General features: G+C 57.8%; 406 protein-coding genes, 2 tRNA genes, 1 pseudogene and 2 riboswitches (1 of these 411 cut by a window edge). Of the genes and pseudogenes, 249 read left to right on the top strand and 160 right to left on the bottom strand.

From position 1 onward, the window contains the following. The first annotated feature begins 100 nt into the window (after nt 1-100). The 16 genes from mraZ (at nt 101) to lpxC (ending at nt 17,826) form a co-directional block, all read left to right on the top strand. A complete protein-coding gene (gene mraZ / locus DT594_RS08890) occupies nt 101-556 on the top strand; it encodes a division/cell wall cluster transcriptional repressor MraZ (protein WP_149332351.1) in 456 nt (151 codons plus the stop codon). A gap of 2 nt (nt 557-558) precedes the next feature. Next, nucleotides 559-1,491 (top strand): 16S rRNA (cytosine(1402)-N(4))-methyltransferase RsmH, encoded by a 933-nt coding sequence (gene rsmH, locus DT594_RS08885; RefSeq protein WP_425460528.1) that lies wholly within the window; start codon nt 559-561, stop codon nt 1,489-1,491. Then, nucleotides 1,491-1,799: a cell division protein FtsL gene (gene ftsL / locus DT594_RS08880; protein ID WP_149332349.1), complete on the top strand. Its 309-nt coding sequence runs from the start codon at nt 1,491-1,493 to the stop codon at nt 1,797-1,799. Before rsmH ends, ftsL begins: the two co-directional genes overlap by 1 nt. Continuing rightward, on the top strand, nt 1,796-3,529 hold the full coding sequence (locus tag DT594_RS08875; protein ID WP_149332348.1) for a peptidoglycan D,D-transpeptidase FtsI family protein: 1,734 nt from the start codon (nt 1,796-1,798) through the stop codon (nt 3,527-3,529). The genes ftsL and DT594_RS08875 overlap by 4 nt, the downstream gene beginning before the upstream one ends. After that, nucleotides 3,526-4,980 (top strand): UDP-N-acetylmuramoyl-L-alanyl-D-glutamate--2,6-diaminopimelate ligase, encoded by a 1,455-nt coding sequence (locus tag DT594_RS08870; RefSeq protein WP_149332347.1) that lies wholly within the window; start codon nt 3,526-3,528, stop codon nt 4,978-4,980. Before DT594_RS08875 ends, DT594_RS08870 begins: the two co-directional genes overlap by 4 nt. Next, nucleotides 4,973-6,358: a UDP-N-acetylmuramoyl-tripeptide--D-alanyl-D-alanine ligase gene (locus tag DT594_RS08865; protein WP_149332346.1), complete on the top strand. Its 1,386-nt coding sequence runs from the start codon at nt 4,973-4,975 to the stop codon at nt 6,356-6,358. The genes DT594_RS08870 and DT594_RS08865 overlap by 8 nt, the downstream gene beginning before the upstream one ends. Before the next feature lies 1 nt (nt 6,359). After that, complete coding sequence (gene mraY / locus DT594_RS08860) at nt 6,360-7,442, top strand: phospho-N-acetylmuramoyl-pentapeptide-transferase (protein ID WP_096345177.1); 1,083 nt, start codon at nt 6,360-6,362, stop codon at nt 7,440-7,442. Nucleotides 7,443-7,452: 10 nt separating this feature from the next. Further along, nucleotides 7,453-8,802: a UDP-N-acetylmuramoyl-L-alanine--D-glutamate ligase gene (gene murD / locus DT594_RS08855; protein ID WP_149332345.1), complete on the top strand. Its 1,350-nt coding sequence runs from the start codon at nt 7,453-7,455 to the stop codon at nt 8,800-8,802. Next, nucleotides 8,799-9,974 (top strand): putative lipid II flippase FtsW, encoded by a 1,176-nt coding sequence (ftsW, locus tag DT594_RS08850; protein ID WP_149332344.1) that lies wholly within the window; start codon nt 8,799-8,801, stop codon nt 9,972-9,974. Before murD ends, ftsW begins: the two co-directional genes overlap by 4 nt. Further along, entirely contained in the window at nt 9,967-11,040 is a 1,074-nt protein-coding gene (gene murG / locus DT594_RS08845) for an undecaprenyldiphospho-muramoylpentapeptide beta-N-acetylglucosaminyltransferase (protein WP_149332343.1), read from the top strand. The genes ftsW and murG overlap by 8 nt, the downstream gene beginning before the upstream one ends. A 34-nt stretch (nt 11,041-11,074) precedes the next feature. After that, nucleotides 11,075-12,484 carry a UDP-N-acetylmuramate--L-alanine ligase gene (gene murC / locus DT594_RS08840; protein WP_096345280.1) on the top strand — a complete coding sequence of 470 codons (1,410 nt, stop codon included), beginning with the start codon at nt 11,075-11,077 and terminating at the stop codon, nt 12,482-12,484. Further along, a complete protein-coding gene (locus tag DT594_RS08835; RefSeq protein WP_149332342.1) occupies nt 12,481-13,401 on the top strand; it encodes a D-alanine--D-alanine ligase in 921 nt (306 codons plus the stop codon). Before murC ends, DT594_RS08835 begins: the two co-directional genes overlap by 4 nt. 9 nt (nt 13,402-13,410) lie before the next feature. Next, complete coding sequence (locus tag DT594_RS08830; RefSeq protein ID WP_149332341.1) at nt 13,411-14,277, top strand: cell division protein FtsQ/DivIB; 867 nt, start codon at nt 13,411-13,413, stop codon at nt 14,275-14,277. 9 nt (nt 14,278-14,286) lie between these two features. Next, complete coding sequence (gene ftsA, locus DT594_RS08825; protein ID WP_096345171.1) at nt 14,287-15,516, top strand: cell division protein FtsA; 1,230 nt, start codon at nt 14,287-14,289, stop codon at nt 15,514-15,516. Nucleotides 15,517-15,609: 93 nt separating this feature from the next. Next, nucleotides 15,610-16,791, top strand: coding sequence for a cell division protein FtsZ (gene ftsZ / locus DT594_RS08820; protein ID WP_149332340.1), 1,182 nt, complete (start codon nt 15,610-15,612; stop codon nt 16,789-16,791). A 123-nt stretch (nt 16,792-16,914) separates the two neighbouring features. After that, the gene (gene lpxC, locus DT594_RS08815) at nt 16,915-17,826 is read left to right on the top strand and encodes a UDP-3-O-acyl-N-acetylglucosamine deacetylase (RefSeq protein ID WP_096345279.1); all 912 of its coding nucleotides are present in this window, start codon (nt 16,915-16,917) and stop codon (nt 17,824-17,826) included. A 79-nt stretch (nt 17,827-17,905) separates the two neighbouring features. On the opposite strand, the gene DT594_RS08810 is transcribed toward lpxC, so the two are convergent. Next, a complete protein-coding gene (locus tag DT594_RS08810) occupies nt 17,906-18,358 on the bottom strand; it encodes a DUF721 domain-containing protein (RefSeq protein WP_149332339.1) in 453 nt (150 codons plus the stop codon). Nucleotides 18,359-18,449: 91 nt separating this feature from the next. On the opposite strand from DT594_RS08810, the gene DT594_RS08805 reads away from it, so the two are divergent. From DT594_RS08805 to DT594_RS08790, 4 genes are all read left to right on the top strand, one after another. Beyond that, a complete protein-coding gene (locus tag DT594_RS08805) occupies nt 18,450-19,370 on the top strand; it encodes a M23 family metallopeptidase (protein ID WP_149332338.1) in 921 nt (306 codons plus the stop codon). Nucleotides 19,371-19,641: 271 nt separating this feature from the next. After that, a complete protein-coding gene (secA, locus tag DT594_RS08800; protein WP_149332337.1) occupies nt 19,642-22,383 on the top strand; it encodes a preprotein translocase subunit SecA in 2,742 nt (913 codons plus the stop codon). Nucleotides 22,384-22,546: 163 nt separating this feature from the next. Beyond that, nucleotides 22,547-23,764, top strand: a complete 1,218-nt coding sequence (argJ, locus tag DT594_RS08795) for a bifunctional glutamate N-acetyltransferase/amino-acid acetyltransferase ArgJ (RefSeq protein WP_149332336.1) — start codon at nt 22,547-22,549, stop codon at nt 23,762-23,764. A gap of 290 nt (nt 23,765-24,054) precedes the next feature. After that, the gene (locus DT594_RS08790) at nt 24,055-25,290 is read left to right on the top strand and encodes an HD-GYP domain-containing protein (protein ID WP_149332335.1); all 1,236 of its coding nucleotides are present in this window, start codon (nt 24,055-24,057) and stop codon (nt 25,288-25,290) included. Between the two features lie 20 nt (nt 25,291-25,310). Here DT594_RS08790 and DT594_RS08785 read toward each other — a convergent pair whose 3' ends face one another. Further along, nucleotides 25,311-25,829 (bottom strand): GspH/FimT family pseudopilin, encoded by a 519-nt coding sequence (locus tag DT594_RS08785; protein ID WP_149332654.1) that lies wholly within the window; start codon nt 25,827-25,829, stop codon nt 25,311-25,313. Between the two features lie 158 nt (nt 25,830-25,987). Between DT594_RS08785 and DT594_RS19090 the strand changes: the two genes are divergently transcribed. From DT594_RS19090 to DT594_RS08755, 6 genes are read left to right on the top strand one after another with little or no spacing between them, the layout of a single operon-like run. Beyond that, on the top strand, nt 25,988-26,503 hold the full coding sequence (locus DT594_RS19090; RefSeq protein ID WP_149332334.1) for a GspH/FimT family pseudopilin: 516 nt from the start codon (nt 25,988-25,990) through the stop codon (nt 26,501-26,503). Further along, a complete protein-coding gene (gene pilV / locus DT594_RS08775; protein ID WP_149332333.1) occupies nt 26,500-26,952 on the top strand; it encodes a type IV pilus modification protein PilV in 453 nt (150 codons plus the stop codon). The genes DT594_RS19090 and pilV overlap by 4 nt, the downstream gene beginning before the upstream one ends. Beyond that, the gene (locus DT594_RS08770; protein ID WP_149332332.1) at nt 26,949-28,025 is read left to right on the top strand and encodes a hypothetical protein; all 1,077 of its coding nucleotides are present in this window, start codon (nt 26,949-26,951) and stop codon (nt 28,023-28,025) included. Before pilV ends, DT594_RS08770 begins: the two co-directional genes overlap by 4 nt. Beyond that, nucleotides 28,022-28,582, top strand: a complete 561-nt coding sequence (locus tag DT594_RS08765; RefSeq protein WP_149332331.1) for a pilus assembly PilX family protein — start codon at nt 28,022-28,024, stop codon at nt 28,580-28,582. Before DT594_RS08770 ends, DT594_RS08765 begins: the two co-directional genes overlap by 4 nt. A 23-nt stretch (nt 28,583-28,605) precedes the next feature. Next, nucleotides 28,606-32,322, top strand: coding sequence for a pilus assembly protein (locus DT594_RS08760; RefSeq protein ID WP_178091488.1), 3,717 nt, complete (start codon nt 28,606-28,608; stop codon nt 32,320-32,322). 1 nt (nt 32,323) lies between these two features. Further along, nucleotides 32,324-32,749, top strand: a complete 426-nt coding sequence (locus tag DT594_RS08755) for a type IV pilin protein (RefSeq protein ID WP_149332329.1) — start codon at nt 32,324-32,326, stop codon at nt 32,747-32,749. A gap of 59 nt (nt 32,750-32,808) precedes the next feature. Here the strand turns inward: DT594_RS08755 and DT594_RS08750 are convergent, their stop codons facing one another. The 4 genes from DT594_RS08750 to DT594_RS08735 form a co-directional block, all read right to left on the bottom strand. After that, the gene (locus DT594_RS08750; protein ID WP_149332328.1) at nt 32,809-35,214 is read right to left on the bottom strand and encodes a DUF6351 family protein; all 2,406 of its coding nucleotides are present in this window, start codon (nt 35,212-35,214) and stop codon (nt 32,809-32,811) included. 150 nt (nt 35,215-35,364) lie between these two features. Next, the gene (locus DT594_RS08745) at nt 35,365-36,783 is read right to left on the bottom strand and encodes an aminotransferase-like domain-containing protein (protein ID WP_149332327.1); all 1,419 of its coding nucleotides are present in this window, start codon (nt 36,781-36,783) and stop codon (nt 35,365-35,367) included. A gap of 174 nt (nt 36,784-36,957) precedes the next feature. Next, nucleotides 36,958-38,043 carry a tRNA (uridine(54)-C5)-methyltransferase TrmA gene (gene trmA / locus DT594_RS08740; RefSeq protein WP_149332326.1) on the bottom strand — a complete coding sequence of 362 codons (1,086 nt, stop codon included), beginning with the start codon at nt 38,041-38,043 and terminating at the stop codon, nt 36,958-36,960. After that, on the bottom strand, nt 38,043-39,335 hold the full coding sequence (locus DT594_RS08735; RefSeq protein WP_149332325.1) for an NCS2 family permease: 1,293 nt from the start codon (nt 39,333-39,335) through the stop codon (nt 38,043-38,045). Before DT594_RS08735 ends, trmA begins: the two co-directional genes overlap by 1 nt. Before the next feature lie 121 nt (nt 39,336-39,456). Between DT594_RS08735 and bamJ the strand changes: the two genes are divergently transcribed. Further along, nucleotides 39,457-40,071, top strand: a complete 615-nt coding sequence (gene bamJ, locus DT594_RS08730; RefSeq protein ID WP_096345157.1) for a BamJ family beta-barrel-assembly machinery protein — start codon at nt 39,457-39,459, stop codon at nt 40,069-40,071. Between the two features lie 103 nt (nt 40,072-40,174). Here bamJ and DT594_RS08725 read toward each other — a convergent pair whose 3' ends face one another. Next, nucleotides 40,175-41,143 (bottom strand): polyprenyl synthetase family protein, encoded by a 969-nt coding sequence (locus DT594_RS08725; RefSeq protein ID WP_149332324.1) that lies wholly within the window; start codon nt 41,141-41,143, stop codon nt 40,175-40,177. A 341-nt stretch (nt 41,144-41,484) separates the two neighbouring features. Between DT594_RS08725 and rplU the strand changes: the two genes are divergently transcribed. From rplU to proB, 4 genes are all read left to right on the top strand, one after another. Next, the gene (rplU, locus tag DT594_RS08720; protein WP_096345155.1) at nt 41,485-41,796 is read left to right on the top strand and encodes a 50S ribosomal protein L21; all 312 of its coding nucleotides are present in this window, start codon (nt 41,485-41,487) and stop codon (nt 41,794-41,796) included. Nucleotides 41,797-41,819: 23 nt separating this feature from the next. Next, nucleotides 41,820-42,077 (top strand): 50S ribosomal protein L27, encoded by a 258-nt coding sequence (gene rpmA / locus DT594_RS08715; protein ID WP_096345154.1) that lies wholly within the window; start codon nt 41,820-41,822, stop codon nt 42,075-42,077. 89 nt (nt 42,078-42,166) lie between these two features. Then, nucleotides 42,167-43,372, top strand: coding sequence for an Obg family GTPase CgtA (gene cgtA / locus DT594_RS08710; protein WP_149332323.1), 1,206 nt, complete (start codon nt 42,167-42,169; stop codon nt 43,370-43,372). 131 nt (nt 43,373-43,503) lie between these two features. Continuing rightward, complete coding sequence (gene proB, locus DT594_RS08705) at nt 43,504-44,622, top strand: glutamate 5-kinase (protein ID WP_149332322.1); 1,119 nt, start codon at nt 43,504-43,506, stop codon at nt 44,620-44,622. Nucleotides 44,623-45,196: 574 nt separating this feature from the next. Here the strand turns inward: proB and rpsT are convergent. Then, complete coding sequence (gene rpsT / locus DT594_RS08700) at nt 45,197-45,469, bottom strand: 30S ribosomal protein S20 (protein ID WP_022964853.1); 273 nt, start codon at nt 45,467-45,469, stop codon at nt 45,197-45,199. Nucleotides 45,470-45,709: 240 nt separating this feature from the next. Between rpsT and murJ the strand changes: the two genes are divergently transcribed. From murJ to ispH, 6 genes are all read left to right on the top strand, one after another. Further along, nucleotides 45,710-47,281, top strand: a complete 1,572-nt coding sequence (murJ, locus tag DT594_RS08695) for a murein biosynthesis integral membrane protein MurJ (RefSeq protein ID WP_149332321.1) — start codon at nt 45,710-45,712, stop codon at nt 47,279-47,281. 106 nt (nt 47,282-47,387) lie between these two features. After that, nucleotides 47,388-48,314 carry a bifunctional riboflavin kinase/FAD synthetase gene (ribF, locus tag DT594_RS08690; protein ID WP_149332320.1) on the top strand — a complete coding sequence of 309 codons (927 nt, stop codon included), beginning with the start codon at nt 47,388-47,390 and terminating at the stop codon, nt 48,312-48,314. Between the two features lie 27 nt (nt 48,315-48,341). Beyond that, the gene (ileS, locus tag DT594_RS08685) at nt 48,342-51,173 is read left to right on the top strand and encodes an isoleucine--tRNA ligase (protein WP_149332319.1); all 2,832 of its coding nucleotides are present in this window, start codon (nt 48,342-48,344) and stop codon (nt 51,171-51,173) included. Then, nucleotides 51,166-51,681 (top strand): signal peptidase II, encoded by a 516-nt coding sequence (gene lspA, locus DT594_RS08680; protein ID WP_149332318.1) that lies wholly within the window; start codon nt 51,166-51,168, stop codon nt 51,679-51,681. Before ileS ends, lspA begins: the two co-directional genes overlap by 8 nt. Before the next feature lie 69 nt (nt 51,682-51,750). After that, nucleotides 51,751-52,188: an FKBP-type peptidyl-prolyl cis-trans isomerase gene (gene fkpB, locus DT594_RS08675; protein WP_149332317.1), complete on the top strand. Its 438-nt coding sequence runs from the start codon at nt 51,751-51,753 to the stop codon at nt 52,186-52,188. 162 nt (nt 52,189-52,350) lie between these two features. Further along, on the top strand, nt 52,351-53,298 hold the full coding sequence (ispH, locus tag DT594_RS08670; protein WP_149332316.1) for a 4-hydroxy-3-methylbut-2-enyl diphosphate reductase: 948 nt from the start codon (nt 52,351-52,353) through the stop codon (nt 53,296-53,298). A gap of 18 nt (nt 53,299-53,316) precedes the next feature. On the opposite strand, the gene mutT is transcribed toward ispH, so the two are convergent. From mutT to pilB, 6 genes are read right to left on the bottom strand one after another with little or no spacing between them, the layout of a single operon-like run. Next, nucleotides 53,317-54,336 carry an 8-oxo-dGTP diphosphatase MutT gene (mutT, locus tag DT594_RS08665; protein ID WP_149332315.1) on the bottom strand — a complete coding sequence of 340 codons (1,020 nt, stop codon included), beginning with the start codon at nt 54,334-54,336 and terminating at the stop codon, nt 53,317-53,319. A gap of 12 nt (nt 54,337-54,348) precedes the next feature. Further along, a complete protein-coding gene (gene yacG / locus DT594_RS08660; RefSeq protein WP_096345142.1) occupies nt 54,349-54,537 on the bottom strand; it encodes a DNA gyrase inhibitor YacG in 189 nt (62 codons plus the stop codon). Beyond that, nucleotides 54,534-55,139, bottom strand: a complete 606-nt coding sequence (coaE, locus tag DT594_RS08655) for a dephospho-CoA kinase (RefSeq protein WP_149332314.1) — start codon at nt 55,137-55,139, stop codon at nt 54,534-54,536. The genes yacG and coaE overlap by 4 nt, the downstream gene beginning before the upstream one ends. A gap of 2 nt (nt 55,140-55,141) precedes the next feature. Then, nucleotides 55,142-56,014: a prepilin peptidase gene (locus DT594_RS08650; protein WP_149332313.1), complete on the bottom strand. Its 873-nt coding sequence runs from the start codon at nt 56,012-56,014 to the stop codon at nt 55,142-55,144. A 3-nt stretch (nt 56,015-56,017) separates the two neighbouring features. Then, nucleotides 56,018-57,286, bottom strand: a complete 1,269-nt coding sequence (locus DT594_RS08645; protein WP_149332312.1) for a type II secretion system F family protein — start codon at nt 57,284-57,286, stop codon at nt 56,018-56,020. Nucleotides 57,287-57,289: 3 nt separating this feature from the next. Further along, nucleotides 57,290-58,996: a type IV-A pilus assembly ATPase PilB gene (gene pilB, locus DT594_RS08640; protein ID WP_149332311.1), complete on the bottom strand. Its 1,707-nt coding sequence runs from the start codon at nt 58,994-58,996 to the stop codon at nt 57,290-57,292. Between the two features lie 275 nt (nt 58,997-59,271). On the opposite strand from pilB, the gene DT594_RS19140 reads away from it, so the two are divergent. The 7 genes from DT594_RS19140 (at nt 59,272) to DT594_RS08605 (ending at nt 69,930) form a co-directional block, all read left to right on the top strand. Beyond that, entirely contained in the window at nt 59,272-59,640 is a 369-nt protein-coding gene (locus DT594_RS19140; protein ID WP_149332310.1) for a prepilin-type N-terminal cleavage/methylation domain-containing protein, read from the top strand. Nucleotides 59,641-60,055: 415 nt separating this feature from the next. Then, nucleotides 60,056-61,420 (top strand): O-antigen ligase family protein, encoded by a 1,365-nt coding sequence (locus tag DT594_RS08630; RefSeq protein WP_149332309.1) that lies wholly within the window; start codon nt 60,056-60,058, stop codon nt 61,418-61,420. Nucleotides 61,421-61,604: 184 nt separating this feature from the next. Beyond that, on the top strand, nt 61,605-61,970 hold the full coding sequence (locus tag DT594_RS19135; RefSeq protein ID WP_149332308.1) for a pilin: 366 nt from the start codon (nt 61,605-61,607) through the stop codon (nt 61,968-61,970). A 245-nt stretch (nt 61,971-62,215) separates the two neighbouring features. Next, nucleotides 62,216-65,191: a transglycosylase domain-containing protein gene (locus tag DT594_RS08620; RefSeq protein WP_149332307.1), complete on the top strand. Its 2,976-nt coding sequence runs from the start codon at nt 62,216-62,218 to the stop codon at nt 65,189-65,191. 604 nt (nt 65,192-65,795) lie between these two features. Further along, nucleotides 65,796-68,042, top strand: coding sequence for a type VI secretion system Vgr family protein (locus DT594_RS08615; protein ID WP_149332306.1), 2,247 nt, complete (start codon nt 65,796-65,798; stop codon nt 68,040-68,042). After that, entirely contained in the window at nt 68,039-69,034 is a 996-nt protein-coding gene (locus DT594_RS08610; protein WP_149332305.1) for a DUF2515 family protein, read from the top strand. Before DT594_RS08615 ends, DT594_RS08610 begins: the two co-directional genes overlap by 4 nt. 83 nt (nt 69,035-69,117) lie before the next feature. Next, complete coding sequence (locus DT594_RS08605; RefSeq protein WP_149332304.1) at nt 69,118-69,930, top strand: hypothetical protein; 813 nt, start codon at nt 69,118-69,120, stop codon at nt 69,928-69,930. 88 nt (nt 69,931-70,018) lie between these two features. On the opposite strand, the gene DT594_RS08600 is transcribed toward DT594_RS08605, so the two are convergent. After that, a complete protein-coding gene (locus DT594_RS08600) occupies nt 70,019-71,122 on the bottom strand; it encodes a DUF2855 family protein (protein WP_149332303.1) in 1,104 nt (367 codons plus the stop codon). Nucleotides 71,123-71,356: 234 nt separating this feature from the next. On the opposite strand from DT594_RS08600, the gene DT594_RS08595 reads away from it, so the two are divergent. The 4 genes from DT594_RS08595 to DT594_RS08580 all read left to right on the top strand — a co-directional run bounded on the left by DT594_RS08595 (nt 71,357) and on the right by DT594_RS08580 (nt 76,962). After that, nucleotides 71,357-72,427, top strand: coding sequence for a calcium/sodium antiporter (locus DT594_RS08595; RefSeq protein ID WP_149332302.1), 1,071 nt, complete (start codon nt 71,357-71,359; stop codon nt 72,425-72,427). 420 nt (nt 72,428-72,847) lie between these two features. Beyond that, nucleotides 72,848-74,518, top strand: coding sequence for a wax ester/triacylglycerol synthase family O-acyltransferase (locus DT594_RS08590; protein WP_149332301.1), 1,671 nt, complete (start codon nt 72,848-72,850; stop codon nt 74,516-74,518). Between the two features lie 31 nt (nt 74,519-74,549). After that, on the top strand, nt 74,550-76,004 hold the full coding sequence (locus DT594_RS08585) for a DUF3336 domain-containing protein (RefSeq protein ID WP_096345125.1): 1,455 nt from the start codon (nt 74,550-74,552) through the stop codon (nt 76,002-76,004). Nucleotides 76,005-76,104: 100 nt separating this feature from the next. Then, nucleotides 76,105-76,962 (top strand): uroporphyrinogen-III synthase, encoded by an 858-nt coding sequence (locus DT594_RS08580; protein WP_149332300.1) that lies wholly within the window; start codon nt 76,105-76,107, stop codon nt 76,960-76,962. Nucleotides 76,963-77,016: 54 nt separating this feature from the next. Here DT594_RS08580 and DT594_RS08575 read toward each other — a convergent pair whose 3' ends face one another. After that, entirely contained in the window at nt 77,017-78,525 is a 1,509-nt protein-coding gene (locus tag DT594_RS08575; RefSeq protein WP_218574494.1) for an amidase, read from the bottom strand. Nucleotides 78,526-78,689: 164 nt separating this feature from the next. Here DT594_RS08575 and DT594_RS08570 point away from each other — a divergent pair, with 164 nt between their 5' ends. From DT594_RS08570 to DT594_RS08555, 4 genes are all read left to right on the top strand, one after another. Further along, nucleotides 78,690-81,128, top strand: coding sequence for a Lon protease family protein (locus DT594_RS08570; protein WP_425460527.1), 2,439 nt, complete (start codon nt 78,690-78,692; stop codon nt 81,126-81,128). Nucleotides 81,129-81,528: 400 nt separating this feature from the next. Beyond that, nucleotides 81,529-82,044 carry a TIGR00645 family protein gene (locus tag DT594_RS08565; protein ID WP_149332298.1) on the top strand — a complete coding sequence of 172 codons (516 nt, stop codon included), beginning with the start codon at nt 81,529-81,531 and terminating at the stop codon, nt 82,042-82,044. 151 nt (nt 82,045-82,195) lie between these two features. Next, nucleotides 82,196-83,740 (top strand): cryptochrome/photolyase family protein, encoded by a 1,545-nt coding sequence (locus DT594_RS08560; protein WP_149332297.1) that lies wholly within the window; start codon nt 82,196-82,198, stop codon nt 83,738-83,740. 13 nt (nt 83,741-83,753) lie between these two features. After that, a complete protein-coding gene (locus DT594_RS08555; protein ID WP_149332296.1) occupies nt 83,754-83,882 on the top strand; it encodes a DUF2256 domain-containing protein in 129 nt (42 codons plus the stop codon). A 46-nt stretch (nt 83,883-83,928) separates the two neighbouring features. Here DT594_RS08555 and DT594_RS08550 read toward each other — a convergent pair whose 3' ends face one another. The 4 genes from DT594_RS08550 to DT594_RS08535 all read right to left on the bottom strand — a co-directional run bounded on the left by DT594_RS08550 (nt 83,929) and on the right by DT594_RS08535 (nt 87,909). Continuing rightward, on the bottom strand, nt 83,929-85,062 hold the full coding sequence (locus tag DT594_RS08550; protein ID WP_149332295.1) for a methyltransferase: 1,134 nt from the start codon (nt 85,060-85,062) through the stop codon (nt 83,929-83,931). A 124-nt stretch (nt 85,063-85,186) separates the two neighbouring features. Continuing rightward, nucleotides 85,187-85,603, bottom strand: a complete 417-nt coding sequence (mscL, locus tag DT594_RS08545; RefSeq protein ID WP_096345118.1) for a large-conductance mechanosensitive channel protein MscL — start codon at nt 85,601-85,603, stop codon at nt 85,187-85,189. A 94-nt stretch (nt 85,604-85,697) separates the two neighbouring features. After that, entirely contained in the window at nt 85,698-87,155 is a 1,458-nt protein-coding gene (gene pap / locus DT594_RS08540) for a polyphosphate:AMP phosphotransferase (RefSeq protein ID WP_149332294.1), read from the bottom strand. Next, nucleotides 87,148-87,909, bottom strand: a complete 762-nt coding sequence (locus DT594_RS08535; protein ID WP_149332293.1) for an EAL domain-containing protein — start codon at nt 87,907-87,909, stop codon at nt 87,148-87,150. The genes pap and DT594_RS08535 overlap by 8 nt, the downstream gene beginning before the upstream one ends. Before the next feature lie 110 nt (nt 87,910-88,019). Between DT594_RS08535 and radA the strand changes: the two genes are divergently transcribed. Beyond that, nucleotides 88,020-89,399, top strand: a complete 1,380-nt coding sequence (radA, locus tag DT594_RS08530; RefSeq protein WP_096345115.1) for a DNA repair protein RadA — start codon at nt 88,020-88,022, stop codon at nt 89,397-89,399. Nucleotides 89,400-89,437: 38 nt separating this feature from the next. On the opposite strand, the gene DT594_RS08525 is transcribed toward radA, so the two are convergent. The 3 genes from DT594_RS08525 to ettA form a co-directional block, all read right to left on the bottom strand. Then, nucleotides 89,438-89,794 (bottom strand): PilZ domain-containing protein, encoded by a 357-nt coding sequence (locus tag DT594_RS08525; protein WP_149332292.1) that lies wholly within the window; start codon nt 89,792-89,794, stop codon nt 89,438-89,440. Nucleotides 89,795-89,849: 55 nt separating this feature from the next. Continuing rightward, entirely contained in the window at nt 89,850-91,190 is a 1,341-nt protein-coding gene (gene gdhA / locus DT594_RS08520) for an NADP-specific glutamate dehydrogenase (protein WP_149332291.1), read from the bottom strand. 168 nt (nt 91,191-91,358) lie between these two features. Then, the gene (gene ettA / locus DT594_RS08515; RefSeq protein WP_149332290.1) at nt 91,359-93,023 is read right to left on the bottom strand and encodes an energy-dependent translational throttle protein EttA; all 1,665 of its coding nucleotides are present in this window, start codon (nt 93,021-93,023) and stop codon (nt 91,359-91,361) included. A gap of 181 nt (nt 93,024-93,204) precedes the next feature. Between ettA and DT594_RS08510 the strand changes: the two genes are divergently transcribed. From DT594_RS08510 to DT594_RS08500, 3 genes are all read left to right on the top strand, one after another. Continuing rightward, a complete protein-coding gene (locus tag DT594_RS08510) occupies nt 93,205-97,098 on the top strand; it encodes a bifunctional diguanylate cyclase/phosphodiesterase (protein ID WP_246164597.1) in 3,894 nt (1,297 codons plus the stop codon). 121 nt (nt 97,099-97,219) lie between these two features. Further along, nucleotides 97,220-98,476, top strand: coding sequence for a serine hydroxymethyltransferase (gene glyA / locus DT594_RS08505; protein ID WP_149332288.1), 1,257 nt, complete (start codon nt 97,220-97,222; stop codon nt 98,474-98,476). A gap of 327 nt (nt 98,477-98,803) precedes the next feature. Continuing rightward, the gene (locus DT594_RS08500) at nt 98,804-99,496 is read left to right on the top strand and encodes a transporter substrate-binding domain-containing protein (RefSeq protein WP_178091487.1); all 693 of its coding nucleotides are present in this window, start codon (nt 98,804-98,806) and stop codon (nt 99,494-99,496) included. Nucleotides 99,497-99,530: 34 nt separating this feature from the next. Here DT594_RS08500 and mqo read toward each other — a convergent pair whose 3' ends face one another. Continuing rightward, on the bottom strand, nt 99,531-101,015 hold the full coding sequence (gene mqo / locus DT594_RS08495) for a malate dehydrogenase (quinone) (RefSeq protein WP_149332652.1): 1,485 nt from the start codon (nt 101,013-101,015) through the stop codon (nt 99,531-99,533). A gap of 215 nt (nt 101,016-101,230) precedes the next feature. Here mqo and thiO point away from each other — a divergent pair, with 215 nt between their 5' ends. Next, the gene (thiO, locus tag DT594_RS08490; RefSeq protein WP_246164596.1) at nt 101,231-102,334 is read left to right on the top strand and encodes a glycine oxidase ThiO; all 1,104 of its coding nucleotides are present in this window, start codon (nt 101,231-101,233) and stop codon (nt 102,332-102,334) included. On the opposite strand, the gene DT594_RS08485 is transcribed toward thiO, so the two are convergent. The 4 genes from DT594_RS08485 to DT594_RS08470 form a co-directional block, all read right to left on the bottom strand. Then, nucleotides 102,331-103,680 (bottom strand): sigma-54-dependent transcriptional regulator, encoded by a 1,350-nt coding sequence (locus DT594_RS08485; protein ID WP_149332286.1) that lies wholly within the window; start codon nt 103,678-103,680, stop codon nt 102,331-102,333. The genes thiO and DT594_RS08485 overlap by 4 nt on opposite strands. Nucleotides 103,681-103,751: 71 nt before the next feature. Further along, nucleotides 103,752-105,341 carry a two-component system sensor histidine kinase NtrB gene (locus tag DT594_RS08480; protein WP_149332650.1) on the bottom strand — a complete coding sequence of 530 codons (1,590 nt, stop codon included), beginning with the start codon at nt 105,339-105,341 and terminating at the stop codon, nt 103,752-103,754. Then, a complete protein-coding gene (locus tag DT594_RS08475; protein WP_149332285.1) occupies nt 105,322-105,558 on the bottom strand; it encodes a PP0621 family protein in 237 nt (78 codons plus the stop codon). Before DT594_RS08475 ends, DT594_RS08480 begins: the two co-directional genes overlap by 20 nt. A 258-nt stretch (nt 105,559-105,816) precedes the next feature. After that, entirely contained in the window at nt 105,817-106,809 is a 993-nt protein-coding gene (locus DT594_RS08470) for an outer membrane protein assembly factor BamD (protein ID WP_149332284.1), read from the bottom strand. A 191-nt stretch (nt 106,810-107,000) separates the two neighbouring features. Here DT594_RS08470 and rluD point away from each other — a divergent pair, with 191 nt between their 5' ends. The 3 genes from rluD (at nt 107,001) to clpB (ending at nt 111,428) form a co-directional block, all read left to right on the top strand. Next, complete coding sequence (rluD, locus tag DT594_RS08465) at nt 107,001-107,960, top strand: 23S rRNA pseudouridine(1911/1915/1917) synthase RluD (protein ID WP_149332283.1); 960 nt, start codon at nt 107,001-107,003, stop codon at nt 107,958-107,960. Further along, a complete protein-coding gene (gene pgeF, locus DT594_RS08460; RefSeq protein WP_149332282.1) occupies nt 107,957-108,691 on the top strand; it encodes a peptidoglycan editing factor PgeF in 735 nt (244 codons plus the stop codon). The genes rluD and pgeF overlap by 4 nt, the downstream gene beginning before the upstream one ends. A gap of 169 nt (nt 108,692-108,860) precedes the next feature. Further along, entirely contained in the window at nt 108,861-111,428 is a 2,568-nt protein-coding gene (gene clpB, locus DT594_RS08455; protein ID WP_149332281.1) for an ATP-dependent chaperone ClpB, read from the top strand. 66 nt (nt 111,429-111,494) lie between these two features. Here the strand turns inward: clpB and aceF are convergent, their stop codons facing one another. Both aceF and aceE read right to left on the bottom strand, forming a co-directional pair. Next, nucleotides 111,495-113,195 (bottom strand): dihydrolipoyllysine-residue acetyltransferase, encoded by a 1,701-nt coding sequence (gene aceF, locus DT594_RS08450; RefSeq protein WP_149332280.1) that lies wholly within the window; start codon nt 113,193-113,195, stop codon nt 111,495-111,497. A gap of 10 nt (nt 113,196-113,205) precedes the next feature. Beyond that, nucleotides 113,206-115,863 carry a pyruvate dehydrogenase (acetyl-transferring), homodimeric type gene (aceE, locus tag DT594_RS08445; RefSeq protein WP_149332279.1) on the bottom strand — a complete coding sequence of 886 codons (2,658 nt, stop codon included), beginning with the start codon at nt 115,861-115,863 and terminating at the stop codon, nt 113,206-113,208. 241 nt (nt 115,864-116,104) lie between these two features. Here aceE and glnE point away from each other — a divergent pair, with 241 nt between their 5' ends. The 10 genes from glnE (at nt 116,105) to DT594_RS08395 (ending at nt 128,263) form a co-directional block, all read left to right on the top strand. After that, on the top strand, nt 116,105-119,035 hold the full coding sequence (gene glnE / locus DT594_RS08440; RefSeq protein ID WP_149332278.1) for a bifunctional [glutamate--ammonia ligase]-adenylyl-L-tyrosine phosphorylase/[glutamate--ammonia-ligase] adenylyltransferase: 2,931 nt from the start codon (nt 116,105-116,107) through the stop codon (nt 119,033-119,035). A gap of 97 nt (nt 119,036-119,132) precedes the next feature. After that, nucleotides 119,133-120,056, top strand: a complete 924-nt coding sequence (locus DT594_RS08435; protein WP_149332277.1) for a branched-chain amino acid transaminase — start codon at nt 119,133-119,135, stop codon at nt 120,054-120,056. 86 nt (nt 120,057-120,142) lie between these two features. After that, complete coding sequence (gene waaF / locus DT594_RS08430) at nt 120,143-121,189, top strand: lipopolysaccharide heptosyltransferase II (protein WP_149332276.1); 1,047 nt, start codon at nt 120,143-120,145, stop codon at nt 121,187-121,189. 2 nt (nt 121,190-121,191) lie between these two features. Continuing rightward, a complete protein-coding gene (waaC, locus tag DT594_RS08425; protein WP_149332275.1) occupies nt 121,192-122,253 on the top strand; it encodes a lipopolysaccharide heptosyltransferase I in 1,062 nt (353 codons plus the stop codon). Next, entirely contained in the window at nt 122,253-123,374 is a 1,122-nt protein-coding gene (locus DT594_RS08420; RefSeq protein ID WP_149332274.1) for a glycosyltransferase family 4 protein, read from the top strand. Before waaC ends, DT594_RS08420 begins: the two co-directional genes overlap by 1 nt. Beyond that, nucleotides 123,371-124,186, top strand: a complete 816-nt coding sequence (gene rfaP, locus DT594_RS08415) for a lipopolysaccharide core heptose(I) kinase RfaP (RefSeq protein ID WP_149332273.1) — start codon at nt 123,371-123,373, stop codon at nt 124,184-124,186. The genes DT594_RS08420 and rfaP overlap by 4 nt, the downstream gene beginning before the upstream one ends. Continuing rightward, the gene (locus DT594_RS08410; protein WP_149332272.1) at nt 124,183-124,929 is read left to right on the top strand and encodes a lipopolysaccharide kinase InaA family protein; all 747 of its coding nucleotides are present in this window, start codon (nt 124,183-124,185) and stop codon (nt 124,927-124,929) included. The genes rfaP and DT594_RS08410 overlap by 4 nt, the downstream gene beginning before the upstream one ends. After that, nucleotides 124,926-125,705 (top strand): lipopolysaccharide kinase InaA family protein, encoded by a 780-nt coding sequence (locus DT594_RS08405; protein WP_149332271.1) that lies wholly within the window; start codon nt 124,926-124,928, stop codon nt 125,703-125,705. The genes DT594_RS08410 and DT594_RS08405 overlap by 4 nt, the downstream gene beginning before the upstream one ends. After that, entirely contained in the window at nt 125,699-127,117 is a 1,419-nt protein-coding gene (locus DT594_RS08400) for a lipopolysaccharide kinase InaA family protein (protein ID WP_149332270.1), read from the top strand. The genes DT594_RS08405 and DT594_RS08400 overlap by 7 nt, the downstream gene beginning before the upstream one ends. An 87-nt stretch (nt 127,118-127,204) precedes the next feature. Further along, nucleotides 127,205-128,263, top strand: coding sequence for a polysaccharide pyruvyl transferase family protein (locus DT594_RS08395; protein ID WP_149332269.1), 1,059 nt, complete (start codon nt 127,205-127,207; stop codon nt 128,261-128,263). Between the two features lie 7 nt (nt 128,264-128,270). Here the strand turns inward: DT594_RS08395 and DT594_RS08390 are convergent, their stop codons facing one another. Both DT594_RS08390 and DT594_RS08385 read right to left on the bottom strand, forming a co-directional pair. After that, nucleotides 128,271-129,329 (bottom strand): hypothetical protein, encoded by a 1,059-nt coding sequence (locus tag DT594_RS08390; protein ID WP_178091486.1) that lies wholly within the window; start codon nt 129,327-129,329, stop codon nt 128,271-128,273. A 236-nt stretch (nt 129,330-129,565) separates the two neighbouring features. Beyond that, a complete protein-coding gene (locus tag DT594_RS08385; protein WP_149332267.1) occupies nt 129,566-130,282 on the bottom strand; it encodes a hypothetical protein in 717 nt (238 codons plus the stop codon). Between the two features lie 334 nt (nt 130,283-130,616). On the opposite strand from DT594_RS08385, the gene DT594_RS08380 reads away from it, so the two are divergent. From DT594_RS08380 to DT594_RS08355, 6 genes are all read left to right on the top strand, one after another. After that, a complete protein-coding gene (locus DT594_RS08380; RefSeq protein ID WP_149332266.1) occupies nt 130,617-131,420 on the top strand; it encodes a lipopolysaccharide core biosynthesis protein in 804 nt (267 codons plus the stop codon). Between the two features lie 185 nt (nt 131,421-131,605). Continuing rightward, the gene (locus DT594_RS08375; RefSeq protein ID WP_149332265.1) at nt 131,606-133,336 is read left to right on the top strand and encodes a carbamoyltransferase family protein; all 1,731 of its coding nucleotides are present in this window, start codon (nt 131,606-131,608) and stop codon (nt 133,334-133,336) included. Between the two features lie 8 nt (nt 133,337-133,344). Then, nucleotides 133,345-134,466 carry a glycosyltransferase gene (locus DT594_RS08370; RefSeq protein WP_149332649.1) on the top strand — a complete coding sequence of 374 codons (1,122 nt, stop codon included), beginning with the start codon at nt 133,345-133,347 and terminating at the stop codon, nt 134,464-134,466. A gap of 10 nt (nt 134,467-134,476) precedes the next feature. Then, on the top strand, nt 134,477-135,361 hold the full coding sequence (locus DT594_RS08365) for a DUF6625 family protein (protein ID WP_246164594.1): 885 nt from the start codon (nt 134,477-134,479) through the stop codon (nt 135,359-135,361). Further along, complete coding sequence (locus DT594_RS08360) at nt 135,358-136,266, top strand: glycosyltransferase family 2 protein (protein WP_149332264.1); 909 nt, start codon at nt 135,358-135,360, stop codon at nt 136,264-136,266. The genes DT594_RS08365 and DT594_RS08360 overlap by 4 nt, the downstream gene beginning before the upstream one ends. 71 nt (nt 136,267-136,337) lie before the next feature. Beyond that, nucleotides 136,338-137,525: an O-antigen ligase family protein gene (locus DT594_RS08355; RefSeq protein WP_149332263.1), complete on the top strand. Its 1,188-nt coding sequence runs from the start codon at nt 136,338-136,340 to the stop codon at nt 137,523-137,525. Here DT594_RS08355 and DT594_RS08350 read toward each other — a convergent pair. Next, nucleotides 137,503-138,090: a BUD32 family EKC/KEOPS complex subunit gene (locus DT594_RS08350; RefSeq protein ID WP_149332262.1), complete on the bottom strand. Its 588-nt coding sequence runs from the start codon at nt 138,088-138,090 to the stop codon at nt 137,503-137,505. The two genes, DT594_RS08355 and DT594_RS08350, sit on opposite strands and share 23 nt — an antisense overlap. 108 nt (nt 138,091-138,198) lie before the next feature. Here DT594_RS08350 and msbA point away from each other — a divergent pair, with 108 nt between their 5' ends. Both msbA and hldE read left to right on the top strand, forming a co-directional pair. Continuing rightward, nucleotides 138,199-139,986, top strand: coding sequence for a lipid A export permease/ATP-binding protein MsbA (msbA, locus tag DT594_RS08345; protein ID WP_149332261.1), 1,788 nt, complete (start codon nt 138,199-138,201; stop codon nt 139,984-139,986). Between the two features lie 46 nt (nt 139,987-140,032). Further along, complete coding sequence (hldE, locus tag DT594_RS08340; protein WP_149332260.1) at nt 140,033-141,454, top strand: bifunctional D-glycero-beta-D-manno-heptose-7-phosphate kinase/D-glycero-beta-D-manno-heptose 1-phosphate adenylyltransferase HldE; 1,422 nt, start codon at nt 140,033-140,035, stop codon at nt 141,452-141,454. Between the two features lie 36 nt (nt 141,455-141,490). On the opposite strand, the gene DT594_RS08335 is transcribed toward hldE, so the two are convergent. From DT594_RS08335 to DT594_RS08325, 3 genes are read right to left on the bottom strand one after another with little or no spacing between them, the layout of a single operon-like run. Then, entirely contained in the window at nt 141,491-142,366 is an 876-nt protein-coding gene (locus tag DT594_RS08335; protein WP_149332259.1) for a metal ABC transporter ATPase, read from the bottom strand. 16 nt (nt 142,367-142,382) lie between these two features. Continuing rightward, the gene (locus tag DT594_RS08330; RefSeq protein WP_149332258.1) at nt 142,383-143,183 is read right to left on the bottom strand and encodes an aldo/keto reductase; all 801 of its coding nucleotides are present in this window, start codon (nt 143,181-143,183) and stop codon (nt 142,383-142,385) included. Continuing rightward, the gene (locus DT594_RS08325; RefSeq protein ID WP_149332257.1) at nt 143,180-144,355 is read right to left on the bottom strand and encodes an FAD-dependent oxidoreductase; all 1,176 of its coding nucleotides are present in this window, start codon (nt 144,353-144,355) and stop codon (nt 143,180-143,182) included. The genes DT594_RS08330 and DT594_RS08325 overlap by 4 nt, the downstream gene beginning before the upstream one ends. A 125-nt stretch (nt 144,356-144,480) precedes the next feature. Here DT594_RS08325 and waaA point away from each other — a divergent pair, with 125 nt between their 5' ends. Further along, nucleotides 144,481-145,740, top strand: coding sequence for a lipid IV(A) 3-deoxy-D-manno-octulosonic acid transferase (waaA, locus tag DT594_RS08320; protein WP_149332256.1), 1,260 nt, complete (start codon nt 144,481-144,483; stop codon nt 145,738-145,740). A gap of 122 nt (nt 145,741-145,862) precedes the next feature. Here the strand turns inward: waaA and DT594_RS08315 are convergent, their stop codons facing one another. Beyond that, on the bottom strand, nt 145,863-147,317 hold the full coding sequence (locus DT594_RS08315; protein WP_149332255.1) for a TolC family outer membrane protein: 1,455 nt from the start codon (nt 147,315-147,317) through the stop codon (nt 145,863-145,865). Between the two features lie 206 nt (nt 147,318-147,523). Further along, nucleotides 147,524-147,627, top strand: a riboswitch (TPP riboswitch). A gap of 74 nt (nt 147,628-147,701) precedes the next feature. On the opposite strand from DT594_RS08315, the gene thiC reads away from it, so the two are divergent. The 7 genes from thiC to parC all read left to right on the top strand — a co-directional run bounded on the left by thiC (nt 147,702) and on the right by parC (nt 156,624). Then, entirely contained in the window at nt 147,702-149,585 is a 1,884-nt protein-coding gene (gene thiC, locus DT594_RS08310; protein WP_149332254.1) for a phosphomethylpyrimidine synthase ThiC, read from the top strand. Nucleotides 149,586-149,675: 90 nt separating this feature from the next. Then, nucleotides 149,676-150,293 (top strand): NUDIX domain-containing protein, encoded by a 618-nt coding sequence (locus DT594_RS08305; RefSeq protein WP_149332253.1) that lies wholly within the window; start codon nt 149,676-149,678, stop codon nt 150,291-150,293. Continuing rightward, entirely contained in the window at nt 150,290-150,745 is a 456-nt protein-coding gene (locus DT594_RS08300) for a DUF1249 domain-containing protein (RefSeq protein ID WP_415054166.1), read from the top strand. Before DT594_RS08305 ends, DT594_RS08300 begins: the two co-directional genes overlap by 4 nt. A 110-nt stretch (nt 150,746-150,855) precedes the next feature. After that, nucleotides 150,856-151,668 carry a 3',5'-cyclic-AMP phosphodiesterase gene (gene cpdA, locus DT594_RS08295; RefSeq protein ID WP_149332252.1) on the top strand — a complete coding sequence of 271 codons (813 nt, stop codon included), beginning with the start codon at nt 150,856-150,858 and terminating at the stop codon, nt 151,666-151,668. A 177-nt stretch (nt 151,669-151,845) separates the two neighbouring features. Continuing rightward, nucleotides 151,846-153,741, top strand: a complete 1,896-nt coding sequence (parE, locus tag DT594_RS08290; RefSeq protein WP_149332251.1) for a DNA topoisomerase IV subunit B — start codon at nt 151,846-151,848, stop codon at nt 153,739-153,741. Between the two features lie 34 nt (nt 153,742-153,775). Continuing rightward, complete coding sequence (locus DT594_RS08285; RefSeq protein ID WP_149332250.1) at nt 153,776-154,294, top strand: retropepsin-like aspartic protease family protein; 519 nt, start codon at nt 153,776-153,778, stop codon at nt 154,292-154,294. Nucleotides 154,295-154,326: 32 nt separating this feature from the next. Next, a complete protein-coding gene (parC, locus tag DT594_RS08280; RefSeq protein WP_149332249.1) occupies nt 154,327-156,624 on the top strand; it encodes a DNA topoisomerase IV subunit A in 2,298 nt (765 codons plus the stop codon). Here the strand turns inward: parC and DT594_RS08275 are convergent. Continuing rightward, on the bottom strand, nt 156,593-158,251 hold the full coding sequence (locus tag DT594_RS08275) for a hypothetical protein (protein WP_149332248.1): 1,659 nt from the start codon (nt 158,249-158,251) through the stop codon (nt 156,593-156,595). The two genes, parC and DT594_RS08275, sit on opposite strands and share 32 nt — an antisense overlap. A 168-nt stretch (nt 158,252-158,419) precedes the next feature. Between DT594_RS08275 and serB the strand changes: the two genes are divergently transcribed. After that, nucleotides 158,420-159,631 (top strand): phosphoserine phosphatase SerB, encoded by a 1,212-nt coding sequence (gene serB, locus DT594_RS08270; RefSeq protein WP_096348438.1) that lies wholly within the window; start codon nt 158,420-158,422, stop codon nt 159,629-159,631. A gap of 52 nt (nt 159,632-159,683) precedes the next feature. Here serB and DT594_RS08265 read toward each other — a convergent pair whose 3' ends face one another. From DT594_RS08265 to epmB, 3 genes are all read right to left on the bottom strand, one after another. Next, complete coding sequence (locus DT594_RS08265; protein ID WP_149332247.1) at nt 159,684-161,753, bottom strand: GGDEF/EAL domain-containing response regulator; 2,070 nt, start codon at nt 161,751-161,753, stop codon at nt 159,684-159,686. 138 nt (nt 161,754-161,891) lie between these two features. Further along, complete coding sequence (locus tag DT594_RS08260) at nt 161,892-163,688, bottom strand: molecular chaperone (protein WP_149332246.1); 1,797 nt, start codon at nt 163,686-163,688, stop codon at nt 161,892-161,894. Between the two features lie 173 nt (nt 163,689-163,861). Then, nucleotides 163,862-164,884 carry an EF-P beta-lysylation protein EpmB gene (gene epmB, locus DT594_RS08255; RefSeq protein WP_149332245.1) on the bottom strand — a complete coding sequence of 341 codons (1,023 nt, stop codon included), beginning with the start codon at nt 164,882-164,884 and terminating at the stop codon, nt 163,862-163,864. A 141-nt stretch (nt 164,885-165,025) separates the two neighbouring features. Between epmB and efp the strand changes: the two genes are divergently transcribed. Both efp and epmA read left to right on the top strand, forming a co-directional pair. Further along, entirely contained in the window at nt 165,026-165,592 is a 567-nt protein-coding gene (gene efp / locus DT594_RS08250; RefSeq protein WP_149332244.1) for an elongation factor P, read from the top strand. A gap of 79 nt (nt 165,593-165,671) precedes the next feature. Continuing rightward, nucleotides 165,672-166,631: an EF-P lysine aminoacylase EpmA gene (epmA, locus tag DT594_RS08245; protein ID WP_178091485.1), complete on the top strand. Its 960-nt coding sequence runs from the start codon at nt 165,672-165,674 to the stop codon at nt 166,629-166,631. A 21-nt stretch (nt 166,632-166,652) separates the two neighbouring features. On the opposite strand, the gene asd is transcribed toward epmA, so the two are convergent. From asd to DT594_RS08230, 3 genes are read right to left on the bottom strand one after another with little or no spacing between them, the layout of a single operon-like run. Next, nucleotides 166,653-167,504, bottom strand: coding sequence for an archaetidylserine decarboxylase (asd, locus tag DT594_RS08240; protein ID WP_149332242.1), 852 nt, complete (start codon nt 167,502-167,504; stop codon nt 166,653-166,655). Between the two features lie 9 nt (nt 167,505-167,513). Further along, the gene (locus tag DT594_RS08235; RefSeq protein ID WP_149332241.1) at nt 167,514-168,335 is read right to left on the bottom strand and encodes a rhodanese-like domain-containing protein; all 822 of its coding nucleotides are present in this window, start codon (nt 168,333-168,335) and stop codon (nt 167,514-167,516) included. A 32-nt stretch (nt 168,336-168,367) separates the two neighbouring features. Further along, nucleotides 168,368-169,966 carry a hypothetical protein gene (locus tag DT594_RS08230; RefSeq protein ID WP_149332240.1) on the bottom strand — a complete coding sequence of 533 codons (1,599 nt, stop codon included), beginning with the start codon at nt 169,964-169,966 and terminating at the stop codon, nt 168,368-168,370. Nucleotides 169,967-170,099: 133 nt separating this feature from the next. Between DT594_RS08230 and motA the strand changes: the two genes are divergently transcribed. After that, on the top strand, nt 170,100-170,954 hold the full coding sequence (motA, locus tag DT594_RS08225; protein WP_149332239.1) for a flagellar motor stator protein MotA: 855 nt from the start codon (nt 170,100-170,102) through the stop codon (nt 170,952-170,954). A 3-nt stretch (nt 170,955-170,957) separates the two neighbouring features. Then, complete coding sequence (gene motB / locus DT594_RS08220; protein ID WP_149332238.1) at nt 170,958-172,046, top strand: flagellar motor protein MotB; 1,089 nt, start codon at nt 170,958-170,960, stop codon at nt 172,044-172,046. A gap of 6 nt (nt 172,047-172,052) precedes the next feature. Here motB and rsgA read toward each other — a convergent pair whose 3' ends face one another. Beyond that, nucleotides 172,053-173,084, bottom strand: coding sequence for a small ribosomal subunit biogenesis GTPase RsgA (gene rsgA / locus DT594_RS08215; protein ID WP_149332237.1), 1,032 nt, complete (start codon nt 173,082-173,084; stop codon nt 172,053-172,055). A gap of 89 nt (nt 173,085-173,173) precedes the next feature. On the opposite strand from rsgA, the gene orn reads away from it, so the two are divergent. Further along, the gene (gene orn / locus DT594_RS08210; protein WP_149332236.1) at nt 173,174-173,716 is read left to right on the top strand and encodes an oligoribonuclease; all 543 of its coding nucleotides are present in this window, start codon (nt 173,174-173,176) and stop codon (nt 173,714-173,716) included. Here orn and queG read toward each other — a convergent pair. Next, nucleotides 173,713-174,792 (bottom strand): tRNA epoxyqueuosine(34) reductase QueG, encoded by a 1,080-nt coding sequence (queG, locus tag DT594_RS08205; protein ID WP_149332235.1) that lies wholly within the window; start codon nt 174,790-174,792, stop codon nt 173,713-173,715. The genes orn and queG overlap by 4 nt on opposite strands. A gap of 91 nt (nt 174,793-174,883) precedes the next feature. Between queG and DT594_RS08200 the strand changes: the two genes are divergently transcribed. From DT594_RS08200 to DT594_RS08145, 12 genes are all read left to right on the top strand, one after another. Then, the gene (locus DT594_RS08200) at nt 174,884-176,383 is read left to right on the top strand and encodes an NAD(P)H-hydrate dehydratase (protein WP_246164592.1); all 1,500 of its coding nucleotides are present in this window, start codon (nt 174,884-174,886) and stop codon (nt 176,381-176,383) included. Beyond that, entirely contained in the window at nt 176,380-176,859 is a 480-nt protein-coding gene (gene tsaE / locus DT594_RS08195; protein WP_149332233.1) for a tRNA (adenosine(37)-N6)-threonylcarbamoyltransferase complex ATPase subunit type 1 TsaE, read from the top strand. The genes DT594_RS08200 and tsaE overlap by 4 nt, the downstream gene beginning before the upstream one ends. A gap of 23 nt (nt 176,860-176,882) precedes the next feature. After that, on the top strand, nt 176,883-178,277 hold the full coding sequence (locus DT594_RS08190; RefSeq protein ID WP_149332232.1) for an N-acetylmuramoyl-L-alanine amidase: 1,395 nt from the start codon (nt 176,883-176,885) through the stop codon (nt 178,275-178,277). Between the two features lies 1 nt (nt 178,278). Next, nucleotides 178,279-180,132, top strand: coding sequence for a DNA mismatch repair endonuclease MutL (gene mutL / locus DT594_RS08185; protein WP_149332231.1), 1,854 nt, complete (start codon nt 178,279-178,281; stop codon nt 180,130-180,132). A gap of 63 nt (nt 180,133-180,195) precedes the next feature. Continuing rightward, nucleotides 180,196-181,164, top strand: coding sequence for a tRNA (adenosine(37)-N6)-dimethylallyltransferase MiaA (miaA, locus tag DT594_RS08180; RefSeq protein ID WP_149332230.1), 969 nt, complete (start codon nt 180,196-180,198; stop codon nt 181,162-181,164). A 137-nt stretch (nt 181,165-181,301) separates the two neighbouring features. After that, nucleotides 181,302-181,556: an RNA chaperone Hfq gene (gene hfq / locus DT594_RS08175; protein WP_096348419.1), complete on the top strand. Its 255-nt coding sequence runs from the start codon at nt 181,302-181,304 to the stop codon at nt 181,554-181,556. Between the two features lie 17 nt (nt 181,557-181,573). Continuing rightward, nucleotides 181,574-182,875 (top strand): ribosome rescue GTPase HflX, encoded by a 1,302-nt coding sequence (gene hflX / locus DT594_RS08170; protein ID WP_149332229.1) that lies wholly within the window; start codon nt 181,574-181,576, stop codon nt 182,873-182,875. 114 nt (nt 182,876-182,989) lie between these two features. Continuing rightward, nucleotides 182,990-184,201, top strand: a complete 1,212-nt coding sequence (gene hflK / locus DT594_RS08165) for an FtsH protease activity modulator HflK (protein ID WP_149332228.1) — start codon at nt 182,990-182,992, stop codon at nt 184,199-184,201. After that, a complete protein-coding gene (gene hflC, locus DT594_RS08160; protein WP_149332227.1) occupies nt 184,201-185,073 on the top strand; it encodes a protease modulator HflC in 873 nt (290 codons plus the stop codon). The genes hflK and hflC overlap by 1 nt, the downstream gene beginning before the upstream one ends. Nucleotides 185,074-185,219: 146 nt before the next feature. Further along, nucleotides 185,220-185,405, top strand: coding sequence for a DUF2065 domain-containing protein (locus tag DT594_RS08155; RefSeq protein ID WP_149332226.1), 186 nt, complete (start codon nt 185,220-185,222; stop codon nt 185,403-185,405). Nucleotides 185,406-185,453: 48 nt separating this feature from the next. After that, nucleotides 185,454-186,644 (top strand): ATP phosphoribosyltransferase regulatory subunit, encoded by a 1,191-nt coding sequence (locus tag DT594_RS08150; RefSeq protein ID WP_149332225.1) that lies wholly within the window; start codon nt 185,454-185,456, stop codon nt 186,642-186,644. Between the two features lie 48 nt (nt 186,645-186,692). Further along, nucleotides 186,693-187,982, top strand: a complete 1,290-nt coding sequence (locus DT594_RS08145; protein WP_149332224.1) for an adenylosuccinate synthase — start codon at nt 186,693-186,695, stop codon at nt 187,980-187,982. A 196-nt stretch (nt 187,983-188,178) separates the two neighbouring features. Here DT594_RS08145 and DT594_RS08140 read toward each other — a convergent pair. Next, nucleotides 188,179-188,265 (bottom strand) — tRNA-Leu (locus DT594_RS08140). Nucleotides 188,266-188,443: 178 nt separating this feature from the next. Between DT594_RS08140 and rnr the strand changes: the two genes are divergently transcribed. The 9 genes from rnr (at nt 188,444) to DT594_RS18945 (ending at nt 198,337) form a co-directional block, all read left to right on the top strand. After that, entirely contained in the window at nt 188,444-191,011 is a 2,568-nt protein-coding gene (rnr, locus tag DT594_RS08135; protein ID WP_149332223.1) for a ribonuclease R, read from the top strand. A 9-nt stretch (nt 191,012-191,020) separates the two neighbouring features. Beyond that, nucleotides 191,021-191,767, top strand: a complete 747-nt coding sequence (gene rlmB, locus DT594_RS08130; RefSeq protein ID WP_149332222.1) for a 23S rRNA (guanosine(2251)-2'-O)-methyltransferase RlmB — start codon at nt 191,021-191,023, stop codon at nt 191,765-191,767. A gap of 295 nt (nt 191,768-192,062) precedes the next feature. Next, a complete protein-coding gene (rpsF, locus tag DT594_RS08125; protein ID WP_096348410.1) occupies nt 192,063-192,500 on the top strand; it encodes a 30S ribosomal protein S6 in 438 nt (145 codons plus the stop codon). Between the two features lie 42 nt (nt 192,501-192,542). Then, nucleotides 192,543-192,773, top strand: a complete 231-nt coding sequence (gene rpsR, locus DT594_RS08120; RefSeq protein ID WP_096348409.1) for a 30S ribosomal protein S18 — start codon at nt 192,543-192,545, stop codon at nt 192,771-192,773. Nucleotides 192,774-192,811: 38 nt separating this feature from the next. Next, a complete protein-coding gene (locus DT594_RS08115; RefSeq protein WP_149332221.1) occupies nt 192,812-193,711 on the top strand; it encodes a YybS family protein in 900 nt (299 codons plus the stop codon). Nucleotides 193,712-193,729: 18 nt separating this feature from the next. Continuing rightward, the gene (gene rplI, locus DT594_RS08110; RefSeq protein WP_149332220.1) at nt 193,730-194,176 is read left to right on the top strand and encodes a 50S ribosomal protein L9; all 447 of its coding nucleotides are present in this window, start codon (nt 193,730-193,732) and stop codon (nt 194,174-194,176) included. Nucleotides 194,177-194,336: 160 nt separating this feature from the next. Beyond that, nucleotides 194,337-195,740, top strand: coding sequence for a replicative DNA helicase (dnaB, locus tag DT594_RS08105; protein ID WP_096348406.1), 1,404 nt, complete (start codon nt 194,337-194,339; stop codon nt 195,738-195,740). A gap of 14 nt (nt 195,741-195,754) precedes the next feature. Continuing rightward, nucleotides 195,755-198,124: a YgiQ family radical SAM protein gene (locus tag DT594_RS08100; protein WP_149332646.1), complete on the top strand. Its 2,370-nt coding sequence runs from the start codon at nt 195,755-195,757 to the stop codon at nt 198,122-198,124. A 69-nt stretch (nt 198,125-198,193) separates the two neighbouring features. Then, entirely contained in the window at nt 198,194-198,337 is a 144-nt protein-coding gene (locus tag DT594_RS18945) for a hypothetical protein (protein WP_178091484.1), read from the top strand. Here DT594_RS18945 and DT594_RS08095 read toward each other — a convergent pair. The 11 genes from DT594_RS08095 to dsbD form a co-directional block, all read right to left on the bottom strand. After that, complete coding sequence (locus tag DT594_RS08095; protein WP_178091483.1) at nt 198,325-201,093, bottom strand: response regulator; 2,769 nt, start codon at nt 201,091-201,093, stop codon at nt 198,325-198,327. The two genes, DT594_RS18945 and DT594_RS08095, sit on opposite strands and share 13 nt — an antisense overlap. 133 nt (nt 201,094-201,226) lie before the next feature. Then, the gene (gene purD / locus DT594_RS08090) at nt 201,227-202,528 is read right to left on the bottom strand and encodes a phosphoribosylamine--glycine ligase (protein WP_149332218.1); all 1,302 of its coding nucleotides are present in this window, start codon (nt 202,526-202,528) and stop codon (nt 201,227-201,229) included. Between the two features lie 97 nt (nt 202,529-202,625). Continuing rightward, nucleotides 202,626-204,233 (bottom strand): bifunctional phosphoribosylaminoimidazolecarboxamide formyltransferase/IMP cyclohydrolase, encoded by a 1,608-nt coding sequence (gene purH / locus DT594_RS08085; RefSeq protein WP_149332217.1) that lies wholly within the window; start codon nt 204,231-204,233, stop codon nt 202,626-202,628. 81 nt (nt 204,234-204,314) lie between these two features. Continuing rightward, on the bottom strand, nt 204,315-204,641 hold the full coding sequence (fis, locus tag DT594_RS08080) for a DNA-binding transcriptional regulator Fis (RefSeq protein WP_231703237.1): 327 nt from the start codon (nt 204,639-204,641) through the stop codon (nt 204,315-204,317). Then, nucleotides 204,638-205,636 carry a tRNA dihydrouridine synthase DusB gene (gene dusB, locus DT594_RS08075; RefSeq protein ID WP_149332216.1) on the bottom strand — a complete coding sequence of 333 codons (999 nt, stop codon included), beginning with the start codon at nt 205,634-205,636 and terminating at the stop codon, nt 204,638-204,640. The genes fis and dusB overlap by 4 nt, the downstream gene beginning before the upstream one ends. A 160-nt stretch (nt 205,637-205,796) precedes the next feature. Beyond that, the gene (locus DT594_RS08070) at nt 205,797-207,419 is read right to left on the bottom strand and encodes a DUF3426 domain-containing protein (protein WP_149332215.1); all 1,623 of its coding nucleotides are present in this window, start codon (nt 207,417-207,419) and stop codon (nt 205,797-205,799) included. A 68-nt stretch (nt 207,420-207,487) separates the two neighbouring features. Continuing rightward, a complete protein-coding gene (gene prmA / locus DT594_RS08065) occupies nt 207,488-208,375 on the bottom strand; it encodes a 50S ribosomal protein L11 methyltransferase (RefSeq protein WP_149332214.1) in 888 nt (295 codons plus the stop codon). Nucleotides 208,376-208,531: 156 nt separating this feature from the next. Next, a complete protein-coding gene (accC, locus tag DT594_RS08060) occupies nt 208,532-209,872 on the bottom strand; it encodes an acetyl-CoA carboxylase biotin carboxylase subunit (RefSeq protein WP_149332213.1) in 1,341 nt (446 codons plus the stop codon). A gap of 19 nt (nt 209,873-209,891) precedes the next feature. Continuing rightward, nucleotides 209,892-210,347: an acetyl-CoA carboxylase biotin carboxyl carrier protein gene (gene accB / locus DT594_RS08055; RefSeq protein ID WP_149332212.1), complete on the bottom strand. Its 456-nt coding sequence runs from the start codon at nt 210,345-210,347 to the stop codon at nt 209,892-209,894. Nucleotides 210,348-210,370: 23 nt separating this feature from the next. Beyond that, on the bottom strand, nt 210,371-210,823 hold the full coding sequence (gene aroQ / locus DT594_RS08050) for a type II 3-dehydroquinate dehydratase (protein WP_149332211.1): 453 nt from the start codon (nt 210,821-210,823) through the stop codon (nt 210,371-210,373). 135 nt (nt 210,824-210,958) lie between these two features. Next, a complete protein-coding gene (dsbD, locus tag DT594_RS08045; protein WP_425460520.1) occupies nt 210,959-212,749 on the bottom strand; it encodes a protein-disulfide reductase DsbD in 1,791 nt (596 codons plus the stop codon). 288 nt (nt 212,750-213,037) lie between these two features. Between dsbD and DT594_RS08040 the strand changes: the two genes are divergently transcribed. From DT594_RS08040 to DT594_RS08025, 4 genes are all read left to right on the top strand, one after another. Beyond that, complete coding sequence (locus DT594_RS08040) at nt 213,038-214,039, top strand: DUF2333 family protein (RefSeq protein ID WP_149332209.1); 1,002 nt, start codon at nt 213,038-213,040, stop codon at nt 214,037-214,039. A gap of 6 nt (nt 214,040-214,045) precedes the next feature. Continuing rightward, complete coding sequence (gene yfcD / locus DT594_RS08035; protein ID WP_149332208.1) at nt 214,046-214,567, top strand: NUDIX hydrolase YfcD; 522 nt, start codon at nt 214,046-214,048, stop codon at nt 214,565-214,567. A gap of 15 nt (nt 214,568-214,582) precedes the next feature. After that, nucleotides 214,583-214,954 carry a translation initiation factor Sui1 gene (locus DT594_RS08030; RefSeq protein WP_149332207.1) on the top strand — a complete coding sequence of 124 codons (372 nt, stop codon included), beginning with the start codon at nt 214,583-214,585 and terminating at the stop codon, nt 214,952-214,954. An 85-nt stretch (nt 214,955-215,039) separates the two neighbouring features. Next, nucleotides 215,040-216,083, top strand: a complete 1,044-nt coding sequence (locus tag DT594_RS08025; RefSeq protein WP_149332206.1) for a GGDEF domain-containing protein — start codon at nt 215,040-215,042, stop codon at nt 216,081-216,083. On the opposite strand, the gene DT594_RS08020 is transcribed toward DT594_RS08025, so the two are convergent. Next, nucleotides 216,080-216,856, bottom strand: coding sequence for a methyltransferase domain-containing protein (locus tag DT594_RS08020; protein ID WP_149332205.1), 777 nt, complete (start codon nt 216,854-216,856; stop codon nt 216,080-216,082). The genes DT594_RS08025 and DT594_RS08020 overlap by 4 nt on opposite strands. A 185-nt stretch (nt 216,857-217,041) precedes the next feature. Here DT594_RS08020 and DT594_RS08015 point away from each other — a divergent pair, with 185 nt between their 5' ends. Beyond that, nucleotides 217,042-217,809 carry an outer membrane beta-barrel protein gene (locus DT594_RS08015; RefSeq protein WP_149332204.1) on the top strand — a complete coding sequence of 256 codons (768 nt, stop codon included), beginning with the start codon at nt 217,042-217,044 and terminating at the stop codon, nt 217,807-217,809. A 127-nt stretch (nt 217,810-217,936) separates the two neighbouring features. On the opposite strand, the gene ppa is transcribed toward DT594_RS08015, so the two are convergent. The 3 genes from ppa to DT594_RS08000 form a co-directional block, all read right to left on the bottom strand. Beyond that, nucleotides 217,937-218,464: an inorganic diphosphatase gene (gene ppa, locus DT594_RS08010; protein ID WP_096348390.1), complete on the bottom strand. Its 528-nt coding sequence runs from the start codon at nt 218,462-218,464 to the stop codon at nt 217,937-217,939. A gap of 182 nt (nt 218,465-218,646) precedes the next feature. Further along, complete coding sequence (locus DT594_RS08005) at nt 218,647-219,093, bottom strand: GNAT family N-acetyltransferase (protein WP_149332203.1); 447 nt, start codon at nt 219,091-219,093, stop codon at nt 218,647-218,649. A 140-nt stretch (nt 219,094-219,233) separates the two neighbouring features. Further along, a complete protein-coding gene (locus tag DT594_RS08000) occupies nt 219,234-220,493 on the bottom strand; it encodes a 6-phosphofructokinase (RefSeq protein ID WP_149332202.1) in 1,260 nt (419 codons plus the stop codon). Between the two features lie 173 nt (nt 220,494-220,666). On the opposite strand from DT594_RS08000, the gene mpl reads away from it, so the two are divergent. Beyond that, on the top strand, nt 220,667-222,031 hold the full coding sequence (gene mpl / locus DT594_RS07995) for a UDP-N-acetylmuramate:L-alanyl-gamma-D-glutamyl-meso-diaminopimelate ligase (RefSeq protein WP_149332201.1): 1,365 nt from the start codon (nt 220,667-220,669) through the stop codon (nt 222,029-222,031). Further along, nucleotides 222,021-222,647 (top strand): flavin prenyltransferase UbiX, encoded by a 627-nt coding sequence (locus DT594_RS07990; protein ID WP_281290891.1) that lies wholly within the window; start codon nt 222,021-222,023, stop codon nt 222,645-222,647. The genes mpl and DT594_RS07990 overlap by 11 nt, the downstream gene beginning before the upstream one ends. Before the next feature lie 31 nt (nt 222,648-222,678). Here the strand turns inward: DT594_RS07990 and DT594_RS07985 are convergent, their stop codons facing one another. After that, the gene (locus DT594_RS07985; protein WP_149332200.1) at nt 222,679-223,137 is read right to left on the bottom strand and encodes a MaoC family dehydratase; all 459 of its coding nucleotides are present in this window, start codon (nt 223,135-223,137) and stop codon (nt 222,679-222,681) included. Nucleotides 223,138-223,381: 244 nt separating this feature from the next. On the opposite strand from DT594_RS07985, the gene DT594_RS07980 reads away from it, so the two are divergent. After that, entirely contained in the window at nt 223,382-223,966 is a 585-nt protein-coding gene (locus DT594_RS07980; RefSeq protein WP_149332199.1) for an LON peptidase substrate-binding domain-containing protein, read from the top strand. Here the strand turns inward: DT594_RS07980 and DT594_RS07975 are convergent. Next, a complete protein-coding gene (locus DT594_RS07975) occupies nt 223,925-225,190 on the bottom strand; it encodes a DedA family protein (protein ID WP_149332198.1) in 1,266 nt (421 codons plus the stop codon). The two genes, DT594_RS07980 and DT594_RS07975, sit on opposite strands and share 42 nt — an antisense overlap. A gap of 221 nt (nt 225,191-225,411) precedes the next feature. Here DT594_RS07975 and DT594_RS07970 point away from each other — a divergent pair, with 221 nt between their 5' ends. The 11 genes and pseudogenes from DT594_RS07970 to lipB all read left to right on the top strand — a co-directional run bounded on the left by DT594_RS07970 (nt 225,412) and on the right by lipB (nt 235,390). Then, complete coding sequence (locus DT594_RS07970; protein WP_246164591.1) at nt 225,412-226,677, top strand: glutamate-5-semialdehyde dehydrogenase; 1,266 nt, start codon at nt 225,412-225,414, stop codon at nt 226,675-226,677. Further along, nucleotides 226,643-227,369: pseudogene (gene nadD / locus DT594_RS07965) on the top strand (nicotinate-nucleotide adenylyltransferase). Before DT594_RS07970 ends, nadD begins: the two are co-directional and overlap by 35 nt. Next, nucleotides 227,359-227,718, top strand: coding sequence for a ribosome silencing factor (rsfS, locus tag DT594_RS07960; protein WP_096348383.1), 360 nt, complete (start codon nt 227,359-227,361; stop codon nt 227,716-227,718). Before nadD ends, rsfS begins: the two are co-directional and overlap by 11 nt. Nucleotides 227,719-227,723: 5 nt before the next feature. After that, the gene (gene rlmH, locus DT594_RS07955; RefSeq protein WP_149332197.1) at nt 227,724-228,191 is read left to right on the top strand and encodes a 23S rRNA (pseudouridine(1915)-N(3))-methyltransferase RlmH; all 468 of its coding nucleotides are present in this window, start codon (nt 227,724-227,726) and stop codon (nt 228,189-228,191) included. A 3-nt stretch (nt 228,192-228,194) separates the two neighbouring features. After that, a complete protein-coding gene (mrdA, locus tag DT594_RS07950; RefSeq protein ID WP_149332196.1) occupies nt 228,195-230,063 on the top strand; it encodes a penicillin-binding protein 2 in 1,869 nt (622 codons plus the stop codon). Further along, complete coding sequence (gene rodA / locus DT594_RS07945; protein ID WP_149332195.1) at nt 230,060-231,217, top strand: rod shape-determining protein RodA; 1,158 nt, start codon at nt 230,060-230,062, stop codon at nt 231,215-231,217. Before mrdA ends, rodA begins: the two co-directional genes overlap by 4 nt. 51 nt (nt 231,218-231,268) lie before the next feature. Then, nucleotides 231,269-232,309 carry a lytic murein transglycosylase B gene (mltB, locus tag DT594_RS07940; protein WP_149332194.1) on the top strand — a complete coding sequence of 347 codons (1,041 nt, stop codon included), beginning with the start codon at nt 231,269-231,271 and terminating at the stop codon, nt 232,307-232,309. After that, the gene (locus tag DT594_RS07935) at nt 232,299-233,213 is read left to right on the top strand and encodes a septal ring lytic transglycosylase RlpA family protein (protein ID WP_246164590.1); all 915 of its coding nucleotides are present in this window, start codon (nt 232,299-232,301) and stop codon (nt 233,211-233,213) included. The genes mltB and DT594_RS07935 overlap by 11 nt, the downstream gene beginning before the upstream one ends. Before the next feature lie 86 nt (nt 233,214-233,299). Continuing rightward, nucleotides 233,300-234,460, top strand: coding sequence for a D-alanyl-D-alanine carboxypeptidase family protein (locus tag DT594_RS07930; RefSeq protein ID WP_218574506.1), 1,161 nt, complete (start codon nt 233,300-233,302; stop codon nt 234,458-234,460). A 16-nt stretch (nt 234,461-234,476) separates the two neighbouring features. Further along, on the top strand, nt 234,477-234,764 hold the full coding sequence (locus DT594_RS07925; protein ID WP_149332191.1) for a DUF493 family protein: 288 nt from the start codon (nt 234,477-234,479) through the stop codon (nt 234,762-234,764). Beyond that, nucleotides 234,764-235,390: a lipoyl(octanoyl) transferase LipB gene (lipB, locus tag DT594_RS07920; protein WP_149332190.1), complete on the top strand. Its 627-nt coding sequence runs from the start codon at nt 234,764-234,766 to the stop codon at nt 235,388-235,390. Before DT594_RS07925 ends, lipB begins: the two co-directional genes overlap by 1 nt. Nucleotides 235,391-235,405: 15 nt before the next feature. Here the strand turns inward: lipB and lipA are convergent, their stop codons facing one another. Together lipA and DT594_RS07910 are read right to left on the bottom strand one after the other, a co-directional pair. Next, nucleotides 235,406-236,455, bottom strand: coding sequence for a lipoyl synthase (gene lipA, locus DT594_RS07915; RefSeq protein ID WP_149332189.1), 1,050 nt, complete (start codon nt 236,453-236,455; stop codon nt 235,406-235,408). 193 nt (nt 236,456-236,648) lie between these two features. Next, entirely contained in the window at nt 236,649-237,935 is a 1,287-nt protein-coding gene (locus tag DT594_RS07910) for a lytic murein transglycosylase (protein ID WP_149332188.1), read from the bottom strand. 443 nt (nt 237,936-238,378) lie between these two features. On the opposite strand from DT594_RS07910, the gene DT594_RS07905 reads away from it, so the two are divergent. The 5 genes from DT594_RS07905 to pmrG all read left to right on the top strand — a co-directional run bounded on the left by DT594_RS07905 (nt 238,379) and on the right by pmrG (nt 243,763). Beyond that, on the top strand, nt 238,379-239,593 hold the full coding sequence (locus DT594_RS07905; protein WP_178091504.1) for a sialidase family protein: 1,215 nt from the start codon (nt 238,379-238,381) through the stop codon (nt 239,591-239,593). Further along, nucleotides 239,590-240,189 carry a hypothetical protein gene (locus tag DT594_RS07900; RefSeq protein WP_149332186.1) on the top strand — a complete coding sequence of 200 codons (600 nt, stop codon included), beginning with the start codon at nt 239,590-239,592 and terminating at the stop codon, nt 240,187-240,189. The genes DT594_RS07905 and DT594_RS07900 overlap by 4 nt, the downstream gene beginning before the upstream one ends. A 391-nt stretch (nt 240,190-240,580) precedes the next feature. Further along, on the top strand, nt 240,581-242,074 hold the full coding sequence (locus tag DT594_RS07895; protein WP_425460519.1) for a SulP family inorganic anion transporter: 1,494 nt from the start codon (nt 240,581-240,583) through the stop codon (nt 242,072-242,074). A gap of 38 nt (nt 242,075-242,112) precedes the next feature. Next, on the top strand, nt 242,113-242,952 hold the full coding sequence (locus tag DT594_RS07890) for a universal stress protein (RefSeq protein WP_246164611.1): 840 nt from the start codon (nt 242,113-242,115) through the stop codon (nt 242,950-242,952). Nucleotides 242,953-243,220: 268 nt separating this feature from the next. Then, nucleotides 243,221-243,763, top strand: coding sequence for a lipopolysaccharide core heptose(II)-phosphate phosphatase PmrG (gene pmrG / locus DT594_RS07885; RefSeq protein WP_149332184.1), 543 nt, complete (start codon nt 243,221-243,223; stop codon nt 243,761-243,763). A gap of 43 nt (nt 243,764-243,806) precedes the next feature. Here pmrG and holA read toward each other — a convergent pair whose 3' ends face one another. The 8 genes from holA to miaB form a co-directional block, all read right to left on the bottom strand. Continuing rightward, nucleotides 243,807-244,829 carry a DNA polymerase III subunit delta gene (gene holA, locus DT594_RS07880; RefSeq protein WP_149332183.1) on the bottom strand — a complete coding sequence of 341 codons (1,023 nt, stop codon included), beginning with the start codon at nt 244,827-244,829 and terminating at the stop codon, nt 243,807-243,809. Then, complete coding sequence (locus DT594_RS07875) at nt 244,826-245,383, bottom strand: LPS-assembly lipoprotein LptE (protein ID WP_178091481.1); 558 nt, start codon at nt 245,381-245,383, stop codon at nt 244,826-244,828. The genes holA and DT594_RS07875 overlap by 4 nt, the downstream gene beginning before the upstream one ends. A gap of 19 nt (nt 245,384-245,402) precedes the next feature. Next, nucleotides 245,403-248,009, bottom strand: coding sequence for a leucine--tRNA ligase (leuS, locus tag DT594_RS07870; protein ID WP_149332181.1), 2,607 nt, complete (start codon nt 248,007-248,009; stop codon nt 245,403-245,405). A gap of 531 nt (nt 248,010-248,540) precedes the next feature. Continuing rightward, nucleotides 248,541-250,067 carry an apolipoprotein N-acyltransferase gene (gene lnt, locus DT594_RS07865; protein WP_149332642.1) on the bottom strand — a complete coding sequence of 509 codons (1,527 nt, stop codon included), beginning with the start codon at nt 250,065-250,067 and terminating at the stop codon, nt 248,541-248,543. Between the two features lie 19 nt (nt 250,068-250,086). Then, nucleotides 250,087-250,926: a CorC family transporter gene (locus DT594_RS07860; RefSeq protein ID WP_096348365.1), complete on the bottom strand. Its 840-nt coding sequence runs from the start codon at nt 250,924-250,926 to the stop codon at nt 250,087-250,089. Further along, nucleotides 250,923-251,420, bottom strand: coding sequence for an rRNA maturation RNase YbeY (gene ybeY / locus DT594_RS07855; RefSeq protein ID WP_149332180.1), 498 nt, complete (start codon nt 251,418-251,420; stop codon nt 250,923-250,925). The genes DT594_RS07860 and ybeY overlap by 4 nt, the downstream gene beginning before the upstream one ends. Then, complete coding sequence (locus tag DT594_RS07850) at nt 251,410-252,444, bottom strand: PhoH family protein (RefSeq protein WP_096348363.1); 1,035 nt, start codon at nt 252,442-252,444, stop codon at nt 251,410-251,412. The genes ybeY and DT594_RS07850 overlap by 11 nt, the downstream gene beginning before the upstream one ends. Nucleotides 252,445-252,573: 129 nt before the next feature. Further along, nucleotides 252,574-253,914, bottom strand: a complete 1,341-nt coding sequence (gene miaB, locus DT594_RS07845) for a tRNA (N6-isopentenyl adenosine(37)-C2)-methylthiotransferase MiaB (protein WP_149332179.1) — start codon at nt 253,912-253,914, stop codon at nt 252,574-252,576. Nucleotides 253,915-254,052: 138 nt separating this feature from the next. Here miaB and DT594_RS07840 point away from each other — a divergent pair, with 138 nt between their 5' ends. Continuing rightward, complete coding sequence (locus DT594_RS07840; RefSeq protein WP_022961295.1) at nt 254,053-254,379, top strand: DUF1820 family protein; 327 nt, start codon at nt 254,053-254,055, stop codon at nt 254,377-254,379. 56 nt (nt 254,380-254,435) lie between these two features. On the opposite strand, the gene DT594_RS07835 is transcribed toward DT594_RS07840, so the two are convergent. The 5 genes from DT594_RS07835 to DT594_RS07815 are packed head-to-tail and all read right to left on the bottom strand — an operon-like array spanning nt 254,436 to nt 258,463. Next, the gene (locus tag DT594_RS07835; protein WP_149332178.1) at nt 254,436-255,077 is read right to left on the bottom strand and encodes a tetratricopeptide repeat protein; all 642 of its coding nucleotides are present in this window, start codon (nt 255,075-255,077) and stop codon (nt 254,436-254,438) included. Beyond that, nucleotides 255,074-255,742: a hypothetical protein gene (locus tag DT594_RS07830; protein WP_149332177.1), complete on the bottom strand. Its 669-nt coding sequence runs from the start codon at nt 255,740-255,742 to the stop codon at nt 255,074-255,076. The genes DT594_RS07835 and DT594_RS07830 overlap by 4 nt, the downstream gene beginning before the upstream one ends. Then, nucleotides 255,739-257,019 (bottom strand): glutamate-1-semialdehyde 2,1-aminomutase, encoded by a 1,281-nt coding sequence (gene hemL, locus DT594_RS07825; RefSeq protein ID WP_149332176.1) that lies wholly within the window; start codon nt 257,017-257,019, stop codon nt 255,739-255,741. The genes DT594_RS07830 and hemL overlap by 4 nt, the downstream gene beginning before the upstream one ends. 11 nt (nt 257,020-257,030) lie before the next feature. Next, nucleotides 257,031-257,663 (bottom strand): thiamine phosphate synthase, encoded by a 633-nt coding sequence (thiE, locus tag DT594_RS07820; RefSeq protein WP_149332641.1) that lies wholly within the window; start codon nt 257,661-257,663, stop codon nt 257,031-257,033. Then, entirely contained in the window at nt 257,663-258,463 is an 801-nt protein-coding gene (locus tag DT594_RS07815; protein ID WP_149332175.1) for a hydroxymethylpyrimidine/phosphomethylpyrimidine kinase, read from the bottom strand. Before DT594_RS07815 ends, thiE begins: the two co-directional genes overlap by 1 nt. A gap of 155 nt (nt 258,464-258,618) precedes the next feature. On the opposite strand from DT594_RS07815, the gene DT594_RS07810 reads away from it, so the two are divergent. Continuing rightward, nucleotides 258,619-259,041 (top strand): Mpo1 family 2-hydroxy fatty acid dioxygenase, encoded by a 423-nt coding sequence (locus tag DT594_RS07810; protein ID WP_149332174.1) that lies wholly within the window; start codon nt 258,619-258,621, stop codon nt 259,039-259,041. Nucleotides 259,042-259,044: 3 nt separating this feature from the next. On the opposite strand, the gene DT594_RS07805 is transcribed toward DT594_RS07810, so the two are convergent. From DT594_RS07805 to DT594_RS07775, 7 genes are all read right to left on the bottom strand, one after another. Then, nucleotides 259,045-259,674 carry a pseudouridine synthase gene (locus DT594_RS07805; protein WP_149332173.1) on the bottom strand — a complete coding sequence of 210 codons (630 nt, stop codon included), beginning with the start codon at nt 259,672-259,674 and terminating at the stop codon, nt 259,045-259,047. A gap of 135 nt (nt 259,675-259,809) precedes the next feature. Further along, nucleotides 259,810-261,456: an acyl-CoA dehydrogenase family protein gene (locus DT594_RS07800; protein ID WP_149332172.1), complete on the bottom strand. Its 1,647-nt coding sequence runs from the start codon at nt 261,454-261,456 to the stop codon at nt 259,810-259,812. Then, nucleotides 261,453-262,094, bottom strand: coding sequence for a TetR/AcrR family transcriptional regulator (locus DT594_RS07795; RefSeq protein WP_149332171.1), 642 nt, complete (start codon nt 262,092-262,094; stop codon nt 261,453-261,455). Before DT594_RS07795 ends, DT594_RS07800 begins: the two co-directional genes overlap by 4 nt. Nucleotides 262,095-262,182: 88 nt before the next feature. Next, complete coding sequence (locus DT594_RS07790) at nt 262,183-262,383, bottom strand: DUF2788 domain-containing protein (RefSeq protein ID WP_394241652.1); 201 nt, start codon at nt 262,381-262,383, stop codon at nt 262,183-262,185. 94 nt (nt 262,384-262,477) lie between these two features. Then, entirely contained in the window at nt 262,478-262,966 is a 489-nt protein-coding gene (locus DT594_RS07785) for an Lrp/AsnC family transcriptional regulator (protein ID WP_149332170.1), read from the bottom strand. 346 nt (nt 262,967-263,312) lie between these two features. Beyond that, complete coding sequence (locus tag DT594_RS07780) at nt 263,313-264,197, bottom strand: cation diffusion facilitator family transporter (RefSeq protein WP_149332169.1); 885 nt, start codon at nt 264,195-264,197, stop codon at nt 263,313-263,315. Beyond that, entirely contained in the window at nt 264,197-264,607 is a 411-nt protein-coding gene (locus tag DT594_RS07775) for a polyribonucleotide nucleotidyltransferase (protein ID WP_149332168.1), read from the bottom strand. Before DT594_RS07775 ends, DT594_RS07780 begins: the two co-directional genes overlap by 1 nt. Before the next feature lie 121 nt (nt 264,608-264,728). Here DT594_RS07775 and hrpB point away from each other — a divergent pair, with 121 nt between their 5' ends. The 7 genes from hrpB to chrA all read left to right on the top strand — a co-directional run bounded on the left by hrpB (nt 264,729) and on the right by chrA (nt 273,341). Then, entirely contained in the window at nt 264,729-267,263 is a 2,535-nt protein-coding gene (hrpB, locus tag DT594_RS07770; RefSeq protein ID WP_149332167.1) for an ATP-dependent helicase HrpB, read from the top strand. Between the two features lie 66 nt (nt 267,264-267,329). Then, on the top strand, nt 267,330-268,349 hold the full coding sequence (locus tag DT594_RS07765) for a methyltransferase (protein WP_149332166.1): 1,020 nt from the start codon (nt 267,330-267,332) through the stop codon (nt 268,347-268,349). A gap of 40 nt (nt 268,350-268,389) precedes the next feature. Continuing rightward, nucleotides 268,390-268,513: riboswitch (yybP-ykoY riboswitch) on the top strand. 88 nt (nt 268,514-268,601) lie between these two features. After that, nucleotides 268,602-269,186, top strand: coding sequence for a TMEM165/GDT1 family protein (locus DT594_RS07760; protein ID WP_246164589.1), 585 nt, complete (start codon nt 268,602-268,604; stop codon nt 269,184-269,186). Between the two features lie 101 nt (nt 269,187-269,287). Beyond that, nucleotides 269,288-270,085, top strand: coding sequence for a DODA-type extradiol aromatic ring-opening family dioxygenase (locus DT594_RS07755; RefSeq protein ID WP_149332164.1), 798 nt, complete (start codon nt 269,288-269,290; stop codon nt 270,083-270,085). 124 nt (nt 270,086-270,209) lie between these two features. After that, nucleotides 270,210-271,061: a glutathione-dependent disulfide-bond oxidoreductase gene (gene yghU, locus DT594_RS07750; protein WP_149332163.1), complete on the top strand. Its 852-nt coding sequence runs from the start codon at nt 270,210-270,212 to the stop codon at nt 271,059-271,061. Nucleotides 271,062-271,067: 6 nt separating this feature from the next. Continuing rightward, nucleotides 271,068-271,847, top strand: coding sequence for a class II glutamine amidotransferase (locus DT594_RS07745; protein WP_149332162.1), 780 nt, complete (start codon nt 271,068-271,070; stop codon nt 271,845-271,847). Nucleotides 271,848-271,979: 132 nt separating this feature from the next. Next, a complete protein-coding gene (gene chrA / locus DT594_RS07740; RefSeq protein WP_149332640.1) occupies nt 271,980-273,341 on the top strand; it encodes a chromate efflux transporter in 1,362 nt (453 codons plus the stop codon). Nucleotides 273,342-273,390: 49 nt separating this feature from the next. Here the strand turns inward: chrA and DT594_RS07735 are convergent, their stop codons facing one another. Further along, entirely contained in the window at nt 273,391-274,416 is a 1,026-nt protein-coding gene (locus DT594_RS07735) for a CNNM domain-containing protein (RefSeq protein ID WP_149332161.1), read from the bottom strand. 182 nt (nt 274,417-274,598) lie between these two features. On the opposite strand from DT594_RS07735, the gene DT594_RS07730 reads away from it, so the two are divergent. Then, nucleotides 274,599-276,359, top strand: coding sequence for a S8/S53 family peptidase (locus DT594_RS07730; RefSeq protein WP_149332160.1), 1,761 nt, complete (start codon nt 274,599-274,601; stop codon nt 276,357-276,359). 106 nt (nt 276,360-276,465) lie between these two features. Here DT594_RS07730 and DT594_RS07725 read toward each other — a convergent pair whose 3' ends face one another. Beyond that, complete coding sequence (locus DT594_RS07725; RefSeq protein ID WP_149332159.1) at nt 276,466-277,272, bottom strand: M48 family metallopeptidase; 807 nt, start codon at nt 277,270-277,272, stop codon at nt 276,466-276,468. A gap of 167 nt (nt 277,273-277,439) precedes the next feature. Between DT594_RS07725 and DT594_RS07720 the strand changes: the two genes are divergently transcribed. After that, entirely contained in the window at nt 277,440-279,575 is a 2,136-nt protein-coding gene (locus DT594_RS07720; RefSeq protein WP_149332158.1) for a methyl-accepting chemotaxis protein, read from the top strand. On the opposite strand, the gene DT594_RS07715 is transcribed toward DT594_RS07720, so the two are convergent. From DT594_RS07715 to DT594_RS07705, 3 genes are read right to left on the bottom strand one after another with little or no spacing between them, the layout of a single operon-like run. Next, nucleotides 279,576-280,226 (bottom strand): SOS response-associated peptidase, encoded by a 651-nt coding sequence (locus DT594_RS07715; RefSeq protein ID WP_149332157.1) that lies wholly within the window; start codon nt 280,224-280,226, stop codon nt 279,576-279,578. Next, the gene (locus DT594_RS07710) at nt 280,227-280,469 is read right to left on the bottom strand and encodes a putative signal transducing protein (RefSeq protein WP_149332156.1); all 243 of its coding nucleotides are present in this window, start codon (nt 280,467-280,469) and stop codon (nt 280,227-280,229) included. It lies immediately after the preceding gene. Continuing rightward, entirely contained in the window at nt 280,470-280,664 is a 195-nt protein-coding gene (locus DT594_RS07705; protein ID WP_149332155.1) for a CPXCG motif-containing cysteine-rich protein, read from the bottom strand. 115 nt (nt 280,665-280,779) lie between these two features. Between DT594_RS07705 and DT594_RS07700 the strand changes: the two genes are divergently transcribed. After that, nucleotides 280,780-281,952 carry a 1-acyl-sn-glycerol-3-phosphate acyltransferase gene (locus DT594_RS07700; RefSeq protein ID WP_149332154.1) on the top strand — a complete coding sequence of 391 codons (1,173 nt, stop codon included), beginning with the start codon at nt 280,780-280,782 and terminating at the stop codon, nt 281,950-281,952. Here the strand turns inward: DT594_RS07700 and DT594_RS07695 are convergent. Further along, the gene (locus DT594_RS07695; RefSeq protein ID WP_149332153.1) at nt 281,920-282,195 is read right to left on the bottom strand and encodes a hypothetical protein; all 276 of its coding nucleotides are present in this window, start codon (nt 282,193-282,195) and stop codon (nt 281,920-281,922) included. The genes DT594_RS07700 and DT594_RS07695 overlap by 33 nt on opposite strands. Before the next feature lie 279 nt (nt 282,196-282,474). On the opposite strand from DT594_RS07695, the gene DT594_RS07690 reads away from it, so the two are divergent. The 13 genes from DT594_RS07690 to DT594_RS07630 all read left to right on the top strand — a co-directional run bounded on the left by DT594_RS07690 (nt 282,475) and on the right by DT594_RS07630 (nt 295,006). Further along, nucleotides 282,475-282,936, top strand: a complete 462-nt coding sequence (locus DT594_RS07690; protein WP_096348335.1) for an outer membrane lipoprotein — start codon at nt 282,475-282,477, stop codon at nt 282,934-282,936. Nucleotides 282,937-283,233: 297 nt separating this feature from the next. Further along, entirely contained in the window at nt 283,234-285,957 is a 2,724-nt protein-coding gene (gene mbhE / locus DT594_RS07685) for a hydrogen gas-evolving membrane-bound hydrogenase subunit E (RefSeq protein WP_149332152.1), read from the top strand. Continuing rightward, nucleotides 285,957-286,358 (top strand): sodium:proton antiporter, encoded by a 402-nt coding sequence (locus tag DT594_RS07680; protein WP_149332151.1) that lies wholly within the window; start codon nt 285,957-285,959, stop codon nt 286,356-286,358. The genes mbhE and DT594_RS07680 overlap by 1 nt, the downstream gene beginning before the upstream one ends. Next, nucleotides 286,355-287,860, top strand: coding sequence for a proton-conducting transporter transmembrane domain-containing protein (locus DT594_RS07675; protein WP_149332150.1), 1,506 nt, complete (start codon nt 286,355-286,357; stop codon nt 287,858-287,860). The genes DT594_RS07680 and DT594_RS07675 overlap by 4 nt, the downstream gene beginning before the upstream one ends. After that, a complete protein-coding gene (locus DT594_RS07670; RefSeq protein WP_149332149.1) occupies nt 287,860-288,345 on the top strand; it encodes a Na+/H+ antiporter subunit E in 486 nt (161 codons plus the stop codon). Before DT594_RS07675 ends, DT594_RS07670 begins: the two co-directional genes overlap by 1 nt. Further along, nucleotides 288,342-288,713 (top strand): MrpF/PhaF family protein, encoded by a 372-nt coding sequence (locus DT594_RS07665; protein ID WP_149332148.1) that lies wholly within the window; start codon nt 288,342-288,344, stop codon nt 288,711-288,713. The genes DT594_RS07670 and DT594_RS07665 overlap by 4 nt, the downstream gene beginning before the upstream one ends. Then, nucleotides 288,710-289,087, top strand: coding sequence for a monovalent cation/H(+) antiporter subunit G (mnhG, locus tag DT594_RS07660; protein ID WP_149332147.1), 378 nt, complete (start codon nt 288,710-288,712; stop codon nt 289,085-289,087). Before DT594_RS07665 ends, mnhG begins: the two co-directional genes overlap by 4 nt. A 139-nt stretch (nt 289,088-289,226) precedes the next feature. Continuing rightward, a complete protein-coding gene (locus tag DT594_RS07655; protein WP_149332146.1) occupies nt 289,227-292,019 on the top strand; it encodes a monovalent cation/H+ antiporter subunit A in 2,793 nt (930 codons plus the stop codon). Further along, on the top strand, nt 292,019-292,348 hold the full coding sequence (locus DT594_RS07650) for a Na+/H+ antiporter subunit C (protein WP_096348327.1): 330 nt from the start codon (nt 292,019-292,021) through the stop codon (nt 292,346-292,348). The genes DT594_RS07655 and DT594_RS07650 overlap by 1 nt, the downstream gene beginning before the upstream one ends. Next, on the top strand, nt 292,345-293,868 hold the full coding sequence (locus tag DT594_RS07645) for a monovalent cation/H+ antiporter subunit D (protein ID WP_149332145.1): 1,524 nt from the start codon (nt 292,345-292,347) through the stop codon (nt 293,866-293,868). Before DT594_RS07650 ends, DT594_RS07645 begins: the two co-directional genes overlap by 4 nt. Then, nucleotides 293,865-294,371: a Na+/H+ antiporter subunit E gene (locus tag DT594_RS07640; RefSeq protein ID WP_149332144.1), complete on the top strand. Its 507-nt coding sequence runs from the start codon at nt 293,865-293,867 to the stop codon at nt 294,369-294,371. Before DT594_RS07645 ends, DT594_RS07640 begins: the two co-directional genes overlap by 4 nt. Beyond that, nucleotides 294,356-294,625, top strand: coding sequence for a K+/H+ antiporter subunit F (locus DT594_RS07635; RefSeq protein WP_149332143.1), 270 nt, complete (start codon nt 294,356-294,358; stop codon nt 294,623-294,625). Before DT594_RS07640 ends, DT594_RS07635 begins: the two co-directional genes overlap by 16 nt. Nucleotides 294,626-294,658: 33 nt before the next feature. Next, nucleotides 294,659-295,006 carry a Na+/H+ antiporter subunit G gene (locus DT594_RS07630; protein WP_149332142.1) on the top strand — a complete coding sequence of 116 codons (348 nt, stop codon included), beginning with the start codon at nt 294,659-294,661 and terminating at the stop codon, nt 295,004-295,006. A 25-nt stretch (nt 295,007-295,031) separates the two neighbouring features. Here the strand turns inward: DT594_RS07630 and DT594_RS07625 are convergent, their stop codons facing one another. Then, nucleotides 295,032-296,165, bottom strand: a complete 1,134-nt coding sequence (locus DT594_RS07625; RefSeq protein ID WP_246164587.1) for a glutathione S-transferase family protein — start codon at nt 296,163-296,165, stop codon at nt 295,032-295,034. A gap of 213 nt (nt 296,166-296,378) precedes the next feature. On the opposite strand from DT594_RS07625, the gene DT594_RS07620 reads away from it, so the two are divergent. Continuing rightward, on the top strand, nt 296,379-296,918 hold the full coding sequence (locus DT594_RS07620) for a DUF3087 domain-containing protein (protein ID WP_149332140.1): 540 nt from the start codon (nt 296,379-296,381) through the stop codon (nt 296,916-296,918). Between the two features lie 25 nt (nt 296,919-296,943). On the opposite strand, the gene DT594_RS07615 is transcribed toward DT594_RS07620, so the two are convergent. Next, nucleotides 296,944-298,437 (bottom strand): protein adenylyltransferase SelO, encoded by a 1,494-nt coding sequence (locus DT594_RS07615; RefSeq protein ID WP_149332139.1) that lies wholly within the window; start codon nt 298,435-298,437, stop codon nt 296,944-296,946. A 224-nt stretch (nt 298,438-298,661) separates the two neighbouring features. Between DT594_RS07615 and DT594_RS07610 the strand changes: the two genes are divergently transcribed. Both DT594_RS07610 and DT594_RS07605 read left to right on the top strand, forming a co-directional pair. Then, nucleotides 298,662-299,969 (top strand): short-chain fatty acid transporter, encoded by a 1,308-nt coding sequence (locus DT594_RS07610; RefSeq protein ID WP_149332138.1) that lies wholly within the window; start codon nt 298,662-298,664, stop codon nt 299,967-299,969. A 195-nt stretch (nt 299,970-300,164) separates the two neighbouring features. Then, on the top strand, nt 300,165-301,955 hold the full coding sequence (locus DT594_RS07605; RefSeq protein WP_149332137.1) for a bifunctional diguanylate cyclase/phosphodiesterase: 1,791 nt from the start codon (nt 300,165-300,167) through the stop codon (nt 301,953-301,955). Between the two features lie 99 nt (nt 301,956-302,054). Here DT594_RS07605 and DT594_RS07600 read toward each other — a convergent pair whose 3' ends face one another. Further along, on the bottom strand, nt 302,055-302,606 hold the full coding sequence (locus tag DT594_RS07600) for an OmpA family protein (protein ID WP_178091480.1): 552 nt from the start codon (nt 302,604-302,606) through the stop codon (nt 302,055-302,057). A gap of 132 nt (nt 302,607-302,738) precedes the next feature. Between DT594_RS07600 and DT594_RS07595 the strand changes: the two genes are divergently transcribed. Beyond that, a complete protein-coding gene (locus tag DT594_RS07595) occupies nt 302,739-303,389 on the top strand; it encodes a hypothetical protein (RefSeq protein WP_149332135.1) in 651 nt (216 codons plus the stop codon). Nucleotides 303,390-303,392: 3 nt separating this feature from the next. On the opposite strand, the gene DT594_RS07590 is transcribed toward DT594_RS07595, so the two are convergent. The 5 genes from DT594_RS07590 to DT594_RS07570 all read right to left on the bottom strand — a co-directional run bounded on the left by DT594_RS07590 (nt 303,393) and on the right by DT594_RS07570 (nt 308,286). Next, entirely contained in the window at nt 303,393-304,094 is a 702-nt protein-coding gene (locus DT594_RS07590) for an ABC transporter ATP-binding protein (protein ID WP_149332134.1), read from the bottom strand. A gap of 12 nt (nt 304,095-304,106) precedes the next feature. Then, nucleotides 304,107-304,871 carry a high-affinity branched-chain amino acid ABC transporter ATP-binding protein LivG gene (gene livG, locus DT594_RS07585; protein ID WP_149332639.1) on the bottom strand — a complete coding sequence of 255 codons (765 nt, stop codon included), beginning with the start codon at nt 304,869-304,871 and terminating at the stop codon, nt 304,107-304,109. Between the two features lie 5 nt (nt 304,872-304,876). Then, a complete protein-coding gene (locus tag DT594_RS07580) occupies nt 304,877-306,133 on the bottom strand; it encodes a high-affinity branched-chain amino acid ABC transporter permease LivM (RefSeq protein WP_149332638.1) in 1,257 nt (418 codons plus the stop codon). Beyond that, nucleotides 306,133-307,059, bottom strand: a complete 927-nt coding sequence (livH, locus tag DT594_RS07575; protein ID WP_149332133.1) for a high-affinity branched-chain amino acid ABC transporter permease LivH — start codon at nt 307,057-307,059, stop codon at nt 306,133-306,135. The genes DT594_RS07580 and livH overlap by 1 nt, the downstream gene beginning before the upstream one ends. Before the next feature lie 105 nt (nt 307,060-307,164). Then, entirely contained in the window at nt 307,165-308,286 is a 1,122-nt protein-coding gene (locus tag DT594_RS07570; RefSeq protein WP_425460539.1) for a branched-chain amino acid ABC transporter substrate-binding protein, read from the bottom strand. Between the two features lie 323 nt (nt 308,287-308,609). Between DT594_RS07570 and DT594_RS07565 the strand changes: the two genes are divergently transcribed. Beyond that, a complete protein-coding gene (locus tag DT594_RS07565; protein WP_149332131.1) occupies nt 308,610-308,918 on the top strand; it encodes a DUF2288 domain-containing protein in 309 nt (102 codons plus the stop codon). A gap of 260 nt (nt 308,919-309,178) precedes the next feature. On the opposite strand, the gene phnE is transcribed toward DT594_RS07565, so the two are convergent. The 6 genes from phnE to DT594_RS07535 all read right to left on the bottom strand — a co-directional run bounded on the left by phnE (nt 309,179) and on the right by DT594_RS07535 (nt 314,257). Beyond that, a complete protein-coding gene (phnE, locus tag DT594_RS07560; RefSeq protein ID WP_149332130.1) occupies nt 309,179-309,943 on the bottom strand; it encodes a phosphonate ABC transporter, permease protein PhnE in 765 nt (254 codons plus the stop codon). Next, nucleotides 309,940-310,779, bottom strand: a complete 840-nt coding sequence (locus tag DT594_RS07555) for a PhnE/PtxC family ABC transporter permease (RefSeq protein WP_149332129.1) — start codon at nt 310,777-310,779, stop codon at nt 309,940-309,942. The genes phnE and DT594_RS07555 overlap by 4 nt, the downstream gene beginning before the upstream one ends. Next, on the bottom strand, nt 310,770-311,591 hold the full coding sequence (locus DT594_RS07550; protein ID WP_149332128.1) for a phosphonate ABC transporter ATP-binding protein: 822 nt from the start codon (nt 311,589-311,591) through the stop codon (nt 310,770-310,772). Before DT594_RS07550 ends, DT594_RS07555 begins: the two co-directional genes overlap by 10 nt. A gap of 6 nt (nt 311,592-311,597) precedes the next feature. Beyond that, the gene (locus DT594_RS07545) at nt 311,598-312,461 is read right to left on the bottom strand and encodes a putative selenate ABC transporter substrate-binding protein (protein WP_149332637.1); all 864 of its coding nucleotides are present in this window, start codon (nt 312,459-312,461) and stop codon (nt 311,598-311,600) included. A 114-nt stretch (nt 312,462-312,575) separates the two neighbouring features. Beyond that, nucleotides 312,576-313,007 (bottom strand): PA0061/PA0062 family lipoprotein, encoded by a 432-nt coding sequence (locus tag DT594_RS07540; RefSeq protein WP_149332127.1) that lies wholly within the window; start codon nt 313,005-313,007, stop codon nt 312,576-312,578. Beyond that, nucleotides 313,007-314,257, bottom strand: coding sequence for a substrate-binding periplasmic protein (locus DT594_RS07535; RefSeq protein WP_149332126.1), 1,251 nt, complete (start codon nt 314,255-314,257; stop codon nt 313,007-313,009). Before DT594_RS07535 ends, DT594_RS07540 begins: the two co-directional genes overlap by 1 nt. 220 nt (nt 314,258-314,477) lie before the next feature. Here DT594_RS07535 and DT594_RS07530 point away from each other — a divergent pair, with 220 nt between their 5' ends. Next, entirely contained in the window at nt 314,478-315,326 is an 849-nt protein-coding gene (locus tag DT594_RS07530) for an SDR family NAD(P)-dependent oxidoreductase (protein ID WP_149332125.1), read from the top strand. Between the two features lie 59 nt (nt 315,327-315,385). On the opposite strand, the gene DT594_RS07525 is transcribed toward DT594_RS07530, so the two are convergent. Beyond that, a complete protein-coding gene (locus DT594_RS07525) occupies nt 315,386-316,252 on the bottom strand; it encodes an alpha/beta fold hydrolase (RefSeq protein ID WP_149332124.1) in 867 nt (288 codons plus the stop codon). A 440-nt stretch (nt 316,253-316,692) separates the two neighbouring features. Between DT594_RS07525 and DT594_RS07520 the strand changes: the two genes are divergently transcribed. From DT594_RS07520 to DT594_RS07385, 28 genes are all read left to right on the top strand, one after another. Continuing rightward, nucleotides 316,693-318,186: a flagellin gene (locus DT594_RS07520; RefSeq protein WP_149332123.1), complete on the top strand. Its 1,494-nt coding sequence runs from the start codon at nt 316,693-316,695 to the stop codon at nt 318,184-318,186. 73 nt (nt 318,187-318,259) lie between these two features. Next, a complete protein-coding gene (locus DT594_RS07515; protein WP_425460518.1) occupies nt 318,260-318,661 on the top strand; it encodes a flagellar protein FlaG in 402 nt (133 codons plus the stop codon). 100 nt (nt 318,662-318,761) lie between these two features. Continuing rightward, on the top strand, nt 318,762-320,237 hold the full coding sequence (gene fliD, locus DT594_RS07510) for a flagellar filament capping protein FliD (RefSeq protein ID WP_246164586.1): 1,476 nt from the start codon (nt 318,762-318,764) through the stop codon (nt 320,235-320,237). Further along, nucleotides 320,237-320,605 carry a flagellar export chaperone FliS gene (fliS, locus tag DT594_RS07505; RefSeq protein ID WP_149332122.1) on the top strand — a complete coding sequence of 123 codons (369 nt, stop codon included), beginning with the start codon at nt 320,237-320,239 and terminating at the stop codon, nt 320,603-320,605. Before fliD ends, fliS (DT594_RS07505) begins: the two co-directional genes overlap by 1 nt. A gap of 154 nt (nt 320,606-320,759) precedes the next feature. Beyond that, the gene (gene fliS, locus DT594_RS07500; RefSeq protein ID WP_149332121.1) at nt 320,760-321,143 is read left to right on the top strand and encodes a flagellar export chaperone FliS; all 384 of its coding nucleotides are present in this window, start codon (nt 320,760-320,762) and stop codon (nt 321,141-321,143) included. Between the two features lie 10 nt (nt 321,144-321,153). Beyond that, entirely contained in the window at nt 321,154-321,450 is a 297-nt protein-coding gene (gene fliT, locus DT594_RS07495; RefSeq protein WP_174958991.1) for a flagellar protein FliT, read from the top strand. A 211-nt stretch (nt 321,451-321,661) separates the two neighbouring features. Then, nucleotides 321,662-323,128 (top strand): sigma-54 dependent transcriptional regulator, encoded by a 1,467-nt coding sequence (locus DT594_RS07490; protein ID WP_149332119.1) that lies wholly within the window; start codon nt 321,662-321,664, stop codon nt 323,126-323,128. A 113-nt stretch (nt 323,129-323,241) separates the two neighbouring features. Continuing rightward, complete coding sequence (locus DT594_RS07485; protein ID WP_149332118.1) at nt 323,242-324,489, top strand: sensor histidine kinase; 1,248 nt, start codon at nt 323,242-323,244, stop codon at nt 324,487-324,489. Next, nucleotides 324,486-325,922, top strand: coding sequence for a sigma-54-dependent transcriptional regulator (locus tag DT594_RS07480; protein WP_149332117.1), 1,437 nt, complete (start codon nt 324,486-324,488; stop codon nt 325,920-325,922). The genes DT594_RS07485 and DT594_RS07480 overlap by 4 nt, the downstream gene beginning before the upstream one ends. 168 nt (nt 325,923-326,090) lie before the next feature. Next, on the top strand, nt 326,091-326,423 hold the full coding sequence (gene fliE, locus DT594_RS07475; protein ID WP_149332116.1) for a flagellar hook-basal body complex protein FliE: 333 nt from the start codon (nt 326,091-326,093) through the stop codon (nt 326,421-326,423). A gap of 41 nt (nt 326,424-326,464) precedes the next feature. After that, complete coding sequence (gene fliF, locus DT594_RS07470) at nt 326,465-328,192, top strand: flagellar basal-body MS-ring/collar protein FliF (RefSeq protein WP_149332115.1); 1,728 nt, start codon at nt 326,465-326,467, stop codon at nt 328,190-328,192. Continuing rightward, nucleotides 328,185-329,204, top strand: coding sequence for a flagellar motor switch protein FliG (fliG, locus tag DT594_RS07465; RefSeq protein WP_149332114.1), 1,020 nt, complete (start codon nt 328,185-328,187; stop codon nt 329,202-329,204). The genes fliF and fliG overlap by 8 nt, the downstream gene beginning before the upstream one ends. Next, nucleotides 329,204-330,055 (top strand): flagellar assembly protein FliH, encoded by an 852-nt coding sequence (gene fliH / locus DT594_RS07460; protein ID WP_149332113.1) that lies wholly within the window; start codon nt 329,204-329,206, stop codon nt 330,053-330,055. The genes fliG and fliH overlap by 1 nt, the downstream gene beginning before the upstream one ends. Beyond that, nucleotides 330,042-331,397 (top strand): flagellar protein export ATPase FliI, encoded by a 1,356-nt coding sequence (gene fliI, locus DT594_RS07455; RefSeq protein WP_096348292.1) that lies wholly within the window; start codon nt 330,042-330,044, stop codon nt 331,395-331,397. Before fliH ends, fliI begins: the two co-directional genes overlap by 14 nt. Continuing rightward, complete coding sequence (gene fliJ / locus DT594_RS07450; RefSeq protein ID WP_096348291.1) at nt 331,390-331,845, top strand: flagellar export protein FliJ; 456 nt, start codon at nt 331,390-331,392, stop codon at nt 331,843-331,845. Before fliI ends, fliJ begins: the two co-directional genes overlap by 8 nt. A gap of 77 nt (nt 331,846-331,922) precedes the next feature. Beyond that, complete coding sequence (locus tag DT594_RS07445) at nt 331,923-332,228, top strand: STAS domain-containing protein (RefSeq protein ID WP_096348290.1); 306 nt, start codon at nt 331,923-331,925, stop codon at nt 332,226-332,228. A 3-nt stretch (nt 332,229-332,231) separates the two neighbouring features. After that, nucleotides 332,232-334,025 carry an ATP-binding SpoIIE family protein phosphatase gene (locus DT594_RS07440; protein ID WP_149332112.1) on the top strand — a complete coding sequence of 598 codons (1,794 nt, stop codon included), beginning with the start codon at nt 332,232-332,234 and terminating at the stop codon, nt 334,023-334,025. Between the two features lie 39 nt (nt 334,026-334,064). Further along, nucleotides 334,065-334,403: an Hpt domain-containing protein gene (locus DT594_RS07435; RefSeq protein WP_178091478.1), complete on the top strand. Its 339-nt coding sequence runs from the start codon at nt 334,065-334,067 to the stop codon at nt 334,401-334,403. 131 nt (nt 334,404-334,534) lie between these two features. Continuing rightward, nucleotides 334,535-335,863, top strand: a complete 1,329-nt coding sequence (locus tag DT594_RS07430; protein ID WP_178091477.1) for a flagellar hook-length control protein FliK — start codon at nt 334,535-334,537, stop codon at nt 335,861-335,863. 288 nt (nt 335,864-336,151) lie between these two features. Beyond that, the gene (locus tag DT594_RS07425; RefSeq protein ID WP_149332109.1) at nt 336,152-336,664 is read left to right on the top strand and encodes a flagellar basal body-associated FliL family protein; all 513 of its coding nucleotides are present in this window, start codon (nt 336,152-336,154) and stop codon (nt 336,662-336,664) included. A gap of 9 nt (nt 336,665-336,673) precedes the next feature. Next, nucleotides 336,674-337,645: a flagellar motor switch protein FliM gene (fliM, locus tag DT594_RS07420; protein ID WP_149332108.1), complete on the top strand. Its 972-nt coding sequence runs from the start codon at nt 336,674-336,676 to the stop codon at nt 337,643-337,645. Between the two features lie 40 nt (nt 337,646-337,685). Continuing rightward, nucleotides 337,686-338,156 (top strand): flagellar motor switch protein FliN, encoded by a 471-nt coding sequence (fliN, locus tag DT594_RS07415; RefSeq protein WP_149332107.1) that lies wholly within the window; start codon nt 337,686-337,688, stop codon nt 338,154-338,156. Beyond that, complete coding sequence (gene fliO / locus DT594_RS07410; RefSeq protein WP_149332106.1) at nt 338,156-338,587, top strand: flagellar biosynthetic protein FliO; 432 nt, start codon at nt 338,156-338,158, stop codon at nt 338,585-338,587. Before fliN ends, fliO begins: the two co-directional genes overlap by 1 nt. Further along, entirely contained in the window at nt 338,584-339,336 is a 753-nt protein-coding gene (gene fliP / locus DT594_RS07405) for a flagellar type III secretion system pore protein FliP (protein ID WP_149332105.1), read from the top strand. Before fliO ends, fliP begins: the two co-directional genes overlap by 4 nt. Before the next feature lie 10 nt (nt 339,337-339,346). Next, on the top strand, nt 339,347-339,616 hold the full coding sequence (gene fliQ, locus DT594_RS07400) for a flagellar biosynthesis protein FliQ (RefSeq protein ID WP_096348281.1): 270 nt from the start codon (nt 339,347-339,349) through the stop codon (nt 339,614-339,616). Continuing rightward, on the top strand, nt 339,616-340,392 hold the full coding sequence (gene fliR, locus DT594_RS07395) for a flagellar biosynthetic protein FliR (protein ID WP_149332104.1): 777 nt from the start codon (nt 339,616-339,618) through the stop codon (nt 340,390-340,392). The genes fliQ and fliR overlap by 1 nt, the downstream gene beginning before the upstream one ends. Next, nucleotides 340,392-341,531, top strand: a complete 1,140-nt coding sequence (gene flhB, locus DT594_RS07390; RefSeq protein WP_149332103.1) for a flagellar biosynthesis protein FlhB — start codon at nt 340,392-340,394, stop codon at nt 341,529-341,531. The genes fliR and flhB overlap by 1 nt, the downstream gene beginning before the upstream one ends. An 83-nt stretch (nt 341,532-341,614) precedes the next feature. Further along, nucleotides 341,615-342,328 carry an SIMPL domain-containing protein gene (locus tag DT594_RS07385; protein WP_149332102.1) on the top strand — a complete coding sequence of 238 codons (714 nt, stop codon included), beginning with the start codon at nt 341,615-341,617 and terminating at the stop codon, nt 342,326-342,328. Here the strand turns inward: DT594_RS07385 and DT594_RS07380 are convergent. After that, nucleotides 342,325-342,705 carry a hypothetical protein gene (locus tag DT594_RS07380; protein WP_149332101.1) on the bottom strand — a complete coding sequence of 127 codons (381 nt, stop codon included), beginning with the start codon at nt 342,703-342,705 and terminating at the stop codon, nt 342,325-342,327. The two genes, DT594_RS07385 and DT594_RS07380, sit on opposite strands and share 4 nt — an antisense overlap. 143 nt (nt 342,706-342,848) lie before the next feature. Here DT594_RS07380 and zigA point away from each other — a divergent pair, with 143 nt between their 5' ends. The 3 genes from zigA to DT594_RS07365 all read left to right on the top strand — a co-directional run bounded on the left by zigA (nt 342,849) and on the right by DT594_RS07365 (nt 345,678). Beyond that, nucleotides 342,849-344,063: a zinc metallochaperone GTPase ZigA gene (zigA, locus tag DT594_RS07375; protein WP_425460517.1), complete on the top strand. Its 1,215-nt coding sequence runs from the start codon at nt 342,849-342,851 to the stop codon at nt 344,061-344,063. Then, complete coding sequence (locus DT594_RS07370; RefSeq protein ID WP_149332100.1) at nt 344,063-344,716, top strand: DUF1826 domain-containing protein; 654 nt, start codon at nt 344,063-344,065, stop codon at nt 344,714-344,716. Before zigA ends, DT594_RS07370 begins: the two co-directional genes overlap by 1 nt. Nucleotides 344,717-344,802: 86 nt before the next feature. Beyond that, nucleotides 344,803-345,678, top strand: coding sequence for an alpha/beta fold hydrolase (locus DT594_RS07365; protein WP_149332633.1), 876 nt, complete (start codon nt 344,803-344,805; stop codon nt 345,676-345,678). Nucleotides 345,679-345,760: 82 nt separating this feature from the next. Here the strand turns inward: DT594_RS07365 and DT594_RS07360 are convergent, their stop codons facing one another. From DT594_RS07360 to ectA, 4 genes are all read right to left on the bottom strand, one after another. Continuing rightward, nucleotides 345,761-347,191 carry an aspartate kinase gene (locus DT594_RS07360; protein WP_149332099.1) on the bottom strand — a complete coding sequence of 477 codons (1,431 nt, stop codon included), beginning with the start codon at nt 347,189-347,191 and terminating at the stop codon, nt 345,761-345,763. A 130-nt stretch (nt 347,192-347,321) separates the two neighbouring features. Further along, nucleotides 347,322-347,711: an ectoine synthase gene (locus DT594_RS07355; RefSeq protein ID WP_149332098.1), complete on the bottom strand. Its 390-nt coding sequence runs from the start codon at nt 347,709-347,711 to the stop codon at nt 347,322-347,324. A 12-nt stretch (nt 347,712-347,723) separates the two neighbouring features. Then, nucleotides 347,724-349,010, bottom strand: coding sequence for a diaminobutyrate--2-oxoglutarate transaminase (gene ectB / locus DT594_RS07350; RefSeq protein WP_096348272.1), 1,287 nt, complete (start codon nt 349,008-349,010; stop codon nt 347,724-347,726). A 20-nt stretch (nt 349,011-349,030) separates the two neighbouring features. Next, nucleotides 349,031-349,585, bottom strand: a complete 555-nt coding sequence (gene ectA / locus DT594_RS07345; protein WP_425460516.1) for a diaminobutyrate acetyltransferase — start codon at nt 349,583-349,585, stop codon at nt 349,031-349,033. 275 nt (nt 349,586-349,860) lie between these two features. On the opposite strand from ectA, the gene DT594_RS07340 reads away from it, so the two are divergent. Next, nucleotides 349,861-351,483, top strand: coding sequence for a GGDEF domain-containing protein (locus DT594_RS07340; RefSeq protein ID WP_149332097.1), 1,623 nt, complete (start codon nt 349,861-349,863; stop codon nt 351,481-351,483). A gap of 31 nt (nt 351,484-351,514) precedes the next feature. On the opposite strand, the gene DT594_RS07335 is transcribed toward DT594_RS07340, so the two are convergent. Further along, nucleotides 351,515-352,285, bottom strand: a complete 771-nt coding sequence (locus tag DT594_RS07335; RefSeq protein ID WP_149332096.1) for a RhlG family 3-oxoacyl-ACP reductase — start codon at nt 352,283-352,285, stop codon at nt 351,515-351,517. Nucleotides 352,286-352,467: 182 nt separating this feature from the next. Between DT594_RS07335 and speA the strand changes: the two genes are divergently transcribed. After that, nucleotides 352,468-354,387, top strand: a complete 1,920-nt coding sequence (speA, locus tag DT594_RS07330; RefSeq protein ID WP_096348268.1) for an arginine decarboxylase — start codon at nt 352,468-352,470, stop codon at nt 354,385-354,387. 23 nt (nt 354,388-354,410) lie between these two features. Here speA and DT594_RS07325 read toward each other — a convergent pair whose 3' ends face one another. The 13 genes from DT594_RS07325 to DT594_RS07265 form a co-directional block, all read right to left on the bottom strand. Continuing rightward, nucleotides 354,411-355,118, bottom strand: coding sequence for a hotdog fold domain-containing protein (locus DT594_RS07325; protein ID WP_149332095.1), 708 nt, complete (start codon nt 355,116-355,118; stop codon nt 354,411-354,413). Nucleotides 355,119-355,216: 98 nt separating this feature from the next. Further along, a complete protein-coding gene (locus DT594_RS07320; RefSeq protein ID WP_149332094.1) occupies nt 355,217-355,915 on the bottom strand; it encodes a GGDEF domain-containing protein in 699 nt (232 codons plus the stop codon). 166 nt (nt 355,916-356,081) lie between these two features. Then, complete coding sequence (locus DT594_RS07315; RefSeq protein WP_149332093.1) at nt 356,082-356,762, bottom strand: SDR family NAD(P)-dependent oxidoreductase; 681 nt, start codon at nt 356,760-356,762, stop codon at nt 356,082-356,084. Next, a complete protein-coding gene (locus DT594_RS07310; protein WP_149332092.1) occupies nt 356,759-357,739 on the bottom strand; it encodes an alpha/beta fold hydrolase in 981 nt (326 codons plus the stop codon). The genes DT594_RS07315 and DT594_RS07310 overlap by 4 nt, the downstream gene beginning before the upstream one ends. Before the next feature lie 139 nt (nt 357,740-357,878). Continuing rightward, nucleotides 357,879-358,493 (bottom strand): BLUF domain-containing protein, encoded by a 615-nt coding sequence (locus DT594_RS07305; protein WP_149332091.1) that lies wholly within the window; start codon nt 358,491-358,493, stop codon nt 357,879-357,881. 201 nt (nt 358,494-358,694) lie between these two features. Continuing rightward, nucleotides 358,695-359,132, bottom strand: coding sequence for a hypothetical protein (locus DT594_RS07300; RefSeq protein WP_149332090.1), 438 nt, complete (start codon nt 359,130-359,132; stop codon nt 358,695-358,697). 37 nt (nt 359,133-359,169) lie between these two features. Further along, nucleotides 359,170-360,582 carry an efflux transporter outer membrane subunit gene (locus DT594_RS07295; protein WP_149332089.1) on the bottom strand — a complete coding sequence of 471 codons (1,413 nt, stop codon included), beginning with the start codon at nt 360,580-360,582 and terminating at the stop codon, nt 359,170-359,172. Beyond that, on the bottom strand, nt 360,572-362,527 hold the full coding sequence (locus DT594_RS07290) for a MacB family efflux pump subunit (protein ID WP_149332088.1): 1,956 nt from the start codon (nt 362,525-362,527) through the stop codon (nt 360,572-360,574). The genes DT594_RS07295 and DT594_RS07290 overlap by 11 nt, the downstream gene beginning before the upstream one ends. Before the next feature lie 3 nt (nt 362,528-362,530). Continuing rightward, on the bottom strand, nt 362,531-363,718 hold the full coding sequence (locus DT594_RS07285) for an efflux RND transporter periplasmic adaptor subunit (RefSeq protein WP_149332087.1): 1,188 nt from the start codon (nt 363,716-363,718) through the stop codon (nt 362,531-362,533). A gap of 106 nt (nt 363,719-363,824) precedes the next feature. Beyond that, nucleotides 363,825-364,652, bottom strand: a complete 828-nt coding sequence (locus DT594_RS07280) for a substrate-binding periplasmic protein (RefSeq protein ID WP_149332086.1) — start codon at nt 364,650-364,652, stop codon at nt 363,825-363,827. A 93-nt stretch (nt 364,653-364,745) separates the two neighbouring features. Beyond that, on the bottom strand, nt 364,746-365,423 hold the full coding sequence (locus tag DT594_RS07275) for a VOC family protein (protein WP_149332085.1): 678 nt from the start codon (nt 365,421-365,423) through the stop codon (nt 364,746-364,748). Nucleotides 365,424-365,531: 108 nt separating this feature from the next. Further along, nucleotides 365,532-366,911, bottom strand: a complete 1,380-nt coding sequence (locus tag DT594_RS07270; protein ID WP_149332084.1) for a sigma-54-dependent transcriptional regulator — start codon at nt 366,909-366,911, stop codon at nt 365,532-365,534. After that, nucleotides 366,898-368,451 (bottom strand): sensor histidine kinase, encoded by a 1,554-nt coding sequence (locus DT594_RS07265; RefSeq protein WP_149332083.1) that lies wholly within the window; start codon nt 368,449-368,451, stop codon nt 366,898-366,900. Before DT594_RS07265 ends, DT594_RS07270 begins: the two co-directional genes overlap by 14 nt. 165 nt (nt 368,452-368,616) lie before the next feature. Here DT594_RS07265 and DT594_RS07260 point away from each other — a divergent pair, with 165 nt between their 5' ends. Then, nucleotides 368,617-368,991 (top strand): DUF4168 domain-containing protein, encoded by a 375-nt coding sequence (locus tag DT594_RS07260; RefSeq protein ID WP_149332082.1) that lies wholly within the window; start codon nt 368,617-368,619, stop codon nt 368,989-368,991. A gap of 144 nt (nt 368,992-369,135) precedes the next feature. Here the strand turns inward: DT594_RS07260 and DT594_RS07255 are convergent, their stop codons facing one another. After that, the gene (locus DT594_RS07255; RefSeq protein ID WP_149332081.1) at nt 369,136-370,032 is read right to left on the bottom strand and encodes a LysR substrate-binding domain-containing protein; all 897 of its coding nucleotides are present in this window, start codon (nt 370,030-370,032) and stop codon (nt 369,136-369,138) included. 143 nt (nt 370,033-370,175) lie between these two features. On the opposite strand from DT594_RS07255, the gene DT594_RS07250 reads away from it, so the two are divergent. The 9 genes from DT594_RS07250 (at nt 370,176) to rpoS (ending at nt 378,236) form a co-directional block, all read left to right on the top strand. Continuing rightward, on the top strand, nt 370,176-371,288 hold the full coding sequence (locus DT594_RS07250; RefSeq protein WP_149332080.1) for an S-(hydroxymethyl)glutathione dehydrogenase/class III alcohol dehydrogenase: 1,113 nt from the start codon (nt 370,176-370,178) through the stop codon (nt 371,286-371,288). A gap of 45 nt (nt 371,289-371,333) precedes the next feature. Beyond that, entirely contained in the window at nt 371,334-372,182 is an 849-nt protein-coding gene (fghA, locus tag DT594_RS07245; RefSeq protein WP_149332079.1) for an S-formylglutathione hydrolase, read from the top strand. A gap of 79 nt (nt 372,183-372,261) precedes the next feature. Further along, on the top strand, nt 372,262-372,735 hold the full coding sequence (gene ispF / locus DT594_RS07240; protein WP_149332078.1) for a 2-C-methyl-D-erythritol 2,4-cyclodiphosphate synthase: 474 nt from the start codon (nt 372,262-372,264) through the stop codon (nt 372,733-372,735). Further along, entirely contained in the window at nt 372,732-373,796 is a 1,065-nt protein-coding gene (gene truD, locus DT594_RS07235; RefSeq protein ID WP_149332077.1) for a tRNA pseudouridine(13) synthase TruD, read from the top strand. The genes ispF and truD overlap by 4 nt, the downstream gene beginning before the upstream one ends. Beyond that, a complete protein-coding gene (gene surE, locus DT594_RS07230) occupies nt 373,796-374,545 on the top strand; it encodes a 5'/3'-nucleotidase SurE (protein ID WP_149332076.1) in 750 nt (249 codons plus the stop codon). The genes truD and surE overlap by 1 nt, the downstream gene beginning before the upstream one ends. After that, nucleotides 374,546-375,220: a protein-L-isoaspartate(D-aspartate) O-methyltransferase gene (locus DT594_RS07225; protein ID WP_096348249.1), complete on the top strand. Its 675-nt coding sequence runs from the start codon at nt 374,546-374,548 to the stop codon at nt 375,218-375,220. Between the two features lie 10 nt (nt 375,221-375,230). Beyond that, on the top strand, nt 375,231-376,175 hold the full coding sequence (locus DT594_RS07220; RefSeq protein WP_484103618.1) for a polyprenyl-phosphate transporter: 945 nt from the start codon (nt 375,231-375,233) through the stop codon (nt 376,173-376,175). A gap of 76 nt (nt 376,176-376,251) precedes the next feature. Beyond that, entirely contained in the window at nt 376,252-377,082 is an 831-nt protein-coding gene (locus DT594_RS07215; protein ID WP_149332075.1) for a peptidoglycan DD-metalloendopeptidase family protein, read from the top strand. Between the two features lie 191 nt (nt 377,083-377,273). After that, nucleotides 377,274-378,236: an RNA polymerase sigma factor RpoS gene (gene rpoS / locus DT594_RS07210; RefSeq protein ID WP_425460538.1), complete on the top strand. Its 963-nt coding sequence runs from the start codon at nt 377,274-377,276 to the stop codon at nt 378,234-378,236. Nucleotides 378,237-378,274: 38 nt separating this feature from the next. Here rpoS and DT594_RS07205 read toward each other — a convergent pair whose 3' ends face one another. Both DT594_RS07205 and DT594_RS07200 read right to left on the bottom strand, forming a co-directional pair. After that, nucleotides 378,275-381,307, bottom strand: a complete 3,033-nt coding sequence (locus tag DT594_RS07205) for a multidrug efflux RND transporter permease subunit (RefSeq protein WP_149332073.1) — start codon at nt 381,305-381,307, stop codon at nt 378,275-378,277. A gap of 12 nt (nt 381,308-381,319) precedes the next feature. Next, a complete protein-coding gene (locus DT594_RS07200) occupies nt 381,320-382,432 on the bottom strand; it encodes an efflux RND transporter periplasmic adaptor subunit (RefSeq protein WP_149332072.1) in 1,113 nt (370 codons plus the stop codon). A 194-nt stretch (nt 382,433-382,626) separates the two neighbouring features. Between DT594_RS07200 and DT594_RS07195 the strand changes: the two genes are divergently transcribed. After that, on the top strand, nt 382,627-383,208 hold the full coding sequence (locus DT594_RS07195) for a LemA family protein (RefSeq protein WP_149332071.1): 582 nt from the start codon (nt 382,627-382,629) through the stop codon (nt 383,206-383,208). Further along, nucleotides 383,205-384,137: a GIDE domain-containing protein gene (locus DT594_RS07190; protein WP_149332070.1), complete on the top strand. Its 933-nt coding sequence runs from the start codon at nt 383,205-383,207 to the stop codon at nt 384,135-384,137. Before DT594_RS07195 ends, DT594_RS07190 begins: the two co-directional genes overlap by 4 nt. 3 nt (nt 384,138-384,140) lie before the next feature. Here DT594_RS07190 and DT594_RS07185 read toward each other — a convergent pair whose 3' ends face one another. The 3 genes from DT594_RS07185 to DT594_RS07175 form a co-directional block, all read right to left on the bottom strand. Next, nucleotides 384,141-386,210: a putative bifunctional diguanylate cyclase/phosphodiesterase gene (locus DT594_RS07185; protein ID WP_149332069.1), complete on the bottom strand. Its 2,070-nt coding sequence runs from the start codon at nt 386,208-386,210 to the stop codon at nt 384,141-384,143. A 204-nt stretch (nt 386,211-386,414) separates the two neighbouring features. Then, the gene (gene sodB / locus DT594_RS07180; RefSeq protein ID WP_149332068.1) at nt 386,415-386,996 is read right to left on the bottom strand and encodes a superoxide dismutase [Fe]; all 582 of its coding nucleotides are present in this window, start codon (nt 386,994-386,996) and stop codon (nt 386,415-386,417) included. A gap of 225 nt (nt 386,997-387,221) precedes the next feature. Beyond that, nucleotides 387,222-387,818: a LysE/ArgO family amino acid transporter gene (locus tag DT594_RS07175; protein WP_149332067.1), complete on the bottom strand. Its 597-nt coding sequence runs from the start codon at nt 387,816-387,818 to the stop codon at nt 387,222-387,224. Between the two features lie 95 nt (nt 387,819-387,913). Here DT594_RS07175 and DT594_RS07170 point away from each other — a divergent pair, with 95 nt between their 5' ends. Further along, nucleotides 387,914-388,825 (top strand): LysR family transcriptional regulator ArgP, encoded by a 912-nt coding sequence (locus DT594_RS07170; RefSeq protein WP_149332630.1) that lies wholly within the window; start codon nt 387,914-387,916, stop codon nt 388,823-388,825. Here the strand turns inward: DT594_RS07170 and DT594_RS07165 are convergent. Next, nucleotides 388,818-389,870 carry a saccharopine dehydrogenase family protein gene (locus DT594_RS07165; RefSeq protein ID WP_246164584.1) on the bottom strand — a complete coding sequence of 351 codons (1,053 nt, stop codon included), beginning with the start codon at nt 389,868-389,870 and terminating at the stop codon, nt 388,818-388,820. The two genes, DT594_RS07170 and DT594_RS07165, sit on opposite strands and share 8 nt — an antisense overlap. 139 nt (nt 389,871-390,009) lie before the next feature. Here DT594_RS07165 and DT594_RS07160 point away from each other — a divergent pair, with 139 nt between their 5' ends. Further along, complete coding sequence (locus DT594_RS07160; protein ID WP_149332628.1) at nt 390,010-391,041, top strand: NAD-dependent epimerase/dehydratase family protein; 1,032 nt, start codon at nt 390,010-390,012, stop codon at nt 391,039-391,041. Here the strand turns inward: DT594_RS07160 and DT594_RS07155 are convergent. Next, the gene (locus tag DT594_RS07155; RefSeq protein ID WP_149332066.1) at nt 391,000-391,359 is read right to left on the bottom strand and encodes a hypothetical protein; all 360 of its coding nucleotides are present in this window, start codon (nt 391,357-391,359) and stop codon (nt 391,000-391,002) included. The two genes, DT594_RS07160 and DT594_RS07155, sit on opposite strands and share 42 nt — an antisense overlap. A gap of 228 nt (nt 391,360-391,587) precedes the next feature. Here DT594_RS07155 and DT594_RS07150 point away from each other — a divergent pair, with 228 nt between their 5' ends. After that, the gene (locus tag DT594_RS07150; protein WP_149332065.1) at nt 391,588-392,511 is read left to right on the top strand and encodes a hypothetical protein; all 924 of its coding nucleotides are present in this window, start codon (nt 391,588-391,590) and stop codon (nt 392,509-392,511) included. Continuing rightward, complete coding sequence (locus tag DT594_RS07145; RefSeq protein ID WP_149332064.1) at nt 392,511-393,173, top strand: acyl carrier protein phosphodiesterase; 663 nt, start codon at nt 392,511-392,513, stop codon at nt 393,171-393,173. Before DT594_RS07150 ends, DT594_RS07145 begins: the two co-directional genes overlap by 1 nt. On the opposite strand, the gene DT594_RS07140 is transcribed toward DT594_RS07145, so the two are convergent. Both DT594_RS07140 and DT594_RS07135 read right to left on the bottom strand, forming a co-directional pair. Beyond that, entirely contained in the window at nt 393,080-393,913 is an 834-nt protein-coding gene (locus tag DT594_RS07140; protein WP_149332063.1) for a lysophospholipid acyltransferase family protein, read from the bottom strand. The genes DT594_RS07145 and DT594_RS07140 overlap by 94 nt on opposite strands. 8 nt (nt 393,914-393,921) lie before the next feature. Then, nucleotides 393,922-394,674 carry a GNAT family N-acetyltransferase gene (locus tag DT594_RS07135; RefSeq protein ID WP_149332062.1) on the bottom strand — a complete coding sequence of 251 codons (753 nt, stop codon included), beginning with the start codon at nt 394,672-394,674 and terminating at the stop codon, nt 393,922-393,924. 308 nt (nt 394,675-394,982) lie between these two features. Between DT594_RS07135 and DT594_RS07130 the strand changes: the two genes are divergently transcribed. Then, nucleotides 394,983-396,143: a phospholipase D-like domain-containing protein gene (locus tag DT594_RS07130; protein WP_149332061.1), complete on the top strand. Its 1,161-nt coding sequence runs from the start codon at nt 394,983-394,985 to the stop codon at nt 396,141-396,143. 186 nt (nt 396,144-396,329) lie between these two features. On the opposite strand, the gene DT594_RS07125 is transcribed toward DT594_RS07130, so the two are convergent. From DT594_RS07125 to DT594_RS07115, 3 genes are read right to left on the bottom strand one after another with little or no spacing between them, the layout of a single operon-like run. Beyond that, nucleotides 396,330-397,094 carry an enoyl-CoA hydratase gene (locus tag DT594_RS07125; RefSeq protein WP_149332060.1) on the bottom strand — a complete coding sequence of 255 codons (765 nt, stop codon included), beginning with the start codon at nt 397,092-397,094 and terminating at the stop codon, nt 396,330-396,332. A 41-nt stretch (nt 397,095-397,135) separates the two neighbouring features. Continuing rightward, entirely contained in the window at nt 397,136-398,113 is a 978-nt protein-coding gene (locus tag DT594_RS07120) for a 2Fe-2S iron-sulfur cluster-binding protein (RefSeq protein ID WP_149332059.1), read from the bottom strand. After that, nucleotides 398,106-399,230: a GGDEF domain-containing protein gene (locus DT594_RS07115; RefSeq protein ID WP_149332058.1), complete on the bottom strand. Its 1,125-nt coding sequence runs from the start codon at nt 399,228-399,230 to the stop codon at nt 398,106-398,108. The genes DT594_RS07120 and DT594_RS07115 overlap by 8 nt, the downstream gene beginning before the upstream one ends. A 289-nt stretch (nt 399,231-399,519) precedes the next feature. Between DT594_RS07115 and DT594_RS07110 the strand changes: the two genes are divergently transcribed. Continuing rightward, nucleotides 399,520-401,043 (top strand): fumarate hydratase, encoded by a 1,524-nt coding sequence (locus DT594_RS07110; RefSeq protein WP_149332057.1) that lies wholly within the window; start codon nt 399,520-399,522, stop codon nt 401,041-401,043. Nucleotides 401,044-401,126: 83 nt separating this feature from the next. On the opposite strand, the gene DT594_RS07105 is transcribed toward DT594_RS07110, so the two are convergent. The 5 genes from DT594_RS07105 to glcD are packed head-to-tail and all read right to left on the bottom strand — an operon-like array spanning nt 401,127 to nt 407,594. Continuing rightward, nucleotides 401,127-403,301, bottom strand: a complete 2,175-nt coding sequence (locus DT594_RS07105; protein WP_149332056.1) for a malate synthase G — start codon at nt 403,299-403,301, stop codon at nt 401,127-401,129. 30 nt (nt 403,302-403,331) lie between these two features. After that, nucleotides 403,332-403,733 carry a GlcG/HbpS family heme-binding protein gene (locus tag DT594_RS07100; protein ID WP_149332055.1) on the bottom strand — a complete coding sequence of 134 codons (402 nt, stop codon included), beginning with the start codon at nt 403,731-403,733 and terminating at the stop codon, nt 403,332-403,334. 16 nt (nt 403,734-403,749) lie between these two features. Further along, a complete protein-coding gene (glcF, locus tag DT594_RS07095) occupies nt 403,750-404,967 on the bottom strand; it encodes a glycolate oxidase subunit GlcF (protein WP_149332054.1) in 1,218 nt (405 codons plus the stop codon). Nucleotides 404,968-405,000: 33 nt separating this feature from the next. After that, complete coding sequence (gene glcE / locus DT594_RS07090) at nt 405,001-406,095, bottom strand: glycolate oxidase subunit GlcE (RefSeq protein ID WP_149332053.1); 1,095 nt, start codon at nt 406,093-406,095, stop codon at nt 405,001-405,003. Further along, entirely contained in the window at nt 406,095-407,594 is a 1,500-nt protein-coding gene (gene glcD, locus DT594_RS07085) for a glycolate oxidase subunit GlcD (protein ID WP_149332052.1), read from the bottom strand. The genes glcE and glcD overlap by 1 nt, the downstream gene beginning before the upstream one ends. Before the next feature lie 235 nt (nt 407,595-407,829). Between glcD and glcC the strand changes: the two genes are divergently transcribed. Next, nucleotides 407,830-408,600 carry a transcriptional regulator GlcC gene (glcC, locus tag DT594_RS07080; RefSeq protein WP_149332051.1) on the top strand — a complete coding sequence of 257 codons (771 nt, stop codon included), beginning with the start codon at nt 407,830-407,832 and terminating at the stop codon, nt 408,598-408,600. Between the two features lie 56 nt (nt 408,601-408,656). Here the strand turns inward: glcC and DT594_RS07075 are convergent, their stop codons facing one another. Both DT594_RS07075 and pyk read right to left on the bottom strand, forming a co-directional pair. After that, nucleotides 408,657-410,375: an L-lactate permease gene (locus DT594_RS07075; protein WP_149332050.1), complete on the bottom strand. Its 1,719-nt coding sequence runs from the start codon at nt 410,373-410,375 to the stop codon at nt 408,657-408,659. A gap of 376 nt (nt 410,376-410,751) precedes the next feature. Continuing rightward, a complete protein-coding gene (gene pyk / locus DT594_RS07070; protein ID WP_149332049.1) occupies nt 410,752-412,203 on the bottom strand; it encodes a pyruvate kinase in 1,452 nt (483 codons plus the stop codon). 187 nt (nt 412,204-412,390) lie between these two features. Here pyk and edd point away from each other — a divergent pair, with 187 nt between their 5' ends. Genes edd through DT594_RS07055 form a run of 3 tightly spaced genes read left to right on the top strand, consistent with a single transcriptional unit; the run spans nt 412,391 to nt 415,603 of the window. Continuing rightward, nucleotides 412,391-414,226, top strand: a complete 1,836-nt coding sequence (gene edd / locus DT594_RS07065) for a phosphogluconate dehydratase (protein ID WP_149332048.1) — start codon at nt 412,391-412,393, stop codon at nt 414,224-414,226. After that, the gene (pgl, locus tag DT594_RS07060; protein ID WP_149332047.1) at nt 414,223-414,942 is read left to right on the top strand and encodes a 6-phosphogluconolactonase; all 720 of its coding nucleotides are present in this window, start codon (nt 414,223-414,225) and stop codon (nt 414,940-414,942) included. Before edd ends, pgl begins: the two co-directional genes overlap by 4 nt. Nucleotides 414,943-414,952: 10 nt before the next feature. Further along, nucleotides 414,953-415,603, top strand: coding sequence for a bifunctional 4-hydroxy-2-oxoglutarate aldolase/2-dehydro-3-deoxy-phosphogluconate aldolase (locus DT594_RS07055; protein WP_149332046.1), 651 nt, complete (start codon nt 414,953-414,955; stop codon nt 415,601-415,603). A 14-nt stretch (nt 415,604-415,617) separates the two neighbouring features. Here the strand turns inward: DT594_RS07055 and DT594_RS07050 are convergent, their stop codons facing one another. Next, a complete protein-coding gene (locus tag DT594_RS07050; protein ID WP_149332045.1) occupies nt 415,618-416,550 on the bottom strand; it encodes a universal stress protein in 933 nt (310 codons plus the stop codon). Nucleotides 416,551-416,782: 232 nt separating this feature from the next. Between DT594_RS07050 and DT594_RS07045 the strand changes: the two genes are divergently transcribed. The 4 genes from DT594_RS07045 to sbcB all read left to right on the top strand — a co-directional run bounded on the left by DT594_RS07045 (nt 416,783) and on the right by sbcB (nt 419,566). Next, complete coding sequence (locus DT594_RS07045) at nt 416,783-417,121, top strand: tetratricopeptide repeat protein (RefSeq protein ID WP_425460537.1); 339 nt, start codon at nt 416,783-416,785, stop codon at nt 417,119-417,121. A 103-nt stretch (nt 417,122-417,224) separates the two neighbouring features. Then, nucleotides 417,225-417,650 carry a DUF4124 domain-containing protein gene (locus tag DT594_RS07040; protein WP_149332043.1) on the top strand — a complete coding sequence of 142 codons (426 nt, stop codon included), beginning with the start codon at nt 417,225-417,227 and terminating at the stop codon, nt 417,648-417,650. Nucleotide 417,651: 1 nt separating this feature from the next. After that, nucleotides 417,652-418,041 carry a PilZ domain-containing protein gene (locus DT594_RS07035; RefSeq protein WP_149332042.1) on the top strand — a complete coding sequence of 130 codons (390 nt, stop codon included), beginning with the start codon at nt 417,652-417,654 and terminating at the stop codon, nt 418,039-418,041. Between the two features lie 58 nt (nt 418,042-418,099). Continuing rightward, the gene (gene sbcB, locus DT594_RS07030) at nt 418,100-419,566 is read left to right on the top strand and encodes an exodeoxyribonuclease I (protein ID WP_149332041.1); all 1,467 of its coding nucleotides are present in this window, start codon (nt 418,100-418,102) and stop codon (nt 419,564-419,566) included. Nucleotides 419,567-419,637: 71 nt separating this feature from the next. On the opposite strand, the gene mvaT is transcribed toward sbcB, so the two are convergent. Further along, the gene (gene mvaT / locus DT594_RS07025) at nt 419,638-420,015 is read right to left on the bottom strand and encodes a histone-like nucleoid-structuring protein MvaT (RefSeq protein WP_096348215.1); all 378 of its coding nucleotides are present in this window, start codon (nt 420,013-420,015) and stop codon (nt 419,638-419,640) included. A gap of 262 nt (nt 420,016-420,277) precedes the next feature. Between mvaT and purU the strand changes: the two genes are divergently transcribed. From purU to DT594_RS07010, 3 genes are read left to right on the top strand one after another with little or no spacing between them, the layout of a single operon-like run. Then, on the top strand, nt 420,278-421,129 hold the full coding sequence (gene purU / locus DT594_RS07020) for a formyltetrahydrofolate deformylase (RefSeq protein WP_149332627.1): 852 nt from the start codon (nt 420,278-420,280) through the stop codon (nt 421,127-421,129). Nucleotides 421,130-421,172: 43 nt separating this feature from the next. Then, entirely contained in the window at nt 421,173-421,586 is a 414-nt protein-coding gene (locus tag DT594_RS07015) for a CBS domain-containing protein (RefSeq protein WP_149332040.1), read from the top strand. Then, nucleotides 421,583-421,768 (top strand): hypothetical protein, encoded by a 186-nt coding sequence (locus DT594_RS07010; RefSeq protein WP_149332039.1) that lies wholly within the window; start codon nt 421,583-421,585, stop codon nt 421,766-421,768. Before DT594_RS07015 ends, DT594_RS07010 begins: the two co-directional genes overlap by 4 nt. On the opposite strand, the gene DT594_RS07005 is transcribed toward DT594_RS07010, so the two are convergent. Further along, complete coding sequence (locus tag DT594_RS07005; RefSeq protein WP_149332038.1) at nt 421,769-423,640, bottom strand: methyl-accepting chemotaxis protein; 1,872 nt, start codon at nt 423,638-423,640, stop codon at nt 421,769-421,771. It lies immediately after the preceding gene. A 240-nt stretch (nt 423,641-423,880) separates the two neighbouring features. Here DT594_RS07005 and DT594_RS07000 point away from each other — a divergent pair, with 240 nt between their 5' ends. Next, on the top strand, nt 423,881-425,503 hold the full coding sequence (locus DT594_RS07000) for a methyl-accepting chemotaxis protein (RefSeq protein WP_149332037.1): 1,623 nt from the start codon (nt 423,881-423,883) through the stop codon (nt 425,501-425,503). 72 nt (nt 425,504-425,575) lie between these two features. Here the strand turns inward: DT594_RS07000 and ahpF are convergent, their stop codons facing one another. Both ahpF and ahpC read right to left on the bottom strand, forming a co-directional pair. Continuing rightward, nucleotides 425,576-427,189, bottom strand: a complete 1,614-nt coding sequence (ahpF, locus tag DT594_RS06995; protein ID WP_149332036.1) for an alkyl hydroperoxide reductase subunit F — start codon at nt 427,187-427,189, stop codon at nt 425,576-425,578. Between the two features lie 102 nt (nt 427,190-427,291). Then, on the bottom strand, nt 427,292-427,855 hold the full coding sequence (gene ahpC / locus DT594_RS06990) for an alkyl hydroperoxide reductase subunit C (RefSeq protein WP_149332035.1): 564 nt from the start codon (nt 427,853-427,855) through the stop codon (nt 427,292-427,294). A 389-nt stretch (nt 427,856-428,244) separates the two neighbouring features. Between ahpC and moaC the strand changes: the two genes are divergently transcribed. The 5 genes from moaC (at nt 428,245) to hemN (ending at nt 431,983) form a co-directional block, all read left to right on the top strand. Beyond that, nucleotides 428,245-428,721 (top strand): cyclic pyranopterin monophosphate synthase MoaC, encoded by a 477-nt coding sequence (moaC, locus tag DT594_RS06985; protein WP_149332034.1) that lies wholly within the window; start codon nt 428,245-428,247, stop codon nt 428,719-428,721. Then, complete coding sequence (gene moaD / locus DT594_RS06980) at nt 428,718-428,966, top strand: molybdopterin converting factor subunit 1 (RefSeq protein WP_149332033.1); 249 nt, start codon at nt 428,718-428,720, stop codon at nt 428,964-428,966. Before moaC ends, moaD begins: the two co-directional genes overlap by 4 nt. 1 nt (nt 428,967) lies before the next feature. Further along, complete coding sequence (gene moaE / locus DT594_RS06975; protein ID WP_149332032.1) at nt 428,968-429,426, top strand: molybdopterin synthase catalytic subunit MoaE; 459 nt, start codon at nt 428,968-428,970, stop codon at nt 429,424-429,426. A gap of 70 nt (nt 429,427-429,496) precedes the next feature. Next, nucleotides 429,497-430,510: a GTP 3',8-cyclase MoaA gene (gene moaA / locus DT594_RS06970; protein ID WP_149332031.1), complete on the top strand. Its 1,014-nt coding sequence runs from the start codon at nt 429,497-429,499 to the stop codon at nt 430,508-430,510. Between the two features lie 90 nt (nt 430,511-430,600). Then, nucleotides 430,601-431,983, top strand: coding sequence for an oxygen-independent coproporphyrinogen III oxidase (gene hemN / locus DT594_RS06965; RefSeq protein ID WP_149332030.1), 1,383 nt, complete (start codon nt 430,601-430,603; stop codon nt 431,981-431,983). A gap of 14 nt (nt 431,984-431,997) precedes the next feature. Here hemN and DT594_RS06960 read toward each other — a convergent pair whose 3' ends face one another. The 6 genes from DT594_RS06960 to DT594_RS06930 all read right to left on the bottom strand — a co-directional run bounded on the left by DT594_RS06960 (nt 431,998) and on the right by DT594_RS06930 (nt 437,887). Beyond that, a complete protein-coding gene (locus DT594_RS06960) occupies nt 431,998-432,672 on the bottom strand; it encodes a spermine/spermidine synthase domain-containing protein (protein ID WP_149332029.1) in 675 nt (224 codons plus the stop codon). Between the two features lie 85 nt (nt 432,673-432,757). Continuing rightward, on the bottom strand, nt 432,758-434,935 hold the full coding sequence (locus tag DT594_RS06955; RefSeq protein WP_178091476.1) for a GAF domain-containing protein: 2,178 nt from the start codon (nt 434,933-434,935) through the stop codon (nt 432,758-432,760). Continuing rightward, a complete protein-coding gene (locus DT594_RS06950; protein ID WP_246164583.1) occupies nt 434,932-435,555 on the bottom strand; it encodes a biliverdin-producing heme oxygenase in 624 nt (207 codons plus the stop codon). Before DT594_RS06950 ends, DT594_RS06955 begins: the two co-directional genes overlap by 4 nt. Before the next feature lie 313 nt (nt 435,556-435,868). Next, a complete protein-coding gene (locus tag DT594_RS06945) occupies nt 435,869-436,489 on the bottom strand; it encodes a glutathione S-transferase family protein (protein ID WP_149332028.1) in 621 nt (206 codons plus the stop codon). A 254-nt stretch (nt 436,490-436,743) separates the two neighbouring features. Next, nucleotides 436,744-436,817: transfer RNA gene (locus tag DT594_RS06935), tRNA-Gly, on the bottom strand. Nucleotides 436,818-436,876: 59 nt separating this feature from the next. After that, nucleotides 436,877-437,887 (bottom strand): LLM class flavin-dependent oxidoreductase, encoded by a 1,011-nt coding sequence (locus tag DT594_RS06930; protein ID WP_149332027.1) that lies wholly within the window; start codon nt 437,885-437,887, stop codon nt 436,877-436,879. A 131-nt stretch (nt 437,888-438,018) separates the two neighbouring features. Here DT594_RS06930 and DT594_RS06925 point away from each other — a divergent pair, with 131 nt between their 5' ends. From DT594_RS06925 to DT594_RS06910, 4 genes are read left to right on the top strand one after another with little or no spacing between them, the layout of a single operon-like run. Continuing rightward, complete coding sequence (locus DT594_RS06925) at nt 438,019-438,681, top strand: methylamine utilization protein (protein ID WP_246164582.1); 663 nt, start codon at nt 438,019-438,021, stop codon at nt 438,679-438,681. Then, nucleotides 438,671-440,980, top strand: a complete 2,310-nt coding sequence (locus DT594_RS06920; RefSeq protein ID WP_149332026.1) for a putative bifunctional diguanylate cyclase/phosphodiesterase — start codon at nt 438,671-438,673, stop codon at nt 440,978-440,980. The genes DT594_RS06925 and DT594_RS06920 overlap by 11 nt, the downstream gene beginning before the upstream one ends. After that, nucleotides 440,980-441,867, top strand: coding sequence for a DUF3034 family protein (locus tag DT594_RS06915; protein ID WP_149332025.1), 888 nt, complete (start codon nt 440,980-440,982; stop codon nt 441,865-441,867). Before DT594_RS06920 ends, DT594_RS06915 begins: the two co-directional genes overlap by 1 nt. Nucleotides 441,868-441,874: 7 nt before the next feature. Continuing rightward, entirely contained in the window at nt 441,875-442,312 is a 438-nt protein-coding gene (locus tag DT594_RS06910) for a group I truncated hemoglobin (protein ID WP_149332024.1), read from the top strand. A 50-nt stretch (nt 442,313-442,362) separates the two neighbouring features. Here DT594_RS06910 and DT594_RS06905 read toward each other — a convergent pair whose 3' ends face one another. From DT594_RS06905 to DT594_RS06895, 3 genes are all read right to left on the bottom strand, one after another. Next, nucleotides 442,363-444,717 carry an EAL domain-containing protein gene (locus DT594_RS06905; protein WP_178091475.1) on the bottom strand — a complete coding sequence of 785 codons (2,355 nt, stop codon included), beginning with the start codon at nt 444,715-444,717 and terminating at the stop codon, nt 442,363-442,365. 35 nt (nt 444,718-444,752) lie between these two features. Beyond that, on the bottom strand, nt 444,753-446,018 hold the full coding sequence (locus DT594_RS06900; RefSeq protein WP_149332022.1) for a tetratricopeptide repeat protein: 1,266 nt from the start codon (nt 446,016-446,018) through the stop codon (nt 444,753-444,755). 220 nt (nt 446,019-446,238) lie between these two features. Then, nucleotides 446,239-448,560, bottom strand: coding sequence for a bifunctional diguanylate cyclase/phosphodiesterase (locus DT594_RS06895; protein WP_149332021.1), 2,322 nt, complete (start codon nt 448,558-448,560; stop codon nt 446,239-446,241). Nucleotides 448,561-448,801: 241 nt separating this feature from the next. Between DT594_RS06895 and flhA the strand changes: the two genes are divergently transcribed. The 9 genes from flhA to DT594_RS06850 form a co-directional block, all read left to right on the top strand. Next, on the top strand, nt 448,802-450,928 hold the full coding sequence (flhA, locus tag DT594_RS06890) for a flagellar biosynthesis protein FlhA (protein WP_096348192.1): 2,127 nt from the start codon (nt 448,802-448,804) through the stop codon (nt 450,926-450,928). A gap of 131 nt (nt 450,929-451,059) precedes the next feature. Next, nucleotides 451,060-452,421 (top strand): flagellar biosynthesis GTPase FlhF, encoded by a 1,362-nt coding sequence (flhF, locus tag DT594_RS06885; protein WP_149332020.1) that lies wholly within the window; start codon nt 451,060-451,062, stop codon nt 452,419-452,421. Nucleotides 452,422-452,464: 43 nt separating this feature from the next. Then, nucleotides 452,465-453,292, top strand: coding sequence for a flagellar synthesis regulator FleN (fleN, locus tag DT594_RS06880; protein ID WP_149332019.1), 828 nt, complete (start codon nt 452,465-452,467; stop codon nt 453,290-453,292). Then, nucleotides 453,289-454,026: an RNA polymerase sigma factor FliA gene (locus DT594_RS06875; protein ID WP_174958961.1), complete on the top strand. Its 738-nt coding sequence runs from the start codon at nt 453,289-453,291 to the stop codon at nt 454,024-454,026. Before fleN ends, DT594_RS06875 begins: the two co-directional genes overlap by 4 nt. A 195-nt stretch (nt 454,027-454,221) precedes the next feature. Beyond that, a complete protein-coding gene (locus DT594_RS06870) occupies nt 454,222-454,599 on the top strand; it encodes a chemotaxis response regulator CheY (RefSeq protein WP_174958958.1) in 378 nt (125 codons plus the stop codon). Between the two features lie 21 nt (nt 454,600-454,620). After that, nucleotides 454,621-455,415, top strand: coding sequence for a protein phosphatase CheZ (locus tag DT594_RS06865; protein WP_149332018.1), 795 nt, complete (start codon nt 454,621-454,623; stop codon nt 455,413-455,415). A 26-nt stretch (nt 455,416-455,441) separates the two neighbouring features. Continuing rightward, nucleotides 455,442-457,703 carry a chemotaxis protein CheA gene (locus DT594_RS06860; RefSeq protein WP_149332017.1) on the top strand — a complete coding sequence of 754 codons (2,262 nt, stop codon included), beginning with the start codon at nt 455,442-455,444 and terminating at the stop codon, nt 457,701-457,703. 98 nt (nt 457,704-457,801) lie between these two features. Continuing rightward, a complete protein-coding gene (locus DT594_RS06855) occupies nt 457,802-458,911 on the top strand; it encodes a protein-glutamate methylesterase/protein-glutamine glutaminase (protein ID WP_149332016.1) in 1,110 nt (369 codons plus the stop codon). Further along, nucleotides 458,911-459,642: the 5' portion of a flagellar motor protein gene (locus tag DT594_RS06850; protein ID WP_149332015.1), read on the top strand. 9 nt of this gene lie beyond the right edge of the window; only the first 732 of its 741 coding nucleotides appear in the window; the start codon lies at nt 458,911-458,913; its stop codon lies off the right edge, out of view. Before DT594_RS06855 ends, DT594_RS06850 begins: the two co-directional genes overlap by 1 nt.

The following is a 459,642-nucleotide window of genomic DNA, read 5'->3' as shown; positions in this document are numbered from 1 at the left end:
GTTCCTATAGTGTGCCGAAGTGGTATGAAGTGGGTAAAAGTGGGTTGTTTTGGTAAAAGACGCCCGATAAGCAGCATCGTCATCAGGGGAAGCGATCAACGTGTTCCGAGGAGCCAACGCCATCAATCTGGACGCCAAAGGGCGACTGGCGATGCCTGCGCGTTATCGCGACCGGCTCCTGGGCGCTTGCGGTGGTCAATTGGTCGCGACCATTGCTCTGGAAGATCGCTGCCTGTGGATCTACCCCCAGGCTGAGTGGGATGAGATCGAAGAAACCCTCGGCAACCTGCCCAATATAAATCCTCAGGTAAAGCGCATGCAGCGCCTGTTGATCGGTAATGCCAATGATATCGAGCTGGACAGCAATGGCCGCTTCGTTGTGCCGCCGCTGTTGCGCGAATACGCCGGGTTGGAGAAGAAGGTCATGCTGGTTGGCCAAGTAAACAAGTTCGAGCTCTGGAGTGAAGATGCCTGGGAGGCTACCACCAGTGCCTACCTCAACGAAGTGCAGGACGTTGGCGCGATGCCGACCGAACTGCATACATTGAGGCTCTGATTATGGAAACGCTTTACGGACACGTCAGTGTACTGCTCGATGAGGCCCTTGATGGTCTCGCAGTACGCCCCGGCGGCCTTTATATAGACGGCACCTTCGGGCGCGGCGGACATAGCCGCGCGGTGCTGGCAAGGCTCTCCGAGGAGGGCCGGCTGATCGGCTTCGACAAGGATCCGGAGGCTATCCGGGTCGGTGAACAGCTGGCGGCCGAAGACGGCCGCTTTGTCGTTATACAACGCTCTTTTGCCGACATGGCCGAAGAGTTGCGCCAGCGCGGTTTGCATGGCCAGGTCGACGGCGTGCTGCTGGATCTGGGCGTGTCCTCGCCGCAGCTGGATGATGCCGAACGCGGCTTCAGCTTTATGCAGGACGGCCCGCTGGATATGCGCATGGATCCGACCAGCGGCCAGAGCGCGGCCGAGTGGATCAACAGTGCAGCGGAAGAAGACATCGCCACCGTGCTCAAGGAATACGGCGAAGAGCGCTTCTCTAAACGCATGGCGCGGGCGGTAGTGACGCGCCGCGCGCAACAGCCATTTTCCCGCACGGGCGATCTGGCTGAAGTGCTGAAGGAAGCCAATCCCGCCTGGGAAAAGCACAAGCATCCGGCTACCCGCGCGTTCCAAGGCATCCGCATCTTTATCAATCGCGAGCTGGATGATCTGGCGGATGGCCTGAAGGCCGCGCTGGACGTGCTGGCGCCGGGCGGGCGTTTGGCTGTAATCAGTTTCCACTCCCTTGAAGACCGCATGGTCAAGCTGTTCATGCGGCGTGAAGCCAAAGGCGCACCGTTGCCGCGCGATCTGCCGATCCGCGACGCCGATATTCAGGTCAGTATCAATCTGGTGGGTAAGGCGATCAAGCCCTCTGCCACCGAGGTCGCAGGCAACCCCCGAGCCCGTAGCGCGGTGCTACGCATCGCGGAGAAACGCTGATGAGCAGCCAACTGCCACTACTGGTCGAGCGTCATCGCCTGCCGCGTAGCAGCGGTTGGCTGGCAATCGTCTGGGTATTGGTCGTGGTCAGCGCGCTCGCCGTGGCCTACAGCGCCCACTGGAGTCGGGTCATGCTCAATGATCTGGCGGCGGAAATGTCCCAACGTGAGAAGGCTCAGGCAGAGTGGGGGCGCTTGATTCTCGAGCAAAGTACCTGGACCGCGCACAATCGTGTCGAAACGCTGGCCGCCAGCCAGTTGAATATGCGCGTGCCCGAGGCCGTTGAAGTGATTCTGGTGAAGCCATGATGAAGTTCAAGCCGAGCCTCACCCTGCCGCCGTGGCGCTTTCTGGTGGTTATCGGCGTATTGGCGATATGTTGCGTGGCGATCTCCTGGCGCATTGTCGAGCTGCATGTGCTTGATGATGGTTTTCTCAAAGGCGAAGGGGACAAACGCAGTGTCCGCCATACCGTTATTCCCGCGCATCGTGGCCTGATTACCGACCGGCATGGCGAACCCATGGCCGTCAGTACGCCCGTGCTGACGCTTTGGGCCAATCCGACCCAGTTGATCGGCCATGAGGCACGCTGGCCCGAGCTGGCGCGCGCACTGGGGACCGATCCTGCGACTTTCGCCGAACGCCTGAAAGCCAATGCCTCACGCGAATTCATCTATCTGCGCCGACACATGACGCCACAGGATGGCGAGAAGGTCGTGGCGCTCAAGATACCCGGCGTTTACAGCATTGAAGAATATCGGCGTTTCTATCCTACCGGCGAAGTGGCGGCGCATCTGGTGGGTTTCACCAACGTCGACGAAGCCGGTCAGGAAGGTCTGGAACTGACCTATAACGATTGGTTGCAAGGCGTACCCGGCAAGCGCCAGGTGTTGCAGGATCGTCGCGGCCGTCTGATCAAGGATGTGCAGGTCGTCAGCAATGCGCGGCCGGGCAATGATCTGGCGATGTCCCTGGACCTGCGTCTGCAATATATCGCTCATCGCGAGCTGCGCGAGGCGCTCAAACAGTTTGGCGCCAAAGCCGGGTCTGCCGTGCTGGTGGATATCCGCACTGGCGAAATTCTGGCTATGGCCAATCACCCCAGCTACAACCCGAATAATCGCTCCAATCTCAAGCCCGATATGATGCGTAACCGCGCGCTGATCGACGTGTTCGAGCCGGGCTCGCCGATCAAGTCGTTCACAGTAGCCGCAGGTCTGATGAGTGGTCGTTACCAACCGACCACGGTAATGGACACCCGCCCGGGCACCATGCGCGTGGCGACCATGACGGTTAGGGATTTCCGCAATTACGGCATGCTTGATCTGTCCGGTGTGATTCTGAAGTCGAGCAACGTCGGGGTGGTCAAGATCGCCTTGGATATTGGCGCGGAAAGTATCTACCAGTTGTTGCATCAGCTTGGATTCGGTGAATACACAGGTCTTGGCTTCCCCGGCGAAAGCACCGGCAGTTTACCTGCCCGCCGCCGTTGGCCGCCGGTCGAAACCGCTACGCTGTCCTATGGTTACGGTCTATCGGTAACGGCCACACAGTTGGCTCAAGCCTACGCTACCTTGGCGAATAATGGCCGTCGTCTGCCGCTATCGCTATTGAAAGTGGACCAACCGCAGATGGGCGAGCAGATTCTGCCCGAGGACGTCAGCAAGCAACTGCTGACTATGTTGCGTGGTGTTGTCGATGGTGAAGGCGGTACCGGTTCGCGCGCGCGGGTGCCGGGCTATCAGGTCGGGGGCAAGACCGGGACCGTGCACAAGTCCATCGCTGGCGGTTACGCTAAAGACCGTTATCGCTCGGTATTTGCCGGCATCGCGCCCATCAGTAACCCGCGCTTCGCCGCGGTGGTAGTGATCGATGAGCCCAGCAAGGGCGACTATTACGGCGGCCTGGTCGCGGCGCCGGTATTTGGCGAAATCATGTCTGGTGCATTGCGACTGATGAACGTGACGCCGGATGATTTGCCGGCGTTGCAGCAGGTCGAGTTGCCACCAGCCAAACCAGAGGAGGGGTCACGCGGATGATACCTCTCAAGCAGCTGTTTCCAGATTGGCACGGCGAGTCGGTGATGATCGACGGTCTGGCCCTGGACAGTCGTCAGGTCAAGCCAGGTGTGTTGTTTCTGGCTGTGCCCGGGTTGAAGCAAGACGGTCGCAAACATATTCCTCAGGCGCTGGCCTGTGGCGCGGCGGCGGTAGCCTACGAAGCTGGCGGCGCCAATGTACCTGCCGCGTCCGTACCGATGCTGCCGATCAGCGGCCTGGCAGCGCAATTGTCGGATATCGCCAGCCGTTTCCATCAGCAGCCCAGCAAACACCTGCGGGTGATCGGCGTGACCGGTACCAACGGCAAAACCAGCGTCAGTCAGATGTTGGCGCAGGCTTTGGGCTCGCTGGGTAAACGTTGTGGCGTTATCGGCACTTTGGGCAGCGGCATGCCGGGAGACCTGTCTGATCACGGCATGACCACGCCTGACGCGCTGCGCGTGCAAGAACAACTCGCCAGCCTGCAACAGCAGGGTGCGGGTTGGGTTGCCATGGAAGTGTCTTCCCATGCGCTGCAGCAGGACCGGGTTGCTGCAGTTGAATTTGATCTCGGCATATTTACCAATCTGAGTCGCGATCACCTGGATTACCACGGCGATATGGCCAGCTATGCTGCGGCCAAGGCGCGTTTGTTCGAGCGCCCCCTGCGCGCGGCTGTCATCAATCTGGATGATGCCTTTGGCGCCGACCTTATCGCTCGCTGCACCTGCAAGGTCACTACCTACAGCCTGGACAATACCCGTGCCGATATCCACTGCTCCGCTATTCAATATGGTCAGCAGGGCATGCAAGCGCTGGTGCATGTAGCAGGCCTGTCTGCGCCGCTGCACAGCCCGCTGCTCGGCGCGTTCAACCTGGCCAATTTGTTGGCCGTGCTGGGCGGTCTATTGGCAATGGACATCCCGTTGCCTTCTGCTGTAGCCGAGCTGGCCAAGCTGCAGGCGCCGGCTGGGCGTATGCAACGCCTTGGCGGTGATGGCAAGCCGTTGGTAGTCATTGATTACGCGCATACCCCGGATGCACTGGAGAAGGCTCTGGGTGCTTTGCGAGCGCATGCAGACGGCAAGCTGACCTGCGTGTTTGGCTGTGGCGGCGACCGGGATACTGGCAAGCGGGCTTTGATGGGCCAAGTGGCTGAGCAGTTGGCCGATCAGTTGGTGGTTACCGATGACAACCCGCGTAGCGAGGCGTCTGCCACCATTATTGCCCAGGTGCTGCAAGGTGTTGAACGGGCTGAGGCTGTGCGCGTCATAGCCAACCGTGCGCAAGCCATCAGTGACAGCATCACCCAGGCGCAGGCCGGTGATCTGATCCTGGTGGCCGGCAAAGGTCACGAAACTTATCAGGAGATTAACGGGGTGCGTCATCCTTTCAGTGATATCGAACAGGCCGAACGTGCCTTGCAGCAGTGGGAGCTAGCCCATGCTTGAAGCCATGCAGCTATCGCAACTGATCAAACCGCTGGGCGGCAGCCTGGTGAGCATTGATGCGCGCTTTGACAGTGTCAGCATCGATGCCCGCCGCATGCAACCTGGCGGGCTGTTTGTTGCGCTCTCAGGCGAGCGTGTAGACGGTCACGATTACGTGGCCCAGGCGCGTGCTGCGGGGGCTTCAGCTGCTCTGGTATCGCACAGCGTGAATGATCCGCTGCCGCAATTGCTGGTGCATGACTGCCGCTACGCCTTGGGTCAACTCAGTGCTCTGGCCCGTGAGGCATTTCAAGGGCCGGTAGTCGCCATCACCGGTTCCAGCGGCAAGACCACTGTTAAGGAAATGCTGGCGGCTATCTTGCGTGAACGCGGCCAGGTGTTGGCGACCCGCGGCAATCTGAATAACGAGCTCGGCGTACCGCTTACTTTGCTTGAGCTCGGTGCTGAGCATCAGTTTGCAGTGATTGAAATGGGCGCCGCTGCTTTAGGCGATATCAACTACAGCATGGGGTTGGCCAAACCTACGCTGAGCGTGTTGACCAACGCCGGTATGGCGCACGTTGGCCGTTTCGGTAGCCCAGAAGCCATCGCCCGAGCCAAGGGTGAAATCATTACCGCGCTGGGCCAGGAAGGGCAGGTGGTGATCAATCTGGATAGCCCCTGGTTTGAAGAGTGGTACCAGCAGCTTGGCAAACGTAAATCTCTAGCCTTCAGCCTGGATAACCCGACAGCCGAGCTGCGGGCTGAATCCGTTGAGCTGGACGAACGCGGCTGCCCGGGCTTTTTGCTCGTCACCCCGCAAGGCTCGATCACCGTACAGATGAATCTGCTCGGCCGGCACAATATTGCCAATGCACTGGCGGCGGCTGGTGCAGCGCAGCTGCTAGGCACTGACCTTGAGCTGATCCGCCGCGGGCTGGCACGCGTCAAGCCGGTGGCTGGCCGGGTAACACCGCTTGAAGGTAAGCAGGGTTCCTGGATCATAGATGACAGCTACAACGCCAACCCGGCATCGGTGAAGGCCGCTATCGACATTCTCGCTGATCTGCAAGGCACACGCATCCTGGTCCTTGGCGACATGGGCGAGCTGGGTGAGTGGGAAGAGCAAAGCCATCGCGAAATCGGCACCTATGCTCGCGAACAAGGCCTGGATGGTCTGTATGCCGTGGGCCGTCTTTGCGCGCTAGCTGTGGACAGTTTTGGCGCTGATGCGCGGTTGTTCGGCAGCCGTGCAGAACTGATCGAAGCGCTTGCACCTCAGCTTGATGCCAACACGCGAGTGTTGGTCAAAGGTTCGCGCAGTGCTGGTATGGAAGAAGTGGTCGCCGGTCTGCAGGCGACACATCAATCCGATAATAACAACGACAAGGCCCGCTGACATGTTGCTGCTGCTGACCCAATACCTGCAACAGTTCTACACCGGATTCTCAGTATTCCAGTACCTGACGCTGCGCGGCATTCTCGGCGTATTGACCGCATTGGGTTTAGCCCTGTTTCTTGGCCCTTGGATGATTCGTACGCTGAGTTTCCGCCAGATCGGCCAGTCGGTGCGCAATGATGGCCCCCAGTCACATCTGTCCAAGGCCGGTACCCCGACCATGGGCGGCGCACTGATCCTGATGGCCATTGGTGTCAGTACCCTGCTGTGGGCTGATCTGAGCAACCTGTATGTATGGGTTGTGCTAGGTGTGACCTTCGCATTTGGTGCGATAGGCTGGGTGGATGACTACCGCAAGGTGGTTGAGAAAAACTCCCGTGGCCTGCCCTCGCGCTGGAAGTATTTCTGGCAGTCGGTGTTTGGCCTGACTGCCGCGGTTATCCTGTATATGGCCGCCGACTCGCCAGTTGAAACCACCTTGATCGTGCCCTTTTTCAAGCAGATCGAATTCCAGCTGGGCGCACTGTTCATTCTGCTGACCTATTTTGTCATCGTCGGCTCCAGCAACGCGGTCAACCTGACTGACGGCCTGGATGGGCTGGCGATCATGCCTACGGTGATGGTTGGCGGCGCGCTGGGGATTTTCGCCTACCTGTCAGGTAACGCGCGCTTTGCCGAGTACCTGCTGATTCCATATGTTCCCGGCGCTGGGGAGCTGATTATCTTCTGTGGCGCGCTGGTTGGTGCCGGCCTTGGCTTTCTCTGGTTCAACACCTATCCCGCTCAGGTATTTATGGGCGACGTCGGTGCGCTGGCGCTGGGTGCGGCCCTCGGCGTGATTGCCGTAATCGTTCGGCAGGAAATCGTGCTGTTCATTATGGGTGGCATCTTTGTGGTGGAAACCTTGTCGGTGATCGTTCAGGTCGCCTCGTTCAAGTTGACCGGGCGCCGGGTCTTTCGCATGGCGCCGATTCATCACCATTTCGAACTGAAAGGCTGGCCGGAGCCGCGCGTCATCGTGCGTTTCTGGATCATTACCGTAATCCTGGTGTTGGTCGGTTTGGCCACACTGAAACTGCGTTGAGGAAATACTGGTGTCATTAATAACCACGGACAAACAACGGATCATCGTCGGCCTGGGTAAGACCGGGCTGTCGGTCGCCCGTTATTTGGCGGGCCGTGGTTTGCCCTTTGCCGTAGCCGACACCCGCGACAATCCTCCAGGCCTTGATCAGCTCAAGCGCTTTGCCCCTATGGCTGATCTGCATCTGGGTGAGCTGGATGCGGAAGTCTTGTCCAGGGCATCCGAACTGGTGGTCAGCCCCGGTATTGCGTTGTCCACGCCTGCGCTGGTCAAGGCAAAAGCGGCGGGTGTGAGCCTGGTTGGCGATGTCGAGCTGTTTGCCCGTGAGGCCAAAGCGCCGATCGTTGCGATCACCGGTTCCAACGCGAAAAGTACCGTGACCACGCTGGTGGGCGATATGGCCACAGCAGCCGGTAAGCGCGTGGCGGTGGGCGGCAATCTGGGCACACCGGCATTGGATCTGCTGGATGAGAATGCCGAACTGTATGTTCTGGAGTTATCCAGTTTCCAGCTGGAAACCACCGACAAGCTGAATGCCGAAGTGGCCACTGTTTTGAACGTCAGTGAAGACCACATGGATCGTTATCCGAGTCTGCTGGCCTACCACCAGGCCAAACATCGCATATTCCGCGGCGCCCGCCAGGTTGTGGTGAACCGCGATGACGATCTTTCACGCGCCCTGGTCGCTGACCAGTTGCCTTGCTGGACTTTCGGCCTCTCGCGTCCGGATTTCAAGGGTTTCGGTCTGATGGAAAGTGATGGGCAAACCTGTCTGGCGTTTCAGTTCGATGCGTTGATGCCGGTGACTGGATTGAAAATCAAGGGTGCGCACAACCAGGCCAACGCGTTGGCCGCTCTGGCGTTGGGACATGCGGTCGGATTGCCGATGCCGGCGATGCTGAACGCATTGCGTGAGTTTGCCGGGTTGCCACATCGTTGCCAGTGGGTGGGTCAAGCCGCTGGCGTGGATTACTACAACGATTCCAAAGCCACCAATGTCGGTGCCGCCTTGGCCGCGATTAACGGCTTTGCCGCCGAGATTACCGGCAAGCAGATACTGATTGCCGGTGGCGATGGCAAAGGCGCTGATTTTGCGCCGCTTAACGGCGCGGTGCAGCAACATTGCCGAGCGGTGGTGTTACTGGGCCGCGACGCGCCGCTGCTGGAACAAGCCCTGGCGGGCGAGGTTCCACTTATCCGCGTGACTAATCTGGAGGAGGCGGTCACCGCCGCTGCGCAGCAAGCCCAACCTGGCGATATGGTGCTGCTGTCTCCGGCTTGCGCCAGTCTGGATATGTTCCGCAACTTCGAAGAGCGCGGCGACGTGTTCGCCAAAGCCGTAGCGAGGTTGCCGGCATGATCGGGTTACCTACTCTCATGCAATCTGCCGCGCCGTTGGTAGGCCAGCGTCGGTTCGATATGGACATGCCGCTGCTGATCGCCGCCATCTGTTTGCTTGGGCTAGGCCTGGTGATGGTGTCGTCTGCTTCAATGGAAGTTGCCGCCGGCCAGCTGGGTAACCCGCTGTTCTACATGATCCGCCAGGTGGTTTATCTGGTGATCGGGCTTGGCGCGCTGGTCGTCGTGCTGTCGACGCCTATTCGGTTGTGGGAACAATTCCGCTTCCCCTTGCTGTTTCTTGGCTTTGCCTTGCTGATCGCGGTGCTGATTCCTGGCATCGGCAGGGAAGTAAACGGCAGCTGGCGCTGGATCGCCGTAGGGCCGATCAATATCCAGCCCTCGGAATTGGCCAAGCTGTTCGCCGTGGTCTTCCTCGCAGGCTATCTGGTGCATCGTCAGGAAGAGGTCAAGGAAAGCCTTTGGGGCTTCGTCAAACCCTTCATGGTGTTGTTCCCCATGGCCGGCCTGTTGATCGTCGAGCCGGACTTCGGTGCCACCGTGGTGCTCATGGGCGCCGCCATTGGCATGCTGTTCCTCGGCGGTGTTGGCCTGTTCCGCTTTATTACTCTCTTTGGTTCACTGGCTGCCGCCGGTGGGCTGTTGATCCTTAGCGCGCCTTATCGTCTGCAGCGCCTGACCGGCTTCCTGAATCCCTGGGAAGATCCCTTCGGTACCGGTTATCAGCTGACTCAAGCCCTGATTGCCTTTGGCCGCGGCCATTGGCTCGGCGTGGGCCTGGGCAACAGTGTTCAGAAGCAGTTCTACCTGCCGGAAGCACACACCGATTTCGTGTTTGCCGTGCTGGCCGAGGAACTCGGCTTGATTGGCGCTTTAGGTGCTTTTGCACTGTTGGTCTTTGTTGCCGTACGCGCGTTGTATATCGGCTTGTGGGCAGAGCGCGCCGGTCGGTTGTTCTCGGCCTATCTGGCTTACGGCCTGGCGATCATGTGGATTGGTCAGATACTGATCAACGTCGGCGTGAATGTCGGCCTGCTCCCCACCAAGGGCCTGACGCTGCCGTTTCTCAGTTACGGCGGCAGTTCGCTGGTGGTCTGCTGCATCAGTCTGGGTATCTTGCTGCGCATCGACTGGGAGCGCCGTCAGGCGCTGCGGGAGGCGGGCGATGAGTAAGAATATTCTGATCATGGCTGGCGGTACCGGTGGGCACGTGTTCCCAGCGCTGGCTTGCGCTCGGATGTTCGCTGACCAGGGTTATCAAGTCCACTGGCTGGGCACCCGCCGGGGCATAGAAGCGGAGCTGATTCCCGCTGCTGGCATCGCTATCCACTACATAGATGTGCAGGGTCTGCGTGGCAAGGGCAAGCTCGGTCTGCTCAAAGCGCCGTTGCAGCTCCTGCGCGCGCTGGGTCAGAGCCTGCGTCTGCTGGGCGAGCTCAAGCCGGTATGTGTATTGGGTGCCGGTGGTTATGTAACCGGGCCGGGCGGGCTGGCTGCGTGGATCAAGCGTATCCCGCTGGTGATCCACGAACAGAACGCAGTGGTCGGAACGGCCAATCGTTTGCTCGCGCACCTCGCTGTGCGCCGCTGTGAAGGTTTCCCTGGCAGTTTTGCGGATGACGACAAACGCCGCAGTACCGGCAACCCGGTGCGTGAAGAGATCGCCCGGGTAGCGCCAATGAATTGGACTGGCGAACGGCGGCCGCGTTTGCTGGTACTGGGTGGCAGCCTGGGCGCGCTTCCGCTGAACACGTTGCTGCCGGAAGCGGTCGCCATGTTGAGTGGAGAGCAGCGTCCGGAAGTCTGGCACCAGTGCGGCAAGCAGCATCTGGACATCAGCCGCGATGCCTACCAATCCGCTGGCGTGCATGCCCAGGTCGACGCCTTTATCGCCGATATGGCGGCGGCTTACACCTGGGCTGATCTGGTGGTTTGCCGCGCTGGCGCTTTGACCGTTTGCGAGCTGGCGGCTGCCGGCCGCCCCTCACTGCTGATTCCGTTGCCCCATGCGATTGATGATCACCAGACTGCCAACGCTCGGTATCTTGCGGACCGCCAAGCTGCGGTATTGCTAGCCCAGGCCAGCCTGACCAGCACGCTGCTGGCTGAGCAAATGAAAACTCTTTTTTCCCAACCGGAGACGCTGCAAGCGATGGCTCAGAACGCACGCCGCCAGGCCACACCCAACGCTACCGCCGACGTCGTTCGCGCTTGCATGGAGGTCGCCCGTGACCACTAAGACTCGCCAGAAAGCGACTTTCAGCCTGCCGGAAATGCGCCGTATTCGCCGCATCCACTTCGTTGGTATCGGTGGCGCCGGCATGTGCGGTATCGCCGAGGTGCTGTTGAATCTGGGTTATGAAGTCTCCGGGTCGGACCTTAAACGTTCGGCGGTGACTGATCGCCTGGAAAGCTTTGGCGCCCGGATTGATATCGGACATCGTCCGGAGAACCTGCAGAGCGCCGATGTCCTGGTGGTCTCCAGCGCCATCAATACCAGTAACCCGGAAGTGGCTGCGGCCATGGAAAAGCGGGTGCCGGTAGTGCCGCGTGCGGAGATGCTGGCCGAGTTGATGCGCTATCGCCACGGCATTGCCGTCGCCGGCACGCATGGCAAAACCACGACCACCAGCCTGATCGCCTCGGTCCTGGCGGCAGAAGGCATGAGCCCAACGTTCGTGATCGGTGGCCGGTTGACCAGCGCCGGTACCAACGCTCAGTTGGGTGAGAGCCGCTATCTGGTCGCCGAGGCGGACGAGAGCGACGCATCCTTCCTGCATCTGCAGCCGATGGTCGCCATCGTGACCAATATCGATGCCGATCACATGGCTACCTACGAGGGTGATTTCAACCGCCTCAAGCGTACCTTCGTCGAGTTCCTGCACAACCTGCCGTTCTACGGCCTGGCTGTGCTCTGTATCGACGACCCGGTGGTGCGCGAGATTCTGCCGCAGATCAATCGTCAGGTGATCACCTACGGTCAATCAGAAGATGCCGATGTACGTGCCATCAATATTCATCAGCAGGGCATGCAGACACATTTCACTGCGGTGCGCCACGGGCATGATGATCTGACGGTGTCCGTCAACATGCCAGGAGTGCATAACGTGCTGAATGCGCTGGCGACCATCGCCGTGGCGACCGATGAACTGGTCAGCGACGCCGCCATCATCAAAGGTCTGACCGGCTTTGAAGGGGTTGGCCGGCGTTTCCAGGTTTACGGCGATTATCCGCTGGGTGACGGCGAAGTCATGCTGGTCGACGACTACGGCCATCATCCGCGCGAAGTGGCGGCGGTGATCAAGGCCGTACGTGCCGGGTGGCCTGAAAGGCGTCTGGTCATGATCTATCAGCCGCACCGGTTCAGCCGCACTCATGACCTGTACGAAGATTTTGTGCAGGTGTTGGCCGAGACCAACGCACTGCTGCTGATGGAAGTTTATCCGGCCGGCGAAGAGCCGATTCCTGGCGCTGACAGCAAGCACCTGTGCCGCAGCATTCGCCAGCGGGGCCATCTGGATCCTATTTATGTCGAGCGTGATGCCGATGTGATGCCGCTGCTCGAAGCGGTATTGCAGCCAGGCGACATTCTGCTGACCCAGGGTGCCGGCGATATCGGCGGCTTGGCCGTGCAGTTGGCCGAAGCACTTCATCAGCTCAATGGCCGGGAGAACAAAGTATGACGATCGATGTGAAGGCCTTTGGCAAGGTGGCTGTGCTTTACGGTGGTCGGTCAGCCGAACGCGCGGTGTCGCTCAAGTCCGGCAATGCGGTGCTGGAAGCTCTGGTAGGCGCCGGTGTGGATGCTTACGGCATTGATGCCGGGGTGGATCTGGCTGAGCAGTTGATCAAGCAACGGCCCGACCGCGTGTTTATCGCATTACACGGTCGCGGTGGCGAAGATGGCAGCCTGCAAGGTCTGCTGGAAAGCCTGCAGCTTCCTTATACCGGTAGCGGCGTAATGGCTTCGGCACTGGGCATGGACAAGCTGCGCACCAAGCTGGTTTGGCAAAGCCTTGGCCTACCGACACCGGCCTATGGTGTGCTGCGCGACAAAAGCGACTGCCAGGCCATCGTTGACAATCTTGGCACGCCGCTGATCGTCAAACCGATCCACGAAGGGTCGAGCATTGGCATGGCCAAGGTCGAGAGCTTGACGCAGCTCGAAAATGCCTGGGCAGACGCGCAGCAGTACGACGACGTGGCGCTGGTAGAAAAGTGGATCACCGGTGCCGAGTTTACTGTCGGGATTCTGGATGGCAAGGCACTGCCGGCCATTCGTCTGCGCACGCCGCACACCTTCTATGACTACGAAGCCAAGTACCTGACCAATGACACACAGTACATCTGCCCGTGCGGATTGACTGAGGAGCGCGAAGCTGAGCTGGGCGAGCTGTGCTTGCAAGCCTTCAATGCGGTTGCCTGCCGTGGCTGGGGTCGGGTCGATGTCATGCAGGATGAAGCGGGCCAGTTCTATCTGCTGGAGGTCAACACCGTGCCCGGTATGACTGATCACAGCCTGGTGCCGATGGCCGCTGCGGCTGCGGGCATGACATTCACTGATCTGGTACTGGCGATTCTCGCCAGTGCCCGTTACTGAGGGCAGACCATGCTAGGGGCAATGATCAGAGATCCACGTGCCGGCAAGGCCACGACTCGACGCTCCGCGTCCAGTCGCGGTGCCGTGCGTGTGTCTCAACCAGCCCCGCGCACATGGCCGAGCCTGTCCTTGGGCAGCCTGTCGCTTGGAGGCGCCTTTGGCCGTGCGCAGCAGATTCTTTGGCCTGTGCTGTTGCTGGCGCTGGGTATTGGCTTGTACGAGTTGGGCAGCCGTCTCTGGCCACTGGCGGACCGGCCGATTGATCTGGTCAGTGTGCAGGGCGAACTGCAGTACATCGACCCGACGTCGGTACAGGCGGTCATTCAGCCATACCTGAACGAAAGTTTTCTGGGTATCGATCTAAGCGCCATGCGCAGCGATCTGGCCGCTATGCCCTGGGTTGCTGGCGTATCGGTAACCCGCGTCTGGCCGGATCAGCTGATTGTGCATCTGGACGAGCAGATGCCGGTCGCCCGCTGGGGCAGCGATGCGCTGCTGAACAATGAGGGCAAGGCATTCAGCCCGGAAGACATCAGCCGCTTTGCCGATCTGCCGCAGTTGTCCGGGCCGCAACGCGCCCAGCAGCGGGTAATGCAGTATTACCAGCAGTTCAATCGCTTGCTCCGGCCCTACGGTCTGGGCGTTGCCGAGCTTGAGTTGCGCGAGCGCGGCAGCTGGTTTCTGACCACCCAGGACGGCATGCACGTGCTGCTCGGGCGGGACAAATTGGTAGACAAGATGCAACGGTTTCTGACCATCGACCAGCACATGCTGTCCGAGTATCGGGAACAGATAGAGCGGGTTGACCTGCGCTACAGCAATGCAATGGCAGTGGCCTGGCGCGAGCCGGTCGCACAAGCATCAACGGGGGAGTAACGGGATCTTATGGCGAGCAAGCAGGGTAGCAGAATGATTGTTGGACTCGACATCGGCACATCCAAGGTCGTGGCACTGGTCGGCGAGATCGGCGCAGACGGCGAGCTGGAGATTGTCGGTATCGGTTCGCACCCTTCGCGCGGGCTGAAGAAGGGTGTGGTGGTCAACATCGAATCCACCGTGCAATCCATCCAGCGCGCCATCGAAGAGGCTGAGTTGATGGCCGGCTGCCAGATTCACTCGGTGTTTGCCGGTATTGCAGGTAATCACATTCGCAGCCTGAACTCCCACGGCATCGTTGCCATTCGCGACCGTGAAGTGGCGCAGGCGGATATCGAGCGCGTGCTGGATGCCGGTCAGGCGGTGGCCATTCCCGCGGACCAGAAAGTGCTGCACATCCTGCCGCAGGAATACGTGATCGATAACCAGGAAGGCGTCCGTGAGCCGCTTGGTATGTCCGGTGTGCGTCTTGAGGCCAAGGTGCATCTGGTGACCTGCGCACTGAATGCAGTGCAGAACATCGAGAAATGCATTCGCCGCTGCGGTCTGGAAGTCGAGGACGTGATCCTCGAACAACTCGCTTCCAGCTATGCGGTATTGACCGAAGACGAGAAAGAGCTCGGCGTGTGCATGGTGGATATCGGTGGCGGCACTACCGACATCGCGATCTTTACCGAAGGTGCGATTCGCCATACAGCGGTGATCCCGATTGCCGGTGACCAGGTGACCAACGACATCGCCATGGCCCTGCGTACGCCGACCCAGTACGCCGAAGAAATCAAGATTCGCTACGCCTGTGCGTTGGCCAAGCTGGCCGGCCCGGAAGAAACCATCAAGGTACCGAGCGTCGGCGAGCGGCCACCGCGTGATCTGTCACGGCAGGCGCTGGCTGAAGTGGTTGAGCCACGCTACGACGAATTGTTCACGCTGATTCAGGCCGAACTACGCCGTTCCGGGTTCGAAGACATGATTCCGGCGGGCATCGTCCTGACTGGCGGCACCTCGAAGATGGAAGGCGCGGTCGAACTGGCGGAAGAAATTTTTCACATGCCAGTTCGCCTGGGTATGCCACAGGAATTCAAAGGTTTGACCGACGTTGTGCGCAACCCGATCTACGCCACCAGCGTAGGTTTGCTGCATTACGGCAACCGCCATCACGCACTGGCGGCGAGCAGTTCAGAACAGAGCAAGGAGTCAGCGCTTATACGGGTCAAGCGCTGGTTCAAAGGTAATTTTTAATAGACCCGCTTTAAAGCGGGCAGGCCTCGCGCAAGCGAGCAAACAGCTGTAAACGAAACGAACGAAACGAGACAGTTCTCAAGGAGATGGGCCATGTTTGAATTAATTGATAACGTTCCGCAAAACGCGGTAATTAAAGTCGTCGGTGTGGGCGGTGGCGGTGGTAATGCCCTGCAGCACATGGTGGTCAATAACGTCGAAGGCGTTGAGTTCATCTGCGCCAATACCGATGCCCAGGCACTGAAAAACATCAGCGCCCGCACGGTACTGCAGCTGGGTCCGAATGTGACCAAGGGCCTTGGCGCTGGCGCTAACCCGCTGATCGGCCGTGAAGCGGCGATGGAAGATCGTGAGCGTATCGCCGAAGTGCTGCGCGGCGCCGACATGGTGTTCATCACCGCCGGCATGGGTGGTGGTACTGGTACTGGTGCTGCTCCGATCGTTGCTGAAGTAGCGCGCGAAATGGGCATCCTGACCGTCGCTGTGGTGACCAAGCCATTCCCTTTCGAAGGCCGCAAGCGTATGCAAATCGCTGAAGAAGGCATTCGCGAATTGAGCCAGCACGTTGACTCACTGATCACCATCCCGAATGAAAAGCTGCTGACCGTGCTGGGCAAAGACGCCAGCCTGCTGGCCGCCTTCAGCAAGGCTAACGATGTACTGCTTGGCGCAGTACAGGGTATTGCTGACCTGATCATGCGTCCGGGTATGATCAACGTCGACTTCGCTGACGTGAAAACCGTGATGAGCGAAATGGGTATGGCGATGATGGGTACTGGCCACGCCAGTGGTCCGAACCGTGCTCGTGAAGCGGCCGAAGCGGCGATCCGCAGCCCGCTGCTGGAAGACGTGAATCTGATGGGTGCGCGCGGTATTCTGGTCAACATTACTGCCGGCCCGGATCTGTCACTGGGTGAGTTCTCTGAAGTGGGTAACACCGTTGAAGAGTTCGCGTCCGATACCGCTACCGTGGTGGTGGGTACCGTTATCGATCCGGAACTGCGCGACGAATTGCGTGTGACCGTTGTTGCAACCGGCCTGGGCGCCAAGACCGACAAGCCAGTCAAGGTGATTGATAACACCACTGCGACTGCAGCGCCAAGCCGTCAGCAGCCTGCGGAAGGCACTGCGCCGAACTACCGCGATCTGGACCGTCCAACGGTTATGCGTAATACCGGGCAGGGCAACAGTGCAGCGGCAGCACGGCTGAATCAGCCCGCGGAAGACCTGGATTATCTTGATATTCCAGCCTTCCTGCGCCGTCAAGCTGACTGATCCTGATAGGGTCAGTCAATTGACTGGATAGGGCTGATTGGTATTCAACAGAGGCGTACTTTGCTATTATGCACGCCAATTTGTTGAAAATAATTCGCAACTAGAGCGGAAGCCATGTCAAGCATGATCAGACAACGCACACTGAAGAATATCATCCGGGCCACCGGTGTTGGCCTGCATTCGGGTGAGAAGGTCTACCTCACGCTGAAGCCGGCGCCGGTAGGTACGGGCATTGTGTTTGTGCGGGTAGATCTCGACCCTGTGGTCGAGATTCCTGCACGAGCCGAGTTCGTAGGTGAAACCACCATGTCGACGACCCTGGTTAACCAGGGCGCCAAGGTGGATACCGTCGAGCACCTTTTGTCCGCCATGGCGGGCCTGGGTATCGATAACGCCTATGTTGAGCTCAGTGCGCCAGAAGTGCCGATCATGGATGGCAGCGCCGGTCCATTTGTGTTCCTGATCCAGTCTGCTGGGATCCAGGAGCAGGATGCAGCCAAACAGTTCATTCGCATCAAACGTGAAGTCACCGTGGAAGAAGACGGCAAGACGGCCAGCTTTTTACCCTTTGAAGGGTTCAAGGTGTCCTTCGCCATCGATTTCGACCACCCGGTATTTCGCGGTCGTAGTCAGTTTGCCAGCGTGGATTTTTCCAGTACTTCCTTCGTCAAGGAAGTCAGTCGCGCACGGACCTTCGGGTTTATGCGTGATATTGAGCATCTGCGCTCACAGAATCTGGCGTTGGGCGGTAGCGTGGATAACGCGATCGTGGTGGACGAGTACCGTGTATTGAATGAAGACGGCCTGCGTTATGAGGACGAATTCGTCAAACACAAGATTCTCGATGCCATCGGCGATCTGTATTTGCTGGGCAAGAGCCTGGTGGGTGAGTTCCGCGGTAATAAATCTGGCCACGGCTTGAACAACAAGCTGTTGCGTGCCCTGCTTGCCAATAAGGAAGCCTGGGAAGTTGTGACCTTTGACGACGCTGGCACTGCGCCCATCTCCTTTATGCGCCCGGCAGCCGCCGTCTGATATAGGGTTTTGTGCTAAATAGTTTCGTTTCGATTTGAATGGTCACCTCGGTGGCCATTTTTTTTAACCAAAATTTCTTTTACTGGCCTTGATGATGCTTGGCCAGCCTCTCTAGCGCGGCCTTTAGCGTCGGATCCGTAATCTGTTCCGCGGTGGCGGCAAGGCTCTGCGCAGCCACTGTCGATTTCTTCATTTTGTGAACCGGTGGTGCTTTTTTGACCAACGGCGGTTGTACCTTGCAGTGTATTTTAGTTAAGGTTGCGAATTCGTTAAACGCCTGCAGCTGACGAATAAGGCGTTTTTGCTGGTAACGCATCCGCGTAGCCCAGTGACTGTCGGTCACAATAAGCTTGAGTACGCCTTCGCGTAGCGTAGCGATTCGGCAGTGTTCACGGGCAGCCGGCTCCAGTAGCGTATCCAGCAGAATTTGCAGGCGCTCCACAGCATTGGCTTTGGCATACAACCCCTTGAGGGTTGCATGGGTGCGTATCAGGTCGCCGGGGCGACGTGCATCCAGGGGATGAAAAGACATGGCGTATGCCGATTGACGTAATTAGATAGCGGTCATCCTATCAGAACCGCTTGTCTGGTTGCTTGGGGAATCGCAGTTTGGGGGCTTTCGTTTGAATATCATTATCTTAACCGACCGGCACGGTGCGGCTCGAGCGTTGACGCTGAGTTTGCCGGTACTGCTCGCCGCCGGTGCGGCATTAATAGCCGTGCCGGTCATGGTGGTTGTACTGACCTGGTCAGTACTCACTGACGCACCTCAACCGGTCCTTGCCACTGACGCAGACCTGGCTTGGCAGGAAACCTTGACTGATGTTGAAGTCGAAGACGCTGCCAGCAATGAGTCACAGGCCCAGTTGGAGCACATGACTCAGCAGCTAGCCCGTCTGCAGACGCGGCTGATGCGCCTTGACGCTCTGGGTGAACGATTGACCGAGCTGGCCGATATGTCAGACGGCGAGTTCGATTTCAGTAATGACCCTGGCGTAGGTGGTCCGGAGCTGTTGAATAATAGTCTTGAGCATGAAAGCCCCGATGTGCAATCGGTGCTGGATAAGATGGCTGACCGTATAGACAGTCGTACCCAGCAGCTCAAGCTGCTTGAAGAGCTGATGGTTAATCGCAGCGTTGACAGCAACGCGCTGCTCGACTTCAAGCCGGTACATCAGGGACATATCTCTTCCGGCTTCGGCCGCCGCAGTGATCCCATGACCGGGCGCATTGCGATGCATACGGGTCTGGATTTTGCCGCCCCGCGGGGCACGCCGATATTTGCTGTGGGGGCAGGGGTAGTTACCTTCGCAGGACGCAACGGCGCCTATGGCAATATGCTGGAAATTTCCCATGGTGATGGCTACAAAACCCGTTACGCCCACGCGCAGACGTTGGATATCAAGAAAGGTGACCTGGTCAGCAAAGGGCAACAAGTCGCTACAGTGGGTTCAACAGGCCGCTCTACCGGGCCGCACCTGCACCTTGAAGTGTTCCGTAATGGTATGGCGGTCAATCCTGCCCGCTATATTGCTCTCAAATAATATCCCCAGAGCGCAGGTTGTAGCCTGCGCTCGCTGAACAATTTGTCTGGCTGAAGGCCTGACTCCCTTCTTTTCACTTCCGCATTGCTGCACTACCTGACGCCAAGCGGGACTGTTTCCAACCCTTTGTTCAATAAGGTGCCTGCGCGCGCTATAAAAGTCCGCACGGTTTATTGTCTCGGCTGATTCAGAGTAGAATGCTTGTTTTGCGGTAATGGCCCGTTGACCACGGCCAGACCTGTCAACCCTCAAACGGATATCAAAGTCGACTATGTTTGCGCCTTTATTGAAGAAACTGTTTGGTAGCAAGAACGAGCGTGAGTTGAAGCGCATGGGCCGGATCGTTGGAACGATCAACTCCCACGAAGAGAAACTGAACGCGCTCAGCGACGAGCAGCTCAAGGCCAAAACAGCCGAATTCAAAGACCGGGTTGCCCAGGGCGAAAGCCTCGATGCCATTCTTCCCGAAGCCTTTGCGCTGGTGCGTGAAGCCAGTAAGCGGGTGATGGGCATGCGCCACTTTGACTCGCAGATGATTGGCGGCATGACCCTGCACGAAGGTCATATCGCGGAAATGAAAACCGGTGAAGGCAAGACGCTGGTAGCGACCTTGTCGGCATACCTGAATGCGCTGTCCGGCAAAGGCGTGCACGTGATCACGGTTAACGATTATCTCGCCCGTCGTGATGCTGGCTGGATGCGTCCGCTGTATGAATTTCTCGGTATGACTGTTGGGGTCGTAGTGCCATTTCAGGATCCCCAGGCCAAGCGTGACGCTTACCGTTGCGATATCACCTACGGTACCAATAACGAGTTCGGCTTTGACTACCTGCGCGACAACATGGCCTTCAGTATTGAAGACAAGTTTCAGCGTGAACTGAACTTCGCCATTATTGACGAAGTCGACTCGATTCTGATCGACGAGGCCCGTACGCCACTGATCATCTCCGGCCCATCCAACGACAGCTCGCAGCTCTATGAGGCGATCAACAAGTTGATTCCGCAGCTCAAGCGTGGCTACTTGCCCGAAGAGGGGCAGGAAGAGGTGGAAGGGCATTACTACATCGACGAGAAGACCCGTCAGGTTGAACTGAACGAGTCCGGTCACCAGTTCGTCGAAGGCTTGCTCAGCAAGGAAGGCCTGTTGCCGGAGGGCGACAGCCTTTACGCGGCACAAAACCTGAACCTGCTGCATCATGTGCATTCAGGTCTGCGTGCGCACGTTCTCTTCCATCGCAACGTCGAATATATCGTGCAGAACAACCAGGTGATTCTGGTTGATGAGCACACCGGCCGTACCATGCCGGGTCGTCGTCTTTCCGAGGGCCTGCACCAGGCCATTGAGGCGAAGGAAGGGCTGAAGATTCAGGCAGAGAGCCAGACGCTTGCCTCTACTACCTTCCAGAATTACTTCCGCTTGTACAACAAGCTATCCGGCATGACCGGTACGGCCGATACCGAGGCGTTCGAGTTCCGGCAGATTTATGGCCTGGATGTGGTGGTTATTCCGACCAACAAGCCGATGGCACGTAAGGACTATAACGATCTGGTCTACCTGACCATTGAAGAAAAGTTTGCCGCTATTACCGCTGACATCAAGCAGAGCATGGGTGAAGGCCGGCCTATCCTGGTGGGTACTGCTTCTATTGAATCCTCCGAGGCGGTTTCGCGGCTGCTGGATGCCGAGAAGATTCCGCACAAGGTTCTGAACGCCAAGCACCACGAAAAAGAAGCCGAGATCATTGCCCAGGCCGGCCGCCCGGGTGCAGTAACCATCGCCACCAACATGGCTGGCCGTGGTACCGACATCATCCTCGGCGGTAGCTGGGAGGCAGAAGTTGCCAGCCTCGAGAATCCAACTGAAGACCAGGTTGCGCTGATCAAAGCCGAATGGCAGCAGCGTCATCAGCAGGTGCTGGAAGCCGGTGGTTTGCATATTATTGCCTGCGAGCGCCATGAATCACGTCGTATCGACAACCAGCTGCGCGGTCGTGCGGGACGTCAGGGCGATCCGGGCTCCAGCCGCTTCTACCTGTCGCTGGAAGATAACCTCATGCGGATTTTTGCCTCTGACCGGGTGAAGAACTTCATGAAGGCGCTGGGGATGGAGAAGGGCGAAGCCATCGAGCACCGCATGGTCACCAACGCTATCGAAAAAGCCCAGCGCAAGGTTGAAGGCCGCAACTTCGACATCCGTAAGCAACTGCTGGAATACGATGACGTCGCCAACGAGCAACGTAAGGTGATTTACGGCCAGCGCAATTCGGTACTGGCTGCAGAGAATGTGGCCGAGACGATCCAGGCGATCCGTGAAGACGTAGTCGCAGACGCCATCAGCCAATACATTCCGCCGCAGAGTTTGCCTGAGCAGTGGGATATTCCCGGTCTGGAGCAGCACCTGAATGCTGAGTTGGCGCTCAAGGCGCCGGTGCAGGAATGGCTGGATGCTGACGACACCTTGCATGAAGAAGGTTTGCGTGCACGTATTCTGGAGGAATTGCTCAAGGCCTACGCCGAGAAGGAGGAGCTGACTGGTTCCGACGCTCTGCGTACATTCGAAAAGCAGATGCTGTTGCGGGTGCTCGACGATCTCTGGAAAGAACATTTGGCGACCATGGACCACCTGCGCCAGGGCATCCATCTGCGTGGTTACGCGCAGAAGAACCCCAAGCAGGAGTACAAGCGTGAAGCCTTCAACCTGTTCGAGGAAATGCTCGAATCGGTCAAGCGTGACACCATCCGTATTCTCAGTCATGTGCAGGTGCGCCGCGAAGACCCAGCCGAAGAAGAAGCGCGCATGCGGCGGCAGGCGCAGGAAATGGCCCAGCGTATGCAGTTCAAGCATGAGGAAGTAGCGCCGGTTGGCGCTGACGAGTCGGAAGAGCCGGAAGAGCAACCCGCTACCGCACCCGCTGCGCCGGTCACTCGCGAAGGCCCCAAGGTCGGTCGTAATGACCCGTGCCCTTGTGGGTCTGGCAAGAAATACAAGCAATGCCACGGTAAGCTCGACTGAGCTGCCGGGAAGGCCGAGGGTTCTCCTCGGCCTTCTCAATCAGTTAACTCCAACGCTTAGTTAAGTCGGGTCACGCTACCAATATAATGGCCTGCTTGACTCTGCGCGCGCTATAAACTGCTGCTACAATCGCCTGACTTTTTCCTTCTAGCGGAGATTCTCCATGCCCGTCGGTCTTGGCCCCTTGCCTGTATTGCACCCCGTTCCCGGCTTTCGTCTGGGCATTGCTTCCGCTGGTATCAAGCGAGCTGGCCGCAAGGACATTGTGGTGATGGAAGTGGCTGAAGGCGCGAGCATCGCAGGAGTATTTACGCTGAACGCTTTCTGCGCCGCACCCGTTACCTTGTGCCGTGAGCATATCCAGCACGCGCCACGTTACTTGCTGGTCAATACCGGCAATGCCAACGCCGGTACCGGCAAGCCCGGCATGCAGGCCGCGTTTCAGACCTGCGAGGCGCTAGCACAACTGACGCAAGTGCAGGCTCAGCAGGTGCTGCCGTTCAGTACCGGTGTGATCGGTGAGCTACTGCCTGCGACCAAGGTGATAGCTGCGCTACCCGCCGCCTTGGACAATCTGGATGCCAACCACTGGGCGCAGGCTGCGGAAGGCATCATGACCACCGACACCCTGCCCAAAGGTGCCAGCAGACAGGTCGATCTGGACGGCCAGACGATCACCATTACCGGTATCTCCAAAGGCGCCGGCATGATCAAACCCAATATGGCGACCATGCTCGGCTATATAGCCACTGACGCCAAAGTGGCGCAGCCGGTGTTGCAGGCACTGTTGCGGGAAGCCGCAGACCTGTCTTTCAATCGCATCACCATCGACGGCGACACCTCTACCAACGACTGCTGCATGCTGGTCGCGACTGGCCAGGCTGCGATGACTGAAATCAGCACTACAGATAACGCGGACTACCAGCAGCTGGCTAGCGCAATCAAATCCATCATGCTGGAACTGGCTCAAGCAATCGTGCGCGACGGCGAAGGCGCCACCAAGTTTGTCACCATCCAGGTCAATGGTGGAGGCAATCGTGATGAGTGCCTGGACGTAGGTTATGCGGTGGCGCACTCCCCGCTGATCAAGACCGCGCTCTTTGCCTCAGACCCCAACTGGGGGCGGATACTCGCCGCCGTCGGCCGTGCTGGCGTGCCGGATCTGGATGTGGAGCGCATAGACGTTTATCTGGACGACGTCTGTATTACCCGTAACGGCGGGCGTGCCGAAGAATACGTTGAAGAGCAAGGCGCGCGAATCATGGCGCAGGAAGAAATCACCATTTGTATTGATCTTGCGCGCGGGGATTTTCAGGAAACCCTGTGGACCACGGATCTGTCCCATGAGTATGTCAGAATCAATGCGGAATACCGCACCTGAGCAGCTGGGCCTGTTGACAAAAGTGAATGATTTAACCTGCCTGCGCAATTGACCTCTCCACTCACTCCCGCGAAAGCGGGAGTCCAATCGGTCCTTGCCATTCATCGCTAAGGCATATTTAGCCTACCTTTCGTCAATGGTGGCTATGTGCTTTTGTTGTTACATTGTTAGACTATACTGAATGCCGAAACTTTGACGCCTCTATATTGTCCATAGCGATACCATATTGAGACCTCAGAGGTGATAGGTCTGAGTGCCCAGTGGGTTTGTATAGGATCTAGTGTTCAAGAATGAAGCGACGTATAGGTACTACCAAAACCCTGCACCAGATTCAGGTCCCTGTTTCCCAGTTGAGACTGGGCATGTATGTCTGCTTGTTGGACCGTCCATGGCTGGAAACACCTTTTCTTTTCCAGGGCTTCCTCATTAATGAGGAAAAAGAGCTTCTGACCCTGCGCACTCTTTGCAATTATGTTTTTATCGATGTGCTGAAAACGCACGTCGATGTGAGCGACCTTTCGAATGCGCCGTTACAGCCCGAAAAGGCCCAATTCGCCTATCCCGTAGCGACTGATGTGCAGCTTGAGCTTGGAGCTGCCGCAGGGCATTACGGAAAGGCCTTTTACGAGATAAAAAACATTCTCGACGCGGTATCGCGTGGTGACAGTTTCTCCACTGCGGAGATGATCGAGGCGGTGCGTGACTGTCTTGATTCGGTAATACGTAATCCTTCTGCGTTGATGTGGCTAACGCGTATTAAACACGCGGATCAGTACACCGCAGAGCATTGTGTCAATGTGGGTATCCAGGCGATGACATTGGGGCGGCATCTGGGTCTTGGGCTCAAGCATCTTGAGTTGCTGGGGCTCTCTGGGATGCTGCACGACGTCGGCAAGATGGATATTGATCCCGATATCTTGAATAAACCTGACAGGCTCACCGCAGAAGAATTCGAGATTGTAAAAGAGCATGCGCTGTTTGGTTATCAGGAGTTGAGCAAAGACAAGGACTTGCCCGAAGAAGTCAAGAACGTTGCCTATAGCCATCATGAGCGACTGGATGGAAAAGGCTATCCACGCGGCTTGCCAGGGCATGCCCTGGATTTTTACACGCGAGTTATTACCATCGTCGATGCGTATGATGCTATCACCAGTAAGCGGTGCTATAGCCCGAGCAATCCGTCGGCGAAAGCTTTAAAGATTCTCTATGATAGCCGTGGCGTGCAGTTTGATGAGGCGTTGGTGGTCAAATTCATCGAATGCATTGGAATCTATCCGCCAGGCACGCTGGTACAGATGAACACAGGCGAAGTAGGGGTGATTCTATCGGCAGAGCCAGATCATCGTCTCGCTCCTAAAGTTGCCCTTGTGCGCGACTGTCACAAGCAACCGATGGAACAGCTGATTGTAGATCTGCGCCACGAGCCAGCGGGGCCGCAGGCATTGCGAGTAAAAAAAGTATTGGTGGACGGCTCCTACGGAGTCGACCTGGAAAGCTTCACCTTAGAAAATATCCATCTCGGCTGAGACCTGAGTTCATTCTCTCACTAAAAACCGCAATAGCCTGACTTGATGGGTCCGCTTTCCACCCGCCAACGCCCTACCTGATTGATCGTGACCCGTCGGCCATGTTCGCCAGCAACCTTGGGGCAGAAGCGAAAAGTCCCGGCCTGGAAGCCACCATTGAGCAGTTGGCTTTCACCGCGCCCGTTAAAACGTACATAACGCGATACCGGCGTGTTGGCGTCGATACGCAACACCGCATCTGCAGCAATCTCACGCAGCAGCTTTTCATTCTCATCCAGCTGCCCATTGCTGTTGTTATCCAGAAACATCCTCCAGCCATTGTTCCAATCTCCTTCGATGGCGGTCAGCGTCACGGGACGATTACGTCGTACCGCCTCCTGCTTGGCCATGTTCAAACTGCCGGTAAGCGCGCTCAAGCCCGAGTCCATACGCTGCTGATCAATCATGTTGCCAAAAGCCGGCATTCCGATGCTGATGAGTATTCCAAGCACTACAAGAGCAACCAACAGTTCAATTAAAGTAAAGCCGCGCGATGCCATACCTCTTCCTCCCTGATGCTTCAAAAATGGGCTACTCCTTGTATGCCCCCGACGGCATTAACACCTGTCGTCATGAAGATAGTACCGGTTATCGCGCGCAGGAAGACGTGGACGGAGTCGCTTTTTATAGTGCATGCACTGATAGGAGGGTGGTTTTGATGAAAAGTGTGAAGGGTTTCACTCTGATTGAGCTCATGGTGACCATTGCGGTGGCGGCCATTCTCATAGGTATAGCAGTGCCGTCGTTTCGAGGGCTGATTATTAGTAACCGTATTAACACTCAAGCCACAGAAATTGTCGACGCCCTCAGCTTTGCCAGGTCTGAATCTATAAAGCGTAATCGTAGTGTCGTCTTATGTCGTGCTGCGACAGCCGGTGCCACTAGTTGTACATCCGGCAGTCCATGGGTTAACTGGGTTGTGTTGGCGGGTAATGAAGTGTTGCGTCAGGGCACTATTAATACCTTCAACAACAGTGTCCGGGTTACCTCTACCTTGACCAACAACCGAGTATCTTTTCGTGGTGACGGATTGGCGCGTAACGGTAACGCCATTATCACCGGTGAGCAAAGATTCACCGTTTGTGCCACATCAGGCCCTGAACCCATTAGACGCATCAGCTTCGGCGCTGCCAGCCGCGTATCAGTAACCAGACTTACAGGTACCTGCTCATGATGATAGGAATCCAGCCTCCAGTCTCCAATCAATCTCAACAGGGTATTAGCCTGATTGAAGTGCTTATTACTGTGCTGGTACTGTCCGTCGGCCTTTTGGGCCTGGCGGGGCTGCAATTGACCTCGTTACGTAACAACCAAAGCGCCATGGAGCGTTCAGTAGGAGTGGTGCAGTCGTACTCCATTATCGAGGCGATTCGCGCCGATCCCGATTCTGCTAAAGCGAATCGTTTCGATATTGCGTTGGACGCTGCTGACCCTACCGGGAATACCTTTCCTGCAAACTCATTGAGTATTTGGCGAGAGCAAATCCAGGAAAATCTTGGAGCAGATGCAGTTGGCGCCGTTAGTTGCAACAACATCCGATGCACAGTCATTGTGCAATGGGACGACAGTAAAGGCACCGACGGCAGGGCCACTCAGCAGATCATTACCGAGGTGCACTTATGAATCGCAAAACCTCACGTCGGCTGACGACAATGGTGATTTACAGCCGAGGCTTGGCTTTGATCGAGCTGATGATCGCAATGGTCTTGGGTTTGGTCATTATCGGGGCCGTTACTGGCATCATGCTGTCCAATATTCAAGGGTTCCGCACCACTCGGGGACTGTCTCAGATTCAGGATAGCGCCCGGGTAGGTTATGAGTTACTTGCTCGCGACATACGCCAGGCAGGTAACATTCCCTGTGGTAATGATATGGAAGATGTCGTCAATATCCTGAATGATGCTCAAGGACCTGCCGCCGATGTTCCCTGGCAGTACGATTTTAATAATAGGTTCATCGGTTTTGATGGAGAGAGCGCACTGAGCGGCGTGAGTAACCAGATTGCAGGTACTGAATCTCTCGCCATGTTATCCGGTGATACCACTGGCGCCTTTATGCTTAATTACAGCGCAGGTAGTAATGGCGCCAATTTTGATATAGGAACACCCAATAATGTTCCCCATGGGTTTACTACGGGCAACATTCTAATGGCGTGTAATGAGCAGCAGGCTACCATTTTCCAGGTGACCAACGTCAATAGCGGGGGGAATTTGGTTGTCAATACCGGTGGTTCAACCAGTCCAGGGAATTGCACAAAGGGATTGGGAATAATTGAACCAGGCAGCGGTAATCAATTATGTAGCACAAACGGCAACCCAGGCCCTTATGGCCCCAATACGGTGGTGGCCACACTCAACAGCACTGCCTGGTACATAGGAGATAATGGTCGTCCTGCTGAGGGTGGGCGATCTCTGTACATGGCACGACTGGATGCCAGTGGCACTGGTGCGGCGATTAATCAGATAGAGATTGCCGCAGGCGTCAACGAAATGAACCTCCGCTATCGCCTAATAGATACATCAGATTTTATTGACGCAAGTGCCGTTGGCAATCGTTGGGCCGACGTTAATGCAGTGGAGGTCAGGCTTGAGTTACTTAGCCAGGATCAGGATATATCCACTAACACTAGTGTTAATCAGGGCCGATTAGATCGCGGTTTCACCAGTGTTGTTGCCATTAGGAATCGGTCCTTATGATTAATGCACTTAAACACAGGCAGTCCGGTGCTGCTCTTCTGGTAGCTCTGATAATGTTGCTGGTATCTACGCTACTTGGGCTGGCATCGATTCGAGGTACGACGCTCAACGAAAAGATGAGTTCGAATATGTATGACCGTTCGCTCTCTTATCAGGCCGCTGAATCAGCATTGCGTGCAGCTGAAGTAGCTTTGCAAGCAGATACAACATTAGGCATTGACTGTACTAATATCAACGAGCGTTGCCCGCCCATACCGGAAAATACTTTCTCAATGTCGGATGTAGACGGCTGGGAGAACGTTGACGCCTCGTACTTAGTCAATGAAGACCTTCTGGGCGATTCATCACCTCAATACTATATCGAGAAGATGGGTGAGGTTGGAGGGTCTGCTGGGCTTGGTCAGGATAGCGATCCACGTTGTAATAGTTACAATCCACCGTCGGGGTGTATACCGCCCCCTGCGGCGCAATTTCGTATTACCGCACGAAGTGGTGTGCCGGCCGCAGACGGACGGTCCGTTGTGGCGCTACAAATTACCGTGAAGCAGAACCTGTGATGATTCAGAAAGGAGCAACGTATATGTATACTTTCATGCCCTATCGGCTGCTGGCTAATAGCGCTTCCTTTTTGGCTTCATTTGTTTTGGCCGCTGGCAGCGCATACGCCAGCGTGGAAATTGCTCAGCAGCCTTTGTTGGTGGCTCAGCCGGTCCCTGGCAATATGGCGGTTATCGGGTCTTTCGAATTTCCAACGATGGTAACCCGGGCTTATAAAGGTGGGTATGTTAGTAGTGGCGATTACGTGGGCTATTTTGATAGTGCAAAATGCTATAGGTATGTTTTTAATACAAATGAGGCCAATCGGCATTTTGAGCCCACTAGGGTAGCTTCGAATTGCACTGGGACTGGGGAGTGGAGCGGTAAATATCTTAACTGGGCGACCATGCAATCAATTGATATTTTTCGTCATATCCTGACTGGTGGCTACAGACATTTAGATACCACCACCGAAACCTGGTTAGAGAAAGGAGTACAAACAGGGCAAGGTAATTCGAGTAGCAACTTTCCTGATGCAAATATTAATTCCGGCCTTGGTACATCGACGCCGGTGCCGACCGCTAATTGGAGCTCCGTGAACACCCGCATAGGTGTTGGAGGTACTCGCATGGGTAACATCATGCGCTTTACTGGAAGTGGAGGCCTCAATAGTGCTACTCGCGTAGCCTACAACCCGGCAGTCCATAATAGCGCGTCTAACTTCTTACCTGGCACTGTGTATGAAGTCTCCGTTAGGGTCAAAGTGTGCGTGGCAGGGTTGCTTGAAGCCAACTGCAAAAGATATGGGGATAACTATAAACCTGAAGGATTGATTCAGGCAAACTCCGATAATATGCGATATAGCGCCTTTGGCTATCTGAACGATAACTCATCCCCTAACCCCAATCGTGATGGCGGGATTATGCATGCCCGCATGAAGTATGTTGGACCAAGCCGAATTAATGATCAAAATAATGCAGTAAGCAACGCTAACGCAGAATGGGATGTCGATACTGGCGTTTTCGTGCAGAACCCTGATCCGAACGACGCTAGCGCTACTACGTCAAGATATTCAGGATTGTCTGAGGTCAGGCATAGCGGGGTCATTAGCTATATCAATAACAGTGGTCAGATCGTGCCGGACACCTTGTTCAAACGCTACGATAATGTCAGCGAACTTTTTTATACAGCTTATCGCTATATGCGCGGTTTACCAAACCGCTCAGAGTACATAAACATCACTCAATCAGGTGGTGCGTTAGATCGCTTGGTCGGTGGCTTGCCAATCATTAACTGGACGGCTAGTGAAGAAGATGACCCTCTTCAGTTCGCCTGTCAGAAAAACTTCTTTCTGGGAATTGGTGACACTAACACACATCCTGATACACGTGTGCCTAAACCAGATGATGGAGCGGATATTGCCGCTCGGGTGGCAAGAATAAGTGCGTTGGAAGGTGGTCTGAATATAACGGGTGGGCGGTCCGCATTGATAGCGGGGTTGGCATTTGATGCCAATACTAAGGACCTGCGTCCTGATATGGATGGCAAGCAGACTGCAGCAACATACTGGATCGACATTCTCGAAGGTGGAGACCTTAAAGGAAGAACGTCAAATCAATACTGGCTTGCAGCAAAGTATGGTGGTTTGAAGGTTCCCGACAGCTTTAATCCGGACAGCGATCCTATTCAGGAAGATATGTGGTACACCAATGGCGAAACACTTAACTCGCAGGGATACAAGCGTCCGGATAACTTTTATGTTGTAGCTAGTGCCCAAGATATGGTGGACGGCCTAACTCAGGCCTTTACTGACATCCAATCTGAGCAGGCCGGTAGTCGATCGTCGTTAGCCCTGAATTCGACTTCGCTTGAGTCGGGGTCTGCCACCTTCCGCGCGCAATATACCTCCGGACTCTGGACCGGCGACCTCAGTGCTTTTACCGTCAGTGAAGAAGGGCTTCTCAGCTCAGCTCCAGCGTGGACAGCTGCATCCAAATTGCCGGCTCCTGCTAATCGTAATATCAAGACTTGGAATGGAGCCGCTTTCGTCAATTTCGCTACAGGTACTGGTGGAATAAATAATACGACGCTTACTAGCGCGTTAACCAGCGACACTGGAGGCACGGCCGAAAACGTAGTCAACTATCTGCGCGGTGTGCGCACCAATGAGAATAATGCCACAGGTTTTCGCGTACGTCAGAGTGTGCTGGGAGATATTGTCAACTCCCAACCGATTTTCGTGGGCAGCCCAACAGTTGGCCTGTTTCGTAATCAGACTTTCAATGGCTCAAGTTCTTATGCAGCTTTCGCCAGTTCTAAGAGCACAAGAACACCAATTGTTTACGTCGGTAGCAACGACGGTATGTTGCACGGCTTTAATGCAACCACAGGGCAAACCGCCAGTGGTGTTGAAACTTTTGCCTATGTGCCGCGCACTGTAATAAACAATGGAATGGGTGAGTTAGCCAGCCCGGCTTACGAACACCGCTATTTTGTGGATGGTGAGCTAACGGTGGCTGATGCATATGATGGTTCCAACTGGAGAACTATTCTGGTCGGCACATTGGGTGCAGGTGGATTAAATAAAGCCAGGGATGGTACCAATAATGCGATATTTGCACTTGATGTGACTGATCCCGCAAATGTCCAGTTTCTTTGGGAAAAGAACTCGGCCGAGATTCCAGCACTGGGTAATAACTTGGGGGAACCCGTTATTGCTCAGATTGCCAATGGCAGTTGGTCCGTTTTGTTGGGTAATGGTCCGAATAGCTCTGCAGGCACCGCTTCGTTGATAAGCCTAAACCTTTTTTCTGGTGTTTCCACGATCACGACTATGTCTACTGATGTTAACAACGGATTGTCCGCCATAAGAGCATGGGACAGCCAAGGTGATGGTATCGCCGACGTTATTTATGCTGGCGATTTGCAGGGCAATCTGTGGAAGGTGACGGGGTTGTCGAACAATCCCCGCAATATAGTTAAATTATTCCAGGCACGTGACCCATCCAACAATCCGCAACCTATCACATCAGCTCCCTTGGTAGGTCGATCACCTTTCAGTCAGGAGTTATGGCTCTTCTTCGGCACCGGGCAATACCTGAACAATACTGATCTGACCGACACGCAGGTGCAAAGCTGGTACGGCATCAATGATAACGGTGGCTCTACTACGGCCACGCGTTCAGCTGATTTGCTGGAAAGGAGGATTTTGGCAGATGTTGCGGTGTCTGCCGATGTGACGGCTAGGGTAATTGAAGCCGGTGCTCGTGAAGATCTTTTAGGCAAGCGTGGCTGGTTTATCGATTTGTTTCAAGTTGGCACTAATGGGTCAACGGCGGCACTTGGCGAGCGAATGATTACCCCAAACCAGTTCTTGGGCAGGACTTTGATCGGTAACACGCGAATTCCAGATGCTAGTGACCCCTGTGCCCCTACTGGTCGTGGCGTGATCATGGCTATTGATCCTTTTACGGGTGCCAGGTTGACCGATACCTTTTTCGATTTGGATCGCGATCGCGCCTTCGATAATGTGGATATGGTTGAAATTGATGGAGTGCTGACATTTGTCTCTGGTATGGGGTTGAATGCAGGATTTAGTAATCCGTCCTTCCTTGACGATAATATGTTTATTCCATTTGATGACCTTAGTGATGGTGATGGTGGTGATGGTGGTGATGGTGATGGTGGCAGAAAGGTGAATTTACAAAAAGTAGCACCAGCCAGGACGTCATGGCGCGAACTTATCAATCCGGCCAACTGAGATGAAACTTATGATGAAGTTAAGCAGTACGCACAAGACGTCCCAGTTCGGTTTCACCCTTATTGAGGTCATGATTGTTGTTGTGGTGATAGGTATTCTGTCAGCTATAGCTATCCCTGCCTATCAACAGCACATAATGCGTACTTATCGCGACAGTGCAAAAGCCTGCTTGACTCAGCACGCGCAGTTTATGGAACGTTACTACAGCACTAACCTAACTTATGTAGCGGCCGCGCCTACCTTGGGCTGCACTACCGAGTCAAATATGGATAGTAGATATACGTTTGCATTGAGCAATGTGGCTCGAGCGACTTATACCGTCACTGCCGCTCGAGTTGATGGTTCCCCGCAGGCTAATGATACCTGCGGTGATTTAGGCCTTACTCATACAGGCGCGAAAACAGCAGCGAATGCTACATGTTGGTAGTGGGGTTAGTACGGTAATGATTTAAAAGGTGCAGCGTTCAAGCTGCACCTTTCTCTTTATCAACCCTGCGGCCTACCCTGATCCGCCTGGCTATAGTCACACACCCCCTGCGGGAAGATCGCCTGCAACTCCTCGATCTGATCACTGGTTGGCGTCCAAGCTCCATAAGTGCCGTCAGACACGGCGGTGGTTACCGGCTTCAGAGAGCATTTGAAAATACTCCCTTCAATCGGCCCGCCCGCGACCATTCTAGAAGTGGTATAGGTCGGGAAACGCTGTGTGCAGGCGCCTGGTGCGTTGCTGTCGATAATGCCGTCCCATACATTCTCACCGGCTGCTATCAGTTCGCCGTTGGTTTCAAAGCAACTATCCACGGCAGCGGCGGGCTTGTTCTCCGCAATGCTCGCTTCCGGGTTTTCACGGATATTGGTTATCCATTCGTGAAGTACGTCCAGCGCCTGCCAGGTCTGGTCGAAATCGTCCTGTGGCCGTGGGCGATTCGGGTCGCTGGTGTCGGTCGGGCGGGTGTCGGTAAACCAGATCACTTGATTGTCCGAATGGCCCATTTGGTTGCGGATCCGCTGGCGGCCAGAGAAGGACTGGTGGCTGTTGTGCATATCCAGTACTTCTTCCAGATAATGCCGCCAGTCGATCACCGGAATATTCAGCTCGCCGTCGAATACCATGCCCGAGCTGTATGCTGCATTGATGGCCAGCAGGTCGCCTTCGGTTCGCGGGGCAGGTGCACTGCCATCCGGGCTCAGGCGCATATTACGCCGGCTCCAGGGGTCGAAGCGGCTGGGATCCTGGAGTACATCGCTCTCGCTTCCGATAAACGGGAAGCCTTCCTGCACCATGTCTTTCGGGTGTTTCCAGCCCCCGATCTGTGAGTTGAGCTTGAGAAACTCTGCTGGAGTGATGTTGCCATCTGTGAGCGCCTGAAGGCCATATTGCACGCCTACATTATCGAACAGGGTACGCGGTTGACCGTCTTCATCTACGCCATAGATATTGCGCAGATCGTCATAGTGCGTCCATTGCACGGTATCCATGATCCCGGGAGGTTGCATTTGCTCCTGATTGCGTGCCTGACCATAAAGCGGGTTCATGACCAAGGGAGTGAGACCTCGCCAAGCGGGGATGCATTCGGTCATGCCGGGAGCGGTGTTGTAGCCGAGCATCAGCTTGGCGGAGGCAAACGGATCTGGATAGGCATCAGTGGAGTTCAAACCAACCAGCCAGCTGCGATTCTCGGTAGTGGTCCATAGATTATTGTCCTTGTCGGTCACGTCCATATAGTGTTCCAACAATTCGCAATCACCGATATGGATAGTCTGGGTCACCATGTCGGGATAGGAGTATTGCGGCACACCACCGTCCAGTAGCCCAGGATGGTTTTGCGCGTAGACATATTGCTGGATCGCGCCACCGGAGCCGCCGATCGCGACGGTGTATTCGGGGGTACCAAAGCGTTTGACGAAGTGCTCTTTCACCATCAGTGCGGTTTCGCCGCCGACCTGAAGGTTGTAGTGGGAGTTGGTGCGGGTGCCGGTCGAGAAGAGCACAGCATAACCTTTGCCGAGCACTTCCGGCGACATGGACCGATTGTTGTCGATGCGGCCCTGGGTATGCCCGATGGCAACGCCACCGAGGAAGTGGAACATCGCGCGGCCGTTCCAGAGCTCGGTTGAGGCCGCATCGGGGGCGTCATTCAGGTTCGCCAATGTCGCGTAGCTATAGATGAAACGGTTGATGGTGCCCACTTCGCGGCGCACGATAAAGTCGACCACGCGCCCATCTGTGAGCGTGGTGGTGGCGAGGTCCGCGGGCCTGCTGCGGTCATCGGGCAGAGGTTTGTAGGTATCATCGGTCGCGCGATAGAAGAACTCGACATAGGGTTCGATCGAGCAGTCTTTGCTGAGGCCAATTTGCGTGTTGTTGGCATCGTAGACGGGGAAACCCATACCATCGTCCGTATCTACCAGCGGCTGCTTGTTCAGCTCGGTGCTGACGGTGCAAACGAAGGGGTATTGCTGCGGGCCTGAGAAGATGGGTCCAGTGATTGGGTGATTGGTCAGTGTCACGCTGGAAAGCGGTCCATCCTCGGCATGATGCAGCTCTAGTATGTTCTCGCCCAATGCGAGTCCTTCTACCAGCACCTCCAGGCGACCATTACGCCGGGTGATACGTTCAGGCTCGATTTCCTCATCGTTGAGCCATACTTCCAGTTGATCCAGCTCGCTGTCGATCTGAGCCATGTCACCTTCTACGGAAATCAGAACGTCGCCGCCGCTTACCTGATCGGGCGCGCTGGAGAGTACGCTGAGTGTGAAGTCTGGAGGCGAATCACCGGGACCACCTGAGTCAGAGTCGGAGCTTGATCCGCCTGAGCTGAGGCAGCCGGTTAGGGCAAGAGTGAGTAGGCTGGTTGCGAAGGGTGTTGATAAGCGCGTAATGGCGGACATTTTGAATCCCTCTATGACCTTTTTGTTGTGATTGTCGGGCATAGTCATGCTAAGACGCTGGTCATGGGGTAAACAGGCACAGATTCGCTTAAAGCATTGGTACAGATCTGCAGAGGGAAAAGTCGGCGTGCAAACGGCAGTGCGAGATGGTCAGAAAGCCCGCGCCATTTCACCCAATTGATTGATCGCTTGGTGCAGCCTGGCATTGATGGGCGTGCCGGCATTCAGACGTAAATAATTGAAGTGCCTGGGTCCCGCGGAGAACACATTACCGGGGAAGATATGAATACCGTTCGTCAGGGCCCGGTCAAATAGCACCCTGGAGTCTATACGGTTCGGCAGGCCTACCCAGAGTACGCATCCACCGGTGGGGGTATCGATTCGGGTACCGGCTGGGAAAGCTTCGAGTACCGCAGCGGCGGTCTCTCGCGTTTGCACCGCCAATTGGCGCCGCAGTTGCTGGACATGTTGCGCATAGAAGCCGCTTTCCATAAGCCTGGCCATCAGAAGTTGTGGCGCTGATGCGGTGGTGATGCTGCTGATCTGTTTGAGTTCGCGCAAACGGTGGTGGAAGCGGCCTGGCGCCACCCAGCCCAAGCGCATGCCTGGCATCAATGACTTTGAAAAAGAATTGCAGTAGATCACCATGCCTGCTTCATCGTAGGCCTTGGCTGGTAGCGCGTTACCGGCGTAGACGGTGTCACCCCATATGTCATTCTCGATCAAAGGTACGGAGTAGCGTGTAGCGAGTTCGACGAGCTTGCGTTTGCGCTCTGCGGACATGGTAAAGCCCAGCGGATTCTGTGCGTTGCAGGACACCAGGCAAGCGCTGACTCGTCCATGTTTGAATGCCTGCTCCAGCGTATAAAGACACATGCCGTCGCGATAATGGGTGGGAATTTCCAGCGCCTTGCGTTGCATCACTTCCAGCGCAACCAATGCTCCGTAATAAGTGGGTGTTTCCACGGCTACGGTATCGCCACGACGGGTAACTGTACGCAGGGCCAGTTCAATGGCCTCCATGCAGCCGTTGGTGATGATTAAGTCTTCCTGCGTGATGGGCACAGGGTAATTCAGGCTGCGTCGTGCCAACTGATGAGTAAAGGCATCATGGCCATGTGGGTGCATGTAATCCCAGGCCTGCAGCGCATGTTTGCGTGTCACCTCGCGCAGGGAGCGCAGAATGCGCTCTATAGGCATGATCTCGCGTGCGGGTAACGCAATGCCCAAATGCACCAGATGCTCCTCCATATGCGGTTCCATGTAGTGGAGGATGTCTTCGCTTAGTGAGACTTCAACGGGCAAGGAAGGGAAATGCGTTACGGTAGTGGGTTGGTGTCGTGCTGCGGAAGCGCTTGCGACAAAAACGCCAGAACGCGGCCTGATATCGATAATTCCGTCTATCTCCAACTGCCGGAAACACTGCACAACGGTGTTAATGCTTACACCAAAAACCTGGCTGAGGCGGCGCACAGAGGGTAGGCGCTCACCCGCACGATAGGTGCCACTGCGTATCTGATTGCGCAACTGCTGACTGATGCTCTCGTACAGAAAGCGTTCATGTGCCATGCGTCCAGTGCCTCGACTGTCAGCGTTGAGCTTCGCTGATTTATTTTTGTAGGGTCGATCACGAGAGTATAGGACAGGATAAATGGGTGCGCCAAAATGGTGCTAGAGCGGAGATGGGTAATAGTGGTCAGCCACGGTCAGAGGTCAGATCTGCCGTGGCGATAAACTGCAGCGCTATCTGCGCTCTAGCAACACCCCTGATTCCATATGGTGGGTGTAGGGGAACTGATCGAATAGCGCGCAGCGCGTTATGCGGTGGGTGCTGTCGAGTTCGGCGAGATTGTTCGCCAGTGTCTCCGGATTGCAGGAGATGTACAGGATGCGCTGGTATCGTCTGACCAGCTCCAGCGTAGCCGGATCCAGTCCAGCACGTGGGGGGTCGACAAACACGGTGCCGAAGTCGTAGCTGCTCAGGTCAATGCCCTGTAGGCGCCTGAACTCGCGTACGCCCGTTAGGGCTTGGGTGACTTCCTCACTGGCCAGGCGGATCAGGGTGACGTTATCGACCTGATTCATTTCCAGGTTAGCGATAGCCGATCTGACGGAACTCTTGGACAGCTCGGTGGCCATGACCTTGCGAAAGCGGGTGGACAGCGGCAGGGTGAAATTGCCGTTGCCGCAGTACAGCTCAAGCAGGTCATCGGTATTTTCGCCTACAGCGTCAAGCGCCCAACTGAGCATATGCTGATTGACGTGACCATTGGGCTGGGTAAAGCCTCCCTCCACTTGCTGATAGCTCCAGGTGCGGTCCGCGACCTGCAGCTCTTCGACCACATGATCGCGCTGCAGTACCCGCTTACGACCGCGGCTGCGGCCGATCAGCATGATGCCCAACTGCTCGGCGAGCACCTGCGCAGCGGCGTCCCATTGCTCGTCGATAGGGCGGTGGTAACACAAGGTTACCAGCGCTTCGCCGGATAAGGTGGTCAGAAATTCAATCTGAAACAACTTGCGGCCTAGCAGCGGCTCCGCTTTGCAGGCCTCCAGCAGCGGGCCCATCAACTCGTTGATGCGGCGGCTTGCGATCGGCAGTTGTTCGATCAATACCGCTTTGTATTTCTCGCCGGGCTCGAACATCGCATAGTGCGCCTGGCCATCCTGATACCACAGGCGGAATTCAGCGCGTAAGCGAAAGTGCTCTGTGGGTGAAGAGAACACCTGGGGCTCGGGCGCGTTGAAAGGCACAAGCAGGTCAATCAGGCGCTGGCGTTTGGCGGCGAGCTCCTGATCGTAATCGGCGGGGTTGAATGACAGGCCCATTAGTTGAACAACGCTAGTTTGATGACGAACAGGCCAGCCAGAATATACAGGCTAGGATTCAGATCCTGCCAGCGCCCGGCGAACACCTTGATCACCGTCCAGGCGATAAAGCCCAGGGCGATGCCGTTGGCGATAGAGAAGGTCAGCGGCATCATGATCGCGGTAATAACTACTGGCGCGGCTTCGGTCAGATCATCCCAATTTACTTGGACGAGTCCGCCCGTCATCAGCACGGCGACAAATAGTAGCGCCGGCGCAGTGGCGAAAGCGGGTACTGCGCCAGCCAGTGGCGAGAAAAACAGCGCCAGCAGAAACAGCAGCGCTACTACGCAGGCCGTCAGGCCGGTGCGGCCACCTGCCGCTGTACCTGCCGCCGATTCGATATAGCTGGTGGTGGTTGAGGTGCCTAGCGCGGCGCCAGCCATGGTAGCAGTACTGTCAGCCATCAGCGCGCGACCCAGGCGCGGCATCTTGCCGTTCTCGTCGACCAGGTTGGCGCGTTGGGCGACACCGATCAAGGTGCCGGAGGTGTCGAACAGGTCGACGAACAGGAAGGCAAAAATCACGCTGAGCATGCCAATTTCAAACGCACCACGAATGTCCAGCTGCATGTAGGTAGGGGCCAGGCTGGGTGGCGCGGACATGATGCCGCTGGCCTGGCTCAATCCGGCAATCAGGCTGATGCCGGTAATGATCAGAATGCCGATCATGACCGCACCAGTCACCTGCCGGTAGGCGAGGGCGACGATGATGGCAAAACCCAGCGCGGCGAGCAGGGGGGCGGGTTGGGTCAGGTCGCCCAGCGCCACCAGGGTCGCGGGGTGGTCAACCACCAGGCCGGCGTTCTTCAGCGCAATCAGTGCTAGAAACAGGCCGATACCGGCGGCAATCGCTGAACGCAGCGCCATGGGTATGCTGTTAATGATCCATTCTCGGATCTTGAAAATGCTCAGCAGAAAGAACATGAAACCGGAAATAAATACTGCACCCAGCGCCACTTCCCAGCTGTAGCCCATTGAGCCGACAACGGTATAGCTGAAAAACGCATTCAGCCCCATGCCTGGCGCCAGAGCGATCGGGTAGTTGGCCCACAAGCCCATGATCAACGAACCGATGGCGGCAGCAAGACAGGTGGCTACAAACGCCGCGCCCGGATCAATACCCGCGTCAGCCATCATCATCGGATTGACGAAAATGATGTAGGCCATGGTCAGGAAGGTGGTCAGGCCAGCGATGATTTCGGTGCGCACGTTGGTGCCGTGGGCTGATAGTTGGAAAAGTTTTTCCAGCATGAGGGAGTCTCTGATTGATAGGCCTGAAAAGCCGGGCATTGTAACGGAGTCGCTGGCGTTGGTGAATTCTTCCTGACTTTATGTCAGGCTGGACGGCCATTTTTTCTAGCGGAGCACCGCCATGAGCAACACCTTCGATACTGACGAACAGCGTGTGAGTTACGGCATTGGCCGGCAGATGGGCGATCAGCTCGGTAGCAGCAATATACCGGATCTGAGCATTGATCTGGTGGTCGCTGGCCTGCGTGATGCTTTTACCCAGCAGCCCAGCCAGGTCGATGAAGCCGCGCTGCAGCAGGCTTTTGCCGGCTTGCAGGCGAAGATGCAGGCGGCGGCTGAAGCTACGGCCCGTGAAGCGGGCCAGGCCGGTGTTGAGTTTTTGATCAAGAACGCCGAGCGTGAAGGCGTGATCACCCTGGACTCGGGTCTGCAGTATGAAGTGGTCAATGAAGGCACTGGTGCTACGCCGCAGGCCAGTTCTACCGTGCAGACTCACTACGAAGGTACGCTGATCACCGGTGAAGTGTTCGATAGCTCCTACAAGCGTGGTCAGCCAGCGGAATTCCCCGTCGGTGGCGTGATCGCCGGCTGGACCGAAGCGCTGCAGCTCATGCAGGAAGGTGCGAAATGGCGTTTGTATATTCCGTCCGACCTGGCATATGGCGCTCGTGCTGCAGGCAGCATTCCGCCGCACAGCACATTGGTATTTGATATCGAGTTGTTGAAGGTGCTTTAAAGCTTTTTCGCGGCCAGGCGGCCGCTCCTACCTGGGATTTGGTGTTTTACATTATGGTGGGAGCGGCCGCCGGCCGCGAAGGGGTTTGCGCGAAGCCTGGCCCTCAGTACGCCCGCTCTACCGCAAAACGTGCCAGTTGTTCCAGCGAATCCCGGTAGATTGACGGCGGCAGGCTTTGCAGCAGGCGCACGGCTTCTTCAGACTGCTCCCGTGCTAGCCGCGAAGTATATTCCAAGCCACCACACTCGCGCACAGCCTGTTGAATAGCCTGGATATCGTCAATCCCACCTTTCTGAATGGCCTTGCGCACCAACGCTGCCTGTTCGGCCGTACCTTCGCGCATGGTGTAGATCAGCGGTAAGGTGGGTTTGCCTTCGGCCAGATCGTCACCCACATTCTTGCCCATCGCCTGCGCATCGCCGTTGTAATCCAATACGTCATCGACCAGTTGAAAGGCAATACCCAGCGCGTTGCCGTAACCACGAAGGGCTTCTGTTTGCGCAGCTTCGGCGCCAGCCAGCAGTCCGGCACTGTGGGTCGAGGCTTCAAACAGCATGGCCGTTTTGCTACGGATCACTTCCATATAGGTCGCTTCATCAGTGCTGGCGTCGCGCACCTTGGACAGCTGCAGTACTTCGCCTTCGGCGATGACGTTGGTGGCATTGGCGAGCACGCGCATGATCTGCATGTCGCCGAGCTCAACCATCATTTCGAAAGCGCGGGAATAAAGGAAGTCGCCGACCAGTACGCTGGGCGCATTACCCCAAAGTGAGTTGGCAGTACTGCGGCCACGGCGCTGGTCGGAAATGTCCACCACGTCATCGTGCAGTAGGGTGGCGGTATGCAGGAATTCGATAATCGCTGCCAGGCTGTGCTGACGTGCGTCTTCCAGGCCGCAGGCGCGGGCGCTGAGCAACACCACAAGCGGGCGCAGGCGTTTGCCGCCGGCGCTTATAATGTAGTGGCCGATCTTTTCGACCAAGGGTACCCGGGAATGAAGCTGGCGCATGATGAGCGCATTCACGTCATCGAAGTCCTGGGTGACCGCGTCATAAAAGGGCAGGCTGGACATTAACTGCAAATTCCTCAAAGGTTGCGCGGCATGCTATGTGGCAGGCCCTTTGCTGTCAAGAAAACGGGCTGTTTTCACCGGCTCGGAGCGCGCTGCAGCACGCCTTTCGTGCTGTGTTGATTAGCAACGGTTAAAGCTTGCGCAGCGCCGCTTCTTTGCGTAGAATTTCCGCCCCTGAAAACCGTATTTACGTGTCTACGTATTTACGTATAAGCAGATTTACAGCATCCCTGTTTTGACAATGGCAAGGTAGGGCCCGATAGGCGGGTCCACTTGCAGCCATGCCGGCCACTAACCATTATACCTAAGCGCCGGGTGAGCAGGATTACGGAGAAAGCATCATGTACGCAGTGATTGTTACCGGTGGTAAGCAGTACAAGGTCACCGAAGGTGAATACCTGAGAGTAGAGAAGCTGGACGTGGAAACCGGTGCCAGCATCGATTTCGACCGCGTGCTGCTGATCGGCAATGGCGACGACATCAGCATCGGTGCGCCGATTGTTGAAGGTGCCAAGGTGACTGCTGAAGTCAGCGCTCATGGCCGTGGCGATAAGATCCGGATCATCAAGTTCCGTCGTCGTAAGCACCACATGAAGCGTCAGGGCCACCGTCAGTGGTACACGGAAATCAAGATTACCGGCATCTCTGCCTAAGCCCATTGAGGAGATAAATACCCATGGCACACAAAAAAGCAGGCGGTTCCACGCGCAACGGTCGCGATTCAGAATCCAAACGCCTTGGCGTTAAAATGTACGGCGGTCAGTCCATCATTCCTGGCAACATCATTGTTCGTCAGCGTGGCACTGAATTCCATCCCGGCAAGAACGTCGGCATGGGCAAGGATCACACCCTGTTCGCTAAAGCGGCTGGCGTGATCAAGTTCGAAGTGAAGGGCAAGTTCGGTCGTCGCTACGTGAATGTCGTAGAAGCCTGATACTACCCTGGTTCGAAAAAGCCCTGTCTGACGACGGGGCTTTTTTGTTTGTAGTAACCTCAACCCATCCCATGTTGGGAGGGAGCTAGATGAAATTCGTTGATGAAGTATCCATTACGGTCAAGGCCGGCGATGGTGGCAATGGCTGCATGAGCTTTCGCCGGGAGAAGTTCATTCCCAAGGGCGGGCCTGATGGTGGTGATGGTGGTGACGGCGGCTCGATCTATCTCGAGGTAGCCGACAACTACAACACCCTGGTGGACTACCGCTATACCCGTCGTTTCAATGCCAAGCGCGGCGAGAACGGCAGCGGTAAGGATTGCACCGGTAGCAAGGGCGAAGACATGATCCTCCCCGTGCCGATCGGTACCACGGTGATCGACGCCGGTACCCAGGAGATCATTGGTGACCTGACCGAGCCCGGCCAGCGTTTGCTGGTGGCTCAGGGCGGTTTCCATGGCCTGGGTAATACCCGTTACAAGTCCAGCGTCAACCGTGCGCCGCGCCAGACCTCCAATGGCAGCCTGGGCGAGCAGCGCGATCTGAAGCTGGAGCTAAAAGTACTGGCCGATGTCGGTTTGCTCGGTTTGCCGAACGCAGGCAAGAGTACCTTTATCCGCGCCGTCTCTGCGGCCAAGCCGAAAGTGGCTGATTACCCGTTTACCACCATGGTGCCCAACCTGGGTGTGGTCGATGTGGGTCAGTTGCGCAGCTTTGTGATCGCTGATATTCCCGGTGTGATTGCTGGTGCTGCTGAAGGCGCTGGTTTGGGTACGCGTTTTCTCAAGCACCTGTCGCGCACGCGGTTGCTGCTGCATCTGGTCGATATGGTGCCGCCGGATGGCAGTGATCCGGTGGAGGCGATCGAAACCATTATCCACGAGCTGGGCAAATTCAGTCCGGCCCTGACCCTGCGCGAGCGTTGGTTGGTGCTGAACAAGTGCGATCAACTGCTGGAAGATGAGCAGCAGGCGATGCTGGATGACGTGGTTGAGCGGCTTGAATGGGAGGGTCCGGTATTCGTGATCTCCGCTTCAGAGCACCAAGGCACTGAAGAGCTGGCCAAGGCCGTGATGAACTGGCTCGACGAGCGCAAGCTGCGCATGCTTGACGATGAGGAGTATGCCGCTGAAGTGACTGAACTGGATCAGCGTATCGAGGAAGAGGCTCGCGCGCATATTCAGGAGCTTGACGACCGCAAGGCGCTGCGCAAGCAGGGTCTGTTGAATGATGACGAAGATGAAGATGACGACGAAGATGATGAAGATGGTCCGGAGATCATCTACGTGCATTGATGTGGTTGTTTGATTCCGTAGTGCGCCGAAGCCGGCGCTCTTGCATGGCATTGCCATTGTGGGAGCGCCGGCTTCGTTGCGAATGGGTTAGAATGCAGTGATTCAACTGACACTTTGCTTCTGGATCGAATATGCGTGACAAGGTAACCAATGCCCGTCGTTGGGTAGTCAAGATTGGTAGTGCGCTTCTCACCGGAGATGGGCGCGGCCTGGATAAGGACGCTATGGCGGTCTGGGTTGAGCAACTGGTCGCTCTTCGCAAAAGTGGCGCCGAGCTGGTGCTGGTGTCCTCCGGCGCAGTGGCGGCGGGCATGAGCCGCCTGGGCTGGACCGAGCGGCCCAAGACGATTCATCAGATGCAGGCCGCTGCCGCCATTGGCCAGATGGGCCTGGTGCAGGCTTGGGAGTCGAGCTTCCAGGCGCATGGACTGTCCACTGCCCAGGTGTTGCTGACCCACGATGACCTCTCTGACCGCAAGCGCTACTTGAATGCGCGCAGCACCCTGCGGGCGTTGCTGGATCTGGGCGTTATTCCGGTGATTAACGAGAACGATACCGTCGTTACTGACGAGATCCGTTTTGGAGACAACGATACGCTGGGCGCGCTGGTGACCAATCTGGTTGAAGGTGATCTTCTGGTGATTCTCACGGATCGTGATGGCCTTTATACGGCCGATCCGCGGAATAATCCTGAGGCCGAACTGGTCAAGCAGGCCATGGCTGACGATTCATCGCTGGACCAGATGGCGGGTGGTAGTGCTGGCGCCCTTGGTCGTGGCGGAATGCTGACCAAGCTGCGTGCAGCGCGGCTGGCGGCACGTTCGGGTGCGGGTACTGTGATTGTCGGTGGGCGCATCGAGCGTGTCATAGAGCGGCTACAGGCGGGCGAGGAGCTGGGGACGTTGCTGTTGCCTGAGAAGGGCATGCTGGCAGCGCGCAAGCAGTGGCTGGCCGGGCATCTGCAAACTCGTGGGCGACTGTTGATTGACGAGGGCGCGGTCAAGGCGTTGGCATCGGGTCGCCGTAGTTTGCTGCCGGTAGGGATCAAGGCGGTGGAAGGGAGTTTCCGTCGCGGTGAGATGGTTGTGTGCGTCGGCCCGGATGGCCGCGAGGTGGCTCGCGGGCTGGTTAACTACAGTGCTCAGGATGCGGCGCGTATTTTGGGGCAACCTACGGATGCGGTAGCGAAGATTCTGGGTTATCTGGATGAGCCAGAGATGGTGCATCGGGATAATCTGGTACTGGTCTGACTTGGGTCGATGTCTGTGGCTAGTCCGTTGAATTGATCCCCGCGTTCACGAGGATGACGGGGTAGGGCAACAGTTTGGATGTCTGATTGGATTGGTGTGATAGGTGTTAGATGTTTGGGAGCAGAATTTAGTCCGCTTGGATTCCCGCCTGCGCGGGAATGATGGGCCTCTCTTCGGCGAAGGTTGGCACTTTCTCAGTCATCCGTGTCCCCACCGCTATCTAGACCCAGACCGTTATCCGCGACCAGCTCCGCCATCCCCTCCACATCGTCATTCCCGCGTAGGCGGGAATCCATTCTGACTCGCAGGTGGCTCAATAAGCGTGCCAACCTAAAATCAATCCAGCCACGCTTCGCCTCAGCGCCAGATCCGCCCCTGCCTCAGCCCCAGCCCCCGGCCAGTCTTCCTCGCCCCGTCTCGTCATCCTCGCGAAAGCGGGGATCCATTGTGGCTCAAAGTGCCTGCGTGGTATCGCCAGTCCTCAGGTCTAGGCAATCCCTGGCCGTCCATCACTAAATCTCAGCCACAAAAAAACCGGCTCGTAAGCCGGTTTTTTCTACCACAAGGAATGCAATCAGGCGGCGGTAGCCATTGCCTTGATGTGTGCATTCAGACGGCTCTTATGACGAGCGGCCTTGTTCTTGGGGATGATGCCCTTGTCAGCCATGCGGTCGATGACCGGTACTGCTGCAGTATAGGCGGACTGTGCTTTCTCGAGGTCTTTGGCTTCGATAGCCTTGACTACGTTCTTGATATAAGTACGAACCATGGAGCGCAGGCTTGCATTGTGATTGCGGCGCTTCTCGGCCTGCTTGGCGCGTTTCTTGGCTTGAGGTGAGTTGGCCACCGTCGTGCTCCTCAGAAAAAATCGTAATGAATAAGGTACAAATAAGGCCGCGTACTATGCCGCCGAGATACCCTAATGTCAAGGGTTGATAACAGTAGCGGGCAGGTTATGAAAAGCCGCAGGCTGAAGGCCGGAAGCTTGAGGCTTTTAGCGCCTTACTACAAGCCTTTGCTGCGCCAGACCCTCGCCACACTATGGTCGCGGAGGCTATCATCGCGGTTTTACCCGGCGGCCTGACGTATGACTGACTCCACCCCTCCTGCGGCACCTGATCCCAAAGCCCCGACGCTGCTGCGCTCGGGCATGGTTGTAAGCATCATGACCATGCTCTCTCGGGTGCTGGGTATGGTGCGCGATGTGGTGGTGGCGGCCTATTTTGGTTCGCAGTCCGAGGCGGATGCGTTCTTTATCGCGTTCAAGATCCCGAATTTTTTGCGTCGCCTCTTTGCCGAAGGTGCTTTTGCCCAGGCGTTTGTACCGGTTCTGTCGGAATACCGGGCCAAGCGTACCCTGGCAGAAGTAAAACAGTTGGTGGACAGGGTAACGGGTACGTTGGGTTTGACCCTGGTGGCTATCACCGCCGTGGGCGTAGCGGGTGCGCCGGTGCTGATCACGCTGTTTGCACCGGGCTTTCATGGCGAGACGGAAAAGCTCGCTCTCGCGACTGACATGCTGCGCATCACCTTCCCTTACCTGCTGCTTATATCGCTCACCGCGCTCTGCGGCTCGATTCTGAACAGTTATGGGCGGTTTGCTGTGCCGGCTTTTACCCCGGTATTGCTGAACCTGAGCATGATCGGCGCCACGGTGCTGATGACGCCCTATTTTGATCAGCCGATCATGGCGCTGGCTTGGGGTGTATTTATCGCTGGTGTCCTGCAGTTGCTGTTTCAACTGCCTTTTCTGGCGCAGATCAAGTTGCTGCCGGTGCCGCGGCCGGATCGCAAGCACGAGGGCGTCAAGCGCATCATGACTTTGATGCTCCCGGCATTGTTCGGTGTATCAGTCAGCCAGATCAACTTGCTGTTGGACACGGTGCTGGCTTCGTTCCTGGAAACCGGCAGTATTTCCTGGCTGTATTACGCCGACCGCCTGTCGGAGTTGCCGCTGGGCGCCTTTGGTATCGCCATTGGCACGGTGATCCTGCCGGCATTGTCCCGCCAGCACGCCGGTGAAGATCCCAAGGCCTTTGCCGCAACGCTGGACTGGGCGGTGCGTATGGTCATGCTGGTCGGCGTGCCAGCGGCGTTGGCCTTGCTGCTGTTGGCTGAGCCGTTGATAGCCACCCTGTTCCATTATGGCGCGATGACCGAGCGTGACGTGGTGCAGGCGGCCGCCGCGTTGCAGGCCTATTCGGTAGGGGTGATGATCTTTATGCTGATCAAGGTGCTGGCGCCCGGTTATTTTGCCCGCCAGGACATCAAGACCCCGGTGAAGATTGCGATCATCTGTATGGTCGTGAATATGGTGTTGAATCTGATCTTCATCTGGCCGTTGGCGCATGTCGGGTTGGCGTTGGCCACCTCCATTGCGGCGATGTTGAATGCCGGGCTGCTATGGTGGGGCTTGAAGAAAATGGGTGTTTATCAGGCGCAGCCTGGCTGGCCGCTATTTGCGCTCAGATTGGTAGCCGCCTGTGCTGCCATGTCCGCAGTGGTGATCTGGATGGTCCCCGAGACCGAGCAGTGGTTTGCCTGGGGCTGGCAGAACAAGGTCTGGGAGATGACCTTGCTGGTGGTGGCGGGCATCGGCATGTTTGTCGCTACTTTGCTGGGAACTGGCATGCGCATGCGGCATTTGCGCCACGGTTAAACTCGCGTGATGCAGGCTGGATTAACTCGGCGCCCGCGCATGACGCGCGAGGCGCTAACCCTGTATACTTGCGCGTTTCGACCCTTTAAGCCAAGCATCGAGCATTATGGAACTGGTCCGCGGCATACAGAATCTGCGGCCCCGGCATCGGGGCTGCGTGGCGACAATTGGCAACTTCGATGGCGTGCATGCCGGGCATCAGGCGATTCTCAAGCGCCTGCGTGCTGACTCTGCACGCATGAATCTGCCCGGCTGTGTCGTCATATTCGAACCCCAGCCACGCGAATACTTTTCGCCGGGTGATGCACCGCCGCGCCTGACGCGCCTGCGGGACAAACTCGCGCTGCTTGAGACGCAAGGTGTCGACCGGGTGTTGTGCTTATCATTCAACCGGCGGTTGCGCGAAATGAGCGCCGAGCAGTTCGTGCAACAGATACTGATCGATGGCCTTGGCGTAAAGCATCTTGAGGTGGGTGACGACTTCCGTTTCGGTTGTGATCGCTCTGGCGATTTTGCCTTTCTGCAGGGTAGCGGTGAGCGCCATGGTTTTACGGTGGAGGCTGCCAACACTGTCGCTGAAAGTGGCGAACGGATCAGCAGCACCCGCGTGCGTCAGGTACTGGCTGAGGGCGATTTTTCCCTGGCTGAACGTCTGTTAGGCCGGCCTTTCAGTATCAGCGGTCGGGTGCTGCATGGCCAGAAGCTGGGCCGCCAGTTGGGCGCACCCACTGCCAATGTCCAGCTCAAACGTCTGAGAGCGCCGCTGCAGGGTGTGTATCGCGTCAGTGTCGAACTGAATGGTGTGACGCAGAAGGGCGTGGCCAATATTGGCTCTCGGCCAACGGTCGATGGCGACGGTCAGGCCCATCTGGAAGTGCATTTGCTGGATTTTGACGGCGACCTTTATGGTCGGCGAATTACCGTGGTATTCCACGAAAAACTACGCGATGAACAGCGATTCGATTCGCTGGACGCGCTGAAGGCGGCAATCAAGGCAGATTTTGCTGCCGCCCGAGCCCAATGGGGCCTGTGACTCCAATCAAGTGAGCCTGGAAAGAAGATGACTGATTACAAAGCGACGCTGAACCTGCCGGAAACCGCCTTCCCGATGAAGGCCGGTCTACCCACCCGTGAACCGGAAACCCTCAAGCGCCTGGACAGCATCAACCTTTACCAGAAGATTCGCGAGATCAGCCGTGGACGGCCAACCTTCGTCCTGCACGACGGCCCGCCCTATGCCAATGGTGATATTCACATTGGTCACGCGGTAAACAAGATCCTCAAGGATATGATCACCCGCTCCAAGACGCTTTCCGGTTTTGACGCGCCTTACGTGCCGGGTTGGGACTGCCATGGCCTGCCGATCGAGCACAAGATCGAGGTCACCCACGGCAAGAATCTGGAGCCGGGCAAAACCCGGGAGCTGAGCCGCGCCTACGCCGCCAAGCAGATCGAAGGTCAGAAGGCCGATTTTATCCGCCTGGGCGTGCTCGGCGAATGGGACAACCCGTACAAGAGCATGGACTTTGCCAACGAGGCCGGGGAAATCCGCGTACTCGGCAAGTTGGTCGAGAAAGGTTTTGTGTTCAAGGGCCTGAAACCGGTCAACTGGTGTTTTGACTGCGGCTCAGCCTTGGCTGAAGCCGAGGTGGAGTACGCCGACAAGCAGTCGCCTACCATTGATGTGGGCTTTCCCTGCGCCGAGCCGGAGAAGCTGGCCGCGGCCTTTGACCTGAATGAGCTGCCCAAGCAGGCGCAAATGGTCATCTGGACCACTACGCCCTGGACCATCCCCGCCAACCAGGCGCTGAACGTCCATCCGGAATTCAACTATGCGCTGGTCGATGCCGGCGATCGCCTGCTGGTGCTGGCCGAAGAGCTGGTGGAAAGCTGCCTGGCGCGCTATGACCGCACCGGTGAAATCATCGCGCGCACCACCGGCGACCGCCTGGAACTGATCAACTTCCGTCACCCGTTCTATGATCGTCTGTCGCCGGTTTACCTGGCTGATTACGTTGAGCTGGGTGCGGGCACGGGTATTGTGCATTCAGCGCCGGCCTATGGCGTTGACGACTTTCATACCTGCAAACGTTACGGCATGGTCAACGATGACATCCTGAGCCCGGTTCAGGGCAATGGTGTATACGTCGATTCGCTGGAGTTCTTCGGCGGCCAGTTTATCTGGAAGGCCAACCCCAACGTGGTGGCCAAGCTGGAGGAGGTCGGTTGCCTGCTGGCGCACGAACAGGTCAGCCACAGCTATATGCATTGCTGGCGCCACAAGACTCCGGTTATCTACCGTGCCACCGCCCAGTGGTTTATCGGCATGGACACGCAGCCGCACGAAGGTTTGCCGCTTCGTCAGCGCGCGCTGGCAGCCATTGAAGAAACCGAATTCGTTCCGGCCTGGGGCAAGCAGCGCCTGCACAACATGATTGCCGGTCGGCCTGACTGGTGTATCTCCCGCCAGCGCACCTGGGGCGTGCCGATTCCGCTGTTTCTGCACAAGCAGACCGGTGACCTGCATCCGCGCAGCATTGAGCTGATCGAGCAGGTTGCGCAGAAGGTTGAGCAGGGCGGCATTGAAGCCTGGTTTACCATGGATGCCAGCGAACTGCTGGGCGCCGAAGCGGATCAATATGACAAGATCAGTGACACGCTGGACGTGTGGTTTGATTCCGGCACCACGCATATTCATGTTATGCGCGGCTCACACCCCATGGGTCATCAGGAAGGTCCGCTGGCCGACCTGTACCTGGAAGGCTCTGACCAGCATCGCGGCTGGTTTCACTCCTCGCTACTGACCGGTGCCGCGATTGACGGCCACGCGCCGTACAAGGGCCTGCTAACCCACGGCTTTGTTGTCGACGAGAACGGCCGCAAGATGTCCAAATCCTTGGGCAACGTGGTCGCGCCGCAGGAGATCAACAACAGCCTGGGTGCAGATATCCTTCGTTTGTGGGTGTCCTCGACCGACTATTCCGGCGAGATGGCGGTATCCAAAGTCATTCTGCAGCGCAGTGCAGACGCTTACCGGCGAATCCGTAACACCGCGCGCTTTCTGCTCTCGAACCTGAATGGCTTCGATCCCAAGGAGCATCTGCTGGCGCCTGAGCAGATGCTGGATCTGGATCGCTGGGCTGTCGACCGTGCGCTGTTGCTGCAACAGGAAATCATTGAAGCTTACGACACCTACAAGTTCTGGAACGTGTACCAGAAGGTGCATAACTTCTGTGTGCAGGAGCTGGGTGGTTTCTATCTGGACATTATCAAGGATCGCCAGTACACCACTGGCCCAGACAGCACCGCGCGGCGCTCCTGCCAGACGGCGATGTACCATATCGCCGAAGCACTGACGCGCTGGATCGCCCCCATTCTGTCGTTCACCGCAGAGGAGTTCTGGCAGTACCTGCCGGGTGAGCGCGGCGACTCGGTCATGCTCACGACCTGGTATGACGGGCTTACCGCGCTTCCGGAAGGCATTGAGCTGGATCGTGCCTATTGGGATGAGGTTATGGCGGTCAAGGTCGCGGTCAACCGTGAGCTGGAAAACCAGCGTAACGCCAAGGTCATCGGCGGCAACCTGCAGGCCGAAGTGACCTTGCATGCGGATGAATCCCTGACCAACACGCTGGCCAAGCTGGGCGACGAGTTGCGTTTTGTATTGATTACTTCCCAGGCCGGTCTTGCTCCACTGACGCAGGCCGGTTCAGACTGCGTTGATACTGAACTGCCTGGCCTGAAGCTGAAGATCGTCAAGTCGACTCACGCCAAGTGCGCGCGCTGCTGGCACTTCCGTGCGGACGTTGGCTCGCACCCAGAGCATCCTGAGATCTGCGGTCGCTGCGTAGATAACATCCAGGGCCCGGGCGAGGTGCGCAAGCATGCCTGATCTGCGTAACGGCAGCCTGCGCTGGCTGCTCTTGTCGGCCCTGGTCATCGGCCTGGACCTGCTGAGCAAATGGTTTGCCGAGGCCAACCTGCAGATGTATCAGCAGGTGCCGGTGATTGATGGTCTGTTCAGCTTTACTCTGGCCTACAACCCAGGCGCCGCCTTCAGCTTTCTGGCCAATGCCGGCGGCTGGCAGCGCTGGTTCTTCGTTGCCATTGCGGTCGGCGTAAGCGGTATGCTGATCGTCTGGCTGGCGCGGCTGCCGCGGCAGAAAATCATGGAGCCGTTGGCGCTGGCACTTATTCTGGGCGGTGCCCTGGGCAATCTGTATGACCGTATCGTGCATGGTCATGTGGTGGATTTTATTCTGGTGCATTGGCAGCAAAGCTGGTTTTTCCCGGCTTTCAATATCGCCGACAGCGCCATCACCGTAGGTGCCGCGTTGTTGATTCTGGACATGTTTTTTGGTGGGAAGAACAAGGCTGGGGCTAACGCTAAAGTTAGCTGATACTGCCGCAGCCTTGCCGCAACAGCATTACCTGGCACCACCGGCACAACCCAAACTCGAGGCAAGCTCATGACCGACATTCGCATCAACCACGACACGGAAGTGACCCTGCATTTCACCTTGAAGCTGCCCAACGGCGACGTGGTGGATACCACCACGGACAAGACCCCTGCCACATTCAAAGTGGGTGACGGCAGCCTGTTGCCTGGCTTCGAACAGAGCCTGTTCGGCCTCAAGGCGGGCGATCAGCGCAGCTTCGCTATCGAACCCGAACGCGGCTTCGGTCCCGGCAACCCGCAGAATATCCAGACCGTTGCTCGTGATCAATTCAACGAAATGGAACTGGAGCCCGGCCTGCTGGTGATCTTCCGCGACGCCGCCGGCGGCGAACTACCCGGTGTGGTCAAAACCATCCACGAAACCACTGTAGACGTGGACTTTAACCACCCGCTGGCGGGCAAAGTGATTACCTTCGACGTTGAAATCATCAAGGTGACTGCGCTCTGAAAGGTGCTACATCGCACGTCATTTCTCGGATTCCGTCATCCTCGCGAAGGCGGGAATCCAAGCGGTCTATCATCAAACCACGCCAGCCGTCGATTTACCCAACCACATCATGGATAATGGCAGCTAATACTCATCCGTAAGCCACCCACAACCGAGGCTCCCATGCAGATCAAACTGGCCAACCCCCGCGGCTTCTGTGCCGGCGTCGACCGTGCCATCGAGATCGTCAATCGCGCGCTCGAGGTCTTCGGCCCGCCGATCTACGTGCGGCATGAGGTGGTACACAACAAATTCGTCGTTGAAGACCTGCGCAACCGTGGCGCCATCTTCGTCGAAGAAATCGAGCAAGTTCCTGACGACGTCATCGTCATCTTCAGCGCCCACGGCGTTTCCCAGGCAGTCCGCAAGGAAGCCAGCGATCGCGGTCTGAAGATCTTCGATGCCACCTGCCCGTTGGTGACCAAAGTCCATATGGAAGTCGCGCGCTACAGTCGTGATGGTCGTGAGTGTGTATTGATCGGTCACGCCGGCCATCCCGAAGTGGAAGGCACCATGGGTCAGTACGATGACCGCAATGGCGGCGCTATCTACCTGGTAGAAGATGAAAACGACGTAGCCAAGCTCAACGTCCGCCATCCGGGAAGTCTGGCGTTCGTTACCCAGACCACTCTCTCGATGGATGATACGGCGCGCGTCATAGACGCGCTCCGAGCGCGCTTCCCGGCAATTGACGGACCGCGCAAGGACGACATCTGCTATGCCACTCAAAACCGCCAGGATGCCGTCAAGCAGCTCGCTAGCGCCTGTGACCTGGTGCTGGTGGTGGGCAGCCCCAACAGCTCCAACTCCAACCGGCTGCGCGAATTATCCGAGCGCATGGGCACACCCGCCTATTTGATTGACGGCGCGGATGAGATTCGCACGGAATGGCTGGAGGGCGTCAAGCATATCGGCATCACCGCAGGCGCCTCTGCGCCGGATATCCTGGTACGCCAGGTAATCAGGCACCTGCATGGTCTGGGCGCCCAAGGTGAGGAAGAACTGGCCGGGCAGGAAGAAAATATCGTCTTCAGCATGCCCAAAGAGCTGCGCGTGGTATCGCTGGACTGACGTGGGTGACGGGTTGGTCTAGCGGGGTTTCAACGCCGGCCATAATCCGGAAATCCCGGCAATGCCTTGAGCGCCTATCTCCTGAGCGCGCTCAAGATCGTCCAAGCTAAGGCCGCCCAACAGATACACCGGCATATTTGCCATCGCTGCAAGCTCTGCAGCCCTATCCCAGCCAAGATGCGCAGCCCCGGGATGGCTTTGTGTAGGGAGCACCGGTGAGAGGGTGACAAAGTCAGCGCCGATATCGTTCGCCATCTGCAGTTCTTCCGCGTTGTGGCAGGACGCGGCCAATAACCCATCCCAAGTCTCCTCGCACTCAGGCCGTCGCTCCAGCTCATCAGCACTCTGTAGGAGCGAGGGTCCCGTCGCGAAACGCTTCCCCTTGCACCACCCAACCGCATGCAATTCCCGTAGCTGCGCCGACGTCACATGCCAACCAGACCCCTTCAACGGTGGCTGCTCCCCTTTCAATATCCACATAACCGCTTCGCCGGTCTTGGCCATCAGGGTCGTAGCCAAGTTTGCATAATCAGTCTGACTCAGCTCAGTCTGCCGCAACTGAACCATCCGCACGCCCAGTCCGCTGGCCACTCCCAGTCCAGTAATCAACTGGTCTGCATCGTAGTTATCAGGCGTAATCAGATAACGTTGGGGGAGGGTAGCAGCAAGAACAATAGGCTTATTCGCAGCTGGAAACGCATATTGCCCGAGGTCTTGAGGTGCCACCCACCTTACCTGCTGTCCCTCGGCACCATGTGCTTCTCCGCTAAACGCAGAAACGCTCCACACATCCAGGCGTATGGATTTGTCAGGATAGTCATGGCGGATATCAATCAGCGGACGAGCGTTGGTAATGTGAATCCCAAGCTCCTCCTGCAGTTCGCGCGCGAGTCCATCCAGGCGAGGCTCACCTTCTTCCAGCTTGCCCCCGGGGAATTCCCACAGCCCACCCTGATGTGCGGCATCAGGGCGCTTGGCAATCAAAATGCTGCCATCCGCTCGGCGAATCACTGCGGCCATTACATGGATACGACGCACGGGATCAGCGGCTCATTGCTGGGGCAGATCCCCTGAATACAGATCCTGTTCCAGCTCTTCGCCCGGGACCACATGTTCTTCAGAAGCCCACGCGCCTAGATCGATTAAACGACAACGGTGCGAACAGAAAGGGCGGTCCGGAAAGCTGTCATCCCAGGTCACCGGGGCTTTGCAGGTAGGGCATTCGACGCTCAGGGTCATGGAGTGGCTCCTGTAGTCATGGCCAGGTAGCGTTCATGCAGCGCGTCAACTTGTGCGTGCAGTGTCGCGAGATCCTGGTCATTTAGAATAATGTCATGGGCATGCCTCAGGCGGTCTTCACGCTTGGCCTGGGCCTGCATGATAGCCTTGATCTGCGCGTCAGGCACGCCGTCACGTTGGCTGGTACGCAATATCTGCGTCGCCTCGGGCACATCCACGACGATGATACGCTCAGTCATGGCATGTTGGCCGGACTCAACCAGCAGCGGCGAAACCAGTAGCGCGTAAGGCGACGTCGCAGAGGCCAGGTCATTGGCAATTTCTTCGCGAATCAGCGGATGCAGAAGTGCTTCCAGCCACAGACGCTGATCAACATCCTGGAACACGCGCTCACGCAGTGCTGCGCGGTTAAGGCTGCCGTTCTCAAGCAGTATGTCAGAACCAAATCGATCCACAATATGTTGCAGTGCGGGTCTTCCGGGTTCCACGACCACGCGAGACTTGATGTCGGCATCCACTACATGAATGCCGTGCGCGCTGGCAAAGCGGTCAGCCGCAGCGCTCTTGCCGCTGCCGATGCCGCCAGTCAAACCTATGATCATGTTTAGAATCCGGCGAATTGAAGATATGTGCCGGTAATTGTGTCACCCCAGATCAATGCAATCCACCCGGCAATCGCCAGATAAGGACCGAAGGGGAGGGGAGTTGCGTTGGACTGGCCGCGGGTTTTCAGGATGATGACGCCCAAAATGGCGCCCACCAGAGAAGATAGCAGGATGGTCAAAGGCAAAATCTGCCAACCACCCCAGGCGCCGAGCATAGCCAACAGCTTGAAATCGCCGTAGCCCATGCCTTCCTTGCCGGTAACCAGCTTGAACGCCCAGAATATGATCCAGAGCGTTAAATAACCTACTACCGCGCCCCAGAGCGCAGAGCTAAGGTCAGTCAATAGGCCGAAGCTGTTGATGATCAACCCAAGCCACAGCAGTGGCAGTACTATCGAGTCGGGTAGCAACTGGGTATCGGCATCAATCAGGCTGAGGCTGATCAGCCCCCAGGTCAGTACCAGCATGGCTCCAGCAGCCCAGGTAAACCCGAATTGCCACGCCACAACCATGGACAGCACAGCCGTCAGCAACTCCACCAACGGATAGCGCGAACTGATTCGCGCCTTGCACTGGCCACAGCGCCCGCGTAACAAAACATAGCTCAAAATCGGCAGATTCTGCCAGGCTTTGATCTCTGTGTTGCAATGCGGGCAGTGTGAGTGCGGCAGGATCAGATTGTAGGTCGGTTCTTTCGGCTGTTCAGCATCAGGTTCTAGCATCTCCCGGGCTTGTCTGAGCCAATCGCGTTCCATCATCCGCGGGACGCGATGGATGACGACGTTGAGGAAGCTACCAACCACGAGGCCTAATAAGCCGGCGATCAAAATAAAGGCCAGCGCTTGGCTGGCCAGGTATTCGAGAATGGGCATGGTTTAAACGATATTACCCAGTTGGAAGATCGGCAGGTACATGGCGATAATCAAACCGCCGACCAATACACCCAGAACCACCATGATCATTGGCTCCATCAAGGTCGTCAGATTGTCCACCGCGTTGTCGACTTCCCCCTCGTAATAGTCGGCTACCTTGTCCAGCATGCCATCCAAGTTGCCCGACTCCTCACCGATGCCAGCCATCTGAATAGCCATCGAAGGAAAGACATTTGTAGTGCGCATTGAAAAGTTCAACTGTGAGCCAGCCGAAACATCTTCTTTAATTTGCATGACAGCATTGTAAAAAACTACGTTACCCGCAGCGCCGGCCACCGAATCAAGAGCGTCTACCAAGGGGACCCCTGCGGCGAACGTGGTAGACAGGGTGCGTGCGTATCTCGCCACTGCTGCCTTATAAATAATGTCGCCGATCACGGGAGCTTTTAGCAGGAACCGATCTTGGGCGTCACGAAATTTTTTCGATCTTACATGTACCTGGGTGTAGACGTAGCCAAGCACAATAAGCCCAATAAGGATGAGGAACCACCAAGATTGGAGCCATTCGGATAAGGCGATGACCATTAGCGTGAACGCCGGTAGGTCCGCACCGAAGCCAGAGAACACCTCTTTAAACTGTGGTACGACCTTTAGCAACAATATGGCGGTTACGACGATGGCAACCACTATTACTGAGATTGGGTACGTCATCGCTTTTTTGATTTTAGATTTTAGAGCTTCAGTCTTTTCTTTGTACGTGGCAATACGGTCCAGTAGCGATTCAAGACGGCCTGATTGCTCGCCGGATTCGACCAAGTTGCAGAAGAGGTCATCGAAATATTTTGGGTGTTGGCGCAGTGAATCTGCGAGGGTGTTACCTGCAGCTACATCAACTTTGATCTCGTTGACAAGTTTCTGGAGATTAGGGTTCTCTGTGCCTTCGGCAATGATGTCGAACGACTGGATAATCGGTACGCCCGATTTCATCATCGTGGCCAGTTGGCGGGTGAAAAAGGCGATGTCCAGCGGCTTGATCTTTTTGCCCTTGCTGCTGAATAAGGTCGACTTTTTGCTTATTCTGGTAACCACCACGCCCTGCTTGCGCAACTGTGCCTTGATCAACGCAGCGTTGGTTCCTTGAAGCTCTCCAGCAACTTTGGTGCCTTTACGATCCTTACCTTCCCACTTGAATGGGATGGTCTTGGGCTCTTTTTTGGCAGCGGGCTTTTTTATAAGGGCCGTTTTCCTTTTTACTGCTGCTTGTTGCGCCATGACTTAATCCTTGGTCACTCGGTTGACTTCCGCCAAGCTGGTTACGCCCTGTTCGACTTTTAATAGTGCGGACTGACGCAAGCTCCTGAATCCCTCACTCTGGGCGACATCGGCAATCTCAATGGAATTGCCATCTTCCATGATAATTCGCTGCATCGCCTGGGTGATTCTCACTACTTCGTATATCCCCAATCGTCCTTTATATCCGTCTTTACAATTTTCGCAACCTACAGGGCCATATATTGTGAAGCCAGCATCAATTTTTTCTTGGCTGAAACCTTCTTCGCGCAGTACTTCTTTAGGTACATCCATCGGCTGCTTGCATTGCTTGCAGAGCTTACGTGCCAGGCGTTGAGCGATGATCAGGTTGACCGAGGTGGCGATATTAAAGGACGGGACGCCCATATTGCGCAGTCGTGTCAGGGTTTCGGCAGCACTGTTAGTGTGCAGGGTCGAGAGCACCATATGTCCGGTTTGAGCTGCTTTAATAGCAATTTCCGCAGTTTCCAAATCACGTATTTCCCCCACCATGATTATGTCTGGATCCTGCCGCAGAAAGGCACGCAGTGCTTTGGCGAAATCCAATCCTTGCTTGATATTGACGTTAACCTGGTTCACGCCCTCGAGGTTGATTTCCACCGGGTCTTCAGCAGTAGAAATGTTGCGCTCAACCGTATTGAGAATATTCAAACCAGTATAAAGGGAGACGGTTTTGCCTGAGCCTGTTGGACCAGTAACCAAAATCATCCCCTGCGGCTTGGCTAAAGCGCTCAGATACATCTGCTTCTGATCTTCTTCGTAGCCTAGCGCATCAATACCCATCTTGGCGCTTTCAGAGTCCAGAATACGTAGCACCACCTTCTCGCCCCACAGGGTTGGCAAGGTGTTTACCCGAAAATCGATGGCCTTGTTCTTGGATATCTTCATCTTGATACGGCCATCTTGAGGCTTACGTCGCTCGGCCATATCCATAGCGGACATAACCTTCAAACGGGCGGCAATTCGCACCCCAAGCTGCACCGGAGGCTTGGCAATCTCATGCAGAATGCCGTCGGTGCGAAAGCGCACACGGTAGACCTTCTCGTAAGGCTCAAAATGCAAGTCGGACGAGCCCATGCGGACGGCATCTAGCAACATCTTATTAACAAAACGCACGATCGGGGCGTCATCTGCATCACCGCCACTGGCGCCCTCCGCTTTGTCATCGTCTCTGACTGTCTGAACATCGAGATCATCGAGCTCTGCGTCAGTCATGTCCCCCAGGCCACCAGTGGGGCTGTCGAGGAATTTGTCTATAAGGGCGTGTAATTTGTCGTCCTCAACAATTACGGCATCTGTCATCAAGCCAGTGCTGAATTGTACGTCGCTTAACGCCTGTTGATTCGTGGGGTCCGATATTCCAAGAAATAGGCGAGAGCCCCGTTTGAATAGCGGTAAAACCGAATGTTGGCGAATGAGCTTTTCGCTAACCAGATCTTGCGGTTGTGATTCCTTGTCGATGGCGTTCAGGTCGCAGTACGGATACCCAAACTCTTCAGCGCAAAGCATCGCCAAGTCGCGTGAGTTCGCGAGCTTATTTTGTACGAGGTAGGTAATAAAGGGGATCTTGTCTTGTGTGGCCTGCTTGCTGGCCTTACTGGCGACCTGAGCGTCCAGTAGCTGATCCTGAACGATACGCCGGGCCAAACCGGAGAGCGCGGGGGTATCCATAGGCTAGATTAGGTCTCAACGTTGTGTTTATAGGCTATTGGTGCCGACTATAGTACAGAGCGCATGCTGTGCACACCTGCTGGGCTTAAAAAAGGATTGCCGGTAAAGGGGGTGACAAAAAATGTCAGTGGGTGACAAATATCATCGTATGTAGTAGCGCTTCAAAAATCATTCCAGCTAAAAAAGCTCCGCATTTCGGGCTTTCAGCTACTTGGCACGGGTTCTGCATCATGATGGTCAGCCCCACAGGCTAAATCACACTAATGGAGTAGCATATGAAAGCTCAAACGCAGAAAGGTTTTACTTTGATTGAACTGATGATCGTGGTCGCGATCATTGGTATTTTGGCGGCTATCGCTCTGCCTGCATATCGCGACTACACTCAGCGAGCTGCTAACGGTGCTTGCTTGGCTGAAGCCAAAGCTTACATGGGCGGTGCAGTTGCTGATGCAGCGGATCAGCGTGAGCCGGCGGCTTTTGAGAATGAGGCCTGTGCTTCAGGTCCAGATATGACCGTTGCTAATTATAATGCTGATGCTCCACTAACATTCGTTCCTCAAACTCAGGGCAACGCGACTATTTTAGAGAATACAACCTGCCAGTCTGGTACTGGTACATGCGTACTTGCTGGCACAGGCACCTAAACCCAAGTAATAGATAGTCGGGCATTTTCAATGGCACTGCTAGTCATTATAAATGCGGCTCCCTAATGAAAATCCCCGGCTTGCCGGGGATTTTTGTTTCTGTCTGTTAGTGTCGCTAGATATAGCTGCGAAGTCTCCTGTATTGGCTCTATTTTTCATTTCAGCTAGATGTTTAGCATGAGAATTAGTCATGTTCAGAGCTTATTAAAATTAGCTGCGTCATTACCTCATCATAGCCTCGGGCAGTGGGCCTGGAAGGGACTTACTGGTAGCCTGAGTCGTCCTCGTAACTATAAGTAAAGTAATCTTCGTTGCTTGGTAAGGTCGCTTTGGTCATGGATGGAGTTAACTAACGATGGATGGTAATGTGCAGATGTATAGGCTTTCGACTTGGATTAAAAGATACTGCAGGATTATGTGGGCTGGTCTGCTTTTACTTGTTTTTATTTTTTTTGCTTTTTCGGCGGTTGTTGCTTGGCATCCGGATTTTAACTGGCACGATCAGCAACGGGTTTTACAGCTATTATTATTGGTGATCGCCGCTACGGGGCTCTTTTTTTTGCATCCGATTGCTCTGCCGCCCTTTGTATTTTTACTTGTGTTAGCAATTTTCACGCTTGGTCTTTTTTCGGTTCTTTCTTCTGAATGGCCTAGTTGGGCTTGGAAGGAATGGGGCCGGTATCTTGGTCTGGTCATATTAGCGCTTGTATTGGGAAGAGCGGCCAAGAAGGCCTGGATAGTAAAATTAGTGCTGGGAACCATGGTGTGTATTGGGTCGTTGCATGCTTTTCAATTTATGGTTTATTACACAGCAGCCTTTATCTCTGGCATATATATGCTGGATTCAAATATTTTATTTAATGGATTTTCTAATCCTCGTTTTTTTGCACAATTTCAGGTTCTGCTTATGCCGATTTTGGCTTGGCTAGCTTGGTATCTCAAACCTAGAAATCTTGCGCTCAGTATTCTATTTTTAGCGATTTTAATGACTCAATGGTGCATGACATTTGCGTTAGGCGGCCGTGGTCTGTGGTTCGGGCTTTTAGTTTCTTCTATTATGCTACTGCTATGTTCTCCTAGATACTGGCGTTTAATAATGGTTCAGGCTGCGGCAGGTCTGGCGGGCTTTGCTATCTTTGTTCTGCTCTTCTACTTGATCCCTACTTGGCTGGACATTTTGCCGGAGCGGCTAAGCAATCTCCGTACCAGCCTATCCGGGCGAGACCTCATATGGTTCTGGGCGTGGGAGATGGTGCAAGATAATCCTTGGCTGGGCGTTGGTCCGATGCATTATTCTGCAGTCTATAACCCGATCGCCGCGCACCCTCACCAGGTTCTATTGCAATGGGCTGCTGAGTGGGGTTTGCCCGCTGCCATTATGACATTGGTGCTTGCTCTCTGGGGTACGGTATTTGGTATGAAGGAACTCCGCCAAGGCCCTATAAATTTCATGCATGCGTCCGTCTGGTTGTCGATCTGTGGAGCGCTGATTTTAGCGCAGGTGGACGGAGTTTTCGTCATGCCCTATATAGAAACTTGGTTAGCGATTTTAGTTGGGCTCGCCTTGGCATTTTGGGTAAGACCAATAGATGCTCCTAAGCTGCAGTTGACTTTTTTTCGTATTATGGCGATTCCGGTGCTGATCATTCTGGGAAGTGTCCTTGTTTACGAGGTCCCAACGGTACCGCAAGCTAGCGACCGCTACATGCGCGAGCACAATACCAGCTTATTGCCTCGTTTTTGGGCTCAGGGCTGGGTCCCAATGGATCGGGCAGACTGAAGTTTTCAAAACGATATCGTGGAGGCAACACAGGAGATTAGACGTTTCTTGATTCGGCATTGAATTTGCCGAAGCTAGGCTCGGATGAACACTTCTTGTCTAGAGGTGGTAAGAGAGATATCGCCAAACAGGGTGATTTGAGAAAAGAGTTTGTAAGCTAAAGCGCATAAATATGAGAGTAGCTATGAAGTCTCTAAAAGGTTTCACATTGATCGAGCTAATGATCGTCATCGCGATCATAGGTATTTTGAGTGCCATCGCGTTGCCCGTTTACCGTGACTACCCCCAGCGCGCGGCTAACGATGCTTGTTTGGCCGAAGCTAAGGCGTATATGGGTGGTGCGATTGCCGATGCCGCTGACGGTCGTGAGCCTGCTGGTTTTATAGCTTCTGCCTGTGAGTCCGGCGCTGATATGTCCATTGCTGCTTTCAATGCAGACAGCGCGTTGACATTCTCTACTAAAGTGAGAACCAATCCAGATATTGTAGAAGATACTTTGTGCCAGGCAGGCACGGGTTCATGCGAATTTGTAAACCTTACCTCCCCGTAAGCGGTGTTTCGCTCAGGGTGACTTGGACCAACCAACTGTTGATGTCCATCCTAAATTTTTGATGGTCTACCAAAGCTGATTCTACCTTAAGTAAGATTCATTCTCGTGCGGTGCGCTCCACCCTAATTCTACAGTCAGTTATCACCGCTTCACGATTGGCATTTTCACACGGCTGAGTGAAACCACCGCTAGTCCACCCCCACACCTCTCCAGTAGACTGACCCCAAATAATCCGGGGAGAAAATATGCGGCACCGTCCATGGGTTCTCCTGGGTATTGCGCTGGTGGCGCTGGCCTGGTTGGCCAGCGAGGAGATTCAGCACTCCTACTATCAATCCCGGTTCGTCAGTGAGTACGCGTCGCACCTTACCTATGAGCTGATGGATGGCCCGAGTGAGCGGGTCATCTACCCCGAGTACGGCCCTTTCGATCACCGCTACGGTTATACAGCGCTGCCCGCTTTGCTGCCGCGTCTGCAGTCGCTAGGTTACTCTGTCGTGTCCCAGGCGCAGTTTTCCGATCCGTTGCTGCGGTATGTCGAACAAGGCTTCTACCCCCCTTTTGATGAAAAGACTCAATCCGGTCTGACAATAAACGACTGCCGGGGCGAGCCGGTGTTTTCGTTTCATTACCCCGAGCGTTATTACGAGAGCTATCAGCAAGTCCCGCCCTTACTGGCCGAGGCGTTGCTGTTTATTGAAGATCGTGAGCTATTGAGTGATGAACACCCTAACGCCAACCCAGCAGTGAACTGGTTGCGTTTGGCTGGCGCGTCCGTGTCGTTGGCGGGAAGCCGGTTTAACGCGGACCGTTCGACACCGGGCGCGAGCACCATCGCGACGCAGATCGAAAAGTTTCGCCATTCACGTGAAGGTCGAACCCAAGGCCTGGAAGATAAGCTGATGCAGATGGGCTCTGCCAGCGTGCGAGCCTATAGGAATGGCCCCAATACCATGGAAGCGCGTCGTCAGTTGGTACTGGACTATATCAATACCGTGCCACTGGCGGCCGCCCCTGGGCATGGGGAGGTCAACGGCGTCGGTGATGGGTTGTGGGTATGGTTTTCGGAAGATATCGAGCGCTTTAGCCGTCGTTTATCTGGTGCTGAAGACCTGACTGGCCAGGCGGTCGCGCTGCGTCAGGCCCTGGCGCTGATGATTGCCCAGCGTCGGCCATCCTACTATCTACTGCAGGGGCGGGGTGACCTCAACAGTTTGATTGACAGTCACTTGCGGCTTCTGACCCGTGAGGGGCTGATTGAGGCGGCGCTGCGTGACGAGGCTTTGGCCCAGCCCCTGGTGTTTCGTAACTGGTCGGAAGAGCCGCTGCGACAGCGCTTTGCGTTGGACAAGGCTATTACTGTAGCCCGCGCGCGGTTGTCTGGTTTGCTGGGACAATCGCAGTACGCAGTGGACCGCTATGACCTGCAGGCCGAAACCAGTCTGCATGGTGAACTGCAGCAGCAAATCAGTACTTATCTGGAAAGCTTGTCGACCCCGGAGATGGCCGGGCAAATCGGTCTTTTGGGTGAGCGACTTCTGTCGCCGGAAAAGGTCGGGGATGTGCGCTACAGTTTCACGCTGATGCAGCACGGCGCAGACGGCAATCAAGTGCGCGTGCAGACAGATAACACTGGGCTGCCATTTGATTTGAACGAGGGTAGCAAGCTGGAGTTGGGCTCTACTGCCAAACTGCGGGTGCTGGCGACTTATCTGGGAATTATCGCTGAGCTATATGAGCAGTTGAGCGAGTCAGACCAACAGGCGCTGACAAAGCTGCGCGCTGACAACGAGAACGTTTTGGCGGTGTGGGCTGCAGGTTACTTGAGTGCCAATCCTGAAGCCACCTTGGCGCAAACGCTGGAGGCCGCGCTGGAGCGACGTTATTCGGCCAGCCCGGACGAACGGTTCTTTACCGGCGGTGGCGTACAGCGCTTTGGCAACTTCCTGCGCTCGGACAACTACCGTAACCCGACGCTACGTGAATCCCTGCGCGAATCGATCAACCTGCCCTTTGTGCGTTTGATGCGCGACATTCTGCGCTATGCCATTTACCAGTCACCGGACAGCAGCATGAACGTCATGCGCGACGACGGTGACCCTGCGCGCAAGGTGTACCTGCAGCGGTTTGCTGACAAGGAAGGTCAGACTTTCCTGCTGCGCTTCTGGCGCAAATACTCAGGCTTGACGGAGCAGGAGCGGCTTGATGTCTTCCTTGACGGCTTGCGGCCCACGGCTACGCGCCTGGCGGCGGTGCATCGGTATTTGTACCCGGATGCAGATGAGACAGCGTTCCAGGCTTTTATGCAGACCCAGCCTGGGATGAGCGAACTGGGTAGCGCTCGGCTTGGCAGTCTGTACCGTGATTACGGTCCGGGGCGTTACGATCTGCCGGACCAAGGCTATATCGCCCGGGTGCATCCGCTAGAACTGTGGTTGGTGGGGTATTTGCGCCGCCAGCCTGAGAGCAGTTTCAGTGACGCAGTCCAAGCCAGTGAGGCTGAGCGGCAAGAGGTTTATGGGTGGCTATTTCGCACCCGCCATCGCAGTGCGCGGGATTCGCGCATCCGTACCATGTTGGAAGTAGAAGCCTTTCTGGAAGTGCATCGGCGGTGGAAGCAGATGGGTTATCCATTCGAGCATCTGGTCCCCTCGTTGGGCACAGCCTTGGGAAGCTCCGGTGATCGTCCTGCTGCGCTGGCTGAGTTGATGGGGATTATCCAGAACAACGGCATGCGTTTCCCCAGTCGGCGCATCAATGATCTGCATTTTGCTGCAGGCACGCCCTATGAAGCCCGATTGCAGCGACCTGAGGAGGTCGGCATACAGGTGATGCATGCTGATGTGGCAGCGGCGTTGAAGGGCGTGCTGTCCGAGGTGGTTGATGGCGGTACTGCGCGGCGTCTGCAGGGTACTTTTGTCGGCGTGGATGGGCAGGCCTTGGCATTAGGTGGCAAGACAGGCACGGGCGACAATCGCATTCATAGCATGTCCGCTAGCGGCCGGTCGACCAGCAGCCAGGTGATGAACCGTACCGCGACTTTTGTGTTTTTTCTCGGGGATGACCACTTCGGCACTCTGACGGCTTTTGTGCCAGGCAAAGCAGCAGACGGCTTCCGCTTTACCTCTGCATTACCTGTGCAGGTGCTCAAGGGGATGGCACCGATACTGCAGTCTTATTTGCAGGAGGGAAGGGCGGTTTGTGAGGTGGCGCGGGACTGACAATTCGGCCTTGACGCCGTCAAGCCGCTTCACCTCGTCGAGCCCGCTCCGCGTCGTCATTCCCACGCTCCTTCTCGGCATGCCCGCCACACTTCGTCATTCCCTCCCGCTACCCCGTCATTCCGGCCCCACCCCGCCATTCTCGCGAAAGGCGGGAATCCAAGCGGTTTCGCGGTTCACTCCCGCCCCCTTACCCAGCCGAAAAGCCGAATGGATCCCCGCCTTCGCGAGGATGACGATTCTGGGGGATGCGAGTACTGTTTGTCGGCCAAACCGTAGAGCCAACCTAATACTCCCGTCATTCCCGCGCAGGCGGGAATCCAAGCGGTCTGGACCAGTCACACACCCTCCCCGTCATCTCGTCATTCCCGCAAAAGCGGGAATCCATTTTGACCTTGGTTTTTATTGTCTTTCGGCCCCAACGGATCACTACCTGCGCAACTTCTTGCGCACATATCCCCTTGATCTGATTGATCTTTCTACCAGCCTAGACCACCCATTTTGCCGACTGGCTCACATAACTCCACACCTCTATCTGCGATAATCTGCGCGCGCCCAGCACGGCCGCTTTCGCTCTCAGCCCTACCAGCACAAGGAACATCGGATGTTCGCCGCCGCCAACCAGGCCCACTTCACCCTCGATATTCCCGGCCTCAGCCACGACTTCAAAGTCCTGTCCTTCGAAGGCGTCGAGCACATCAGCCAGCCCTACCATTTTCAGCTGGAGCTGGTCAGCGAACGCCCGGACCTGGATATCGACCGCCTTCTGCAGCAACCGGCCTTCTTCAACTTTGCAGGGAATGGCAAAGGCATCCACGGTCTGATCCACCGCGTCGCCCAAGGCGATGCCGGCAAACGCCTGACGCGCTACCACATAGATCTGGTCCCGCATCTGCTTTACCTGGGCCACCGCACCAACCAGCGCATCTTCCAGCACCTCACCGTACCGCAGATCATCGCCCGAGTATTAAGCGACCACGGCATCCAGGCCGACACCTACCGCTTTCAGCTCAACAGCGAATATCCCCAGCGCGACTACTGCACCCAGTACGACGAAACCGACCTGCACTTTGTTCAGCGCCTGTGCGAAGAAGAAGGCATCCATTACCACTTCGAACACAGCACCGATAACCATCTTTTGGTCTTCGGCGACGACCAGACCGGCTTCCCGAAACTGGATCGCCCCACCGCGTATACTCAGGACAGCGGCCTGGTCGCCGATGAGCCAGTCATAAAGCGCTTCGCCATGCGCGTCGAAACCCGCCCCAGCCGCGTCACCCGCCGGGATTACGACTTCGAAAAGCCCCATCTGCTGATGGAAGCGGCGCACAAGACCGAGCAGCCGGTCGAAGGGGAACAACCGCCCGTCCCGCTACCCGACCTGGAAGACTACGACTACCCCGGCCTGTTCAGCGAACGCGCCCGCGGCAAGCACCTGGCCAAACGCAGCCTGGAACGCCACCGCAGCGATTACCGCCTGGCCGAAGGCAAGAGTGATGTACCTACGCTAATCAGCGGGCACTTCCTCACGCTGTCCAACCACCCCAGAACCGACTGGAACGACCTGTGGCTGATCACTGGGATTCAACATGAAGGCAAACAGCCCCAAGTGCTGGAAGAGTCGGTCACCAGCGACGTCAAAGCATCAGACGGATTCACTCAGGGCTACCGCAATCAATTCACTGCCACCCCGTGGGACGTCCCTTTCCGCCCGCAACTGAACCACCCAAAGCCAAAAATGCTGGGCAGCCAGACCGCCGTCGTCACCGGCCCTGAAGGCGAAGAAATCCACTGCGATCAATACGGTCGCATAAAGGTCCAGTTTCACTGGGATCGCGAAGGCCAGGGCAACGACCAGACCAGTTGCTGGCTCAGAGTCTCCTCCAGCTGGGCCGGCAACCAATACGGCGGCATCGCCATCCCCAGAATCGGTATGGAAGTCCTGGTCACCTTCCTCGAAGGCGACCCCGACCAACCCCTGGTTACCGGCTGCCTATACCACAAGACCCACCCGGTTCCCTACGAGCTACCGGCACACAAAACCCGCAGCGTATTCAAAACCCTGAGCACTGCTCCGGGCGGCGGTGGCGACGGGTATAACGAACTGCGCATCGAAGACAAGAAAGGCGAAGAACAGATCTACCTGCACGCCCAGCGCGACTGGGACGAGAACATTGAGAACGACCAGAAGATCCGCGTCGGCAACGAACGTCATGATCGCGTCGAAGCCAACAGCTACACGGAATTTCTGGCTGAAGAGCATCACACTACTCACGCAGACAGAAAGACCGAGATCAAAGCCGACGACCATCTGACCGTCGGCAATAATCAACACATCAAGCTGGGTACGGGCCAGTTCCTTGAAGCGGGTAACGAGATCCATTACTACGCCGGTAGCAAAGTGGTTATCGATGCAGGCATGGAGCTGACTGCCAAGGGTGGAGGCTCCTTTCTAAAACTCGACCCCAGTGGTGTTACGCTCAGTGGCCCGGTGATCAAGATCAACTCCGGAGGAGCGGCGGGTAGGGGCGGCGGAATTCGATTATTGCCGGCGGTGCTACCTTTGGTTGTTGATCAAAGCCGTGCAGGCGATCTTCTGCATAAATTCAGTCATGAATATTTTGACGAGCAATGCCGTTTTATTACTTGTCATGGGGCCCCAATCGCGGGCCTCGACGGGGCGATCTCCTTGCCTGGAGAGTCTATGCCAAGAGTGTTCCAAACGGGGAGAGAGGGGAGGTCGGAACGCTTTCAGACTGAGCATGCTGAAATTTTGCAGGTTTATCTGCGATGGGATGAGCTTGAAGTATCTGACTCCGCTGACGATTACCTGGCAGGTAGAAACTCATGACTGAAGCCGTCACTACACTTAATACCAATAGAGTCCGCGACTCTGTACAAGATGTAACGCTGGAGTGCAGGGAGTTATGGTCTGTGGGGCAGCAAGAGGCGATACGCAGATTGAGTGAAGAGCATTCGCCTTGGTACTCACGGTCAACCAAGCGCCGCTTGATTCCGGATTTCAGCGCTAGAGCTGCACGCATTGCTGCCAGCTATGCGCGATTTTATTTGGAAATTGAAGAAGGCGGAATGCCGGAGCACAAGGGTCGCTTTTACTGGATGGGCTTAGCCGCGTTTGCCAGTAAACAGGTTAAGTGTGCTCTCGATTTTATTCCCGAAGACCCTTTGTTTCACTTGTCAGTAGTGCCGGGGGCGAGTGTCAGCAAGAACGCTCTTGGCCAGGGAAACTTTTGGCTGTTCCAGGATATTTTTGTTTGGCATTGGTTTTATGCGCGCTTTCCAGAGCAGTTTGCCTACTGCTCGCCGAAGCGAGATGCGTCTGATGCGGTAGACCCTGTAAATACCAACATGACAGCATTACCTTGGGCAGCTGAGTCTTTGTCGACGCTAAACAATCTCCGGCTGACTAATGAGATTACTCAGGCATTCAATGACATTCGAGCGTTTGAAGTAACCACGGACATGGAATCTAAGCGAGTCCTGCAGCTCAGTTCGCTGATGGTTATTGCCAATCATGAACAGCTCAATATCCTGCAGCCGTTGATTTATGAGAACTGGGCTTTCAAGCGTTCACTGGATATGCAGTCATTGATTGAAGGCGTTCCTCTGGTGCCCAAACGAGTCGCTTCCTTTACGACTACATGTGATACCGACAATGGCGAGCGACGAGTGCAAATGCGTGAAGGCAATTTGTACGAAGAGGCTGACCGGATGGATTTCATCGCTTCCATTGCCGAGCGCTATCATTTACTGATGCAAAGGCAAAAGCGATACATGGAGGAGGTAATATCCTCAATAGCTGCATGGGGTTCTGTTCGGTGAAACGATTTATTTGGATTCTCCTCTTTACCTTAACTCTTAGTGCCTGCAATGAGGGGCAAAGCCTGGCTGCTGAAGGAACAGAGATGACAGCTAAAACCAACGTCAAGATAAATTTGGGCCAGCCCATAAACGACCTGCTTGATAATAGCCCTCATCCATTTGAGGAAGACTGTCTGGCACACGTTGGGTTGTGCTGGTATGAGATCAAGAAGCGCTTTGCTGAGGCGGACCTGCCTTCGGTGACAGTGTTCCAGAACGACACCTTACTATTGGCGTTGGACGACGTTGGGCGTGTCTCCGCGGTTGTTGATGAGACTCAAGGGCGTCTTGTTGAGCAGGTAACGCTGAGCGTGCGCGGTCTTCCTGACAATAGTCTGCATTCTGAGCAAAAGGGGTTTGTTTATCAGTTGCTGAACACCTTGCTCGGGAGTGGTTGGACGCATTTCTATCGATTCCCGGCCGCGCGTATTTCTGGCGCTGATGCTCACAAGATCGTTGTGCCGGATGAGGTAATGGGTATGCGCGTCATCGCTCACCCGTGGTTTGACCCCCGCTATGAAGCATCTCTAGAGCAATGGTTAAGCGCCGGCAGCACATACCATTGGTTCTTTTATCAAAGCGGAATTTATCTGCATGTATCGGTGCAGCGGAGCAACTCGCGGGATGCCCCGGCAGAGCGAGGGACTTACCTGATCAAGATGGAGCTGCAAACTGAGCTCGCCTATTGGCCTCAACATTTCAGCGAAGAAGATCAAAGCGATTGGCGCAAATTAATGCCTGCGTTGTTGGAGCAGTACGCTCAGCAGCGAGCGAAGCTTGAGAGGGAAGCTGAGGCTGCTGGTATAAAGATCGAAGACAGTTACCGAGATCCGGCGATCAAACTGCTTGGCGAGTAAACTCGCTGTGTAAAGGGGACATTTGCATCTGCGGTCTAGGGTAGATTCTCACCTGTTGTGAGAATCTACCCGCCAGATTGAGCGCCTTCTACATTTTTAGAATCAACCCCTGGTCCGGGTTCACCTTGCCCTGTAGCGTCTGCTTGTAGGCCTCTTCCACGGCATCACCGCCTTCTACTTCCGTCACCTTCATCCACTTCTGCACTGACGCAACCAGCGGCGCCCACAGCGTGGCGAAGTTCTGCATCAGCTGCGCGTTGCCAATTTCCTTACCGCGTTTTTCCCAGTAACCGGGGGCAAAGAAGACTTCCGGCTTGGCCCCCGGCAGGTTCTTGTCGCCGCCGCGTGAGTCCCAGTGCGCGGCACCGACCAGGGAACTGAACAGCATGTTGTCGGCGAAGTGTTTGTGCAGGCTTGCCAGGATTTCACCATTGCCAGCGAAATCCACCGATACGGTGCTTTGGCTAGCGTCGAGCTTGTCGATATCGGCATAGCTGACCACCTTGTCGTAGTAACCCAGACTCTCGACAAAATCGGTGTTACCGGGAGAGGTCAGAGCGGTGATGGTCAGTGGTTTACCGCGCTGGCTACGTTGGTGCTGGAGCATAAAGGCCAGACCCAGCGCGGTTTTGCTGGAGGCGCTGGTGAGGATGATCTGCTCGGCCTCGAAGAAGTTGTTCACCGCAAGGAAGTCGTCCAGCAGAAAAGAGGTGATCAACAGCGGCCGCAGCAGCATTTGCAATGCTTCATGCTCGGGTTGGTAGGCTGGGTCGGTGTCAGTGAACTGGTACTGGTTATAGGCTAATGCCAGGTGCTGGCGATGTTCGGCGGTATCGATGAAACTGCTTTTACTGACTTTGCCAGGTTTGACCCGCAGCTGGCGCGCCATCGGCAGGTAGCCGTACAGGCGTTTGCCTACGGGCACTTCGGGATGCCGTGACGCAGCTACATCGGCAAAGCCCCAGACGGGAATCTGGCCCCACGGCGCTTCGGCGGGGAAAAAGGCCCAATACTTGAAGCGTTTGCCCAGCGCGGCGTACGTAATGTTGTTGGCGGTAAAAGCAAAGTGGTCGACGGCCAGGAGCACTTCGCCGTCATTCAGCTCGTCTGCGGTGATTGCGGGCAGGGGGAGCGTCGCGCAGTGATCCAGGTTGTCCTGATCGACCACAAAAGTGGGGTTGGCGTTAGTCATGATTGGCAGGCTCCGGCGAGGTTGGATTTTCAGTCTAGCTTGCCTGAGCGGGACGAGAGGGTCTGCGTTAAACCATCTGCCAAATACCGATTGATAATGCCAGGCGAGATAACCGCCGGATTGAGATGCCGAGTCGCGTAATATGTTGTATCCGGGCCCAGAGCGGCCCAGCCATGCTAGATTGACGTGCCAGCATCTGCTGGCGCTGCCGCCCCGCAAGGAGGGGGTTTAATCATGAGTTTGACTGTTATTGTCCTGTTCGTAGTGGGGCTTGTTCTGCTGGTTGCAGGTGCTGAGGTGTTGGTCAAAGGGGCTTCGCGCTTGGCGGCCGGCTTTCGCATTTCCCCTTTGGTTATTGGTCTTACCGTAGTTGCTTTTGGCACCAGCGCGCCCGAGTTGGCGGTCAGTACCGGAGCAGCCTTGGGCGGCCAGGGCGACATCGCGCTGGGTAACGTGCTGGGCAGTAATATATTCAACGTGCTGTTTATTCTTGGTCTTTCGGCGTTGATCGCACCGCTGGTGGTATCGCGTCAGCTGATCCGTCTGGATGTGCCCTTGATGATCGGCGCGAGCATGCTGGTTATTCTGCTGTCGCTGGACGGCAGTCTCGGCCGTTTTGACGGTATCTTGCTGTTTGTATTGATTGTTGCCTACACCTTGTTCTTGATCATTAGCAGCCGGAAGGCCAATACGCCCAGCGACGCTGCCGATCTGGGCGTGCCGGATGCAGAACACAGCGGTTCCGTGATGATGAACGTGCTGTTTGTAGCTGGCGGCCTGGTGATGCTGGTACTGGGTGCCCGCTGGTTGGTCAACGGTGCGGTAGTGATGGCAACCAGTATGGGTGTATCCGAGCGAGTAGTGGCATTGACTATCGTCGCGGCGGGTACCTCCCTGCCTGAGGTGGCGACCTCTGTGATCGCGAGTATTCGCGGGCAACGCGATATCGCTGTGGGCAACGTCGTGGGCAGCAATATATTTAACCTGTTGGCGGTGCTGGGTGTCGCGTCCTTCCTGGCTCCAGCCGGTATCGCAGTGTCGGAAGCGGTGCTGCGCTTTGACATGCTGGTGATGTTTGCTGTGGCCCTGGCGTGTTTGCCGATCTTCATCAGCGGCATGCGCATAAACCGCTGGGAAGGGTTGCTGTTTATGGCCTACTTCGTCGTCTACAACATTCATGTTGTGACGACGGATGGCGGCGCCAGCGGCATTCCGGGACTACCTAGCGCGATGCTGTTCTATGTAATGCCACTCACCGCGGTTACCTTGCTGGTTATTCTTTGGAAGGGCGCGCCGCGTCACTAAGGTAGTTGTAAGTCAAAAAAGAGCAGCGGCTTGACCGGCTGCTCTTTTTTTTGCCCTAAATGGGTGCGCCCGCTTAATGTCCTGAGCGCTTGCGCTGTGCGCCATATCTTGTTGGCAATTAATTTTCCCCCTTTCTGATCCTCATTCCAGAGCTTTCCCATCAATCGTCGATGACGTTTGAGCTAACAGTGCAGGGTTCTTTTTTCCTTCTCGTGACTGTATGGTCATATAATTGCATTATTAATTAATGTCTCATGATCGGGTTGTCGTTATGGCTGATAAAATCTGGAAATGACCGAAAATATTGATCTCTGTGCTTGATGGAGATCAATGCGTCATTCCGCAGAAGAGTCAATTATCCGAAGTGTTCATGATTTCAATACACCCACCTGAATTGCTCTGGCACCGAGGAAGACTGTAATGAAGCAACTGACACCCATGGATTCGCACTTCTTCTATTTTGAGGGTCCCAATCAGCCGATGATGATCGGTAGCCTGTGGTTATGTGATCAGACAACCGCGCCAGACGGCATTGTGCGGCACAAGGATATTCTGCAGTACGTATCGGACAGGTTGAATACGACCTCGTATTTCCGGAGGCGGTTGGAGCAGGCACCTTTTCAGTTGGACGATCCCTACTGGCTGGAAGACGAGAATTTTGATCTGGAATATCACGTTCGGCATGTCGGCTTGCCCCAGCCTGGGGATTGGCGTCAGTTGTGCATTTTTACCGCGCGGACGATGTCGCGCAGCGTCGATATGGAACGGGCGCCCTGGGAGATCTACATCATCGAGGGCGTCAACAATGTGGAAGGCGTGCCGCCCAACAGTTTTGCTGTGCTGATTCGGTTTCATCACGCCTATGTGGATGGCAAGTCCAGCCTCGAACTCAGCACGGCGATGATGGAAGAAACCGCGGAACACGAATACGGTCGGCGTGACAGAGTCGAGGTCGCCGAACGTGCGCCCACGCGTCTGGAAATGTGGGCTCGCACGGCGCCGCGAATGTTGGGGCAGTCTGTGCGCAGTATGCGAGCTGGCCTGCTGTTCGGTCGCAAGAGCCTGGAGTTGGCGCGTCGTTTGCGGCAAGACGGTTTGCCGGAGCAGCGACGGGTACCGCGGACGATCTTCAACGTCACGGTTACACCGCACCGTTCCTATGGCGGGCACTCGTGGCAAATCCCTGACCTCAAGCGGATGCGTCAACTGCACCCCGGTGCCAGTCTTAATGATGTGATTCTGGCGGTCATCGCCGGTGGTATGCGGCGGTATCTGGCCGAACATAAACAACTGCCGGTTGATCAGTCCCTGATCTCCATGTGCCCGGTTTCCATACGTCCAGAGTACGCCCGCTCTGAAACCGGTAACCTGATATCGGCGATGTATATTGCCATCGGTACCAATATCGAGGATCCGACCAAACGTCTGGCCGCGATCCAAGGACGCACCCATCGAGGCATCCCTTTGGCCCGCGAAGTGCTCTGTGACCTGACCAACGCGGCGGGCGACATGGTGCCACCCGCCATCCGCGCTCTGGGTGCCTGGTTCCAGAACCGCACGCATATGGCCGGCACCTTGCCGCTGATCAATACGGTGATTACCAACGTGCCCGGTATCCCCGGCATGCATACCCGCTATTTTGCCGGAGCGGCCATCCGCGAAGTTTTCCCCCTGGTTCCGGTATGCGATGGCATGGCCATCAGTCACGGGATCACCGGCATATATGATCGCCTGAACCTGGGCGTGGTGGCTGACCGCAAGGTGGTACCGGATATGGATTTCTACATCGCCTGCATGGAGGCGTCGACGAAGGAGTATTTAGCCTGCGTAGCAGCGCTGGAGTCTGCCCAAACCAGTACTGCGCAGGAGCGCACGATCGACTCTGGCAAGCCCAACGCCAGGCAGCCAAGCAAAGCCGCCGCAAAGACTCAGAGCAACGCGACTGTCGCCAAAACCACCAGTAAGCCCAAGAAGCGGGTCAAAACCAGACCGGCCGCGAGCAAATCGGCGGGGGTAAAGCTTGCCGCCGCCAATAGCTCGCCCAACACATCTGTTGCAGAACCGCTACCGGCTGAAAGTAAGCAAAACTGATTCACGATCATACTCATTTGAGGGGTAGCCAATGAAGCTCTTTGAACGCCCGCGCACCAAGCAATTGTTAAAGGACATGGAGCAGGCCGAGCATTACCAGGATTGGGCCGAGATGGCGGCTGCCTGGGATGAAGAGCATGGGCTGGACGAGTGGAAGCAGAACGATGCCTGCGAGAGTTACGACTACCGCTCCATTCGCCAGCGTCTGGACAAGGTGCGGGACCTGCGCTTTCGCCGCGAGTATCACGACCTGCTGTTTGTCCTGAACGAAGGCCTGCACGGGAATCTGGGCGGCATGGGCAAACCGGCGCTGTATAACAAGGCAAAGCTCGGCACCAAGAACCTGATCACCCGGTATGTAGAAGAGATATGCGGTGCGCTGGATGATCTGAATGAAGTTGATGACAGCATCATTGCGCTGGAAGAAAAGCAGGATTTCTTTTTACGTGCCAGCCATTGTTACGGGCGTTCGGCGTTGATGCTCAGCGGCGGGGCAGTGCTGGGCTTTTTTCATGCGGGGGTGGTCAAGGCGCTGTTTGATCACGGTTTGTTGCCCGAGATCATTTCCGGCTCCAGCGCTGGGTCGATCATCGCTGCAACTGCTTGCACGCATGTGGATGATGAGCTCCAGCACCGGCTGAGCCTGGACAACCTGCACCACGAGGTGGATGAGACCACCGCGATACGCCCGGCGCTGTCCTTGTTTGGCAATCCCAGGCCGAGAATGGATGCGGATAATCTCAAGGATTATCTGGCGAAGATTATTCCTGATCTGACCTTTCAGGAAGCGTTCGAGCTGACCGGGCGCAAACTGAATATCACCGTGACTGGGTTGTCTCCACGTCAGGCGCCGCGCTTGTTGAACGCCATCACCTCGCCCAATGTGCTGATTCGTTCTGCGGTCACCGCTTCCTGCGCGATCTACGGCATTTACCCGCCGGTCACGCTGATGTGCCGCAATGCCGCTAACGAGACGGTGCCTTACCTACCTGACTTGAAATGGATTGATGGCTCCTTTGCCGACGACCTGCCGGCCAAGCGCCTGGCGCGGTTGTTCGGCGTTAACCATTTTATTTCCAGCATGACCAACCCTGCGGTGCTGGCGATGACCCCGGATCCGGATGCACCCAGTAATCCGTTCCGCACTCTGCTGACCTATCAGGCGCGTTTTCTGAAAATCACCACCGCCGAAGCGATGCGCTTCAGCCGCGACAACATCCGCATCAAATCGCCGGTGATCAGCTTGATGCAGCATCTGACCTACGGCGTGCTGCGCCAGGAATACACCGCGGACATCAACATCTTCCTGCGCAACCGCTGGGACCATCCGCTGCGCCTGCTCGCTGCGCCCTCGCGGGAGGCTATGCATCGGCTGCTGCACGAGGGGGAACGTTCCACCTGGGAGAAGGTGGAGATGGTCCGTAACTGCACGGCTATCAGCCGCAAGCTGGATACCATCGTGCACGGCCGGGGCTGGGAAAAATAGCCAGTGCAAAAATGCCGTAGGGAAAAGTAGCGCGCAGCAGCGCTTTTCAATGCGCCCGCTGCGCAGCACAATGGGCTTTCATTTGCCTGTGAGCCATCCCATGACCGACGCGACCTTGCCCCTGACTGGCCGTTACATTGCCTTGCCCGAAAGCCGTGAGCTGGATCTGTTTGCGGCTATGCTGGTCAAACGCGGTGCCGAAGTACTGCGCTGTCCGCTGGTGTCCATTCACGATGCTCCGGATCAAGAGCCCGTACTCGCCTGGATCGCCGACTTTATTGCGCAGCCCTATGATGACTTGATCCTGCTGACCGGCGAGGGTTTGCGCCGTTTGCTGGCTGCAGCCGAGCGTGCCGGCGGCAGTCTGCGCGATGATTTCATTACCCAGTTGGGCAAGGTACGCAAGCTCACTCGCGGCCCTAAGCCGGGCACTGCACTGCGGCAGATTGGCCTCAAGGCGGATCTGGTCGCAGTAGAGCCGACTACCGAAGGCGTGATCAAGACGCTGGAAGCTGGCGATCTGTCCGGCCGGCGGATTGCCGTGCAGTTGTACGGCACAGAGCCTAATCGGTTATTGGTAGATTTTTTAGCTCACGCGGGAGCTCACGTCAGTACCGTTGCGCCTTACGTGTATGCCGACGATGTCGAAGATTCGAGAGTAGAAGAGCTGGTGACGGCGATCCTGGCTGGGCAGCTTGATGCGATTGCCTTTACCAGCGCCACTCAGGTACGCCGCCTGTTTCAGATTGGCCGCCGGCAATGCGGTGAGCCTGCGTTAATTGCGGCATTGGCCAAGCTTAAGGTGGCGGCTGTGGGGCCTATCGTGGCTGATGAATTGCGTGAACGCGGCGTTCAGGTTGATCTGATGCCGGAGAGCAGTTTCTTTATGAAGCCGCTGGTGCGTGAGCTGGTCAAATCGCTGGGTGTGCCCGGGGTGGAAGACAACGATTCAGATTGAGGCAAGCCTGGGGCTTCCACGGGGGCGAATTGCCCCCGATGCTGCGGCAGCTTGTCAGCCGGGCATATCACTTATAGCCGGCCATTTATTGGCCCAGGGTTGGGCCGCTTCCAGTTGGCTGGCCAGTTGCAACAGCAGCGCCTCGCTGGCGGATGGGCCGCAGAATTGCACGCCTAGTGGCAGGCCATCGGCGGTCCAGTGCAGCGGCACGCTCATTGCGGGCGTGCCGGTCAGGTTGGCCAATTGGGTAAAGGGCACGTAGGTCAGATTCTTGCGCGCCATGTCACTGACCATATTGTCCAGCGCCCCCCAACGCGCCAGTAACGGTAGCAGGCCGGTGTTCAGCAGCAGCTCGATCACTCGCGTCTGTTTGCGCGGCAAGTTGGCTTTCTCGTGGCGGATAGGTGGATGTGCCAGAGCTGGAGTCATAAACAGGTCGTGTTGCTGATAGAAGCTGCCCAGCGCCTGGCTAAACTGATTCCACTGCCGGTGACTGTTGATATAGGTTGCGCTGGACATACTGCGCCCGAACGCAGCCAACGTGCGTGTGAGTAATTCGAACTCTTCATCCCGTGCACCCATTTCCCGCGCCTGGTCGAGCGTTGCAGCCACCTGCCCGAAGTACATGTTCAGATAACAGCGCGCCAATGCCATGCCGTCGTAATCAGGCTCGGCTTCTACCACTTCATGACCCAGCGAGCGCAGTAATTCGGCGGCATTCTCTACCGCACGTATGGCCTCGGGGTGTACCGGCGTGTCAACCGGTGAGCGGGTGCTATAGCCGATGCGCAGCACGCCAGGCTCACGCTTGGCCAGATCACGAAATGGCAGGGCTTCGGGCGCCAGTAAAAAGGGATCGCCGCGATTGGGACCGGCCAGTACGTCCATGGCCAAAGCCGCGTCGCGCACGCTGCGGCACAGCACCAGGTCACTGGAAGCGCCCTCCCATATCTCGCCATGTGCCGGCCCAACCGATACCCGCCCCCGCGATGGACGCAGGCCGAACAAGCCGCAACAGGCCGCGGGGATGCGGATCGAGCCGCCACCGTCGTTCGCCCCGGCCATTGGTACCATGCCAGAGGCCACAGCAGCAGCCGAACCGCCACTGGATCCACCGGTGGTATGTGCCATGTTCCAGGGGTTGCGGCTTGGGCCGAAGGCTTCGGGATCGGTGACGCCCTTGAGCGCCAGTTCGGGTGTATTGCTTTTGCCCATAATAACCGCCCCAGCGTTGAGCAGGCGTTGGACGATATGCGAATGCTGGCGTGCAGGAATACGGCTGAATACCTTGCTGCCATTGCCGGTAGGCAAACCTGCGTAATCCTGGATGGCATCCTTGATCAATATAGGCACGCCTGCCAGCGGGCCGGCGAGTGGTTGTTTGACGCGCTGACGGGCGATCTCGAACATCGGCTGACAAACGGCATTCAATTGCGGGTTGAGGCGGTGGTATTGGGTGATGGCAACGTCCAATAATTCCGCTGGCGTGGTGTGGCCTTCAGCTATTTGACGGGCCAGCTCCGTGGCGTCGCTACCCATATACTCTTGTGGGCTCAAAGACATGACATAACCTTTATGGATCTTGTTGGTGGTTGAGCAAATACTCTAAACCATTGGCAAACGCGACACCATTGCTGTTCACGCAGGATTGGGCTTGTCACTCGCAGCGGCGGGGGCAACAATGGGCGTCACCTTTTAGAAGCCGCCCCCGTTTTCAAGGATGTTTGATGAGCAATAAAGCCGCTGCCATGCGCCTGACCCCTGAACAACTCACTGTGCCCATTGATCTGGATAGTCTCGGGTTTGTCACCACCGATGAGCTTGAGCCGTTTCGCGGTATTCTTGGGCAGGACCGAGCGGTGGAGGCGATGCAGTTCGGGGTGGCCATGCATCGGCCTGGGTATAATGTGTTTGTGATGGGCGAGCCGGGCACCGGGCGCTTCTCCTACGTGATGCGTTACCTGAAAGCCGAAGCCAAACGCCAGATCACGCCGCAGGATTGCGTCTATGTAAACAACTTTGACGAGCCGCGTGAACCCCGTGTGCTCAGCCTGTCACCGGGTACCGCGGGGGCATTGCTGGCGGATATCGACAAGTTGATCGATAACCTGCTGGCGACCTTCCCTGCGGTATTCGAGCATCCGGCTTTCCAGCAGAAAAAAAGCGCCATAGACCGCGGCTTTAACCAGCGATATGACCGCGCCATCGATTCGGTGGAGCGCAAGGCGCTGGAAAAGAACATCGCGGTTTACCGTGATGCGCAGAACATTGCCTTTACTCCCATGAAAGATGGCAAAGCGCTGGACGAAGCCGAGTTCGCCCAATTGCCGGAGGAAGAGCGCGAGCGCTTTCATGTGGATATTTCGGCGCTGGAGGAAGTACTCAATGAGGCCCTGTCCAGCCTACCGCAATGGAAACGGGAAACCAGCAACCAGCTTCGTGAGCTGAACGAGCTGACGATTACCGAGGCGATTCAACCGCTGCTTGATCCGCTGATCGAACAGTACGCCGGTAATGAGGGCATCTGCGATTACCTGCACGCGATGCGGCAGAATTTGCTCAAGACGGTGATTGATCAACTGGTCGAGGAGCGCGCGCCCGAGGCCCGACCGGAAGCGTACAAAAAGCAGATATTGACTGAACAGTATTGCCCAAGCCTGGTCGTCGGCCATCCGGACAGCGGCGGCGCGCCGGTAGTGCATGAGCCGCACCCTTCCTACGACAATCTGTTTGGCCGTATTGAATACAGCTCCGATCAGGGTGCGCTGATCACTAATTATCGGCATATTCGTCCCGGCGCATTGCACCGGGCTAACGGTGGTTACCTGGTGCTGGAAGCAGAAAAACTGCTGGGCGAACCCTTTGTCTGGGACGCTCTCAAGCGCGCGCTGCATTCCCGCCAGCTGAAAATGGAATCGCCCTGGGCCGATATGGGTCGGCTGACCACGGTCACCCTGACGCCGGAAGTGATTCCGTTAGCAGTCAAGATTGTGATCATCGGATCGCGCCACCTGTATTACACCCTGCAGGATCTTGATCCTGACTTTCAGGAGATGTTTCGCGTACTCGTCGACTTTGATGAGGACCTGCCGCGTACGCTGGACAGCATCGAAAGCATGGCGCAGTTGCTTAAAACCCGTACCTTCGAGGAAGGGCTGGCGCCGCTCACCGCAGCGGCGGTCGCGCGGGTGCTGACTCACAGCGCGCGCCTGGCCGAACACCAGCAGCGCTTGTCGGCGCGCATCAGTGATATTTTCCAGTTGGTCGCCGAAGCCGATTTTACCCGGCAGTTGGCGAATGACCCGCTGATCGATACCGCTCACATCGATCGCGCGCTGCAGGCCAAGGAGATGCGTACCGGCCGCGTCAGTGCCCGCATACGCGAGGACATGCTGTCAGGGGTCATCCTGATTGATACCCAGGGCGCGGAAGTCGGGAAATGCAATGGCCTCACAGTGCTGGAGGTCGGCGACTCGGTATTCGGTGTGCCGGCGCGGATCAGCGCCACGGTTTACCCTGGTGGTAGCGGGATTGTGGACATCGAGCGGGAAGTTAATCTGGGCCAGCCGATTCATTCCAAGGGAGTGATGATTCTGACCGGTTATATGGGCAGCCGTTACGCTCAGCATTTCCCTCTGGAAATCTCCGCCAGCATTGCACTTGAGCAATCCTATGGTTATGTGGATGGCGACAGCGCCTCGCTGGGTGAGGTTTGCGCGCTGATCTCGGCGTTGTCGCGCATCCCTTTGAAGCAGGGCTTCGCCATTACTGGCTCGATTAACCAGTTTGGTGAAGTGCAGGCGGTCGGTGGTGTTAACGAGAAGATCGAGGGGTTTTTCCGGCTGTGCCAGGCGCGCGGCCTGACTGGCGAGCAGGGTGCAATTATTCCGCGCTCCAACGTACCCAATCTGATGCTCGACGACACCGTGCTGGAGGCCGTACGCGCGGGCCAATTCAACATCTATGCGGTGAGTCACGTCGATCAGGCCTTGGGTCTGCTGGCGGGGGACGAGCCGGGCACAGCGGATGATCAGGGCCATTTCCCCGAGGGCACTATCAATGCCCGAGTGGTTGATCGGCTTCGCGAGATTGCTGAGCGTGATGATGAGGAAGAAGAGAGCGAGGAAAGCGCCAAGTCCGAGGCGAAACCGGACAGTCTACTTTGATCAACGCGTAACCAATTGGCGCTGAGCCCGGAGCTATAGGCCCTGGGCGTGGCTCTCCCGAATCTATCTACAGAGTTATCCACAGATTTTGTGGGTAGTTCACACCGCTGGTGAATTTTGTGACATTGTCAATAACCGATTCAGGGAAAAAAATACCAGCGGCTGGTTTGCCCTTTTTTTGTTATAAGGTGGCGCTACAGGCGCCATATACCGTCGCCTTGTACAGGTTCTGTGCAATATAGTCGGGCGCACTGGTTGTTTTTTGCACGTTGCCTGCCAAGCCTTGTTCTTCATGGGCTGGGGTGGCTTGCCAAGCTACTGCCCACAGAGTTATCCACAGATACTGTGAACAACTGTAGCGGCGGTTTCAGAATGTCCAATTTGAGAGGGTCAAGGTGGTATGGAAAGGTTACTGGAAAATTTGTTGTACTCGGCGCGTTGGATTCTGGCGCCCATCTATCTGGGTTTATCCCTCGCGCTCTTCGCGCTGGCGGTGAAATTTTTCCAGGAAGTGATCCATCTCATCCCCAATCTGTTTGCGATTGCCGAGGCCGATCTGATTCTGGTCGTATTGTCGCTGGTAGATATGGCGCTGGTGGGTGGGTTGCTGGTGATGGTGATGATCTCCGGTTATGAGAATTTCGTGTCTCAGCTGAACATCGATGAAGGCAAGGAAAAGCTCAGTTGGCTGGGCAAGATGGACTCCGGCTCTTTGAAGATGAAAGTGGCTGCGTCGATCGTCGCGATTTCGTCAATTCACCTGCTGAAAGTCTTTATGAACGCGCAGAACATCCCTAATGACAAGATGATGTGGTACGTGATCATCCATATGACCTTTGTGGTATCCGCCTTCGGTATGGGGATTCTGGATAAGCTGGCCAAGGTCAATGGCGACTCCAAACTCGACAAGCTCTAAATGGCTGTCTAATCGATAACCGATGGACTCTGAAAGGTCTGGTTACAGAGCGCGGGCTGGCTGCGGCATGAGCTGAGTTAGAGTGATCGCTTCAGTTTGCCACGCAAGGCTTGATCATGAGGTGGGACATTCGACAATTAGAGGCGCGGCGATGAGCGTGCGCCACCTCATTCTGATTCTCGGGGACCAGCTCGACGAGGCTATCAGTTCGCTGCGTGATGCCGATCCGCAGCGGGACAGGATACTGATGGCGGAGGTGATGGAAGAGGGCCGTTATGTCCCTCATCACCCGCAGAAAATCCTCTTCGTTCTTTCCGCCATGCGCCATTTCGCCGAGCAGTGGCGCGCGGATGGTTTCACGGTTGATTACGTAAGGCTTGATGACGCAGGCAATAGCGGATCCTTGCTTGGCGAGCTGGAGCGTGCCCGCACGCGACTCGCACCCGAGCGAATCCTGCTGTGCAAGCCCAGCGAGTGGCGTCTACTGGATATTTTCCAGCAAGCACAGCAGCGATGGCCTGAGCTGGAGCTGCGCGATGACGAGCGGTTTTTTTGTACCCAATCGCGCTTTGAAGCTTGGGCGAAGGGCCGCAAACAGTTGCGCATGGAGCTGTTCTACCGGGAAATGCGCAAACATACCCAACTGTTGATGGACCCTGATGGCGGGCCTGCCGGCGGTGCCTGGAATTACGACGCGGACAACCGCAAGGCGCTGCCGGCCTCGGTGGAGATTCCACCTCAGCCACATTTCCCCCAAGACGCGATTACTCTGGAGGTGCAAGCGCTGGTTGCCGAGCGTTTCGCCGATCACTATGGCGTACTGGAAGGCTTTGATTACCCGGTAACTCGGGCTGCAGCAGAGTCACTTTGGCAGCATTTTCTGGCGCTGGGCATGCCGTCTTTTGGCGACTATCAGGATGCCATGGCGGATAACCAGCCCTACCTGTTTCACGCGCGTATCGCTGCAGCGATGAACATCGGTTTACTCGACCCGCGACGTGTGTGCCTGGACGTGCAGGCCGCTTGGCAGGCGGGAGATATTCCGCTGAATGCGGCGGAAGGCTTTATTCGCCAGATACTCGGCTGGCGCGAATATGTCCGCGGGATCTACTGGTTGATGATGCCGGATTATGCCGAGCGTAACGCGCTCGGCAATCAGCGTGATCTGCCCGAATTCTACTGGACCGGCGAGACCCGGATGAACTGCATGAGCCAGGCAATCGGCCAGACTCTGGAACATGCCTATGCACATCATATTCAGCGGCTGATGGTCACCGGTAACTTTGCACTGCTCACGGGTATTCAGCCCAAGCAGATCTGTGACTGGTATCTGGCGGTCTACATGGATGCGTTTGATTGGGTTGAGCTACCCAATACGCTAGGTATGGTCATGCACGCCGATGGTGGTTATCTCGGTTCCAAACCCTATTGCGCCAGTGGTCAGTACATCAAGCGCATGTCCAATCACTGCAAGGGTTGCGCTTACAAGGTCACCGAACAAACCGGTGAGAAGGCCTGCCCGTTCAACTCGCTGTACTGGCATTTTCTCATGCGCCACCGCGACAAACTGGGTGCGAATCACCGCCTGGCAATGGTCTATCGTAATCTGGATCGCATGCCGGAGGCCAAGCAGCAGGCGTTGTGGGCCTGGGGCGAAAAGCTGCTGGCGCGGCTCGACGCTGGTTATTCGCTATGACCGGCCAAACCCGATGAAGAGCAAATATGATCTACCGGTAAAGACCTGTGCTACATGCGGATTGCCGTTTCGCTGGCGCAAGAAATGGGCGCGCTGCTGGGCTGAGGTAAAATACTGCTCGGAGCGTTGCCGGCGACAGTAAGTTAGCTGAGAGCGCTTAACTGTCGCGGCAGATCGCTAAATCAGATTCAATTACTGGCTTTAAGTACCACGAATTTGGGATTGCCGGACAACTGCTCAACCTTCTCGAACCAGGCGCGCAATTTGACGTGGTAACCCAGGTGCCTGTTACCCACCACCATCAGGCTACCTGTTGTGTTCAAAGCGCTGTAGCTTTGCTCGAACAGCCGCTTGGCCATTTCATCACCGACTGCTTGCTGCTGATGAAAGGGCGGGTTACACAGAATCAGGTCAGCGCTGCCATCTTCGATCTCGGTCAAGCCGTCGCTGACGACAAACTCGGCAGCGCGCTCGGGAAAGGCTTGGCTGAAATTGTGCTGGGCCGAGGCGACAGCAGCGTAGGACTCATCGATAAATACCAACTGCGCGTCAGGATTAAGCTGCGCCGCCATAATGCCCAATGCGCCATTGCCGCAACCCAGATCAACAATGTAGCCACCTTCCTGGCCGGTGGGCAGGCTTGAAAGTAGCGCGCGGGTACCGTTATCCAGCTTCTCCCGGGAAAATACACCCGGCTTGTTCAGTAGTTGAAATGTGGAAGCGGGCAACTCATAACGCGTTTCCAGCTCTGGTTTGTCAGGGTTCAGTGCGGGGTCCATTGTGCTGGTCAGCAGTCGCGATTTTTTCCAGGCCAGTGACGCCTGGTACGGGCCAATATATTGCGCCAACAGATCGCCTGCAGCGTGCGGTAGATGCTTGACCATGGCGCCGGCAATGACCTGCGCCTGCTCCGCCAGGGCTGTGCGCAGACGGAACAGCTGGTCCTGCATCAGCGTCAAGCTTTTGGGCACGCGCATCAGCACGCACTGGTACGGGCCGCTCGGCGTTTGCTGGCTGTCGATAAACTGCACCGCGTCGGTTGGCAGGTCATTGGCCAACAGGTTGGTCTGCAAGCCCAGCTGAGCCAGTTTCGAATCGCTCCAGGTGTGTACCTTGCGGGCCGGCTCTGCCTTCGCCAACGCGCAGGCCAGGGTGCCAAAATTATCATTGATGACCAAAATCGGCAGGTCTGAAACGGGCAACTCAGCGGCACTTTGCAGCAGATACAGATCGGCCGTATCAAAGGCTTGCAGCGTGGGGTTCTGAGTTGGCGGGTGGCGCTCGAGATTCAGAGTGCCGAACGGGGTGTCACATGATTGCATGATGGCTGCCGGTTAGAAGTGCGGGGCGGCAGTATAGCGCAGTTGGGCGCAAGGGCTTGGCGCAATGCTGCCGGAACACCGCTTACGCAATGGCCGGCAGCTATGCTGCCTGGCCACGGCGCATTCAGGGGTTGGGCTTTTGCTGCAGCAGGTCGCGAATTTCGGTAAGCAGGATTTCCTGCTTGCTCATGGTTTCCGGCGGGGGCGGCGTAGGCGCGGCTTCTTCCTCACGTTTGAGGCTGTTCATCACTTTGATCGCGACGAAAATCGCTGTGGCAATAATCAGGAAGTCGACAATGCTCTGGATAAACAGGCCGTAGCCCAGGGTCACCGCAGGAATTTCACCCTGTGCTTCCTTCAGCACAATGGCCAGATCGGCAAAATCTACACCGCCAATCAGCAACCCCAGCGGCGGCATTACCACGTTGGCCACGAAGGAGGACACCACCTTGCCAAAGGCCGCGCCAATAATGATACCTACGGCCATATCGATCACATTGCCGCGCATGGCGAACGCTTTGAATTCCTGAACAATACTCATCGTCATCTCCTGTCGGGCGCCACCATGGCGCTGCCGTAATATCACTAATCAAAATAATATCCGGAAATCGAGATTTGTCAGGTTTTATTCAGGCTTATTTCAACGCCTTGCGCAAAGTGTCGCAGACAATTTTCAAGGTCTGCACGCGCGCATGGCGTTTATCTTCCGCGGCAATGACATGCCAGGGTGCTTGTTTGGTATCGGTGAATTCCAGCATGTCGTTGATGGCTTTCTGGTAGGTGGACCATTGTTGGCGGTTACGCCAGTCCTCTTCAGTCAGCTTGTGCCGTTTCAGCGGCGATGCTTCACGCGCCTGGAAACGCGCAAGCTGTTCCTCTTCGGTGATCGCCAGCCAGAACTTGATCACCAGCGTATTGGCCTGCTGCAATTGCTGCTCGAAATCATTGATCTCGCCATACGCGCGCTGCCAGTCCGCAGCCCCACAAAAACCTTCAACCCGCTCTACCAACACGCGGCCATAGTAACTGCGATCAAACACCACCACTGTGCCGGGGGCTGGAATGCGCTTCCAGAATCGTGTCAGGTAGGGTTGGGTGCGTTCCTCCTCGGTTGGAGCGCGGGTGCCGTGCACTCGCAGGTAGCGAGGATCAAGGCATTGGGTAATGCGCCGAATGGCGCCGCCTTTGCCCGCCGCATCTGTGCCTTCGAAAACCAGCAGCAGGCTGCGCCGCGCGAAGCGCGGATGGCGCACCAGTTCCCGTAGTTGGTTCTGGTAGTCCTCAAGCTGCGCCTTGTAATCGTCCTTTTCCAGTTGTGCGCTGTAATCGACACTATTCAGACGATCCACGCTGCCCGGTAGAAAGCTCTTATGATGGCTAGCGGCAGACTCAGTGGCAGACTCGAGATGCTGCCGCATTGCTTTGAGCAACAGCTTGGCAATCTCGATATCGCGGTAACGCGGGTCATGACTGGGGATCCTGATCCAGGGTGCTTGCTCGGTCGACGTCAGTTCGATCATCTTCTGTGCCCCGGCGCGGACCTTTTCGTAATCAGCCCGGCTGAAGTCGCCCCATTCACGCATGGCCACAGTATCCTGATAGCGCTGCTGGCCCGCAGACGTTTCAACGGCTTCGCCATTCGGGCTGATATGCAGCCAGACCTTGAGTACCACAACGCCTTCGTCAGTGAGTAATTGTTCGAAGCGCAGGATATCTTCCATCTGTTGTTTGAAAGCATTGGCCGAGAGATTGCCCCGACTAAAGCTCATCAGCGGCTGGTGGTACCAGGAACCGAGATAGAAGCCCAGCTCACCGGCTGGCGGCAGGGAACGCCAGTAGCGCCACATGCGCGGCATGCGCTTCTCAATTCCCTGGGGTAGAACAAAGGCGCGGGTATTCAGAAAGCGGCTATCCAGCCAGGCGTAGAAAGTATGAATAACCTCCGCTTTGCCAGCCAGGTCATTGCCGCTGATCAACAACAGAACCGGGCCTTTGCCAGCCTTGCGCAGTTCAAACTGCGCTTCCAGCAGCGCTTCATTCAACTCGGCGCTCTGCTGTTTGTAGGCTTTCTTGCTGAGGCTGTAATCAGGCATCGGGCCAACTGACTTCGGGCAACTGTTCAAAGGCCGGCTTGGCAAACAGGTAACCCTGAAACAGATGCACGCCCAGCTTCTGGAGCAAGCGCAACTCGGCGAGGCTTTCAATACCTTCGGCGATGACCTCGATATTCAGTGCCTTGCATACGCCCAGTATTCCCTGGACGATCGCCTGGCGGACAGGGTCGGTATCAATGTCGCGAACCATGGCCATGTCCAGTTTGATGATGTCCGGCTGAAACTCGGCGAGCAGGTTAAGGCCGGAATAGCCGGCACCAAAATCATCGATGGCCGTTTTAAAGCCCTGGCGCTTGTACTCTGTAATAATGCTCTTCAAGTGAGCCTTGTCGACCAGTTCTTCATTTTCGGTAATCTCGAAAATCAGCCGTGAGGTCGGGAAGTTGTAGCGCCGGGCCGCTTCCAGCGTCGCGCGTATGCAGGTGGCGGCCTGATAAACGGCGTTGGGCAAGAAGTTGATGCTGACGAAACAGGGGATTTGCAGCCGTGATGCCAGTTCCACCGCTTTGACCCGGCATGACTGATCGAAGATATAACGGTTATCCTCGTTCACCTTGGACAGCATCTGCATGGCGCCTTCGCCGGCCAGGCCGCGAATCAGGGCTTCATAGGCAAAAATGCTGTTATCCCGGGTATCCACGATCGGCTGGAAAGCCATGCTGAAATCGAAACACAGTGGTGTATTGTCCTGGCACGATTTGCAGGGTTTGGGGATGTCTACGCTAATGCTCATACAGGTATCCGTTCACCAGAGTCGTGAAGTAGTGTGCATGTTATCAAGCTGACCTGTGGCCAGTGGCTATAAAGCAAAATAGCACCTAACTATTCCTCTGGGGGGAATTAATGGCAAAAAACAAGCGAATTTATGGGTGCACCGAATGCGGTGCGACTTTCTCCAAATGGGCCGGCCAGTGCGCTGAATGCCAGGCCTGGAACACGCTTGTGGAAACGGTAGTCGATACCACCCCCACTGGTGGCAGCGGCGTTTCAGCCAGCCGCACCGGGCACTGGGCGGGTCAGGCCGCTCAGGTAAGAACTCTGGCAGAAGTCTCTACCGAGGAGGTGCCGCGCCAATCCAGCGGCTCTTCGGAGCTGGATCGCGTGCTGGGTGGCGGCCTGGTGGCGGGCTCGGTGGTATTGATGGGCGGGGATCCGGGTATCGGCAAGTCGACTATTTTGCTGCAGACCTTGTGTCAGTTGGCGCAAAGCATGCCAGCGTTGTATGTCACCGGGGAAGAATCCCAGCAACAGGTGGCGATGCGCGCGCGGCGATTGGGTCTGCCGGAAGACAAGCTCAAGGTCATGACCGAGACCTGCATTGAAAGCATCATTGCCACCGCTCGGCATGAGCAGCCGAAGGTCATGGTGGTGGATTCAATTCAGACGATCTTCACCGAACAGTTGCAATCGGCTCCCGGTGGGGTAGCGCAGGTTCGCGAGAGCGCGGCGCTGCTGGTGCGTTATGCCAAACAGAGTGGCACGGCCATCTTTCTGGTCGGCCACGTGACCAAGGAGGGTTCGTTGGCCGGGCCGCGCGTGCTCGAGCATATGGTCGATACCGTGCTGTATTTTGAAGGCGAGTCTGATGGTCGGCTGCGTATGCTGCGCGCGGTGAAGAATCGCTTCGGTGCGGTGAACGAACTTGGCGTGTTTTCAATGACTGACAAGGGGCTCAAGGAAGTCTCCAACCCGTCGGCCATTTTCCTTTCGCGCTACGATACCCCGATTCCCGGTAGTGTAGTGATGTCGACCTGGGAAGGTTCCAGGCCGATGCTGGTGGAGGTGCAGGCGCTGGTGGATACCAGTCATCTGGGTAATCCGCGACGGGTCACGCTGGGCCTGGATCAGAACCGGTTGGCCATGCTACTGGCGGTGTTGCACCGCCATGGCGGGGTGCCCACCTACGATCAGGATGTGTTCGTTAACGTGGTGGGCGGGGTCAAGGTGTTGGAAACCGCGGTTGATCTGGCGCTGCTCGCAGCGGTCATGTCCAGCCTGCGCAATCGGCCGTTGCCGATGGATCTGATGGTGTTCGGTGAGTTGGGTTTGTCCGGCGAGATACGGCCGGTGCCCAGCGGTCAGGAACGCCTGAAGGAGGCGGCCAAGCACGGCTTTACCCGCGCTATTGTGCCCAAGGCCAATGCTCCCAAGGAGTCGCCCAAGGGCATGCAGGTGATTGCTGTGACCCGTCTGGATCAGGCATTGGCGGCGATATTCGACTAATCTCTGGATCGGCCGGGCTCCCTCCCGGCCGTCAGCGGTTAGAGCAGACTGCCCAGTTCGCGCTCAATCAGCGCTTCATCACCCATATTCAACGCCACCAGGCGCTTCAAGTGGCTGATGGAGTCCAGGTCGATATGGTCGCACTCGAACCCCAGCAAGCCTTCCTCGGCATGGGCCAGGCGCACATCCATGCAAATCTGGCTGCCTTCGGCCAGCCGAATGACTGCATTGAAAGGTGCCTGCACATTGGCATTGACCCAGTCAGCCGGCTGCAATACCAGCAGCCCACGTAGCGATACATCAACCAATTGCACACTGATACTCCACTCGTCCTGATGCAAACTGGTCTGCGCATCAAAGGGAATGCGGGTAAAGCGGCGTCTATCATCGTTCATCGATCAGCCCCCCGGCATTATGCCAACGCTTTTACTATAGCTGGTTTTGTGTTGGTCAAATGACCCCCTGGGCGAGCATAGCATCGGCTACCCGAACGAAGCCGGCTATGTTTGCGCCTTTGACGTAGTCAATATAACCGCCGGCTTCCTGGCCATGCTTCTCACAGGCCTGGTGAATGCTGTGCATGATCTCGCGTAGGCGCAGGTCGACTTTTTCCGCGCTCCAGTTAAGCCGCATGGCGTTCTGCGACATCTCCAGGCCGCTGACTGCAACGCCGCCAGCGTTAGCCGCCTTGCCTGGAGCAAAAAGGATACGGGCCTCGTGGAAGCGGTCTATAGCTTCCAATGTGCAGGGCATATTGGCGCCTTCGGTCACACAGATACACCCCTGCTCCAATAGCTGCGCAGCATCGTCACCGTTGAGCTCGTTTTGCGTGGCGCAGGGCATGGCCAGGTCGCACTCAAGGTGCCAGGGCGTGCTGTTGGGTAGATAGGTCATGCCCGGCGCATTGGCCAAGTCAGCCAATCTGCCGCGGCGCATATTTTTCAGCTCGGCGATGCTGGTCCATTGCTCCAGGCTGAGCCCGTCCGCGCAGTGCAATGTGCCGCCGGAGTCGGACAGGGAGATCACCCGGGCTTGCAGCTCGATCAGCTTGCGGGCGGCAAACTGCGCCACGTTACCTGAACCGGAAACGCAGACGCGCTTGCCGTTCAGGTCGAGGTTGCGCTGCTTGAGCATTTGTTCGGCGAAGTACACACAGCCGTAGCCGGTCGCTTCAGGACGAACCAGGCTACCGCCGTAAGACAGGCCTTTACCGGTTAGCACCGAGGTAAACTCGTTGCGCATGCGCCGGTACTGACCGTACAGATAACCGATCTCGCGCGCGCCAACGCCGATATCGCCCGCCGGAATGTCCACGCTGTCGCCAATGTGGCGTGCCAGCTCGGTCATGAATGACTGACAAAAGCGCATGACCTCGGCGTCACTCTTGCCTTTGGGGTCGAAGTCGGCGCCACCCTTGCCGCCGCCCATGGGCAGCGTGGTCAGGGCATTCTTGAATACTTGCTCGAAGGCCAGGAACTTGAGTACGCCCAGGTTGACGGTAGGGTGAAAGCGCAGACCGCCTTTATAAGGGCCGATGGCGCTGTTCATCTGAACCCGGTAGCCGCGGTTGACCCGCACCTGGCCACGGTCATCGACCCAGGGTACGCGGAACATGATTACCCGCTCTGGCTCCATCAGCCGCTCGATGATGCCATTGTTCAGATAGGTCGGGTGCTCTTGCAGGAAAGGCCACAGGCTGCTGAGTACTTCTTCGGCGGCCTGGTGAAACTCCGGCTGATCGGGGTCACGTAAACGCAAATGGGCCAGGCAGGCCTGCAAGGTGTCGGTCATGGATGAGCTCGTACTTTAAAGGAGCGCAGACCCTATCAGAATTGGCTGTGCGCGGCATAGCCCGCTCGTTGTCAGCGGTGGTAACAAAGTGCTACCCCAGGCATGGGAATGGGCAAAAAAAACGGCGGGCTGGTTCTCCAGTCCGCCGTTTGATCAGTCACGCCAAGCTCAAGCGAGTTTCTTGTAACGCACCCGGTGTGGCTGGGCAGCCGCTTCGCCAAGGCGTTTCTTGCGATCGGCCTCAAACTCGGTGTAGTTGCCTTCAAAGAAGTTGACCTTGCCGTCATCCTCATAGGACAGGATGTGCGTGGCGATACGGTCAAGGAACCAGCGATCGTGCGAGATCACGATCGCGGAGCCCGGGAAATCCAACAGCGCTTCTTCCAGGGCCCGCAGGGTTTCCACGTCCAGATCGTTGGAGGGTTCGTCGAGCAGCAGCACGTTGGCACCCTGTTTCAACGTCAGGGCCATGTGCAAGCGTCCGCGCTCACCGCCGGATAGATCCTTGACGAATTTTTGTTGATCCGCGCCCTTGAAGTTGAAGCGGCCCACGTAACCACGTGAGGGCACCTCATAGTTCCCGACCTTGATCATGTCGAAGCCATCGGATACCTGTTCCCATACGGTCTTGTTACCGTCCAGCTCGTCACGGCTCTGGTCGACACTGGCAATCTTGACCGTTTCACCGATGACAATACTGCCGCTATCAGGTTGCTCCTTGCCGGTAATCATGCGGAACAAAGTGGACTTGCCCGCGCCGTTACCACCGATCACGCCGATGATCGCGCCCTTGGGTACGGCAAAGCTCAGATCATCAATCAATACGCGGTCGCCATAACCCTTGCCGACGTTATTGAACTCGATGACCTTGTCGCCCAGACGTGGGCCAGCAGGGATGTAGATTTCATTGGTCTCGCTGCGCTTCTGGAATTCCTGTGACTGCAGTTCTTCAAAACGCTGCAGGCGGGCCTTGGACTTGGACTGACGACCCTTGGCGCCCTGGCGTACCCATTCCAGTTCGGCTTTCATTGCCTTGGAGTGCGAAGACTCCTGCTTGGCTTCCTGAGCCAGACGATTGGCTTTGGATTCCAGCCACTGGGAGTAGTTGCCCTCGAAGGGGATGCCGTGGCCACGGTCAAGCTCAAGAATCCAGCCAGCGACATTGTCGAGGAAGTAGCGATCGTGGGTAATGGCCACCACGGTGCCGGGGAAGTCATGCAGGAAATGCTCAAGCCAGGCGACAGAATCGGCGTCCAGGTGGTTGGTCGGTTCGTCGAGCAGCAGCATGTCTGGGGCTGACAGCAGCAGGCGGCACAGCGCCACCCGGCGCTTTTCACCACCGGAGAGATGCTCGATGGTGGCATCCCACGGCGGAATACGCAGCGCGTCGGCAGCGACTTCCAACTGGCGCTCCAGATTGTGACCGTCACCGGCCTGAAGGATGGCCTCAAGCTTGGCTTGCTCTGCAGCCAGGGCATCGAAGTCGGCATCGGGCTCGGCGTAAGCGGCATAGACTTCGTCGAGACGTGACTGCGCCTGCTTGATCTCGCCTACGGCTTCTTCAACGATATCGCGCACGGTCTTGCTGGGGTCAAGTTCTGGCTCTTGCGGCAGATAACCAATCTTGATGCCGGGCATTGGCCGAGCTTCGCCTTCGATCTCGGTATCAACGCCGGCCATGATGCGCAGCAGCGTGGATTTACCTGAACCGTTCAGGCCCAGTACGCCAATCTTGGCGCCTGGGAAAAAGGACAGGGAGATATCCTTGAGGATCTTGTTTTTCGGCGGTACAACCTTGCCGACCCGGTGCATACTGTAAACAAATTGAGCCATGTGCTGAAAACCTGACATAAGGAAGTGGAGCGCGCCTTGACCGTGGAGGTTCACGCGGGGTCTGGATTGCCGGCAAGGCTAGCCCAACTAGGCGTGCAGGGCAAATCCGCCTTAGGATTTGTTCGGATGGGCCGGTAGTGGCATGCTTGGCAATCAAATCGCATTTTCGCAAGTGAGCAGCTTGAATAACAATAAGAATTCAAACGTCCAACCGCCGCTTGATTCCTCTACCGCATCCCAGGTGACTCACGCCGCGGGGGCCGGCTGGCAGTCGACCGGGGCCGGATTTCTGCTGATAGCGGTTGCCGGGCTGTTGTTGACCGGCTTGATGGTCTGGCAGGCGGCTCAGGATTATCGTCTGCTGCGCTTGCAGCATCAGATTCAGGTCGAGGAGTCAGTTTGGCTAACCGCAAGCCAGATTGCGCTCAATCTTGAAGTGAAATCCGCCGCGCTTTCCCAACTGCTTGACCAGATGTACGAGAAATCACCCGAGGCTGCATTGCAGGCGGTCGAAGCGCTGCTTCCGGGGCTGCGTAATCTGACGCAGGTAAGCCCCGAGATACCCTATTTACAGGATACTGCTCCCACTTGGATGCCGTCGGTACGGGATCTCAGTGTCAGCGGCCAGGCTTTTGCGATTGACTCCGATCCGCGCAGCGGGTCCCTTCTATGGGTAGTTGATAGCCGCCGACCCGGCTACGCCTGGGTGCTCGAAGTAGATGATCGGGACATCTCCGGGCTGGTATCTGCTCAGCCTGCCCAGGGCTATGTATGGCTGCTGGAGGATGCCGGGCATGCCCGCGTCCTGGCCCGCCAACAGGAAGGCAGTCTGGTGTATCTGGATAACAAGGCGATGACCGCTCAGGAGCGCAGCCAGGTGGTGGTCAGCGCGCCTGTCGCCGGCAGCTTGTGGCAAGTACGAGGCCTGGTTGAGCCTGATTACTATGTGCAGCAGTTGGGTCAGGTTATTCGTTTCAAGGTGCTAGTGGTGGTTGGCTTTGTCGCTGTGCTGCTATTGGTGGCGTGGATCCTGGCGCGTATGCGCCGAGCCAATCGCCGTCTACTAGCCAGCAACTATGCTTCTTCCCGCGCCGTGGAAGACACCGAGCGCCGCTATCAGGACGTGTTTCAGGGGGTCGGTATTGCCCTGTGTCAGTTGAATCTGGCTGGGCTGCGCGACCGGCTGATACGTGAAGGCATCACCAGCCGGGAGACACTCGACGCCTGGCTGGAAAAACACCCCGCCGAACACAGTGAACTGCTCGACTGCGTGACCGTGGTCGATGCCAATCAGGTAACGCTTGATCTGTTGGCGCTGGATTCGATGAGGGGGTTGGAGCGCATGCTGCATCGCCCTGATCGTATCCGCCGGGATACCGCACGCTACCGGCTGATTCAAGCAGTGCTGGAGCGTCAGCCGCGGCTGGAGATGGAGACGCCCCTGCGCTCGTCCACCGGCGCCGCCCGCTATGTCTGGGTCATTATGCGGCTGCCCGAGCGGGTCGAGGATTACCATGCGGTCACCATGAGCATTTCCGACATCACCAGTCGCCGTCGGGTGGAGTTGTCGATGGTCGAGCGCGAACGCTTCTGGGCGGGGGTAGTGAAAGCGGTTCCGGATATCGTGTTTATCAAGGACATGCCGCGGCAGAAGTTTGTGTACAGCAACCGCTCATTGGCGCAGATGCTCGGTTATGCGGATGACGATCCGCAAGTGCAGGCAGAGGACTATCGTGACCGCCTACTGCACCCGGATGACCTTGAGTCGATGTTGATCAATCGCAATCTGCAGCAGGTCTTGCCTGACGAAAAGGTTCAGGAAGCCCGACTACGCTGGCGCCATCGTGATGGCAGCTGGCACTGGTTCAGCTTGCGGGTCAAGGTGTTGTCGCGCTTGCCGAATGGCCGGGTCAAGCAGCTGATCGGCGTTATTCGAGATGTAACCGTGCAAAGCGAGTCCACCGAACAACTGAAGACCAGCGAGCAGCGTTATCGACTGCTGGCGGAAAATATCAGCGACGTGATCTGGTCGACCGATTCGTCTTTTCACCTGAACTACATAAGCCCTTCGGTCAAACCCTTGCTCGGTTACGACCCTGACGACCTGATTCGGCGAGGCTTTACCGACATAGTGGCCGGTGATGAGTATTCGCGCTTCATGGGCCAGGTGCTCAAGTATCTGGCGCCGCTGGTGGGCGTGCCGGAAGAGACGGCGCGCCTGCAAAAAGAAGGCTTCTATCGCGAAATTACTTTTGACTGTATTACCGCAGAGGGTCGCAAGTGCCCTACGGAGTTACGGCTATCATTGATGTGGGGTGCGCAGGGTGAATTTCTGGGATTGCTCGGCATTGCCCGGGACATCACCGAACAACGCCGTACCGAAAACCGTCTGCGCATGGCGGCGACGGTATTCGAGAACACCACCGGGGCGATTCTGGTAACCGACCCGGCGGGCTATGTGGTGCAGGTCAACGAAAACTTCTCACAGATCACCGGTTTCAGTGCAGAAGAGATATTGGACCATACCCCCAGGCTGCTCGAATCTACCGTGCATGACGAGCGTTTCTATCCTGGCATCCTGCGCACGCTGCGCGAGCAGGGCCGCTGGGAAGGCGAGATCTGGTTGCGTCGCAAGAGTGGCGAGCAATTTCCGGCTTGGACCGGGATTACCGCGGTACAGGACAACGAAGGCGACTTGGTCAGTTATGTCTGTTTCTTTGTCGACATCAGCGAACGCAAGGCCAGCGAAGCGCGGATTGAAAGCCTGGCTTACTACGACGCACTGACCGGGCTGGCCAACCGTACCCTGTTCCAGGACCGGCTGCGCACGGCGCTGCAGTTGGCAGAACGGCGCGAAGAGTGGGTCGCGGTATTGTTTCTTGATCTGGATCGCTTCAAGCCGATCAACGATACCTTGGGCCATGCGGCAGGTGATGCCATGCTCAAGGAAGTCGCACGCCGCTTGCGCGAGTGCGTGCGTGACAGCGATACCGTAGCGCGCATGGGTGGCGACGAGTTCACCATGTTGCTCGGCGGCCTCACGGATCGCGAGGCGGCCATGGGTGCGGGTATTCACGTCGCGGAGAAGATTCTCACTGCGCTGGCGCCGGCGTTCTGCCTGCAGGAGCGTGAGTTCTTCATCAGCGCCAGTATCGGTCTGGCGTTGTATCCGCAGGATGGTCTGGAGGTCAGCTCGCTGCTAAAGAATGCCGATACGGCGATGTATCACGCCAAAGGCGCGGGCAAGGACACCTTCCAGTTCTACCAGGCCGACATGAATGCGCGGGCGCTGGAGCGATTGAGTCTCGAGGGGGATTTAAGGCGTGCGCTGCAGGATGACGTGCTGACACTGCATTATCAGCCGCAGTTTGACTGCGCCAGTCGCCGTCTGACCGGCGCCGAGGCGCTGCTGCGCTGGCAGCATCCGGTGCACGGTGCTATCTCGCCAGCGGTGTTCATTCCCATGGCCGAAGAAATCGGCCTGGTCGGCGTGCTCGGCGAGTGGGTGATTGACCGCGCCTGTCGGCAGATGGCTGAGTGGCGCGATGCCGGTCACCTTCTGCCACGCCTGGCCATCAACCTGTCCGCCCGGCAGTTCACTGAAGGACGATTGGCGGAGCAGGTGGGCAAGGTTCTCAAGCGTTATGCGATCGATCCTGCCACCATCGAGCTGGAACTGACCGAGAGCGTGCTGCTGCACGACGTCGAGGAGACCATGCAGACGCTCGCAGCGCTCAAGCAGCTGGGTGTGGAGATTGCGGTGGATGACTTCGGCACCGGATATTCGTCGCTGAACTATCTGAAGGACTTCCCCATCGATACACTGAAGATCGACCGCAGCTTTATTCAGGCCATGCACGCCGGCAACCGTGATACGCGTCTGGCCAAGGCTATCGTCGCACTGGGGCGCAGTTTGCAGTTGCGGGTGATCGCCGAGGGTGTGGAGACGCTGGAGCAGTTGGGTTTGCTGGTTGGATTTGGCTGCGATGAGGTGCAGGGCTATCTGTTGGGCCGCCCGGTTCCTGCCGATACCTTGCTCGCCGATCACCTGCTTCCGCGCATGAGTGCGGATTAGAGGCAGTAAAGCCGGCTTGAAACGATTTTGTGTAGTGCGTGAGCGCTTTTCATGTGCCACTCGCGGCCGCTTGCGTTAAAATAACCGGCTTAATTTGAACGTCCTTGCAGGGGGCCGCGACATGTTTAGCCGTTCCAACGATATTGCTACCTTTGATGCCGAACTCTGGGCTGCCATGCAGCAGGAGGCGGTGCGTCAGGAAGATCACATCGAACTCATCGCTTCGGAGAACTACACCAGTCCGGCGGTGATGCAGGCCCAGGGTTCGGTATTGACCAACAAATATGCCGAAGGCTACCCAGGCAAACGCTATTACGGTGGTTGCGAGTTCGTCGATATCGCCGAGCAACTGGCGATTGACCGGGCCAAGGAACTGTTCGGCGCCGATTACGCCAACGTTCAGCCACATGCGGGCTCACAGGCCAATAGCGCGGTTTTCCAGGCGCTGTTGACGCCCGGTGACACTGTGCTGGGCATGAGCCTGGCACACGGCGGACACTTGACCCATGGTGCTTCAGTCAACTTTTCCGGTAAACACTACAACGCTGTGCAGTACGGCATCAACACCGACACCGGGTTGATTGATTATGATGAAGTCGAGGCGCTGGCTGTAGAGCACAAGCCAAAGATGATCATCGCCGGCTTTTCTGCCTATTCCCAGATTCTCGACTTTCCACGCTTCCGTGAGATCGCCGACAAGGTCGGTGCCTATCTGTTCGTCGATATGGCCCACGTTGCTGGTCTGGTTGCTGCTGGCGTATATCCGAACCCGGTGCCTTTTGCCGATGTGGTCACTACCACTACGCACAAAACCCTGCGCGGTCCGCGCGGTGGTTTGATTCTGGCGCGTGCCAACGAGGCGCTGGAAAAGAAACTTAATTCTGCGGTATTTCCTGGCGGCCAGGGTGGCCCGTTGATGCATGTCATCGCGGCCAAGGCAATTTGCTTCAAGGAAGCGATGAGCCCGGAGTTCAAGACTTATCAGCAGCAAGTGGTCAAGAATGCCCAGGCCATGGCTGAAGTCTTTATGGGACGCGGCTTTGATGTGGTCTCAGGGGGTACGCAGAACCACCTGTTCCTGCTGTCGCTGATCAAGCAGGACATTACCGGCAAGGATGCAGATGCCGCCTTGGGCCGCGCGCACATCACGGTGAACAAGAACGCAGTGCCGAATGATCCGCGCTCACCCTTTGTTACTTCCGGCTTGCGAATCGGCACACCTGCCGTTACCACGCGTGGTTTTAACGAAGCAGACTGCGGTGAGCTGGCAGGCTGGATATGTGATGTGTTGGAGAACATGGGGGACGAGGCGGTTATTGAGCGCGTTCGTACCCAGGTGCAGAGCATCTGTGCGCGTCTGCCGGTTTACACTGACTGACACTTACGTTTGTTCCAAGACCCCCTTCAGCGTATCGCTGGCGGGGGTTTTTTTATGAGCTAGGATTAAGTTCATGGCGCTATTTTTATGGCGTGGAATTATTGACTTCTTTTGTTACCATTACGCACCGTTTTTGTGCGGACGGCCCGCGGGCGACTGGCAACAGTGAGGCAAGTTTTGCGACTATTAAAACAACAAAGTACTCCCGGGTTTCGTCGATGCATGCTGGTGTGTCTGGCCTTCACGCTGTGGATGTTTCCCTGGCCGCTTCTGGCCGGCCCAGAGCTGAACCCGCCGGCCGTTCGGCCAGTGGTTCAAGTTGGAATAATGCGTTTTCCCGAGTATTCCTATCAGAACGAGCAGGGGCAGGCGGTGGGCGTGATGGTTGATTTAACCCGCCTTTTGCTTGAGCGTGCCGGTTATCGTTCGGACATCCGCATTCTGCCCAGTGCACGCATATGGCGCGGGCTGGAGGATGGCGAGGTGCATCTTTGGCCGGGTATCGTTAACAAGCCCGGTCTGGATGATCTGACGCTGTTGACCGAGCGAGATCTGACCCAGGTCGCCATCAACCTCTATTATCTGCCGGGGCAACCCAAACCCATTCTGCCCGAGGTTCTGGTCGGCAAACGACTGATCCTTATTACCAATTACACTTACGTCAAATCCCTGCTTGAACGTCTGCAGGACCCGGCTTTGGCAATGAGCTTCGATTCCAGCATGTCGCATGTGGGCGCGCTGGAAATGCTGCTGCGGGGGCGGGGTGATTTTCTGCTGAATTATCGCGCGCAGGTGGATCCACTGGTGGCCAGCATGGGTCTTGAGCCGTTGCCTCATATCGAACTGGCCGAGCACCCGATGCGCTACGTATTGTCGCGTCAGTCGGGGTTTGCCGAACAGCTAAAAACGGATCTTGACCGGGCTTATGACGAGCTTGCAGCAGAAGGGGTAGAGCTGGACGTGCAAAAGCGCCTGCAACTGTTGCATGAGGGCGCAACGCTGGAAAAGGAGCCGGAATGACCGGCCCCTCACCATGTCTGCTATTGCATAACGATTAGCGACGCAATTGCAATGTGCCGAGTGTCCGGCTGCGAACCTGTTTCAACAGTTCTGCATCCTTGATTAGCGACTGGCCATAGGACGGCACCAGCTCTTTCATCCGCGCTTGCCACTCAGGGCTGCTGATACGGTCCTTGAAGCAGCGCTCAAGTACGTCAATCATCGCCTGTACCGCGGTAGACGCGCCAGGTGATGCGCCCAGTAATGCCGCCAGGGTGCCATCTTTGGCCGCCACGATCTCGGTACCAAATTCCAGCTTACCGTGACCCTGGGCATCCTTCTTGATGATTTGCACGCGCATGCCTGCATCCTGCAGCTTCCAGTTCTTCTCTTCCGCCTGGGGGAAAAAGTTGCGCAATGAGGCGACTCGATCCTTGTGCGACTGAAAAGACTCGGCGATCAGGTAGCGGGTAAGATCCATATTGTCTCTGCCCACGGCCATCATCGGCGCCACATTGTAGGGTTTGACCGAGGAAAACAGATCGAACACTGAGCCTTTTTTCAGGAACTTGGTAGTGAAGCCGGCAAAGGGCCCAAACAGCAGTGCGGGCTCGCCATTGATGATGCGCGTGTCCAGATGCGGCACTGACATCGGCGGTGCACCAGTCGGTGCCTTGCCGTAGACCTTGGAATGATGCTGGCTGACGACATCCGGGTTTTTGCATACGAGCCACTGGCCGCTGACCGGAAAACCACCGTAACCTTCGCTTTCGTCGATGTGCGATTTCTGCAGCAAGGGTAGTGAGCCACCGCCCGCGCCGAGAAACACGAATTTGGCGTTAAGCATTTTCTCTTCGCCGGTTTTCTCGTCCTCGACAGCTACGCGCCAATGCCCGCGTTTGCTCTTCTTCAAAGAGTTAACCGAATGGCTGAGCCACAGATCAAAATTATCTGTTTTTTCCAGGTGCTTGACCATGCTCCGGGTCAGCGAGCCGAAGTCCACGTCCGAGCCAAAGTCCACCCGGGTCGCTGCCACAGCCTCTTTCGGATCGCGCTGGTTCATCACCAACGGCATCCATTCGCTGATTTGTGCAGCCGAATCACTGAACTGCATATCTGCAAACAAGTGATGGGCGCTGAGCAACTGGTGCCGACGGCGCAGGAACTCGGTGTCCTTTTCGCCCCAGACAAAGCTCTGATGGGGAGTGGGGTTGATAAAGGCCGGTGGTTCCGGGAGGATTTTTTGCTCCACCAGGTAGGACCAGAACTGCAGGGTCACCTCGAAGGACGCATTGATTGCCAGCGCTCTGTCGATGGTGATGTTGCCGTCGGTGTCTTCAGGAGTGTAGTTCAGCTCACAGTAGCCAGCATGGCCAGTCCCCGCGTTGTTCCAGCCATCCGTGCTTTCGTGGGCAACGTGGTCCAGGCGTTCAACCAGGGTAATGGTCATCGCCGGATCCAACTGTTTGAGCAACATTCCCAGGGTGGCGCTCATGACGCCCCCACCGACAAGCAATACGTCTATGTTCTTTGCTGTCATTAACATGTCGCCTCTTGCATGAAAATCGGTATCGATAATACCGGTTTATCAACCTGAGTGACATACGCCTGCACTAGGCAGAAGGTCTAAGTTATGGGTTTCACCGTTGCACGGAATGCGTTTTGGCGTAGCGTTCCTGCATGGTCGACGTGCCTGATCTGGTTTAAGCTTTGCGGGGCTATTTAGCGCAGCAGCTTTGGAACAGGGGATATGCATTGCAGCAGGTGATCGTGATAGGGGGTGGCGTCATCGGCTGCCTGAGTGCTTTGAACTTGCTGGAGCGCGGCTGTGCAGTGCGCCTGATCGAGAAACGGCGCACCGGCCAGGAAGCTTCCTGGGCGGGCGGCGGTATCGTTTCGCCGCTATACCCCTGGCGTTACAGCGATCCGGTCAGTGCGCTGGCTGAGTGGTCGCAGGGCTACTATCCGAAATTGGGTGTGGCATTGGCACAGGCAACCGGGATAGACCCGGAAATCAGTCCCTGCGGTTTGCTCTGGCTGGATCATGCCGAGCAAGCCGAAGCATTGCGCTGGGCGGGGCTGCAAAACAAGCCATTGCGCGCGGTTGATAGCGCTTTTATTTACCAGCAGGTACCGCAGCTGGCGCCGGGATTCAGCCAGGCGTTGTGGCAACCGCAGCTGGCCAATGTACGTAATCCACGTCTGATGGATGCATTGCGCGCACGTTTGCTGCAGCATCCGGCGTTCAGTTTGCTGGAAGACCAGGCGGTGACCGGCCTGCTGATGGACAGTGGCAAGGTATGCGGCGTACGCACCGGTAGCGAGCAGTACAACGCCGACGCAGTAGTGTTGGCAGCGGGTGCCTGGAGTGGTGAGTGGTTGGCTGAGCTGGGTCTGGGGCTGCCGGTGAAACCGGTAAAAGGTCAGATGCTTCTCTACCGAACGGCGCCAGGCTGGCTGCCCAGCATGGTGTTGTTTGACGGGCGCTATGCGATCCCCAGGCGCGACGGCCATGTGCTGTTTGGCAGTACGCTCGAGCACGCTGGATTCGACAAGCGCACAACGGCTGAGGCACTTAGCTCGCTGAAGGCATCCGCTATCGCGTTGTTACCGGCGCTGGCAGATCTGCAGCCCGTGGCGCAGTGGGCGGGTTTGCGTCCGGGTTCGCCGGAGGGCGTGCCTTATATCGGTCCGGTACCGGGGTATGACGGCCTCTGGCTGAATACGGGTCATTATCGTAATGGCCTGGTATTGGCGCCGGCGTCCTGCCGGTTGCTGGCGGACCTGATGAGTGGGGCGCCAGCGATAATTGATCCGCGGCCTTACGCGCCGGCGGGCCGCGTGCAGCTGGCCGTTTAGTCTTCCATGCCGAGCTTTTTCAGCCGATAGCGTAACGAGCGGAAGGTCAACCCCAGGCGCTTGGCCGCCGCAGTCTTGTTCCAGCGGGTTTCTTCCAGCGCCTGGGTAATGGCGGTGCGCTCAATGTTATCCAGGTAATCCTCCAGCGAATCAATCTGGGTCAGAGAAGGCTGCTGGTCCTGGCTGCTGGCACAGGGCGCAATGTGGATATCATGAGTCTTGATCAGTTGGCCTTCGCTCAAGGTAAAGGCGCGCTCAAGGATGTTCTCCAGCTCCCGCACATTGCCGGGAAAGCGGTAATTGCTTAGCCGCTCCAATGTTTCGGGGCTGACCGTGGATCCCGGCATTTCGTTGCGTACCGCCAGGCGGGCGAGTATATGCCGGGTGAGCAGCGGAATATCTTCGCGGCGTTCACGCAACGGCGGCACGCGCAGTTCGATCACGTTGATGCGATAAAACAGATCCTGGCGGAAACGTCCGGCGGCTACTTCGGCAGCCAGATCTTTATGTGTGGCGCAGAGCAGCCGGATATCCACGGCTTCTTCCTGCTGAGTGCCTAGCGGACGCACAGCCTTCTCTTGAATCGCGCGTAACAGTTTCACCTGCATGGCCATGGGCAGGTCGGCGACCTCGTCGAGAAACAGCGTGCCGCGCGATGCTGCTTGAAACAGCCCGGGCTTGTCTGCGATGGCACCAGTGAAGCTGCCGCGTTTGTGACCAAAGAATTCGCTCTCCATCAGCTCGGAGGGAATTGCGCCGCAGTTGACTGGCACAAACGGCTGTTCTGCCCGGGCACCCAGGGCATGAATGCGCCGTGCAACCAGCTCCTTGCCGCTTCCGGACTCGCCACTGATATACAGCGGCGCCTGGCTGCGGGCCAGCTTGGCAATTTGCGAGCGTAGCTGAACTATTGGCGGGGAAATGCCGAGGATCGGGTCGGCTTCATCCTGCGTGACGTTCTTTTGCTCGGGGGTGCTCAGGCTCAGGCGCAGGGCATTGCTGACCAACTCGCGCAGGCGTTGCAGGTCCACCGGTTTGGTCAGGAAGTCAAAGGCGCCGGCCTTCAGGGCGCTGATGGCGGTATCCAGGCTGCCGTAGGCGGTGATCATTGCGACCGGGGTCTGCGGATAATGCTGCTGGATATGCCGAACAATCGTCAGGCCGTCGCCGTCGGGCAAACGCATGTCGGTCAGGCACAGGTCGAACCGCTGCTTGCCAAGCTTATCCAGCGCCTGGCTCATGGTGGCGGCGCTGCAGGTGCGCACTTGCATGCGCTGCAACGTCATTTCCAGCAGTTCAACGATATCCGGCTCGTCGTCAATGATCAGTACCGTAGGGCTATTCATCGGTCGCGATCGGGCTCCTTTCCATGCGCTGGCCAGGGTGTGGCCAGGGGCTGACTAATTGTTTTGCGGCATTATACAAGGCGTCGCGGATGAGCAAAGGTGATGCGCATGCAGCTTCCGCGCGGCACCATAGGTTCATACTCCAGCCGCGCCTGATTACTCTCACAGAGTTCGCGTGAAATATACAGCCCCAGGCCAGTGCCTGAAGTCTCAGTGGTGTAAAACGGCTCGAAAATATGTGCGAGATGCTCTTCCGGAATGCCTGGTCCATGGTCGATCACTTCCAGAATCGGCAAGTCGGTTTCAGGGTGGATATAGAGTTTCAGCCAGATGCTGCGATGCTCGCCCTCGGCACCACTGTAGCGCAGCGCATTGCTGCACAGATTGTCGAGCACCTGGTTAAGCTGGTTGGGGTCCATGCGGGTCATGACGTTGTGACCTGCTTCTAGCTCAAGACTGTCGGTAGCGGGGTGGCTCAGCGCAAAGGTCTCGGCAAAATGCTCCAGCCATAGTGACAGATCGATCAGTTGTGGCTCGCTCGGGCGTCTTCTCGACAACTCCAGGACCGTTTCAATGACTTTGTTCATGCGCTTGGAATGCTGCTGAATAATTTCGCTCAGGCGTTTGTCCTGTGCAGGAATCTGCTCGGATTCGCTGAGCAACTGTGCGGCATGGCTGATCGCCCCCAACGGATTACGAATCTCATGCGCGATGCTTGCCGTGAGCCGGCCAAGAGAGGCGAGTTTGAGCTGCTGCGCCTGCTGCGCCACCTGAGTATTGTCGTCGAGGAACACCAATACCGTCTCGCCTTCATCACTGGGCAAGGGTTTGAAGTTTGCAGTGATTTCGGCCCCGCCACTGTGATTGTGGAAGGGCAGGGTGCGAATGGCCGGGTTGTCCTGCCACTGGCGCAAGCGCTGGGCCAAACCAATGGCCAGGTCATCTACATCCATGCCGCGAATGATCGGTTTACCCAGCATTTGCGCGGCGGCTTCATTGGCGAGCAGCACTCTCTGCTTGCCGCCGACGACCATGATGCCCGTGCGCATGCGCTGAATAATCAGTTGATTGAGTTTTTCCAGACTGGCCAGGCTGGCGGCCTGCTGTTGCGCCAGGCTTTCAGACTGGCGCAGGCGTTTGCTCAACCGCTGTACAAAAAGCGCGACAGCAAAGTAGATACCGCCCAACACCCCGACCTGCAAATAACTCTGGACTGCGCCGGGAGTGGACAGGCTCAGGTAGAAAGTCAGGTAGATGGTTACCAGGCTGGCCAGTGCGGCCAGCAACAGGCCCACGCGCCCGTGAATCAGGATGTTGCCTGCCGCTACCGGAATCAGCAGCAGATTGCCGAAGCCACTACCGGCGCCGCCAGCCGCATAGAAAATACTGCCAAGCAGAAAGATATCCAGTACCGAGAGCACGAACAGGTGTACATCGCGCTTGCCCTGATGCAGCAGCAGCGCGATAAGCACGTTGATAAACAGGTAAAACCAACTGGCTGTTTCATACAGCTGGGGATTGTTCAGTTCCAGCAGGCCTTCACGTAACGCGCCGCTGGTCAGTACTGTCAGAAAGAACCCGAGAATGACTCGGTAGATGTTATAGATCCGCAGAATGCGCGGGCGTTGGTAATCGATGACCTCAGTCATGGCGCCCGGCATCACGGTGTGCGTCGCAGCAGTACCATTGGTCATTGACCCGCAGCGCCTGATCGCGGGGCAGGTGCAGCTGGCACTGCGCGCAGCGCACCATCAGCGGCGGGTTGGTTGGCGTGGGTTGTTGGCGCTGGCTGGTGATTTGCCATGCCTTGAAACGCCGCCACAGAATGACCAGGCCTATCACCACCGCTATCAGCACCATCAGTTTGATCAGACCCATCTGCCCGTCCTGTAAAGTAATCTGTTGATCCACCCGCTCTGCATTGTATCTGAGGCGGTGGCCTCCGCCGTACTATTGCGGCTGCATGTTATGCAGCATGCCTGACAATGAGCGCATTATGAATCACAGAGGCAAGGGCTGCCTTGCGTGCCGTGTTGAGCTGAGCTGCGCCAACTTCAGCCGCAGAAAATGCAGCCAATAAAAAAGCTGGCTCGGTGCGTGTGCCCGGCCAGCTTTTCAGTATTGCAGCTCAGCTACTCAGTCGAACAGACCGAAAGTGATTCGGCTCCAGATCGAGCGGGTCTGTTTTTCCTGCTCGGGCGTGCGAATCTCCCGGGGGATCGCAGCGACCGCTTCCTGATACTGCTGTTGCATTTCACGCTCCATCTGCGTGCCGGTCTGGCGCGAAGGCGGGGTCAGAACCTTATCGGCAAAACCAGCCATCATGCTGCGCAGGCGGCCTGCCTCTTGCTCTGCCGGCTCCACGTGATGGCGGAACTCGCCGTCATCCAGGCTTGGATGTTCAGGGTAGTTCTCCCGCAAGGTAGCCAGGGCGGTATTAGCCAGATCGCCCATCGCCAGCCGCTGATAGGCCTCGACCATCAATGCCAGACCATCACCCACCGACGGCGTCTGCTGGAAGTTTTCCACTACATAGCGGCCGCGATTGGCTGCTGCCAGGTGCGCATCACGCTTGAGGTAGTAATGACCGACATGGATATCGTAAGCCGCCAGCAGGTTGCGCAGGTAGACCATCCGCAGGCGGGCATCGGGTGCGTAACGGCTTTCCGGATAACGGCTGACTAATTGGGCGAACTCATTGAACGAATCGCGGGCAGCGCCCGGGTCACGACGGGTCATGTCCAGCGGCAGGAAGCGCTCGAAAATGCCGGCATCGCGGGTAAAGGATGTCATGCCTCGCATGTAGTAAGCGTAGTCAACGTTGGGGTGCTGCGGGTGCAGGCGAATAAAACGGTCAGCCGAGGACTTGGCAGCTTCAGGCTCGTTGTTCTGATAATAGGCGTAGATCAGTTCCAATTGCGCCTGCTGAGCGAAACGTCCGAACGGATAACGAGATTCCAGCGCGCGCAGGCTTTCAATTGCCGGGCCATAATTGTTGGCATCCAGATCTTCCTGGGCCATCAGGTACAGCTCTGACTCGCTGAGCGACTCGTCAATTACCTTCGGATTCGAGGAGCAGGCGGCGGTCAGGGCGAGCACAGCAACCAGCAGCAGGTGTTTCATCGACATAGTTGATATCCGGATGGACGACCACACGCTGTTGCCGGAACAGCCGTCCTGTTATAGTTGGGTCCTGTTTACAGGCAACCGTCCTAGCGTTGATTGCCTTTAAAGAAGCCGTATTTAACCACAGCGCAGAGCCGATTCCAAAAAGGATTGCGCTTTGCCATTGCGCCCCGGCGCCTGCCAGTGAGTCCTGAATGTCTGATCGTATCCGCTTGTCTGCACTGGTCACCCCTGAGAGTGGCGGTCAACGCCTAGACCAGGTGGCGGCCCAATTGTTCCCCGAACACTCACGCTCCCGCCTGCAGGGCTGGATCAAGGATGGCAGCCTGACGCTCGACGGCAGCAGTGTTCGCCCGCGTGACACCGTATATGGCGGCGAGAAGCTCGAGCTGGATGCCGAGCGTGAAGTGCAGGGTGACTGGCAGCCCGAGGCGATAGCTTTGGATGTGATCTATGAGGATGACGCCTTGCTGGTGATCAACAAGCCGGCCGGGTTGGTGGTCCACCCGGCGGCCGGACATGCTGACGGCACTCTGCTTAATGCGCTGCTGCACCATGCCCCGGAGCTGGCCAAGGTGCCGCGTGCCGGTATCGTGCATCGGCTGGACAAGGACACTACCGGGTTAATGGTCGTGGCCAAAACCCTCGAGGCGCAGACCGAGCTGGTCAATCAGCTGCAGGAACGCACGGTCACCCGTGAATACGAGTGTGTAGTGGTGGGGGTGATGACCGCCGGTGGCAAGGTCGACCAGCCGATTGCCCGGCACGGTACCAACCGGCAGAAGATGGCGGTGATGGTCGGGGGCAAACAGGCGGTCAGTCATTACCGGGTGATCAGCCGCTTCCGCGCGCACACCCATGTGAAGGTGAAATTGGAAACCGGGCGTACCCATCAGATTCGTGTCCACATGAGCTACATCAATTATCCTCTGATAGGGGATCAGACCTACGGCGGCCGCATGCGAATACCGGCTGGCGCGACCAAGGAACTGATCGCTCTGCTGCGAGAGTTCCCGCGTCAGGCGTTGCATGCACGGCGGCTGGAGTTGGAACATCCGGTCGACGGTCGGCATATGTCCTGGGAAGTGCAGCTACCTGAAGATATGCAGCACCTGCTGGCGATGCTGCGTGAAGATGGTGAGCTGGCGGAATGAAGCCGCAGTGGCTGAGCGCTGACTGGCCTGCGCCGGAGTGGGTACATACCTGTGTGACCACCCGACAGCTCGGCAGCAGCCAGGGGCCCTGGAAGGGCTTCAATCTTGGCGATCATGTCGGGGACGATCCGGTGCACGTGGCTGCCAACCGCGCGGAGTTGGAGCGTGAACTGGCTTGCCGCCCTGCCTGGCTGGTACAGACTCACAGTACCGATGTGGTGCGCGCCAATTCTGCGCTAACCCTTGAGGCTGACGCCGCATGGATTGATGAGCCTGGCATCGCTTGTACCATCATGACGGCTGATTGTTTGCCGGTGCTGTTCTGTGATCGTGCGGGTACCAAAGTGGCTGCGGCCCATGCCGGCTGGCGCGGATTGCTCGATGGTGTGTTGGAGAACACGCTGAACGCGCTGGCCACTGAGTCGTCCGAGGTGTTGGCCTGGTTCGGGCCGGCGATTGGCCCGCAAGCGTTCGAAGTAGGCTCTGAAGTACGGGATGCCTTTATCCAGGTTGATCCGCAGGCCGCGTCGGCTTTTGTGCCGTCTGACCGGGCTGGGCATTTCCTCGCGGATATCTATCAGTTGGCCCGCCAGCGACTAAATGCCGTCGGCGTGCAGTCGATCAGCGGCGGTGATCAATGCACGGTCAGCGACCCGCTACGCTTCTACTCCTACCGCCGTGATGGCCAGACCGGGCGGATGGCATCATTGATCTGGCTCAGCTCGAAGTAGTCCCGTCTGCAAAACCCCGTATGAGCGATCGCTCATCCGACAATATTTTGACTCTGGTCAATGTTTCCTGCCTTGAAAGACCAATAATCAACCCTATCTATAGTCCATACTCAATGAAAGCCATCGCCCGCCAGTCAGCGGGGGATCATCTAGACAGGATGGAAACACCATGCGTATTGATCGCTTTACCAGCAAACTCCAGATGGCGCTGTCCGATGCGCAGTCATTGGCGGTGGGCCGTGATCACAATCAGATAGACCCCTTGCACCTGATGCTGGCGTTGCTCGACCAGCAGCAGGGCTCGGTCAAGCCGTTGCTGCGCCAGGTTGGCTTCGATACCAACGCGCTGCGTGCGGCACTGGTCGATGCCTTGGACAAGCTGCCCACCATCAGCAGCCCCACCGGGGACATCAACCTGTCCCAGGATCTGGCGCGGCTGTTCAACCAGGCGGACCGGCTGGCCCAGCAGCACAATGATCAGTTCATCTCCAGCGAGCTGGTGCTGCTCGCGGCGATGGAAGGCAACTCGGCATTGAGCAAGATTCTGCTCGGCCAGGGCGTATCCAAGAAAGCCCTGGAGAACGCCATCAGCAATCTGCGCGGCGGCGAGTCGGTGAACGACCAGAATGCCGAAGAGTCGCGCCAGGCGTTGGACAAGTACACCGTCGATCTGACCACCAAGGCCGAAGAAGGCAAGCTGGATCCGGTGATCGGACGTGATGACGAAATCCGCCGAACCATTCAGGTGCTGCAGCGCCGAACCAAGAACAACCCGGTGCTTATCGGTGAGCCCGGCGTCGGCAAGACTGCCATCGTCGAAGGCCTGGCGCAGCGCATCATCAACGGCGAAGTGCCGGACGGTCTCAAGGACAAGCGTTTGCTGTCGCTGGACATGGGATCACTGATTGCCGGCGCCAAGTTCCGTGGTGAGTTCGAAGAGCGCTTGAAGGCGGTGCTGAACGAGCTGGGCAAACAGGAAGGCCGGGTGATTCTGTTTATTGACGAGCTGCACACCATGGTCGGCGCCGGCAAGGCCGAAGGCTCAATGGACGCCGGCAATATGCTCAAGCCGGCCCTGGCGCGCGGTGAGTTGCATTGCGTGGGCGCTACTACGCTGGATGAGTACCGCAAGTACATCGAAAAAGATGCTGCTTTGGAGCGGCGCTTCCAGAAAGTGCTGGTCGATGAGCCGTCCGAGGAAGACACCATCGCCATTTTGCGCGGCCTGAAAGAGCGCTACGAGGTGCACCACAAGGTCGCCATCACCGATAGCGCGATCATTGCCGCCGCCAAGTTGAGCCATCGCTACATTACCGACCGGCAACTGCCGGACAAGGCCATTGACCTGATTGATGAAGCCGCCAGCCGCATCCGCATGGAAATCGACTCCAAGCCCGAAGTGCTGGATCGCCTTGAACGGCGCTTGATCCAGCTCAAGGTCGAGCGTGAAGCGTTGAAGAAGGAAGAAGACGACGCCGCGCTCAAGCGGCTGGAAAAACTCAAGGAAGACATTGCTCGCCTGGAGCGTGAGTATGCCGACCTGGAAGAGATCTGGAAGTCAGAGAAGGCCGATGTGCAGGGCTCGGCACAGATCCAGGAGAAGATCGAACAGGCCCGCCAGGAACTGGAAGCGGCACGGCGCAAGGGTGACCTGAACCGAATGGCCGAGCTGCAATACGGGGTGATTCCGGATCTGGAGCGCAGCCAGCAGATGGCCGATCAGCACGGGCCAACCGAAAATCAGCTACTGCGTAGCAAGGTCACCGAGGAAGAGATCGCCGAAGTGGTCTCCAAGTGGACTGGCATTCCAGTGTCGAAGATGCTCGAAGGCGAGCGCGACAAGCTGCTGCGCATGGAAGAAGGTCTGCACAAGCGGGTTATCGGTCAGCATGAAGCCGTGGTGGCCGTGTCCAACGCGGTACGGCGTTCGCGCGCAGGTTTGAGCGATCCCAACCGGCCAAGCGGCTCATTCATGTTTCTGGGGCCAACCGGGGTGGGCAAGACCGAACTGTGCAAGGCGCTGGCCGAGTTTCTGTTCGACACTGACGAAGCCATGGTGCGGATCGACATGTCCGAATTTATGGAGAAGCACTCGGTTGCGCGGCTGATCGGAGCGCCTCCGGGTTACGTTGGCTACGAAGAAGGCGGCTATCTGACCGAGGCGGTGCGCCGCAAGCCGTATTCGGTGATCCTGCTGGATGAGGTGGAAAAAGCCCATCCGGATGTGTTCAACGTGCTGCTTCAGGTGCTTGAAGACGGTCGGCTGACTGACAGCCAGGGCCGTACGGTGGACTTCCGTAACACGGTTATTGTCATGACCTCCAACCTGGGCTCGGCACAGATTCAGGAACTGGTCGGTGATCCGGAGGCGCAGCACGCGGCGGTGATGGATGCCGTTGGTCAGCACTTCCGGCCAGAGTTTATCAACCGGATTGATGAGGTGGTGGTATTTGAGCCGCTAGGCAAGGAGCAGATTGCCGGTATCGCAGGCATTCAGATGCAGCGCCTGGGCGTGCGGTTGGCTGAGCGGGAATTGAAGCTGGAGCTGACTGATGAGGCTTTGGAGAAGCTGATCGCGGTAGGCTATGACCCGGTATACGGCGCTCGTCCGCTCAAGCGTGCGATTCAACGCTGGATCGAGAACCCGTTGGCGCAGCGTATCCTGTCGGGTGATTTTGCGCCGGGGGTAACGATCAAGGCCAAGGTTGAGGATGACGAGTTCGTTTTCACCAGCTGAAACTTCTAAGCAGGTACTCCCAACAGCAAACAGCGCCGCAGGTCGGCGCTGTTTGCTGTGAGAGAGTTACAACAACATCGAGCGGATATCGCCCAGCAGTTCCCCAAGCCTCTTGGTGAACTGCGCGGCCGCAGCGCCGTTGATGGCGCGGTGGTCGTAGGACAGTGACAGCGGCAGCATCAGCTTCGGCTGGAACGCGCTACCGTCCCATACTGGCTGCATAGTCGCCTTGGACACGCCCAGGATAGCTACTTCCGGTGCATTCACGATCGGCGTGAAGTAAGTACCGCCAATATGGCCGAGGCTGGAGATGGTAAAGCAGGCGCCCTGCATGCCATCGGCACCGAGTTTCTTGGTGCGTGCTTTCTCTGCCAGTTCGGCGGCTTCGCCAGCCAGTTGCAACAGGCTCTTCTTGTCGACGTCGCGGATCACCGGGACCATCAGACCGTCCGGTGTGTCCACGGCAAAACCGATATGCACGTAGTTCTTGTGGATCAGTTGCTTGCCATTGGGCGCCAGCGCGACGTTGAAGTTGGCCTGTTCACGCAGCAGGTGAGCACAGGCCTTGAGCAGGAAGGGCAGGATGGTCAGCTTGACACCAGCCTTTTCCGCCACGGCTTTCTGGTCCTTGCGGAAGGTTTCCAGTTCGCTGATGTCAGCCAGATCAAACTGCGTCACGTGCGGCACATTCAACCAGCTGCGGTGAATATTGGCGGCGCCGATCTGCTGCAATCGGGTCATATCCTTGACTTCGATTTCGCCAAAGCGGCTGAAATCGATTTCCGGCACGGCGGGTATGCCTGATCCGCCAGCAGTAGCGGGTGCAGTCTTGCCCTGCTTCATTACCGATTTGACGTGATTCTGTACATCTTCCTTGAGAATCCGGTCGCGCGGGCCGCTGGATTTCACTTCGGCCAGATCCACACCCATCTCGCGGGCGAGCAGGCGTACGGCCGGGCCGGCATGCACCTTGGTGCCATCGCGGCTGGGGCCGCCGACGGGGGCAGGCGCTTCGTCCTGTTCGGCAGGCTTGCTGTCGGCACTCTTGTCCTGCTTGGCTTCGGGCTGCTTGTCGGCCTTGGCCTCGGATGCGGGCTTGTCATCCTGCGCTGGCTCGGCAGCAGCTTGCTCCTCTTCGCCTTCAACCTTCATGTGCAGGATCAGATCGCCAGTGCCGGCGTCCTGTTCCAGCTTGATCTCGACCGACTCGACAGTGCCCGCGACAGGGGAGGGAATCTCCATGCTGGCCTTGTCGGACTCCAGCACGATCAGCGACTGGTCAACTTCGACGGTATCGCCTTTCTTGACCAGGATCTCGATGACCTTGGCCTTGCTGTCCGAGCCCAGGTCCGGGATCTTGACCGGTTGAACGGAACTGCCAGAGGCCTTCTTGTCGCTGGCGGCTTGCTTGCCTTCGCTGGCTTTTTCAGCAGGCTTGTCGTCCTTGTCGTCTTCTGACGCTTCCGTCTTCTCAGCGGGTTCTTTCTTTTCGTCCTTTCCGGCTTTCTCGTCTTTCTCTTCGCCGGCGTCGCCGCTTTCTGATTCCAGCTCGATCAGGTCATCGCCTTCCTTCAGGGTATCGCCCATCTTGACTTTGATCGACTTGATGGTACCGGCCTTGGGGCAGGGGATTTCCATGCTGGCCTTGTCGGATTCCAGGGTCACCAGGCTCTGTTCTGCCTCGACCTTGTCGCCGACCTTGACCAGTATCTCGATAACTTCGCCTTCACCGTCGCCGATGCCGGGTACTTTGATCAGTTCACTCATACCGTGCTCCTCAGCAATCCAGTGGGTTGGTTTTCTCGGGATCAATACCAAAGGTCTTGAGCGCGTCGGTCAATACCTTGGGTTTCAGATCGCCGGATTCCACCAGCGCGGACAGCGCGGAGTAGGCTACCCAGTAGCGGTCCACTTCAAAGAAGTGGCGCAGTTTGCGGCGGCTGTCGCTGCGACCAAATCCATCGGTGCCCAGCACCTTGAAGTTACCCGGTACCCACTGACGAATCTGCTCGGCAAACAGCTTCATATAATCGGTCGAGGCGATTACCGGACCTGTGTGCTTGGCCAGACTCTGTTCAACAAAGCTCTGACGCGGCTTCTTGGTCGGGTGCAGACGGTTCCAGCGCTCTACATCCAGGCCGTCGCGGCGTAGCTCGTTGAAGCTGGTGACGCTCCAGATGTCGGAGGTCACATCGAAGTCCTCCTTGAGGATCTTCGCGGCTTCGCGCACTTCACGCAAAATCGTTCCGCTGCCCATCAACTGAACGTGCAGCTTGCCAGGCTTGCTGGCGCCTTCGAGCAAGTACATACCGCGCATGATGCCTTCTTCCACGTCCTTGCCCTTGGGCATGGGTGGCTGCACATAGGCTTCGTTCATTACGGTCAGGTAGTAGTAAACGTTTTCCTGCTCTTCCATCATCCGCCGTGCACCTTCGCGGATGATCACCGCCAGCTCGTAGCCATAAGTCGGGTCATAGCTGCGGCAGTTGGGAATGGTCGAGGCAAGAATATGGCTGTGGCCGTCCTCGTGCTGCAGACCTTCACCGTTTAACGTGGTGCGTCCTGCCGTGCCGCCGATCAGGAAGCCCTTGGCGCGGCTATCGCCAGCGGCCCAGGCCAGATCGCCGATACGCTGGAAACCGAACATCGAATAGAATATGTAGAACGGCAGCATGGGTTGGTTATAGGTGCTATAGGCCGTTGCGGCGGCGATCCAGCTGGACATGGCGCCGGCTTCGTTGATGCCTTCCTCGAGGATCTGACCTTTCTTGTCCTCGCGGTAGAACATCACCTGATCTTTATCCACGGGCTCGTACAACTGGCCGACCGAGGAGTAAATGCCGAGCTGGCGGAACATGCCTTCCATACCAAAGGTACGCGCCTCGTCGGGCACGATGGGCACGATGCGTGAGCCGAGTTCCTTGTCCTTGACCAACTGCGAGATGATCCGCACAAAGGCCATGGTGGTGGAAATCTCGCGGTCGCCGCTGCCATCAAGAATGGCCTTGAGCGTGTCCAGCGGTGGCACCGGCACCTTGAAGCTTTCGGTGCGGCGCTGGGGCATGTAGCCGCCGAGCTTTTCCCGGCGCGAATGCAGGTACTTGTATTCGGCACTGCCTTCTTCAGGCTTGAAGAAGGGTAGCTTCTCCAGGTCTTTATCGTTGACCGGAATATCGAAGCGATCGCGGAATTTCTTCAGGCTCTCGATATCGACTTTCTTGGTGTTGTGCGCGGTGTTCTGCCCTTGACCGGTGCCGGTGCCATAGCCCTTGATGGTCTTGGCCAGAATAACGGTGGGCTGGTCCTTGTGATTGACCGCCTCGTGATAGGCCGCATACACCTTGTAGGGGTCGTGGCCGCCACGGTTGAGCTTCCAGATTTCCTCGTCGGAGAGATCCTTGACCATCTCCTTGAGTTCCGGGCGGGTGCCAAAGAAGTGCTCGCGCACATAGGCGCCGTCGTTGGCCTTGTAGTTCTGGTAGTCGCCGTCGATGGCTTCTTCCATGCGTTGCTGCAGCAGGCCGTCGTGGTCCTGGGCAAACAGCGGATCCCACATGCGGCCCCAGATCACCTTGATCACATTCCAGTCGGCGCCGCGGAAGCTGCCTTCCAATTCCTGAATGATTTTGCCGTTGCCGCGTACCGGCCCGTCCAGACGCTGCAGGTTGCAGTTGATGACGAAGATCAGGTTGTCGAGCTTCTCGCGACCGGCCAGGGAAATGGCGCCCAGAGATTCGGGTTCATCTGTCTCGCCGTCACCGACAAAGCACCAGACCTTCTGCTTGCCGGGCTCGATAAAGCCACGATGCTCCAGGTACTTCATAAAGCGCGCCTGGTAGATAGCCTGGATCGGGCCCAGACCCATGGATACCGTCGGGAACTGCCAGAAATCGGGCATCAGCCAGGGGTGGGGATAGGACGACAAACCTTCGCCACCAGTTTCCTGACGGAAGTTGTCGAGCTGGTCTTCACTGATGCGGCCTTCGAGGAAGGCGCGGGCGTAAATGCCGGGAGAGGCATGACCCTGGAAAAATACCAGATCGCCGCCGTGCTCTTCGGTTGGCGCCTTGAAGAAGTAGTTGAAACCGATATCGTACAAAGTAGCGCTGGAAGCGAAGGTGGAGATATGGCCGCCCAGGTCCGGATCCTGCTGGTTGGTGCGCATGACCATCGCCAGAGCATTCCAGCGCACCATCGAGCGAATCCGCCGCTCCATAAAGAGGTCGCCGGGCATACGGGATTCGTGGGTAACCGGGATGGTGTTGCGGTAGGGTGTGGTGATCGCGTAGGGCAGTGGTGTGCCACTGCGGCTTGCCAGCTCGCCCAGGCGCGTCATCAAATAATGCGCGCGGTCCTCACCTTCGTTGTCCAGTACGGATTCCAGCGAATCCAGCCATTCCTGCGTTTGCAGTGGATCGATATCGTTTTGCTTCATGCGTCAGTTCTCCAGACCTTGTGGGCCTAATTCGCTGTGCGGGACTTGATAGCCTGTGACAACGAATGGGGTGTGAAATGCGGTTCTTGTAGTTTAGCTACAAAAAATAGGTTTAATCCATCCTTTTGTAAAGATTTATGTAGTTATGCTACATATTCGCCAGCATGTTCTTGCCTTGTGGACTTTTACGCAGGTCTCAGGCGTGGCAAGCTGCGGCATTGCAATCCCTACAGGATAGACCATGCCTTTTTCTCCGCCTCTGCCATTGCCCGAGTCCCTGCAGTCTATGGTGCAACACCATCGAGACCAGTGGCAGGCTGCCGTCGCCCATGCCGATCTGGCTAGCCGGGTGCCCGAGTTGGGCGAGCAGTTTCTCAGTAGCCTCGATTCGGTTCTCGCCGGCAGTGATTTTGTCGCCGAACAGCTTCGCCGGGATCCACACATGGCTTGGCGCCTGGTGGACGATGATCTGCTATGGCGCACCCTGGAGAAAGGCGACATGAGTCGTATGCTGAGTGCAGTCCTGGCCGCGGTTGAGGATGAGGAACAGCTTGCGCAAGCATTGCGGCGGTTTCGTCAGCAGCAACAGGTGCGGATTATCTGGCGCGATGTGACGCGCATGGCGGCCACCGCCGAGACTACCCGCGATCTGTCGGACATGGCTGACAGCTGTATCGAACTGGCCTATCAATGGTTGTATACCCAGGCCTGCGCGACGCTGGGCACGCCGTCCGGGGCGGACGGTCAGGCACAGCATATGGTAGTACTGGGCATGGGTAAGCTGGGTGCTCAGGAATTGAATCTGTCATCTGATATTGACCTGATCTTCGCCTACCCCGAGGCAGGCGAAACCCAGGGTGGTCGGCGCAGCTTATCGAACCAGGAGTTTTTTATCCGCCTCGGCCAACGCCTGATCAAGGCGCTGGATGCGATTACCGTCGATGGCTTTGTCTTTCGTGTCGACATGCGCCTGCGCCCATACGGTGATAGCGGGGCGCTGGTGTTCAGCTTTGATGCGCTGGAGCAGTACTACCAGAGCCAGGGACGCGATTGGGAGCGCTATGCCATGATCAAGGCCCGCGTGGTGGCTGGCGATCAGGCCGCGGGCGCCGAACTGCTGGCGATGCTCAAGCCGTTCGTTTATCGCCGTTATCTGGATTTCGCCGCGATTGAGGCGCTGCGCAGTCTCAAACTGATGATCCAGCGGGAAGTACAGCGCAAGGGCCTGCAAGACAACGTCAAGCTGGGGTCGGGCGGTATTCGTGAGGTCGAGTTTATCGGCCAGGCATTTCAACTGATCCATGGCGGGCGAGACCGCAGCTTGCAGCAGCGGCCAATTCTGTCAGTACTGGACATGCTGGCCACCAACAGCTATCTGCCGGATGAGGCCGTGGATGAGCTGAAAGGCGCGTACCTGTTCCTGCGCGACACCGAACATGCGCTGCAGGCGCTGGATGATCGGCAGACCCAGATGCTACCCACCGACGCACAGAGCCAACAGCGTATTGCCTACATCATGGGCTTTGATCATTGGGATGCCTTCCGGCAAGCACTGCATAGCCAGCGTGCGCGGATCGCGCGGCATTTTGCCGACGTGATAGCCGACCCAGATGATGAGCATGACGAAGAGCTGCCGCTGCATTCGGAATGGATGCCGGTCTGGGAAGGGTCGCTGGATGCGCAGCAGCGCATAGAACAGCTCAGTGAGGGTGGATTCAAAAAGCCTGAGGAAGCGTTGCGGTTGCTGCAGGGCTTGCAGGAATCCGGTCGGGTTCGCTCCATGCAGCGTTTGGGGCGAGAGCGGCTGGATGTGTTCATGCCGCGTCTGCTGGGCATGGCGACAGAACAGGACGATGCAGACCTGGCGCTGGAACGGGTCATGCCGCTGGTAGAGGCGGTGGCGCGACGCTCAGCCTATCTGCTATTGCTGACAGAAAACCCCAGTGCGTTGCGTGAGTTATTGGTGCTGTGTTCAGCCAGCCCATGGATCGCCGAGCAGATCACCCGCTATCCGGTGGTGCTCGATGAGCTGCTGAACGCCGGGCGGCTTTACCGTCCGCCGGAGACGGACGAGCTGGTTGACGAATTGCGTCAGCAACTGATGCGTATCGCCGAAGATGACCTGGAGCAGCAGATGGAAGTGCTGCGCTATTTTCGCCGTGCCCACGTGCTGCGCGTCGCCGCCTCCGAGATTGCCGGCACTTTGCCGTTGATGAAGGTCAGCGATTATCTGACCTGGATTGCCGAAGCTATTCTCCAACAGGTCTTGCAACTGGCCTGGAGGGAAATGACCCAGCGCCATGGCTTCCCCAAGCGTGCTGATGGCAGTTTGTGTGAAATGGACTTTGTCATTCTCGGCTATGGCAAGGTCGGGGGTATAGAACTTGGTCACGGCTCCGACCTGGACCTGGTGTTTATTCACGATGGTGATGCGGATGCGGAAACAGACGGTGCCAAGCCAATAGAAGGCAGCCGGTTTTTCACTCGCCTGGGACAACGCATTATTCATATGCTCAACACCCAGACCACGTCCGGAGCGCTGTATGACGTTGATATGCGCCTGCGCCCTTCCGGTGAGTCCGGGTTGCTGGTCAGCTCGCTGCAGTCCTTCGCCCGCTATCAGCGTGAAGAGGCCTGGACCTGGGAGCATCAGGCGCTGGTACGCGCGCGTGTATTGGCCGGCTGCAAGCGCTTGAGTCATCGTTTCCAGGACTTGCGGATGGAGGTGTTGAGCCGCCAGCGGGATGAAGCCAAGTTGCGCGAGGACGTGGGCGGCATGCGTCAGAAAATGCGCGACAACCTGGGTACCAAGGCCACGCGGGCTGGTTCTGATCCGTCTGCGTTCACGGCAGAGGCGTTGTTTGATCTGAAGCAGGACGCCGGAGGTATCGTTGATATCGAATTTATGGTGCAATATGCCGTTCTGGCCTGGTCGTGCCGGTACCCCGAGTTACTGCGTTATACCGATAACATCAGAATTCTAGACGGGCTGCGTGATGCCGGATTGATCTCCGGCGAAGACGTGCAGCGTTTGCAGGAGGCTTACAAAGCCTACCGCGCCGCAGCCCATCGCCTGGCACTGCAGAAGCAGCCGGGCAAAGTGAGTGGCGACCAGTTTCAAGATTTCCGTCGTGGCGTCATCAGTCTGTGGCAGCAGTGGCTGCCGGAATGACACGCCATGCCCGGGCGTTTCCCGGGTGCGGCGACAGCACAGGTCCGGGCCGGACATAATCGAGTTAAGAACAACCAATTAGATGGAGCGGGCTGCAATGTCGATGGCCGATCGTGATGGTGTTATCTGGTTTGATGGTGAAATGCTGCCGTGGCGTGATGCCAATGTGCACGTGCTGACGCATTCCCTGCACTACGGCATGGCCGTGTTTGAAGGTGTGCGAGCCTACAATACTCCCGACGGCACGGCGATCTTCCGTCTGGATGCGCATACCGACCGTCTGTTCGACTCGGCGCATATCATGGGCATGAAGATTCCCTTTACCAAGGAACAACTCAACGAAGCGCAGCGCGCCGTCGTAGCCCAGAACAATCTTGAAACAGCCTACATTCGTCCGCTGGTGTTCTACGGTTCCGAAGGTATGGGTATTCGTGCCGACAACCTCAAAGTACATGTGGCCATTGCTGCCTGGCACTGGGGTGCCTATATGGGCGAAGAAGCACTGGAGCGTGGCATCAAGATCCGCACCAGCTCCTTTACCCGTCACCACGTCAACATCACCATGACCCGGGCCAAGGCCAGCGGCGCTTACATGAACTCCATGCTGGCATTGCAGGAAGCGGTTTCCGCTGGTGCCGATGAGGCCTTGCTTCTGGATCCGGAAGGCTATGTGGCCGAAGGTTCGGGCGAGAACGTGTTTATCGTCAAGAATGGCGTGATCTATACCCCCGAAGTGACTGCCTGCCTGAACGGTATTACCCGTGGCACGGTGTTGGCATTGGCGGCGGAATTCAATATTCCGATCGTCGAGAAGCGCCTGACGCGTGACGAAGTCTATATTGCCGACGAAGCCTTCTTCACCGGCACCGCCGCCGAAGTGACGCCGATCCGTGAACTGGACAACCGCCAGATCGGTGAAGGCCGCCGCGGCCCTGTCACCGAGAAATTGCAGAAAGCCTATTTTGACCTGGTCACCGGTCAGAGCGGCGCACATGCCGAATGGCGCACGCTGGTTAAATAAGTGGCAGGCGACAAGCTGCAAGCGGCGAGCAGTCAGGAACTGCTTTTCGACTTGCAGCTTGACGCTTGTGGCTTGAAGCTGCCCTTATGAATATTCTGATTGTAGGTCCCAGTTGGGTTGGCGACATGGTGATGGCGCAGACGCTGTTCGCCTGCCTGAAGCAGCGCCATGGCGCGGAATGTCAGATAGATGTACTGGCACCGGACTGGAGCCGGCCAATTCTTGAGCGCATGCCCGAGGTGCGCCAGGCGCTAAGTTTTCCGTTGGGGCACGGCGTTCTGGATATTGCCGTGCGTCGGCGGATCGGCAAGAGTCTGACCGGTCGCTATGATCAGGCTATTTTGCTACCCAACTCCTTGAAGTCTGCTCTGGTTCCCTACTTTGCCGATATCCCTTTGCGCACTGGCTGGCGCGGAGAGATGCGTTACGGGCTGCTCAACGACCTGCGCGTATTGGATAAAGAGCGCCTGCCGCTGATGATCGAGCGCTTTATGGCGCTGGCCTATGAGCCCGGTCATCAGCTGCAACAGCCCTATCCGCGGCCGGGTTTGCAAATCGATCCTGGCACCCGCGATGCGGCGCTGGCGCGATTCGGCCTGGAACTTGACCGTCCGGTATTGGCGCTTTGCCCCGGCGCCGAGTTTGGCGAATCAAAGCGATGGCCTGCCGAACACTACGCCAAAGTCGCGGATCAGAAGATTCGTCAGGGTTGGCAGGTGTGGTTGTTTGGCTCCAAAAAAGATCATCCAGGTGGTGAGGATATTCGTCAGCAACTGATTCCTGGCCTGCGGGAAGAATCGGTGAATCTGTCCGGTGAGACCACTCTGGCCGAAGCGATTGATCTGCTCTCCTGCGCGGGTGCGGTGGTCAGTAATGACTCGGGCTTGATGCACGTCGCTGCCGCGCTGGACCGGCCCTTGGTGGCGGTGTATGGCTCGACCTCCCCGGCGTTCACGCCACCGCTGGCAAGCCAGGTCGAAATCGTGCGCTTGGGTCTGGAATGCAGCCCCTGTTTTGACCGTACCTGCCGTTTCGGCCACTACAACTGCTTGCGTGACCTGCGACCGCAGATGGTCATCGACGCACTGGATCGTCTGGTTGGCGAACCGCTTGCCGATCCGCAGGTACTCTGAGCATGCGCGTCCTGCTGATCAAGACATCGTCCATGGGCGATGTCATTCATACCCTGCCAGCCCTGACTGATGCGCGCAGGGCCATTCCCGGCATTCAGTTTGACTGGGTGGTGGAAGAGGGATTCGCCGAGATTCCTGCCTGGCACCCCGCTGTAGCCGAAGTCATACCCGTGGCGATCCGTCGCTGGCGCAAACACCCGCTGCAGACTTGGCGCAATGGCGAGTGGGCGCGGTTTAAAAAGCGCCTGAGTAACACCCGCTACGATCTAATCATTGACGCCCAAGGTCTGCTGAAAAGCGCCTGGTTGACGCGTTACGCCAAGGGCCCGGTAGTCGGGCTGGACAAAACCTCGGCGCGTGAGCCATTGGCCAGTCGCTTTTATGATCAGAGCTGCGATGTGCCCTGGGGGCAGCACGCAGTGGAACGGGTGCGGCAATTGTTTGCCCAGGCGTTAGGCTATCGATTGGCTGAGGGTGTTGGCGATTATGGGCTTAATCGCGCGTATCTGGCTGGCGAGATCACCGATCAGCCTTATCTGCTGTTTTTTCATGGTACGACCTGGAAGAGCAAGCACTGGCCGGAAATCTATTGGCGAAAATTGGCCGAGTTGGCCGTCGCGGATGGACTCTATGTACGATTGCCCTGGGGTAACCCTGTGGAGAAAGCCCGGGCCGAGCGTATTGCCGATGGGTTGGACAGGGTGCAGGTGTTGCCGAAACTGTCTCTGGCAGGCATGGCACGAATGGTCGCCGGGGCGTCAGCGTGTGTGGCGGTGGATACTGGCCTCGGACACCTTGCCGCGGCTCTGGATGTGCCGACGTTATCGCTTTTCGGCCCGACCAATCCGGTTCTCACCGGGGCCTATGGCGCCTCGCAGGTGCATATGCCGAGTAATTTCCCCTGTGCTCCCTGCCTGCAGAAAACCTGTCACTATCAGCCGACACCGGAGGATGCCCGTCAGTTTGATCTACGCCGCGAGCAACCCCTGTGTTTTACCCGGCTGAATCCCCAGCGCGTCCATGTGCAATTGCAGTCCTTGCTGCTTGAAGAGAGGGTGGTCTGATGCAACTGGCGTTTGTCTTGTACAAATACTTTCCTTACGGCGGTTTGCAGCGAGATTTCCTGCGCATCGCGCGGATCTGTCAGGAGCATGGGCATAAAATCCGGGTTTATACACTGGCCTGGGATGGGGATATTCCTCAGGGTTTTGAAGTGGTGCTTGTGCCGGTAAAGGCCTGGACCAACCACAAACGCAACGAGAAGTTTACCGCCTGGGTCAAGAACGACCTGGCAGGTCGGCCGGTGGATCGTCTGGTTGGATTCAACAAGATGCCTGGCCTGGATGTGTACTACGCCGCGGACCCTTGCTTTGAAGACAAGGCCCAGACCCTGCGCAGCCCGTTGTATCGCCTAGGGGGACGCTATAAGCATTTTGCCGAATACGAGCGGGCGGTGTTCTCGCCAGCGGTCGGAACCGAGATTCTGATGATCTCTGAGGTGCAAAAGCCGCTGTTCATGAAGCATTACAGGACACCCGAGGAGCGTTTTCATTTATTGCCTCCCGGTATCGCTGCCGACCGCCGCGCGCCCGCTGATGCGGCGGAGCAGCGAGCTGCTTTTCGCGCCGAATTCGGTCTGGCAGCTAGCGATTTGCTGCTGCTGCAGCTGGGTTCGGGTTTCAAGACCAAGGGCCTGGACCGCTCGATTGCCGCGCTGGCTGCGCTACCTCCGGAGTTGCGCGAGCGCACCCGGTTGATGGTGATTGGCCAGGACAATGCCAAGAGCTTTCAGGCCCAGGCACGCGCGGCTGGAATCAGTGATCGGGTTGAGTTTCTTCAGGGCCGTGACGACGTGCCGCGCTTTCTGCTCGGGGCGGACCTGCTGATTCATCCGGCTTACAATGAAAATACCGGCACCGTGCTGCTGGAAGCGCTGGTCGCCGGCTTGCCGGTGCTGGTCACCGATGTATGCGGCTACGCTCATTTTATTGAAGAAGCCGATTGTGGCCGGGTGGTGCCCAGCCCTTTCCTGCAGGATCAATTAAACCAAATGCTCAGGCAGATTTTGCAGGACGAGCAGGTCCGGCGTCGCTGGCATGAGAATGCCTTGGCGTTTGCTGATACGGCCGATTTGTATAGCCTGCCGGAGAAGGCAGCCGCCGTCATAATGGGAGAGCCGGTTTGACCCTGACGTTATCAGAGCCCTTCGCCAGCCTGTGGGCTGGGCGCGATGCTTTTCAAGCGGTAGAGGAGTTGCAGGGCGAGGTATTCCGCGAACTGGAAGCCCGGCGCACGCTGCGTACGGAGGTGGCGGGTAAAGGCTATTTCGTCAAGATTCACCGCGGGGTGGGTTGGGCCGAGATCATGAAGAACTGGCTCACCCTCAAGCGCCCGGTGCTGGGCGCCGATCAGGAGTGGGATGCGATTGCCGCTTTGACACAAGCGGGAGTGCCAACCATGACGGCGGTAGCTTTTGGCGAGCGTGGCGTTAATCCAGCTGACCGGCACTCGTTCATTATTACCGAGGAGCTGGCGCCGACCATCAGTCTAGAGGATTACAGTCGCGACTGGCTGGAGTCACCGCCAGCGCCGGCGCTGAAAAGAGCCTTGATCAAGGAAGTCGCCAGCATGACCCGGTGCATGCATTTAGCCGGGGTGAACCACCGCGACTGCTACATCTGTCATTTTCTGCTGCATACCGATCAACCGCCAACACCTGACAATTTCCGTTTGTCGCTGATCGATTTGCATCGTGCCCAGATCAGACCTTCCGTACCGCGGCGCTGGCGCGACAAAGACCTGGCCGGGCTGTACTTTTCAGCACTGGGTATCGGTTTGGCCCGCCGCGATAAACTGCTGTTTTTGCGAACCTACTTCGATCGTCCTTTGCGCGAAATTTTGGCCAGCGAAGCAGCTTTGCTGCGAATGCTGGAGCAGAAAGCGGCGCGGCTGCAAGAGCGCTTTAAGCGTAAGTACGCGAGGGACGAGGCTGCATGAGTGGTTGGACGCTGAATCCCGAGTATGCGACTGGCGTCAGCGGGCAGCTGTTTGCGGATCTGGACCGGGTATTCGCTCTGGAAGGCGAGCAGATTACCCAGGACGATATCAGCAGTGTGCACAAAGTATGGGTGGGCGGGCGTTTCTATTACGTCAAACGTTATACCGGTGCCGGTAAAAATCTGCGCCGCTACATAGGCCGTCCGCGCATACAGGCAGAGTGGGAAAATCTGCTCAATTTTCATGCCTGGGGTATCCCGTCCGTCACGGTGGTCGGCTTTGGTATGGAGCGCCGACATGGCGCCTTCCATCGGGGCGCGTTGGTTACGCAGGATCTGGCGAACACCTCGGATCTGGCGCACATTGCGAAGAGTGCAGACTCGCGTTTTCGTGATCGGGTGTGGGTCAATCATGTGTCACGGCAGGTGGCCCACGCCACGCGCATGATGCACGATCAGAATTTCGCTCACAACGACCTCAAGTGGCGCAACATTCTGGTTGATCAGAAACCCTATCCGGACGTGTTCATGATCGATTGTCCTAGCGGCAGTTTCTGGTGGGGACCGGTGCTCGAGTACCGCGTTATCAAGGATCTGGCTTGTCTGGATAAATTGGGCAGTAGAGTATTAACTCGCTCCCAGCGTTTACGCTTTTATCATGACTACAGCGAAAGAAAGCAATTGAACGCCAGTGATAAAAAGCGTATCCGCGCTGTGCTGGCCTTTTTTCGGGGTAGAGAATGAGCCGTTCCGATTTCATTGCGGTCAATGCCCGGGACGTGCTGGCCAGGCATGGTCTCGACAGCTTTGATGATTTGTGGCGTTACCGCGAAGCAGAGCAGATGGCAGTCTCGCGTGATCAAAAGCGCTGGAAAAGTGTCATCCGGCTGGTACTGGAAGATGTCAACGGGTTGCCGCAAAACTTCTATCTCAAGCGTCAGGACCAGCAACTGGCGCGCAGCCTGATGCACCCCCTTGGTGAGCCGACCTTTGCCCGGGAATTCAGAGCCATTCAGCATTTTGCGCACCTGGGCATTCCCGCGCCGGAAGCGGCGTTTTTCGCCCAGCGCCGCATCAATGGCCACAAGCAGGCAATATTGCTGACCCGCGCGCTGGATGTGTACAAGCCGCTTACCTATTGGTACGAACAGTGGCGAGATCTCGATTGGCGTGACCGACAGGACCTGATCCTGGCCGCTGCTGCCTTGATCAGGGCGTTGCACAATGCCGGCAGAATGCATAACAACCTCTATCCCAAGCATATCTTTCTCAAGCTTGATGGGGATGGTGCTGGTGCCCGGTTGATCGACCTGGTCGAAACCAGGCCTGCGTGGCTGGGGCAACAGGACAGAATCCGCGACTTGAAAAGCCTGCTCAGGGAAAGCTATGTCGCTACGCCCGGGCAGAAGCTGAGGTTCTTTCTGGCCTATATGGGCAAGTCGCGGGTGGACACCGAGGCGCGCCGTTCGCTTGAGCTGATCGGAACGCGAGTCAGGCGCAAGGCGCAGAGCCCATGCTGATCAATATTGAAAGTTTGAAAACAAGCGGGCGTGAGCCACCGGTGCCGGTTGAAATTGCCAGTTCTGCCGGTCAACTTTATGTTGAACGCTGGTTACGCATAGTGCCGGGCCGGCGGCTGGTTGGTTCAGGCATGCTGGACGGCCAAAAAGTGCTGGTCAAAGTGTTTGTCTCCAGCCGCGCGAGAAAGCACTGGCAGCGCGAACTGGACGGTTTGATATCCCTTCAACAGGTGCAGATCGCCTCGCCAGGCATTATTGCTTCCGGCGCGTTGGACCATGGCGGGTACTTCATTTGCACGGCATTTCTGGATGATGCCGCCACCTTGCAGCAACGGTGGGATAGCCTGACTGAGGTATACCCAGGGGAGCCGACGGCCATAGCTTTGCTAGGTCAGGCGCTGGAGAGTATTGGCCAGTTGCATGCCCAGGGCTTGGCGCAAACGGACCTGCATATGGGCAACTTCCTGCTGCAGGGTGAACGTTTGTATGTCATCGACGGTGACGCTATTGACACTGTAAGCCCTGGCCAGCCGCTGACGTCAGAGCAGGCAGAAGATAATCTGGCGATTTTCTTTGCGCAGCTTGATGCCCAATGGGATCAACTGGTTGAGTTGCTGCTGATTGACTATCTCAAGGTCAACCCGTTGGCCATCAATCCGGATCGGCTCGCTAGTCAGGTCCGCAAGGTCAGGACCGAGCGGCTGTCAGATTGGCTTAGCAAGGCTTTACGTGACTGTACGCAGTTCATGGTCAGGCGTAATTGGTGGCGTTTTTCTGTAGTGGTGAGGCAGCAAGCTGATGATTTGCATGACTTGATTGAGCAGCCCGACGCCGCTTTCAAGGCTGTACCTACGCTCAAGGACGGGGGCAGCAGCAGCGTCACCCGGGTCAGTACGAACCAGCATGAACTGGTGATCAAGCGGTACAACATCAAAGGCATGGGTCACTGGTTAACCCGCTTTTGGCGCCCCAGCCGCGCCTGGCACTCCTGGCTTGCTGCCCAGCGTCTGCGGTTTTTGAACATTGCCACGCCCGCGCCGCTGGCCATGATCGAGAGCCGTTTTGGGCCTCTGCGCCGGCGGGCGTGGTTGATCTGTGAATATTGTCCGGGCCAGAATTTGCTCGAGCTGTTTGGTAATGATGGTCACGCTGAACCTTCCGAGGAACAGGGCGAGGCACTGCTGGCGCTGCTCCGGCAACTGGCTGGTGCGCGCATCAGCCATGGGGACTTCAAAGCGACCAATCTGCTTTGGCACGCCGGACAGGTTTGGCTGATCGACCTCGATGGCATGCAGGCCCACGGTAGTCACGCCGCATGGCAAAAGGCATGGTGTGTAGACCGTGCACGTTTGCTGCGTAATTGGCCAGCCAGCAGCCCCTTGGCGCTGTGGCTGGACGTAAACTTGCCCTGAACCGACCCTTGTCGGCCGGCATCATTTTTTGCCAACTGAGCTATGATGTCGGAAATCTTCGTCAGCCATCTCTCAAGGAGCTGATTCTTGCTGCAGGCAATATTGTTCAATGACACGTCCTATGATGACCATCACGGCTGCCAACTGGTTGTGAGGCAGATTCGGGCCTTGGCGGCAGAGGCGGGCATTCATATCGTTGCTGCTTCACCCGTGCGCCACGATTGGTCTCAAGACCGGTCTTTACTGGAGCGTATAGCCAACGCTGACGTGTGTATCGTCAATGGCGAAGGCACGATGCATGACGATGCGCCGGCAGCCTTGATGCTGGGACGCTTGGCGCGGCATTGCAGCAAGCTGGGAATACCCTGCGTGTTGATCAACTCGGTGTGGCAAAACAATCAGCAGTTGACCGAGTTCGCCGGTGATTTTTCCCAGATTTACGTTCGGGATCACCTGAGCAGAGCGGAGCTGGACCAGTCGGGGGTTGCGGCTGAAGTGGTACCAGACTTGACGCTGACATTTCGTCCTGAAATAGCTGGCACTCCCCGTCATGGGCTAATCATCAACGGCAGCGTAATGAAGCCGGTTCAGCAACAGTTGTGGCAGACGTTAAATCAGCTACCAGGCGACAAGGATATTCGTTACCTGAGCATTCGTACTGTTCCACCTTTGCGGCTGGGAAATGAACGCCGGTACTTTTTCAAGAGCTTGAAGGCCAATAGCAAGATGTGGCGCCACAAGTTGAGCAGCCGGCTGGGCCGCCTTGATGCTTCAACGTCCAAGGGGTTGGGTCGGCTGCGTTGGCGGTACTCCGTTCAATCCACCGCGGAGTTCCTCAATACCATCAGCGCTGCCGAGGGCGTAGTAACCGGACGTTTCCACATGGTGACGCTGTGCATGATAACCGGCACTCCCTTTATGGCTCTCGGCTCCAATACCCACAAAATAGAAGGTTTGCTAACACAGGCGGGGCTATCTGGACGCCTTTGCGACAGCTATGCGGAGGGTATTTCCAGATTACCCTCGCTGCTCTATAGCGAGACGGAAAGGGCAAATCTGGAAGCGTTTCTTGCGGGCTCGCTCGCAGCCTCCCGGCGGATGTTTGCTGCTATCGCCGGTTTAGCCGGAGAGGTACAGAAGCAGTGATGCCAGCTCAGCCTTTATTGAGCTTTTTGATTCGCTTTGCCCACCGGGCTTTTTGACGCGCTAACCAGGGTTTGCGCGCGGGTTTGGCGCAGAGCCGGGCAGTGAGCTTGGGAAAGAGCGATAACCGGCCATTGCGCGCGGCTGAGCTAAGCAGGTCCATGGCTGACCCCCGTTCTCCCCTATTGCTCAAATCAATATCCAGAAGCATATCTTCACTGAAACTGTTATCGAGAAACATATTGGGTATCTTGCCGGTTTCTGCAAGAAACATCGCTTTGCTGCGGCTGCATTTGGAGCAAACGCCGCAATTCTCTGGGCGGATCTCGCGCTTTTTGCAGAAGCTCACGCAGCGCAGCGCCATTTCGTTGCCGCTTAACGCGGCCAGCTTTTCCGGACGCCCCAAGTCAAGGTCGAGGGTGTTGATGTGAAACTGGCTGCTGGCAAACAGCGGGTTGGTCAGCGAGCTCGTACCCCAAGGGGAGATCAGCATCTCGATCTGCCTTGTGCAGTCGGCTGCGATACTGCCGCTGCGATACCTGTCTTCAAAAAGAAACAGCGAACTGAACAACTGGAATCCGTGGCCGCAATCGCCGTGTATACCGTGGCGAGCCATGACCTTTGCAGCGTTGGACGTAATGGTGTAATGCTCATTGATCGCCAGATCACGAAGCGGCCGGGTCTTGGCCAAGAGGGCGTTGAAACGAGCTACATCTTCTGCATCGTAGTCCATGCCTTGAATGGTCAGGGCTGCCACCTTGATGCCTCGCTGAACATAGTGGGTAAGCAGCGCATAAGTCGAGTCCGCACCCCCGGAATAGAGCATCAGTTCACCTTCCTGTCGAGCGTAGGTGGTCTCCAGAACATGTTCGGCAGTTACATTGATGAAGTGAAATAAACCTGGTCGCCAGGTAAACCAGATTTCGATGAGCTTTTTGGCGTTTGCCAGCGCGGTAGGACTTACCTGGCCGAGAATATGCAAATCGCGATTCATGCTCATGGCGATCGGTAAGCATATCCACAGTGCAAATGTATTGCTGATGCCGGTAAAGTCCTCACGCCCTTGCACCTTGAAGTCAATCTCGAAGCAATCGGCTTGTAGCTTGATATGGCCCTGATCAAACACCGTACTAATGGTAAGAGCGGTTGGATTGCTGTCCATGTGGTAATTCCGCGAAGAGTGAGAATAGCCTATGACATTCGCCCTCGGGAGTAATTCCAGTGGAACCTGCGGTTTTGAAAAAAACTCCAGTAAGCCCAGGGAGGGAGATCAGGCGCCAGGGAAAGGTTCCATTAGACTCATGGCTAGGGTTGAAGATCGGGATGCTCTGCAAGCGAGGGATATTTCTGTTTGAAAGCTGCCAGGCCTAACGTCTGGTATTCATCACGAATTCGTTGCCACTCAACATGCCGCCCACGGACAAATACGGGAACACTTTTCAGGCCCAGCACCTTTGCCATATTAAGTCTATGATTGCCGCCCGATGTGTAAACAAAGCGTCCATCCCCATGTATGTAAATATATATTGGCTCTATATCGACGTTATGGCGCGCGGACTTGATCCCCTCTAATGCCAGCTGGTGATATAGAACATCATACTTTTCTTCGTATAACCTAATAAGCTCATGCATATCTCGGCAGCCCTGAACATTGGGTTTTTCCTGCAGCTCCTGCTCATACTGCTTGAAAAGAGTGGTTTCCTCCCACTCAACTCCCAGAACAAAATGTTCGCGGAACCCAATAAGCTTCACATTCTTGCCATTGACAGGTTTGGCATGATTCCAAAACTCACCCTCTATTACCGTATTAACTGTCTTGTAGATTTTTCTATACGATGGATGTTGTTTTGCAAGTGATCTATCGTCAATGACCATGTTGATATCAGCAATATCGATCAACAGCTCTTTGGTAGGACGGGCTGGATTTTTGTAAATGGTTTTGTAAAAAAAATACCTCATCTCGCCCTGTAGACGAGTTTTAAAACGTGTTTTGTACTTCCGAAACTGACTTCCAAGGCTCAAGAGTAAAATCCCATTTTTATATCGGTATCTTAAAAAGCGAGTATATCCTGCTTGGTCGGAACAGAGGAACCATCAAGCGTCGGAGCGAAAAAGCCTTTGCTTCGGGATGGGCGCAACAGGATTGAATCACCATGGCGGCCGATCTCGTGCGCAGAGAGTCAGCACGGGGGAGTTGTGGATCATGTATTATTTATGGGCAGCGTGAGGATGGTCTGCAGCTTGCAACCATCCGGAGTATTTCCAGTCGAATTAACAGCTAGCCTGTAAAAGTGACGCTTCCAGTCAGTCCGCCAGGCCAGCAGTTATCGAGTAAAGCAGATTAGAGGCGATTGGTTTGGTATTTGACTCGTTTGAACACAACTTTCAAAGTGAGAGCGGTCCGGTGTTTATTCTCGCTTCGGGCCCTTCGGCAGCGGAGTTTCCGTTAAAAGAGTTTCCGAACATTCCGGTTATCGCGATGAATGGTTCGATTCTTAAATGCGAGACCGATGGGATAACACCTTATTTTTACCTTTGCGATGATCCCAGTTTCGTCGAAGGGAGGCCTGAACTCGCTGCTAAGGGCGTTAGTCAGGCCCAGCGTACAGCGATGACGGCTGATTGCTATGAACAGCTAAGCCTAGTGGCCCCACACTCCCTGGAGGCGAAACATCTGTATCTCATGTCACGCTTAAATCGCCGTAATCGCCGAGCAATTATCCCCGATAAACGCTTTGCCTGGTCGATACGGAATGACCCGGATTTGCACAGCTATTTTTCTCTGCTGCACGCGAAACCTAATCGAGTGGGATTTAGTACCAACATGAGTAAAGGGTATTTTGGCTCTCGTACCATCCCCTTGGCGGGCTTGCAATTGGCTTGCCACCTTGGGTTCAGTGAAGTTTTTTTGCTCGGTGTCGATCTTAACCCCTCATTCGGCCGCTTCTATGAAAAGGGCGACAGCGCCTTGCCCAGTACGCTCGACAAGGACTATGACGATTATATTCTCCCTAGCTTTCGTCTGATGGCGGAAAGGATTGTCATGCCCGGTCGTTTCGAGGTGTTTAATCTCTCCGAGAATAGTCGCTTGCCCGCGTCAATTGTGCCCCGTCTGTCGCTTGCAGAGGTCCATACCCGTCTGCATGAGTCTATTTCCTGATGCTGCCGTTCGATCGGTATTCCTGGCATGTTGTTGCAGCGGTCGCTGTTCGGACATCTGCATTGGAAGGGTTATACTAGTCACCGCGCGTTAATGTTGAATGCTAGCCAGATCGACTTGGTCCTGGTTTTGAACCTCCCAGCCGGGGCTATGTGGCTCGGTTTCATCAGTCAAGAGGCAGACCAGTGGCGCTGACTATTCTTGGGCTCTCTGGCGCGCTTGGCCACGATTCTGCTGCCGCCCTGTATGTCGGCGGAAAGTTGATCGCGGCAGCCGAGGAAGAACGTTTTGTGCGCGCCAAACATGCCAGGAATCGCATACCTTACGAATCTGCAAAATTTTGTCTTGAACAGGCAGGAATCGCCCCTTCTAACGTCGATATTGTCACCATTGCATACGCCCCCATCAGCATATTCGGCAAGGCCCGCTGGCATTACGCCAGGCATCATTGGTATGCCCCTGATCATTCGCTAGATGCGATTTTGATGGGTAACCGCCGCTTCAAGCGTTTTCGCAGGAAGATCCTCTGGTGTCTTGAGCAACTAGGGTTCGACGTTGGAACGGTGCGTCTTCAGCCGGTAGAGCACCAACTGGCCGCTGCCTCGAGCGCCTATTACTGCTCGGGTTTCAAGGAAAAGACAGCAATCCTGTGCATCGGCGACAACGAGGAATATGCCACGACTTTTTTCGGCTATGGCGAGCGCGGAAAAATTCACATCATCAAGGAATTCTATGCGCCTGAATCCCTCGGTGCTCTTTACGCTGCACTGAGCGAGTATTTGGGTTTTGATAAGCTTGATGGCCAATTATCAGCCATGAGCATGGCCGCCTATGGGGACGCGACCAGGTATGATTTTTCCAGGTTGGCGCGGTTCGAGAACGGCGAGCTGATCATCAATACGGATTATGTCAATGTTGTTGGCTCGCGTCGTTATAAGGAGGAGGGCAAGTATTACTCCTTCTCGTCAAAGTTGGTCGAGTGGCTGGGGCCCAGACCAGAAGAGACTGCCGCTGAAGCGCCCTATGTTGATTACGCCGCGAGCATGCAGGCTTTAGTTGAGAAGTTGGCGCTGGAGATGATGGATTACTACCTCGGCGACATTCTGCGCGAGACCGGAAAAATTGCTTTTGCTGGTAGCTGTTCAATGAACCTCAAACTCAACCAGCGCATCATCGCGCGCCCCGAGGTCCAGGAGTTATTCGTGCAGCCTGCCTTCGGCGAGGCGGGAGTTTCAGTGGGCGCTGCTGCGTATATCTCCGAACAGCAAGGCGTGCCTGTTGAGAAAATGGAAAATGTCTACCTGGGCCCTAACTACTCTAACGAGGATGTCATCGCGGCCTGCGTTAGCCATCTGGATAAGCCACAATGGCAGTTGATTGAAGATGCTCCCGAATATATCGCCGATATTCTGGCTGAGGGTCATCCGGTCGCGTGGTTTCAGGGGCGCATGGAGTTCGGACCGCACGCGATGGGTAATCGCTCGATACTTGGCTGTCCCAGCGTCGTGGGTGTTGTTGAGCGAATCAAGTCGCAGCTCAAGGTTTGCGTGCCCTGGCGTCCATTCAATTCGTCGATGCTGGATACTGCTGCTACGCAAATGCTGGAGATAGATCATCCATCGACCTTTATGAATTTTGCCTTCGATGTGAAAGATAAATATAAGCGCCGTGTAGCTGAAATTGTCCGTGAAGACAACACTGCACGGATCCAGGTGCTTAAGCGGGAACATAACCCGCGCTACTATGATCTGATGATCCATATGGAGCGCCTTACGGGTAATGGCGTACTGCTTAGTACTTCGCTGAATCCTGATGGAGAACCGATGGCCTGTTCACCGAAAGAGGCGTTAGATATGTTTTTTAGCTCGGATTTGCAGTATCTGGTCATGGAGGATGTGTTGGTGGTGAAGGCATGACTGATGTGATGAAAAGCTCCACTGCAGGTCGCGTTCTGCAGTTCTGCCATGGCTATGACGGCCCTTTCCTGGACTGCGCGCGGCAATATGCTGCGCTGTTTGACGGAACAGGCTACCAGGTCACTACAGTGTTCCTGACCGGTAAAAAAGATCCGCGGGTAGCGGAAAAATGCCAGTCTGCGGAAGTCATTTTCATGGAGTACAGTTCTTCCGCTATTCGCGGCTTGAAGATCAAGGCGATTCGCGAGTTTCGTCAGATAGCCCGGGCGCGAGACTTCAGCTTTTGCATTGCTCACCGCTCCAAGCCAACCTATATCGCTTGCTTGGCTACGGATCTACCGGTAATCGGCGTTCATCATGCTTTTGGCGATTTTGATCGATCAGGTCGTAGACTGTTCGCTCGGGCCTTTCGTAACCGCCTGCATCTAATTGGGGTTTCGGACGCGGTGAGGGATGACATCCGTAACTGCCTTCCAGACTGGCCGCATGAGCGTATCCAAACGTTATACAACAGGATTGATGTTGAGGCCGTGCGCAATGCACAAATGGACCGTACCGAGGCCCGGCGAACACTAGGCCTGGCGGAAGATGCCTGGGTTGTAGGCAATGTCGGAAGGCTGCATCCGGACAAGGACCAGACGACTTTGCTGAAGGGGTTTGCCCTGGCACTGCCTGACTTGCCGGAGAAAAGTCTACTGGTGATCATCGGGAAAGGGCGTCTTGAGGCGTCGCTCAAGAGACTCGCTGGCACCCTGCAGGTAGCAGATAGGGTACTTTTTTTGGGTCAGGTTCCGGATGCGCGGAATACTTTCAAGGCTTTTGATGTGTTCGCTTTAACCTCTGATCATGAGCCCTTCGGTATGGTGTTGCTTGAGGCCATGGCCGCAGACGTACCGATAATCTGTAGCGATTGTGGGGGCGGGCCGGAGGTGGTATCGGAGCATGGCCAATTGTTCTCCTTGGGTGATGCACAAGCGTTGGCCCGCTGTCTTGTCACTGCCGCGAGCAATGAGCCTTCCTCCCTCCATAAGCAACGGCAACTCGCAGCTGATATACTAGTCCAGCGTTTCTCCGACGCAGCAGCCAGAAAGCGCTTCTGGTCTCTACCCGCTTTACTCAATCTCAAATAGACCCTGGCTTATGAACACAGCAATAGCAATCCAGCCGAGCATTCGTTTTGTTATACCCTATTTTGGAAGTTGGCCTTTCTGGATGGCTTTTTATCTTGAAAGCTGCCGGCGAAACCCAACTATTGAGTGGCTGTTTTTCACTGATTGCGGGATACCTGACAATCCTCCAGACAATGTTCGCTTCATTGAAATGAGCTACAGGGCTTATTGCGAACTGGTCTCTGCACGCCTAGGAATTGATTTTTATCCGGAGCGTCCATATAAGCTCTGTGATATCAAGCCTGCACTTGGCTACATTCACGCTGATCAGCTGGGTGAAGTAGATTTTTGGGCCTTCGGTGATATAGATGTCATATATGGTGACCTGCGCGGGTATTTTACCGCTGAGCGCTTGGCCACCAAAGATCTTTTCGCCACGCATCATCGGCGCATTTCGGGGCACCTTTGCCTCGTACGCAATACCGTCATCATGCGCGAAGCTTTTATGCGGATACCCCAATGGCGAGAACGTTATGCCGATCCGGCGCATCAAGCGTTAGATGAAGGTGCCTTCAGTCGTCTGTTTATTCGTCACAAGAATTGGCCTGAAAGCCTCAGACTATTTGCCGCCCGATTTAATGCCTGGAGTCGCCGTAGTGAGTTTATCGAATCACACAGCACTTTTACGATTCTTGCTAATGGGCAAAGAGTCTTGCCACAGAAATGGTTTCTCCGTGATGGTCGCTTGACCAACAGTGAGTTGAGCGGTGTTGAACTTCCCTACCTGCATTTTCTCGCTTGGAAAAATCAGTCGTGGAAGGAACTGACGGCTGATAGCTTGAGGGGGCCGGATGGGCTGGCATTCTCCGCTAATTGGGATGTCAGTCAGATAGGCTGGCGGGATGCTGAGCTGTGAGTTCGGCGGATGCCCAGTATGCCCCGTTAATCTCGGTAATAGTCCCGTGCTACAACTATGCGGCTTACGTAGGCGAGGCAATACGCAGTGTGCTGGCTCAAGACCATGATAATTTTGAGCTGATCGTGGTTGATGATGGTTCCTCCGATAATAGCGTTCAAGTTATTAATGAAGCTATTGCGCAAAACCGAGCTACCAGTTCAGTGAAGCACGTAGAGCTGGTCTGTCAGCAAAACGCGGGCGTCAGTGCAGCCCTTAACGCGGGGCTGTCAAAGGCGCGAGGCCAGTTCATTGCCACATTCGATGCCGACGACGTAATGCCTGCAGGCAGACTCAGAGTGCAATCCGATTATCTCGTTAAGCATCCTGAAGTAGGTTGTCTGGGCGGCGGGGCGGTTCGCATTGATGAAGCGGGGCAAGTATTACCGAAAAAGCACAAGAGTCGGTCTGTTCGTCGCTATGATTTTGATCAGGCGCTGGCAGATGCTCTGGTTGTTGGGGGCAATATTGCGATTTTCCGGCGAGAGGCGATTGATCGCGTTGGTGGTTATGATCCAGCGATCAAGATCCAGGACTTCCAGATGACGCTCAAGGTGGCTCACGCTGGCTATGCTATCGATATTTTGCCTCAGGTAGTGACTCTCTATCGTAAACATCCGGCCAGTTTATCCAGCAATTATCGCCTGGAGTACGAAAGTGGCCTGAGCGTTATCCAGGCTTATGCAACTCATCCGGCTTATGCAGCGGGGCGGGCCAAGTTGGTAACCAAAGCACTGCGCAGCGCGGTCACAGATGACAAGCCATTCGCTTGGTCGTTGATCAGGCAGGTACCTTTGAAGTATTGGGACGCCCATTTACTCAAGCGTTTGCGACATTTGCTCTTTAAAAAGACCTCGGTTCGGTAGCGCCAACTGCGGTGAGCCGAGCGCCGGCAATTGGCTGACGGTCAGCGATTATCAAGCAACATGGAGTGGATATGCATTTTCAGCACCGGCTGGCTCGATGGTTAGGGCTCGGCATTTTGTGGTTTTTAGTCGGCATAGTGCTGTTCACCAGCTACAAACCTTACCGCCAGGGGCTTATCGTTTTCTATTGGCTACCAGTGGTCATTCTGCTCGCTACCCGATGGTCGTTAGTCGATGAGGTCTGGCAACGCGCCCGCCCTCTGATAATGGCTCTAGGGGCGTTGATTATATGGGCCGCATTGAGCCTGCTCTGGAGTCCGGATGAGGACGCAATGCGGCTGCTCAGGCGCTTATTGTTCGTGCTGCTTTTTCTGACCGGTTTTGCATTTTTTGGCCGACTGCGTCCAGAGGGTATCCACGGCATGCTACGCCTGGCTTGTCACTTGCTTGCATTAAGCTGCCTGGTAGCGTTGGTTGCCCAATATATGGGGTCGGCGGATATATCCGCCCGAGCAGGGGGGCTTGGTCAGCTTGAGCACCCGATTCTGGGTGGATATGCGATAGCGGTTGCTGCACTGCTCCTGGCCTTTTTACCTCATCCGGCGCATCGCTGGCTCTGGCTCGCCAGTTTATTGGTCATGCTGACCTTGATAATCATGACTCAAAGTCGCGGTCTATGGGTGGCGTTTCTGTCTACCCTGATGGCCATGGCGATGCTGCGAGGGGGGCGGACTATCTGGATAGTAACAGGGCTGCTTTTAGCCGTAGCGGCTGTTGGCTTTGTTCAATTCCAGGCGATGATTCTGGAGCGAGGAATGTCGTATCGCCCCGAGATCCTGCGCGCCAGTTTCGACATGATTCAGCAGCGGCCATGGCTGGGTCTTGGATTGGGAGGCGACTATGTCCTTACGGTGCCTAGCAGCGCAGAGATTATGCCGCACAGCCACAACTTGCTTGCCCACGTGACTATAGAGCTGGGGCTGATTGGTCTTGCGCTCTGGCTGGCCGTCTGGGGCTGCCTTCTGCGGGCCGCTTGGGTATTACGGCATCTTGCTCTGGGGCGCGCGCTGCTGGCGGTGATCCTGTTCTGTACGGTCGCGCAGCTGTTCGACGGTGGGCAACTGTGGGAGTCTCCCCGTGCTGACTGGTTCTTTACCTGGCTACCGGTCGGTCTAGGTTTATGTCTTCTTGCAAGCTGCGGCGTTCCTGCCCTTGGGGCTCGCCCGATTACGGCAGTCAGGAATGAAAATGATCCCTGATCTGAGGATGAACCAGTGCCCAGTCATCTTCATAGCGCAACAGATGCTGATAGTTTCTTCTGCGCATCCCTTTGGAAAGCGGCTTGCCCAGGCAGCGCATATCCGAGATATCGATTAATCCAAGGGCGCCGTCAGGCGTCTTGACGATATTGCCCAGATGCAATGACCGAAAGTACACGCCCAGATCGTGCAGCGTGGTAATGAAGCTTGCGAGGTCTGCAAACAGCTCTATCTGTTCAAGAGTGGGTTGTTCGTTCAGCAACTGCCGCAAGGTTATGCCTTCCAGCGGTTGGTAATGAACAATCGACCGATAGGGATCGGTCATGTGATACAGACCCAGCACAACAGGGCAGCGGATGCCGAGCCGATGGAGCTCGGCAGCATTGGCCGCAAAACGCTTGGCGGGGGGGAAGAAGGTGGTTTTCGAAAGCCAGCTTTTGCGCCTGAACAGTTTGAGGAATGTCCCATCCGCCAGATGCAGCACCTTTACGCCATACCGATCTTTCTCCAGAACCTTTGCAGCCTTTGACCAGGCGGCAAAATCATCGTGGCTTAATTTTTTCACGTCACTTTCCTGAAACAAAACCGTAGTTTACCGCACTTGCAACAGCGGGGCTTTGATCGCGGTAGCCTGTGGTAAACTCAGGGCCCGGTTCCTTATCGTGAAGGGCATATGGCAGACGTACAGCAAGAAACCTTTTTCCAATCCAGCTTGCGAATCTATTTACGGTTGTTGGGTTACGTCAAACCCTACTGGATACCCTTTGCCATCAGTATCGTCGGATTCGTCATATTTGCCTCCAGCCAACCTGCGATGGCGTGGATGCTGAAGTACTTTGTCGACGGCCTCACCGACGGCAATAGTGGTCAGTTTCTGGGTGTACCGCTGTTATGGGGCTTCCCTTTATTCATTGTTCTGGTAGCCGTCTATCAGGGCATTGGATCCTTTTTAGGTAACTATTTTCTGGCCAAAGTGTCCCTGGGTATAGTCCACGATCTTCGTACTGCACTGTTCAATAACTTCCTTACCTTGCCCAATCAGTATTTCGATAACCACAACTCCGGCCATCTGGTATCGCGGGTTACGTTCAATACTACGATGGTTACTGGCGCTGCAACGGATGCCATCAAAGTGGTTTTCCGCGAAGGGATGACGGTGATCTTCCTTTTCGCTTATCTGCTTTGGATGAACTGGAAGTTGACACTGGTGCTGATGGCGATCTTGCCGGTTATTGGCCTGATGGTTAATAGCACCAGCAAAAAGTTTCGCAAGCAAAGCAAGAAAATCCAGGCAGCGATGGGGGATGTGACGCATGTAACTTCTGAAACCATCACTGGCTACCGCGTGGTGCGCAGTTTTGGTGGCGAGAGCTATGAGACGGAGCGTTTTGACAAGGCCAGTGAAGCCAACCGGGAGCGCGGGCTGAAGATGACCCGCACAGGTGCGGTGTTTACCCCTACGCTGCAACTGGTGACATATGGTGCGATGGCTTTCGTCATGTTTCTGGTGCTGTATTTGCGCGGCGATGCAACAGCGGGTGATCTGGTGTCCTATATCACTGCGGCGGGTTTGTTGCCGAAACCGGTACGTCAGTTATCTGAAGTCAGCGCCAATATACAGAAAGGTATTGCTGCGGCGGAAAGCATCTTCGAGCAGTTGGACGAGGAGCCGGAAACCGATACCGGCACGGTTGAGTTGGAGCGAGTGAGCGGCCGAATTGAGGTTAGAGACCTCAAGTTCAGTTACCCCAATACCGACAAGTTGGTGCTTGACGATATCAGCTTCACTATCGAGCCTGGCCAGATGGTCGCGCTGGTGGGGCGATCAGGAAGCGGCAAGTCGACGCTTGCAAGCTTGATTCCGCGGTTCTACCAACACACCGAAGGCGAAATTCTGATCGACGGTGTGGAAGTGGCCGACTACAAGTTGCGCAACCTGCGTCGGCATATAGCCCTGGTGACTCAGCATGTGACGCTTTTCAATGACACCGTTGCCAATAACATCGCTTACGGGGATCTGGCTGATGCGCCGAGAGACGCGATCATCGAGGCAATCGAGAAAGCCTATGCCAAGGAGTTCATCGACAAGCTGCCTGATGGGCTGGAGACTCTGGTCGGTGAGAACGGTGTACTGCTCTCCGGTGGCCAGCGCCAGCGTCTGGCGATTGCCCGGGCGCTGTTGAAGAATGCGCCGCTGCTGATTCTGGACGAGGCCACTTCGGCGCTGGATACTGAGTCCGAGCGGCATATCCAGGCGGCTTTGGACAAGGTGATGGAGGGACGCACGACATTGGTCATCGCCCACCGTCTTTCGACCATCGAGAAAGCCGACATTATCATGGTTATGGATCAGGGCAAGATAGTCGAACGTGGCAACCATGCGGACTTGATAGCACAGAATGGTTATTACGCCCGCTTGCACAGTATGCAGTTTCAGGACGAAGCCAAAGCCGAATCATGATACTGCTGCCCCTGAAGAGCCGAACGAATATAGGTATACAAGACATATGAAATTGACCATGCCCCGTTTTGATTCCGCCCCGGTACTAGTGGTCGGCGATGTCATGCTCGACCGTTACTGGCATGGGCCAACTCACCGCATATCCCCGGAAGCGCCAGTGCCGGTGGTCAAGGTGGAACAGATTGAGGACCGGCCCGGTGGGGCGGGTAACGTCGCGTTAAATATCGCGGCCCTCGGCGCACCAGCTTGGCTGGTAGGCGTCACGGGGGACGACGAAGCTGGATTAAGCCTTAAACAACGCCTTAACGCTGCCGGGGTTTATTGCGCTTTTCAGGCGCATCCGGGCAAGACCACGATTACCAAATTGCGGGTCATGAGCCGCCATCAGCAGTTGATTCGCCTGGATTTTGAAGAGCCGTTCAAGACTGACGGCGATGCACTATTGGATTCTGTTCGCGGGTTGCTGGGCGGGGTCAAGGTGATGATTTTGTCGGACTACGGCAAAGGTGCTCTGGTGAACCATCAGGCGCTGATCGCGTTGGGGCGTGAACACGGCATCCCGGTTCTGGCCGACCCCAAGGGCAAGGATTTCAGCATTTACCGCGGTGCGACGCTGATTACGCCCAATCTGTCGGAATTCGAGGCGGTCGTCGGCCATTGTTCCAGCGAACAGATGCTGGTGGACAAGGGCATGGCGCTGATTGAGGAACTGGACCTTGAGGCGATGCTGGTTACGCGCAGCGAACAGGGTATGACGTTGCTGCGGCGGGGCGAGGCGGCAATGCATCTGCCTGCGCGCGCGCGCGAGGTGTTTGATGTTACCGGCGCGGGCGACACGGTGATTTCCACATTGGCTACTGCGCTGGCAGCGGGCGAGAGCCTGCCGCACGCTGTTGGCTTGTCTACGCTTGCGGCTGGCATCGTGATCGGCAAGTTGGGGACCGCTGCGGTCAGTGCACCGGAGCTACGCCGGGCAGTACAGCGCGAGCAGGGCAGCGAGCGCGGTGTGTTGGGGATGGAGCAGTTACTGCAGGCGGTCGAGGATGCGCGTGCGCACGGTGAGCGCATTGTGTTCACTAACGGCTGTTTCGATATCATCCATGCCGGACATGTAGGTTACCTGGAAGAGGCGCGCAGTCTGGGTGACAGGCTGATTGTGGCGATCAACGATGATGCCTCGGTAAGTCGCTTGAAAGGGCCTGGGCGTCCGATCAACAGCGTGGAGCGGCGCATGGCGGTGCTGGCCGGACTTGGCGCGGTGGACTGGGTCATCAGTTTTGCTGAAGATACGCCGGAGATGCTCTTGGCCGAAATCAAGCCGGATGTATTGGTCAAGGGTGGTGATTACAGCGTGGACCAGGTCGTAGGCGCGCCCATTGTGCAGGCCTACGGTGGCGAAGTGAAAGTGCTGAACTTCGTGGAAAGCTGTTCTACCACGGCCATCGTCGAGAAAATTCGCCAGCGTTGAGGCTGCCTTGCTCAATCAGTGGGGGATACCGCCTCTCTAGAGGCGGGTAAGCCCTTCGGGCCATTGGCTGCGTGGCTCTTCAATTACCCAACCCGTTTGCGGTGCCAGCGCTTCGCTTAGCCAGATGTTCTTTGGCCTGCGGGGCACCAGTTCACCCTGTTCCAGGCTGAACAGTTTGCCGGTCGCCGCACCATCGCGCATCTCTGCCAGGAAGATTTCCGGGCGCTGATAGTTCATCTCAACCAGCAACTGATTCTTCTCGGTATCCATATGCTCGTCTGCATGCAGCATGGTCAATCCCGGGCAGTTGTCCGGCAGTTGCAGCTGCATGGAATACACCAGTTGCAGAGAATTGGTAGGCAGATGCACATAGGCGCGGGGTCGCTCGATCAAGTGCAGTTCCCGGCACAGGACTGGATGCGCCGCGGCATGATGCGAGGTCAATTGGTAGGAATGGCGTTTACTCAGCGGCAAGGTGGCGGAGTAGGGCGTGGGCAGCCAGGTTTCCATATAGCGCCCTTGAAGCCATCCTCGGTTGCTCTCCAGTAGTAACTCCTCGGCAATTTCCGTCATGACCGTCAGTAGCGGCACACGCAACTCGTGCGCCGGCACGTAACCGGAAATCAACTTGAGGACATTGTCTTCCTGCTCGGTGCGATCCTGACGAATCAGCACGCGAAAATCCCGCTCTTGCCAGGTCAGGCTCAAATCTACCGACACACCCATATTGGCTACGGTCAGCTCGAAGGACTCGGGGTCGTCGACTGAAACGGGCTGGCGCAGGTCCTGCATCTCTGCGAAGCCCAACGGGTTGCCCACCGGTGTATAGCACAGGACTTCGGGGCTGGCCTTTACGTGAATGGCCTGGGTTTTGAAGATGACCGGATTGACTCGGGCAATGATGCGCGACATGCACTTCCCTCTTGTTTTATAAGCTATCCAGCACCTGGAGGGCGCTGGTGACATTCTGTTGGAGATGCCGGGGGTTGATAGTGCCGATAATGGCGGAGGCCACCGCAGGATGGGCGAAGACCAGCTCCAGGCTCTTTTTCGCCGGGTCCTCACCCTGAAGGCAAAGGTGCCCGCTGGCAAGGGCTTTTTTAATCAGAATGCCCTTGTTGTGTGACAGGGCGAAGTCCAGCACCGAACGCTCGCTCTGTTCCGCCAGGTTGTAAGTCACCATCGCACAATCGCCTGCTTCCAGCGCGGCGACGCCGCCCTCGACCGTCTTGCCGGAGAAACCGAAGGCGCGAATCAGGCCTTCACGTTTGAGCTGCTCCAGCGCAGGGTAGGCTTCGCCATTGAGTACTTGCAGGTCGTTGCCATCCGAATGCACCAGCACCAGATCAAGATAGTCCGTATTGAGTCTGCGCAGTGAGCGCTCTACCGAGAGACGGGTATGCGCGGCGCTGAAGTCGAAATGCGACTGGCCCTGCTCGAACTCCTCACCCACTTTGCTGCAGATGACCCAGTTTTGCCGCTGACCGGCTAGCAGCGTGCCGAGCCGCTCCTCACTGGAGCCGTAGGCGGGTGCGGTGTCGATCAGGTTGATGCCCAGGTCCTGCGCCAGTGCGAGCAGGTCAAACGCTTGCCGGTCGTCCGGCAACTCGAACTGCTGTGGGTATTTGACCCCGGTATTGCGGCCGAATTTGACCGTGCCCAGGCCCAGCGGTGACACCGTCAGACCGCTGCTGCCGAGCGGCCGGTGATGGGCGTGAAGGCTATTCATGGGAAGCAGATGTCCCATACCGGTACTGCGATTGAGGGTCTGGGCAGCGTGCTGTAATCATCATCACAGGCCGGTTGAATCCCTTGCTGCTGAAGTACAGCAATGGCCTGATCACTCAGGTCAGGAGCCAAAGCCAGTTTTGTCGGCCAGGTCACCAGGACGTTCTGCACCGCCTGCAGATACGCGGTATCCGGCCGGGCTGCGCCGCTTTGCGCAGGCTCTGCGCGATTCACGGGCAGCGTTGTCCACTGACAATGCTGCAGATCGACCCAGGGCAGCAACTCGCTCAGCTCCTGACGCGCACGCGCCACCAGCGCGTCCGGAGTGAGGTTGACGCCCTGTTCGGCCAATTCGCCGCCCAGGTACCAGCACCACTGACCGTCGGCGCAGGGGTGAGTAGTGATGGTCATGCGCGGTTTGGGACTGCTGCCGAGGCAGTGCGCATACAAGGAAGGCAAGTTGGCGCCCTTGACCAGCACCATCTGCAACGGGCGGCGCTGCATGGCGGGTTGGCTAACGCCCCAATCCTGTAACAATCCTTCATTGCCTTCGCCCGCAGTGAGTATGTAGCGCTGCGCTTTGATTCTCCTGCCATTGAGGCGAATACATTCGATACTGCCGTCTTCGCGGCGTTCGACATGCGGAGCGCTGTCCGCTATGAGACTGTCGCCCGCCAGCTCGCTGAGACGTCTGACGACATCAGGCACATCCATAACCAGTTCGGCCAGGCGGTAGACCTTGCCCTTGAAAGCCGGGTTGGCGAAGACCTCAGGCAAGTCCTTGCCCTTAACCGCGTCCACCCGACCACGCAGCGCCTTGCTGGCGAAAAAGCCGGCGAGGTTGCTGATCAGGCTGCCCGGCGACCAGAGATAATGATGCTCGGATAACAGGCGGGCGCCGCGCAGGTCCAGTTCGCCTTCGCCCTGCAGGCAAGCGCGCCAGCGGCCGGGCATAGCGGAAATCGCTTCCGCGGCCTGGGTCAGCTTGCCGTGCAGCGCATACTTGGTGCCGCCGTGAATGATGCCCTGCGACTTGCCACTTTGGCCGCCGCCCAGCGCGCCGCGCTCGACCAACAGGGTGCTGTAGCCCATGCCGCGCAGGCGGGCATTGAGCCACAGGCCGGCGATCCCGCCGCCGAGGATACAGATATCGGTTTCCAGAGTTGTGCTCATAAGCTCCGATGCTTTTGCAGAAAGAGCCCTAGTATAGACACTGCCGGTGCTCGCGGTCACATCTGCTACTATGAGTCGCACCCAAAGGGGGTGTCCTGTTGTTGATCGTTTCCCGAGGAGCTCTCATGTCACGTACGCTCTACAGCCTCATTTTTATCCTGTGCATGCCGCTGGTGTTGTTGCGTCTGTTGTATCGTGCCCGCAAGGCGCCAGCCTATGCACGGCGTTGGCATGAACGATTTGCTTTCGGCGGTGACCTGCGCCCGGGTGGCATCTGGGTTCATGCCGTATCGGTGGGCGAGGCGATCGCTTCGGCGCCGCTGGTGCGCCAGTTGATGCAGCGCTATCCGGAATTGCCGATTACCATCAGCTGCATGACACCCACAGGTTCGGAGCAAATCCGCAAGCTGTTTGATGACAAGGTCGGGCATGTCTATCTGCCCTATGACCTGCCTGGCTTGCAGCGGCGCTTTATCAACCGCCTGCAGCCGCGTATCGGTATTATCATGGAAACCGAACTCTGGCCTAACCTGGTGCATGAAGCCAAAGCGGCAGGTGTGCCGATGGTGCTGGCCAATGCCAGGCTCTCGGAGCGCTCGGCCAGGGGTTACCGACGCATCAGTTGGCTGGTCGAGCCGATGTTTGCTGCACTCGACTGGGTGGCAGTACAAACGCAGGCAGAGGCGTTGCGTTTCAAGCGTCTGGGGGTCAAAGAAGAGTCGATGCTGATCACCGGCAGCATCAAGTTTGATCTGCAGCCTGACCCCCATGCTCGCGAGCAGGCAGCGCAGTTACGCAGCAGTTGGGGCGAACGACCGGTCTGGATCGCTGCCAGCACCCATGCCGGCGAAGATGAACAGGTGCTTGCAGCGCATAAACAGGTGCTGGTCTCTGTGCCTGAGGCCCTGTTGATCCTGGTGCCGCGGCATCCAGAGCGTTTCAACAGCGCGGCTGAATTGGTCGAAGCGGCGGGCATGCCTCTGGTACGCCGTAGCTCAGGAGCGATTGTTGCGCACACCGACCAGGTTTTTCTCGGCGACAGCATGGGCGAGTTGATGATGCTCTACAGCTGTGCCGATGTCGCTTTTGTCGGCGGCTCCCTGGTAGCCACTGGCGGGCATAATTATCTTGAACCGGCTGCGCTGGGATTGCCGATCATCTCGGGCCCGCACCGCTATAATTTCGCCGAGATCAGTGAGCTGCTTGAAGGGGCTGGTGCGCTGCGTCAGGTGCGCGACGCCAAGACCCTGGCTGCTGCGGTCGTCAAATGGTTGGAGCAACCCGCCGAAGCGCATCGCGCTGGTGCTGCCGGGCAAACGGTGGTGCAGGACAATCAGGGTGCGCTTGAGCGTCTGCTGCACGGCATCGCCCAGCAGCTTAAATAGCCGCTGACTATGCCGGGGCCTTCCCTGCCGGAGCCCTCCATGCCAGAAACATCAACCTGTAGATAAAAGAACACCGGGCATGGCCCGGTGTTCTGGTTGGCGCAGTCGTCACACGTAATGGCTTAGAATGAGCTGCGCATGCGTGTTTCGTCCTGCCCGGGGGCTGATTGGCGACCCAGGGACATGCGTTGCGCTTCCTCTTCAGTAAACGGCGGTATGAAGTCGCGATCCGGATCGTAATCCGGGTTCAGCCAGCGTGACAAATCAACCAGGTCTTCCGGGCTCAGCGTGCCAGCGGCCTGCTTGAGGCTTAGATTGTCGATGATGTAGTTATAGCGCACGGTGTTGTAATCACGTACTGCGCGGAACAGGTTGCGCTGCGCCTCCAGTACATCGACCACATTTCGGGTGCCTACTTCGTAGCCGGTCTGGGTGGCGTCCAAGGCGGCCTTGCTGGAGATGATCGCTTGGCGGCGGGCTTCAACTTCTTCCACGCTCGAGGTGACGGTGCGGTACAGGTTGCGAGTGCTTTCGACCACCCGCCGTAGTTGCGCTTCACTGTTTCGCTCAGCCTGGGTTAGCCGGTAACCTGATTCGCGAACACCTGAACTGGTGGCACCACCAGTGTACAGCGGCATGGTCAGCTCGACGCCAAAGCTGGTGAGTTCGGTGTCGCCATTGCCCTGTTGCCCGGCGCCAACCACGGCACCCTGGTTGCCAAATTCGGCGCCACCACCACTGTTGTTGTAACGCACGAAGGCATCAACGGAAGGAGCATAAGCTGAACGGCTGCTGCGCAGCGTGTCCGACGCGCTGGTGATGGCGTAACGCGTGGCTTGCAGGTTCAGGTTCTGGGCTGCAGCAGTATCCACCCATTGCTGCAGATTGCTCGGCATTGGCGGCAGAATCGGCAAATCATGACTCATGCCCATGAGTTCTTGATAGTCGCTATCGGTCAGGCGTGTCAGCGCCTGGTAACTCACATCCAGATTGGTTTTGGCCGTTAGCCGAGCCGCACGCGCGCTGTCATAACCGGCCAACGCTTCCAGTACATCGGTGCGTGCTGAAAGACCTACGTCAAAGCGCTCACGTGCCTGATCCAGTTGGCGTTCGAAGGCATCTTCTTCGGCCCGCGCAGTTGCCAGGTTGTCGGACGCGCGCAATACGTTGAAATAGGCTTCGGCCACTTCCAGGATCAGCGCTTGCTGGGTCGCGGAAAACTCCAGTTGCGCCTGCTTGCTCAGCGATTTGGCTGCCTGATAATTGAACCAGCGGTCGGCGCGAAAGAGTGGCTGGGTCAGGCTGGCCTGGTAGTAGTCAGTGGTGTAGGTGTCGTTTCCGGCGCCATCCACGTCGATCTCTTCACGTGCCATGCCAGCACCCAGACCGATATTGGGCAGCAGCAGTGCGCGAGTCTGGGGCAGAACTTCCTGACGGGCGAGCGCATCGGCTTCGGCGGCGGCCAGGTCAGCGCTGTTGGCCAGTGCTTCCTGATAGACGGTGAGAAGATCGGTCTTGGCCATGGCGTGGCTGGACAAACCGGCCAGTAAAACGGCGACAAACAGGGGGCGCAGCATGCAGTAATCCTTCGCATGAATGGAATAATCAGCCAAGGCTAAGGACAAGCAAGCTGGCGGTCAAGCAATGCTTGGGGTCAGCACGGGAACAAAGTGTTTCATCTGGCTGTCGCCGCGTTGCCGGAACCTTGGGGCCTGGTTGCAACGCGGTAGCGAGATGTCTGGAACATACTTGCGACGCGGCTTGTGGAGCATTAAGCTGACTGCTCATCTTGACGGGGTGCCCGCGGCGTAGTTGCCGGAGGCTGAGATAATACCCGTTGAACCTGAACCGGTTAGTACCGGCGTAGGAATCGAGATAAGCACTCGCTGAAGTCCAGCTCGTGGTCAGTGTGGTATGCCGTTTCGGTTCCCTGCGAACTTACCCGCAGTGGAGCAACATTCATGAACAGCCGTTTACCCGATAGCGCAATTGCTTCCTCCGGCGCTGACAGCGCCGCCACCCAGCCTTTTCCCGGCTCACGCAAAATCTATGTGACAGGTTCCCGGCCTGACATTCATGTGCCCATGCGTGAGATAAGTCTGGCGGATACGCCGACCGATATGGGCGGCGAACAGAACGCCCCCGTGCTGGTTTACGATACCTCCGGCGCCTATTCCGACCCCCAGGCCCGGATTGATCTGCGAGCGGGTTTGCCGGATGTACGCAGTGCCTGGATCGATGAGCGTGGCGATACTGAAAAGCTCGCTGGCCTGACCTCTGAATTTGGCAGCGCGCGTCTGGCAGATCCGGCGCTTGATCATATGCGCTTCGCGCACGTGCGCAATCCGCGCCGTGCGCTGGCCGGGCGCAATGTCAGCCAGATGCATTACGCTCGCCAGGGCATTATTACACCTGAGATGGAATTCATCGCGATTCGCGAGAATATGCAGCTGCAGGCAGCACACGAGGCCGGATTGACCAAAATGCAGCATGCCGGTCACAGCTTCGGTGCCAGTGTTCCCAAGCAGATTACCGCTGAGTTCGTGCGCGATGAAGTCGCCCGGGGGCGGGCGATCATTCCGGCCAATATCAACCACCCGGAGCTGGAACCGATGATCATCGGTCGCAATTTCCTGGTGAAAATCAACGGGAATATCGGGAACTCCGCACTGGGTTCTTCCATTGAGGAAGAGGTGGAGAAGATGACCTGGGGTATTCGCTGGGGCTCGGACACGGTGATGGACCTGTCTACCGGCAAGAATATTCATGAAACGCGGGAATGGATCATCCGCAACTCGCCGGTGCCAATCGGCACGGTGCCGATCTATCAGGCGCTGGAAAAGGTCGATGGCGTGGCCGAGAACCTGAGCTGGGAAATCTTCCGCGACACCTTGATCGAGCAGGCCGAGCAGGGCGTGGACTATTTCACCATTCACGCAGGTGTGCTGCTGCGCTATGTGCCGATGACCGCCAAGCGGGTGACCGGCATTGTGTCGCGGGGCGGCTCAATTATGGCGAAATGGTGCCTGGCGCATCATCAGGAAAACTTCCTCTACACGCATTTTGAAGATATCTGCGAAATCATGAAGGCTTACGACGTGTCCTTCTCGCTAGGCGACGGCCTGCGTCCAGGTTCTATTGCCGATGCCAACGACGAAGCGCAGTTTGGCGAACTCGAAACCTTAGGCGAGTTGACCAAGGTGGCCTGGAAGCACGATGTGCAATGCATGATCGAGGGTCCCGGGCATGTGCCCATGCAACTGATCAAGGAGAATATGGACAAGCAGCTGGAGTGCTGCGATGAAGCGCCGTTCTATACGCTAGGGCCACTGACCACGGATATTGCGCCGGGCTATGATCACATCACCTCGGGTATTGGTGCGGCAATGATCGGCTGGTTCGGCTGCGCGATGCTTTGTTACGTCACGCCCAAGGAGCACTTGGGTTTGCCCAACCGGGATGACGTCAAGACCGGCATCATCACCTACAAGATTGCTGCGCATGCTGCCGATCTGGCCAAGGGGCATCCTGGCGCGCAGATCCGTGATAATGCGCTGAGCAAGGCGCGCTTCGAGTTTCGCTGGGAGGACCAGTTCAATCTCGGGCTGGACCCGGACACCGCGCGCTCTTTTCACGATGAAACCCTGCCGAAGGATTCGGCCAAGGTCGCGCACTTCTGTTCAATGTGCGGGCCCAAGTTCTGCTCGATGAAGATTACCCAGGAAGTCCGGGATTACGCGGCGGCACAACGTATTGACGCGGTGGACGTCGCGGTCGAGGAGGGTATGCAGGCCAAGTCCAGGGAATTCCGCTCATCCGGCTCGCAGTTGTATCAAAAGGTCTGAAGTCTTGCCGTAGCCCTGGCAGGTGTGCGAGTTTAATAGCTGTATTCAGTTCCAGTAAGCAAACTCGGACATCTGTGAGGGCAGCAGGATTTGAGCATTTTTTCCCGTAACGACGTTGAAATCATCCGCCGGGAGCCTGGATTCAAGGGCTTTTACCGGCTGGATGTGCTGACGTTGCGTCATCGGTTGTTCAACGGCGGTTGGGGGCCAGAGCTGCGGCGCGAGTTATTTGTCCGCGCGGATGCGGTCTGCGTTCTGCCTTATGATCCGTGGGAAGACCAGGTCGTGTTGATTGAACAGATACGCATTGGCGCGCTGGAGAAAAGTGACCGGCCCTGGTTGCTGGAATTAGTAGCCGGGCTGATTGACAAGGATGAGTCGCCTGAGGAGGTGGCTCATCGAGAAGCGCAGGAAGAAGCGGGTTTGACGCTGCGGGAGCTGTTACCCATTACACGCTACTTCCCTTCCCCTGGCGGCAGTGATGAACAGGTGCATCTGTATTGTGCGCTGGTCGATAGCCGAGGGGCCGGTGGTATCCATGGGCTGTTGGAGGAAGGCGAGGATATTCGCGTCAGCTGCTGGTCGCGGCATGATGCGATCGACGCCATGCAGCAGGGTCTGATCGATAATGCGGCGAGCATTATTGCGCTGCAGTGGCTGACGATGAACGCTGAGCGCTTGCAGGCTCAGGCCGGTGCCCAGCCATGATCGCCCAACGCAAGCCGCGCTATCGGGTTGACCTGGTCGGTCTGCAAGCCGTCTGTGAAACCAATTATTGGCGTTTATTGAAGTTGATGCCGGGTATGCACGATCACAGTGAGCATCGTTTGCATGTCGAGGCCCAGGATGGCCAGCAGCAGGTCTTGCAAATGAGGGTGTTGGAGCGTTGCCGCTACACCTCGACCCTGCAGCTGATTCATCAGCGTGAACATGAGTGGATGTCCCCTCCGAGCATGGAAGTGCGCCTGTACCACGACGCCGGTATGGCTGAAGTGGTCGCCGCTTACAATCGTCGGCGGTTTCGCGGCGTGTATCCCTACCCCAACGAGCAGATGCTCCAGCCGGACGAGAAATTTCAGCTCAATCAGTTTCTTGGCGAGTGGTTGGGCTATTGTCAGCGGTATGGTCAGAGTGCTCATCCTGTTATTATCCAGCGCTGAAATAGCCGTGCACGATATTGGCGTGCGCCAGCTGTGATGCAGTCGCTGGATTCTCTGCAATCCAGTTGCCATTATGGATCTTGAACAACGTGACCAGGAGCAGGCGATCGATGGCGTCACCGGTAACAATGCAAGCAGGTCACGTCTGCGTCGTGCAACTGACAGACAGCCATCTTTATGCCGATCCCGATGCCGACCTGCTGGGGCTGGATACACACGCCAGCTTGCAGGCAGTGATTGACCTGGTGCTGGACGAGGTACCGAGCATGGATCTGGTGCTGGCCACGGGTGACATCGCTCAGGATGGCAGTGCGGCGGCCTACCAGCGATTTTCGCATGCCATGCAACGCCTGCCGGCTCCATGCCACTGGATCGCCGGCAATCACGACGACGCCGAGCTGATGCAGCAGTTGGGCGAAGCTTCAGGGTTCAGTCGCGAGTGGGTTGACCTGGGCAACTGGCGCATCGTGTTGTTGAATTCCAATATCCCCGGCGCGGTGGCGGGCCATCTGGCCGCGGCAGAACTGGCCGTCCTTGATCGGGCTTTGGCAGGGGCGGGTGAGCGGTTTGTGATGGTGTGTCTGCATCATCATCCAGTGCCCATTGGCTGCGGCTGGATGGATCCGCTGGGCCTGCTGAATGCCCCTGAGCTACTCAACAGGCTGGAGGTTGATTCAAGGATCAGGTTGGTGCTCTGGGGGCATATTCATCAGCACTTTGACCAACAGCTTGGCCATGTACGAATGCTGGCTTCGCCCTCAACCTGCGTCCAGTTCGCCGCGCACAGTGAAAACTTTGCTACCGATGAGCGGGCACCGGGCTACCGCTGGCTGCGTTTGTTCGATGATGGACAGGTTGAAACCGCGGTATCACGGCTCGCCGAGGGCCGCTTCCTGCCTGACCCCGGCGCGACCGGGTACTGATCTGCTGCGCAGAGGCATTGGCACGGCTGGGGCAAGGCAGATACTATTCAGCGCAGTCGGTCAGCACAGTCGGTCAGTGCCACCAGCCGAATATTGAAGCGTCTCCACGTTGACCGCTGCTGTAAGCTAGGACCGACAAACCCCTGCACTCCGGAATCAAGGAAAACCAGACAGCTTATGTCCCAATCGACTTATAACGCCGATGCACTGGAAGTCCTCAGTGGTCTGGATCCGGTGCGCCGCCGCCCGGGCATGTACACCGATACCACGCGCCCCAATCACCTGGCGCAGGAAGTTATTGACAACAGCGTCGATGAGGCGCTGGCCGGGCACGCCCGCTGCATTTTGGTCATTCTGCATCAGGACAATGCGTTGGAGGTCTCCGACGATGGCCGGGGTATGCCGGTCGACATGCATGCCGAAGAGGGTGTGTCCGGGGTTGAACTGATTTTTACCCGGCTGCACGCCGGCGGCAAATTTTCCAGCAAGAACTATATGTTTTCCGGTGGTCTGCACGGCGTGGGTATTTCGGTGGTCAACGCGCTGTCGTTGCGCGTCAATGTGCGCGTGCGCCGTGACGGTCAGGAATATGCGATGGCCTTCGAGCACGGGGAAAAAGTCAGCGAGCTGGAAGTGGTTGGCACCGTGGGCAAGCGCAATACCGGCACTACGGTGACCTTCTGGCCAGATTCAAGCTATTTTGACTCGCCGAAATTCAGCATCAGCCGCTTGAAACACCTGCTCAAGGCCAAGGCAGTGCTGTGCCCAGGCTTGAAAGTAGAATTCGATGATCGCCAGTCTGGAGAGCAACATACCTGGCTGTATGAAGATGGGCTGCGCGACTACCTGATGGACGCCTGTGCCGAATGGCCCAAGCTGCCGGAGGAGCCCTTTACCGGCGCCCTCAAGGCGCGGCAGGAAACCGTGGACTGGGCCGTGCTGTGGCTGCCTGAAGGCGGCGATCTTATTCAGGAGAGTTACGTCAACCTGATCCCGACTGCCCAGGGTGGTACCCACGTCAACGGTCTGCGCGCCGGGTTGCTTGAGGCGATCCGGGAGTTCTGCGAGTTCCGCAATCTGTTGCCGCGCGGCGTCAAGCTGGCGCCGGAGGACGTCTGGGAGCGCGTCAGTTACGTGCTCTCGCTGAAAATGGCCGAAGCGCAGTTCTCCGGGCAGACCAAGGAGCGGCTTTCCTCCCGTGAATCCGCTGCGTTTGTTTCCGGTGTGGTCAAGGATGCTTTCAGTCTGTGGCTGAATCAGCACGCCGAGATTGGTTTGCAGATTGCCGAGTTGGCGATCAATCATGCCGGTCGGCGCCTCAAGGCCGGCAAGAAAATCGAGCGCAAGCGCATCACTCAAGGCCCGGCGCTGCCGGGCAAGTTGGCCGATTGCGCCGGGCAGGACAGCCGCCGTTCCGAGCTGTTTCTGGTCGAGGGTGATTCGGCTGGCGGCAGCGCCAAGCAGGCGCGCGACAAGGAATTTCAGGCGGTCATGCCGCTGCGCGGCAAGATCCTGAATACCTGGGAGGTCGACTCCGGCGAAGTGCTGGGCTCGCAGGAAGTGCACGACATCGCCGTAGCCATTGGCGTCGATCCAGGCTCGCCGGATCTGCTGCAACTGCGTTATGGCAAGATCTGCATTCTGGCAGACGCTGACTCTGACGGCCTGCACATTGCCACCTTGCTTTGCGCGTTGTTTGTGAAGCACTTTCAACCACTGGTAGCCGCAGGGCATGTCTTTGTCGCAATGCCGCCGCTGTACCGGATTGATGTGGGCAAGGAGTTGTTCTACGCGCTGGATGATGCCGAGAAGCAGGGCATCCTCGATCGCATCGAAGCCGAAGGCAAACGCGGCAAGATCCAGGTGACGCGCTTTAAAGGGCTGGGTGAGATGAACCCGCTGCAGCTGCGCGAGACTACCATGGCACCGGATACCCGCCGTCTGGTACAGCTGACGATTGACGATATGCCGGGCACCGAAGCCCTGATGGATATGCTGCTGGCGAAGAAGCGCGCACCTGACCGCAAGGCCTGGCTTGAGAGCAAGGGCGATCTGGCTGAGGTGCTGCTCTGATTCCAGATATGCTACGACCCCAAGAGGAATTCGCATGAGCGAGTCGCCGCCGACCCAGCGCATTGGCAAAGTCATGATGATCCTGGCCTGGGCGGCCGGCCTGTTTCTGGCAGTGCAGTGGTTCTCCGGCGTCGAGGAGCGCAAGCGCAACCCCAATCAGTCACCGGAATCAATGATGTCGGGTGATGCAGTGGAGGTCAGGCTGCTGGCCAATCGGCAGGGGCACTATCTGCTCAATGGTCAGATCAACGGCCAAGAGGTGACGTTCCTGCTGGATACCGGTGCCAGCTTTGTCGCGATTCCGGCATCCGTGGCCCAGCGGCTGCAGTTACCGCAAGGGCGGCGCTTTCAGGTGAATACGGCGAATGGCACCGCAGACAGCTTTGCCACCACGATAGACCAGCTTCACTTGGGTGATATACATCTGCGGGACGTGAATGCGGGAATCGTGCCGGGCATGGGCGGCAACGATATTTTGCTCGGCATGAGTGCCTTGCAGCAATTGGAATTCAGTCAGCAGGGCGGTGAGTTGATCTTGCGACAGTACCCCTGAATCCCTGACGGATCATGAAATAGAGGATAAGTATGAGCGACAGTCTGGATCTGAGTATGGATGGGGTGGAGCGCCGCGCGCTGTCTGCCTTTACTGAAGAGGCCTATCTCAACTACTCCATGTACGTGATCATGGACCGCGCGCTGCCGCATATCGGCGACGGGCTTAAACCGGTACAGCGGCGCATCATCTATGCGATGAGCGAGCTGGGACTGTCCGCTACCTCCAAGCACAAGAAGTCCGCCAGGACCATTGGCGACGTGCTCGGCAAGTATCATCCACACGGTGATTCAGCTTGTTATGAAGCCATGGTGTTGATGGCGCAGCCGTTTTCCTATCGCTATCCGCTGGTTGACGGTCAGGGCAACTGGGGTGCGCCGGATGATCCCAAGTCCTTCGCGGCCATGCGTTATACCGAAGCGCGTCTGGCCCGTTACAGCGAAGTGCTGCTGGCCGAAGTTGGCCAGGGTACGGTCGACTGGCAACCTAACTTTGATGGCACCATGGATGAACCCATGGTGTTGCCGGCGCGCTTGCCCAACCTGCTGCTGAACGGTACCACGGGCATTGCCGTGGGCATGGCCACCGATATTCCACCGCATAACCTACGTGAAGTGGCTGCCGCCTGTGTACGCCTGCTGGATGATCCGGGCGCTGGGCTGGACGAGCTGATGGAGCATATTCAGGGGCCGGACTATCCCACCGAAGCGGAAATCATCACCCCGCGCAGCGAGCTACTGAAGCTGTATGCCACTGGTAAGGGTTCAGTGCGCAGCCGCGCAGTGTGGGTGCGTGAGGAGGGCGATATCGTAGTGACCGCGCTGCCGCACCAGGTCTCCGGCTCCAAGGTGCTGGAGCAGATTGCAGCGCAGATGCAGGCCAAGAAGCTGCCCATGGTGGCTGATCTGCGTGACGAGTCCGACCATGAAAATCCGACGCGTATTGTCATAGTGCCCCGTTCCAACCGGGTTGATCCGGAAGAGTTGATGCAGCACCTGTTCGCTACGACCGAGCTGGAGCACAGCTACCGGGTCAATATGAACGTGATCGGTACGGATGGCCGTCCGTCCGTCAAGGATTTGCGCGGGTTGATCAGTGAATGGCTGGGCTTTCGGATCTCGACTGTCCGGCGGCGCCTGCAGTATCGGCTGGATAAGGTGCTGGCCCGCCTGCACCTGTTGGAAGGTTTGCAGATTGCCTGGCTGAACCTTGATGAAGTGATTCACATCATCCGTACCGAGGAGCATCCACGGGCCGAGCTGATGTCGCGCTTTGGTCTCAGTGAGCTGCAGGCCGACTATATTCTCGATACGCGCCTGCGTCAGCTGGCGCGTATTGAAGAGATGAAAATCCGCGCCGAGCAGGACCTGCTCGAAGAAGAGCGCGACAAGCTGCAAGCGTTGCTGGGTAGCGAAAAACTGCTGCGCAATCTGGTGCGCGATGAGCTGATCGCCGACGCAGAAACCTACGGTGACGACCGCCGCTCGCCCTTGGTTGAACGCAGCGAAGCGCGTGCGTTGTCCGAAACCGAGCTGTTGCCCTCCGAACCGGTCACTGTGGTGCTCTCGGAGAAAGGCTGGATACGCTGCGCCAAGGGCCATGATGTGGATGGTCGTGCGCTCGCCTACAAGGCCGGTGATGCGTTTCAAGGGCAGGCCAGTGGTCGCTCCAACCAGCAGGTAGTGGTGATCGATTCGACCGGGCGCAGCTATTCGCTGCTGGCGCATACCTTGCCTTCGGCCCGTGGCCAGGGCGAGCCTTTGACCGGTCGCCTCAGTCCCCCGCCGGGTGCCGGCTTCGAAAGTATCCTGATGCCCGACGAGCAGGCCATGTACTTGCTGGCTTCCGACGCAGGCTACGGGTTCGTCGTCCAGGGCAGCGATTTGCTGGCCAAGAACAAGAACGGTAAAGCGTTGATAAGTCTGCCTGAGGGCGGCAAAGTCATTTCGCCTTTGGTGGTCAGCGATCAGAAAACCGATTTGGTAGTGGCGATCTCAAACGAAGGGCGGCTGTTGGTGTTTCCGCTGGCTGATCTGCCCCAGTTGGCTAAAGGCAAGGGCAATAAAATACTCTCGCTACCCTCGGCACGAGTGAAAACCCGTGAGGAGTTTTTGCTGGGTCTGGCGTTGCTATCCGCTGATGCCAATTTGGTGCTGACTGCTGGTAAGCGCACCCTGACGCTCAAGCCGGCTGATCTGGAGCACTACCGTGGTGAGCGTGGCCGGCGTGGCAACAAGTTGCCACGCGGCTTTCAGAAAGTAGATCTGATCAGTGTTGAAGCCGGGCGTAATGCTACGCTCAGCTCTGACGCTGCTGGTAAAAGTGATTGAGCTGTTGCTCAAGCATCGCCTGGTAGGGGTCCTGTAGGCGTTCGATACAGTAGATCCCTGGTTGGCTGGCCAGGCGCCTGACTACTGCGCGCTGACGCAACATGTCGCTGGTGGCGAGGCTGGAGTCCAGCAGCAGCAGGTTACGGCTGTATTGCACCTGCTCTATCAGGGTCTGGCAGGCTGGCTGGTGAGCCAGGTCTTCGGCAGGAACATCCTGCAGGCTCGGCGCGTGACAGAGTGCCAGGTGCAAGTGCAGGGTGATGCCGGTATCAGCGATTTCTACCTGAAGATCATGGCCCAGTACGCGCAACAACTCCCCACAACACAGAGCATGGGTCAGCTCATCCTGGCGGCATTCCCCCGCATTGAACACCACCAGGCTGGTGCCATCGTGCAGAGTCTGAAGGTGCCCGTTATACAGCTCGCAAGCACGACCCAGCTGCTCGCGGTAACGGCCCAGCAGAGCCATCAGGCGAGGCCGGGGCAATCGTCGCAGAGCCTCCTGATTACCCAGACGAATGGCCAGTACCGTGGTTTCCAGCGGGGCTGGAGGTGTTAATGCTACCTCTTCGGTGAGAGCTGCGTCCGCGTGCGCGGCATCGACCGCTTTTTGCGTTGCCGTGGTCGGCGTGGCAGCAAGCTGGTCCTGGCCTTGCTCGTCTTTGCTGTCAGTATCTGACTGACCCTCTTCCTCCGCGACTGCAGGGCTGGAGTGGTCCGTGGGGTCTGGCGTCAGCAGGTGCGCGCCGAGTTCTTCAGGCAGGCGCGCCTCCGCAGGATTGATTGATTCGGACGTGTCCAAATTCAGATCAGGCTCGCTCGCAGTTGTTTGCACAAAGGGCGTTGGGTTCTCCAGCTGCGGCTCAGGCACGCTCAATGCGTCAGCATCGCTGCTACCGGCCTCAATACCGTCCGACTCGGCTGCGGTTACGTCCTGCAGCGCGGGGTCTTCGTAGCGTCTTCCCAATTGTCTCGCCAGATCACCCAGCTCGTCGCGTCTGTGCTGGCCTGGGGCTGGTGAATCAGCCTGCCATTCACCAAGCTGTTGCAGCACCCGGCGCATATTTCCCGCCATGCGCCAGGCGATAAAGCCCACGCCGAGTGCCAGCAGCAAGGCGGCCCACGCCAGTTGCCGCAACACGCCGTTTACCGGTGCCATAAAAGGTTCGGACGCCAGGCTAAGCTGCACCTGACCGGCCAATGTGTCCTGAATACGCACCGCAGCGTTGAACTGACCTTGCCCAGGCGCCATACGCGTGGCGCTGACGCGATCGCCGGCTTCGGCAATCATGCGGTTTTCCGTGGTGAACACCCGGGTATGCGCCACCAGCGGATTCTGTTGCCACTGTGCCAGCATGATATTCAGGCTCAATTGATCACCCGCTGCCAACGGTTCAGCTATCGCAGCGGCGATTTGACTCGCCAGCGCTTCACCGATCGCGTCCGCCTGCCGGGCGGTGCTTTGTTTCAACTCGCCAAAAGCGAGTATCCCCATCCATAACACCAATAGCGCCAACGGTAGTATGGAGAGCATCAGCAGTTTGCCCGTGAGCTTGACGCTGTGCTGGCGCCAGGCGCCATAACTGCGCAGGAACAGGTTTTCGGAGGGGGGAGGGGTCGGGTTCAAAGTGGGACTCGGTCAGTGGAATGGAGCAGAATCGTGCTATGAATAGATTCTCTGCGCAGTATAGCCATTCCGACCTGAGGGCAAAAGGCTGCATCTGTGAGCGACCGGGCAATTACAGGTAGAATAGTCGGCCACATGCGCACACATCTCTAGATTGGAGAGGCCCCTTTGAAGGAAATTGTTCTGATCAACATCACCGGCCCGGATCGGCCCGGTTTGACAGCGGCCATTACCGGCATTCTGGCCAGAGCAGAAGTGAATATTCTGGATATCGGCCAGGCGGTTATCCACGATACCTTATCCTTCGGGATTCTGGTCGAGATGGCTGGCGAGGCGGGGATGGCTGATGTGCTCAAGGATGTTCTGTTCCGCGGTTATGAGCTTGATCAGCAAGTACGCTTTACGCCAGTCAGCGCAGATGAATACAGTCGCTGGGTAACCGGGCAGGGCAAGCCACGGCATATTGTCACCTTGTTGGCACGCCGGGTAACCGCTGAGCATATCGCCCAGGTCAGCGAAATTACAGCCCGCTACGGTTTGAACATTGATCACATTGACCGCCTGTCCGGGCGCATTCCCGAGGGCTTGCCGGCGGATCAAGGTAAGGGCTGTATCGAATTTTCGGTGCGTGGGGAGCCCTCTGACCCGGGCACGCTACGCGCTGAATTTCTGACCATCGCTCAGCAGCTGAATGTGGATATTGCCTTTCAGCAAGACAGTATTTTCCGCCGCAACCGCCGGTTGGTCGTGTTTGACATGGACTCGACCTTGATTGATGCAGAGGTAATTGACGAGCTGGCCAAGGCCGCAGGTGTGGGTGAGCAAGTGTCGGAGATCACCGAGCGCGCTATGCGCGGTGAGCTGGACTTCAAAGCCAGTTTCCGCGAGCGCATGGCGCTGCTGAAGGGGCTGCCGGTATCGGTACTGGAAGAGATTGGTGCGTCCCTGAGGCTGACCGAAGGGGCGGAAACGCTGATCAGCCAGCTCAGACGCCTGGGTTACAAAACCGCTATTCTGTCTGGTGGCTTCAGTTATTTTGCCGAGCAATTGCAAGCACGGCTGGGCATCGATTATGTGTATGCCAATGCGTTGCCGGTCAAGGATGGACTGGTCACCGGTGAAGTGCTGGAGCCGATTGTTGATGGCCAGCGCAAGGCCGATTTGCTGCGTGAGCTGGCCGAGCGCGAAGGAATCAGTCTGGAGCAGACAATTGCCGTCGGTGACGGCGCTAATGATCTGCCGATGTTGTCAATCGCCGGGCTGGGCGTCGCGTTCAGAGCCAAGCCATTGGTCAAGCAATCGGCAAAGCAGGCCATCTCGACCCTGGGCCTGGATGGCATTCTCTATCTGCTGGGGTTTCGGGATCGCGAAGGTTTCTGAACGCGCTTGGCAGAATGGGCTGAGCGCCGCCCATTCTGCCAAGCTAGCAGAGTTATTCCGCAGAAAAGTCGTAATTCATGCTGTCGCTGGGCGACTGCAAATAATGCCCCTGGATATAATTGACCCCGGCTTGCCATAAGGTCGGCATCATGGTCGCGCTGTCGACATAGGGCACGATGGTCAGTTTGCCCTGGGCATGTAAGGTAGTGACCATACCCTTGAGCGTATTTACCGCTTCCGCGTCGGCAAGATCACGGCTGAACGAGCCATCGATCTTGATGAAGTCCACGTGCAGATGCTTGAGCGCGGCATAGGGGTTCAATGCGCAACCGAAGTGGCTGAGCGACACCTTGCAATGCAGCTTGTGCAGCGACTCGGTCAATGTCTTGGCCTGCTTCATATAAGCGTTGGCATCGGCATCGTTGAACTGGAAAATCAGGCTGTCAGGTGGCAGTCGGCTTTCTTTCAGCTGGCCGGCGACCCATTGCACCAGTTCTGCGTCCTGCAGGCTGGCACTGCTCAGGTTGAGCAGCAAGCGTGTATCGGTGCCCTTGGCGCGGTGGTTGGCAAGGATCTTGATTGCCTGAGTTACGACCCAACGATCAATCTCGATAGCCAGTCCGGCTTCCTGTGCGGCAGGTAAGAAATCGGCAGCAGGCACTTCTTCGCCCTGGCTGTTGATCAGTCGCAAATAGGTTTCATAGTGCTCGGAGTTATCGCCTCTGAGGCTGATCACCGGTTGGAACAGCAGTTTAAAGCCGTTGGTTTCCAGCGTGTGCTTGACCAGCGCGATCAGGTTGCCGCGGTTGGCCTGATGCGCCAGTTCTTCGAGCGGATTGAATATTCGAATGGCGTTACCGCCCGCCTGGCTGATTTGATCGGCAAGACGGTGGGCGCGGTCGATGGCTTCTTCCGGCTTGGGGCTGGTCTCGCTGATCGCGGATATACCCATGCTGACGGTAATCTGGACGGTCCGGCCGTTAGCTTCAAAGAGCGTGGCTTCGATTTTCCTGCGCAAATCGTCCAGCATCGGATTAACCGCTTCCGGCTCCTGGCTTGCCAGCAGAATGCTGCAGGCGTCGTCGCTGAAGCGGGCGAGCAGTGTGTTCTCCGGGAAAGCCTGACGTAGCATCTGGGCAAGGTCGCTGAGAATAAGATCAGAGCCGCCAATCCCCACGTCACTCTGTACACCGTTGAAGTTGTCGATGCTCAGGTAAACCAGGCTGCTGGCTTGGCCCAGATGCACTGCCTGTTCGCTGACTTTGCCCAACTGCTCCTGAAAATAGGAGCGGTTGTACAAACCTGTGACAAGGTCCTGGCTGGCCATGACCTTGAGCTTCTCTTCAAACTCGGCACTGGCCGTTTCAACGCGGATGACGACCTGCGTGCATGGCTCACCATCATAGCTGGCCGGGGTGAAGGTCAGCATGATGGGGAATTCTTTGCCATCAATGTCGATACCGCTGCAGCGCATTTCGTTCTTGCCGCCCTGATCGCTGTAGCTGCGCAGGAAGGTCTTGAAAGCGGCTTGATCCTTGGCTGCGATCAAACCCACCATGGGTTCGGCGGCGAGATCGTCTGGATCTTCATAGCCAAACAGTCTGATATAGGAGCGGTTGGCGTAAATATGCATGCCATCGTGGACATAGGCGATCGAATCAACTGAGCTGTCGAGCAAGAGTTGGCAGCGCTTTTCAGCCTCCCGCAGACTTTGTTCTGCAATGCGCAGTTGCCGGCGCGCCTCCAGGCTGGCCAATTCGCGTTTGACTACGATGGTCAGTAGCGCTTCTGCGGAGTCGGGAATGACATCACGCATGCCAGAGCGCATGCCGAGGGTGCGTTCCTGGTCACCCGCTTCGGGGCTTAACAATATGAAGGGAATGTCTCTGGATTGTCGCGCTATCAGCTCGCAGGCTTCGGTGGCGCTCATAAAGCTGGTTTCTGGCACAGCCAGGCACAGATCCCAGGTTTGCTGCAGGCATTCCTGAAGATCTTCCACGGAGGTAATCCGGTGCGCACGGGTAGCATGTCCGGCATTGCGCAGTAGGCTGACGAGGTACTCAGCGTCGTTCTGCGAATCTTCGAGGATCAGTAGTCGGATTGCGCTTGAGTCTGTGCCCATGGTCTTCCAGATTTAAACGGCCAGTTTTACCGGCTCACATTGGATAAGAAAATCCGGATAAGAACCCCCAGCGACCATCAGCCGCAGGGGCATGGAGCCTTCTGCATCAGGTCCGGATCAATCCGTAAAAACCTGAATTTACAGAGACTTCCATAGTGAGTCAAAGTCATCCTCGGCACCGGTATTCAAAGATGTGCTGCCGGTCTCGGATTTCGTCTGCTGCTCATTCAGTGGCTCCAGCAGCTTGTATTCAAACTGACTGAAGCTGCCCGTAGCGGCAACGCGGTCAGTGAGATGGGCACGCAGCTCACGGTTGCCCTGCATGATCATGACCTTGCTGTTGACCTGAAAAGGCATGCGCGGCGTGATCAACGTCGACGGCCGGTCTATGGCAGCGACCTCGGGTAGTATCAGCCCGCGCAGATAAGTGCTGGGCTGTTCGGTCTTGCGCATCAGCTTGACCGCGCAAGGGGTGCAGTGCGGCGCCACCAGCTCAATACCCATCTGGGTGCCGCCGCCGCGCACCTGGCGTATCCAGCGCACTACGGCCAGGCTCCAGTCCTGTTCGTTCTCTTCCTGAATGCCCAGCAGCTCGCCCGCCTGCAGTTGCTTGGGCACGTCCTTTGGCCAGGTCAGACAGAAACCACCGGGACTGTGATTAATGATCGGCAGCGTGTGTATCGGAAAACTGTCGTCGTTCTCTTCCAGATTGGTATCGCCGGGCAAGCTGTTGTAATTAATCTGTTCGACAGCGCCGGGGCTCCAGTCCAGGGACTTGGGTTCACCATCGAACGCGCCGTTCCATCCGCCCTTGTGACGTTCACGCTGCGCGGCGTCGGAGAACGGGTTGGTATCCTTCTCGTCGGCATCGATAAAACTGGAAAACGGCACGCGGGCGATACGGAAGTGCGTGGCACTCATGCCGATACTGAGTTTGAGAATGCCTCTGCCTGGTACTCGGTTGAAAGTGCGCTCTGCGAGGTCGCCCCAGGATTGGCTGACATGCTGCAGCAACTCGACCCCGAAACCCTCAGGGATCTTCAGGTTGCCGCGACTTTCGCCGCCGTTGAGCATGTATTCCTTGATACCGTCGACCAGGTCCTGGGTGCTGAGGCCCAGACTGTTGGTTAAATCTTCTTCGCGGATCAGAGAGCGGTAACGGGGCGGGCAGTCCATCGCCGGGTTGATGATGAACAGTGCACGGGCGTCGGTTGGTTCAACCAGCACGGCCATGCGCGACCAGTCCTCAAGGGTGACGAACAACCGACCCATCGCGCTCTGGCGCATTTGATTCGGCCGTGCCGAGCCCATCAGCAATGCGATCAGGTAGCATTGCTCGATGCTCAGGGGTTTTCCCCCCTGGCTTTCATTGTCGTTGATCGGTTGTTGGTGCAGGCCGCGTTTGCGTGCCAATTGATACAACTGGTGCAACTCCAGCCACACGCCGTCGGCCACCGGGCAGTAAAGCTGGAAGGCGCGCAGCAATGGCCCGCACAGGCCTCGCATCGCGCGCTGTATGGCCAGGCCGACCAGCGCCGAGTGATCACGGGATTTGATCGTACGCTCCTGGGCAACAACGATCTTGTAGCCGTTGGCCAGGTGATTCTGTAGCGACTGTGAAAGATTGGCGACCTTGCGCGGCTTGTCCTCAAGAACGATCGACTGTCCAAGATAATATTTGGACAGTGCACTGCACACGTAATGAACTTCGGGGCGGATGCGTTCGAGAATCGCCAGGCGCTTGTCCGCAGCGATATCCAGCTGATTGATTTCGATAAGGCCCTGATATAACTGACGCGCAGTCTCACCGATGTTGGCCTTGGGTAAATTGGCCAGCCATTGAACGATGCCTTTTTCACTGCCCTCGGCAAAGCTCAACGATTTGAGTGTCTGCTGAGGTATCCGCAAATTCAATTTTTGCGTTGTGCTATCCATAACAGTCTTATCCAATACAAGCGGTTCAGGCCAAGTCCCGATGCGTTGAGAACGGGTTCTCCAGGACGCCAGTGCGTCACAACACTCTAGCAGCAAAGTCGGCCAGGCGCTAAAGAGGCTCAGCGCGGTCGATATAGGCCACTATCTAGCAGATTACGCTATTTCAGTTGACGCTATTCAATCAGTTCTACTGGTAAAGGTGATTTTCCGGCGCACCCGGCTGTTTCGCGCACCAGGCGGGGAACCAGGAATCCTGGAAGCTTGCTCAGCATCTGGCCAACCAGCCGCTGAGCTTGCTGGTCGTCAACATGGAAATGCTGGGCGCCTTTTACGTGGTCCAGTACGTGCAGATAATAGGGCAAAACGCCATGGTCGCCTAGCTTTTCGCTGAGCTCCAGTTGTTGTTGGAGTTGATCATTCACGCCCTTGAGCAGCACCGACTGATTAAGCAATGTCATCCCTGCGGCACGCAGCCGCTGTATGGCTGCGCCAAGATGCTGATCAATTTCATTGGCATGATTGCAGTGCAGAACCATGGTGACCGGTAAGCGGGTAGCGCAGAGGGCATCTATCAATCCGCCCGTGACTCGTTGGGGAATGACCACAGGTAAGCGTGTGTGAATACGCAACCGGCGAATATGTTTTATATCGGCAATTTCTCGAGTCAGCCAGGCCAGCCGTCGATCATTGGCTGCCAGCGGGTCGCCACCGCTGTAAATGACTTCACTCAGGCTGGTATCCGAGCGGATGTAGTCCAGTGCCTGCTGCCACTCGGCGGTGCTCAAGTTGTTGTCTTCGTAGGGGAAGTGGCGGCGAAAACAGTAACGGCAATTAATCGCGCAGCCACCGCTAACTATTAATAGCAGGCGCCCATGGTACTTGTGAATAATGCCTGGCCGCGCATTGGTCTGCTGCTCGCCGAGGGGGTCGAGTTGATAGCCAGGCTGAGCCAGCAGCTCCTCACCAACGGGCAGCACCTGGCGTAATAGTGGGTCATGCACGTCACCAGGCTGCATGCGCGCAAGGTAAGGTTCGGGCACGCGCAGAGCAAAATCAGCGCTGGCCAACATTGCCGGACCCAGCAGGGCAGGGTCGAGGTTGAGCCGCTCCAGCAAGGTGCGAGGGTCAGTAATGCTGGAGGCCAGCAGACTTTGCCAGCTGTCGGACTCAACAGAGGCTAAAGATCCATGTATCATTGGCGTTTTCCGCGCTTGGGTGGCAAGGCATCCGTCGGACGTTATTGCTGACGTCTGGCTGTCACCGGGATTTATCCCGGTCTGACGCTTCTGTTCAGCGCGTTATCGGATGTTTCCGTTCAAACTGTCAGTGGGAAGTGTATGGCCAATTATTCTACCAACGAATTCAAGCCCGGTCTCAAGGTGATGCTCGATGGCGATCCTTGCTCCATTCTGGAAAACGAGTATGTCAAGCCGGGTAAAGGTCAGGCATTCAACCGAGTCAAGGTCCGCAACCTGAAGACCGGCCGGGTCAACGAGCGTACCTTCAAGTCGGGCGATAGCCTGGAAGGCGCGGATGTCATGGATCGCGAGATGGAATATCTCTATGCCGACGGTGAATTCTGGCATTTCATGGCCACCGACGGTTCGTTCGAGCAGGTAGCGGCGGACGAGAAAGCGGTCAGCGACGCGAAGAACTGGTTGAAGGAACAAGTGATCTATCAGGTTACTTTGTTCAACGGCGCGCCGATTGCAGTTGGTGCTCCCAATTTTGTTGAGTTGGAAGTGGTTGAAACTGATCCGGGTGTGCGCGGTGACACGTCCGGTGGTGGTACCAAGCCAGCCAAGCTGACGACTGGTGCGGTGGTCAAGGTGCCATTGTTCATCAACGTCGGCGATGTACTGAAAGTAGATACTCGCAGCGCCGAGTATGTGGGCCGCGCTTGAGTGCTTGAGGCACCGGCAAGCACGTACTGATCAACCGGGGCCTAGCCCCGGTTTTTCTTTTCTGGTTGGAGAGTAAGTGATGCAGGATTGGCAGCCTTCCGCGTCGATTGACGCATTGCGCGCACGCGCCGGGATAATAGGACAGGTTCGTCAGTTTTTTGCCGAGCGCAACGTGCTGGAAGTGGAGACGCCCTGTCTGTCCGCCGCTGCGGTCAGTGATCCTCAGCTGCACCCCTTCGCCACCGACTATATTGCCGACGGCGATCAGGCTGCGCAGCGGCTGTATTTGCATACTTCACCGGAGTACCCGATGAAGCGCCTGCTGGCCGCTGGCAGTGGCTGTATCTGGCAGCTGTGCAAGGTGTTTCGTAATGGCGAGACGGGCGGCCGCCATAATCCCGAGTTCAGCATGCTCGAATGGTACCGCGTGGGCTTTGATCACCATCAGTTGATGGATGAAGTGGAAGCCCTGGTGGTCGGGATTCTCGGCTGCGTTGCAGCGCGGCGTGTTACCTATGCGAGCTTGTTTGCCGAACATCTGGCATTGGATATTCATCAATGCAGCGATGCCGATCTTGCCCAGCAGGGGCGCAATCGGTGTGGCTTTAGCGGAGAAATGCCGCGCGATGGCTGGCTCAACCTGTTGTTCTCGCATTGTATCGAGCCCGCCTTGCAAGCTCCGACCCTGGTCTACGCCTTTCCAGCATCACAGGCAGCCTTGGCGCGGGTTGTGGACGGCGACGATGCAGTGCCAAGCGCTGCGCGCTTCGAGTTATTTGTGAAGGGGATGGAGCTGGCCAACGGCTATTTTGAATTGACTGACGCAAAGGAGCAGGGCCGGCGTTTTGCTGCCGACCAGTGCGAGCGCACGGCAATGGGCAAGGCCGCACTGCCGGTGGATACGCGTCTGGTTGATGCGTTGAATGCCGGCCTGCCGCCCTGCGCGGGCGTTGCCTTAGGGTTGGACCGTCTGGTTATGCTGGCGCTGGGAGCGCCGCGCATTGAGCAGGTAATCGCTTTCAATTTTGCGCGGGCTTGAGCTTAGGCCTCAGGTCGGCGTTCAGTCCAGAAGTTTGCCCAGAGCTTGCCCCATGCTGACCGCGGAACCTGCGCACATCGCCGGGTCCCAGGCGGCATGGCCAGGGCCGAAGAGAACAATCGCGGTTGAGCCGAGTTTAAAGCGGCCCATCTCCGCACCGCGCTCCAAGGCAGGCGCTGCTTGCCCATAGCGCTCGGATTTCAGTTGCCGGGTTGGCGGGGCGACGAGCCCGGCCCATACCGTTTCCACCGAGGCAACGATCATCGCCCCTACCAGCACTACCGCCATAGGCCCATGGCTGGTGTCGAACAGGCAGACAACCCGCTCGTTACGAGCGAATAGCTCGGGCACATTCTCGGCCGTCGCCTGGTTTACTGAAAACAGCTTCCCCGGAACGTAGACCATATCGGTCAGGGTGCCGCCAGTTGGCATATGGACGCGGTGATAGTCTTTGGGTGACAGATACACAGTGGCAAACTCGCCACCCTGGAACAGGGCAGCATGCTCCGCGTGCCCACCCAGCAGTTCAAGCACACTGAAACTCTGACCTTTGGCCTGGAATATCCGGCCGTGCTCAATTTTGCCAAGCTGGCTAATGGTGCCGTCCGCAGGGCAAAGAATGCTGTCCGCCTCTGGATCCAGCGGTCTTGCGCCCGGCTTGAGAGCACGGGTAAAAAAGTCGTTGAAGCAGGCAAAAGCGGTAGGGTCGGTTTGTTCTGCTTCACGCATGTCCACGTCGTAACGCTTAACGAACCAGGTGATAAAGGGGTTTTTCACCCAAGCCCAGGTGCAATTAGCCAGACACCCCGCAAGACGGGAAATCAGATGTTGCGGTAATAGGTACTGAGTTATGATAAACAGGCGCTCGCGCATGCAGGGTCCTTAAAGTTCAACAGGTGTGTCAGAGCGGTTGCCCCATTCGGACCAGGAGCCGGCATAGGCTCTGACCCGAGGGTAACCGAGTATTTTTGCCGCCAGGTAAGTGAAGCCTGAGCGGTGGTGCGTTTGGCAATGGGTGATGATGTCCTTGTCCGGAGCGATGCCCAGACGCTGCAGTTCTTCCTTTAGATCGGTGCGCAACCGCAGACCGCGCTCGGTATCCATGCCGGCAGTCCACTCGAAGTTGATCGCGCCGGGCACGTGACCGCCGCGAGCAGCAAATACCTTCTCGCCGCGGTACTCGGCGGGGGAGCGGGCGTCCCAAACTACCAGATCCGGTTGGTCCAGGCTGCTCATTAGTTCAGCAGCGCTGATGCTTACCTCAGGGTGGAGCGTCAACTGTGGTTCGGTCGGGGGCGCAAGATGGGGTTCTGATTCTGTCTGCAGACCGTCCTGTTGCCACGCTTTCAGCCCGCCATTCAGGTAGCTGTAGCGGGTGTGACCAATGCTGTCGAGCATCCAGATGAAACGTCCCGCCCAGCCCCCGCCTTCGTCATCATAAACAACGTAATGCAGGTCGGGGCGGTGCCCCAGCTCGCCGAACAATTGGACCAAGTGAGGCATTTCGGGCAGCAGGCCGGGGCGCGGAGCCGGGGAACTGGTGCGCGCCGGGGGCAGATGAACGGCGCCCGGTAAATGGGCTTTGAGATATTGCTCTGGGCTGGACAGGTCTACTAGCCGCAGATTGTTGCTCAATTGAGCGGATTCAAGCGCGGCGGCCAAAGCCTGCGGCTCAATCAGCAAGGGTAATGCGGGTAATGGCATTGAGGGTCTCCGTTGATCCCGGCTATTGGGTGTCAGGCTTTGGATTGGAAGTTCATTAATGCCCGGTAAATGCACTCGGCAGTCTTCAGCAGTGCTTTGCGCTGTTTCTCATTCGATAAATCTTCCTGCTGCAGCCCTTGGACGCCCAGCAGGGCAATCACCTGCCCACTGTGCTGCAAGGGCAGAAGTTGTGCGCATTGGTCACCCAGCAGTGATTTCACGGTCGCTGGAATCAGGGCGCTGTCACGCTTCAGGCTTTGGGCGTTTACATTATGCAGGGTATGAGTCTTAAGCCACTGGCCCCACTGGGTAGCGCGGCAGTTGCCCAGCGCAAGCCCCTGAATGGCTGAAGGGGAATTAAACCCGGCGCTGGCGCCGACAATCAGCTGTTTCTGTTTGCCATTATACAGGGCTATCCAGCAGTGATTCAGGCCCAATCCCTGATTAAGCGCCCGTATGGCGCTGTGCAACAGGTCGCTCAGACTGGCGAATGAACCACTTTGCCCCAGCAGCTTCAGACATTGCTCTCGCCATATCGCCGGATCGGGCGGGTTGGTCTGCTCCTGCACATCGCCCGCGCTGTCGCTCGGGCCGGCGGAGTGAGTTGGCGTCGGCAAGTTCACGCGTTTGCGGCTGCGGGTTTCCCAGATCAAGGCCTGGGCAGGAAGCCATACGTCTGGATCATCATGCCGTCCCTGACTGCGCGCACTTTCTACGGCATTCATATGGCTGGCGCTCTGGGCCTCGGCCAGTGTACAGCCAAGGTAGAGCGCGGTCAGTTGCTGCCAGCGTCCGGTATGTCTGGCGTCCCAGTCATGATGCGCACCCAGCGCGATACCGTTGGCCATCAGCAAGCTGTTAGCTGGCATGGTCAGCCAGCGTGACAAGCCGCGATCATCATCCAGCAGCGCCTGTTGTTGTTGTGGGTGAGTTGAGTCACGCGCGATATGCAGAGCCTTGACCATCACCCGCCGGCTGCTGCTCAGTGACCGGTAGCCTTGCAAAATCCATGGTGGCAACCACCAGTCTTCTGCCAGATGCTGAATCAGGCCCATGATATGACTGCTGTCGAGCAACCAGGGTTTGATCTGGGCATCAGCCGGTTCGCGTTCCAGGTGCCGAGCATCCCATACCTGAAACAGCTCCGGGCGGTGGTAAATGAGCACCCAGCATGGGGCGAGGAACAACAGACTGGCCAGCGAGACTTCGTGCCATAGGCGGGCCATTCTATTGGCAAATAACCCCTGGGCCTGGATCAGGGCATGTTCACTGATGCTCAGCATTTGCCGGTAAGCAAGCGGCATCTGCTCTCTTTCGACGATGGGTAAGCTGCGCAGCAAGTTGCCCAGACGCAGAGTGCCAAGCATGTTGCAGGCCTGTTCAAGCGTAAGGATGTCGATATCCTTGGTCCGCGCCATATCACCCGCTACTCTGCATATCTGCAGCGCCGCAGCCGGCACGCGGAGCAATTCACGGGTCAGATCAGTAATGCCCATGAGTTCATTGTCGAGTAGGCTGGTCAGGCGCAGGCACTGATTTTTTTCGATTGGCAGCACAAAGCTGTTCAGGCTTTGCCGGAGGCTGCCGATATCAGCTTGTACGATCAGTTTACGTTCTTGTTCTGTGCTCATAAGGTATGCGGCTTATAATGAGTCAATCGACGGCCCAAGGCTGATATGACTATAACGTGATCAAGATTATTTTGCTGCCCGATGGCTGATTTGCTTGGCGGCGACTTTTACTCTCAGGGGACTAGACCGGTTTATGCTGAAAATTGCTGGCTTTTTGGTGGTTATCTGCAGCGTGCTGGGCGGCTTTGTGATGTCCGGCGGGCAGCTAGCGGCGCTCTGGCATCCGTTTGAAATACTGATTATCGGAGGTGCAGCTATCGGTGCCTTCCTGGTCGCCAACCCCATGACCACGGTAAAAAAGGCAGCGGGTAGTGCGCCGAAGATCATATTTGGCCATCGGTTTGGCAAGCCGTTCTATCTGGATGTGCTGGGCGTGCTCTATGAAGTGCTCAATAAGAGCCGTCGCGAGGGGATGATGTCGATCGAGGCCGACATCGAAGAGCCGGCAGAAAGTCCGATTTTTAGCAAATATCCAGCAATTCTCAAAGATAAGCATATGACAGAGTTCATTTGCGATTATCTGCGGATCATGTCGACCGGCAATATGGCGCCGCACGAGCTTGAGGCGTTGTTCGATGTAGAGATATCCAGTCTCACGGAAGAATTGCACGAGCCATCCCATGCGGTCACCCGCGTGGCAGACGGGTTGCCCGCGTTCGGTATTGTTGCAGCGGTACTCGGCATCGTGATCACCATGGGTATTCTCGGCGATGCCGAAAACGCCGAGATTGGCGAGAAGGTAGCAACGGCTCTGGTAGGCACGCTGCTGGGTATTCTCGCCGCCTATGGTTTTGTCGGACCTTTTGCCGCTGCAATGGGCCATGAGGCGCACGAGGAGGCCAATACCTACGAGGCGATCAAGATGTGCCTGGTGGCCAGCGCCCAGGGGCTGCCCCCGGCATTGGCTGTAGAATTCGGGCGCAAGGCCCTGTTGCCGGAGCATCGGCCCAGCTTTCTGGAGCTGGAAGAGTCGGTCAAGGGACGCTGACCGGTGGATAATAATCAACCGATTATAGTCAAACGCATTAGCCGCAAGGGTGACGGCCACCATGGCGGCGCCTGGAAAATTGCCTTCGCCGACTTTGCCGTGGCGATGATGGCTTTCTTTCTGGTCATGTGGCTGCTGTCCACTGCCACGCCAGAACAGCTGAAGATGATCTCGGGTTACTTCAATGACCCGGTGGGCTTTTCCGAGGGCGGTAGCCCCTTTGCGATTGATCTGGGCGGCACGCCTACGGTCGCTCCTGACCGCACATTGAACGACAGCGAAGAGATTGAAAGCGATGTCGATGACAGCCAGCCTCTGCCCACGGACGCTGAGAGCATAAAAACCCTGGCCGAGCAGGTCGAGAAACTGGAACTCGACATGCTGCTGCAGGAGCTGCAGAACAAGATTGACGTCGAGCCAGTGCTGCAGCGCTTCAAGGACCAGATACTGCTGGAGATTACCCAGGACGGTTTACGGATCCAGATTGTTGATGCAGAAAATCGTCCGATGTTTGCCAGCGGCAGCGCCCAGTTGCAGCCGTATTTTGAAGAGATTTTGCTGGCGTTGAGCGATACCATCGCTGTGGTACCGAAGAAAATCAGCGTGGGCGGTCATACTGATGCGCAGCCGTTCGTGGGCCGGCGAGGGTACGGTAATTGGGAGCTTTCCACGGAACGGGCCAATGCGGCACGGCGCACCCTGCTAGTCGCGGGGTATCCCGAGAATCAGTTGGCGCGGGTAGTCGGTTACGCCGACTCGGCGCTGTTTGATCGGAATCAGCCATTGAACCCGATCAATCGACGCATTGATATTGTCGTACTGAACAAACAGGCCGAGGAAAAAATTCTTAATGCCAGTGGGAACAATGACGAGCAGGTAGAGGTGGATTCGTCGCCGGTACCGCTGGATTCGAATGTGCCCCCGGATTCTCCGGGTTCACAAGGGCAGGAGACGGCTCCAGTCGAATCGGCTCAGCCGACGGATTCGCCAGCGGAGCCAACCTCCGGGGCTACTCCGTCAGATAGCACCCCGCAGCGACCGGCCAATCTGTTTGACGACATCAATGCGCTTGAGCCGCTGCGCAACCAGTAGGCCGAATTAATAGCTGGCGGGGCCAATGCTGGAGAGAATATGCCGATAACTGCTGATGCGGCTGGCTGAAATGTTGCCGCTTTCCACTGCACCCAACAACGCGCAGCCGGGTTCGTGTAGATGCTGGCAATCACGAAAGCGGCAATGACCAAGATACGGTCGAAACTCGACAAAACCCTCAAGCAGGTCGTCATGACTGATATGCGTCAGCCCGAATTCGCGGATGCCGGGCGAATCGATCAGGTCGCCGCCGTCGGGGAAGTGAAAGAGTTTGGCCGTGGTGGTGGTATGCGTGCCCTGGCCGCTGGATTCCGACAGGGCGCCAACGCGCAGATCGATTCCTGGCAACAAGGCGTTGATCAGAGACGATTTACCCACCCCGGACTGGCCAACGAATACGCTGATGTGATCGCGCAGTGCCGCGCGCAACTGGTCCAGGCCGCTGCCTGAACTGGCTGAGAGCTCCAGCACCTGATAGCCCAGACGCGCGTAGACATCCAGCCAGGTGCGGATCTGCGCGTATTCGCCTTGCGCCAGCAAATCAGCCTTGTTGAGAATCAGCAGCGGCTCAAGCCCGGATTGCTCGGCGGCCACCAGGTAGCGATCAATCAGCGTGGTGTAGGGCGTCGGCAGGGGGGCGAATACAATCACCAGGCGTTCGACATTCGCCGCTACTGGCTTGAGCTGGCCGCGGTGGTCGGGGCGGCTGAGTTCGGATTGGCGCGGCAGTTGCGCGACAATCACGCCGCCGTTCTGATTGTCCGCGCGCCAGATAACCCGGTCACCCGTGACCATCGCCGGCAGATTGGCGCGCAAATGGCAGCGTCTGATCAGGCCGGCCTCGCTCCCTTCAGTGGTTTCAACGTCCACCTGCACACCGAAGTGCGCGATTACCAGGCCTTGCTGCTCGGGGCCGAGGTCGCCGCCGATCAGGCTTTCCTCGGCCATGTCGGCGCGCTTGCTGGCGCGCACGGCGCGCTCGTCCTGAATTTTCTGGATACGCCAATTCTGACGTCGGGTAAGGTGTCGCTTTGCCATGGGGATGCTGTTCCTGGAAGTTGCGCGAGTGTATCACGCGCCGCGTATACTGATCGCCACACCATTAACCGAACAAGCACGGAGCTAGCATGCCTAATCCCGAGAATTTGATCTGGATCGATCTGGAAATGACCGGTCTGGACCCGGATAACGACGTGATCATCGAAATTGCCACCGTGGTCACGGATTCCCAGCTCAATGTGCTGGCTGAAGGCCCGGTGATGGCAGTGAAACAAGCCGACGCGCTGTTGCAGGGTATGGACGAGTGGAACACCCGTCAGCATGGTCAGTCGGGTCTGACTCAGCGGGTGCGTGACAGCCAGACTAATGCTGATGAGGCGCAGCGGCAGACGCTGGAGTTCCTTGAACAATGGGTCCCTGCCGGCAAGTCTCCGATGTGCGGCAACAGCATCTGCCAGGATCGGCGCTTTCTCTATCGCGGTATGCCCGAGCTGGAAGTGTATTTCCACTACCGCAATCTGGATGTCTCGACTCTGAAAGAGCTGGTCGCGCGCTGGGCGCCAGAGCTCAAAAGCGGTTTCAAAAAACGTGGCAGCCACTTGGCGCTGGATGATATTTACGACTCGATTGCGGAACTGAAATATTACCGCGAGCATTTCATTAAATATTAAGTTTCAGCGGTAATCCCGTGGCGCTCAAGTGCCCAGATCACGTGTTCGCGGACCAGCTCCGAGGGGTGCGAAAGGCGATCTTTGAGCGCTTCGATTACCGGTATGCTGCTGCTGGCGTTACCCAGTCCAACGGCCAGATTGCGCAACCAGCGCTCATGACCGATGCGGCGGATGGGCGAGCCTTCGGTATTCTGTAAAAAGGTCTGTTCGTCCCAGCGAAACAGGCTGACCAGTGAGGCTTGGTCCAGATCATGGCGCGGGCTGAAATCAGCTTCTCTGGTCGGTTTGGCGAAGCGATTCCACGGGCATACCAGTTGGCAATCGTCACAGCCGAATACCCGATTGCCCATCATCGGCCGCAGGTCCTCAGGTATTGCGCCTTTCAACTCGATGGTCAGGTAGGAAATGCAGCGCCGCGCATCAAGTACCTGTGGGCCAACAAAGGCATTGGTTGGGCATTTATCCAGGCAGGCGGTACAGCGGCCGCAATGTTCGTCCTCATAGGGGTTGTCCGGCGGCAGCGGCAAATCGGTGAAAAGCTCGCCGAGAAAGAAGTAACTGCCCGCCTGCCGGTTGAGCAACATGGTGTTCTTGCCAATCCACCCAAGCCCTGCCTGGGTGGCCAGGCCTCGCTCCATGACCGGGGCGCTGTCAACAAAGGCGCGGTAGCCGAACGGCCCGATCAACGCTTGAATCTGTTCCGCCAACTGCTGCAGACGGCGGCGCATCAGCTTGTGATAGTCACGGCCCAGAGCGTAACGCGAGATGTAGGCGGTATCCGGCTGGCCCAGTCGCTTGGCCATCGCGCTATCGGCCGGTAAATAGTCCATGCGTACGGAAATCACCCGCTGCGTGCCCGGAACCAGTTCAGCCGGGTGCGTCCGCTTGGTGCCGTGGCTGGCCATCCACTGCATTTCCCCCTGATAGCCGGCATCCAGCCAGCGCTTCAGGTGAGCTTCGTGCGGGCCGGTGGCGGCATCGCTGATCCCCAGCTGCTGAAAGCCCAGCGCCAACCCCAGCTGGCGAATCTGCTCGGCCAGTTGTGTCAGGTCGGATGTGCTGTGGGGGACGGGCATGGTTTATTAATTCACTGTTGGTTGAAGTCATTAGGGTAAAAGGCGGCAGGTCTCTATAATTGTGCCAGACAACGCGACAGGTAGCATGCTGATGACCACAGGTTGGCCCAAGTCGGTTTACAGTGCAGCGCAAACACGTGCGATTGACGCATCGATCATCGCCGCCGGGTTATCCGGGCTGGAGTTGATGCAGCGCGCGGCGGAGGCGTTGTGGCTGGAGTTGCTGCAGCAATGGCCGCATGCCAATCAACTAACAGTGCTCTGTGGCAAGGGCAATAACGGCGGCGATGGCTATCTGGTTGCCCTGCTAGCCGTGCAGGCGGGCTGGCAGGTCAGCGTGTTCACACTGTGTGAGCCGGCCGAGCTGAGCGGCGATGCCAGGCGGGCCTGGCAGGCTGCGCTGTCCGCAGGAGTCAGTATTGCTCCCTGGCAGCCAGATACGCTGCTGGTCGGCGTAGTGCTGGACGCGATGCTCGGTACCGGGCTCAAGGGCGAGGTGCGCGAGCCTTTTCTTTGCGCGATTAATGCGGTTAACGCGAGCGGCCTGCCGGTGGTCGCGGTGGATATTCCCAGTGGGCTGGATACAGATCGGGGAATAATATTGGGGGCAGCAGTGCAGGCGGATCTAACGGTCACCTTCATCAGCCTCAAACCTGGCCTTCTTACCGGCCAGGGCCCAGACCTGACAGGGCAGCTTCGATACGCTGGTTTGGCGCCCTTGCCAGAGGATATGCCAGCCCCTGCGTTAATGCGGCTGGTGCCGGAAGATTGGGTTAGCGTAATGCCGGCCAGGCCCCGTTCGGCGCACAAGGGGTTATTCGGTCACGTACTGGTAATAGGTGGCGACCATGGTATGGGTGGAGCCGTTATCCTGGCCGCAGAAACAGCTTTGCGCAGCGGTGCCGGCAGGGTCACTGTGGCGACGCGCGGCGAGCATGTGGGGCCGCTGCTGAGTCGTGGCCCCGAAGTAATGGCGATAGCTGTCAACGGTCCGGAAGACGTCGAGGTGTTATTGGCGCGTGCGGATGTGCTGGTGATAGGGCCGGGATTGGGACAGTCGGGATGGTCGCAAAGCCTGTTTCAACTGGCCTTCGGTACCCAGGTGCCGCGTGTCCTGGATGCAGATGCATTGAACCTGCTGGCGCAGCGCTCGGCCGAGAATCATTTGACCCGGCATGATCTGATTACGCCGCACCCGGCGGAAGCAGCTCGATTGCTTGGGTTGACAACGGCTCAAGTGCAGGCCGACAGGTTGCGCGCGTTGGCCTGCCTGGTGGAACGCTTCGGCTGCGCCGTGGTCCTCAAGGGTGTGGGTAGTCTGGTCGCCTCCGCAGACGATCAGGGTGAACCGCCGGGGATCTGCACTTTTGGCAACCCGGGAATGGCCACCGCGGGCATGGGTGATGTGCTCTCCGGGCTTGCAGGCGCGTTATTGGCGCAGGGCCTGAAGGCGGGAGATGCTGCACGTTATGCGGTGCTGGTGCACGCGCTGGCGGGTGATATGGCGGCCGCTGGGGATGACCGCGGAGTGCTCGCCGGGGACCTGATGAAGCCAATCAGACACTGGCTTAATGTACGGGAAACAACATGATCGAAGTGTTTTACGCAGAGGGTGATCAAGCCATGGAGGCTCTCGGCGCGGCCGTCGGCCACGCGATGGAAGGGCGCGGAGTGATCTATTTGCAGGGCGACCTGGGGGCCGGAAAAACGACCTTGAGCCGTGGTTTGATTAGAGGGCGTGGTCACCAGGGTGCAGTCAAGAGCCCGACGTTCACGTTGGTCGAACCTTACGAATTGAATACCGGCGCCATTTACCACTTTGACCTGTATCGCTTGCTGGATCCGGAGGAGCTGGAGTTTCTTGGGGTACGTGATTACTTTAGCCCCGAGAGCCTGTGTCTTGTAGAGTGGCCGGATAAAGGCAAGGGAGTTTTGCCAACGGCTGATCTGACCATTACCATAAGTCCCAAAGGGCCTGGTCGGCAGCTAAACATAACGGGGCAGAGCGCCCATGGTCTGGCGGCATGCCAGCGCCTACACAATAATCGGGAAGATGTGCACACGTGATCAGAAATGCCGGGAGTCGAGCAATGCTCAAATGGATGATCATCAGTCTGTGCCTGTTGATGTCTGGCCTGCTACAGGCCGCTGACATTCAGAACGTACGCCTTTGGCGCGCGCCAGACAATACTCGACTGGTTTTCGACCTGACGGGACCTGCAGACCACACCCTGTTTACCCTTTCCAGTCCCGAACGGATCGTCATTGACATCACCGGGGCGAGTTTTTCTGCGAGCACCAGCGGTCTGCCGCTGGACGGTACACCCTTGACCGGGATGCGCTCTGCTCCGCGTGACGCGTCGAGTCTGCGCGTTGTGCTCGACCTCTCCCAAGGGGTGACGGCAAAGAGTTTTTCGCTGCCGCCAAACCAGCAATACGGCCACCGCCTGGTTGTCGACCTGTTTGATAACGATCAGCCGCGTGAAAGCATCTCTCTGCCGTCGCCTGATGTGGCTACTCCTTTGCCCTCTAACACTACTCCGAAGGTAAATGCCGCGAGCGGTGACCGGTTGATCGTTGTGGCGCTGGATGCCGGGCACGGGGGGGAGGACCCGGGTGCTCTCGGTCCGGGAGGGGTGCGCGAGAAAAATGTAGTACTGGCCATTGCTCAGGAGCTCAAGCGCCTGGTCGATGCCGAGCCAGGCTTCAAGGCCGAGCTGGTGCGCACTGGGGATTATTTTATTCCATTGCGCAGGCGGACCGAAATCGCCCGCAAGCATAACGCCGACCTGTTTGTCTCGGTCCACGCTGACGCCTTTACCCGGGCCAGTGCCTTTGGTGCCTCGGTTTTTGCGCTATCTGACGGCGGCGCAACATCCGAAACGGCCCGATTACTGGCGGACCGCGAGAACCGTTCTGACCTGATTGGCGGCGTGGGTGGGGTGAGCCTGGATAACAAGGATCAGGTATTGGCCAGCGTGCTGCTTGACCTGTCGATGACGGCGACCTTGTCTGCCAGTCTGGATGTCGGTCAGCAGGTGCTGGCTGCTGTCGGCAAGATTACGCCACTGCACAAGCGGCGTGTTGAGCAAGCGGGTTTCATGGTGCTCAAGTCGCCGGATATACCCTCCATTCTGGTAGAAACCGGATTTATCTCGAATCCTGGAGAGGCGAAAAAACTGGTGACCAAGAGCCACCAGCAAGCCTTGGCCAGAGCCATGCATACGGGTATTCGCGATTATTTCCACCGTTACCCGCCACCCGGTACCCGGTTGGCCGCGCTGAAGGCCGGCGGCAAGCTGCAGGCTCACAGGCCTGCAGAGCATACGGTATCGCGCGGTGATACCTTGTCTATTATTGCCAACCGTTACGGAATCAGTGTTTCCAGTCTGAGAGACGCGAATAATCTGCGCAGTGACAAGATCCAACTGGGTCAGACACTGAAAGTGCCGGCCGGCAGCATGCTGGTGCAGAATGAGCCCTGAGATGACACGAATTCAGTTGCTCAGTCCGCGTCTGGCAAACCAGATTGCCGCCGGTGAGGTGGTTGAAAGACCTGCTTCGGTAATCAAGGAGCTGCTGGAGAACAGCCTGGATGCAGGCGCCACGCGCATCGATATCGAAGTCGAGCAGGGCGGGGTCAAATTGCTGCGCGTGCGCGACGATGGTAGCGGTATCGTCCAGGACGACCTGCCGCTGGCGCTGTCGCGTCATGCGACCAGCAAGATTCGCGATCTGGACGACTTGGAGCGAGTTGCGACCCTGGGATTTCGCGGCGAAGCGCTGGCTTCTGTCAGCTCAGTGTCCAGGCTGACGATGACCTCTTGCACCGCTGGAGCCGACCAGGCCTGGCAGGTCGAGACCGAAGGCCGTGACATGCAGCCGCGGCTGCAACCCGCAGCGCATCCACGTGGCACGACAGTGGAAGTGCGCGATCTGTTTTTCAACACGCCCGCCCGGCGCAAGTTTTTGCGCACCGAAAAGACCGAATTCAGCCATCTTGAAGAGGTGGTCAAACGCCTGGCGTTATCGCGTTTCGATGTCGCGTTCAGCCTACGGCATAACGGCCGCACAGTATTCAGCTTGCGTCCTGCGCACGGTGAGCAGGAAGCCCGTCGGCGTGTGGCCAGTGTTTGCGGGCCAGCCTTTGTTGAGCAGTCGCTGTCGATCGACAGTGAGCGCAGCGGTCTGCGGCTCTGGGGTTGGGTAGGCTTGCCAACATTCTCGCGCAGCCAGGCGGATCTGCAATATTTCTTCGTCAACGGCCGCATGATCAAAGACAAACTGGTCGTGCATGCCGTGCGCCAGGCGTACCGGGATGTACTGTTTAACGGCCGGCACCCGACCTTTGTGCTTTTTCTGGAAGTGGATCCGGCGGTGGTGGACGTCAACGTGCATCCGACCAAGCATGAAGTCCGTTTTCGTGATGGCCGCATGGTCCATGATTTTCTCTTCAGCACTCTGCATCGAGCGCTGGCCGCTCAGCGGCCGGGTGATCAGCCCGGCACTGAAGGCGGGGCCGAAGCGCCAGCGCAATTGGCTCCCCAGCTGACCGGAGCGTCTGCAGGTGTTTTCTCAGGCCAAGAGCGTATGTCACTGAACGAGCCGGCTGCGTCCTGGTCTGCGCAGCCTGCCTTCCAGCCGCAACGGCCCTCGGCAGGCGAAGTGACTGGCGCTTTGCAAGGCTACTCCACCTTGTACGGCAGTTCTGCGCTGGCGGCTGGCGAGTTGCCGGAAAGTACTCAACAGCACGATGTGCCGCCTCTGGGGTACGCGGTAGCGCAGTTGCACGGAGTGTATATTCTGGCTGAGAACGCTCAAGGGCTGGTGGTGGTAGACATGCATGCGGCACACGAGCGCATTACCTATGAGCGGCTCAAGTTGGCGATGGATCAGGAAGGGCTGCGCGGCCAGCCTTTGCTGGTCCCGGAATCGCTGGCAGTGAGTCAGCGCGAAGCTGATTGCGCTGAAGAGCATGCGGACTGGTTTTCTCGCCTGGGTTTCGAGTTGCAGCGCATGGGGCCGGAGACCCTGGGTATCCGTGAAATCCCCGCGTTGCTGCGCCAGGCCGATGCAGTGCAGCTGGTACGTGATGTGCTCAGTGATCTGCTGGAATACGGTACCAGTGATCGTATTGAGGCGCACCGCAATGAGCTACTGTCGACCATGGCTTGCCACGGTTCGGTTAGAGCCAATCGAAGGCTGACACTGACAGAAATGAATGCGTTGCTGAGAGATATGGAGCAGACCGAGCGTAGCGGGCAATGCAATCACGGCCGGCCTACCTGGACACAGATGGGCATGGTCGAGCTGGATAAACTATTTCTGCGCGGGCGCTAAGCCTTTGCGGTCTATTTACTGCCATGCAATGGGCAATAAAATGTATCGGAGTGTTGCGTAAGTATGGTTGTTAAACCTCCGGTGATCTGCCTGATGGGTCCTACCGCGGCAGGCAAGACTGACCTCGCCTTGCATCTGGCCGAGCATTTGCCCTGCGAGCTGGTGAGCGTCGATTCGGCGCTGGTTTATCGCGGTATGGATATCGGTACGGCCAAACCCGACGCCGAAACATTAGCCCGGTTCCCCCATCATCTGGTCGATATTCTCGATCCCGCTGAAGCCTATTCTGCTGCACGCTTCTGCACGGACGCACAGGAGCTGATCAGTGATATTCATGCCCGCGGGCGCATTCCACTCCTGGTTGGCGGCACCATGCTGTATTTCAAGGCGCTGGCCGATGGTATTGCCAGTATGCCAGCGGCTGACCCGCTGATCCGCGCGCAGATTGAGAGCCTGGCGGTGGCGGAAGGATGGCAGTCAGTGCATGCCAGGCTGGCCGAAGTGGACCCGCAAGCAGCCCTGCGCATTCATCCAAACGACCCCCAGCGGATTCAGCGAGCCTATGAAGTTTACCTGATCTCGGGTGTCACGCTGAGTGACTGGCACGGGCGGCAGGCGTCAGAAAAAGCCACGGGCCAGACGCCCGGATCTTCTTTTTTGCCTTATACTATGCGCTATCTGTCGATCGCGCCGGTGGATCGACAGGTGCTGCATCAACGCATTGCTGAACGCTTTTCCTTGATGATGCAACAAGGTCTGGTAGACGAAGTCAGAGCCTTGCACGCCAGGCCGGATTTGCACGTGGGGTTGCCGTCAATCCGGGCGGTAGGCTATCGACAAGTCTGGGATTACCTGGAAGGGAAACTCTCCAGGGATGAGGCGGTCGAACGAGGGACTATCGCTACTCGCCAGTTGGCTAAGCGACAGCTTACCTGGCTACGTGGTTGGAAGGCTGAAATTCAATGGTTTGATAGCCTCGACCCAAAAAGATTTGATCAGGCCTTGAAAGCGCTGGACTCAAGCACAATATAAGTTTCCAGTGTTCTGCTAATCTTGATTTCAGATGGTTGTTTGAGAATTGGTACCGACTCTCCCTATGGATAATGGACAGTTCGGTAAAAACGCATTATTTAATGCTTACAAATAAGCTTTCCATAAGGAGTGAGGCAATGTCAAAAGGGCATTCACTACAAGACCCTTACCTGAACGTTCTGCGTAAGGAACGGGTTCCGGTATCCATTTATCTGGTCAACGGCATCAAGCTGCAAGGCCAGATCGAGTCATTCGACCAGTTTGTCATCCTGCTGAAGAACACAGTCAGTCAGATGGTATACAAGCATGCTATCTCTACCGTCGTGCCTGGGCGTCCAGTGCGCTTGCCGGTTCAGGGCAGCGGTGACGAGCTAGAGACAGAAGCACCTTGATTTTGCGGGAGGTCTGATTGTTTTTCGAGCGCCATGAAGGGGGTGAGCGCGCCATTTTGGTTCACCTCGAAGGTCAGGATGAGCGCACCCGGGAAGATCCTCAGGAATTTGTCGAGCTGGCCAATTCGGCTGGTGCTGATATTGCTGCCTTTCTCACCGTCAGCCGCCATCGACCCAGTCCGCGCTTTCTAATCGGCGCTGGCAAGGTTGAAGAGCTGCAAGCCAGCGTAGCCGAGCATGAAGCGGATCTGGTTATCTTCAATTACGTCCTGACACCCAGTCAGGAGCGTAACCTTGAGCGTGAGCTCAAGTGCCGCGTAATTGATCGTACTGGTTTGATCCTCGATATTTTCGCCCAGCGCGCCCGTACCCACGAGGGCAAGCTGCAGGTCGAACTCGCCCAGCTTGATCATCTAAGCACCCGGCTAGTACGCGGTTGGACGCACCTTGAGCGGCAGAAGGGCGGTATTGGCCTGCGCGGACCGGGTGAAACTCAGCTGGAAACGGATCGACGTCTTCTGCGCGAGCGAATCAAACAGATCACCCGCCGCCTGGAAAAAGTCCGCAGCCAACGCGAGCAGGCCCGTCGCTCGCGGCGGCGTGCCGAGGTGCCGGTGGTGTCGCTGGTAGGTTATACCAACGCTGGTAAATCGACGCTGTTCAATATACTTACCAGTTCGACCGTATACGCGGCCGATCAGTTGTTTGCGACGCTGGATCCAACGCTTAGGCGTATCGAGTTGGAGGATGTTGGCCCGGCAATCCTTGCCGACACGGTCGGTTTTATCCGCCATTTGCCGCACAAACTGGTGGAAGCTTTTCGCGCTACGCTGGAGGAGTCCAGCCAGGCGGATTTGCTGCTGCACGTTATTGATGCAGCCGATGCGGATCGCACCTCGCACATCGAGCAGGTGGTCAAGGTGTTGACAGAGATCGGCGCGATCGAACTTCCGATCCTCGAGGTATACAACAAGATTGATCTGCTGGACGGTCTGGAGCCGCATATTCAGCGTGATGAATCAGGCGTGCCGGTACGCGTCTGGGTTTCTGCTCAGCAAGGCCTTGGCCTGGAGCTGGTCGAGCAGGCCATGGCCGAGCGGCTGGGGCAGGACGTTATGCAGGAATCGGTATTGCTGGAGCATGCGGAAGCGCGATTGCGCGCGCAGTTTTATGAGGTCGGTGCGGTGGTGGGTGAACGCATCGCGGATGACGGCCGACAACAGCTTGATCTTCGCCTGCAGCGCAGTGATTTCAATCGCTTGCTCAAGCGCGAAGGATGGCAGCCGGATGCCTTTCTGCGGCAACATACTTTGCAATAATGGGCTGTCCTTTGGTTCGCTTAGGCTAGGCCAATTGCTGTAGGATTGAACAAATATCTGGGGTGGCTCACGAGGCATCCCGGTCTGGCAGGATTACGAATAACGGAGAGCGCTATGGCCTGGAATGAGCCTGGTGGTGGTAAAAACAACAACCAAGACCCTTGGGGTAGTGGTGGTGGTAATGACAAGAATAATGGTAATCGCGGCGGCAAGCAGGGTCCTCCAGATCTAGATGAAGCGCTGAAAAAGCTTCAGGACAGCCTGAATGGGTTGTTTGGCGGCAAGAAAGGCAGCAGCAATAACGGTGGCGGTAACAACCGTAGCGGCGGCGGCGCAGGTATTCCGAAAGCCGTTTGGATGATTGGCGGCCTGGTTATTGTCGCCTTCTGGTTGTTCAGTGCGGTGTACACAGTGGATGAGCAGGAGCAGGCTATCGTTCTGCGTTTCGGCGAATACCATCGTACGGTGGAGCCCGGTTTGCATCTTTACTTCCCGCCGATCGAGAAGAAGTTTCAGCGTAACGTGACCCAGGTGCGTTCCTACCGCCAGCAAGGTCAGATGCTGACTGAAGACGAGAATATTGTTGAGGTGCCGGTAGCGATTCAGTACCGCATTTCCAACCTCGAAAACTTCGTGCTGAAAGTCGAAGATCCTGAAACCAGTCTGCGGCATGCCACCGAGAGCGCTTTGCGCCACGTGGTAGGTTCGACCTCCATGCACCAGGTGCTGACCGAAGGTCGTGAGCAAATGGGCGTAGAGACTACGGAGCGGCTACAGCGCTATCTGGATACTTATAACACCGGCATTACCGTGGTTCAGGTGAACATTGAAAGCGCCCAGGCTCCGGCTGAAGTTCAGGATGCTTTCGATGACGTTATTCGCGCACGTGAAGATGAGGTGCGTGAGCGTAACCAAGCTGAATCCTACGCCAATGGCGTAATTCCGGAAGCTCGTGGTCAGGCCCAGCGTTTGCTGGAAGAAGCCAACGGTTATCGCGATGAAGTTATCGCCCGGGCTGACGGTGAAGCGCAGCGCTTCAACCAGCTTTATGTGCAGTATGAGATGTCTCCAGAGGTACTACGCGAGCGCATGTACATCGAAACCTTGCAGGATGTAATGTCCAGCACCAGCAAGATTCTGGTATCGGGGGGCGATGGCAATAACAATTTGCTCTATCTGCCTCTGGATAAGCTGATGCAGCAAGGCGGCGGCGGAAGCCCTTCATCGTCATCCTCTGCCAGAACAGATTCCAACGCCAGCGATGCTCAGTCGCGCATGCCGGTTCAGATACAGCAGCGTGATCTGCGTTCAAGGGAGTCCCGCTGATGAGCAATAAAACAATTTTCGGTTTGATTATCGCGTTGATACTAGTGGTAGTGGGCTGGAACAGCTTCTTTGTAGTCAGTCAGATCGAGCGCGGTATTGTTCTGCAGTTCGGTAAAGTGGTTAAGGATGATGTGCAGCCTGGTCTGCACTTCAAATTGCCCTTTATTCAGGAGCATCGTCTGTTTGATGGGCGTCTGCTGACTCTGGACTCAGCTACCCAGCGTTATCTGACGTTGGAGAAGAAGGCGCTGATGGTTGACTCCTATGCCAAGTGGCGGATCGCCAACGTCGAGCGCTTCTATACCGCTACCTCCGGTATGCGTTCCATTGCGGAAGAGCGTTTGTCGCGTCAGCTGGAGTCCGGGCTGCGCAACGAAGTGGCGCGCCGTACCTTGAACGAAGTAGTGTCTGGTGAGCGCGATCAGTTAATGGCCGATATCACCAGTACGCTGGATACCAGTGCGCGTCGCGAGTTGGGTATCGAGGTGCTGGATGTGCGGGTCAAGGCGATCGATCTGCCGAGTGAGGTCAATCGCAGTGTGTTCGAGCGAATGAGTTCCGAGCGTGAGCGCGAAGCGCGCGAGCATCGTGCCAAGGGTCGTGAGCTTGCTGAAGGTATCCGCGCCGATGCGGATCGCCAACAGCGGGTTATTCTGGCCGAAGCATTCCGTGAAGCAGAACAGATTCGCGGTGACGGCGATGCTCAGGCAGCAGCGATTTATTCGGAAGCCTATAACAAGGATCCGGAGTTCTACTCGTTTTATCGTAGTCTCCAGGCCTATCGTGAGAGCTTCTCGAGCAAGTCCGATATCCTCGTCCTGGATCCTGAAAGCGAGTTTTTCCGCTATCTACAGGGTAACGGCGTAAGGTAACGCATCGACTGGCCATAGCTGCAGCCTTTGCAGGTGTGGCCAGACAAAAACGTGATACAATCGCGCAGCCGGGATATCCCGGCTTTTTTGTGACCGGTGCTTGCTTATCCAGGTCTAGCCCCGGTCTGATCGAGGGGAAGCAACCCATGTGGCAGAGTCTGGCTACAGCGCTGTGTTTGCTGTTGGTGTTGGAAGGCCTGATGCCTTTTCTTGCACCTGCACGCTGGAAGCGCATGTTAGCCGGAGTGGCCCAGATCGCCGACGCACATCTGCGGTTGATCGGTCTGGCATGCATGCTCACGGGCACTTTGTTTCTCTATCTGATTCGCTAGCAGGATGCCGGACACGCCAGCATCCGTTGCGTAGGAAAGGTTGTGATAATGCCGACTGTTGATAGCTGGCTGTTGCCTGATGGCATCGAAGAGGTGCTGCCTGAAGAGGCTGCTCGTATCGAAGCCGCCCGTAGGCAGCTGCTGGATCTTTTTGCCTCCTGGGGTTATGACCTGGTCATTACTCCGCATATCGAATACGTCGAATCCTTGTTAACGGGAGCCGGTCACGACCTTGAACTTCAGACGTTCAAGATGATTGATCAGTTGTCCGGGCGCATGCTCGGCTTGCGTGCCGACATCACGCCCCAGGTGGCGCGTATCGACGCACACACCTTGGGCGCCGAAGGCCCTAGCCGGCTTTGCTATTGCGGCAGCGTGATGCATACCCGGCCTCGAGCACTGTCTACCGCACGCAGTCTCATTCAGCTAGGCGCCGAGTTGTATGGTGACGCGTCCAGCGCCAGTGATATCGAGATCATCACGCTGATGCTGGAAAGCCTGGATAGTTGCCAGGTCAAAGGCGTGCATCTGGATATCGGTCATGTCGGTATATTCCGCGGCCTGACGCAATCTGCCGGCCTTGAAGAGAGTACCGAGCAGGCGCTATTTGACGCGCTGCAGCGCAAGGCGGTTGACGAGGTGCGACAGTTGACCGAGTCCTTGAGCCAGTCGTCTCTGGCGGCGATGTTGTGCAGCCTGGCTGACCTGTCAGGTGGCGTAGAAGTGTTGGAGCGCGCGCATATCCTGTTGGACGGTGCGCCCGAGTCGGTCATGGCTGCGCTGGATGATCTGGTGGAAATAGCCCAGACCCTGTCTCGTCAGTACCCGGATATTCCGCTGTACTTTGACCTGGGCGAGCTGCGTGGCTATCACTACCATACAGGTGTGGTTTTCTCCGCCTACATCGCTGGCGTCGGGCAAAGTATCGCCCAGGGTGGGCGTTACGATGACATAGGTGAGGACTTTGGTCGTGCGCGACCTGCTACCGGGTTTTCTACCGATCTGCGCTTGCTGGTAGAGCGCGGTACGATTGCTGGCGGTGAGCGCGCTCCGGGTATCTGGGCGACCTACGCCAACGAGCCAGGTCTGCAGGCCGAGGTAATGGCCCTGCGCCGGCGGGGCGAAAGAGTAATAGTGGCGCTGCCAGGCCAAATGGATTCGGAGGCGCCGGAGCATGGATGTGACCGCATTTTGAGGTGGCGCAACAACGCCTGGCAGGTTACTGAACTGAATAACTGATTTGATGGCTGTGCAGGCCGTTCCAATTTGAATGAGGCGAGAGCTGAAATGGGTAAGAATGTAGTCATCCTGGGCACCCAATGGGGCGATGAAGGCAAGGGCAAGATCGTCGACCTGCTCACCGACCAGGTATCCGCAGTAGTGCGTTACCAGGGCGGGCACAATGCCGGGCACACGCTGGTCATCGATGGCGAGAAGACCGTACTGCATTTGATCCCTTCGGGCATTCTGCGGGAAAACGTGCGGTGCTTTATTGGTAACGGCGTGGTGTTGTCTCCTGAGGCCCTGATGAAGGAACTCAAGGAGCTGGAAGCCAAAGGCGTGCCAGTGCGCGAGCGCTTGCGCATCAGCCCTGCCTGCCCGTTGATTCTGCCCTACCACGTAGCGCTGGATCAGGCGCGTGAAAAGGCGCGTGGCGAAGCCAAGATTGGCACTACTGGTCGCGGTATCGGGCCTGCATATGAAGACAAGGTCTCGCGCCGGGGTTTGCGTGTGGCGGATCTGTTTCATCGCGAACGCTTTGCCGCCAAGCTGGGTGAAGTGCTGGATTACCATAACTTCGCGCTGCAGCATTACTACAAGGTAGAGCCGGTCGATTTCCAGAAAACCCTGGATGAGGCCATGGGCTACGCCGAGTGGCTGCGCCCGCTGATGACCGACGTAACCGCACGTCTGCACGAGCTGCGCCGCGAAAGCGCCAACATCATGTTTGAGGGTGCTCAGGGTTCGCTGCTGGATATCGACCACGGCACTTACCCCTTTGTTACCAGCTCCAACACCACAGCTGGTGGCACCGCCACCGGCTCGGGTTTCGGCCCTTTGTACCTGGATTACGTGCTGGGCATCACCAAGGCCTACACCACGCGCGTGGGCTCTGGTCCGTTTCCTACCGAGCTGTTCGATGATGTCGGTGCGCGCCTGGCCGAACGTGGTCACGAGTTTGGTTCAACTACCGGCCGTGCGCGTCGCTGTGGTTGGTTTGATGCGGTTATCCTGCGTCGGGCCATGGAGATCAACAGCATCAGCGGTCTGTGTTTGACCAAGCTGGATGTACTGGATGGTCTGGATGTTATCCGCATCTGTATCGGCTATCGCAACGAGGATGGCGCGGTGATTGAAGCGCCTACCGATGCCGACAGCTACCTGGGGCTGGAGCCGGTGTATGAGGATGTACCCGGCTGGAGTGAGTCCACCTTGGGGGCGCAGACCCTGGAGCAGTTGCCAGCCAATGCGCGCGCTTATATCAAGCGTATAGAAGAGTTGGTGGGTGCGCCGGTGGATATCATTTCCACGGGGCCGGACCGAAACGAGACGATTATCTTGAGAAAGATTTTCTGATCATTAAAAAGGCGCCGCGAGGCGCCTTTTTAATGTCTGTGCGCGAGCCTGCAAAGGCATGAGGCAAGGTTGATTCATTGTTTTTCTAGGCGCCGGATGGAATGCACAGATTGGAAGCGCAAGTCTGATGAAGACAGGCGTTACAGAGGTAGTAGGGATTTTATGCGCATCTGACGCGATCGCGTCAGAGAAGAAATGGTGCCCAGGAGAAGACTCGAACTTCCACGGCCTTGCGGCCACCAGCACCTGAAGCTGGCGTGTCTACCAATTTCACCACCTGGGCGTCTTTTCTCAACGTGGGTGCTAAGCTGACCGTAGAGGTTTCGCGTTGCAACCGTTGTTGTGTTGACGGCGCGAATAATACGTAGCGCCCCAGAGCTTGTAAACCCCCTTGTGAAAAAAAGTACAGAAACGCTAGAAACAGGTGCAACTGGACGCGATTCGCGGTTCAATAGAGAGCTATGACGAAAAAACCAATATCCCAAGACTCGGCGCCTGCGTCGAGCAACTCCAAACGTACTTCCGCATCACCGACCAACTGGGCAGCAATAGACCCAGAGGCTCATCGCGAAGCTCAGAATTACGACAATCCCATCCCCAGTCGCGAGTTGATCCTCAAGCTGCTTGAAGAGCGCGGCGCACCTGCCACTCGTTCGCAGTTGCAGGACGAGTTCGCGATCAGCGACGAGGATGGCATCGAAGCCCTTCGCCGGCGCCTGCGTGCGATGGAGCGTGATGGTCAGTTGATCTACACCCGCCGTGGCGCTTATGCGCCGGTCGATAAGCTCGACCTGATCAAAGGCCGCGTCCAGGGCCATCGTGATGGTTTCGGCTTTCTGGTGCCCGATGGTGGTGGTGATGACCTGTTCCTCAGCCCGGCGCAGATGCGTCTGGTATTCGATGGTGACCGTGTATTGGGCCGTATTACCGGCGTTGACCGCCGCGGCCGTAGTGAAGGCACTATTGTCGAGATTCTCGAGCGTGCGCATGAAGTGCTGGTCGGTCGGTTCTACACTGAAAACGGCATTGCCTTCGTGGTCGCTGACAACGCCAAGATCAACCATGAGGTATTGATTCAGCCGGGCGCCGAAGGTGGCGCGCAGAACGGTCAGTACGTGGAAGTGAAGATTACTCAGTGGCCGAGCATACACCGCCAGTCACAGGGCGAAGTCGTTGAGGTGGTAGGTGATTATATGGCCGCCGGCGTCGAGATCGAAGTTGCGCTGCGCAGCTACGATATCCCCAGCGTCTGGCCTCAGGAAGTGCTGGATGAGGCGGCGCGCCTGAAGGATCACGTGGAAGACAAGGACAAGCTCAAGCGCGTCGATCTGCGCCACCTGCCGCTGGTGACTATCGATGGCGAAGACGCGCGCGATTTTGATGATGCGCTGTATTGTGAACCGCATAAAGCCAGTGGCTGGCGCTTGTTTGCCGGCGGTTGGAAGCTCTACGTGGCGATTGCCGACGTATCGCATTATGTCCCGGTAGGCTCCGCGCTGGATCGTGAAGCTGAGCTGCGTGGCACCTCGGTGTATTTCCCCAGCGAAGTCGTACCGATGCTACCCGAGGCGATTTCCAACGGCCTGTGCTCCTTGATGCCGAAAGTCGACCGTCTTGCTCTGGTCTGCGAAATGACTGTGTCCAAAAGCGGCGAGCTGACCGATTATGAGTTTTACGAGGGTGTAATCCACTCCCACGCGCGGCTGACCTATAACAAGGTTTCAAGCATGCTTGAGCATCCGCGTAGCCGCGAAGGCCAGGCGCTGATTGAAGAGCACGCCGATCTGCAGCCTGCGCTGAAAAACCTCTACGAGCTTTATAAAGCATTGGCCAAAGCCCGCCAGGGTCGCGGTGCTATTGATTTCGAGACCACGGAAACACGCATCATTTTTGGCGAGAACCGCAAGATTGCGGAAATTCGCCCCACCACCCGTAACGATGCGCACAAGATTGTCGAAGAGTGCATGCTCTGCGCCAACGTGGCGACTGCACGCTTCCTGCAGGATCTAGAATTGCCAGGCCTGTATCGTGTTCACGATGCGCCGAAGGACGAAAAGGTCGAGCGTCTTCGCCAGTTCCTGGGTGCCATGGGCATGACCCTGACGCGCAAGAAAGGCACGCCGACCCCGGAAGATTACAGCGCCGTGCTACAGAAAGTGCAGGGCCGTCCCGATGCTCAGCTGATCCAGACGGTGATGCTGCGCTCGCTGAGTCAGGCGGTTTACAGCCCGCACAATGCCGGGCACTTCGGTTTGAACTACGAGGCGTATACGCACTACACGTCGCCCATCCGCCGTTACCCGGATTTGTTGACTCATCGGGCGATTCGTAGCGTCATCCGCTCGCGCAAGAAGACCGATCGGGTGCAGCGTGCCGGCGCCGGTGTGCTGCCCAAGGCATCCATCTACCCCTATGATCTGGCCGCACTTGAGCATCTGGGGCAGCAGTGCTCGCAGAACGAGCGACGGGCGGATGAAGCGACGCGCGATGTAGTGAGCTGGCTTAAGTGCGAGTTCATGAAAGACCGAGTAGGCGAGAGCTTTGATGGTCTGGTTACCGCGGTAACCGGCTTTGGTCTATTCGTCGAGCTGACCGATATTTATGTAGAAGGTCTGGTGCACATCACTGCACTGCCGGCCGACTACTATCACTTTGATGCGGTGCACCACCGCCTCACCGGTGAGAAGGCGGGCAAGAGCTTCCGCCTGGGCGATACTGTCAGAGTCATGGTGGCTCGGGTAGATCTGGACGAGCGCAAGATCGACTTCGAGATGGACAAGACGCAGCCACAAGCGGCGAATGCCAATGTCGATGCCAGTCGTGCGGTACGTCAGAAATTGATGGACGAAGCCAAGAAGGTCGGCGGTGCGGCTAACAAAGGGCGCGCACCTCGCTCAAAGACGTCATCGGGCAAGCCCCGGTCGGCTGCAGGCAAGAAGCCTGCAGACAAAGCCGCGGGTTCCTCCGGGCCGGCACGAGCGCCGCGCGCGCCTCGGGCTCCCCGTGCCCCGCGCAAACCGAGATCGTGAGCTTGATATATGAGCGATAACGAATACGTTTACGGGGTGCACGCGGTGCAAGCGATGCTGCAGCGTTCACCCAAGCGGGTCAAGCAGCTGATCCTGGTGCGCGGCCGGTTGGATAGTCGCGTGCAGGCGCTGCTGGAGCTGGCTGAAAGCGCTGGCGTTGGCGTGCAGCGGGTGATGCCGGACGAGCTCGACAAGATTGTTGAAGGGGTGCATCAGGGTGTCGTTGCTGCGGTGACGCCGAGCCAGATGTGGTCCGAGGAAATGCTCGACAACCTGCTCGACAAACTCGAAGGGCCGGCCTTGCTGCTGGTGCTCGACGGTGTGACCGATCCGCATAATCTAGGCGCCTGCCTGCGTAGCGCGGACGCTGCGGGAGCGCACGCGGTGGTTATCCCTCGCGACCGTTCTGCGAGCTTGTCGCCCACCGTGCGCAAGGTAGCCTGTGGTGCTGCTGAGACTGTCCCATTGGTTGCCGTCACCAACCTGGCGCGCACGTTGAAGCAGCTGCAGCAGCGCGGGCTGTGGATCGTCGGTACCGCGGGAGAGGCGGAGCAGCTGATCTACCAGGTTGATTTCAAGGTGCCCAGCGTGATTGTGATGGGCGCCGAAGGCAGCGGCATGCGCCGCTTGACTCGGGAGCATTGCGATTATCTGGCGAAGTTGCCAATGGCGGGGAGCGTCAGCAGTCTCAATGTTTCGGTGGCCAGTGGCATCTGTCTATTCGAGGCGGTCCGACAGCGCACGCAGCAGGGCTGAGCGGGAAGCTACAAGCCTCAAGCTACAAGTTGCGTGCTAGAAGCTGGCTAGTTTTAATCCTCACGCGCCACTCCCAACTCCCCGTCATTCCCGCGCAGGCGGGAATCCAGGCGGAGGTATGGTTGCATCCGTGGCTTACGGCCCGCACACATTGCTTGCAGCATGCAGCATGCAGCTTGCACAGCTTAAAGCTTGCGACTTGCCCACCACTCCCCTAGAATGTGCGCCCCAAACTAGAGTTCTACTCCTTGCCAGACCATGTTGGGTGGCTGGCTACAACCCGTAAGGAGCACTTATGCGTCATTACGAAATCGTATTTTTGGTTCACCCGGATCAGAGTGAGCAGGTCGGCGGCATGATTGAGCGCTACACCAAGCTTATTGAAGAAGATGGCGGCAAGATCCACCGCCTGGAAGATTGGGGCCGTCGTCAACTGGCTTACCCGATCGACAAGATCCACAAAGCCCACTACATCATGATCAACGTCGAGTGCAGCGCCAAGGCACTGGAAGAGCTGACTGAGAACTTCCGTTACAACGATGCCGTTATTCGTAACATGGTCATCCGTCGTGACGAAGCCATCACCGAACAGTCCGACATGCTCAAGCCGGAAGACACCGGTCGTGGCGAGCGTCGTGAGCGTCGTGAGCGCACCGAAGGCGACGACAACGATTCGGACAACGACAGCGATAGCGACAACGCTGACGACAACGACGACGGCGACGACGAGTAAGTCATCCCGCTCCCACATTCCAGTATCTAAGGAGACGCTGCCATGGCACGTTTTTTCCGCCGCAGAAAGTTCTGCCGTTTCACCGCTGAAGGCGTTAAAGAGATCGATTACAAAGATCTGAACACCCTGAAGGCTTACATCACCGAAACCGGCAAGATCGTTCCTAGCCGTATTACCGGTACTAAAGCCAGATACCAGCGTCAGCTGGGTGTCGCTATCAAGCGCGCCCGTTATCTGGCACTGCTGCCCTTCACCGACAGTCACGGTCGCTGATAAGCAGGTAATGACGTAATCAGGGAAACCGAACCAGCATGCGTGGGTTAGCGGAATACATCATGCGCGGTCGCAAGCAAGCCACTCTGGTAGTGGCTATTGCAGCGGCCATACCCCTGTTGTTCTGGGTCAGTGCTGCGGCACTGGCGTTGGTCATCCTGCGGCGCGGCTTGAATGAGGCGCTGCCGGTTCTGATCTGGGGTGTTCTACCTGCCCTGGCCTGGGCCGTGATGGGTGATCTGACGCCCTTGCTGGTGATTCTGGGTGCTGCAGGTATGGCAGTGCTGCTACGCGAAAAGCAAGCGTGGTCCACTGTCTTGCTGGTTGTGGTGCCGCTGGGCCTGGCCTATGCGTTGCTGCTCATGAGCGTACTGGGGGAGCCGTTACAGGCTTTGGCAGTGCAGATTCAGGAGCGCTTGCCGGAATTGATGGCTGACATGGGCGGCTCGGTTGACGAAGCCGGCATGGTTCGTCTCGAAGCTTTGTTGGTGCCGATTCTGGCTGGTTTGATGGGCGCAGTTCATGCGCTGATGGCGCTGGTCAGTCTGATGAGTGGCCGCTCCTGGCAAGCGGGGTTGTACAACCCGGGTGGTTTTCGCGCCGAGTTTCATCGGCTGCGCTTGTCGCCTCTGGTAGCTGGTGGGTTGCTGGTGTTGACGTTGTTTAGCCCGCAGTTCGGGCAAATGGCGATGTTGGCACCGATAGCCAGTTTGCCGCTGCTGATTGCCGGATTGGCGCTGTTGCACGGCTTGGCCGGGATCAAGAAGCTGGGCTCGGTATGGTTGGTGATACTCTATGTGGTGTTTGTTTTTGCCGCCCAGATTGTGTATCCCCTGATTATGTTTTTGGCATTTATAGATAGTCTGTTCGATTTTCGTGCTCGTATTGCACCGGCTCAAGGGCCGCGCGACGATGACGACTCGAATGGCCAAGTTTGAATTTTAGAGGTCATCGCAATGGAAGTTATCCTGCTCGAAAAGATCGCGAATCTGGGTAACCTTGGCGACAAGGTTGCTGTCAGCGCCGGTTACGCACGTAATTTTCTCCTGCCTTTTGGCAAAGCCACTCCGGCTACTGCTTCCAACCTGGAAGCCTTCGAAGCTCGCCGCGCTGATTTAGAGCGTATCGCTGACGAGAAGAAAGCCGAAGCTGAAGCCCGTGCGGCCAAGCTGGAAGGTCTGACCGTTACCGTCTCCGCCAATGCTGGCGAAGAAGGCAAGTTGTTCGGTTCCATCGGTACTCGCGACATCGCTGATGCCGTGACTGCTGCTGGCGTCGACATCGAGAAAAGCGAAGTACGTCTGCCTGAAGGTCCGCTACGCAACGTCGGTGAATTCGAAGTTGCTCTGCACCTGCACACAGATGTAGAAGCTACCGTCAAGCTGGTCGTTGTAGCCGGTTAATTCCGCTGCACAGCCTGACGGACTGGTTGCCGATTGCCCAAGGTAGTCGGTGGATGAGTTCGCCAGGCTTTCCAGTTAGACTAGTCAACACGGTGCCTGTCTCGGACAGGCGCCGTGTTGTTATTTTTGTCTCCCCGGTTTTTGTCTTGAGCCTGTACCGATGAACGAGTCGAACTACACCGATACCGCGGAACTTGACCTGCAGACTTCTGCACTCAAGATCCCGCCACACTCGATCGAAGCCGAGCAGGCAGTGCTCGGCGGTGTCATGCTGGAAAACACAACCTGGGAGCGCGTGGTTGAACTGCTCAGCGAGGCGGACTTCTATCGCCATGACCACCGGCTGATTTTCCGCGCCCTGGCCAGCCTGGCGTCGCGCAATCAGCCCTTTGACGTGGTTACCCTGGCAGAAGAGCTGGACCGTGATGGGCTGATTGATCAGGTCGGCGGGCTTGCCTACTTGGGGCAGTTGGCCAAGAACACCCCGTCTGTTGCCAATATCAGCGCCTATACGCACATCATTCGTGAGCGCTCGACGCTGCGTAAATTGATCAGCACCAGTTCGGATATCGCCGACAGTGCCTTCAATACCAAGGGCAAGCAGGCCAACCAGATTCTTGACGATGCTGAGCGGCAGATCTTCGCGATCGCCGAAAGCCGTCCTAAGACCGGTGGGCCCGAGTCGGTCAATACGCTGTTGACCAAGGCAATTGATCGTATCGATACCCTGTTCAACAGCGACGGTGCTATTACCGGCCTATCGACCGGCTTTGCTGATCTGGATGACATGACCTCGGGTTTGCAACCCTCGGACCTGGTGATCATTGCTGGGCGTCCATCGATGGGGAAAACCACCTTCGCGATGAACCTGGTCGAGAATGTGGTCATGCGCTATGACAAGGCGGTGCTGGTATTCTCGCTGGAGATGCCAGGTGATTCGTTGGTCATGCGTATGCTGTCTTCACTTGGCCGCATTGACCAGAGCAAGGTCAGGGCGGGGCGGCTTGAGGACGACGATTGGCCGCGGCTGACCTCAGCAGTCAATCTGCTGAATGATCGCAAGCTGTTTATCGATGACACCGCCGGCCTGTCGCCGATGGAAATGCGTGCCCGGGCGCGGCGTGTGGTGCGCGAGCACGGCGAAATCGGCATGATCATGATCGATTATCTGCAGTTGATGCAGATCGGTGGTGCCTCGGAAAACCGGACCAACGAGATTTCGGAGATTTCCCGCTCGCTCAAGGCTCTGGCCAAAGAATTCAACGCGCCCGTGGTGGCTCTGTCGCAGCTGAACCGCTCGCTGGAGCAGCGACCCAACAAACGTCCGATTAACTCGGACTTGCGTGAGTCGGGGGCGATCGAGCAGGACGCGGACGTAATCATGTTCGTTTATCGGGATGAGGTTTATCATCCGGATACCCAGGATCAGGGTATCGCCGAAATTATTATCGGCAAACAGCGGAACGGGCCTATCGGCAGCATTCGATTGGCCTTTCTCGGCAAATTCACCCGTTTTGAAAATCTCGCACCCGGCTCCTATTCCGGGTACGGCGATATGGAGTAAGCATGTCCATCAGCATGCCGGCCGCGAAGCCGCTGTTTGATTATCCCAAGTACTGGGCCGAATGCTTCGGCCCGGCGCCTTTTTTGCCCATGAGCCGGGACGAGATGGACCTGCTCGGTTGGGATAGCTGCGACATCATCATCGTCACCGGCGATGCCTACGTGGATCACCCGTCGTTCGGCATGGCGATCATTGGTCGTTTGCTTGAAGCCCAGGGCTTCCGGGTCGGGATCATCAGTCAACCGGACTGGCAGAGCAAAGATGCGTTCATGCAGCTGGGCAAGCCGAACCTGTTCTTCGGGGTGGCGGCCGGCAATATGGACTCGATGATCAACCGCTACACGGCGGATCGCAAGATCCGCTCGGATGACGCCTACACCCCCGGGGGCAAGGCTGGCAGCAGGCCTGATCGCGCCAGCCTGGTATACAGCCAGCGCTGCCGGGAGGCGTTCAATGATGTGCCTGTGGTGCTGGGCGGCATTGAAGCTTCGCTGCGGCGTATTGCGCATTACGATTACTGGCAGGACAAGGTCCGCCATTCGCTACTGCTGGATGCTAAGGCCGATATTCTGCTGTATGGCAACGCCGAGCGCGCGGTGGTCGAGATCGCCCAACGCCTGAGCCGTGGTGAAGATATTCAATCAATCACTGATATCCGCGGTACCGCCTTTATGCGTCGCGATACGCCGCAGGGCTGGTTTGAGCTGGATTCGACGCGGATTGATCGTCCAGGCAAGGTCGACAAGATCATCAATCCCTATGTTAACACCCAGGATACCAGTGCTTGTGCGGTTGAGCAGGCCAAAGGGCCGGCCGACAGTGGGCTTGACGACGGCCTGGAGGAGGGCGTGCAGGTAGTTCAGCTGCTGCCGCACCCACGTCTGGAAAGAGACAGGACGGTGATCCGTCTGCCGTCTTTCGAAAAGGTCAAAAGTGATCCGGTACTGTATGCGCACGCCAACCGTGTGCTGCACCTGGAAACCAATCCCGGTAACGCGCGTGCGCTGGTTCAGCGTCACGCCGAGAAGGATGTGTGGTTCAACCCACCGCCAATCCCGCTGACCACCGAAGAAATGGATTACGTGTTCGGTTTGCCCTATGCCCGGGTACCGCACCCCGCCTATGGGGATGCGAAAATTCCGGCCTACGAGATGATTCGTTTCTCGGTGAACATCATGCGCGGCTGTTTTGGTGGCTGTACCTTCTGTTCGATTACCGAGCATGAGGGGCGTATTATCCAGAACCGTTCGCACGAGTCGATCATTCGTGAAATTGAAGAGATTCGTGACAAGGTGCCTGGCTTTACCGGTGTGATTTCCGACCTGGGTGGGCCGACCGCGAACATGTATCGCATCGCCTGCAAGAGTCCCGAGATCGAAGCGGCCTGCCGTAAACCGTCTTGCGTTTACCCCGGCATCTGCGAGAACCTCAATACCGATCACTCCTCGCTGATTGGGCTGTACCGCAAGGCCCGTGAACTGCCGGGCGTGAAGAAGATTCTCATTGCCTCCGGCTTGCGCTATGACCTGGCGGTGGAGTCGCCGGAGTACGTCAAGGAACTGGTCACCCATCATGTCGGCGGCTATCTGAAGATCGCGCCCGAGCATACCGAGCAGGGGCCGCTGAGCAGGATGATGAAGCCGGGTATCGGCAGTTACGATACCTTCAAGCGCATGTTCGAGAAGTACACCAAGGAAGCGGGCAAGAAGCAGTACCTGATTCCTTACTTCATTGCCGCGCACCCGGGTACCTCGGACGAGGACATGATGAATCTGGCGTTGTGGCTTAAAACCAACGACTTCCGCGCCGATCAGGTGCAGGCTTTCTATCCTTCGCCCATGGCGACGGCGACGGCCATGTACCACTCGGGCAAGAACCCGCTGCGCCGCGTTACCTACAAGAGTGATTCGGTCAATACCGTCAAAGGTGAGCGGCAACGTCGCCTGCACAAGGCGTTCCTGCGCTATCACGACGCGAAGAACTGGCCGCTATTGCGGGAGGCCTTGCAGGAGATGGGGCGCGGCGATCTGATTGGTAACAGCAAGCAGCATCTGATTCCGACCTACCAGCCTGCGGTAGAAGGCTATACCAGTGCCCGGAAGAAACAGTCGACGCCGGCGAGAGGCCCGCGTCAGGGCGCGCTGCTGACCCAGCATACGGGCCTGCCGCCGCGTGACAATGGTTCTTCGGGTCAGGGCGGGGCGCGTCGTCCTGGGGCAGGCAAGCCTGCGGCAGCCGGAGCTGTGGCAGGCAGACCTGCGGCAGCCTCTACTGATATTAGCCATCCGTCTATCGGCAAGCCCAGCGCAGGCAGACCGGTCGCTGGTAAGAAAAATACTCGCAAGAAGGCTAGTCGTCCGAGTACCAGGCTATCGTCCCGATAACATCTGCCTAATGGCCGTTTAGAGCATTGGCGCCTAACATCTCCCGTATCTACTTACGGGAGATGTCTGATGCTGGCATGGCAAGGTGTGCGTATTGCAGGGATGGTGGGTCGCAGCTTGCTGCTGGGCTATGTCGTCAACTACGCGGCCGCTTCCGCCGGCGTGGATGTGTTACCAGCTTCTCCTAACGTCGGTACCGATCAGGCTGTCTGATCGCGCGCCTGATCCAATTGTTTCTGATCGATCCAGAAGTTGAGCTGGTCGCGTAACTGCGCCAACTCGACTGGCTTGGCTATGTGTCCGTTCATACCGGCCAGTCTTGAGCGCTCGCGGTGCTCGGGCAGAATGTGGGCAGTAAGGGCAATGATCGGGATAGGTTGGCGACCGCTGGCCCGTTCCCATTGGCGAATAAGTTCCGCCGCAGTAAACCCATCCATTTCCGGCATTTCGCAGTCCATCAAGACCAGATCATAGTCACCGGTTTGAGCTTGCAGCACTGCCTGCTGGCCGTTCTGGACCGAATGCACCTGCATGTTGAGCTTGCCTAACATGCCGCGGATAACCTTGGTGGAGATCGAATTGTCTTCTGCGACCAGGATTTTGAAGCCGCCGGAGTGCGTTTGCTGAAGGGGTTCTGAGTTGTCTTCGCTATGCTCACTATGCTGCTGCTGACTGTGTTGCAGCCACTCGTCGATCAGCGTGGTGCGCAGTGTATAGCCCGCCACGGGTTTGCTGAGGATGCGGCGGATTCCGGCATTACGAGCGATGACGCGGCTGGGCGCGTGGCTGACGCCGGTCAGCATGATGATCAGCAATTGATTCCTGATCGCCGCATCATCCTTGATGCGGGTGGCGAGTTCCAATCCGCTCATGCCCGGCATGGAGTGGTCCACCAGCACTATGTCGAAGGGACTACCCAGGTGTGCCTGGGTGCGCAACAATGCCAACGCTTCTTTACCGCCGGACACACACTGCGCCTGCATTCCCCAGGCATTACATTGTTGTTGCAGGACCTTGCGGCAGGTCGCATTGTCATCAACGATCAATACCCGCCGTTCAAGCAGGCAGCGGCCTTCGGTATCGGGTTCGACAAAGGCATGGGTTCTATCCAGCGGCAGGGTGAACCAGATCGAGTTGCCTTGCTCGGACGCATATTTGATACCGACCTGGCCTTCCATCATATGAATCAACTGGCTGGCAATCAGCAAACCCAGATGGCCATTGCCATCAGCTTGATCCAGTAGCCTTGACGAGTTGGGCAGCACCTTGAGCAGGCAGTCTCTAGCCTGGTCGGACATTGCATGGCCTGAATCCTGTACCGCAAATCGCAATTGCTGGCCGGTCCCTTGCGGCTCTACGCCAACCACCAGGAGAATTTCCCCCTGATCGGTAAACCGCAGTGCGTTACCCAACAAGTTCATCAATACCTGACGTAGCCGGGTAGGGTCTCCATTAATGGTTCGGGGCACATCGGGATGCACGAAACTGATCAATTCTATGGTCTGACTGTCGGCACGATTGCGGAAAATATCCAGGCAATCGTTGACCAGCGCATGCAGATCGAACTGCACGGATTCAAGCGTCATCTGCCCGGATTCGAGCCGCGACATGTCGAGAATTTCGTTGATCAGGTTCAGCAGATCATTTCCCGAACCGTGAATGGTTTGTACATAGTCGCGCTGTTTGGCGGACAGCGCGGTATCCAACAGCAGCTCGGACATGCCCAGTACGCCATTCATCGGTGTACGAATTTCATGGCTGATTCGGCCCAGAAACTCAGCCTTGGCACGCCTCTCTGCATGACGAGTCGCTTGAGTCTGGCGCTGACTGACGCGCTGCGCCAGCAGCCGTTGAGCGCGGTTGTGCAGGCTCCAGGCAAAGCACACCATGGCCAGCCAGACCAGCGTGTCGACAATATGAGCGCCGAGTATGTGTTGATAACCCAGCAGGTTGACAACGGCCGCACCCAACAACAATAAGGCGCCCGTCAGGAAGGGCCTGTTAGTTGGTTGCCGGCGTAACCAGAGAAAAAGTTGCAGCGTGAGTATCATCAGCGGCAAACCCAGTTGGATCAGTACCGCCATGCGGGCGAACAACGAAGAATGCCAGGCGGCAACGAGTACCAGTACCCCCAAGGTCGCTGCGCCAACACCGACCAACAATGCCAAGCGTCGGTGCGTTCGCAAATCGGGACCGGGTAACAGGCAGAGGAGTAATACGGCCATCAGCGGATAAGCGGCGAGCTGCAACAGTTCAGCGCTATGACCCAGTAGCAGTGGCGCCTGTTTTACCACCCAACTGATGGCGCTCAGGTTGGCTAGGCAGAGAATCAGTGCGGCAGTGGCGAGCAATAAGTGGAAAGGGTCGCGGCTGACGCTACCGTGCAACAAACCGTGTAACACGAGCGCGAGCAAGAGTCCGACCAGTACGCCCTGTAATGCCTGGTGAGTGCCATGCAGGGTGGCCGCTTGCTGGGCATCCATGACACTCAGATGCGTGCTGATGGGGTAGTCATTCTGCAAGCGCAGGTACAGGCTGTACTCTGCTCCGGAGTTGATCTCGATCGGGAAGGCGAAGCCCGGTTGCCGGAGCAGTCGCGGATCAGTCGGCTGGTTGGCTCCGCTTTGGTAGGTTTCTAGTACCTCGGTACCGCGCAGCAGGTATAAGCTGATGTGCTCCAGGGCAGGGTTATCCAGGCGTACCTGCTGAGCGCCGGTGCTGGTTATAGGTATTTTTACCCACAGTGCTGCATCGGCACCGGTCAACTTCAGCGGCCCGGGAGGGCTTGGAATAAAACGGTTGGCATAGCGATTGGAGGTAATATCGGCCAGGGTCAGCTCGCCACCGGTGTCGACCAGACTGTAATGCGCTGGAACGGGCGCAGCCAGTTCGGTCGCTGTTACGCCCTTGGCCGTAAGCATAATGAATCCTGCCAGCAGGGCGAGGATCAACCAGCGTGCTTGCTTCACTATGAGTTGCGTCCTGTCCATGGGCAATTGACGTGCGGCGTCAGCTAGCGGAAATCAGTATAGCTCACTGCAAGCTGATGCCAAGATGCTTGGCCAGGCTGACCGTTGTCAGCGCTGGCGATACTTACTCCTGCTACTCTTGCTCTCTGGCGATGGCCCGGTAACCGATGTCCGAGCGGAAGAAACTGCCCTTCCATCTCACCTTGCTGGCTAAGGCATAAGCGTTCTGTTGCGCTTGCAGAATGCTGTCGCCTAACGCCGTAGCACAGAGTACCCGGCCGCCACTGGTGACTACGGTAGCCTCGCTCGGCGTGGCGCCAGCTTTCAGTGTAGTACCGGCATGGAAAATTTTGCCCAACGTGCTGTTGGCTTGTTCCAGGCCTTCGATGGCATCGCCTTTGGCATAGTCGGCCGGGTAGCCGCCAGCGGCAATTACCACGCCGAGGCTGGGGCGGGGGTCCCAAACGGCTTCGGCTCTGTTTAGTTGGCCAGCCAGCGCAGCCTCGGCCAGATCCACCAGGCTGGACTGTAGCCGCAGCATGATGGGCTGGGTTTCCGGGTCACCAAAGCGGCAATTGAATTCAATGACCTTGGGATTGCCCTGGCTATCAATCATCAGACCGGCGTAAAGAAAGCCGGTGTATACGTTGCCCTCGGCTGCCATCCCGCGCACCGTGGGCCAGATGACCTCATCCATCACGCGCTGGTGGACATCAGCAGTGACCACCGGAGCCGGGGAGTAAGCACCCATGCCGCCCGTGTTCGGGCCGCTGTCACCGTCGCCTACGCGTTTGTGATCCTGGCTGGTGGCCATCGGCAGGACGTTCTCACCGTCGACCATGACGATAAAGCTGGCTTCTTCGCCGTCGAGAAACTCCTCAATCACGACTCGGGAGCCTGCCTCGCCAAAGGCATTACCCGCGAGCATATCGCGCACGGCGTTTTCCGCTTCCTGCAGCGTCATGGCGACTATTACGCCCTTGCCGGCGGCCAGGCCGTCAGCCTTGATGACGATAGGAGCACCTTTTTCTGCCAGGTAAGCCAAGGCCGGCTCGACCTCGGTAAAGTTCTGGTAGTCGGCAGTGGGGATCTGATGGCGGGCAAGAAAATCCTTGGTAAAGGCCTTGGAGCCTTCCAATTGCGCCGCGCCTGCGGTCGGGCCGAAGCAGGGCAGGTTGAGGCTGCGAAACAGATCAACTACACCAGCAACCAGCGGCGCTTCTGGGCCGACTATAGTCAGTTGCACATTCGCCGCAGCGAAATCGGCGAGCTTTTGCAGCTCCAGCACATCAATGGCGACGTTCTCACACTTGGGCTCAGTAGCGGTGCCGGCATTGCCCGGAGCGACGAAGACTTTCTCGACTCGCGCATCCTGAGCCACTTTCCAGGCCAGTGCGTGCTCACGCCCGCCACTACCGATAATCAAAACATTCATGCAATCTCTCCGGTGCAAAGAACGACCAGCTTCCAGCGGCAGGGTCCAGGTCGTTTGCGCGCCACCTGATGTCTGCCGCTTGGTGCTTGTCGCTCTATCAGTGTCTGAAATGCCGCATGCCAGTGAATACCATAGCCATGCCTGCTTCATCGGCCGCTGCGATCACTTCGGCGTCCCGCATGGAGCCGCCGGGCTGAATTACCGCGCTGATGCCATTCGCTGCGGCGTTGTCTATGCCATCGCGAAACGGAAAGAACGCATCGGACGCCATGACTGCACCCTTGACCTGCAGCCCAGCATGTTCCGCCTTGATTGCGGCGATGCGCGCGGAGTTGACGCGGCTCATCTGTCCGGCACCAATGCCTACGGTCTGGCGCTGGCTGGCATACACGATAGCGTTGGACTTGACGTATTTGGCGACCTTCCAGGCAAACACCAGGTCGTGAATTTCCTGCTCGGTGGGCGCGCGCTGGGTAACGACCTTAAGGTCGGCCTCGGTAATCATACCCACGTCTCTGCTTTGCACCAGCAAGCCACCGTTGACGCGCTTGAAGTCCCAGTCGGCCAGACGTTCGGTCGACCACTCGCCGCACTCAAGCAGGCGGACATTGGCTTTCGCACTGACCACTTCGCGTGCAGCGGCGCTGATGCGCGGCGCAATGATCACTTCGACAAACTGACGGTCGACGATCGCCTGGGCGGTCGCCGCATCCAGTTCGCGGTTGAATGCGATGATGCCGCCAAAGGCCGATTCCGAGTCGGTTGCGTAGGCCAGCTCATAAGCCTGCCGAATGCCGCCCTCGTTTTCAGGCACCACGGCCACACCACAAGGATTGGCATGTTTGACGATAACGCAGGCCGGCTTGGTAAAGCTCTTGACGCATTCAAGCGCAGCGTCGGTATCGGCTACGTTGTTGTAGGACAACTCCTTGCCCTGCAACTGGACGGCGGTGGCAATGCAGGCTTCGGTCGGATTGGCTTCGCGGTAAAAGGCGGCGGACTGGTGCGGGTTTTCGCCGTAACGCATATCCTGCGCCTTGATGAACTGGGTGTTGAAGGTGCGCGGGAAGCTGGCACGGTCAGCGGTGCTGAGCGTGTCGCGCTGCTGGTCAATGCTGCCCAGATAGTTGGCGATCATGCCGTCATAGGCGGCGGTGTGTTCAAAGGCCTTGAGCGCCAGGTCGAAACGCTGCGCATAGGTTAGCCCGCCTTGCTTGAGCGCATCCTGGATGCTGGCGTAATCGCTGGCATTGACGACAATAGCGACGTCCTTGTGATTCTTCGCCGCCGACCGGACCATGGTCGGGCCGCCGATGTCGATATTTTCAATCGCGTCAGGCAGGCTGCAGTCAGGCTTGGCTACGGTAGCCGCAAAGGGGTACAGATTGACCACCACCATGTCGATTGGCTGGATGCCGTGCTCCTGCATGACCTGCCCATCGATATCCCGCCGCCCGAGGATGCCACCATGAATCTTCGGATGCAGGGTCTTTACCCGGCCGTCCATCATTTCCGGGAAACCGGTGTAGTCGGCCACTTCCACGGCGTTGATGCCTTGCTCGCGCAGCAGCTTGAAGGTGCCGCCGGTGGAAAGGATCTCGACGCCCTGGGCGCTGAGTTCGCGGGCGAAATCGACAATGCCGGTCTTGTCGGACACGCTGATCAGCGCGCGACGTATGGGCAGGCGGGTGGTTTGGTCGGTCATCTTCATTCCAGATCAGATAAAGGATAGTGGCAGCTTCGGATATGGAGCCGGAAGCCGGGAGCGGGGTAGTAGCAGATTGACTTAGAGCAATCCGTATTGCTTGAGCTTTTTGCGCAGGGTGCCGCGATTGAGCCCAAGGATTTCGGAGGCCCGCGTCTGATTACCTTTGACGTGCTCCATCACGCTTTCCAGCAGCGGCGCTTCGACTTCGCAGAGCACCATGTCGTATACATCGGTAACGTCCTGTCCATCCAGATGATCGAAGTAGTTCTTCAGTGCTTGTTCGACACTATTGCGCAGGGTGCGGCTACTCTGGCTGAGCTTGTCGGGGGCAACGTAAAGATTTTTTTCAGCGAGTTCGCTCACGGGTTCTGTTCCAATAGTGTCTGAGGCGTTCATAAGGCTCATGCCGCAAGGTCTCCTTCCAGCAAGCGGGTAAAGAAAGTCTGAATGTTCCGGCGCTGCTGCTCGGAGCATTCCAGTTGGTTGAATCGGCGGCGGAAATCCTCTGCGCCAGGCAGGGTTTGCAGATACCAACCAACATGTTTGCGTGCAATACGCACGCCCTGATGTTCACCATAAAAAGTGTGCAGCGCCTGCAGGTGCTCCTGCAGAATCGATTGCTGCCAATCCAGTGTTGGTGCTGGCAAGAGTTCGCCGGTTTTCAGAAAGTGACTGATTTCGTTGAATATCCAGGGGCGGCCCTGGGCTGCACGGCCAATCATAACCGCATCGGCTCCAGTATGCTGGAGTACGGCAAGGGCTTTTTGCGGGGAGTCGATATCGCCGTTGGCAAACACCGGTATGCCAATTGCCTGTTTGATCGCAGCGATGCTGTCGTATTCGGCTTCACCGGTATACAACTGAGTTCGGGTGCGCCCGTGCACGGCCAGCGCCTGAATACCAGATGCTTCGGCTATCCGGGCGATTTGCAGGCCGTTGCGCTTTTCGGCACACCAGCCAGTGCGGATTTTCAGGGTGACCGGCAGATTGACCGCATTCACCACCGCTTCGAGTATCTCGCCGACCAGCTTTTCATCGCGCATCAGGGCTGAGCCGGCCGCCTTGTTGCAGACTTTTTTCGCCGGGCAACCCATATTGATGTCGATGATCTGCGCGCCGAGTTGCTCATTCATGCGCGCGGCCTCGGCCATCATCTCGGCGTCGCCGCCGGCAATCTGCACTGAGCGGGGTTCGCTTTCACCGGTGTGATCAAGGCGCTGACGGGATTTGCGGCTGTTCCAGAGGCGTACATCGCTGGTGACCATCTCTGAAACCACCAGCCCGGCGCCCAGCCGACGGCACAGTTGCCGGAAGGGCAGATCGGTAACGCCTGCCATGGGTGCAAGAATGACCGGGCTGGCGAGTTGATAGGTTCCGATACGAGTCACTGCCTGGTCCATCCCTGTACTCTCTGTAATCACTGCTGCTCGCCGGCACGCCCAAGGCAATGACACAAGGGAGTCAGGGTCAAGTAATGTGAAAAGGGCGATAATGATACCTGCTCTGGATGACCATATAAAGACTGAGCTGGACGATTTTTGAGCAGATCCGCCAGGCGGTTCAGGGGCTGAGGAAATCCAGATTATAACTGGCCACGTTTGAGCCCGGGTCAAGCATGCTGAGCCCAACGTGCACTGGCGTTTGCGGAGGCATCAGCGTTGTACCGGCGAGTTCGCCGCCGAGGTACTCGACCGGTTGAAACAACTTGCTGCTGATTTCGCGCCCGGCCAGATCACTGAAGGTCATGCGCAGCACTGGAAAGGGTTGGGCGAAATCAGCGCGGTTGTAAAGGATCACATCGATGGCGAGTGCATTCGGGAAGTCGGAGTGCGGCCGTACCACCAGATTGCTGCTACGGATCAGATCTATATTGACCCGGGCAGGCAATTGGCAACCAGCCAGAAAGCACACTTGTTCCATGATGGGGCGGGTACGCTCGTTATGCGCCAAGGCTGCGTAGTTATAGGTTGCTACCTGCCCGAGTAACGCCAGTGCGGCGATTATACTGAGCAACGTCCACAGCCATTGCCGCCGCGGGCGGCGGGCCCTAGGGCGATCATCCAGATACAGGGGTTCGTCTATCAGCTCGGGGAGCTGCAGATCATCGCCAAAGCCTGTGCTATCCAGGCTGGGCTCCCGGCGCTCCTGAGGCGCTCGCTTAGCCGTCGGGGCTGGCGCCTCCTCAGATGGCTGCGGACGCTTTGCTCGCGGCTCGGGATTTGGCAGCAAAAAAGGCTGGTCCCGCAGAAAAATACCCTGCTCGGGAGGGGCTGCACTCAGTGGCCCGATGGACGGCGGACTGTCCATGTCAAACGGATCTGGCTTGCGGTCATCAGTTGGCAGTGGCTCAGGTGGCAGAGGACGTGGCGCAAAATCACGCGAGCTGGCTGCGTTGCGAAACGCCTCGTGCAGCTCGATATCATCCAGTGGATCCGAGCTATTGGCCGTATACGGCGGTTTGTCTGCGAGATCGTTATCCAGGTTGAAATCCAGATCCCAGGCGTCAGGTTTGTCCCGGGCTGAGTCGAACTCGAACGCTCGGTCGATATCGGCATCGGTGGGCGTCCAGTTGTTCTGCGGATCGGCGCGCGGGGGCTCATCAGCGGCGGCTTGATCGTCGGTAGCTGGAGCATCATCCCACAGAGGCTCGCTGAATGGTTCGGGTTCAGCCAGCAGTTGTATTTCCTCGTCACTATGCTCGCCGACAAATACGTCCGTAGCGTCGTTATCGGTCGGCTCCACGGGTTCTGGCGCATTAACTTCCGGATCTATTGACGCCGATGATGGCGCCGCGGCCGGGCTGATATCGGCAGAAGGCTCGGTGGTCGGATGTTCAGGCTCGGAATGTGTCGTTCTGGCGTCGGGGTTGATCTCTTCGAGAATGGACTCGTCCAGCCCCAGCGCTTCCAGGTCCAGATCGTCCAACTCCAGATCGTCGTGAATCAGCAAGGTACCCTGACGGCCACTGCCCGGCTCGCCAGCCGCGGGTGGCGGGGGTGGGGTTTTCGCAGCATCCGGCGCTGGAGAGGGTTCGGGCTCGGCACTATTGATCTGGGCGCTGGCGTCGAACACTTTCAGGCAAGCACCACAACGCACATTGCCCGCGGCAGCCTGCAGGTGATCCTGAGAAAGGCGGAAACGCGTCTGACAGTGGGGGCATTGCGCTACCAGCATCTCATTCATGGCCAACCGCTATTCCTTCGTTGCTGTGACGTTCGGGGTGTTCGACCGGCTATTGTGCGTGAACCCGGTCAGGCCGCCAAGTGCCGACGGCCACTGACGCGTATCCAACCATCGCGCTCGGCGACAGGGTCAAGCGCGAAGTTATCCTTATAGGCAGCAAGAATATCCTCTGTCTGCTCGGCAAGAATGCCGGACAAAGCAATCAGGCCGCCGGGCTTGACCAGACTGGTTAGCTGGCTGGCGAGGCTGACCAGCGGACCGGCAAGGATATTGGCAACAAGAATGTCAGCAGGTTCCTGCGGCATTTGTTCGGGTAGATATAAACTGAAGCGCTCATCGACTATCTGATTGCGCTGGGCATTGTCGCGTGAGGCTTCGAGCGCCTGAATATCGATGTCGGTGCCGCAAACCTGTCTGGCGCCGAGTAGCAGCGCGGCGATGGCGAGAATGCCTGAGCCACAACCAAAATCGATTACATCCAGATCCTGCAATTGCTGAGCGTCAAGCCATTCCAGGCATAGCGCGGTAGTCGGGTGAGTACCCGTACCGAAAGCCAGGCCTGGATCCAGCAGCAGATTCACTGCATCCGGTTCCGGGGCTGCGTGCCAACTGGGCACTATCCATAGCCGACGGCCAAATTGCATGGGTTGGAAGTGCTCCATCCAGCTGCGTTCCCAGTCCTGATCGGCGATCTGTTCCAACTGATACTCTGGCAGCGCGCCCGCTGACAGCCTAGCGAGGTTTTCCAGCAGCTGGGTTGAATCGGTGTCGGCTTCAAACAGGGCGAGCAGGTGGGTATGTGACCACAGCGGAGTAGTTCCCAGGTCCGGCTCAAAAATAGGCTGGTCTTCACCGTCCATGAAGGTGACGGAAACCGCCCCTAATCCCAGTAGCGACTCTTCCAGTGGTTCGGCCTGTTCAGGGGTGATCGCTAGACGCAGTTGCAGCCAGGGCATGGGGATTCCTTCGGAGCTAAGTTCTAAATGACGGGTTATAAATAACGGGTGCTAAACAACCGATTTTGAAACGGGCTTCCAGCAACAGAAAAAGTTCGGGAGCGGACTGGCCGCTCCCGAAGGTTGGATCATACACGTGCAGGTTGCAGGCAGGGCTTACTTGATACCCAGCTTGTGCTCGAGGTAGTGGATATTGACGCCCCCCTTGCAGAAACCTGGATCACGTACCAACTCGCGATGCAGCGGCGTATTGGTCTTGATCCCGTCGACTACCAGCTCATCCAGCGCGTTGCGCATGCGTGCTAGCGCTTCGTCACGGGTGGCGCCGTAGGTGATCAACTTGCCGACCAGTGAATCGTAGTTCGGCGGAACCTTGTAGCCGCTATACAGGTGCGAATCTACCCGCACGCCGTTGCCGCCTGGCGCGTGGAAAAAGCTCACGGTACCGGGGCTGGGCATAAAGGTTTTCGGATCTTCCGCGTTGATTCGGCATTCAATCGAATGGCCGCGAATCACCACGTCTTCCTGGGTGATGCTCAAGGGCTTACCCGAGGCAACCAGGATTTGCTCCTTGACGATGTCGACGCCGGTGACCATCTCGGATACCGGATGCTCAACCTGAACGCGCGTATTCATCTCGATAAAGAAGAAGTCGCCATTCTCATAGAGAAATTCGAAGGTACCGGCGCCGCGGTAGCCCAGATCGATACAGGCCTTGACGCAGCGCGCCTGGACCATGGCCCGGGCTTCTTCGTCGATGCCCGGCGCGGGAGCCTCTTCAATGATTTTCTGGTGGCGGCGCTGTAGCGAGCAATCACGATCGCCGAGATGCACCGCATGGCCCTGACCGTCGGACAGCACCTGTACTTCGACGTGACGCGGATTGGTCAGGAATTTTTCCAGGTAGACCACCGGGTTGCCAAAGGCTGCACCGGCTTCAGTGCGGGTCAGGTGGATCGATTTGATCAGCTCGGCTTCTTCATGCACCACGCGCATGCCGCGTCCACCGCCACCACCCGAGGCCTTGATGATCACCGGGTAGCCAACGCGCCGACCGATGGTCAGGCATTCGGCTTCATCATCAGGCAGCGGGCCATCGGACCCCGGCACGGTAGGCACACCGGCCTTGATCATCGCGGCAATCGCCGACACCTTGTCACCCATCAGGCGGATGACCTCGGCGCTGGGGCCGATAAAGGTAAAGCCTGAACGTTCGATCTGCTCGGCAAAGTCAGCATTCTCAGCCAGGAAGCCGTAACCGGGGTGAATACCGTCGGCGCCGGTCACTTCGGCAGCGCTGATAATCGCCGGAATGTTCAAGTAGGAATCAGTGGCATTGGCTGGACCGATACAAACGGTCTCGTCAGCTAGCGCCAGGTGCATGAGTTCACGGTCGGCCGTGGAGTGCACAGCGACAGTCTTCAACCCGAGTTCCTTGCAGGCGCGAATGACGCGCAGAGCAATTTCACCGCGGTTGGCAATTAGGACTTTTTGCATCGAAGCCTCCGGGTCGGGCTCAGGCGATGCTGAACAGGGGTTGATCGAATTCCACCGGCTGGCCGTTATCAGCCAGGATGGCCTGAATCACGCCGCTTTTATCGGCTTCAATGTGGTTCATCATCTTCATGGCTTCAACAATACAGAGCACATCGCCTGCCTTGACGCTCTGGCCGACTTCTACGAAGGAACCGGCCGCTGGTGAGGGTGAGCGATAGAAGGTACCAACCATGGGCGAGCGGACCAGGTGGCCACTTGGCTCGGCCGGAGCGGGCTCGATCATCGGAGCCGCCGCTACAGGTGCAGCTGCTGGCGCTGGAGCAGAAGGCGGTGGAGCGTAATAGTGTTGTGGCGCAGCGACTTGCTTGCTGTGCCGGCTGATGCGAACGGATTCTTCGCCTTCGTGAATTTCCAGTTCGTCTATCCCGGATTCTTCCAGAAGCTCGATCAGTTTTTTAACTTTACGGATATCCATTGGTGCTTGCACTCCAGAGCAGTTTAGTCTTGTTCGGTTTGATCAATATGGTGTAACGCCGCGTCCAGTGCCAACTGGTAACCTTTGGCCCCCAACCCGCAGATGACGCCCACGGCGACATCCGAGAAGTATGAGTGGCGCCGAAAAGGCTCGCGTTTATACACATTGGATAAATGCACTTCGATAAATGGGATGCTCACTGCCAGCAATGCGTCACGTATTGCCACACTGGTGTGAGTAAAAGCGGCGGGATTGATGATGATGAAATCAATCGCCTCGTCCCGGGCCGCATGAATGCGTTCAATCAATTCATGCTCGGCATTGCTTTGCAGGCTTAGCAGATGATGGCCTTGGCCGGTGGCCTGATCCCGCAGCTGCTGTACAATCTGGTCCAGCGTGGCGGTGCCGTAAACGCCGGGCTCACGCGTGCCGAGTAAATTTAAATTGGGTCCGTTAAGGACCAGAATGCTGGCCATGATTGTCCGTTCCACTGGCATTTGAAAGTTTGACTCATCAGTCATGGGTGCCAGTCTGCCGGAATCAGAAGTGGCTGTCCAGAATTCGATCAATCCCCTCAGATACCTGCATGATTGGCGCATTAACGCCGAAAATTATCTGACGGTTACCTTGCGCAGATGTGTCAGGAAAGTCTCTTTATCGGTTTCGCCCATCAACCGCAATTGCTCGATTTCGTTACCTTGGGCATCAATGTATAAAAATGCCGGCGGACCAAACAGCTTTTGTGCGGACAGCCAACTGCGCTGATCGGCGGTATTGTCCGTGAGATCAAACTTGATCCGCGCGAAGGGCTCGAGTTGTTCACGCACTTCAGGTGCAGCCAAAATGGTTCTTTCCATGATCTTGCAGCTGATGCACCAATCAGCATATAGCTCCACCAGCGCCGGGCGTTGGTTTTTGCGGGCCAGCTCCAGCTCACGCTGCAGATCGGCCTGGCTGCTGACTCGCGTAAAAAAGCCGCTATCTGCCTCTGCACTGCGCTGGCTCCCAGCAGTCAGTGGCATCAATGGGCGTAACGGATCGCTCGCTCCGGCTAACGCCCCCGTCAGAGCAATCGCCGCATAGATAGCCGATAGCAGCGCAAGCACATGGCCAATGTGGCCCCATGCTCCGCGTGGGCTGCGATCAAAAAGTCCGAGCTGCACGGCTAGTCCGGCGGCCAATGTGGCCCATAGGGCCAGGCTCACCGGGCCCGGGAGCACGCGCTCCAGTAGCCATATCGCGACGCCCAGCAAACCAAAGCCAAACAGATTTTTTACCGAGTTTAGCCAAGGGCCGGAGCGGGGTAGAAACGCATTGCCGAACACGGCCACCAGCAGCAGCGGTAAACCCATACCCAACGCAAGTGTAAACAGCCGCAACGCGCCGCCCACCGCGTCGCCAGTGCTGCTGATATACACCAGAGCGCCTGCCAGCGGGGCAGAAATACAGGGTGATACCACTAGTGTCGAGAGCGCGCCCATCAGCGCTGTGCCAGGGATCGAGCCGCCTCGGGTGCGGCTGCCAGCACGCTCCAGGGGCTCACGCAGAAAAGCAGGCAGACGCAGATCAAATACGCCGAACATCGCCAGTGCAAACAGACCAAAGAAGACCGCGAAGGTAATCAGCACTGCTGGTGATTGAAGCCGTGCCTGAATATTCAGCGCCGCACCGAAGAGTCCGATCAACGCGCCGACCAGCGCGAAAGTAAGCGCCATTGCCAGCACGTAGCTGCCCGCCAGAGCCAGCGCACGGGGGCGGTCAATGTCTTTGCGGCCGACAACCATGCTCGACAGAATGGGCAGCATGGGTAGCACGCAAGGGGTGAATGTCAGCCCGATACCGGCGAGAAAAAACAGGGCCAGCGCCAGGATCGACAGGCGTTCAGCGTTTGTATCGGCAGTGTCGGGTAGCGCCGGTGAAATGACTGAACTGGCCTCCCCGGGCAGTTGCAATTGCACGGTTTCCGGCGGGTAGCAAAGACCCGCATCGGCACAGCCTTGGAAGTCGACAGATAACTGCTGCCCAGAGGCTGCGCCGGCCAGTTCCAGAATGATCTCAACGCGATCGTAGTAGACCTCTACATCGCCAAAGAACTCGTCGTGCTTGGCGATGCCGTCGGGAAGCACAATATTCCTGATCAGGCTGTCGTTCGTCAGGCGGAAATCCAAGCGGTGGCGGTATAAATAGTAGCCTGGGGCGATATCAAACTGAATGCGGATCCGCTGATCATCAGCGGCCACGACGCCCGGCTTGAAAGCCTGCGCAACGGGCAGAAAGTCGGCCTGCCCTCCGGTGCCGTCAACCAAGCCGGAAAAAGCCGGCGCTGGTGAGCGGTCAAGCAGACTGGCTTGGGACACGCCGGGCAAGAGCAGGCACAACAGCAATACAAGGCGTAGCAGCAAATCGACCATCCGCAAAATTGGGCAAGTTCTGGACTGCCACTATAAACGCTGAAACCGCCTTTGCCGAGCGACAAAATGTCATCACTTGCGACTGGCCGGAGTGGCAACGAGGGTGCCAGTACCGCTGCGCTCTGCCGCTCGGCGATAGTAATGAACTGGAGGGCATCTTGCAGGTCTTTAAACCGATGGCCTGAAGCTCTGGCGGGTGTCTGGCGAGGTGTTTGCTGCCCGTGTGATCGTGTCGCCAGAATGATATGCTGCGAAGACGCAAAACCACAGGAGTAGGTAATGAGAATAGGAAAATGGTCGACGGGTGGCGGTTCCACTCGTTCCGCAGATCGGTCGGAGACATTGAGCTCGGGCACGACACGCTCTCTTGTGGCGCCTGTATTGATCGGGCTTTTGCTGATCTATCTGCTGATTTGTGTGGTCGTTGGCTGGTATTGGAGCCGCGAACCGGATCTGCAGCCAATCACCAGCACTCGCGATAGCCAGACGGTGCCCGTAAGCGGCGAGCTGACTGCGGTTACTGTGGCGCATTTGATGTCGACCCTGTTGAACAAGCCGGGCGGGTTTATCACCAATGATGTTGCCCCTCCAGGGTTGTGGCTGGACAACATGCCGCATTGGGAATTTGGTGTGTTGGTGCAGGTTCGCGACATGACGCGGGCAATGCGCCGTGACATGGCGCGTTCACAATCACAATCGGCCGAGGATGTTGATCTGGCCAAGGCAGAACCCCTGTTTCACTTTGACAACGACAGTTGGGCGTTTCCGGCGACGGAAAGCGAATACCAGAGCGGCTTGAATTCGATGGAAAAGTATACTCGGCGCCTGCAGGCCGGGGATGCCGATTTCTATGCCCGGGCGGATAACCTGGCCAGTTGGGTCGGTGATGTGAATACCCGTTTGGGCTCGCTGTCACAACGTCTGTCTGCCAGTGTCGACCAGGGTGCTGTCACTGACGGCAGTCGCCCTCGTGAAAAAACGCCATGGACCGAGATCGATGACACCTTCTTCGAAGCTCGTGGTTCGGCATGGGCGCTGATACACCTGCTGCGTGCGATCGAGGTGGACTTTGCCGAGGTGATTGGGCGCAAAAACGCCAAGGCCAGTCTGCATCAGATCATTCGCGAGCTTGAAGCGACCCAGGAGCCCCTCTGGAGCCCGGTCATCCTGAATGGTGGCGGTTACGGGATGCTGGCCAACCACTCATTGGTCATGGCCAATTATCTGTCCCGCGCCAATGCTGCCCTGATCGATCTGCGACAGTTGCTCGAGCAAGGCTGATTGCGAATGAATACCTCTTCTGTGGCAGCCTACCTGGCTGCATCAGCGCGGGAGCAAGTGTGGCATGTGGACGAGCATGATCAGGTGCTGGGTATCGTGCCTCGTTCACAAATTCAGGAGCAGCGGTTGATCACCCGTTGCACCTATATATTCGTCTATAACAGTGCGGGTCTGTTGTGCATGCACCAGCGTACTGCTCACAAGCGTCTTTACCCGGGTTTCTGGGATTTGGCCGCAGGAGGTGTAGTGGCCGCCGGTGAGTCCTACCAAGAGGGTGCCGAACGGGAACTCGAGGAAGAGCTGGGTATCGCTGGTGTACCTTTGACGCCGCACGGCCGGTTTTTCTTTCAGTCCTCCGAGAGCAAACTCTGGGGCGGCGTTTACAGCTGCTGCTGGGATGGGCCGATCCGGATGCAGCCAGAAGAAGTAATGGATCTGCGCTGGATTGATACGACCTCGTCCTGGCGCCGTGAACATGAGCTGTACACCCCGGATTCCCTGCAGGCCCTGCTGCTGGTGACAGTTTAGCGTTGGAGTAAGTCGATGGTGAAATCCACAAAAGGCCTGGCTGGATTAGGCGGTCTGGTTTATTCAACCGAAACTGGTCGTACCTGCCCCCAATGTCGGGCGGCGGTCGCTGCGTGCGTTTGCGCAGAGCCCGGCATTCCCGAGGGCGACGGTATCGCTCGCGTTCGCCGAGAAACCAAAGGACGCGGCGGTAAAACCGTTACCACGGTCAGCGGTCTCGCTCTAGCGCCGGATCAGCTCAAGGCCTTGGCAAAAGAGCTAAAGGCGCGCTGCGGATGTGGCGGAGGTGTGAAGGAAGGCGTGATCGAGATTCAAGGCGACAAGGCAGATTTCATCTGTCAATGGCTGGCGGGTCAAGGCTACCAGGCCAAGCGCGCCGGCGGCTGAGATTAGGGGGTTGACGCACCTGGTTGCCCCGCCGCTGCTAAACTACTATAGGCTGCTAATAAGATTATCCGCATAAGGATCCGCCATGCTTGAGCCAATGCCGCCTGACAACGAGGTGGAGCGCCAACGGGATCTCGAACAGTTGCATATTCTCGATACTCCCGCAGATCCTCAGATAGACGCACTGCTGCGTATTGCTCAACGTCTCTTCGGCACCCGAACCGTGCTGGTCACATTGATCGACGGGGACCGGCAATGGTTCAAAGGACGGCGCGGCATGTCATTGTCCGAAACTCCTCGCAGGTTATCCTTTTGTGGTCATGCAATTCACCATGAGGCGATTATGGAGGTGCAGGATGCGCTCCAGGATCCGCGCTTTTGTGATAATCCGTTGGTGCAGGGCGAACCTCATATTCGGTTTTATGCAGGCATTCCGCTTCACGGTCCGGCGGGCCATCGAATCGGAACCTTTTGTCTGATCGACGGCAGCCCCAGACAGCTGAGTGAAGATGAGCGCCAGAGCATGCGCGATTTTGCCCGGTTGATCGACGGTGTATTCAACGCATTGTTGCTGTACAGAAATCTGCAGAAGAATCTGCTGGGTTTGCAGCGTGAATTAAGCGATGCGCGCCGCCGTGCCTTGCTGGATCCTTTAACACAGCTGTGGAATCGCGAAGGTTTGCAGCAGATGCTGTCCTCCTATGTACGCCGCGCGCAACGCGAGCAACTCCTGGTCGGCTTTATTTACGCAGATATGGACCATTTCAAGCGGATCAATGACGAGCTGGGTCATGGGGTGGGGGATCAGGTGTTGGTTGAAGCCGGTCAACGTCTGATTGCTGCTGTCCGGCCTCAGGACCTGGCCATCAGGCTTGGTGGCGAGGAGTTGGGCGTGCTGGCTTTGGTCAGAAACCATGATCAGCTTGCCGTGATTGCCGAGCGCATTCGCAACGCTATACGCGCTGACAAGGTTGTGGTTGATGAGCATCGGCTGGACGTGACTATTAGCCTTGGCACGGCAGTGATGCGGGCGGATGACGTGGACCAGGGCGTGGAGCTTATTGATGTTGCCGATCAGGCCCTGTACGCCGCCAAGCAGGCCGGGCGCGACCGGGTCGTGCGCGGTTAGCGCGGCGAGTGTCGCAACCAGTAGTGCAGGTAGCGGCCCAAGTTGCGGTAGGCCGGATGGCGGCTGTAAAGCAGTTCATTCTCGATAATCTGTGCTTGAGTAGACTGCAGCTGAAACTCGGCGGGCATGTAGTCATAAAATACCCGTATGCCGCTTTGCTGGTGAGTTATCAATCCTGATTGGGTGATCCACTGGTTTACTTCAAGCGGATCCAGGGGTTGCTGGGGCGTCAGGCTACGCTTACTGCCTGCAAGCTGGTTCTTCTCCAATTTGCGAAACTGCCCCTTGATCAGGTTTTTGTATACCAGCGCGTCCCGATTATAAAACGCCAGAGACACTGCTCCGCCGGGCAGGCAAAGCTGCTGCAGCACCTTTATTGCCGCAGCAGGATCCACCAGCCACTCCAGTACCGCGTGACAAATCACCAGATCATATCGCTCGCCCCTTGCAGGCAGGTCTTGCAGCGGCAGGTGCAGGTATTCGACCGGGTAGGCTGAGGGGAGGGCGTCCAGATGTTCACGAGAGGCGTCGAGCATCTCAGTCGATGGCTCGCAGAGGGTAAGCCGGTGCCCCTGGGCTAGCAACCATTCACTGATATGCCCCAGCCCGGCTCCCACATCCAGAACGCGCAAGGATTGCTCGGGCTCCTGTATGTCCGTTAGCCATTCCTGCAGATCATGGGTCAATACCGCCAGACGTATTGCGCCTTTCGGGCTGGCGTATATCTTGCGCGCGAAGTGCGCACCCATCTGGTCGAAGTAGCGATCAGCCATGGGGAGGTCTCTGAGGGGTTACAAGGGAAGAAGGGTGTTGCTCGTGTGCTGCGAAATTATAGCAAACCGCTCTAAGTCGCACATCAAGCCGGAAAAACATAGAACTTACCCGATAGGCTTCGGTCGGAGGGAGGGAGTAATTCTATTCATAAGAATAGTTATTTTCATAAAGTAAGGAGTATTTAATGCGGTCACGCAATTCTTTGATCAAGGCATCGACCTTCGGTGTTCTGCTGGTTCCAGCGTTCGCTTTTGCTCAAGGCACCTCTTCCCAGGACCCCATGTCCCATCTGGGCATTAAAGGTAGCTATAACGAATACAGCTCCGATTCCGACATCAGCCAGATTGATGACTCCAAAGAAAGAATGCCCACGATTGGTGCTTTCTACAACTTCGGTAACAAGCTGACCAGCCAGAGTGGTTTTATCTACCAGGCCGGTATTGAAGCCAACTATGGTGAAAAGGATGACAACGAAGTGCGCGAGGCGCGGGGCGAAATCGACCTGGGTTTGCGTGCACCGTTGGATAACAATTTCTCCGCCGATTTCATCGTCGGTGCGGGCTACGACTGGAGCCGCTTTGAGCCAGACGCAGGCGATGGCCTGGAAACTCGCGTTACCAACGAGAGCCCCTTTGCCAAATTGGGTCTGGGGTTGAACCATCACGGCCAGACCGTGACTACGCGTTTTGAAGCCGGTACCCGTTACAGCATGGGCGGTGAAACCAAGTTCCGTGTTGAAGACGTTGGCAGCGAGACGCTGGACATGCAGGACAAGGCCAACCCCTATGCCGAGCTGACCTTGCTGTGGAACAACCGTGAGAACGCTATGCCGATCTCGGCTTCGCTTTACTATGAGCGGACCAACTACGAGCTGGAAGATGCCGAACAGTTGACCGCGAATACCAAGCTCGAAAGCGATGAAGTCGGCCTCAAGCTGGGTATGATGTTCTAATACCGCTTGTTGCCATAAAAGCGGATATAGGCTGCGGTCTCTATCCGCTTTTTTCTGCGTGCTATAAAACCGAATCCCGGACATAAAAAAAGCCAGCTTGTGGCCGGCTTTTACTGGGGCAAAACGCTTATTTTTGGTAAGCGTCTACTGCCTTTAAAATTTCCGCACGGGCTTCGTCAGCGCTACCCCAGCGGTCAATCTTGACCCACTTGCCGGCTTCCAGATCCTTGTAGTTTTCAAAGAAATGCTGGATCTGCTGCATCAGCAGCTCAGGCAGGTCGGTGTATTCCTTGATGTCGCGGTAAAGCACGCTCAGCTTGTCGTGCGGTACGGCGATTAGTTTGGCGTCCCCGCCGCCGTCATCGGTCATGTGCAGCACGCCTACGGGGCGGCAGCGAATTACTGCGCCTGGGGCAACCGGATGCGGGGTGACCACCAGCACATCAAGCGGGTCGCCATCATCAGCCAGGGTATTGGGGATAAAGCCATAGTTGGCCGGGTAGAACATGGGTGTGGCCATAAAACGGTCGACGAACAGTGTATTACTGTCCTTGTCGATCTCGTATTTGATCGGCGCATGATTGGCCGGGATTTCGATGGCGACATAAATGTCGTTGGGAATATCTTTGCCTGCGGGGATCTGGTCGTAGCTCATGGGTTACCTGGGTCGGCCATGGGTGGAAAATTCTGGGCCGAATTATAGGGCTTAAGGGTTGGGATACCAAGCAATAAGCAAGGTAATCAGATAAAACCTTGGTCGTAGAGCGCCAGATGCGGGTTTTCTGACCGGCGGTGCCGGTTGCAGGGCACCGCCGTTAGACAAAGACCGTGGGCAAGTCAGAGTTTGAGCGAGAAATAGTGAAATTCGGCGTCATCAACGAAGCCCAGCGACCGGTACAGGCTGTGCGCGGTGGTATTGGTTTCCCCGGTCATCACCGTCATGCGTTGTATCCCTTCTGCGCGAGCCATGACTTTTGCCTGGTTGAGCATGTTGTCGGCGACCAGCTGCCGGCGTGCCTCCTCGACTACATAGATGCCTTTCAGCACCCAACTGGCCGACAGGGTCAGTGCGGAGAAGCTGGGAATAAATTGGCAGAATCCCAGAACCTTGCCGCTGTCTTCATCCTCGGCTACCAGAATCACGGCCTGTTCGTTCTTCAACCGGTCCTCCAGAAAGCGACGGGACGCTTCTGGTTTGGGCAAGTGGCCATAAAATTCACGATATTTGATAAATAATGGCGTCACTTCGTCCAGACGGCTGGTATCGGCCTGCACTATACGCATACGTATTCCCCGGGAATGGTCAGATTATGGCCCACTGTTGGTGGTGGGTCAGCTCTAGGTATCCTGCCCCAGTGTCTGGAAATCTTCAATCTGCAGTGCAAAAAAACCCGCCAGGCGGCGGGTTTTTATTACAGATTGAGTCAGATCTTGAAAGTCGGAAGTTTGCGTTCGACCGTCACGTTATTCAGCCGGACATAGTCAGGCAGGCCGTTGCGGAAGGGTGGGTAATCTTCACCCTGAATCAGGGGTGATAGATAGCGCCGGCATGCGTCGGTGATATGAAAACCGTCTTCGGTGATGAATTCCGGCGGCATGAACTTCTCGACGTTGGCGACATCTTTCAATGGCGCTTCAATGATGTCCCACTGATAGGGGCTGTCTTGCAGGCGACGGATCGCCGGCATCACCGCGTTCTTGCCGTCCAGCGCCATACGAACAGCGGCCTGGCCTAAAGCGTAGGCCTGTTCCACGTCTACTTTGGAGGCGATGTGACGAGCGGCGCGCTGTAGGTAGTCGGCGACGGCCCAGTGGTACTTGTAGCCGAGCTTGTCCTTCACCAGATTGGCGATAGTAGGGGCCACGCCGCCTAGCTGAGCATGACCGAAGGCGTCGGTCAGACCGGTCTCCGAAAGGAACTTGCCTTCAGTGTTCTTGATGCCTTCGGATACACCGATGACGCAGTAGCCGTAGGTCTCAACGCATTGTTGAACGCGTGCCAGAAAAGCTTGTTGATCAAACTTCACCTCAGGAAACAGCAGAATGTGCGGCGGTTGATCGTCCGCTTCACTGGCCAGGCCGCAAGCGGCGGTAATCCAGCCGGCGTGCCGACCCATGACTTCGAGAATGAACACCTTGGTAGAGGTGGCGGCCATGGAGGCGACGTCAAAACCCGCTTCGCGAATGGAGGTGGCTACATACTTGGCCACGGAACCAAAGCCCGGACAGCAATCGGTGATCGGCAGATCGTTATCCACGGTCTTGGGTACATGGATAGCCTGAATCGGGTAGCCCATGGTCTCGGCCAATTGGGAAATCTTCAGGCAGGTGTCGGCGGAATCACCACCGCCGTTGTAGAAGAAGTAACCGATGTTGTGCGCGCGGAAGACTTCAATCAGGCGCTCGTATTCGGCGCGATTGGCTTCCAGGCTTTTGAGCTTGTAGCGGCAGGAGCCGAAAGCACCGGACGGTGTGTGACGCAGTGCAGCGATATTCTCGTCAGGTTCCTGGCTGGTGTCGATCAGGTCTTCGGTCAGGGCGCCGATAATACCGTTGTGACCCGCATAAACGGTGCCGATTTGCTCGGGATGCAACCGGGCGGTTTCAATCACGCCAGCGGCCGAGGCGTTGATAACGGCGGTCACGCCGCCGGATTGAGCATAAAAGGCATTTTTAACGGACATGCGAACTCCCTGTGTGGAATTGGATACCTGGCGGCAAATGGCTGAAAGACTGATGGCGCGGATAATAGCCGAATCTGCAGTCTATTGCATGGCCGTCTGGCGGGTTGTCCTGCTGCCGGGTTGCCCGTGGTAACATTCCGGCAACCATTTCCGGACGCACCTAAGGCGAAAGCATGCACCTGCATATTCTGGGTATCTGCGGCACTTTCATGGGCTCTCTGGCGCTTCTGGCGCGTGAGCTGGGGCACCAGGTCAGCGGATCGGACGCCAACGTCTACCCGCCCATGAGCACTCAACTAGAAGCGCAGGGCATTGCCTTGATGGAAGGTTACAGTCCGGAGCATCTGCAACCTGCTCCGGATCTGGTGGTGATTGGCAATGCCCTGTCGCGCGGTAACCCGGCGGTGGAGTTCGTGCTGGATAAAGGATTGGCCTACGTGTCCGGCCCGGAATGGTTGGCCCGTCATGTATTACAGGATCGCTGGGTGCTGGCGGTGGCGGGCACGCATGGTAAGACCACGACCTCCAGCCTGTTGGCCTGGATACTCGAGCATGCCGGTATGGCGCCCGGTTACCTGATCGGCGGAGTGCCGCAGAATTTTGGCGTGTCGGCGCGGTTGGGCGATACCCCGTTCTTCGTGGTGGAGGCCGATGAGTATGACAGCGCCTTTTTCGATAAACGTTCCAAATTCGTCCATTACCGTCCGCGCACTGCCATTCTGAATAATCTGGAATATGACCACGCGGACATATTTCCTGATCTCGCAGCTATCGAGCGGCAATTTCATCACCTGGTGCGTACGGTCCCTTCCAGTGGGTTGATCATCTACCCGCAGGCCGATGCTGCGCTCGAGCGGGTGATCGAGATGGGTTGTTGGACGCCGTGCCAAACCACTGGCAGGGGAGGGCAATGGCAGGCGCGACTGCTGGTTGCCGACGGCTCGCGCTTTGAGGTCTGGCTGGATGGCGAATGCCAGGGCGAGGCGGAGTGGACTCAGACAGGTGAGCATAGCGTTGCCAATGCGCTCACGGCGCTCGCCGCCGCTCGCCACGTGGGTGTTACCCCGGCTCAAGGCATCGCCGCACTGGCGCAATTCAAGAGTGCCAAGCGGCGCATGGAACTGCTGGCGCTGATCAATGGCGTGAGTGTATATGACGATTTCGCACATCATCCGACCGCCATCGAGACCACCCTGGCGGGTTTGCGCGCCAGTATTGGCGATGCGCCTTTGATTGCGGTGATCGAACCGCGCTCCAATACGATGCGCCTGGGTGGGCATTCCCAGGCGCTGGCCGAGAGTGTGCGCAGCGCTACTCAGGTGATCTGGTTCCAGCCGCCGGGGCTGGACTGGTCATTGGAGGCAGTGGTGGAGCAGAGTCCGGTGCCGGCCAGTATTGATACCGACATAGACGGCATCATCAGTAGCCTGGTGGCCGAGGCCAAACCGGGCACCCGGATTGTCATCATGAGCAACGGCGGATTCGGCGGAATTCATCAGCGGTTGATTCAGGCTCTGGAGGTGCAGTGTGGGCACTAAGCGCGTCACGCTGGCGATGACCGGCGCTTCAGGCGCTCAGTACGCCTTGCGGTTGCTTGAGTGCCTGGTCAAGGCGGAGGTCGAGGTGTTCTTTATGATCTCGCAAGCCGCTCAGCTGGTAGTGGCAACGGAAACCAATCTGACGCTGCCACCCAAGCCCCAGGCGCTGGAGATCTTCCTGACGCAACATTATGGCGCGCGCCCCGGACAGATTCGCGTATTTGGCAAGCAGGACTGGATGGCCCCGGTCGCTTCTGGCTCCGGTGCGCCGAGTGCGATGGTGGTGTGCCCCTGTTCGACCGGGAGTCTCTCGGCGATCGCCACTGGTGCGAGTAACAACCTGATCGAGCGTGCGGCAGATGTTGCGCTAAAAGAACGGCGCAAATTAATTCTGGTGCCCCGGGAAGCGCCTTACTCGACTGTGCATCTGGAAAATATGCTGAAACTGAGTCAGATGGGCGCTGTCATTTTGCCGGCCAGTCCGGGATTTTATCACCAGCCAGCCTCAGTAGAAGATCTGATAGATTTTGTTGTCGCGCGGATTTTGAATCAATTGGATATACCCCAGGAGCTGCTAGCGCGCTGGGGCGAAGAGCGAGAACAACGGGCGGATTAGACTCCGCCCGGTTCGTGCTCAAGCTTCATCTTCAAACAAAGTACAGAGTCAGCCCTTCAGCAATAAAGGCGGGCTTTTCAGTGCCTTCAATTTCCAGCGTGGATTTGGCTTTGACCAGCCATTGGCCAGGATTTTTCTCCGTCACATCCACCACGCTCACGTGCAGGCGCACGCGTGAGCCAACGCGCACGGGTTGGATAAAACGCAGGCTATCCATGCCGTAGTTGACGGCCATCTTCAGGCCCTCTGGGCGGACCAGCAGGCCAGCCGACAGGACCGGCAGCAAGGACAGCGACAGAAAACCATGGGCGATGGTGCCGCCGAACGGGGTCTGCTTGGCCTTTTCTTCATCAAGATGGATGAACTGGTGGTCGCCAGTACATTCTGCAAACTGGTTGACGCGCTCCTGATCGATGGTCATCCACTCGGAATGGCCCATGTCTTTGCCTATAAAGGATTTAAGTTCGGATGCGGGTACTGCTGCTGTCATGGCGTTCTCCATGGCTCTGTTATTGTTGTGGCCCTAGGCCGATGAAACGATCACTCACAATGAATGATCATAGAAATATAGACATAAGTCCTGTTCTTTTGCCATGTTTGCAAGGGCGTGAGGCAGGGTCAATCGTCTGACCCTTAAATAGGTATGCTGAATGCTGCGTCCGCAGCGCCGGCGGCGCTAGTTGGCCGATACCTTGATTAGCCAATACTTTGATCAATAGTCCACTGAGGTAAGCATGACCGACAGACGTGCCCTTTTTCCGTTGAAAAGCATATTGCTGCCTGGCTGCATAATGGATCTGCAAATATTCGAGGCCCGTTATCTGGATATGGTCAGCCGCTGCTTCAAGCAGGGTGAAGCGTTTTTGATCATGCCGCTGGAGTCCGGGCCGGAGTCAGGCCAGGGCGACCTGCGATTTGCCGCGATCGGCTGCGAGGCGGCCATAGTGGATTGGCAACAGCGTGATAACGGCCTGCTCGGCATCCGCGTTGAAGGGCGGCGACGGGGTCGGGTCAGCGACGTTGAGGTGGCGCCGGATGGCCTGGTGAACGCCAACGTGGTCTGGCTTGAGGAGCAACCTGATCAGGTCCTGAATGCCGAGCATGAGGATCTGCAAGCCTTGCATGCGGCGCTGCTGGATCATCCCATAGCCGAAGGTCTGGGCCTGCCGCCACTGGCGGACAGTCAGCAACAGCTCAGTTATGAGCTGGCGTTCCTGTTGCCGTTTTCGCTGGACCAGAAATCAGTGTTGTTGGCCATTGAGTCGCCCAGCGCGCGGCTACAACAGATCAGTGAGTGGCTGGAACTGATGCAGGCCTGACAAACTCAGCAGGGCGGCCAGCAGCGGCAACAGCATTAGGATGCCAATCATTCTGGGCGGGATCGAACGCAGTGGTCCGGCTCGCTCCATTAGCCACAGGCTGAACAGGCAGGCCATGGCAATGGTTAACCCGCTGGCGAGCAGGTGGAACAGAGCGGCGGTCTGATTACCCAGCAAGCCGGCAGTGATGGCAAGGATCGCCGGCAGCGACGCCGCAATCCAGAGCACGCGGACCCATAAGCTGAACGCGCGGCTGCAGGATATCAGCAGGCAGATCAGCATCGTCAGGCTGGTAGACATGCTCAGGTATTCGCCCGGCAATTGCAGCGCAATGTCAGCGGCCAGGTTGAACAGAGCGGCCAGGCCAAGCAATAGACAGTGTCTTTTGCCGCCACACAAAGCCAGGCCTGGCAGAAGCAGAAGGCCGAGCAGCCAGGTGAAGCCGCTATCCGCCAGTGGGCCAAGCAGTCTCAGGATCGGGTACGGCTGGTGGGTCAGATGCTCTATCCAGGTCGCCAGAGTGCTGTCCAATACGCCGAGCCAGGGGCTGGCGAAAGACAGCGCGATCAAGCCCACCAGGCAGGCGCCTGTGGCCGCCAGGCTGCTCCAGCGCTCCTGCTTCCAGATGCAAAAGAATACCAGTGCAGCAATGCCGGCTACGGCCGCCAGCAGACCGAACGCCTGGTGCCAGAAATAAGCGGGTACCTGCCAGCGCGTGGCATGCCCAGCCAGGTAGCCAGGAATGACATAGATCGGCGCCCAGGCCAAAGCAGAGGCGAGATTGACCAGTACAAAACGGCCAATGGGCATGTCTAGCATGCCGGCGATCATTGGAATGATCGGCCGTATGGGGCCCACAAAACGGCCCAGTATGATGCTCAGTACCCCATAACGCCGGAAGAATGCTTCGCCACGGGCTATCCATTGCGGGTGCCGTTGAAATAGGCTCAGCCGGCGTATGTCCTGATGAAATAGCCGGCCCAGGGTGAAGCTTAACAGGTCGCCAACTACGGCGCCGGCAAAGGCCCAGCCCATGGCGCTGAGCAGTGGCATACCCCAGGCGCCTGCCATCGCCGTGACGGCCACCAGCAGCACCACGCCTGGCACCAGCAGGCCGGCAATGGCCAGCGACTCAAGCATGGCAATCAAGAACAGACACCAGCCCAGCCATTGGCGGTGGTCGCCTAACCAATTCAGCAGGTCTGTGGTGAAAAGATCGCCCATCGTCAGTGTCGGTTCCTATGCCGGCTGGCTGCTACCAAGCGGGCTGCTATTGCTGGTTTGAGAGTGATAAACCCTAGGCAATGGGGTTTCCGGGTGGTGCACCGAGGATCTGATTGATAATTCAGCGGTATATTCTCGATCATAGCAGGTCCGCCCTGTCCACTACCGAGAGGGACAGTTATAATCGCCTTTTGATTTCGTGGCTGGCAATAGGTGAAGGCATGCGTGCGGACCAGGTTACAGACTATATGCACCAGCTCGGGCGTGAAGCGCGCCAGGCTTCGCGGGTCATTGCGCGCGCCACTACAGCGGTCAAGAATCAGGCGTTATTAGCCATAGCTGAAGCTATTGAAGCGGCTCATGGCGAGCTGATCGAAGCCAATCAAGCCGATTTGCAGGCTGGCCGCGAGAACGGCCTGGACGCGGCGATGCTTGACCGGCTGGCACTCACCCCCGCGCGGCTCGAAGCGATGGTTGAAGGCTTGCGGCAAGTAGCGGGGTTGGACGATCCGGTCGGTGTGATCCGCGACATGAAGTTTCTGCCATCGGGTATCCAGGTGGGCAAAATGCGCGTGCCGCTGGGCGTGATCGGCATCATTTACGAGTCCCGACCCAATGTGACAGTCGAGGCCGCCAGCTTGTGCCTGAAGTCGGGTAACGCCTGCATCTTGCGCGGCGGCTCGGAATCTATTCATTCCAATCGTGCTATTGCCTTGTGCATCGCCCAAGGGCTGGCTGAAGCCGGCTTGCCAGCCAACGTGGTGCAGGTGGTAGAAACCACAGACCGCCAGGCGGTGGGTGAACTGATCACCATGCCCGAGTTTGTCGACGTGATTGTGCCCCGGGGCGGCAAGGGCCTGATCGAGCGTATCAGTCGTGATGCGAAAGTGCCGGTAATCAAGCACCTGGATGGTATCTGCCACGTGTATGTCGATGATCGCGCCGATCTCGGCAAGGCCGAGGCTATTGCATTGAACGCCAAGACCCATCGCTACGGGGTGTGCAATGCCATGGAAACCTTGCTGGTGCATCAGGCAGTTGCCGAGCAGTTCCTGCCGCGCATGGCTGATTTGTATGCGAGCAAGGAAGTAGAGTTGCGCGGCTGCCCGGCGACCCGTGCCATTGTGCCCCAGGCTATCCCTGCGACCGAAGAAGACTGGAGCACAGAATACCTGGCGCCGATTCTGTCGATTCGGGTGGTCAGTGATATGGACGCTGCGATTGCGCACATCAATACCTACAGCTCCCAGCACACCGATGCCATGGTGTCAGAAGACTTCAGCCGTGCCAGGCGCTTTTTGGCCGAGGTGGACTCCAGTTCGGTCATGATCAATGCCTCTACGCGCTTCGCTGACGGCTTTGAATATGGGCTAGGGGCGGAGATCGGTATTTCCACTGACAAGATTCACGCGCGTGGCCCGGTTGGGCTGGAAGGTTTGACCAGCGAGAAATATGTTGTCTTTGGCGACGGGCATATCCGCCAGTGATGCTGCGATGACTCGTCGCATTGGTTTACTGGGCGGCACTTTTGACCCGGTACATTACGGGCACCTTCGCGGTGCGCTGGAAGTGCGCGACTGCCTGGATCTGGATGAGGTGCGGCTGATCCCCAGCGCGCGCCCACCGCATCGAGATCAGCCCGGCGCTACCGCACAGCAGCGTCTGGCCATGGTGCGCCTGGCCGTGGGCGAGCACAGCGGCCGGCATGGTGGGCTGGTAGTGGATGATCGTGAGTTGCAGCGCAACAAACCTTCCTACACGGTGGAAACCCTTGAATCATTGCGCGGTGAGCTGGGCAATACTGTTACCCTGTTCATGATTCTCGGCTGGGATGCCTTTTGCGGCTTGCCGGCATGGCATCGCTGGGAAGAGCTGTTGCAGTTGGCCAGCCTGGTCGTATTGCAACGGCCGGAGCAGGACCAGGATTTACCCGAGGTGCTCAAGGATTTGCTTGCCGCACGCAGTATCAATGATCCACGCCAGGCAAATGCCCAGCACGGACAGATCCTGTGTTTGTCGCAGACGCCCTTGGCCATCTCCGCGACGCATATCAGGGCGTTACTCGCCGGCGGGCAGTCGCCGCGCTTTCTGTTGCCTGATGCCGTACTTGACTATATTGAAACCAATGGGCTGTACCGGCCCTGATACCGAAGGATCTGAATCCGATTATGCAGATTGATGAATTGATCAAACTGGTGGAAGGCGCACTGGAAGAGTTGAAAGCCAAAGACGTGTTGTGCATCGACGTGCATGAGCTGACGAGCGTCACCGATTACATGGTGATAGCCAGTGGCACTTCCTCGCGGCATGTCAGCTCGCTGAGCGACAATGTGGTCGAGAAGGCGAAGGCGGCAGGCTGTCAGCCTCTGGGTGTGGAAGGCAAGGATTCCGGTGAGTGGGTGCTGGTCGACCTGGGCGATATTGTCGTGCATGTCATGCAGCCGGCCACCCGACAGTTCTATGACCTCGAGCGCCTGTGGCAAAGCGCCGAGTCGCGGCGCGCCCAGCAGCAAATCCCCAACGAGTAATTGCTGTGCGGATACGCTTGATCAGCGTGGCGTCACGTATGCCCGGCTGGGTAGAGCAGGGCTACCAGGAGTATGCCAAGCGCATGCCGTCTGACCTGCCAGTGGACCTTGTGGATATTCCGTTGGCCACACGCGGCAAAAATGCCGACGTGGCCCGGTTGATGCGCAAGGAAGGCGAGCTGATGCTGGCGGCCACTCAGCCCGGTGAACGAATCGTTACGCTGGAGGTCAATGGGCGTAACTGGTCGACCGAAGAGCTTGCCGGGCAGTTGGAGGCCTGGCGGCTTGAAGCGCGCAACGTCAATCTGATGGTAGGCGGGCCGGAGGGTCTGGCTGCTGAAGTCAGTGCCCGCAGTGATCAACGCTGGTCACTTTCTGCGCTCACGCTACCTCATCCGTTGGTAAGGATACTGCTGGCTGAACAGCTGTATAGAGCCTGGACCATCCTCAACCGTCATCCTTACCACAAGTGATCCATGGCCAGACCGATCCATCTTAAAGACCATTCCTCCGATGCTCGGATAGTACAGAGCCGCGTAGTGCTTGCGGCGGTGGTGGTACTAGGTCTGGCGGCGATTCTGGTGGCACGCCTGTATTACCTGCAGGTGACTCAATACGAGCACCATACAACGCTGTCCGAAAATAACCGGGTGCATGTGCAACCGGTGCCGCCGGGCCGCGGGCGAATTTATGATCGCAATGGCGTGGTGCTGGCGGAGAACCGACCTAGCTTCAGCCTGAGCATCACCCGCGAGCGGGTACCGGACGTAGAACAGCATTTCAAGCTGCTGCGCTCGGTCCTGGGGCTTTCTGTTGAAGACGTCGAGCTCGCACAGCGCCGGTTGGCGCAGGCGCGACGGCCCTTCGAAGCAGTACCGGTGATGTTCAATCTTACCGAAGAGCAAATAGCTCAAGTGGCGATCAACCAGTTCCGGCTGCCGGGGGTGGAGGTACAGGCGAGCTTCGTCAGGCATTATCCATTAGGCGAACATTTTGCTCACGCCGTCGGCTATGTTGGCCGGATCAACGAGCAGGAGATGGCGCGCATCGATCAGGTGTCCTATGCGGGGACACACTATATTGGCAAGACCGGTATCGAGCGCTACTACGAAGACCTGCTGCACGGCACCGTCGGCTATGAGGAAGTCGAAACCAATGCCCGTGGCCGGGTATTGCGCGTGCTCAAGCGGGTTGACCCGCTGTCAGGCAAGGACCTGACGCTGCATCTTGATAGCCGTCTGCAGGCGGTGGCTGAGGAAGCACTGGGCAATCGCCGCGGCGCGATCATTGCCATCGAGCCCGAAACCGGTGGCGTCCTGGCCTTTGTTAGTCAGCCGGGGTTCGACCCCAACCTGTTTGTTACTGGTATCAGCCATACCGATTACGGCGCCCTGCGTGACTCCCTCGACCAGCCGCTATTCAACCGCGTACTGCGTGGCTTGTACCCGCCTGGGTCTACCATCAAGCCAATGGTTGCACTGGCAGGCCTGGAAAGCGATGTCACCACCCGGGCCAGCAGAGTCTACGATCCTGGGTTCTACCAATTACCCAATAACAGCCATCGTTATCGTAACTGGAACCGGCAGGGTGATGGTTGGGTGGATATGCGCCTGGCGATTGCGCGTTCCAACGATACCTATTTTTACGATCTGGCGCATAAGCTGGGCATTGATCGCATGCACGATTTCATGAGCCAGTTCGGCTTGGGTACGCGCGTGTCGCTGGATATGTTCGAGGAATCAGCCGGCCTGATGCCGTCGCGCGACTGGAAGCGCAAGGCCCGGCGCCAGCCTTGGTACCCCGGTGAAACGCTGATTACCGGGATCGGCCAAGGTTATATGCTGACCACGCCGCTACAACTGGCGCAGTCGATCGCTCTGGTAGCCAACCGCGGGGTCTGGGAACGTCCGCGGCTGCTGATGCACGCCGAAGGCACGCCCCCGGAGGAAGTCGATACCCCTGCGGACATCGAGCTGAAAAATGATGAGGACTGGGATTTCATCAAGGCAGCGCTGGAAGACGTGATGCACGGCGCGCGCGGCACGTCACGCGCGGCAGCACTTAATGCGCCCTATCGCATGGCCGGTAAAACCGGGACCGCTCAAGTGGTAGCGATTGCTCAGGGGGAAAAATATGATTCGGCGGCGTTGCGTGAGCGGCATCGAGACCATGCGTTGTTTGTCGGATTTGCCCCTGTCGAGTCACCGCGTATCGCGGTGGCGGTGATGGTAGAGAATGGCGAGTCCGGTGGCCGCGTCGCCGCGCCTGTGGCTCGAGCTCTGTTCGATGCCTGGCTGTTGCCTGACCCGGAGCCTGAAGTATTCACCGTCGAGGCGCAACCATGAAAAGTTTGATTGCGGCGGTCACAGGAGCTCGGCTGGGAAGCCGTCCGGCACTCGGTCGTCGCGAGCCGATCTGGCAACGCATTCACGTTGATCCCTGGCTGTTGTTGTTGATTCTGGTGCTGGCAACGGTGGCGGGCTTTGTTTTGTATTCCGCCAGCGGCATGAATATGGCGCTGCTCTACCGGCAGGCCGCAGCCTATTGTGTGGGTCTAGCAGTGATGTTGGTCATAGCTCAGTTCCAGCCGCGCTTTATGGAGCGCTGGGTGCCGGCGGCTTACATCCTCTGCGTGTTGTTACTGGTTGCGGTGGAACTTGTCGGGGTGCAAGCGAAGGGGGCACAGCGCTGGCTGAGCATTCCCGGCCTCATGCGCTTTCAGCCGTCGGAGCTGGTGAAACTGGTTATGCCGATGGTGGTGGCCTGGTATCTGGCGCGCCATGCTCTGCCGCCGACGCTGAAATCGATCTGCATTACGCTGGCTATCATTCTGGTGCCGGTTGTGCTGATTCTGAAGCAGCCCGACCTGGGCACCTCGCTGCTGGTGGCGATTGCGGGTCTGTTCGCATTGCTGATGGCTGGCCTGCGCTGGCGCTACATCATCGGCGCGCTTTTGCTGCTCGCACCACTGGCCACGGCCATGTGGTTTTTCGTCATGCATGAGTATCAGAAGCGTCGGGTGCTGACCTTCCTCAATCCTGAAAGTGACCCGTTGGGAGCCGGCTGGAACATCATTCAGTCGAAAGCGGCGATCGGCTCTGGAGGAGTGTTTGGCAAAGGTTGGTTGCAGGGCACGCAGTCCCATCTGGATTTCCTCCCGGAAGGGCATACCGACTTCATTATTGCGGTGCTGGCCGAGGAGTTTGGCCTGGTGGGTGTGTGTCTGCTGTTGGTGGTGTATCTGTTGATAATCGCCCGTGGCTTTTACATTACCCTGCAGGCTCAGGACACTTTCAGCAAATTGCTGGCAGGTAGCGTAACGCTCACCTTCTTTATCTACGTGATGGTGAATATCGGCATGGTCAGCGGGATATTGCCGGTTGTAGGGGTGCCATTGCCGCTGATCAGTTACGGTGGAACCTCACTGGTAACGCTGCTTGCTGGTTTCGGCATCCTCATGTCGATTCATACCCATCGCAAGTGGATGGTTCAGCGCTAATGGGTCAGAATCGCCACAGCCATTACTCAATCGATAAAAACAGGATACATAATGCTGTCTGATTTTTTCTGCCGCGTTAGCCCGGTCGTTTCGCTGGTCGCTTTCATTGGTTTCGCGCCGGTTGTAGCTGCGGCAGATTACACGTTGGAGCATCCTGCGGTGCGTCCGTTTATCGAGGAAATGCAGGCCGAACATGGCTTTTCTCCCGATTACGTAGAAACGCTGCTCGCCGATGCCGAGCGCAAAGAAGCCATTCTCAAGGCGATTTCCACGCCAGCGGAGCGCGTCAGACCCTGGCACGAATACCGCGCGATTTTTATTACCGATCAGCGCATTGAGCGAGGTGTGACTTTCGCCAACACCTATGCCGACGCATTGCAGCGAGCGGAAGAAGAATACGGCGTCGAAGCTGAAGTGATAGTCGCGATTATAGGCGTGGAAACTTTTTACGGCGGCAACAAGGGCAGTCATCGGGTCATAGATGCGTTAACTACCTTGGGCTTCGATTATCCGCCCAGGGCCGATTTCTTCCGTCGCCAGCTCAAGTCGTTTCTGGTACTGACCCGCGAGCAGCAGATGAACCCGCTTGAGCTGACCGGGTCCTACGCCGGCGCCATGGGCTTTCCACAGTTTATTCCGAGCAGCTATCAAGCTTTTGCGGTGGATTTTGATGATGATGGCAAGGTCGATATCTGGAATAATCCGGTGGATGCGATTGGCAGCGTAGCGAACTATTTTCGTGAGCATGGCTGGCAGCATGGGGCCGGCGTGGCGGTGCCCGCCAAGGTTTACGGCAAGAAAGTTGGCCAAGGCCTGACTCTGCAAATGGAGCAAGGTCTCAATGCCCGGATCAAGGTCGGAGAGTTGAAAAAACTCGGCTGGTCTCCACAAAAGGCATTGAGTGACGACGAAGACGTTATGGCATTCGAATTCGATGCTGGCGACAACATGCAATACTGGTTGGGACTGAATAATCTGTACGCCATTACCCGCTACAATCACAGCGTGATGTACGCCATGGTTGTTCATCAGTTGGCTGACCTGATTCATGAGGCTCGGCAAAATGAGAGCAATGAGATTAATGAAAGTTAGGCTGGTTGATGCTGCTCCGCTGCTGTTGGTCCCGGCCCTGGCGCTGCTGGGCGCATGTTCCTCCACTCCGAGCAGTCCTTCCGGTGGCGGGTCGGCAAGGCCTTCGGTAGATGGTGCCCCTAATTATCAGATGGATGTTTCTACCATCCCGGACGCAGTGCCCACACCGCACACGGGCCCTTACAAGGCCTCGCCCTACCGGGTGCTGGGTAAGAGCTATAGCCCGATGCAGGATGGACGAAATTACCGGGAGCAGGGCGAAGCTTCCTGGTACGGAACCAAGTTCCACGGGCAGGCTACGGCCAATGGCGAAGAATACGATCTGTATGGTATGACCGCTGCACACAAGACCTTGCCCTTGCCAACCTATGTGCAGGTGACCAATCTGGAAAACCAGCGCAAGGTGATAGTGCGAGTCAATGATCGGGGGCCGTTCTATTCCACCCGCATTATCGATTTGTCCTACGCGGCGGCAAAAAAACTAGGCTATGCCGAACGTGGGGTAGCACGGGTGCTGGTAGAGGGTATCGATCCCGTGGCCTGGCAGCAGAAGAACGACCCGAGCTACCTGGTCAGCGCACGGTCTCGCTCGGAGGCGCCGAGTGTCGTAGTCTCGACGCCGCCCGCTAAGGTGGCTCCGGCTTTGACCACAGGGACGACTGACAGGGGCGAGTATTACCTGCAGGTCGGCGCATTCGCGAGTGATCTGGCCGCGCAACAACTACGTCAGAGGCTGCTGTCGACGCTTGATGCAGGGGTAACCGTTACTCCCGTCCAGCACAGTAGCGGCACCCTGCATCGGGTCCGGGTTGGGCCGGTGGTCAGTGAAGATGAAGCAAGACGCCTTATTGAACAATTACGACTGGCCAATGTGGCAGATGCCACCTTGGTTCGCAGCAACTGAATACTCAACCAACCTTCATATTGTCTACAGTGAGTCACATGTTTAAAAAATTAATGCTCAATCTGGTGGTGTCTGGATCAGTCGTCATGGCTGCGGTAGCACACGCACAGACCCCGACGCCAACCCCCACGCCAACTCCGACGCCTACTGTGCCGGCCTCAGCACCTATCGTGCCGAGCGCACCGCAATTGGCAGCGTCCAGTTACATTCTGCTGGACGCCAATAGCGGTGAAGTGCTGATGGAACACAACGCCGATGAGGCACTGCCACCAGCCAGCTTGACCAAGATGATGACCAGCTACATTGCCAGTCTGGAAATCCTCCGTGGTCAGATCAAGGAAGAGGATCTGGTACTGGTCAGCGAAAAAGCCTGGCGCAAAGGCGGCTCGAAAATGTTTATCGAAGTCGGCAATCAGGTGAAGGTAATAGACCTGTTGCGCGGCATCATTATTCAGTCAGGTAACGATGCCAGTATTGCCATGGCCGAGCACATCGCCGGTAGCGAAGAAGCCTTTGCCGATCTGATGAATAGTCACGCGCAGCGGCTGGGCATGACTACAACTCATTTCGAAAACTCTACAGGCTGGCCCGCCGAAGGCCACCTGTCCAGCGCACGGGATATGGCCACCATGGCCAAAGCGATCATTCGTGACGATCCGGTGCACTACAAGATCTACAAGGAAAAAGAGTTTTTCTGGAACGGCATTCGTCAGCCCAACCGCAATCTGATGCTCTGGCGTGACAGCACCGTGGACGGTCTCAAGACCGGTCACACCGAAGAGGCCGGCTATTGCCTGGTGTCCTCCGCGGAACGTGACGGCATGCGATTGATTGCGGTGGTGATGGGTACTGACAGCGAGCAGGCGCGCGCTGCGGAAACACAGAAAATGTTGACCTGGGGTTTCCGTTTCTTTGAAACCAAATCCTTCTACGAGCCGGGTCAGGTACTGTCCACCGAGAAAGTCTGGGCAGGTGTCGATGATCAGGTGCAACTGGGTCTGGCAGACGGTTTGACATTAACCCTACCCAAAGGGCAGGTAGAAAAGCTGGTCGCCGGTATTACCGTCAATTCGCCGATCAAAGCACCTATTGTCGCTGGCGATGTGTTGGGTGAGGTGGAAGTCAAACTGGGTGATGAGGTCATGCACACTGCGCCGCTGGTGGCATTGGCCGGGGTTGAGGAAGCGGGTATCTTCGGACGCCTGTGGGACAGCATTCGCCTGTTTTTTTACGGTCTTTTCAACTGATAACTGAGGCAGCCGTATGAGTGACTTGCCAATCGATCGGCCTGCCGATGCGCCGCGCATCGAATTTCCCTGTCTGTATCCGATGAAGGTGATCGGTGAGGCGGGGGAGGGCTTTGCTGACATGGTGGTGCGTATCGCCGAACGGCATTCGCCGGGTTCCGACACCCGGGTGGTTGAAGTGCTCGACAGCAAAAACGGGCGTTTTCTCTCGGTCCGCTTGCAGATCACCGCCACCGGACCGGATCAGCTTCAGGCTTTGCATGCGGACCTTAAGGCGACCGGCAAGGTGCACATGGTCCTGTGATGCTACCGCCACTGGTAGTGCGCAAGTTGGGGCAGGTAGATTACCTGCCCACGCTGGAGGCCATGCGTAAGCTGACCGCTGAGCGGGATGCCAGCAGTGCAGACGAGATCTGGCTACTGCAGCATCCTCCGGTGTTTACCCAGGGTCAGGCGGGTAAAGCTGAGCATGTGCTGGCCGCGGGCGATATTCCAATTGTTCAGGCCGAGCGCGGTGGGCAGGTGACCTATCATGGTCCTGGCCAGCTTGTAGCTTATCTGATGCTGGATATACGCCGGCTGAACATAGGCGTACGGGATCTGGTCAGTGCAATGGAGCGCGCTTTGGTGAGCGTGCTGGCTGAGTATGAAGTTGCCGCCGCGCCGCGTCCTGACGCCCCCGGCGTTTACGTCGGCGCGGCCAAGATTGCCTCTCTGGGTCTGCGGATTCGCCGGGGCTGTTCCTTTCACGGTTTAGCGTTGAATGTCGACATGGACATGCAACCGTTCCAGCGTATCAACCCCTGTGGGTACGCCGGGCTGCAAATGACCCAGCTGCGCGAGCATGTCACGGCCGATGTGTCTATAGCAGAGGTAGAGGCGCGGCTGGAAATCGCCTTGCGTCAAGCGCTGGGCTATCCCGGCGCCTGATAACAATAAGCTGTTTCAGCTGACCGAGCGGGTGGGGATCAGGTTCTCATTCGGTAGATGGCCTGGCACAGCCGCTGGCGCGGCTAACCCGAGGTTGTTCTTCTCGAAAACCCGATCAGCCCGGTAGCTGGAACGCACCAGCGGCCCGGAAGGAACCTCCATAAAACCTTTGGCCAGGCCTATGTCGCGGTAACGATTAAACTCGTCAGGCGTCACCCAACGCTTCACGGTCAGGTGGTTTTTGGTTGGCTGCAGGTATTGTCCCAGGGTCACAATGTCGACGCCGATGGCTCGCAGGTCATCAAAGGTTTGAAGAATCTCTTCATCGGTTTCACCCAGACCCAGCATCAAACTGGTTTTGGTGATGACGTCCGGGCGGTGTTGCTTGGCATGTGCCAGCACTTTGAGGGTTTTTTCGTAACCCGCGCGTGGATCGCGCACTTCGTGCGTCAGGCGTCGCACCGTTTCGACATTCTGCGCAAACACCTCAAGACCGGAATCCACTACCTGCTCGATGGATGAATGCACACCGTCGAAATCGGGGGTCAAAGCTTCAACCACTACGGCGGGTGTACGATTTTTGATCGCGCGAACGGAGGCGGCATAGTGTGCAGCACCACCATCGGGCAGATCGTCACGGTCAACCGAGGTGAGAACGATATAGCGCAAGCCCATCAATTCGACCGATTTGGCAGTGTTTTCTGGCTCGTCTTTGTCCAGCCAGCCATGCGGATTGCCAGTGTCCACCGCGCAGAAGCGACAGGCGCGGGTGCAAACCGAACCCATCAGCATGATCGTAGCGGTGCCATTAGCCCAGCATTCGCCCATATTCGGGCAGTGGGATTCCTGGCAAACGGTGCTCAGGTTATGTGACGCAACGTTCTTTTTCACCGCCTCGAAGCGTTCGCCGCTGGGGACGCGCGCGCGCAACCATTTTGGTTTGGGTTCGAAGGTAACGGGTTCTACGTTAGCGCGTCTTTTCTGACCATCCTTGATCGCTGCAATGCCTTGCGCATTGCGAAATTTTTCCCCGCTGGCAACCGGTTTCAAGGGCTGGTCACTCATCTAAGTCTGTGCTCCTGTGAACGTCCGAGCTGGATGCCTGGCAAGCAGGGCGGCTCGAGTGGTCACCAGTTTACCATAGACGAATGAAAAGGAACCCGCGCCGGTCCGGCCCTGGTTGCAGCTAGAGTTTACCCGGCAAGCTATCGGCAGAAGGCTGGCGGGTCTCCCCCATCGCGGGTACTGATCTGGCCAATCACTCAGCCCATTGGCGCAGGGCGTTGAGTAATTCATGGTCCGGGTAGCCATCCGCTGGAGTTCCCAGGCTTAGCTGTAGCCGGCGAATGGCTTTGCGCGTGTTAGCGCCGATAATGCCATCGATACCGCCAGGCTCGAACCCGCCGGCCTCCAGGCGCTCCTGCAGCTCCAGACGTTCGCTGCGGGACAGCGGCTTATCGCCCGTAGGCCAACTGGCACTGATCTGACCGCCGCCGTGCAAGCGCTGCGACATCAAGCCAATGGCCAGTGCGTAGCTGGTGGAGTTGTTGTAGCGCAAGATGCTGCGGAAATTATCCATGACAATAAAGGCTGGACCACGGTGGCCGGCGGGTAACAGCAATGAGCCGGTCTGTTCTGGATGCTCGAGGTTCAATGCGGTGCCGCGGGTCGTAGTGATGCCCAGACTGTTCCACTCGCTAATGGGTTTGCGGATAGACATATCAGCCAAGGCATAGTCGAAGCCGTCCGGCAGCTGGACTTCCATCCCCCACAGCTGGCCGGTCTGCCAGTTGGATGCCTTGAGATAATTCGCCGCTGAGGCCAGGGCATCAGCTGAAGAGTGCCAGATGTCGCGTTTGCCGTTGCCGTCAAAATCCACGGCGTGGACATTGTAGGTGGTGGGAATGAACTGCGTTTGCCCCATCGCCCCGGCCCAGGAACCGAGCATATCGTCGGGGGTGATGTCGCCGCGTTGCAAAATTTCCAACGCAGCCAAGAGCTGTTCATGGGCGAAGTCGGGTCGACGCCCCTCATGGGCCAGCGTCGCCAGCGCCCGGATGACCAGATTATTGCCCATATTGGCGCCAAAATTACTTTCCAGGCCCCAGATGGACACAAGGATATTTCGGTCGACGCCATAACGCTGCTCGATGGCGGCAAGCATTTGCGCATGTTCTTCAAGTAATCGGCGGCCACTGGACAGTCGGGTGGAAGACATCGCGCCTTCAAGGTATTCCCATACTGGCCGGGTAAACTCTGGCTGGCTGCGATCGGCACGTAATATCGCCGGGTCCGGCGTTATGCCGGAGAAGGCTTGATCGAATAGCTGTGGCTCAATGCCGGCAGCCAAGGCCTCTTCGCGGAACTGATCGCGCCATTGCTGGAAGGTCATGTCCTCGCGCTGGTCGCTCAAGGGTGCGGCAATAGCCGTGTCGGCGTGGGCCCTGATTGGCGTATCGGCACAGGCGGCCAGCAGTAACATGGCCACGCCTGCGGTAGTCAGGTAACGGTGGGGTGAACCCTGGCGCAACAGCTTGATTAACATTGATCGCTTCCAACTGGTAAAAGTCGCCCCAACTCTAGCATGCCAACTCTGTTGCAGGTGACTGAGCGGTGACATTCAGCGCATGGATGTAATAGAGGCTGGGTGGTATTATCCGAGCGCGCGGCGCGCCGGACTGTTATTTGAGTGCCGGCGCGAAGCATAGTTCACGCTCTGCCAGTGCCCATGCCGAGTTTTTCCAAGCGCGCTGGCGTTGGCTGAATGACCATTAGGCGAGAGCCATTTACTGGATGACATTGACGGCGGCTTAGCTGTTGGGTGAATTGCGCCCAGGCTATGAGGCCAGGCAGGCGGCCGTTGCTGATAGATCGACTAATAATGTTAAGCTAGATACGAGGATTCAGATGTTTTCGCGGTCATGGTTGTTGCGTGTCAGGTGGTGGGCTGCAGCGTTGGTTATCGGCGTTCACGGCTTGGCATGGTGGATGTATCCGGCCTATGAGATGTCTGGGTTTGCGACTGAAACAGCCTGGGATGACAGTGCCGAGATCAGCGCCGAGCCGGAAATGTCGCGGCGCTTTGTGTCCAGCGACCTGGACGACTTCGTACACTCTTCATCGATCACCGCGCTGCCTGGCGGCAACCTGATGAGCGTCTGGTTTGCCGGCTCACGTGAGGGCGCGGGTGATGTGCAGATCCGTGGCGCGCGTTTTGACGCGGCTACAGGTGAGTGGGGCGACGAGGTAGTGCTGGCGACGCGCGACATGACGCGTCAGGCGGTGGGCAAGCCGATTCGCAAATTAGGCAATCCGGTTGTCGCTTTGGCACCGGACGACAGGCTATGGATGTTCTACGTTTCCGTATCGCTGGGTGGCTGGGCCGGCAGTGCCATCAACGTTATGGTCTCCGAAGATCTGGGCACCACCTGGTCTGCGCCGCGGCAATTGATCACTTCACCCTTTATCAACATCAGCACACTGGTGCGCACTGCGCCGGTGTTTCATCAGGACGGCTCCATAGGCCTGCCGGTTTATCACGAGTTTCTTGGCAAGTTTCCCGAATACCTCTATCTGGACGCGAACGCCCGCGTGGTAGACAAATTCCGTATTGCGGACGGCGACAACTCGCTGCAGCCCACCGTAGTGCCATTGGACGATCGGCGAGCGATTGCGCTTCTGCGGTATGCCGGGGACGAAGGGCACGTGCTGGCCACGGTCACGGCCGATGCTGGGCAAACCTGGAGTGAGGAACGGGCGATTGAGCCGTGGAACCCGAATTCCTCGTTGGCAGCGGTTCGCTCGCATAGAGATACCTTGCTGGTAGCTCAGAACAATCTGGCAGACGGGCGCTTCAAGTTGACGCTGGATGAATCGAATCTCAGCCTCAGTGATTGGTCGTTGATCCAGACCCTGGACGAGTCCAGTGATGCCGAAGGCGACTCGATTCCCATAGACAAGTACGTACCGCAACTTCGGGAAAAGTTTATCGAGGCCAGCGGACCCAAGCGTCAGGTGCTTCTCGACGAGTATGTCCAGATGCTGGAAGGCCGGGTCTGCAAAAGAGGATTGTGCGATTTTGAGTACGAATATCCCTATATGGTGCGTTCCGATGACGGACGTTTTCACATTGTTTATTCGTGGAACAACAGCTTTATCAAACATGTCACCTTCAATCGCGCCTGGGTGGAGGAGCAGAAATGATTATTGCTAGCTGGCAGGCCGTGCTGACCTTTGCGTTGGTTGTATTTCTGCTGTTGCCTCTTGGCCGTTTGTCGGTGGGCTACCGGCTGGCGACGCTGCTGGCCTTGTTGCTGATCGCGCTTATCCCGCTTTCAACCGGGCTGACTTTAGCCGGCCTGCTGCGCGGCCTGACCGACGACCTGGCTTTGACCTCATTGGTGTGGATGACCAGCGCGGCCATCGTCAAGCTGGGTTATATGCCACCGTTGAGCGTCGCGCAAAAATGGCCGCTGTGGCTCTGTTTCGGCGTGCTGGGGCTGGTGTTGTACCCTGCTGCGTTGGGCATAGGCATGATCGACACCTATCGCTGGGGTTACAACCCACGGTATCTGATCATCTTTATCGGGCTGCTGACGCTGCTGCTGGTCTGGTTACGTAGCAGCCTTGGTCTGGCGATGTTTCTGCTGGCGACAATCGGTTTTCTGCTGGGCTTGAAAGTCTCCGATAATTACTGGGATTATCTGCTGGATCCGTTCATTGTGTTGTATTCGCTGGCAGCGATCATCATGGCAATGGCGTCCGCAGCAAGCCGTAAGCTCAGGAGTTCCAAGGCCTGATTGAACAGTCAGGCCTTGTCCAGGGCTCATATCCAGGCCCCATATCCAGACCCATATAAGAAAAATTTTTTGCCATAGCTAACGATGCCAATTGACCAGTACTTTAATAGTCCAGCCCTGACGGGCTGTGCTAGAGTACTGCTTCTTGAACTTCCTTTCGGACTACCGATGACCTGCTTTCCCGGCGCTACGCCACCTTAGGTTTCACTGACCCTCTCTGCTAAAGCAGCCCGTCTGCTGTGCGCGCTTGTTGATCGTGCGCGCCCGCTTTATCACTAACCTGCAAGCGAATAACGACATCCGGAATCTGCATCCCGGGCGGGTAGAGTCTTGTTTATTGCGTTTGGATTCTGCCCTTGCTTGCACTTCACTCGAACTGGATGGACTTCGCATGACCCTGACGCAATCAATACACCAGCAATGGTTTTCCAATATCCGCGGCGACATGCTCGCAGGGCTCGTTGTAGCACTGGCGTTGGTGCCAGAAGCAATCGCATTTTCAATTATTGCTGGTGTTGACCCCAAAGTCGGCCTTTATGCTTCCTTCTGTATAGCGGTGGTGATTGCTTTCACTGGCGGTCGCCCCGGCATGATCTCAGCCGCCACCGGTGCCATGGCACTGCTGATGGTGACCCTGGTGCGTGAGCATGGTCTGGAGTATCTGCTGGCAGCTACTATTCTCTGCGGCTTTCTGCAGATAGGTGCCGGTTATTTGAAGCTGGGCTTGCTGATGCGCTTCGTGTCTCGCTCGGTAGTAACCGGCTTCGTCAATGCGCTAGCCATTCTGATTTTCATGGCGCAGTTGCCAGAGCTGACCAATGTCACCTGGCATGTCTATGCGATGACCGCAGGGGGGCTGGCGATCATCTACCTGTTCCCTTACCTGCCCAGGATTGGCAAGCTGATTCCCTCACCACTGGTGTGCATCGTGGTCTTGACGGTGATTGCAGTCTATATGGGTCTGGATATTCGCAACGTCGGGGACATGGGTGAATTGCCGGATACCCTGCCGATCTTTCTCTGGCCCCAGGTGCCGTTGAATCTGGACACGCTGATGATCATCCTGCCTTACTCCGCAGCTCTGGCCATTGTCGGTCTGCTGGAATCCATGATGACAGCCACTATTGTCGACGACCTTACCGACACGCCCAGCGATAAAAACCGTGAGTGCAAGGGTCAGGGTATTGCCAATATCGGAGCTGGTCTGATCGGTGGAATGGCTGGTTGTGCCATGATTGGCCAGTCGATTATCAACGTCAAATCCGGCGGGCGTACGCGGCTGTCGTGTTTCTGTGCAGGCGTGTTTCTGTTGATCATGGTGGTGTTTCTGGGCGATTACCTGTCACTGATACCCATGGCAGCATTGGTCGCGGTCATGATCATGGTATCCATAGGCACTTTCAGCTGGGACTCGCTGCGCAACCTCAGGCAGCATCCCTTGTCGACCAACATCGTCATGGTCGCTACGGTGGCTGTCGTCGTAGCCACGCATAACCTGGCCTACGGTGTATTTGTCGGTGTATTGCTCGCTGCGATGTTCTTTGCCAACAAGATGGGTCACTACATGCACGTCGGCAGTGATCTGGATAGCTCGGGTAATCAGCGTACTTATCAGGTTGTCGGGCAGGTGTTCTTCAGTTCCTCGGACAAGTTTGTCAGCGCCTTTGACTTCAAAGAGGCGCTGGATAAGGTAGTAATCGATCTTTACCGTGCGCATTTCTGGGATATTACCGCGGTAGCAGCGCTGGACAAGGTAGTGATCAAGTTCCGCCGCGAAGGGACAGAAGTGGAGATCATCGGCATGAACGAGGCTAGCGCGACCATTGTTGATCGGTTTGGCGTGCACGATAAGCCCGATTCCGTTGACAAGCTGATGGGCCACTGAGAATGGACAAGGAGAAGAACGTGACCACCAATACAGTAATGGCGTGTGTCGATGGCTCCCAGTCATCCCCCGCGGTTTGTGATTATGCCGCCTGGGCCAGTTTGCGTCTGAATGCGTCTTTGACTTTTCTGCATGTGCTGGACCATTCCCGCTATCCGGTCGAAAGCAATTTGTCAGGCAATATCGGCCTGGGCAGTCGCGAACATTTACTCGCCGAACTGGCAGAGCTGGACGAAAAACGCGGCAAGCTGATGCGCGAGCAAGGTCGGCATATGCTCGAAGCAGCGGTAGAGCGCGCCAGGACTGCAGGCGTCGCCGCGGCCACGGGCCGGCAACGCCACGGCGACCTGGTCGAAACGCTGGCAGAGCTGCAGGGCGAGATTCGCCTTTTGGTCATTGGCAGAGAGGGCGAGGAGGGTGATTCAGTCGGTGGCCATGTAGGCAGCCATCTGGAGAGCGTTGTCCGTACGCTGCATAAACCGACGCTGGTAACGGCGGGCGTCTTTCGCCAGCCACGCAGTGTCATGTTGGCGTTCGATAATGGTCCGAGCACTCGCAAGGGGATCGATATGATGGCGGCGAGCCCTCTGTTCCAAGGGCTGCCGATTCATTTGCTCATGGTCGGCGCAGATACCCAGGAGGCGTCGGAATCGGTCAATGCGGCCAAGCAGATGCTGGAAAACTCCGGCCACCAGGTGCAGGCATGTATTCGGACGGGGAACGTCGAGAAGGTGCTGCTGGGTTATCAGGAAGAGCATGACATCGACATGATTGTGATGGGCGCTTACGGCCACTCGCGTGTCCGTCAGTTCTTTGTGGGCAGCACCACCACCAAGATCCTCACTCAGAGCAGGCGCCCGTTACTGCTGTTACGCTGATTTGATCTGTTTGGTTGGATTGAAATACCTCTGTCATAACGACCTGTTAGACTCGGACGCTTTCTCGCTGCGCCAGCTTGCCAGCCTGAAGCGCAATCATCCGCCACAGACAGCTAATAATGAGGCCGTATAGATGAAGCCTGATCAACCTGCAGGTCAGAAACGACCCAACGCAGCGCCTTGGAAGAAATACCGACGAGCTGCAGCGTTGCTACTCGCTGTTGCTGCCCCAGCAGCATTTGCAGCATTGATGTGGATGCCGCCCTCAATGCCCGACCTGTCCGAAAGCGACATCAGTGAGCGGCAATACCTCTATGACAGCTGGTCCAACGGCGATTCGATCGTGGTCGTCAGACATCTGGAGCGTTGTGATCGTGCAGACGTGCCTTGCCTGGTCGACAAGGACGGCCTGACAGCGCGCTCCGTTCTGGTAGCCGCGGATCTGTCGGATGATTTTTTTCGCTTGGGGTTAGAACAGGCGGATATCTATAACAGCCCACTGGCGCGCACGGATCAGACCGCCGACCTGCTATTCAGCAGTCGCAGCACTGACCAGGGCTGGCTATACAATTGCCGCAAGGAAGATACATTTCTGCGTGATGCGTTGAGCAACAAGAAGCCGGGGAGAAATCTGGTGTTGGTCACTCATAGCAGCTGCATCGCACGTTTCGAAGATGACCTGGGCTTTTCCAGCAATACGCCTGAATACGGCACTGCCATCTTCCTCGCTGCAGACGGGCGATCAAAAGATATACGTCTTTTAGGTTTTGTCGAGACAGATGATTGGGATGAAGTTATTCATTCCAGGTAAAGTATTGAAAGGCCGTATTGCAGTTGTAGAGATACTGGCTGAGTTAGAATTGCAGACCTGCGACACGGGCGACCATCGCTCTTAGCCCATCCCAGGCAGAGCCAGGGTGCTGGCCTTTGATCTGCTCATCAACGATCTGCGCCTCGCGCAGCCACTGCTCCCAGGCAGCGACTGGATGGCGCTGCAAGGCCTGGGTCAGGACCGGTTTGCGCTTGTCCCATACCGGCGGGCGTTGGCTTGCGAACACCCGGTCCAAGGGAATGTTGCGGCGGATATCTTGAGCCATATTGGCCAGCGCGCGGATCTCCCGGGCCAGAGCCCAGAGCACTACGGGCGCTTCCACACCTTCGCCTTTGAGCCCGTCGAGCATGCGTAGGGCTTGTTCCGGCTGGCCCTTGAGCATGGCGTCGACCAGGTTGAAAACATCAAAGCGGGCGCTGTCAGCGACCACCTGTTGGACTGTCTGCAGATCCAGCTGACCGTTACGGCAATACAGTTTGAGCTTTTCGATTTCCTGCGCAGCGGCCAGCAGGTTGCCTTCTACCCGAGTGCTTAACAGTTCCAGCGCATCCGGGCTGGCATGCAGGCCGGCACTCGCCAGGCGATCACGCATCCAGCCAGGCAATTGCTGAGCGTCGATTGGCCAGATCTGAATGAAGCGGCTTTGCGCGTGGTCGGTCAGCGCCTTGGCCCATTTGCTGCGTTGGGCGCTGGCGTCCAGTTTGGGCAGGCTGATCAGTAGCGTAGTGTCTTCCGGCGGTGCGTCCAGCCAGACCATCAAGGCCTTGCCACCCTCGTCTCCGGGTTTGCCACCGGGGATGCGCAATTCAATCAAACGCTTCTGAGCAAATAAAGACAGGCTATGGCTGGCCTCGTATACCTGGCTCCAGTCAAAGCTGCGCTCGACGTGATACACCTGGCGTTCCTCACTGCCGGCCTGGCGGCAGGCAGCGCGTATCTGATCAGCTACTTCACCAGTGAGCAGAGGATCGTCTCCGCTCACCACATATACCGGCGCCAGGCCGTCCTGCAGTTGGCGCGACAGCTGGGCGGTATTCAGCTTCATGGTGTGGCTGGGGTGGCCTGCTGTTCGAGCGCCTGCGCACGGGCAGACAGTTCCGATTCACTCAGGCTCGACAAGCGGAACAGCATCTGCCTGATCAGGTCCTGACGGAGCTCCTGGCGCAGCAACTCTTCCTCCTGATTGCTGCCGGTAATGTTATCCCTGTCGGTAACAAAAACTCGCCGCGCAGTGAGCGTTTCAGGGCCGACCAGGGGGCGACCCTGGCTGTCACTGACCTGGAACAACAAACGATTGGTCAGCTCGTATTCGGCCGGTGCCGAACGGCTGGTATAGCTCACGGCAACGCGGTCTCTTTCTTCCGCCAACAATTGCAGCCGGAAAGGCGCGCTGGTGGTAATGCTCACGCCGTTGTCTTCCAGCGCCTGTTTGACGCCCTGATGCAGCTCACTGTACTGGTCGCGGGACTCGATCCGCAGTTCCTGCAAGTTGACCATATCGGTACCCAGGCCGCGCAGTTGGAAGCCGCAGCCGCTCAGTAACAGGCTTAGCCCGAGTACAGCGCAGCCCAGTAGCTGATGAGGACGAATTAGATGCATCTTGGCTCTCCATTGCATATCAGTTGGCAACAATATTGACCAGCTTACCGGGGACCACGATCACCTTGCGGATGCTCAGGCCTTCGGTAAAGCGTATTACGTTTTCGTTTTCGCGTGCGGCAGCTTCAACATCTTCACGGCTGGCGTCGGCGGCAACCTCGATCTGCCCGCGCAATTTGCCATTGACCTGAATAACCAGCTGCAGGGTGTCTTGCACCAGCGCCGAATCATCCAGCACCGGCCAGGGCGCATCGATCGCCAGTGTGCTGTGACCGAGTGCCTGCCACAGTGCGTGACTGATGTGCGGGGTAATCGGCGCCAGAAGCAGGCAGACGGTTTCCAGTCCTTCCTGCAGCAGGGCGCGATCCTGGTTACTTGCTTGCGGCGCCTTCTCCAGCACATTCATCAAGGTCATCACCGCGGCAATGGCAGTGTTGAATTTGTGATGCTGGCCAATATCCTGGCTGGCCTGGCGGATCGCCAGATGGATCGAGCGGCGCACGGCTTTCTGTTCATCGCTGAGTGCACTGATGTCCAAAGTAGCGGTAGCGCCGCCGGTGCTGTGCTGGTGTGCCAGGCGCCATACCCGGCGCAGGAAGCGGTGTGCGCCTTCCACACCGGTGTCGGACCATTCCAGGCTCATATCCGGTGGTGAAGCAAACATCATGAACAGGCGGCAGGTGTCGGCACCGTACTGATCGATCATCGACTGCGGATCAACCCCGTTGTTCTTCGACTTGGACATCTTCTCGATGCCGCCGATTTCTACCGGCTGACCATCACTGACCAGGTGTGCAGCGATGATCTTGCCCTTGCCGTCGCGCTTGACTTCGACATCGGCTGGGTTGAACCAGGTCTTGCTGCCATTCGCTCCCAGCCGGAAATAGGTCTCGGCGATAACCATGCCCTGGGTCAGGAGATTTTTGAACGGCTCGTTCGAATCCACCAGACCCTGATCACGCATCAGCTTGTGGAAAAAACGCGCGTAGAGCAGGTGCAAAATCGCGTGCTCGATACCGCCGATATATTGATCCACCGGCAGCCAATGATTGGCCGCTTTCGGATCAACCATCCCCTGCTCGTAGTGCGGGGAGGCGTAGCGGGCGAAATACCAGGAGCTTTCAACGAAGGTATCCATGGTATCGGTTTCACGCTTGGCCTGGCCGCCACAGGTGGGGCAAGTGCACTGGTAAAACTCGGGCATCCTGGCCAGCGGGCTGCCGGCACCATCGGGTACCACGTCTTCTGGCAGCACTACAGGCAACTGATCTTCCGGCACCGGCACATCGCCGCAGGTGTCGCAGTGAATAATCGGAATCGGGCAGCCCCAGTAACGCTGGCGGCTGATGCCCCAATCGCGCAGGCGGAACTGTGTGCGCGGGGCGCCGAGGTCTTTCTGCTGCAATATCTCGGCAATGGCTTTTAGCGCACTGGCGTAATCCAGGCCGTTCAGCTCTTGCGAGTTGATCAGCGTGCCCTTTTCACCGTAGGCATCCTGCCAGGGGACTGGGGTTTCATCGCCTGCGGAGGTGCGTACCACCGGCTTGATCGGCAGGTCATACTGAGTGGCGAAATGAAAGTCACGCTCGTCATGGGCAGGAACGGCCATGACTGCACCCTCGCCATAGGTCATCAATACGTAGTTGGCGACCCACACCGGGAGCTTTTCACCGGTTAGCGGATGAGTCACGAACAGTCGCGTAGGGCGGCCTTTCTTTTCCTGGGTGGCAATATCGGCTTCGGCGACGCCGCCGCGTTTACATTCGTCAATAAACGCTTGTAGCTGCGGGTCATCCTGCGCGGCGATGGTGGCCAGCCGGTGTTCGGCGGCCACGGCCATATAGGTGACGCCCATCAGGGTATCGGGCCGGGTTGTGAACACCTTCAGTTTGCCGTCTTCGCCGATACTTGCATGGTCGTATGGGAAGTGCACTTCCATGCCGACGGATTTGCCGATCCAGTTGCGCTGCATGGTCTTGACCTGTTCCGGCCAGCCGGTCAGCTCGTCCAGCGAGCTCAGCAGCTCTTCTGCGTAATCGGTAATGCGGAAATAGTACATGGGGATTTCGCGCTTCTCGATCAGCGCGCCAGAGCGCCAGCCCTTGCCGTCGATAACCTGTTCGTTGGCCAGCACCGTCTGGTCGACCGGGTCCCAGTTGACCGTACCGTTCTTCCGGTAGATCACGCCCTGTTCGAACAGCTTGGTAAACAGCCACTGCTCCCAGCGGTAATACTCGGGCGTACAGGTCGCGAACTCACGCGACCAATCCATCGCCAGGCCCAGGCTTTTCAGCTGGGTGCGCATGTAATCGATATTGTCGTAGGTCCACTTGGCTGGCGCGACCTTGTTCTGCATCGCGGCATTTTCTGCCGGCATGCCAAAGGCATCCCAACCCATAGGCTGCAACACGTTCTTGCCCTGCATGCGCTGATAGCGGGAAATCACGTCGCCGATGGTGTAGTTGCGCACGTGACCCATATGCAGCTTGCCGCTGGGGTAGGGGAACATGGACAGACAGTAGAACGTCTCGCGATCAGGGGTTTCGGTCACCTTGAAGGCGTCGCTGTTATCCCATTCGGTCTGGGCGCTGCTTTCGATATCGCGGGGGGAATACTGTTCTTGCATAGTCGGGGCTGTCTGAGCTCGTTTGGCTGGGAGTAATTGCGCCAACATCGGATCTCGGAGCACGTGCGGCTGGGCTGTCAGCATGCTCATTGCTGCCGCAGGTGACGGCAGGATGTCTTTGCAAATCAATGCAGCAGGATACACCACCGGGCAGATTGCAGGTAGCCCAAGCACAACGCAGTTACCGCTATCACCATTCGTCGCCGGGTCTCTGCGCTCTTGGCATGGGCAGCTATGCTCTGGATAACGGCTACGGAGTGTTCGACTGTCGCCGGAGGCTCAAAATGACATGTTGGAAAGGAGGTTGGCTAGATGAAAGGCAGCGCGCCCGCACTACTCAGCGACTTGCCTCGTGACTCTTCGTATGGGCGACTTCTGCGTCGACTCGATCAGGCCATGGACATGGCCCGCACTCGCGAATGGATGGCCGGGCGGACGCCCACGGTAACTGAGTTAGAGCTCAGCGGGCTGAGCGCAGAGGATCAAGAGCTGCTGTGGCGCATTATCGAGGAGTTACAGGTATCTGCAAACTCAGTGCTCATCCCGGCGCCGCCAGCGCCCCAGCGCACACGCCAGTAGTATCACCAGCACCCCAATCTTCAGTGGCCAGCTACGCCAGCGCAAATACGGGCTGAGCCCTTCGCGCGGTTGCACCCAACCACTCAGCGCCACCTGCTGGAACTGGGGAATTCGGGCAGTGATGTCGCCGCGATGATCGATCAACGCAGTAACGCCATTGTTGGTACCGCGAATCATCCAGCGGCCGCTTTCGATTGCACGCATACGGGCCATCTGCAAATGCTGCAGCGGGCCAATCGATTCGCCAAACCAGCTGTCGTTACTGATGGTGATCAGCAGCTCGCTCTGGGCCGCCAGCCTGGCAGCAAAGTCCGGATAAACCGCTTCATAGCAGATAAAAGGTGCTAACCGGTAACCGGCTGCTTGCAAGGGTGGCTGCACTGCTGGGCCACGCGAGAAGCTCGACATGGGCAGGTCGAAGAAGGCGATCAGACCGCGCAGGAATTGTTCCATGGGCACATATTCGCCGAAGGGTACGAGCTTGTTCTTGAGGTACTGATTTTCCTCAGTGCCCGCCACCATGATGCCGTTGAAGATGCGTAGCTCACCGGTGTCGTAATTATCCACGGGTATGCCGGTAATCAGTGTGGTGCCTTGCTCGGCCAGATTGGCGGCCATGGCGTCGGCAAAGCCTTGTGCCTGGGTCTTGAGCACCGGTATCGCGGTTTCCGGCCAGAGGATCAGATCCACCGGGCCCTGGGCGTAGCTCAAGTCGCGGTACAGGCTAAGCGTCTGTTGAATATGGTCAGGATCCCACTTGCGCGATTGGGGGATGTCAGCCTGTATCAAGGCGACGGACAGCGGCTCGCCGGTGGGCTTTGTCCATTCAATAGCGCCCAGTCCCTTGCCGCCCAGCCAGATGGCCAGTTGCAGCGCCACCGCTGCAGCGGCATGGGGCAGACGTTTCCACAGGCGTAATTCTGAAAGCAGGCAGGCGCTGAGGATGGTCAGGAACGTCAGCAGCCAGACGCCGCCGATCGGAGCGAAGCCGGACAGCCATGTATCGGTATGAATATAGCCTTGGTACAGCCAGGGAAAGCCGGTGAGGAACCAGCCGCGGAAAATCTCCTGCGCCACCCAGAGTGCGGCAAAGCCGAAGCAGGCCAGCCAGCCTGGCTGCGCAGGGCGTAACCAGCGCGCCCATAGCCAGGCGGCAAGGGCGATCACCAATGCCAGGCCGCCAACAAACAGTCCGGTGAGTAAGCCCGCCAACGCCGGCGAGGCGTAGCCGTGCACGTGGATACTGATATAAACCCAGGACACGCCACTGGCAAACAACCCCAGGCCCCAGCACCAGCCGCGCAGTGCCGCCTGGCACGGGGCCAATTGCTGCAGTCCCTGGTAGAGCAGGGCGATGGACAGCAGACCCAATGGCCACCAGTCGAAAGGTGCAAAGGCCAGGGTCGTCAGCGCCCCGGCGATGATGGCCAGCAGGTTACCCAGCCAGCCCGGACCGCGCAGTCGGTCAATCCATTGCATCAGCACGTGTCGCTATTCCTCAGGATTTTTCCAGGGTAACCCTGAGCAAGTGCACACGACGGCTGTCAGCATTCAGAACGCGAACGCGGAAACCTTCCAGTTCGGCCACTTCATTGCGTTTGGGCAGATGGCCAAAGGCATTCATTACCAGGCCGCCAACGGTGTCAAACTCTTCGTCGGAGAACTCGGTGTCGAAATGCTCGTTGAAATCTTCGATGGGTGTCAGTCCCTTGACCAGAAAATCACCGCTGGGCAGCGGTTTGATGTGACTGTCTTCGTCAACATCATGCTCGTCCTCGATGTCGCCGACGATCTGCTCAAGCACGTCCTCGATAGTCACCAGACCGGAGACGCCGCCGTACTCGTCAATCACAATGGCCATGTGATTGCGTGTGGCGCGAAATTCCTTGAGCAGCACGTTGAGGCGCTTGGACTCGGGCACGCAAGTGGCCGGCCGGAGAATTTCCTTGATGTTGAAGCGTTCGGTATCGTCCTGCAACAGCAGGGGCAGAAGATCCTTGGCCAGCAGGATGCCCAGCACATCGTCAACGCCATCGCCGATGACCGGAAAGCGCGAATGCGCTGCCTCGATCACGTCCGGCAGAAATTCCCGGGGCGTCTGGCTAGACTTGATGGTAATCATTTGCGAGCGCGGAATCATGATATCCCGTACCTGCATGTCGGAAACCTGCAGGGCGCCTTCAATAATCGACAAGGCTTCGATATCCAGGACTTCGTTGGCATGCGCTTCGCGCAGCAGCTCCAACAATTCCTGGCGGTTCTTGGGTTCGTGGACAAAAGCCTGGGTCAGTTTGTCCAGCCAGGTCTTGTGTCCGCTGGTCGATCGATCTTCGCTCATGATTCCTTTTTCTCGTCGCTGGTTGAAATGAAGTCGGCAGCATATGGGTCGGCAATGCCCAGTTGCGCCAGTAGCTGGCGCTCCAGAGATTCCATCTGCTCGGCTTCGGTATCTTCGATATGGTCGTAGCCTATCAGGTGCAGACAGCCATGCATGACCATATGCGCCCAATGGGCCTGAAGGGGTTTTTGCTGTTCCTGGGCTTCGCGCGCGACCACCTGGGCACAAATCACCAGATCGCCGAGCAGTGGAATGTTCAGCTCGGGCGGTAAGTCGGCGGGGAAGGACAACACGTTGGTCGGGTAATCCTTGCCGCGATATTGCAGGTTAAGGCTCTGGCTTTCGGTCTCGTCCACCAGACGGATGGTCAGTTCATGGCCGGGTTTGCTCTGTAGAGCCAACCCGGCCCAACGCCTGAAGCTATCTTCGTCAGGCACATCCGGGGCGCTGGTGGCGTTCTGCAAATCCAGCTCAATTGAGGCTTCAAGACTCATTGCTGCGTTCCCGGCGCTGAGCTTCTTTTTCCTGACGCTCGCCTTCCTGGCGCAACTCGAACATATCGTACGCCTCGACAATGCGTTGCACTAACGGGTGACGTACTACGTCCTTGGATTTGAAATGGGTAAAGCCTATGCCCTTCACGTCTTTCAGTACCTCGACCACATGAGCGAGGCCGGACTTGGTTCCGCGGGGCAGATCCACTTGAGTCACGTCACCGGTAATCACCGCTGTAGAACCAAAGCCAATCCGGGTGAGGAACATTTTCATCTGTTCCAGGGTGGTGTTCTGGCTTTCATCAAGAATGATAAAGCTGTTGTTCAAGGTGCGACCGCGCATATAGGCCAGCGGCGCGACTTCGATAACTTGGCGCTCAATCAGTTTGGCGACGTTTTCGAAGCCGAGCATTTCATAGAGTGCGTCGTACAGCGGCCGCAGGTAGGGATCGATCTTCTGCGACAGGTCGCCAGGCAGAAAACCGAGTTTCTCGCCTGCTTCAACCGCCGGGCGTACCAGCAGGATGCGGCGAATCTGCTCGCGTTCCAGCGCATCTACCGCGCAGGCGACGGCCAGGTAAGTCTTGCCAGTACCGGCAGGCCCAATTCCGAAATTGATGTCATGTTCCTGAATGGAGCGTACATAACTCTGTTGGTTCGGCCCACGCGGTTGTATGGTCATGCGCCGGGTGCGCAGTATCACCGGCTTGCCGCCGTCGCTCTGCTGCAGCGCTTCGCTGAGGTTTTCCAGTCCGGATTCTTGCAGAAACAGATGAACGGTATCGGGGGTCAACTCGCCATTGTCGCGGGTTTCGCGGTACAGCTGGCGAAGCACTGCTTCAGCTGAGCGGGTCAGTTCAGCCTCGCCAATCAGTTCGAACTGGTTGCCCCGGTTGCGCACTTCAATGCCCAGCCGCTGTTCGATCAGTAGCAAGTGTTCGTCAAATTGGCCGCACAGGCTAGCAAAGCGGCGGGAATCAACGGGTTCGATAGTAAAACGATGTATGTGCAGGGGAGCGTTCAAAGTGATCTGTTAGTCGCCTCGTGGCATTCAGGAAATAACAGCATAGCGCGCAAAGCGCGCGATGCAAAGAAGGGCAGATGAGTGGGAATGCGCGGCCGAACGGCCGCGCGAAAGTCCGGGTGGCATAGCTTAGTGAACAGTCTCCGCCAGCAGGCTGCCACGCAGGGAGTGTGGCAAAGCTTCATCGACCAGAACGTCAACGAACTGTCCGATCAACCGCGGGTTGTCGCAGCGGAAATTGACGATGCGATTATGCTCGGTACGACCCTGGAGCATGCCCGGGTCTTTCTTCGAATAATCGGTCACCAGTATTCGCTGGGTAGTGCCAACCATGCGCCGGCTGTTATCAAAGCCCTGCTGATTGAGTCGGGCCTGCAGTATCTGCAGGCGCTGCTTCTTGACCTCGGTTGGGGTGTTGTCTACCAGGTCAGAAGCCGGTGTGCCTGGCCGTGAGCTGTAGATAAAGGAGTAGGAGAAATCGAAACCTACATCTTCCACCAGCTTCATGGTCTGCTCGAAATCCTTGTCGGTTTCGCCGGGGAAGCCAATGATAAAGTCCGAGCTGAGAATCATGTCGGGTACCGCGGCGCGCAGTTTGCGCACGCGCGATTTGTATTCCAGCGCCGTGTGGTTGCGCTTCATGCCGGCTAACACGCGATCGGAGCCGGACTGCACTGGTAAGTGCAGGTATTTGACCAGTTCCGGGACTTCGGCATGCGCCAGAATCAGGCTGTCGGAGAATTCCAGCGGGTGCGATGTGGTGTAGCGGATACGGTCAATGCCGTCGATTTCGGCAATGACCCGAATCAGGTCAGCCAGATCGGCAACCTTGGCGTCGTGGGTCTGGCCGCGATAGCCGTTGACGTTCTGACCCAGCAGCGTGACTTCACGAACGCCGTTTTCGGCCAGGTGAATGCATTCAGCCAGCACGTCGTCGAATGGACGGCTGACTTCCTCACCACGGGTGTAGGGCACTACGCAGAAGCTGCAGTACTTGCTGCAACCTTCCATGATCGAGACAAAGGCCGTTGGGCCATCAACGCGTGGCTCTGGCAAACGGTCGAATTTCTCGATTTCCGGAAATGACACATCTACCTGCGGTTTATGCGTGGTGCGCGCGGCATTGATCATTTCTGGCAGGCGGTGCAGGGTCTGCGGGCCGAATACCACGTCTACATAAGGGGCACGGTCGCGGATCGCGGTGCCTTCCTGGCTGGCCACGCAACCGCCGACACCGATAATCAGGTCGGGATTCTTGTCTTTCAGCGGTCGCCACCGACCCAGTTCGGAGAAGACCTTTTCCTGGGCCTTTTCACGAATCGAACAGGTATTGAGCAGAATGACGTCCGCCTCATCGGGGCGGTCGGTCAGCTCCATTGCCTGATTTTCGCCGAGCAGGTCAGCCATACGCGAGCTGTCATACTCGTTCATTTGGCAACCGTGGGTCTGAATAAAGAGTTTCTTGGCCATGGGATGTGCTAAGCGTAACCTTGTAAAAAGCGGAATTATACACGGATGAGGCGGTGCATGTCCCGTGCTGTGCTATCATCCGCGACCGCCGAACCTGCCTGTTCGGCTTGGCCAAGATACAGGTTTGATGGTTCCACGATGAGCAAAGACAAGCAGCCGATTTTCCGCGTTATTTTCCTCAACCAGGGTCAGGTATACGAGCTCTATGCTCGGCATATCTTCCAGAGCGATCTCTGGGGCTTTCTGGAAATTGAGGAATTACTGTTTGGTGAGCGCTCGCAGGTGCTGGTCGATCCCGCCGAAGAAAAGCTTAAAACCCAGTTCGAGGGGGTTGAACGCAGCTTTATTCCGTTGCAGTCGATTGTGCGTATCGATGAAGTCGAGCGTATCGGTCAGGCGAAAATCAGCGAAGCCAAGGGTGGCGGAAACGTGATGAATTTCCCTATGCCGCCGCAGCCGAGCTGATCTAGCCGAGCTGATCCGGCCGAACCTGGCTCATCAGGTCGAAGGCCGGGCGCCGCTCATTCAAGGGTCTGTACAGGTCCGAAGGTGGAGTCCATCTGCGGGTCACGCAGATCGCCGCTTTCCGGCTGGGCGGGTTTGCCCTGCAACTGTTCTTCACGGATTTGCGCTAAATAGTTGCGAAATAGCGTGCCCAGTACCTGAGTGGCGACATCCAGCTCCTCTGCGTTCATCTGAAGCGCGATCTGATCGCTGGCATCCATGGCTTCATCTTTGCCATTCACTGCCGCCATTTTGAGGATGATGTATGCCTGGGGCAGATTACGGGTCACGCCTTCGCCCTGGTAGTGCATCAGACCCAACTGGTACTGGGCGCCTGGATGGCCTTGAATCGAGGCTTTTTCAAACCAGCCAAGTGCCTGTTCGATATCCTTTTCCACCCGCTCACCACGCTGGTACAGCTCGCCCATCTCGAATTGCGCCTGCAGATCGCCAGCGTTGGCGGCTGTTTCGCACGCCTGGATCGCCAGCGCGAGACTTTCATCGTCAACCCGGTTGATCGCACAGCGTTCTTCAGTGCTGATCAACAGGGAATTATTGCCATTCTGTGCCAGCACCAGCGCAGGGCTGATCAGCAAACTCAGCAGGCAGAACCGCGCTAGGCGGGTAGACAGTAATCGGATAGGCAATCGAGTATTCATGAGTCAGAGGCGGCCTTGGGTCCGCTGTAAGGACTATTAAGGCCTTTATTGTGCGCCTGTTCTGCCAGCAGGCCAACTGCCAGTGCGCAGCCGACGAAGCCCGGCAGCAACCAGCTGGCCTGCGGGCTGGAGTCGAGCAGGCTGGCGAGCGGCAAACTGTGGTGCAGCAATGCCGGCGCCAGCAGGCCGACCAGCCCGGCTATGCAGAGCACACTGATGCGCCAGTCCTGGCGCCGGTATAGGCAGGTGACAAGTACCAGGCAGGCAGCTCCCAGCAGGTTAACCAGCCACTGGTAGCCCGCCTGCCACTCGAGATAACGGGAGAGTTCGTAGAACCCCAAAAGGCCGAGAATGATCTGACTCCAGATCACCGGTTTCCAGCGCATCCCTCGGCCCAGCACTAAACACACCAGTCCGAGCAGCGGCAGGCTCATATGCTGAGCGGCCAGGCCCATGATGCGCTGGGCATGTTCAATGCCGGCATTGCTTGCGCCCCAACTTGCCAGGCCAAGTAGCAATGCGCTGCTGGCGGTCAGCAGCAGCGCCACCATGCTGGCTTTAAGCGCGCCCTGGGCTTCTGCATGCAGGGCATGCTTGCGCTGCCACAGCCAGAAACATAAGGCCAAAGCTGCAGCGCTCAGCAGCAGATAGCTCAAGGCGATCATAGGGCGGCGAATGCCTTTTCAGCTGCGTCCAATGTCAGTTTCAGTTCAGTTTCGCCGTGAGCGATAGAGGTAAATCCGGCTTCGAAGGCGCTCGGAGCCAGATAGACGCCGTTATTCAACATGCCGTGAAAGAACCCTTTGAAGCGCTCGGCATCGCTGGCCATGACGTCATCGAAGGTGACGATATCATCGGCTCCGGAGAAATACAGACCGAACATCCCGCCTGCCTGGGTAGTAACGAAGGGTATGCTGGCAGCATCCGCGCGCTCCTGAATACCGGCCAGCAGGCGGGTGGTGTAATCCGTTAGTTCATCATGAAAGCCCGGGCGGCTGATCAATTTTAGTGTGGTCAGGCCTGCTGCCATCGCCAGCGGATTGCCCGACAGTGTGCCGGCCTGATACACCGGCCCTAGCGGGGCGATGACTTCCATGATCTCGCGTTTACCGCCGAAGCAACCGACCGGCATGCCGCCACCAATGATCTTGCCGAAGGTGGTCAGATCGGGGGTGACTTTGTAATAAGCCTGGGCGCCGCCCAGCGCGACGCGGAAGCCGGTCATCACCTCATCAAAAATGAGCACTACGCCATGCTCATCGCACAGCTCACGTAGCCCCTGCAAAAATCCTGGCGCGGGCGGTACACAGTTCATGTTGCCGGCAACGGGCTCAACGATGATGCAGGCCACATCCTTGCCCGCCTGGGCCAGCAGTTCTTTGACAGCATCAATATCGTTAAACGGGAGGGTCAGCGTGTGCTTGGCGAAATCGGCGGGTACGCCAGCCGAGCTGGGTACGCCTTGAGTCAACGCGCCAGAACCGGCCTTGACCAACAGGCTGTCGGAATGGCCGTGGTAACAGCCTTCAAACTTGATGATGTTGTCACGCCCGGTATAGCCACGGGCCAGGCGGATAGCGCTCATGGTCGCTTCGGTGCCGGAGCTGGTCATGCGGACCATTTCCATCGACGGCACCAGCTCACAGACCAGATCGGCCATCTCGGTTTCCATCGCCGTCGGCGCACCGTAGGACAGACCGTGTTGCAGTTGGTTACGAACCGCATCCAATACCGCAGGATGGCTGTGGCCGAGAATCATCGGGCCCCAGGAGCCGACGTAATCCACGTAGCGGTTGTCGTCCTCATCGGTCACATAGGCGCCTTCGGCGTGCTTGAAGAACAGCGGAGTGCCACCGACGCTACGGAATGCGCGAACCGGCGAGTTGACGCCGCCTGGGATATGTTTTTGAGCATTGGCGAAAAGGGTTTCTGAGCGTGACATTAGGCATTCTCTCAAAGGGTTTGAAACAGTTCGCTGAAGCCGCGTGCGCGTCGTTCGACTTCGGCAGGCGAGGGCGCGCCGAACAGGCCGTTGACTACGGCCAGCAGGCTGGCGCCGGAGCTGATCAGCTGCGGGGCATTGTGCAAAGTGACGCCGCCGATGGCGACGATCGGCAAATGAAATTGCTTTCTGGCTTGCTCAAGCAGAAAGGGGGTCGCCGCGGGGGCGCCGGGTTTGGTCACCGACTGGAAAAAGCGCCCAAAGGCGATATAGCTGGCGCCTGCTTTCTGCGCTTCGCTGGCGAAGTCCAGGCTGGCATGGCAAGTGGCGCCAATGATCGCCTGACTACCTAACTGCTGGCGTGCTTCACCCAGACTGCCGTCATCGCGACCAAGATGCAGGCCGACCTGCAGTTCGCTGGCCAATAGCAGATCATCATTGATGATGAGCTGCGCGCCGTAGTATTCGCACAAAGACTTGAGCTGGGTGGCTTCATCGCGGCGACGGGCCGGATCCGCGGATTTGTCACGGTACTGCAGCAACCGTGCTCCCCCGGCTAACGCCGCATCCACCCAGGGCATCAGCCGCTCGCCAGCCAGCAGTTGGCTGTCGGTGATGGCATACAGGCCGCGCAGTGGGTGGATCACGAGCAGTAATCCAGGGGCAGGCGCCGGGGTACATACTGGCCGTGGCCGGGCTGCTCGGCGTCACGCAAGGTGCGCCAGGTGTAATCCAGTGCGGACTTGACCGCGCTGACCAGTTCTTCACCCAGGGCCAAGCGGCCAGCCAGCGCGCTTGCCAGCGTGCAGCCTGAGCCGTGGTAGTTACCCGGTAGGCGCTGACAGATAAAGGTATGTTCGCCACCGTCGCGACAATACAGCCGGTTATGAATCTCGCGCTCTTCGCCGTGCCCGCCGGTAATCAGCAGGTTGCGGCAATAGAGCAGTAGCTTGGCGGCACATTCATCGGCAGTGCCTTCGGGCAGTTCGGCAAGAATGCGCGCCTCCGGCAGATTAGGCGTGGCGATCAAAGCCAAGGGCAGCAGTTTCTCCCGCAAGGCGAAACCCACCTCATCCTTGCCCAGCGAGCCGCCACCGCCAGCTCGCAGGACCGGATCGCAGACCAACGGCAGCTCCGGGTGCTGCTGCATCAACTCGACCACGGTATCGACCATGGCCAGATTGCCCAGCATGCCGAGTTTGACCGCCGAAACCGGCATGTCGTTGAGCACGGCGTTAGCCTGAGCCATGACCCATTCGCGGTCCAGCACCCGGAAGTCGCTGACATCTACGGTGTTTTGTACGGTCAAGGCAGTGATGGTAGGCGCCGCGTGACAACCCTGGGCAATCAGGGCTTCTATATCAGCTTGCATGCCAGCGCCACCGCTAGGGTCGTGCCCCGACAGGCAAAGTACAACGGGACGGAAAGGTAGAAGTGTTTTCATGCGCTAAGCTTAACATCAAGCGCTCTTAACCGGCAGGGGACTCGGCTGGCTTTCAAGGCCATGACGGACCTGTGTGTGCCGGTGGATACTGTGTTCCGGGAACTGGATTTTTTGTAAACAACCATGTGGGTAAAACAATAACAGAGGTGCCGGGTATGAAAGCGATTGACCAATGGTTCGATGAGTACGGCGAGAGCCATCACAATCCGACCAACAAGTTGCTGCACTGGATCTGCGTGCCGCTGATCACTTTCAGTGTGCTGGGCATCCTCTGGGCGATTCATCCATGGGTGTCCGTCTTGGCGGTCGCGTTAGCGCTGGCTTTCTATGCGACGTTGTCCTGGCGCATCACCGCCGCGATGCTGGTATTGAGTCTGATCATGCTGCTGATCCTGAGCATGATGACCTACGTATTTATCCCCTGCGTGGCGATCTTTATTCTGGCCTGGATCGGGCAGTTTATCGGCCATCATCTGGAAGGAAAGAAACCGTCGTTCTTCAAGGATCTGCAGTTTCTGCTGATCGGGCCTATCTGGCTGCTCGGCTTTATCTTCCGTCTGCTGGGTGTCCGCTACTAGAACCTAGATTTCCACCTCTCGCCATTCGCCCGGCTGCAGTTCGGCCAGTGTCCAGTCACCAATGCTCACGCGCACCAGGCGCAGCGTGGGCAACCCCACTGCGGCGGTCATGCGCCTGACCTGGCGGTTTCTTCCTTCGCGAATGGTGATGCTCAGCCAATGGGTAGGAATGCTGGCGCGAAAGCGTACCGGCGGGTGGCGTGGCCAGAGGGTCGGCTCCTGCATCTGTTCTACTTCGGCGGGTCGGCAAGGACCATCGTTAAGCAGGGGGCCGGCGCGCAGTTGCGCCAACTGCTCTGCCGTCGGCGTACCCTCCACCTGAACCCAGTAGGTTTTTGCCAGCTTGTGTTTGGGATCGGTAATGCGCGCTTGTAGCCGGCCATCGTTGGTCAGCAATAGCAGCCCTTCACTGTCGCGGTCCAACCGGCCAGCAGGATAGATGCCGGGCAGATCGATAAAGTCCTTGAGGGTGGCGCGGCCCTGGTCGTCAGTGAACTGCGTAAGCACATCGAAGGGCTTGTTCAGCGCGATCAATCTGGGGTTGGCCGGTGGCGCCGCAGGTTGACGTCGGGGCTTGGCGCTCTGCGGACGCACCGGTTTGCCGGTCGGGGCGCGCGGTCTGGTTGGTTTCATGCTGGGGCCTGGCTTGGATACTGGCGGTTGATGCTAGTGGTGTTGCGGTCAGAGGTCCAGTTTGGGGAGATGCTGAGGGAGCTGGCTGCTGAAAACAGCGAGCCAGCTCCATCTTGCTACGGCGATAGCCAGGGGTCAGCTATTGGGTGTTGAGCGGTCGACCAGCGCTGCCACGTCAATGCCGCGCGGCAAGGTGCCATAGGCGCGGCCGCGTCCGGCAATACGGCTGGCGATAAAGGCGTCGGACACCACTTCATTGCCGGCCTCCAGCAACAGCTTTGCCTGCAGCGCCACCGCGACATCTTCGGTCAGTTGCCGGGCGCGGTATTGAATCTCGTCGGTATCGCGGAAATCGGCCTTGATGCGCTCAATATGGTGTTTCAGCTGGGCATCACCGTGGCCATCGCCCAGTTCGCCGAACAACACCTCTAACACCCCCGGCTCCTTTGACAGCGCGCGCAGTACATCCAGGCATTGCACATTGCCCGAGCCTTCCCAGATCGAATTGACCGGCGCCTCGCGGTACAGACGTGGCAGGATGCTCTCTTCCACATAGCCCGCGCCGCCCAGGCACTCTTGAGCCTCATTGATCATTGCCGGCGCGCGTTTGCAGATCCAGTACTTGCCGATCGCGGTCACCAGTCGGGCGAACTTTTCTTCATGCTCATCGTGGGCACTGTCGATCGCTTTGCCCATGCGCATGGTCAGCGCCAGCGCCGCCTCGCTTTCCAGCGCCAGATCAGCCAACACGTTTTGCATCAGCGGCTGTTCGGCCAACACGCGGCCGCCGACCGTACGATAGGCGCAATGGTGACTGGCCTGGGTCAGCGCCTGACGCATCAGCGAGCTGGAGCCGATCATGCAGTCGAAGCGGGTCATGGAGACCATTTCGATGATCGTGGGTACGCCGCGGCCTTCCTCACCGACCATCCACGCCAGCGCGCCGCGGAACTCGACCTCACTGGAGGCGTTGGCCTGATTGCCGAGTTTGTTTTTCAGCCGTTGGATATAGAACTGGTTGCGCGTGCCATCCGTCCGATGCCGCGGCAGCAGGAAGCAAGTCAGGCCTTTGTCGGTCTGGGCCAGGGTCAAAAACGCATCGCACATCGGTGCGGAACAGAACCATTTGTGCCCAACCAGTTCATACGCCTGGCCGGGGCCGCCAAGGCCGACCGCGTAGGCGCGGGTGGTGTTGGCGCGCACATCAGTGCCGCCTTGCTTTTCGGTCATGGCCATGCCGATGGTGGCGCCGGTTTTCTGTTCGATGGGCAGATTGCGCGGATCATATTGCCGCGAAAGTATCTTGGGCAGCCATTTTTCCGCCAGGTCCGGTTGCAGCTTGAGCGCCGGCACGCAGGCGTAGGTCATGGTCATGGGGCAGCAACTGCCGGCTTCGATCTGGTTGTGCAGGTACATGCTCGCAGCCCGCGCAACGTGGGCGCCTGGCCCGGGTCTGGTCCAGGGTGCGGAGGTAATGCCATGGGCTATGCCGGCGCTCATCAGCTCATGGTAGGCCGGGTGGAATTCCACCAGATCAATGCGATTGCCGACCCGGTCGTGACTTTTGAATACCGGCTTGTTTTCGTTGGCCAGGAAGCCTGCAGCCATCAGTGGCCCGCCCGCGAGCTGCCCGTAAGCGGCCAGCTCGTTATCTGCCCAGTCGCCGTTGAATCGGTGTACCCATTGCCTCAGCGGCAAATCTGTGTGGTACAGGTTGATGCCTTCCAGAGGGGGCACCTGATTGGTCACTTCGTGGGTTTCGGCATATTGATGCAGGTTCATGGTGAGGGCTCCTTCGCGCCGAGGGCGCGCAGACAGAATCGGGTGAGGGCGCGGGTGTAGCTTTCCAGGCTTTCACTGGGCAACCCGCTGGCGCGCAGGGCGCGGGCCTGTGGTGATAGCGGGCCGATCAAGGATTCGGCAATGGCGCCTACCAGGCAGGCTGCGGTGATGGATATATTGCCGACCTGAAAGCTGCCATCGTCATTTCCCTGCTTGATCAGCTTGTGGAAAAGCTCCGCATAGGCGGCGCGGTAACGCAGGCGTTCAGTGTCCACATCGGGCTCAAGCGGCTCGGCGATGAGTGCATGGGCAAGCTGCCGGCTATGCCAGGCGCGCGCAGCGAAGTGCGCAATCCCTGCGCGCAGGCGCTCGGCGGCCGTACCCTGGCCAAAAAACTGCTCTTTGAGTGCATTGACTTCGATGCGGGTAGCCCGGGTAAAGACTTCCGCCGCCAGCGCGCCTTTACCCGGAAAGTAGCGATACAGGCTGCCCGTGGCGATGCCGGCGGTGTGCGCCAGACGGCTCATGCTGAGTGCGGAAAAACCGCCTTCAGCGACCATCTCCAACGCACAGCCAAGGATATGTTCACGTAGAGCCTGGTCGCGTTCCAGGCGGGCATGGGTCGTGCGGTAGGCCATAATCTGCATCCTGATTCGTCAATGATGAACAGTGAATCAGGATTCAGATCTTGAAGCAGCAGGTGAAACGGTCACAGATACGGCTTTTTCAGCCCTCGACCTGGCCGATGATAATGACCTTGATTACAAAGCCAATCACACCCAGGCCCAGCGCGAGAAACAGCACCATGGTGCCATAACGTCCGGCCTTCGACTTTTTCGCCAGATCCCAGACGATATAGCCCATGAATCCGACCAGAACGAAAATCATCAGGGGCATCGCGATAGCTTCAAACTGCTGGTAATCCACAGCCTTTCTCCGATTGTATCTGGGCGGCCATTATAGCGACTTCGTGGCCGGGGCACTGTGACAGGTCGTCGCAGCGCTTTACTCCAGAGTGCTCTCAGCTGGTGCGCAAATGGTCCAGCGGCAGTTCGGTGCTGGTTTTTATCTGGTTGAGGACAAAGCTTGAGCGCACGCTGGACACGCCTTCAATCCGGGTCAGATGGCCGAGCAGTAGTTGTTGGTAATGTTCCATATCCGGGACCACCACGCGCAGCTGGTAGTCGGCGTCCATGCCGGTGACCAGGCAGCAGTCCAGCACTTCAGGCCGCTCGCGGATAGCGCTCTCGAAGCCAGCGAACCGCTCCGGGGTATGCCGGTCCATGCCGATCATGACGAACGCAGTCAATGACAGGCCCAGCTTGCGCGAGTCGAGCAGGGCCACCTGGCGTTGAATATAGCCGCTGTCTTCCAGTTGCTTGACCCGTCTGGAGCAAGGCGAAGGCGAGAGCCCAATATGCTCGGCCAGCTCTTGATTGCTGATCCGCGCATCCTGCTGTAGGGCGGCGAGAATTTTCAGGTCGTAACGGTCCAAATTGTGCTCAATCATGCCGGACTCCGTTTTTATTGCTTAGAATAAGCAATAAATGAATATATGTTGCCGAAGTATGGGCTATATCTGCAATTTTAGGCAAGAAATGGCGCGGCTGGCGGGCTATGATGGTTCCACGTTCAAAGCCAAGACCGGCTCGTCCAGTCTGCTCCTCCACAAAGGGATCAGACGGCTAACGATTCTACCGAATCCGTTGCCAACCGGTCACCCAGCTCACAAGGCTCAGGGAATCAGGCAGGCATCTACCCGACGCGATGTGGACATACAAAAGCGGCTGAGCCCGAAAAGGTTCGGCCGTTTTTGTGTACGGCCGGTCAGGTCCGGCCGAATAGGTGCGGCTCATTCAAACCGGATCGGTATGGATCAATACGTCGGTCTGAGGAAAGCGCTCGACGATTCTGGCCCTTACCCGTTCACCCAGATCATGCGCCTGCACCAGAGGCGTCTGCGCGGGTATCTCTACATGCATCTGCATAAACCAGTCGTGACCGGATTGGCGGCTGCGAAAATCATGCACGTTGACCACCCCTTCCACGGAGCGGGCGAGCTGAAGTGCTTCAGCGCGCACCTCATCGGATAGCTCCCGGTCCATTAAAATCTGCACTGCATCGCGGCCAATCTGAATGGCGCTGTAGCCAATAAACAGCGCAATTGCCAAGCCGAAAAACGCATCAGCGCGCTGTATGCCGTAAGCGGCCAACAGCAACGCTACAATGATGCTGGCGTTCAGCAGCAGGTCGGAGCGGTAGTGCAGCGAGTCAGCACGAATCGCGGTGGAGCCAGTGCGCTTGATCACATGGCGCTGAATCAACAGCAGGCCGATGGTCGCCGCGATGGAAAACAGCATGACAGCAATGCCCAGCCAGGCGCTGTCCAACGGCCTGGGATTGAGCAGCCGATCGATCCCCTGCAGCAATACCAGTACGGCAGAGCCGGTGATGAACGCGGACTGCGCCAGCCCAGCGAGGGCTTCAGCCTTGCCGTGACCGAAGCGGTGCTCGTGGTCGGCGGGCTTCAACGCATAGCGTACCGCGAACAGATTGATCACTGACGCAGCCGCGTCCATCAATGAATCAATCAGCGACGCCAGCAGGCTGACTGATCCTGACATCAGATAGACACTGCTTTTCAGCGCAATCAACAGTACCGCCACTGCTACAGAGGCGTAGGTTGCCAGCTTCAGCAGTCGGTCGCGTTCGGCAGGTTTCAGCGGCGGCACGTTGATCATCAAGCCCTCGGCGGCAACCCTAGCGAAGCCAATTGCTGGCTGTTCGGCTGGCTGATCTGCCGTGCGTGCTCCAGGGGCAAATCCAGATCCAGATCCTGCTTGATAATCGCCTTGAGTTTCAGTGGGTCAACCTGGCCCTCTTGGTCGAGCGCATCGTTCAGACGTTCCGGCTTGAGCGAATATTCACCATCAGGCAAGTAGATAGCCCCGGTAGCGAAGTCCACCGCGAAGGCAATCACCCCGGGAACGATATACAGCAGAAATCCGAGTGAATTGAGCACTACTAATCCGGAATCGAGTTCGCCACTGATCTGGCCGCGGCGTTCCGGATAGAAAATTGTGCCGCAGGCAGCCAGCTGGGTGGTCATGGCGGTGGTGAGCAGAATGGCGGCGAGGGGTTTCAGGCGCATGTTTTAGGTCTCAGTCCGGTTGAAAGAGTGCGTCAAGCATGGGCTTGCCGACCAGCTTGGTTAGGTGGTGAGCATAGCAGAGCGGCTATAATAGCGCCTTTGCTTCGAGTGCTTGTAGACCATGACCGATTTACCTGTCGCCAGCGTACTGGATGAGCTTGATCAGGCGCTGGCCAGCCACCCTTGCGCCGTGTTGCAGGCACCGCCCGGCGCCGGTAAAACCACGCTGGTGCCGCTGGCGCTGTTGAACAGTGCCTGGCTGGCAGGGCAGAAGATCATTCTGCTTGAACCGCGCCGGTTGGCTGCGCGGGCGGCGGCCGAACGGCTGGCTCAGCTGCTGGGTGAGCCGGTCGGGCAACGGGTCGGTTATCGCATCCGTTTGGAAAGCCGGGTCAGTTCTGCCACGCGTATCGAGGTAGTCACGGAGGGGATTCTGCAGCGTCTGTTGCAGGACGACCCCGAGCTGCCAGGCATCGGCCTGGTGATCTTCGACGAATTTCATGAGCGTAGTCTGGACGCCGATCTGGGGTTGGCGCTGTGTCGGCAGACGCAACAATACCTGCGTGATGATCCGCCGCTGCGGTTGCTGGTGATGTCCGCCACGCTGGACGCACAGGCGGTCAGTCAGCTGCTGGATAACGCGCCCATGATCAGCAGCCAGGGTCGGCAGTATCCGGTGGATGTGCGTTACAAGGGTACGGCTGAGCCGCGACAACCAATAGAGCCGAGAGTGGTACAAACTGCACTGCAGGCGCTGGCGGATGAAGGTGGTAGTCAGCTTATCTTCCTACCAGGGATGGCGGAAATCCGCCGGGTTGAGACTCAGCTTGAGGCGCAGCTCATGCACCACAAGGATGTGCTGGTCACGCCGCTGTATGGTGAGCTGGACCTCGCTGCTCAGCGCCTGGCCATCAGCCCGGCGCCGCCCGGGCAACGCAAGATTGTGCTGGCCACTTCCATAGCGCAAACCTCGCTGACTATCGAGGGCATACGGGTGGTCATCGATGCGGGCTTGATACGCCAGCCATCCTTCGACCCGGTGTCCGGCCTGACGCGCCTGCAGACCCGCCGAGTTTCCCAGGCTGCTGCCGAACAACGCGCGGGCCGCGCTGGGCGCCTGGAACCCGGTGTATGTTATCGGCTGTGGTCGGCCAGCCAGCAGGAACAGATGGCGGCGCAGGATCAGCCGGAAATGCTCCAGGCCGATCTCGCCCCCCTGGCGTTGCAATTGGCGCAGTGGGGGATCCAGAAGGCGAGTGAACTCAGCTGGCTTGACCAGCCGCCGACGGCAGCCTTGGCTCAGGGTCGCGAACTGCTCGAGATTCTGGGCGCATTGCGGCGCGACGATGCTGGTTGGCGGCTGACCGAGCATGGCATGGCCATGGCGGCCTTACCCATGCACCCCCGTCTGGCGCATATGCTGTTGCGCGGTCAGGCGATGGGACTGGGGCTGCTGGCTTGCCGCCTGGCCGCCATCGCCGGCGAACGAGATCTGTTGCGTGGGGTGCAGGATGCCGACGTGGCCAGGCGCATGGCACTATTCGATCAACCCAGGGCTGACGGTTCGCTAGACCGCGGAGCGCTGCAGCGCGCACGTCAGTTGGCCGGGCAATGGCAGCGCCTGTTGGAGAAAACGGCAGTGAACCCGGTCGATAACCCCGAGCATGAGCGCTGGCAGGGCCTGCTGCTGGCCATGGCCTATCCGGATCGTATTGCCCAGCGGCGGGCGGAGGGCGGGGAGTACCGGCTGGCCAATGGCCGCTCGGCGGCCTTTGCCGAGGCCGATGCGTTGCAAAAGCATGAGTGGCTGGTGATCTCGGCTTTGGGCGGCCATGCGGCGCAACGCAATGTCAGAATCTTTATGGCTGCCGCTCTGGATGCGTCTTTAGTGACAGGGCATGTGCCTGAACTGCTGACCCAGAAGGATACGTTGGATTGGGATGCGCGCAGCGAAAGTTTGATCGCCGAGCGTCAACAGCGCCTGGGCGCGTTGATTTTCAGCCGCCGGGCCTTGCCCGAGATGGATCCCGATGCACGCAACCGCGCGCTCTGCGAGGTGGTGCGCAGACAGGGTTTGAATCTGCTGCCCTGGACGCCAGCATTGCGCCAGTGGCAGGCACGGGTGATTCTGCTGCGTCAGCTGGATCTGAACCAGGGCGGCAGCAGTGACTGGCCGGATATCAGCGACGCGGCTTTACTCGATACGCTGGAGGCCTGGCTGGCGCCCTATCTGGGTAAGGTCAGGCGCCTGGCGCATTTTGCCAATCTGGATTTGCCTTCGATCCTGGCTGGGCTTTTGCCCTGGCCGCTGCCGCGTCAGCTTGACGAGCAGGCCCCCAGCCACTGGACCGTACCCACCGGCTCGCAAATCCGTATCGATTACAGCGAAACGCCGCCGGTTCTGGCGGTGCGGTTGCAGGAGATGTTCGGCAGTACCGATACGCCGCGGATCGCGCAGAATCGACAGTCGCTGCAACTGCATCTGCTGTCACCCGCTCAGCGCCCGGTGCAGATCACCCAGGATCTGGCCGGTTTCTGGCAGGGCAGTTATGCCGAGGTTAAAAAGGATATGAAGGGCCGTTACCCCAAACATTACTGGCCCGATGATCCCCTCCAGGCTGAGCCCACGCGGCGGGCCAAGCCGCGCAAGAGCTGAGTGCTCGCTTTGCAGTGGGGAAGCGAGAACGTACAATCCCCAACCCGCCCACAACCGGAGTTGTCGATGGACAATACCAGCCAGATTCTTGAACGTAGCGCCGAGCTGTTTGCCGGCAAGCGTGTGCTGCTGGTCAATCCGACCGCAGATAGCCTCACTGTGCAATTGCCCGCGCAATGGCATGTCTGGACCTGGGATTATGCAGTGTGGCTAGGCTTGAACGCGCAACTGGACGCGGAGCATCTGAGTTTTTCGCACCAGTGCCCGGCGGTCGGCGAGCTGGATGCGGCGGTGCTGGTCATGCCCAAGGCACTGGAGCGCGCCGAGTATGCGCTGGCGCAGATTGCGCCTTTGCTACAGGCCGGTTGCCCGCTGTATCTGGTCGGGGAAAAGAAGGGCGGCATTACCCGTGCTGAAAAGCTGATGCAGCCCTATGCGAAGTATGCTGAAAAGCTCGATTCCGCCAGACATTGTCAGCTATGGCGCGCCGCGGTCAATGGCCAGGCTGCCCAGTTCGTGCTGGCCGAATGGCAAAAGCAGTTCACCCTGGAGTTCAGCGACCAGTCGGTCGAACTGGTCAGTCTGCCCGGCGTTTTCAGTCATGGGCGGCTGGATGAAGGTAGCCAATTGCTGCTGGAAGAGACCAAGCCCTTGCCTAAGGGCAAGGTGCTGGATTTCGGTTGCGGGGCAGGGGTGCTGGCCACTGTGTTGGCGCGGCGCAATCCAGGCAGTCAATTCGAGTTGGTAGACGTGGACGCGCTGGCGTTGTACTGCGCGACACAAACCTTGCAGCGTAATGGCGTTGAGGCTGAGGTTTACCCTTCCGACGGTTTGAGCGACGTGCATGGACGATTGGCCGCAGTGGTCAGCAACCCACCGTTCCATACCGGGATCAAGCACGACACCAGTATCGCCGAACGCTTCTTCGAGCAGGTCACGCGCAATCTGTTGCCGCGCGGCGAATTGCGTATTGTCGCCAATGGCTTTCTCAAGTACCCAGCTCTGATTGAAACGCACATCGGCCCCTGCCAGGTGCTACGCGAAAACAATCGCTTCAAGGTCTATTCGGCCGTCGCCCCGGGTTGATCAGATCGGGTTGACCACGTCCGACCTGCGGGGTATATTCCCGCCCGTCTTAGGGGAGTAGTCTCTCTATGCAGGCCATCGCGGCCTGCACTGGCAAACGTCAACATACTTGGTCCACAGACCATGGCGTTTGCGACCTGCGGCCGCGCCAGCGGCTCCGGTTTGACGAGACCTATGACATACGCACACCAGCCGAGGGCGGAGGTGGACGTATGTCATTGGTTTGTTGATCCGCCCTCTTATGGAACCTCCGTGGAAGCCTTCTTCGTTTCAACCGGTATTGTTGCGCTGGCAGAGATCGGCGACAAAACCCAACTGCTTGCCTTACTGCTCGTTCTGCGTTTCCGCAGGCCTTGGCCTATCGTGCTGGGTATTTTTGTTGCGACCGTGGCCAACCACGCGCTGGCCGGTGCTGTGGGCCAGTTGGTCAGCGATTTTCTCAGTGATACCTGGTTATACACGCTGCTGGCTATTTCCTTTATTGCTGTCGCTGGCTGGACGTTGATTCCGGACAAGCTCGACGAGGATGAAACCCCAGCCATCAGCCGTTACGGTGCTTTCGCCGCCACGCTGGTAGCCTTTTTTATTGCTGAAATGGGCGACAAGACCCAGATAGCCACGGTGGTCTTGGCTGCGCAGTTCGATGCCTATCTGTGGGTGGTGCTGGGCACCACGCTGGGCATGATGCTGGCCAACGTACCCGTGGTGTTCATGGGTAACGCGGCTGCAACCAGGCTGCCGCTGGATCTTATTCGGCGCATTGCTTCTGGCGCGTTCCTGTTGATGGGGCTCTATGCGGCATGGCTCGCATTCAGGGCTTTTCAGGGCCAGGCCTGATGGCATTGCAGCAGTTTCCCCGGAAGTTCAGCGTTGTCACCGGCCGGATGCTGCCGAGTAGGTTATGCTGAATAAAGGTTGGCATTTGATTGGAGGTGTTCATGCAACCGGTGCTTTTTCTTTCCCATGGCGGGGGGCCCTTACCTCTGCTTGATGATCCCGAGCATGCCGAACTTCTGCTGACCTATGCGCTGATCCGCCATAAGCTCGATGGCTTGCAACCGCTGCCTTCGGCATTGCTGTTTATCAGCGCCCACTGGGAGACCAAGGAGCCAACATTAACCGCGGCGGCCCAGCCGTCGTTGCTGTTTGATTATTACGGCTTCCCGCCGCAAAGCTACCAGTTGCGTTATCCGGCACCCGGAGCGCCTGGATTGGCGGCGTCCTTGGCCGAGCAGCTCGCAGCGGGAGGCTGGACAACGCATCTCGACGCGGAGCGTGGTTTGGACCACGGCGTGTTCGTGCCCGGGATGCTGCTATTTCCGCGCGCCGACATTCCCTGCCTGCAATTGTCCTTATTGGATTCGCTGGATGCGGCCGCGCATCTGGAGCTGGGGCATGCGTTGCGTGCGTTGCGCGACGAGAACGTGTTGATCATCGGTTCCGGTTTTTCCTTTCACAACATGCGTGCTTTCTTTGATCCGGTTACCAATCAGGAAGCGTCACTGAATCTTGCCTTTGAAAACTGGCTGGAAAGCAGTTTGCGCATTGACGACGAGCAATTGCGCGAAAACTCCCTGGCCAATTGGAAGCAGGCGCCCGGTGCAGCTTTTTGTCACCCCCGGGAAGAGCACCTGCTGCCCATTCACGTCTGCGCCGCTGCCGCCGGTAAACCGGTCACCCAGGAGTGGCGTTTCACTGCGCTGAACCGGCATGGCAGCTGTTACTGGTGGGATTGAGCGTGTTGCTGGCAAAAGCTGCGGCGACACCTTTGCTTGCAACGGCGGGTAAACATTTGCCCGCAAATAGTCCACTATTAACCGATTACCACCTCTATGAAATCAGCCAGACAAGGGGAATACGATGACTGAGAATACCTACACGCCGCCGGCAGTCTGGACCTGGGATCAGGCGAGCGGCGGCAAGTTCGCCAATATCAATCGTCCGGTCGCCGGCCCAACCCATGACAAGCCATTGCCCGTAGGCAAGCATCCGCTGCAGCTTTATTCGCTAGCTACCCCCAATGGCGTCAAGGTCACTATTTTGCTCGAAGAGCTGCTGGCGCTCGGCATCAAGGAAGCAGAGTACGACGCCTATCTGATCAACATCGGCGAAGGTGATCAGTTTGGCAGTGGTTTTGTCGACATCAACCCGAATTCGAAGATTCCTGCGTTGCTGGATCAGACCATGGACCCGCCGCTGCGGCTGTTCGAGTCGGGGTCGATCATGCTCTACCTGGCCGACAAGTTTGGCGCCTTTATTCCCAAAGACGCCGCCGGACGTGCCGAATGCTTGAACTGGCTGTTCTGGCAGATGGGCAGTGCGCCGTTCCTGGGTGGCGGTTTTGGCCATTTTTACGCCTACGCTCCAGAAAAATTCGAGTATCCGATCAACCGTTACACCATGGAAGTGAAGCGGCAGCTGGATGTACTCAATCGGCAATTGGCGGACCATCCGTATATTGCTGGCGAGGAATACAGTATCGCTGATATGGCGATCTGGCCCTGGTATGGTGGGGTGGTGACCAATCAGGTATACGGCGCCGCAGAGTTTCTCGAGGCGCATACCTACACCCACCTGCTGCGCTGGGTGGAGCAGGTGGGCCAGCGTCCGGCGGTCAAGCGCGGGCGCATGGTGAACCGAACCTGGGGCGATGCTTCTGAGCAGCTGCCGGAACGCCACGACGCCAGTGACTTTGACAAGGTAGCAAAGTGACTGGCGATGTGTGAGCTGATGGGCATGAGCGCGAACGTGCCGACCGATATCTGTTTCAGCTTTTCCGGGCTGATGCAGCGCGGCGGTCGCACCGGGCCGCATTGTGATGGCTGGGGCGTGGCGTTCTATGAAGGTGGTGGCCTGCGTTGTTTTCATGATCCACAACCGTGCCACAGCTCAGCCATCGCTCAGTTGATCGAAAGCTATCCGATCAAGTCTGAAAACGTGATTTGTCACATCCGTCAGGCCAATGTCGGCCGGGTCAGTCTGGCCAATACCCACCCCTTCAGCCGGGAGTTATGGGGCCAGTACTGGAGCTTTGCGCATAACGGGCAGATGCAGGCTTTCAGCCCCCAGGCCGGCCCCTTTCAACCGGTAGGCAGTACCGATAGCGAAGCTATTTTCTGCGATCTATTGAATCGGCTGCGTGCCAGGTTCGAACAGCGCCCCGCGCTCGCTGAACTGATGGATTGCATCACCGCTGCCTGCACGGAGTACGCCGAGCAAGGGGTATGTAATCTGTTGATCAGCAACGGTGAGTGGTTGTTTACCCTGTGCACCAGCAAGTTGGCCTGGATTACCCGCCGTGCACCCTTTGGCCCTGCGCAGTTGAGTGATGTGGAGCTGGCAGTGGATTTCAAGGAGCACACCACACCGAATGATGTGGTGACGGTGATTGCCACTGCACCACTGACCAGTAATGAGACCTGGCAGCTGTATGCGACAGGTGAGTGGCGTGTCTGGCAGGGTGGGGAGACCTTGTTGCAAGGTCGGTTGGCCGGTTAGCGGCCGAACGTGTACATCCACAGCGAAAATGCAGCAAAGTTTTGATATACACAGGGTGAATGTGGCGCTGCGCTGCTTGATGCTCAGCTTGTGTTGTGTGATTCACCTTGCCAGGAACTCAGACTGTTGATGATGGACGAACCCCCGCCTTCTGTTGCTGCTGATAACGCGCTTTGTCCATCAGAGGTGCGCTTTTACCAGGCCTTCCTCTTTTGGCTCAAGCTGGGCCTGATCAGCTTCGGCGGGCCGGCTGGGCAGATCGCAATCATGCACCAGGAACTGGTTGAAAAACGCCGATGGATTTCCGAGCGACGTTTTCTTCACGCGCTGAATTACTGCATGTTGCTGCCGGGGCCCGAGGCCCAGCAGTTGGCGATCTATATCGGCTGGTTGTTGCACCGTACCTGGGGTGGTGTGGTGGCGGGCGTGCTGTTCGTGTTGCCGTCGCTTTTGATCCTGATCGCTCTGGCCTGGATCTATATCGCTTACGGCGAGGTGCCGCTCATTGCCGGGATTTTTTACGGTATCAAGCCGGCGGTTACCGCCATTGTATTTCAGGCGGCTTGGCGCATTGGCGGCAAGGTATTGAAAAACAGATGGCTGTGGGCAATAGCGCTGACGGCCTTTGTTGGCATTTTCTTTTTCAACTTGCCTTTCCCATTGATTGTGCTCGGCGCGGGGTTGGCGGGCTATCTGGGTGGACGGTTTGTGCCGCGATACTTTCAACCGGGCGGCGGGCATGGCGCTGAGCAGAAGTGCTACGGGCCTGCATTGATCGATGATGATACCCCTACACCGGAGCACGCCCGGTTTGCCTGGCCCCGCCTGGCGCGGTTGCTGATGGTAGGCGCAGCGCTCTGGCTGCTACCTATGCTGGCGCTGTATTGGCTGTTTGGTTGGGACGGTACTTTGACGCAAATGGGCTGGTTTTTTACCAAGGCCGCGTTGCTGACCTTCGGCGGCGCTTACGCGGTGCTGCCCTACGTGTACCAGGGAGCCGTCAGCGATTTCGGCTGGGTAACCCCTGGGCATATGATCGATGGCCTGGCGCTGGGTGAAACCACGCCGGGTCCGCTGATCATGGTCGTAGCCTTTGTGGCCTTTATCGGCGCCTATGTGTTGGAGATATTTGGACCTGAACAGGCATTTCTCGCCGGGACGGTGGCGGCGATGCTGGTTACCTGGTTTACCTTTTTGCCGTCTTTTCTGTTCATTCTCGGTGGTGGCCCGCTGGTGGAGTCTACCCATGGGCAACTGGGCTTCACTGCCCCGCTGACCGGTGTCACCGCTGCGGTCGTTGGCGTAATCGTTAATCTTGCGTTGTTCTTCGGTTACCACGTGCTCTGGCCGGAGGGTTTTGACGGAGCGCTGGACTGGCCTTCGGCGCTGATCGCCCTGGGCGCTGCGCTGGCGTTGTTCGGCTTGAAGCTCTCGGTGATGAAGACGCTGGGACTATGTGCGCTGGCAGGGTTGCTGGTGCAGTGGCTGATCTAGTTAAAGCCTGCGATTAAAAAAGCCAGGCACGGGCCTGGCTTGGTATTGATCAGCTCGCCCTGGAATCCTTCAGGCGATGTTCCCAGCGGCGCCGGGCGAACCGGCGCATGTTGGGGATGTCGTCGGTCTCGTCCATGATCGGCTTGCCGATGATCGCCTCAACGATGTCCTCCAGCGTGACCAGGCCCTGCCAGCCGCCGAATTCATCGTAGATCAGGCTCATATGCTGACGTTCCTGCATCAGTTGGGTCATCAGGTTCTCTGCGTTGGTGGTTTCCAGCGTGACCTTGATCGGCTTCATGATGCTGGATACCGGCTGGCTGTCATCTTCGGCCATCAGCGCATCGTAACGAAACACCACGCCCAGTGGCGCTTCGTCTTCAGCGACTACCGGGTAGCGCGAGAACTGGCTTTCGCGAATGCGCAGCTTCAAATCGCCGATACTTTCATCCGGTAGCGCGGAGGCGCTGACAATACGTGGGGTCATGATGTCTCTGACTTTGACGTCATGCAGGTCGAGAATATTGCTGATGACTCGCTGCTCATCATCGTCCAGCTTGTCCAGTTCACGGCCAAGCATGGCCAGGGCTTTGATTTCCTCGCGAATGTCATGCTCGGGCGGTTTGCCGCCAAACATTCTCATCACCACGTCAGACAGCATGATAAACGGCTTGAGTAGCAGAATCATGATGCTAAGCAAGGGCGGCAGGAACGGCGCAATCGGACGCCAATATCGCGCACCAATGGTTTTCGGCAGAATTTCCGACAATACCAGAATCAGCAGCGTCATTACCGCCGAGGCGATACCCAGGTATCCGTCGCCAAAGACGATGGCCACCTGTGCACCTACGCCGGTAGCACCCACGGTATGGGCAACGGTATTGAGCGTGAGAATGGCAGCAAGAGGTTGATCTACGTTGTCTTTCAACTGCTTGAGACGTTCGTAGAGCTTGGGTTTTTCCAGCTTCTGATGGGCGATGTAACTAGGCGTCAATGAGAGCAGGGCGGCTTCAAGAATGGAACAGATAAATGAAACCAGAATGGAGAGGACAGCAAAAGCTATCAGGAGAGTCATGGGGTCCTGTTGAGGGTGGCTTATGAGTGTCGAAATTTACCTGAAAATAGTGCGCTCGTCACTGGCGTAATTGCAACCGGAGCACGCTGCAATAGTTTGCGCCATCCGGCGAAATTCATATTGGCTTCAGGTAAGGGGTATATGCTGCTGATCGTTTAATGGCGGTACGTATGGAGCGCAATATGAAGCAGAATTACCTGAGTGGGTTGGTTCTTGCAATGGCTGCGGCCATGCCAGCCAGTGCATTATCGGCGCAGCCGCTGCGCGTAGAGCAATTACAGCGTTGCGGCGATCGGCTGCAGGCCGAGGTTCAGGAATTCTGCTTGCGCGTTACCGGCCTTGGCGATTCGGGCTGGCAGGCGCGCCTCAACGGTACGCCACTCAAGCAGCAGGCTATGGAGTACCAGGATGGTCAAGTGCGTATCCAGGTCAAGGCTGCTGAGGCTGAGAGTGGGCCACTCTGGTTTGAACAGGATGGCCAGGCCAGTAACCCCATCTGGTTGAGCCTGAACAGCAGCCACGTGGTGGCGGCAACCGATCAGGAAGTGGTCAAGAACATGGATGGCCTGACCACCTATGTCGATTTGATCAGCGTCATTATCGAAGAGAGCCATAACGGCGCCAAAGAGTCGCGTCGCCTTGCCGAAAAATACGGTGCCCAGGTCGTGGGCGCGATTCCACCGCTCAATACCTACCAGTTGCGTCTGCCCGCAACCAATCTGGACGAACGGGATGCACTGGTGTTGCGCCTGGGTAGTGAGGTCAGTGTGGATGCCGTAGTGATCGAGGAGTCGGGAGCGGAAGAAAGCGTTGAAAGTGAAACAGCCAGAGAACCCGCGGCCGACGATGAAGAGTGGGCGTCAAACCGCTTTCTGGATGCAGTGAATTTTTACCAGCGGCGGCTGCCGCGCGAGGGGGGTGACATTGAAACCCATCCCATCCGTATCGGCGTGATCGAGCGCGATGTGGACTTTGATTCTCCCGATTTTGCCGATTACCTGGGTGACTGCCGCAGTGGCGGACCGCGCACCTGCGTCTATGCACGCGATGCCGATCAGCCAGACGGGCATGGCACCACTGTGGCCGGCGTCTTCGCGGCAGCCTGGAACGGCGGTGGCAACAGTGGCTTTCTGCGCGGTCTGGACAAGGTCGGCCCTGGCTTTGAGGTGATCGTCGAACGTAATTCTGATGCGGGGATCACGGCCAATATCGCCGCTTCGGTGAATCTGGTCGAAGACGGTGTGCGGGTACTCAACTGGAGTTGGGGTATCCACCGCGTCGGCGCGATTGATATCAACGGCAAGGAAGTCGACTCGCTGGTGCGCTCCGGCATCGCCATGAGTGGCTACGAAGAACTCCTGGAAGAATTCTTTCTCTGGCTGCGCCGTGAGCATCCCGGTGTGGTGGTAGTCAATTCGGCGGGCAATGCTTCCTCGTATTCCGGCCGCGACGAGTATCGACTGCCATCATCATTCGTAACCGATCAATTGTTTGTGGTCGGTGGCCATGAACGCAGTGACAAGGATGTGGCGGTGGATGATCCTGAGTACGCCATCAAGCGCAGTGCGTCGAATATCGACATGCGCGTGGATGTGACCGCTGCTGCCTGTGTGCTCGGCTCGACCAAGGAGAAAGGTCAGCGCGGTGATGTGCATTGCGGCACTTCCTACGCTACCCCTTTGGTAGCGGGCCTGCTGGCGGCGATGATGTCAATCGACCCGGAGCTGGAGCCGGAGCAGTTACGCATGCTGCTGCGTCGCAGCGCGATGACCATTGGTGAAGAGTATGATTTCGAGCCAGTGGAAGCGGATGATCTGACCGCGCCGATACTACCGTCGGAACGGGCCAATGATCTGAATCATCCGGATGTGGGCCGATCAGCGCGACTGGATATGTACAAGGCACTGGATCTGGCGGTGCAGAGCTTGGAACGAGTGCGCTAGGGTCTGGAGCAGATAGCGCATAAAAAAGCCCACCTGTTATGGTGGGCTTTTTGTTGGCCTCCGTAGCGCAAATCAAACCAGCAGACTTGCCACGGCTTATGCGTTGTTACTTGGCCGCGTTGTACAGAGGTTGCACCCGTGGAATCGCCGCCTGCAAGGCTTGAATGCGCCCGCCCGAGTTCGGGTGAGTGCTGAGGAATTCCGGTGGCTGGCCTTGTGATGCGCTGGCCATTTTTTGCCACAGGCTGACGGCGGCTTCCGGCTTGTAACCGGCTCGGGCGGCCAGTTCCAGCCCGATCAGGTCGGCTTCCGACTCATTTGAGCGGCTGTTGGGCAGCGTGAGGCCAACTTGCACCGCTTGGCTGGCAGCCTGTTGGCCTGCTTGACCCAGACCCAGCAAGGCGCCGGCCAGTTGCGTACCAGTCTGTGTAACATAGGCTCTGGAGATCGCTTCGCGGCCGTGCTCACGCAAGGCATGGGCGATTTCGTGACCCATGATCTGGGCGATTTCATCGTCGGTCAGTTTCAACTGGGTGATGATGCCGCTATAGAAAATGATCTTGCCGCCGGGTGCACAGCTGGCGTTGATCTGGTCGCTCTTGATCAGGTTGACTTCCCAGTTCCAGGAACGGGCGTCCTGGCGGAAATGCGTGACCTGCGGGATTAGATCGTTGGAAATCCGGCGGAGCCGCTGAACCATTGCCGCGTCAGTGTTCAATACTTTCTTGCTGCGCGCTTCGGCGAGCATCTTGTTGTAGGACTCTGCCGCCATTTTATCGACTTCAGCGCTGGACAAGGCGCTGAACATGCGCTGCTCCCGGTCGACGCCCACTGCGCCTCCCTGAGTGGTCTGGACGGTTTCACAGCCTACAAGCGCAAGTAGCGGCAGGCACAACAGAAAGCGGGTACGCATGATCTAGTAATCCTTGAGTCAGAATGTCGAGTGTTTCGGCATGCAGCGTATGTATCACGCTTTGACCGTAGATTCAGCAAAAGTATTCAGATTTGCCAATTCGTTCTGAAGATTTGGCCGCCCCTGCCGATACCGAGATATTGCGACACACTTAGCCGAGGTAATGCATGAAATTCAAGTCTATCCAGTTCGCCATTGCAACGTTAGCAGGCGCCAGTCTGTTTGTCGCAGTTGGCATTATGACGCTGTATAGCCTTTACGCGGCCGAGCGTAGCCAGGATTTCGTTCAGGGCAGTAGCCAACAGTTGCTCGAGGATCAGGTCGAGCGCCGGCTGTCGCAATTGGCTGCAGGTGAAAGCCAGCGTATTCGCCGCCGGCTGGAGTACCCCTTCGTGGTTGCCCAGCAGCTCGCGCAGCTGAACCAGTTGCTTGACGAGCTGCAGGACGATGGGCTGCCGAGCTTGATGATGAGCCGCGAGGAAATGAATCGGGTCATCCGTAAGACATTGAGCGAAAACCCCGAACTGCTTGGCGTTTACGTTGGCTGGGAACCCGAAGCCTTTGATGATCTTGACCAGTATTTTGAAGGCGTAGAGACCGATGGCTATGACGGCACGGGCCGGTTCATGCCCTGGTGGTTCCGCAATGCCGATGGCGAACTGGAACTGGATTCGCTGAGCGATCTGGAAGACGAAACCCTTAGCGATACCGGCGTGAGAGTCGGTGAATATTACCTTTGCCCTAAGGAAACCCTGGCCGCCTGTGTAAGTGACCCCGCGCCCTACGATGTCGGCGGCGACGAAGTGATGCTGGCTTCCTTCACCGTGCCGATCATCTCTGACGGCGTGTTCAAGGGGATCGTGGGTGCTGACCTGTCACTGGATTTCATCCAGGACATGCTGATCCAAAGCAACGCCAACCTGTTTGACGGCAAGGGTGAGCAGGCCTTGATCAGCGGCAATAACCGCATCGTCGCCTACACCGGCGAGGGCGGGGTCGCAGGCGACCCGGCTGAACAGATTCTGGATGCCAACGAGATTGCCAATATTGCCAACCTGGGTGACACGCTGCTGTACGACCTGGATGAAGAGGGCGGGCATATCGAGTTGATGATGCCGATTCCGATCGGCGATACCGGTAGCCGCTGGATACTGATGATCTCCCTGCCTACTGACGTGGTGATGCAGGAGTTGAACAGTCTCAGTGCCGCACTGGATCAGCGTCAGACTGACGATGCACTGATGATGATTATCATCGGCCTGGTGGTGGCGCTACTCGGGCTGGCAGTGATGGTGCTGGTCGGACTGGGCCTGTCCAAGCCGGCGCGCCGGCTGGTAGCCATGCTTGACGATATTGCCCGCGGCGACGGCGATCTGACCAAGCGCCTGGCGGTGGATCGCAAGGACGAGCTGGGGGATATTGCCCGAGGCTTCAACGCCTTCCTCGACAAGCTGCAGGCGATGATTCGCGAAGTGGTCAGCTCGGTACAGCAGGTCACGGACGCGTCGGAGAATACCGCAGATATCGCCATGCGCACCAATGATGGGATTCAGCGCCAATTGAGCGAGATTGATCTGGTGGCGACTGCAGTCACCGAGATGACCGCCACAGCGCAAGACGTGGCGCGTAACGCAGCGCAGGCGGCGGAAGCGGCGAACAATGCGGACGGCTCGGCGAGTCATGGCCGCGATGTGGTCAAGTCCACTGCCAATGCCATTCAGGACTTGTCCGAGGATATTCAGAAGGCGGTTGCCAGTGTGCAGTCGCTGGCGCGTGACAGCGACAACATCACCGGTATTCTGGCGACCATCCGCGGGATTGCCGAGCAGACCAACCTGCTGGCGCTGAATGCGGCTATTGAAGCCGCCCGGGCCGGGGAACAGGGGCGTGGGTTCGCTGTGGTGGCCGATGAAGTGCGCAACCTGGCGCAGAAGACGCAAAGCTCTACCGAAGAAATTCAAACCATGATTGAACAACTGCAAAAGGGCACGCGCGATACGGTCAAGGTGATGGAGCAGAGCCGCGTACGGACCGAGCAGAGTGTATTGCAAGCGGAAGAAGCGGATGCTGCGCTGACCTCGATTACCCAGGCGGTATCGATCATCACCGAAATGAACACCCAGATTGCCAGCGCGGCAGAGCAGCAAAGTGCGGTAGCGGAAGACGTCAACCGCAACGTCTCGACCATTGATCAAGTCGCCAAGTCAGTGGCAGAGGGTGCGCAAGAGGCCTCCGAAGCCAGCGCGGGCCTGACCAAGCTGGCCGAGCATCAACGCCGTCTGATCAACCAGTTCAAGGTCTGATCAGACTTCGGTTATAACCCTACCGCTTGGCGTGCAGCATTGCGCGCCTTGGGTGCCGGGGCTGCTCATTGCCGGATTCACTGGGTGCATCATGCCCACCAGTGAGCTGGCGTTGAGCAGCAACGGCTGCAGATGGCTGGTGGCCGTGGCATTGGCCAGCCAGATCGCCTGCTCACCGCTGTTCAGAGTCACGGGCATGCGTTCACCCAGGCGTGCCGGCAAACCTTTCGCCGGCACGGTAATGAGTGCGCAACTGTCCCAATAGCTGCCGTCGTCCAGACTGTACCTTTCCCAAAGCCCCGCAAGAGTCAGCCCGCCTTTTTGGCTGCGCAGATACCAAGGCTGCTTGCGCTTACCCTGCACCTGCCAGACAAAAAAACCATCTACCGGAATCAGGCAACGCCGCTGCGCCAGCGCCTGGCCGAACATGGGTTTTTCATGCAGAAATTCGGCTTTGGCACTGAAGGCGGCGCGATCCAGCTGCTTTAGCCAGGTGGGGGTGAGGTTCCAGAGCACGCTGGCACATTCCAGGTTGCCCGCGGTCTTGCGCAGAATCAGCAACGGCTTGCCGGGCGCAATGTTCCAGGCCGGGCGCCAGCCTTCCGGCATGACCGCAACAGGCGGGGTAAATTGGGCTAGGCGACCGCTCATTCAGTCTTCTACGTCCATGTCGGGCATGATCGGTGTCGCGGTCTGCCAATCACTGATCAGCTCGCGGGCATGCCCGAGATCTTCCGCCGCAACCCAGATGCCCAGCAGGTCGAGGGCCGGAAGTTCCCCCATGGCGCCTTGCAGATACTGGCCACTGAGATGGCAGCCGATGTGATGGTCTTTCAGCAGGTGCTGGAGCAGTTGAGCTTCGGCCATATCCTGAGGCTGGTAGGCGCAGAGCATTCAATCCTGCTCCCGGCGCAGATCCACATGATAGTCGTCCTCGTGCGAATCGATCCACAGATTGACGTGAATCGGTTGGCAGCAGACCTGACAATCTTCCACATAGGACTGGGTGCCACCGGTCAGATCCAGCAGCAGACTGATGGTTTCCCCGCAATGGGGGCATTGTAGAAGCGCTTCATCGATCGCCTGCATGGGAGTGCCTTTGAGCTGCCTGGTTGAATACCCTGCAGTGTAGCCTCATCGTCATTCTGGCGAAACCAGCCGCTGGGCCGCATAATGCGCGGCTGAATCTGCTGCAAATGAGGATATTATGGGTGAGTTCGACGCGATAAGACCGTACTCCGACGAGGAGGTGCCTGCGGTGCTTGATCGCTTGCTGCAAGATCGCGATCTGCTGGGCATGTTGGCGCGCTACCGTTTCCCCACGCTGACCCGCTGGATGCCGGGCGTCATGATGCGCTTGGTTGAAGCCGGCCTGCGCCGTGAGAGCAAGGGCATCAGCAGCGTCGAAGCGCTGCAGCACAAGCTCGAACCTTACATGACCCGGTTGATCGAACGCAGTGCGATTCAGGTGACCTATAGTGGCCTGGAGCACTTGCGCAAGGATCGTGCTCACCTGTTTTTAGCCAATCACCGCGATATCGTCATGGACCCGGCTTTCGTCAATTATGCGCTCTACCATGCCGGGCATCCGACGCCGCGCATAGCCATCGGCGATAACCTGCTGCAACGGCCCTTCGTCAGCGATCTGATGCGCCTGAACAAGAGTTTTATCGTGCACCGCTCCGTCAGCGGACGCCGCGAGAAGCTGGCGGTGTATCAATCGCTGTCGGCTTATATCAACCATTCGATCACTACCGGCCACTCGATCTGGATCGCTCAGGCGGAAGGCCGGGCCAAGGATGGGCAGGATGAAACGGATACTGCCATCATCAAGATGTTGTGCATGAGCCGCAAGTCAGAGCCTTTCACTGACGTGCTGGCCTCGCTGAACCTGGTGCCGGTATCCATTGCCTACGAATGGGACCCCTGCGACCAGATGAAGGCGCGCGAGCTGGAACAGCGTGAGCGTACCGGTAGTTATACAAAGGAACCCGGTGAGGACGATCGCTCAATCGCCATGGGCCTGACCGGCTATAAGGGCCGGGTGCATGTGGCCTTTGGCACGCCGCTGGATCAGCCCCTGGCAGACGCCAAGGCGGTTGCGAAGGAGGTCGATCGGCAGATTCTGTCCAATTACCGACTATATCCGAGCAATTATCTGGCGTTCGAACAATTGCCGGATGCACCGCCGATCGACATCGGTCAGTGGCGCGAAGAGTTCGATTCCGCGACCCTGGCCATGGAGCAGCACCGCTTCGAGCAACGTCTGGCCGCGTGCCCGGAGGCGCAACGGCCGTGGTGGTTATTGCAATATGCGAACCCGGTCATCAGCCGGGCGCGCTCGTTACAATTGGGTGCTGATCAGGCTGAGCAGTAGACCGGCGCCCAGGCATAAGCCGCCGACGCGGTTGAACATGCGATTGATGCGCAGGGTTGCCGGGCTCGGCTCTTGGGTAACGCCCGCCGGGCTGGTGGCCAGTTGGCTCAGACTGCGGGCACTTCTGATCTGGGTGGCGAGCAATAGCCAACTGCCGCTCAGGGCATAGAATAACCCCAGGGCGTTGATCACCAAGGCGGAATGCTGCGAATAAAACATCCAGGCTGCGTGCAGCAAGGGCATGCGAATACCTCCGGACTATCTGTTCGGACAACCGGCACGGTTTTATTGTTTTTCTGGCTGGGTGAATCGAAGCGTAAAATGGAAAGACTGAGTATCGATCTATATCGATCCCGACTGAAAACGGGCGCGATTATAGCGCGGCGCTCTTGGCTTTTCGAGCGTGGCCGATACATTCTGTCTGAAAATCCCTGTACCGGAGGGAGCTGATATTGCGATCCAACGCAACGTTTGTGCTGATAAAGCGTCCAATATTCTGAGTTTAATTTAACGGGGTTCATTATGAGAAAGCACATTGTCCTTACCTGCCTGCTCGGCTCGCTGCTAGTCCTGGGTGGCTGTGCCTCCAAGCTGACCGGTGACACCTATAGCCGCGAGGACGCTCGCGCGCCACAGACCGTCCGCATGGGTACAGTTGAATCGGTGCGGCCAGTTCAGATCGAGGGCACCAAGACCATTATCGGGCCAGCCGCAGGCGCTGCAGTAGGTGGTATCGCCGGCAGCTCGGTGGGCGGTGGCCGTGGCAGCATGATTGCCGGGGTTATTGGCGCCGTGGTCGGTGGTATGGCCGGTGCGGCCACAGAAGAGGGTGTGACCCGCAGCCAAGGCGTTGAGATTACCGTTACCGAAGACGATGGCCAGACTCGCGCCTTTGTTCAGGAAGCGGTTGATAATGTGACTTTCGCACCAGGCGATCGCGTTCGCGTTCTCACCGTAAACGGCGAATCGCGCGTCAGCAAATAAGCTTGTTTGCCAATTGATGGTTACCCGTGGCCGGCTCGGATAAGCGCTTTAGCTTGAGTGAGCCGGCAGGAACAAACGCTCGAAAGGCCTCTTTTTCGGGCAATTTGATTCAAATTGCTACGAGCCCTCTGCATTTTTCTTCTTATTTATCTGTCCCTTTCTACAGGACGCAGCTCTTGAATTGAGCGTGTCTGTCAATATGTTCCTGGCTGTTCCAAGTGTGTAGATTAAAAAGTATCGACGATTGCCGGAGCGCATTGTTCATGCCCCATCCACACCTGACAGGACGCTGTTGATATGTTGGCCTGCCTGCTGGCCATACTGATCAACGGCTTGTGCGCACCTTTTGTATGGCGTCTTTCAAAAGGTCATGCGGGTCTGCTGTTGGCGATAGTGCCCGCTGCCTGTTTCACCTGGTTTGCACTGCAGATCCCCGAGGTGGCGGGCGGCAGCGCGATCTTCGAGAGCTGGGCCTGGGTGCCGGTTCTCGATGTGGCGTTGGGATTACGTCTGGATGGGCTGGCGCTGCTGTTCGCTCTGCTGATCACCGGTATCGGCAGCCTGATAGTGATGTACTCCGGCGCCTACTTGCACGGTCATCCGCAGCTCGGCCGCTTCTACGCCTACCTGTTGGTGTTCATGATGGCCATGCTCGGGCTGGTGCTGGCCGATGACCTGATCGCGATGTTCGTGTTCTGGGAGCTGACCAGTATTGCCAGTTACCTGCTGATCAGTTTCAACCATGAAAAGCCGGCCTCACGGCGTGCAGCCCTGCAGGCGTTGCTGATCACCGGCGGTGGCGGCTTGGCGCTGCTGGCCGGGTTGGTGCTGCTGGGCATTGCCGCTGATACCTGGCAGTTCTCCCAGTTGCAGGCCGAGCTGGTACAGGCCCATGCTTTGTTTCCAGCGATCATGGTGCTGGTGCTGATTGGTTGTTTTACCAAGTCCGCGCAGTTCCCGTTCCACCTCTGGCTCCCCAACGCGATGAATGCGCCTACGCCGGTGTCCGCGTATTTGCATTCGGCAACCATGGTCAAGGCCGGCATCTACCTGCTGGCCCGGCTTAACCCGACGCTGGGCGGCGGGTTGGGCTGGAGTACGGTGCTGATTACGCTGGGGGCATTGACCGCATTGCTCGGCGCGGTTCTGGCGATCCGTCAGTATGATCTCAAACGCATGCTCGCCTACACCACGGTCACCGTGCTGGGTCAGCTGACCATGCTGATCGGTACCAACACCAGTTACGGCTTGCAGGCATTCGTGCTGTATCTGGTTGCGCATTCGTTCTACAAGGGGGCGCTGTTTATGGCCGTCGGTGCGATAGATCACTCGACCGGCACGCGGGATATTCGCCGGCTTGGCGGGCTCTTCGCGCTCATGCCGCTGACGGGCATTGCCGTGGGCCTTGCTGCCTTTTCCAATGCAGGGTTGCCCCCTTTCTTTGGCTTTATCGCCAAGGAATTCAAGTACGCCGGGCTGATCGAAATGGGCACGATTGGCTGGACAGTGACGCTGGTAATGGTCGTAACCAATGCTCTGCTGGTCGCCGCCGCAGGTCTGATTTTTTTCAAAACCTTCTTTGGCGCGCGGGGTAGCTGGGATGCTCAGCCCCACGAAGTTGGCCCCTTTATGCTGGCTGGGCCACTGTTGCTGGCGGTCGGCGGATTTGGCCTGGGCGCCTGGAATCAATGGCCGGAAACCTGGCTGGTGAATACTGCGGTGCAGGCAGCGGCCAGCGGTGAAGTAGATGTGAAACTCTATTTGTGGGGCGGCATCACGCCAGCGCTCATCGCTAGTGCGTTGACCTTGGGGCTGGGCACAGTGTTCTACTTCCGCGCCGACAAGGTTCGCGCTTTGGCCGGCCGGCTGGGTAGCGTCTGGCGGTTTAGTGGCGACCTGCTCTGGGACAAGTCACTCAAACGCGTGTTTCAGTTCGCCAGTTCGGTCGCCGGGCTGTTTCAGCATGGCTCCCTGCGGTTGCATATGGCGTTAATGACCCTGGTGGTCAGCATCAGTGTGCTTGGCGGGCTGCTATTGATGAAGGCGCAGCCGTTCGATGGTCATGCGTTATCCGAGGTTTCGCTGCCAGGAGTGATCGGCTGCATGTTGGCATTGGGTGGGGCAGCCGGCGCGGCCTTTATGGCTGGCCGCCTGGCTCTGGTGGCCTCGCTGGGTGCCAGCGGTCTGGGTCTGGCATTGTTTTTTGTTTCGATCAATGCGCCGGATGTGGCGTTGACGCAGCTGATGGTGGAAACCCTCACCGTGGTATTCCTGGCCATGGTACTAAGGCGCATGCCGATGGTTCCGGCCAGCGGCGACAACGGGCTGGGTACCAACATCTGGCATGCCGGGGTGGCGGTACTCTTTGGCTTGGCTGTCAGTCTGTTGATCATGACAGCGGTCAGTCAGCCGCTGCCGGGTGATCTGGCTGACTGGTTCCTAGCCAACAGCTTGCCTGCTGGTTATGGCAGCAATGTGGTTAACGTGATTCTGGTGGATTTTCGTGCGGTGGATACCTTGGGCGAGATTCTGGTGGTGGCGATTGCCGCCCTCGCGGCGTCGACACTACTGGGTGCTGGGCAGGTGCAAGAGCAGAAGCCGCAGGGGCTGCCGGAGTTTGGTTCAATTTTGCTGCGCCAGGGTATGCGCCCGCTGGCGACCATTTTGTTAGTGGTCTCGCTGGCCATCCTCTGGCGCGGGCACAATTTGCCCGGTGGCGGTTTTATCGGCGGCCTGGTCGCGGCCACAGGTTTCACCCTGATGGTGGTGACCTTCGGTCGTGGTATCCAACGCGGGCTGTCGCGTATTGCACCCACCACGATAATTGGCCTGGGCCTGGCCTGCGCGGTGGGTGCCGGGTTATTTGGTCTGGTCTCGGCGTCAGCCTTTATGACCGGGTTCTGGATTGAACCCTTCGGGCTGAAGTTGGGCACGCCCCTGTTGTTTGATGTCGGGGTATTTCTGACGGTTTTCGGCTCGGTCATGCATATGGTGCGCAATCTGATCGGGAGGGCTGCCTGATGGAATGGGTCGGCGCCATTACCGCGGGCATCATGGCCGCGCTGGGGGTATGGATGATGCTGGATCGGCACCTGATGCGGGTGGTGCTGGGTATCGCCGTACTGGGTAACGCGATCAATCTTGGCGTGCTCAGTGCGGGCCGTTTTTCCGGCAGCGAGGCGGCTTTTACCTTTGCTGGTCAAGGTATACCTGATGCGGCTAACCCTTTGCCGCAGGCCTTGGTACTGACGGCTATCGTTATCGGTTTCGCTCTGTTTGTATTTGCTCTCGCGGTGCTCAAGCGGACCCACGAGTTACACGGTGACAAAGACACCGATCGGGTCAGTCAGGTAACCGAGGAGCCGGCACCCGATGAGGATGAAGAGCAGCGCCCGCCGCAGGACGAGGAGGGCAAGGCATGAACACGCTTATCGTGCTGCCGATCCTTATTCCGTTAACCACCTTGCTCCTGGCCTTGTTGGGTAAGCGCCATCACGCCTGGGTTACGGCTTTTAGTTTGACTGGCGCGCTGATGCTGGTGCTGACCGGGGTCTATCTGGTGGTGCTCGCGGCCGAGGGTAGGGTGTTGAGCGCGCAGATGGGTGGTTGGGTCGCGCCATACGGCATCAGCCTGGTGATCGACCGGTTGTCTGCGGTGATGGTCGCAATTACCGGGGTGATTGGTCTGGCCACACTGGTTTACTGCTTCCGGCAGCCGATGCCGGCGAATTTCCTGCGAGATGCGCATTTGTTTGTGCAGGGCCTGCTGGCCGGCATCTGTGGTGCCTTCATTACTGCTGACGTCTTCAACCTGTATGTCTGGTTTGAAGTCCTGCTGATTGGCTCGTTTGCGCTGATCGCGCTGGGCGGAGGTGAGCGGCGTTTGTCCGGCGCCATGACCTACCTGGTTTTGAATATGCTGGCGACCTTGCTGTTTCTGCTCGCTGCCGGGTTGGTCTACGGCGCCACCGGCACTTTGAACATGGGTGAGCTGGCGCTGCTGTTCCGCGCCGAGGAAGCTAGTGATGGCGCCTGGTTGGGCGTGATTCTGATGTTGGTGTCATTCTCGATCAAGGCTGCGCTGTTCCCGCTGTTCGGCTGGTTGCCTGCCAGTTATCACGTGGCCTGGACGCCTGTCTCGGCGCTCTTTGCCGGGCTGCTGACCAAGGTCGGGGTGTACGCGTTGATTCGTCTGGTTACGCTGCTCTGGCCGGAACCGGGTGTGGTGCATTCCGTGCTGTTGTGGGTGGCCTGCGCGACCATGATCATCGGTGTGCTGGGGGCTGCGGCGCAGACCGAAGTGCGGCGCATACTGTCGTTTCACATTGTCAGCCAGGTTGGCTACATGGTTCTCGGCCTGGCGTTGGCCACGCCCATAGCGCTGGCGGGCGCGGTGTTTTATTTGATCCACCATATTGTGGTCAAAGCCAATCTGTTCTTCGTCGGCGGCATCGCTGCGCGTATCACCGGCTCCGAGCGATTGGCCGCCATGGGCGGGTTGTACGGGCGTACACCGATGCTGGCGATTCTGTTCGCCATTCCGGCATTGTCGCTGGCTGGTATACCGCCTTTGTCCGGCTTTTGGGCGAAGTTCGTGCTGGTCAAGGCGAGCCTGGAAGCCGGCGTATGGGTCGCCGCGTTCTTCGCGCTGTTCACTGGCATATTCACTTTATTGTCGATGAGCAAGATCTGGAATGAGAGCTTCCTCAAGGCGCATCCGCATCCGCAACTGCTCGGGGTATCGGGGAACGGGCCGCGTGGGGCCTGGGTCACGGTTACGGTATTGGCGTTGATTACTGTGGCTATTGGTCTCGGCGCCGGGCCGGTCATGGAGTACGCCATGGCGGCGTCGACGCAGTTAATTGAAGCCCCGGCTTATCTGCAGTTGCCGGATGAGCGCCTGCTGGAAGGGAGGGCCGAGTGATGGTGACTGTGCATGTATTGCTCGCTACCCTGCTGGCCGCCGTTGTGGCGACGCTGAGCCCGCTGTATTGGCTGATCGCCTTCGTTGCGCTCTATCCGATATTCAGACTCTGTGGGTTGTTCCATCATGCCAGCCGACTGTATGCACTGCGCATAGAGGCAGGGCTGGGCTTCGTGCCCTGGTTCACCTACCAGATATTCCGCGCCTCGCTAGATGTGGCCAAGATTGTGCTGAACCCGCGCTACCAGATCGAACCTGCGGTCGTGCGCGTTCCGGTGCATAGCCGTGACAAACGCCTGATCACGCTGCTGGGCTGCTTGCTGACGCTGACGCCGGGTACCCTGGCCCTCGACTACCGCGCAACTACCGGGGATATGTTCGTGCATGTATTGGATACCCGCTCGGCCGATGCCGTTATCGCTGCCATCGGCGAGATAGAACGACGCTTATTGCGCTGGGTGCAGCCGTTGGGAGCGGAAACATGACTGTGATATTGGCGGGAGCTGGCTGGGTGCTGCCGCTGGCAGGCGGCATGTTGGTGATCAGTACGCTGCTGGTCATGTGGCGTCTGTTGGTCGGGCCGAGCAGGCCGGATCGGGCGGTCGCGGTGGATGCCCTGACCATGATCGGTGTCGCCGGGGTAGCCGTGTTGGCGCTGATGAGTGAGCAGGCGGTCCTGCTGGATGTGGCCATTGTGTTGGCGATTGTCAGCTTCCTTGGTAGCGTTGCTTTCGCGCTGTTATTCACCGGTACGCATAGTAGCGATCATCCCCATGGCCAGCCGGGAGGCCGGCCCCCGGATTGCCGGCCACCGGATTGTCAGCCGCCGCAGGACGAAGGAGGCGAGCGATGAATGAATTCCTCGCCCTGGCCGCATCCGTTTTGATATTGCTCGGCGCCTTGTTCAGTCTGCTCGGCGCTCTCGGTGTCTGGCGGCTGCCTGATGCCTATACGCGTATGCATTCGGCGAGCAAAGCGGGCGCACTTGGCGCGATCTTGATATTGCTTGGAGTGTTATTCGCCACCGGCGGAATCGCCTGGGTCGAGACGCTACTGGCGATCGCGGTGTTGCTGGTCACCGCGCCATTGGCGGCCCATGCCATATCCCGGGCGGGGCATATGGCCGGCGTCAGGCCCCAGGTTGGACCGCTCGGGGACGCTCTCGAGCGCGCCAAGGATCAGGGCTTGGATCAAGGGATGGATCAAACCGAAAAAGCGCAAGAGTAATATGTGGATATTCAATCTATTGGCTGAATTCATGACAGTGCAAGGCTGTGTGTGGATAATGGACCGCTTGTCCTGGGCCATGAGTCCCGACCAACAGCATGTAAGAAGCCTGAAAGGCCATTGATGGAGTAAGTCCTGCATGACCCTGGCGCTGATTGTATTGCTTCCCCTGTTGGGGAGTTTGTTACCTTTGTTGACCGTCCGCTATGGCCGCTCGCTATGTGCGTTGGCCACTATGCTGGCCCCGGTGATTGGCCTGTTCCTGCTATGGGAACTGGCTCCGGTCGTGTTTGACGGCGGCGTAGTGGTGCAGAGTTGGCCCTGGCTGAGCCAGATTGGGCTGAATCTGAGTTTTCGGTTGGACGGCCTGGGATTCCTCTTTGCGCTGCTGATCCAGGGGATCGGCATTCTGGTTATTCTCTACGCGCGCTATTACCTGTCAAAACGCGATCCGATGGGCCGCTTCTTCGCCTTCCTGCTGTTATTTATGGCGGCCATGCTCGGCGTGGTGCTGTCGGAAAACATGCTGTTGATGATGTTTTTCTGGGAGCTCACCAGCCTGTCCTCGTTCCTGCTGATCGGCTATTGGTCGCACTCCACGGATGCGCGCAAAGGCGCACGCATGGCGTTGGCGGTCACCGGCGGCGGTGGCTTGGCGCTGCTGGCTGGCGTGCTGCTGCTGGGCCAGATGGTGGGCAGCTATGAGCTCACCGATGTGCTGGCTGCGGGTGATCTGATCCGCAGCCATGCTTTGTATCCGGTGGTGCTGGTGCTGATTCTGCTAGGCGCCTTTACCAAGTCCGCGCAGTTCCCTTTCCATTTCTGGCTACCCCACGCCATGGCGGCGCCAACGCCGGTTTCGGCCTATCTGCACTCGGCGACCATGGTCAAGGCCGGGGTGTTTCTGTTGGCACGGTTCTATCCGGCACTCTCCGATACCGATCTATGGTTCTTCCTGGTCAGTGTCACCGGCATGATCACGCTGTTGGTCGGTGCCTGTACGGCATTGTTCAAGCATGACCTCAAAGGCCTGCTGGCCTATTCGACCATCAGTCACCTCGGCCTGATTACGCTGCTGTTTGGTCTGGACACGCAATTGGCGGCGGTCGCTGCGGTATTCCATATCATCAACCACGCGACCTTCAAAGCCTCGCTGTTTATGGCTGCCGGGATCATTGATCATGAGACCGGTACGCGGGATATGCGCCGTATCAATGGTCTGTGGCGATTCATGCCACACACCGCGACGCTGGCAATGGTCGCCGCCTCGGCGATGGCGGGCGTGCCGCTGCTTAACGGCTTCCTGAGCAAGGAAATGTTCTTCACCGAGACCCTGGAGCAGAATCAGTTCGGAGATTTCAGCTGGGTGATTCCGCTGGTCGCGACTCTGGCCGGGATCTTCTCGGTGGCCTATTCGCTGCGCTTTATTCACGATGTGTTCTTCAACGGCAAACCCTTCAACCTGCCCAAGTATCCGCCGCACGAGCCGCCGCGCTACATGAAGGTGCCGGTCGAGATCCTGGTGGCCCTGTGTCTGCTGGTGGGGCTGTTACCGGCCTTTACCGTCGGCAGCTTGCTGGCAGTGGCGGCGAGCGCGACCATTGGCGGTGAGTTGCCCTATTACAGCCTGGCCATGTGGCATGGTTTCAACCTGCCGTTGATCATGAGCATTGTGGCGCTGGGGCTGGGCATCTTGCTCTATGCCAAGCGCGGCCGCGTGTTCGAACTCTATGAGCGACTGCCCGAGCGGGACGGCAAACTGGTGTTCGAGGAGGTGGTGCAAGGGCTGGTACGCAAGGCTGGGCAGTTCACCCTGCTGCTGGAAAACGCCTCCTTGCAACGTTATCTGGCCTGGATGCTGTCTGCGGCGTTGGTCGTCAGCGGTTATTGGTTGCTGCAATTGCCATCCTTACGCGGCGACGTGGCGCTGAGCCCGGTGGACGGGGTCACCGCCGTCGGTGCCTTGATGCTGATGATTGCCGCGGTGGCCACGGTGATCTGGCATAAGCAGCGTTTGGTCGCCTTGGTCATGCTCAGTGTGGTCGGGTTGTTTGTGGCGCTGGCATTCGCCCGCTTCTCTGCTCCTGATCTGGCCCTGACGCAGCTGTCAGTGGAGGTGGTGACCATCATTCTGCTGATGCTGGCGTTGTTTTTCCTGCCGCGGCTGACCCCTGCAGAGTCCTCCGGCCTGCGTCGCACTCGCGATCTGGGGCTGGCGGGTATGGCCGGCTTGCTGGTGTCGGCTCTGTCCTTTGCGGTTATGACCCGGCCGTATGAAACCATCGCCGGCTATTTCCTGGAAAACAGCGTGTCCGGTGGCGGCGGTACCAACGTGGTCAATGTGATTCTGGTTGATTTCCGCGGTTTCGATACCCTCGGCGAGGTCACGGTGCTGGCCATCGCGGGCGTTGCTATCTATGCGCTGATTGACGGTCTGCGCTTGCGCATACCGGACACCGATGCGCTGGGCCGGCCCTGGAGCAAGGATGCCCATCCGTTCATGCTGGTTAATCTGTCCCAGGTGATACTGCCGCTGGCGCTGATGGTCTCGGCCTATATCTTCCTGCGCGGTCATAACCTGCCCGGTGGCGGCTTTATTGCCGGGCTGATCACCGCCGTGGCGCTGATTCTGCAATACGTGGCCAGTGGCGAGAAATGGACCACCGAACGTTGGGGTGTGAACTATCACCACCTTGCCGGTTGGGGCGTGATTATTGCTGGCTTGACTGGTTTGGGTAGCCTGTTCTGGGGTTATCCGTTCCTGACCAGCTCATTCGGTTATTTCAATATCCCCTTGATCGGCAAGACCGAGCTGGCGACCGCCATGCTCTTCGATCTGGGTGTGTATCTAACGGTGGTAGGAGCGACATTGTTGATTCTGGCCAATCTGGGCAAACTCTCTACCGGCCGCGCAACCCAGGAGGCCGACTGATGGAACTGCTATATGCCCTGACGCTGGGCCTGCTGACTACCTGCGGTGTGTACCTTTTGCTACGTGCCCGAACCTTTCCCGTGGTGGTTGGCCTGACGCTGATCAGCTATGCGGTCAATCTGTTCCTGTTCGCCATGGGTCGCCTGAATACCGGCATGCCCGCCGTTATCGGCCGCGCCGCTGAACATGCCGACCCGCTGCCACAGGCACTGGTACTGACGGCTATCGTGATCGGTTTCGCGATGACTGCGTTTGCGCTGGTACTGGCGCTACGTGGTCAGGGCGAGCTCGACAGTGACCATGTTGACGGCAAGGGAGACCGCGGATGAACCACCTCCCGGTGTTGCCCATATTGGTGCCGATGTTCATGGGCGCTGTGCTGTTGCTGATTGCGCGCAGCCAGATGTCGGTCAAGCGCAGCCTGTCTCTGGGCGCGACCATTTTGCAGGTCCCCCTGGCGTTGATCCTGATGAGTCAGGCGGGTGAAGGTATTGGCGTGTATGCCGCCGGCAACTGGATGCCACCCTTTGGCATCGTGCTGGTGGTAGATCGCTTGGCCGCGCTGATGCTGTTGATCACTGCAGTCCTTGCGGTCGGCGCGATTCTGTACGCGTTGCGCGGTGATGACGGGTTGGGTCGCAACTTCCACGCACTGTTCCAGTTTCAGCTGATGGGCATTAACGGCGCATTTCTGACCGGCGACCTGTTTAACCTGTTCGTCTTCTTCGAGATTCTGCTGATTGCCTCCTATGCCTTGTTGTTGCATGGCGCTGGGTCGTCGCGGGTCAGGGCCGGGCTGCATTACGTTTTGCTCAATCTGTTTGGCTCGGCGCTGTTCCTGATTGCGGTGGGTACCTTGTATGGCGTGACCGGCACGCTGAACATGGCAGATCTGGCGGTCAAGATCGCCGAAGTGCCAGTCGCCGATGCCCCCTTGGTGGGTGCTGCGGGCATGCTGTTGTTGGTGGTGTTCGGGCTCAAGGCGGCGATCTTTCCGCTGTACTTCTGGCTGCCGAAAGCCTATTCCGCAGCCAGCGCCCCGGTGGCAGCCCTGTTTGCGGTGATGACCAAGGTCGGCCTGTATTCGATTTTGCGCGTCTACACACTGATGTTCGGCGACGATGCCGGCATGCTGGCCTTCATGGCTCAAGACTGGCTCTGGCCAATCGCGTTGATCACCATTGCGATGGGCGCCATCGGCGCATTGGCCGCCAGCAGTCTTAATGGCCTGGTAGCCTATCTGGTAGTCGTTTCAGTTGGCACGCTGCTGGCGGGCATTTCGATCGGCACTCAGGAAGCGCTGGCGGCCAGTCTGTATTATCTGATGCACACCACCTGGATCAGCGGTGGGTTGTTCCTGTTTGCTGGCATTATCAGCCGCTTGCGCGGGCCGCGCTTCGCATCTCGTCTGGTGCCAGGCCCGGAGATGCCCGGCTCGTTGATGCTCAGTGGCGTGTTCTTTGTCGCCGCTGTATCCGTTGCAGGGATGCCGCCGCTATCAGGATTTATCGGTAAACTGCTGTTACTCAGCGCCGCAGGCAGCGGCATGTTGGCCGGCTGGCTCTACGCGATTGTGTTAGGCAGTAGTCTGGTCACTCTGGTCGCGCTAAGCCGCGCCGGCAGTACCTTGTTCTGGCGTCGCGATGCGGCGCCCGATGCCGGAGAGCCGCTGGATCCGCTGCGCATGACAGCGATGTTGGCGTTGTTGGTGTCGAGCCCGTTGCTGGTGGTCTTTGCCGCGCCCGTACTGGAGTACCTGAATGCCACGGCGGCGCAGTTGCTTAACCCGGATGAGTACATTCAGCAGGTGCTGACCCTGCAGTCATTCGCGCCAGGAGGTCAGCCATGACAACGCGCAGAACCCTTTTGCCGCACCCCTGGCTGAGTCTGTTTCTGGTCGTGGTTTGGCAGCTGATCATGAACGATCTCTCTGCTGGCACGCTGATCATGGGCTTCTTTCTGGCCTGGGGTATTCCGCTGATCACCCATGTGTTCTGGCCAGACCCACCGAGGTTACACAAGCCGCTGGTATTGCTGCGTTTTACCCTGCGGGTACTGGGCGATATTCTCATGGCCAATCTGGATGTGGCCAAACTGATCCTTGGGCCCAGCAGCAAGCTACGGCCTGCCTTTGTGGAGTACCCGGTTGAACTGACCCACGACTTTGCCATTCACCTGCTCGCCAGTACCATCTCGCTGACGCCTGGCACTGTGTCTTCGGACATCAGCGATGATCGCAAAACACTGCTGATTCACGGCCTGGATGTGGCCGATGAGCAGGAACTGATTGAAACCATCAAACAGCGCTACGAGCGGCCGCTCATGGAGGTCTTCCAGTGCTCCACTCCGTAATTCTACTTTGCCTGTGCATCATGGCCGTGGCAGTGGTGCTGAACATGCTGCGTCTGCTCAAGGGCCCGGACCTGCCAGACCGCATCCTGGCGCTGGATACGCTGTATATCAACGCCATCGCACTGATCATCCTGTTGGGTCTGTATCTGGATTCTGATCTGTTTTTTGAGGCAGCACTGCTGATTGCAGTGATGGGCTTTGTCGGCACAGTGGCGATCGCCAAGCACCTGCTGCGGGGTGACATCATTGAATAGAAAGCCGAATAACCAGCCGAGCGGGGAGCTGACATGCTAGAGGCGATTCATAGCGCAACCGCGGTGGAATGGATTGTTGCTTCGCTGATTCTGCTGGGTAGTCTCTTCGCGCTGATCGGCTCGATCGGCTTGTGGAAACTACCTGACTTCTTCATGCGTCTGCATGGCCCAACTAAAGCCACGACGCTCGGCGTAGGGGCCCTGGTAATCGGCTCGCTGATCTATTTCAGTTCGCGGGGGGAGGGGCTGAGCATGCACGAACTGCTGATCACTATCTTCCTGTTCCTGACCGCTCCAGTCAGCGCCAACATGCTGGCGAAAGCGGCAATGCATCAGCGCGCCAAGCGCGTGGAACGGACCAAAGGGCAGCCCTGGGATTAGGACTGTCTGACGCGGTTCTGTTGCGTTATTGGCGTTCCCAGACCTCAATATGGTTGCGCCGGCCTACGGAGTAGCTGCTGGGCTGCGGTACTGCCTCAAGCAGGCCGACCTGGGTCAGCGCGGTTGATACGCGCTGACGATCGGTTTCGTTCAAGTCGGCCAGCACCGCTGTCGCCCGGCGCAGAATATAGAGCAAATAAGGTTCCACCCCCGCTGTGACCGGCACGCCGCGAAAATGCGTATGCACCTGGCCGATCATGCGTTGATGTGGTTTGGCCGATACCGCTTCACCGTCCGCGGGTTGGTGCTCGCTGACCCAGGCGTCGAGATAGGCCAATTTGTCGGTCAGCTCTGGCAGCATGTCCCGGGCCATAAGGTGCAGTAGCGCCTTGAGGGTTTCTGGAATGGCATCCTCGGCTATCCACGCGGTGCCGTAGTCAGGAAATTCCACCGCATCCAGCCCAGGCGCGAGCATGCGCTCCACCCAGCGATATACCCGCGGCGCCTCGCGCTTCATCACGCCAGCGGGCGCCGGGTCACGACCCAGATGCGCGAACAGAGGGCCGATCAGGCCATAGTCCGCAACACTCGGGCGACCGCCAAACACAAACGGGTGCTCGCTGAAGTGCCGATTAAGAACGGCCAATAGCTCATGATAAGAGGCTTCTATCTGAGGAATGCTGTCTGCGGTCACGCCAAGACCGGGCAGGTAGGACTGCATTCGCTGCATTAGCGTCTCGGCGACTCCGGGTGGGGCGCCGTTGGAAAAGGCGTCGTAGAGAAAATTCTGTTGTTGTTCAAGATAAGACCAGCGGTAATGCATGGCATGCCGCAGCAGGCTCTGGCTGCCGTAGTACTGGATCAGGACGGCCAGAATGCGCTGCAGCGGGGTGTCAGGGTAAGCCGGATAGCGCGGCTGCTTTTGCTCGAAGTGATCGATGATATCCAGGCTGTCCTGAATGATCTCGCCGGCCGGGGTAACCAGCACCGGGACGATGCTGCGCTGGATAATCGGTTTGATATGTCGGGCAAAATCAGGATGGTGGCTGGACACTTCGCGAAAGGGGATGCCCTGGGTGCGCAGGTAGCTGCGGGCGATACCGGTATAAAGGGAATGGGGTAAGCCATACAGAATCTGTTCCTTGATTTCTTCAGCCACCCGTACTCTCCTCGTCATATTTGCCTGGCGCCGGAATGGGCACCTTTTGACGCTCCAGAATAACCATTCAGACGGGGTGTCTCAAGGCGGTTACTATGGGAGCGGGCTGCATCAGGAGCAGGGTGCGTTCGTTGCAGAAAAAACTGGAGGTGGCTGGCATGACAGCGTTGCAAGTAGACATCGTTTGGACCGGGATCGCCGAGGGTTGCTCAGGTGTTTGAAATACGCCGTCTTGATCCGCAGCAGTATCGCCAGCAAACGCGCAAGAGCACGCTCATTGTGGCTTTGGTGTTTGGGGTATTGGCGATGTCCCTGTCAGCTATTGCGGTGGCACTGTTTGGCAGTGCGCAAGACAGTAATTTTCGCTGGAACCTGGGCGGCGTGCTGCTGGGGCTGGCAATCTCTGTCGCACTGGTACGGAATGTGTTCTGGACCCAGCCGTGGATGGCGTCGGCGGCGTATGGCTGGCAGCTCAAGCGTAGCCTGATGAAAATAACCAATGCCATGCATCAGGTGGAGGCGGGGGTCAGAACCGGTTCGCCAGCGGCCATGAAGCTGCTGCGCTTCTATCATCTGGGGTTGGCCGAAATGCACAGACTGGATGGCAACCCGCAGGCATTGAATGATCTCGGTGGGCAGGTTGACCAGCATCGCCAGGCGATGCTGGAAATGGGACTGTCGATTGACCAGTATCAATTCGACCCTGCCTGGCTGGAGAGCCTGCAGCAGGGTACGCGTGGTCCGTCAGCCTGAACTTAGAATTGTTACAGGGGCATTCTCATGTGCCGCAGAAGGTGCGAGCTACCACCTGCTCTGGTGTGGGTGGAGTGGCGTAGCGGTCATCGGCGGCATCAAACCGGAAGGGCTCCGCCAGGCGCTCCACCAGGCGATGGAATGGCTGCAGATCATGGTCATCCACGGCCGCCCTGATTACCTCTTCGACCAGATGGTTGCGTGGGATATACGCAGGGTTCAAGCGCAGCATGCGCTGCTGGCGCTCACGCGCATCGGCCGGGTCACTGTCTAATCGCGCTTCCCACTCGGTGATCCAGTGGGAGAGACTCGCCGGCAACTCGGCAAGCTCGGCTACGCTGTCGCCCTCGTATTCGCCCGGTGCAGCAAGCTCGGCCAAACGGCGGAAGGTCAGGGTGTAGTCGGCATTCGCCGCAGCCATGAGTTGCAATAGCTCTTCTACCAAGGCTTTGCTCTCGGTATCAGCCTGGCTTAGCCCGATCTTGCCGGCCATGATCTGGTCATAGGCGCGCTGGTACTGGGGCACGTAATCATCAATCGCCTGTTGGGCTTCCTGCAACGCAAGGTCTTCATCCGCGTCGATCAAGGGCAGCAGCGCGCGTGCCAGCCAGGCCAGATTCCACTGGCCGATACCCGGCTGGTTGCCGTAAGCGTAGCGTCCACCGGAGTCGATCGAGCTGTAGACGGTGTTGGGGTGATAGTTGTCCATAAAGGCGCAGGGGCCGTAGTCAATGGTTTCGCCGGAGACCAGCATATTGTCGGTGTTCATTACGCCATGGATAAAGCCCAGCTGTTGCCACTGCGCAATCAGCTCCGCCTGCCGGGCAATCACCGCGCGCAGGAGCGCGGCGTAGGGTCGCTGGGCCTCCGCGGCTTGCGGATAATGCCGGGCGATGACATGGTCAGCCAGAGTCTTTACTGCCTCATGGTTATTCTGCCCGGCGAAGAACTGAAAGGTGCCGATGCGAATGTGGCTACTGCAGACGCGGGTGAGGATGCCGCCCGGCAGCATTCCCTCGCGCATGACGTACTCGCCCGTTGTCACCGCGGCCAGGCTGCGCGAGGTAGGTACGCCTAGCGTGGCCATGGCCTCGCTGATCACGTACTCGCGCAGCACCGGTCCCAGCGGCGAACGGCCATCGCCGCCACGGGCGTAAGCAGTGCGTCCGGCGCCCTTGAGCTGAATATCGTAACGCTGGCCGTCCTTGCCTATCACCTCACCCAGAAGTGTCGCACGGCCGTCCCCCAGGCGCGGATTCCAGCCGCCGAATTGGTGGCCAGCATAGGCCGTGGCGATTGGCAGCGATCCGGGTGCTACTTCATTGCCCGCCAGCACCTGCAATCCAGATGGTGACTCCAGCCAGTCGGCGGAGATGCCAAGCTGGTCGGCGAGCGCATGGTTGATGCGAATCAGGGCGGGTGCCTTTACCGGCGCGAGCGTTTGCTTGCTGTAGAAAAGCGCCGGCAACAACACGTAGCTGTTATCGAATTGGGGGCTATTGGTACTGGATTCAGTCATGAGTCTCCACAGGATGGCTGGGGCCGCTAAGGCATTACAACGGGGTAAGTATAGCCCGAGAAATAACGCGATAGCGGAGATGGGATTCCTGAGACAAACGACCCAGCAGCAGCTATGTTCTATCAAGGGCTTGATCTGCTGCTAGGATCGGCCTTATCTGGTTACTGTGGCGCAAAATGTCGAGGCAGGGCCAGCATAATCATATAAAAAACGGGGACACCCACATGCTTGATCGCGCAGCCAGACCCTTGGTTAAACTGGTGGATCGCTACCTGCCAGACCCTTTTATCTTTGTGCTGATATTGACCCTGGTGGCGTTTGCCGCAGCCATGATCTTTGAGGGGCATGGACCCATGGCGGTTATTCAGATGTGGGGGCAGGGCTTCTGGGATCTGTTGAGCTTCTCCATGCAGATGCTGCTGGTGCTGGTGACCGGCTTTATGCTGGCCAGCACGCCGCTGGTGCGCAATATTCTCGACCGTCTGGCCTCCCTGGCGAAGACACCAGGGCAAGCAATTGTGCTGGTGACCTTTGTCGCGTTAATCGCCAGCTGGATCAATTGGGGTTTTGGTCTGGTAGTAGGTGCGCTGTTTGCCAAAGCGCTGGCGCGCCAGATCCGCGTGCATTATCCGCTGCTGATAGCCAGCGCCTACTCGGGCTTTATTGTCTGGCATGGTGGGCTGGCAGGCTCCATTCCGCTGGTCATCGCCACCGATGGGCACTTTAGTGAAAGCACCATCGGCATTATCGGTACCGGCGAGACCATTTTTGCGTTCTTCAACCTGGCCATCGTAGTAGCGCTGTTTATCGTCGTGCCAACGGTGAATCGTCTGATGCTGCCCGAGGAAAAGGACAGTGTTTATGTGGATCCCAAGATTCTTGAGGATAACGCTGATGATCAGATCGTCATCAGTCGCCCGGCCGAGCATCTGGAGAACAGCCGAATTCTGGCCTGGCTGGTCGGCTTTGCCGGTCTGGCTTACATCGTTCAGTATTTTATCAATGAAGGCGGGTTGAACCTGAATATTGTCAATTTCATGTTCCTGTTTCTGGCGATCATCCTGCACCAGACCCCACGCCGTTTGTTGAACAGCTTGAATGAAGCGGTGAAAGGCGGTGCAGGTATCGTCATTCAGTTTCCGTTCTACGCCGGCATCATGGGCGTGATGACCGCCTCGGGGCTGGCGGCGAGCATTTCCGCTGCGTTTGTCTCGCTGGCCAGCGCCGAAAGTCTGCCGTTCTGGAGCTTTATCAGCGCAGGGCTGGTGAACATATTTGTGCCCTCCGGTGGTGGGCAATGGGCTGTGCAAGCCCCGGTGATGTTGCCTGCAGCGCAGGAGCTGGGTGCCAGCATTCCGCGCGTGGCAATGGCTGTGGCCTGGGGTGATGCCTGGACCAATCTGCTGCAACCCTTCTGGGCTTTGCCGGTACTGGCGATAGCCGGGCTCAAGGCGAAGGACATCATGGGCTATTGCCTGATGCTGCTGGTGATCACCGGGATCATTATCAGTATCGGGCTCACCTGGCTTTAAGCTAGCGGGGATCTATTGACGCCAGGCAGCCGACCGCTGCCTGGCGGGCAAACGGCAAAACCGGCTGGTACTCGTGGCTGCTGTCATCTGGTTGTCATATTCGCCGTTCAGCATGGCATGGCTGTTTGTGGCCTTTCGCTAGCTCGGTACCCGTAGTGATGCAGAGCGGGCCGTTTTCATTCTGCCGGTACTCCAATGACTCTCAATGAACAACATCAGGCTCTGCTGTCTATCCTGCGGGAGGAGGCAGTGTCGGTTCTTTTCCAGCCTATCGTATCTATGGTTCAGCAACGCATCGTCGGTTATGAAGCGTTAAGCCGTGGCCCGTCCAATAGTTCTCTGCATTCGCCGCTGACCTTGTTTGCTACGGCGCGGCAGTGTGGCTTGTTGACCGAGCTGGAGATGCTTTGCCGGCGTAAAGCGGTGATCGCCTTTAGCCGCATGCAGTTGCCGGGTAGCCTGTTCCTCAATGTGTCGCCGGAAAGCCTGCTGGAAAAGCAGCATTACCCGGGTCGTACGCTGGCGATGCTGAAATCCTGCGGCATGACGCCCGACCAGGTGGTTATCGAACTCACGGAACAGGCACCCATTGATGACTTCGCGCTGTTGCAGAGCGCTCTGGTGCATTACCGGGAGATGGGATTTCGTATTGCCCTGGATGATCTGGGCGCGGGCTATTCGAGCCTGCGCCTGTGGTCGGAATTGCGCCCGGATTTCGTCAAGATCGACCGACACTTTATCGACGGCATTCATCTTGACCCGCTCAAGCGGGAGTTTGTCGGCTCGATTCTTAATTTGGCCAAGGCGTCGCAAGCGCACATCATTGCCGAAGGTATTGAGCAGACTGAGGAGCTGCAGGTACTTGAGGAGATGGGCGTTGACTGGGTGCAGGGTTACTGGCTGGGCCGCCCGGAAACCCAGCCGGCCGCCTGCCAGAAGGCAATGCAGGCGCATCTGGCCAGCCGCGATGCCGAGCAGACTCCGGAGCCGCAACAGGCGCTTGATTCTCTGCTGATAGTCGTGCCGGGAGTGCATCAGAGTGAAACCGTCAGCCAGGTACTGGCGCGCTTTCATCAGCAGGCCAGCCTTAACAGCCTGGCGATCCTCAACGATGCCAACGAGCCGGTAGGTACAGTGCATTGCCACAGTTTGAGCCAGACCATGCTCAAGCCTTTTGCCACCGAGTTGCACGGGCGCAAGCCGATATCGCATCTGATGGACAGAGACTACCTGGTAGTGGACGTGCAGCAGAGCCTGGAGCGCGTCAGCCGGCTGCTGACCAGCCGTGCCCGGCAAAGGATGGAAGAGGATTTCATCATCCTGCGTGATGGGAAATACGCGGGGCTGGGTCGGGTGATCGACGTACTGCGGCATATCACCGAGCTGAAACTTCGCCAGGCTCGGCACGCCAATCCGCTGACCTTGCTGCCCGGTAATATTCCGATTCAGGAGTGTCTGGCGCGTTTGCTGGCCAATGGTCAAGCCGCCCGCTTGTGCTATATCGATCTGGATGCGTTCAAACCATTCAATGACATTTATGGCTACGGCAAGGGTGATGAGGTGCTGCTCGGGCTGGCGCAGATACTGAAAAGCCTGTGTGATCCGCGTTGCGATTTCGTCGGCCACATAGGTGGCGACGATTTCATGCTGGTGTTACGCAGTGCTGACTGGCGCGAGCGTTTGCAACTGCTGGATCAACGCTTCCAGCAGCTCTGTGGTGCTTTCTATCGCCCGGAACACCTCGCCGCGGAAGGATTTTCCGCGCCGGACCGGCATGGCCAATGGCGCCATCATGGGTTGCTGCAGTTATCGGTGGGGGTCGTGTTCCTGCCGGCGAGCGGGCATGGCATAACCGACCCGGGGCAGTTGGCGGAAATGGCCTCACACGCCAAACATGAAGCCAAGAAAATCAGTGGATTCAGCGTAGTGTGCGAAAACCTGGTGGCCATCAAGCCAGGCCTGGAGAGCCATCAGGCGTCGGGCTGATTGCGTGCAGCAGGCCTTTGCGCCGCGAGGTCATTCGGAGGTCTGGGTACTGGCGATAAAACAGAGACCCCGTCGCAGAGCTGCGACGGGGCTGGTGGATCAGTTGGCCATGGCCACGCGAGTGGGGTAGGGGGTAAGCAGTATTTCCACGCGGCGATTGAGCATCCGGCCGGTGTGGGTGCTGTTGTCGGCACGTGGCTGGTCTTCACCCATGCTGGTCAGGCTCATACGCTTGCTGCTGACACCGCCCAGCATCAGGATGCTGGCGACTGCCTGGGCACGCTCCAGGCTCAACTTCTGGTTCAGTTCCTGCTCACCAGTGCTGTCGCTGTGGCCGATGACCGCATACTGACTGTTCGGATCTTCTTTTAGCGCTTTGGCGACTTTGCTGATGGGTACCAGCCCAGAGGGCAGCAGCAGGGTACGCTTGGGGTGGAAGTTACCTTCCACCGGGATAATCAGGCGAATCTGTTCGCCTTCACGCACCACTTCAAAACCCTCTTTTTCCGCAAGGACTGTCAACGGCTCAACGCGTGACTCGGCCCAGGATGGCGGCGGAGGTGGTGGCGGTGTTGGTTCAGGCGCTTTGGAAGCACAGGCGGCGAGTGCCAGGGACAAGCAAACGGCAGAGAGAGTTTTTAATGTTTTCATGATGCCCAAGTACGAATGTTCAGAAGTTGGTGTAAGAGTAGCCCCTTTAACATCGCAGAGGGTACCATCAGTTGTTGATTTTGTGATCAAGCACATGGCCCTTTTTTAGGGTTTTCCGCTCAAAGGTGCCTTATGTCTTCCAAGTATGTGAATTTTTCCCGATTTGGCCTGCTTTTGGTGGTTTTCACCATCGCCGGTTGTGCCATCTTGCCGGGAGCGCGTCAGGAGCCCGGTGAACGATTAACGGGTATCTTGACCGCAGAGTCTGGAGAACTCCGGTTACTGCCCTGCGACGGCAGCAACGCCATGGCCGTAGCTGATTCCGCGAATATCCAACAGTTGTTCAAGCAGGTGGTGCATCCAGGCCGACAGTCGGTATTTGTGGATATGGCCGTGCGCACCCTGGCTGATGGGGGCGTTGAGCCGGTGGAAGTGATTCGCCTGCAACAGAAACCGAGTGGCTGTGCCGATCAGTCCCATGCGCGCACTCAGTGGTCGGTTGTGGGCCACGGGCTTGAATGGCGGATGCAGATCGGGCCTGCGGGTATGCAATGGCTGGATCAGGGCACGGACAGTATAGCGCTACCCGTACCGGTGATTACCGAAGAGATACCGGGTAGTGCCATAGGCTTTCAGACGTTACGGGGGGACTCGCAGGAGGTCTGGTTATACCCGGATGCCTGCTTCGAGCAGAGCAGCGGCGACTATTTTCATCGTACTGCCCGCTTGGTTCGTGACGGCCAAACCCTGACAGGCTGTGCCTATCAGGGTCTGTTGCCCTGAGCATCAACCGCCCAGGTAAGCGCTGCGTACCTGCGGATCGGACAATAGTGCTTCACCGCTGTCCTGCATGACGATGTGCCCGTGCTCCATTACATAGCCACGGTCCGCCAGCTTGAGCGCCTGGTTGGCATTCTGCTCGACCAAAAAGATGGTCACCCCCTGGCTGCGCAGTTGCTCGATAATCTCGAATATCTGCTGGATGATGATGGGTGCCAGACCCAAAGACGGCTCGTCGAGCAGCAACAGCCGCGGCTTGCTCATCAGTGCACGACCAATGGCTAGCATTTGCTGCTCGCCGCCGGACATGGTGCCAGCGCGCTGCTGGTAGCGTTCTTTCAAACGCGGGAACAGGCTCAGGGCGGTATCCAGCTGCTGCTGAAAATCATCCTTATGGGTAAAAAAGCCACCCATGCTCAGGTTTTCTTCCACGGTCAGGCGTGAGAACACGCGGCGGCCTTCCGGCACAATGGCAATGTCCTTGCGCATGATCTCGGCGGTGGTCAAGCCGGTCAGCTCTTCCCCTTCATAACGGATGCTGCCGGTAGTCGCGCGCGGATCGCCGCACAGCGTCATCAACAGGGTGGTCTTGCCGGCGCCATTGGCACCAATCAGGGTGACAATTTCGCCACGCTCCACTTCCAGGCTGACGTCGTGCAGGGCCTGAATCTTGCCGTAGTGGGTAGAGACGTTTTTCATATACAGCATGGAATCTATGCCTCAGGTTTCGCCCAGGTAGGCCTTGATCACGGCGGGATTGTTACGCACTTGCTCCGGAGTGCCCTCGGCCAGGGGCGTGCCCTGGTTGATCACGACGATATGATCGGAAATATCCATTACCAGCTTCATGTCGTGCTCGATCAGCAGTACGGTCAGGTCGTGGTTATCTCGCAACTCGGAGATCAGCTCCTTGAGATCTTGAGTTTCGCGCGGGTTGAGGCCGGCAGCTGGCTCATCCAGCATCAGCAGGCTTGGCTGCGTGACCATGCAGCGAGCGATCTCCAGGCGGCGTTGCTGCCCATAGGCCAAGGTACTGGCGGTGCGGTTGGCGAATTCGTGCAGGTTGACCCGCTCAAGCCAGTAGGCGGCTCGCTCCATCGCTTCCTTTTCGCTGCGCCGATAGCTGGGCGTCTTGAACAGGCCGGCGAGCATGCTGGTATTCATGCTCTGGTGCTGCGCCACCAACAGATTTTCGACGACAGTCATTTCCTTGAACAGGCGTACATGCTGAAAGGTACGGATCATGCCCTTGCGGGCGACCTTGAAGCCGGGTAGCCCTTGAATCTCTTCGCCTCGGAAGACGATCTTGCCGTCACTCGGCTTGTAGAAGCCGGTCAGGCAGTTGAATACCGTAGTCTTGCCGGCACCGTTCGGGCCGATCATGGAGACGATCTGCTTCTCGTGCACTTGCAAGGCCACGCCGTCGACCGCCAGCAGGCCGCCAAAGCGCATGGTCAGCCCGGTTACATCGAGCAAAGGTGTCATGGCGGTCATGTCCGGAGCTCCATGTGCGGACGTTTCATCGGTAGCAGGCCCTGTGGCCGCCAGATCATCATCAGTACCATCATCAAGCCGAACAGCAGCATGCGATACTCGTTAAACTCGCGAGCCAGCTCTGGCAGGATGGTCATGATGATCGCTGCCAGTATCACGCCCAGCTGCGAGCCCATGCCGCCGAGCACGACGATGGCGAGGATGATCGCCGATTCGATAAAGGTGAAGGATTCGGGACTGATAAAGCCCTGACGTGCGGCGAAGAAACAGCCGGCAAAACCCGCGAAGCTGGCGCCGATGGTGAAGGCGTTGAGCTTGATGGCGGTCGGATTGATGCCCAGCGAGCGGCAGGCGATCTCATCCTCACGCAGGGCCTCCCAGGCGCGACCTATGGGCATGCGCAGCAGCCGGTTGATCACGAACAGGGTAAACAGCACCAGCAAGAGCGCGAGCAGGTAAAGAAAGATGATCCGGTGTGTTGAGTCGTAGTCGAATCCGAAAAAGTCATGGAAGGTCTGCATGCCCTCGCTGGCCCGACGGCTGAATTCGAGGCCAAAAAAGGTCGGTTTGGGAATGCCACCGATGCCATTCGGCCCATTGGTCAGCCAGGTCATGTTATTCAGCAGAATGCGGATGATCTCGCCGAAGCCCAAGGTCACGATCGCCAGGTAATCGCCGCGTAGCCGCAGCACCGGGAAGCCGAGCAGAAAGCCGAACAGAGCGGCCATGCCGCCTGCCACGAACAGCCCGGTCCAGAAGCCCAGGCCGAAATACATGGCGAGCAGGGCATAGGTGTAGGCCCCCACCGCGTAAAAGCCGACATAGCCCAGATCCAGCAGACCGGCCAGACCGACCACAATGTTCAGGCCGAGCCCAAGCATGATGTAGATCAGCACCAGCGTTGCCAGGTCAATGCCACCGCGGTTGGCAAAGAACGGCCACACCAGCGCAGCGGCGATCAGGAAACACCAGAACAGCCTTTTAACCGCAGGCTTATCGCGAATGTCGGATAATTTGGGCGGTGTTTTTGGCAGGCCAGGCAGGGCTTTCCAGGCGTGGGTCAGTTGGTCGCGGAACAGGTTGAAGAAGAAGATGAAGGCCGCCGCGGCGGCAATTTTCCACCACACATCGGCGCCAGCACCGGTAACGGTCAGGCCGGTCCCAGACTGGCCCAGGCGCACACCCATCAACAGGCCGGTGAGTACCACGACCACCACGGCGGAAATTACCGCCGGTTTAAGATTGGCTCGAATCATACTTTTTCCACCTCTGGACGGCCAAGAATGCCGCTCGGGCGGAATAGCAAAATCAGAATCAGCAAGCTGAAGGCGACCACGTCTTTGTATTCACTGCTGAAGTAACCTGAGGTAATGGCCTCGGTCACGCCCAGTAGCAAGCCGCCAAGCACGGCGCCTGGGATGCTGCCAATGCCGCCCAGAACCGCTGCGGTAAAGGCTTTAAGCCCGGCCATAAAGCCGATATAGGGGTTGATCACACCGTAATACATGCCCAGCAGCACACCGGCCACGGCCGCCAGCGCGGCGCCAATGACAAAGGTCAGCGCGATGATACCGTTGGTGTTGATGCCTAGCAGGTTGGTCATCTTCAGATCTTCTGCGCAGGCACGGCAGGCACGGCCCATGCGTGAGCGAGTGATAAACAGGGTGAGCAGGGTCATGGTCACCAGCGTCACAGCGAAGATAATCATCTGCATATAGGACAGCGACGCTTGAAAGCCGGCATCGGGCCCGATGCTGATACCACCGGTTACCAGGCTGGGCATGGCGATATCCCGCGAGCCCTGCGCCAGGCGTACCAGGTTCTGCAGAAAGATCGACATGCCGATCGCAGAGATCAACGGAATCAGACGGTTGCCGCCACGCAGGGGGCGGTAGGCAACCCGCTCGATGCTGTAGCCGTAAGCGCTGGTGACAATCATGCTGATGACAAATGCACCGGCAATCATCAGCGGGAGATATTCGAGCCCGAACAGGGCGAGTGCAGCAATGGCCATAAAGGCGATATAGCTGCCGATCATGTACACCTCGCCATGGGCGAAGTTGATCATGCCAATGATGCCGTACACCATGGTGTAGCCGATCGCGATCAAAGCATAGGTGCTGCCTACGGTAAGACCGTTAAGCAACTGCTGGATAAAGTAATAGAGTGACTCTGGCATGGTCACGGCACCTGGAATGACAGGATGAGCAATGCTGGTCAGAACAGACGGGCATCAAAAAAATCAGGCCCGCCGGATTGCTCCGGTGGGCCTGAACGTTGGGTCTTACTCGGTCAGTGCGGTTTTGGTAGCGTCAGCGTGCCATTCGTAGACAACAAAGTTGAAGTCTTGCAGGTCGCCTTTTTCATCAAAGCTCAGCACGCCGGTAGGGGTGTCGAACTCGTTACCACGCAGTGCTTCGGCTACCTTGTCAGTATCGGTATCGCCAGCCAGCTTGATGCCGTCAGCAATGATCTGTACCGCAGCGTAGGCCGGGAATACGAATGGACCGGAAGGATCTTCGTTCTTGGCCTTGAAAGCAGCAACCAGGTCAGCGTTGCGTGGGTCTTCATCGAAGGCTTTAGGCAGAGTGACCAGCAGGCCTTCGGAGGCTTCGCCAGCGATAGCAGAGATGTCGCTGTTGCCCACGCCTTCAGGACCCATGAACTTGACGTCCAGACCCTGCTCAGCGGATTGACGCAGAATCAGGCCCAGCTCGGGGTGGTAGCCACCGTAGTAGACAAAGTCCACGCCTTCCTGACGCAGCTTGGCGATCAGAGCGGAGAAGTCCTTGTCACCAGCGGTTACGCCCTCAAACACGGGGACGTCAATGCCGGCTTCAGTCAGTACATCACGTACCGCGGTGGCGATGCCTTCACCGTACTGCTGCTTGTCGTGGATAACAGCAACCTTGCTTGGCTTGACCTGTTCGGCAATATATTTGCCAGCAGTTGGGCCTTGCAGGCTGTCAAGACCGATGGTGCGGAATACCAGCTCATAGCCACGGGTGGTGATTTCCGGGCTGGTGGACGCCGCGGTGACCATCAGAATGCCTTCATCTTCATAGATGTCGGAAGCGGGCTGGGTCGAGCTGGAGCACAGGTGGCCGACAACGAACTGGATTTCCTGGTTAACGATACGGTTGGCCACGGCCACCGCCTGCTTGGGATCGCAAGCATCATCGAAAACCACGCCTTCAAGCTGGCTGCCATTTACGCCGCCCGCTTTGTTGATTTGCTCGATCGCCATCTTGGCGCCGATAAACTGCATGTCGCCATACTGGGCAACGGGACCGGTTACCGGACCTGCCAAGGCGATCTTGATTGTGTCTGCTGCCATGGCGAAGCTACTCGCACCGGCCAGCGCGGCTACGGCGATAAACTGGGACAGGGCTTTTTTATGGACCATTTTCATATCGTATGCTCGCTTGTTGTTGTCCGACTGGTTGTTATCCGAAACGACGAAGGTTCAGGTAGTGTTGGCTTTACCATACCCATTCCCGGTAACTGTACCGCAGCAGTTTACCAACGGCGATGAGCGCAGGGAATCGAGTCTTGGCAAATTGTCATTCAATGTCCTCAAACTGCAACATTTTGTCTGAAAGACGACATACACCCCGACAGAATAGGCGTATTTGTCCGACAATGCCGCCTCTTTCCCCTCATCCGTCTTGCACTTGGCGGTGTGCTGGTTAACATGCGCAGCAATTAAGCCTGATCTGGAGCGTTAGAATGTCTGACCAAACCGAAACCTACGCCGCGATTCTGGGTGCGACCGCGCCTATCGAATGGAAGACGTTGGAGCCGCATTTTGCTGCGGGCCAGGTGCTGTCAGTCGACCCTGCATTGGATCTGGTCACTGTAGCCGAAGCCTTTACCCGCGATGATGGCGCTGCGGTTAAGCAGTGGATGGATGCCGGGCAGGTGCAGCTGACTCCGGACGCCCAGGCGGCTGGCTGGCATGAACGCGACCCGGACAACCTCTGGGCTGTGGTTATTCGTCCCTGGGTGTTGGTGCAGGAGCGGGTGGTGCGGCATTGAGGTTGTTCCTGACCGGTTGATTCAGCCTGAAAGTCAGAATGGATTCCCGCCTTCGCGGGAATGACGGAGGGGGTTAAGCCAAGTGCAGTCTGGTACTGCTCTGGTCGGCAACTAGGATTTGTGCTTTTGGTCGTCATCCCCGCGAAGGCGGGGATCCAAGCGGTTTCTGGGTAGACCTGGATTTCTCAGTGGCATAGGTGGTGACTGACTCCAGATCTCTCTGGTCTTTCGCTTTTGCGGAAATGTCGGTTGGGCGGCGATCACCCCAGCCGCGCCCGCCACCAGGCACTCAGCCCGTCGACCACCAGCACCATTACAATCATCGCCAAAATCACGCTTAAAGCCTTGGGTTGCTGAAACAGGCTTAGCGTCACGTAGAGCATCTGCCCCAAACCGCCGGCGCCAACAAAGCCCAGTACCGCGGCCATCCGAATATTGTTCTCCCAGCGGTACAAGCTATACGCCAGCCACTGCGGGAATACCTGGGGCAATGTGCCGTAAAAGAATGCCGCTGTCGCCCCAGCGCCTTGATCGCGCAACGCTTTTGCCGGTTCGTGCGGGGCGTTCTCCAGGGCTTCAGCGAACAATCGCCCGAGTACACCGGTAGTGTGTAGCGCAATGGCCAGCGTCCCGGCAAAGGGACCAAGACCCGCGGCCAGCACCATCAGCGCCGCCCAGACCAGTTCCGGCACGGATCTGAGCGCGTTGAGCAGCAATCGCGCCAGGGCTTTGGCGACGATGCCCATACGCCCAGCGGCCAGCAAGCTCAGCGCAGCGCCTGCCAATACCGCCAATAGCGTGCCTATGGCGGAAATCGCGAGCGTTTCCACAGCACCCCAACTGATTTGCGTCAGCCAGCCAGCGGACATTTCCGGCGGAAAAAATGAGGTCGCATAGTCAGCCATCTGGCTGGGGCTATCGCCGCGCAGCAAGCCGCCGAGGTCCAGGCCCAGATACGTAAACGAACTGACCAGCGCTACGCCAATCAGACTGAGCCAGAGCAACGCCTCGCACCGACGGCTCATGCCAGCCTCCTGCGCAGCAGGCTGCTCAATTGATCGGCGGCCAACACCAAGATCAGGAAGGTCAGCAGAATGCTGACGACCTCACCACCGGCAAACATGCGGATTGACAGGTCGATCATCTGGCCCAGGCCGCCGGCGCCGACAAAGCCCATAATCACCGATGCCCGCACCGCGCATTCCCAACGGTACAGCGTATAGGAGGTCAGCTCTTGCGCCGCAGCCGGCAGAATGCCGTAAAAGAACGCCGCCAGGCGTGAACTGCCAGCCTGCATCAGGGCCCGCGCCGGGCGCTGGTCGACGGACTCGTAGATTTCCGCATACACCTTGCCGAGCATGCCGCTGTAGGTAATGGCGATGGCCAGTACGCCGGCGGTGGGGCCAAGGCCGACGGCTCTGACAAACAACAATGCCCAGACGATCTCGGGAATACTGCGCAGCAAAATCAACAGCAGCCTGACCGGGTAACGCGCAATACTGGCGAGCCTGCCAGGCCGGCCGCTGATTAACGCGGAGACTGACAGCGCGCGGCTGGAGAGCAAACTTAATGGAATTGCCAGCAGCAGCGCCAGCGCAAGCCCAGCGGTAGCCATCGCCAGCGTTTCCAGCGTGGCTTTACCCAGCAGCGCAAGAAATTCGGCTGACACCTCCGGCGGCCAGAAACCGGCCAGAAAGCGCCCGAAGGTATCCAGATTGCGCGGGTCTACCAAAGTACCCGGACGGAACTCGGTAAGCACCAGCCCGGGCCAGAGCAACACCAATGCCAGCAGCGTAATGAGTGCGCGGGGCAGGGCGGCAGGGTCGCGTGGGTCGACTCGCTGCAATGGGTTCAAAGGCATCGTGGCGCGGACTGGCCACTTGGCCTGGGTGTAACGAGCGTGGAAACCGGATCGGGAAGGGTTTCAGCAAGCCCTTCATTACTATAAAGCTCACGCAGATCTTCTGGCGTTACCTGCGCGGCCTCACGGTCGAACAGAATCTCGCCGTTGCGCAGCCCGATGATCCGCGGGAAATGCCGCAAGGCCAGGTCCACCGCATGCAGGCTGGCTACCAGGGTTTTGCCGTGCTCCTGCGCCAGGCGATTGAGCAATGCCAGCGTATGATCGGCCAGTAGCGGATCCATCGCTGACACCGGCTCATCGGCCAGCAACAAATCAGCGCCCTGATATAACACCCGGGCAATACCCACGCGCTGCAACTGCCCGCCAGATAACTGATCGCAACGGGCGAAGAGCTTTTCGCTCAGATCCAGTGGTTCCAGCGCTGTGCGGGCGCCGGATATATCCAACGGATAACATAAGGATAAAAGCGAGCGAGCTAACGACCATTGGCCGAGCCGGCCGGCCAGAACGGCGGTAATCACCCGTTGGCGCGGTGGCAACGGCGGGCTCTGATGGATCAGACCAATACGTGTACGCAGGCGCCGCAGTGCGCCGCCTGACAGTTGTGCAGGATTGGCGTCGAGCAACTGCACGCTGCCGCTGCTGGCCAGCAGGCCAGTCGAAAGCAGGCGCAGCAACGTGGTTTTGCCCGCGCCGGAAGAGCCAATAATCGCGACCCGCTCACCCGGCTGGATCGCCAAGTTGAGCGGGTGCAGGGCGGTAAAGCCACCGGGGTGAGTCAGGCTCGCCCCGTCAAGTCGAATGCCCATGGTCCGTTAAAGCAGGCCAGCAGCGCGTGCGGCTTCTTCGATGCCCTGGTAGTTCTCCGGCTTGGTCTCAACAAAGCGGCTGGCGCGTTGCAGGTCCAGAATCGCCTTGTGCTCGGGGTTTTCCGGATCCAGCTTGAGGAATGCCTGCTTGATGCGCTCGACCAGCTCGGGATCCATATCGCCACGCACGGTCCAGTTGTAGTCGAAGTAGGTCGGGGTGGTGGTGTAGACGCGCACCTTGTCGGTATCGACCTTGCCTTCTTCTACCAGCTTTTCCCAGACTGAGGCATTCAACACGCCCGCATCGACGCGGCCGGATTCAACCCAGGCGACGGTCGCATCGTGGGCGCCGGAGTAGCCTACGCGGCCGAGGTAGTTATCCACGTCGAGCCCGTCCTGCTGCATAAAATAGCGCGGCATCAAATGCCCAGAGGTTGATGATACCGAGCCGAAGGCGAAGCTCTTGCCTTTCAGGTCCTTGTGTTCCTTGATCTCGGGGTCAGCAGTGATAAAGGTGCTGGTAAAGACCGCATCCTGTTCACGCTGAACCAGGGGAATGGCATCGCCAGTGCGAATGCGTGCCTGGACGAAGGTAAAGCCGCCCAGCCAGGCCAGATCCAAACGCTTGGAACCCAGCGCTTCAACCACGCCTGCGTAATCGGAAACCGGCTGAAAGGTGACCTTCATATCCAGCTCTTTTTCCAGATAAGCGCCCAAAGGCTCGAACTTGCGCAGCAATTCGGTGGGGGCTTCATCGGGAATGGCAGAGACGCGTAGCACCTCTTGTTCGGCCATTGCAGGCGCCGATGCAAAAACAGTAGCAACAGACAGGCACAAGCCAGCCATGACGGCCAGCGGACGTTTGATCATCGACATGTGTTTCTCCGGTTCAATAGCGGAAGACTCCCAACCGGGTGTCGAGTCCAGTCGGGGCAGGTGCGGAGTGTAGCATGCGAAGGAAAATGCGCGGTGGGGAGTTCTAGCTCAGACGCCGGGACCACAACGAATAATGCTGGCGCGGGCCAGGCGCTGATTATCTGCCGATTCAAGCCAGCCGGCTGGGCGAATGCCCAGCCGGTCGGCGACGAAGTGGTAAGTATCGCCAGCGCTGAAGTCGGCGTAATCAATACCGAGAATGCAGGTTCTGAATTGCGGCTCGCCAAGCATGCCTCCAGCGCTGGCGGACCCCGGCACCTCATAGCGAAAGCGCACCTGTACATTATGTTTGCCGGGATTCAGGTCTGGAAAACGCAGGCCGGATACCAGTTCGCCGTCCAGCCGGTATGCGCTGATGCGGTCAGCCGGGCGCTGCGTACTTAGCTCCAGGCGCGCCTGACCTACAGCCAAGGGTGTCGGCGTCGGAGCAGCGCAGCCGATGGTGATCAGGGAGACAATAAACAGGGCAATCCAGCGCATCAGTTGACTCCGGTAAGGCCGTTGGCTCGCAGCACGCGCTGAATATCCAAGCCAATAATCAGCACGCCGATGATCTCATTGCTGGCAGGGTCGCGGATCTGACTGCTGATATGCACCTGATAACCCTGCGCTGATTGATCATACTCAAGCCGACCCTGATACGCCTCATCGGTTCTGTTAAAAAAGGCTTCGGAAAATTTCGCCTCATCGCCTTGCCAGTAATCAGTGGTGATTTCGCTGATGCCAACGTTCAGGCCCAATTGGTCGGTGACAATGATCTCGGTAATCAGGTTATTGCTTTTCTGCTGCTGATCACTGAGCCACTCGGATAGGGAATTGCCAGCCACACTATTGATCAGGGGTGCATCCGGCTTTTTCAATTCGTCCCGCCATTGCCGATCAATCTGCATGATGTCCGGAATATTCAGATTCTGGTGCAGAGCGTTCTGGGCGTTGACGGCGGACAGTATTTCGTCTCGTTCAGTCCAGCTGTTGAACAGCTTGTCATGTACCGCGGCCAGCTGTTTGTGCTCATCATCGCTGAGCATATGAATCTCCGGCAGGCAAAAATAGATTTGCTGGTTGAACCGTTCTAGAAAATCACTTTGGCTATCCAGAAACGCTTTGGAAAAATACACCCCGAGCGTCGAGTACTGCTGAAAGCGTTCGTACTCTGGCCGCAGCGCCGGGGGCAGCTTGGTCAGCTCGGTGCGCAGGGTGCGCTGGTCGGCGAGGAAGGTATCGATGCGGCCCAGGTCCAGCAGTTTAAATAACTGCTCGGTGCTGCTGACCTGCTGCTCAACGGCATAGCCGTTCTCCAGCAGCCAGGCGAGCTGGTTGCTGCCGCGTACGGCGCCAATACGCAGTTCGCCATCTGTGCCCTCTGCTGTGGTCGGTCGATTGCTGTACCAGTACCACTTCTCCAGTGCCAACGGAGCAGAGAGCGCGGCGAAGCGGTTGGCACGCTGCATATTGGTCGCCGAGAAGAAGCCGTCGGCCTTGCCTTGGCCGACCTCATGGATCGCCCGCTGCCAAGGCATGACGCGGACGCTATAAGGCTGGCGCAGAGTCTTGAAAATACACTCCAGGGCAACAACCGAAGTACCGCTCAGTGTTTCCCCTTCGCGAACCTGGTACGGCGGGAAGATGTCCGTATTGAGGCGCAGTGTGTGCGCCGCCAGCGGGGTAACGGCGCCGGCCCAGCAAACGAGGAACAGACCAAATAATGCGCAATACCTTTTGCCAGCCATGCGATTCCTTATTCAGGTCTTGATGTGCCTTTTCAGGTATAGCCTATCCATCGCACACCGCCGGATAAAAACTGATAAAGCCTGATCACTGCAAATGATAGATCTGGTTTGGTGATGCTGTAAAAGGCATTCTATTCGCCACATTTATAAGTCGCCTTTCAAAGCAGGACCGCTTGCGGTTGTGATCCATGCTGTTGCAGGGCTATCCAGAGGGCACGTCATGCAGAATCTTAAAGGCAAGGTAGCGGTTATCACTGGCGGTGGCAGCGGCTTGGGGCGCGAATTGGCTCTACGCTGTGCAGCACGCGGAATGAAATTGGTACTCGGTGATGTCGATGAAGCCGGCATGCAGGAAACGCTGAATCAGGTCAAAGCGCTGGATGCGAGCATTGAGTCCGCGACCATGCGTCTGGACGTGTCCAAGCTGGATCAGGTTGAAGCCTTTGCTGCGTTGGCTAAGAGCCGCTTTGGTGGCGCGCATCTGCTGTTCAATAACGCTGGCGTCAGCGTCGGCGGCCCGGTGTGGATGAATACCCAGGCTGATTGGGAGTGGGTGGTAGGCGTCAATATGTATGGCGTTGCCTGGGGCCTGAAAGCCTTTACCCCGATGATGATCGAGCAGGGCGAAGGCCATATCGTCAATGTCGCGTCCGCCGCTGGTTGGGTCAATGGCCCTAGCATGGCGGTATATAACGCCACCAAGCATTCGGTTGTCGCCATGTCTGAAACCTTGGCGCTGGATCTTCGCGACGTCGGTGCCAAGGTGGGCGTCACTGTTCTGTGCCCGGCGTTCTTCCCTACTGGAATTCACGACTCGGCGCGCAACCGTCCGGCGGATATGGCCGACACCCTTGAGCGCAGCGCGATTGCCGAAGAGCGCGCCGCTGCAATCAAAGCTGCAGTAGAGAAGGGCCGAATCAAAGCGACTGACGTCGCCGAAATGACGCTCAAGGCGGTAGAAGACGATCAGTTCTATGTATTCCCGCACCGCAAGATCAAGGAGCTGATCAAGCTGCGCGCTGCGGCCGCAGATGCGGAAACGACGGTTTTTGATTCGATGAATCCGTAAGCTGGGTCTCCCGAGGTGTCGAGTGCCCGCTCGACACCTTTGGCGTTCGCATCGGCGCTTCAGCCCACCATCGCCATCCTTTGCTCACAATCCGCCACACCCTCTTCCAGCACAAAGCGCTCCACCGCCTGCTTCACATCCTGCCAAGCCGTCTTATGTTCCAACTCGAGGAAGTGCCCGGTATGCCGGATAGTCGCAAACTGCGATTGCGGCGCCATATGCGAGAACAGGCGCGCATCCGCCGGTGAGGTGTAGCGGTCCAGTTCACCATTAATAAATAGTAGTTGCGCGTCGACATTCTCCACGCAGCTCATAAACCGATCACAGTCCAATCCTGCTACCTGGCGGATGTGATAGAGCATCTGCGCATACTCGAATTCTTCCAGCGCGCTCACATGACGAAAGTTGCAACGCTTGAACAGCGGCGGCAGATGCTCGCCGATAGTGTCATTCAGCAGGTTGCCGATGGCCTGTCGGTCGCATGCACCCAGCGCCGCCCGCGCGCGACTCAGGTAATCCAACATGAAAGGGTTTAGTACCGGCGAGAACGAACTGATGATCGCTTTGTTGATGCGTGCTGGCCGCTGTGCCAACGCCAGCAGCGCCGCAACACTGCCCCAGGAAAACGCCAGCAAGTGATCAGCGCGAAAATGCTCGATCAACTCCAACAGGATCAGCGCCTCGTCCTCTTTGCCGATCAGCGGCAGCTCAGGATTGTGCCCACGTGACTGGCCCTGATAGGGCAGATCGTAAACCACTACGTTAAATAGCGGCCTCAGGTATTTAAGGCTGGCATTGAACGACACGCTGGTGGCCAATGAGCCATTGACCAGAATGATGGTCGCGGCAGTGGTCGGGTTGGGGTAAAAGCAGGTGTGCACCTTCAGATCGCGGTGCACGCGTATTAGCGCTTTTTCTGCGTACATGGGGCACCTCTTGTGGTTGGGTCGGGCGCAGCTCAACTGCGCCGCCGAATTCCACACCAGCTAACGCCCCGCAGATGACAAGGGCGTTGCACCCCGCTACCGCCGGTCAGTGTTCATGCAGATGTAATAGAAGGAAGTGCGTGGCAGTTGCTTTCAAAGGAGCGATCTTCAACCCCTCAAGTTATTGCCAGGCCTGTCGATACACATTCATCGGCAAGGCATCTGGTTGGCGTCAAAACTGTGTCAGGTGCTTGAAAGGGCTTTTTTGTTTAGCTAAGTGATTGTCAAGTAAACAAAAAACTTTTTTGAAAATAACCCTAAAGCTCTTGGCCAGTACGCCGATACAGTAACTGAACGCGAACTCACTGGGTGCCTGGGCAATGCCGGCCCGCGAGTCGCAAGCTCAGGCAAACATAATCAGGTCTACGAGGTAACACATCATGGCTCTTACAGTAAACACGAACGTATCGTCCCTGAACGCCCAGCGTAACCTGGGAAGCTCATCCAACGCTCTGCAAACTTCCCTTGAGCGTCTGTCTTCGGGTTCGCGTATCAACAGCGCTAAAGACGACGCAGCTGGCCTGCAGATCTCTAACCGTTTGACCAGTCAGATCAATGGCTTGGGTGTTGCGGTTAAGAACGCAAATGACGGCATCTCGATCGCCCAGACAGCTGAAGGCGCTCTGCAAGAATCGACAACTATTCTCCAGCGTATGCGCGATCTCGCGTTGCAGTCAGCTAACGGAACTAATTCAACTTCTGAGCGTGAAGCCTTGGGGCAAGAGGTGAAGCAGCTTCAGCAGGAATTAACCCGTATTGCTGAGACTACTGCGTTCGGCGGCAGGAAGATTCTTGATGGTTCGTTTGGGACTGAGTCTCTGCAAGTTGGCTCTCAGGCAAATCAGACCATCGACGTCAGTCTTACCTCTGCGAAGGCAGAAGATATCGGGCTTTCTGGTAAATCACTAACCGCTACTGCTCTGACAGGTTTTTCTGGAGCTACTGCCGCTGGATACGTTAAGGGGGCAGCAGATTCGCTCTCCGTAACGGTAGCGGGCGATACTAAAGATATTCAACTGCGTGACGGGATTTCTGCTGCTGACTTGGCTGGGCAGTACAATAGTGTTGAGGGGCTTACAGGTGTAAAAGGTTACACCGGAGCTAGCGTCACAGGTAGCGGCAACGCGGGCAACTTAGAAGTAACGTTAAATGTTCAGGGTGTAGAACTGAAATTTGCTGAGGGGGCTGATGTCGCGACGTTCAACAACAATCTTGCAGCAGCGGCAGCAGATGTTGGAACTCGAGACGCTTTGGCTAAACAGGGCATAACCTTTACCGCTGGAGCGCCCGGTGCGGCTGGGACCTTCTCTAGTGCTTCGGGCGAGAATATCGATATTTCGTTTGCCAACGCTGGAGCCGGTACCATCCAAGTAGCCGACGTTAATAAGGCTGGGACGGCTGGTACTGCCACCGCTGCAGCTACCAGCGGAAGTTCCGTAGTTACGGGCGAATTGGATTTCTCCGATGCGATTCTCGACAATGAATATGGCGCCGTAACCGTTGCTGCTGCTGGTGGACTAAGCGGTGGTGTAGCTACAGTAGGTGCAGAATCACGCTTTTCCAGCGTCCTCGATATCGATATTTCTACCGCTGGCGGTGCCCAGTCTGCGATTGACGTTATTGATTCGGCCATAACTATGATTGACAGTCAGCGAGCCGAAGTTGGTGCCGTTCAGAACCGCTTGGAGTCTACAATCAGCAACCTGCAGAACGTTTCCGAAAACGTATCCGCTGCCCGCGGCCGTATTCAGGACACCGACTTTGCTGCTGAAACGGCTAACCTGACCAAGAACCAGATCCTCCAGCAGGCTGGAACTTCGATCCTGGCGCAGGCCAACCAGTTGCCCCAGGCAGTCCTCAGCCTACTGGGCTAAGGATTAAGTAAGGGTTACACTGCGGGGGACTGGGAGACTGGTCCTCCGCTTTATCCTTTGTGAGGTAAGCACCATGGATATGGGCATTCTCAAGCCGTTTGATGTAAGCCGTACTGCGCGTTCAAGTGTAGCGGTTGAGGCCTCAGCCGAGCGTTCGGCATTAGGGCAAACGGATCTTGCAGCAACAATATCGGCTGCCAAGCCGGTGGCAACACAAACTCGGGATGCGCTGGCGCAGCCCTCTGAGATCGCCGAAGATGAGTTGAAGTTGGCGGTGTCGGATATTCAGGATTTTGTTCAGTCGGTACGTCGGGATATCAATTTTCAACTTGATGATTCCAGTGGCCGGGTGGTAGTGAACGTAACTGAAGCGAGCAGTGGCGATGTCATTCGCCAGATTCCTTCAGAAGAAGCGTTGCGACTATCAGAGAATTTGTCTGAAATTCGCAGCCTGTTGTTTGAAGCAGAGGCCTGAGCCTCTGCCAGCCGGTTTGACTGGCACATAACTTGCCTGCCTTACCGGGACATTCCATTCGGTACGCAGACCGTCAATTTTCGGTCGCAGGGGCACAGCTATGGCTATTCAAGGTTTAGGTAACGGCATTGGGTCGGGTCTGGATATCAACAGTATCGTCAAGGCGCTGGTTGATGCCGAGAGCGCACCCAAAAGCGCGCAGCTCAACCGTCTTGAGCGGGCGACCACTTCTAAGTTCTCCGGCCTTGGCCAATTTCGCAGTGCCCTCTCTGAATTTCAAACCGCACTAAAGGGGCTGAATGACCCCGCCTTGTTTGAAAAGCGCAGTGCCACCTCTGGCAAGCCGGATATTTTCTCGGTCACTGCCGACGCGAAAGCCTCTTCTGGCAATTTCAACGTTCAAGTATTCAACATGGCGCAGACCAGCAAGGTTGCGTTGGCTGGTGTGGCTGATCCTGCTGTTGCTGCTGCAATGGGCACCGGCACATTAACGATTGATGTGGGCGACACCCAGCTCAATATCGATATTACCGACGGTAACAATAGCCTCGGCGCTATACGCGACGCGATCAATGCGGGGGGTAAGGAGTCAGGTTTATCGGCCAGCATCGTTACCGATCCCAATGGTGGAGGTGGCTCGCGTCTGGTGCTGAGCTCCACCCAGTCTGGTACCGGTAACGATATCAGTGTCAGCGTGAGCAACGGGACAGGCAATCTTGCCAGCCTCGCATATACGCCCGATGCACCGGATGCTGATTTTACGCCTACGCCCGTCAATCCGAACGATCCTTTAGCGCCGCGGACGATTAGTTACGGGCGTGATGCCCAACTGGCGATTGATGGCATCAATATCAGCAGCGCTACCAATACTGTGGACGAAGCTATCGAAGGGGTCAGTATCACGCTCAAATCAGCTCAGTCGGCTGATGATATCAAAGCGGCAAACAGCGTTAGCCTGGCGGTTGCCGAAGACCGCGCCGGCGTTAAATCGCAGCTGAACAAATTCGTAGATGCCTACAACAAGATGATGGGCACGGTGACGTCGCTGACTAAAGTTACCAAGGTTGGTGGCGATGATGGCGAGCCGCTGGCAGCTGCCCTGGTCGGTGATGCGTCTGTGCGCTCCTTTATGTCCGCCATCCGCAACGAGTTGGGCAACGCTCAAGGTACTGACGGCATGCGTATTCTTGCCGACCTGGGTATCTCTACTCAGCGCGACGGCACCTTGGCGATAGATAGCGAGCGCCTGGATACCGTGCTGGAAGATAACTTTGAACAGCTGAACGGCTTTCTGACCGGCGATAACGGTTTGATGGCACGTCTGGACGGTAAGGTGGACCCTTACACTCAGACCGGAGGTATTCTTGAAAGCCGTACCACCGCGCTGCAGAATACGCTGTCCAGCGTGGATGATCAGCGTGAGCAATTAACCCGGCGCATCGACAAGCTTGAAGCGCGGCTTTTTTCGCAGTTCAACGCCATGGACGCACTGGTAGGCCAGCTGTCTGGTACCAGTGACTATCTTTCCGGCGCTCTGGACAACCTCCCCGGCGTAGTACGGCAGGATCGCAGATAATGAAAACCCCGATTGATACCTACAAGCAGGTCAATATTTCCCAGGAAGTCTCTCAATATCGCGCCGTGCAATTGTTGCTTGATGGTGCCATTGAGCGGTTAAAGCTGGCAAAGCATGCCCAATCTACTGGCAATCCCGAACGCCGTGGCATTGCGGTTAGCAACACCATCAGCATTATCGGTGCATTGCAGGCGGCATTGGACAAGGATCTGGGTGGTGAGATTGCCGAGAACCTGGATGCTTTGTACGACTATATGACCCGCAAGCTCGCTGGTGTGGCGCTGGATGATACGCCGCGCTCACTGGACGAAGTATTGGCGCTGCTGCAGGAAATCAAGCAAGGGTGGGATGGCATAGAGCCGGTTTAAATGCGCAGCTGAGTGCGCGAATAATATGTGACGCAAGGCCCGCATGATTTCATAAGCGGGCCTTGCTGCATCTGCGGTGTAGACAAATAAAGATTAAAGTTTTCCGCATGAGGCCGATACATTGAACATGTATGATCAACCTCAGGATGCGCCCATGAACGCCTACGCCGCGATGAAGCAGTACCAGACCGTGAACGTCAATGCACAGGTCAGTGAAGCGGATCCACATCGCTTGATTCAAATGCTGATGGAAGGCGGGTTGCAGCGCATAGTGCAGGCCAAGGGCGCGATGCAGTTCAATAATGTGCAGCTCAAGGGTGAGTTGATCGGCAAAGCCATTGGTATTATCGGTGGCCTGCGTGAAGCGCTGGATTTTGCCAAGGGTGGCGAGGTGGCTGCCAACCTGGATAGCCTTTATGCCTTCATGATCCAGCGGTTGAGCATTGCCAACCTGAAAAACGATTCGGCTATTCTGGATGAGGTTGCGGCACTGCTGCGTGACGTCAAGGAAGGCTGGGACGGCATTCGCCAATACTGAGGACAGACCAATGACCGTTGCAGTCAAACAGCTGGAAGATACCCACCAGGCGCTGGTAGAAGCGGTACATGCTGGCGACTGGCAGCAGGTCAGCCAGCTTGATCATGTGTGCCGTGAGTTGGTGGCGCAGGCGATGGCTGAAGACGGCCGTGAAGACCAGGCGCTGGCCGATGCGCTGGATAATCTGCTGACCACGTACCGCGAAGTGGTCGCGCTCTGTCAGGCCGTTCAAGGCAAGCTGGCCGAAGAGCTGCAGGAGCTGCAACGCAGCAAACAGAGCGCCAAGGTCTACCAGATGTTTAGCTAAGCCTTGAGCTAAACGCCTTGCGGTCTGAAGGTTACAAGGCGTTTTACCCCGAAGCGAATTCCGTCTAAATAAAAAATGTCGTTTAACTGCGCCAACTATTTGACTGCGACAGCGAATCTGACTAACGTTGGCAGCATAAATTATTCGAGTGGCAAAGCGCTATCAGCGTCAATTGCCCGGATTGCGTGTTTACAGGACGCCTTTCACACTTATGCTGCCTAACAGCCATATCTTACTCATTGATGATGAACCCTCCAGCCGCCATGACTTGAGCGTGATCCTGTCCTTTCTGGGCGAAGATGCGGTCATTACCACCTCGGCTGTCTGGCAAAAAGAGGTGGAGGCGCAGTCAGCTTCTTCCGGCAGCTTCAAATGTGTGATTCTCGGGCACTGCGACTGCGCGCATGGCATGCAAGGCTTGCTTGCGCAGTTGGACAAGTGGGACGAGAACCTGCCGGCTATCCTGCTTGATGCAGAGCAGGCGACAAACTGGCCGGAACATCTTAAGCAGCGCCTGTTGGCGGTATTGCCGCCACCGCTGAGCTATAACCAATTGCTCGATTCCTTGCACCGCGCCCAGGTGTATCGCGAAGTCTATGATGACCGCGATCGTCAGCGCCAGCGCGAACCGAATCTGTTCCGTAGCCTGGTAGGCACCAGCCGCAGCATCTTCTCCGTGCGGCAAATGATGCAGCAGGTAGCTGATACCGAAGCCACGGTTTTGATTCTGGGTGAGTCGGGTACCGGCAAGGAAGTGGTTGCGCGTAATCTGCATTATCACTCCAAACGCAAAGATGAACCCTTCGTTCCGGTCAACTGCGGCGCTATTCCTGCGGAGTTGCTTGAGAGCGAGCTGTTTGGTCACGAGAAGGGTGCTTTTACCGGTGCTATCACCAGCCGGGCAGGGCGTTTTGAGCTGGCTCAGGGCGGCACATTGTTCCTGGACGAAATCGGCGATATGCCGTTGCCAATGCAGGTCAAGCTGTTGCGGGTGTTGCAGGAACGGACCTTCGAGCGGGTGGGTAGCAACAAGGTACAGACCGCCGATGTGCGCGTGATCGCGGCTACGCACAAGAACCTGGAGCAGATGATCGAGCAGGGTGGCTTCCGCGAAGATCTGTATTACCGTTTGCACGTGTTCCCGATCGAGATGCCGGCCATGCGCGACCGGATCGAGGATCTGCCGCTGCTGCTGAACGAATTGATTACCCGTCTGGAAATGGAAAAGCGCGGGTCTATCCGTTTCAGCACCTCGGCGATCATGTCGCTGTGCCAACACGATTGGCCGGGTAACGTGCGCGAGCTGGCCAACCTGGTTGAGCGCATGGCGATCATGCATCCGCATGGTGTGATCGGCGTTGGCGAGTTGCCGCGCAAGTTCCGTTACCTGGAAGACGATCAGGAAGAACTGCGCAATGCTCGGGCTGGTGAGGATGAGCGTGACGAGGCCTTTAATGGTCTGGTGGGTTTGAACAGTCCGGCGTTCTTGCCACCCGATGGTCTGGACCTGAAGGAATACCTCGGCGGGTTGGAACAGACGCTGATACAGCAAGCCCTGGACGAGTGCAACAGCGTGGTAGCCCGCGCCGCCGAGCGGTTGCGGATTCGGCGTACTACGCTGGTGGAAAAGATGCGCAAGTACGGCATCAATCGTGGCGTCGACCTGTCAGAAGAATGACGCGGATTTAGTAATTCTTTTCTAAGTTGTTGAATTTGTTTGTTTGTTGTGTGATGGCACGGGCTTTGCTTTGACCTCCCTGAAGCTTTCTTTTGTATTCAGGGGATCACCCGATGGTACTCACCGCCAAGCACCTTTCGACCGCCAATGCAGCTCCATCCGAGCTGCATATCGCCGACGCTAAACCCCGTGACGAGGCCCAGCTAACCGCTGCCTACGAGCTGTTCCGGCAAATGTCGGGTCAGCTGTCGGGGTCTTACGCCTTGCTTCAGGAGCAGGTCAGTACCCTTCAAGCGCAGCTGGATCAGGTGCATGCCCAGCGTCATCGCGAGCTGGCCGAGAAGGCCTGCCTGGCTTCGCGCTTGCAGAATCTGCTAGATTTGCTCCCCGGTGGCGTGGTGGTGCTGGATGGTAACGGCGTAGTGCGTGAGGCTAATCCCGCTGCCCGTGAACTGCTCGGTGAGCCTTTGGAAGGCCAGCTGTGGCGGGACCTGATCCGTGACCGTTTCGCCCCCCGTGATGATGACTACCATGAGGTGTCCCTGCGTAGCGGCCGCCGTGTATCGCTGGCAACCCGTTCGCTGCTCGGTGAGCCAGGCCAGATCATCCTGATCAACGATCAAACCGAAACCCGTCAGTTGCAAAGCCAACTGGCGCGCCACGAGCGTTTGTCTGCACTGGGGCGCATGGTTGCCTCTCTGGCCCATCAAATTCGCACGCCGCTGTCCACCGCCATGCTGTATGCCAGCCATTTGCACGACCAGGATTTACCGGCCGCGCAGCGCCAGCGTTTTGGCGAGCGCCTGAGCGGTCGTCTTAAAGCCATGGAGCATCAGGTGCGCGACATGCTGTTGTTTGCCAAGGGCGATCTGCCGCTGGAAGACCGCGTGAGCGTTGAGCAGCTTTTTGACGCCCTGCAGGTGGACGCTGGTCCGCTGGTCGAAGCCAATGCTGCCAGTTGCCGTTGGGATAATCGCTGCCCGCAAGGTTTGGCGCTCAAGTGCAACCGCGACACCCTGGTGGGCGCGGTCACCAATCTGATCGACAACGCCATCCAGGCCGGCGGCGACGCTGCCCGGCTTAAAGTTTGTGCCCGTCTGATCGAGGGGCAGCTCAGCCTGAGTGTGGTCGATACCGGGTGCGGTATGGATGCTGAGCAGCGTGCGCAAATAGGCGAACCCTTCTACACCACTCGCGCGCAAGGTACGGGGCTGGGTGTGTCTGTGGTCAAATCCGTGGCGCGGGCCCATGGCGGCGCCTTTTATCTGCGTAGCAAGGCGGGCTGGGGAACCAGCGCCGAGCTTCTGCTGCCAGTGCAGCAGGGTATCCAGACCAAGGCATTACTGGAGAGCAGCATATGAGTCAGCCACGCCTGCGAATTCTGTTGGTAGAAGATGACCGTGCCCTGCGTGAAGCCTTGAGCGACACCTTGACCCTGGGCGGTTACGAGGCCCTGGAGGCCGGTGACGGAGATGCTGCGCTGGCCATATTGCAGCGTGAGTCGGTATGCATGGTGGTCAGCGATGTGAACATGCCCGGCATGGATGGTCATCGGCTGCTGCGTCATTTGCGTCAGTACCATCCGCAACTGCCGGTGCTGCTGATGACTGCTTACGGTACAGTGCAGCAGGCGGTGGAAGCCATGCGTGATGGCGCGGTGGATTATCTGGTGAAACCCTTTGAGCCGCGCGCACTGCTAGAGCTGGTCGCCCAGCACGCGCAGGGGCGTCTGCGTGCCGGTAAGCTCGAAGGGCCGGTAGCAGTAGAACCGTCCAGTCAGCAACTGCTGCATCTGGCCTCGCGAGTGGCAGCCAGTGATTCCACTGTATTGATTTCCGGCGAGTCCGGTACCGGTAAAGAAGTGCTGGCGCGCTTTATCCATCAGCAATCGCCGCGCGCGGAGCAACCCTTTATCGCGATCAACTGCGCGGCGATTCCGGAAAATATGCTGGAAGCCACGCTGTTCGGTCACGAAAAAGGCTCTTTTACTGGTGCGGTCGCTTCTCAGTCAGGCAAGTTCGAGCAGGCCAATGGTGGCACGCTGCTGCTGGATGAAATCTCCGAGATGCCGCTGAGCTTGCAGGCCAAGTTGCTTCGGGTGTTGCAAGAGCGCGAGGTCGAGCGTGTGGGTGGCCGCAAGCTGATTCAGCTGGATATACGAGTTATCGCCACCACCAACCGCGATCTGCCAACCGAAGTGGCGGCCGGACGCTTCCGTGAGGATCTGTATTACCGCCTGGGGGTTTTTCCGCTGCAGTGGCAGCCACTGCGCACGCGACCCGGCGATATCTTGCCGATCGCCCAGCGTCTGCTGGACAAGCACACCAGGAAAATGAATCAGGCTCCGGTCCGTTTTGCTGCAGACGCCTGCCACGCCCTGCAGCAGCATGGGTGGCCAGGCAACGTCAGAGAATTGGATAACGCCGTGCAACGGGCCTTGATTCTGCAGTCGGGCGGCGTGATTCACGCGCAGGATCTGTGTTTGGCGGTCCTGCCGGGTAGTCCAATGACGGTACCAGCGGATCTGCCAAATTGGGATGCCAGTCCGACGCTGCCAGCCGTCGAGAATCTGACAGCTTCAGCTCCGGTACAGACAGCTCAGGCCGGTACTGACCTGGGGGCGGGAGTCAGGCAGCGCGAGTATCAGTTGATCATTGACGTATTGCGTGCCGAACGCGGCAAGCGCAAGGAAGCCGCAGACAAGCTGGGCATCAGCCCGCGGACGCTGCGTTACAAGCTGGCGCAGATGCGTGATGCGGGCCTGGATGTTGAGGCCAGTCTCTACGCCAGTTGAATTCCAGCACTTTCGCTGAAAAACGGCCGCTGCTATAGCGGCCGTTTTGCACCTCCCACCAGACCAACGCCCCCGCATTATTGCTATTCCCGCATGTTGGCATCATTCCTGCTTAACTAACTCCAACGCAATCCACGCCGTCAAAAAAATCGCGGCCCGGAGATAGTCATGACTCAAGGTGTTGAATTCAATCGTTTGATGTTGCAGATGCGCTCGATGCAGATGGAGGCCATGGGCCGCCCTCAGCCGCCGGTGCAGCTGGAGCAGAACGTCAATGGACCGGCCTTTGAAAATGTACTCAAGCAGGCCGTCGACAAGGTCAGCGAAATGCAGAGCACCACCAGTGATCTGCAAAGCGCCTACGAACGCGGTGTGCCGGGTGTCGATCTGACTGAGGTGATGATCGCTGCGCAAAAATCCAGTGTGGCCTTTCAAGCTGTGACCCAGGTGCGTAACAAAATGGTCACTGCCTATGAATCCATCATGAACATGCCCATCTGAGCATATACACTTGCCTTGCTGTGATTGACCGAGGGTAGAACATGGAAACCGCCAATACCGCCAACACACCTGCTACCCGGCCTGGGCCGGCGCTGGGCAGTGAGCGCAAGCCGTTCATGGGGCTGAATGTGCTCGACAATCTGTCGCAGTTGCCTATGCTGCGGCAGTTTGCGCTGTTGATCGGTCTGGCGGCGAGTGTCGCCATTGGTTTCGCCGTGGTGCTCTGGTCACAGGAGCCGGATTACCAGACGCTGTACAACAATATGGAGAACTACGATTCCGCTCAGGTGGTGGATATTCTCACCCAGGCGCGCATCCAGTACCGCGTTGAGCCTAACAGCGGTGCGCTGTTGGTGGCGACCGAGGATTTGGCCGACGCCCGTATGCGTCTGGCTGCCGCCGGCGTCAGTGCCCGTGACAATAATCTGGGTTATGAAATTCTCGACCGTGAGCAGGGTCTGGGCACCAGCCAGTTCATGGAAACCACGCGCTACCGTCGGGGCCTGGAAGGTGAGATGGCGCGGACCATTTCCAGCCTGTACAACATCAAATCCGCGCGCGTGCACATCGCCATTCCGCGCTCCACTGTATTCGTGCGTGACGACCGCAAACCTACCGCCTCAGTGCTGCTGGAGATGTTTGCTGGCCGCAGCCTGGAGCCGGCGCAAGTCATGGCGATCGTCAATCTGGTGGCGACCAGTGTTCCGGAGCTGAGTAAAGATCAGGTTACCGTGGTCGATCAGAACGGCAATCTACTCTCCGATCAGGACGAGCTGAGCGAGTTGACCATCGCTGGACGTCAGTTTGATTACACCCGGCGCATGGAAGATACCTTTACCCGTCGCGTGCACAACATATTGGAGCCGATAGTCGGCGCTGGTCGCTACAAGGCTGAAGTCTCCGCAGACGTAGACTTCAGCGCAGTGGAGTCGACTGCCGAGATGTACAGCCCCGAATCTGCGCTGCGTAGCGAGCAGGTAATGACCGAAGAGCGTGCTGCGGGCCAGGGCCCCCAGGGTATTCCTGGCGCTCTGACCAATCAGCCTCCCGGTGCCGTGACCGTGCCAGAAGTTGTCGTTGATCCAGACACCGGCGAGCCGATCGTGCCTGTGGTGCCACGCGATACCCGCGAACAGGCCACACGTAATTACGAGCTGGACCGGCAGATCAGTTACACCCGCCAGCAGCAAGGCCGTTTGCGTCGCCTGTCGGTTGCGGTGGTGGTGGATGATCCGGTGACAGTGAATGCCGAAACCGGTGAAAATGTCAGCGAGCCATTGACCGAAGCCGATATCGCCCAACTGACGCGCCTGGTGCAGGACGCCGTAGGCTTTGATGCCAGCCGCGGTGATAGCGTCAGCGTGATCAACAGCCCCTTTGTCGCTGTTGCCGAGATGGAGCCTTTGCCGGAAATACCTTTCTGGTCTGAGGCGTGGTTCTGGGATCTTGCCAAGCAGGTACTGGGAATACTCTTTATACTGATTCTGGTGTTTGGTGTGCTGCGCCCGGTCTTGAAAAACCTGACCGCTCAGCCACAGAATCGAGGCCTTGCCGGTTACCCGGCTGAGTTGGGCGGCATGGATGATATGGACGAGGATCTGCGCGACGACCGCGTCAGCCTCACCGGCCCAGCCGGCAGTGCTGCGGTGCTGTTACCGCCGCCTGGTGCTGGTTACGAACAGCAGTTGAATGCTATCAAGGGCTTGCTGGCCGAGGATACGGGCCGGGTAGCTCAGGTTGTCAAAGAGTGGATTAACGCCGATGAGTGAAGAAGTCGCCAAACGCCCGAAACTGTCCAAGCTGGACAAGGCCGCGATCTTTTTGTTGAGCCTGGGCGAATCTGACGCCGCGGCCATTCTCAAGCATATGGGCCCCAAGGAAGTGCAGCGGGTCGGTAGCGCCATGGCTGGTCTGCGTACTGTGCACCGCGAGCAGGTGCAGCAGGTCATGGGCGATTTCATCGATACCGTCGGTGATCAGACCGGGCTAGGCGTGGGTGCAGACGGCTATATTCGCACGATGCTGACCCAGGCTCTGGGTGAAGATAAAGCCAACAGCTTGGTGGATCGCATTCTGCTCGGCGGCAGCACCTCGGGGCTGGATAGTCTGAAGTGGATGGAGCCGCGTGCCGTTGCCGACGTGATTCGCTTCGAACACCCGCAGATTCAAGCCATCGTCGTCGCCTACCTGGATCCCGACATGGCCGCCGAGGTCATCAGCTATTTCGATCATAAAGTCCGCCTGGACGTACTGTTGCGGGTAGCCGCGCTGAATACCGTGCAACCCTCGGCGCTGAAAGAGCTGAATGAGATTCTCGAGAAGCAGTTTGCTGGCAACTCGAATACCACCCGCGCGAATATGGGCGGTATCAAGCGCACGGCCGATATCATGAACTACCTGGAATCCAGTACCGAGTCGCAGCTGATAGAAGCCATTCGGGATATGGATGAGGACCTGTCCAGCAAGATCGAAGATCTGATGTTTGTCTTCGACAACCTGGCGGAAGTCGACGATCGGGGCATTCAGGCGCTGTTGCGCGAAATTTCGTCTGACGTGCTGATTATCGCCTTGAAGGGGGCGGACGAAGCGATCAAGGACAAGATCTTCAAGAACATGTCCAAGCGCGCATCCGAACTGCTGCAGGACGACCTGGAAGCCAAGGGGCCGGTGCGCATCAGTGAAGTGGAAGCGGCGCAGAAGGAAATTCTGACCATCGCCCGACGCATGGCCGACGCCGGTGAAATCGTCCTGGGCGGCAAGGGTGGCGAGGAAATGATCTAGTGCCGGAGTCAGGAAAGCGTCCCGCAGCCACCGCAGAGCGGACCAAGGACAGCGAGCTGTTGCGCGGCGGCGAACTGGCCGGTTTCGCCCGCTGGGATATGCCCAGCTTTGACGCGGCGCCGCACCATGTGCCGATCGAACGTGAAGAGCAGCCTGAAGAATCAGCGGAGAATGGTGAGCTTGCAGCTGAGGCGGAACTCCAGGAGCAGGGCCCTAAGCCTTATACGGTAGAGGAGCTGGAACAGATCCGCGAGGAAGCCTACAACGAAGGTTTCGCCACCGGCGAGAAGGACGGCTTTCATTCTGGCCAACTCAAGGGCCAGCAGGAGGCAAAGGTTAAGCTGGACGCGCGGATGGACGAGCTGGAAAAGGTCATGGTGCAGCTGCTCGAGCCAATGCGCGAGCAGGATGACCAGATTGAGGACATGCTGCTCAAACTGGTTGAAACCATGGTCCGCGAAGTTATCCAGCGCGAACTGAAGATCGATTCCAGTCAGATCACCGCGGTGTTGCGCGGCGCGCTGAAAGCGCTGCCGATGGGCGCCGAGAATATTCGTATTTATCTCAATCCGGCTGATTTTGACGCCGCCAAGGCATTGCGCGAGCGCCATGAGGAAAAATGGCGATTGCTGGAAGATGACCAACTGATGCCCGGGGGTTGCCGGATTGAAACCGAGCACAGCCAACTGGACGCGACGCTGGAAACCCGCCTGCAACAGATCACCACGCAGCTTTTTGAGCAACAGCGCGAGCAGCGTGTGCGCCCGCCGGAGCCGGATATCACCCTGACGGAGACCGGCCAGGAGTCTGCATCTGCAGCAAGTCCGGGGAGCAACGATGAGCCGGCTTGAACGCATCAGTTTTGCCAAGCGCCTGGCCACTTACCCTAACGCATTGACCTTGCCCCACGAGCCTGTAGTAGAGGGTCGGCTGATCCGTATGGTCGGCCTGACCCTGGAAGCTGAAGGCTGTAAGGCGCCAGTGGGCAGCCGCTGCGTGGTGATCAGTGATACCCCGCAGGGCGGGCGTACGCAGATCGAAGCGGAAGTGATGGGCTTTTCCGGCAGCAAGATTTATCTGATGCCGGTCGACAGCTTGCAAGGTGTGCAGCCCGGCGCCCGCGTCGTGCCGTCCAAGGGCGGTGGCAAGCTACCCATGGGCAACGCGATGCTTGGTCGGGTAGTTGACGGCATTGGCCGGCCGCTGGACGGCAAGGGCGATTTCAAGGCTGATGACTGGGTGGACCTGAATGGGCCGGTGATCAATCCGCTCAAGCGCCACCCGATTGACGAGACCCTGGATGTGGGCATTCGCACCATCAACAGTCTCTTGACGGTCGGCCGCGGCCAGCGGCTGGGTCTGTTCGCCGGTAGCGGCGTCGGCAAGAGTGTGTTGCTGGGGATGATGACGCGCTTTACTGAAGCGGATATCACCATTGTCGGCCTGGTCGGTGAGCGGGGCCGTGAGGTCAAGGAATTCATCGAGCAAATTCTCGGCGAGAAGGGTATGGCCCGATCAGTGGTAGTCGCCTCGCCGGCGGATGACGCCCCCCTGATGCGTCTGCGCGCCGCCATGTATTGCACGCGCATCGCCGAATATTTTCGCGACCAGGGCAAGAACGTATTGTTGCTGATGGATTCGCTGACGCGTTTCGCCCAGGCCCAGCGGGAAATCGCCCTGGCCATCGGTGAGCCGCCAGCGACCAAGGGCTATCCGCCGTCGGTATTTGCCAAGCTGCCGCAATTGGTAGAGCGGGCGGGTAATGCCGAGCAGGGCGGAGGCTCGATAACCGCGTTCTATACCGTATTGTCCGAAGGTGACGATCAGCAGGATCCGATTGCCGACGCTTCGCGCGCCATCCTCGACGGCCACGTGGTGTTATCACGTCGGTTGGCCGAAGAAGGGCATTATCCCGCGATTGATATCGAAGCCTCGATCAGTCGGGCCATGCCGCAGATCGTCAGCGACGAGTACTTGCAGAAGGCCCAGCAATTCAAGCAGCTCTACGCCCGCTACCAGCAAAGCCGCGATCTGATCAGTGTGGGTGCCTATTCTGCCGGGTCTGATCCGCTGACTGACAAGGCCATGGAGAAAATGCCGGAAATGCAGGCCTTTCTGCGCCAGGGACTGCAGGTCAAGGTCAACCTGCCGGACAGTCAGAAGTCATTGGAGCAGTTGATCAGCCATGAGTGAAAGCCGCATTCGGCGTCTGACGCCCGTGCTGGATATCGCCCTGGATGAAGAACGCAAAGCGGCTGGCATGCTGGGTGATTGCCAGCGGCAGCTGGATGATGCCCAGGCGCGACTGCGCGACCTGGAATTTTATTGCAAGGAGTATCAGAACGGTTGGACTCAACGCGGCCAGCAAGGCGTTGGCCGCGACTGGTTGCTCAACTACCAACGCTTCCTGGCGCAGATGCAGACGGCCATCGATCAGCAACACCAGACGGTTGTCTGGCATCAGCAAAGCCTGGGTAAAGCCCGTGAGGTCTGGCGTCAGCGCTATCAACGGTTGGAAGCGATGCGCAAACTCATCGAACGCTATCAGCAGGAAGCACGGGTGCGCGCGGACAAGCAGGAGCAGAAGCTGCTGGATGAGCTTTCCCAGCGTGCATTTGATCGCAATCGAAATAATCCCTGACAGTCTGCATACCCTGTGCTAAAGGTTAAAGGGAGGCTTTTGCAGCACACGCACAACCCGCCAATAAGGAATCCACTATGCCGATCAAGGCAACTTTATCTGCAGACGGTCAGGAACTGACAATAAGGGTGGTAGGGCGTTTCGACTTCGGTGCACATCAGGACTTTCGCGAAGCGTATGAGCGCGGAGGTTTGACCCCGGAACGCTACATCGTAGATCTGCACGACGCCGATTATATTGATAGCTCCGCGCTGGGCATGTTGCTGCTGCTGCGTGATCACGCAGGTGGTGACGCTGCCGATATTCGCATCGTGCGGTGTAATGCGGACGTACGCAAAGTGCTGAGCATTTCCAATTTCGAGCAGTTATTCAGTATCGAGTAAATCATGCCCAATCCCGTGCCTGGCCAGTTGCCCTCTGCAGACCCGGTCAGCCGATTGCGCGTGCTGATAGCGGACGACAACCCGACTGACCGGATGATCCTAGGCCGTCTGGTCACGCAGCTGGGTCATGAGGTGATCAGCGCCGAGAATGGCCTGGAAGCCGTTGACCGTTTTATCGACCAGCGTCCGGATCTGGTACTGCTGGATGCGCTGATGCCGGTGATGGATGGCTTCGAGGCCGCGCGGCAAATCAAGCAGGCGTCCGGCGAAGATCTGGTGCCTATCATCTTTCTCACCAGCCTGACTGAAACCGGCGCGCTGGTGCAGTGCCTGGAAGCGGGCGGCGATGATTTCCTGACCAAGCCCTACAATCCGGTCATCCTGCAAGCCAAGATTCTGGCGTTCAACCGCATGCAGGACATGCATCAGACCCTTCAGCAACAACGTGATCTGATTTCCCAGCAGCATCAACGGCTACTGCAGGAGCAGCAACTGGCGAAGATTATCTTCGATCGCGTCGCCCATGCGGGCAGTCTCGGGGCGGAAAATCTGCGCTATCTGCAATCCGCCTATGCGATGTTCAATGGCGATATTCTGCTTGCGGCATACAAGCCTTCGGGCGGCATGCATATTCTGCTCGGCGATTTCACCGGCCATGGTCTGTCGGCAGCCATTGGTGCCATGCCGCTGGCCGAGGTGTTCTACTCGATGACCGCACGTGGCTTCAATCTGCGCGACATACTGGTCGAGCTCAACAGCAAGCTCAGCCGCATCCTGCCGGTGGGCATTTTTTGCTGCGCGGTATTGATCGAAGTGAATCCCGACAAGGGCCTGGTCGAGATCTGGAACGGCGGCCTGCCAGAGGTACTGGTGCTTGGCAGTGCTGGCGAAACCCTGCACCGCATCAGCTCAACTCATTTGCCGCTGGCAGTGGCACGCTCGGAGCGCTTCGATCCGACGCCTGTGGTATTGCCGCTCGCAGCGGGTGAGCGACTACTTTGTTGGACCGACGGTGTCATCGAAAGCCGCAATCAGCAAGGCGAGCAATTCGGCGAGCAGCGCGTATTGCAAGTGGTGGAAAGCTACGTCGGCCAGCCTGGAGCGGTATTCGATGGTTTGTTGCAGGCACTGGAAGCCTTTCATGGCAGCCCTGAAGACGATATCAGCCTGCTTGAAGTGGTCATGCAGCCACTCAGCGTACCACCGGCCATGTTGCTGCAACCGGATGCCCGCCAACTGGACGCGCAGGACTGGCATCTGGCCTACACCTTCCGCGCGGCGTCGATCCGTGAACATAATCCTTTGCCGTTTCTGCTCAAGGTGCTGATGGAGGTGCCGGGTCTGCGCGAACACGGGGGCAGCCTTTTTACCATTCTCAGCGAGCTATACAGCAACGCGCTGGAGCATGGTCTGTTACAGCTGGATTCTTCGCTCAAGGCTGACTATCTGGGGTTTACGCGCTATTACCAGCAGCGCAACGAGCGTCTGAATGCGTTGCGCGATGGCTGGATCAGCGTTTCGCTGGATCACCAGCCGGGCAATGCTGGCGGTTTGCTGAGTATCGAGGTGGAGGATAGTGGCAGTGGATTTACCCGCATTCCGGACGCATCAGGATTCACCGGCGCCCACTGGCATGCCGATGAGCGCGGTGCCAGTGGCAGCGGTGATGGCTACTTTGGCCGGGGGCTTGCACTGGTCCGAGCCCTGGCTGACGAGCTTGAGTTCAACGCCGCGGGCAACCGCGTGCGAGTAGTTTTTGCCTGGCAGCTTGGCCATAATACAAACAAAAAGGCATAGCCTTTTGAGGCTATGGCGACCAGGAGGAGAGCCTACTTTATGCCTGACGTAGCCATGGATCTTGACCCCGCAGTGCAATCCGCGCTGCGCGAGCTGATGCAGGACGATTACCCGCTTTTGCTGGATACCTTTGTGCAGGATGGAGAGAAGCGCCTGGCAACACTGGCCAGTAGCCTGCAACAGCAGCAATGGGATGCCTTCAGACAAGCGGCCCATAGCTTCAAGGGCAGTTGCGGCAACATGGGCGCGGAGGCGCTTCAGCATGCCTGTGAACGTGCCGAGCAAGCGGGGTTGCAGCATGATGCCGAACTGGCCAGCCAGTGCTATGAGGAAATCCGCCAGCTATTCCAGCGCGTGCAGTTACACCTGGCCCGGTAGATTTAACCAGCTTGCCAGGCCAGTTTCTGCATTGAGTTTCCCGCTTCCCCGATAAGTGGCCCGCACTTTGCAAAGCCATGCTTAAGAAGTCGCAATTGCACTCCCACTCCGAAGCCATGGAGACATCCACGATGTCCGTCAGTCAGAATATGCTGGCAATATTGTCCAGTCCGGTACGACAGAGCGTTACCTCTGCGGGCCCTGCATCCTCCGCGCAATTGAGCGAGGGAGAAGGCGCGCAGAGTTTTTCCGCGGTACTGTCCGGGCAGCAATCAGAGCAACTCGATGCGCTGCTGGCGTTTCTGGAAGGGCCAGACGGCGGCGCTGGATTGGCTGCGCTGGAGGAGTTGGAGATTGCCGTTGACGGCAAGGATTTGCCGGCCGACATGCAAGGTTGGCTGGAACATCTCGCTGAGCTGAATATGAACGCGGAATCGATAGCCACGGATGCAGAAACGGATCCGGCTTTGCTCAAGTCGATGGCTGATGATTGGGCGCAATGGCTGACGCAGGCTCGCCAGGCTCTGAATGATGCCGCCGAGCTTGAAAGCGAAAGTGATCTCGAAGGTGAGCTGGATAGCGAGTTGTTGGCGTTGAATGCGTTGCCGGGCCGGCAGGCCGGTGTTGGTGATGCGCGAGCGGCTGCCGCAGTGACGGGTATTCAGGGTGGCCCTGCTAGCGGGGCCCAAGGCACGCTCACAGCCGATCAGCTTCAACAGGCTCAACTGGAGCGCGAGCTGCGCCAGGAAAATGGCACGGGATCGTCCAAGGCGGACCGCGCGAGCTTGCTGGAAACCCAGATTCAACAACGCGCTCAGGATCCGTCTCTGGCCGGTCAGGACACTCGGGCCGCGTTCACTGCCAAGCTGAGCGACGCCCTGGAGGCGCTGACAGGTAAACGGGGTGCTGCCGAGGCGGACGCCACCGAAGCGCTGCAACGACCTGGCACCCAGGGCCAGGCAACGGCGCAGGGCACTTTGGCAGCGCGCCCGGTCTTGGCGGCAACGCAGTCGCTGGGTGTGCCCTTCGGCCAGGCTGGCTGGGGCGACGCCATGGTGGAAAAAATACAATGGATGTCCAGCCAGAACCTGCGCAGCGTGGAGATTCGCCTGGATCCGGCTGAGTTGGGGCCAATGGAAATTCATATTCAAACGCGCGGCCAGGAGCACCAGGTGCAGTTTGTCAGCCAGAACCCGTCAGTCCGAGAGGCGTTGGAAGCACAGATGTTCCGCCTGCGTGAGTCATTTTCGCAGCAGGGCATGGATCTGGTGAACGTTTCGGTAGGTGACTCTTCCGTCGGGCAGCAGGCAGGCCAGGACAGCCAGGGCCGTTCAACTGGCGGGAGCGCAGTGGCGGGTGCATCATCGACAGCGTCCATGGCAGATGAAGCCGGCATGCTGATGGCGGCCGATGCGATCAGCCAGGCGATGACCAACAGGCTGGTTGATTATTACGCGTAAAGCTTGCGCCGCCTCAGCCCACCGGTCGGTGGGCTGAATTTCAGCCTGATCATTCCCTGTCCGAACCAGCGGCCAGAGGCGCTTTCCTCCCAGCGCCAAGGCTCGATTTTCGCCACGGCTAATCTCTCTCCGGACTTTTTCTCACCGTACAAAGACATTTGCCACGCTTGGCTTTATCCTTGGCGCACTAGGCTTAGCGCGCACCGACAAGTTGGCATGGTCGATGCAATACTTTCACCTCAAGACACAAAAAGCAGGTTTTCCCTGTTTAAGTGACGGAATTTTGTCATGGCAAAGCAATCGCGAGATGAAGCGCCCGCAGCAGAAGCTGCAGCGGTACCGGGCAAAAGCAAAAAGAAATTGCTGATCCTTGTCGGGGTTGGCCTGCTGGCGGTATTGCTCTCGGCAGGAGGGGTGACCTACATGCTGATGAGTGGAGACGAGGAGGTGGCCGAGGCTGAGCCTGCCGAGCCCGCCCGAGCGGGTGCGCTGTATCAGCCGCTGGATCCGGCTTTTGTGGTCAACTACACCCATGAGGGCCGCAAGCGTTATCTGCAGGTCAATGTGGTCTTGATGGGACGCGATAGCGAGGGGATGGCCAGCGTCGCGGCGCACATGCCGCTGCTGCGCAACGAGCTGGTGCTGCTGTTCAGCAGTGAAGAGTTCCAGACATTGTTCTCTCCTGAAGGTAAGGAAGCCCTGCGCGAACGAGCGACACTCGCGGTCAAGGCCTTGCTGGAAAAGGAAGTCGGCGACCCGGTGATCGAATCGGTGTTGTTTACCAATATAGTCTTGCAATAGGAAGCCTCCATGGCCGTTCAGGATCTGCTCTCACAGGACGAAATCGATGCGCTGTTGCATGGTGTCGACGACGGGGCAGTTGAAACCGAGATCGATACCACGCCGGGGTCAGTCAAGAATTATGACCTGACCAGCCAGGATCGTATCGTCCGCGGGCGCATGCCGACCCTGGAAATGATCAACGAGCGTTTTGCCCGCTATACCCGTATCAGTATTTTCAATCTGCTGCGCCGTTCGGCGGATGTGGCGGTGGGTGGCGTGCAGGTGATGAAGTTCGGCGAGTACGTGCATTCACTCTATGTACCCACCAGCCTTAATCTGGTGAAGATGAAACCGCTGCGCGGCACAGCACTGTTTATTCTCGATGCGCGCCTGGTATTCAAGCTGGTCGACAACTTCTTTGGTGGCGATGGACGGCATGCCAAGATCGAGGGGCGTGAATTCACGCCGACCGAGTTGCGTGTGGTACGCATGGTGCTGGATCAGACCTTTCTCGACCTGAAGGAAGCCTGGCAGGCCGTGCAGGAGGTCAACTTCGAGTATGTGAACTCCGAGGTGAATCCGGCGTTGGCGAATATCGTCAGCCCCAGTGAGGTAGTGGTGGTCTCCACCTTCCACATCGAACTGGATGGTGGCGGTGGAGATATGCACATTACTTTCCCCTATTCGATGATCGAGCCACTGCGTGAAGTGCTGGATTCAGGTGTGCAGTCGGATGTGGACGAACATGACGAGCGCTGGGTCAAGGCCCTGCGTGAGGAGATAACCGCTGCCAAGGTGCCGCTCAGTGCCACCGTGGTGCGCCGCCAGCTCAAGCTCAAGGACCTGTTGAGCATGCAACCGGGCGATGTCATACCCGTGGAGCTGCCGGAACACATGGTGCTCTGCGCTAACGGTGTGCCTACGTTCAAGGCCAAGCTGGGCTCGGTCAAGGGTAATCTGGCATTGCAAATTCTGGGGCCGATCTCACGCCCGCGTTAGGGGCTGACGGACCGCTTTATTCGTGTAGAGGAAGAACAAGATGGCTGATGACAAGAAGTCCGACGAGGTCACTCCCGAGGAGCAGGCGCTGGCAGACGAGTGGGCTGCTGCGCTGGATGAAGCGGGTGATACCGATCAGGATGATATAGACGCGATGTTGGCGACAGCCAACAGTTCGCCGCGCATGCCGATGGAAGAATTCAACGCGCCAGCGGCGGTCGCTGGCGGCGATCAGTTCGACGGCACTGACAGCCCTAACCTGGATGTGATTCTGGATATTCCAGTAACCATTTCCATGGAAGTGGGTAATACCGATATCACTATCCGCAACCTGCTGCAGCTGAATCAGGGTTCGGTAGTCGAACTGGATCGGCTGGCGGGTGAGCCGCTGGATGTGAAGGTCAACGGTACCTTGATTGCGCATGGCGAGGTGGTGGTGGTGAACGAGAAGTTTGGTATACGCCTGACCGATGTGATCAGCCCTTCCGAACGAATCAAGAAACTGCGCTGATGAAGTCAGCTGCATTCATACTGCCGGCCTGCCTATCTTGTGGTGCTGCCTGGGCGCAGGCCGATTCTGCTTCCGCGCCAGTGTCCAGCCAGGTGTCGCTGATCGCCCAGCTGGCGCAGTTGGGCGGAGGCCTGTTGCTAGTGGTCGGGCTGATCTTTCTGATCGGTTATCTGATGCGCCGCGTTGGCCCTTTGGCTCCTCAGGGCGGTCAGCATATTCGTTTGCTCAGCAGCCTGCCTCTGGGGCCGAGAGACCGAATATTGCTGGTCGATGTTGGCGGCAAGCAGCTGTTGCTGGGCGCCTCTCCTGGGCGCATCAATACCCTGCATGTATTTGATGAGCCTATTGCAGAGGTTAGCGCCGCCGGCACGATGAACTCCGATTTTGCCAAGACCCTGCGCGGCCTGTTGAAGCGGGAGCCCAAGCCATGATGCGCTGGATTTTTCTGCTTTTGATGTTGCTGGCGCCCTCGGTGCTGGCGCAGACCGCCGCTGATCCGCTGAGCATGCCGGCGATCACGTTGAGTACTGACCAGGAGGGCGAACAGACCTACTCCGTCAGCTTGCAGATTCTGCTGCTGATGTCGGCCCTGACCTTTATTCCCGCGTTCGTGATGATGATGACCAGCTTTACCCGGATCATTATCGTCTTTGCGATTCTGCGTCAGGCTTTGGGTTTGCAGCAAACACCGTCCAGCCAGATTCTAGTCGGCCTGGCACTGTTTCTCACCCTGTTTGTGATGGCACCGGTGTTTGAGCGCATCAATGAAACCGCGCTGCAACCCTATCTGGCCGAGGAAATGACCCCACAGCAGGCGGTAGACGCCGCGAGCATTCCGCTCAGAGGTTTCATGCTGGCGCAGACGCGTGAAACTGATCTGGAGCTCTTTGTACGTCTGGCGCGACGTACTGATCTGGCCAGCCCGGATGATGTGCCTTTCCATATCCTGGTGCCGGCATTCGTCACTTCCGAGCTGAAGACGGCGTTTCAGATCGGCTTCATGATCTTTATTCCGTTTCTGGTGATCGATCTGGTGGTGGCCAGTGTGCTGATGGCGATGGGTATGATGATGCTGTCGCCGCTGATCATCTCGCTACCATTCAAGATCATGCTATTCGTCCTGGTAGACGGCTGGGCGTTGATCATAGGTACCCTGGCAGCCAGTTTTGCGGTGACATAGGAGCCCTTCGATGACACCTGAAGTAGCGGTAGATCTGTTTCGCCAGGCGCTGTGGCTGACCACAGTGATGGTCGCCGTGATCGTACTGCCGAGCCTGGTAGTGGGCTTGATCGTGGCGATGTTTCAGGCTGCTACACAGATTAACGAACAGACCTTGAGCTTCCTGCCACGCCTGCTGTTCACCTTTCTGACACTGATCTGGCTGGGTCCCTGGCTGGTGACTCAACTGATCGAGTTCACTGACCGGCTTTACCGGAATATCCCCGGACTGATCGGCTGATGATCGAGCTGTCCAGCGAGGTCATCACCCAGTGGGTCATGAGCTACCTCTGGGTATTGTTTCGCACGGGCAGCGTATTCATGACCATGCCGGTGATCGGTACGCAACTGGTGCCGATGCGCATCCGCCTGTTTCTGGCATTGGCTGTGACCGCTATTATCGCCCCGCATATTCCCGCCGCCCCGATGATCGATCCTCTGTCTCTGGGCACCTGGGTCATGATTGCCGAGCAGATCCTGATCGGCGTGGCGATGGGTTTTGCACTGCAGTTGCTGTTTCAGATCCACGTTCTGGCCGGCCAGATTATCGCGATGCAGATGGGTCTGGGCTTTGCCTCGATGAACGACCCGAGCATGGGTATTTCGGTCGCGGTGGTCGCTCAGGTATTCACCATGTTGGTCACCTTGCTGTTTCTGGCCATGAACGGCCATCTGGTGGTGATTGAGGTCATGGTCGAAAGCTTTACCACCTTGCCGATAGGCGAAACCTTACTGGCTACCGACTTTTACGCCCTGGTGCTGCGCTTTTCCTGGGTGCTGTCCGCTGCGTTGCTGGTTGGTCTGCCGGCTATCACCGCGTTGCTGATCGTCAACCTGGCTTTCGGCGTAATGATGCGCGCTGCCCCGCAGCTGAATATCTTTTCCATTGGTTTCCCGCTGACGCTGATTTTCGGGCTGTTCATCATGTGGGTGTTGCTCGGTAGCGTCGCCGAACAGTACCAGGTAGTGACTACCGAAACGCTGATCTGGCTTCGTGCTTTTGTGAGGGCTGACTGATGGCAGAGCAGTCGGACAGTGGCCAGGATAAAAGCGAAGACCCCACGGAGAAACGCCTCAAGGAATCGCGTGACAAGGGCCAGGTAGCACGCTCCAAGGAGCTGAATACCCTGGCTGTGGTCATGGTGGCGGCGGTGGGTCTGATCATGCTCGGTCCGGAGATGGGCCGACGCCTGCTGGATCTGATGATCTTCAACTTCAGCATTGATCGCGCAGCTCTGTACTCCACCGATACCATGGGTTTGCAGTTGCTCGCTTCAGTGGGAATTGGGCTGGACGTGATCGGGCCGCTATTTTTCATGCTGCTGATCGCCGCTCTGGTCGGACCGGTTTTGCTGGGTGGCTGGCTCCTCAGCGCCAAGTCGATGGCGCCCAAGTTCGAACGGATGAATCCGCTCGCGGGCTTGAAAAGGATGTTTTCCCTCAAGGCGTTAGTGGAGCTGCTCAAGGCGCTGGCCAAATTTCTCGTGGTGCTGGTCACGGCGCTGTTTGTGCTGAACCTGTTCCAGGATCAGATGCTCACCCTGGATCGGCAACCCCTGCCAGATGCGATTGAGCATAGCGGGTATATTCTTGGCATGGCCTTGGTGTTTCTGGCCTGCTCACTGATTCTGATTGCCGCCGTGGATATCCCCTTTCAGCTCTGGGATAACAAGCAGAAGCTGAAGATGACCAAGCAGGAGGTCAAGGACGAGTACAAGGACTCCGAGGGCAAACCCGAGGTCAAATCCCGTATCCGCCAGTTGCAGCGTGAAATGGCCGAGCGGCGCATGATGGGTGAAGTACCCAAGGCCGACGTCGTCATCACCAACCCGACCCATTACGCGGTGGCATTGAAGTACGACCCGATCAAGTCGGGTGCGCCCATTGTGATTGCCAAGGGCGCCGATTTCACCGCTCTGCGCATCCGTGAGGTGGCGGCTGAACACGAAATCATCGTGCTGGAATCACCCCCGCTGGCGCGGGCGGTGTTCTACAGTACCGAGCTGGACCAGCAGATCCCCTCCGGCCTGTACCTGGCGGTGGCGCAGGTGTTGGCCTATGTATTCCAGTTGCGGCAATACCGGGCAGGGCAGGGCAAGCGTCCCGGCCCGATGCCCAAGCCGGATATACCGGAAGATTTGCGCAAGGACGAATAGACGCTTGTTGGTCTCTCTATTGCCCTGGCAGGCTTGATTTTGAGCTACATTGATGTTCTTTCTTGTGCTTTCAGGAGCAGCTTATGAGCAGTTCACGGTTTTCCGGACTTTCCATCATTGCCGCGGCGCTGATCGCACTGTCACTGGCGTTTATGGCCATCAGCATAAAGGCTGGGCTGTTGCAGTTTCGGGATGCCGATCGCGTGGTCAGCGTAAAGGGCCTGGCCGAACGTACCGTAGAGGCAGATCTGGCACTGTGGCCAATCAATTTCTCGGTTGCAGGTAACTCGCTCGATCAACTACAAACCGACATAGAGGCACAGCAGAGCCTGATTCGCTCATTCCTGCTGCTCAAGGGGTTTGTCGAAGAGGATATCCAGCTGTCGATGCCGAAAATCACCGACCAGCACGCTAACGTCTATAACAATGCGCTACCAGCAGAAAGGTACCGCGCTGAAGTCACGGTTCTGGTGCGCACTGAAGATGTAGACCGGGTCAAAACCGGTATGCAGACCGTGGGTGAGCTGGTCAAGTCTGGCGTCGCCTTGACCCAGAGCTATGAATTCCAGCCGCGCTTCGTATTTACCCAACTGGAGTCGATCAAACCCGAAATGATTGCGCACGCTACACGCGATGCCCGCGCGGCGGCCGACCAGTTTGCCCGGGACGCCGAGGCCGAGGTTGGCAGCATTCGCCGCGCCTCGCAGGGTTATTTTTCGATTGAAGACGTTGACGCCTTTACGCCAGAGATCAAACGCGTGCGCGTGGTCACCAGCGTGGATTACATTCTGCGTTAATCAATAGCCTGGATAACGAAGGGGGTAAAGACTTCCCCTTCGACTTCCTGCTCTTCCCCGAGTACACAGGTCACGCGCTCCACCAGCACGGCTTCAGGTAGGCTGACATGGAAGGGCGGTTGCTGGCCATTCACCTGCGCAACAAATTGCTGCTGAGCCTCCGGTTCGAGGCGCGCAAGAATCTGCAAGAGCATATCCTGATCAAAATCCAGGGACAGGGCATGCAGCTCCTGATCTTCACCCCATGGCACTTCAAACAAAGTGGTACATAGCTCGTGGCTGACAAAATCGATATCGCTGAAACGGATCTGCAGAAATTCCACCTCGTTCTCGGCGGCGATTGACTGCTGGTAAACGGTGCCTAGATCTGGATTCATGGTCGACCTTGGTGGTGGAATGATGAGCTCATCTTAGCAGTTGCCGCCGAACTGTATGAGACTGTTGAAGTGAATATTTATTGTTATGTTATAACAATAAATATAGGATGGCAGCTTCTTGAATAGGCCTACAGGGAGCCTTTATGTCTTCGTCGCTTATGCCGTTGCCGGTCACGGTCCTTTCAGGTTTTCTCGGTGCGGGGAAAACCACCTTGCTCAATCAGATTCTGCGTAACAGGGAAAACCTGCGCGTGGCGGTGATCGTCAATGACATGAGTGAAATCAATATTGATGCCAGTGAGGTGCAGCGTGATGTCACTCTCAACCGCGCGGAAGAGCGCCTGGTGGAGATGAGCAACGGCTGTATTTGCTGCACTCTGCGCGAAGATCTGCTGGAGGAAGTGGCTCGCTTGGCGCAGGAGGGTCGCTTTGACTACCTGCTGATCGAGTCCACCGGGATCTCCGAGCCGATGCCGGTGGCAGAAACCTTTACTTTTCGTGATGAGCAGGGGCGTAGTCTGTCCGACCTGGCGCGCCTGGACACCATGGTTACCGTGGTCGATGGCATGAATTTCCTGATCGATTTCCAGGCTGCCGAAAGTCTGGCGAGCAGAGGAGAAACGCTTGGCGACGAAGACGAGCGCTCCATCACCGATCTGCTGATTGAGCAGGTCGAGTTTGCTGACGTTCTGCTGATCAGCAAAATGGATTTGATCTCGGCCGATCAACGCGAGGAGTTGATAGCGATCCTGCGGGGCTTGAATGCAGAGGCGGAGATTGTCCCAATGGTCATGGGACAGGTGCCGCTGGAGAAGGTACTTAATACCGGTCGTTTCAACTTCGACAAGGCCTCGATGGCGCCGGGCTGGTTGAAGGAGATGAGGGGTGAGCATTTGCCGGAAACCGAGGAGTACGGCATTGCCGCTGATACTTACCAAGCGCGCAAGCCCTTCCACCCGCAACGTTTTTTCAGCTTTCTGAATCGTACCTGGGAGAACGGCCGCCTGCTGCGCTCCAAAGGTTTTTTCTGGCTGGCCACCAGACCGCAGGAGGCCGGGAGTTGGTCGCAGGCCGGTGGTCTTATGCGATATAGCTACGCCGGGCGCTGGTGGCGTTCAGTGCCCAAGGCGCACTGGCCGGGGGCAGGCGAGGGCCTGGAAGCCATCATGGCCAACTGGGATCCGCAAACCGGCGATTGCCGTCAGGAACTGGTTTTTATCGGTCAGCATATCGATTTTGCCCGGCTCACGCGGGAACTGGATGCATGCCTGCTGACCGACGCTGAGATGGCTGGCGGCGTCGAAGCCTGGCAGTCCCTACCTGACCCATTTGGCCCCTGGACCGAGGAAGCGGACTGATGTTGGCCCGCGCCATGCCAGGCACGCCCCGTCAAGTGGAAGGCAATTCCGTTGAAAGCTTACTCGAGATTCTGCGCGACGATGTGAATCTGGCGGTCTGGCAGCGCCAGTTGGACCTCGCGGCGAAGCAATTTGGCCAGACTCTGCTGGCATCGGGCAGGGTGCTGGCCGAGACCTGTACATGGACGGCCAAGGACGCAGAGACCAGCGATATCGCGGCGCTTCCGGAATTTGCTCAGGGAGTTGCCGATATTCCCGGATATGCAGAGTTTGTTGCTGACGTCGGCTACCTGGTCAGCCTTTTCGCCTGTCTGCTTGACGCCCGCGCGGTGGGCGTGCGACTGCGCACCCTGGACAAGGCCATGTGCCCACGCTGGCACGTTGACAAGGTGCCGGTAAGGTTGATCACCAGCTATATCGGGCCAGGTTCGGAATGGTTATCAGAACAGAACTCGCCGCGTCAGCAATTGGGTGGCCCGGCGGTGGACTTCTGTAATGACGATGCAGCGGCGCGTGCCCTGGCTTGCGGCGAGGTTGCACTGGTCAAGGGCGAACGTTGGCACGGCAATGAAGGGCGCGGTCTGGTTCACCGTTCGCCGCGTCTGCCGGTAGGGCAGCGACGATTACTGCTGACACTGGACTGGCTTGATTGATATGGAGGGGTCAGAGGAGCAGTTTGCCGCTGACATTGAAGCTATCGCGCTCTAGAATGTCGCTTCCATTCGATCGAGTAGCCTTTATGCAGTTGCTACCCTGGCAGCATACGACGAGCGCAGGCTTTGATCTGCGCGGTTGGCATACCCCTGTATCGGGCAAGCCGCTTTTGCATTTCCTCCACGGTAACGGTTTCTGCACACGGACCTATGAACCGCTGCTGTCCCTGTTGGCGAAGGATTTCGATCTGTGGCTGTGCGATCTGCAAGGCCATGGCGAAAGCGATCATGGTGGCCCTTTTCTGGGCTGGAATCGTAATGCCGAACTGGCACTGGAAGCCTTTCAGGCCGGACGCGAGCGCTTCGGTGAGGTACCCCGATTTGCCTGCGGTCACAGCTTCGGTGGCGTGCTGACCAGTTTGATGCTGTCCGCCCATCCGGAGCTGTTCGAGCGCGCGGTACTGCTAGATCCTGTGCTATTTCCCATGCGTCTGATTCAGTTACGTACCAGCTTGAGCCTGCTCGGTGTACGGCGCAATCCGATGGCCGATAGCGCCAAGGCGCGTCGGCATCACTGGCCGGACCGCGATACCGCCTATGGCGCGCTGCACAATCGCGGCATATTCCGTGGTTGGGAGGAGGCGGGGTTCCAGGCGCATATCGATCATGCGCTGAAGGATCACCAGGAGCACGGCGTAGAGCTGAAATGCCGACCCAGCCGCGAGGCGGAGGTTTTTGAAACCATGCCCAAGCGCCTGTGGCCAGCGCTCAAGCGGATCAGAACACCCACCCTGGTGATTCACGGCGACAAGACCTATCCCTTTGTGCAGCAGTCGGCCAAGCGACTGGCGACCATCAATCCGCAGGTCAATGTACTGTCGGCAGAAGGGGGGCACTGCTTCATGCAGGAAAACTCGGCGCAGAGTGCCGATCTGATTAGCCGCTTTCTGTTAGAAACTTGAAGCCTGAAAACAAAAAAGCAGGCAGTCCTTAAAGGCCTGCCTGCTTTTCAGTGCTGAGCTGACACCCTGAGGGCTAACCCTCTCAGGCGGCAGCGATCACGTCGCCATGATTTTCCGGCTCAATCAATGCCTGGTGCAGGGCAGCCACCGCAGCATCGTAATCCTCTTCCTTGATGATGCACTGCATCTCCACCTGACGTATCGACTGGTGGATCGCCTGGATGCTGATATCGGCACTAGCCAGAGCGGCAACCGTCTTGGCCAGAATACCCTTGACCTTGAGGTCTGAACCGATTGCCGACACGATGGCGATATTGTGCACGTGCACTTCGGACATCGGGTACTTTTCCTCAATCAGCCGCGCCGCACGGTTGATCATCTTGCGTGACCCCGAGGCATAGTAGGTAATGCTGTTGGCATCGGAGTCCTTGTTGACCACATACAGCTTGAGCTGCTTGAGCAACTTGGTGATCTCGATGTCATAGCCCACATCGCCGAGCATTTCCTGGTCAAACACTTCCAGACCGAAAACGTCCTTGCGGCCAGCGATGATCTCCACGCAGGGCTTCTCGCTGCAGTAGTCCTGACTGATCAGGGTACCGGCATGATCTGGCTCGAAAGCATTCTTGATGCGCAGCTGAATGCCGGCGCGGCGCAATGTACGCGCAGCCTTGGGATGAATCGCTTCCATGCCCAGATTGGACAGTTGGTCGGCCACGTCATAATTGGTCCGGCCGATGGTCACCACATTGTCCAGGCCGACCAGATTCGGATCAGCGCTGGAGAGGTGGTATTCCTTGTGGATAATCGCTTCACGGGCACTGGTGGTCGCGGCGATCTGGGCGAAGGTGATTTCGCTGTAGCCACGATCGAAGGTATTCATCAAGCCTTCGCTGCAATGCGTGTAGCCGGTAGCCACAACCAGTTCCTTGCTCAGGTCGATGCCATCGAAGCTGTCCTTGATCATGTCCTGGAACGCTTTGGGCTCTGGCTGATTCCAACCGGTCAGATCTACCAGGCGAGCATTGGCACCGTGCTTTTTCAACGCCAGTACGGTGTTGAAAGCACTGTGTGCTTCACCCAGAGAGGCGAGCATCTCGCGCACCTTCATCAGGTGCTCAGTCAGCTGAAAATGACCGTAGGTGCACAATTGCTGCAGGCTGAGCATGCAGTCACGTACATCACTGATGCGACCTTCGATAAAGCGGTCAGCGGCCTGGCGCTCATACTCGCCGCTGAACAGCTCGGCGTTCTTGGCGCGCATGGTATCCAGTACGGCATCCAGGGCATCCAGCCAGGCGTCTTCGTTTTGCGCATCGGCAAAACGTTCGTAAACGCCGGGGTCGCCGGATTTCTTGTGTTCCAGCAGCAGATTGGTCATGCCGCCATAGGCGGAGACCACGAACACGCGATTATAGAGCTCGTTCTGTTTGCGCTGGCCGATAAAGAGGGTGTCGAGTACTTCGTCGAAGCGGCTCATTGAGGTGCCGCCAATCTTTTCTACGGTATGCATAATATAAGGTGTCTGTCGTTGGTGAATGTTGCCGACCATCCTGATCCTGGGGCGGCATGACTTCTGTCCAACGGCTCTAGCCGCTGATGCCGGTCGAGTGCGGGTGCGAACCCGACCAGCATGCTGGTGCTCAGGTAGCGTCTGCGGGGTATACGCCGTCTGCGTCGTGAACTTCCTTGCCGCTCAATGGCGGGTTGAAGACGCAAGCCATTTTCATGTCTTCAGTACCACCGCGCAGCATGTGTTCATCATGCTGATCGAGGATATACAGCGTGCCCGGCTCGATCTTGTAGACCTTGCCATCTGACAGGGTTTCAATTTCGCCGTTACCGCTCATGCAATACACCGACTCGAGATGGTTCTTGTACCAGATGTGCGTCTCGGTATTGGCGTAGATGGTGGTGATGTGAAAGGAAAAGCCCATCTTGTCGTCTTTCAACAACATGCGAGTGCTTTCCCAGTTCTGCGAGACAACGCGTCGTTCAGAGGCTTCGCAATCCTTCAGTGTACGTACGATCATGGTTCGTTCTCCTCAGGAAGCCTGTTCGGCGGAATCTTCTTTCATGACCTTGGCAAATGCAGCGTCCAGAATGGTCATGGCTTGGTCGATCTGTTCTTCAGTGATGATCAGCGGAGCCAGACATTTGACTACCTGGCTGTGGTTGCCGCTGGTTTCGATAACCAGACCGTGCTGGAAAGACTCCTGGCAAATGGCCGAGGCAATCTCACCATTGGGGCAACTGATGCCAACCATCATGCCGCGACCCTTAACAAACAGGGAGTCAGGGCCGTGCTTGCGAACGATCTTCTGCATACGCTCTTTGACCATCTTGCCTTTGGCCTGAACGCTCTTGGCAAATTCGTCAGTTGTCCAGAAGTGCTCCATGGCGGCGGCAGCGGTGACAAAGGCGAGGTTGTTGCCTCGGAATGTACCGTTATGCTCACCCGGCTCCCACTGGTCCAGCTCGCGGCGCATGACAACGACTGCAAAGGGCAGACCGTAGCCGCTCAGCGACTTGGACAGGGTAATAATGTCAGGCTGGATGCCCATGCCTTCAAAGCTGAAGAAGGAACCAGTACGGCCACAGCCAGCCTGGATATCATCGGCGATCATCAGCATGCCGTGCTTGCGGCACAGCTTCTGCAGTTTGCGCATCCACTCGGCTGACGCGGTGTTAAGACCACCTTCACCCTGAACCACTTCTACAATTACCGCAGCGGGCTTATCAATACCGCTGCTTGGATCGCTGAGCATCTTGTCCATCATCGCGATGGTATTGGCACTCTCGCCAAAGTAGTTGGCGTAAGGCATGCGGCTGACATCCGTCAACGCTACGCCTGCGGCGCCACGGTGATGCTGGTTGCCGGTCACAGCCAGTGCGCCGATGCTGCAGCCATGGAAGCCGTTGGTGAAGCTGATTACGTTGTTGCGGCCGGTAACCTTGCGCGCCAGTTTCAACGCGGCTTCTACCGAGTTGGTGCCAGTAGGGCCACTGAACTGAGTAACGTAGTCGCCAAAGCCACGAGGCTCAAGAATCACACGGTGAAAGACTTCCAGGAAGTTTTCCTTGGCGCCGGAATACATATCCAGTCCGTGGGTGATGCCGTCGTCGGAGATATAGTCGATCAGTGCCTGCTTCAGAACCGGATGGTTATGACCGTAGTTCAGTGTGCCGGCACCGGCGAGGAAGTCGATGTAATGCTTGCCTTCGCTGGTGATCAGTTCCGCGCCGCGAGCTTGCTTGAAGATCACGGGGAACGAGCGGCAATAGCTACGGATACCGGATTCATGTTTTTCGAACTGTTCGAAGTTGTTCATGGTGTCTCCTGATTTCTAAATTAGGCAGTTTGTGCAGCCGCAGAGGCGGCTATAAAAGTTGCTGCAAATGGACCAGCGCTGTAGAGCACTTCATCGTCGTGCTGGCCATTGAAATGCTGCTCCCGGGAAAAGATCGTCCGGGTGCTGTATTCGGCGCCGAGCTGGTGGAAGGCCTTTTTGAATAGCGCTTCCGAGGCCTCGTTGCCGGGAGAAATCGTCGTTTCCAGATGCGTCACACCTTTACCTGCAACACGTTCGACCAGACCCATCAGCATTTTCAGCGCAAGACCCTGGCCGCGCATGCGGCTGTCTACGGCCACCTGCCAGACGAACAATGTGTTCGGCTTGTTTGGCGGGCGATAGCCGGAAATGAAGCCGACCATATCGCCGTCCTCGGTGAGGGCGGTAATCGCGGTATCCGCGAAATCGCCACACTGCAACAGATTGCAGTACACCGAATTGGTATCCAGCGGGGCGCAACGAGCAACGAGCTCATTGAGCGCGAAACCGTCTGTGACCGCTGGTTTACGTAGTGTTACGGGTATATTTGTCATCGTGTCCTGATCTTTACTCATAAATACTATTTACATGATAAACATATCCAGGAAATTATCTCAACCCGCTGTTCCGGCCATTTACAGGCCTACTTGGTTGCTCATCAAATATTTACAGCTGTTAAATAGATTTGTCATATTCTTCCTGTCTGACCCTCATTCAGGGGCTTGGATCCCCTCTGCGACTGCATTTAGAAAGGCTGCCCTGAATGCTATGGAAAAGCTTTCAGCCTTCACCTCGGCATCATGCCAACTGTATTATGGGCACCAAACGACCTGGACAGGATTCCTCCCGAATGCGTTCTTCCACCAGCCTGCGCACACGCTTGGCGTTGTTGATTGCTTTGCTGATCGCGTCAATGAGCTGGATTTTTGGTGCTTTTATCAGCAAGGATTTTTCCGCTCGTCTACGGGATAGTGCAGGGTTCGAACTGGCTGAGCTGGCTTATCAGATGGGCGACCGATTGGACCGTGATATGGCCGGCCGAGCGGAAGTCATGGAGGTTATGGCTGAGTTGGGTGTCATGCGCCAGCCCGAGGCTCGTGAGCAGCAGGCCCGTATCATCGATCAGCTGCAGATCAGCATGGGCGAACTGGCGTGGTTGGGTCTACTGGGATCCGACGGCACAGTGCAGGTGGCAAGTCAGCGTATTCTTGAGGGAGCGAACATCGCCCAGCGGCCCGTTTACCAGCAAGGTAAAGACGGTATGTTTATCGGGGATGTTCACGAGGCGGTTTTATTGGCCAGTTTGTTGCCGAATCCGTCTGGTGAGACCATGAAGTTTGTCGATATCAGTTTGCCGATTGAATCTGACGAGGGAGAGTTGCTGGGTGTATTGGCTGCTCATTTGTCCTGGGCCTGGGCGGAGGAAGTCAGCCGTTCGCTGCTGAATCCTGCTCAGCAGCGGCGGAACGTCGAATTTTTTGTGTTGAGCGCAGAGGGTACTGTGCTGTTAGGTCCGAAGGGATGGGTGGGCGAGTCGCTAGCCCCACTGTTGCAGGACAAAATTGGTGGCAGGGGAGCGAATCGGCGTGTTGTGGAGTGGGCTGGGCCGCAACCAGGCGCCTTTTTAACGGGTATTGCAAGTGCTGATGGGCATGCAGATTATCCTGGTCTGGGTTGGACTATTGTCGCGCGTCAACCCCTTGAGGTGGCTGATGAGCCTGCTCGCGAGTTGCAGCGCGATATTGTCATCGCAGGCTCGGCCCTTGCGGTTATATTTGCTTTCGTCGGCTGGCTGGCGAGCAGCCATCTCACTCGCCCGTTGCAGCAGATTGCTCGCGCGGCTGACAAGCTCGCTGATGGAAAGCCCGCAGAGATTCCGGTCATTAGGGGCGTTAGAGAGCTGGAGATCCTTAGCAGCTCCATCCGTCACTTGGTCGAAGCTCTGGGGCGTCAGGAAAATCGCCTCGGCGAGATGTCAGAACTGGCAATGACAGACCGCTTAACCGGGCTGGCGAACCGTTCCGGGTTTGAGCACTATTTGCGCAAACACGATCAGAATAGCCCCATGGCATTGCTGTTTCTTGACCTCGATGGCTTCAAGCAGGTCAATGACCAGCTAGGCCACGCAGCAGGGGATGAGCTGCTGAAGCTGGTTGCCGAGCGCCTGCGTTCCAAGGTGCGCGAGGGCGACCTGCTGGTGCGCCTGGGGGGTGATGAGTTCGTTATGGTGCTGAATATCAGGCCTGAGGAGCTGGAGATCACCGCGCGTCAGATCGCTGCTCGTACGCTCAGTGCGCTGGGTACGCCGATGTTGATCGCCGGGGAGGAGACTAAGGTCGGCTGCAGTATAGGTGGCGCGTTCTGGCCCGCGGACGGGCAGACCACCGAAGAGGTGTTGGCCAAGGCTGATCGGGCCTTGTATAAGGCCAAGGGATCGGGCAAACACCAGGCAGTGTTCACCACCGATGTTTAAAAGGGGCTGGCATCAACCAGCCCTGTAAGGCCTAGAGAGTAAAGCCGCCATCGATCGGGATGATATTGCCGGTCATGTAAGCACCCGCGGTGCTGGCCAGCATGATTGCCAGTGCTGACATTTCTTCTTCACGACCCCAGCGCTTCATCGGAATGTGCCGGCAATCTTCCGCCAGCGCCTCAGGGTCAGTGTGAATGTGGCTGGTCATCTTGCTCGGGAAGCGGCCCGGAGCGATCACGTTGACATTGATATGTTCGCCGACCAGTTCCTTGGCCAGCATGCGTGACAGCTGATGCACAGCCGCTTTGCTTGGCCCGTAGGAATAAGCCTCTTCGCCGAACGCGCTGATACCCGCGACCGACCCGATATTGATCACCCGCGCCGGGCTCTCGGCATTGCCGGCCTTGCGCAGCATCGGCAGCAATTGCTGAATACAGCTGAATACCGAGGTAACGTTCAGCTGCATGACCTTCTCCCAGCCTTTGACCGGAAAGTCTTCCAGCTTGGCGCCCCAGCTGGTACCGGCGTTATTGACCAGAATGTCCAGGTGCTGGGTATGCGCTTGCAGGTCAGCAAACAAGGCCTTGGCGCCTTCCTCGCTGGACAGATCGGCGCTGACGGCGATGCATTCACCGTACTGGCCGAGCTCGGCGGCAGTAGCCTCGCATTCGTCTTTCTTGCGGCTGCAGATGATTACCCGTGCGCCCGCTTCGAGAAAACCCTGAGCGATCATTTTGCCGATACCGCGGCTGCCGCCGGTTACCAGTGCGGTGCGTCCCTTAAGGCTGAAATACTGTTGCATCTGTTCACTCCACCAATAGGTTTGTCATCCAGTTGCACTACAGTAGTGGGCAGGCCCCGGCAGGCCAAGTGTTTGCATTGGTTATACAGCAGACAAATGCCCGATCATCGAAGCGGCAGGTGTGGCGCTTTTGCTTTATCCTGTAGCCAGTTTTTTCCAGCTTATGACAAGAGGTGTATTTGATGGCGTTACAGCGACGTTCACGTAAGGAAGATGCTTCAGCCTGGACGGTTGCCGACAGCCGCAGCGTTTTTGGCATTCGTCATTGGGGCGCTGGCTACTTCAACGTCAACGAGCAGGGTCATGTGGATGTCAAACCGCGCGGGCCTGACGGCAAGGCTATCGATCTGCACGAGCTGGTCGCACAGTTGCGCGAGAGCGGATTGGATCTGCCCTTGCTGGTGCGTTTTCCGGATATTCTGCAGGACCGTGTGCGCCAGTTGACCGGCGCTTTCGACAGCAATATCGCCGAGCTGGAGTACACCAACGGCTATACCGCGCTGTATCCGATCAAGGTCAACCAGCAGGAGGCGGTGGTCGAGAACATCATCGCCACTGAGGATGTGTCCATTGGCCTTGAAGCCGGCTCCAAGCCCGAGCTGATGGCTGTACTGGCACTGGCGCCCAAGGGCGGCACCATCGTCTGCAATGGCTACAAGGATCGCGAGTTCATCAATCTGGCGCTGATTGGCCAGAAGCTTGGACATAACGTGTTCATCGTTATCGAGAAAGAGTCGGAAGTGCGGCTGGTGATCGAAGAGGCGGCGAAAATGGGCCTGACGCCGCAGGTGGGTTTGCGCGTGCGGCTGTCGTCCCTGGCCTCAAGCAAGTGGGCTGACACCGGTGGAGAGAAATCCAAGTTCGGCCTGTCTGCCGCCCAACTGCTGCGCGTGGTCGAGCAATTCCGCAATGCCGGGCTGCAAGACGGTGTGCGGCTACTGCATTTTCATATGGGCTCGCAGATTGCCAATCTGGCCGACTACCAGCATGGCTTTCGTGAGGCGATTCGTTATTTCGGTGAACTCCGCGCGCTGGGGCTGCCGGTCGATCATATCGACGTCGGCGGCGGCCTGGGCGTGGATTACGACGGCACTCACTCGCGCAATGCCAGCTCGATCAACTACGACGTCAATGAGTACGCGCACACGGTAGTCGCCATGTTGCGCGACTTCTGTAACGACCAGGGTTTGCCGCATCCGCACATCTTTTCCGAAAGCGGCCGAGCGATGACTGCTCATCACGCAGTGCTGGTGGTTCAGGTCACCGATGTGGAGCGTCATAACGACACGCTGCCACCGATTGATGACCTGGACAGCTTGCCGCAGGTGGTACGCAACCTGGTGGGGCTGCTCGACCATAACGACATCGAAATGGTCACTGAAACCTACTGGCGCGCGACGCATTACATGGCTGATGTGGCGGCGCAGTATGCTGAAGGCAAGCTGAGCCTGTCGGAAAAGGCGCTAGCGGAGCAATGTTACTTTGCCCTGTGCTCGCGGCTACACGATCTGCTCAAAGCCCGTCAGCGGTCTCACAGGCAGGTACTGGACGAGCTGAATGACAAGATGGCCGACAAGTACATCTGCAACTTCTCGGTCTTCCAGAGCTTGCCGGACACCTGGGCGATTGATCAGGTGCTGCCGATCATGCCGATCAATCGTCTGGACGAAGAGCCGTTGCGCCGCGCGGTGCTGCAGGATCTGACCTGTGACTCCGATGGCAAGATCCGTCATTACGTGGACGAGCAGAGCATCGAAAACAGTCTGCCGGTGCACGAGTTGCGTGAGGGCGAGGATTACCTGCTGGGCATCTTCCTGGTGGGCGCCTATCAGGAGATTCTCGGTGACATGCACAACCTGTTCGGCGACACCGACTCGGTCAACGTCTACCTGCGCAGCGACGGCCGGGTAGTGCATGGCGGCATCGAAACCCACGACACCATCGAAGACATGTTGCGCTACGTGCACTTCGAGCCGGATGAACTGGTCACCCGCTACCGAGACAAGGTAGCCGGGGCGCGACTCAGCTCTGCAGAGCGGGCGCGCTTCGTGGATGCGTTGCGCCTGGGGTTGACTCGCTCGTCCTACCTGAGCGCTGAATAAGCGCTCAGGGCGAGCGGATCAGCTCACGCCTGCTTCAGGCTGATCCAGGTCGCTTCGGCCAGGGCGACAGGCGTGCCGTCCTGGCGGTGCAGGGCGGTACCGGCCTGGTGTTTGCGCCCGTCGTGACCAAGCGCCCAACCGCTGACGATCAAACGCTCACCTATCGCCACCGGTTCTAACAAACGTGCAGCAAACCGCCCGAGCAGGGCGGTACCTGACGCGTGCTTGACGGCGAAGAAACCGGGGCAATCCAAAGCAGCCCATACAAACTCGCTGGCGACCATCCCCGTTCCATCATCCAGCGTCGCATCGGGTTGCCACACAGCGGCCACCTGATTCTTCTGAGCGTCCAGCGGACCGGCAAAAATCCGCAACCCGTCACTGGCCTCGCGCAGCGGACCGCAGACAAAGCAATTAGGCAGACCGTGATCCTGAAACCCTTCATAACGGCTTTCGGCACTCAGTGCGCTAGCCAGCTCCGGCGGCTGGGGTGCGGCCATCTGCAATTGGTAGTCCTTGCCGGTCGCCAGCAGCAAGTCGCCGTCCAGCAATTGCAGGCCTTCTGCTACAGATAGCAGCCGTAGCGGGGTATCAAGCGGCGGCGGCGCGTGCAGCGTCACCTGGCATGGCCGGCCCATGGCTTTGGCCAGCAAGCCGGCTACGTAGCCGCCGTTGCCACTCTGGGGTGGGCCGCAGAAACGCTTGGCGATAATAATCTGGTGCTCTTGCATGGTCGGCTCCGCTCTGGCTGGAGCTCCATGATACGCCTTGCACAGAGACTTTTTTCAGCCTGATGGACTGCTATCAGGCCGGTTAATAGAGCGGGGGCTCAGCTACCGGTGAACTGGGCGTTCAGGTGATGGGCATCTTCTGCACTGTGGTGGCCAAGGGAGCAATTGCGGCCCTCGCTTTTCGCCTGCTGCAACGCATTTTCCGCCCTGCGTGTCAGACTTTCGAAGCTTTCTTTAGAGCTCAGGCTGGCCGCACCGACGCTGACGCTGATGCGATTGTCGACCAGCAGTTCGGCCTCACTGGTTTGTCTGCGCAGTTTCTCGCCCAGCTCCAGGGCCTGTTCCAGGCTGGTGTGCGGCAGCACCAGCAGAAACGCACCGCCGTTCCAGCGGCAGATTGCGTCAGACTGTCGAGTCATTGCTTGAGCCATGCGCGCCAGTCCCGTCAATACGGCATCTCCAACCTTGTCGCTATGGTCGCGATTGATCTGGTTGAAATGGTCAATATCCATACACACCACGCTCAGCGGGTGCCCGTAACGGCGGCTGCGGGTAATTTCAGCCTGGGCGATTTCGGTCAGGCGTTGACGTGACAAAAGACCGGTCAACTGATCCAGATGCGTCGCCTTGCGCAACTGGATCAGGCTCATCTCTGCTGCCGAGTTGGCCTCGTCACGCTGCAGTATCAAGGCTCGGGTGCGATAGAAAAGCACCAGGCAGCCTGTGCAGGCGAGCACCAGAATGACCAGCAACAGCGAGGTAAAAGCTGGCGATGAAAACAGCCATTGCGCATTCATGGGGCAGTGGACTCATCGAGATTGACGAGGCTGCCACGGTCGTGACAGCGGTTCAGCAAAAAAGGTGTTAAATGGCATAAAGCCATCTGCCTTAACATGGCGAGCCAGAGGGTGTACGTCAAGATGCGTAGAGCATTAGCCGACGGCCGGCGAGTATCGCGGCGACTCAGTCCGCCCATCCGCCGCATACGGGAAAGATCTGTCCGACAAAACAATTGGCTGCGTCGCTGCATAAATAGGCGGCGAACTGTGCGTCCTCTTCGGCGGAGACCAGGCGACCCAGGGGTACCTCACGTTGCAATCGCTCCTGAAACGCCGGCTTGGCCTGGATCTCAGCAGGAAAATACGTGGGGTTATCGACGAAGTTCTGCGCTATCGCATTGATCTGAATATTATGCCTGGCCATTTCCACGCCCACTGCGCGGACATACGCCAGTTGCGCACCACGCGCGGCGCTGTAGCTGGATGCGCGCTTCATGCCGCGCAGTGCGGAAGCGCTGCCCATCAACAGTATCTTGCCGCGTTGACGTTCAATCATCGCCGGCAGGATAGCGCGGGTGAGCTGCTGTAGCGGGTCGACCATATGGGTAAACATGCTGCGCCATTCGTCATCGCTGACCTCTACCACCGCGGTAGAGGGCGCGGGTACGCCAAGATTGGCCACCAGCACATCAATTTGCCCAGAACGGCTGACGAGTTGGTTCACGGCTTCCGGTGACTCCAGGCTGCCAGTGTCCGCAACTACCTGCGCGCCGCAGCGGCTGAGTACGGCATGCAATGCCGGCCCCATAAAGGCGTCTGCCTGAGTCAATAGGATGCGTTTGCCAGTCAAGTCGGCGGGGGTCATGGGGTCACCTTCGGGGCAAATTCACGATTGAGGAATTCCAGCAGCAGCTGGTTGATGGCTTCCGGCTTTTCGCACTGGATCCAGTGGCCGCAATTGGCGATGACGTGCTGTTCCACGCGCGGCACAACGTTAGGCATTTTCTTGATGGTGTAGCTTTCCAGCTCCCCTACCGGATCGGCGTCGCCAATAATAAACAGGGCCGGCTGGTCAATCTGTTTGCCGGCTAACGGCTCGGTGCGTTCCCAGTTGCGCTCGAAATTGCGGTACCAATTCACCGGACCGTGAAAGCCGCTGCGCTCAAAGGTTTCCACGTAGACCTGAAACGCCTCCGGTGAACACCATTGCGGTGGCACGTCGGGGTCGATACGGTCATCCAGCCAGCGCGCATCGGCTGGCTTGTCCTGTACCAAGGTGCTGCCGCCGGCGGTGCCGGACATGCCATGCATCATCACGCGCATGGTACGCGGGATATCCTCAGCCATCTCGGCCTCGGCCAGCCCGGGCTTTTGGAAGTACAGCATGTAATGGAAGCGATCCTGGTACAGCTCGCGAATCATGCCAATGGCCGGCTTTTTCGGGCGGCCGCCGAAAGGCACTGACAGTGCACCGACGACGTTCACGCGCTCTGGCTCCAGCAGCGCCAGATGCCAGGCGATCGGTGCGCCCCAGTCGTGGCCGATCATGGCCACTTGCGTATGACCGAGTAGATCCATCGCTGCCTGAATGTCGCCGCACAGGGTGATCAGATCATATTGCGCTGGATCATGAGGCGCGCTGCTGGCGCCATACCCGCGCATTTCTGGGGCAAATACGCGGTAGCCGGCGTCGCTCAGCGCGCTGATCTGATGCCGCCAGGAGTACCAGCATTCTGGGAATCCATGCAGCAGCCACACTACCGGCCCCTGCGTGGGCCCGTCACTGTAAAGGCTGAGCTGGATACCATTGAGATCAAGGATCTGATGTTCTGTCTGGGGCATGCAAATCTCCCGGGCTAAGTAAGCTGGTCAGCCTGAATACTATGTCAAATAGTGGCTGAATTGCCCGTGCCAGGATTGTTATTCATTGCCCGAACGCCGGGTTATGCATGGCAACAATGCCTGTCAGAACGGCGTGGGTTTAAAGGCGGCTCAGCACCAGCAGCAGGGTGATAACACTGATGACCAGTGCAGCGATGCTGATCGCCAGGCTGAGTTTGGCCGAGCCGTTGGCTGAAGGCGGCGAGTCCGGTTGCGCTGCCAAACCAGGAGCCAACAAGGTACGAGCGGGAGGCGAGGCGCGACCTTCGACCGGAGGAATGGTCGGATCCGGTACGCCCTGGAGCAACTGCATAACCCGTTCAACCAGGTGGTGATCGAAGCGATAGGGGTCAAACTGTTCGAAGCCATGCTCTTCAAGCAGCTTGCGCATGTGCTGATCCACGGGCACGTATTTCATTGACCAGTCAGGGAAAGACAACCGCTTGATCGGTTCGCTGGCGAGAATTTTAAGATCCTTGTGCCGCGAATCCTTCAGCAGCGTCTTGTACAGGGTTTGCACCTTGGACGTTTCGCCTTCCAGACACTGGAAAAAACAACCATCACCGTAATAGAGCATGCCGACCAGACCATGCTTGCGATTGTTGGTCCGCGAAGTGGACAGAATACGCGATACAGTGGGCTCGACCCCATCAGCAGGATTGGAAGTGGCAAAGGTCGCGCGGCTGATATAGACGATGCGAATGAGATCAGTCATGGGTGTTCAGGTAATCCTTGATTCGATGCGTCCAGCATAGGCCGTTATGACAGTATGTTGGCGGCCTTTATATTTCAAGAGACGTCGGCCATAGCGCGAGGGCGCCGTCACCCAAACATAGAGTGGCGTGAACGACGCATGGTTCAAGGACAGGTGGGCAAGGAAGGTAATCTGGCCGGCGGCTATGAGCTCTGAAGCGTTTCACGCTGCGGCAAAATGAAACTGCCCGCCATCGGCTTCCAGCGGCGCCAGATGTTCCAGGCATTCAGCCAGTTCGGTAAGCAGGGGGGTTACGTCTTCAACCTGAAAGCGCAGGTTCTCGCCGCGCTGCAGGTGTTGGCTGACGGCTTCCAGGCTGGCCATTCCCAGCGCGGCCGGGTGCCAACTGAGATCCTCGATGGTCAGGGGCGTACCGGTCTCGGGGTCTGCTTCGACGCTATTCGCATCCTGCCCGGTCAGTTGTGCAGCTTCCTGCCATTCGATCGCGCTGATATCGATAAAGCTGCTAAAGGTGCTGACGCCCAATGTTCGGCACAGCTCATCAATCAGCGGCAGTTGCTGTTTGAGCTGCTGCAGAGGGTGTGCGTGCTGGCGATAATCACGCTCCAGCAGGGTGGTGAGCCGCAAGGTGTGGGGCACATCATGCTCCGTGGTCAGCCAGTCTGAGGTGCACAGCTTACCCTAGCTCATCGGCAGTATACACCTGCTCTTGTGCCTGCCAGCCGCCGCCGAGTGCGCGGTACAGGTCGATACTGGCAAGCAGCCAGGTGGCGCGCTGTTGGGTCAGGCTGTCGAGGCTGCTGTACCAGGTGCGCTGAGTATCCAGCAGCGTTTGCAGGGTGATGGAGCCTTCACGATAACGAGCCTCGGCCAGGCGGAAAGCCTGTTCGGCCAACTCGCTGGCGGTGAGGAGAAAATCGTAGCGCTGCTCTGCTTGTTGTACTGCGCCCAGTGCGGTGTCTACCTCGCCCAGTGCAGTGAGCAGAGTACGGCGATAATCCACCAGGAGCTCTTCCTGGCGAGCTACTGAGCCGTCCACCTGAGCGCGCAGTTGCCCGCCCTGAAAGATCGGTTGGACCAGCCCTGCAGCCAGGCCCCAGCTGGTTGCCGGATTGCTTGCCAGGGTGCCCAATGCCACGCTCTGCGCGCCCCATTGAGCCGTGAGTTGAATGCTTGGAAATAGCGCGGCTCTGGCGGCGCTCAGGTCGGCATTGGCCGCTTGCAGCCGTGCTTCGCTGGCGCGTATATCAGGGCGGCGCTCAAGCAACTCGGAGGGCAATCCGGCAGCGACGACCGGAATTGCCACATCAGTCAACGGACTGCTCGCCGGCAACACGGTGTCAGGCGTTTCTCCCAGCAACAGTGCCAGACTGTTGCGTAGCTGCAACTGCCGCTGTTGTAGCGTGGGCAGGCCGGCGCGCAACTGGGCGACCAGGGTTTGTTGCTGGCTGAGTTCCAGCCGGTCAGCAGCACCGTAACGGTAGCGCGCCTCGACCAGTTCCAGCACCTGTACGGCGCTGGCCAGGCTGTCTTCAGCCAGTTGCAAGCGTTGATCGTTCTCCAGAATCTGCAGCCAGGTGGTCACCACCGCCGCCTCGATACTGATAGCCAGCGTTTCCTGATCGAAGCGGGTCGCTTGCAAGCTGGCCTGCGACGAGGCGCGCAATGATTGGTTGCGACCCCAGAAATCCACCTCGTAGCGCGTGGTCAGGCCGGCGCCGTAGCTGCTGCTGGGGGCGCTGCTGTCGTCGCCATTACGATTGGCCGAGATGCTGCCGTCCACTTGTGGCAAGAGTGCCGCGCCGGCCTGGCGCAACTGGGCATCCGCTTGCAGCAAACGGCTGGCCGCTGTGGCCAGATCCAGATTGCCGCTGCGCGCGCGCAAAATCAGCGCCTCCAGCGGCTCATTCGCATAATTCCGCCACCAGTCCGCACTGGGCCATTCCAGTTGCTCGGCCGGCTGGGTCCAGTTGGCAGGTGCTGTGACCTGCGCTTGTGGCAGCGGGCTGTTGATACTGCATGCACTCATTAGCAGGCTGGCAGCAAGCAGGCTGAGATGGGTTTTACACGAGCGTTGTTTAATCAGCACTGAGAGCCACCACCGGATCAAGATGCGCGGCCTTGTGGGCGGGCATGTAGCCAAAAATCAGCCCGGTGGCGAAGGCACAACCAAAGGCCAGCATGACCGGGCCGGGGGTAAATTGAATCGGTGTGCCCAATGCCTGCAGTCCGGCGGCAAATCCCAGCCCGCCAACCACGCCAATAGCGCCACCGATGGCCGAGACCACCATAGCCTCGACGATAAACTGCTGCAGGATGTGCTGTGTACGCGCGCCGGTGGCCACCCGTATGCCAATTTCCCGGGTGCGTTCGGTGACGTTGACCAGCATGATATTCATCACACCAATTCCGCCTACCAGCAGCGAAATGGCGGCGATGGAACCGAGCAGCACGGTAAAGGTATTCTGGGTCTCGGCGACATCCTCGAGCAGCGAGGCCATGTTGCGGATCTGAAAATCTTCGACCCCGCCGTGGGCCTGGACGATGGTCTGTCTGACCGCTTCCTGGGTCAGTTCCGAGAGGTTCAGGTCCTCGATCATGATAGTGATCGAATTCAGGTTGCGTTGGCCAATCAAACGCAGGCTACCGGTATTCAGGGGAACGAAGACCACGTCATCCTGATCGGAGCCCCAGGGCGTGGCACCCTTTGCCTCCATGACGCCAATTACCTGAAAAGGTACATTGTTGATCAATACGTACTCGCCCAGCGGATTTGCCTCCGGGCCATACAGGTTATTGGCTACTGTGACCCCAAGCACCGCAACGGCGGCGTAGCGCTGGTTGTCTGCATCGTTGATAAAGACTCCCTTGGCCACGTCCCAGTCACGCGCCATCGGCAGATCCTGGCTGGTAGCGGTGACCTCGGTTTGATAATCGGTGTTGCCACTGCGCAGGGTTACGCGGCCGCTCATCTCGGGCAGCGCGGCGATGACGTTATCGAGCTCTCCGACCAGCTGTGCATCCAGCGGCATAAGGGTATTGGTGCTGCCATCGATGGAGCGCCGGGTGTTTGGTGCCCCCGGCCGCACCAGCAACAGGTTGGTGCCCAGCGAACTGATGCGATCGATCACTTCCTGGCGGGCGCCGTTTCCCACGGCTAGCATCACCACCACCGACGCTACGCCGATAACGATACCCAGCAGGGTAAGCACGGTGCGAAACAGATTGGCGCGCAGGGCGCGCAGGGCCATGCGCACCGCCTCGGCGCTGTCGGCCAGCAGAACGGAAGTCTGCCGCGGCGCGGGCGGTGGGCTGGAGGGATGCGCCTGTTGCGTGAGGCTCGAGGGCTGTTCGCCGCTATCGCTGATAATTCGGCCATCGCGCATTTCGATCAGGCGTTCGGCGTGGCTGGCGACCTCGGCATCGTGAGTAATGATAATGACCGTCTTGCCACGCTGGTGCAGTTGCTTGAGCAGCGCCAGCACGTCCTTGCCGCTCTGGCTGTCCAGGGCGCCGGTTGGTTCGTCTGCGAGAATCACCTGAGCATCGTTCATCAGCGCGCGGGCAATGGACACTCGTTGCTGTTGGCCGCCGGACAGTTGACTCGGCTTGTTGCGCAAGCGCTCGCCCAGGCCCAGGCCAGTGAGCAATTCCTCAGCGCGCTGGTGCCGCTCCGCACGCGGTAAACCGGCATAGATGGCCGGCACCTCAACGTTCTCTGTGGCACTGGCAGACGAAATCAGGTGATAGCTCTGGAAAATAAAGCCGAAGGTTTCACGCCGCAGGCTGGCCCGTTCATCGTTGCTCAGGTGGGCGATGTTCCTGCCGCGGAACAGGTATTCGCCCTGGGTGGGTCGGTCCAGGCAGCCGAGCAGATGCATCAGCGTCGATTTACCCGAGCCTGACGCCCCCATGATGGCGACGAATTCACCCTGGCGAATATCCAGCGAGACGTCGTGCAGCACGGTCGTCGCCAGCTCACCATTGCGGTAAGTCTTGGTGATGTTATCCAGGCGTATCAGTGAGTCATTCATGGGTTACATGAACCGCCGTGGTGAGCGACCATTTTCGGCTGAGGCGGCGGGCAGGCCGCTAGTTACGACCTTCTCGCCTTCCTCCAGCCCGTCGATCACTTCAGCCAGAACGCGATTGCGGGTGCCAATAGTCACGGTGCGGGCTTGCAGTGCGCCTTGCTCATCAAGAACCTGGACTTCGAAGCGGTTGCCCTGGACGGCTGCTGGCTTGCCGCTGTCTCGTATCGGCTTACCCAACGCCACCACCGGAATGGTCAGCACGTCTTCTGCGGATTCATTGACAAAAAATACCTGAGCGCTCATTTGCGGCAACAGCTGGCCATCGGGATTGGGCACGTCAAACAGGGCGTTGAACAGTACTACGTTGTTAATTACTTCGGGGGTGGGCAGGATTTGCCGCAAGGTGCCTTCCCAGCGACGATTAGGCTGACCCAGAGTGGAAAAATATGCCGCCATGCCGGGCTTGAGTCGGCTTATATCCGCTTCTGACACCTGAGTGCGCACCGTCATGGTCGACAGGTCGGCAATCTGAACCACAATCGGCGCCGTCTGATTGGCATTCAGGGTCTGGCCCTGATTCGCCAGTTGTTGAACCACGGTGCCGGACATCGGCGCATAAATGCGTGTGTAATCCAGGTCCGCCTGGTCGCCCTTGAGAGAGGACTCGGTCTGGCGAATCTGCGCCTTGACGGCGTCAATCTGTGCACTGGCTGAGCGCAATGTGGCATTGGCGCTTTCCAGCGCTTCCTGGCTGGTGGCATCCAGTTTGCGCAGGTTGCGCTGACGTTCGGCCTGCAGCCTTGCCAATGTTTCCTGGGCCTGGCGATCAGCCAGTTGCGCCTGCAGGTTGGCCAGCTGAGCCTTGCTGGCCTCCACTTGCGCGAGGTATAGGGTGGGGTCGATTTCGGCCAACAGTTGATCTTTTTCAACGCTGTCGCCCAGTTCCACGTGCAAGGTCAGCAACTGCCCGGATACCTGGGTACCGACGTCGACGTAGTCAAGCGGGCCGAGCGTGCCGAGGGCGGTAATATTGTCTTCAATAGTGGCGCGCTGGACTTCGGCGCTAGTGTATTCCGGGGCGCCATTTCGAGGGCTTAGCCATAGCCACCAGACGAGCGCAGCGATGCCCAGCACGGTGACGGTAAGCCAGCAAAGCAGGCGAAATGAAAAGCGCGAAGGTCCAGCCGGCATGGGTCGGTATCCAGATCGAGTAATTGCCTGCAAGTTTACAGGCGAGGACGTCAGGGCGCGGCTGTTTTGGGTAAAGAGACTGTAAAGACCCGTGTCCAGATCGGTATCAGCGCTCCGCCCGGGAGCGTACCACCTGGTAGTCAGGATGGGCGGTAAAGAGGCGTTCGAAGTCACCGCTGCTGTGCAGTTGCCGCAAGCCGTCATTGAAGCGGTCAAGCAGGTGAGTGGCCTGGGGGTGATGTGCGGGGATCATCAAATGCAGTGTGACGTCGGCTAGCGGCGCGGGTAGCTCGCGCAGCGTGACATGCCGGGATTTACTGCGGGCCAGGGTGGCCAAATAAGCAACGTTGGCTGGATTGCTGATCAGCACATCCACACGGTCACGCAGCATCATTTCATGGCATTGCTCGATGGTGCGGGGTCTGACAAAAGTCAGCTCCTCACGCTGCTCGGATACCCAGCCGGCAAACTCGTAGCCGACGGGAAGGCAGAATACTGCGCCGCCCAGTTCAGCAGGCGAACCTTCACGCCAGCGGCTCTCAGGCTCCACGTACAGACGCATTTTCAGCATGTACAAAGGGTCGGAGAATAAAAAGTTGGCTTCGCGTTCGGCGGTGGAGATATACGGGAAGGTGGCGTCGTACTCGAGCTTCAGGCTGTCTTCATAGCCCCTCACCCAGGGTTTGAAGTCAACTTGCGTGGCAACATTGTTGCGGGCATAGGCATGACTGACCAGTGCGGTGATTACGCCGCCGTCTTGCAGGTCGCTGCCGGTGAAGGGCGGATACTTTTCGCCGGTAACCAGTCTGAGCGGTTCTTCGCCCAGCGCGGGGTAGCAGATGACGATCAGAGCGATCAGCAGCGTCCAGCGCATCGCTGTGCTGATGCGCTCGCCAGGTAACCTCACAACAGCCTTGTCGAGAGAAGAGTCCATTCAATATCCTGTCATTTCGGCAGGGTTCTTTGAGAACCTCACGCCTTCCATAGCTTCGGAGTATACAAAATTATGGAAATTAGTGTAGCTGCTCTAAAGGCTTTTGCCCGTTACCGAAGCGCGTTGCGACAGCTCTATCCAGACTCCGTCCGGATCCTGGATAAAGGCGATTCTGGCCGTGCTGCCCATATTCACCGGCTCCCTGACCCCTGTGGCGCCATGCCCAATGGCATGGGCGTAGGTTTTATCGCAATCAAATATTTGCAAGGTCAGGTATCTCAAACCGCGCGCTGCCAGCGGTGAGGCGGCGCAGGGCGGCTGCCCGGAGGCTTGCAGCAGCAATAGGCCTTTGCCGCAACTGAGCACGCCAGGACGCAGTTCATGTAACCCTAACACCTCGGTGTAAAAGCGCGTACTGGTGGCGACATCGCTTACCGACATGCGCAAGGCCAGACCCTGAATGTCATCCTCTCCGGGTGGAACCAGCCTGATGCAGTTGCCGTCTGGATCCTGCTTCTGCACCGCCTCAGAGCAGCCTGGCAGCGCAATCAACAGTTCCGTCAAGGCGTGGGCCGGCGCTTCGGGGAGCGGGTCGCGCGCATCGTTGATCTTCAATACTGCGTCGTCGGCCTGATAACGGTGCTGAAGCACACCGCCACCCAGCTTGAGGCTATGGTCGAAGCTCAAGTCGAGCTGCTGATAATAATCACGCATGGCGCCGGCCTGGTTGGTAAACAGGCCTACATCGAAAAACGCTTTGGCAAAAGACATGGTCCACTCTCAGGCTAAAAGAACACAGATTAGCCGCGCGCCAGTGTGGCTGTGAGAGCTAATCACCAGTGGAATCAAACTGCATTCCAGCGGCTGATCATGGCCGCGTCAGGTTAGCCAGCGATACAGCGTGCGCCGGGTGATGCCGAGTATGTCGGCGGCCTTGCGTTTGTTGCCCTGTGTTGCCTTGAGCACCTGATGAATATAGCGCCGTTGCACACTTTCCAGGCTCGGCATGCCAGCAGGATCAGCGCCGGCCACGAGCGGGGCGGGCATGGACTCAGCACTTTCGGTGATCGGCAGCTCGTCGGGTTGCTCGAGAATACGCTGGGGCAGATGCCGCGCCTCAATCAAGGGGCTATCGCAGAAAGTGGCCGAGCGCTCCACCGCATTCTGCAGCTCGCGCACGTTGCCGGGAAAGCTGTAGCTGAGCAGCGCTTTGAGCGCATCGTCGCTGAAACCCTTGATCACGCGATGTTGCCGGGCGTTGAAACGGGTAAGGAAGAACTCTGCGAGTAGTTGCACATCCTCACCGCGCGCGCGTAACGGCGGTACCTGCAGGGCAAAGGTTTCCAGGCGGTAGAACAGATCTTCGCGGAAGCTGCCGTCAGCTACCGCCTGGGTCAGGTTACGGTTTGTCGCCGCCAGAACCCGTACATCAACCTGAATTTCGTGGTCGCTGCCGACCGGACGGATGCGCCCGTCCTGCAGGGCTCGCAATAGTTTGGCCTGCAACGCCAGCGGCATCTCGCCCAACTCATCAAGCAGAAGGGTGCCGCCGTCGGCCTGCTGGAACAAGCCTGCGCGCTGGGTCCGAGCGCCAGTAAAAGCACCGGCCGCATGGCCGAAGAATTCGCTTTCCATCAGTTCGCTGGGAATGCCGCCGCAGTTGACCATCATGTAGGGCTTGTCCTTGCGCGAGCTCTGCTCGTGCAATGCGCGGGCCACCAATTCCTTGCCCGTGCCGCTTTCACCTTGCACCAGCACCGGCCCGTCGGCCTGGGCGATTTGTCTGATCTGGTCGAACAGCTGCAGCATCGCCGGGCTTTGCCCGAGAATGCCGTTGAACTGTCGCACGGCAAGTAATGACCGGTAATGCTTGACCTCGTTGCGCAGACGCCGATTTTCCAGCAAGCGGGTTACGGTGAGCAGAAAGTGATCCATCTCCAGCGGCTTGGTGAGAAAATCATCCGCCCCGGCCTTGAGCGATTCGACCGCCTGCTGCACCGAGCCAAAAGCGGTGATGATCAGTACCGCTGGCGGCGCGTCGGCCTTCTGAGTAGCGGGCAGCAGACTCAGCCCGTTGGCACCGGGTAGGCGCAGGTCGCTGACCAGCAGGTCGACCGGCTCCTGGCCAAGGACCGCAAGACCCTTTTCCGCATCGCCGCATGCGGTGACGCGATAACCCTCGCTTTCCAGTTCTTCCTGCAATAACTCTCTGAGTCCGCTGTCGTCTTCGACCAGCAATACATGTTCAGTCTGCGACATGGGTCAGGTTCTCCGGTGGCTGGGGTGTATCTTGCGTGTGCTCGGCGGGTGGTATGGGTAACCTCAGGCACGCCCGGCAACCGCCAAAGGGGCTCTTGCCCAGGACCAACTCGCCCTGATGTTCTTCGGCAACGGCCTGGACGATGGCCAGACCCAGCCCGGTACCCTCGCCGGGAGACTTGGTGGTATAGAAAGGCTCGAGTAATTGCTCGACCGGGCCCTCGGGCAGGCCGTCACCGTCATCATCTATACAGATGACCAGCATCTGGGGTTCTTCAGTAAGGTTGATACTGATCTGGCTGCGGGCAGCCTGCAGGGCGTTGCGGGCCAGATTGAGCAGCGCCAGTTCCAGACGGCCGGCGTCGGCATAAAGGCTGGGTATATGCTGCGGCAGCTCAATGCGCATCTGTTTGTCTGCCGCCTCTACCTCAGGGCGGATGGATTCGGCTACGCCTTCCAGCAGCAATGTCGGAGCTATGTTGCGATGCTGCGTGGCCGCTGGCCGGCAATAATCCAGCAGTTGCTTTACCGTGCGCGTCAGGCGCCACACCTGAGAGCGTATGCCCTCCAGCTGCCGTTGCTGGCGCGCGTCCAGCCCCTCGGTTTTTTGCAGGCGGCGGGCGCGCCCGTCGATGACGCTCAAGGGGGCGCCCAATTCATGGGCGATGCCTCTGGCCATGCCGCCGATGGCAACCATCTTTTCGTTGTCTTTGAGTCGAGCTAACAAGGCGGTTTCTGCCTGACGATGGGCTTCCAGCTCACGCTGCGCCTGCTCGATGCTATCGAGCATGCTGTTCAGGCCATTGGCCAGGCTGGCGACCTCGCTTGGTCCATCCGGGGCGGCACGGTGCGAATGATCGCCTGCGGCGACGCGCTGCATATGCGCCAGCAGCTTGTCGACGTGACGCCCGACGCCGCCATAGTGGCCGAGCATGACGGCGCTGATGATGGTCAGGCCGAGCAGTGACCAGACCAGCCAGGCAATAATAGTCAGTTGGTCAAGCGCGCGACCGAAGTCGCTGGCTCGCCGCGTGATCTGGATCAGGCCCTTTATCTGTCCGGTATGATCGAACAGCGGCAGGAAGTGCGAAAACAGGTCACGGCCTGCCACTCGGCTGTAGGCTTCCTGGCCTTCGCCCGTGGTGACGATGCGTTCCGGGATGCTGGTACGGCTGAGGTCACTTTCAGTAATGCCTGCAGCGGCGATGCGCGTTCCGTCAACATCGAATACCGACGCGCCGTACACCTCACCAAGAACGAACACCGAGCCCAGCGCGAGTTCTATAGCCTCTTGATCGTTCTCGCCGAGCGCCGCGCCGACCGGGATACTGATAGCTCGGCCAATGAGCTCGAGGTCGTTCTTCAGGCGCTGCTCCTGAAACTGGCTGGCCTGGCCCAGGCCAAAACGAATACCCAGCGCGGTCAATAGCAGTAATGGCAGTACCACAAACAGCAGCAGAGTGCGTTGCAATCCACTGACGCTGGTCCAGGGGCGCTTCCACCATTGTGTGTCAGATTTGTACGGGTAATTTTTGCTCATGTTTAAAAAAGATACAGACAAAGCTGTTAATTGGCTAGTGGCTGAGCATTGGCAGAATCGTATATTTTAATAATTACCAACAAAAACAGTTATTTATATGATTTTTTCAATCGTTGGCATGGTAAATGGATAGTTATCAGGGACTCTAACCAATGGAGAAACAATATGACTAATCTCAAGACCCTTACCGCTGCCATCTGCTTCGCTACCTTCGGCTTCGCAACTACTGCTGCAGTCGCCCAGGAAGGTGCTCCTGCGCAACCACCTGCGGCTCAGCAAGCAGCCGCGCCGATTTCCGATACTGATCTGGAAAAATTTGTTGAAGCTGAAGAGAAGGTTGCCGAGATTCGTGAAGAGTTCACGCAAAAGCTGAATGATGCCAAGGATCAAGAGCAGGCCCAGTCTCTGCAGCTGGAAGCGCAAGAAAAGATGATGGAAGCAGTGGGTGAAGTCGGTATCGAAGTACCGGTCTATAACCAGATCGCTACTCGCATCCAGTCGGATCCCGAGCTGCAGCAGCGCGCTCAAGAGTTCAACTAAGCGCACTGAATGCTTTGATAAAGCTCTAAGGGGCTGACACCCAGGGTGTCAATCAGAGTAGCAGAGCAAGCCGGAAGCGGTTCCCAGTGAACCCTTCCGGCTTTTTTATGCGGCGGATTCTTCAGGAGGAATTGTAGGGCCGATTTATTCTGTCGGTTGATATTCGCTTCTGCGGGCCAATCCTTCTTTCAGCAATGCCACCACCTGACGGACCTTGGGCGACAGGTGTCGTTGCTGCGGATAGAGCGCCCAGACCCCGGTATGCGGCGGCTCATGCTGGCTCAACAGCGCGCGCAAGGTTCCACGGTGCAGGTGTTCACGCACGTAATAATCCGGCAACTGACACAGCCCGAACCCGCGTAATGCGGCGTCCAGGACCGCCTTGCCGCTATTGCATTGCCAATTACCCTGAACTCTTATCGGCGTTTCTTTGCCGCCCTGTTGGAAATGCCAGGTGTCGCTGCTGCCGAGCAGACAATTATGTCTGGGCAGTTCGGACAGGCTGTGTGGGGCGCCATGCCTCTGCAGGTAGCTGGGCGCAGCGCACAGATACATACGCCGGGGGGCGAGCCGAGTGGCAATCATGCTTGAATCCTGCAGCCGTCCTAGTCGAATTGCCAGGTCGTAGCTGCCATGTAATAGATCGAGCATCTGATTGGTCAGGGTCATTTCAATTTTCAGCTGGGGGTGTTGCTGCATGAAGTCGTTGAGCAGCGGCATGATGAAATCCTCACCATAGGCCACCGCGCAGGTGACTCGCAGCAGACCCTTGGGCGAACCACCCAGGTCGCTGACCGCCTGCATTGCTTCATCCCGGGCGTCGATCAGCCGCTGACAATGGGCTAGAAAGGTCACGCCGGCCTCGGTCAGGCTGACTTTACGTGTACTGCGGTAAAGCAAGCGGGTCTGCAAGCGATCTTCCAGACGGGCGACCTGCCGGCTCACATGCGAGGATGAAATCCCCAACCGCTGTGCGGCAGCGCTGAACTGCCCCAATTCGGCAACGCTGACGAATTCGTCTATCCCTTCCCACGGCGTCATGATTATCCCTGTATGGCAATAATGTTTTGTTTGCTGGCTCATTATCCACAAAGAGAAGCTCAACTACACTGGGCATATCGCGTTTAGTGCCGTTTTCAATTTTGGAGAAGGCTATTTTGGAGAACACTATTTTGGAGAGCACCATGATCAAATCCCGTGCCGCCGTTGCGTTTGAAGCTGGTCAACCTTTGCAGATCGTTGAAGTCGATGTGGCGCCGCCGCAGAAAGGCGAAGTGCTGGTGCGTATCGTTGCCAGTGGTGTTTGCCACACTGACGCCTACACCTTGTCTGGGGATGACCCAGAAGGTATTTTCCCGGCGATTCTGGGGCACGAGGGTGGTGGCATCGTCGAGGCGTTGGGCGAGGGTGTCACTTCACTGGAAGTGGGCGATCACGTCATTCCGCTGTACACCGCCGAATGCCGTGAGTGCAAATTCTGCAAATCGGGTAAGACCAACCTGTGCCAATCTGTGCGCAGTACGCAGGGCAAGGGCGTGATGCCTGATGGCACCTCGCGCTTTTCCTACCAGGGCAAGCCGATCTATCACTATATGGGCTGCTCAACGTTCTCCGAGTACACCGTATTGCCGGAAGTCTCGCTGGCCAAGATTCCCAAGGATGCGCCGTTGGAGAAAGTCTGTCTGCTGGGCTGCGGCGTGACCACCGGTATTGGTGCGGTGCTGAATACTGCGAAGGTGGAAGAGGGCGCCACGGTGGCCATTTTCGGTCTGGGCGGTATCGGTCTGGCGGCCATCATCGGTGCGACCATGGCCAAGGCCAGCCGAATTATTGCGATTGACATCAACCCGTCCAAGTTCGATATCGCCAAAGAGCTGGGCGCCACCGATTTCGTCAATCCCAAAGATCACGACAAGCCGATTCAGGAAGTTATCGTTGATATGACTGACGGTGGGGTGGATTACTCCTTCGAGTGCGTGGGCAATGTGCAGCTGATGCGCGCCGCGCTGGAATGCTGCCACAAGGGCTGGGGTGAATCGACCATCATCGGCGTGGCTGGCGCCGGGCAGGAAATCAGCACTCGCCCGTTCCAGCTGGTGACCGGCCGAGTCTGGCGCGGCAGTGCTTTTGGTGGCGTAAAGGGTCGTACCGAGCTGCCCACCTATGTGGCCAAGGCGCAGAGCGGCGAGATTCCGCTGGATACCTTTATCACCCATACCATGGGTCTGGAAGATATCAACAAAGCCTTTGAACTGATGCATGAAGGCAAGAGCATCCGCACCGTTATTCATTTTTAAGCTGACCCGGCGCTCAGGCGCCACGGCTTACCGGAAGGAGATTTTATGCAGGATTCACTGGAACTGGTCGCGGCCAACAAAAGTTTTGATGGGTGGCACAAACGCTATCGGCATCGCTCGAGCACGCTCAACTGCGACATGACTTTTGCTGTCTATCTGCCGCCGCAGGCGGATCAGGGTAACGCCTTGCCCGTGGTGTACTGGCTGTCGGGCCTGACCTGCACCGACGAGAACTTCATGCAAAAAGCCGGAGCGCAGCGCATTGCCGCCGAACTCGGCCTGGTGATAGTCGCGCCGGATACCAGCCCGCGTGGCGAAGACGTGCCGGATGACCCGGATGGCGCCTATGATTTTGGCTCCGGTGCCGGGTTTTATCTGAATGCGACGCAGCAGCCCTGGGCGCGCAATTACCAGATGTACGATTACGTCGTCAGCGAGTTGCCGCAGTTGATCGAGGCCAGCTTTCCGGTTTCCAAGCTGCGCAGCATCTGCGGGCACTCGATGGGTGGGCATGGTGCGCTGGTCTGCGCATTGAAAAATCCGGGTCGCTACAAGTCGGTGTCGGCCCTGGCGCCGATGACCAATCCCAGCCAGGTACCCTGGGGGCAGAAAGCCTTGGGTCGCTATCTGGGCGATAATCCTGCCGACTGGAAGGCCTGGGATACCTGCGAGCTGATTGCCGGTGCCAGCGAGCGCTTGCCTTTGCTGGTTGATCAAGGCGAGGGCGATGAATTTCTCGCGCAATTACGCCCCGAAGCACTGGAGGCGGCGGCGCAAGCGGCAGGCCATCCTTTGACTCTGCGGCGGCAGCCAGGCTACGACCACAGCTATTATTTCATCGCCAGTTTTATCGAGGATCATCTGCGTCATCACGCCAATGCGCTGATCAACTGAGCTACTAGCGAACTGCCGGACCCTGTAAGATCTACCTAGCTGTCGGCATCACCGACGATCGAGATCAGCAGGAGCATGTATGCGTATTGGGCACGGTTATGACGTTCACCGGTTCGGCGAGGGCGACTTTATTACTCTGGGCGGTCTGCAGATCCCCCACAAGCACGGGTTGGTCGCCCACTCTGATGGGGATGTATTGCTGCATGCCTTGACCGATGCGCTGCTCGGCGCCGCCGCTCTGGGTGACATCGGTCAGCATTTTCCCGATACCGACCCGCAGTTCAAGGGCGCTGACAGCCGGGTGTTGCTGCGCCATGCGCTGGGTCTGGTGCTGGCCAAAGGGTGGAAAGTCGCCAATGTGGATGCCACCATCGTCGCCCAGGCGCCAAAGATGGCGGCGCATATTCCGGCCATGCGTGAAGCCATCGCGGCGGACCTGCAAGTAGATATGGAGCAGGTCAACGTCAAGGCGACGACGACGGAAAAACTCGGCTTTATCGGGCGTGAAGAGGGCATAGCGGTTCACGCCGTGGCCCTGTTGCTGCCTGTATGACCACCGCTCAGCTTGACTGCCTGGGCCCGACTGCCTGGGGCCCACCCTGCGGCAATGCGGTACTGAAAGCGCTTCCCGAGCATTTTTGCGTAACCGAAGTATTGGACATCGCGTTCAGCGGGCAGGGTGAACACCTCTGGCTGTTGATCGAAAAGCGCAATCTGAATACTGAAGAGGTGGCCAAGCGTTTGGCCAGGGTGGCTGGGCTCAAGGTGCGAGATGTCAGCTATGCCGGTCTCAAGGACCGCAAGGCCGTCACTCGCCAGTGGTTCAGTCTGCAATTGCCGGGCCGAGCCGATCCTGACTTCAGCGCCCTGTGGAATAGTGACCTGCAATGTATCGACAGCCGTCGCCATAGTCGCAAGTTGCAGCGTGGCGCGCACAGCGCGAATCATTTTGTTATTCACCTGACCCAGCTGCACGCGGATGTCGGGCTGCTGGACGCGCGTTTGCAACAGATTGCTGCTCGCGGCGTGCCGAATTACTTTGGCCCGCAGCGTTTTGGCCATGCTGCTGGCAATGTGCTGGAAGCCCGTAGTTGGGCGGAGCGCGGTGCATTGCCGCCGGCTCGGGGCACTCGATCGCGTCTGCTGTCCACGGCACGCAGCCTGATATTCAACCGGCTGCTTGCCCAGCGGGTGGCAGCCGGCACCTGGGACCAGGTGCTCGCCGGCGATTGCCTGGCTTTCACCAACAGCCGCAGTCAGTTCTCTGCCGAACGCCTGGCAAGCGATGACCCGCGTCTGGCGGAGCTGGACGTGCATCCCACAGGCCCCATGTGGGGGGCAGGGGAGCCACCCGTTGCAGCTGAGGTGGCAGTGATCGAGCGTCAGGCCGCTGATACTGAACCCGCGCTGGTCGCCTGGCTCCTGGCCGCGGAAGTAGAGCAGGCCCGGCGCATTTTGCGCCTCCCCATTGCTGCGCTGACGTGGCATTATCCCTCACCGGATAGTCTTGTACTTGAATTCACCCTGCCGACCGGCTGTTTTGCCACAGCAATGCTACGTGAGCTTGTTACGCTCACGGACGAGCCGGGCGGTGGACTGGAAAGTGAAAGCTGATGCGTATTTTAATTGCGAATGATGACGGGGTGCTGGCGCCAGGCCTTGCGGCCCTGTATGCGTCCCTGAGCAGTTATGCCGAGTGCATGGTGGTAGCCCCCCATGAGGATCGCAGCGGAGCCAGCAGCTCGTTGAGCCTGGACAAACCCCTGCGTCCGTTTGAACTGGAGAACGGGTTTATCGGTCTCAACGGCACGCCAACCGATTGCGTGCATCTGGGTTTGAACGCGCTGTACGAAGACCGTGTCGATATGGTGGTAGCAGGCATCAACCACGGCGCCAACCTGGGCGATGACGTGCTCTATTCGGGTACGGTAGCAGCGGCACTGGAAGGGCGTTTTCTAAAGCGTCCGGCGATGGCGTTCTCGCTGGTTGGCCGGCAGACGGATAATCTGCAGAGTGCCGCGATTATTGCGCAACGGATGGTTGCGGCGCATGAACAGCTGGATCTGCCGCCGCGCACCATCCTGAATGTGAATATTCCCAATTTGCCGCTGGACCACATCAAGGGCATTCGCCTGACGCGCCTGGGGCATCGCTCGCGGGCCGCCAAGCCGGTCAAGTGGGTGGATCCGCGGGGCAAGGAAGGCTACTGGATCTCTGTTGCCGGGGATGCCGAAGACGGTGGAGAAGGTACTGATTTTCATGCGGTGATGCAGGGTTATGTCTCTGTGACGCCGCTGCGAGTAGACAAGACCCACTACGAGGTGTTCGATCACCTCGGCCAGTGGCTTGAGGGGCTGGGCTGAATGGTAGTAAGAGAAGGTATGGATCGGCAGGGCATAGGCATGACCTCTCAGCGCACCCGCGAAAGGTTGCTTGAGCGTTTGTTCGAGGAAGGGGTGCGCAACCTGCGGGTGCTGGAGGCGATGCGCCGCACACCGCGGCACCTGTTCGTGGATGAAGCGCTGGCCCATCGCGCCTATGAAGATACCGCGTTACCGATTGGGCATAACCAGACCATCTCGCAACCCTATATCGTCGCGCGGATGACCGAATTGCTGCTCGGGGGCGGGCCTTTGGACAAAGTGATGGAAGTGGGAACCGGCTCCGGGTACCAGACTGCCATCCTCGCCCAGGTGGTGGAGCGAGTATTCAGCGTCGAACGTATTCATCCTTTGCAGGAGCGCGCCAAGGCGGTGCTCAAGGACATCAACATTCGCAACGTGGTTTTCCGCCACGCCGACGGTAACTGGGGCTGGCCGCAATATGGGCCCTACGATGCGATTCTGGTCGCTGCCGCGCCGGCGGAAGTGCCCAAAGAGCTGCTCAACCAGCTCGCTGATGGCGGCCGGCTGGTGATTCCGGTTGGCGACAAAGAACAGTTTTTGACACTGGTGATACGCGAGGGTGATAACTTTATTCACCAGCAGGTCGAGCCGGTGCGATTTGTACCCTTACTGGCAGGAGCCATTCGATCTTGAGCAACCGATCTTGAACAATAAAGACAACCAACCTTTGGCCTTTCTGGTGATTTTTCTGAAAGGCATGGCCATGGGTGCTGCAGACGTCGTACCTGGCGTCTCCGGCGGCACTATTGCTTTCATCAGTGGCATTTATGATCGCCTGCTTGCGGCGATTTCAGCCTGCACACCAGCCAAGTTGATCTGGTTGCTCAAGGGGCGCTTTCGCGAAACCTGGCAAGCGATTGACGGCGCTTTTCTATTCACCTTGCTGGCCGGCATTCTCACCAGCATTGCTAGCCTGGCACGGTTGATCAGCTACCTGCTGGACAACCACCCGGAGTTGATCTGGTCGTTTTTCTTCGGCCTGATTCTGGTCTCGGTGGTGCTGATCGGCAAGCAGATCCAGCGCTGGAATATCTGGACAGTTGGAGCCCTTGTGATAGGGGCAGTCTTTGCCTATCTGATTACCGTCGCGGTGCCTTTGCAATGGCCGGCGACGCCGTTGATGATCTTTATTGCTGGCGCGATCGCCATCTGCGCGATGATCCTGCCGGGCATCTCCGGCAGCTTCATCCTGCTGCTGCTGGGGCTGTATGCGGTGGTGCTGGGCGCGGTAAAGGATTTCAATCTGAGCTTGATCAGCGTATTCGCCCTAGGCTGTATCGCCGGTCTGCTCAGCTTTTCGCGCCTGCTGTCCTGGTTGCTGGAGCATGCTCGCAACATTACCCTGGCTTTTCTGACCGGCCTGTTAGTAGGTTCGCTGAACAAGGTCTGGCCCTGGAAAGAAGTCATCAGCTGGCGGGTTGATAGTCAGGGCGAACGCGTGCCCTTGCTCGAAAGCAACCTCTGGCCGCAGCATTATCAGGCTGTAACTGGCGAACCAGCATATTGGCAATGGGGGTTGGTGCTGATGCTTGCGGCCGTGGTATTAGTGTTGCTGTTGGAATGGCTGGGCAAGCGTGTGTCCAATTGACCCATTCCGCTAACTATAGTGAAATCAATCATTCATTCTTGCCTTGGGGCTGTGTGTGCCTGACGTGCCAACTGCCATGTTCGGATTAAAGCAACTGGGCCTCGTGGGCCTGGTCACTCTGTTGACTGCCTGTGCGGGTCCCAGCGGAATGGCACCTATTGATGACCGGGCGCGGGGCGGGCAGCGTGCCGCGCCGACCACTACCTCAGGCCAGCACGTTGTCCAGCGCGGTGAAACGCTGTATCAGATCGCCTTCCGCTATGGCTGGGACTGGAAGGAACTCGCCGCCGCCAACCGATTGCGCGAGCCCTTTACCATCTATCCCGGCCAACAGATCAGTCTGCAATCGGCTGGAACGCCAGCGGCGCGGCCCGCAACAGCGTCTCGGCCGGGGTTTTCGCGCACCACCAGCCCGCGCGCCAGCAGCAAGCCGACACCTTCACGAACAACAGAACCTGCCCGCACCAATACCCAGGTAGCTGCGCCGGCCGCTCGGCCTGCGCCGCCGGCTAAAACCGTCAGTCTGCCGGCCAATGTGGCCGGTTGGGCCTGGCCGGTTCAGGGCCCATTGCTCTCCCGATTTCAGTCAAACGGAAGTTTGAATAAAGGCATTGATATTGCCGGTCAATTGGGACAGCCTGTGAAAGCAGCCGCAAGCGGTGCCGTGGTGTATGCCGGCCGGGGGTTGCTGGGCTACGGCGAGATGATTATCGTCAAGCATGATGAAACCTATCTCAGTGCGTATGCTCATAATAGTAAGCTGCTGGTGGTTGAAGGCGACCAGGTCAAAGTCGGTCAGGTGATAGCTGAAATGGGCAGCAGCGGAACAGATAGGGTCAAGTTGCATTTCGAGATACGTCGTAAGGGTCAGCCGGTTGACCCTTTGCGTTACTTGCCTAAGTCTTGATTCTTGGTACGTTTTGATCGACAGTGAGACAGTTACCGACACACAGCTGTCACACTGCTAAGGCAGCCTGATAGCTGAGCGTGTTGGGCAGTGTCATTGTTGGGGCGTTTGCCAGATCCTGATCGAATTGGAATGGGGCATGCATCATGGGATTGAATAATAATAAAGAGCCCGACCAGTACAACGAAGACATACTCGTTGTAAATGGACGTCAAGACAGGGATGAGGAAATCGACATGGATGCACCTCGCGACGATAAGCCCCGGAGCAAGGTAGCCACCCCGCGCAACCACAAGCGCGAGAATGCCTTCGAGTTTACCAAGCAGCTGGATGCGACTCAGCTGTACCTGAATGAAATCGGTTTTTCCCCCCTGCTCACGCCCGAAGAAGAAGTGCATTTCGCGCGCCTGGCACAGAAGGGTGATCCCGCCGGGCGCAAGCGCATGATTGAGAGCAACCTGCGCCTGGTGGTGAAAATAGCGCGGCGTTACGTCAATCGTGGTCTGACACTGCTCGATCTGATCGAGGAAGGTAATCTCGGCCTGATTCGCGCGGTAGAGAAGTTCGACCCCGAACGGGGATTCAGGTTCTCTACCTACGCCACCTGGTGGATTCGGCAGACCATCGAACGCGCGATCATGAATCAGACGCGCACCATTCGCCTGCCCATCCATGTGGTCAAAGAGCTGAATATTTATCTGCGCGCCGCACGTGAATTGACGCAAAAGCTTGACCACGAACCCTCCCCGGAAGAAATCTCGCAGCTCCTCGATCGTCCGGTCGAGGACGTCAAGCGCATGCTCGGCCTCAACGAGCGCGTCGCCTCCGTAGACATGGCCTTCGGCCCTGACTCGGACAAGACGCTCCTCGATACCTTGACGGACGACCATGTCACCGACCCGTGTGAGCTGTTACAGGACGATGACCTGAACGCGAGCATCGATAACTGGTTATCCGAGTTGACCGAAAAGCAGCGCGAAGTCGTTACCCGCCGCTTTGGCTTGCGTGGGCATGAGAGCAGTACGTTGGAAGAAGTTGGGCGGGAAATCGGCCTCACCCGCGAACGGGTAAGGCAGATCCAGGTCGAGGCATTGAAGCGGCTCAGAGAGATTCTCGAGCAGCACGGCCTGTCGGGTGAATCGATCTTTCAATAGCTCCACGGCAGGAGCTGACACGACCACCAGAACCCAAGTCAGTTGACTTGGGTTTTTGCTTTACTGATCCAGATATACACCGCTGGCAGCACGAACAGGGTGAACAGGGTGCCGATGGTAAGACCGCTGGCGATGACCATGCCGATATCAAACCGACTGACCGCGCCGGCACCTTCAGCAAGTAGCAAGGGAATCATTGCAAACACCATGGCTGCGGTGGTCATCAATACCGGGCGCAGACGAATCGCCGCAGAGGCTTCGACCGCTTCACGTACTGATAGCTTCTGTTCACGTTGCAATTGGTTGGCAAACTCGACGATCAGAATCCCGTGCTTGCTGATCAGCCCGATCAGGGTAACCAGACCCACCTGCGTGTAGATGTTCATCGTCGAGAAGCCCAGGAACAGCGGAATCAGCGCGCCACAAATCGACAGCGGGACAGTCACCAGAATGACCAGCGGATCACGGAAGCTCTCGAACTGCGCGGCCAATACCAGGTAGATCAGCGCCATGGCCAGGCCGAAAGTCATGTACAGCGCTGCGCCTTCCTGTTTGTACTGCCGGGCCGCGCCAGCGTAGTCGATGGTGAAGCCCTGGGGCAGCTCCTCGGCGGCAATCTGCTCCAGGGTGGCCAGCGCTTCGCCCATGCTGACGATGGGTACGCCTTGAATGCGCGCTGCGTTGAGCTGCTGGAACTGGTTGAGCTGGGTTGGCCGCGCGCGGTTATCCAGCGTGATCAAGGTGCCCAACGGCACCATGGCCCCCGAGTTGCTGCGGACATAGTAATTATTCAGCCAGCTGCGATTGTCCCGGTAGGCGCGCTCGACCTGGGCAATGACCTTGTAACTGCGGCCATCAATGGTAAAGCGGTTGATTTCGCCTTCGCCGAGCAGGGTCGCCAGGGTCACGCCGATATCTTCCATGGCGACGCCCATTTGCGCGGCTTTTTCACGGGCGATTTCGATCGTCACCTCAGGCTTGTCAAAGGCCAGGTCGATGTCCAGAAAGGCGAACTTGCCGCTTTCCTGGGCCCGATTCTTGATCGTCTCGGTGACCTGCAGCAGGCTCTCGTAGTCGCTCGGGGTATTGATCACGAATTGCAGTGGCAAGCCGTCGCCGGTGCCGGGCAGCGACGGCAGGTTGAAGCCGAAGACTTGTAGCCCGGCCACCTGATTCAGTGCCGCCTGTACTTCTGGCAACATGTCCATCTGCGAGCGCTCGCGCTGATCCCAGGGTTTGAGCAGGAACCCGCCAATGCCCCCTTGCACCCCATCGATGCCGTTGATCTGAAAGTGCGACTCGTATTCGTCAAATTCCCTGAGCACCTTGTTCATTTCGTCGGTGTAATGCGTCAGATACTCCAGGTTGGCGGTCTGCGGGGCGTTAGCCAGCATGAAAATAACGCTTTGATCTTCTTCCGGAGCCAGTTCGCTGCGGGTGAACATCAGCAGTATCGGAATCAGCAAAAGAACTATTGCGCCAAAGGTCAGGGTTACGGCTTTGGTATTCAGGCTGCTGTTCAACGTGCGCTGGTAGCGGCCCTGCAGCTTATCGAAGATCTTGTCCAGGCGGTTGGCAAAGCCGCTGGGGTTGTCTTCGTGGCGCAGCAGCTTTGAGCACATCATCGGTGAGAGCGTCAGGGCGACGATGCCGGAAATAATAACCGCGCCAGCCAGCGTGAACGCAAACTCCTTGAACAGTGCTCCGGTCAGCCCCTCCAGGAAGCCGATAGGCGCGTACACCGCCGCCAGGGTGATGGTCATCGCGACCACCGGCATGGCAATTTCACGCGCGCCGGAAAGTGAGGCCTCCACCGGCGTCTTGCCTTCCTCGATATGCCGGTGAATGTTCTCCACCACGACGATCGCGTCATCCACTACCAGACCAATTGCCAGCACCAGGGCCAGCAGCGTCAGCAGGTTGATCGAATAGCCCATCAGCTGCATGAAAAACAGCACCCCGATCATCGACAGCGGAATGGTGACCACCGGAATGATCACCGAGCGCAGAGACCCGAGAAACAGGAAGACGACGATGATGACGATAACCACGGCTTCGCCCAGGGTCTTGACCACCTCGTCAATCGAGGACTGGATAAACTGCGTCGCGTCATAGGCGATGGACGCCTGTAACTCGCCGGGCAACTGCGCTTCAATGGCCGGCATCGCTGCGCGTACGTCTTTGATTACCTCCAGCGGGTTGGCGCCGGGCGTGCCCTGAATGCCGATGTAGACCGAAGGAATGCCATCGAAGAAGCTGATCGAGTCATAGCTTTCTGCACCCAATTCGATACGCGCTATGTCACGCAGCAGTACGCGGGTGTCACCCTCGGTCTTGACCGGAATGGCGCCGAAGGCTTCCGGATCCTTGAGGTCGGTGAAGGCGCTGACGCTGGTCACCACGTACTCGCCCTTGAGCTCGCCAGCTGCGGTCAGGTAATTGTATTGACTGACAGCCTGATTGACGTCTTCAGCCGTCACGTCATAGGCGCCCATCCGGATTGGGTCCAGCCACAAGCGCATGGCGAACGTCTGGCGCCCGAGAATCTCGGCTTCCGCTATACCCGGCAGTGTTGCCAGCCGTGGTTGGACAATCCGCGACAGATAGTCGGTGATCTGCGGATTGCTCAGTGTTTCGCTGTAGAAGCTGATGTACATCAAGGCAGTAGAGTCGGCGGCCTCACGGCTGATCACCGGCTCCTGCGCCTGTGGCGGCAGTTGGTTGCGCACCTCGGCGGCCTTGGACAGGATGTCCGTGTACAGCCGGTCGGTATCCGCACCCAGCCGCGCATAGACCTGGATCACCGAGAAGTTCTGACGGCTGACCGAATTGATGTAATCAACCCCATCGGCGCTGGCCAGACTCTGCTGCAGAGGTTGCGTGATGTAGCCCTGGATCACCTCGGCATTGGCGCCCGGGTAGGCCGTGGTGACGGTAATCAGCGCGTTCTCGAGCTGCGGGTATTGACGTATCGTCAGCTGATTGAAAGCCTGCAGACCCAGTAGCACGATGAGCAGGCTGACCACGGTGGCCAGCACCGGGCGGCGGATAAAAATATCGGTAAATGCCATGCCGGAGTCGCCTTAAAGTGGGTTGCTGTTGCTGACGACAACACGCGCCTGACTGTCCAGCTTTAGCTGCCCGGCAGTAACGACCTGCTCACCGGCCTGCAGGCCGGTCAGAACCACTATCTGGCCATCGCGGCGTTCACCAGTGGTCACTGAGCGGCGCTCGACCTCCAGGACCGCTTCATCCTCCTCCATCACCGGCTCGCCCTGGTCATCCAGGCGCGGCTTGATGACATAGACGGAGTTACCGTACAGCGTGAAGGTGATAGCCGTTTCCGGCACCACTATCTGTGGCGTTTCCGTGGGTTGCAGCACCTCGAGTTCGGCGAACATGCCAGGCAGCAACTTTTCGTCAGGATTGTCGACCATGGCTCGGACCTGCAGATTTCGTGTGCTGGCCTCGACTTTGGGATTGATCGCTACGATATGGCCCTCGAAGGCTTCCTCCGGAAATGCCGCCACCTTGACCCTGACTTGCTGGTCAATGGCCAGTTGCGGATAGAACTGCTCAGGCAGGAAAAAGTCGACGAACAGGCTGGACAGGTTCTGCAAGGTAGCGATGCTCGCTCCGGGAGAAAGGTAGTCGCCAGGGTCTACCTGGCTTATGCCGATGCGCCCGGCAAAGGGTGCATTGATACGTTTCTTCGCCAGGATTGCGCGCAGCTCTTCAGCCTGCGATATGGACTGCTGCAAGGTAGAGCGCGATTGATCGAACTGGCTGCGGGAGATGCTCTGACGTGCCAGGAGGTTTTCCTGCCGCTTGAACTCAAGCTGCGCCAGGCTAGCCTGCGCTTCAGCCGATTGCAGGCTCGCGCGCTCGACGTCGCTGCTCATGACCAGCAATGGCTGACCGTCCTCGACCTGTTGGCCGGAAGTAAACAGGACCTCGCTGACGGTGCCATTGACCTCGGCCGTCAGCTCCACACCCAGCGCCGCGGTCATGCTGCCAATCGCCGGCAGACGCGTTTGCCATTGGGTCTCCACCGCCTGCGCGGCCGCTACCGCGATAGGTGGTTGTGGAGCGCTGAACATGGCTATCTGCTGAGTGATAGACGAGTACTTGTAGGCTGCGAGCGCCAGGACGAAAACCACCACGAGAATCAACATCACTATCAGACGGCGCAGCATGAAAAAGTCCTTTCTAAGTTCATACAGCTGGAAAAAAACCACCGGCTATTATCCACCTCGGTGGATTAAAATCCAATGACATATGCTCAGCTTCAGCTTTGGGCAGTTCCCGCGGTGAGCCGGTTGCGCTATAACAGCAACTGGCTGTGCCATCGTTGGCAGAGCCTGTTTTCAGCTCATGGAGATAACTACTGATGGATCTGACAAACCCCTTCGTTTTGGCCACGCTGGCGATACTGGTGGTGGTGCTGTTGTATGCGGTGATGCTTTACAACCAACTGGTCAGCATCAAGCATGCAGTCAGCCAGGCCTGGGCGAATATCGATGTGCTGTTGCGCCAACGCCATGACGAGCTACCCAAGCTGGTGGAGGCCTGCCGCCGCTATATGCAACATGAACAAGGCACTCTGGAAAAGGTCATCCAGGCGCGCACTGCAGTGGCTCAGGCGCGCGAGCGCTCTGATGTGAAAGGGGTAGGGCAGGCCGAGTCGGCGCTGCGGCTTGGGCTGGGGCAGCTGTTCGCGCTGGCCGAAAGCTACCCGGAGCTCAAGGCCAATGAGTCCTTTCAGCATCTGCAAGAGCGCATTACTGGGCTGGAGAGCGGGATTGCCGATCGCCGCGAGCTGTATAACGCGGCGGTGAATATCAACAATGTGCGAATCGAGCAATTTCCTGATGTGATCGTAGCTCGTACCTTTGATTTCAAGTCTGCCGAGCTGCTGCAGTTTTCCGAAGCGGATACTGCCGATGTGGATATGCGAGCCTTGTTTTCATGATCAATGTGCACGGCATCATGTTGTTACCGCATGGCTATTTTTTTCTGCTCCTTGCGCTTAGCAGCCTGGCGACCCTGTATGCGTTGTATCGAATGCTGACGCGTTTGCGTCGGGCGCGCTGGGTGGAAGATACGCCTACCTCACGTATCCGCTCTGCTGCCCAGGGGCTGGTAGAGCTGAATGGAGAGCTGGATGCTGGCGGTCACGCTCCGCTGGTCTCGCCGCTGGCTGAAATTGACTGCCTCTGGTATCGGTTTCGGGTTGAGGAGTATCGCCGCAGCGGCAAAACCAGCCAATGGCGCACGGTCGAGCAAGGTGTATCGGAACGCCCGTTTCTGTTGCGCGATGCCACCGGCAGTTGCTGGATCGATCCGCAGGGCGCTGAAGTGCATCCACACAAGCGCCGGCGATGGGAAGGGCACAAACGCTGGCCGGCGGGTCATAGTCTGCGTACCGGGTTGCTCGGAAGCTTGATCGGCAGCCGTTATCGCTACACCGAGGAATGGTTTTCCGAGGGCGAGTCCTTGTATGCCTTGGGCTGGTTTCAGAGCCGTGGCGGTGGGCGTGAGGCGCAGGATCAGAGCTCGGTGGCGCGGCAGGTCATTAGCCAATGGAAAGCCGATTATCCGGATCTGGTCGCGCGCTTTGATCAGAACAAGGACGGCCAGTTGGATATGCAGGAATGGGACCGGGTCCGCGCTGCAGCAGAGACCGAAGCCGAGCGCCGGGCTCGGGTCGCCGGCCGCGCAGCGGTAGTGCATATGCTGGGTAAACCGTCAGTCAGCGGCTTGCCTTTTTTGTTATCAGATCACCATGAGGAACATCTCAGCGAGCATCTGCGGCGGCAATCGCGGTGGAGTCTTGCGGGGCTGTTCGCTGCGAGTGTGGTCAGCGGAGCCTTGTGGTTGGCGCTGCTGTCGGGCAGTTGAGATTCAGATGTGCTGGTTGGCGTTCTGGCGAGCGACCTTGCGGGTGCTGTAATTGCGTAACCAGTCAGCCAGCGCAGTGGCTGACAGCGGCCGACTGTAGTAATAGCCCTGACCTTCACTACAACCCTGATCGATAATGTAGGCTTCCTGCGCGGCGGATTCGACGCCCTCGGCAATCACCTGCATATTCAAGCTGCGGCCCAGCTGGATGATTGCGCGGACGATGGTGGCGTCGTCTTCGTCGACCAGCACATCCAGTACAAAGCTCTTGTCGATCTTGATCTTGTCCAGCGGCAGGCCGCGAAGATAACTCAGCGAAGAATAACCGGTACCAAAATCGTCGATCGCAATCAATACGCCGGCCTTTTTCAGGTTGTTCAGGTGGCCTGCAGCAGCGGAAATATCCTCCATCAAACCGGTTTCTGTGACCTCCAGCTCAAGGCTGTGGGGCGGTAACTTGTACCGCTGCATGAGGTTGGTAACCAGTTTGGACAACTCGCTATGGTGCAGCTGTACGGTGGACAGATTGACGGCCATGCGTAGATCGGTGAAGCCGTCTTTACGCCACAGGCTGAGTTGATGGCAGGCCTGTTCCAGTACCCACTCGCCGATCCCGATAATGCTGCCGTTCTGTTCGGCCAGTGGAATGAACAGATCCGGCGGGACCAGGCCGCGTTCAGGATGCTGCCAGCGGATCAAGGCTTCCACACCCACTACCTTGTGACTGCTGTAGCTGACCTGGGGTTGGTAGACCAGATGGAACTCGTTGCGGGCCAGCGCGCCGCGCAGGTCTTTTTCCAGTTCACGGCGAACGCGCATCTCGCTATCCAGGCTGGCGATGTAAAACTGGTAGCGATTGCGTGAGCGTGCCTTGGCCAGCATCATCGTCTGCTCTGCTTTCTGCAGCAGTTTTTCAGCGTCGTCGCCGTCATCGGGGAACAGGGTGATACCAATGGTCGCCCGCAGGCTGATGCTGTGGTCTCCCAGTTCGAACGGGCGGTTCAGGTCGTCAAGAATGGTTTGCGCGAGCTCGGCAGCTTCATAGGGCTCATTGATCCCGGTCTGAATCAGCGCGAACTGATCACCGCCCAAGCGTGCCAGGCTGCCCAGGCGACCGCTGTTGGCGCGCAAACGGTCTGCAACGGCGACCAGCAGGCTGTCGCCCGATTGGTAGCTGAACTGCTCGTTGACCTCCTTGAAATCGTCCAGCCCGCAGCACAGCACAGCCACGCCGCGCTGGCGCCGGCCTGCATCGGTCAGGATGCGGCCGAGCTGTTCCTGCAGCATGCTGCGATTGGGCAGGCTGGTCAGGGTGTCGTGGTGGGCCATGTGCAGCAAGTTGGCCTCAGCTTCACGGCGGCGATGGCTGTTGCGCTCGATGGAATCCAGCAGCTCGTTGGCCTTGTTGATCCAGACACCCAACTCGTTCTTTTCCTGGCCAGGCAACATGGGGATGTGCATTTTGCCCGGTTGGTCGGGATTGATGTCGGCGATATGGCCAATAATTCGTGCCAGGGGTTTGGTCAGCAGTACGTGATAGATGAGAAACAGCACGAAGGCCATTGCCATCGCTCGCAGAATGCCGGAGAGCATGATGATCAGCGAGCTTTGCAGAAAGTCATTGCCGTAGGGATGAGTATCCAGCGTCAGACGCAGGTCACCGTAATACTCGTTGTACGGTGCGCGACCATGCAGCTCGATGCTGTAGCTTTGTTCTGCGCCGAACAACCAGTCGGTCAGCGTGCGGTATCCGGAGCTGGGAGTAATCTCTTCACGGTATGCCAGGGGGGCTTCATCAGGATGGCCGATGGAGGCAAAGCGCACCGCTTCATGCTCGAAGAGGCCTTCCACCACCTGCATGGCCATTTCCCTGTCCAGGCTATACACCGCCTGGGTCGCGGGGTCGCGGGACATGGCCAGAATCTGGGCAGCGGTACTGTCTATCAGTGACCGCTCCTTCTTCAAATCATAGAGTATCTGTGCGCAACTGAGCACGATTCCAACAAGCAATGCCCAGAGCAGAACAAGGCGCAGAAGCTTGATCGATAGACTGTGTCGGCGCTCCGGTTTCAATGTCTTGTTATTCCAGCATCAGTTGATAGGTATCTGTACATCATCAAGGGCCCGGCGCAATCATGCAATGGGGCTTTGCGCGCAGCACATGATACCCAGTATCGGTGAGGAATCGAATGACGTCAAAGTGCCAGCGTCATTTAATAGACATAAACGACACACCCCGCCGAAGCGGGGTGTGTTGGAGCGATAACTACCCAGGTATTACGCGGCGAGATTTTTCGCAACGAAGTCCCAGTTGACCAGATTCCAGAACGCTTCGACGTATTTCGGACGGGCGTTGCGGTAGTCGATGTAGTAGGCATGTTCCCATACATCGCAGGTCAGCAGCGGCGTGTCGCCGGAGGTGATGGGGTTGCCAGCACCAACAGTGCTGACCAGCGCCAGGGAACCATCGCTGCGCTTGACCAACCAGCCCCAGCCAGAACCGAAGGTGCCAATCGAAGTCTTGCTGAACTCTTCCTTGAACTTGTCAAAGGAGCCAAAGGACTTGTTGATGGCATCGGCCAGCTCGCCAGTGGGCTCGCCACCGCCGTTCGGGCTCAGGCAGTTCCAGTAGAACGTGTGGTTCCAGACCTGGGCTGCATTGTTGAATACGCCACCCTTGGAAGTCTTGATGATCTCTTCCAGGCTTTTGCCTTCGAATTCGGTACCGGGGACCAGGTTGTTCAGGTTGTCGACATAAGTCTTGTGGTGCTTGTCGTGGTGGTATTCCAGCGTCTCAGCCGAAATGTGTGGCTGCAGCGCAGTTTTTTCATAGGGCAATGCTGGTAATTCAAAAGCCATGTTGTATCTCCATCTTCAGGTATCAGGATCCGGAAACGGTATGAAAACGACACGAATCCGTGGTGTGACTGGCAGGCTGGCAGCTCTTGGTCCAACAGCCTGATGACGCCTCTTGTGAATTGGGCGTTGCCCGTCCAACCGACCGGGAAGCAATTATCATAGCATCACCGTGGCACTCTATCCACGCACCAAGCATGTGGTTTTACGCCGGTTAGAGCCTCGGGCTCAGGAGTTGGCGAGGCCCCAGGCAACGCTCAGCATCATGCAGGCCACGCCCACATCGATCAGTTTCCAGGTGTAGGGGCGGCTTAGCCAAGGCGCCAGCCAGGCGCCGCCAAGCGCCAGGGCAGTAAACCAGAGAATCGAGCCGCTGACCGCGCCCAGAGCAAATATGCCGGGCAGTTGTTGTTGCGCGCCGATGGACCCGATCAACACCACGGTATCCAGGTAGACATGCGGGTTCAGCAGGGTGACCGCCAGCGTCGCAAGGATCACGGCACGCCGCGTTCGGGGTGGCTGCACGTCGACGTTCAAGGCAGTTGGCTTGCTGGCGCGGCGTAGCGCCAGCGCAGCATAGCTGAGCAGGAAGAGTACACCGCCCCAGCGCGTGATCTCCAGCAGTAACGAGTGCTCCTGCAGCAGGGCGCCAAGCCCGAAAGTACCGGCGACAATGAGCACCGCGTCGCAACTCATGCACAGGATCGCGGCGGTAAGGTGATGCTCGCGTTTGAGGCTCTGCCCGAGAACGAAAGCGTTCTGGGCGCCGATCGCGATGATCAGCCCGGTGGCGACAAATAACCCGGTAAAGTAAGTGCTCATCATTTGGCTTGATTCCTGGTTCAACGAGTCGGCAGTTTCGGTTACTCTGCCAAATAAGGAAAACGAATAATCGTTATGCAGTATTAAGAGAATTAATAATTATGGATTATAAGTTGCTGCAGGCATTAGCCGCCGTGGTCGAGCAGGGTGGCTTTGAACGGGCGGCGCTTACGCTGGGGTTGTCGCAGTCCGCGGTGTCGCAGCGGATCAAGTTGCTGGAGTCTCGCGTGGGTGCCCCGGTGCTGCTGCGCAGGTCACCACCGGTGCCCACCCTGGCTGGGCAGAGGCTGCTCAATCATATGCAACAGGTGCGCTTGCTGGAGCGTGATCTGCTTCAGGATGTGCCAATGGGCGAGCAGGGCGCGGGGCAAACGCGACTGCGTATTGCCCTGAATGCCGATAGCCTGGCGACCTGGTGGGCGGCGGCCGTGGCGCCGCTGTGCGAAGAGCAGGGGCTGCTATTGGATCTGCTGACCGACGACCAGGATGTAGGCCTGCGGCGTATGCGCTCCGGCGAGGTGGCCGGATGTGTTTGCGCTACACCCACGCCGGTAGCCGGGGCTCGCGCGCTTAAATTGGGCGACATGCGATACCTGGCGGTGGCGCGCTCCGACCTGCTGGCCACTTATTTTCCGCCAGGGTGGAAGGCGCCTGCATGGGGCCAGGCGCCGGCTATTGTGTTCGGTTCGGACGATCAGTTGCAGCATCGGTTCCTGGCCAACTGCGGCTACCAGGGCGAGTTTCCCTACCACCTGTGTCCGTCCTCTGAGGGGTTTGTGCGCATGCTCTGCGCGGGCATCGGCTGGGGTATGGTCCCAGCGCTACAGATTATCCAGGAACTTGAACAGGGTCTGCTGCGGGAAATTCTGCCGGGGCAGGGCGTGGATGTTCCGCTGTACTGGCACTACTGGCGCAATGGCGGGCGCCTGTTGGAGCAACTGACCCAGCAGCTGGCAAGCAGCGCGCCTGGCTTGCTGGGTAAGGGTCAGGCGTCGGCGTTCCCTAGCTGATCTGAATTTTTCCCGAGCCGGGCAACTCTTCAATGCAATGATCGCCCATCAGCCGTGAAGGGGTGAAATAACCCGGCGCCCGCACGCCTTCCAGCACGTGTTTGACTGCCATCAATACGCCGTGCACCGTCACGTCATAACCGTTGGCGACTTCGATACGCGCGGTGACCTTCTTGCCCGCCCGGTTCTGCGCTTCGCCCCAGACAAAGGTCCGCGCGCTGAGCCGTTGCTGACTGTCCGGCCCGGTGATCTTGCGGCCCACCAGATGCTTCAGCAGGGCCTGAACAGGCGCCAGGCCGAGCACCGGTCTGAGCCAATCCAGCCGCCGCAGACGGGTGGCGGCACTCGGTGCCATGGGAATAAACACCTCAATATTATCGATGCCGGTAGAAAACCAGGCGGTGGCGATATCGCCCCAGGGAATGGTGACGGCGTATTTGGTGCCGTTGCCAAAGTCGATCTCGCGACTCTGCCATGCCAGCGGAACAGTGCGGATCTTGTCTTTTTCCCGCACCTTGCCGCCATACTTGAGCCCTTCTACCGAGGTCTTGGCAGTGCCCGGCGAAAAGCCGCTGCGTGAGTCAAAGCCCAGGGCCAGGCGGTCGGCGTCTGGTAGTTCGGCTTTCAAGGTGGCAGCGATGCAATCGGTAGGGATGACGTCAAAGCCAACTCCCGAACAGATAACGATATTGGCCGCCTCCGCCTCTGCATGGCGCTGCTGCGCAGCAACAAACACGTCTATCTCTCCGGTGATATCCAGATAATGGCAATGGTTGGCGAGACAGGCGTCAATCATCGGCTGACTGGTGGCCGAAAAGGGGCCGGCGCAATGGGCAACGGCTTGCATACCTTTTACCCCTTCAATGGCGGCCGCAGCGTCGCGCAAGTCGAAGATCCGGCAAGGCAAGTCCAGTTCGCTGGCCAAAGCCTCCACCGCGCTGCGATTGCGCCCGGCGAGCACCGGTTTCAGACCCTGCTCGTAGGCCTCCCTGGCCAACAGGGTGCCGGTATAGCCATTGGCGCCGTATATCATCCATTCCTGCATGGTTCTTCCTCTTCTGCCGTGCGGCGCTGCCGCATCCAAGGCTTGAGGTTAACGGCTGCAACTCCACAGCGCCAGTGCCTGTGCCGGTGTATGCTTTAGCCTTGCAGAGGCTAACAACAAAAAAAGGGGTAGGATGACTATGCGGATTCTGGTCACGGGTGCCAGCGGCTTTATCGGCGGGCGCTTTGCGGCCCATGCGTTGGCGCAGGGGTTGCAGGTCGTCTGTTCAGGGCGGCAGATGGCGGCGATGGGCTGGCTGGCCGAACGCGGCGCCGAGTGTATTGCCGGGGATCTGCTCGATGCGGCATTCGCCCTGAAGGCCAGTGCCGGCTGCGACGCCGTTGTTCACTGTGCAGGCGCGGTAGGGACGTGGGGCAGCTACCAGCATTTCTATGACGCCAATGTTCGTGTGACCGAGCACATCATCGCAGCGATGCAGCAACAGCAGATTCCGCGTCTGGTGCATCTGTCTTCTCCGTCAATCTACTTTGACGGCCAGCACCACCGGGATGTCAGTGAAGATTTCAAGCCGCCACGCTTTTTTGATCATTACGGCGCTACTAAATATCTGGCCGACCAGAAGGTTCTTGCTGCCGGTCGCCAGGGGCTGGAAGTGATTGCACTGCGGCCGCGGTTGGTCATCGGCGCGGGTGACACCTCGGTATTTCCTCGTTTGCTGCGGGCTCATCAGAGTGGCCGGTTGCGCATTATCGGTCGTGGCGACAATCGTGTGGATCTGACTCCGGTGGAGAACGTCAGTCAGGCATTGCTGTTGGCGTTGCAGGCGCCTTCCACTGCGCTAGGGCGTGCCTACAACATCAGTAATGGAGATCCGGTGGCGTTCTGGCCGACCTTCAATCGACTGCTTGGCACGCTGGGCATGCCGCCATTGACCCAGCATATGCCCTATGCCTTGGCTTACGGTCTGGCCAGTATCGCCGAGCTGAAAGCCCGGTTAACCCCAGGTCAACCTGAGCCAGCCATATTTCGCCTGGGTATGGCCGTTATGGCGCGCGATTTCAATCTGGATATCAGCGCTGCGCGCGAGCATCTTGGCTACGTGCCCACCGTCAGCACCGAGGAGGGCATTGCTCGTTTTGCCAGCTGGTGGCAGGCGGGCATGTCGGCGCTAGCGGACTACCTGCCCGCGGTAGATGCGCACCGGCGCTGATTCATTCTGCCGCACCGGCGGCGGTGCCTCGAAGGCTGGGGCGGGCGTCTGCTGCAACAGACGCTGACGCGAAGCGATCGCACCCTGGCCCAGTTGCATCTCCGGCTCGGGCTCTGCTTCGGGCGTGGTCATATCGGCCAGGCGCAGGCCCAGTTCGCGGATGTCACCCAAACGACTGTCCCGACTGAGGCGGATCATGTGCTCGACCGCGTCGACATCGCTAAGCCTGACAGTCACTCCCAGTTCCTGTTTGAGTCGGCGTCGCAGTGCGGTCATGCATTCGAGTGTAGTGCGATTGAATTGCGCTTCAGTAAACATCATGCCCCCTGGTGGCTTGGTTAACAGTCGAGGGTTCTGGCCAAGCGTTCCTGTAACAAGCAGAATATGTACCAATTGTCCGATTCGACGGATTTATGCGCGCTGTAGCGGGTCCAACGGCGCAAAGTGGCCCCCTGCGGGGCTAGGCCTGCGATCTGCTGGTGCATGATTGCACCGCTCTGGCGCGGCCTTTTCAAGGTTTTTTGTCAAAAGAAAAGAGGTTAGTACATGAAAGGACGTGATCGGGATGACGACTTGCCAAGCTTCCGGGCAACGGATGACCATGATCCTTTGTCGGACCGCGATCAGCCCTCTCCAGCGGTGAGTCCCCGGGCAGAGACCATTCACACGCCGCTACGACCCGAGCCTTCCTCCCAGGGTAACGGTGCATTGTGGGCGCTGTGTGCGGCACTGACGCTGGCGCTGATTGGTTTCGGCTACTGGAGCCACCAACAACAAACTCAGTTGCGCCAGCAACTGGTGGCCACGCAAAACAGCTTTGCACGCATCAGTGAAGATGCGGTGGGCCGTATTCAGGATATTACCGGTAAGGTCAGTGCGACTGAGTCCTCCCGTAGCGAGGCCGAGCAGGCGCGCGCGGCGCAACTCGAGCAGTTGGAAAAGCAGGTAGCCGAGTTGACTGATCAAGTGCAGACGCAAACGAGCCGTCTGGACACTGCCGCTACCAGCGAGCGCGATCTACTGGCCCGGTTGGCGGCCCAGGAAGAATTGGTGCAAGCCGGCGCGGAGCAACTGACTGAGCAACAGGAGCAACTGGTTGAGCAGGAAGAGCTGTTGGAAGCTATCGAGCAGCGCTCAAGCGAGAATCTCGCTGCGGTGGAGGAGCTTGAACAGATGCTCACGGCACTTAACGGTGAAGCCGGCCAATTGACTCAGCTGGAACAACAGCTGGAGCGTCAGGCGGCCCGTACCTCCAGCCTGGAGTCCAAGCTGGAAATTCTCGCGCGTGAGCGGCAGTCGGTAAACCTCGACCAGGAATTGCTGGTGCTGCGCTCGGAAATTGATCAACGCTTGAGCAGTACTCAGGATGCGCTGGAGTCTATCGACAGCTTCCGCGTACAGGTCAATCGCAACATCAATACCTTGCGTACGCAAATGTCCAACCTGCAACAGCAGGTCTCTGCGCCCTGATGAATTTTCTCGCGCATCTGTTTCTCGGCCCCAAAGAGCCCGAGCAGGCGTTGGGTAGTCTGCTTGGAGACTTCGTGCGCGGGCCCGTGGAACGCCTGGATCTGCCCCGGGGGGTACGCGACGGTATCTGGCTGCATCGGCGTATAGACGTCTTCACGGACGCTCACCCCTTGGTGCGCCGCAGCCGCGAGCGAGTCAGCCCGGAGCGTCGCCGCTATGCTGGCATCATGATCGACATGTTCTACGATCATTTGCTGGCCCGCCACTGGCAGGCATTTTCGGACCAGCCGCTGGAGCAATTCACCCAGGACATTTACGCGGTATTGCTGGACCAGCAATCCATCATCCCCGAACAGGCGTGGCCGACGATCAGTCGCATGGCGAAAAATGATTGGTTGTCCAGCTACGCCCGGTTGCACAACCTGCACCGGGCGCTGGATAACATTTCGCTGCGGCTCAAGCGCGCCAATCCGTTGCCGGGCTCAGCGCAAGAGCTGGAGCAGGATTATCCCGGCTTCGAGGCGGATTTTATGGCCTATATGCCGCAGGTGATGGCGTACGCCACCGATCAGGCCGCCGATTTCAATCGCTCGACCGCGGTATCTGTGGCTAGCTCGGATGCCACCTCAGCCCCGGAGTCTGGAGTTAATCCCAAGGCCTGACTGACGGCCGCCTGACTCTTTCTTGCCAACTGGTTGCGGTTGCCGGCGCTGGGTTGCAGATCTTCAAGAAAATGCAATTCCACGTCTATGCGTGGGCTACCCAGCAGCTTCAGCAGGTGCGCAGAGAATTCGTCGTCGTTGATAAAAGGCGCGATGGTATCTGGCTGGCCCTGTTGCCGGTAGGCGATCGCCACTGGTTGTATCGGTGTCGCGGAGTCGATTGCGCAGCTCAGCAAGCGGCCGTGAAAGGTTCGTAGCTGATCGCCCGCCGTGGTAGTGCCTTCGGCAAAAATCACCAGGCTGTGGCCGTCCTCCAAGGCGCTGGCCAACTGAGCCTGCAGGCTGGTACCGCTGGTTTGTCCGCGCTGGATATACAGAGTCCCGGCGGCCGTCGCCAGCCAGCCGATCACCGGCCAGTCGCGAACCTCTGCTTTGGACAGAAAATGCACTGGGGTATGCGCGCCGATAAGGATGATATCCAGCCAGGAGACATGATTGCTGACCAGCAGCCGCGTTTCGGTTGCCGGCAGGCCGTGGCACTTAACACGTAGGGGTAACACGCGGAGTAAGCCGCGCATCCACCATCGGGCCCAGCGCTGGCGCTCGGTGCCCATTGGCCTGGCGGTGAGTTTTTGCAATAGCGCCATGACCAGACTCAGTAGCAGCCCGCAGCCAATCCATACCACTACCGCGGGTATGCGCCAGAGGCGCCTGAGAATGACGCGTGTAGAGCTTTCCATGGTCATCTTCAGGCGGTCTTGAAATGGCGGGCGTAGCGTGAGCATAGCTGCTCGCGGCGCAACAGAATGAATACGTCGGCCACATTGAACTCGGGGTCCCAGCAGGGCTCGCCGCAGATTTTGGCGCCCAGGCGCATGTACGCTTTGAGCAAGGGCGGTAACTGCGCGGTGACGTTGTCCGGCAGATCCATTTCCGGAATAGGCAGGCGCGGAATCGCATTAAGCCATTCGCGGCACAGGTAACGCTCGCGCAAGCGCTGCATGACCGCATGCGCCTGCACGCCGCCGTCACCCATACCGACACTGGCGCAGCCCATCAGGAAGCTGTAATGCCGCTCGTTCATCAATTGCGCGATGCCGGACCAGAGCACGGAGATGGTCGCGCCGTTGCGGTAGTCGGCATGCACGCAAGTGCGACCAATTTCCAACACGTCGCCGCGCAGTTGCCCCAAGCCCACCAGTTGAAACTCGCTCTCGCTGTAGAAGCCGCCGGCCTGGCGGGCGCGCGAGCTGTCCAGCAGGCGGGTAGTGGCGACGACTGCGCCGGTGCGCTGGTCGCGCACTACCAGATGCTCACAATGCAGGTCGAATACGTCCTGGTCCAGGCCACTCTCGGGATTGGCCAACTGCGCGCCGCATTCCTCGCTGAACACTTGAAAGCGCAATGCCTGGGCCGCTCTCAGGCTCGTTTGGTCTTGGGCCATTTCCACGATCAGTGGACGTTCTTGGGTTACTTCCAGGGCAAGCGCAGCTTGTGACATCGGGCACCTCCATCGGGACAGCCTCGGGTTGTTTCCAGACCGAGGCTATGGCACCGGGGTGTCAGCGCCGTGAAACTTTGGTGGCGGTTGTGTGACAGCGCTGTAGGTTTATTAAGTCAGTCCCGGCTGTGCAGGCGTATTCAGGCCTACCGGGATCATCAATAAAGCGCTGTGAAGAGAGCCCTGGCGTGAGCGGCCCTTTGTCTGGCCTGATATGATCGGTTTTTCCTGGACGCAGTCGGGCCGCTCACCTACGGGTGGGAGCGCGGGCTCCAGATCGACTATCGCATCCTGATGTAAGGCATGGCATGACAGGCACCACCTATCCCTGGCGGGAGGGCAATACTTACCGGTTGACGGTCAACGGCGAGCATTTTTTCCCGGAACTGCTTGAGCAGTTACAGCAAGCGCGGGAAACGATTGATATCGAGATGTATCTGGTTACCTCCGGTCAGGTCACTGCCCGCCTGGTGAAAGTGCTGATTGCCGCGGTGGGGCGGGGCGTGCAGGTGCGCTGCCTGTTTGATGCGGTGGGCAGCCGCGAGTTTGCCGAACCAGAGCGCGAGCAACTGCGGCAGGCTGGTGTGGATCTGCGCTTTTATAATCCGTTGAACTGGCGTTTTGGCTCGCGCAACTTTCACCGGGACCACCGCAAAATTGTTTTGGTGGATCAGGTGCGCGCGATGGTCGGTGGCATGGGCTTGACCGATCCTTTCTGCCAGGCCGATGCCTCCGGGCAGACCGAGTGGCACGAACAGATGCTATTGATAGAAGGTCCTGTGGTGGCTGATTGGCAGGACCTTTTCGAGCAGGAGTGGGATAAGGCGGGCCTGCCGCCAACTGCACTGCTAGCGCCATTGCGGCGCAAGGTCAGCGTGCCACCGCACCCGCAGGGCGATGCCGGCCATGGCCGGGTAGCCTATATCGATTCGCGGCATGGCAAGGAAGTGCTCAATTGTCTGTTGGCGGCGGTGCGCCGAGCGGACACCCGGGTCTGGCTGGCTACGCCGTATTTTCTCCCGGCCTGGCGTATCCGTCGGGCATTGCAGCGCGCGGCGCGTCGCGGGGTGGATGTGCGTTTGCTGCTCTGTGGTCAACGTATTGACCATCCGCAAGTGCGTTATGCGGGTCAGCGCTTTTACAGCCGATTATTGAAGTCTGGCGTGCGCATTTATGAATACCAACCCCGCTTTCTGCATCTTAAAACCGCACTGGTAGATGACTGGGTGTCGCTGGGCTCGTGTAATTTCGATCACTGGACGCTGCACTGGAATCTTGAGGCCAATCACCAGGCGGTGGATGCGGGGCTGATTGCAGATGTGGCGAGCAGTTTTGAAACTGACTTCACTGATAGCAAGGAATGGACGCTGGCCCAATGGCGCGAGCTACCCTGGCAGCATCGGTTGAAGATTCGCGTCTGGGGTCAGGTCAATCGGTGGGTGATGTTCTGGTTTGATATCAAGCGCTAAGTTCTTCAATCCCGCCTGCGAAGCCGGTGCCACGTGCAGCCGGGCAAGCCCCTTGCTGGACACGCCGTGAACCCATCCCTGGGGGCTCATCCGCGCCCGTCCAGGGCGCGGACGGTCCAGCAAGGGGCTTGCCCGGCTTCCCGGTAGAGTGCCGTAGCAAACACCTAGACCTTAAAGCCTTAAACCTCAGCTAAATACCGGCTTACGCTTCTCCATAAATGCCGTCAGCGCTTCCCGCGCTTCAGGGCCCTTGAGCAAGCTGGCGAAATATTCGCCCTCGCGCTCCATCACCTCATCGGCAACGCTAGTGACACCCTGCTTGATCAACTGCTTGCTCAAACGAATGGAGCTCGGCGGCAGTTCAGCAATACGCAGCGCGGCCGCGCGTGCAGCCTCCAACACGGGCTGGCCAGCCGGCAACGCGTGGTTGGCCAGTCCGATTTCGGCGGCCCGCTGGCCGCTGATCATTTCGCCCAAGAGCAATAGCTCTGCGGCGCGCAAATGCCCGAGCAGGCGCGGCAGCAGGAAGCTGGAGCCCGCCTCCGGGCACAGGCCCAGATTTACAAAAGGCATTTTCAGCTTGGCATCTTCGGCCACGTAGACCAGGTCGCAATGCAGCAGCATGGTCGTGCCGACGCCCACAGCAGGACCATTGACGGCGGCAATCAGCGGCTTGCTCGCGTGGCAGATGGCCTTGAGGAAGTCGTACACCGGGCTGTTCGGCCCGGACGGTGGCACATTGATAAAGTCGCTGACGTCATTGCCACTGGTGAAACAGCTTTCGCTGCCCTGAATGATCACCGCGCGCAGGCCGTCATCATTCTGGGCGCTGGCGATAGCTTCGGCCATGGCGCTATACATATCGCGGGTCAGGGCATTCTTTTTGTCCGCGCGGTTCATGGTCAGGGTCAGAACAGCGTCGCTGCGGTCGATCAGCAGGTGTTGGCTCACGGATGGCTCCTGGAAACAGTAATAAAGGTGCCGCCAGGTTATTACGGGCGGCTGATAAAGGCTTCGTCGAGGATCTGGCGGCCGGGCAGGCCAGCCATGAAAAGTGGCTTGCGCAGTTGCTCGACAAAAGCAGGCTGCCCGCAGAGTAATGCCAGGGTCTTGCGCGAGGCAAGACGCAGTTGCGTCAAATCCGACGCCAGTTCGGCGTGGGTACGCAAGTGCAGGCTGAGTTGTGAATGCTGATCGGCCAGTTCAGACAGGGCATCGGCCAGGTAGCATTGCGCCTGCGACCTCGACCAGTGCCAGAGCGTTATGGGCGCTTCATGGCCGGCCTGCAGCGCATCCCGGGCAATGGCCTGCAGCGGCGCCAGCCCTGTGCCACTGCCGAGCAGCAGCAGGGGTGTTTCCTGCCAGCCTGGGTCGTAATGAAAGTGACCTGCGGCTGCGCCCATGTAGAGCGTGTCTCCGGTTTTGCGTTCACGGATGGCATTGGAGAAAGCCCCGTGGGGATGTAATCGCAGGTGGAACTCCAGATCCCCCTCACCGGGCAGACTGGCGATGGAGTAAGGCCGGGCGAGGGTAGCATCCAGCCACAACACCATGTGCTGCCCGGCGCGAAAGCGCAGCGGCCGTTCGGGGGTCACACGCAGCAGCAGTATGTCATCAGCCAGGTAACGCATGTCACTAATGCGCGCGGGCAGGTCATCCGTCGCCGGATTGTGCAGGCTGATATGCATGTCCTGCTGCAGCTGACACTGACACGCCAATAACCAACCCTTCGACTGTTGCTCCGCGTTCAGCTGAGCCTGGGCCGCACTGGGTACTTCATCTGGTCTGGCCTGCACCAGGCAGCTCTGGCACTGCCCGGAGCGGCAGGACCAAGGTACTTTGTGTCCGTGCTCCAGCAGCACATCAAGCAGGTTGCTACCGGGTTGGGCCGCAATCGTCTGCGCCCCCACCGGGGTGCCGGCCACCGGACTGCCGGCCACCGGAGTGCCGGCCACATAAATCTCAGGCATACGCCGCCTCGTGGGTCTCCGAACGGTTGCGTCCGGCTTCCTTGGCACGATACAGCGCTTCATCGGCTTGGTGAATACGTGCTTCCAGATCCTGCTCGGCGGCAATCAGGCAGAGCCCGGCGGAAAAGGTGCAGTGTTCTCCCTCAGGAAGGCCTTCAAACTGGGTGTTGGCGAAGGCGTTGCGCAGGCGATCCACGCACTGGTGCAGGGTTGCCAGGTCGGCGTTATTCAACAGCAGAATAAACTCCTCGCCGCCAAAACGGGCGATCATGTCCTGATCCCTCAGGCTCTTGCTTGCCAGTCTGGCGAAGCCCTGCAGGACTTCGTCACCGGTAGCATGACCGTGGCAGTCATTGATCCGCTTGAAGTTGTCCAGGTCGATCAATGCAATGCCCAGCTTGTTCAGTGGGCCTAGCAGATTGATGCGCCGTTGCGCTTCCTTGAGGAAAAAGCGCCGGTTGGTCAGGCCGGTGAGGCTGTCGGTATCGGCCAGGTTCTGCAACTGACCCATCATGCCCTTGAGTGTTTCCTGATGCAGCTGCAGGGTGTTGTGCCGCCGTTGCAGGCGTTCGCGCAGCTCGCGGATATAGGTACAGAAAAAGCTCAGCCAGGCCAGAAAGCACGCCAGTACAAACCACTCAAGCATATGCACGCTTAACGGCTGAGTGCTGCGCTCGGCCAGGGTGTTGTAGACAATCAATCCGCTGTAGAGCAGCAGGGCCAGACCGGCGTGGTAAAAGAAGGCAGAGCGCGAAAGTTGGAACACACCAAACAGCAGGATGATCGGGTAGACCATGATCAGGCTGCCACGGAATTCGCCTGAGAAGGCCAACAGGTAGGTCAACAGCAACATGGCAATGATGATCTGCGGGCTAGTCAGGCTGGGATCCTTGAAGCGCAGATTCAGGCCACTTTTCAGTATGGCGAAAATGCCTAGCTGCAATACCACGCCAAGGACCACATGACTGGCGGCCTGGGGCGCGCTGGCATTGTATTGCCCGGCCATCCAGGCCGCGCCGATCACCACGTAAGTGATCAGGTAATTCAGCTGCGCCAGGTAAAATCGCTGCAGGCGGATAGCCTGAAACTTGGCTGTGTTGTCATCCTTGTCGGTCACGCTATGCCCTTCCTAATCAATGATGGCACTTTGACGTCAATTTATCCCCGCGGGCTCTATTTGCATAGCCCTTATTCGCACAGTCCTTTATATGGCTCTTTTGTCATTGATTAAACAAAGCTATGGGCGGAGGACTGCCGTCAGTCCGAAGCTAAGGTATACTCCAGCACCCTGATCGTCATGGCGCTTTGTGCATTCTGCGCCGCCGATATCCGTGAAGCTGGCAGCGCTGCATTGAGCACTCTTGAGCGTCTAGCCAAACCGCACCCGAAGAGGAGCCTGGCCGAGCATGACCGCAATCAAGCAAGACGACCTTATCCAGAGCGTGGCTGACGCGCTGCAATATATTTCCTACTACCATCCCGTGGATTTTATCCAGGCTGTGCATGAAGCCTACCTGCGTGAAGAGTCGCCCGCGGCCCGGGATGCGATGGCGCAGATTCTGATCAACTCGCGTATGTGCGCGACCGGCCATCGGCCAATCTGCCAGGACACTGGCATCGTCACCATCTTCGTCAAGATCGGCATGAATGTGCGTTGGGATGACGCGACCATGAGCCTGGACGACATGATCAACCAGGGCGTGCGCCAAGCTTACAACCTGCCGGAGAACGTGCTGCGGGCCTCGATCCTGGCCGACCCGGCCGGCAAGCGCACCAACACCAAGGACAACACCCCGGCGGTGATTCACTACCAGATGGTCCCTGGCGATACCGTCGAGTTCCATGTGGCGGCCAAGGGTGGCGGGTCCGAGAATAAATCGAAGATGGTCATGCTCAATCCGTCCGACTCGATCGTCGATTGGGTAGTCAAGACCGTGCCGACCATGGGCGCCGGCTGGTGTCCGCCGGGCATGCTCGGTATTGGTATTGGCGGTACCGCCGAGAAGGCGGCGGTGCTGGCCAAGGAATCGCTGATGGACTCCATCGACATCCACGAGCTACGCAAGCGCGGCCCACAGAACCGCGTGGAAGAACTGCGTCTGGAGATCATGGACAAGGTCAACGCGCTGGGCATTGGTGCTCAGGGCCTGGGCGGCCTGACTACGGTTTTGGATATCAAGATCAAGGATTACCCGACCCACGCCGCCAGCCTGCCGGTGTGCATGATCCCCAACTGCGCAGCAACCCGCCATGCGCATTTCACCCTGAATGGCAGCGGCCCGGCAATTCTGACGCCGCCACCCATGGACGCCTACCCGGACATCACCTGGGAAGTGGGTACTGGTGTGCGCCGGGTCAATCTGGATACTCTTACCCCTGCCGACGTGCTGGAGTGGAAGACCGGTGAAACCGTATTGCTGTCCGGCAAGATGCTCACCGGCCGCGATGCCGCGCACAAGCGCATGGTCGAGATGCTGAATAACGGCGAGCAACTGCCGGTGGATCTCAAAGGCCGCTTTATCTATTACGTTGGCCCGGTTGATCCAGTACGCGACGAAGTGGTCGGGCCAGCCGGTCCGACCACGGCAACGCGGATGGACAAGTTCACCCGGCAGATTCTTGATCAGACTGGCCTGCTGGGCATGATCGGCAAATCCGAGCGCGGCCCGATTGCGATCGAGGCGATCAAGGATTACAAGGCGGTCTATCTGATGGCCGTCGGCGGTGCCGCATACCTGGTGGCTCAGGCAATCAAGAAAGCCGAGGTGCTGGCCTTCCCGGAAATGGGTATGGAAGCGATCTACGAGTTCGAGGTGAAGGATATGCCCGTGACCGTGGCCGTTGATACCAAGGGCGAGTCCGTGCACATCACCGGCCCGGCGATCTGGCAGAAGAAGATTGCCGACAGCTTGGCGGTGGAAGTGGATTAACCAATCACTTCTGCTTTGAGCGTTGCGACATAGAAAAATCCCGGCCTGTGCCGGGATTTTTTATTGCGGGTTCAAGGCTGAAGTTACTGAGCCTTGGCCACTTGCCGCCAGTGATGCAACAGCGGTTCGGTATAACCGCTGGGCTGTTCCAGGCCTTTGAATACCAGGTCCAACGCCGCCTGATAGGCTACCGAGGCTTTGTAGTCGGTCGCCATGGGGCTGTATTCCGGATCGCCGGCATTCTGCTTATCGACTACCTTGGCCATGCGCTGGAAGGTCTCGGTCACCTGGGTTTCGCTGACTACACCGTGGTGCAACCAGTTGGCCATGTGCTGGCTGGAAATCCGCAGGGTTGCGCGGTCTTCCATCAGGCCGACGTTGTTGATGTCCGGCACCTTGGAGCAACCAATGCCCTGGTTAACCCAGCGTACGACATAGCCAAGAATACCCTGAGCGTTGTTGTCCAGTTCCTGTTGCTTGTCGCTCTCGCTCCAATTGGGCTCGGCGGCCAGGGGCGCGGTTAGCAGGCCGTTCAGTAACTTCTCCTGCTCGTCCTTCAGCGAGATGCTTTCCATGCCCTGCTGCACTTCCTGAACGCTAACCTGGTGGTAATGCAGCGCGTGCAGAACCGCAGCGGTCGGGGAGGGAACCCAAGCGGTGTTGGCACCGGCCTTGGGATGACCGATCTTCTGTTCGAGCATCGCTGCCATCAGGTCTGGCATGGCCCACATGCCCTTGCCGATCTGCGCCTTGCCGCGCAACCCGCAAGTCAGGCCGACCAATACGTTATTGCGCTCGTACGCCTGAATCCACTCGGTGGTTTTCATATCGCCCTTGCGCAGTACCGGACCGCCCTGCATCACGCTGTGCATCTCGTCACCGGTGCGGTCGAGGAAGCCGGTGTTGATAAAGGCGACTCGCGAGCTGGCCGCGGCGATACAGGCTTTCAGGTTGACCGAGGTGCGACGCTCTTCGTCCATGATGCCCATTTTCAGGGTGTTCTGCTGCAGGCCAAGCAGTTGCTCAACACGGCCAAACAGCTCGCTCGCAAAGGCGACTTCATCCGGGCCATGCATTTTCGGCTTGACGATATACATGCTGCCCGTGCGCGAGTTGCCCTTGCGCTGTAGATCGTGGATGGCGATCAGGCTGGTGCAGACCGCATCCAGAATACCTTCGGGAATCTCGCTACCGTCTTTCAACAGGATCCCCGGGTTGGTCATCAGGTGGCCGACGTTACGGATGAATAGCAGCGAGCGGCCGTGCAGGGTCAGGCCCTTGCCGTCGGCGGTGCTGTACTCGCGGTCCGGGTTGAGCTTGCGGACGATGGTCTTGCCGCCCTTGTCCATCTGCTCTTCCAGATCACCCTTCATCAGGCCGAGCCAGTTGCTGTAGACGACGATCTTGTCTTCGGCATCTACGGCAGCTATGGAGTCTTCACAGTCCATGATGGTGGAGACCGCCGCCTCCATCAGCAGATCCTTGACGCCAGCGGCATCGGTCTGGCCAATCGGATGACTGGGGTCGATCTGGATTTCAAAGTGCAGGCCGTTGTGCAGAAACAGCAGCGCATCCGGCTGGGCCGGATTGCCTTGATAGCCAACAAACAACTCAGCCGACTGCAGGCCGGTCTGCTCGCCCGATTGCAGGGTGACCTGCAACTGGCCATTTTCCACACGGTAGGCCTGGGCCTGGGTGTGATCGCCCTGCTGCAGCGGAATAGTGTCGTTCAAGAACTTGCGGGCAAAGGCAATGACCTTGTCGCCACGTACCGGGTTGTAGCCGTGGCCGCGCTCGGCGCCATTCTCGTCGGAGATCGCGTCGGTGCCGTACAGTGCGTCGTACAGGCTACCCCAGCGGGCATTGGCAGCGTTCAGTGCATAGCGGCCGTTCATCACCGGTACCACCAGTTGCGGGCCGGCCTGCTGGGTCAGCTCGCTATCGGTATTGGCAGTGCTGATGCGGAAATCGTCCGGTACGGCTTTCAGGTAGCCGATCGAGGTCAGAAACTCGCGGTAGGCGGGCATGTCCTTGATCGGGCCGGGATGGGCTTGATGCCACTGGTCCAGCTCAATCTGCAGGCGGTCGCGCTCGGCCAGCAGCGCGCGGTTTTTCGGCGCCAGGTCGTGCACCAGTTGGCTAAAGCCGGACCAGAAGGCACCCGCATCCAGGCCGGTGCCCGGCAGTGCGTTCTGCTCGATAAAACGGTGCAGGGCGCTATCAATCTGCAGGCCCTGGATTTCAACACGTTGTGTCATAAGACAATTCTCCGGGGTTTAGAACGTGGTTTAGAGCGCGGCGATACCGGCTTTGGCAACCTGCGCATCCTGGTCTGGCTTGACGCCGGAAACACCAATGGCAGCAACTACCTGGCCGTCCACTTTCAAAGGCACGCCGCCTTCCAGCAGGCCGGTAATTTCCGGTGCAGACAGGAACGCGGTACGGCCGCCATTGATCATGGCTTCGAACTCGCTGGTCTCGCGACGACCCAGTGCGGCGCTACGGGCTTTTTGCGGAGCGATATAGGCAGCAACTGGCGCGCAACCGTCCATGCGACGCATCGCCAGCAGGTGGCCGCCGTCATCGACCACGGCTACGGTGACTTTCCAACCATTCTTGTCGGCTTCAGCGAAGGCAGCATCGATCATGCTATTGGCTTCGTCGAGGGTCAGTACGGATTTGCTCAGCATTGTCTATCTCCAGTATTCAGGTGAGTGCGTCTTCGACCACTTCGATCCAATGGCGCACGGGGGTTCTGTCTGCCGAGCCCAGATGGGTCTGACAGCCGATGTTGGCGGTGACGATGGTGTCTGGCTTGCCGGCTTCCAGCGCGTTCATGCGGTTATCCCGCAGCTGCTTGGCGAGCACCGGCTGGGTGATCGAGTAGCTGCCGGCCGAGCCGCAGCACAGGTGGCCGTCGGCAACGAAGGTCAGGCTGAAACCGAGTTTTTTCAGGATCGGCTCCACGCGGCCACCAAGCTTTTGCGCATGCTGCAGGGTGCAGGGGCAATGAAAGGCCAGGCGCTGGCTGGTCTTGACCTGCAAGGGTTGCAGATCTTCCCGTTCCAGCACCTGCACCAGATCCAGCGCCAGGGCGCTGACTTTCACGGCTTTTTCCGCGTAGGCAGGATCGTCCTTGAGCAGGTGGGCGTATTCCTTGATAAAGGCGCCACAACCGCTGGCGGTCTGCACTATGGCTTCGGCGCCGTTTTCAATCGCAGGCCACCAGGCGTCAATATTGTTCCGGGCGCGGTCCAGGCCGGCCTGTTGCGCGTCCAGGTGATAGTCCAGGGCGCCACAACAGCCGGCTTCGCTGATCGGCTGGAGTGAAATACCCAGACGATCCAGCACGCGCGCGGCAGCGGCGTTGGTATTCGGCGACAGGCCGGCCTGGGCGCAGCCTTCCAGAATCAGCACCTGGCGTGCATGTTTAGCTGTCGGGCGCGGTTTGGCCGGGGTGATCTGGCCGGGAATTTTGTCTTTCAACGCAGTTGGCATAAAGGGCCGCACCATCTGCCCGGCTTTTAAAAGAGTCTTGAAGGTGCCGGCGTTGGGCACCACGGTACGCAGTGCCGAACGCAATACGCGCTCTTGTAGCGGCCGTTCGATTTCACCGGCCATGGCTTCACGGCCGATATCCAGCAGCGTGTGATATTCCACGCCGGAGGGGCAGGTGGTCTCGCAGTTGCGGCAGCTCAGGCACTGGTCCAGGTGAATCTGGGTTTCGCGGGTGGTTTCTTCGCCTTCAAGGAAGGCCTTGATCAGATAAATACGACCCCGCGGGCCATCGCGCTCGTCACCCAGCAACTGATAGGTCGGGCAGGTAGCATTACAGAAACCGCAATGCACGCAGGAGCGCAGAATGCTTTCCGCCTCTTCGGCGCGCGGCAGCTTGCGCGCCTTCTCGGTTAAATTCGTCTGCATGGTTAAATCTCCAGTCTCAAAGCGTGGCCTGAGTTAAATGGCTGCATAGCTGCGCCCCGGGTTGAATATCCCCTGTGGGTCCAGCTGCGCTTTAAGCCGGCGATGATAGTGCTCAAGCAGCGGGGCCAGCGGCTGAAACGGCGTGTCGGTGATGCCCGCGGTATAGCAGGTGGCATGGCCGCCATGCTGGGCGGCGAGCGCCTGTATATCCATGCCGGAGGCGTCACTCTTCAGCCAGCGCTGGCTGCCGCCCCAGTCCAGCAATGCATCGCCGGACAGATCAACCTCTGGAGTGACCGCCGGTAGCGACAGGCGCCACAGCGGGCGTGGGTCCTGGAAGAACGGCAGTTGCTGTTCGTTCAGTTGGGTCCAGAATTCGGGATCCAGCTCCTCACCGCCAATCCGATCCGCAGCGGAGCGTACCGAGCCGATACCGCCCTCCAGCCGCAGACGCAGTTGCCCGTCGATATGGCAGGCGGCGGTAATCGGAATCGGCTGCTGGCCCCATTCGGCCAACTTCAACAGCGCCTTTTCCACCGACAGGTCGAGGCTCAAATGGTGGGTACATACCGGCTTGGGTAGCACTTTCATCGATACTTCTGTAAGCACGCCGAGCAGGCCATGGCTGCCGGCGATCAAGCGAGACAGATCGTAACCGGCGACGTTCTTCATCACCTCGCCACCAAAGCGCATCAGCTTGCCGTGCCCGGTGATCACCTTGGTGCCCAGTACGAAATCACGTACCGAGCCGGACCAGGGCCGGCGCGGGCCGGAGAGGCCGGCCGCGACCATGCCGCCCACGGTGGCTGCACCGCCGAAAACAGGGGGTTCGCAAGGCAGCATTTGGCCCTGTTGATCCAGAGCTTCCAGCAGTTCTACCAGCGGCGTACCGCTGCGCACCGTAACCACCAGTTCAGTCGGGTCGTAATTGACGATGCCGCTGTGCTGGCGCGTATCGAGCACCTGCCCGGTCACAGGCCGGCCAAGAAAAGCCTTGCTGTTGGCGCCTTGAATGGCCAACGGCGTTTTACTCCGCAGGGCATCCAGCACCTGCTGCTGCAATTGCAGTTCTGCGGCAGAGGCGGGGCGCTCACCGGGGCGGGCCGAATGGGTGTGGGTCGCTGTCATCAGAAACGCTCCAGCTCAGGGAAAGGCAGCTTTCCATTATGAATATGCATGGCTCCGAATTCGGCGCAGCGGTTCAGGGTCGGGATGTTCTTGCCCGGGTTGAGCAGGCCGTCGGGATCAAAGGCAGCCTTCACCGCGAAGAATGTCAGCAGCTCGTCATCGTTGAACTGCGAACACATCTGATTGATCTTCTCGCGGCCCACCCCATGCTCACCGGTGATGGACCCACCCACGGCAACGCAAAGCTCAAGAATCTTGCCGCCGATAGCTTCGGCGCGCTCGAGTTCACCGGGCTTGTTGGCATCAAACAGGATCAGCGGGTGCATATTGCCGTCTCCGGCGTGGAAAACGTTGGCCACCCGCAGATCGTATTCCACCGACAGATCAGCAATGCCCTGCAGCACGCGGGGCAGTTCGCGGCGGGGGATGGTGCCGTCCATGCAGTAATAGTCCGGGGAAATACGGCCCACAGCGGGGAAGGCGTTCTTGCGACCGGCCCAGAACAGTGCGCGCTCGGCATCGTCCTTGGCCAGGCTGATGGCAGTGGCGCCGCTGTTTTCCAGCACGGCGCGCACGCGCTCGCATTCATCGTTGACATCGGCTTCGACGCCATCGAGTTCGCACAGCAGAATCGCCTTGGCATCCACCGGGTAGCCGGCGTGGATAAAATCCTCCGCGGCCTGAATGGCCAGGCTGTCCATCATTTCCAATCCGCCGGGGATGATGCCGGCAGAGATGATGTCACCCACGGCCTTGCCGGCCTTGCCCACGTCATCAAAGCTGGCCATCAACACCTTGGCCACTTGCGGGCGCGGCAGCAGCTTGACCGTCACTTCAACGACGATACCGAGCATGCCTTCGGAGCCGGTGAACAGCGCCATCAGATCAAAGCCTGCACTATCCAGTGCGTCGGAGCCGAGCGTCATGCGCTCGCCTTCAACGGTAATGATTTCCAGCTTCAGCAGGTTGTGCACGGTCAGGCCGTATTTCAGGCAATGCACACCGCCAGCGTTCTCGGCCACGTTGCCGCCGATCGAGCAGGCAATTTGCGAGGATGGATCCGGTGCGTAATAGAGCTGATAAGGCGCTGCGGCTTCCGAGATCGCCAGGTTGCGCACGCCGGGTTGTACCCGGGCGAAGCGGCCCTCGGGATTGATCTCCAGAATCGTTTTCAGCCGTGCCAGCACCAGCAGCACGCCGCCTTCCAGTGGCAATGCGCCGCCGGACAAGCCAGTGCCTGCGCCGCGTGCAACCACAGGAACCTTGCGTTGGTGGCAGATTTTCATGAATGCCTGAACCTGGTCGACGGTGTCGGGAATCACCACCAGCATCGGCAGAATCCGGTAGGCAGCCAGACCGTCGCACTCGAAGGGCTGCAGATCTTCGCGCTCGTGCAGCAGCGTCATGTCCGGCAGCGTTTGCTGTAGCTCTTCGATCAGCGCCGTTCTGTCCACTGGGGGCAGGGGGCCGTCGAGCTTTTCGTCATAAAGAAGGTTCATCGGGTGTCACCTGTTGTATAGATGCTGGCCAAGGACAGGGAAATGGCCTGAATAGTGGGGTCATGGTGGCTGGGCGTCCAGTATAAAACCTGCTGGTAGGACCAGTTTTTTGATTGCCTAAAACCGATTTATTGGCTGTATGCGAGCTATATCGGGTCTGTAAAATTTGTAGTGGCTTTGTTATCAGCCTAGCTCTAATCTGGTAGGACCAGTAATTAAAACAAGGTTCTGCTTTATGGTTGATACTGCTCCCGAACGGCGCCAAGTGGGTGATGTGGTGGCTGATCGCATTGAAAAGCTGATTGCTGAAGGCGTGTTGAAGATGGGCCAGGTGTTGCCTTCGGAACGGCTGCAATGCGAAAAGCTGGGTATTTCCCGTAGTGCGCTGCGTGAAGGGCTGAAGGTATTGCGCGGCAGGGGGCTGATCAGGACGGATCAAGGGCGTGGGTCCTACGTGGCCAGCTTGATGGGCAATCGCGACGAAACGCCGATGATGCATCTGTTCAATAACCATCCAAGAACGCTGTTTGATCTGCTGGAAGTGCGAGCGTTGCTGGAGGGCGAGTCGGCCAGGCTGGCTGCATTGCGCGGTACTGACGCGGATTTTGTGCTGATCCAGCGGCGTTACGATGAAATGGTCGCAGCCCATGAGAGTGGATCGGTAAAGGACCCGGAAACCTTGGCGCGTCTGGACCATGCCTTTCATCTGGCCATCTGTGATGCGTCGCATAACCCGGTGCTGGTGCATACGTTGCAATCCTTAACCAGTTTGCTGCTAAGTTCGGTGTTTGCTTCGGTCAAGAACCTCTACCACCGTCCAGTCCATAAGCGCCAACTCGATCGTCAGCACTCGCGTCTATATCACGCGGTGATGGAGCGTTTGCCGATCCAGGCCAAGCGCGCGGCCATGGATCACATCCAGAGCATTCGCGATAATCTGCACGATATTGAAAACGAAGAACAACGACTGGAGCGGGCTACCATGCGGCTGGAGGGTTGGCACTGACCGGGTGGCTATAGCGCTGCCAGCCCGGTCAGTATTGCCACCACCTTACGCTTAGCTTAATTGCCGGTGGTGGTGAGGCCCGCTGCAGACAACGGGTCGCTGACACCAAAGACGTGAATTGCCAGCATGGTCAAAATGCCTGCCGCCGTTACATAGTAGATGGTGGGCAGGATCGTTTTGCGCAAGGTAATGCCTTCGCGTCCGAGCAAGCCGACCGTCGCCGAAGCAGCTACTACGTTATGAATGGCGATCATATTGCCCGCTGCCGCACCGACCGACTGCGCCGCTACAATCAAGGCACCCGAAACGCCCAGTAGCTCAGCCGTATTGAACTGGAACTGCGAGAGCATCAGGTTGGAGGCGGTGTTGGAACCAGCGATAAAGGCGCCCAACGCACCGACCATTGGCGCGAACAGCGGGTAGACACTACCTACCGATGACGCAACCGCTTCGGCCATGGCCACTGGCATGGACGGCAGGTCGGACATGTTTACGCCGGAGTTGATCAGAATACGCACCATCGGAATGGTGAAGATCAGCACAAAGCCAGCGCCAATGATGGTGTTGGTGGACTCGCCGAAGGCGCGCTTCATCTCGCTGAAAGACATGCGATGCATGAAATAGGTCAGGATGACCACCATCACCAGAATGCCGCCTGGCAGGTAGAGGGGTTCCAGGCTGGCGGACAGGCCGGCTTCACCCATGATGTCGGTAAAGCGCAGGCTGATCGAGTTCAACGCAGCCTTGGCGGTGGCGTTGGTGCGTGAGAACACCAGCAGTGCCGCGAGCAGTACATAGGGCAACCAGGCCATCCAGATAGCGACGGGGCGCTTGCCGGCGACGTCATCCAGTTTCATCTGGATGCTGCCCATCCACTCGGCTGGCCAATCTTTCGGATCGGCGAAATCCCAGCTTTCCTTGGGAATCAGGAAGCCGGCCTTGGCCGCCGGTACCACGATTGCCAAGCCCACCAGGCCGCCGATCATGGAGGGGAATTCCGGACCGAGGAACACGCCCGCCATGACATAGGGAATGACAAAGGCTAGCGCGGCAAAGATCGCAAATGGTGCGATTTGCAGGCCTTCCGACCAGGATTTGTTCTTGCCGAAAAAGCGCACCATGACCATTACCATGAACAACGGCATGAGAATACCGATGATGCCGTGCATGATGGCTACTTCAGATACGATCAACTGGAAGAAGCTGTCCCAGTTGGCGCCCGTATTGGCTAGCTGTGAGCCAATGGCAACCTGATCCAGGCCGCCACCAACGCCCACTACCATGGGTGTGCCGACAGCGCCGAAGGATACCGGAGTGGACTGCACCATCATTCCCACCACAACAGCAGCCACGGCCGGGAAGCCGAGTGCAACCATCAGCGGCGCAGCGACTGCGGCAGGCGTACCAAAGCCGGAGGCGCCTTCAATGAAGCAACCAAACAGCCAGGTAACGATGATCGCCTGTACCCGGCGGTCAGGGCTGATGCCGGAGAAGCCTTTACGAATGGCCAGGATGCCGCCGGAATGTTTGAGCGTGTTCAGCAGCAGAATCGCGCCAAAGATAATCCACAGAATGGATGCGGTGAGCACCAATCCCTGTAGGCTGGAAGCGATTACGCGGACCACGGTCATATCCCAGGCAAGCAGGGCAATAATGACGGTGACAACAAAGACGACTGGCATTGCATGTTTCGCCGGCCAACGGAACCCGATCAACAGGATACCCGCCAGAACCAGAGGAAAAAATGCGAGCAGAGACAAGAGCGTTTGACTCATCTGGATTTCCCTTATTTTTGTTATGAGAAGCGCGCATTCAGGTGCAGCGCCGTGCAGTGACCGCTAGATACTGCTACCGCCAAACAGGCAGGTCTAGCCGTTATCAGAGTGGTAGGACCAGTTATTTTTCCGCGCCCATGGGCAGGATGCGTTAAATCGCTTCAAGTTCAGCGGGTTATAAATACATTAAAGGGTTCTTGAGGTGTCTTTCTAACTGGTCATACCAGTTAATAAGCGAGGCTTTTCGGCAGGGAAAATGATGTAAGAGGCGAGAGCGGTAGGGAATGGCTTGCGTCCAGATGAAAGCGCAAGCCATGGCTGCGAGGCTCCGAGCTTCGTGATCGAAGCTCAGAGTACGAATGGCAGTCTTGACAGTTCAGACAAGCCGCTCGCCAACATGCAGCAACTTCATCGAGTTGGTGCCGCCCCGAGAGTTGTAGACATCCCCTTTGGTCAGAATGACCCAGTCACCCGCCTGCACATGCCCGCGGTCCAGCAGGGTGTTGACCGCTGCCTGGTTGACGTCGCTGGAGGTGATTTCCACCGGATTGAACTGGATGCCTTGCACGCCGCGGAACATGGCGACCCGGCCCAACGTCTCGGCATTGGGAGACAATGCAAAAATCGGTAAATGGGAGCGAATGCGCGACATGATCAGCGGCGTGTAACCGCTCTCGGTGAGGCTGATGATCGCCGTCACGCCGGGAAAGTGGTTGCCGGTATACATGGCCGCCAGCGCGATGCTCTCGTCGCAGCGTTCGAACTCCTGACCCAAACGGTGTCCAGAGTTCTGGCTGGTTGGGTGCTTCTCCGCTCCGCGACACACGCGGTCCATGGCTTGCACCGCTTCCACCGGAAACGAGCCTGCGGCGGTTTCCGCCGAGAGCATGACAGCATCGGTATAATCCAGCGCGGCGTTGGCCACGTCCGAGACTTCGGCACGGGTAGGCAGCGGGCTGCTGATCATCGATTCCATCATCTGCGTCGCGGTGATCACCACCTTGTTCTGCTTGCGTGCACGGCTGATGATCAGCTTCTGGATCCCGACCAGTTCCGCATCGCCGATCTCTACACCCAGGTCGCCGCGGGCGACCATGACCGCATCGCTAGCGAGAATCAGACCGTCCAGCGTCGCCTGATCGGCCACCGCTTCGGCGCGCTCGATCTTGGCCACCAACCAGGCGTTGGATTCGGAGTCCTTCAACAGCTTGCGCGCCAGATGCATGTCAGCGGCGTCGCGTGGGAAAGACACCGCGACGTATTCCATCTGCAGCTCGGCAGCCACAGTGATGTCGAACCGGTCCTTGTCCGTCAGCGCCGCAGCCGATAACCCACCGCCGCGGCGGTTGATGCCTTTGTGGTTGGACAGCGGTCCGCCGGCGGTCACAGTACAACGCACTTCATCCTTGCCGACGCTATCCACCCGCAGCACCACGCGGCCGTCATCGAGCAGCAGCTCGTCGCCGGCGCGGCAATCATTGACCAGCTCCGGATAATCGATCCCGACAATGTCGGCATTGCCATCGTCCAGCGGATGGCTGGTAGAAAGCCGGAAGTGATCACCAACCTCCAGTTGGATCTTGCCTTCGGTAAAGCGCGCGATGCGAATTTTTGGACCCTGCAGATCGCCGAGCAGTGCAACATGGGTGCCCTTGTCGCGGGCGATCTCACGCACCAGACGTGCACGTTCGCGGTGCTCATCGGCGGTGCCATGGGAAAAGTTCAAGCGAGCGACGTTCATCCCGGCATCGATCAGCGCGGCAATGCGCTCAGGGCTGGAGGTGGCGGGTCCGAGGGTGGCAACAATTTTGGTGCGACGCAGAGTCATGGCAGATCCATAGGTCATTGATACGTTGATATAGGTCGTTTGCGCTGATGTGGGCATAACAATAGATCATAAACGAGTACCATGACAGGCTGTATTCAGCTGCTCGATTAGCATATTGAGCATGTCATCAGGCACTTTAGGGTCATACTTTAAAGGCGTCGTTTCACCTTTAGTCGAGGTAAAGATCATGCATCCGGGGCTGGTCGAAGTTACCGAACGGCTGCGCTTACGCAGCCAGACAAGTCGCGCCGCCTACCTGCAGCAGATGGCTGACGCGGGCGATTTACCGCGGGGTCGACGCATGCTCTCCTGCGGCAATCTGGCCCATGGCATGGCGGCCTGCCAACCTACCGACAAGGACCGGCTGCGTATGATGGACGAGGTCAATGTCGGTATGGTCACGGCCTACAACGACATGCTCTCGGCACATCAGCCCTATGAGCGCTTTCCCGAAAAGATTCGTCAGGCCTTGCGCGCCTTTGGTGCCACCGGTCAGGTGGCCGGAGGAGTGCCGGCCATGTGTGACGGCGTGACCCAGGGCGAGCCGGGTATGGAGCTGTCACTGGTCAGCCGCGATGTGATCGCAATGGGGACCGCGGTGGCGCTATCGCACAATATGTTCGATGCGGCCCTGTGCCTGGGCGTATGCGACAAGATCGTACCCGGCCTGTTGATGGGCGCGCTGCGCTTTGGTCATCTGCCGGTGGTGTTTGTGCCCGCCGGACCCATGCCCTCGGGCCTGCCGAATGCCGAGAAGGCCGCGGTGCGCGAACGTTTTGCCGAAGGCAAGGCGACACGCGAAGAGCTGCTGCAGGCCGAAAGCGAGTCTTATCACAGCGCTGGTACCTGCACCTTTTACGGCACGGCCAATACCAATCAAATTCTGCTTGAGGCGATGGGGCTGCAATTGCCTGGAGCCTCTTTCGTACAGCCCAATACCCCGTTGCGCGATGCGTTGACGGTTTACGCGGCCGAACAGGCAGCCCGCCTGGCCAGAGCCGGGCAGGGCAGCATGGCGTCGATCCTCGACGAAAAAGCGCTGATCAACGCGCTGGTGTTGCTACTGGCAACCGGCGGATCAACCAACCTTACCTTGCATCTGGTGGCCATCGGCCAATGTGCCGGGCTGCAGCTGCGCTGGGAAGATATGGCTGACCTTTCCAATATAGTCCCGAGCATTGCGCGGATGTATCCCAATGGAAAGGCCGATATAAACCAGTTTCACGCCGCCGGTGGCACTGCATGGCTGTTTGCCCAGTTGCTGGAGGCCGGCTTGCTGCACGAGGACGTAGTCACCATCGCCGGTCCTGGCCTGCGTCGGTACACCGCCGAGCCGGTATTGGAGCAGGGCAAGCTGGTCTGGCGTGACGGGCCGCAGCGAAGCCTGGATGAGAGCATTCTGCGTACGTGGCGACAGCCGTTTTCTCCAGAGGGTGGCCTGCGGATTGTCGAAGGCAATCTGGGCCGTGGGGTGATCAAGGTATCGGCGGTCGCGCCCGCACACCGCAAGGTGCGGGCGGCCTGCCGCCTGTTTGAAAGCCAGGAGGCCTTTGTGCAGGCTTTTAAGGCGGGCGAACTGGAGTGCGATCTGGTGGCGGTAGTCCGTTTCCAGGGCCCGGCGGCCAATGGCATGCCCGAGCTGCACAAACTCACGCCCTACCTTAGCCTGCTGCAGGACCGCGGTTTTCAAGTGGCACTGGTCACCGACGGCCGCATGTCCGGCGCCTCCGGCAAAGTGCCGGCGGTGATTCACCTGTGCCCGGAAGCAGCTGCGGGTGGCCCGCTGGCCCGCTTGCGCGATGGCGACTGGGTCAGCGTGGACGCGGAGGCTGGTACCTTGCAGGTCGATCTGGATGCCGCTGCCCTCGAGGCTCGACCGCCAGTCAGCCCCAGTGAACCGGTGCGCCGGGGTTGGGGGCGCGAGTTGTTCGGATTCATGCGCACCGCCGCCAGCCCCGCGGAGCTGGGTGGTAGCTGCTTTACCGAGTCTTTGGCGATTGCCGATCAGGCCGATCAATCATGAGCCTATCCACTCTTGCCGCCGCACGGGGCCTGCCCTTGCACCAAGCCAGCAGCGCTGCCGAGCAGGCGCAACAACTGGCTGAACGGGTAGCAGGGGCTTTGAACCGCGCCCTGAGCACGTCGGCTACGGCGAGCCTTGCCCTGTCCGGAGGCCGCAGCCCCGAAGCCTTCTTGCGCCAGCTGGATCGCCAGCCTGTGAACTGGAGCCGAATACGCCTCACCCTGGTGGATGAGCGCTGGGTGCCGGACACGCATGCCGACAGCAATGCCGGGCTGGTCAGACGCTGTATGCCCACGGCATTGCGCAGTGCGACCTGGTATGGGCTTTATCAGGGTGGTGCGCCGCAGCGGCCGCCTGAAAGTGATGCCCAGGCGGCCAGCGCCTTTCTCCAGGCCTGGCTGCCTCTGGATGTAGTGGTGTTGGGTATGGGCACGGATGGGCATTGTGCGTCACTCTTCCCTGAGCAGCCTGGGCTGGAAGCACGGCTGGCACGGAACGCGTTGACTGTGTGCGAGGCGGTACCTGGACCGCAGCAGGCCCCACGGCTGACGCTGACCGGAGCAGCCTTGCGCACAGCACGCTTGCAACTCCTGGCCATCTCCGGCGAGGATAAATGCCAGCGCCTCTGTGACGCTTTTGACGGGCCGGCGACGCGATGGCCGGTGGCCGCCTTTCTGGCGCCGCCCCTGGAGATTTTTTACAGCCCCGAAGGCTGAAAGGACGTACATGAGTCTGTTAGAAAACACCCAACGCCTGGACGCTATTTTTGCCAAGGCGCCGCTGCTGCCGGTCATCAGCATCCAGCGTGAAGCAGATATTCTGCCGCTGGCGGATGCGCTCGCTGCGGGGGGAATTACCACGCTGGAGATCACTTTGCGCACGGCGCTGGGCATGTCCGCGATTGCGCTTTTGCGCCGCGAGCGGCCGGCGTTGTGTGTGGGTGCGGGCACGGTACTGGATGGCCGTCAGTTTCAGTCGGTGCTGGACGCCGGGGCGCAGTTTATTGTCACCCCCGGATGTACCGATGAATTGCTGACGCTGGGCCTGGAAAGCCCGGTGCCGTTGCTTCCCGGTATTGCCACCGCTTCGGAAATTCTCATGGGTTACCGCTTCGGCTATCGCCGCTTCAAACTGTTTCCTGCCGAGGTGTGCGGCGGCATTCAGGCGCTTCGATCGTTTTCAGGCCCGTTTGCCGGGGTACGCTTTTGCCCCACCGGGGGAATTCGTCAGGACAGCCTGGTTGATTACCTGGCGCTGGATAATGTCATGGGTGTGGGTGGCACCTGGATGGCGCCGCGCGCGGCCGTCGAGGCGGCTGATTGGCAAACCATCAGCCGCCTCAGCGCCGCCTCGGTCGCGCTACTGCAGAAGCGCTAGTACGATCAGGCCAATCAAGGCGGGCTGGGATCGACGAAGCCCTCTGGTTTGATTACCAGGATGTCGCAAGCACAGTCATCCAATAATCGCTCAGCGGTGTGCCCGAGCAGGGCGCTGTCCAGTCTTGAGCGCGAGATGGCGCCCATGATCAGCAGGTTGATGCCGTGCTGCTCGACAAACACCGGAATTGCTTCCTCGGGGTAGCCCTGCAACAAATGCCGGGCGCTGTCGGCTATGTCGTTACTGCCGGCCAGACTATTGAAGGCGCTGGAGTGACGCTCGCGCACATCATGGGCATACGAGTCGTAGTCGTGGATTACGCTGGCGTCGAACACCAGGGTCCGCGGCAGCGGGTTATAGCAATGCAACAGATGCAGTTCGGCTCCAACCTGCTCTGCCATCGAGCGTCCGCAAGCAATCAATTTCAGATCCAGAGCCGCTGGTTTATCGGCCTCGTGTAGCGGGTCGACACTCACCGCGAGTTTTGTCAGGCGGTCCCCGGCGGTTTTCACCAGCCATACCGGCACCTCGCAATGGCGGATTAGATCCCAGTCGCTATTGCTTAGCAGCAGGCGCTTGATCAGGTTGTGATGGTGGGTGGTCTTCAGTACCAGATCCGGCTTGAACTGCCGAACGGCATTGAGGATCTGCCAGGATAGACGCTTACCCCATGCCACCTCGGTGGTCACTTCGAAGCCCTTGTCACGCAGTGGTTGCGCCAGATGTTCCAGGCTTGAGCGTCGGTGCGTCAGGAGCGAGGTGCGGGCCTTCTCCAAACCGGCAGACTCAAAGAAAACCCCGCCTTCCAGCGCTGAATTGAACTCGCACATGAATAGCGTCAAACGCGTCTGCGGATGCTCGGCTGCCAATTGCACGGCGCGCTCCAGGCACGGCTGTCGATCTTCACTTGTCGGATCTATCACTACCAGCATATGTTGCATGTTCATACTTGCCTCCAGGCCGTGACGGCGTCGAGCGCGCCCGGCTGATTCGGTTACAGCACCCTGTCATCTACAAGATAGAACATGCGGGCTATTCGGAACCTGACCTGGGTCAAATTAGCCCTTCCTATTGGTAATGGGCGGTGAAGCTCAGTTGTGGCTTTCACTTCAGAAAGCCAGGCTGCTGCCGATATTGATGGGCATAACCACTCAGGTAACCGATATGAAAGCTATAGGTATGCTGGCGTTGCTGGCGGGTTTGGCCGGCTGCGCTGCTCAGAATCATGACGCCGACATCAACAATGCCTACCAGGCTTATGCGCGCGATAACTGTCAACAGGTGTACTTGCATCTGTCTAGCGCCGAACGGCGCTCACGCTACCGTGCGCCGCAACGCCAGCCAGAGGTATCATTGCTGCGTGGTCTGTGTCTGGAGCGCCAGGCACTGTATCTGGATGCGGCCAATACCTACCTGTTTTTGCAGGCGCATTACCCACATAGCGAATATAGCTACCGGGCAGCCGCGCGTCTGGAAACGCTGCGTCAGCTCGGATATTACCAGCCAAGCCAAGACTGACAGCGCTCGGATCGGACCCGCGATGCTCGGCAGTGGCCTATGGCCGCCTGGCTGGGCTATTCTAGTTGTAGCAGACCACGCCTCTTATTAAGGACGATAGCCCATGCGTTGGTTCCCGGTAATCTGGTTGTTGGCGTCGTTGGCGGGGCATGCCCATGCCGAGATTTATCGCTGGGTAGACGACCAGGGAAGAGTACATTTCTCGCAGCGGCCGCAGCCTGGCTCTGAGGTGGTAGTGGTCAAACCGCAGGTCATCGAGCGGGATGCGCAGACGCGCCAGAGCGAAGAAAATCTGCGCCGGATAATGGAAGTCAGACAGACCGAGCGCGATGAGGAAAAGGCTCTGCGCCTGGAACAGCGCAAGCGCCAGCAACTCGAATGCGACCGCATGGGCAAGCAATTGGCACAGTTTGACAGGCGAATGTACTGGTATGAAGAGGACGCCAGCGGTAAAAAGGTAGAAGTTGACACGCGGCGCGTCCAAGAGCGCCGAGCCGAGATTCAGGCAATGATAAGGGAGCGATGCTGACATGCTACCCAACACTCCGAGTGGCGCTGCTCTCAAAGATCAGCGCTGCATCGCCCGGCATCAGCTGGGCGGCTTCCTGCAGGTCTACAACCGGCACACCGGGAAATCGATTGGCTATTTGGGCAATATCTCCAAGCAAGGCATCATGCTGATCAGCAGCCTGCCGATCATGCTCGGCGCCTCCTACGAACTCCAGCTCAAGTTACCCTCATCCACTGACGCAGAAGCCGAACTGGTCGATTTTAGCGCCCGCAGTCACTGGTGCCGTCCAGATGCCTCCCCGGGTAACTACGATAGCGGTTTCAGTATAACCAGCAACCAGCAGGCGTTCGCCGACCTCGCACGTGCATTGGAGCGCTACTTCAGTTTTCACCACTCGGTAGATGTCTGACGCCAGCCATTGGGTTACCCTGCGCCTTTGACCAAGGCTATGGACAGGGGCGATAACCATGAGCAACACCTTCTTCTGGTACGACTTCGAGGCTACCGGCATCGACCCGCGGCGGGATCGCCCGTTGCAGGTTGCCGGCGTACGCACCGACGAAGATCTGAACGAGATCGGCGAGCCGCTGTGCATCGATTGCCGCCTGCCTGAAGATGTTCTACCCCATCCCATGGCCTGTCTGATCACCGGTATCGGCCCTGAGCGAGCTAGCCAGGGTTTGCCCGAGGCGGCGTTTATCGGTCAATTGCATGCGCAGATGGCCGAGCCGGGTACTTGCAGTGTCGGCTATAACAGCTTGCGTTATGACGATGAAATGACCCGCTTTACCCTGTATCGCAATTACCATGATCCCTACGCACGTGAATGGCAGGGCGGCAACAGCCGCTGGGATCTGCTCGACGCCCTGCGCGCAGCACACGCGCTACGACCAGATGGCATTGAGTGGCCGCAACAGGATGGCTTCACCAGCCTGCGCCTGGAGCTGCTGACGCAGGCTAACGGTATAGATCATGGGCAAGCGCACGATGCTCTGGCGGATGTGCGCGCGACCATCGCCATGGCTCGATGTTTGAAGCGTGCACAGCCGAGATTGTTCGATTACCTGCTCGATCTGCGCAGCAAACAACGGGTCACCGCCCTGGTCGACTTGCAACAGGTAAGGCCACTGGTACATGTCTCGGGCCGCTTCGGCCGCGAACGTCAGGGCCTGGCGCTGGTGTTGCCGCTGGGCTGGCATCCGCAAAACAAGAACGCGTTGATCGTCTGGGATCTGGCCGCGGACCCTGCGATGCTGATGGATATGACTGCGGAGCAATTGCGCGAGCGGCTGTATACCCGCCGGGAAGATCTGCCCGAGGGCGAGCAGCGTCCCGGCCTGAAGCTGGTACATATCAATAAATGCCCGGTCCTGGCGGATACCAAAGTGCTGCGCGCCGACGATATTCAACGTCTGCAATTGGACATGCCGACCCTGCTGGCGAATGCCGAGAAACTCGGCGTTTGGCGCTCGACAGGGCAATCCAAACTGCAGGCCATCTATGCCGCACAAACGGTCGCCGAACCGATCCAGGCGGATCCCGAATTGCAGTTATATGAGGGCTTTATCGGCGACGCGGACCGGCGAATACTGCCATTGATTCGGGAAGCGGACGGCCCTATGCTGGCCAAAACCCAATGGCCGCTACGCGATCAGCGGCTGGTGGATATGCTGCTGCGCTACCGTGCGCGCAACTTTCCTGCGAGTTTGAATGAAGCCGAGCAGGCGCAATGGCAAGCGTACTGCAGAGGTCGTATGAGCGGCGAGGTGGCGGGTGCGCCGGTCACGCTGGAAGCTTTCCTGCAAGCCGCAGAAGAGGCGCTTACGCACTGCATTGACCCTGGGCAGCACGCCCTGCTGGGTAGCTGGAAGGAGTTCGCCCTGGCGCGCTGCAATGCCTTGGGTGTGAATGCGCCGAGTGGGATGGAAGGTTAGTCCAGATAGCAAAAGCCCCCGGCCATTGCTGGTCGGGGGCTTTCAGTGCCGAAAAAAATCAGCGGGGGAGATCAGCCAAGAATAGTGACCCAGGACTCGACCGTGTCAGCACCGTATTTCTCTTTCCAGGCTTTCAGCTCTTTGTGATTGCCACCTTTGGTTTCAATCACTTCGCCAGTCTTCGGGTTCTTGTACTGCTTGACCTTGCGAGCACGCTTTACGCCACCTGAAGTTTTGCTGCTCTTGCCGCCCTGGCTGAGTTTATTGTCCGGATCGAGAATGGCAACAACGTCTTTCAGCGATTTGTTGTACTGCGCCATAAGCGCGCGTACTTTTTCCTCAAACTCAATTTCCTGCTTGAGCTTCGTGTCGTTGGACAGGGAGTTCATGCGGTCGGTAAGTTCACGAATGGTGTGTTGGAGATTGCGATATTCTTGTAAAGAGGACATGTAAAGTTACCTTCTTGAGCGCGGTTGAGCGTTTAAAATTGACTCACTAATAATAGGTCAACCACCAACTTAATACAATATGTAAGTTATTTGTCTATGTGTGCAAAACCATAATACAAGCCGGCCCAGTGTGTAACTTGTTCTTAATAACTAACATTAATTAGACGACACAGTGACTTGAGATCTGCTGGTATTGTCAGCGGGAACAGATAGAATGTGCGTCTTTGCCACGGGCCTGGCCCGCACGTCCGGAGTGTCTGTTATGCGTACCTTTCGTTTGGTCATCGCTTGCCCTGACCGGGTAGGGATCGTTGCCAAGGTCAGTAATGTACTGGCAACTTATAATGGCTGGATCACCGAGGCCAACCACCATTCAGACAATCTGTCCGGATGGTTCTTTATGCGCCATGAAATAAAAGCCAACTCTCTGCCTTTTGATCTCGAAGGTTTACGCACCGCGTTCACACCGATTGCCAACGAGTTTGAAATGGACTGGCATGTCAGTGACTCCGGAATACGCAAGAAAGTGGTACTTATGGCTAGCAGGGAGTCCCACTGCCTTGCTGATTTACTGCACCGTTGGCACAGCGGGGAACTGGATTGCGATATAACCAGTGTCATTTCCAATCACGATGATTTGCGCAGTATGGTCGAATGGCACGGCATCCCTTTTTATCACGTGCCGGTAGACCCACAGAATAAAGTTCCAGCATTTAACGAGGTCGCCAGACTGATTGATGCACAACAGGCGGACTGTGTGGTTCTGGCCCGTTACATGCAAATATTGCCGCCTGAACTGTGCAGGCGTTTCGCCAATCGCGTGATTAATATTCATCATAGTTTCCTGCCGTCCTTTGTCGGCGCCAGGCCCTACCATCAAGCGGCCCAACGTGGGGTCAAGTTGATTGGTGCGACCTGCCACTACGTCACCGATGAGTTGGACGCCGGCCCGATTATTGAGCAGGACGTGGTGCGCATTAGCCACCGGCACAATGCTGACGATATGGTCCGGCTCGGGAAAGATGTGGAAAAAATGGTACTTTCCCGCGGTTTGCGCTATCACTTGGAAGACAGGGTGCTGGTTCACGATAACAAGACGGTGGTTTTCGGCTGACCGGTGCCATGCGGACGAACACATCTCAGCGGAAGGAGGCAGCATGCTCAAGTCAGTGAAAGTGCGGGATTACATGTCCCGCGATCTGGTGACCTTCAGCGAGCATATGGATCTGTTCAAGGCGATTGATGTGCTTCTGGTTAATCGCATCTCGGGAGCCCCGGTGATTGACCCCGCAGGCCATCTGGTCGGTCTGCTATCGGAGAGCGACTGTCTACGCAGTATCTTGTCTGGCAGTTACTTTGAAGAAGTGGGTGGAACCATCAGTTCGGTCATGACCGTCGTCGTCGAGACGATTGATGCCGACGCCGATATCGTCAAGGCTGCCGAACACTTCATCCACAAGGGCCGTCGACGCTTGCCAGTGGTGGATGAAGGCCGCCTGGTAGGGCAGATCAGCCGACGGGATATCCTCCGCGCGGTCAAAGCTTACAACGAGCATGGAGCGCCCAAGTGAGCTCTTACTCTGAGGATGATGAGCAGAGCCCCGACCCCCTCGATGGCGGTGCCGCAGCGTTGCCCGCCATCATCGGTGGCGGGTGCCTGGCGCGCTTTGATCCCGAAGACCTCAACGCTGAATCAGGCGCGGACTTCAGCGCACTCTGGCCAGGCGACTCTGCCAGCCCTGAAAAGGGCTGATCAGATTCGGAAGCTGCCGACCAGTTGCTGCAGGTGTTCTACTTGCTGTTCCAGCGAGCGGCAGGCTCTGAGTGTGGATTGCAGATTCTCCACCCCTTCCTGATTCAGCGTATTGATGTCGGTAATATCTACATTCAGGCTTTCAATGACCGAGGTCTGTTCTTCGGTAGCTGCCGCGACCGATTGATTCATGTTGTCGATTTCGCCAATGCCGCCGGTAATCTCGGCCAAGCGCTCCCCGGCCTGGCTCGCGACCGTTACCCCATGCTCACTGAAGCGCTTACTTTCATCCATTGCCTGCACGGCCGTCGCAGCGTCTCCACGTAGATCACCGATCATCTCGTGAACCTCCCGCGCTGAGCTTTGCGTGCGGTGCGCCAGGTTGCGGACCTCGTCAGCCACCACAGCAAAGCCGCGCCCGGCTTCACCGGCACGGGCGGCTTCAATCGCAGCATTGAGCGCCAACAGGTTGGTCTGTTCGGAGATGCTCTGGATGACGTCGAGAATCTTGCCGATGTCGGCGGTCCTGGCGTTCAACGCCTTGATACCGACACCGGCGTTATCGATTTTAGCGGACAGGTCATGCATCGCCTGCACGGTCTCGGCAACGACAGAGCTGCCCTGTTCTGCGCCCAGGCGCGCTTTGCTGGCCTGGTTGGACGCGTCGGCGGCATTGCGTGCAATTTCCTGCGCCGCGGCGCCTAGCTGATTGATGGCCGCCGCAACGCTGTTGGTGCGGCTGGCTTGCTCATCAGAACTCGCCAGGTTGGCGTTTGAGGCATCCAGCACCCGTAGTGCGACGTTATTCAGTTCGCCGCTGGTAGAGGCTACCTGGCGGATGGAGGCGTGAATCCGTTCGATAAACTGGTTGAAAGCACCGGCAAGCCGGCCGAATTCGTCGCTGCTGGTCACCGGCAGGCGCTGGGTCAGGTCACCTTCGCCCTGGGCGATGTTAGCCAGAGCCGCGCTGAGCGAGTTCAATGGGCGCAACAGGTAGTTGATCAGCAGACCGAGCAACAACACGATGCTGACCAATGCCACCAGGGTAGCGATGAGCGCAGAGACGCGGAAGCTGGTCAGGCTGGCAAAGGCTTTATCCTTGTCGATTGACAGGCCAACATGCCAATTGACCCCAGGCAGGCCTGTTACCGGCAGGAAGGTGACAATACGTGGTTGGCCATCCAGCTCGACCTCGGTCAGGCGATTCTCGATTGCCGGGCTGGCGCCAGCAAAAACGGCACCCAGGCTTTTCATTTGCAGCGCTGCGTCGGGATGAACCAGCACGGTGCCGTCGCTGCTGACCAGAAAAGCGTGGCCCATCCCATTGAAATCCAGCGCATTGATGATGCTGGAGACTTTCTGCAAATTGAGATCACCGCCAACAACGTTGTTGGCAGAAGGCGTGGCTACGGTGATGATCAGGTCGCCGGTAGCTGCATCCAGATAGGGTTCGGTCAGAATGGTTGAGCGCTGAGCTTTTACTGCGCTGTACCACGGCCGGGTTCGCGGGTCGTAGTCAGCGGGCATTTCGGACTCGGGGCGCATGGTGAAGCCGCCGCTGGTCTCGCCCAGATAACTGAAGTCGAAAGTCTCTTCCAGCGTACGCTGTTCCAGCAGGTCTATTCTGCGGCTGCCATCATCGGCTGCCAGGTTCGCTGCCAGGCTCTCCATCAATAGAATACGGCCAGACAGCCAGTTGCTGATGTTCTCGGCAGTCAGACTGCCGGCATCGGTCAGATAGGTGCGCAGGTTGTCCTGCAGCGCCTTGCGTTGGATGTAGTCGTTGTAGACAGCGAAAGCCAGAAACACCGACATCACCACCACACAGGCGGCCATCAGTATCTTGTGGCTGAAACGTAAATGAGTGGGCATGGAAGCAGCGCTCTGAAGGGGATTAATCAGCGTAACGTGCGCTGGCGAGAGAACTTTAAGATTAATAGTGCTATTGGTCGGAAAGAATGCTCGTGAACAGGCGATCGGCACGGCGTTGCGCGATATGAAACCATTCGATCAATTTCTTAAAGTAGCTATCAAGATAGTGCTAGCCCAGCCGACAACCACCCTACGCAGCCGCAGTGGTAGCGACACCCAATCCTCTAATAGAGACTCAATATGAATCTAAGAAATCTGTCTATTGCTGCTCGTCTGGCGGGCGGCTTCATCATTATTGCCGCTGTCGTAGTTTTACTGGGTACCCTGGCGATGCGCGAAATGGGTGGCATGCGCGATCAGGCCCGCGAAGTAGAGCAGGTGTGGATGCCGAGCATTCAACTGGTCAGTGGCTTTGGTCAGGATATTTTGCGTATTCGGGTGCTGACGCTGCGCATGCTGTTGGTGGAACAAGGTGACAGACAGGCGGTGGAAAATACCATCGTCAAACTGATTGGCGATCTTAACTCGGCTGAATCAGCTTATGAAAAAATGATCGTGCACGAGGAAGAACGTCAGGCATTTTCTAGCTTTACCCGCCAGCGCGGGGAGTACATGCAGGTGCAGTCGCGCGTTGCGCGCTTTGCGCTGGGTGGTCAGGACGATCAGGCACTAGAGCTGATCAGTGAGCAATTGAACCCGCTGGCCGACGCCATGGTGCAAAGTCTTCAGGCTCTGGAGCGTATCAATCTGGAGGGCGCTGCTCAGGCCGGGGAGGCATCCCGGGCCAGTTACGCCAGCGCGAAACAGATGGTAATTATCTTTATTGTTCTCGCGGCACTGTTGACTGTGTTCCTCGCCTGGATCCTGACCAACAGCATTGTTCGTCCGATACGTCAGGCGGTGGAAATTACCGAAAGCATCGCCACGGGCGACCTGACCCAGCAGTTTACCGCTACTGGCAAAGACGAGTCTGCTCGCTTGCTGCGCGCACTGGCCAAGATGCAGGAGCAATTACGTAGCACCTTGCAGGGTATTGCCAGTTCTTCTACTCAGTTGGCCTCTGCGGCGGAAGAGTTGAACGCAGTCACAGAAGACGCCACCCGTGGTTTGCAGCGACAGGACGATGAAATTCAACAAGCGGCCACTGCGGTAAACGAAATGAGCGCCGCAGTTGACGAGGTCGCCAATAACGCGGTCTCCACCTCCGAACAGTCTCGAGCCACCAGCGATACCGCTATTGAAGGTCAGCAGCAAGTGGTACGCACAGTAGCGAGCATCGACAAGCTGTCGGGTACCATTCAGGCCACCGCCAACGAAGTGCAAGAGCTGGCGGAGAAAGCCAAGAATATCAGCCGGGTACTGGATGTGATCCGCGCGATTGCCGAGCAAACCAACCTGCTGGCGCTGAACGCGGCGATCGAAGCGGCGCGGGCTGGTGAGCAGGGTCGTGGCTTTGCGGTAGTAGCGGACGAAGTACGCGCTCTGGCGCACCGCACGCAGCAGTCAACCAGTGAAATCGAAGAAATGATCGGCACCATTCAGCAGGGCACCGAACGGTCGGTAGAAGCGATGAACATGAGCAAGACCATGGCCGGCAGTACGCTGGAACAAGCGGACGCGGCAGGTAAGGCACTGGAAGTCATCACCGCAGCCATACTGCAGATCAACGAGCGCAACCTGGTTATCGCCAGTGCCGCAGAAGAGCAGGCGCAGGTAGCACGGGAAGTGGACCGCAACCTGGTCAACATCCGTGATCTTTCCACCCAATCAGCGGCAGGGGCAGAGCAGACCAGCAGTTCCAGCCGCGAGTTGTCGCGTCTGGCCGTGGATCTGAACGATCTGGTCAATCGCTTCAAGCTGTAAGCCTCAAGCGAAAAGCAGGCAATAAAAAACCGCACCCAATCGGGTGCGGTTTTTTTCTGCCTGCGGGTTATATCAAGCAGGTTCGGTGCTTTGTTGTACTGCTTTGGTTTCAGCCTCGGCGCTCTGTGGAGCCGGGGTGCGGATCAGGTAATCAAAGGCACCCAGAGCGGCGGTGGAGCCTGCACCCATGGCGATAATGATCTGCTTGAACGGCACGGTGGTCACGTCGCCTGCGGCAAATACGCCCGGCAGGGAAGTGGCGCCGCGGCTGTCGATCTCGATCTCGCCATGCTTGCTCAGGGTCACCGGGCCGCCTTTGAGCCAGTCGGTATTGGGTATCAGGCCAATCTGTACAAAGATACCGGCGACATCCACCTGCTTGCTTTCCTGGGTCTCGCGGTCCGTGTAGGTCAGCCCGACCACCTTCTTGCCATCGCCACGTACTTCTGTGGTCTGAGCGCTCTTGATGATCTTGATGTTGGGCATGGAGCGCGCCTTGCGCTGCAACACTTCGTCTGCGCGCAGGGTGTCAGCGAATTCCAGCACGGTCACGTGCTCAACGATGCCGGCAAGGTCAATCGCCGCTTCGATACCCGAGTTGCCACCACCAATCACCGCGACGCGTTTGCCCTTGAACAGCGGGCCGTCACAATGCGGGCAATAGGCAACGCCCTTGCTGCGATATTCCTGCTCGCCGGGTACGTTCATTTCTCTCCAGCGTGCACCAGTGGCGAGAATGACCGAGCGACCGGACAGCGTGGCACCGCTTTCCAGCTCTACCTGGGTGTAACCGCCTTCGGCAGTAGCTGCGCTCAGGCCGCTCGCGGTCTGCTCGGTGAACACTTCAATGTCGTATTCCTTGACGTGCTCTTCGAGGCTGGCAACCAGCTTGGGGCCTTCGGTGTAGTTGACCGAAATAAAGTTCTCGATACCCATGGTATCCATCACCTGGCCACCAAAGCGCTCGGCTACCAGTGCGGTGCGAATGCCTTTACGCGCGGCATAGATAGCTGCAGCTGCGCCGGCCGGTCCGCCGCCCACAATCAGTACTTCATAAGGCTCTTTCCCGCTCAGTTCGGCGGCCTTGCGCTTGCCGGCGCCGGCGTCCAGCTTGTTGACGATTTCCGGCAGCGTCATGCGGCCTTGGCCGAAGGGCTGGCCGTTCAGATAAACCGACGGCACGGCCATGATCTGACGCTGTTCCACTTCGTCCTGGAACAATGCGCCATCGACCATTACGTGGGTAATGTTCGGATTCAATGTCGCCATCAGGTTCAGCGCCTGGACCACGTCCGGGCAGTTCTGGCATGACAGGGAAATATAAGTTTCGAAGTGGTACTCCCCGGTCAGATGGCGGATCTGGTCAAGCAGTGCCGGATCGGCCTTTGAGGGGTGGCCGCCTGATTGCAGCAGGGCCAATACCAGGGAGGTAAATTCGTGGCCCATGGGCAAACCGGCAAAGCTGATACGCGGCGGCACACCGCTCTGCGCGATGCTCATGCTCGGTGTACGTTCAGCTTCGATCCAGTTGAGGGCGATCTTGGGCGACATTTCAGCAATCTCGCTCGCCAGTTCGCTCAACTCTTTGCTCTTGGGGCTGTCATCAACAGACACGCTGAGTTCTATCGGGGTGACGATATTCTGCAGGTACGTGTCCAGTTGCTTCTTCAGATTCGCGTCCAACATAAGCGTGTCCGTCCTTAAATTTGGTTAAATGCAGGCGATAAAAAACCCGGCCCGCCTACCGGGAGCGTGAGCTCCCCGGCGGGACGGGTTCAGGGGCAATGCTTAGATCTTGCCTACCAGGTCAAGCGAGGGAGCCAGAGTAGCTTCGCCTTCTTTCCACTTGGCCGGGCACACTTCGCCTGGGTGAGCGGCGATGTACTGAGCTGCCTTGACCTTGCGCATCAGGTCTTCGGCGTTACGGCCGATACCTTCAGAAGTCACTTCGACTGCCTGGATGATGCCTTCTGGGTCGATGATGAAGGTGCCACGGTCAGCCAGACCCATGTCTTCGCGCATGTTGTCGAAGTTGCGGGTAATGGCGCCAGTTGGGTCACCGATCATGGTGTACTGGATTTTGCCGATGGTCTCGGAGCTGTCGTGCCACGCTTTGTGGGTGAAGTGGGTGTCGGTAGAAACAGAGTAGATCTCTACGCCCATCTTCTGGAACTCGTCATAGTAATCAGCTACGTCGCCCAGCTCGGTCGGGCAAACGAAGGTGAAGTCAGCGGGGTAAAAGAAGAACACTGACCATTTGCCCTGAATGTCGGCATCGGTCACTTCAATGAATTCGCCGTGCTTGTACGCCTGGGCTTTGAAAGGTTTGACTTTAGTGTTGATTACGGACATCAGTAACTCCTTAATGAGTTGGTTGAATTAATTGAGTGGGTTGAAAGAAGTCGCCATCTTAGTGACTGACTCGCGATTTGATAAATAAATTCCAACTAACCCGTACATAGACTCTAACTATCTATGGGCAGTAACCAATAATTCAAGGGGTGTGCAGCCGGTCAGAGCCTGCGGGTACAGGCTAAAAGCATCGATGGCTGTCTAGGGTGGGGCTTGTGCCCTCTATGATAGCCTCTACCGGGCTTTTCATTTAATCTTTGATGAGCGGATTATCGCAGATAATGGCGGTCGATTGGGTCATCTGGCCATAGTATTAATCTATCCCATACATAGTGTTTCAACGTCAGCAATCTCGCTGCTGACGCCAGCGCTTGATACAGGTATTCATAATGTTGACACACCTCGATGCCCAAGGGCAGGCCAGCATGGTGGACGTGACATCAAAGGCGGCCACCTCGCGCGAAGCGGTCGCGGAATCGATCGTCCGCATGTTGCCCGCAACACTGGAGCTGATTCAGCAGGGCGGGCATGCCAAGGGCGATGTATTTGCGGTTGCGCGCATCGCCGGCATCATGGCGGCCAAGCGCACGCATGAACTGATTCCGCTATGTCATCCGCTGATGCTCACCAGCATCAAGGTTGAGTTGGTTGCCCAGGCGCCTGATACCGTGCGGATCACCGCACGTTGCAAGTTGGCTGGCCAGACTGGTGTTGAAATGGAAGCACTCACAGCGGCAAGCATTGCCGCCCTGACGCTCTATGATATGTGCAAGGCCGTGGACAAGGGTATGGTGATAGAGGCGACACGCCTGCTGACCAAGACCGGTGGCAAGAGTGGCGATTTTCAGGCGGAGCAGCGGCCATGATCCAGCTGCAATTATTTGCCCGTTACCGCGAGACGCTCGGCGTTGAGCACGAACAGATTCCCTGGCGTGATGATTTCACGGATCTGCGCTCGTTACGTGATGCCCTGGTAAAGCGCGGGGACGCCTGGCAGGTGCTGGATGAGACGCAGCTGATGTGCGCTCGCAATCAGACCATGTGTAGCCTTGATGAAAGGCTTGAAGACGGCGATGAGATAGCCTTTTTCCCGCCGGTCACCGGAGGCTGACATGGGTATTGTCGTACAGTGCGCCAGTTTCGACCCTGGCCAGATGCTCAATCAGTTGCATGCCAGGCAACAGGGTATTGGTGCGGTTGTGAGTTTCGTCGGCTACGTGCGGGATTTCAATGAGGGCAGGGAAGTGGCCGGTATGCTTCTTGAGCACTACCCCGGCATGACCGAAAAAGCGTTGCAGACGATCACCGAGGAGGCCGCAGAACGTTGGCCGCTGTTGGGTATAGAAGTACTGCATCGGGTCGGTCATTTGGCCCCTGGCGAGCCCATTGTGTTTGTCGGGGTCAGTTCCGCACACCGTCAGGCCGCCTTTGATGCCTGTCATTTTATTATCGACTATCTGAAGACCCGAGCGCCGTTCTGGAAAAAGGAAAATACGCCAGAAGGGTCGACCTGGGTCGAAGCGCGCGAGACAGATGAAGCCGCACTGACGCGCTGGCAGCAACCTGGCTGAAACACGGCCAGGTGGTCGTGGTAAGGTATGCGAATGAGATGTAACCGAACGCAGCAACGAGAGGCCCAACATGGCAGCGCATGATTCCAGCGGTAACCAACGCTTGATCGACGGCCAAGGCCGGCGGATCGAGTATGTGCGCATGTCCGTGACGGATCGCTGCGACCTGCGTTGCGTTTACTGTATGGCTGAGGACATGACCTTCCTGCCCCGCGCCCAAGTGCTCAGCCTGGAAGAAATCGAGCGCCTGGCACACCTGTTCGTGCAGCAGGGCGTCAGCAAGATCCGCTTGACCGGCGGCGAGCCGCTGGTTCGCCGCGGTATAGTCGACTTGTGCGGCCGCATTAGCGGATTGGCCGGATTGCGCGAGCTGGTCATGACCACTAACGGCTCGCAGCTAGCCAAATTGGCCAAGCCGCTTGCCGACGCGGGTGTCAGCCGGCTGAACATCAGCCTGGATAGCCTCGACCCTGAGAAATTCAAGGCAATTACGCGCACCGGCGATTTGTCGCAGATTCTGGAAGGTATAGAAGCGGCGCGCAGTGCAGGCTTCAAGCGTATCAAACTGAACACAGTGGTGATGAAGGGCCGCAATGCCGACGAAGTGCCGGCGCTGGTCGACTTTGCCCTGGCGCGTGATCTGGATATTACCTTTATCGAAGAAATGCCGCTGGGCGATGTAGGTCGTTCCCGTGGTGAAGCTTTCTGTTCGAGTGACGAGGTGCGCGAGCTGATCAGCCAGCAGTATCACCTGCTCGACAGCACCGAGACCAGCGGCGGCCCGGCACGCTATGTGCGCGTTGAAGGTTATCCGTCAGCGCGTATCGGTTTTATCTCTCCGCACTCCCACAACTTTTGCTCTACCTGCAATCGGGTGCGCATGACCGCTGAAGGGCGTTTATTGCTATGCCTGGGACAGGAGAACTCGATCGATATGCGCGCGTTGCTGCGTCGCCATCCTACCACTGACGCTCCGCTGCTCGAGGCGCTGGGCAAGGCGTTGCAGCAGAAGCCAGCACACCATGATTTCAATGTTAATGGCGACGTGCAAATCGTGCGCTTTATGAATGCCAGTGGCGGGTAAGTGCTAACCCTGTTGATGTGGATCAAGGACCTGGCAGCGAGCAAGGTTTAACCTTCGAACCTCTTAGTCCAGAGTTCGGAGCGCTTCGTCATGATTGATTCAATTCGCTGGGATGCGGGCCTCATCCGGCGTTACGACAAAGCCGGCCCGCGCTATACCTCATACCCTACCGCTTTGCAGTTCCACGAAGGTATTCAGCCCAGCGACATGCTGCAGGCATTGAGCGAGTCCCGCAGCGCGGCTCGTGATCTGTCGCTGTATGTGCATGTGCCGTTCTGCGCCAACATTTGCTACTACTGTGCCTGCAACAAGGTGATTACCAAGGATCGCAGCCGTGCAGTGCCTTACCTGCAAGCGCTCTATCGCGAAATCGAACTGGTCAGCGAGCATGTCGGTGCCGGGCAGAGCGTTGAGCAACTGCATCTGGGTGGCGGTACGCCGACCTTTCTCAGTCATGGACAGATGCGCGGGCTGATCAGCAAGATCCGCCAGCATTTCGCCTTGCATGACGATGATGACGGCGATTACAGCATCGAGATCGACCCTCGCGAAGCTGATTGGTCGACCATGGGCATGCTCCGTGAGGTGGGTTTCAACCGGGTCAGTTTCGGCGTGCAGGATATTGATCCCGCGGTCCAGCGAGCGGTGAACCGCCTGCAGAGTCTGGAGCAGACCCAGGCGATCATGGATGCCGCGCGGGCGCTGGAGTATCGCTCGATCAATATCGACCTGATCTACGGGTTGCCAAAACAAAGCCCGGCAAGTTTTGCCCGTACGGTTGAAGCCATCATCGATCTGCACCCGGACCGGTTGTCCATCTTCAACTACGCGCATATGCCCGAGCGGTTTTTGCCGCAACGCCGGATCATGTCCGCTGATCTGCCGATCGCGGGGGCCAAACTGGCCATGCTGGAGAACAGCGTGCGCCAGCTGACTGATGCTGGTTATCGTTATATTGGCATGGACCATTTTGCCCTGCCGGACGACAGCCTCAGCCTGGCGCAGGAGGGCGGCGAGCTACAACGTAATTTCCAGGGCTATACCACCCATGGTCATTGCGACCTGATAGGTTTGGGTGTGTCTTCGATTAGTCAGGTAGGCGATCTTTTTTGCCAGAACACCAGCGACATCAAGGCCTACCAACACCTGCTCGGTGAAGGCCGGCTGGCAACAATGCGCGGATTGATTAGTGGGGATGAGGATCGCTTGCGCCGGGCAGTCATTGCCCAGCTGATTTGCCATTTCAATCTGCGGTTTGCTGATATTGAAAGCCGTTTCGGCATCGTCTTCCGCGATGTCTTTGCCGATGTCTGGCCGGCGCTGCAGCAGATGCATACCGACGGGCTAGTTTGTCTAAGTGAGCAGTCGATCGAGGTGCTGCCTGCGGGAAGACTGCTGATACGCTCGATCTGCATGCTTTTCGATGCCTACCAGCAGCCGGTCGATAGCGGTCGCTTTTCACGCATCATCTGAGCGAGAGGCGAGGGCTAGCGTGCGAACCAGATCGTGTGCTTTGGGCCCCGATTGCCGTGGGCGAAAACCTGTACTTCATTAACCCTGAACCCTGCCGAGCGCAGCCTCGCGCTGAAGCGCTGATCGATACTGGCGGACCATACCGCCAGTATGCCGCCCGGCCGCAACGCGCGCTTGCAGCCCTGCAACCCATCGGTACTGTACAGCCAGCTGTTCACCGACTGGGTCAGGCCTTCAGGTCCGTTATCTACATCGAGCAGGATGGCGTCGAACTTTTGGGTATCGGTTTTCAGGATACGTGCCACATCCTCGTGCAGGACCTGAGCGCGCGGGTCTCTGGTCGGGTAACCGGCTTTGGCGCCCAGTGGGCCCTGATTCCAGCGGATAACGCCTTCGAGCAGTTCGGCGACCAATACCTGTGCCTGCGCGTCTAGCTCCGCAAGCGCAGCGGCCAGAGTAAAGCCCATGCCCAGGCCGCCGATCAACACCCGCGCATCGGTTCTGCCGGCAATCTCGGCGCAAGGCAGCCGGCCCAGGGCATCCTCTGAACCGTGCATGCGGGTGTTCATCAACTGCCCACCCTTGCCATCTTCACGCTTGATGATGAAATCATCGCCGTATTCAAACAGGCACAGGTCAATCCCTTCATCGGGGATGGGCGTGGAGTCGAGCAACACGAATTTTTTCAAGGCGGGCCTTCATTCAAAATTGGCAGCGGGAAATGGCGAGCTATGGTCATGCACCCGATCTGCCCAGGGCAGATCAGGTGGTCATTCAGGAGCGTACCGGTATGCCAACGCTGAAGGAAATAACCCCTTCGGCTTGCTGCACGTCAATGCGGCTGCCATGTGCGCGGGCGATTGCCGAACAGATATACAGACCGATTCCCAGGCCGCCCTTGTTGCGCTCAGGCGAGCTGGTTTGCTGTTTGAAGGGGACGAAAAGAGTCGCCAGTTGCGCCTCGCTCAATGGCGTGGCGGCGTTGCGAATAGTTAGGCGCACCTCACCCTGTTGTTCTGTGAGCACAATGTTGACCGGAGACGCCGGAGTCTTGTGATGCCGGGCGTTGCTCAATAAATTGACCGCTACTTGCGCATAGCGATCCGGATCTACATTGGCCTGTAGCCCAGGCTGAATCTCAATATCCAGCAGCAGGTCGGGATAGGCCAGCAAGGTTTCATCGACAATAGCTTGGACCAACTGGGATATATCGGTCGGTACGCAATTGACCACGATGTCCGATCCTGCCTGAAGGCGGCTCATCTCCAGAATCTGGCTGATAAGGCGCTCCATGCGGCTGCTGGAATAGGTGATATGTTCGCGCAGCTCGACACTGCGTACGTCGGAAGACTTCAGCAGCGCGGCGGCCATGGAGATCGATTGCAGCGGGTTCCGCAGATCATGCCCCAGGGTGGCAATCAGCCGTTGGCGCATGCGGTCAATTTCTGCCGCGCGGTTCAAGCACAGCTCCAGCAGTTCCAGGCGCAATTTTTCTGCGACGCTGAAATCCTGTTCGGTCCAGGGGGCTGATCGCCCGCGCACCACTTCCTCCCAGGCCTCAAACGAGCCTCTGGGAGTCAAACGGGCCCCGGACGGCCCCTGAGCGACGATCTTCTCCGGTTTGCCGGCCCACTGCACCTTGTGTACTTCTTCCATCCTAAACCACAGCATCCAGCCACCTTCATCGCGGTGAAAGCGCACCGCCAGTACACCACAATAACGCTGGCTTGCGACATCACCGGCGTGGTGTTGCCATTTTTCGCTGTAGTACATGTCCTGGTTTTCGTTCTTCTGCAGCTCGGCAATCAGCTCCAGAGCAATCTCGCCGAAGTCGCCGTGCATGCTCAGAATCCTGCCGCCAAGTACCGCCGCGGCGCCGTCGCAGGGCATCAGTTCCGCTATATTCAGCTCCGGCTTGGCTAGCGCAGCGAGCATGTCGTCTGCTTCGCGCACCTGGCGTACCAGTTCAGCTAGGCGTCTCTCGGCCTTGTGCTGAATATCGTTCATGCGGGTCGCTTCCAGGCGCTCGACCATCGCGCTACAGACGTGGGAACAGACCTGAAAAGACATGCGCACCGGGTGAGGTAGTGTCTTCGGTGACATATGGTGGCAGGCAAACAAGCCCCATAGCTTACCCTTGACCACCAGTGAAACGCTCATGGAGGCTTGCACGCCCATATTCGACAAGTACTCGCAGTGAATCGGCGACACGCTGCGCAGCGTACTGAAGCTTAAATCGAATGGTGAACCGTTGGCCGGGTTGCGCGCTGGGAAAATTGCAGCGCTGGTGTAGGCCACATCGGCAATCAAGCGGATGGGATTCTGGATGTACAGGCGTCTGGCTTGTGCAGGTATATCTGAGGCGGGGTAACGCTGGCCAAGATAACTGATCAGATCCTCGCGCCGCGCTTCGGCGACTACTTCACCCGACTGGTCCGGGCGGAAACGATAAGCCATGACTCGATCGTAGCCGGTCATTCGGCGGATTTCCTCGGTCACGCTGGCTAGCAGCGTGTCGACATCATTGCACATCTGCACCTGGGTGATGATCCGCTGTGCGTATTGCGCAAAGGTTGAAAAGGAAGCAGACACCGGCGGGCGCGGTTCAAACTCCAGATACACCACGTTGTCATGGATGTGGCCAACGACGTCGAAGGTCTGACCATTCAACTGCGTCTCGGCGCTGTTGGCCCAGACGCCATTGGCCGCCAGCCCTTCGCTCAACAGTTCCATGACCGTGCTGCCGGCTTCGACGGCACGCAGCTTGACGTTCTCGAAGACCTCAAAGCCCAGGAGCTGGCTGAAGTTCTCGCTGTAGGCGACTACCGTGCCGTCCTGATTGAAGGCCAGCATGGCGCCGTGTGGCTGAATGGCGCCGGGCAGATGAATGGGCTCATCTTCGCAGTTGGCGAGGGTTACGGCTTCGGAAATGGCACGGTCGGTTGCAGTCAAATCCAGGATCTCTCAGTGTCAGGTGTTTCGTCGATCACCCAACAACGAAATGACTGGAATGCCTGCCGAGCGGACTCTTGAGCTTCCAGAATACTTTCCTGGCTGACGACATGCTGGGCGAGCAGTCGTTGGAACGATGTCCAAAGTGGGCCGGTTTCGACGCCGTAGCCCTTTAGCCAGTTAAGGGGCAAACCGGGCAAAAACGATGCCAGCCGGTTGAACAGAAATGCACCGCCCAATGTGGCCCCTTCGGACACGTAAGCGACGCCAAAAGACTGCGCTAGGGTCCTGGGTACAGGTACATAGGGACAGTGTTCGAGCTCGGCCAGTTTAGCGGCGTTGTAACCGGCGTTCAACAGGTCCTGTTCGATCCATTGGACTTTGCCGCGGCGTTTGGCGATCTGAATTTCGTTGGGCCAGAGTGACGCAGCGGGCCCCTCCCACAGACCTTGTTCCAGCGGTGCCATCCATCCGAGCACACGTGCTGCGTGGTCGTTGTAGACACTTTCCGGCAGAGGGCGGCGGAGCAAAGGCGAGAGGGTATCAAGCTCTGAATGAAGGTCGCGGGTGGCCTCGCGTAATGCGATAAGGGCAGGAGAAACTTTCACTTGATCAGTCAAATTGACGGTCCTCAGGTGTGTAACGTTTAACATACCCAAGCCTGGTTCATTTGCTTGCATCAAGTCCGTCTGATCGACTCTCGGCCTCTCTCATATTTGCTGTTTTCACACAGCCAACTCGGCGTTACCAGGGTTGGATTCTAACTTTCCTATAACTATTAAGAATGTTCAGAGGGGCAAAAGTTCATCTTCGTTATGAAGGGGGGCAGCCAGGACTGCCCCCGTTAACCTGTGCTAAGGCCCGCAGGAACGCCGCTTGGGCGAGCCACCAGCGCAGGTGCACGTCGTTCCATATCAGCGCTATTACCCAGGTTCACGCCTGTTTGGACATGGCTTTTTCAGCCAGTTCTTCACTGCGGCGATTAGCCGGGCGGTTCTGGAGCTCTCTCCAGTACTCGACAAATTCCGGACGTTTTTCCAGCGTGCCGAACAGCATGCCCCAGCCGATATGCGCGCCGACATAAACATCCGCCGCTGAGAAACGCTCCCCGGCAATGTACTGGCGGCCACCCACCGCATCGGCTAGCACGTCCGTGACCCTTTCCAGACGTCCGCAGCCGAGCTGCATTTCCTGCTCGGCATTGAGGTTCACATTACAGGCCCGCAGCCCGACGGCGGCCTCAAAGGGCCCGGCAACAAAAAACAGCCAGCGGTAGTAGGGCCCGAGTGCGTCACCCTCAGGTTTCAGACCTGCCTCGGGAAAAACGTCGGCCAGATAGGCACAAATGGCGGCGGTTTCAGTAATCACTACGTCGCCATGACGGATAGCGGGCACCTTACCCATGGGGTTAATTGCCAGATATTCAGGCGACTTCATCGAAGAGCCATATTCCAGATACTCGATCTTATAGGGCACGCCAAGTTCTTCGAGCATCCAATGCACTATACCGCCGCGCGATTGGGGGTTGGTGTAGAACACAAGATCCTTACTCATGCTGACCTCCGGGGGACGATGGGCTGGGTTAGTGACCGGGGTATCGGCTTCCATCCCGGTGCGGCGTGCGCAAGGACGCCCCCAACTCGTGCGCTAACGCACAAGCACTCACCGGTCTGCGGTGCCGGTGGAGTAACTGCATGAGATCAAATAGGCGTGAAGTGCGCGACACTATAAAAAGATAGCACGCGTAACTCTGATTCGGGGTGAAGCAGGAGTTATAGGGAAATTACAAGAGCGCAGCGGGTAAGAAGTGGAGCGGGTGAAGGGAATCGAACCCTCGTCGTAAGCTTGGGAAGCTTCTGCTCTACCATTGAGCTACACCCGCGTGCTGCGCATTCTAAGCAGTTGCTCAGAGTTCGGCAAACACCTTCATAAGTTATTTTTTTAAACGCCAGTTTGCAGACCCGCAGCAACCTTTATCAAGCGGCTGTAGCTGTCTTTGCGCAAAGTCTGGTCAAAGATTGAGCTGCTGACAATCAGCTCATTTGCGCCGGTACGTTCCAGCAGATCGGCTAACTGCTCGGCCACTGCTTGCTCGTCGCCGATCAATGTGCCGGCCAGGGTAGACATTACCTGATGTTTTTCATGCGGCAGCCAGAGCTCGCTCATATCTTCTACCGGTGGCGGCATAGGTCCTGGTGTACCGCGAATCAGGTTGAGAAACGCCTGTTGGTGGGAGCTGGCAAGAAAGTGCGCCTGCTCACGGCTCTCAGCCACGTAGGCATTGATGCCGAGCATTGCGTGCGGTTTCTCCAGCTCCGCACTGGGCTGGAAACTGTCACGATAGGCGCTCAACGCGGCATGCAGGTAATCGGGAGAAAATTGTCCAGCAAATGCGAAGGGCAAACCCAATTGGCCAGCCAACTGCGCGCTGAAGGTGCTGGAGCCAAGCAGCCAGATCGGCACGGCCAAACCGGCACCGGGTACCGCGCGCAAACGCTGGCCGGGCTTCGGTTCGGCAAACAGCCGGCGCAGCTCGTCAAGCATTTGTGGAAAGTCCGAACCGTCGCCGCGGCCGTGGCGCAGGGCCTGAGCAGTGGCCTGATCTGTGCCGGGCGCACGACCCAGGCCGAGATCTATCCGCCCCGGATAGAGGGATTCCAAAGTACCGAACTGCTCGGCAATCTGCAGCGGTGCGTGATTGGGCAACATGATGCCGCCTGAACCGATCCGCAAGGTCTGAGTGCCCCCCGCGAGGTAGCCCATCACCACGGAGGTCGCAGCGCTGGCGATCCCGGTCATATTATGGTGTTCGGCGACCCAGTAGCGCTTGTAGCCGATGGCTTCCACGTGCCTGGCGAGGGAAAGCGCATTGTGCAGCGCCTGAGCAGGTGTGGAACCCTGCGGCACCGGGCACAGATCCAGCACGGAAAGGGGAATGGCACGGCTCGACATAAGTACTCCTGCACAGAATTAAGTAATGGCGTTATGCTAACGACTAAACATCCGGTCGCCTACCCAAACGGGCTGGCCTGCATGGCGCGACCGAATGCATCCGATGTACCTGTCTGCTTATCGGAGTAGTTATGCAGAGATCAAGGTATCAGGCTTTGAATGCAGTGGTGATGGCTGTTTGTCTGATAGGTCTGCCGAGTTCGGCCAGTGCGCTGAAATTGCTCGACGAACAAGGCAACGTACTGAGTGACGTAGTCATTCTAGTGGATGGGGTCGCTCCCAAGCCAGCCGCTCCCGCGGTCATGGACCAGATAGATATGCAGTTTCAGCCGCGCGTGCTGGCTGTAGGTACCGGCAGCCGGGTGGATTTTCCCAATAGTGACGATGTGCGCCACCACGTTTATTCCTTCTCTGCCGCCAAGCGCTTCGAGTTACGCCTGTTCAAAGGTACCGACGCCCCTCCGGTGGCATTCGAGCAGCCCGGCCTGGTGGTGCTGGGGTGCAATATCCATGACTCCATGGTCGGTTATATTCTGATCACCGACAGCCCTTGGTATGACGTCAGTGATGCCCAGGGCCAGCTCGATGCCAGCCAATTACCCGGCGGCAACTTGCCCGTCTCCTGGTGGCATCCCAGCCTGGGTGAAGCGGCTCCTGTGAGCCTGGGCGAACTTGATCTGCACCTGACCGCGCAACTGACGTTGCCGGTGGCCTCGACGCCGGTCGCTGTGGAAAAACCCCTTTCACCGCTGCAACAGCGCTTCCGCAAGGCTGCAGAGCAACATGCGTATTAAGCAGCTACGTAGCCGGCTGATCCTGCTCTTGATGGGATTGTTGGTTGTCGTGCTGGGCGCCGTGTTTGTCGCGGTGTACAGCGCCACGGATATTTTCGCCGGGCGTCAGGCGCACAAGCAGCTGGAGTTGGGTGCAAACGTCTTCAGTCGGATTTTGGAGATGCAGGCGGAGGAGTTGTCCAGTGCTACCGCAGTGTTGGTCGCCGACTATGGTTTCAAACAGGCCGTGGCATCTGGGGATCTGCCAACCATTCGCTCTGCGCTGCTTAATCAGGCTAGCCGAATAGGCGCTGACGAGGCGTTGTTTCTCGACGCCGAAGGCGTTATCAAGGTTTCAAGTCGAACGCCAACGGTGGGTGAGCCGGTGCGATTGAGCGCCGCGCAGCAACTTAACAACAACGCCTTGATCGCGATCATCGATGAACACGCCTATTTGTTGGTGGAAGCCTTGGTGATGGCGCCAGTCCTGATCGGTCAAGTAGCCATGGCTTTTCGTCTGGATGCTGAGTTGGCTGAAGAAATGAAGCACCTGAGCGGCTTGGAGGTCAGCTTTGTCGCCATGCGCGATGGTCAGCCCCTGGACCGCGTCAGCACGCTGGCTAGCTACGACTCCTCGCTGGATAACGGTGGCGCTGGGCTATCCGTACAGCAGGTAGCGAAAGACGCTTTTTTATCCACTCGCATCGTCCTGCTGGAGCAGGACGGTTATCGCGTCAAAGCTGAACTAATGAGCTCGCTGAGCGAAGCGCTGGCGGTGTTTGACGAGCTGAAACGGCAACTGATCATCATTACCCTGGTGGCACTAGGTCTCTCATCCTTGGCGGCCTACGCCATGGCCGGCAGTCTTTCGCGGCCGGTCCGGGTGCTGGCCGATGCGGCAAGACGCATTGGCCAGGGTGACTATGCCAGTACAGTGCATCTGCCCCGCGCAGATGAACTGGGACGTCTGGCCAGCAGTATCGATACCATGCGCCAGGAGATTGCCGAGCGCGAACTGCAGTTGACGCACAATGCCTACCACGACCCGCTGACCGGGCTGGGAAATCTGGCCAAGACCCGCGAGCGCCTGGCTGATGCATTGGCGAGCCAGCAGTCAGGTGTATTGGTGATGCTATTTATTGCCGGCGAGGAAGATGTGCTCAAAGCGCGCGGGCAACACTTTCATGACCAGGTCATTGGTTTCTCCGCAGAGCGATTGCATGACTGCGTACCAGCCAACAGCCTGCTGTCTTATTGCCCGGGGCAGGGCTTTTACATGGTGCTCAATGGACAGGAGCTGGATCAGGCAGTCGTCATCACCGACGCCCTGATAACCCAGCTAAGCGCGCCGCTGCGTGTGGATGGCGTGAAGATGACCTTGGCCTGGCTCGCGGGTGTGGTCGAGTGGCCACGCCATAGCGCGAACGCCGATGAATTATTGCGCCAGGTGGGCATCGCGGCGGCCGATGCACAGCCTGGACCGGAACGCATTGCGGTCTACCAGGCGCAGCGTGATGAAGACTATATGCGCCGCATGCGGTTGATCCGCGACATCCATTTTGCCCCTCAGATGAGGGAACTGGCTGTCGTCTTCCAGCCCAAGCTGGACTTGCGCAGCGGGCAGGTGACGCAGGTAGAAGCATTGATGCGTTGGCAGCATTCTGAGCTGGGACCCATAGCGCCTGACGAGTTCATCCTGCTCGCCGAGCAGACCGGCAGTATTCACAAGCTTACGCAGTGGATGCTGGCAGCGATAGTCTCACAGCTGCGCGACTGGATAGACCGTGACATCCACTTGCAGGTGGCAATGAATATTTCGGCGCTGGATCTGGATGACGAGAGCTTCCCCGAGTGCATCGCCATGATCCTTCAAGCCCAGGACATCCCTCCGGGCTACCTGTCCTTTGAAATAACCGAGAGCGCATTGATGCGCGATCCAGTGCAAAGCATGCGCAGCCTGGTGCGCTTGCGCGAGCTGGGATTCAGCCTGGCAGTGGACGACTACGGTACCGGTTACTCGTCGCTTGCAACCTTGAAGAGCTTGCCGGTGCAGGATCTGAAAATCGACAAATCCTTCGTGCTTGACCTCGCCGAGGGCAGCGATGACGCGGTAATCGTCAAATCAACCATAGAGCTGGCCCACAACATGGGCCTGCGCGTGGTTGCCGAAGGGGTGGAAAATGCAGTGAGCCTGGAGTGGCTGCGCACCTTGGGCTGTGACACCGTGCAGGGCTACTTTGTCAGCCGCCCGGTGACGGCCGCGGCGCTGGAAGGCTGGCTGGTCAGCCAACGGACAACGGATGTAGAGGGCAGCAGTTGATGAAAGGCTCCTGGTTACTGCTGGCGCTCGGCCTGAGCTCAATTGCGGCGCAGGCCGAGCGCGGCCCGACCGAGTCGGCCTTCACCAGCCCGGGCGGGCGATTGCTGGCTACTGGTGGCGCCACCATGATCGAAGGCGCTGCTGGTGGTGGCCTGGTGCCCTGGGCGGTGTTGGCTGGCTACGGAACCCGCGATGAGTGGGGCGGGGATGTTTTCGCCACGCGAGTACAGACCGCCGATTATCGGCTGGACACCGCTGGCCTGAACTTCAGCTATGCCAATCGAATTGAGCTGTCCCTGGCTCGCCAGCGGTTGGATATAAGCACTTTAAGCAAGGGCGCCGGGCTACCTGAGAGCAGCTTGAATCAGGACATCTTCAGCGCCAAGGTGCGCCTGTTCGGTGATCTGGTCTACGACCAGTTGCCGCAGGTGGCGCTGGGCATGCAATACAAGCGGCAAACCAATTTTGCCATTCCCAAAGCGGTAGGGGCGCGGCGTGACAGTGATACCGAGGCGTATCTGGCGGCCAGCAGGCTGGTACTGGGAGGAGCCTTTGGCTACAACCTGCTGGTCAACGGCACCTTACGCTATAGCCGGGCCAACGAGACGGGATTGCTGGGCTTTGGCGGTGACCGGCGCGATGCCCGCAGTTTGCTCAAGGAGGGCAGTGTGGCTGTCCTGCTGAGCCCGCAGTGGGTGCTGGGCGTGGAATACCGGGAAAAGCCCGATAACCTGTCATTTGCCGGAGAAAGTGACTGGCAGGATGTGTTCGTCGGCTATTTCCCCAGCAAGCGTCTCGCTCTGGTCGCCGCCTGGGCCGACCTGGGCGAGATCGCCACGCTGGATAACCAGACTGGCGTGTATCTGTCCATGCAGTTGAGCTACTGAGGTGGTTATGCATCCTTTGCCGCGTCGTTTGGCAGTACTGACTCTGTCCCTTGGTCTTTCGGCCTGTGGTTCAACGGCACCGGTCACAGATGACAGCTTGTATCAGGCGCTGGGCGGCCAGTCCGGGATAGAGCGGATAGTGGAAGGTCTGCTTATCAATATTTCTGACAATCCGCAGATCGTCGGACATTTTGCTGAAACCGACATCGACCGGCTTAATCAGAAGCTGATCGAACAGTTCTGTGTGGAAAGCGGTGGCCCCTGCGAGTATACCGGCGACAGTATGCGTGACAGCCACACGGGCCTGAATCTGACCGAGGCCGATTTCAATGCCTTGGTGGAAGATTTGATCGATGCGATGCAGGCTCTGGATGTGCCGGTCACCGCGCAAAATCGGCTGCTGGCACGCCTGGCGCCGATGCGCAGCGAGATCATCTACCGCTGAAGCTGTTGTACTGGTTCATGGCGTGAACCTGATTGAAGTCGACCAGGCGGCTACAGGCTGCTGGCCCGGCTGTTGAAGCGCAGCACCTGAGCGCTGACCAGGCTATTGTCATTGTCCGTTACCAGCGTTGCCAGTGGCTTGCCCACATGATAACCCTGGGCGAAATCGATATTCAGTGATTGCACCTTGTCCAGAATGGCCGAGCTATGTACGTACTCAGCGACTGTCTGCATGCCCAACCCGGCAGCGAATTGCTGAATACCGCGGGCTACGCTGTAGGCCACAGGGTCGGTATCCAGATGTTTGACCAGGGTGCCGTCGATCTTGATGATGTCCACGTTCAAGCGCAGCAAATGCTCGAAGTTGGAATAGCCGGTACCGAAATCATCAATCGCGATGCGGCAGCCGAGCTCTTTGACGCGGTCAATGAACTGACGGACGGCTGAATAGTTTTCGATACCTTCGGACTCGAGAATTTCGAAAATGACCCGCGGTGCGATATTGCTTTGTTCCAGGCTGTTGACGATAAAGGTCATCAGCTCGGGGTCGAGCAGATCTTCGCAGGACAGGTTCAAGGAAAACTCGTAGTCGTTGTCAGCGAAGCGGCTGAAGCACTGCTGAACCATGGTGCGTGTGATGTAGCGATAGAGGCGAATTTTCTTCGCCACTGCGAGAAACTCTAACGGGCTGATTGGCTGGCCATCTTCATCAATCATCCGGGCCAGGCACTCGAACTTGTCGATGCGGCCGGTTTTCAAATCCAGAATCGGCTGGAAGAACGGCACGATGCGGCCTTCATCCAGGGCTTTTTTCAGGCGGTTGGCCCAGATCAGGTTATGTTCGTAGCTTTCACGGGTTTTCTGATCGGGATCGTAGATCTGGCAACTGGTCTTGTTCTGTCGAGCAGACTTCAAGGCGATATTGGCCGAAGTCAGCAGACGTCCGTCAGCTTGCTGCGTGCCGTCGGGTTGCAGGCTGGTCGCAACGCCCAGGGTGACGTTCATCGGAATGCGGTGGTCGAGCCAGGTGAAAGACAGACCGCCGACAAACTCCTGCAACTCAGTGGTCAATTGATTCAGCGTGGCAGTGTCGCGGCTTTCCGGTACCCAGATCGCCAGCTCATCGGCAGGCATGCGATACAGCCGGCTGGCGGACCAGGACGGGTGGCCACTGAGGAAGTTCTGCAGCGCGCTTGCCAGTTCACTGATGACGTGGTCGCCGCACTGATGACCGTAGAAGTCGTTGATCTCCTTGAACGAATCAATGTTAACCAACAACAGCGTCCCGGAACTGGCCTTGCCCAGATCCAGCAGCAATTTCTCACGGTTGGGTAATTGCGTCAGGGTATCGGTGTGCAGTACGTGCACTCGGTTAAGCAGGTTGGCAACGAATAGCAAGATGATGCCGGATAATCCCAGCGTGAGCGCACTGACCAGTCCGACAATCTTCAGGTTGCTCTCGCGCATCGGCAGAAGGACGGCGTCGATCTCCGCCTGGGGTACGCCGACACCGAAAATCATCCCGGCTTGTGTGCGGCTGAAAAACAGTGCGTGTGCTTCGTCGTTGATGCCCAGTTCCATGGTCTGCATCGGTGCGACCAGCAAGCGCCCGGAAATAATCGCTGATTGCGGCAAGGGACCGGTGAGTTTGCTGTGCAGGTCGCTGTTGATCACCGCGTCTATCTTTTGCTGAGCGTCCGGTGTGTCGCTGGAGGCGGCCAGGCTGGACAGTTTGCGGTTTTCGCCGTCGAGCAAAAAGGCAAAGGCGCCAGGGGTGACCTCGACGCGGCTGACCAGGCCAATGATTTCGTCGGCACGCCAATCGGTGGAGGCCATGCCAATGACTTTGCCTTCTGGATCACGCATGGCAGTGGTGAGGCTGATCACCACGTTATCGATCAGTTCCTTGTAGTAGGCTGGAGTCCAGTAGAACTCCGGCATGCCCGTGCTTCTGTCACCGGACATGGCTTCGGGCAGAATTCGCCGGTACCAGTCCTGAATGTGATACAGATTTTCCACAGGTTGGATATGGATACCACCGTTGTTGCGGTAGCCATAGGCGGAGAGTTGCTCTTGTACGTTGTCAATGCTGCCATACCAGATCTCTGCGCCGTAGGCCTCGCGCATATTGGTCAGGGCCGATTGCAAGCCGTACTCCAGCTGCTGCTTTCTATCGCTTTGCTGCCGGACGCGATAGAGCATCTCACCCGCATGCGCCAGGTTGGCGGTGTTCTGCTCCATTAACTGGTGGTGGGCGTTGATGCGGTTGAGGTTGGCGTAGAAGGTATCGGAAATCTGTTGTTGGCGCAGGTCGGCCATCGCGTTCTGGGCGAAGGTCAGATTCAGTGACGACATCAGCAAAATGCCCAGGAAAAACACACCGACGAGCACGCTGAGTACCAGCATGATCGCCAACTTCGTCCAGAAGTTTGTCGGTGTTTTTAGTCCCATTTGCCGTTGATTCCATCCTGGATGCGAGATCTTGCCGCTGCCAACTGTTCCTCGTTCAGCAGCTTTTCCTGACGTTCTATTCCAGCCTTGGCCTGTTGGTTGCCGTTGAGTAGGGCCAGGCTGTACCAGATATAGGCTTGTTCCTGGTCGGCTGATTTGCTGGCGCCGGCGGCATAACTGTCGGCCAACTTCAGTTGGGCTTCCGCTGAGCCTTTGCGGGCGGCTTGATCCAGCCAGTGACGGGCCGTTTTGGGCTGTTGCTTTTCGTACAATTCAGCCAGGGCCAGGTGTGAAGGCATATGCCCCTGGCTGGCGGCCTGTTGCAGATATTTGTCGGCCTGGGTGACGCTGGCGCCAACGCCTGTACCGTCCTTGTAGGCCAGGCCGGTGTGGTAACTGGCTTCGGTCAGGCCCTGGTCAGCAGCCTGGCGCATCAACTGCAGCGCCTTGGTCTTGTTTTCGGCTGTGCCTTGGCCGGCTTGATAAAGCTGACCCAGGATCAACTGTCCCGGCGCGTGTTGCTGGCCGGCAGAGCGCCCGGCCCAGGTAAAGGCAGCAGGAAAATCACCGCGGGCTCGCTCCAGGCTGGCCATGTGGTGTTGTGCCTTGGCGTCGCCACTTTCCGCGATCGGCCGGCAGGCGCTTAGTGCCTGGGTGTAGTTCTTGATGGTGAAGAGCAGGTAGCAGTTGCTGTTCTGCCGACGGCTGACCGCTTCTTCTACCGCGGCACTGATTTCGATCTCAGGAGTGGGTGCTTCAGGAGCGCTAGCAGTGCTCGGGGCAGGGCGCTCAGTGGGCTTGGCTTGTTTGACGCGAGCGGCGAAATCCTGCACATCTTCGGGACAGGACATCAGGTAACCGCGTTGCATGCGCTGCAGGTTGTCCCGGGTAGCATCTCGGCCAGCATAGGTCTGGGCTATCTCGGCACAACGGTTGTCGCGCTCCTGGGCGACCAGAGCCAACTGTTTGGCCCGACGGTCGTCGGCCGAGTGTTCTTCTATGTAGAGCGTCAGCGGGTCAATATAGGGCTGGGCGAACAACGCGTCGATTTCCTGCTGTAGCAAGGCCTGATCCTTGCTGCCGACCAGGCTGCCGGCGAAATCGGCAAGGCGCCGGCTCTGCGCGGCAATCATCTCGCTCGACTGGGTGAAGAATGCAGTTGATCTGGACCAGATCTGGCTTTTTTCGGGCATCCCGGAGCATCCGCTCAAGGTAATTGCAGTGACAGTCAGCAAGGTGGCAGATAAACGGCGCATCAACTACTCCATGTACACCAATTGAGGTTACTGCCAATAAGGCGTGGGTCGACGTCAGGCCGCGCTGCGGGATGCCTGTATTTATTCTTACTACAGAAGCTAGCAAACCTTATCGACTGTTGAAAGAAACAAATTCCAATTGGCCATCATTCGGCCGTTTTGACGTCAAAATAATTACGTTTTGATATCGTATCTTAAAGGGTATCGGCAGATTTGAGAATTACCGCAGGTTTATTTCTGTAACCAGCGCGGCGGCAGGCATGCCGATGCAGGCACCTTGAGCGTAATCAATGCCCAAGGTTTTCACGTGATCATAGATGGTCGGGCTGTGCACAAATTCAGCGACGGTCTGCATGCCAAGCTCGCTCGCGAAGCGGACGATACCGCGGGTCAGGGTGACGGCATTGGGGTCGGTATCGAGCTGACGTATCAAGCTGCCATCGATTTTGATCAGGTCCACGTTCAAGCGCAGCAAATGCTCAAAGTTCGAGTAGCCAGTGCCAAAGTCGTCAATCGCAATACGGCAACCCAGAGCTTTTACCTTGTCGATAAACAATCGCACCGATTCGTAATTTTCGATGCCTTCGGATTCGAGGATCTCGAAAATCACCCGGTCGCCCATGCCACTGTTCTGCAGGCGGCTGATAATCTCCGCGCAAAGTTGCGGGTCGAGCAGGTCTTCGCAAGACAGGTTCAGGGAGAATTCATAGTGGTTGTCAGCAAAGCGGGCAAAACATTGTTCAACCATGCAGCGGGTAATGTAGCGATACAGACGAATCTTTTTTGCCACCGGCAGGAACTGCGCGGGGCTGATCGGCTCGCCCGCTTCATCGATCATGCGCGCCAGGCACTCGAATTTGAGGATGCGGCCGGTGTGTACATCGATGATGGGTTGAAAGAAGGGCACGATGCGTTTCTCATCCAGCGCCGTGCGCAGCTTGTTGGCCCAGATCAGGTTGTACTCGTAGTTCTCCCTCGCGCGGTGTACTGGATCATAAATCAGGTAGCTGTTCTGCGTCAGCCGAGCCTGTTTCAAGGCAATGTTGGCGCTGGGCAGCAACAGCTCTGCAGGAAGTTGGTTGCCATCGGGTAAACGAGTGCTAGCCAGGCCCATGCTGACATGCAGCGATATATTCTGGCCTTCCCAATCAATCCGCAGCTCACCGACAAAGGTCATCAGTTTATCCAGTTTGGCCTGCAGATGGGCGTCGCTATGCTCGCCCGGGATCCAGATCGCCAATTCGTCGGCGGGCATTCGATACAGCCGCCGGCTGGCGCCATTGGGTTGCAGCTTTAGATAGCGTTGTAAGGCCTGAGCGAGCAACTTGATCACGTGATCGCCGCATTGATGGCCGTAAAAGTCGTTTAGCTCTTTAAAATCATCAATATTCAGCAGGATCAGGCTGGCGGCCCGGGTAGTGCTCAGGTCCACCAGCAGGCGTTCGCGATTGGGCAGGCCCGTCAACGGGTCGGTATACAAGGTGCGCAACTGCCGCAGAGTACTGCCCACCATATACAGAATCAGCGCCGAGAGCAGCAACAGCACGCTGCCGATCAGCGCGACGATTCGCAGGTTGCTGTCGCGCATGGGGGTCAGCACCGCATCGATTTCTTTTTGCGGCACGCCGATGCCGAACACCATGCCAGCCTGGGTGTATGAAAAGAACAGGGCGTAGTCCTCTTCATCGACTGTCAGCTTCAACTGCTGCATGGCGCTGGCAGATTGTCGCCTGGTCGAGTCTGGGCCTTTTTCTGGCAGCAGCGTTTGCAACTTGCCGCTGGTGATCGATTCAATCAAGCGCTGGGCCAGTTGTACGTTCTCCGCCAGCGCCAGGCTCGACAAGTTGCGGTTTTCTTTATCAAGGAGAAAAGAGAAGGTGCCGGGGGTGACATTGACCCGGCTGACCAAACCAACCACTTCGTCAGTGCCCCAGTCAGTCACGGCGATGCCCAGTGGTTGACCATCGTCGGAATGCATCAGGGTGCTCAGGCTGATGACGGCATTGCCGGTGTCATTCTTGTAATAAGCCGAAGTCCAGTGATAACTGCGAACTAGCGAGCCGTCCTCAGACAGGTCCCTGACAATGGTTTTGTACCAATCGCGCGTATGAAAATCCGTGCCGGCCGACTCAGTGCGTATTTCGCTGGCATCCCGGTAGGCGCGCATGCCAAACGCAGTCTGGCCAATCGCCCCTGGCGCATAAAGGATGGCGCTGCCATAAGCGTCGGGAAAATCAGCAAGTGTCTGTTTCAGGCTTAACCGCAGCTGAACTGCGGAAAATCTGCCGGGGCTGGGGTACAGGCGATGATACAGCTCACCGAGGCGAGCAAGATCCTCGGTGTTCTGTTCCATCTGATGATGATGGGCATTGATGCGGCCGAGGTTGGCGTAAAAGGTGTCGGTGATCTGGCGCTGGCGCAACTCCGACATGGCGCCTTGCGCGAAACCCAGATTGAGGCTGGACATCAGCCACATGCCGAGAATGAACAGAGCCACGAGAAGGCTCAGGGTCAACATGATTGAGCGTTGAATGCTCAGCATGCCTGACGCTTTGACCCTGAAAAGATACGTCCATGGCATGTGCAGCGTCCCGGTTCTGTCAAAGTGTCCGCATTACATTCAGGCTCGTCCAGCGCAAGCGCAACGAACCGCTCTGGAGCATAGCACCGGGAGTTCACGGGAGCGTGATCAGATAAATAAATTGTTAGCTGGAACGGAATTTGCGTAGGAGGTAGGCAATCGCGATGTAGCGTCAAAAAATTGATCTGGGAAGCCTCACCGCATGGCAGTCGACCGCGCAGAAATGATGAGTAACGTTCGCAGCAATCTGTCTGGATTGCGGCATGGCGCCCTGGGTGTGCCAATTCTGCTGTTGGTGATGCTCGGCATGATGATGTTGCCGGTCCCACCCTTTTTGCTGGATGTGCTCTTTACCTTCAACATCGCGTTGTCGCTGGTGGTGCTACTGGTCTGCGCCTACGCCTTGCGGCCGCTGGATTTTGCTGTCTTTCCAACCATTCTGCTGATCGCAACCTTGCTGCGCCTGGCGCTGAACGTGGCGTCCACCCGGGTCGTGCTTCTGTACGGTCACGAGGGTGGCGACGCAGCCGGGAAGGTGATTCAGGCCTTCGGTGAAGTGGTGATTGGCGGCAACTATGTCGTTGGTCTGGTGGTGTTTGCCATTCTGATGATCATCAACTTCGTTGTAGTAACCAAGGGTGCCGGGCGTATTTCCGAGGTCAGCGCACGATTCACGCTGGACGCGATGCCCGGCAAGCAGATGGCCATCGATGCAGACTTGAACGCCGGTCTGATTGATCAGGAGCAGGCCAAATTGCGCCGTACGGAAGTTGCCCAGGAAGCCGACTTCTATGGCTCCATGGACGGCGCGAGCAAATTCGTACGCGGCGACGCCGTCGCCGGCTTGCTGATTCTGTTTATTAACATCATTGGCGGCCTTGCTATTGGTATGGCCCAGCACGGCCTCAGCTTTGGCGATGCCGGGCGCATCTATGTCCTGCTGACCATCGGTGACGGCCTGGTTGCCCAGATCCCCTCGCTGCTCCTGTCTACCGCCGCGGCGATCATGGTGACCCGAGTATCCACCTCGGAAGACATGGGCTCGCAGGTCAACCGCCAGATGTTTGCCTCGCCCAAGGCGCTGGCCATTGCGGCAGCGATCATGATCGTTATGGGTCTGATTCCCGGCATGCCGCACTTTTCTTTCCTGAGTCTTGGCGCGTTAGCCGCAGGCGCAGCCTACTTCATCGCCAATCGCCAGCGACTCAAGCAGAACGCCGAGCAGGAAGTACAGCGCCGGGCTACGGATGTACCGGCCGCGCCGCGTCCTGAAACCCGCGAGCTGGGCTGGGACGACGTTACCCCGGTAGATATGGTCGGGCTGGAAGTCGGCTACCGGCTGATTCCGCTGGTGGATCGCAATCAGGGCGGGCAGTTGCTGGCAAGAATCAAGGGCGTGCGCAAGAAGCTATCCCAGGACATGGGGTTTCTGATGCCCTCGGTACATATCCGCGACAACCTTGACCTGGCGCCGAACGCCTACCGCGTGACCTTGATGGGTGTCGGCGTCGCCGAAGCCGAGGTGTACCCCGATCGCGAGCTGGCGATCAATCCGGGTCAGGTTTTTGGCGAGATCAAGGGCCTCGCCGGCAAGGATCCGGCGTTCGGGCTGGACGCCATCTGGATTGAGCCGATGCAGAAGGATCAGGCCCAGTCGCTCGGCTACACCGTGGTTGACGCCAGTACGGTTGTTGCCACGCACCTGAATCAGATCCTGAACAAGCATGCGCATGAGCTGATCGGCCACGAAGAGGTGCAGCAACTGTTGCAGGTACTGGCTAAAGCCTCGCCGAAGCTGGCGGAAGAGCTGGTGCCCGGGACCATTTCGCTGTCCGGACTGCTCAAGGTATTGCAGGGTCTGCTTCAGGAGCAGGTGCCGGTTCGGGATATCCGGACCATTGCCGAGGCCATCGCCAACCAGCCAGGCAAGAGTCAAGATCCTGGCGCGTTGATCTCCGCCGTGCGCGTCTCGCTGTCGCGCTCCATCGTGCAAAGCATTGTAGGGCTTGACTCCGAGCTACCTGTGATCACATTGGAGCCAAGGTTGGAACAGATGTTGCTACAGAGTCTACAGAAGGCCGGGCAGGGTGGTGATGACGGCATCATGCTCGAGCCGGGCATGGCGGAAAAGCTTCAGCGCTCACTGGCCGATGCGGTGCAACGTCAGGAAGTGCAGGGCAAGCCAGCGATACTGCTGGTCGCTGGTCCGGTCCGCGGGATGATGGCCAAGTTTGTCCGCTATGCGGCGCCTGGCGCCCACGTGTTGTCCTACCAGGAAATACCGGACAGCAAGCAGGTCACCATTGTCGCGACGGTTGGCCAAAGCTGAAAGGCTCAAAGCTAAAGGGCCCAAAGCTAAAGGGCCCAAAGCTAAAGGGCCCAAAGCTGAAAGGCTCAGAATTAGACACGCAGCGCTAACGCCGCCGAGTCAGTTAAACGAATGTAGAGGGTGAGTCAGCCATGAAAGTAAAACGTTTCTTTGCCGCAGACATGCGCCAGGCGATGAAGCTGGTACGCGACGAGCTCGGTGCCGATGCTTCCATCATCGCCAATCGCCGCGTGGTTGGCGGCGTGGAGCTGACTGCCGCAGTGGATTACGAAGCGCCACGGCTGACTCCACCCACGCCAGGCTTGAGCCAAGAGCTGAAAAAGACCCAGGAGCGCATTGTCACTGCCCGGGCTCAGCTTGAAGCGGGGGAACGCGCCAGCTCAGGCCCCAGCGTCAACCGTCAGTTGTTTGGCGAAACCCTGCGCCAGGCGGCGCAGGATGGTTCGCCCGAAGCACAGGATTTTCTTGACCGCCTCAATAACGAGATGGCGCAACCGGCCTCGGCCAAGATCAAACCGGAACCAGCTCCACGGGTTGCAGAACCGGAAGCCGAGTCCGGATCAGGCTTGAGCGCGATGCGCGCGGAAATTGCTGGGCTGCGTGAGATGCTCGAAGCGCAGTTGGGCAATATGGCCTGGGGTCAGATCAATCAACAGCAGCCGCGTCAGGCCAGCCTGTGGCGCCGCCTGACCCAGCTGGGTCTGCCCGCTGAGCTTAGCCAGAAGCTGTTGCGTCTGGTTGCCGATGAGCCCAACACCCGCCAGGCGTGGCGCATGTTGCTGGCGCACCTGTCTCACAGCATTCCGGTTATCCGTGATGAATTGATTGAAGAGGGCGGTGTGATTGCGCTGGTCGGTCCGACCGGCTCTGGCAAGACCACCACGCTGGGCAAACTGGCGGCGCGCTATGTGCTCAAACACGGCAGCCAGCACGTGGCCCTGGTAACCATGGATACCTATCGCATAGGTGCGCATGAGCAACTGCGCACCCTGGGCCGTATTCTGAACGTGCCGGTGCGGGTGGTGGACGAGCAGAATGGCCTTGCCGACGTGCTCAAGGAATTTTCCGGCAAACGCCTGGTGTTGCTGGATACCGCAGGTCTGCAGGCTCAGGACCCGCATCTTCAGGGTCAACTAAGCCAACTGGCCGCCTTGGGTACCAATGTCAGCAAGCTGCTGGTATTGGCTGCAACCAGTCAGTATCAGGTGCTCAAGGCCGCATATCACACCTACAAGGTGTGTGGCCTGGATGGTTGTGTGATCACCAAGGTGGACGAGTCGGCTACTCTTGGTGAAGTATTGGGTCTGGCTATGCAGCAGGGTTTACCGGTAGCCTATCTGGCAGATGGCCAGCGCATTCCGGATGATATAAGCCGTGCCGTTGGCCACCAACTGGTTAGCCGGGCGGTAAGCCTGGCCGGCAACGAAAGCCCGCCCGATCAGGCGATGGCTGATGTGTTTGCCGGTATACTGCACAATCAGCGTGCTGGTTAACAGACGTTCAACAGTTTTATTGATAACAAGGTAAGCCACGCAGATGGGCAGCAAACATCCGGTTCAGGTTATCGCGGTCACCGGCGGCAAAGGTGGTATCGGCAAAACCAACGTGTCGGTCAACCTGGGCATCGCCCTGGCCGACATGGGGCGGCGTGTGGTGCTGCTTGATGCCGACCTTGGCTTGGCCAACGTCGATGTATTGCTGGGTCTCAAGCCTAAAGCCACCTTGGCCGACGTGCTTGAAGGGACCTGCGAATTACGTGATGTGCTTCTGAATGGCCCGGGCGGCATGCGCATAGTGCCAGCGGCTTCCGGCGCCGCGACCATGGTCAACCTCAACCCCCAGCAGCACGCCGGGTTGATTCAGGCGTTCAGCGATATTGGCGACAACATCGATGTGCTGATCGTTGATACCGCGGCCGGCATTGGCGACTCGGTCGTCAGCTTCGTGCGCGCCGCCCAGGAAGTGCTGGTGGTGGTGTGCGATGAACCGACTTCGATTACCGACGCCTACGCGCTGATCAAGCTGCTCAATCGCGATCACGGCATGACCCGCTTCCGCGTATTGGCCAATATGGTACATACGCCACAGGAAGGCCGGACTGTTTTTGCTAAGCTGACCAAAGTGACGGACCGCTTTCTTGATGTTGCTCTGCAGTATGTGGGAGCAGTGCCCTATGATGAGAACGTGCGCAAAGCAGTGCAGAAGCAGCGTGCGATCTATGAAGTATTCCCGCGCAGCAAAGCCTCCATCGCCATTCGAGGCATCGCGCAAAAAGTAGATGCCTGGCCCCTGCCGGCCAACCCACGTGGGCATCTTGAATTTTTCGTCGAGCGCCTGGTGCAGCAGACGGGTTCAGGCCTATGACACAAACGGCTGGTGGATTGAGCATGTATACACGCGCACAGTGTTCCGCTAACAATCAGGATCAGTTGGTTTCCCAATATGCCCCTTTGGTGAAACGCATCGCTTATCACATGCTCGCCCGTCTGCCTTCCAGCGTTCAGGTCGATGATCTTATACAGGCCGGCATGATTGGCTTGCTCGAGGCCTCGCGCAAATTTGAAAGTGGCAAGGGCGCCAGTTTTGAAACCTACGCGGGTATCCGTATTCGTGGCGCGATGCTGGATGAGGTGCGCAAGGGTGACTGGGCGCCACGTTCTGTGCATCGTAATACCCGGATGGTCAGCGATGCGGTGCGTGCAGTAGAGTCGCGCCTGGGTCGTGATGCCAAGGATCATGAGATCGCCGCCGAGCTGGAGATGAGCCTGGAAGAGTATTACGCCATTCTCAACGATACCTCCGGTAGCAAGCTGTTCAGTTTCGATGAGCTGCTCGAAAGCGGTACGCGGGCCGATGCGCACAGCGATGAAGAGCCTTTGGGCGGTTTGCAGGATCAACGCTTTCGCGCGGCCCTGGTGGAAGCGATTGAAGGCTTGCCGGAGCGCGAACGGCTGTTATTGTCGCTGTATTACGATGAAGAGCTGAACCTGAAAGAGATTGGTGCGGTGCTCGGCGTCAGCGAGTCGCGCGTCAGCCAACTGCATAGTCAGTGTGCCGCGCGACTGCGCGCAAGGCTCAGTGGATGGCGAAACGATTGATTTTGTTCCCGGTATCCGGACAATGCCCGGCTGGACTGGAAGAATAAGTATTGAATGTCAGTGTAAGCAACACCGGATGGCCACTCCGGTTACACTGGCAGCTATTGAGTTTACAAGGCTTGTTTGGCCAGTAGCTTAACGGAGTGTGACAGTGCACTCTTCCTGGTTTGTACGGAGGTCGACTTGGACAAGAATATGAAAATTCTCATCGTTGATGATTTTTCAACGATGAGGCGCATTATCAAGAATCTGTTGCGCGACCTGGGTTTCACCAATACGGCAGAAGCCGACGATGGAACCTCGGCCTTGCCGATGTTGCAGAGCGGCAGCTTTGACTTCCTGGTGACCGACTGGAACATGCCGGGCATGAGTGGCATTGATCTGCTGCGCGCGGTGCGTGCCGACGACCGCCTGAAAAATCTGCCGGTGCTGATGGTGACGGCTGAAGCCAAGCGCGACCAGATCATTGAAGCGGCGCAGGCCGGCGTCAATGGTTATGTGGTCAAGCCTTTCACTGCTCAAGCGTTGAAAGAAAAGATCGAGAAGATCTTCGAGCGGGTTCAGGCAAAATAATAATTATCCGGGGTACAGGTTATGGCGTTAAGTAAGGATCCCGGCCAGGCAACCGCTCAGGAATTCGAACATTCCCTCAAAGATAATGCGCGGCAACTGGTCGATTACCTGGAAAAGGGCCAGTACGGCGAAGCCATACTGGTCATACATGCAATCAACCAGGCGCGCGATCGCGGCTTGTATTACGAAGTGGGTCAGTTGACCCGGGCGTTGCACAGTTCAATCGTCAACTTCCAGATAGATACCTCCCACGCATTGGCTGATGGCGTTGAAGTCTCCAAGATTTCGGATGCCTCGGACCGCCTTGATTATGTGGTCAAACTGACTGATAAAGCCGCCAACCGCACCATGGACCTGGTCGAAACCAGTGCGCCTATCGTCTCCAGCCTTGGCGCAGAAGCCAGTGCCCTGCGCGCCGACTGGCAGCGTCTGCAACGGCGTGAGATGGAAGCCGGTGAGTTTCGCGAGCTGTATAAGCGCATGGGCGAGTTCCTCACCAAGACCGAAGAAACCAGTGCCCAGGTCAGCTCGAACCTCAACGATATTCTTATCGCCCAGGACTATCAGGATCTCACCGGTCAGGTGATCAAGCGTGTGACCACGCTGGTCCACGACGTGGAAGAAAGCCTGGTCAACCTGGTGCGTATGGCCGGTCAGGTAGATCGGATTGCCGGCATCAACCATGGCCAATCCGAGCAAGAAGCAAAAAAAGTCTCCACTAGGGGTGAAGGTCCGCAGATTCATGCCGATAAAAGAGAAGACGTTGTATCCGGACAGGATGAAGTCGATGATCTTCTCTCCAGTCTGGGCTTCTAACTACAAGCACGCCCGGGAGTGGATGCATGAGTTTTGACGCGGATGAGGAAATTCTTCAGGATTTTCTGGTGGAAGCCGGAGAAATCCTCGAGCTGTTATCTGAACAGCTGGTCGATCTGGAGAACCGTCCTGATGACACAAATCTGCTCAATGCGATTTTCCGCGGCTTTCACACCGTCAAGGGCGGCGCCGGATTTCTGCAGCTTGATGCGCTGGTAGGCTGCTGCCATATTGCCGAGAACGTCTTCGATATTCTGCGCAAGGGTGAGCGCCAGGTTGATTCGGAGCTGATGGACGTGGTACTCCAGGCGCTCGACAGCGTCAATGAGATGTTCACGCAAGTTCGCGAAGGTGAACAACCGCAGCCGGCCGATCCGGAGCTGCTCGAAGCCCTTGCCGCTCTCGCCGTGCCCGCCAGCGCAGTTGCGACCTCGGCAACCGTTGACGCCAACAGTGCAGCCGCACCGGAAGCTCAGGGTGATGTCACCGATGACGAGTTCGAGCAATTGCTCGATGCCTTGAAAGGCCCCGGCACCTCTGCCGACGAAGTAGCTGTGCCAGTTATGGCAGCAGCACCGAGTCATGGCAGCGGTGACGAAATTACCGACGATGAATTTGAAGCCCTGCTGGACCAGTTGCATGGCACCGGCCAACCAGCGGCAGTGACTCCTGCACCCAAGGCTGAGGCCCCGGCCGCTATCTCTGCCGGCCATGGTGATGAAATCAATGACGACGAGTTCGAGGCGTTGCTCGACGAGTTGCATGGCAAGGGCGCCGCGCCTGGCAAAGTGAGCGAAGCCGTCTCTTCATCCACTTCTTCAGCCGATGCTCCAGCGGCGGCTAGTACGCCCGCAGCAGCCCAGGCGAATGCGCCAGAACATATCACCGACGATGAATTCGAAGCGTTGCTTGACCAGCTGCATGGTAACGGTAAGGCCCCGGGCAAGTTGGACGGCGCGGTAGCAGCGCCGACCGCCAGAACACCTGCGACTGAGCCGGCTGCGGCAGTCGCCAAGCCGGCAGCCAGGGCGCCCGCTCCTGCGCCTAAACCGGTAAAGGCGCCTGCGCCGGCAGCGGACTTAGCCAAAGACAAGCAGGCCGGCGGCGAGAATCCCGCCGCCGAAACGACCGTACGGGTAGACACCGCGCGCCTCGACGACATCATGAACATGGTCGGCGAGCTGGTGCTGGTGCGCAACCGTCTGGTGCGGCTGGGCCTGAGCAGCGGTGATGAAGAACTGAACAAGGCCGTGGGCAATCTCGATGTGGTCACTGCCGACCTGCAATCTTCAGTAATGAAGACGCGCATGCAGCCGATCAAGAAAGTCTTCGGCCGCTTTCCCCGGGTTGTACGAGATCTGGCGCGCAACCTGAAGAAGGAGATCAATCTGGAGCTGGTCGGTGAAGAAACCGATCTGGACAAGAACCTGGTCGAGGCGTTGGCCGATCCGCTGGTGCACTTGGTGCGTAACTCGGTTGACCACGGGATCGAACTGCCCCATGAGCGTGAAGCCGCTGGCAAGCCGCGCACCGGCAAGGTGATCCTTGCTGCGGAGCAGGAAGGCGACCATATTCTGCTGACCATCACCGATGACGGTCGCGGTATGGATGCCGACGTGCTGCGCGCTAAAGCTGTTGAAAAGGGCATGATGGAGAAAGAGGCGGCCGACAGACTTTCAGAGAGCGAATGCTTCGACCTGATTCTGGAGCCGGGCTTCTCCACCAAAACCGAAATTTCCGATGTATCAGGCCGCGGCGTTGGGATGGACGTGGTCAAGACCAAGATTTCCCAGCTCAACGGCACGATCAATATTCAGTCGACCAAGGGCCAGGGCAGTCGTATTGTCATCAAGGTGCCGCTGACCTTGGCGATCATGCCGACGCTGATGGTCATGCTCGCCAATCAGGCCTTTGCCTTGCCGCTGGTCAGCGTCAACGAAATCTACAGCCTCGATCTCTCGCGCACTAACGTGGTGGACGGTCAGGAAGTGATCATCGTGCGCGAAAAGGCCTTGCCGTTGTTCTTCCTCAAGCGCTGGCTGATGCCCGGCGTTGCCGACACCAGTGATCATTCAGCAGCCAGTGTGGTTATCGTTTCGGTAGGCACCCAGCGTGTCGGCTTTGTAGTCGATCAGCTAGTTGGTCAGGAGGAGGTGGTGATCAAGCCTCTGGGCCGGATGTTGCAAGGCACTGCGGGCATGTCCGGCGCTACCATTACCGGCGACGGACGCATTGCACTGATCCTCGACATACCCAGCCTGCTCAAGCGCTACGCCCGCAGGGGGTAATAGCGCTCGCCAAGCGCTGGGCAGAGAACGGCAGGCAAGGATGGACATCAGGATGGGCCGCCACAGGGCGGGTGATCCGGCAGGCTTCAGGAGAGTGTATGGCGGTCAAGGTACTGGTGGTCGATGATTCGGGTTTCTTTCGCCGCCGGGTAACGGAAATTCTTGCGGGCGATCCGCAGATCCAGGTGGTCGGAGTGGCCTCCAATGGTCGCGAAGCCGTGGACCAGACCTTGGCCCTGCGCCCGGACGTGGTCACCATGGACTACGAAATGCCGGTCATGGATGGCATCACGGCGGTGCGTGAGATCATGCAGCGCTGCCCGACTGCGGTACTGATGTTCTCCTCGCTAACCTATGAAGGCGCGCGGGTCAGCCTGGATGCGCTGGATGCGGGCGCCGCCGATTATCTGCCGAAGAACTTCGAAGATATCTCACGTAATCCGGATAAAGTGCGGCAATTGCTCTGCGAGCGAGTGCACGCCCTGGCGCGCACCAACCGTCGCTCGCTGGGACTGGCCAGTGCGCCACCTGCGCCGAGTGCTGCGCCGGCAAGCTCGGCCGCAACCCGCCCAGCGTTGCGGCCGAGCGAGCCTGCACCTGCTAGCAAGCCGGCGGCGCCACGCAGCAACAGCCCGGCGCCGCGTAAAAAACATTATCAACTGGTCGCCATCGGTACATCCACGGGCGGTCCGGTCGCATTGCAGCGCGTGCTGACGCAACTCCCGGCGAATTTTCCTGCGCCGCTGTTGCTGGTTCAGCATATGCCGGCAGCCTTTACCAAAGCCTTTGCTGAGCGCCTGGACAAGCTGTGCAAGATTCGTGTCAAGGAAGCTGAGGACGGCGATACGTTGAAGCCCGGCACTGCGCTCCTGGCACCTGGTGGCAAGCAGATGATGCTCGACGGCCGCGGTATCGTACGTATCCTGCCCGGTGACGAGCGATTGAATTTCAAACCCTGCGTGGACGTAACCTTTGGTTCCGCGGCCAAAGCTTTCCGGGACAAGGTGCTGGGCGTGATCCTCACCGGGATGGGGGCAGATGGCCGTGAAGGCGCGCGTATGTTGAAGACCGCCGGCAGCGACATCTGGGCGCAGGACGAAGCCAGCTGCGTGATCTACGGCATGCCCATGGCGATTGCCAAGGCCAATCTTGCAGACGGTATTTACAGCCTGGATGATATTGGCCGTTACCTGGCAGAGCTGAGCTGATGGATATACTCAGCATCATCGGCATCATCCTGGCCTTTGTCGCGATTCTCGGCGGCAATTACCTTGAAGGCGGGCACGCTGCTGCGCTGATCAACGGGCCGGCGGCGCTGATTGTGTTTGGCGGTACGCTGGGTGCGGCATTTATTCAAACACCGTTGAAAGTCTTCAAACGTGCATTGGTGATTGCTCGCTGGATCATCTTTCCGCCGGCCAATCGTTTGCAGGAAGGTATCAACCAGGTCATCGGCTGGAGCACCATCGCGCGCAAGGAAGGCCTGTTAGGGCTGGAACAGATTGCCGAGATGGAAACTGATTTTTTTGCCCGCAAGGGTTTGCAGTTGCTGGTCGACGGCAGTGAGCCGGAAGCCCTGCGCAGTATTCTGGAAGTCGACCTGCTGACGCGCGAAAACCACGATCTGATGGCCGCCAAGGTGTATGAGAGCATGGGCGGCTATTCACCGACCATTGGTATTATCGGCGCAGTCATGGGCTTGATTCATGTGATGGGCAACCTGGCTGACCCCTCGATGCTGGGTACCGGTATCGCCGTCGCCTTCGTCGCCACCATCTACGGTGTGGCGCTGGCCAACCTGTTTCTATTGCCGGTAGCGAACAAACTGAAGGCCGTCGTGTTGCAGCAGTCGCGCTATCGGGAAATGCTGCTTGAGGGGCTTCTGTCCATTGCCGAAGGGGAAAACCCGCGGTCCATCGAAATGAAGCTCGAGGGCTTC

The organism is Halopseudomonas laoshanensis (genome assembly GCF_008365385.1).
Lineage (GTDB): Bacteria > Pseudomonadota > Gammaproteobacteria > Pseudomonadales > Pseudomonadaceae > Halopseudomonas > Halopseudomonas laoshanensis.
This window is presented reverse-complemented; position numbering and strand designations above follow the sequence as displayed.

What these genes read in the sequence shown, in the direction of transcription:
- DT594_RS08190 (WP_149332232.1), top strand. Translation starts at nt 176,883, where the DNA reads ATGCTCAAATGGATGATCATCAGTCTGTGCCTGTTGATGTCTGGCCTG.
- DT594_RS08115 (WP_149332221.1), top strand. Translation starts at nt 192,812, where the DNA reads ATGCGTGGGTTAGCGGAATACATCATGCGCGGTCGCAAGCAAGCCACT.
- DT594_RS07360 (WP_149332099.1), bottom strand. Translation starts at nt 347,191, where the DNA reads ATGCATACCGTAGAAAAGATTGGCGGCACCTCAATGAGCCGCTTCGAC.
- DT594_RS07540 (WP_149332127.1), bottom strand. Translation starts at nt 313,007, where the DNA reads ATGCGCTGGATTGCCCTGTTTATTGTCTCCCTGATCACCATCGGCTGC.
- DT594_RS07075 (WP_149332050.1), bottom strand. Translation starts at nt 410,375, where the DNA reads ATGAGTCAAACGCTCTTGTCTCTGCTCGCATTTTTTCCTCTGGTTCTG.
- DT594_RS07595 (WP_149332135.1), top strand. Translation starts at nt 302,739, where the DNA reads ATGTCTTCCAAGTATGTGAATTTTTCCCGATTTGGCCTGCTTTTGGTG.
- fliE (WP_149332116.1), top strand. Translation starts at nt 326,091, where the DNA reads ATGACTCAAGGTGTTGAATTCAATCGTTTGATGTTGCAGATGCGCTCG.
- hflK (WP_149332228.1), top strand. Translation starts at nt 182,990, where the DNA reads ATGGCCTGGAATGAGCCTGGTGGTGGTAAAAACAACAACCAAGACCCT.
- yfcD (WP_149332208.1), top strand. Translation starts at nt 214,046, where the DNA reads ATGAATACCTCTTCTGTGGCAGCCTACCTGGCTGCATCAGCGCGGGAG.
- fleN (WP_149332019.1), top strand. Translation starts at nt 452,465, where the DNA reads ATGGGCAGCAAACATCCGGTTCAGGTTATCGCGGTCACCGGCGGCAAA.
- DT594_RS08235 (WP_149332241.1), bottom strand. Translation starts at nt 168,335, where the DNA reads ATGCCATTACCCGCATTACCCTTGCTGATTGAGCCGCAGGCTTTGGCC.
- DT594_RS08420 (WP_149332274.1), top strand. Translation starts at nt 122,253, where the DNA reads ATGCAACTGGCGTTTGTCTTGTACAAATACTTTCCTTACGGCGGTTTG.
- DT594_RS07140 (WP_149332063.1), bottom strand. Translation starts at nt 393,913, where the DNA reads ATGGAAAGCTCTACACGCGTCATTCTCAGGCGCCTCTGGCGCATACCC.
- DT594_RS08560 (WP_149332297.1), top strand. Translation starts at nt 82,196, where the DNA reads ATGAGCGTGCGCCACCTCATTCTGATTCTCGGGGACCAGCTCGACGAG.
- DT594_RS06855 (WP_149332016.1), top strand. Translation starts at nt 457,802, where the DNA reads ATGGCGGTCAAGGTACTGGTGGTCGATGATTCGGGTTTCTTTCGCCGC.
- DT594_RS07655 (WP_149332146.1), top strand. Translation starts at nt 289,227, where the DNA reads ATGACCCTGGCGCTGATTGTATTGCTTCCCCTGTTGGGGAGTTTGTTA.
- miaA (WP_149332230.1), top strand. Translation starts at nt 180,196, where the DNA reads ATGGTTGTTAAACCTCCGGTGATCTGCCTGATGGGTCCTACCGCGGCA.
- dusB (WP_149332216.1), bottom strand. Translation starts at nt 205,636, where the DNA reads ATGGACCAGGCAGTGACTCGTATCGGAACCTATCAACTCGCCAGCCCG.
- livH (WP_149332133.1), bottom strand. Translation starts at nt 307,059, where the DNA reads ATGCCAGAGTCACTCTATTACTTTATCCAGCAGTTGCTTAACGGTCTT.
- DT594_RS08265 (WP_149332247.1), bottom strand. Translation starts at nt 161,753, where the DNA reads ATGGGCACAGACTCAAGCGCAATCCGACTACTGATCCTCGAAGATTCG.
- DT594_RS08770 (WP_149332332.1), top strand. Translation starts at nt 26,949, where the DNA reads ATGAATCGCAAAACCTCACGTCGGCTGACGACAATGGTGATTTACAGC.
- DT594_RS08755 (WP_149332329.1), top strand. Translation starts at nt 32,324, where the DNA reads ATGAAACTTATGATGAAGTTAAGCAGTACGCACAAGACGTCCCAGTTC.
- waaC (WP_149332275.1), top strand. Translation starts at nt 121,192, where the DNA reads ATGCGCGTCCTGCTGATCAAGACATCGTCCATGGGCGATGTCATTCAT.
- DT594_RS07890 (WP_246164611.1), top strand. Translation starts at nt 242,113, where the DNA reads ATGGCGTGTGTCGATGGCTCCCAGTCATCCCCCGCGGTTTGTGATTAT.
- mnhG (WP_149332147.1), top strand. Translation starts at nt 288,710, where the DNA reads ATGAATGAATTCCTCGCCCTGGCCGCATCCGTTTTGATATTGCTCGGC.
- ileS (WP_149332319.1), top strand. Translation starts at nt 48,342, where the DNA reads ATGACTGATTACAAAGCGACGCTGAACCTGCCGGAAACCGCCTTCCCG.
- DT594_RS08020 (WP_149332205.1), bottom strand. Translation starts at nt 216,856, where the DNA reads ATGGCTGATCGCTACTTCGACCAGATGGGTGCGCACTTCGCGCGCAAG.
- DT594_RS07935 (WP_246164590.1), top strand. Translation starts at nt 232,299, where the DNA reads ATGAAAGTTAGGCTGGTTGATGCTGCTCCGCTGCTGTTGGTCCCGGCC.
- fghA (WP_149332079.1), top strand. Translation starts at nt 371,334, where the DNA reads ATGCAGGATTCACTGGAACTGGTCGCGGCCAACAAAAGTTTTGATGGG.
- purU (WP_149332627.1), top strand. Translation starts at nt 420,278, where the DNA reads ATGCGTACCTTTCGTTTGGTCATCGCTTGCCCTGACCGGGTAGGGATC.
- DT594_RS07765 (WP_149332166.1), top strand. Translation starts at nt 267,330, where the DNA reads ATGGACAATACCAGCCAGATTCTTGAACGTAGCGCCGAGCTGTTTGCC.
- DT594_RS08365 (WP_246164594.1), top strand. Translation starts at nt 134,477, where the DNA reads ATGAACACAGCAATAGCAATCCAGCCGAGCATTCGTTTTGTTATACCC.
- DT594_RS07695 (WP_149332153.1), bottom strand. Translation starts at nt 282,195, where the DNA reads ATGCCCTTGCTGCACGCAGCCTGGATGTTTTATTCGCAGCATTCCGCC.
- chrA (WP_149332640.1), top strand. Translation starts at nt 271,980, where the DNA reads ATGGACGAACCCCCGCCTTCTGTTGCTGCTGATAACGCGCTTTGTCCA.
- fliT (WP_174958991.1), top strand. Translation starts at nt 321,154, where the DNA reads ATGACCGTTGCAGTCAAACAGCTGGAAGATACCCACCAGGCGCTGGTA.
- holA (WP_149332183.1), bottom strand. Translation starts at nt 244,829, where the DNA reads ATGAAGCTGAATACCGCCCAGCTGTCGCGCCAACTGCAGGACGGCCTG.
- ftsZ (WP_149332340.1), top strand. Translation starts at nt 15,610, where the DNA reads ATGTTTGAATTAATTGATAACGTTCCGCAAAACGCGGTAATTAAAGTC.
- DT594_RS08145 (WP_149332224.1), top strand. Translation starts at nt 186,693, where the DNA reads ATGGGTAAGAATGTAGTCATCCTGGGCACCCAATGGGGCGATGAAGGC.
- DT594_RS07520 (WP_149332123.1), top strand. Translation starts at nt 316,693, where the DNA reads ATGGCTCTTACAGTAAACACGAACGTATCGTCCCTGAACGCCCAGCGT.
- truD (WP_149332077.1), top strand. Translation starts at nt 372,732, where the DNA reads ATGACCACCGCTCAGCTTGACTGCCTGGGCCCGACTGCCTGGGGCCCA.
- DT594_RS07320 (WP_149332094.1), bottom strand. Translation starts at nt 355,915, where the DNA reads ATGAATGCGCAATGGCTGTTTTCATCGCCAGCTTTTACCTCGCTGTTG.
- DT594_RS08870 (WP_149332347.1), top strand. Translation starts at nt 3,526, where the DNA reads ATGATACCTCTCAAGCAGCTGTTTCCAGATTGGCACGGCGAGTCGGTG.
- livG (WP_149332639.1), bottom strand. Translation starts at nt 304,871, where the DNA reads ATGACACCTTTGCTCGATGTAACCGGGCTGACCATGCGCTTTGGCGGC.
- pilB (WP_149332311.1), bottom strand. Translation starts at nt 58,996, where the DNA reads ATGGATACCCCCGCGCTCTCCGGTTTGGCCCGGCGTATCGTTCAGGAT.
- DT594_RS08760 (WP_178091488.1), top strand. Translation starts at nt 28,606, where the DNA reads ATGTATACTTTCATGCCCTATCGGCTGCTGGCTAATAGCGCTTCCTTT.
- rsgA (WP_149332237.1), bottom strand. Translation starts at nt 173,084, where the DNA reads ATGGCAAAGCGACACCTTACCCGACGTCAGAATTGGCGTATCCAGAAA.
- DT594_RS07260 (WP_149332082.1), top strand. Translation starts at nt 368,617, where the DNA reads ATGACTAATCTCAAGACCCTTACCGCTGCCATCTGCTTCGCTACCTTC.
- efp (WP_149332244.1), top strand. Translation starts at nt 165,026, where the DNA reads ATGGCCAATTATTCTACCAACGAATTCAAGCCCGGTCTCAAGGTGATG.
- DT594_RS07925 (WP_149332191.1), top strand. Translation starts at nt 234,477, where the DNA reads ATGAGTGACTTGCCAATCGATCGGCCTGCCGATGCGCCGCGCATCGAA.
- pgl (WP_149332047.1), top strand. Translation starts at nt 414,223, where the DNA reads ATGAGCCTATCCACTCTTGCCGCCGCACGGGGCCTGCCCTTGCACCAA.
- lnt (WP_149332642.1), bottom strand. Translation starts at nt 250,067, where the DNA reads ATGCAATGGATTGACCGACTGCGCGGTCCGGGCTGGCTGGGTAACCTG.
- DT594_RS08725 (WP_149332324.1), bottom strand. Translation starts at nt 41,143, where the DNA reads ATGTCCAGCCTGCCCTTTTATGACGCGGTCACCCAGGACTTCGATGAC.
- flhB (WP_149332103.1), top strand. Translation starts at nt 340,392, where the DNA reads ATGGCAGAGCAGTCGGACAGTGGCCAGGATAAAAGCGAAGACCCCACG.
- DT594_RS06945 (WP_149332028.1), bottom strand. Translation starts at nt 436,489, where the DNA reads ATGAGTAAGGATCTTGTGTTCTACACCAACCCCCAATCGCGCGGCGGT.
- hemN (WP_149332030.1), top strand. Translation starts at nt 430,601, where the DNA reads ATGATTGATTCAATTCGCTGGGATGCGGGCCTCATCCGGCGTTACGAC.
- pgeF (WP_149332282.1), top strand. Translation starts at nt 107,957, where the DNA reads ATGAAGCCGCAGTGGCTGAGCGCTGACTGGCCTGCGCCGGAGTGGGTA.
- rsmH (WP_425460528.1), top strand. Translation starts at nt 559, where the DNA reads ATGGAAACGCTTTACGGACACGTCAGTGTACTGCTCGATGAGGCCCTT.
- orn (WP_149332236.1), top strand. Translation starts at nt 173,174, where the DNA reads ATGCCTAATCCCGAGAATTTGATCTGGATCGATCTGGAAATGACCGGT.
- lspA (WP_149332318.1), top strand. Translation starts at nt 51,166, where the DNA reads ATGCCTGATCTGCGTAACGGCAGCCTGCGCTGGCTGCTCTTGTCGGCC.
- DT594_RS08285 (WP_149332250.1), top strand. Translation starts at nt 153,776, where the DNA reads ATGAGCGAGTCGCCGCCGACCCAGCGCATTGGCAAAGTCATGATGATC.
- DT594_RS07445 (WP_096348290.1), top strand. Translation starts at nt 331,923, where the DNA reads ATGCCGATCAAGGCAACTTTATCTGCAGACGGTCAGGAACTGACAATA.
- ribF (WP_149332320.1), top strand. Translation starts at nt 47,388, where the DNA reads ATGGAACTGGTCCGCGGCATACAGAATCTGCGGCCCCGGCATCGGGGC.
- DT594_RS07110 (WP_149332057.1), top strand. Translation starts at nt 399,520, where the DNA reads ATGACCGCAATCAAGCAAGACGACCTTATCCAGAGCGTGGCTGACGCG.
- fliR (WP_149332104.1), top strand. Translation starts at nt 339,616, where the DNA reads ATGATCGAGCTGTCCAGCGAGGTCATCACCCAGTGGGTCATGAGCTAC.
- DT594_RS08835 (WP_149332342.1), top strand. Translation starts at nt 12,481, where the DNA reads ATGACGATCGATGTGAAGGCCTTTGGCAAGGTGGCTGTGCTTTACGGT.
- purD (WP_149332218.1), bottom strand. Translation starts at nt 202,528, where the DNA reads ATGAATGTTTTGATTATCGGTAGTGGCGGGCGTGAGCACGCACTGGCC.
- DT594_RS07905 (WP_178091504.1), top strand. Translation starts at nt 238,379, where the DNA reads ATGTATCCGGCCTATGAGATGTCTGGGTTTGCGACTGAAACAGCCTGG.
- DT594_RS07565 (WP_149332131.1), top strand. Translation starts at nt 308,610, where the DNA reads ATGTCTGACCAAACCGAAACCTACGCCGCGATTCTGGGTGCGACCGCG.
- DT594_RS08475 (WP_149332285.1), bottom strand. Translation starts at nt 105,558, where the DNA reads ATGGGTCTGATCAAACTGATGGTGCTGATAGCGGTGGTGATAGGCCTG.
- DT594_RS07555 (WP_149332129.1), bottom strand. Translation starts at nt 310,779, where the DNA reads ATGCCTTTGAACCCATTGCAGCGAGTCGACCCACGCGACCCTGCCGCC.
- rplU (WP_096345155.1), top strand. Translation starts at nt 41,485, where the DNA reads ATGTACGCAGTGATTGTTACCGGTGGTAAGCAGTACAAGGTCACCGAA.
- DT594_RS07160 (WP_149332628.1), top strand. Translation starts at nt 390,010, where the DNA reads ATGCGGATTCTGGTCACGGGTGCCAGCGGCTTTATCGGCGGGCGCTTT.
- murC (WP_096345280.1), top strand. Translation starts at nt 11,075, where the DNA reads ATGCGCCGTATTCGCCGCATCCACTTCGTTGGTATCGGTGGCGCCGGC.
- ahpC (WP_149332035.1), bottom strand. Translation starts at nt 427,855, where the DNA reads ATGTCCGTAATCAACACTAAAGTCAAACCTTTCAAAGCCCAGGCGTAC.
- mltB (WP_149332194.1), top strand. Translation starts at nt 231,269, where the DNA reads ATGCTGTCTGATTTTTTCTGCCGCGTTAGCCCGGTCGTTTCGCTGGTC.
- DT594_RS08155 (WP_149332226.1), top strand. Translation starts at nt 185,220, where the DNA reads ATGTGGCAGAGTCTGGCTACAGCGCTGTGTTTGCTGTTGGTGTTGGAA.
- DT594_RS06860 (WP_149332017.1), top strand. Translation starts at nt 455,442, where the DNA reads ATGAGTTTTGACGCGGATGAGGAAATTCTTCAGGATTTTCTGGTGGAA.
- DT594_RS08480 (WP_149332650.1), bottom strand. Translation starts at nt 105,341, where the DNA reads ATGCCGGGCGCCATGACTGAGGTCATCGATTACCAACGCCCGCGCATT.
- gdhA (WP_149332291.1), bottom strand. Translation starts at nt 91,190, where the DNA reads ATGACCGACACCTTGCAGGCCTGCCTGGCCCATTTGCGTTTACGTGAC.
- hemL (WP_149332176.1), bottom strand. Translation starts at nt 257,019, where the DNA reads ATGTCACGCTCAGAAACCCTTTTCGCCAATGCTCAAAAACATATCCCA.
- DT594_RS08565 (WP_149332298.1), top strand. Translation starts at nt 81,529, where the DNA reads ATGGAAAGGTTACTGGAAAATTTGTTGTACTCGGCGCGTTGGATTCTG.
- ftsA (WP_096345171.1), top strand. Translation starts at nt 14,287, where the DNA reads ATGGCGAGCAAGCAGGGTAGCAGAATGATTGTTGGACTCGACATCGGC.
- DT594_RS08330 (WP_149332258.1), bottom strand. Translation starts at nt 143,183, where the DNA reads ATGAATAGCCTTCACGCCCATCACCGGCCGCTCGGCAGCAGCGGTCTG.
- rluD (WP_149332283.1), top strand. Translation starts at nt 107,001, where the DNA reads ATGTCTGATCGTATCCGCTTGTCTGCACTGGTCACCCCTGAGAGTGGC.
- ahpF (WP_149332036.1), bottom strand. Translation starts at nt 427,189, where the DNA reads ATGTTGGACGCGAATCTGAAGAAGCAACTGGACACGTACCTGCAGAAT.
- edd (WP_149332048.1), top strand. Translation starts at nt 412,391, where the DNA reads ATGCATCCGGGGCTGGTCGAAGTTACCGAACGGCTGCGCTTACGCAGC.
- DT594_RS07100 (WP_149332055.1), bottom strand. Translation starts at nt 403,733, where the DNA reads ATGCTGAGCAAATCCGTACTGACCCTCGACGAAGCCAATAGCATGATC.
- DT594_RS07640 (WP_149332144.1), top strand. Translation starts at nt 293,865, where the DNA reads ATGACAACGCGCAGAACCCTTTTGCCGCACCCCTGGCTGAGTCTGTTT.
- DT594_RS08500 (WP_178091487.1), top strand. Translation starts at nt 98,804, where the DNA reads ATGCGTTTTCCCGAGTATTCCTATCAGAACGAGCAGGGGCAGGCGGTG.
- argJ (WP_149332336.1), top strand. Translation starts at nt 22,547, where the DNA reads ATGCCCGTCGGTCTTGGCCCCTTGCCTGTATTGCACCCCGTTCCCGGC.
- DT594_RS08200 (WP_246164592.1), top strand. Translation starts at nt 174,884, where the DNA reads ATGACCACAGGTTGGCCCAAGTCGGTTTACAGTGCAGCGCAAACACGT.
- rsfS (WP_096348383.1), top strand. Translation starts at nt 227,359, where the DNA reads ATGCAGATTGATGAATTGATCAAACTGGTGGAAGGCGCACTGGAAGAG.
- fliD (WP_246164586.1), top strand. Translation starts at nt 318,762, where the DNA reads ATGGCTATTCAAGGTTTAGGTAACGGCATTGGGTCGGGTCTGGATATC.
- DT594_RS08070 (WP_149332215.1), bottom strand. Translation starts at nt 207,419, where the DNA reads ATGAATGAGATGCTGGTAGCGCAATGCCCCCACTGTCAGACGCGTTTC.
- DT594_RS07680 (WP_149332151.1), top strand. Translation starts at nt 285,957, where the DNA reads ATGGAATGGGTCGGCGCCATTACCGCGGGCATCATGGCCGCGCTGGGG.
- DT594_RS07270 (WP_149332084.1), bottom strand. Translation starts at nt 366,911, where the DNA reads ATGTCGCAGACTGAACATGTATTGCTGGTCGAAGACGACAGCGGACTC.
- DT594_RS07545 (WP_149332637.1), bottom strand. Translation starts at nt 312,461, where the DNA reads ATGATCAAACGTCCGCTGGCCGTCATGGCTGGCTTGTGCCTGTCTGTT.
- prmA (WP_149332214.1), bottom strand. Translation starts at nt 208,375, where the DNA reads ATGCCCTGGCTGCAACTGCGTCTAGCGATCACCCCTGAACAGGCCGAA.
- aceE (WP_149332279.1), bottom strand. Translation starts at nt 115,863, where the DNA reads ATGAAGCAAAACGATATCGATCCACTGCAAACGCAGGAATGGCTGGAT.
- DT594_RS06925 (WP_246164582.1), top strand. Translation starts at nt 438,019, where the DNA reads ATGCAGAGATCAAGGTATCAGGCTTTGAATGCAGTGGTGATGGCTGTT.
- glcF (WP_149332054.1), bottom strand. Translation starts at nt 404,967, where the DNA reads ATGCAGACGAATTTAACCGAGAAGGCGCGCAAGCTGCCGCGCGCCGAA.
- speA (WP_096348268.1), top strand. Translation starts at nt 352,468, where the DNA reads ATGGCGTTACAGCGACGTTCACGTAAGGAAGATGCTTCAGCCTGGACG.
- DT594_RS07930 (WP_218574506.1), top strand. Translation starts at nt 233,300, where the DNA reads ATGGCTGCGGTAGCACACGCACAGACCCCGACGCCAACCCCCACGCCA.
- hrpB (WP_149332167.1), top strand. Translation starts at nt 264,729, where the DNA reads ATGACCGATTTACCTGTCGCCAGCGTACTGGATGAGCTTGATCAGGCG.
- DT594_RS07370 (WP_149332100.1), top strand. Translation starts at nt 344,063, where the DNA reads ATGTTGGCCCGCGCCATGCCAGGCACGCCCCGTCAAGTGGAAGGCAAT.
- DT594_RS06915 (WP_149332025.1), top strand. Translation starts at nt 440,980, where the DNA reads ATGAAAGGCTCCTGGTTACTGCTGGCGCTCGGCCTGAGCTCAATTGCG.
- lpxC (WP_096345279.1), top strand. Translation starts at nt 16,915, where the DNA reads ATGATCAGACAACGCACACTGAAGAATATCATCCGGGCCACCGGTGTT.
- glyA (WP_149332288.1), top strand. Translation starts at nt 97,220, where the DNA reads ATGTTTAGCCGTTCCAACGATATTGCTACCTTTGATGCCGAACTCTGG.
- parC (WP_149332249.1), top strand. Translation starts at nt 154,327, where the DNA reads ATGAGCGACAGTCTGGATCTGAGTATGGATGGGGTGGAGCGCCGCGCG.
- DT594_RS07670 (WP_149332149.1), top strand. Translation starts at nt 287,860, where the DNA reads ATGGTGACTGTGCATGTATTGCTCGCTACCCTGCTGGCCGCCGTTGTG.
- DT594_RS07515 (WP_425460518.1), top strand. Translation starts at nt 318,260, where the DNA reads ATGGATATGGGCATTCTCAAGCCGTTTGATGTAAGCCGTACTGCGCGT.
- DT594_RS07440 (WP_149332112.1), top strand. Translation starts at nt 332,232, where the DNA reads ATGCCCAATCCCGTGCCTGGCCAGTTGCCCTCTGCAGACCCGGTCAGC.
- DT594_RS07305 (WP_149332091.1), bottom strand. Translation starts at nt 358,493, where the DNA reads ATGACTGATCTCATTCGCATCGTCTATATCAGCCGCGCGACCTTTGCC.
- DT594_RS07525 (WP_149332124.1), bottom strand. Translation starts at nt 316,252, where the DNA reads ATGTACGCAGAAAAAGCGCTAATACGCGTGCACCGCGATCTGAAGGTG.
- DT594_RS06905 (WP_178091475.1), bottom strand. Translation starts at nt 444,717, where the DNA reads ATGCTGGTACTCAGCGTGCTCGTCGGTGTGTTTTTCCTGGGCATTTTG.
- DT594_RS07040 (WP_149332043.1), top strand. Translation starts at nt 417,225, where the DNA reads ATGCGTTGGTTCCCGGTAATCTGGTTGTTGGCGTCGTTGGCGGGGCAT.
- DT594_RS07875 (WP_178091481.1), bottom strand. Translation starts at nt 245,383, where the DNA reads ATGCATCTAATTCGTCCTCATCAGCTACTGGGCTGCGCTGTACTCGGG.
- DT594_RS08325 (WP_149332257.1), bottom strand. Translation starts at nt 144,355, where the DNA reads ATGAGCACAACTCTGGAAACCGATATCTGTATCCTCGGCGGCGGGATC.
- yghU (WP_149332163.1), top strand. Translation starts at nt 270,210, where the DNA reads ATGACTGAGAATACCTACACGCCGCCGGCAGTCTGGACCTGGGATCAG.
- radA (WP_096345115.1), top strand. Translation starts at nt 88,020, where the DNA reads ATGGCAAAAAACAAGCGAATTTATGGGTGCACCGAATGCGGTGCGACT.
- DT594_RS08300 (WP_415054166.1), top strand. Translation starts at nt 150,290, where the DNA reads ATGATCGCCCAACGCAAGCCGCGCTATCGGGTTGACCTGGTCGGTCTG.
- waaA (WP_149332256.1), top strand. Translation starts at nt 144,481, where the DNA reads ATGTCACGTACGCTCTACAGCCTCATTTTTATCCTGTGCATGCCGCTG.
- DT594_RS08555 (WP_149332296.1), top strand. Translation starts at nt 83,754, where the DNA reads ATGAAGAGCAAATATGATCTACCGGTAAAGACCTGTGCTACATGCGGA.
- ectA (WP_425460516.1), bottom strand. Translation starts at nt 349,585, where the DNA reads ATGAGTAAAGATCAGGACACGATGACAAATATACCCGTAACACTACGT.
- sodB (WP_149332068.1), bottom strand. Translation starts at nt 386,996, where the DNA reads ATGGCTTTTGAATTACCAGCATTGCCCTATGAAAAAACTGCGCTGCAG.
- ftsL (WP_149332349.1), top strand. Translation starts at nt 1,491, where the DNA reads ATGAGCAGCCAACTGCCACTACTGGTCGAGCGTCATCGCCTGCCGCGT.
- DT594_RS08525 (WP_149332292.1), bottom strand. Translation starts at nt 89,794, where the DNA reads ATGAACGATGATAGACGCCGCTTTACCCGCATTCCCTTTGATGCGCAG.
- DT594_RS07835 (WP_149332178.1), bottom strand. Translation starts at nt 255,077, where the DNA reads ATGAATACTCGATTGCCTATCCGATTACTGTCTACCCGCCTAGCGCGG.
- DT594_RS08765 (WP_149332331.1), top strand. Translation starts at nt 28,022, where the DNA reads ATGATTAATGCACTTAAACACAGGCAGTCCGGTGCTGCTCTTCTGGTA.
- DT594_RS06875 (WP_174958961.1), top strand. Translation starts at nt 453,289, where the DNA reads ATGACACAAACGGCTGGTGGATTGAGCATGTATACACGCGCACAGTGT.
- DT594_RS07730 (WP_149332160.1), top strand. Translation starts at nt 274,599, where the DNA reads ATGAAGCAGAATTACCTGAGTGGGTTGGTTCTTGCAATGGCTGCGGCC.
- DT594_RS07810 (WP_149332174.1), top strand. Translation starts at nt 258,619, where the DNA reads ATGAAAGCGATTGACCAATGGTTCGATGAGTACGGCGAGAGCCATCAC.
- fliG (WP_149332114.1), top strand. Translation starts at nt 328,185, where the DNA reads ATGAGTGAAGAAGTCGCCAAACGCCCGAAACTGTCCAAGCTGGACAAG.
- DT594_RS08610 (WP_149332305.1), top strand. Translation starts at nt 68,039, where the DNA reads ATGACTGAAGCCGTCACTACACTTAATACCAATAGAGTCCGCGACTCT.
- DT594_RS08830 (WP_149332341.1), top strand. Translation starts at nt 13,411, where the DNA reads ATGCTAGGGGCAATGATCAGAGATCCACGTGCCGGCAAGGCCACGACT.
- rpsR (WP_096348409.1), top strand. Translation starts at nt 192,543, where the DNA reads ATGGCACGTTTTTTCCGCCGCAGAAAGTTCTGCCGTTTCACCGCTGAA.
- DT594_RS07720 (WP_149332158.1), top strand. Translation starts at nt 277,440, where the DNA reads ATGAAATTCAAGTCTATCCAGTTCGCCATTGCAACGTTAGCAGGCGCC.
- accC (WP_149332213.1), bottom strand. Translation starts at nt 209,872, where the DNA reads ATGCAAAAAGTCCTAATTGCCAACCGCGGTGAAATTGCTCTGCGCGTC.
- murJ (WP_149332321.1), top strand. Translation starts at nt 45,710, where the DNA reads ATGACTGACTCCACCCCTCCTGCGGCACCTGATCCCAAAGCCCCGACG.
- waaF (WP_149332276.1), top strand. Translation starts at nt 120,143, where the DNA reads ATGAATATTCTGATTGTAGGTCCCAGTTGGGTTGGCGACATGGTGATG.
- DT594_RS07000 (WP_149332037.1), top strand. Translation starts at nt 423,881, where the DNA reads ATGAATCTAAGAAATCTGTCTATTGCTGCTCGTCTGGCGGGCGGCTTC.
- DT594_RS08735 (WP_149332325.1), bottom strand. Translation starts at nt 39,335, where the DNA reads ATGCTGGAAAAACTTTTCCAACTATCAGCCCACGGCACCAACGTGCGC.
- motA (WP_149332239.1), top strand. Translation starts at nt 170,100, where the DNA reads ATGCTGAAAATTGCTGGCTTTTTGGTGGTTATCTGCAGCGTGCTGGGC.
- pyk (WP_149332049.1), bottom strand. Translation starts at nt 412,203, where the DNA reads ATGACTCTGCGTCGCACCAAAATTGTTGCCACCCTCGGACCCGCCACC.
- DT594_RS07380 (WP_149332101.1), bottom strand. Translation starts at nt 342,705, where the DNA reads ATGAATCCAGATCTAGGCACCGTTTACCAGCAGTCAATCGCCGCCGAG.
- hfq (WP_096348419.1), top strand. Translation starts at nt 181,302, where the DNA reads ATGTCAAAAGGGCATTCACTACAAGACCCTTACCTGAACGTTCTGCGT.
- DT594_RS07035 (WP_149332042.1), top strand. Translation starts at nt 417,652, where the DNA reads ATGCTACCCAACACTCCGAGTGGCGCTGCTCTCAAAGATCAGCGCTGC.
- DT594_RS07215 (WP_149332075.1), top strand. Translation starts at nt 376,252, where the DNA reads ATGTTCGGATTAAAGCAACTGGGCCTCGTGGGCCTGGTCACTCTGTTG.
- DT594_RS08550 (WP_149332295.1), bottom strand. Translation starts at nt 85,062, where the DNA reads ATGCAATCATGTGACACCCCGTTCGGCACTCTGAATCTCGAGCGCCAC.
- DT594_RS08875 (WP_149332348.1), top strand. Translation starts at nt 1,796, where the DNA reads ATGATGAAGTTCAAGCCGAGCCTCACCCTGCCGCCGTGGCGCTTTCTG.
- hldE (WP_149332260.1), top strand. Translation starts at nt 140,033, where the DNA reads ATGAAATTGACCATGCCCCGTTTTGATTCCGCCCCGGTACTAGTGGTC.
- DT594_RS08645 (WP_149332312.1), bottom strand. Translation starts at nt 57,286, where the DNA reads ATGGCGCAACAAGCAGCAGTAAAAAGGAAAACGGCCCTTATAAAAAAG.
- DT594_RS07570 (WP_425460539.1), bottom strand. Translation starts at nt 308,286, where the DNA reads ATGGTCCATAAAAAAGCCCTGTCCCAGTTTATCGCCGTAGCCGCGCTG.
- DT594_RS07145 (WP_149332064.1), top strand. Translation starts at nt 392,511, where the DNA reads ATGAATTTTCTCGCGCATCTGTTTCTCGGCCCCAAAGAGCCCGAGCAG.
- DT594_RS08585 (WP_096345125.1), top strand. Translation starts at nt 74,550, where the DNA reads ATGAAGCTCTTTGAACGCCCGCGCACCAAGCAATTGTTAAAGGACATG.
- DT594_RS07645 (WP_149332145.1), top strand. Translation starts at nt 292,345, where the DNA reads ATGAACCACCTCCCGGTGTTGCCCATATTGGTGCCGATGTTCATGGGC.
- DT594_RS07130 (WP_149332061.1), top strand. Translation starts at nt 394,983, where the DNA reads ATGACAGGCACCACCTATCCCTGGCGGGAGGGCAATACTTACCGGTTG.
- DT594_RS07150 (WP_149332065.1), top strand. Translation starts at nt 391,588, where the DNA reads ATGAAAGGACGTGATCGGGATGACGACTTGCCAAGCTTCCGGGCAACG.
- fliN (WP_149332107.1), top strand. Translation starts at nt 337,686, where the DNA reads ATGGCTGATGACAAGAAGTCCGACGAGGTCACTCCCGAGGAGCAGGCG.
- DT594_RS07550 (WP_149332128.1), bottom strand. Translation starts at nt 311,591, where the DNA reads ATGGGCATTCGACTTGACGGGGCGAGCCTGACTCACCCCGGTGGCTTT.
- pap (WP_149332294.1), bottom strand. Translation starts at nt 87,155, where the DNA reads ATGCCTGATTACAGCCTCAGCAAGAAAGCCTACAAACAGCAGAGCGCC.
- DT594_RS08865 (WP_149332346.1), top strand. Translation starts at nt 4,973, where the DNA reads ATGCTTGAAGCCATGCAGCTATCGCAACTGATCAAACCGCTGGGCGGC.
- DT594_RS08615 (WP_149332306.1), top strand. Translation starts at nt 65,796, where the DNA reads ATGTTCGCCGCCGCCAACCAGGCCCACTTCACCCTCGATATTCCCGGC.
- sbcB (WP_149332041.1), top strand. Translation starts at nt 418,100, where the DNA reads ATGAGCAACACCTTCTTCTGGTACGACTTCGAGGCTACCGGCATCGAC.
- DT594_RS08570 (WP_425460527.1), top strand. Translation starts at nt 78,690, where the DNA reads ATGAGCAATAAAGCCGCTGCCATGCGCCTGACCCCTGAACAACTCACT.
- miaB (WP_149332179.1), bottom strand. Translation starts at nt 253,914, where the DNA reads ATGGCCAAGAAACTCTTTATTCAGACCCACGGTTGCCAAATGAACGAG.
- rnr (WP_149332223.1), top strand. Translation starts at nt 188,444, where the DNA reads ATGACGAAAAAACCAATATCCCAAGACTCGGCGCCTGCGTCGAGCAAC.
- DT594_RS07650 (WP_096348327.1), top strand. Translation starts at nt 292,019, where the DNA reads ATGGAACTGCTATATGCCCTGACGCTGGGCCTGCTGACTACCTGCGGT.
- moaD (WP_149332033.1), top strand. Translation starts at nt 428,718, where the DNA reads ATGATCCAGCTGCAATTATTTGCCCGTTACCGCGAGACGCTCGGCGTT.
- DT594_RS07365 (WP_149332633.1), top strand. Translation starts at nt 344,803, where the DNA reads ATGCAGTTGCTACCCTGGCAGCATACGACGAGCGCAGGCTTTGATCTG.
- DT594_RS07430 (WP_178091477.1), top strand. Translation starts at nt 334,535, where the DNA reads ATGTCCGTCAGTCAGAATATGCTGGCAATATTGTCCAGTCCGGTACGA.
- fliI (WP_096348292.1), top strand. Translation starts at nt 330,042, where the DNA reads ATGAGCCGGCTTGAACGCATCAGTTTTGCCAAGCGCCTGGCCACTTAC.
- DT594_RS07275 (WP_149332085.1), bottom strand. Translation starts at nt 365,423, where the DNA reads ATGTCTTTTGCCAAAGCGTTTTTCGATGTAGGCCTGTTTACCAACCAG.
- phnE (WP_149332130.1), bottom strand. Translation starts at nt 309,943, where the DNA reads ATGAGCCGTCGGTGCGAGGCGTTGCTCTGGCTCAGTCTGATTGGCGTA.
- DT594_RS08015 (WP_149332204.1), top strand. Translation starts at nt 217,042, where the DNA reads ATGCGGTCACGCAATTCTTTGATCAAGGCATCGACCTTCGGTGTTCTG.
- DT594_RS08650 (WP_149332313.1), bottom strand. Translation starts at nt 56,014, where the DNA reads ATGCCCATTCTCGAATACCTGGCCAGCCAAGCGCTGGCCTTTATTTTG.
- lipB (WP_149332190.1), top strand. Translation starts at nt 234,764, where the DNA reads ATGCTACCGCCACTGGTAGTGCGCAAGTTGGGGCAGGTAGATTACCTG.
- aceF (WP_149332280.1), bottom strand. Translation starts at nt 113,195, where the DNA reads ATGAGTGAACTGATCAAAGTACCCGGCATCGGCGACGGTGAAGGCGAA.
- ispF (WP_149332078.1), top strand. Translation starts at nt 372,262, where the DNA reads ATGCGTATTGGGCACGGTTATGACGTTCACCGGTTCGGCGAGGGCGAC.
- DT594_RS07015 (WP_149332040.1), top strand. Translation starts at nt 421,173, where the DNA reads ATGCTCAAGTCAGTGAAAGTGCGGGATTACATGTCCCGCGATCTGGTG.
- fkpB (WP_149332317.1), top strand. Translation starts at nt 51,751, where the DNA reads ATGACCGACATTCGCATCAACCACGACACGGAAGTGACCCTGCATTTC.
- ppa (WP_096348390.1), bottom strand. Translation starts at nt 218,464, where the DNA reads ATGAGCTACGACCAGATCCCCGCAGGCAAAGATATTCCCAACGACATT.
- DT594_RS08030 (WP_149332207.1), top strand. Translation starts at nt 214,583, where the DNA reads ATGGTGAAATCCACAAAAGGCCTGGCTGGATTAGGCGGTCTGGTTTAT.
- DT594_RS06900 (WP_149332022.1), bottom strand. Translation starts at nt 446,018, where the DNA reads ATGCGCCGTTTATCTGCCACCTTGCTGACTGTCACTGCAATTACCTTG.
- msbA (WP_149332261.1), top strand. Translation starts at nt 138,199, where the DNA reads ATGGCAGACGTACAGCAAGAAACCTTTTTCCAATCCAGCTTGCGAATC.
- DT594_RS08025 (WP_149332206.1), top strand. Translation starts at nt 215,040, where the DNA reads ATGCTTGAGCCAATGCCGCCTGACAACGAGGTGGAGCGCCAACGGGAT.
- DT594_RS07535 (WP_149332126.1), bottom strand. Translation starts at nt 314,257, where the DNA reads ATGGCTGGCAAAAGGTATTGCGCATTATTTGGTCTGTTCCTCGTTTGC.
- DT594_RS07135 (WP_149332062.1), bottom strand. Translation starts at nt 394,674, where the DNA reads ATGTCACAAGCTGCGCTTGCCCTGGAAGTAACCCAAGAACGTCCACTG.
- DT594_RS07975 (WP_149332198.1), bottom strand. Translation starts at nt 225,190, where the DNA reads ATGGGCGATCTTTTCACCACAGACCTGCTGAATTGGTTAGGCGACCAC.
- DT594_RS08535 (WP_149332293.1), bottom strand. Translation starts at nt 87,909, where the DNA reads ATGAGCATTAGCGTAGACATCCCCAAACCCTGCAAATCGTGCCAGGAC.
- thiC (WP_149332254.1), top strand. Translation starts at nt 147,702, where the DNA reads ATGAACAGCCGTTTACCCGATAGCGCAATTGCTTCCTCCGGCGCTGAC.
- DT594_RS08790 (WP_149332335.1), top strand. Translation starts at nt 24,055, where the DNA reads ATGAAGCGACGTATAGGTACTACCAAAACCCTGCACCAGATTCAGGTC.
- rlmB (WP_149332222.1), top strand. Translation starts at nt 191,021, where the DNA reads ATGAGCGATAACGAATACGTTTACGGGGTGCACGCGGTGCAAGCGATG.
- queG (WP_149332235.1), bottom strand. Translation starts at nt 174,792, where the DNA reads ATGCCCGTCCCCCACAGCACATCCGACCTGACACAACTGGCCGAGCAG.
- DT594_RS08040 (WP_149332209.1), top strand. Translation starts at nt 213,038, where the DNA reads ATGAGAATAGGAAAATGGTCGACGGGTGGCGGTTCCACTCGTTCCGCA.
- DT594_RS07005 (WP_149332038.1), bottom strand. Translation starts at nt 423,640, where the DNA reads ATGCCCACTCATTTACGTTTCAGCCACAAGATACTGATGGCCGCCTGT.
- flhA (WP_096348192.1), top strand. Translation starts at nt 448,802, where the DNA reads ATGGCAGTCGACCGCGCAGAAATGATGAGTAACGTTCGCAGCAATCTG.
- fliS (WP_149332122.1), top strand. Translation starts at nt 320,237, where the DNA reads ATGAAAACCCCGATTGATACCTACAAGCAGGTCAATATTTCCCAGGAA.
- DT594_RS06910 (WP_149332024.1), top strand. Translation starts at nt 441,875, where the DNA reads ATGCATCCTTTGCCGCGTCGTTTGGCAGTACTGACTCTGTCCCTTGGT.
- DT594_RS07775 (WP_149332168.1), bottom strand. Translation starts at nt 264,607, where the DNA reads ATGCGCCTGAAACCCCTCGCCGCCATTCTGCTCACCACCGCCATGACC.
- rpmA (WP_096345154.1), top strand. Translation starts at nt 41,820, where the DNA reads ATGGCACACAAAAAAGCAGGCGGTTCCACGCGCAACGGTCGCGATTCA.
- DT594_RS07705 (WP_149332155.1), bottom strand. Translation starts at nt 280,664, where the DNA reads ATGCAGGCGATCGATGAAGCGCTTCTACAATGCCCCCATTGCGGGGAA.
- moaA (WP_149332031.1), top strand. Translation starts at nt 429,497, where the DNA reads ATGGCAGCGCATGATTCCAGCGGTAACCAACGCTTGATCGACGGCCAA.
- DT594_RS08580 (WP_149332300.1), top strand. Translation starts at nt 76,105, where the DNA reads ATGACCGACGCGACCTTGCCCCTGACTGGCCGTTACATTGCCTTGCCC.
- DT594_RS19090 (WP_149332334.1), top strand. Translation starts at nt 25,988, where the DNA reads ATGAAAAGTGTGAAGGGTTTCACTCTGATTGAGCTCATGGTGACCATT.
- ybeY (WP_149332180.1), bottom strand. Translation starts at nt 251,420, where the DNA reads ATGAGTCTTGAAGCCTCAATTGAGCTGGATTTGCAGAACGCCACCAGC.
- DT594_RS06920 (WP_149332026.1), top strand. Translation starts at nt 438,671, where the DNA reads ATGCGTATTAAGCAGCTACGTAGCCGGCTGATCCTGCTCTTGATGGGA.
- lipA (WP_149332189.1), bottom strand. Translation starts at nt 236,455, where the DNA reads ATGAGTGACCAGCCCTTGAAACCGGTTGCCAGCGGGGAAAAATTTCGC.
- DT594_RS07485 (WP_149332118.1), top strand. Translation starts at nt 323,242, where the DNA reads ATGGTACTCACCGCCAAGCACCTTTCGACCGCCAATGCAGCTCCATCC.
- cgtA (WP_149332323.1), top strand. Translation starts at nt 42,167, where the DNA reads ATGAAATTCGTTGATGAAGTATCCATTACGGTCAAGGCCGGCGATGGT.
- DT594_RS08370 (WP_149332649.1), top strand. Translation starts at nt 133,345, where the DNA reads ATGAAAAGCTCCACTGCAGGTCGCGTTCTGCAGTTCTGCCATGGCTAT.
- DT594_RS08810 (WP_149332339.1), bottom strand. Translation starts at nt 18,358, where the DNA reads ATGTCTTTTCATCCCCTGGATGCACGTCGCCCCGGCGACCTGATACGC.
- ectB (WP_096348272.1), bottom strand. Translation starts at nt 349,010, where the DNA reads ATGAACAACTTCGAACAGTTCGAAAAACATGAATCCGGTATCCGTAGC.
- DT594_RS07340 (WP_149332097.1), top strand. Translation starts at nt 349,861, where the DNA reads ATGCGTTCTTCCACCAGCCTGCGCACACGCTTGGCGTTGTTGATTGCT.
- epmB (WP_149332245.1), bottom strand. Translation starts at nt 164,884, where the DNA reads ATGATACATGGATCTTTAGCCTCTGTTGAGTCCGACAGCTGGCAAAGT.
- DT594_RS07980 (WP_149332199.1), top strand. Translation starts at nt 223,382, where the DNA reads ATGACCGACAGACGTGCCCTTTTTCCGTTGAAAAGCATATTGCTGCCT.
- DT594_RS08315 (WP_149332255.1), bottom strand. Translation starts at nt 147,317, where the DNA reads ATGCTGCGCCCCCTGTTTGTCGCCGTTTTACTGGCCGGTTTGTCCAGC.
- fis (WP_231703237.1), bottom strand. Translation starts at nt 204,641, where the DNA reads ATGAGCCTTATGAACGCCTCAGACACTATTGGAACAGAACCCGTGAGC.
- pmrG (WP_149332184.1), top strand. Translation starts at nt 243,221, where the DNA reads ATGCCCGACCTGTCCGAAAGCGACATCAGTGAGCGGCAATACCTCTAT.
- epmA (WP_178091485.1), top strand. Translation starts at nt 165,672, where the DNA reads ATGCAGGATTGGCAGCCTTCCGCGTCGATTGACGCATTGCGCGCACGC.
- fliS (WP_149332121.1), top strand. Translation starts at nt 320,760, where the DNA reads ATGAACGCCTACGCCGCGATGAAGCAGTACCAGACCGTGAACGTCAAT.
- moaE (WP_149332032.1), top strand. Translation starts at nt 428,968, where the DNA reads ATGGGTATTGTCGTACAGTGCGCCAGTTTCGACCCTGGCCAGATGCTC.
- DT594_RS07280 (WP_149332086.1), bottom strand. Translation starts at nt 364,652, where the DNA reads ATGGACTCTTCTCTCGACAAGGCTGTTGTGAGGTTACCTGGCGAGCGC.
- DT594_RS08630 (WP_149332309.1), top strand. Translation starts at nt 60,056, where the DNA reads ATGTGGGCTGGTCTGCTTTTACTTGTTTTTATTTTTTTTGCTTTTTCG.
- DT594_RS18945 (WP_178091484.1), top strand. Translation starts at nt 198,194, where the DNA reads ATGCTGGCATGGCAAGGTGTGCGTATTGCAGGGATGGTGGGTCGCAGC.
- DT594_RS07715 (WP_149332157.1), bottom strand. Translation starts at nt 280,226, where the DNA reads ATGAGCGGTCGCCTAGCCCAATTTACCCCGCCTGTTGCGGTCATGCCG.
- DT594_RS07250 (WP_149332080.1), top strand. Translation starts at nt 370,176, where the DNA reads ATGATCAAATCCCGTGCCGCCGTTGCGTTTGAAGCTGGTCAACCTTTG.
- pilV (WP_149332333.1), top strand. Translation starts at nt 26,500, where the DNA reads ATGATGATAGGAATCCAGCCTCCAGTCTCCAATCAATCTCAACAGGGT.
- mutL (WP_149332231.1), top strand. Translation starts at nt 178,279, where the DNA reads ATGACACGAATTCAGTTGCTCAGTCCGCGTCTGGCAAACCAGATTGCC.
- DT594_RS08400 (WP_149332270.1), top strand. Translation starts at nt 125,699, where the DNA reads ATGCTGATCAATATTGAAAGTTTGAAAACAAGCGGGCGTGAGCCACCG.
- murG (WP_149332343.1), top strand. Translation starts at nt 9,967, where the DNA reads ATGAGTAAGAATATTCTGATCATGGCTGGCGGTACCGGTGGGCACGTG.
- DT594_RS07530 (WP_149332125.1), top strand. Translation starts at nt 314,478, where the DNA reads ATGCAGAATCTTAAAGGCAAGGTAGCGGTTATCACTGGCGGTGGCAGC.
- ispH (WP_149332316.1), top strand. Translation starts at nt 52,351, where the DNA reads ATGCAGATCAAACTGGCCAACCCCCGCGGCTTCTGTGCCGGCGTCGAC.
- DT594_RS07165 (WP_246164584.1), bottom strand. Translation starts at nt 389,870, where the DNA reads ATGCAGGAATGGATGATATACGGCGCCAATGGCTATACCGGCACCCTG.
- DT594_RS07675 (WP_149332150.1), top strand. Translation starts at nt 286,355, where the DNA reads ATGAACACGCTTATCGTGCTGCCGATCCTTATTCCGTTAACCACCTTG.
- fliM (WP_149332108.1), top strand. Translation starts at nt 336,674, where the DNA reads ATGGCCGTTCAGGATCTGCTCTCACAGGACGAAATCGATGCGCTGTTG.
- DT594_RS07480 (WP_149332117.1), top strand. Translation starts at nt 324,486, where the DNA reads ATGAGTCAGCCACGCCTGCGAATTCTGTTGGTAGAAGATGACCGTGCC.
- clpB (WP_149332281.1), top strand. Translation starts at nt 108,861, where the DNA reads ATGCGTATTGATCGCTTTACCAGCAAACTCCAGATGGCGCTGTCCGAT.
- DT594_RS07155 (WP_149332066.1), bottom strand. Translation starts at nt 391,359, where the DNA reads ATGTTTACTGAAGCGCAATTCAATCGCACTACACTCGAATGCATGACC.
- glcE (WP_149332053.1), bottom strand. Translation starts at nt 406,095, where the DNA reads ATGACAGCGACCCACACCCATTCGGCCCGCCCCGGTGAGCGCCCCGCC.
- DT594_RS07755 (WP_149332164.1), top strand. Translation starts at nt 269,288, where the DNA reads ATGCAACCGGTGCTTTTTCTTTCCCATGGCGGGGGGCCCTTACCTCTG.
- bamJ (WP_096345157.1), top strand. Translation starts at nt 39,457, where the DNA reads ATGAGCAACACCTTCGATACTGACGAACAGCGTGTGAGTTACGGCATT.
- DT594_RS08260 (WP_149332246.1), bottom strand. Translation starts at nt 163,688, where the DNA reads ATGGATAGCACAACGCAAAAATTGAATTTGCGGATACCTCAGCAGACA.
- DT594_RS07615 (WP_149332139.1), bottom strand. Translation starts at nt 298,437, where the DNA reads ATGACTGAATCCAGTACCAATAGCCCCCAATTCGATAACAGCTACGTG.
- purH (WP_149332217.1), bottom strand. Translation starts at nt 204,233, where the DNA reads ATGACCGACCAAACCACCCGCCTGCCCATACGTCGCGCGCTGATCAGC.
- DT594_RS08150 (WP_149332225.1), top strand. Translation starts at nt 185,454, where the DNA reads ATGCCGACTGTTGATAGCTGGCTGTTGCCTGATGGCATCGAAGAGGTG.
- surE (WP_149332076.1), top strand. Translation starts at nt 373,796, where the DNA reads ATGCGTATTTTAATTGCGAATGATGACGGGGTGCTGGCGCCAGGCCTT.
- DT594_RS08435 (WP_149332277.1), top strand. Translation starts at nt 119,133, where the DNA reads ATGTCGATGGCCGATCGTGATGGTGTTATCTGGTTTGATGGTGAAATG.
- mscL (WP_096345118.1), bottom strand. Translation starts at nt 85,603, where the DNA reads ATGAGTATTGTTCAGGAATTCAAAGCGTTCGCCATGCGCGGCAATGTG.
- fliO (WP_149332106.1), top strand. Translation starts at nt 338,156, where the DNA reads ATGAAGTCAGCTGCATTCATACTGCCGGCCTGCCTATCTTGTGGTGCT.
- DT594_RS07385 (WP_149332102.1), top strand. Translation starts at nt 341,615, where the DNA reads ATGAGCAGTTCACGGTTTTCCGGACTTTCCATCATTGCCGCGGCGCTG.
- DT594_RS08335 (WP_149332259.1), bottom strand. Translation starts at nt 142,366, where the DNA reads ATGTCGCGCATCATTGCCCGAGTCAATCCGGTCATCTTCAAAACCCAG.
- DT594_RS07900 (WP_149332186.1), top strand. Translation starts at nt 239,590, where the DNA reads ATGATTATTGCTAGCTGGCAGGCCGTGCTGACCTTTGCGTTGGTTGTA.
- DT594_RS07255 (WP_149332081.1), bottom strand. Translation starts at nt 370,032, where the DNA reads ATGACGCCGTGGGAAGGGATAGACGAATTCGTCAGCGTTGCCGAATTG.
- glnE (WP_149332278.1), top strand. Translation starts at nt 116,105, where the DNA reads ATGCCTTTTTCTCCGCCTCTGCCATTGCCCGAGTCCCTGCAGTCTATG.
- accB (WP_149332212.1), bottom strand. Translation starts at nt 210,347, where the DNA reads ATGGATATCCGTAAAGTTAAAAAACTGATCGAGCTTCTGGAAGAATCC.
- DT594_RS07425 (WP_149332109.1), top strand. Translation starts at nt 336,152, where the DNA reads ATGGCAAAGCAATCGCGAGATGAAGCGCCCGCAGCAGAAGCTGCAGCG.
- DT594_RS07265 (WP_149332083.1), bottom strand. Translation starts at nt 368,451, where the DNA reads ATGAGCAAAAATTACCCGTACAAATCTGACACACAATGGTGGAAGCGC.
- DT594_RS07055 (WP_149332046.1), top strand. Translation starts at nt 414,953, where the DNA reads ATGAGTCTGTTAGAAAACACCCAACGCCTGGACGCTATTTTTGCCAAG.
- DT594_RS07335 (WP_149332096.1), bottom strand. Translation starts at nt 352,285, where the DNA reads ATGCAACAGTATTTCAGCCTTAAGGGACGCACCGCACTGGTAACCGGC.
- DT594_RS07175 (WP_149332067.1), bottom strand. Translation starts at nt 387,818, where the DNA reads ATGATGAGCACTTACTTTACCGGGTTATTTGTCGCCACCGGGCTGATC.
- DT594_RS07860 (WP_096348365.1), bottom strand. Translation starts at nt 250,926, where the DNA reads ATGAGCGAAGATCGATCGACCAGCGGACACAAGACCTGGCTGGACAAA.
- DT594_RS19140 (WP_149332310.1), top strand. Translation starts at nt 59,272, where the DNA reads ATGAAAGCTCAAACGCAGAAAGGTTTTACTTTGATTGAACTGATGATC.
- DT594_RS08595 (WP_149332302.1), top strand. Translation starts at nt 71,357, where the DNA reads ATGAGTTTGACTGTTATTGTCCTGTTCGTAGTGGGGCTTGTTCTGCTG.
- coaE (WP_149332314.1), bottom strand. Translation starts at nt 55,139, where the DNA reads ATGATCATAGGTTTGACTGGCGGCATCGGCAGCGGCAAGAGCGCTGCG.
- DT594_RS07310 (WP_149332092.1), bottom strand. Translation starts at nt 357,739, where the DNA reads ATGCCCCAGACAGAACATCAGATCCTTGATCTCAATGGTATCCAGCTC.
- yacG (WP_096345142.1), bottom strand. Translation starts at nt 54,537, where the DNA reads ATGACCCTGAGCGTCGAATGCCCTACCTGCAAAGCCCCGGTGACCTGG.
- rplI (WP_149332220.1), top strand. Translation starts at nt 193,730, where the DNA reads ATGGAAGTTATCCTGCTCGAAAAGATCGCGAATCTGGGTAACCTTGGC.
- DT594_RS07600 (WP_178091480.1), bottom strand. Translation starts at nt 302,606, where the DNA reads ATGAAAACATTAAAAACTCTCTCTGCCGTTTGCTTGTCCCTGGCACTC.
- leuS (WP_149332181.1), bottom strand. Translation starts at nt 248,009, where the DNA reads ATGCAAGAACAGTATTCCCCCCGCGATATCGAAAGCAGCGCCCAGACC.
- DT594_RS07910 (WP_149332188.1), bottom strand. Translation starts at nt 237,935, where the DNA reads ATGTTAATCAAGCTGTTGCGCCAGGGTTCACCCCACCGTTACCTGACT.
- fliJ (WP_096348291.1), top strand. Translation starts at nt 331,390, where the DNA reads ATGAGTGAAAGCCGCATTCGGCGTCTGACGCCCGTGCTGGATATCGCC.
- DT594_RS08405 (WP_149332271.1), top strand. Translation starts at nt 124,926, where the DNA reads ATGAGCCGTTCCGATTTCATTGCGGTCAATGCCCGGGACGTGCTGGCC.
- DT594_RS06865 (WP_149332018.1), top strand. Translation starts at nt 454,621, where the DNA reads ATGGCGTTAAGTAAGGATCCCGGCCAGGCAACCGCTCAGGAATTCGAA.
- tsaE (WP_149332233.1), top strand. Translation starts at nt 176,380, where the DNA reads ATGATCGAAGTGTTTTACGCAGAGGGTGATCAAGCCATGGAGGCTCTC.
- DT594_RS08100 (WP_149332646.1), top strand. Translation starts at nt 195,755, where the DNA reads ATGCCGGCCGCGAAGCCGCTGTTTGATTATCCCAAGTACTGGGCCGAA.
- flhF (WP_149332020.1), top strand. Translation starts at nt 451,060, where the DNA reads ATGAAAGTAAAACGTTTCTTTGCCGCAGACATGCGCCAGGCGATGAAG.
- aroQ (WP_149332211.1), bottom strand. Translation starts at nt 210,823, where the DNA reads ATGGCCAGCATTCTGGTCCTTAACGGACCCAATTTAAATTTACTCGGC.
- zigA (WP_425460517.1), top strand. Translation starts at nt 342,849, where the DNA reads ATGTCTTCGTCGCTTATGCCGTTGCCGGTCACGGTCCTTTCAGGTTTT.
- DT594_RS07200 (WP_149332072.1), bottom strand. Translation starts at nt 382,432, where the DNA reads ATGCTGCGCCGTCTGATAGTGATGTTGATTCTCGTGGTGGTTTTCGTC.
- ftsW (WP_149332344.1), top strand. Translation starts at nt 8,799, where the DNA reads ATGATCGGGTTACCTACTCTCATGCAATCTGCCGCGCCGTTGGTAGGC.
- DT594_RS07735 (WP_149332161.1), bottom strand. Translation starts at nt 274,416, where the DNA reads ATGACTCTCCTGATAGCTTTTGCTGTCCTCTCCATTCTGGTTTCATTT.
- DT594_RS08605 (WP_149332304.1), top strand. Translation starts at nt 69,118, where the DNA reads ATGACAGCTAAAACCAACGTCAAGATAAATTTGGGCCAGCCCATAAAC.
- DT594_RS07315 (WP_149332093.1), bottom strand. Translation starts at nt 356,762, where the DNA reads ATGACCCCCGCCGACTTGACTGGCAAACGCATCCTATTGACTCAGGCA.
- DT594_RS07205 (WP_149332073.1), bottom strand. Translation starts at nt 381,307, where the DNA reads ATGGCATTTACCGATATTTTTATCCGCCGCCCGGTGCTGGCCACCGTG.
- DT594_RS08620 (WP_149332307.1), top strand. Translation starts at nt 62,216, where the DNA reads ATGCGGCACCGTCCATGGGTTCTCCTGGGTATTGCGCTGGTGGCGCTG.
- trmA (WP_149332326.1), bottom strand. Translation starts at nt 38,043, where the DNA reads ATGGGCCTGTCATTCAACCCCGCCGATTACGATCAGGAGCTCGCCGCC.
- hflC (WP_149332227.1), top strand. Translation starts at nt 184,201, where the DNA reads ATGAGCAATAAAACAATTTTCGGTTTGATTATCGCGTTGATACTAGTG.
- moaC (WP_149332034.1), top strand. Translation starts at nt 428,245, where the DNA reads ATGTTGACACACCTCGATGCCCAAGGGCAGGCCAGCATGGTGGACGTG.
- DT594_RS08600 (WP_149332303.1), bottom strand. Translation starts at nt 71,122, where the DNA reads ATGACTAACGCCAACCCCACTTTTGTGGTCGATCAGGACAACCTGGAT.
- fliP (WP_149332105.1), top strand. Translation starts at nt 338,584, where the DNA reads ATGATGCGCTGGATTTTTCTGCTTTTGATGTTGCTGGCGCCCTCGGTG.
- secA (WP_149332337.1), top strand. Translation starts at nt 19,642, where the DNA reads ATGTTTGCGCCTTTATTGAAGAAACTGTTTGGTAGCAAGAACGAGCGT.
- DT594_RS07630 (WP_149332142.1), top strand. Translation starts at nt 294,659, where the DNA reads ATGCTAGAGGCGATTCATAGCGCAACCGCGGTGGAATGGATTGTTGCT.
- rpsF (WP_096348410.1), top strand. Translation starts at nt 192,063, where the DNA reads ATGCGTCATTACGAAATCGTATTTTTGGTTCACCCGGATCAGAGTGAG.
- DT594_RS07710 (WP_149332156.1), bottom strand. Translation starts at nt 280,469, where the DNA reads ATGCTCTGCGCCTACCAGCCTCAGGATATGGCCGAAGCTCAACTGCTC.
- DT594_RS08745 (WP_149332327.1), bottom strand. Translation starts at nt 36,783, where the DNA reads ATGGCACATGAACGCTTTCTGTACGAGAGCATCAGTCAGCAGTTGCGC.
- mqo (WP_149332652.1), bottom strand. Translation starts at nt 101,015, where the DNA reads ATGACAGCAAAGAACATAGACGTATTGCTTGTCGGTGGGGGCGTCATG.
- DT594_RS08410 (WP_149332272.1), top strand. Translation starts at nt 124,183, where the DNA reads ATGAGTGGTTGGACGCTGAATCCCGAGTATGCGACTGGCGTCAGCGGG.
- proB (WP_149332322.1), top strand. Translation starts at nt 43,504, where the DNA reads ATGCGTGACAAGGTAACCAATGCCCGTCGTTGGGTAGTCAAGATTGGT.
- dnaB (WP_096348406.1), top strand. Translation starts at nt 194,337, where the DNA reads ATGAACGAGTCGAACTACACCGATACCGCGGAACTTGACCTGCAGACT.
- DT594_RS07815 (WP_149332175.1), bottom strand. Translation starts at nt 258,463, where the DNA reads ATGAAAACACTTCTACCTTTCCGTCCCGTTGTACTTTGCCTGTCGGGG.
- DT594_RS07795 (WP_149332171.1), bottom strand. Translation starts at nt 262,094, where the DNA reads ATGGCCTACCGCACGACCCATGCCCGCCTGGAACGCGACCAGGCTCTA.
- DT594_RS07985 (WP_149332200.1), bottom strand. Translation starts at nt 223,137, where the DNA reads ATGACAGCAGCAGTACCCGCATCCGAACTTAAATCCTTTATAGGCAAA.
- DT594_RS07785 (WP_149332170.1), bottom strand. Translation starts at nt 262,966, where the DNA reads ATGATTGAGCACAATTTGGACCGTTACGACCTGAAAATTCTCGCCGCC.
- DT594_RS08005 (WP_149332203.1), bottom strand. Translation starts at nt 219,093, where the DNA reads ATGCGTATAGTGCAGGCCGATACCAGCCGTCTGGACGAAGTGACGCCA.
- DT594_RS07665 (WP_149332148.1), top strand. Translation starts at nt 288,342, where the DNA reads ATGACTGTGATATTGGCGGGAGCTGGCTGGGTGCTGCCGCTGGCAGGC.
- DT594_RS08470 (WP_149332284.1), bottom strand. Translation starts at nt 106,809, where the DNA reads ATGTCGATGAAACACCTGCTGCTGGTTGCTGTGCTCGCCCTGACCGCC.
- DT594_RS07605 (WP_149332137.1), top strand. Translation starts at nt 300,165, where the DNA reads ATGACTCTCAATGAACAACATCAGGCTCTGCTGTCTATCCTGCGGGAG.
- DT594_RS08785 (WP_149332654.1), bottom strand. Translation starts at nt 25,829, where the DNA reads ATGGCATCGCGCGGCTTTACTTTAATTGAACTGTTGGTTGCTCTTGTA.
- mrdA (WP_149332196.1), top strand. Translation starts at nt 228,195, where the DNA reads ATGGCCAGACCGATCCATCTTAAAGACCATTCCTCCGATGCTCGGATA.
- DT594_RS08230 (WP_149332240.1), bottom strand. Translation starts at nt 169,966, where the DNA reads ATGAGCACAGAACAAGAACGTAAACTGATCGTACAAGCTGATATCGGC.
- DT594_RS08355 (WP_149332263.1), top strand. Translation starts at nt 136,338, where the DNA reads ATGCATTTTCAGCACCGGCTGGCTCGATGGTTAGGGCTCGGCATTTTG.
- DT594_RS07590 (WP_149332134.1), bottom strand. Translation starts at nt 304,094, where the DNA reads ATGCTGTATATGAAAAACGTCTCTACCCACTACGGCAAGATTCAGGCC.
- rodA (WP_149332195.1), top strand. Translation starts at nt 230,060, where the DNA reads ATGAAAAGTTTGATTGCGGCGGTCACAGGAGCTCGGCTGGGAAGCCGT.
- DT594_RS07690 (WP_096348335.1), top strand. Translation starts at nt 282,475, where the DNA reads ATGAGAAAGCACATTGTCCTTACCTGCCTGCTCGGCTCGCTGCTAGTC.
- DT594_RS07830 (WP_149332177.1), bottom strand. Translation starts at nt 255,742, where the DNA reads ATGATCGCCTTGAGCTATCTGCTGCTGAGCGCTGCAGCTTTGGCCTTA.
- DT594_RS07290 (WP_149332088.1), bottom strand. Translation starts at nt 362,527, where the DNA reads ATGAATGACTCACTGATACGCCTGGATAACATCACCAAGACTTACCGC.
- DT594_RS07195 (WP_149332071.1), top strand. Translation starts at nt 382,627, where the DNA reads ATGGATCTGACAAACCCCTTCGTTTTGGCCACGCTGGCGATACTGGTG.
- DT594_RS07725 (WP_149332159.1), bottom strand. Translation starts at nt 277,272, where the DNA reads ATGCGTACCCGCTTTCTGTTGTGCCTGCCGCTACTTGCGCTTGTAGGC.
- DT594_RS07325 (WP_149332095.1), bottom strand. Translation starts at nt 355,118, where the DNA reads ATGCAAGAGCACCAGATTATTATCGCCAAGCGTTTCTGCGGCCCACCC.
- asd (WP_149332242.1), bottom strand. Translation starts at nt 167,504, where the DNA reads ATGCGCGAGCGCCTGTTTATCATAACTCAGTACCTATTACCGCAACAT.
- DT594_RS08590 (WP_149332301.1), top strand. Translation starts at nt 72,848, where the DNA reads ATGAAGCAACTGACACCCATGGATTCGCACTTCTTCTATTTTGAGGGT.
- DT594_RS19135 (WP_149332308.1), top strand. Translation starts at nt 61,605, where the DNA reads ATGAAGTCTCTAAAAGGTTTCACATTGATCGAGCTAATGATCGTCATC.
- DT594_RS07355 (WP_149332098.1), bottom strand. Translation starts at nt 347,711, where the DNA reads ATGATCGTACGTACACTGAAGGATTGCGAAGCCTCTGAACGACGCGTT.
- DT594_RS07610 (WP_149332138.1), top strand. Translation starts at nt 298,662, where the DNA reads ATGCTTGATCGCGCAGCCAGACCCTTGGTTAAACTGGTGGATCGCTAC.
- DT594_RS06870 (WP_174958958.1), top strand. Translation starts at nt 454,222, where the DNA reads ATGAAAATTCTCATCGTTGATGATTTTTCAACGATGAGGCGCATTATC.
- DT594_RS07285 (WP_149332087.1), bottom strand. Translation starts at nt 363,718, where the DNA reads ATGCCGGCTGGACCTTCGCGCTTTTCATTTCGCCTGCTTTGCTGGCTT.
- mpl (WP_149332201.1), top strand. Translation starts at nt 220,667, where the DNA reads ATGCACCTGCATATTCTGGGTATCTGCGGCACTTTCATGGGCTCTCTG.
- mraY (WP_096345177.1), top strand. Translation starts at nt 6,360, where the DNA reads ATGTTGCTGCTGCTGACCCAATACCTGCAACAGTTCTACACCGGATTC.
- DT594_RS07045 (WP_425460537.1), top strand. Translation starts at nt 416,783, where the DNA reads ATGCTGGCGTTGCTGGCGGGTTTGGCCGGCTGCGCTGCTCAGAATCAT.
- DT594_RS08485 (WP_149332286.1), bottom strand. Translation starts at nt 103,680, where the DNA reads ATGAATAGCCCTACGGTACTGATCATTGACGACGAGCCGGATATCGTT.
- parE (WP_149332251.1), top strand. Translation starts at nt 151,846, where the DNA reads ATGTCCCAATCGACTTATAACGCCGATGCACTGGAAGTCCTCAGTGGT.
- fliF (WP_149332115.1), top strand. Translation starts at nt 326,465, where the DNA reads ATGGAAACCGCCAATACCGCCAACACACCTGCTACCCGGCCTGGGCCG.
- DT594_RS07780 (WP_149332169.1), bottom strand. Translation starts at nt 264,197, where the DNA reads ATGATCAACGTGCCGCCGCTGAAACCTGCCGAACGCGACCGACTGCTG.
- cpdA (WP_149332252.1), top strand. Translation starts at nt 150,856, where the DNA reads ATGGCGTCACCGGTAACAATGCAAGCAGGTCACGTCTGCGTCGTGCAA.
- DT594_RS07490 (WP_149332119.1), top strand. Translation starts at nt 321,662, where the DNA reads ATGCTGCCTAACAGCCATATCTTACTCATTGATGATGAACCCTCCAGC.
- DT594_RS07745 (WP_149332162.1), top strand. Translation starts at nt 271,068, where the DNA reads ATGTGTGAGCTGATGGGCATGAGCGCGAACGTGCCGACCGATATCTGT.
- DT594_RS07105 (WP_149332056.1), bottom strand. Translation starts at nt 403,301, where the DNA reads ATGACACAACGTGTTGAAATCCAGGGCCTGCAGATTGATAGCGCCCTG.
- mvaT (WP_096348215.1), bottom strand. Translation starts at nt 420,015, where the DNA reads ATGTCCTCTTTACAAGAATATCGCAATCTCCAACACACCATTCGTGAA.
- DT594_RS07840 (WP_022961295.1), top strand. Translation starts at nt 254,053, where the DNA reads ATGAGCAAAGACAAGCAGCCGATTTTCCGCGTTATTTTCCTCAACCAG.
- DT594_RS07800 (WP_149332172.1), bottom strand. Translation starts at nt 261,456, where the DNA reads ATGAACCTGCATCAATATGCCGAAACCCACGAAGTGACCAATCAGGTG.
- DT594_RS07120 (WP_149332059.1), bottom strand. Translation starts at nt 398,113, where the DNA reads ATGCCTGAGATTTATGTGGCCGGCACTCCGGTGGCCGGCAGTCCGGTG.
- DT594_RS06895 (WP_149332021.1), bottom strand. Translation starts at nt 448,560, where the DNA reads ATGCTGAGCATTCAACGCTCAATCATGTTGACCCTGAGCCTTCTCGTG.
- DT594_RS07050 (WP_149332045.1), bottom strand. Translation starts at nt 416,550, where the DNA reads ATGAACATGCAACATATGCTGGTAGTGATAGATCCGACAAGTGAAGAT.
- DT594_RS07970 (WP_246164591.1), top strand. Translation starts at nt 225,412, where the DNA reads ATGCGTGCGGACCAGGTTACAGACTATATGCACCAGCTCGGGCGTGAA.
- fliQ (WP_096348281.1), top strand. Translation starts at nt 339,347, where the DNA reads ATGACACCTGAAGTAGCGGTAGATCTGTTTCGCCAGGCGCTGTGGCTG.
- ettA (WP_149332290.1), bottom strand. Translation starts at nt 93,023, where the DNA reads ATGGCTCAATTTGTTTACAGTATGCACCGGGTCGGCAAGGTTGTACCG.
- DT594_RS07895 (WP_425460519.1), top strand. Translation starts at nt 240,581, where the DNA reads ATGACCCTGACGCAATCAATACACCAGCAATGGTTTTCCAATATCCGC.
- DT594_RS07805 (WP_149332173.1), bottom strand. Translation starts at nt 259,674, where the DNA reads ATGAAACCAACCAGACCGCGCGCCCCGACCGGCAAACCGGTGCGTCCG.
- DT594_RS08750 (WP_149332328.1), bottom strand. Translation starts at nt 35,214, where the DNA reads ATGTCCGCCATTACGCGCTTATCAACACCCTTCGCAACCAGCCTACTC.
- DT594_RS07435 (WP_178091478.1), top strand. Translation starts at nt 334,065, where the DNA reads ATGCCTGACGTAGCCATGGATCTTGACCCCGCAGTGCAATCCGCGCTG.
- DT594_RS07225 (WP_096348249.1), top strand. Translation starts at nt 374,546, where the DNA reads ATGGTAGTAAGAGAAGGTATGGATCGGCAGGGCATAGGCATGACCTCT.
- DT594_RS08000 (WP_149332202.1), bottom strand. Translation starts at nt 220,493, where the DNA reads ATGTCCGTTAAAAATGCCTTTTATGCTCAATCCGGCGGCGTGACCGCC.
- glcD (WP_149332052.1), bottom strand. Translation starts at nt 407,594, where the DNA reads ATGAACCTTCTTTATGACGAAAAGCTCGACGGCCCCCTGCCCCCAGTG.
- DT594_RS06930 (WP_149332027.1), bottom strand. Translation starts at nt 437,887, where the DNA reads ATGTCGAGCCGTGCCATTCCCCTTTCCGTGCTGGATCTGTGCCCGGTG.
- mbhE (WP_149332152.1), top strand. Translation starts at nt 283,234, where the DNA reads ATGTTGGCCTGCCTGCTGGCCATACTGATCAACGGCTTGTGCGCACCT.
- DT594_RS07190 (WP_149332070.1), top strand. Translation starts at nt 383,205, where the DNA reads ATGATCAATGTGCACGGCATCATGTTGTTACCGCATGGCTATTTTTTT.
- DT594_RS08575 (WP_218574494.1), bottom strand. Translation starts at nt 78,525, where the DNA reads ATGTCTTTGAGCCCACAAGAGTATATGGGTAGCGACGCCACGGAGCTG.
- glcC (WP_149332051.1), top strand. Translation starts at nt 407,830, where the DNA reads ATGGTTGATACTGCTCCCGAACGGCGCCAAGTGGGTGATGTGGTGGCT.